Source organism: Caulobacter sp. GW821-FHT12F03 (assembly GCF_058806855.1).
The window spans coordinates 54,650-498,664 of record NZ_JBXAQC010000002.1 but is presented as its reverse complement, the minus strand read 5'-3'; the positions used below and the strand labels follow the sequence as shown (position 1 = coordinate 498,664).

The window sequence follows — 444,015 nt, the reverse complement described above, 5'->3', positions numbered from 1 at the left end:
AGGGCCGGGCTGACGCCGGCCATGGCGGCGAAGCGGTTGAAGAAATCATCTTCCGGACCGAACACCACCGACGGGCGCAGGATCACGGCCGAGGGGATGGCGGCGCGCACGGCGGCCTCGCCCTCGGCCTTGGTGCGGGCGTACTTCGCCGGCGACGCCGCATCGGCGCCGAGGGCCGACATCTGGACGAACCGCGTGATCCCCCGGGCGGCGGCGGCCTCGGCGATCGCCCTGGCGCCGGCCGCGTGCATCGCCTGGAAGCCCTGGCGGCCGCTCTCGTAGAGCACGCCGACGAGGTTCACGCAGGCCTCGGCCCCGTCGAGCGCGCGGGCCACCGAATCAGGATTGCGCACATTGGCCTGGACCACTTCGATCTGGCCGACGTCGCCCAGCATGCGCAGCCGGTAGCCCCGACCGACGTTGCGGGCGGCGACGCGAACGCGCCAGCCCTGCCTGGCCAGCGACCGGACGACCTGACGGCCGACAAAGCCGGTTCCTCCGAAGACGGTGACGAGCCCACGCATGACGGCGCCTTTTCCCTTGTACGATAGCGCCCCGATAGACGACGCGCGGTTCATGTGCAACGCGCCATTGACCGCATCAAGACGGCGCCCTATGAGGCTCGCCTTCGCGCTGATCCGGGGTTCCGGAAAGGTATGCGAGCCCAGGTGGCGGAATTGGTAGACGCGCTGGCTTCAGGTGCCAGTGGCTTAACGGCCGTGGAGGTTCGAGTCCTCTCCTGGGCACCACCCTTCCCTTTTGACGATGGTCGCAAGGCGCGGATGTCTTCCGCGCGGCGGCGGTTTCGCGTCCGGTCGGCCTAGGCCAGGGCGGCGATCATCGACGCGTTGGCCGACCGCAGCGTCGGCACGATTCGCAGGGCCTCCCCGACCGCGGGGCCCCAGGCGTCCATGACCGCGCGGTTGGCCGCCTCATCCCCGCGCCATTCCGCCTCGCCGTCATCGTTCTTGGCGTGCCGGCTCCGGTGGCGGGCGACGCTCGCCGCGATCTCGTCCGGCGCCAGACCCAGCGACAGGCGCGCGCTGGCGAAGGCCAGGGCGTCCTCCCCCTCCGCGGCGAGCCGGTCATAGTCGAGCCGCGCGGCATGGAGGTCTTCGCCCGGCGCGCGGAACCGGGCCGCGAACAGGCACAGCTGGGCCCAGTGCGCCAGCAGCGCCAGCCGAAGCGCCCGGACCATCGGCTCGCCGGTTTGCGGCAGCAGGCGGACGGCGGCGTCGCGCAGCGCCGGCCGGGACTGCAGCAGGTGGTCGGCCAGACGCAGGGTGTATTCGATCCTCGGCCGTCCGCCGCGCAGCACCGCCACAAGAAACGCCGCCGGATCGCTCGAGAGAACCATCGCCCGGTCGCCGCGCGCCGGCGCCAGCAAGTCGTCCAGCGCGCCGTTGACCCAGTTCGAGGGCTTGATCAGCAGCGCCTCGCCCGGCGCCCGCGCCTTGGCCATCTGGCCGACGACGGCTGACGCCAGCGCCGCGTAGAGCGCCCGGTCGCCGTCGCCGAGGCCTGTCCGCCAGCTGTCGAGGTCGACCAGGGCCTGCGGCTCGCGCAGGCACAGGACCTTGCCGGGAACGCCGCACATGCGGGCCAGCAGGGTCGAGCCGCAGAAGGCCGTGTGGAAGATCCAGCGGACGGGGTCCGCCGCCGCCGGGGCCAGCGCCGCGACTTCCTCGATCGGCGCGACGAAGGCGGTGACGCCGAGGGCCGACCGGCCATCGAGGAAACTGCTGTGGTCCAGCACGCCCCGGCTGGTGGCGACAAACCGCATCAGCCCGGACGCCGGGTCGATCCGGTCGGGAAAATAGTCGGGATCGCGCAGGATATCGGCGAGCGCCGATGATCGCGGGCGGTGGAGGCCGTCATCGCTGAGGAATCCGGCCCGCGAAGGATTTTCACTGATACGCATCGCCCACCCGCCACGTCTGACAATGGCTAACCGGGTCTTCGGTCGGGGCGGCGTTAAACTTCGGTCATCTGAATTAAACTTCGTTCACGATCAGTCGAGACGCCGGTGAATCCTGTCGGCGGTGGAACTTTCTCGACAAAAACACGCCCCGGCGCTGGATTCGGCGGCCCGCTTGGGTATTTGTCGCTATGAAGAGGCGCGGCGACGGCGCGCGCGTCGTACGGGGGCTGGCGATGAATCGCCGGCGACCTGAACAGCCCCCTGTCGGCGACAGAAGCGAAACGTTTTGAGGAGCGGTCGGATTTGGCCAACCACCTGCATGAGGGCGACATTCCGGCGGGCCTGTTCGCGGGCGTGACCTCGGTCGCCATCGATTCGGAAACCATGGGGCTGAGCCTGCAGCGCGATCCGCTGTGCGTGGTGCAGATCTCGGCCGGCGACGGCAACGCCCATGTGGTGCGGCTCAACCGCCCGACCTACGACTGCCCCAACCTCAAGGCCCTGCTGACCGATCCCGCGGTGCTGAAGATCTTTCACTTCGGCCGCTTTGACATCGCCATGTTCGAGCAGCATCTGAAGATCACCACCACCCCTGTCTGGTGCACCAAGATCGCCTCCAAGCTCGCCCGCACCTACACCGACCGCCACGGCCTCAAGGACGTGGTCAAGGAACTGCTGGGCGTCGACCTCAGCAAGGCGCAGCAGAGCTCCGACTGGGGCGCCGCGGTGCTTTCGCCCGAACAGCTGGCCTACGCCGCGTCCGACGTTCTCTATCTGCACGGCGTGATGAACCGCCTGCAGACGATGCTCGACCGTGAAGGCCGCGCCGGGCTGGCCCAGGCCTGTTTCGACTTCCTGCCCCAGCGCGCGCGGCTCGACCTCGCCGGCTGGGAGGACGTCGACATCTTCGCCCACAGCTGAGCCGCCCATGACCGCGACGACGCATCCCGTGACAACGCCGGTCGATCGCGACGCCGCCTTCGCGCGGTGGGAGCGTCGGCTGTCGCTGATCACGGTGCTGCGCCGCGCGCTGCCGGCGATGATGGCGGTGATCGCCCTCGCCCTGGCGACCCTGGTGACGATCAGCGCGGTGAAGGCCCCCCATCCCGTGAAGAATGACGATCCGATCATCCGCATGGTCGGCGCCCGCTTCCAGGGCCGGGTCGAGGACGGCCGCAGCTTCCTGATCGGCGCGCAGCAGGCCGCGCGCGACGAGCGCGAGCCGAACCGCGTCACCCTGATCGAGCCGATCATGGTCGTCGGCGCCGAGACGGCCACGCCGCGCCGCCTGATGGCCCGCAAGGGCGTCTACGACGAGCAGACGCGGATGCTGCGGCTGACCGGCGAGGTGCGCATCGACGACGGCCTGGGCAACAAGGTCGCCTCGAACGACATCACCATCGACACCCGCACGGGCACGGCGGTTGGCCAGAAGGGCATCGAGGGAGACGGCCCCGTGGGGCAGGTTTCAGCCGATTCCTACAGTGTTAAAGACAAGGGCGACCGCATCGAGTTCCGAGGCAGGGTTCGCACGCGCGTCAATCCGGAATAAGACGGGTCATGAACAGGTCGGGAGCGCGCATGCAGAGCGCGGTTAAAAAGTTTCAGTGGGCGGCCATCGCCGCCGCCAGCGTGCTGTTCGGAGCGGGCGGCGCCCTGGCGCAGCTCGATCCGCGCGCGCCGATCGACATCACGGCCGACTCCTCGGAGGTCATCCAGAGCCAGTGCGTGTCGACCTGGAGCGGCGCGGTCGAGGCCCTGCAGGGACGCACGCGCCTGCGGGCCAACAGCGTCCGCATGTACACCGTCAAGAAGAGCGACGGCTGCGGCGCGAGCGATCGCATGGAGGCCGACGGACAGGTCTACTTCGTGACCCCCGAACGCACCGTGCGGGCCGACGGCGCCCTCTACAGCTTCGGCGGCGAGACGATCACCCTGTCGGGCAACGTCATCGTGGTGCAGGGCAAGAGCGTGGTGCGCGGCGACCGGCTGGTCATCAACACCCGCACCGGCCAGGCGCAGATGTCCTCGAACGTCACCGGCCGCAACAAGGCCGGACGCGTGCGCGGCGTCTTCTATCCCAACCAGGGGACCACCAACTAGGTGGCGGCGGACCTCGACCAGAGCGGCGAAGGCCTCGTCGTCGACCGGCTGTTCAAGTCGTTCGGCGACCGGCAGATCGTGCACGGCGTCAGCCTGCGGCTGAAGCGCGGCGAGGTCGCCGGCCTGCTCGGTCCGAACGGCGCGGGCAAGACGACCTGCTTCTACATGATCACCGGCCTGATCCCGGTCGACGCCGGGACCATCACCCTCGACGGCCGCGACATCACCGCCCTGCCGATGTACCAGCGCGCCCGCATGGGCCTCGGCTATCTGCCGCAGGAGGCCTCGATCTTCCGCGGCATGACCGTCGAGGAAAACGTGCTGGCCGTGGTCGAGATGCGCGAGACGGAAACCGGCCGGGCCCGCGCGGCGACCGCCGCCCTGCTCGACGAGCTGCGCATCAGCCATCTGCGCACCGCGCCGGCCGTGTCCCTGTCGGGCGGCGAGCGCCGGCGCGTGGAAATCGCCCGCGCCCTGGCCAGCGAGCCCAGCTTCATGCTGCTGGACGAACCGTTCGCCGGCATCGACCCCCTGGCCATCGCCGACATCCGCGACGTGATCGGCTACCTCAAGGGCCGCGGCATCGGCATCCTGATCACCGACCACAACGTGCGCGAGACGCTCGACATCATCGACCGCGCCTCGATCATCCACGCCGGCGAAGTGCTGTTCGAGGGCGCGCCGCAGGAGATCGTCGACAACCCCGACGTCCGCCGCGTCTACCTGGGCGACCGGTTCAGCTGAGACGGCGCCAGGGTGCGTCCTTCGAGACGCGATCCTGCGGGATCGCTCCTCAGGATGACGGGCAGGGTTTGGGCTGTACCTCAATTCGTCATGGTGAGGGGCGAGGCCCCGGCCGACCCCGGACTGGATCCGGGGCTCGAACCACGCACGACATCGCCGCCTCACGGATCTGATCCTGTGAAGGCAGGGAGGGCGCGGCGCGCTCCGGTCTCAGCCGGATGAGCAGGTGGAGTGGGTCTGAGAAGGCCGAAACCGTCCCGCGCCGCGAAGTCCGTTATCCGATGGCCGCCGGTGGGCAGCGCCTTTAACGCTTAGCCGGCAGAAGCCTCCGGCGGGCGGGCGGCGGCGTGCCGTCCCCGGACCGTGAGCGTAACCCCCGCTCACCTGCCGCTCCTTCGGCCAGGGGCCGTTCCGGTTCTCAGCTCCGCCGGGATGCCGATGGCGGCGGCGGAGGGACCTTCACGACTGACGCCGTCGGAGCTTCCCGCTCGAACTCCACCCCGCCGCCGCCTCGGATCGCCTGGCCTCGGCGCCCTCCCCGTGCAGCGGGATGGGGAAAGGATAGGCGCGGGCCGAGGGGGCGATGGGGAGATTGTTTGGCGCGGTCGGACAGCCGGGACGGAGGTGTGGGATTTCAAGGCGTTAGGCGCGGGGATCTGAAGATGCGCCGCGGACCATCCTCTCCCCGGGGGAGCGGAATGGAGAAAAGGCGCCGGTGTCGCGGGACCCGGGCACTCGTCCCGTCAGCCGCCCCTTCCTCGTTCTCCGACCCGTCGCCGCCGGGCCACCGCTCGCTCCGGGAGAGGGCGGCGGGAGGCGCACGGAAGGGGCGATGGCGGCGCTGTGCAAGAACCGCGCCGCTTAAGGGTCACGTTAACTCTCGCGCGTCCAATCTCCCCTCGGGTTGTTCCAACGGGAGGGGGAAGCGCGTGGCGCTCGGTCCAAGACTTGAGCTTCGACAGGGCCAGGGCCTGGTCATCACGCCGCAACTCCAGCAGGCGATCAAGCTGCTGCAACTGACCAATCTCGAGCTCGAGGCCTATGTCGAGGGCGAGCTGGAGCGCAATCCGCTGCTGGCCCGCGACGACCGCGACAACGAGCCGGAAGCCGAGCCCGTCCGGGCCGAGACGCCCGACTATTCCGCCGACCAGGTGCCCGACGGCGCCGCCCAGGCGGACATGGACGCCGGCCCGACCGATCTTTCTCCCGGCGAACGCGACGCCGGCGACGGCGACACCCGCGAACCCGGCCAGGCCGGCGGCGACATCGACTGGTCCCGCGCCGGCCGCGGCGCGACCTTCGAGGGCGAGGACAGCCTCGAAGGCCGTCTGACGCGCGACAAGACCCTGGGCGAGCACCTGCACGACCAGCTGGCCGTGGCGCGGCTGAGCGAGCCCCAGCGGGTGGTCGCCGCGGTGCTGATCGATGCGGTCGACGAGGGCGGCTACATGCGCGCCGACCTGATCGACATGTCCGACCGGCTTGGCTGCGAGCTGGCGTTCATCGAGGAGGTGCTGGGCGTCCTGCAGGGCTTCGAGCCCGTCGGCGTCATGGCCCGCGACGTGCGCGAATGCCTGGCGATCCAGCTGAAGGACCGCAACCGTTTCGACCCGGCGATGGCCGCGCTGCTCGACAACCTCGATCTGCTGGCCCGGCGCGACATGCCCGGCCTCCGCAAGGCCTGCGGCGTCGATGACGAAGACCTGCGCGAGATGATCGGCGAGCTGAAGGCCCTGACGCCCCGGCCGGGCGCGGCCTTCGGCGGCGAGCCCTCGCAGCCCGTGGTTCCGGACGTGTTCGTCCGGGAGGGCTCGGGCGGGCTGTGGCTGGTCGAGCTGAACACCGACACCCTGCCCAAGGTGCTGATCGACCGCCGCTATCACGCCAAGGTCGCCGGCGGCGCGCGCACCGACCAGGAGAAGACCTTCGTCCAGGACTGCCTGGCCAGCGCCAACTGGCTGGTGAAGAGCCTCGACCAGCGCGCCCGCACCATCCTCAAGGTCTCCAGCGAGATCGTTCGCCAGCAGGACGGCTTCCTCGCCTACGGCGTCGAACACCTGCGGCCGCTGAACCTGAAAACCGTCGCCGACGCCATCGGCATGCACGAGAGCACGGTCAGCCGGGTCACCTCGAACAAGTACATCGCCACGCCGCGCGGGGTGTTCGAGCTGAAGTTCTTCTTCACCTCGTCGATCGCCTCCTCGTCGGGCGGCGAAGCCCACTCGGCCGAATCGGTGCGCCACAAGATCCGCCAGCTGATCGACGCCGAGGGCGCCGAGGGCGACGTTCACTCCGATGACGCCATCGTCGACATTCTCAAGGAAGCCGGCGTCGACATCGCCCGCCGCACGGTCGCGAAATATCGCGAGGCGATGCGGATTCCGTCATCCGTTGAACGCAGACGGATGCTACGCGCGTCCGTCTGATGCGCGGGACCTATCCCCGGCTCGCGCGTTTCGTGCCGGATGCAGAGCCCGTCCATGGATCCCGTTGATCGCCGCAAACCGCTCTCGGCGCTGCTGACCGACATCGCCGACGACCCGGACCCGACCCTGACGGTCGGAGAGATCGTGCATCGGCTGGGCCGGCGATCGTTCGGCGCGCTGCTGTTCATTTTCGCGGCGCCCAACTGGCTGCCGCTGCCGCCGGGATCCTCGACCTTCCTGGCCGCGCCGTTGCTGTTCTTCGGCCCGCAGATCGCGATCGGAATCCACCGGCCCTGGCTGCCGCGCTTCGTGGACGAAAAGCGGCTGGAGCGGGCCAAGCTGGCCGGCGCCCTGCGCAAGCTGGTGCCGACGCTCGAGCGCATCGAGAAGGTCTCGGCGCCCCGGCTGGTGTTCCTGTTCGGCCCGGTCGGCGACCGGGTCATCGGCCTGACCGTCACCCTGCTGGCCCTGGTGCTGCTGCTGCCGATCTGGCTCGGCAACATGGCCCCGGGCGCGGCGATCGCGGTGTTCGGCCTGGCGCTGGTCCAGCGCGACGGCGTCCTGGCGCTGGCCGGCTACGCCATCACGGCCCTGAGCGTGGCCCTGGTGGCGATCGGCTGGAACGTTGCCGTCGCCTTCATCGGCCATGTCGCGCGGGCCGCCGGCATCGCCTGAACGGGGGCCGCTCACAAGAAAGCGATCCGGCCGTCGATTGCTTGACACCTATGTCCGACAGGCGCGTTCTAGACGCATGCAAGTGCACGTATCCGGCAAGCATGTCGACGTCGGGGAAGCCCTGCGCACGCGGGTTTCGGACGACCTCACCACCACCATTGGCAAGTACTTCGATCGCGGCGGCTCGGCCGACGTCGTCGTCACAAAGGAGGGATACGCCTTCCGGGTCGACTGTTCGATCCGGCTGGATTCCGGCCAGATGCTGCAGAGTCACGGCCTCGCCGCCGACGCCCACGCGGCCTTCAGCGACGCGCTGGGCAAGATCGAGACCCGGGTCCGCCGCTACAAGCGGCGGCTCAAGAGTCATTCGATCCAGGCCGAGGCCCGGCGCGACGAAACCGCGGCCTTCTTTGTCCTCAAGGCCCCCGACGACGAGGTCGAGGACTGGGACGGCGTGGACGGCCACGCGCCGCCGACCGGCATGATCATCGCCGAATCCGAGGAAGCGCTGAAGACGATGACCGTTTCGATGGCGGTCATGGAACTGGACTTGACCGAATCTCGCACAATCGTGTTCAGGAACGCTGCCCACGGGGGATTGTCCGTGGTGTATCGACGGCCGGACGGGAACATCGGCTGGATCGACCCTGAACGGACACAGTCACAGAGCGGAAACGGAAAGCGGGTAGTCGCCTGACACGGCGCGGCCAGCCCTTCGGCGACCGGTCTGAATTTCGCGAGTCTAGAAGCGTATGAACATCGGAAACCTGCTGGAGCCGCGCGCCATTGCGCCGCGCGCGGGCGCCAGCGGCAAACGCCAGGTTCTGTCGGCCGTGGCCGACATCGCCGCCCGCAACTTCGGCCTGGACGCGGAGCAGGTGCTCGATGCGCTGCTGGAGCGTGAAGCCGCCGGCTCGACCGGCGTCGGCCACGGCGTGGCCGTGCCGCACGCGCGCCTGCCGGGCCTGACCCGCATGCGCGGCGTGTTCATGCGCCTGGACCAGCCGACTCCGTTCGAATCGGTCGACGGCCAGCCCGTGGATCTGGTGTTCGCACTGCTCGCGCCCGCGGGATCCGACACCGAGCATCTGCGGACGCTCGCGCGGGTGTCGCGCCTGCTGCGCCAGGGCGAGCTGCGCCAGCAGCTGCGCCAGGCCCGGACCAGCGAGGCGATGTACGCCCTGCTGGCCCGTGAGCCGCAGTCGACGGCGGCCTGAGTCGCACACTGAAGGCGGCGTCGTCGCCCGGGTTGCTCCCCGCTGGGGGAGCTGTCAGCCCGGCGGGCTGACCGAGGGGGCCCGGCGTTGGCGCAGCCCCCCTCCGTCTCCGCTTCGCGGAGCCGCCTCCCCCGGAGGGGAGGATCCCGGGCGAGATCTAGTGGACCGAGACGGGCGCCAGTTCGTGCGCGAGGGCGGCGGCGACGGCCGAGTCGCGGTCGCCGAGCACGGCCAGCCGCTCGCCGTCGGCGCGGTGCACGGCATAGAGCGTCTGGTCAGGGCTGAGATCGAAACCGCGACGCGCGGCGATCGGGGTATCGGCGATGATTTCCGCCGCCGTGACAGGCCGGACATAGACGAGGTCGGGCGCGCCGAGGGCGGCAAAGGCTTCCTGGGTAAGCAATTGGGGTGTCATAGGACCACCTCCTTCACAAGATGAACGCGGTGAACGACCGCCGGTTCAGCCGGCCGCGCCACGTTCGGGTTACAGGCTCTAGTCCGATGTCCGGATGGGGATCCGCTGGACGAGCCGTTCAGGCTCGGGCCGGGCGAGATCCACATGCAGCAGGCCGTGTTCCAGCAGCGCCTCCCGCACGACCATGCCGTCGGCCAGCACGAAGGTCCGGATGAAGCCCCGGGCCGCGATGCCGCGATGCAGATAGGCCTTGTCGGCGGACTCGGCGGCGTCGCCGCGGCGACCGGCGACGGTCAGCTGGTTGCCCTCGACCTGGATCTCCAGCTGGTCCGGCGAAAAACCGGCCACGGCCAGGGTGATCCGCACGTCGCCATCGTCCAGGGCTTCCACATTGTAGGGGGGATAGCCTTCGGCGGCGGCCTTGGCGGCCCGTTCGATGAGGGCGCGGGTATGGTCGAAACCCAGCAGGAACGGGCTGTCGAACAGCAGGGGTCTTGTCGTCATCGTCTTTCAGAGTCCTCGCACAAGCGACTCCCGCCCGCCGGCCCCGAAGGCGTCCGTCGAACGGCTTGGATGAACAGGTGGCGATTGCCGGGGCGGCCCGCAAGAGCGGGATTGTCGGTCTCCCGACATTGGCGGGAGCCATCTAGGCGCCGACCGCGAATTGGGCTTCTTTACCAGAGAGAGTAACTGGGGCGGGGACACCCTGACAATGAAGCGCATCCTGACGCTGGCCGCGGCGTGCCTGCTGCTGGCCGCCTGCACCACGACCAACGTCAAGTCGGTGGCCAACGCCAGCGCCAACCGTCCCGGGGCCGGGGCGCGGATCCTGCTCATCCAGCCGGACATCGAGCTCAGCGTCCTGACCGCTTCCGGCCTTCAGGAGCCCCGCGCCGACTGGACCGCCTCGGGTCGCCAGAACCTGCAGTCGGCCGTCGAAACGGCGTTGAAGGGCAAGTCGCACACCTTCACCGGGCTGGATCCCAGCCAGGCGATGGCCGGCCGCGGCGGTCAACTGCTGCGCCTGAACGGCGAGGTCGGAAAGTCGATCCTGCTGTTCAACTATGGCTATGTGAGCCTGCCGACCAAGAGCGGGTCGTTCGACTGGACCCTCGGCGAGGGCGCGCGGACGCTCGGCGAGACCTACAACGCCGACTACGCCCTGTTCATCTACGGGCGCGGCTCCTACTCCAGCGGCGCGCGGGTGGCGGTGGTCATCGGCATGGCGGCGCTGGGCGTGGGCCTGCCGACCGGCGGCCAGAACGTGTTCGCCTCGCTCGTCGACCTCAAGACCGGCCAGGTCGTGTGGTTCAATCTCGCGGCCGCCGGGCCGAACGCCGACATGCGGACTCCCGAGGGTGCGGCGCTGCTGACCGCGTCCCTGCTGAAGGACGTGCCGTTGTGAGGTTCAAGGGGGCGCCGCGCCTCGCCCTGACCCTGCTGACCGCCGCCGCCCTGACGGCCGCGCCCCTGTCCCAGGCCCTGGCGCAGGCCAGGGCGGCCGGCCTGCGTCCGGATCCGGCCTCCGATGAGGGCGGGCTATGGTCCGCCTCCGACAAGGCCGAGTCCGATGCCCGCACCAAGGCCGAGCTGGACGCCGACCCGGCGCTGACGGGCTACGTGCGCGGCGTGGCCTGCAAGGTGGCGGCCGAATACTGCGGCGACATCCGCGTCTATGTGATGGACCGGCCGTTCTTCAACGCCCAGATGGCCCCCAACGGCTACATGGAGGTCTGGTCGGGCCTGCTGCTGCGCGTGACCGACGAGGCCGAGCTGGCCTTCGTGCTCGGCCACGAGACGAGCCACTACGTTCACCACCACTCGCTCAACGCCTGGCGCGCGGCGAAGACCCGGACCAACGCCGCCATGGCCCTTTCCGCCGTGGTCGCCGTGGCCGGCGTGGCGGCCGGCGCGGGGGCCACCAGCGCCAGCGCCGCCCAGTCGATCAACAACTCGGTCAACGCCCTGGTCGACGTGATCTACCTCGCCGCCATCGCCTCGCTGTTCTCCTTCTCCCGGGATCAGGAAGAGGCCGCCGACGCGCTGGGATTCGAGCGCGCGGTGTCGAGCGGATACCAGCCCACCGCCGCCGCGGACCTGTGGCGCGCGCTGCAGGCCGAGACCGCCAGTTCCGACTTTCCGAAGGTGCGCACGGAAAAGACCGTCGCCAGCATCTTCGCCACCCACCCGGTGACCGCTGAACGCATCGCGGCGCTCGACGCGCTGGCGCGCGGCCGGCCCGCCGGGACAACCGATTCCGGGCGCGCCCGCTATCGCGCGGCGATCCGGTCGCACCTGGCCGACTGGCTGCGGGACGAGCTGCGCCGCCGCGACTACGGCCAGACCCTGCATCTGATCAACCGCCTGGCGGCCGACGGCGAGGACCTCGGGGTACTCGACTTCTACAAGGGCGAGGCCTTCCGCCGCCGCCGCGGCGACGGTGACAGCGCCCTGGCGCTGGCGGCCTATCGCGACGCATCCGCCCACCCTGACGCGCCGATCGCCGTGTGGCGTGAACTCGGCGACCTGCAGGCCAGAGCCGGCCAGACGGCCGAGGCCCGCGCCGCCTACGAAACCTATCTCGCCAAGGCTCCGACCGCCCAGGATCGCTGGCTGGTCGAGGCCAGTCTGAAGAAACTCATCGGGACCAGCGGATCATGATCGCACGTCGCCTGCGGGCCCTTGCCTGCGCCACCCTGTTCGCGGCCCTGTCGGCCTGCGCCACCGTCACCCTCGCCCCGGCCGGCCCCTATACGGTCGGCAGCCAGAGCGTGACCCTCGGCCGGTCCTGGTCCGACATCAGCATCCTGTTGCCCGGGCGCCCGAAGAACGTGCGGCTGCTGTCGATCGACGGCCCGCTGCTCAATCGCCTGTACATCGCCGACGGCCTGACCGACGGCCAGTTCATCGTGCGCCCGGCGACCAAGGAACGCCCGACCCCGACCTGGAAGTCGGGCATGTCGCCCAGCGAGCAGGTCGAGTTCGTCGCCGACAGCGTGTCGGCGCTCGACTACCAGCGGGTCGAGACCGAGGACCTGCGCCCGGCCCGGGTCGGCGGGGTCGACGGCCTGCGGTTCAACATCTCCGCCAAGACGGCCGAGGGGCTCGACATCTCCGGCGTCGCCCAGGTCGCCGAATCGGGCGGCCGGCTGTTCCTGATCCTCTTCCTGGCGCCGACGGAGCACTACTTCGGAGCCCAGAAGGCCGAGGTCGAAGGGATCATGAGTTCGGCCCGACTGGGCGGCTGACGGATTTACGGAATTCCGGAAAATTCGCCGTTTGATTGAATTTTGAACCGGAAAGGCGCACCTTTCAGGCGAAATCGCTCTGCCACCCGCCGGGTGACGGCGTTTTCGCGGTGAAAATCACCAAAAATCGGAAACTGGCGCTTCAGACGCCGGGCCGGATCTGAAGGGAAGAACGCACCATGACCCTGGCCATGCACTCCATGACCGACCCCTCCGCCGGCCGCGAGCGCGCGTCGCGCGTGTTCGCCGTCGCCGGCATTCTCTACAGCCTCATCGCCCTGATCTCGGGAGGCGTGGCCGCCATGGGCCTGTTCGGCCTGGCCGGCCCGATCGACCCGGTCGCCGTCGAGCCCGCGCAGCTGCTCGGCCTGCCCTGGAGCCTGGCGATCAACGCCGGCAACGCGGCGACGCCGTCGATGCTGCTGCTGCTGACCTGCGGAGCGATGGCGATCAACGCCGTCCTGATCGGCCTGGCCGCCCGCCTGATGCGGACCGCGGCCCGCTGACCGGAGCCTGAAAAGGCGAAGGCCCGCCGGGTTACCGGCGGGCCTTCATTGGTGGAGCTTAGCGGAGTCGAACCGCTGACCTCTTGCATGCCATGCAAGCGCTCTACCAGCTGAGCTAAAGCCCCGAGGTCTCGGGTTTCCCGCATCCGGCGGGCCGGCGGCGAGGGCGCGGTTCTATGCCGTCATCCCTCGCCGATCAAGTGCCCCTGATCGGTTTTTCCGATCAGCGGTCCTCGGCGTCGTCTTCACCCGGCAGACCGTCGATTTCGTCCTCGGGGAAGTCGTCCTCATCCTCGTCCTCGAGGAAAGGCACGCCGTCGGCTTCTTCGTCGTCGGCGAGTTCTTCATCTTCAGCGAAATCAACGCCCAGATCGTCGGCGGGCGCGGGCGCCACGACGGGATCATCGGACTCTTCGTCGGTCTCGATCGGCTCGGCCGCGGCCTCGTCGTCGATTTCCGGCGTCTGATCGGGTTCTTCCTCGAAGCCATCGGCATCGGGATCGACCGCCTTCACCGGTTTGTCCTCGGCGTCCTCGTAGTCCGGCACGGCCGTGCGGGCGCGAACCCGACGGTTACGGACGGCTTCTTCGGGGTCGAAGGTCTCACCGCATTTTGGACATGCGGCCGGGCGGCGGCCCAGATCGTAGAATTTGGACTGGCAATTGGGGCAAATCTGTTTTGCGCCCAGTTCAGGATTGGCCAAGGGGCGATCCTCGTAGGTCTTGTGCGGAAGCGGCGGCTCACTTGCCACGGGGCGGGGGCGCTGTCAAAAGCAATCCCCGCTTCCCCAAACCCTTTCAGGAGCTTGCGCCCGGCATGACCGCCGCCGTGCTTTCGGCCCGCCCCGGCGCGCCCCTCACAGGAACCGTCCAGGTTCCCGGCGACAAGTCGATCTCGCACCGCGCGCTGATCCTCGGCGCGATGGCGTCGGGACGCACCACGATCACCGGACTGCTCGAGGGCGAGGACGTCCTGGCGACCGCCCGGGCGATGCGGGCCTTCGGCGCGACGGTGACCCGCACCGGCGAGGGCGCCTGGACCGTCGAGGGCAAGGGCGGCTTCTCCGAACCGTCGGACGTCATCGACTGCGGCAACGCCGGCACCGGCGTGCGGCTGATCATGGGCGCCATGGCCGGCTATCCGATCACCGCCACCTTCACCGGCGACGGCTCGCTGCGGAAGCGGCCGATGGGCCGGGTGCTCGAGCCGCTCGGCCGGATGGGCGCGACCTGGCTGTCGCGGGACGGCGGCCGCCTGCCCCTGACCCTGCGCGGCGGCGCCCTGGCGGCGCTCGACTACACCCTGCCCATGGCCTCGGCCCAGGTGAAGTCGGCCGTGCTGCTGGCCGGGCTGCACGCCGACGGTCCGGTGACGGTCGTCGAGCCCGAAGCCACCCGCGACCACACCGAGCGGATGCTGCGCGCCTTCGGCGCCAGCGTGACCGTGACCGACCACAACGACCGCCGGGTCATCACCCTGCAGCCGGGGGCGACGCTGACCGGCGGCGCCGTCGCCGTGCCGGGCGACCCGTCGTCGGCCGCCTTCCCGATCGTCGCGGCGCTGATCACCCCGGGATCGGAGGTCACCGTCACCGGCGTGATGCTCAACCCGCTGCGCACCGGCCTGTTCGACACCCTGCGCGAGATGGGCGCCGACCTGACCATCACCGGTCGCCGCGACGCCAGCGGCGAGGAGGTCGGCGATATCACCGCCCGCCACTCGACGCTGCGGGGCGTCGTCGTGCCGCCCGCCCGCGCGCCCAGCATGATCGACGAGTATCCGATCCTGGCCATCGCCGCCGCCTTCGCCGCGGGCGACACGGTGATGCGCGGCGTCGGCGAGATGCGGGTCAAGGAAAGCGACCGCATCGCGCTGATGGCGGCGGGCCTGGAAGCCTGCGGCGTCGACGTCGAGGAGGAGCCCGAGGGCTTCATCGTCCACGGGACCGGCGAGGTCCCGCGCGGCGGCGGCCTGGTCGAGACCCACGGCGACCACCGCATCGCCATGAGCCACCTGATCCTCGGCCTGGCCGCCCGCGAGGCGGTGCGGGTCGACGAGCCGGGCATGATCGCCACCAGCTTCCCGACCTTCGCCGACATGATGCGCGGCCTCGGCGCCGACATCGCGGAGGCCTGAGGCATGGGTTTCACCATCGCCGTCGACGGCCCCGCCGCCTCGGGCAAGGGCACGATCGCCGTCAAGCTGGGCGCCCTGTACGGCTATCCGGTGCTCGACTCCGGCCTGCTCTACCGCGCAGTCGGCATGAAGGTGCTGGCCGAGGGCGGCGATCTGTCGGACGAGGCCGCCGCGACGGCCGCCGCCCGCTCGCTGGAGCCGTCCGAACTCGAAGGCCCCGTGGTCCGCACCCGCGCCGCCGGCGAGGCCGCCAGCCGGGTGGCCATCTACACCCCCGTCCGCCAGGTGCTGCGGGACTTCCAGCGCGACTTCGCCCGCCAGGAGCCCGGCGCGGTGATCGACGGCCGCGACATCGGCACCGTCATCGCCCCCGACGCCCCGGCCAAGCTCTATGTCACCGCCACGCCGGAAGCCCGCGCCGAGCGCCGCTGGAAGCAGCTGGTCGGCCAGGGCGAGACCGTCACCTACGAGGATATCCTCGCCGACATCCATACCCGGGACGCGCGCGACTCGGCCCGCGCCGACTCGCCGATGGTCGCCGCGCCGGACGCGGTCTTGCTCGATACGACCGAAATGACTATAGACGCGGCCTTCGATGCGGCCCGCCGTATCGTCGAGGCGGCGCGCAGCCGGTGGGAAACCGCCAAAGGCTAATCCAACGCGCCGAAGGCTCGAACGGCCGCGGGCGCTCCTGAATACCCTGAAACCCATGGACCGCCCGGACTCCGCCGGCATTCCGCCGCCTGTTCGCGGTCCGCAACCAAGAGACTGAACCTCTATATGGCCGACGATCTCAGCCTGAACCCCAGCCGCGACGACTTCGCGGCCCTGCTCGACGAATCCATGGGCGGCGCCGGCGGCGACTTCGCCGAAGGCACCGTCATCAACGGTATCGTTGTTGGCATCGAAAAGGACTTCGCCATCATCGACGTCGGTCTGAAGACCGAAGGCCGCATCCTGATCAAGGAATTCGGCGTCGACGACGCGGGCAAGCCCACCCTGAAGATCGGCGACACCGTCGAAGTGTTCCTCGAGCGCCTCGAGAACGCCCTCGGCGAAGCGGTCATCAGCCGTGAGAAGGCCAAGCGCGAAGAAGCCTGGACCCGCCTGGAAGGCGTGTTCGCCAAGCAGGAGCCGGTCATGGGCTCCATCGTCGGCCGCGTGAAGGGCGGCTTCACCGTCGACCTCGGCGGCGCCAGCGCCTTCCTGCCGGGTTCGCAGGTCGACATCCGTCCGGTCCGCGACGTCGGCCCGCTGATGGGCAAGGAACAGCCCTTCGCCATCCTCAAGATGGACCGTCCGCGCGGCAACATCGTCGTCTCGCGTCGCGCCATCCTGGAAGAAGCCCGCGCCGAACAGCGCACCGAGCTGGTCAGCCAGCTGCAGGAAGGTGAAATCCGCGAAGGCGTGGTCAAGAACATCACCGACTACGGCGCGTTCGTGGACCTGGGCGGCATCGACGGCCTGCTGCACGTCACCGACATGAGCTGGAAGCGCGTCTCGCATCCCTCGCAGGTGCTCGCCGTCGGCGACACGGTGAAGGTGCAGATCATCAAGATCAACCCGGACACCCAGCGCATCAGCCTCGGCATGAAGCAGCTGCAGTCCGATCCGTGGGATGGCGTCGAAGCCAAGTACCCGGTCGGCGCCAAGTACACGGGCCGCATCACCAACATCACCGACTACGGCGCGTTCGTTGAGCTGGAAGCCGGCGTTGAAGGCCTGGTCCACGTCTCGGAAATGTCCTGGACCAAGAAGAACGTCCACCCGGGCAAGATCGTCTCCACCTCGCAGGAAGTGGACGTCATCGTGCTCGACGTCGACAGCTCCAAGCGCCGCGTGTCGCTGGGCCTCAAGCAGGCCATGGCGAACCCGTGGGACGCCTTCCTGTCGGCCCATCCGATCGGCTCGACCGTCGAGGGCGAAGTCAAGAACGCCACCGAGTTCGGCCTGTTCGTCGGCCTGGACGGCGACATCGACGGCATGGTCCACCTGTCGGACCTCGACTGGAACGCGTCGGGCGAAGAAGCCATGGCGAAGTTCAAGAAGGGCGACATCATCAAGGCCAAGGTCCTGGACGTCGACGTCGAGAAGGAACGCATCAGCCTGGGCGTCAAGCAGCTGGCCGGCGATCCGATGACCGGCGACACCTTCCGCAAGGGTCAGACGGTGACCGTCACGGTGACCGAAATCACCACCGGCGGCATCGAGGTCAAGTTCGGCGATGAAGACGCGCCGATGACGGCCTTCATCCGCAAGTCGGACCTGTCGCGCGACCGCCAGGAGCAGCGCCCCGAGCGCTACGCCGTCGGCGACCGCGTCGACGCCCAGGTGACCAACGTCGACAAGGCCGCCCGTCGGGTGTCCGTCTCGATCAAGTCGCTGGAAATGGCCGAAGAGAAGGAAGCCATCGAGCAGTTCGGGTCCTCGGACTCCGGCGCCTCGCTGGGCGACATTCTCGGCGCGGCCCTGCGCGAGAAGGCCTCGAAGGACTAACCTTCGACCTTCAGAGTCTGCGAAGTCATGCGGCGGTCGGGGTTTCCCCGGCCGCCGTTTTCGTGATGGCGGCGAGCTTCGCCGACTCCACGGCTCCCGGCACGATGTCGAGACTCGCCCAGTTGGCCCCGGCGGCGCGGACCGCCGTCAGGGCGGCGACCGACCGGACCGCATGCACCAGGACGCCGGGCCCGACCTTCTGCAGGGCCAGAACCGTGCGCAGCATGGCGGCGCTGTCCTCGGTGTCGCCGAGTTCGGCGGCCTCGATCGCCGCGCCGCTCAGGCCGCAATCGACCAGTTCGCGGATCGCCTTGCGGGCGTGGGTGGTCCGGGCCAGCACGCCGCGGAAGATCGGTTGAAGCTCGCCGGCCGCCTCGCGCAGCGCGGCCTGCGGCGTGCCGGACTCGATGCCGGTCATCTCGCACAGGGCGATCGTGCGCAGGCGGATCTGGCCGGCGGCCACGGCGCGCAGCAGGCGGCGGCGCGACCGCGGCGCGCGCAGCGACGACCAGGACAGCGGCAGGAACAGCAGCGGCGGGCGCTCGTTCTCCGGCGTCGGCTCGATCACCGCGAAGGCCTTGTCGATCACCGCCATGTCCAGCCGCTCGAGATCGACGGCGTTGAGCGCGCGCGCGGCCACCGGCGTCATCCGCCCGTCCGGCTGCTGCTCATGAACCAGGCAGCTGGCCGCGCGGCCGCGCAGGACCCCCTCGCCCAGCGCGATGACCGGCCGCAGGACGCCGGTCAGGTGCAGCCGCCGGCCGGACGAACCGGCCAGACTCGCCGCGATGGCGGGGCCACGCAGCCGGGCCAGGGCTTCAGCCCGGGCTGTCGGCGCGCCGGTCTTGTCGCTGCTCTTCACTCGTCCCTGCCCGGCGTGCGTCAAATTGGGCCCATTCTGGGCCACACACAGGTACGATGCACTCACTTGAGCGCCGATTAACGGACAACCCCTTGAAGACTATTGAAGACTCAGGAGTGATTGGGCAAAGGTCTGGCCGCCGACGTCGGGGCCGGGGAAGCAAGAATGATCAAATCCGAGCTGATCGCGATGCTCGCCGCCGAGAATCCGCACCTGACCCAGCGCGACATCGAGCGCGTGGTCGGCGTGATCCTCGAAAAGATGACCGTGGCCCTCGAGGGCGGCGGTCGTGTCGAACTGCGCGGCTTCGGCGCCTTCTCCGTCCGCTCCCGGCCGGCCCGCGCGGGACGCAACCCGCGCACCGGCGAGCCGGTGTCGGTCAAGGGCAAGCACGTGCCCTTCTTCAAGAGCGGCAAGGAACTGCGCGAGCGGCTCAACGCCGACTAGGCCAGGGAGGCCCGTCATGAGCGTGTTCAAGGAATTCCGCGAGTTCATCGCCCGCGGCAACGTCGTCGACCTGGCCGTCGGGGTGATCATCGGCGGATCGTTCGGGGCCATCGTCAAAAGCCTCGTCGACCAGGTGGTCATGCCGCCGATCGGCCTGGTCACCGGCGGCATCGACTTTTCCAAGCTGGAATGGGTCCTGCGGCCGGAAAACCCGGCCACGGAGGCGATCGAGAAGGTGGCCATCGGCTACGGCGCCTTCGTCAACACCATCATCCAGTTCCTGATCGTCGCCGCCGCCGTGTTCCTGCTGGTCAAGGCGATCAACGCCGCCCGCCGCGAAAAGCCCGCCGAGCCGGAAGCCCCTGCCGGGCCGACGCCGAGCGAGGCGCTGCTGACCGAAATCCGCGACCTGCTCAAGGCGCAGGGCCAGCCGGCCGCGGACAGCAAGAAGGCCTGATGGCCAAGGTCAAGATCTGCGGCCTGTCGACGCCCGAAACCGTGGCCGCCGCCGTCGACGGCGGCGCGGCCTTCCTCGGCTTCAACTTCTTTCCGCCCAGCCCCCGTTACCTGACGCCCGAGGCCGCCGCCCGACTGGCGCCGCCGGCGCGCGGCAAGGCGGCGATCGTCGCCGTCACCGTCGATCCCGACAATGACCTGATTGACCAGCTGGTGGCGGTTCTCAAGCCCGACCTGATCCAGCTGCACGGCCGGGAGACGCCGGCGCGCGGGCAGGAGATCGCCACGCGCAGCGGCGTCGGCCTGATCAAGGCCCTGCCGGTCTCGACCGCGACCGACCTCGACGCGGCGCGCGCCTGGGAGCCGGTGGTCGAGCACCTGATGTTCGACGCCCGGCCGCCGGAAGGCTCGGCCCTGCCCGGCGGCATGGGCGCCCGGTTCGACTGGACGATTCTCGCTGGACGCCGCTTCGCGCGGCCCTACCTCCTCGCGGGCGGCCTCGATCCGTGGAACGTCGGCGAAGCCATGCGGCTCTCCGGCGCCCCGCTCGTGGACGTTTCCTCTGGCGTGGAGCGCGGCCCGGGGATAAAGGACCCCGGCCTGATTTCGGCCTTTCTGGAGGCGGTGCGCCGCGCCTGAGTGTCTGACGCTGTGAACGCTCCATCCAAACCCAACGACTGGTCCGCCTTCCCGGACGCCCAGGGCCGCTTCGGCGACTACGGCGGCCGCTATGTGGCCGAGACCCTGATGCCGCTCGTGCTCGAGCTGGAGAAGGCCTATGCGGCCGCCGACGCCGATCCCGCCTTCCACGGCGAGCTGAACGGCTTTCTCAAGCACTACGTCGGCCGGCCCAACCCGCTGTATTTCGCCGAGCGCCTGACCGCCCACATCGGCGGGGCGAAGATCTACTTCAAGCGCGAGGAGCTGAACCACACCGGCGCGCACAAGATCAACAACTGCATGGGCCAGATCCTGCTGGCCCAGCGCATGGGCAAGACCCGCATCATCGCCGAGACCGGCGCCGGTCAGCACGGGGTGGCCAGCGCCACCGTCTGCGCCCGCTTCGGCCTGCCCTGCATCGTCTACATGGGCGCGGTCGACGTCGAGCGGCAGAAGCCCAACGTCTTCCGCATGAACCTGCTGGGCGCGGAAGTGCGGCCGGTGACCTCGGGCGCCGGGACGCTCAAGGACGCCATGAACGAGGCGATGCGCGACTGGGTGACCAACGTCGAGGACACCTACTACATGATCGGCACCGCCGCCGGTCCGCACCCCTATCCGGCCATGGTCCGCGACTTCCAGTCGGTGATCGGCAAGGAAATCCGCAGCCAGATCCTCGAGGCCGAGGGCCGTCTGCCCGACGCCCTGGTCGCCTGCGTCGGCGGCGGATCGAACGCCATCGGCACCTTCCACCCGTTCCTCGGCGACGAGAGCGTGAAGATCTTCGGCGTCGAGGCCTCGGGCCACGGCCTGCTGACCGACAAGCACGCCGCCTCCCTGACCGGCGGCAAGCCGGGCGTCCTGCACGGCAACAAGACCTATCTGCTGCAGGACGACGACGGCCAGATCCTCGACGCCCACTCGATCAGCGCCGGCCTCGACTATCCGGGCATCGGCCCGGAGCATAGCTGGCTGCATGACGTCGGCCGGGCGAAGTACCTGACCTGCACCGATGACGAGGCCCTGGCGGCGTTCCAGCTCTGCGCCCAGCTCGAAGGCATCATCCCGGCGCTGGAAAGCGCCCACGCCATCGCCAAGCTGCCGGAGGTGGCGAAGGACGTCGGCAAGGACGGGATCATCGTCATGACCCTGTCGGGTCGCGGCGACAAGGACGTCAACACCGTCGCCGACGCTCTGGGAATGTCGATTTGACCGCCAATCGCCTGACGACCCGCTTCGCGGCCCTCGCCGCCGAGGATCGCGCCGCCTTCGTGACCTACATCATGGCCGGCGACCCCGGCCTGGAGGCCTCGTTCGAGATCCTGTCGAAGCTGCCGGCCGCCGGCGCCGACATCATCGAGCTGGGCATGCCGTTCTCCGATCCGATGGCCGAGGGTCCGACCATCCAGCGCGCGTCGCAGCGGTCGCTGGCGGCGAAGACCAAGATGGCCGACGTGCTGGGCCTGGTCGCGCGCTTTCGCGCCCAGGACAAGGACACGCCCATCGTGCTGATGGGCTATCTCAACCCGGTGCTGTTCCGCGGCTACGAGGAATTCGCCGGCGACGCCGCGGCCGCGGGCGTGGACGGCCTGATCATCGTCGACTGCCCGCCGGAGGAAGCCGATCCGCTGGCCGACGCGCTGGACGCCGTCGGGGTGTCTCTGATCCGCCTGGCCGCCCCGACCACCGACGCCGAGCGGCTGCCGGCCGTGATCCGGCGCACCTCGGGCTTCGTCTACTACGTCTCCGTCGCCGGGGTGACCGGCGTGAAATCGGCCGTCGCCGCCTCGGTGGCCCGGCCTGTGCAGATCCTCCGCGAGGCGTCCGGTCTGCCGGTCGCCGTGGGATTCGGCATCCGGACGCCTGAAGGGGCCGCCGAAGTCGCCCGCGTCGCCGACGGCGTCGTGGTCGGCTCGGCCCTCGTCGATGAAATCGAAGGCGCCCTGAACGGCGGAGCGAACGAAAACGTGACTGAAAGAGTTCTTTCCAAGACAGCAGAGCTGGCTAAGGCTGTGCGCTTGGCGCGAGTCAGGGATGCTTGAAGCGATGGCGATGGCTGACCCGAAGAACGACAAACCCACCCGAGGGACCGCGCGCGAGCGCCAGGGCTGGCTTGCCCGCATCGCGCCCGGCGTCCGCGGCGCGTTCGTCAAGCGCGAGACGCCCGAGAACCTGTGGGTCAAATGCCCCGACACCGGGGAAATGATCTACCGCCCCGACCTTGAGGCCGCCTGGTGGGTCACGCCCGCCGGCCGTCACATGCGCATCGGGCCCGAGCTGCGCTTCAAATACACCTTCGACGACGGCGTCCACGAAACCTTCGACACGCCGAAGGTGCCGGAAGATCCGCTGCACTTCACCGACGGCCGTCCCTACAAGGATCGCCTGGCCGCCGCCCGCAAGGCGACCGGCGAGCCGGACGCCATGGCCCTCGCCGCCGGCCTGGTCGGCGGGACCGACACCGTGGTGCTGGTGCAGGACTTCGCCTTCATGGGCGGCTCGCTCGGCATGGCCGCCGGCGAGGCCTTCATCGCCGCCGCCCGACTGGCGATCAGCCGCGAGGCCCCGCTGGTGGTCTACACCGCCGCCGGCGGCGCGCGGATGCAGGAAGGGACCCTGTCCCTGATGCAGATGGCCCGCTCGACCCTGGCGATCCAGGAACTGAAGCGCGCGCGGCTGCCCTACATCGTCGTGCTGACCGATCCGACCACCGGCGGCGTCACCGCCAGCTACGCCATGCTGGGCGACATCCAGATCGCCGAACCGGGCGCCCTGATCGGTTTCGCCGGCCAGCGCGTGATCGAGCAGACCATCCGCGAGACCCTGCCGCCCGGCTTCCAGCGCGCCGAGTACCTGGTGGAAAAGGGCATGGTCGACCGCGTCGTGGCCCGCCACGAACTGCCGGCCATGCTCGGCTCCATCCTCAAGACCCTGATGATGGGCCGCAACGGCTCGAAGGCGGCGTAATTTATTCCCCGCTCATCCCGGCCCCCGGGTCGCGCGGAGCGCGCGCCCGAGGGTAAACTCCAACCGGGACCCAGGCTTTTTTTGAAGCCCTGGTGCGAGCAGAACTGAACACAAACAAACCTGGGTCCCGGCCTTCGCCGGGATGAGCGGATTTAGTGTCAGACCACCTTCGCCAACATGACGCCGCGCTTGAGCGGCTGCGCCTGCTGCATCCGAAGCTCATCGACCTGTCGCTGGGCCGCATGCACCGGCTGTGCGCGGCGCTGGGCGATCCGCAGCGCAGGCTGCCGCCCGTCGTCCATGTGGCCGGGACCAACGGCAAGGGCTCGACCGTCGCCTTCCTGCGCGCCATCGCCGAGGCCGCCGGCCTGCGCGTGCATGTGTTCACCTCGCCCCACCTGGTGCGCTTCGCCGAGCGCGTCCGGCTGGCCGGGACGCTGATCACCGAGGACCACCTGGCCGACGTGCTGGAGCGGGTGGAACGGGCCAACGCCGGCGAGGCGATCACCTTCTTCGAGATCACCGCCGCCGCGGCCTTCCAGGCCTTCTCCGAGGTGGAGGCCGACCTGTGCCTGCTGGAGGTGGGCCTCGGCGGATCGCTGGACGCCACCAATGTCATCGACCCGCCGGCGATCAGCGTCATCGCGCCGGTCGACCATGACCATCACGAGTTCCTCGGCGACTCCATCGCGGGCATCGCCGGGGAGAAGGCCGGGATCATCAAGCGCGGCTCGCCGGTCGTCGTCGGACGTCAGTCGGAGGAAGCCTTCGCGGTCATCGAGGGCCGGGCCCGGGCGCTCGGCGCGCCGCTGACCGCGCTGGGCGTCGACTTCGATGCGTGGGCCGAGCGCGGCCGGCTGGTGGTGCAGCTGGAGGACCGGCTGCTCGACCTGCCCCTGCCCGCCCTGCCCGGACCGCATCAGATCGACAACGCCGCCCTCGCCGCCGTCGCCGCGCTGCAGCTGCGCGAGGCGCGCATCGATGAGACGGCGATCGGCAGGGGCCTGGCCTCGGCCGTCTGGCCGGCGCGTTTCCAGCGGTTGACGAAGGGGCCCTTCGGCGAGCGGGCGAAGGCGGCCGGCGCGGACCTGTGGCTGGACGGCGGGCACAATCCGCACGCGGCCCTGGCCCTGGCCCGCACGGTCGGCGACATGGCGGCGCGCGATGGCCGGCCGGTGGCGATCATCTGCGGCCTGCTGGCCAACAAGGACGCCGACGGCTTCTTCGCCGCCTTCACCGGTCTGAAGCCGCGCATCGTCTGCGTGCCGTTCGAGGCCGACGCGGCGAGCCCGCCGGACCGGCTGGTCGCGGCGGCGGCCCGGGCCGGGCTTGACGCGGAAATCGGAAACAACGCGCTCGGAGCGCTGGAGACCGTGCTGGCGGGGGGCGGACCCCCGCCGCACATCGTCATCTGCGGATCGCTCTACCTGGCCGGCGAGGTGCTCGCCGCGTCGGAAGAGACCTGGCCGGTCTAGGCGCAAAAGCCGCTCATCCCGGCATTCGCCGGGGTGAGCGGATCAAATGTTCACGCCGGCTGTTGCACGCCGGCTTCGAGCAGCCATTCGAGGATCTTCTGCTTGGGCATGGCGCCGACCTTCATCGAGGCCATCTGGCCGCCGCGGAACAGCATCATGGTCGGGATGCCGCGCACGCCGTAGCGCGAGGGCGTGGTCGGGCTTTCCTCGATGTTGACCTTGGCGATCACCACGTGGTCGGCCAGCTCCTCGGAAATCTGGTCGAGGGCGGGGGCGATCTGCTTGCAGGGGCCGCACCACTCCGCCCAGAAGTCCACCAGGACCGGCTTGTCGGACTGGAGCACATCGCGCTCGAAGGATTCGTCGGTCACCTTGACGGTGCTCATCGGGTCTTCTCCTGTTCGCGGCGCTTCGAAGCGCGCGTTATTCAGCCAACGATGTAGGCCCGGGGCCGTTCCCTATCAATGACCGGCGACGAGCTGGCCCAGGGTTCGGGCGATCATGTTTTCTGGAACCGGCATCAGCCGGGGTCCATCGGTCCAGACCAGCGCGGCCTCGATCTTCCGGCCGGGGAAGATCTCCGCCAGCACGGCGGCGTAGAGGGCCATCTGCACGCGATAGGAAAAATCCGCGTCCTCGATGCGGGCCGGCGCGGGCCGGTTGGTCTTGTAGTCGACCACCAGCACGCGGTCCGGCAGCACCAGCAGGCGGTCGACGCGACCGGACACGCCCAGCCCGGCGGGCAGGCGCGGCGAGGTCCCGGCGATGGCCGCCTCGGCCCGGCTGCCCGGTCCGAACACATCGGCGAACACCGGGTCCTCCAGCACCCCGAAGGCGGCGGTGGTCATCTCGGCGCGCTGGCCCGGCGTCAGGTCCGGCTCGCGGTCGAGCAACCGCGCGGCGGCGGCCCGGCGGTCGGCCTCGGCGACATCGGGCAGGAGCTGCAGCAGCCGGTGGATCAGGTCGCCGCGGCGGAACCGGCCGAGGCCCTGCAGATTGTCCAGCGGCGAGGGCGCGGGACCCCGCTCCCGCTCGGCCACCTGCGAGGGTGAGGCGTAGCGCATCACGGCCGACTCGGCCGGCGCGGGCCGCCGGACCCACCCGGGCAGGGCGGCCGGCGGGACAACCACGGGCGCGGCCCCCGCGACCGGGACCGGATCGGGACCCAGTCGCAGAATGTCCATCTCGCCGCTGCGCACCTGACGGACCTCGCCGGCGATGGCCGCCTGGGCGAAGGCGTTGCGCATGGCGCCGTACCAGCCGGTGACCTTCTCGTCCTTCGTCCGGGCGTCGATCCGGCCGCACAGCACCAGCCGGTCGCGGGCGCGGGTCAGGGCGACATAGAGCAGCCGCCAGGCCTCGTCCTCGTCGCGGTCCTTGCGCAGCTGGCGGGCGGCGGCGCTGGCCGGGCAATCGTCGGCGGTGCGCGCGCACCACAGGAAGCCCTCGCCGGCCGTGGCCATCAGCGGCGAGCCGTGACCGCCCGACTTCACCGTGGTCTCGGGCAGGAAGACGATCGGCGCCTCCAGCCCCTTGGAGCCGTGGGCGGTCATCACCCGGACTTCGTCGGCCCCGCTCTCGAGCTCGCGCTTCACGCTGACGTCGAGGTCGGCGAAGGCCGCCACGAGCCGCTCCAGGTCGAACAGGCCGCGCCCTTCCGCCGCCAGGGTGCGGGCGAGGAACTCGTCCAGCACATCGCCCGCTTCGGAGCCCAGCCGGGTGGTGATGCGCGCCCGCATCGACATCCCCTGACCGTCGGTCAGTCCCAGCACCCGGCGATAGAAGTCGAACGGCCTGTGCACGCGGGCAAGATCGCGGAAGGTCTCAAGCCGCGCGAGCACCGTGGCCCACGCCGGCCGCTCGGCGGCCCGCTCACCCAGCACCGACCACAGGGTCGCCCGGCCCCGGCCGTAGGCCAGGGCGAAAATGTCGTCGTCGTCCAGGCCGCAGAACGGACTTTTCAGCAGGCCGGCCAGCGTCAGGTCGTCCTGCGGGAACAGGGTGAACCGCGCCAGCGCGATCAGGTCGTCGAAGGCGATGTGGGCCGACAGCGACAGCCGGTCGGCGCCGGCCACCGGCACGCCGCGCTGCTTCAGCTCGCGCAGGATCTCCTCGAACAGCACCTTGCGCCGGCGCACCAGGATCAGCACGTCGCCGAACCGCGCCGGCCGCCAGGCTTTGAGGTCGCGGTCGAACACCCGCTCGCCGCGGGCGACGAGGCCCTCGATCTCCGAGGCGATCTTCTGCGCCAGCCGCTTGTTGGCGCTGGTCGCCGAGGCCGCGTCGAGCGGATCGGTCCAGGCCTCGCGCTCCTCGCGGCCCTCGTCGCGCTCCAGCGGCCAGAGGTCGACGCAGCCTTCGTGGTCGCGGAACGGCTCGTGGACGATGACGTCCTGGTTCTGCGGCGCGGGCACGCCCCGCCGCGTCTCCGGATCGGTGAACACCGCGTCGACGTAGGCCAGCACCTGTTTCGTCGAGCGGAACGACAGGGTCAGGGGCACCACGCGCGAGTCGAGACCGGCCGCGCGGATCAGGCTGTCGTAGCGCCGCGTCTCGCTGATCAGCCGATCAGGGTCGGCGCCCTGGAAGCTGTAGATCGACTGCTTCTCGTCGCCGACGACGAACAGGCTGCGGGCCAGCACCTGGGTGCTCGGCAGGCCGTCGCCGGCGAAGAACTCGGCGGTCAGGCGGTTGAGGATGTCCCACTGCTCGGGGGCCGTGTCCTGGGCCTCGTCGACGAGGATGTGGTCGATGCCGCCGTCCAGCTTGTAGAGCACCCAGGCCGCGTCGGGCCGCTGGGCCACCAGATCGCGCGTCCGCTCGACCAGGTCGGCGAAGTCCAGCGCCCGCCGCGCCGCCTTGGCCGCCTCGTACTCGCGGGCGTAGACGGCCGCCAGGGCCAGCACCATGACCGTGTCCTGGGCGACGCGGGCGGATTTGGCGCGGGTCAGGGCGGCGTGCACGCGGGCCTGCTCGGCGATCAGCCAGTCGGCGACATACGGATCGATGGACTTGGTCGACAGCGATTTGCGCGGCTCGCCCTTGTCGGTGAAGCACAGCTTGCGCACGGCGTCGGGCAGGCTGAGGCCCAGCGCCGCCGCTTCCGCGATCGCCGCGCAGAGGTCGCCGTTGGCCAGATCGGTCTTCATCTTGCTGGCCAGCAGAGTCGTCGCCGCACGCTTCCAGCCGGCCACGTCGATGGCCGGCGGCGAGAGCGCCTCGCGCTCGATGATCTCGGGGTCCTCCAGCCCGTCCAGACCACAGACCGCCGCGATCGCCGCCGGAAGCCCTCCGAGGCCGCCGCAGCGGGAGACATAGTCGGCCAGCGCCGCGCGCTTCTCCTCGAAGGCCCGGAACATGGCCTCGAACCGCTCGATGTCGAGCGCCACCGACAGGCGGGAATAGGCGTCGGCGACGAGCCCCTCCTCGTCGAGCGCGCGATGCGCCAGGTTGGCGCGGGCCTCGCGGGCGATCAGCGCCGCCTCGGCCTCGTCCATGATGGCGAAGCCGGGCGACAGGGCCGCCTCGACCGGAAACCGCCGCAGCAGCTTTTCGCAGAAGGCGTGGATGGTCTGGATCTTCAGGCCGCCCGGCGTTTCCAGCGCCTTGGCGAACAGCTTGCGCGCCTCGGACAGCTGCAGGTCGTCGGCCGGCGCCTCGCCGGCGCCCGCCAGGTCGGTCAGTTCCTTGCGCAGCTGGTCATTGTCCATGACCGACCAGTCGCCGAGCCGGCGGAACAGCCGGTGCTGCATCTCCGCCGCCGCCGCCCGGGTGTAGGTCACGCACAGGATCGCTTCCGGCCGCACCTTGCGCAGCAGCAGCCGCGCCACCCGGTCGATCAGGGTCTTGGTCTTGCCCGTGCCGGCGTTGGCCGTGACGAAGGCGTTGATCGTCGGGTCGGCGGCCAGGGTCTGGTTCAGGAGGCTCATTCGTCGCCGCCTTCGCTGTCACCGCCGGTCGACCATTCGAACACCCGCGCCAGATGATCGTAGTCGCCGGGGTATTCCTTGACCCACTGCGGTGCGACCTTGGACGGATAGCCCCGCTGCGGGTCCTCGTAGAGGGTCAGCAGTTCGACCACCCCGTTCAGCGCCTTGGCCGTGGCCTCCTCGCTGTCGGGACCGGAGGCCTTTCGAACGATGATTTCGCCGGCCGGCTTGCGCCCGGTCACGCGCAGATAGGTCAGGTCGCCCGGCTCGGCCCGGAAGTCGCCGAAGCCGCCGCGCTGCAGGATGGCGGCCGTCAGGGTCAGCTGCGGCGAGAAGCCGGCGTCGATCTGCGCCTTCGACGGCGCGCCGCCGGTCTTGAAGTCGAGCACATGGCCGCGGCCGTCGGCGGTGACCTCGATGCGGTCGGCGCGGGCGGTGATGGTGATCACCCGCTCGCCGATATCGAGCGACATCACACCCTTCTTCTCGACATGGATCGCCCGGCCGTCGGCGCGGCGGTCACGCTCCAGCTGGGTGGCCCAGACGCCGGCTTCCCGCGCCAGCGCCCGTTCGCGGGCCAGCGAGGCGCGCGGCAGGCCCCTCTCGACAAGGGCCGTTTCATAGAGCCGCTGGAACAGGCCGGGCGCATCGTCCGGCTCGCCATGGGTCCAGGCCTCGGCGAAGTCCTCGAACGCCTTGTGGATCGCGCTGCCGCGCGCCTTGACCTCGACCGGCTCGTCGGGTCGCTCGAGCGGATAGAGCTTGAGGATGTCCCGCGCCCAGATGGCGTAGGGGTCGCGGGTCAGGGTCTCGACCCGGGTGACGGCCAGCTCGGCCGGCCGGGCCGCCAGCGGCGGGACCGGGGCGGGCCGGGGCACGGGCGCGTAGTCGCCGGAGGCGTCGAGCGCCCGGGCCCAGTCGAGCACCTCCGGCCGGCCGGGCAGGTCCATGCCGGCGCCGCGCGCCAGGGTCCGCAGACGCCACAGCCAGCGCGATTCCACGGCCGGCGAGCCCTCGCGGCGCAGGCTGTGCACCAGCGCCACGTCCGGGGCGCAGGCGGCCTGGGCGAAGTCGTGCGCCGTCAGGCCCAACCGTCGTTCGGGCGCGGGCACGCCGAGCCGCTCGCGCATCGGCCGCGACAGGAAGGGGTCGACCGGCGCGCCCTGCGGCCAGACGCCGTCCTCAAGCCCGGCCAGCACCAGCCGGTCGGAGCGGATCAGCCGCGCCTCCAGGGCGCCGAGAATGCGGATGCGCGGATGGGTCTCGCCGGCCGCCCGCACGCTGTCCTCGTTCAGCAGGCCGCCGATCAGGTCGGCGAAATCCCGCGGCGTGACCGGCGGCAGGTCCCGGCCGTTGGCGATCAGACCCGACAGCAGCATAGAGGCCGCCTCGCCCGCGCCGCCCGACCAGACGCGGTCGCCGGCCAGGGCCTCAAGGGCCTCGACGAGCGCATGGGCCGCGGCGTCGACCTCGGCCGCGCCGTCAGCGAACGCCGCCGCCAGCAGATCCAGCGCGCCCAGCAGGTCATCGAGCAGCGCCGCGGCCTCCGGCAGGTCGGCGAAACGGGCCCGCAGGATCGTGCGGTCGGCCGCCCGGGCGCCGCGCAGACGGCGGTTCTCGCCGCCCTTCGGCGTCTCCAGCACGGTGACCAGCGGGGCGAGGACCTCGGGCTCCCGCCCGAGCGTCACGAGCGGATGCTTGAGGATCGCGAGCAGCAGCACCGGCGACAGCGGGTCGACCATCCAGTCGGCGATCAGCCGCGCCAGCACCCCGACCGGAAAGCCCGACAGCGGCTCGCCCGCCGAGGAGTCGGCGATGACCCCGAACTGCGCCAGCCGGGCGCTGACCCGGCGGGCCAGGGCGAGGTCGGGCGTCACCAGGGCGGCGGTGCGGCCGGGCGTCTCCAGCGTCTCGCGCAGCAGCAGCGCGCAGACGTCGGCGGCCTCTTCCTCATGGCGCGCCGGGATGACCGACAGACCCTTCAGCCCCTCGGCGAGGGGATCGACCCCGGCCGCCTCACCCTCGCGGCGGAGCGCGGCCAGCACATCGCGCCAGTCGGCGGTGGCTTCGGCCGGGCGCAGCGCCTCGTTGATCAGACGCCGGCGCCAGCGGCCGGCGCTGTCGGCGTCGGGCCGCCAGGGCTGGACGGCGGCGCGGGTCACCCCGGCCCGTTCCAGCAACCGCTTCATCGCGCCCTGCGGATGCTGGTCGTCGACCTTGTCCCACGCATCGTCGGCCAGCCCCTCGTCGAGGCCGGGCAGGATCACGGCCCCCTTCGGGCAGCCGGCGATCACCGTCAGCAGGTCGGCGGTGGCCGGGGCCGTGCCGGTCGAGCCGGCGGCGATCAGCGGATGCTCCGGCGGATGGTTGCGCCACTGGGCGGCCAGCGCCCGCAGCAGCTGCACCCGCCGCCAGGTGACGTCGACGAGGCCCATCTGCTTGAGCCGCGCGGGCCAGGCCTCCAGCGCCACGCCGAGCACCTCGGCCGAGCGCCGCCAGTGCGCCGCCATATCGAAGGACACCAGACTCTCGAGCTTGCCGGCCGCATCCTCGACTTCCTCGATCTGCAGGCTGTCGAGGAACCGGCCGAGCGCGTCGGCCATCTCCAGCGCGCCGGCGGCGTCGAGGTGACGGCCCAGCGCCTTGTGGCCGGCCACCAGACGGGCCAGCTCGAAGCGGCGGCGCAGGGGGTCGATGGCCGGGGGAATGTCGAGCGACAGGTCGCCGGGCTCGAACGGCGGCTCCCCCTCGTCGAGGTCGCCGATGGCGCGGATCTGCGGCAGCAGCACCGCCCGCCCGCCGGCCGCGCCGACGAAGGCCTCGGCCAGCGCCCGCGCGCCGCGCCGGGTCGGGGTGAACACCACCGCCCCGGCCAGGGCTTCCGGCTCCGGCAACGCCGTCAGCAGGCCCGCGGCGAGGTCGTCGAGAAACGGTCGCTGCGCCGGGATCGAGAACCAGCGGGGCGCCGGATGCTCGAACAGGGCGCTCATCCGGCCAGCCGGGCTTCAGCCTGGTCGCGGGCCACGGGGTCGCCGACATGCATCCACAGACCCTTCGGCGCCACGCCGTGGACGCGGCCCGCTTCGGTCAGCCGCTTCCAGATCGGCAGCAGGCCGAACGGGCCGTCCGGGCCGTCGGCGACCACCGAAGGCTTGGCGATGTGGACGCCGACATAGACCAGCGGCGCGGACTCGCCGGCGTCCTTGAAGCGGACTTCGCCGGTCTCCGTCAGGAACAGGTCGCCGGTGGCGTGGAAGCCCATCGACCCGGCCGTCGACGCCGTCAGCAGGCAGACGTCCATACGGTCCGGATCCCAGGCGGCGGCCACCGCCTCGAGGGCCTGGCCGTCGTCGTCGATCCACACCGAGTCGATGTTGGCCACCCAGAACGGCGTGTCGGGGAGCAGGTGCAGGGCGTGCTTGATGCCGCCGCCGGTCTCCAGCGGTTCGGCCCGCTCGTCGGAAATGATCAGGCGCGGCATCACGCCGGTGGCGCTGCGGGCCCTGAGGTGCGCCTCCAGCCGGTCGGCGAAGGCGTGGACATTGACCACCGCCGTCTCGACCCCGACCTGGGCCAGCCGGTCGAGCATGTGGTCGATCAGGGCCCGCCCGCCGACCTCGACCAGCGCCTTGGGCCGGTCGTTGGTCAGAGGGCGCATGCGAGTGCCGAGACCCGCGGCGAGGACCATGGCTGTCTTCGGTCCGCTCATGCGCGCGCCTCCGCCGGGACGTGGGCGTCGAACCAGGCCTTCATCCCGGCCATCGACGGATCGGCCAGACAGCTGTCGAGATAGCGCCAGAGGCGGGGCAGCATGCTCTCGTATTTCGGCTTGCCGTCGCGCACGACGAGGCGGGCGAAGATGCCGATGATGCGGGCGACGTTGAGCGCGCCCAGGGCGTGGTAGTCGGCCAGCAGGGTCTCGCGGTCTAGGCCCGGATGGGCGGCGAAATAGCGTTCCAGCGAGGCGGCCTCGCGCTCGGGCGAGACGTCGCGGCGGGCGTCATGCAGCAGCATCGACAGGTCCCACATGCGGTTGGCCCGCACGGCGTCCTGGAAATCGATCAGCCCGACCCGCGCCGGGCCTTCGCGGTCGCCGAGCCAGATGAGGTTCTCGGCGTGATAGTCGCGGTGACAGAAGACCTCGGCGGTGGCTTCGGCCCGCGCCCGGATCGGCGCCCACAGGGCCTCCCACCCGGCCAGCGCCGCCGCGTCGGGGGCGAAGGCCGGCCGCAGCTTCGGCAGCCAGTCGGTGAACAGGTCGGCGGCGCTGACCAGGGCCAGGTCGTCGTAGCTGAGCAGCGGCCAGGCGACGCCGTCGAAGGCCAGCACCGCCGGCGGGCGGGCCGCATGCAGCACGACCAGGGCGTCGATGGCGGCGTCATAGAGCTCGCCTTCGTCGCCACCGGCGGCGATCCGGGCGGCGTAGAGGTCGTCGCCGAGATCCTCCAGCACGGCCAGACCGGCCGCCGCGTCGAAGGCCTCGACCTCTGGCGCGGAGAGGCCCAGCGACTTCAGATAGCGGGCGCAGGCGACGAAGGCGTCGACCCGGCCGGACGCCAGCCGGTAGGCGGCGTTGAAGCCGAGCGCGATCCGTTCGTCCCGCGTCGCCTCCGGCGGACAGGGGGCGGTCTCCGCCTTCGGCGGCTGGTCCATGAAGATGCGGCTGGTTCCGTCGGCCAGGTGCAGCCGCTCATAGACCCGCGTGGAGGCGTCGCCGCTCAGGGCCTCGCGACGCGCGTCGCCGAAGCCGTGGGCTGTCAGAAAAGCGGCCTTGGCGGCCTCCCGCTCAGAACTCAAGCGTCCGTCCCTTCCATGCGCCGTGGGGGGTCAGCCGCGCCACGCGGCCGTCCGCCCCGTCTCCGAGGCTGATGTCTATATCGAGTCGGTCGGGCGGCAGCCGACCCTCCAGCCGCTGCGGCCACTCGATGAGCGCCGCGCCCTCGTCGAGCGCCTCGTCGAGGCCGATCTCGTACGCCTCGTCCGGGCTGGTCAGCCGGTAGAGGTCGAAGTGGGCCAGCGGGAAGGCCGCCGTCTCGTAGAACTGCACCAGGGTGAAGGTCGGGCTGGGCACGTCCTCGTCGGGCGTGGTCAGGGTCCGCACCAGCGCCCGCACCAGGGTCGACTTGCCCGCGCCCAGCGGGCCCTGCAGGCAGATCGCCTCGCCATCGCGCAGCACGCCGGCCAGGGCCGCGCCCAGACGCGACGTGGCGGCCTCGTCCGGCAGGGCGATCTCGGCGGGAAGGATCATGCGAAGGGGCGATCAGGGTCGAACGGAAGGGTGCGTTCCACATAGGCCTTGATCGCGGCGCTGGCGACGGTCGCGTCGTCATCCAGCGTCTCCGGCGCGATGGGACGACCGATCGTGACGTTGAATCGCCGCCCGGACTTGTTGAGCAGCTCATGGAACAGGGTGATGTCGCGCAGCTCCGGGGAGAACCGGTCGAAGAAATGGAACAGCGTCGCCCAGGGCCCTTCCACATGCACCGGGATGATCGGGGCGTCATACTTCACCGCGACCGAGACGGCCGTGGGCATCCAGACCGGGTCGGTCAGCACGCCGTTGCGGTCGCGCCGGGCCAGCTTTCCGGCCGGAAACACCATCAGCGCCCGCTCGGCCTCCATCACCGCCTTCGTCATGGTCAGCGTCAGGCGCGTGCGGTCGCGGGTGCGCTTGGCCGGCACCCACTCCACCGGGATCAGGGTCTCGTCGAACTTCGCGCAGACCCGGTGGGCGTCGGAATTGGCGTAGAAGATGATGTCCGGCCGCGCGCCCTTGAGCGCGTCATAGACGGCCACGCCGTCGGCGATGCCGGTCGGGTGATTGCCGACGATGATCACCCGCCCCGCGCGCGGCAGGTGATGCAGGCCCGAGACGACGACGTCGATGCCCAGCAGGTCCGAGACGAACTCCAGCGCGGCCCTGCCGTCCATCGGGGCGATGGCGTCGGCCATCCGGCGCGCCCGGTCATAGCCCAGCAGGGCATAGAGCAGCGGCCGCAGCACCGGCCAGGCCGGCGAGCCCGACAGCTTCGGCGCGCGCTCCTCGATCAGCACGTCGACGATGTGCGCCGCGCGGGCGCGGGGCTGCGGTTCGGAGCGGGCGATGGCGGCGGCGTCCATGGGGGGAACTCTACCGGCGCCCGGTCTTTGCGCAATCCGGCCTAGCCGCGCCCGGGTGAAGGGCATAAAACGCGCGCCTCATCGCAGCCCCCGGGAGATCGCCATGCGGGACATTCGCCATTTCGTGAACGGTTCGGCCTTCGAGGGCGCGTCCGGGCGGTTCGGGGACATCTTCAATCCCAACACCGGCGAGGTCCAGGCGCGGGTGCAGCTGGCCACCCCGGCCGAGCTCGACAAGGCGGTCCAGGCCGCCGCCGCGGCCTTCCCGGCCTGGTCGGCGACCAACCCCCAGCGCCGCGCGCGGGTGATGTTCGAGTTCAAGCGGCTGGTCGAAGCCAACATGCAGGACCTCGCCGAGCTGCTGTCGAGCGAGCACGGCAAGGTCATCGCCGACAGCAAGGGCGACATCCAGCGCGGCCTCGAGGTGATCGAGTTCGCCTGCGGCATCCCCCATGCGCTGAAGGGTGAATACACCGAGGGCGCGGGCCCGGGCATCGACGTCTATTCGATGCGCCAGGCGCTGGGCGTGGTCGCCGGCATCACCCCGTTCAACTTCCCGGCCATGATCCCGATGTGGATGTTCGGCGTGGCCATTGCGGTGGGCAACACCTTCATCCTCAAGCCGTCGGAGAAGGACCCGTCGGTGCCGGTCCGTCTGGCCGAGCTGATGATGGAGGCCGGCGCTCCGGCGGGCGTGCTGAACGTGGTTCACGGCGACAAGGTCAGCGTCGACGCCATCCTGCAACACCCGGACATCAAGGCCGTCAGCTTCGTCGGCAGCTCCGACATCGCCCACTACGTCTATTCGCAAGGGACTCTGCACAACAAGCGGGTCCAGGCCATGGGCGGGGCCAAGAACCACGGCATCATCATGCCCGACGCCGACCTCGACCAGGTGGTCAAGGACCTGTCGGGCGCCGCCTTCGGCTCGGCCGGCGAGCGCTGCATGGCGCTGCCGGTGGTCGTGCCGGTCGGCAAGAAGATCGCCGACGAACTGCGCGAACGGATGATCGCCGAGATCGACACCCTGAAGGTCGGGCTGTCCAACGACGCCGACGCCCAGTACGGCCCGGTCGTCTCCGCCGCCCATCGCCAGAAGATCGCCGACTACATCCAGATCGGAAAGGACGAGGGGGCCGAACTGGTCGTCGACGGCCGCGACTTCAAGCTGCAGGGCTACGAGAAGGGCTTCTTCATCGGCCCGAGCTTCTTCGACGGCGTGAAGCCCGGCATGAAGACCTACCACGAGGAAATCTTCGGCCCGGTGCTGCAGATGGTCCGCGCCGAGAGCTTCGAGGAGGCCGTCGAGCTTCCCAGCAAGCACCAGTACGGCAACGGGGTGGCCATCTTCACCCGCAGCGGCCGCGCCGCCCGCGAGTTCGCCAACCGCGTCCAGGTCGGCATGGTCGGCATCAATGTGCCGATCCCCGTGCCGGTCGCCTACCACACCTTCGGCGGCTGGAAGCGCAGCGCCTTCGGCGACACCAACCAGCACGGCATGGAAGGCGTGAAGTTCTGGACCAAGGTCAAGACGATCACCGCCCGCTGGCCCGAGGGCGAGGTCGGGGATTCGAGCTTCGTCATTCCGACGATGAAATAGTTACGGCAATCCTCCCCGCATCGCGCCTTTGGCCTAGTGGGGAGGATTGGCGTTGAGGATGAGATCCCGCGTCACCCCGTCCAGCACCAGCCGCCCGGAGCGGGTGGCCCTGAGCCGGGCCGGATCGGCCGCCAGCAGGCCCTCGTCGACCAGTCCGGCCACCACCGGATGGGCGGCCGTCAGCCCCAGCGCCGCCAGTTCCCCGAACCCCACACCCTCGTCTGTGCGCAAACCCATCAGCAGCCGCTCCTCGGCCCGGGCGACCGGCGACAGCGCCTCGGGTTCGCGAAAGCCGAGGCCCGTCTCGCCGACGTCGCGGATGTAGTCGGCGACCCTGGCCGCGGCCTCGGTGGCCGTGCGCATGCCGTGCAGCGTCAGCCGGCCATGGGCGCCCGGCCCCACGCCGACATAGTCCTGCCCGCGCCAGTAGATCAGGTTGTGCCGCGACCGCGCCGCCTGGCCCCGCGCGTGGTTGGACACCTCGTAGGCGTCGAACCCGGCCGCCTCCAGCACCTGTTGCGTCGTGTCGTAGAGCGCCGCGCCGGTCGCGTCGTCGGCGGGCCTGAACAGTCCGCGTCCGACGGCCCGGTCGAACGCCGTACCGGCCTCGATGGTCAGCTGGTAGGGCGAGATGTGCTCGGCGCCGAGATCGATGGCCCGGGCCAGCTGCTCGCGCCAGGCGTCAACCGTCTGGCCCGGCAGGGCGTAGATCATGTCGACCGACAGGCGCGGAAAGGTCTTCGCCGCCAGCTCGGCCGCGCGGCCGGCTTCGGCCGCGTCGTGATTGCGGCCGAGGAACCCGAGCGCCTCATCGTCGAACGACTGCAGGCCCAGCGACAGCCGGGTGACCCCGGCCTCGGCGAACCCGGCGAACCGGCCCGACTCGGCGTCGGTGGGGTTGGCTTCGAGGCTGACCTCGAGGTCGGCTTGCGCGTCCCACAGGCGGCGCGCCGCGGCGATGATGTCGGCGGCCCACTGCGGATCCATCAGCGAGGGCGTGCCGCCGCCGAGGAACACCGAGGCCAGCCGCCGGGGCCCGGTCAGGCCGCGCTGCGCCTCAAGGTCGGTCAGGATCGCCGCCGCCAGATCGGCCTGCTCGGCCTGCTTGCGGTCGCGCACGACGTTGAAGTCGCAGTAGGGGCAGATCTTCGCGCAGTAGGGCCAGTGGACATAGACGCCCAGCGGCGGCAGGTCGGTCAAAACAGCGCGGCTTTCAGCAGGGCGAAGGCCCGGGCGCGGTGACTCATGGCGTCCTTGTGGGCCGGGTCCATCTCGCCGAACGTCTGGCCGTGGCCGTCGGGGACGAAGATCGGATCGTAGCCGAAGCCGCGATCGCCGCGCCCCGGGAACACCAGCCGGCCGTCGACGCGGCCCTCGACCACCACGGCCGGGCCGTCGGGCCAGGCCACGGCGAGGGCGCTGGTGAACCAGGCCGAGTGGTCGTCCGAGCCGGTCTCGATCAGCCGTTCCTCGACCTTGGCCATGGCGGCGGCGAAATCCCTGGTCGGACCGGCCCAGCGGGCGGAGAAGATGCCGGGCGCGCCGTCGAGCGCCGTCACCGACAGGCCCGAGTCATCGGCCAGGGCGATCTTCCCGCTCAGCTGCGCCGCGTGCCGGGCCTTGAGCAGGGCGTTGCCGGTGAAGGTCGATTCCGTCTCGTCCGGCTCGGGCAGGCCCAGGCTTCCGGCCGCGAGAATCTCGAACCGGCCGTCGAGCAGGGCGACCAGCTCCCTGGCCTTGCCGGGATTGTGGGTCGCGGCGACGAGGGTGGTTCCGGGCTGGAGGATCAGCGGCATGGCAATGTCCTTTGCTGCCGCCTTCCTCGCCCCGAACCCGGCGCCGCGCAAGCCACGGTCTGTTTATGCTGCACTGCATTACGGCCGCGTAATGATGTTACGCAAGTTTAATATCGTTTATCGATAATCTTCTTGATCGAAGAACGGCAAATCCCTAGTTTGGGGATGCGGACGGGACGCGAGTTCAGCCCGCCGGGTGTGGAGGGGTCCACATTCGTATTGCACTGCAACATCAAGGAGGGACTCATGTCCGCGCAAAAAATGACGAACCTGGTCGACAAGGTCGCGATGACCCTGGTCAACGCCGCCCTGCTCGCCGCTCTGCCCATGGCGGCGGTGCTGTTCGTTTCCCACTCGCTCTGATCGGCGCCCTTTTATGAGGGCCCCGATCAGGGCATCCTCGCCGGCCGCTCCGCGGCTCGCCTCTCCCAACCGATGCCGGGCGCATCCGTTCGGCGAGGCGAGCCCGGGCTGAAAGCGGCCGGCGGGATCCGGGCTTTGGACCGGAAGTAATCTAGGGGGATGCGCCATGCGCGCTTTGGGGCCGGGCTCGGTGTCGAGCTTCCTCAAGACCATTCTCGACGTGGTCTATTACGCCTTGTGGGTGCTGATCGGCGCGGCCCTGACGTTCGCGCTCGTCACCCTGCTGTTCAGTTTCAATCCTGGTCTGCTGGCGGGTTCGATCCCGTTCAGCGAGCGCCTCGCGCGCGTCGTCGAGCGCGGTCCGTCCTTCGCCACCGTGCTGGTCGCCGGCGCCGCCTACATGGGCGGGGTGCTGGCGATCGTCGACATCCTGCGGCGGATCTTCGTCACCCTGACGGCCGGCGATCCCTTCCATCCCGAGAATGTCCGCCGCCTGCGCACGGTCGGCGTGATCTTCGGCGGCCTCGAGGTCGGCCGGTTCCTCGTCGCGGCGATCATGAAGCTGGTCGCGCCCGGCGAGATCCGCACGGTCGAGGCGTCGCTCAACCTGACCACCTGGTTCGCGGTGCTGGTCATCTTCGTGCTGGCGGAGGTGTTCCGCGAGGGCGCGCGCCTGCGCAACGAAGCCGAACTGACGATCTAGGGCAGGCGCGTATCATGGCCATTCGCTGCACTCTCGACCGCATGCTGCAGGAGCGACGCATGTCGCTGACCGAGCTGGCCGACCGCGTCGGCGTGACGATCGCCAACCTGTCGATCCTCAAGACCGGCAAGGCCCGCGCGCTGCGCTTCTCGACGCTGGACGCGCTGTGCCGCGAGCTGCAGTGCCAGCCCGGCGACATCGTCGTCTTCGAACCCGGCCCCGGCATGGAGCTGGAGGACGACGACGACAGCGCCTACGGCGGGGCCTAGGGGACATGTACCGAAGGTACGTGTCCCCCAATCGAGCAGGCAGGGTTTAGGGGACACGTACCTTCGGTACATGTCCCCGGCGCCTACCCCACCGCCGCGCGTTGCAGCGCAAACAGCTCGCCGATGCCCTTCTCGGCCAGGCCCAACAGGGCCTCGAACTCGGCGCGGGTGAAGCCGCGCTTCTCGCCGGTGGCCTGGATCTCGACGATGTCGCCGCTTCCGGTCAGGACGAAGTTGGAGTCGGCCTCGGCCGAGGAGTCTTCCTCGTAGTCGAGGTCGAGCACGGCGAGGTTCTGATGCACGCCGCAGGACACGGCCGCGACCTGGTCGAGGATCGGGTCGGTCTTGATGACCCCTTCTTCCAGCAGGTAGCGCGTGGCCAGCCTCAGGGCGACCCAGGCGCCGGTGATGGCCGCGGTGCGGGTGCCGCCGTCGGCCTGGACGACGTCGCAGTCGATCTGGATCTGCCGCTCGCCGAGCGCCTTCATGTCGACCACGGCCCGCAGCGAGCGGCCGATCAGCCGCTGGATTTCCTGGGTCCGGCCCGACTGCTTGCCCTGGGCGGCCTCGCGCCGGCCGCGGGTGTGGGTGGCGCGCGGCAGCATGCCGTACTCGGCCGTGACCCAGCCCGCGCCCTTGCCGCGCATCCAGCCCGGCACGCCCTCGTCGACGCTGGCGGTGACCAGCACCCTGGTGTGGCCGAAGGTCACCAGACACGAGCCCTCGGCGTAGCGGTTGACGCCGGTTTCGAGAGTCACGGCGCGCATCTGGTCGGCGGCGCGTTCGGAAGGTCGCATGGTCTGGTCCTGAGGAGGCGCGCACGGGTTGCGCGCGGGCAGGCGCCGCTTATCCTATTGGCCGACAGGTCGTCCACCGGCCTGCGACAGGACCCATGACCCCGATCTTCACCAGCGGCCCCTCCCGCACCGCCAGCCTGACCGATCTGGATGACCGCGCCCGGGACATCTTCCGGCGGATCGTGGAGAGCTATCTCGAGACCGGCGACCCGGTCGGCTCGCGCACCCTGTCGCGCGGCGGGGTGCAGCTGTCGCCCGCCTCGATCCGCAACACCATGCAGGACCTGGCCGGCCTCGGCCTGCTCGACTCGCCGCACTCGAGCGCCGGCCGCATGCCGACGCACGCGGGCCTGCGCCTGTTCGTCGACGGCCTGCTGGAAGTCGGCGACGTCGGCGAGGCCGAGCGGCGCGAGATCGACGCCCGCCTGTCGGCCCACGGCCGCAACTTCGACGAGGCGCTCAACGAGGCCAGCGCCATCCTGTCCGGCCTGGCCGGCGGAGCGGGCATGGTCGTCAGCCCGGTGCGCGAGGCGGGGGTCAAGCACGTCGAGTTCGTCGCCCTCGACGCCGACCGCGCGCTGGCCGTGATGGTCTTCGAGGACGGCCAGGTGGAGAACCGGCTGATGCGGCTGTCGCCGGGCCTGACGCCTTCGGCGCTGCAGGAGGCGTCCAACTTCCTCGCCGCCCGGCTCAAGGGCCGCACCCTGGCCCAGGCCGGGGCCGAGATCCGCGCCGAACTCGACCAGGCCCGGACCGAGCTGGACAAGACCGCCGCCCGCCTCGTCGAGGACGGTCTGGCCGCCTGGGGCGGCGGCGACGACGCCGAGCGGGCCCTGATCGTGCGCGGCCGGGCCAACCTGCTCAACGACCCCGCCACGGCGGGCGATCTGGCGCGGGTGCAGAAGCTGTTCGACGACCTGGAACAGAAGGAGCAGCTGATCGGTTTGCTGGACGGGGTCCGCGACGCCCAGGGCGTGCGTATTTTCATTGGCGCGGAAACGCGACTTTTCTCGCTTTCGGGTTCCGCCGTGATCGCGGCGCCCTATATGACGGGCCGACAGAAGGTGCTGGGCGCGATCGGCGTGATCGGGCCCGCCCGCCTCAACTATGCCCGGGTCATCCCGCTGGTGGACTACACCGCGCGGGTCCTGGGCCGCATGCTGGACGGATAGACGAGTATGACCGACGACACCGCCGCCAACGGCCACGATCACGACCCCGCGCTGGAGGTCGAAACCGCGCAGGACGCCGCCGAAGCGGACGTCGAGGCGCTCAAGGTCGAGGTCGCCGCGCTGAAGGACCAGATCCTGCGCTACGCCGCCGAGGCCGACAACACGCGCCGCCGGGCCGAGCGCGACCAGAACGACGCCCGCGCCTACGCCATCCAGAAGTTCGCCCGCGACCTGTTCGCCGTCGCCGACCACCTGTCGGCCGCCACGACCCACGCCCCGCGCGACTTCGCCGACCAGGTGGTCAAGAACTTCGTCGTCGGCGTGGAGATGACGCAGAAGGAACTGCAGTCGGCGTTCGAGCGCAACGGCCTCAAGCGCATCGAGCCGGAAAAGGGCGGCAAGTTCGACCCGCACCAGCACCAGGCGATGATGGAACAGCCCGGCGAGGGCGTGGCCCCGGGCGCGGTGATCAAGACCCTGCAGGCCGGCTACGAACTGCACGGCCGCATCGTCCGTCCGGCGATGGTCGTGGTGGCGGCCAAGACCGGCGCCGCCGACACCGGCGCGGCCCCGGCGGCCAACCCCTATGCCGACGCCGAAGGCGACAGCGCCGGCGGTTCGGTGGATACCAAGGCCTGATCCCTGAGGTTTTTGGATCCTCCCCAGCAAAGCTGGGGAGGGGGACCACGCGAAGCGTGGTGGAGGGGAGTCGGTGCACGGACTCCCCTCCACCGCCTCCGGCGGTCCCCCTCCCCGCAAAAGGCGGGGAGGATTGGATCAAACGAAGCCGCGCCCCCTTCCGTGAGCCGCCTTTTCCGCTAATGTCCCTAGTCCCTTGGCAGGCGAACCGGCGGGGGCCCGACGATTCGCCTGTCACCTTCCGGACCTCGGACGAGACATGAAGCTTACGATCGAGCGGGCGGCGCTGCTGAAGGCCCTGGGCCACGTGCAGAGCGTCGTTGAACGCCGCAACACCATTCCGATCCTGTCGAACGTGCTGCTGACCGCCGAACGCGAGCGGGTCGGCTTCTCGGCGACCGATCTGGACATGGAGATCATCGACGGCGGCGCGGCCCAGGTCGACGTGCCGGGCCAGATCACCGCTCCGGCGCACACCCTCTACGAGATCGTCCGCAAGCTGCCGGAAGGCGCGGACGTGTCGCTGACCCTGTCGGGCGACGATCCCCGGCTGCAGGTCGCGGCCGGCCGCTCGAAGTTCAACCTGCCGGTCCTGCCGGCCGGCGACTTCCCGGTGATGAGCTCCGACGGCCTGTCGCCGGCCATCCCGGTCGACGCCAACGACCTGATGCGGCTGATCGACAAGACCCGCTTCGCCATCTCCACCGAGGAGACGCGCTACTATCTGAACGGCCTGTACGTGCACACGGTGGTCGAGAACGGCCAGCCGATGCTGCGCTGCGTGGCCACCGACGGCCACCGCCTGGCCCTGGCCGAGATGCCGGCCCCCGAGGGCGCCGCCGGCCAGCCGGGCGTGATCATCCCGCGCAAGACCATCAACGAGGCGCGCCGCCTGCTGGAGGACGCCGGCGAGACGGTCGACTTCCAGGTCAGCGCCCAGAAGGTCCGCTTCGACTTCGGCCAGGCCGCCCTGACCTCCAAGGTTATCGACGGCTCGTTCCCCGACTACATGCGGGTCATCCCGCGCGACAACCAGAAGATCATGACCGTCGACAACGCCTTGTTCGCCAAGGCCGTCGACCGCGTGGCGACCATCTCGGCGGAAAAGAGCCGCTCGGTGAAGCTGGCCATCGAGCCGGGCCGGGTGACCCTGACCGTGCGCAACATGGAAGCCGGCCAGGCCGTGGAAGAGGTCGAGGTCGACTACGACGGCGAGTCGTTCGAGATCGGCTTCAACGCCCGCTACCTGCTGGACGTCACCGGCCAGATCGGCGGCGAGACGGCGGAATTCCGCTTCGCCGATCCGGCGTCGCCGACGCTGGTGCTGGATCCGACCGACGCCGGCGTGAAGTACGTGCTGATGCCGCTGCGGGTGTAGGGGCGGACTCTTCGAGACCACGGAAAATAAGGGGACAGCTTACTCATTCCCGCGCCGCGGCGGCGAGAGTCGACGGAAATGAGTAAGCTGTCCCCTTATTTCCCCTTATTTCCGCCCTACCCCTTCGCCGCCGCCTCGAGCGGGGCGATGTCGAGCTTGACCATCTTCAGCATCTGCTCGGTCACGCGTTTGACCACGGCCGGGTCGGGGTCGCTCATCAACTCCCCCAGGCGCCGCGGCGTGATCTGCCAGCTGAGGCCCCAGCGGTCCTTCAGCCAGCCGCACTGCTCGACGCTGCCGCCCTCCTTCAGCGCCTCCCACAGCCGGTCGAGCTCGGCCTGGGTGTCGACTTCGACCATGATCGAGAAGGCGTGGTTGAACGGGTCCAGTGGCCCGGCCTCGATGGCCGCGTAGCGCTGGTCGCCGAGGGTGAACCAGGCGAGCGTGACGCTGCCGGCCGGGCCGGACGGGTTGTCGCCCATCACCGCCGAGGTCGTGTCGATGCTCGAGCCCGGGATCAGCGACGTGTAGAGGCGCAGCGCCGCCATCATGTCCTTCTCGAACCACAGATGCTGGGTCACCTTCATCGCGTCGTCCTCCGTTGTCGTTGAAGCGGCCATGGCGGCCGCTGTGCCGTCCCCAGGACGAACGGGCATGCGCCGCACCGACAGGGTCGCGGAAAATTCGCCGGGGACAGGTTAAGCTGTCCCTTGGGACTGCTTAACCTGTCCCCCTCACTGACCTACAGTATCAGCCATGTCCCTGCGTCTGCCCCAGACCCGGTCGTCGTCAAGCGCCTCCGCGGGCGAGATCTTCGACGCCGGCCTGCAGACCGAGCTGATGGCCGAGAAGGCCGCCTCGCTCGGGCGGGCCGGGCGCCGGGTCGAGACGACCCTGGCGGCGCTGCGCGAGGCCGCCGACGAAGACCGCCCCGCCGCCCTGAAGGCCGCCGCCGACGCGGTCTGGAGCCTGTTCGTCCAGCGCGAGATCTGCGGCCAGCGCGACCAGAAGCCGGTCATCGAGATCTACGGCATCCCGAAAGAGGTGCTGGTGCGGCTGGGGGCGCGGTGAGGCCCTTCCTCTCCCGCGAGGGAGAGGGGGACCACCCGGAGCGTGGTGGAGAGGGAGGCGCGGTGTCGGCCGAACACCCCCGTCCCATGTTGGATGCTGATGCGCCCTGAAGGCCTTGATGGAATTCTCCGCTCCGGGCGGCGACCTTGGTCAAGGACCGCTTCGCGGCCGCGCAGCGGCGGGCCCTTAAGGGCCCGTCCTTGACCAAGGTCCCGCCGGAGCAAGCATGCTCATCAAGACATCAGGACGAATTCCGCCGCGAGAGGTGGAGGCAAACTGGCCGCCAACTGCGCCTCCCTCTCCACCCTGCTCCGCAGGGTCCCCCTCTCCCTCCGGGAGAGGAACGACGCGGGAACGGTCGCGCGTTTGCCGCCGGCCCGTAGCAGGCTAAACGAAGCCCCATGCACTCGGCCCTCACCGCTCTCACCCTGACCAACTTCCGCTCCTACGAGCGGGCGGAGCTGCGCGCCGGGGGGCGGACGGTGTTCCTGTTCGGGCCGAACGGGGCGGGCAAGACCAATCTGCTGGAAGCCATAAGCCTGCTGTCGCCGGGCCGCGGCCTGCGCGGGTCGAGCATCGCCGAGGTCGGCCGACGGCTGCCGGGCGAGACCGGCGGCCGTGCCTGGGCCGTGTCGGCGCGGATCGTCAACGGCGAGGACGAGGTCCAGCTGGGCACCGGGACCGAGGTCGCGGGCGCGGCGCGGCGGCTGGTGCGGCTGGAGGGCGAGACCGTGCCGCCCGGCCGGCTGGCGGACCACATCCGGCCGATCTGGCTGACCCCGGCGCAGGACCGGCTGTTCCTCGAGGCGGCCGGCGACCGGCGGCGGTTCTTCGACCGGCTGGTGTTCGCCGCCGAGCCGGCGCACGCGGCCCATGCCGCCGCCTATGACAAGGCCCTGCGCGAGCGGATGCGGCTGCTGACCGACGAGACCGCGCGGCCCGACCCGGTCTGGCTGTCGGCGCTGGAGGCCCGCATGGGCGAGGCCGGCGCCCTGATGGCCTCGGCCCGCGCCCGCACCCTGGCGGCGCTGCAGGCGGAGATCGACAGCCGTGGCGCGCGGCCCTTCCCGCAGGCGCGCCTGAGTCTCGCCGGCGAGTGGGAAAAGCTGGCCGGCGAGGGCGTCGAAACCGCCGAAATCGAAGCCCGACTGGTGGCCGCCCTGGCCGCCGCGCGCAGCCGCGACGCGGCCGCCGGACGGGCGCTGACGGGCCCGCACCGGGGTGATCTGGCGGTCATCCACGCCGAAAAGGACCGGCCCGCCGCCGAATGTTCGACCGGCGAGCAGAAAGCCTTGATTCTGAACCTGGTTTTGGCCCAGGCGGCGCGACTTTCCGCTGCAGAATCAGCGCCGGCTCCTGTATTATTGCTGGACGAAGTCGCCGCCCATCTCGACCCGCTCCGGCGGGCCGCGCTGGCGGATGAAATCGCGGCGCTCGGCCTGCAGGCTTTCCTGACCGGAACGGACGAGTCGCTGTTCGACCCCTTCAAGGGTCGGGCCCTCGGCGTCCGCGTGGAAGCCTCGGGTCTGACCGTTCTGGACCGCTGAATGACCGACGAAACCGAAGACCACGGCGCCCCGCAGGCGCACGGCGAATACGACGCCGACTCGATCAAGGTGCTCAAGGGCCTGGACGCCGTGCGCAAGCGTCCCGGCATGTACATCGGCGACACCGATGACGGCTCGGGCCTGCACCACATGGTCTACGAGGTGGTCGACAACGCCATCGACGAGGCCCTGGCCGGCCACGCCACCAAGGTCGAGGTGATCCTCAACGCCGACGGCAGCTGCACGGTCACCGACGACGGCCGCGGCATCCCCGTCGACATGCACGAGGGCGAGGGCGTCAGCGCCGCCGAGGTCATCATGACCCAGCTGCACGCGGGCGGTAAGTTCGACCAGAACAGCTACAAGGTCTCCGGCGGCCTGCACGGCGTCGGCGTCTCGGTGGTCAACGCGCTCAGCGACTGGCTTGAGCTGAAGATCTACCGCAACGGCAAGGCCCACCAGATGCGCTTCGAGCGCGGCGACGCGGTCTCGTCCCTGGTCATCACCGGCGACGCGCCGATCCGCGGCGAGGGCGACTCGCGCCAGGGCCAGCCCCTGACCGGCACCCAGGTCACCTTCTTCCCGTCGGTGACGACCTTCGCCTTCATCGAGTTCGACCGGAAGACGCTCGAGCACCGCCTGCGCGAGCTGGCCTTCCTCAACAGCGGCGTGACGATCCACTTCCGCGACCTGCGCGACGCCGAGCCGTGGGAAGAGATCCTGCACTACGAGGGCGGCATCGAGGCCTTCGTCCGCCATCTCGACAAGGCCAAGACCGCGCTGATCAGCGCCCCGATCTCGGTCCGCGGCGTGCGCGAGAAGGTCGAGATCGACCTCTCCCTGCAGTGGAACGACAGCTACCACGAGCACATGCTGTGCTTCACCAACAACATCCCGCAGAAGGACGGCGGCACCCACCTGTCGGCCTTCCGCGCGGCCCTGACCCGGGTCATCACCGGCTATGCCGAAAGCTCGGGCATGGCCAAGAAGGAGAAGGTCTCGGTCACCGGCGAGGACGCCCGCGAAGGCCTGACCTGCGTCCTGTCGGTCAAGGTGCCGGACCCCAAGTTCAGCTCCCAGACCAAGGACAAGCTGGTCTCGTCCGAAGTGCGCCCGGCCGTCGAGGGCCTGGTGCAGGAAGGCCTGTCCACCTGGTTCGAGGAACATCCGGCCGAGGCCAAGGCGATCGTCCTGAAGATCGCCGAGGCCGCCGCCGCCCGCGACGCGGCGCGCAAGGCCCGCGAACTGACCCGCCGCAAGAGCGCGCTCGACATCACCAGCCTGCCCGGCAAGCTGGCCGACTGCCAGGAACGCGACCCGGCCAAGTCCGAACTGTTCATCGTCGAGGGTGACTCCGCCGGCGGCTCGGCCAAGCAGGCGCGCAACCGCGAGAACCAGGCCGTGCTGCCCCTGCGCGGCAAGATCCTCAACGTGGAGCGGGCCCGGTTCGACAAGATGCTGTCGTCCGAGCAGGTCGGCACCCTGATCATGGCGCTCGGCGCCGGGATCGGCCGCGACGAGTTCGACATCGAGAAGATGCGCTACCACCGCATCGTCATCATGACCGACGCCGACGTCGACGGCGCCCACATCCGCACGCTGCTGCTGACCTTCTTCTACCGTCAGATGCCCGAGGTGATTGAACGCGGCTACCTCTACATCGCCCAGCCGCCGCTCTACAAAGCGGCCAAGGGCAAGTCCTCGCGCTACCTCAAGGACGACGCCGAATACGAGGCCTTCCTGATCGACGAAGGCGTCGAGGGCGCCGAGCTGGACCTGTCCAGCGGCGAGCGGATGATGGGCAAGGACCTGCTGGCCCTGGTCCAGACCAGCCGCGCGGCCAAGGCCAACATCGAGCGCCTGTCGGCCCGCGCCCCGGCCTTCGCCATCGAGCAGACCGCGCTGGCCGGGCTGATGGGCGAGACGCCGGACATCGCCGAGGCGGCCCGCCGCCTGAACCTCTACGCCCAGGAAGGCGACGGCCCCTGGTCGGGCGAGCGCAGCGACACCGGCTTCGTGTTCAGCCGCGTGAAGCGCAGCGTGTCGGAAAAGATCGTGCTGGAGGACGCCCTGCTGCAGGCCGCCGACGCCCGCCGTCTGGCCGAGCGCGCCGCCCTGCTGGCCGAGACCTTCCAGGGCCAGGCGGTGTTCCGCCGCAAGGACAAGAGCACCCCCGTGCGCGGCCCGCTCGACCTGTTCGCGGCGGTGATGGACGCCGGCCGCAAGGGCCTGTCGATCCAGCGCTACAAGGGTCTGGGCGAGATGAACCCCGAGCAGCTGTGGGAAACCACGCTCGACTCCGAGGCCCGCACCCTGCTGCAGGTCAAGGTCAACCACGCCGACGAGGCCGACGACATGTTCGCCCGGCTGATGGGCGAACTGGTCGAGCCGCGCCGCGAGTTCATCCAGGCCAACGCCCTGGACGCCGAGGTCGACGTCTGACGGCATGACCCTGTCGCCCGCCGAGCACTGGCGTCAGACCGCCATGGCCGCGCTGGCCCGGGGAGACCGGGTCGCGGCCATCGCGGCGCTCGAACGAGCCCTGACCCTGCTGCCCGACGACGCCGACCTGCGCTCGCGACTGGCGCTGCAACGCCTGAACCACGGCGACCTGTCCGGCGCCCGCGCCGAAGCCGGCCGGGTCGGCCAGACCCCCCGCGCCGACGCCCGCTCGCTCGACCGGTCGGGCCATGTGCTGTGCAGCACGCGCGACTACGCGGCGGGCCTCGCCCTGTTCCGCCGCGCCGCCGCCCTGTCGCCGAACGATCCCGGCATCCTCAGGAACCTCGCCTGGGGCGCGCAGTACGTCGGCGATTTCGACGCGGCGGCCGACGCCCTGCGCCGCGCCATCAGGGTCGCGCCCGACGACGCCATGGCCTGGTCGACCCTGTCGGGCCTGCCGGGCTGGAACCCGACCGACGACGACATCGCGGCCCTGCAGCGGCTCGCCCGCGCCGCGCGCGACGATGTCGAGAAAAGCCTGGCGGCCGGCCACGCCCTGGCGCGGGCGTTCGAATCCCGGGGCGACTATCCGCGGGCTCTTGAGGCCCTTACCGAGGCCAAGGCGGCGCGGCGTCGCCGTCAGCCCTATGACGTGGAGGCGGACCTCGCCCTGTTCCGGGCCGCCGTTCATGCCTGGGAGACCGGGCCGCGCGGCGCGGGCGATCCGTCCCCGGCGCCGATCTTCGTCGTCGGCCCGCCCCGCTCCGGCACGACGCTGATGGACCGGATCCTGTCGAGCCACCGTGACGTCGTCTCGGCCGGTGAACTGCCGGTGATGGTCGCCCTGGCGCTCAATGTCGCGGGCCAGCCGCCGACGGCCCGGCTGACGGCGCAGGCCGTTCTGCGCGCGGCCGGCGGCCCCGCGGGTCCGATGGGCGACGCCTTCCTGCGCGCCGCCGCCGGCTTCGCGGAACCGGCGGCGCGGTTCGTCGACAAGCGGCCGTTCAACCTGATCCTCGCCGGCATGATCGCCCGCATCCTGCCCAACGCCCGCATCCTGCGCCTGCGCCGGCCGGCCGCCGACACCGTCGTCGGCAACTACCGGCAGTTCTTCAACACCCGTTCCCTGTTCCACGACTACAGCTACGACCTCGCCGACACGGCGCGGTACATCGACGGCATGGAGACGCTGAGCGAGGCCTGGGAAGCGCGCCTGCCGCCCGACCGCTACCGCGTCATCGACTATCCCGCGCTGGTCGCCCGGCCCGAACAGACCATGCGCGAGACCCTGGCCTTCTGCGGCCTGGACTGGGATCCGGCCTGTCTGTCGTTCCACGAGAACACGGCCGCGGTGTCGACCGCCTCGGCGGTGCAGGTGCGCGAGCCGCTGCACGACCGCAACCTCGACATCTGGCGACGCTACGGCCCCGGCCTCGAACCGGCCCTGACGGTGTTGCGTGCGGCCGGCCGACTGGGCGAGGGCGGGCCGGCGGCGGCCTAGTCGTCTTCGCCGACCGGAATCAGCGCGATGATCCTGCCGTCAGGCCCGGCGGTGAGGCTCCAGAACAGCTCCCGACCTTCGAACGCGACGCGGTACTTGCGTTGGACCCTGCCGTCCCTGACGGTCTCGGCGATCAGGTCGGCGGATTTCAGCGGGCCGACCGCGGGCAGCAGCGAGCCGCTCAGCTCGCCGAAGAAGGGAACCATCTCCCTCGCCCCGTCCTCGGTGAACAGCGCCGGGTCGACCTTGCCCGTGGCCGCCGTCGTCAGGATGCGGGTGACCGCCGCGGTCAACGCCGGCCGGCTGTCGCGAAGGACCGGCGCGCGCGGGCCGGCCGGCAGGTAGACGTCCGCCACGCTTTCGGCCAGCAGCGGGTAGAAGCGGTGCTGGTTGGTCAGCACGATGATGGTCAGCTTGCGGTCCTCCGACCGGACCACGTCGGCCAGCGCCGGGCCGCCGCTGTGACCGACGATCGGGACGCCGCGATAGGTCCGCGTGGTCCAGCCGACGCCGAACCCGCCTTTTGATCCGTCCGTCAGGGTCGGCGGGGTCTCGATCAGCCGCAGGCTCTCGGGCTTGAGCAGCCGGCCCTCGTCAACCGCGACAAACACCTTGGCCATATCGCCGGCGGACGAGAACAGGCCGCCGGCGGCGTAGGTGATCTGGCGATAGAGGCCGTCGCTGACATGCTGCCGGCCGTCCTCCCAGGCGTAGACCATGGCGCGCCTTGGCAGCACGTCGCTCCAGCGGACGCCGCCGCGATTGACCGCCTGGCTGAAGCCGGTGTGGGTCAGGCCCAGCGGCGTGATGATCTCGTCGGCGAACAGCGTCGGCAGCGGCTTGCCCGACACCTTCTCGAGGATGGCCTGCAACAGGATGAAGTCGGCCAGCCCGTACTGCGACCGGCTCCCGGGCGGGTAGACCAGGGGAAGGGCCCTGGTGGCCGTCAGGAACTCGTCGAACGTGGCGAACTGGCTGTTGGGCCCGAAGCCCTGGGTCAGGCCCGAAGTGTGGTTGGCCAGCTGGCCGACCCGGATCGCCCGCCAGGCTTCCGGGCCGTCGGGGAAGTACCGGGTCAGCGGGTCGTCGAGCGAGAGTTCGCCGCGTTCGACCATGCGCATCAGCACGATGCCGGTGAACAGCTTGGTGGCCGAGGCGATCTGGAAGGTGGTGTCGGCGTCGACCGCCGCATCCCACTCCAGGTTCGCCTTGCCGTAGCCCTGCAGCTTGAGAATCCTGCCGTGCTGGACCACCGCGACGGCCGCGCCGGGAATATGGCTGCGGGCCATCTGGGCCTGAACCACATCGTCAACCGGGTCGGCGAAGACCGGGCCCGCGACAAGGCAGGCGGCGAGCATCAGGACGGCGAGACGCATGGGCGGGCTCCGGCTGTGGCCCGCCAGACCTAGCGGCCGCCACCGCCGCTGCCACGTTAAACTTCCCTCATGCCGCCGCCGGACAGGCGACGAGCGTCAGCTGTCCTTGACGACCTTGAGCACGGCCGCGCCGTACCGCTGCAGCTTGCTGTCGCCGACGCCGTTGGCCAGCAGCAGCTCGGATGACGACCGGGGCCGAAGCCGGGCGATGTCCTCCAGCGTGCGGTCGGAGAAGATCACATAGGGCGGCACATGCTGCTCGTGCGCCTCGTCCCGCCGCCAGGCGCGCAGGGCCTCGAACAGGGCCGCGGCGTCGCCGGTCAGCTCCGGGCCCTCGCGGCGCTTGCCCCGCGCGGAGGACCGGCCGATGCGGCCGGACGCGTCCTGGCCCTCCGGCGCCTTGCGCACCTGGACCTGCCGCTCGCCGCGATAGACGGCCTTGACCTCGGCGGCGTCGCCCAGACCGATCAGCGGCCGGCCATCGTTGGGATCCTCGCGCAGCAGCCCCTCGAACAGCAGCTGGTCGATCAGGTCGCGCCAGCCGGCCGCGCTGAACTCCTTGCCGATGCCCCAGGTCGACAGGGACGACTCGAACTCGGTGACGTCCCTGGTCTTGCCCAGCAGATGGTCGACCAGCCGGCCGCGGCCGTAGCGGCCGCCCAGCCGGTGGGCGGCGGCCAGCGCCTTCTGCGCCGCGACGCTGGCGTCCAGCGCGGCCGGCGGCGAGAGGCACAGGTCGCAGACGCCGCAGCGGGCGACGCCCTCCTCGCCGAAGTAGCGCCGCACCGCGGCCGCCCGGCAGGCCGTGCCGTCGAGCATGTTGTAGAGCTGGCGCACCTTGCGGATCTGGACCTGGCGGACCTCGTCGGAGACCTCGCGGCTGTCGATCCGGCGCAGGGCCCAGGCCATGTCGGACGAACCGTACAGGGTGATGCCCTCGGCCGGCTGGCCATCGCGCCCGGCGCGGCCGATCTCCTGCCAGTAGGCCTCGATCGAGGCCGGCGGGTCGGCGTGGATCACGTAGCGGACGTCCGGCTTGTCGACGCCCATGCCGAAGGCGATGGTCGCGACCATCACCGCCGCGTCGGCCTCGAGAAAGGTCTCCAGCCGCCGGCTGCGCAGGTCCTTGTCGAGGCCGGCGTGGTAGGCCAGCGCCGGCACCCCCGAGGCCGCCAGCCGCTCGGCCAGCTTTTCGGTGCCCTCGCGCGAGCCGGCGTAGACCACGCCCGAGCGGTTGGGCCGCGCCAGCACCAGTTCCTCGACACGGCCGTGCCCCGGCCCGCGCTTGCGCTCGGCGAACAGGGCCAGCTCGGGCCGGGCGAAGCTGTCGACGAACTCGGCCGCGCCTTCGAGCCGCAGCTCGGTGCGGATGTCCTCGCGCGTGCGGGCGTCGGCCGTGGCGGTGACGGCCAGGCGCGGCACGCCGGGGAAGACGTCGGCCAGCCGGCCGAGCAGCCGGTAGTCGGGCCGGAAGTCGTGGCCCCACTGGCTGACGCAGTGGGCCTCGTCGATGGCGATCAGGGCCAGAGGCGTTCGGGACAGCCGGTTCAGCATCGCCGACTGGCCGAGGCCTTCGGGCGACATGTAGAGCAGGTCCAGTTCGCCGGCGTCGATCCGCCGCCAGATGTCCTGGCGCGCGTCGGGATCGGTGTTCGAGTCGAGTCGCTCGGCGGCCACGCCCGACTGCTTCAGCCCCTCGACCTGGTCGGCCATCAGGGCGATCAGCGGCGAGACCACGAGGCCGAGGCCGGGTCGCAGCAGGCTGGGGATCTGGTAGCAGAGGCTCTTGCCGCCGCCGGTCGGCAGCACGGCCATGGCGCTGCGGCCGGCGAGGACTTCGCCGATCACCTGGCCCTGCATGCCGCGAAAGTCCGGGTGGCCGAAAACGCGGCGCAGGATGTCGCGGGCGGGGGAGAGGGAATCGGTCACGGCCCGCTTATGGCGGTTGATCGCCCGCTTGCTAACCCCCTGCGCAAGTTCTGCATGGACAGGCCGTGAAAAGGGCGTGTTCATTGCCCATCAACCATGGGCAAGGCATCAGGACCCAGACGCCCGCCCGGGGCGTCGGCGACATTTTCCCACAGGCAGCGACGGCGACATGGCGAACGAACAGGGCGTCAAACGGACACCCCTTCAGGCGTTTCTCTACTGGGGCGCGGTGGCCGGCGTCTGGGGACTCATCTTCCTCGTCGCCTTCTTCGCCGTGTTCGCCACCGACCTGCCCGACGTGTCGAAGCTGAACTCGGTCACCCGCCAGCCGTCGATCTCCTATCTCGACCGGTCCGGGGCCCTGATCGCCGTGCGCGGCAGCCAGTACGCGCCGCCCGTCGATCTGGACAAGCTGCCCGACTATGTCCCCAAGGCCTTCATCGCCATCGAGGACCGGCGCTTCTACTACCACCCCGGGTTCGATCCGCTCGGCATCAGCCGGGCCATCGTCAAGGACGTGTCCTGCTGGTGCTTCGCCGCCGGCGGCTCGACCATCACCCAGCAGCTGGCGCGCAACCTGTTCCTGACGCTCGACCAGACCCCGCGCCGCAAGGCCCAGGAGCTGATCCTGGCCGTCTGGCTGGAAATGAAGTTCAGCAAGAAGCAGATCCTCGCCCTTTATCTGAACCGCGTCTATTTCGGCGCCGGCGCCTACGGCATCGAGGCCGCGGCCCAACGCTACTTCAACAAGCCCGCCTCGCGCCTGACCCTCGGCGAAGCCGCCCTGCTGGCCGGCATGATGAAGGGCCCGTCGCGCTACAGCCCGGTTTCGGCCACCGAACGCGCCGCCCGCCGGGCGACCATCGTGCTGGACGAGATGGTCCGCACCAAGGCCATCACCAAGGAAGAACGCGCCGAGGCCTTCCGCAATCCGGTGCGCGTCTCCTCGGTTCTGGCCAACCAGCGCGCGCAGTATTTCACCGACTGGGTCGACGCCCAGGTGCGCTCGCTGGTCGGCGAACCGACCGAGGACCTGATCGTCGAGACCACGCTGGACCTGCCGATCCAGGCCGCCGCGGAATCGGCGGTGCGCGCGGGCGTCAGCGGCGCGCGCGGCCAGGGCGTGCAGCAGGCGGCCCTGGTGGCCATCGACGGCGAGGGCCGTATCCGCGCCTATGTCGGCGGCGCCGACTATTCCGAAAGCCAGTACGACCGCGCGACCAGCGCCCGTCGCCAGGCGGGCTCGGCCTTCAAGCCGTTCGTCTATCTCGCCGCCATGGAGGCGGGGCGCACCCCGGCCGTGGTCGTGACCGACGAGCCGGTGACCATCAACGGCTGGCAGCCGCGCAACTACTCCGGCAAATACCTGGGGCCGATCACCCTGCAGACGGCGCTGGCCCAGTCGGTCAACACGGTCGCCGCGCGACTGGCTGACGAGGTCGGCACAGGCAACGTCGCGGCCGTGGCCCGGCGCCTCGGCATCACCAGCAAGATCCAGCTCGATCCCTCGATGGCGCTCGGCGCGGTCGAGGTCAGCCCGCTGGAGATGGCCCAGGCCTACGCCGCCTTCTCCAACGGCGGCTTCCTCGCCAAGGGCTACGGCATCCAGCGCATCCGTACGGCCAATGGCCGGGTGCTCTACGACCGCAATCTCGAGAAGCGGCCGCGCAAGTCGGTGATCGGCTCGCCGGCGCTGCAGTACATGAACCAGATGATGCGCGAGGTCGTGATCAGCGGCACGGGCAAGCGCGCCCGGGTGCCGAACTACGACATCGCCGGCAAGACCGGCACGACCAGCGATTACCGCGACGCCTGGTTCGTCGGCTACACCGGCGGCTTCGTCACGGCGGTCTGGACCGGCAAGGACGACAACAAGCCGATGAGGGGCGTGACGGGCGGCGGCGCGCCGGCGACCATCTGGCGGTCGTTCATGGGCCAGGCCCTGCCCCGGCTGAAGGCCCAGGCCATTCCCGGCGGCTATGTGCAGGTGGAAGCGCCGCATGACGCGATCGGCGACATCCTGTCGACGCTGGGCATGGGCGACGACGCCGAGAAGCCGCCGACGCCGCAGCCGCAGGCCCCCGCGCCGAAGACCCCGGACGAGATTCCGTACTGACGACGGATCAGCCCCGGCCGACCGCCTGGAGCCGGGCGCCTTCGCGCTTGAGCCAGATCCGATGCGGGGCGGGATCGCCGTTCAGGTCACGCACCAGCGCCCAGAACCGCGGGCCATGGTTGGCCTCGATCAGGTGCGCGCATTCGTGGGCGGCGACGTAGTCGGCGACCTCGGCCGTCGCCAGCGCCAGCCGCCAGCTGTAGCGGATCGAGGCCGGACCCCGGGCGCTGGCCGGCCGGCAGGAGCCCCAGCGGCCGCGCGCGTCGGTGATGGCGATCTTCGGCAGCGGCTGGTTCAGCGCCCGGCAGTGCACGATCGTGCGTTCGGTCAGCCAGCGCCGCGCCTCGACCTTGACCAGCCGCAGCACCCGGTCGCCGAAGGCGGCGTCATCCGGGGCGGTGATCGAGGCGGTCTCGAAGGCCGTCGCCGGATTGAGTTTCGCGCGGCCGGTTCCGGCCACCAGGCGCACGGTCTCGCCGAACAGGCTGATCTCCACACCCGGCCGCAGCGGGGTCGTGGTCGGCAGGTCGGCCAGCTGGCTGGCGATCCAGTCGACCCGCTCGTGGGCGAAGGCGACGGCCTCGTCGAGACGTCGGGCGCTGGGGGCGATGGCGATGGCTTCGCGCTTGACGCGGTCGACCCGCAGGCTGATGCGCCGCGCGCGGGCGTTGACCGACAGGCGCACCGGATGGCCGTCCGCCTCAATGCGGTCGCCATGGCTGAAACGGGGCCGGCCGAAGAGCTTCATCATCCCGTGCTTAGGACGGCGCGGCCGCCGCGAAAAGCCGGTTTCAGAAGTCCGGGTCCATCTCGCGGATGAAGGCCTGCACCCTGGGGAAGATCTCTTCCTTGAAGCGCCGGCCGTTGAACACGCCGTAGTGGCCGACGCCTTCCTGGACGTGGTCCCGCTTCATCGCGGCGGGAATGTTCGGACAGAGGTCATGGGCCGCCTGGGTCTGGCCGATGCCGGAGATGTCGTCCAGCTCGCCCTCGACGGTCATCAGCGCGATGTCGGTGATCGCCGCGGGCTCCACCAGCCGCCCGCGATGCTCCAGCTCGCCCTTGGGCAGGGCGTAGGACTGGAACACCTTGTCGATGGTCTGGAGGTAGAACTCCTCGGTCAGGTCCATCACCGCCAGGTACTCGTCGTAGAAGGCCAGGTGCTTTTCGGCGCTGTCGCCGTCGCCGGCGACGAGGTTGTCGAAGTAGCGGCGGTGGGCGTCCTTGTGGCGGTCCAGGTTCATCGACATGAAGCTGGCCAGCTGCACGAAGCCCGGATAGACGCGCCGGCCCACGCCCGGATAGGGCGGCGGCACGGTGTAGATCATGCTCGACTGGAACCAGGTGAACGGCCGTTCCTCGGCCAGCTTGTTGGTCACGGTCGGCGACAGGCGCGCGTCGATCGGCGAGCCCATGAAGGTCATGCTGCGCGGACGATAGGGATTGTTGTCCTGGGCCATCAGGGCGGCGGCGGCGAGCACCGGCGGGCCGGGCTGGCAGACGGCCACGACGTGGGCCCGGTGGCCGAGGGCCTCGAGCATCTGCTGGACGTGGTCGATGTAGTCGTCGAACTCGAACCGGCCCTCCATCATCGGCACGTCCCGGGCGTTCGACCAGTCGGTGATGAACACGGCGTGGTCCGGCGCGAACGCCTCGACGGTGCCGCGCAGCAGGGTGGCGTAGTGGCCGGACATCGGGGCGACGATCAGCACGGCGGGGTCGAGCTGCAGCTTGCCCGCGCGGCGCATGTCGGCCATGTCGCGGTCGAACTGGATCAGCCGGCACCAGGGGCTTTCCCAGACCACGGTCGGGCGGACCCGGACCTTGTGGTCGTTGACGGTGATCTCGTCGATCATCCAGTCGGGCTTGCCGTAGCGGCGCGTGACCGTGGCGTAGAGGTCGGCGCCGGCGGAGATGCGGCGGCCGAGGACCGTGTTACGGGCCGGATTGAGCGGCGACGACCACCAGTCGCGCGTCACGCGCGCGGCGGCGCGCATGGGCGATGCGGCGTAGTAGTTCGCCTCGTGCAGGGCGTAGAGCATCGAACCTCGTTCGTTGTGCAGCGCAGCATAACACGACGCGGCTTAACGAAGTCCAGCCCCAATCGGCGGTCTAATCGCCGCGCATGGCCCGGCGGATCTGGTCGGCCATCTGCTCCGGGGTCAGGCCGTAGGCCAGCACCCGGTCGAACCGGCCGCGCGGGGTCATCAGATAGGCCACCGTGGAGTGGTTGACCTGGTAGTCCGGGCCGTCGCCGTCGATCTGGTAGACCACACGGTAGGCCTTCGCCGCCGCCGCGACCTGCTGGGGCGTGCCGGTCAGGCCCAGCGTGCCCTCGGGCATGCCCTGGGCGTCGAGCCACTCCTTCATCTTGGCGGGGGTGTCGCGGCCGGCGTCGACCGAGACGAACACGATGCGCAGGTCCTTGCCTTTCGGGCCCAGCTGGTCGACGGCCGCGCGCAGCGCCTGCATCGTCGTGGGGCAGACGTCGGGACAGTAGGTGTAGCCGAAGAAGACCACGCTCCACTTGCCCTTCAGCACCGTCTGATCGACCGGCTTTCCGGTCTGATCGACCAGCTGGAACGGGCCGCCGACGACGTCGGCGGTCGGGGCGGGACGGAACAGGCCGGCGCTCAGGGCGGCGAACCCGGCGACCAGAAGGCCCAGGACGCACAGCACGACCAACAACAGACGATTGCGCGGCACGGCGTTCTCCATCGGGGCTCGCCATTGGCGTGAGTTGAGGCCAAGCTGGCGAAATGGCGCTGACATCCGACCTGGCGACAACCGCCGAGCAGGACCCTGGTCTCGATAGGCCGGGCCGCCCGGCCGCGCAAGGTTGGGACGCGCTGTGGCCGGCCGGCGTGCCGCGCCGGGGCCGGCTCCGCGTCCGCGCGCTGACCAACCTGCGCTGGGTGGCGGTGGCCGGCCAGACGATCACCGTCGTCGTCGTCGCCTACGGACTCAAACTGCCGACGCCCGAGGCGGCCTGTTTCGCGCTGATCGCCCTGTCGGCCTGGCTCAACGTGCTGGTCAGCCTCGCCACTTCCGGCCAGCGGCTGGCGACCGACGACGAGGCCGCGGCCCACATCGCCTTTGACATCCTGCAGATGTCGGGCCTGCTCTATCTGACCGGGGGGATCGTCAATCCCTTCTCCCTGCTGCTGATCGGCCCGGCGACGCTGGCGGCGGCCACCCTGCCGCTGCGCCACACGGTGGGGATCGCGCTGCTGGCCATCGCCGCCTGCGTGTTCCTCGCCATCACCGCCCTGCCTCTGCCCTCGCCCGACGCGGCGCCGTTCAACCCGCCGCTGCTCAACCGGATCGGCGCGGTGATGGCGCGGGTGCTGGGCATCGCCTCCACCGCCGCCTACGCCTGGTACGCCGCGCAGGAAGCGGCCCGCATGGAGCTGGCGCTCGACACCGCCCACACCGTGCTGGCGCGCGAACAGCGGCTGTCGGCCCTGGGCGCCCTGGCGGCGGCGGCGGCGCACGAGCTGGGCACGCCCCTGGCGACCATCTCGATCGTCGCCAAGGAGCTGGCCCGCAACACGCCGGACGGCCTACTCAAGGACGACGCCGAACTGCTGATCACCCAGGCCGAACGGTGCCGGGACATCCTGCGCCGCCTGACCCGCACGCCCGAGGCGGCCGACTCCGTGCATGAGCGGATGTCCCTGCTGCAGGTGGTGCAGGAGGCGATCGCGCCCCACGCCCGACGGCCCGACGTCCGCGTCGAGGCCGTGGTGTCGGGACCTCACGACGCGCCCGCGCCGGAGATCTGGCGCCTGGCCGAGATCCTTCACGCCCTGACGGCCTTCGTCGAGAACGCGGTGGACTTCGCCCGGTCGGAGATCCTGGTCACGGCCCGGTTCGACGCCCGGCACATCGCCATCGAGGTGCGCGACGACGGGCCGGGTTTCGCGCCCGAGGTGCTGCTGAAGCTCGGCGAGCCCTATGTGACCAGCCGTCCGGGCGCGGAGTCCATGCGCAGCGGCCACGTCGGCATGGGCCTGGGTTTCTTCATCGCCAAGACCCTGCTGGAACGGACCGGGGCCAACGTCGACTTCCGCAATGGCCGCCACGGCGGGGCGGTGATCACGGCGCGCTGGCGGCGCGAGGCGATCGAGGCTCCGCCGGAACGCGACGTTTTCTCTGACCACGGAGCGCTTGAACTAGCGTACAAGGGCGCGACAGAATGACGCGATTTTCTCAATCGTCACGGGAACAGTGAACAGGATGACGTCGTGACCGACATTTCCGAGCTGATCGCCGCCCTCGAGGACCGCAGCCTGCTGGTTCTCGATGACGACATGGCGCTGCGCACGCGACTGGGCCGGGCGCTTGAGCAACGGGGTTTCGAAGTGCGCATGGCCGCGGGCGTGGCCGAGGCGCTGGAGCTGGTGAAGGCGGCCGCGCCCGCCTTCGCCGTCCTCGACATGCGGCTGGACGACGGCACCGGTCTCAAGGTGGTGCAGGCGATCCGCGACGCACGGCCCGACGCGCGGGTGGTCATGCTGACCGGCTACGGCAACATCGCCACGGCCGTGGCGGCGGTGAAGGCCGGAGCGGTCGACTACCTGGCCAAGCCGGCCGACGCCGACGACGTGGCCCGCGCCCTGCTGGCGGCGGGCGATCACCTCGCGGCCCCGCCGGACAATCCGATGAGCGCCGACCGCGTCCGCTGGGAACATATCCAGCGGGTCTACGAGCTGTGCGGCCACAATGTCTCGGAGACGGCCCGTCGCCTGTCGATGCACCGTCGCACCCTGCAGCGCATCCTGGCCAAGCGGGCGCCGCGCTAACCAGCTTTCCCGCTCATGCCGGCGAATGCCGGGACCCAGATGACAAGTCTGGCTTGAACGGGCTGACCACACGGCTCTTTGATCTGGACCCCGGCATTCGCCGGGGTGAGCGGGGTTGGGATCACCCCCTGAACGCCGCCAGCCGGGCGAAAGCCAGGGTCAGGGCCTTGCGCCGGGCGGCGACCAGCGGCGTCCAGCCGGGCTCGCGCACCACCGCGCCGCCGAAGCCGTCGGCCACGATCAGCCCCGGCTCGGGCGGGATCAGGGCATGGGGAAAGTCCGGCGACACCGCGAAGAAGAAGGCGTCGCAGTAGGGTGCGTACTCGGCCCACTTGCGGTCGGTCAGATAGTCCTCGGCGCTCGACTTGACCTCGACGATGACGATCTCGCCCTTGGGGCCCAGCGCCATCAGGTCGGCGCGCCGGCCGTTGGGCAGCCCCACCTCGGCCAGCGGCGCATAGGCCATCTCCGCCAGCAGCCGCGCCGCGCCGCGCGTCACGGCCAGCGTGGTCTCCGGGCGGGAGATGGCGACAAGGGTCAGGGCGACGTCCACGGCCGCATTGATGTTCCGGTTTCGTTCGAAGTCAAGTCGCGGCGGGCGACGGGAACTCCAGCGGCTGCCCGTAGCCCAGGGCCCGGATGCGGGCGACGGCGGCGGCGCGGACGGCGGGGGCCATGACCGGCCGGCGTGACAGCAGCCAGACGTAGTTGCCGCCCGGCGTGGCCATGATCGCCCAGCTCTGGTCGGGGGCGGTGTCGAGCACCCAGTATTCCTGATGCTTGAGGCCGCCGAGGAAGACCATCTCGAACCGGGCGTTGCCGGCGCCGGGCAGGATGCGCCCCCGTGTGGCGTAGACGCGCGCCGGGCCGGTGGGCGACCCCCGGTGACAGATCTGCCGGACGGAGAACTCCCCCTGATCGCTGACGAAGCTGACGTCGCCGCTCCCGCCTGTCCGGTTGAACTGGCTTTCCGGCGCGTGGCAGTCGCGCTGGCCGGCGTTGGGGATGCGGGCGATCTCGAACCACCGGCCGGAATAGAAGCCGGCCGGCACGGGACGGGCGGGGCGCGGCGCGGCGGCGATCGCCGCGCCGGCGATCGACAGCCCGGCCAGGATCATGAACAGCAGCAGGCGCATGGCGGCGCCAACCTAGCGTGGTTGGCCCGAAACGGGGAGTCCCGCGCGACTCTCCGGAAACGCAAAACGCCCCGCCGTTGCGGGCGGGGCGTTCGCGGTCCGTCGGAACGGAAGCCTTATTCGGCGGCGATGCTGACCGGCTTGTGCTCGCGGTCCTTGAAGTTGATCGCCTGCAGGTACCGGATGCCGTCCTCGGCGATGTCGTCGCCGACCATCCGGTCGCCTTCCATCTTCAGCTCTTCCAGGTCGACATACATGCCGTAGAAGGCCTTGGTGCGGTCGGTGATGATGCCGGCGTTGAGCAGCGTCTTGACCAGCACGCGGAAGATGTTGGTCTGTTCCTTCATGCTCTCGCGACGGATGTCGTCGGTCATGATCTGGGCGAACTCGGCGATGACCTTGTCGGGGTCGAGGCCGAAGCTCTCGTAGAGGTCCCGCTGCTGGTTGGGGCCGACCAGGTTGAACAGCACCGCCTGGAAGCAGTGGGCCGCCCAGTCCTCGATGATCGCGTGTTCCTCGGGGCTCAGCTTGGGGATCGTGCGATCGGCCCAGATCTTCCCGAACTTGTGGTGGAAGGCCTCGTCGGTCATGACCAGCTGCATCAGCTTCTTGCCGACCGGGTCATTGAGCTTGTTGTAGAAGGTGGCGAAGGCGCCCATGGCGAGGCCCTCGACCAGCATCTGCATGCCGATGATCTTCTTGTAGACCTCCGGCGCGCCGATGATCTCGACCAGCAGGGCCTTCAGCGTCGGGCCGCACTCGACCGGACGGCCCCAGCGCGCCTTGACGTACTTGGCGAAGGCCGTGACGTGGCGGGCTTCCTCGCGGGTCTGGTTGGCGGCGTATTCCTGCGCGCCCTGGTCCTTCAGCACGTGGCAGAGGCTGGCCGACAGGTTCAGCGCGCCCTGCTCGCCGTGCAGGATCGAGGAGAAGCTGCGCAGCGTGGACTCGTTGATGAAGCGGATGCGGGTCTTGGGGTCCGACAGGTGGTTGGACACGTAGTCGGTCGACAGGGCCACGACCATGTCCTCGGGGACGATGGCCTGGTTCTCCATGTCGAAGGGCTCGTCGAAGTCGATGTAGTCCTTCGACAGCGGATCCCAGAAGTGGTCGTGGGTCGCGGAAATGATCTTGTCGAACGCGGTCGAACGATTGCCGTAGCGGTCGAGTTCGAGCATCGACTCGAAATCGTCCGGCGCGACGGCGTCGTACATGGCGTCCTTGGTGATGTTCTTGTCGCTCATCGCGGGGGTCCTCCGGCCAGTCGGGTAAACGGGCCCGTTGCAGCCGGACCTCGTGCGATGTGAACACTGTCCACTTTTGCGATTGCGGGTCAATTGAAAAGTGACGGGGGCGTCAAGTTCTGAACGGAAGTTAACGATGGGGCGGAAGCAGGGGCCAGGGGCTGGGGGCTGGGGGCTGGGGGCTGGGGGCTGGGGGCTGGGGGCTAGGGGCTAGGGGCTAGGGGCTAGGGGCTAGCAAGGGCCCTCGTTTGGCGCAGGGCGACTAGTCCCTAGACCCTAGACCCTAGGCCTTGGGCCCTTCTTCAGCCGACCTCTTCGCCCTCGAGCTCGCGCAGCAGGGCCGGGTCGCGGCGGGCGCGGTCGACGAGATCCAGGGCGTCGTCGCGACCTTCCATCTCCAGCAGGTCGGTCAGGCGGGACAGGCGGCCGGCGGCGGCCTCGAGGGCGGCGTCATCCTGGTCGAGCACGGTGAACACCGTCGCCACCACATGCTTGCAGCGCAGGCCGCTCTCGGCGAAATCCGGACAGGTGCAGAGGGCGTCCGAGGCGTTGCGCGCGGCGACCTCGACGACATAGGTGATGTCGCGCTCGCCGGTCACGTGCGCCACGACGCCGGACGGCGAGACCTCGACCAGATCGACCCAGCCCTTGGCGGCATAGGCCTCGCCGCGCATGACCCGCGCTTCGGGCATGTCACGGCAGACGGCGTCGTAGTCGAACTCGGGCGCGATCATGGAGGCCTGCCTATCCGATTCGTTCACGCTTTGTCTTCGATGGCGTCGATGTCGTCATCGGAGAGGCCGAAATGGTGGCCGATCTCGTGCACCAGCACGTGGGCGATCAGCTCTTCCAGCGTGACATCGCCGCGTTCGGCCCATTCGTCGAGGATCGGGCGGCGATAGAGGAACACCATCGACGGCTGGACGCCGGAATCGAACACCGAGCGCCGCGACAGGTCGACGCCCTGGTAGAGGCCGGTCAGCTCGAAGGCGTCCTCGATCTCAAGGTCCTTCAGCACCTCTTCATCGGCGAAATCGGCGATGCGGATGACCGCGTCGCCCGCCAGCCCCCGAAACGGATCGGGCAGGGCGTCGAAGGCGGCGCGTGCAATGGCCGCGAAATCGTCCAGGGAGGGCGCGAGGGCGGCGGGGGGAAAGCTCATCGCCGCAAGATGGCGCCGCCGGACGCGCTTCGCCAGTCGCCGCCCGGCCCGGCCTCGCTTATCGTGTGCGGGCCATGATTCGGGCGGGTTCCAAATGACGCAGATGCAATTGATCGTCGCCGCCACGGCGGGCGCCGTCTGCCTGGCGATCTGCGCGGTGCTGTGGGCGCTGGTGCAGCGCCGGGCGATGGACTGGCGCCTGCGCGCGATGCAGGACCGGCTCGAGGCCGTGGAAAGCCGCGCGGCCGCCGCCCAGGCCTCGGCCGAGGCCTTCGACAGCAGCCTGCTGGTGATCGACGACGGCCGCGCCCTGCTGGCCTCCGGCGAGGAGAACCTGGAAGCCTGCGCCGCGACGTTCGGCCTGGCCGGGGCCGATCCCCAGGGTATCGTCAACGCCATCATGCGCGCCGATCCCGACCATGCCGCCCGGCTGCGCGCCCTGTTCGAACGCGGCGAGCCCTGCGCCTTCGAGGCCCGCGGGCCGAAGGGCGTGGTGTCGATCGAGGGCCGGGCCGCCGGCGCCCTGGCTTGGCTACGCCTGACGGCCGCCGGCACCGACGAGGCCGCCCTGCCCAGCGCCGCGCGGCTGGCCGCCTTCCTCGACGCCCGGCCCGAGCCGGCCTGGATCGCCGGGGCCGACGGCGGGGTGCAGTGGGCCAACAAGGCCTGGCTGACGGCGGTCAGCGCGCGTGACGCCGGCGACGCCGCCAACCTCGGCCTGTCGCTCGACAAGGGCGCCGACGCCATCGCCAGCGAGGCGGCCAACCTCGGCCAACGCCGTGAAACGACCCGCTGGATTTCCGTCGGCGGCCGCAGGCGCGCGCTGAAGATCACCGCCGAGCCGCTCGAGGGCGGCGGGGTCGCCGTCTGGACCACCGACGCCACCCAGGCCGAGGAGATCCAGGACGCCCTCAAGCGCCACGTGGCGGCCCACGACGAGACGCTGAACCATATCGCCGAGGCGGTCGCCATCTTCGGACCGACCCGCCGGCTGTCGTTCCACAACACCGCCTTTTCCGACCTGTGGGGCTTGGACCCGGCGTGGCTGGCCGAGCGGCCGACGCACGGGGAGATCCTCGACCGGCTGCGCCAGCGTCAGCGCCTGCCCGAGACGCCCGACTACGCCAAGTGGAAGGCCGCCGAGCTGGCGCGCTACGAAACCCTGGGCCCCCAGCCGGACGACCGCTGGACCCTGCCCGACGGCCGCACCCTGCGGCTGATCCGCCAGCCACACCCGATGGGCGGGCTGCTGCTGCTCTATTCTGACATCACCGGCGAGGTGCGGCTGCGCGCCCAGTACAACGCCCTGATCCAGGTGCAGCAGGCGACGCTCGACAAGCTGAGCGACGCGGTGGTGGTGTTCGGCTCCAACGGCAGGCTGCGGCTGCACAACGAGGCCTTCGCGCGCTTCTGGGCCATCGACGAGGACGACCTGGTCGAGGGGGTCAACTTCGAGCGGGTCGTCGAGCTGTGCGTGCCGCGCCTGCACGACATGGCCTTCTGGAGCGAACTCAAGGGCCGGGTCGGCGATCCGGACCCGGAGGCCCGCGCCCCGACCGCCGGCGAGACCCGCAACGCGCTCGGCCGCATCGTCGCCTGGCAGACCCGGCCGCTGCCCGACGGCGCGACCCTGATCGCCTTCGCCGACATCACCGACGCCCGCCAGCTGGAAGGCGCCCTGGCCGACCGGGAAGCGGCGCTCGACAGCGCCGAGCGGCTCAAGCGCGAGTTCGTCGGCAACGTCTCCTACGAGCTGCGCACGCCGCTGACGACGATCATCGGCTATTCCGAGCTGCTCGACCGCATGGGCGAGGCGATCCCTGAACGCGGCCGCTCGCATCTGTCCGCCGTGCGCCAGGCCGCCGTCCAGCTGGGCCGGTCGATCGACGACGTGCTCGACATCGCCGCCATCGACGCCGACGAGATGGCGCTGGACCTGGGCGACGTGCGGGTCGGCGACCTGCTGCAGGAGACCGCCGGCCGCTGGACGACGACGGCCGAGGCGTCGAAGGTGACGCTGGCGCTGGGCGCCGGGGCCGACGACGTCGGCCTGATCCGCGGCGACTCCAAGCGGCTGGTGCAGACGCTCGACCACCTGGTCGAGAACGCCCTGCGCCAGACCCCGCCCGGCGGGACCGTGACCCTGTCGGCCGTGCGGGCGGCGGGCGAGGTGCGGCTGGCCGTCAGCGACACCGGCCGCGGCGTGCCGTTCCACGTCCAGGCGCACATCTTCGACCGCTTCGTCGGCCGCGACCGCGGCGGCCCGGGCCTGGGCCTCGCCCTGGTCAAGGCGCTGGTCGAGCTGCACGGCGGCTGGGTGGCGCTGGAAAGCGAACCCGGAAACGGTTCGACCTTCACCTGCCACCTGCCCGAGGCCGCTCAGATCGAGGCGGGCCAGAAGGAGTTGGGGTTTTAGCTCAGGGGCTAGGGATTGGGGGCTAGGGACCAGAGGGGTGGCTCTAACCCCTAGTCCCTATTCCCTCTCGAACCGCGAAGCGGTGAGCGCCCTAGTGCTGGCTTTCCGGCATCCGCACGACCAGGCCTTCGAGCGCGTCGGTGACCTTGATCTGGCAGGACAGGCGGCTGTTGGACTCGACGTTCTCGGCGAAGTCGAGCATCGACTCCTCCATGGCCGACTTCTCGCCGGTCTTGTCGGTCCAGGCGGCGTCGACATAGACGTGGCAGGTCGCGCAGGCGCAGGCGCCGCCGCAGTCGGCGTCGATGCCGGGGATGTTGTTCTTGATCGCCCCTTCCATGACGGACAGGCCGGTCTTCACGTCGACCACATGCTCTGTGCCGTCGTTCTCGATATAGGTGATCTTGGCCATACGCTCCCTGACGCCTCTTGTTCTTGATCCCGACCCTGTCAGGCCGCGACCTCTTTCATGGAAATGGACGAATCCGCAAGCTTCTCGCGCGAGACGGCCTTGCGGGACAGGATGAGCGACTTGCCCATCATGAATTCGGGCGGGGCGTTGACCGCTTCCACCGCCTGCACCTGGTCGCCCTTCAGATGGAAGATGGCGAACTTCGCCGCCGCCATGTCGCCGCGGATCACGCGGCTGTCGGCGTCGAACGGAAGGCCCGCGATCTGCAGCTTCAGGTCATACTGGTCGGACCAGAACCACGGCGCTTCCGGGTTCGGCGGCGTGTGGCCGGTGATGGCGCTGGCCACCTGCTTGGCCTGTTCCAGCGCGTTGGGCACGCTCTCGAGGCGAAACTGGCGCTCATAGAGCGGCAGCGGCCGGTGGGTCACGTCGCCGATGGCGAACACCGACGGGTCGGAGGTCCGGGCCTGCAGGTCGACGACGATGCCGTTGGCGCAGTCCAGACCCGCGTCCCGGGCGATCTCCTCGTTGGGCAGGGCGCCGACCCCGACCAGCACCGCGTCGCACTCGACGAGGCGGTCGTCGGACAGGCGCACGCGGCGAACCTTGCCGCCCTCGCCCTCCAGCGCCTTGACCCCGGCCGACAGCTCGAAGTTGACGCCCTTGGCCTGGTGGTAGTTCTGGAAGAAGGTCGACAGCTCCTCGCAGGCGACGCGGGCGAGGATGCGCGGTTCGCGCTCGATGATCAGGGCCCAGGCGCCGAGCGCGCGGGCCGAGGCGGCCGCTTCCAGCCCGATGTAGCCGCCGCCGATGATCGCCAGCCGCTTGCCGGGGCCGAGCGCCGCCTTGAGCTGTTCGGCGTCGGCGGCCGTGCGCAGTTCCAGCACCCCGTCCAGCTCGGCGCCGGGGATCGGCAGCTTGCGGGCGCGGGCGCCGGTGGCGACGATCAGGTAGTCGTAGGCGATGTCCTCGCCGGCGGAGAGCTGGACCGTCTTCGCGCCGCGATTGATCGAGACGGCGGTGACGCCCAGCCGGAGATCGCAGTTGTTCTCGGCGTACCAGGCGAGGTCCTTCAGCGCGAGGCTGGAGGCGTCGGCCTCACCCTTGAGCCAGGCCTTGCTGAGCGGCGGACGCTGATAGGGCGGGATCGGCTCGTCGCCGATCAGCACGATCGGGCCTTCGTGACCGTACTGGCGCAGGAACGCGGCGGCCGAGCCACCCGCGTGGCCCGCGCCCAGAATCACGACCTTTGCCTTCGGATCGGCCAATCCGCCCTCCCATGGGTATGCGCGGGAAAATGACGACCGCGTCAACTTTATGCAAGACCCTTAGCCCGGATGGGTGGCCCAGAACCACACATAGAAGAGCAGCCACCCCGCCGTGAAGCCCGTCATGAGCCAGCGGGCGTCAATTCTTTCCCTGACGCAGTAGCGCAGGATCGAAAACCCGAGGGCGACGAGCAGAAACCGCGGCAGGCGGATCGGCAGGGCGCTCAGCATGAAGCGCGGCAGCCCGACGCCCTTGGACGGCGCGAGCAGGGCGTAGATCTTGTAGGGCGTGCTGGTGGCCGGGCCCTTGAGGGCCGCCGCGAACCAGCCTTCGCGGTCCATCGAGGCGCTGGCCCGGACGATCATGCCGGTCGAAACGGCCGGCACGGCGCTGACGGCCGTAAGGGCCGAGGCCGGATCGCGGGCGCTCCAGACGTACATCGCCCCGCCGCCGATGCCGGCGCCGATCGCCGCCAGCAGGCAGGCGACGGCGGCGGCCTTCAGCCCGTGCTTCAGCGCGACGTAGCTGATCAGCACATCGGGGACGATGAAGAACAGAAAGCCCTCCGCCGCGCCCCAGAGCAGCGCGGACGCGGCGAGGGCCGGGGCCTTCCTCAGGCGACCCGCTCCACCATCAGCTTCTTGATCTCGGCGATCGCCTTGGCCGGGTTCAGCCCCTTGGGGCAGACCTGGGCGCAGTTCATGATCGTGTGGCAGCGATAGAGCTTGAAGGGGTCCTCAAGCGCGTCGAGCCGGGCGCCGGTGGCCTCGTCGCGGCTGTCGATCAGCCAGCGGTAGGCGTGCAGCAGCGTGGCCGGGCCGAGGTACTTCTCGCCGTTCCACCAGTAGCTGGGGCAGGAGGTCGAGCAGCAGGCGCAGAGGATGCACTCGTACAGGCCGTCCAGTTTGGCGCGGTCCTCGACCGACTGCTTCCACTCGGCGCGGGGCTCGGGGGTCTCGGTGTGCAGCCAGGGCTCGATCGAGGCGTACTGGGCGTAGAACAGCGTCAGGTCGGGGACCAGGTCCTTGACCACCGGCTGGCTGGGCAGCGGCGAGATCTGGATCTCCTTGCCCGGCACCTCTTCCCAGCCGCAGGTGCAGGCCAGGGTGTTGCGGCCGCCGATGTTCATCGCGCAGGAGCCGCACACGCCCTCGCGGCAGGACCGGCGGAAGGTCAGGGTCGGGTCGACGGTGTTCTTGATGTGGATGAGCACGTCCAGCAGCATCGGGCCGCAGGCGTCGACGTCGACGTCATAGGTGTCCCAGCGCGGGTTCTCCGACCCTTCCGGATCGTAGCGGTAGATGCGGAACGTCTTGACCCGCTTGGCGCCCTTCGGCGCGGGGTAGTGACGGCCCTTGCCGACGCGGGAGTTCTTGGGGAGCGCGAGCTGAACCATCGAGTCCTCAGTAAACCCGCGCCTTGGGCGGGATGTAGGCGATGTCGTTCGACATCGTGTAGCTGTGCACCGGGCGGTAATCGATCTTCACCTTGCCCGAGGCGTCGTCGAACCAGGCGAGGGTGTGCTTCATCCACTCGCCGTCGTTGCGGTCCGGGAAGTCCTCGCGGGCGTGGGCGCCGCGGCTCTCGGTGCGGTTCAGGGCCCCGGCGACGGTGACGGCGGCCTGGACGACGAGGTTGTCGAACTCCAGGGTCTCCATAAGGTCGCTGTTCCAGACCAGGCCGCGATCGCTGACGCCGATGTCCTTGCGGGCGGAGACCACGGCGTTGACGCGCTCGACGCCGCTCTTCAGCGACTCGCCGGTGCGGAACACCGCGGCGTCTTCCTGCATGGCCCGCTGCATCTCGAGGCGCAGGTCGGCCGTCGGACGCGGGCCGGCGGCGTTGCGGAAGCGGTCGAACCGGGCCAGGTGGCCGTCGGTCATGCTGTCCTTCAGCTCCGGCTGGGTCGCGCCCGCCTTCAGCTGCTCGGCGCAGCGCAGGCCGACGGCGCGGCCGAACACCACCAGGTCGATCAGGCTGTTGGAGCCGAGGCGGTTGGCCCCGTGCACCGACACGCAGGCGGCCTCGCCCACGGCCATCAGGCCCGGCACGATGGTGTCGGCGTTGTCGCCGGTCTTGGTCACCACCTCGCCGTGATAGTTCGTCTGCAGGCCGCCCATGTTGTAGTGAACCGTCGGCAGGACCGGGATCGGGGCCTTGGTCACGTCGACGCCGGCGAACACCTTGGCGGTCTCGGAAATGCCCGGCAGGCGCTCGTGCAGCACCTTGGGATCGAGGTGGTCGAGGTGCAGGAAGATGTGGTCCTTGTTCGGGCCCACGCCGCGGCCTTCGCGGATCTCGATGGTCATGGCGCGGCTGACCATGTCGCGCGGGGCCAGGTCCTTCACGGACGGCGCATAGCGCTCCATGAAGCGCTCGCCCTCGGAGTTGGTCAGGTAGCCGCCCTCGCCCCGGGCGCCTTCGGTGATCAGGCAGCCGGCCGGGAAGATGCCGGTGGGGTGGAACTGGACGAATTCCATGTCCTGCAGCGGCAGGCCGGCGCGCAGGGCCATGCCGCCGCCGTCGCCGGTGCAGGTGTGGGCGCTGGTGGCCGACAGGTAGGCGCGGCCGTAGCCGCCCGTGGCCAGAACGGTCTTCTGGGCCTGGAAGCGGTGCACGGTGCCGTCGTCGAGTTTCCAGGCGGTGACGCCCAGGCAGACGCCGTCCTGCATGATCAGGTCGAGGGCGAAGTACTCGATGAAGAACTCGACGTCCTTCGAGAGCGCCTGGCCGTACATGGTGTGCAGCATGGCGTGGCCGGTGCGGTCGGCCGCGGCGCAGGTGCGCTGGATCGGGGCCTCGCCGTAGTTGCGGGTCATGCCGCCGAAGGCGCGCTGGTAGATCTTGCCTTCCGGCGTCCGCGAGAAGGGCACGCCCCAGTGCTCGAGCTCGTACACGGCGGCCGGCGCGTTGCGCGTCAGGTATTCGATGGCGTCCTGGTCGCCCAGCCAGTCCGACCCCTTGACGGTGTCGTACATGTGCCAGCGCCAGTCATCCTCGCCCATGTTGCCGAGCGAGGCGGAGATGCCGCCCTGGGCGGCCACGGTGTGCGAGCGGGTCGGGAAGACCTTGCTGATGCAGGCGGTCTTCAGACCGGCCTGGGCGCAGCCGAGGGCGGCGCGAAGGCCGGAGCCCCCGGCCCCCACCACCACGACGTCGAAGCGGTGGTCGATGAACTTGTAGGCCGACATCAAAAGGCTCCGAGGAGGGCCACCTTGAGGATGGCGAAGACCCCCAGGGCGGCGCCGAGGGCGCAGACGAGATAGTTGGCGATGAGCGCCGCGGACTTGGGCACGAAGCCCTCGATGTAGTCTTCGATCACCACCTGGATGGCGAGCCGCAGGTGCAGGAAGCCGGCGAGGATGAACAGGCCGAGCAGCACGGCGTTGACCGGCCGGCCGAGCCATTCGACGGCGACCACGTAGCCGCCGGCGGCGACCTTGAGGCCCGCGTAGGCGGCCCAGATCGACAGCGGGATCAGGGCCAGGCCCGACACGCGGTCGGCGATGAAGTGGCCGACGCCGTGCTTGGCGGCGCCGAGGCCGCGGGCGCGCGACAGCGGCGTGCGGAAACCGGACCGTGAGACGCTCATGACAGGGCTCCCGTCTGGCCGGCGAGGACCCAGACCACCGCGGTGGCCACCACGGCGAAGACGATGCCGGCGATGACGATGGTGTCGGCGACCTTGGGCGTGAAGCCCCGGCCCGTGTCCCAGGTCAGGTGGCGGACGTTGCTCGCCACGGTGAAGAACAGGGCGAAGGTCAGGCCCAGCAGCACCAGCTTGCCCGGCAGCGAGCCCATCACGGCGATGAACACGCCGTAGGCCTGCTGGCCCGAGGCCAGGGCCAGCGCCCAGGCCACGAGAATGAGCGCGCCGACATAGAGGCCGATGAGGCAGGCGCGGTGAAGGATGGAGCCCAGCATGGTCACATGCCAGCGCCACACCTGCAGGTGGGGCGAAAGGGGTCGTTCACGGACCCCCGACGAGGCTTCGGTCATTTGGTTCCCGGCGGTTGCGAGGCTGGATGGCTATTTACGCCGCAAGCCGGGGGTGTCAACGCGAGCAGGGGTTTTTCAGCCTTCGTCCCTCACCCGCTCCAGCCAGTCGGCCGATCGCATCTCCTGCAAGCGGGACACGGTGCGCTCGAATTCGAACGATCCATCGCCTTCCGGATACAGGCCGGTCGGCTCGACGGCGGCCAGGGCGACAAGTTTGGTCCCGGCCTCGTAGAGGGCGTCGATCAAGGTATTGAACCGCTTGGCCGCGTCACGCCGGGCCGGCGTGAGCCGCGGAACATCCTCGAGGAAAACGGTGTGGAAGCGGTCGGCGACGGCCAGGTAGTCCTGCGGCCCCAGCGCGTGCTCGCACAGGCTGACGAAGCTGGCCCGCAGCAGGCCGCCGCTGGCCCGGGGCAGGTGCAGCTTGCGGCCCAGCACCTCCAGCGTCGCGCCGGTCTCGGACGCGCCGCCGAGCATGTCGGTCCACAGCCGGTCGAATTCGCGGCCGTTGTCGGGATCGTCGGGCGCCAGCCAGGTGCGAGCCCCGCGCAGCCGGTCGAGCCGGAAGTCGACCGGCCCACGGATCGCCACCACCTCCAGCCGCTCCTTCAGCATGCCGATGAACGGCAGGAAGAGCTGGCGGTTGAGGCCGTCCTTGTAGAGGTCGTCCGGCGGCCGGTTGGACGTCGCCACCAGGGTCACGCCGAGAGCGAACAGCGCCTCGAACAGCCGGCCGAGAATCATCGCGTCGGCGATGTCGGTCACCTGCAGCTCGTCGAAACAGAGCAGCCGGGCGCTTTCGGCGATCAGCTCGGCGGTCGGCTGGATCGGGTCGTCGCCCTTCGACTGGCCGAAGCGGGCCTTGCGGGCGGCGGCGTCGCCCTTGCGCCAGGCGTCGATGTCGCGATGCACCTCGGCCATGAAGACGTGGAAATGGGTGCGCCGTTTCCTGGCGATCGGCGCGGACTCGAAGAACAGGTCCATCAGCATGGACTTGCCCCGGCCGACCGGCCCCCAGAGGTAGAGACCGCGCGCGCCCTTCGGCTTGCGGAAGAACGACGAGAACCCGGGTTCCGACAAGGCGTTGAGGTCACCCTCAAGACGCGAGAGGGCGCCCAGCGCCTGCTCCTGCGCCGCATCGGGCCTGATTTCACCCCGGGAAAGTCGCTCGCGATAGGCGGCGCGGACGGATAAAGGCATCACCCAAAGCGGTTAGCGCGACGCGACGCGCGCTTCAACGAAACATCGAGCCTGTCATGAAAACCATCATTGAGCCGTTCCGCATCAAGGCGGTCGAACCGATCCGCATGACCACGCGGGAAGAGCGGCTGAAACTGATCGCGGACGCCGACTACAACCTGTTCGCCCTGCATTCCGACGACGTGCTGATCGACCTGCTGACCGACAGCGGCACCTCGGCCATGAGCGCGAAGCAGCAGGCGGCCCTGATGTCCGGCGACGAGAGCTACGCCGGCAGTCCGTCCTTCTTCCGCTTCGAGGCGGCGGTGAAGGAGCTGATGCCGTTCAAGTATGTCATCCCGACCCACCAGGGCCGGGCGGCCGAAGCCATCCTGTTCTCGATCCTCGGCGGGCCGGGCAGGACCATTCCGTCCAACACCCATTTCGACACCACCCGCGGCAACATCGAGTCGACCGGCGCCGAGGGCCACGACCTGGTTATCGCCGAGGGCCTCGACCCGCGCAGCGACCATCCGTTCAAGGGCAACATGGACCTGGAGCGGCTGCAGGCCTTCCTCGCCGAGCATGGCGACGCCGTGCCCTGCGTCATGCTGACGGTGACCAACAACGCCGGCGGCGGCCAGCCGGTCAGCCTGGCCAACATCCGCTCGGTGGCGCGCATCGCCCATGCGCACAGGAAGCCGTTCATCATCGACGGCTGCCGCTTCGCCGAGAACGCCTACTTCATCAAGATGCGCGAGCCGGGCCAGGAGAACCGCTCGATCAGGGACATCGTGCGCGACATGTTCGCCCTGGCCGACGGCATGACGATGTCGGCCAAGAAGGACGCCTTCGCCAACATCGGCGGCTGGCTGGCGCTGAACGACGACGACTTGGCCCAGGCGGCGCGCAACCGGCTGATCCTGACCGAAGGCTTCCCGACCTACGGCGGCCTCGCCGGCCGCGATCTCGACGCCATCGCCCAGGGCCTGACGGAGATCATCGACGAGGACTACCTGCGCTATCGCCTGCGCAGCATGGCCTATATCGGCGAGCGGCTCGAGGCGATGGGCGTGCCGACGGTGCGGCCGACCGGCGGCCACGCGGTGTTCGTCGACGCGCGCAACTTCCTGCCGCACATCCCGCCGGGCCAGTACCCCGGCCAGGCCCTGGCCGTGGCCCTCTATGTCGAGGGCGGCATCCGCTCCTGCGAGATCGGCACGGTGATGTTCGGCCTCAAGCCCGACGGGACCGAGGTCGAGGCGCCGATGGACCTGGTCCGGCTGGCCTTCCCGCGCCGCGTCTACACCCAGAGCCATGCCGACTACATCGTCGAGGTGTTCGAGGAGATCGCCGCCCGCAAGGACAGCCTGCGCGGGATGAAGATCACCTGGCAGCCCAAGGCCATGCGACACTTCACGGCGAAGTTCGCGCCGCTCTGAGGAACGCCTGAGGGCCGTCGGCCGTTGGCAGGGCGAACAGGAGATTCGCCATGGCCGCGTCCGACGACGACCGCACGTTCGACCCCTCGACCCCCGAAGCGAACCGGGCCCTGCAGCAGGGCCTGGGCGTCGGCGCACGGGAAATGAAGGCCCAGGCGGACCCGACGCCCGCCGAGGGCGCCGCGCCGTTCCATGTCGGCCACGGCGCGGAGGTGCTCGAGGAATCCGACGGCGACCCGATCGACGGTGTCGAACAGGGCGCCACCGTCACCAACCCGGACGGGGACGATTCGCCCGGGACGGACGTCTCCGGCGGACCGATGGACGGCGCGCCCGACTAGGGTCAGCCGGCGCCCAGTTCCTTGCGCACGAAGCGGTAGGTCTCGCGCTTTTCGCAGGCGCAGCTCCGCATCACGCCATCCTTCGTCCACCACACCAGCAGCGGGTAGGCGAAGTCGACGCCGTTGTCCTTGAGCAGGGGCTTCAGCTTGTCGACCATGTCGCGGCCGGCCTGGACCACGGCGGTGCGGGCCATGTCGCCGTCGGCGGGCGCCAGGCCCTGGGCGGTCCAGGCGTCGACGGGCACTGCGTCCCAGCTTTCCAGCAACGGCCAGCTGCGGTTGATCCACAGCTCGGCGACGGTCGTGCGCTCGACCGGGGTGGACTTCATCACGCCGTTGTATTCGCCGCGAGCGATCTCGATCACCCGGGTGTCGACCCCGGCCTTGTGGAACTTCGGAAACTCCTCGGCCTTCAGCCGGACGCAGTCGGGGCAGGAGCGGAAGCCCACCATGTAGAGCTTGGGGCCGGTCAGGCCCGGCGAGACCCAGCCGGCCTGTTCGAGAATCTGCGCGATCTCGGCCTGGTGCTTCGTGATCGTCTTCGGCCGCCAGCGCAGGTCGAACCACCAGTAGGCTCCGACGGCGACGACCACCGTCAGCGCGCTCAGTACGAACCAGACAACCAGCTTGTTCACGGTGCTTCCTCCGGGATCCTGTCCTGTATCCCTTGACTGGAGAGAGCGGGCAAGGCGCTCTCCTGTTCCAACCGGAGTCGACCTTGTCCCGCCACCCGCCGCCACCACCCCTGTCCGACGTCCCGCTGGAGCCCGGCCTCTATGTGGTGGCGACCCCGATCGGCAATCTGCGCGACATCACCCTGCGTGCGCTGGACGTGCTGGCCGGCTGCGACCTCTTGCTGGCCGAGGACACCCGGGTGACCGGCAAGCTGCTCAGCGCCTATGGCCTCAGCAAGACCATGCTGCGCTACGACGAGCACGCCGCCGAACGGGCCCGGCCGCGGATCATGGCCGCGCTGGACCAGGGCCAGAGCGTCGCCCAGGTGTCGGACGCCGGAACCCCGCTGGTCTCCGATCCCGGCTTCCGGCTGGTGAAGGAGGTCATCGCCGCCGGCCACCGGGTGTTTCCGATTCCCGGGCCGTCGGCGGCGCTGGCGGCGCTGACGCTGGCGGGCCTGCCGACCGACCGGTTCCTGTTCGCCGGCTTCCCGCCGCCCAAGAGCGCGGCGCGGCGGACCTTCCTCGCCGAGGTCGCCAACGTCCACGCCACCCTGATCTTCTACGAAAGCGGCCCGCGCCTGCGCGCCAGCCTGGCAGACATGGCGGCGGTGTTCGGCGACCGCGAGGCGGCCGTGGCCCGTGAACTGACCAAGCTGTTCGAGACGACCGTGCGCGGCACGCTGTCCGAACTGGCCGCCGATCCCAGGCTCGATGCCCCCAGGGGCGAGATCGTCATCCTCGTCGGCCCCGGCGTCGAACAGGCCTCGAGCGCGGAGGACGCCGACGCGGCCCTGGCCGACGCCCTGACCCGCCTGCCGCCCGGCGAGGCGGCGTCCGAGGTGGCCCGGGCGCTCGGGCTGAACCGTCGCGATCTCTACAAGCGCGCCATGGCCCTCAAGGACGGGCGGTGACCAGCGTCCGCAGCCGGCGCGGGGGCCTCGCCCGCCGCAGCGGCCGGCGCGGCGAGGTGCTGGCGGCGCTGCTGCTGATGCTCAGGGGCTACCGCGTGCTCGGCTTCCGGCTGGCGTCGCCACAGGGCGAGATCGACCTGCTGGCCCTGAAGGGCGGCGTGCTGGCCGTGGTGGAAGTCAAGCGCCGCACCACGCTGGAGACCGCGCTGGAAGCGGTGAGGCCCGACCAGCGCCAGCGCCTGCGCCGCGCGGCGGCGGCGATCGCGGCCGGCAGGCCGGCCCTGAAAGGCGCGACGATCCGCCTCGACCTGATCGCCCTCGCCCCCGGCAGACTGCCGCGCCATATTCCTGACGCCTGGAAGGGCGGTTGACGCGTTAGGGCTGTATGACACGCGAAGAGGCGGAAGCGTTCCTGACCGAGGCCGGCAGGCTGGGCGACGACGGGTTTCCCCTGCTGGAGGCCGCGATCGCCTGCGCCGTGCACGACGATCCCGAGCGCGACGCCGACGCGGCCAGGGCCGTGGCCAACGAGGGCGCCGATTGTCTCGCCGGGCGGCTGCAGGCCGAATCCCCGGAAGAAGCCATCGCCGAGTCGATGGCCGGCGACCTGCGGCTGCAGGGCGACCTGATGACCTACGATCATCCCGACAACGCCGACATCATCGCCGTGGCCGAGCGGCGGCTGGGCATCCCGGTGTCGCTGGGGGTCTTCTACCTGCACGCGGCGCGGCGCTGCGATCTGGATGTGCGCGGAGTCGATTTTCCCGGCCACTTCCTGCTGCGCATCGAGACGCGCGAGGGCCCGCTGGCGCTGGACCCGTTCAGCGAGGGCCGGGTGGTGCTGCCCTCGGAGCTGTCGCGGCGCGCCTTCCGCGCCGGGCTGACGCCGGACGTCGCCGGGCGGCTCGAGCTGCTGATGGCCCCGATGAGCGACCGCGCGGTGCTGATCCGGCTGCAAAACAACATCTTCGCCCGCGCCCAGGCGGCCCACGACTGGCCCCGCGCCGAACGCTCGGCCCTGCGGCGGGCGCTGCTCGACCCGACCGACCACCGCCCGTGGCTCGATGTGGCCGCCGCCCGCGAGGGCCAGGGCGCCCTGGCCGGGGCCCTGCAGGCCCTGACCCAGGCCCAGGTGCTCGACGGCGGCGCGGCCCTGGCGGCGCGGGCGGCGCGCGAACGGGTCCGGCTGCAGCTCAACTAGCGGCGCCTGCCCCCTCCCGCCCGGCCCGCACCATCGCTATGTAGCGTTCGCCGTCATCGCCTGGCCCAGGAGCCCCCATGTCACTGAAGGTCGCCGTACAGATGGATCCGATCGAACGGATCAACATCGAGACCGACTCCACCTTCATGATGATGCTGGAGGCCCAGAGCCGCGGGCATTCGCTGTTCGTCTACACGCCGGACAAGCTGTCGCTGGAAGAGGGCCGGGTCACGGCCCGCGGCCGTCCGGTGACGGTGCAGGCGGTCAAGGGCGACCATGTCAGCTTCGGCGAGACCCGGGTGGTCGACATGATCGACGACGTCGACGTGGTGCTGATGCGCCAGGATCCGCCATTCGACATGGCCTACATCACGGCCACCCACTTCCTCGACAAGATCCACCCGCGGACCCTGGTGGTGAACAATCCGACCGAGGTGCGCAACGCGCCGGAGAAGCTGTTCGTCACCGACTTCCCGGGCGTCCAGCCGCCGACCCTGATCACCAGCGACGTCGAGGCGATCTACGATTTCCGCGAACGGCACGGCGACATGGTGCTCAAGCCCCTGCACGGCGGCGGCGGCTCCGGCGTGGTGCGGCTGAAGGCCGACGACCCCAACCTCGACGCCCTGCTGGAGCTGCATGCCCTGATCGGCCGCGACCAGGTCATCGCCCAGAAGTTCATCCCCGCCGTCAGCAAGGGCGACAAGCGCATCCTGCTGGTCGACGGCGAGCCCGTGGGGGCGATCAACCGCATTCCCGCCGAGGGCCAGGTGCGTTCGAACCTCGCGCGCGGCGGCCGCGCGGCCGCGGTCGAGCTGACCGCGCGCGACCTGGAGCTGTGCGCCATCATCGCGCCGGAGCTGAAGCGCCGGGGCCTGTTGTTCGTCGGCATCGACGTGATCGGCGACTATCTGACCGAGATCAACGTCACCTCGCCCACCGGCGCGCAACAGTTGAAGCGCTTCGGCGGCGCCGATGCAGCGGCCGCCCTGTTCGACCGCATCGAGGCGATCCGCAGCGTCGCTTGAGGTTATGTCGGGTAGGCGACTGAATCGTTTCAGTTTCCGCCTTGGTTCCATATTTGTTCTTGATCCATACCACGCGCCATGGTTGAGTCTGTGGATAAGTCACAGTCGCTGTAGCGAGGGGGCATGGTCGCGCGCGTCGTCACCGTGGCGTTCCAGGGCGTCGAGGCCCGGCGCGTGGACGTCGAGGTCCAGCTCACCGGCGGTGAGCAGGTCATGGTCGTGGTGGGCCTGGGCGACAAGGCCGTGGCCGAGAGCCGGGAGCGGGTGCGGGGCGCCTTCACGGGCCTCGGCCTGGCGATGCCGGGCAAGCGCATCGTAGTAAACCTCGCCCCGGCGGACCTGCCCAAGGAAGGCAGTCACTACGACCTGCCGATCGCCCTGGCGGTGATGGCGGCCATGGGGGTGATCCCGACCGACGCCCTGAACGGCTGGTGCGCGGTGGGCGAACTGTCGCTCGACGGCTCCATCTCGACGGTCGCCGGGACCCTGCCCGCCGCGGTGGCCGCCGGGGCCATGGATCTGGGCCTGATCTGCCCCGAGGCCTGCGGCCCGGAAGCCGCCTGGGCCGGCGGCACGCGGGTGCTGGCGCCGCGCTCGCTGATCGGGCTGATCAACCATTTCCGCGGAACCCAGATGCTGTCCGAACCGAAGGCCGGGCCGATGATCGACGGCGGTCCGGTCCCGGACCTGCGCGACGTGCGCGGCCAGGAACAGGCCAAGCGGGCGCTGGAGATCGCCGCGGCCGGCGGTCACAACCTGCTGTTCTGCGGTCCGCCGGGCTCGGGCAAGTCGATGCTGGCCCAGCGGCTGCCGGGCATCCTGCCGCCGCTGTCGGCCGCCGAGCTGCTGGAGACCTCGATGGTCCATTCGGTGGCCGGGCTGATCGCGCGCGGGGCCCTGACCCGCACCCGGCCGTTCCGCAGCCCGCACCACTCGGCCAGCATGGCCGCCCTGACCGGCGGCGGGCTGAAGGCCAAACCGGGCGAGGTCTCGCTGGCGCACAACGGCGTGCTGTTCCTCGACGAACTGCCGGAGTTCAGCGCCCAGGCGCTCGATTCCCTGCGCGCGCCGCTGGAGACCGGCGAGGTGATGGTCGCCCGGGCCAACGCCCACATCCGCTATCCGGCCAGGGTCCAGCTGGTCGCGGCCCAGAACCCCTGCCGCTGCGGTCACGGCGGTCCGGGCAAGGGCTGGTGCGGCAAGGCCCCGCGCTGCCAGCGCGACTACCAGGGCCGCGTCTCCGGCCCGCTGATCGATCGCATCGACCTGCAGGTGGACGTGCCGCCCGTGGCCGCCGCCGACCTGGCTCTGCCGCCGCCGGCCGAGGGCTCCGCCGAGGTCGCCGCCCGCGTCGCCCGGGCCCGGGCGATCCAGACCGCCCGCGCCGAGGCCGACAGCCCCGACGCGCCGACCCTCAACGCCCGGGCCGACGGCGACTTCCTGACCCGCGCGGCGGCGCTCAACGATCCCGCCCGGGCGCTGATGGCAAAAGCCGCCGACGCCGGCCACCTGACCGCCCGCGGCTGGACCCGCGCCATCCGCCTCGCCCGCACCATCGCCGATCTCGAAGGTGCCGACAGCGTCGGCCGCATCCATGTCGCCGAGGCGCTGATCTACCGCCGCGTCGGGGCGGGCGCGGACGCCCCCGCCGGCGGCTGATCGCCGCGGAACCAGCGCCGGCAGGCGCGGCTGAAACTGGTCGGGTCGGTGTAGCCCAGCGTCTCGGCGATGCGGGCGTGGCTGAGACTGCTGTCGCGCAGGAGCCGCTCGGCGCGGGCGCGCAGCTCCGCGTCGACGAGCTGGCGGTAGCCCGACCCGGCCTGCGCGAGCCGGCGCACGAGGGTGCGGCGAGAGACTCCCATCAGCCGGGCCGTCTCGTCGGCCGTCAACCGTCCGGCGGGCAGGGTGCTCAGCAGCCGTTCGACGCGGCCGCGCAGGCCGGCCGGAGCCGAGATCTTCTGCGCCGCCGCCTGCAATTCCGATACGGCGACATTGAACAGGGCGGGATCGGCGAACGGAGACCCGATCTTCAGCCAGGCGGCCGGAAACCGGATGGAATTTCGCGGCGCGTCGTAGACCACCCCCTCGCCCAGAACGGCGCGGGCCCGCCCGGCGTGCGGCGGCGCGGCGCAGGCGAAGTGAAACTCCGCCTCGCGCGGCGGAACCGTAAGGACTGAGGCCAGCAGGATCCGGATCGAGACGAAGGAAATCTCGGTCATCGGCCGCCACAGCCGCTCGGCGATCGGCACCGTCAGGTCGTAGTCCAGCTGGACCCAGGCGGGGCCGATGCGCGTGGTCATGCCGTGGAACGGCGCGCGCACGGGACTGTAGGCGTCCAGCACCGCGACCATCGCCGCCACATCCGGCGCGGCCAGGGCCGCGACGCCCAGCGCCCCGTGGGCCGACGGGTTCCACAGCTCAGGCGTCCGGAGCGCCCAGCCCTCGCCGAACAGGCCGTCGAGGTTCTCCACCTGGCGCACCTGCTGAAACAGGCTGATGTCGGCGGTCGGGTCCGCCGCCATCGCTTCGGTGACGCCCGTGCCGGCGAGGATCGCGGCCCGGCGTTCGGCCGTGTCGCCGAACCCGCGCAGGATCAGCCGGAAATAGCCGGCGGTCATCGGCAGACGTTCGAGGGTGGGCGTCTCGACCATGTGGCGCAAAATGCCATGAGAAAGGCGCGCCGCGCCATCCCCCCGTCCGGGCACAGGCCCTAGGGTGCCTGTCCGGGCCCGCGCCAAGACGGGCCGCAACGGAGGATACGACCATGGCCGACGGCGCCATCCCGCAGACCGCGACCGACCCTGCCTACGCCATCCCGCTCGACCAGATCGACGTCAGCCACCCGGAGCTCTGGCGCACCGACAGTCACTGGCCCTACTTCGAGCGGCTGCGGCGGGAAGACCCCGTGCACTTCTGCAAGGAAAGCCTGTTCGGTCCCTACTGGTCGATCACCCGCTACAACGACATCATGGCCGTCGACACCAACCACCAGGTGTTCTCCTCGGAAGCGGCGCTCGGCGGCATCGCCATCGTCGATCAGGGGCAGGACCTGCGGCTGCCGATGTTCATCGCCATGGACCCGCCCAAGCACGACCAGCAGCGCAAGGTCGTCAGCCCGGCCGTGTCACCGGCCAATCTCCAGCTGTTCGAACCGCTGATCCGGGAGCGGGCGGCCCGGATTCTCGACGAATTGCCGCGGGGCGAGACGTTCGACTGGGTCGACCGGGTGTCGATCGAACTGACCACCCAGATGCTGGCCACCCTGTTCGACTTCCCCTTCGAGGACCGGCGCAAGCTGACCTACTGGTCCGACGTCGCCACCACCATTCCCGCCGAGGGCATGATGGTGGAGACCGAGCAGGAGAAGCTGGGCATCCTGATGCAATGTCTGGAGGCCTTCACCGGCCTGTGGAACGAGCGCGTCAACCAGCCGCCGCGCGGCGACCTGATCTCGATGATGGCCCATGCCGAAGCGACCCGGAACATGAGCCCCGAGGAGTATCTGGGGAACCTGATCCTGCTGATCGTCGGCGGCAACGACACGACCCGCAACTCGATCACCGGATCGATCTACGCCCTGAACAAGAACCCGGACCAGTACGCCAAGCTGCGCGCCAATCCGGACCTGATCCCGTCGATGGTGTCGGAAACCATCCGCTGGCAGACCCCGCTCGCCCACATGCGCCGCACCGCCGTGGAGGACTGCGAGGTGGGCGGAAAGCTGATCCGCAAGGGCGACAAGGTGGTCATGTGGTACGTCTCGGGCAACCGTGACGACACGGTGATCGAGAACCCCAACGCCTACATCATCGACCGCGAGCGGCCACGCCAGCACATGTCCTTCGGCTACGGCATCCATCGCTGCGTGGGCAATCGCCTGGCCGAGCTGCAGCTGCGGGTGATCTGGGAAGAGATCCTCAAGCGCTTCCCGGTGATCGAGGTGATGGGCGAACCCGAACGCGTGCCGTCTCCGTTCGTGAAGGGGTACCTCAACCTGCCGGTCCGCATTCCGGTCTGACCGCCCGGGCCATCGCGCGGTTTTCCTCGGGGCCACGATCCGTTACCACCTCGCCTCAGCCTGCATGGGGCGAGGGGAACCGGGAACAATGGCGCCGCGTCAGGCCGTGCTCGGCATGGAACAGGCCAGTTTTCACCACGGCGCCAAGCCCGTGTTCGAGAACGTGTCCTTCCTGCTCGACGACGCCCGCACGGCGCTGGTCGGCGAGAACGGGGCCGGCAAGTCGACGCTGCTCAAATGCCTCGCCGGCGAACTGGAGCTGGACAGGGGCCAGGTGTTGAAGTCGCGCGGCCTGCGCGTCGGGGCCCTGCCGCAGGACACGCCGGAGGCCTTCGCCGACCTGACCGTGCGCGAGGTGCTGCGGCTGTCGCTGGAGAAGATCGGCGCGGGCGACGACGACTGGCGCATCGACGTGCTGCTGGGCGAGATCGGCGTCACCTACGAGACCGCGGAACAGCGCTTCGGCGACCTGTCCGGCGGCTGGCAGCGGCTGCTGCTGATCGCCGGGGCGGCGCGGCTGGAGGAGCCCGACATCCTCGTCCTCGACGAGCCGACCAACCACCTCGACCTGACCAACATCGGCATCCTCGAGACCTGGCTGACAGCGGCGTTCGATCTGCCGATGCTGATCGTCAGCCACGACCGGGAGTTCCTCAACCGGGTGACCGAGCGGACCCTGTTCCTGCGCTCGGACGGCATGCATGCGTTCAAGTCGCGCTTCTCCATCGCCCGCGAAGAACTGCTGCGCCGCGACGCGACCGCCGCCGCCCACCGCCGGCTGGAGGAGAAGGAGGTCAAACGGCTGGAGGCCGCCGCCGCCCGGTACAAGGTCTGGGCGGTCAAGAACCCGGAGCTGAACAAGCGCAAGGCGGCGATCGAGACCCGTATCGCCCGGCTCGAGGCCGACCGCACCCAGACCTTCGTCGCCCGCGACCGGCGGCTGGAGCTGTCGGACGGCGAGATCGACGCGAAGGTGGCCCTGCGGCTGATGGGTCTGACGGTGAAGACGCCGGACGAGGCCCGCACCCTGCTGACGATCGACAAGCTGACCGTCGCGGCCGGCGACCGCATCGCCATCCTCGGGGCCAACGGCGCGGGCAAGTCGACGCTGCTGTCGGTGCTGGCCAGGGCCTTCGATCCCGATCTCGAGCACTATGACGGCCAGGCCGCCGTGCGCTTCAACCCGGCCACGCGGCTGGCGTACTTCGACCAGTCGATGCGCGCCCTGCCGCTGAAGATGAGCCTGCTCGACTATGTCGCCGGCGCGCCGGACGCGACGGAGAAGGAGGCCACGCGGCTGCTGGCCCAGGCCGGCTTCCCGTTCGTGCGCATCGGCGATCCGATCGCCCTGCTCAGTCACGGCGAGCGATCGCGGCTGATGTTCCTGCGGCTCAAGCTGGAGCGGCCCAACCTCTACCTGCTCGACGAACCGACCAACCATCTCGATATCGAGGGCCAGGAGGCGCTGGAGGGTGAGCTTGAAGACGCCGAGGTCTCCTGCCTGTTCGTCTCGCACGACCGCTACTTCACGCGCACGGCGGCGACCCGCTTCCTCGAAATCCGTCGGGGCAAACTGGTCGAGGTCGAGAGTCCGGACGCCTTCTTCGACGCGCAGGCCTGAGCTAGGCTGCGCGCGAACGCAGCGGGGGGAAACGGTCGTGCGTCTGTGGAACATCGTGTTCGCCCTGGCGGCGGCGTTCAATTTCCTTGTCGGCCTGCCGCTGCTGCTGGCGCCCGTCGCCTTCTACACGGCGCTACACCAGCCCGCGCCCTCCGACCTGCTGTCGGTGCAGACCTCGGCCTTGCTGATCAGCGTGTTCGGCGTCGGCTACGCCATGGTCGCCCGCGACCCGCCGCGTAACCGGGCCATCGTCTGGCTCGGCCTGCTGGGCAAGGCCCCCCTGCCGCTGATGGTCTGGCTGCAGGTCCAGGCCGGCAAGGCGCCGATGAGCGCCTTCCAACTGACCCTCGGCGACCTGCTGTTCGCCGTCCTGTTCGTGGTCTTCCTCATCCGGACGCCAAGGCCCGCCGTTTGACCGCCTGTTAAACCGCGCCCGCTAGTCTGGCGCCCATGTCGGACGAGCGCGCGATCACCCCGGAACAGCTGGCGACCCTGAGCCACGAGTTCCGCACCCCCCTGAACGGCGTGCTGGGCATGGCCCGGCTGCTCGACGGCACCCGGCTGACGGCCGAACAGAAATCCTATGTCGCGGCCCTGCGCGAGAGCGGCGACCACCTGCTGGCGCTGGTCAACGACGTGCTCGACCTGGCCCGGCTGGGGGCCGGCAAGATCGAGCTGCATCCGGCCCCCACCGACATCGCCGGGCTGCTGCGCCAGACCGCCGAACTGATGAGCCCGCGCGCCCACGAGAAGGGCGTCGAGATCGCCTGGGCCTGCGCCGCCGACCTGCCGCCGGTGATGGCCGACGAGGGCCGGCTGCGCCAGGTGCTGCTCAATTTCGCCGGCAACGCCGTCAAGTTCACCGAAACCGGCGGCGTGCTGCTGACCGCCGAACCGGCCGGCGAGGACCGGCTGCGGCTGGTCGTGCGCGACACCGGCCCGGGTGTGCCCGAGGCCGCCCGCCAGCGCATCTTCGAACCGTTCGTCCATGCGGACCCGTCGCACGGCGCGGTGCTCGGCGGCGCGGGCCTCGGCCTGGCCATCGTCACCCGACTCAGCAACGCCATGCGGGGCGAGGTCGGCGTCGACGAGGCCGACGGCGGCGGCGCCAGCTTCTGGCTCGAAGCCGAGCTGCCGGCGGCCGGCCCGGCCGCCCGCGAACGCCCGTTGCGGGGGCAGACGGTCGGCGTCGCCTCGCCCAACCCCATCGTGCTGGCCGCGGCGCGGCGCCAGATCACCGGCCTCGGCGGCCAGGTGGTCACGGCCGACACCCTCGCCGACCTGCTGGTCATCGCCCCGCCGGACGCGGTGCTGCTGATCGACAACCTGCTGGCCAAGGGTCGCCGCGCCATGAAGGCGCCCGAGGGGCGAAACAGCGTCATCCTGCTGCGGCCCGACGAGCGGGCGCGCATTCCGCGCAGCCGCGCCGCCGGCTTCTCCGGCTACCTGATCAAGCCGCTGCGCGCCGACTCGCTGGCCGCGCGGGTGCTGGCGGCCCGGGGCGTGACGCAGAAGGCCGCCCCCCATCCCGAGGACGAGCGGATCGCCGCCGCCACCGCCCCGGGGGCCCGGGTCCTGCTGGTCGAGGACAATCCGATCAACGCCCTGCTGGCCCGCACCCTGCTCAAGCGCGAGGGCGCCGAGACCGACCGCGCGGCCAGCGGGGAGGAGGCGCTCGCCGCCGCCGCCGCCGCCAGCTACGACCTGATCCTGATGGACATCCGCATGCCCGACATGTCCGGCGTCGAGGCGGCCCGCGAACTGCGCGCCCGGGGCGTCTCCACGCCCATCGTCGCCCTGACCGCCGACGCCTTCGAGGACGACCGCCGCGCGGCCCTCGGCGCCGGGATGGACGACTTCCTCGTCAAGCCGCTGACGGAAACCGCCCTGCGCGCGGTCCTGACCCGCTGGGTCGGCTGGACGGGCGCGGCCGGAGAGGGCAGGCTCGCCTCCTGATTTGGGGGCTGATCCTATGAGCCAGAACGCTGCGGCCACGCCGGCCCGCAAACACGGCATCGGCGATGTGATCAAGAGCCTGAGGCGGCCCAAGGTCGCCCTGATGCTCGGGCTCGGCTTCTCGTCGGGCCTGCCGTTCATGCTGACCGGCGCGACACTCGGCTACTGGCTGAAGGACGAGGGCACCAGCCTCAAGGCCATCGGCTTCATCTCGTGGGTCGGCCTGGCCTATTCGTGGAAGTTCCTCTGGTCGCCGATGGTCGATCGGGTGACGCCGCCCGGTCTGGCGAGACTGGGCCGCCGGCGCGGCTGGCTGCTGCTGACCCAGGTGGTGCTCGGTCTGGCCCTGCTGGCCATGGCGATGATCGGCCCGGGCGGGGGTCTGGCCGCGATCGGCGCGGCGGCCCTGGTGGTGGCCTTCGCCTCGGCGACGCAGGACATCGCGGTCGACGCCCTGCGCATCGAGGTCGCGGACGACGAGGAGGAGCTGGGTCTGGTCACCGGCGCGTTCCAGCTCGGTTACCGGCTGGCCGTGCTGGCCAGCGACGCCCTGATTCTGATCGTCGCCCAGTACATGGGCTGGCCCGCGTCCTACAGCCTGATGGCCCTGCTGATGGGGGTCGGCATCCTGTCGACCTTCCTGATCAAGGAGCCGGTGCGGGCCGAGGCGGTGATGGCCAACTCCAAGTCGCTGCTGACCCTCGGCGGGCTGGGCTCGGCCGTGGCCGGACCCTTCATCAGCTTCTTCAGGACCTACGGCTGGTTCGCCCTGGTCATGCTGCTGATGATCACCCTCTACCGGCTGCCGGAATTCGTCATGGGGCCGATGGCCACGCCGTTCTATCACGACCTCGGGTTCGAGAAGGCGTTCGTCGGCGAGATCCGCCTGTCCGCCGGCCTCGCGGGCACCCTGTGCGGCATCACCGTCGGCGGGTTCCTGGCCGCCTGGCTGGGACGCATGCGCGGCCTGGTCGCCGGCGCGATCCTGCAGGGCCTGGCCGTGTCGTCGTTCGCCCTGCTGGCCTTCAACGGCGCCGACCACCGGCTGTTCGCGGCGGTGATGTTCTTCGACAACCTCGGTGTCGGCGCCGCCGGCGTGCTGCTGGTCACCTACATGTCGAGCCTGACCAGCATCGGCTTCACGGCCACCCAGTACGCCCTGCTCAGCTCCAGCTACACCTGGGTCGGCAAGATCCTGAAGGGCTTCTCCGGCGTCGTCGTCGAGAGCCTGCAGGCCAGCCACGGCATCATGGGCGGCTATGGGCTCTACTTCATCGGCTGCGGCCTGATCGGCGTGCCGGCGCTGCTGCTGTGCATCCTGATCGCGGCCCGCACGCCCAAGGCGCCGCCGGCCATCGCGCCGTCGGTCTAGCTCGTCGCCAGGCAGACCACCTGGGCCACGCGCAGGTCGCGGCGCAGGCCGTCGGCGACGCGGCCGTAGTTCTCGACATTGATCGGCTCGCCGACGGCGTAGCCCTGCGGCCGGCGATGCGAATTGGCCAGGGCGCGCTGCACTGTCTCGGGCGTGGTGGTGTAGATCCGGCCGCGGCGCGGGGCCTCGGCGACGGTGATGCCGACCACCCGGCCGGTCGAGTCCAGCACCGGCGCGCCGGACAGGCCGGCGAGGGTGCCCTTGAGGGTGAAGGTGCGGCCGATCTCGGCCCAGGCCAGCACCGGTTCGGTGCGGGCGCCGCGACCGCGGACGACGAGGTTCTCGCGGCCCAGCAGGCGGGACACGGCCTCGCCCGGCTGGCCCTGCGGGAAGCCCGGGTGGAAGCCGAGCGCGCCCGGCCGCGGGCGGATGCTGGCCGGCGCCAGCGGCAGGGCCGGGGCCCCGCCCTCGGTGGTCAGGATGGCGGCCTCGCCGGACGGGTCGATGACGGCGTGGGCGGCCACGCCGCGGCCCTCGGCCACCACCAGGGCGATGCGGGTGCAGCCGTCGACCACATGGCGGGCGGTCATCCAGACGCCGCTGTCGGCGATGGAAAAGGCCGTGCCGGTGCCCGGCTTCTGTTCGCCCGGGACGTCGACGACCACGGCCGGGTCGAACGGCGAGGACGGGCCGAGCGGAATGGCCTCCTCGCCGGCCAGCGGCGGCGGCGGCGGCGGCGCGTCGGCCTGCTCCCGGCGACCCATCGACGCGATGATCAGGGCCGTCACGATGGCCAGGTAGACCAGCCAGTCCGGGAGACGGGGCAGGTGCACGTCGGTCTAGCCGGCCAGGGCCGCGGCGAGGATGATCGCGCTGGCCAGCTTGGCCCCGACCAGCAGCAGGGCGGCGGACATCTCGCCGTCCTGGATGCGCTGGGGCAGGCCGTGCAGGAACCAGTCGATGACCTTGAACACCAGCAGCTGCACGCCGATCGTGGCCACGCCCCAGATGCCGATCTCGAGCGGCGAGACCGAGGCGCTCAGCGACGAGGCCAGCGGCAGGGCCAGGCCGACCAGCACGCCGCCCAGCGACAGGGCCGCGGCGGCGTTGCCGTCGCGGATCAGGGCGATCTCGCGGTGCGGCGTCAGCATGACATAGAGGAAGGCCCCGAACAGCAGCAGGACCAGGGTCAGGCCGGCGTGGCCCAGCGTGGTCACGAAGCCCGTCGAGAAGGCCTGGATTTCCATCGATTGGAGTTGCGGCGGCATCGATCAGTCCATCAGGGAACGGCGTGCGAAAGGGTTAGCACGACGCGCGCCATCCCATGCAAGCTTCTAGCCTGACGCGAGCGTCTCGGCCTTGCGGCGGACCGACGCGCGAACCTTCTCGCTTTCGGACTTCAGCTGGCCGCAGGCGGCGAGGATGTCGCGGCCGCGCGGGGTGCGGATCGGGCTGGAATAGCCGGCCTTGTTGAGGATCGCCGCGAACCGCTCGATGGTCGCCCAGTCGGAGCATTCGTAGTCCGTGCCGGGCCAGGGATTGAACGGGATCAGGTTGATCTTGGCCGGAATACCCTTGAGCAGCCTGACCAGGGCCAGCGCTTCCTCGGGGCTGTCGTTGACCCCCTTGAGCATGACGTATTCGAACGTCACGCGGCGGGCGTTGCTGATCCCCGGATAGGCCCGGATCGCCTCCATCAGGTTGGCGATGTCGTACTTGCGGTTGATCGGCACCAGCACGTCGCGTAGCGGGTCGTTGGTGGCGTGCAGGCTGATGGCCAGCATGGCCTGGGTCCGCTCGCCGAGCGCCTTGAGCTCCGGCGTCACGCCGCTGGTTGAGACGGTGATGCGCCGGCGGGAGATGGCGATCCCCTCGTTGTCGCTGATGATGTCGATGGCGTCGGCGACGTTGTCGAGATTGTACAGCGGCTCGCCCATGCCCATGAACACGATGTTGCTGAGGCGACGGTCCTCGCGGTCGGACGGCCATTCCTCGAGGTCGTCCTTGCAGACCTGCACCTGGGCGACGATCTCGGCCGCGGTCAGGTTGCGCACCAGCGCCTGGGTGCCCGTGTGGCAGAAGGTGCAGTTCAGCGTGCAGCCGACCTGGCTGGACACGCACAGGGCGCCCGACCGGCCGACGTCGGGAATGTAGACGGCCTCGATCTCGATGCCCGGGGCGGTGCGGATCAGCCACTTGCGCGTGCCGTCCTTCGACACCTGGCGCTCGACGATCTCCGGCCGGGCCAGGGTGAAGTGTTCGGCCAGGGCGGCGCGGGTGTCCTTGGCCACGTCGGTCATCTGGTCGAAGCTCGTGGCCCCGCGATGGTGGATCCAGCGGAACACCTGGGTCGCCCGCATCTTCGCCTTGTCGGCCGGGACGGCGCCGGCCTCGACGAGGGCGCGCGCCAGCCCTGCCCGGGTCAGGCCCGAGAGGTTGACGGGTGCGGCGACGGCGGGCGTCGCGCGAGCAAGATTGAGGGTCGCGCCCAAGGCAAAGGCTTCCGATGGAATGAGGGAAGTCCCCATATCAGAAAACCGCGCACTGGACCAATCGGAGCGGGCGTGACTATCCCTTGGGGGTGAACCGCGCCGACAGCGACCCCTTCGCCGAGTTGATGGACCGCATCGCCCGCCACGGCGATCGCGCGGCCTATGCGGCGCTGTTCGATCACTACGCTCCCCGGGTGAAGGGCTATCTGGCCCGGCTGGGTCTCGAATCCGCGCGCGCCGAGGACCTGACCCAGGAGGTGATGGTCGCGGTCTGGCGCAAGGCCGGCAGCTTCGACGCGGGCAAGGCCAGCGTCTCGACCTGGATCTTCCGCATCGCCCGCAACCGGCGCATCGACCTGTTCCGCCGCGAACGCACCGCGACGCTCGATCCCGACGATCCGCAGCTGAGCCCCGAGGCGCTGCCGCCGCCGGACGCCGGGCTGGAAGCGCGCCAGCGCGAGACGCAGGTGGCGCTGGCCCTGGCGGAGCTGCCGCCCGAGCAGCGCGAGATGGTCCGGGCCGCCTTCTACGAGGACCTGACCCACAGCGAGATCGCCGAGCGCTTCGGCCTGGCCCTGGGCACGGTCAAGTCGCGCCTGCGGCTGGCGTTCGACAAGCTGCGGCGCGGCCTGGAGGCGGCGCGATGAACCGGTCCCTCGCCTTGACCCCGGCGGAACCCGCTCCATATCCCGGCTTTTCAAGGAGTTGCCTGACCGCATGACCGCCGTGACGCCCCTTCCCGACCCCGCCAGCCATCCCGGCCTGCGCCTGATGGAAGCGACGGCGGCTGTCCTGCGTGGGGACCAGTCGCCGCCGCGGCCGTCGGACGTTCTGGGCGGCGCCTTTCTCGACACCGAGTCGCCGCTGGCCATGGCCGGCGGCGCGGCCGACGCGGCGCTCGCCCGCATCGCGGCGCTGGAGGCGATCGACGATCGCGCCCGTTCGGCCGCCCGCGGCGCCGGCAAGGGGCTCGGCGAGGTGCTGGCCCTGCCCGACCCGCTGCGCGAGGCCGTGTTCGAGGCGATCGGCGCGGGCCGCAAATGGCGCTTCCTCGGCTTCGGCATCCGCGGCCTGAAGCTGGCCACGGGCGGCGAGGGCGAGACCGAGCTGCTGCGCATCGAGCCCGGCCACGGCGTCGCGCCGCACGACCATGACGGCGAGGAATACACCCTGGTGGTCACCGGGGCCTTCCACGACGGTCACCAGCGGTTCGGCCCGGGCGACGTCAACATCGCCCAGCCCGGCTTCGTGCACGCGCCGATCGCCGAAAAGGACGGCGTCTGCTACGCCCTCGGCGTCAGCCTCGGCGGCGGCGCGCGCTTCGAGGGTGCGTTCGGCCTGTTCCAGCGTTTGAGCGGGCTGTAGGCCACACGGGCCACACGGGGACAGGTTAACCTGTCCCCATCAGCGTGAAAGGGGACAGGGCAAACCGTCCCGAGCGACAGCTTTACCAGTCCCCTTCTGATCAGAACGCCTCTGACACGATCTCGCCGCCCGGCAGCAGCGCCGCGCGCTTCATGCCGGCCGAGACGAACGGCATGGCGACATTGCCGTCCGCGTCGACCGCGATCAGGCCGCCCTCGCCGCCCAGGGCCCTGATTTCCGCCAGCACCGCGTCCGCCGCCTCGGCCAGGGTCTGACCGCCGAAGCGCACGCGATGGGCCAGCTGCGCGGCCGCGGCGACGCGCACGAAATACTCGCCCTGGCCGGTGCAGGACACGGCCACCCGCTGGTCAGCCCAGCCGCCGGCGCCGATCAGCGGCGTGTCGCCGACGCGGCCCGGCAGCTTGCCGAACACGCCGCCGGTCGAAGTGGCGGCGGCCAGCCGGCCCTCCATGTCGCGCACCACGCAGCCGACCGTGCCGTGCGCGAGTGTTCCGGGCGGATGGTTGGACTCGTCCTGTCCGGCATGGGTGAACCATGCCGCGTCATCGGCGATGGCGGGCAGCTTCTGGTCCGCCGCGAACCGCGCGGCGCCGTCGCCGGCCAGCATGACGTGCGGGGTCCAGTCCATGATCGCCCGCGCCACCCCCACCGGACTCTCGAACCCCTGCAGCGCCGCGACCGACCCGGCCCGGCCGGTGAAGCCGTCCATCAGGCAGGCGTCGAGCTCGTACTGGCCGACGGTGTTGGGCGAGGCGCCCCGGCCGGCGACATAGAGGCCGGACGCCTCCAGCTCGGCCGTCACGGACTCGGCCACGTCCAGCGCCAGCGCCCCGGCCAGCAGCCGGTCGCGCCCGGCCTCGACCACGCCGCGCATGTGGGCGATCTCCCGGCTGTAGTCGCGGCCGCGCTTCGCGCCCGCGCCGCCATGCACCACCAGACTCAAACAATTGTTCGCCAACGCGTCCCTCCCGCCTATAAACGCGGAAAGGCCCGCGATACCCTTCCGGGCCATTCAATGAAAGAGCGGGAGAGACGCATGCGGGCGGTGCTGAGCAAGAGCGTGGGCGGACCGGAGACCCTGGTCATCGAGGAGCTGCCCAGCCCCAAGGCCGGTCCCGGCCAGGTGGTGCTGTCGGTCAAGGCCTGCGGCGTCAACTATCCCGACGTGCTGATCATCGAGGACATGTACCAGTTCAAGCCGACGCGGCCGTTCGCTCCGGGCGGCGAGGTGGCCGGCGTGGTCAAGGAACTGGGCGAGGGCGTCACCCATCTGAAGGTCGGCCAGCGCGTGCTGGCCAACACCGGCTGGGGCGGCATGGCCGAGGAGCTGGCGCTGGACGCCGCCCGCGTGGTGCCGATCCCCGACTCGATGTCGTTCGAGGAAGGCGCCGCCTTCATGATGACCTACGGCACCTCCTATTACGGCCTGAAGGACCGCGGCTATCTCAAGCCCGGCGAGACCCTGCTGGTGCTCGGCGCCGCCGGGGGCGTGGGCCTGGCCGCCGTGGAACTGGGCAAGGCCATGGGCGCGAAGGTCATCGCCGCCGCTTCGAGCCAGGCCAAGGTCGACCTGGCCATCGCCCGCGGCGCCGACAGCGGCGTCGTCTACCCGACCGGCCCGTTCGACAAGGACGGGACCAAGGCCCTGGCCAACCTGTTCAAGGACGCCTGCGGCCCGAACGGCTGGGACGTGGCCTATGACGCCGTCGGCGGCGATTATGCCGAGGCGACCATCCGCGCCGCCGGCTGGGGCGGTCGCTTCCTGGTCATCGGCTTCCCGGCGGGCATCCCCAAGGTGCCGCTGAACCTGACGCTGCTGAAGTCCTGCGACATCGTCGGCGTGTTCTGGGGCGCGGCCGTGGCCCGCGATCCGAAGGCGCACCAGCAGAACGTCAAGGAACTGATGGACCTGTACACGGCCGGCAAGATCAAGCCGCACGTGTCCGAGACCTTCCCGCTCGAGCGGGCGGGCGACGCCATCGCCCACCTCGCCAGCCGCAAGGCCATGGGCAAGGTGGTCGTGGTCACCGGCTGACGACTGAAGACAAAGAAAACATAACGAAATCAGGGAAGATACACATGGCGGGTCGTCTGGAGGGCAAGGTCGCCCTCATCACCGGCGGGGTTTCGGGCATCGGCCTGGGCACGGTTGAGCTGTTCGCGCGGGAAGGGGCCTGCGTGATCGCCGCCGACCTGCAGGACGAGAAGGGCGCCATGCTCGAGAAGCGGTTCGACGGCCGCATCCGCTACGCCCACTGCGATGTCACCAGCGAGAAGGACATCGCCAACGCCGTGAAGATGGCCGCCGACCAGTTCGGCGGCCTCGACATCCTGTTCAACAACGCCGGCCACGGCGGCGCTCCGGGCAACGTTTCCGAGGTCGACGTCGAGGCCTGGGACGCCACCTTCGCCCTGCTGGTGCGGGGCCCGGCCGTCGGCATGAAGCACGCCATGCCCCTGATGGTCGAACGCGGCGGCGGCTCGATCATCAACACCGCCTCGATCGCCGGCCTGCAGGCGGGCTTCGGCCCGCTGGCCTATTCGGCGGCCAAGTGCGCCGTGATCCACATGTCGCGCTGCGCGGCGGCCGAGCTGTCGCCGAAGAAGATCCGCGTCAACGCCATCTGCCCGGGCCTGATCGCCACCTCGATCTTCGGCGCCTCGATGGGCCTGCCCCGAGACGTCGCCGACCAGATGGCCGCCCGCTTCGAGGAGGCCGGTCCCAAGGTCCAGCCGATTCCCAAGGCCGGCATGCCCGAGGATATCGCCCGCGCGGCGCTCTATCTGGCCAGCGATGACTCGCTGTTCGTCACCGGCACCCACATCGTGGTCGACGGCGGCCTGACCATCGGCGGCCGCGGCTCATGGGATCTCGAGGCGCCCAGCCCGATCCTCGCGGCGCTCGGCATCACGCCCGAGCAGGCGCAGCAGATGCAGGCGGCGATGATCGCCCAGCGCGCGGGAGGCTGACAGCCCTGTGACGACCCCGCTGGTCATCGACCCGGCCCTGGATCCCCGGCGGATCGCCCCGGTCTTCGCGCGATCGGGCCGCATCCACCTGCCCGGCGTGTTCAGCCGGGAGGCGGCGGCCGGGATCGGCGCGGCGATCAGCGGCGACAGCGTCCCCTGGGTCAAGTCGTGGCGGACCAACGGCCCCAGCCTCGACGGCTCGTTGCGGGACTTCGAGGCCATGACGCCCGACCTGCGCGCCGCCTTCGACGCCGACATGGCGGCGGCGGCGCGGGCCGGCTTCTGCTTCCGCTTCGACGCCTGGCGGGCCAGCGACGACATCCTCGCCGGCAAGCGTCGGGGCGGGGCGCTAGCGCCGCTCGAGGCGGTCCATGACTTCCTCAACGGCGAGGCCTTCCTGTCGTTCGTGCGAACCCTGACCGGCGAACCGCGCTGCGCCTACAGCGACGTGATGGTCTCGCGCTACCGGGCGGGCGACTTCCTGTCGGCCCACGACGACGACATCGTCGGCAAGAAGCGACTGTTCGCCTATGTGCTCAACTTCACGCCCGTCTGGCGGGCCGACTGGGGCGGGGTGCTGAACTTCCTCGACGAGGACGGCCATGTCGCCGAGGGCTACGCCCCGACGTTCAACGCCCTGAACCTCTTCCGTGTCCCGCAGGAGCACGCGGTGTCCATCGTGGCGCCGTTCGCCGGGGGGCCGCGTCTGTCGATCACCGGCTGGGTGCGCGCGCGATGACCCTGACCCTGAATCCCGCCCTCGACCCCAAGGCCCTCGCCGGCGCCTTCGCCCGCAACGGCCGGCTGCACATTCCCGGCATCCTGCCGACCGCCCAGGCGGAAGCGGTCAGCGCGGTGCTGTCGGGCGACGCGCCCTGGACCCGCGCCGTGCAGATCGGCGGCCGGGCGCTCGACACGACCATCGAGGCCTGGGACGGCATGCCGCCCGAGCACCGCGCGGTGCTCGACACGGCGACCCGCGAGGCCGCGCGCACCGGCTTCCTCTACCAGTTCGACGCCTGGCGGCTGAGCGACGAGCTCGAGGCCGGCAAGCGGCGCGGCGGCTTCTGCGCGCCGGTCGAGGCGGTCTATGACCTGATCAACAGCGCGCCCTATCTGGCCTTCATCCGCACGCTCACGGGCGAGCCGGACGCGGTCTATTGCGACGCCATGGCCACCCGCTACCGGCCGGGCGACTTCCTCACCACCCATACCGACGCCGCCGAGGGCAAGCACCGGCTGTTCGCCTTCGTACTGAACTTCACGCCGGTGTGGCGACCGGACTGGGGCGGCCTGCTGATCTTCCCGGGCCAGGACGGCCACATCGACGAGGGTTATGTCCCGACCTTCAACGCGCTGAACATCTTCCGCGTGCCCGCGCCCCATACCGTGACCCAGGTGGCCAGCTTCGCCTCGGAACCCCGGCTGTCGATCACCGGCTGGATACGATCGGCCCGCGATGCCTGAAGACCTCCCTCCCGTCCCGGCGCTGGCCGAGCGGCCGAAACTGGCGCCCAACGTGCGGGGCGCGCTGTGGATGCTGGGCTCGGCGCTCGGCTTCACGGTGATGACCACCCTGATCAAGTTCCTCGGCGCCGACTATCCGGCGGCGCTGCAGACCTTCTACCGCCAGGCGGCCGGGCTGCTGGTACTGGCCCCGCTGATCGCCCGCGACTGGCACGGCGCCTTCCACACCACCCGCCCCGGCATCCTGCTGTTCCGCTCGGCGGTCGGCACCCTGGCGATGATCCTCAGCTTCTACGCCTTCCAGAAGCTGCCGCTGGCCGAGGCCAACGCCCTGTCGTTCACCCGCACCCTGTGGATGGTGCCGCTGGCGATGTTCATCCTGCGGGAAAAGACCGGCGCGCTGCGCATCGGCGCGGCCCTGGTCGGCTTCTTCGGCGTTCTGGTCATGCTGCGGCCCGGCGCCGGCGACCACCACGGCTTCGGCATGGGCCAGCTGGCGGCGCTGGCCTCAGCGGCGATGTTCGCCACCACCATCACCGGCATGAAGGTGATGACCCGCGACCACTCGCCGTTCACCCTGCTGGTCTGGTCGGCGGTGCTGGGGCTGGTGTTCTCGATTCCCGGCGCGGTGTTCGTCTGGCGCTGGCCCAATCCCTTCGACCTGTTCCTGCTGGCCAGCATGGGCGTCTTCGGGACCATCACCCAGGCCTGCTACATCAAGGGCATGCAGATCGGCGACGCGGGCGCCATGGCGCCGATCGACTACAGCCGGCTGGTGTTCACCACGGCCACGGGCTTCTTCATCTTCCACGAGGTGCCGGGCCTCGCGACGGCGATCGGGGCCGCGATCGTCGTGGCCTCGACCCTGTTCATCACCTTCCGCGAACAGTACGTGGCCCGGCAGGCGCGGCTGGCGGCCGCCTCAGGGCAGGCGCAGGAAGGCCCAGGCGATCAGCGCCTGACCGCCGTAGTAGAGAAACCAGACCGCCCAGCGGGTTAGCCGGTCCGATCCGAACAGCGCCTCCTCGCGGAACAGCGACCCGGCGAGGATCGCGTCGGAGGTCATGAACAGCACCGCCCCGAGCATCGCCGGCCAGTAGAAGGCCGGCAGCAGGAAGCTCGAGCCGACCATCACCGCGATGACGATGACATAGAGGGTCACGGCCGCCCGCATAGGCCCCAGCGCGCGCCACAGCCAGGCCAGCACGGCCACGGCGGCCAGCCCGACGGCGACGGCCCCCGTCAGCTGCGGCGGCGTCATCTCCAGCGCCGGGTCGCGGGTTTCCTGGAACAGGAAGATCAGCAGCACATGGCCGACGAGGAAGGCGAACAGCCCGGCCGGCAGCCAGCGCCGCGGGTCGCCGGCCAGGAAGCCGTCGCCGACCACGCACAGCAGCAGGCCCGCGGCCAGCAGCCAGGGCGCATTGGAGAAGAAGGCGATCACCGCGATGGCGCCGACGGCCGCGACCTTGACCACCGTCCGCTGCAGCGACGGCGCCTGGCCGGTCATGATCAGCCCGTAGGTCAGGGCCGCCAGGGCCGACACCACGGTCAGCACGGTGTTGATGTCGTCCATGGCCCCCGCCGAGAGTCGTCAGTCGTCCGCCGTCACCTTCGCCAGCCAGGCCCGCGCGGCGTCGCGGTGATGCGGCTTGATATTCTTGCCGACCACCGCCAGCAGCGCCGCGAACACCGCCGCGTCATCGGTAAAGCCGATTCCCGCGAGAATGTCCGGAATGGCGTCGGTCGGCAGGACGAAATAGGCCAGGGCGGCGAGCATCATGCCCTTGGCGGCGGCCGGCGTGGCCGGATCGCGGGCGCACCACCAGATCGACAGGGCGTCGGAGGCGAACGGGATGCGCGCGGCGACGCGTCGCATCTTGGGCCAGAAACCCCGTGTGACGCGACGTTCGTTGACCTGGACGACCTCGGGAACGAGGGCCCGGCCAGGATCAATGACCTGGTTTACGTCGGGTGACGGCTTGGATTCGGCGCTCATCGGGATAAACCCCTTTCCGAACTGTATTCAACATAAGGATCGGGGAGCCGTCCATGAAGCTTGATTCCTCCATTTCCGCCGTCGTCACCGGCGGCGCCTCCGGCCTCGGCGAGGCCACTGTCCGCGCGCTGGTCGCCCAAGGCGTCAAGGTCGCCATCTTCGACCTCGACCGTCAGGCCGAACGGGGCGCCGCGCTCGAGAAGGAGCTGGGCGTCACCTTCTGCGCCGTCAACGTGACGAGCGACGCCGACGTCGACGCCGGCTTCGAAAAGGCCCGCGCGGCCAACGGCCAGGAGCGCATCCTGGTCAACTGCGCCGGCACCGGCAACGCGGCCAAGACCGCCAGCCGCGACAAGAACACCGGCGAAATCAAGCATTTCCCGCTGTCGCACTTCGACATGATCATCCAGATCAACCTGGTCGGCACCTTCCGCTGCATCGCCAAGTCGGCGGCCGGCATGCTGACCCTGGAGCCCCTGCCGGACGGTGATCGCGGCGTGATCATCAACACCGCGTCGGTGGCGGCCGAGGACGGCCAGATCGGCCAGGCGGCCTATTCGGCGTCCAAGGGCGGCGTCGTCGGCATGACCCTGCCGATCGCCCGCGACCTGTCGAGCGAAGCCATCCGCGTCAACACCATCCTGCCGGGCATCTTCAACACCCCGCTGCTGGCCGCCGCGCCGGAAGCGGTCAAGGCCGCCCTGGGCGCCCAGGTGCCCTTCCCCAAGCGTCTCGGCCAGGCGGAAGAATACGCCTCGCTGGCGCTGGAGATGATCCGCAACGGCTACTTCAACGGCGAAGACGTCCGTCTGGACGGCTCGATCCGGATGGCCCCGCGCTAGACCGCGGTCCATCGCGACGGAAAACGGGGCGGCTTCCGGAAGGAGGCCGCCCTTTTTTCTGCCCGTCACTGCGCCGCCGGCGGCCGCACGATCGACGGTCCCAGGTTGGCCATGACCTCGCGGGCGTCGAAGGCGCGCGGATCGTTTGCGGGCTTGGCCCCGTGGCCGATGAGGATCTCGGCCGAAGCCTCGAACTTCTCGACCGTGCGCACATCGATGCGGTCGGCCCAGAACGGATCGCCGTAGAACGGGTCCCAGGCGCGCCAGCCCCAGCTCGGGCCGTAGTAGCGCCAGTAGGGCCGCCAGTAGCTGTAGGGACCGTACGGGCCGTAGGGATTGGGATCGACGTAGGTGCGGGCCTTGCGGTCGGTCTGCCGCTCGACCAGCGCGAACCAGTCCCCGCCCTGCGCCACCGTCAGCTCGGCCGCCCGGAACAGCAGATAGCGCTCCACCGTCTCGCGCGACGTCAGGCTGTTGCCGGCGAAGTTCACCCGGAACCGGTCGGCTTCGAGCCGGGTCTCGGAGAATCCGCCCGAAACCGCCTGACCGCGGACATTGGGCTGGTAGGGGGTGGCCGTGGCGCAAGCCGAAAGGCCTGCCGTCGCGACCAGCGCCACCGCGAGGGCGGCCGCCTTGAAGGTCATCGTCGTTGCTCCAGCACGAGGTTTGTCCCTGTGTGAGCACAACACATGGGCCCTGCGGACGGTTGCGCCAAGCGGGAACAGACTACCGGCGCGTCAGGATCAGGACCGCCACCGCGATCAGCAGCACCCCGACCGTCAGGGCGTAGACGCGGCGAAAGGCCGGCTCGTTCATCCGCCCGGCGAGGGCCGCGCCGCCGAGGCCGTAGGCGGTCATGGCCATGACATCCATGCCGATGGTCGCGGCGGCGTACCACGGCAGCTGCGGCGGCACGGCCCGCGCGGGGTCGAGGAACGGCGGCAGCACGGCGGTGAAGAACAGCAGCGCCTTGGGATTGGCGATCTGCACCGAGAAGCCGTCGAGGAAGGCCGACCGGGCGCCGTGGACCGCCGGACGTTCGGCCGGGCCGCCCTCGCCGCGCAGGCCCGCGCGGATCGAACTCACCCCCAGCCAGGCGACATACAGCCCGCCGCCGATCGCCAGCAGCCGGAAGGCGGCGGGAAACGCGGCCATCAGGGCGCTGAGGCCGAGCGCCGCGCCGGTGAACCAGACCAGGGTGGCGGCGTTCATCCCGGCCACGCCGATCAGCACCTGGACGCGGCCGCGCTGCAGCCCCGTGGCGATGGCGAACAGGTTGGCGGGCCCGGGCGTGATCGCCATCAGGACCATGGTCGCCAGGAAGGCGCTGTAACGGGCGGGATCGACGGGGAAGGCCATGAGCGGGGGGCTTAGCGTCCCCGCCCCGCTTCGACCAGCCGGTCCCGCGCCGGAAGACAGATCAGGCCAGCAGGATCAGCACGGCCTTGCCGAGCGCGCCGAACAGCAGGACGGCGGCGGCCAGGGTCTGGACCAGGAAGCCCAGCTCGCGCTTGCCCGGATCCTTGACGTAGCCGAGGGCGTAGAGAATGCGGCCGACGATCCACACCGCGCCGATGGCCGAGGCGATCACGCCGGTCGGGTCCTGCGGCGTCCAGAACAGGTGGAACAGCCACAGCGACGGCAGGAAGATCGGCAGCCATTCGAGGGTGTTGGCCTGCACCCGCACGGCCCGCTCGAGGAGCGGATCGCCGGTCATGGCCGGCGCGGCGATGCCGGACTTGCGACGCGCGGCGCCGACGCCGAGACCCATCCAGAAGTAGGCCAGCAACGCCAGCAGCGTGACGATGGCGACATAGGCGTGCGTTTGCATGTGAAGAAGCTCCCCGGTTCCCAACGGTCTGCGCCGTCCGGGGGGAACCTGTCATGCTTCGCGCAAAGCCGGAACCCTTGGCCGCCCCGGCCCTTTTACCGTGTGGACCGCCGGGAACACGGGAGACCGCCATGCCCTTCGCTTCCACCGCCATCCGCGACATCCGCTACGAGGATGACCGCCAGAAGCTGTTCGTGACGTTCGTCGACGGGGGCGAGTACGTCTACGTCGGCGTGCCGGACGAGCTGCACCGCGGCTTCGTCGCGGCCGACTCCAAGGGCCGCTTCTTCATCGACCAGATCCGCGACCGCTTTCCGTACAACCGGCTGGACAGCTAGGGCCGTACCCAATTCAAACCGCCGTCATCCTCGGGACAAGCCCGAGGACGACGAGTGTGGGTTGCGAGCGGACGGAGACACGCACTCAAGCGCCTGTCCCCGATCGGACCTATTCCTTCGCGGCGCGCTGGTCGCGCTTGGCCAGCACGCGCAGGCGCAGGGCGTTGAGCTTGATGAAGCCGCCGGCGTCGCGGTGGTCGTAGGCCACCTTGCCCTCCTCGAACGTCACCAGGTCCTGGTCGTAGAGGCTGTAGGGGCTGGTGCGGCCGATGACGGTGACGTTGCCCTTGTAGAGCTTGACCCGCACCTGGCCGGCGACCCTGGCCTGGCTGTAGTCGATGGCCGCCTGCAGCATCTCGCGCTCGGGGGAGAACCAGAAGCCGTTGTAGACCAGCGAGGCGTACTTCGGCATCAGCTCGTCCTTCAGGTGCATGGCCCCGCGGTCGAGCGTGATCGACTCGATGCCGCGGTGGGCGGCCAGCAGGATCGTGCCGCCGGGGGTCTCGTAGACGCCGCGCGACTTCATGCCGACGAAGCGATTCTCGACCAGGTCGAGGCGGCCGACGCCGTTGTCATGGCCCAGCTGGTTCAGCCTGGTCAGCAGGGTGGCGGGCGACATCGCCACGCCGTCGATGGCGACCGGGTCGCCCTTCTCGAAGTCGATGGTGAAGACGGTCGGCTTGTCCGGCGCGTCCTCGGGGCTGATCGTGCGCATGTGCACGAACTCGGGCGCCTCGACGGCCGGGTCCTCGAGCACCTTGCCCTCGGACGAGCTGTGCAGAAGGTTGGCGTCGACGCTGAAGGGCGCCTCGCCGCGCTTGTCCTTGGTGATCTGGATCTGGTGCTTCTCGGCGAAGTCGAGCAGGGCCTCGCGGGACTTGAAGTCCCATTCGCGCCAGGGGGCGATCACGGTGATGTCGGGCTCGAGGCCATAGTAGCCGAGCTCGAAGCGGACCTGGTCGTTGCCCTTGCCGGTGGCGCCGTGGCTGACCGCGTCCGCGCCCATCTTGCGGGCGATCTCGATCTGCTTCTTGGCGATCAGCGGACGGGCGATCGAGGTGCCGAGCAGGTACTGGCCCTCGTAGACCGTGTTGGCGCGGAACATGGGGAAGACGTAGTCCCGCACGAACTCCTCGCGCACGTCCTCGATGAAGATGTTCTCCGGCTTCACGCCCGCCGCCAGCGCCTTGGCGCGCGCCGGCTCGATTTCCTCGCCCTGGCCGAGGTCGGCGGTGAAGGTGATGACCTCCGCCCCGTATTCGGTCTGCAGCCACTTGAGGATGATCGAGGTGTCGAGGCCGCCCGAATAGGCGAGGACGACCTTCTTGACGGACTTCTTGGCGGTCACGGCGGTGTTCCTGGGGAGAGACAAGTTCCGGCGCGTTCAAGGGCGCCGGGGGGCCGGGGTCAACCCTTGAGTTGGCCTTCGGCGTCGAGGGTGATCAGCGCGCGCCGCACCTGCGACAGGTGCAGCACCGCCGCGAGCGGCGCGAGGGTCAGGCGAACGCCGAGGGCGATCAGGGCGCCGTCGAGGTCGAGACCCGGCGCGCGGCTCTCGAACTTCAGCCAGACGCCGGCGGCGATGGCCAGGATCGGGACCACCCACAGGGCGGAAAAGCGGTCGACCCGCGTGGCCACGACCGCGCCCTTCCAGGCCACAGGCACCCTGGTCCCGGCCGGGATCTTCTTCCAGCTGCTCCACGACAGGGAGCACATCAGGGCCAGCGCCATGATCCAGAAGGCGTCGCCGAGGATGGAGAGGATGTGGATCATTCGCCGAACAGCTCCTTGCGCCGCGCCTGGCGGCCGCGCCGCCTGGCCCTGACCATGGCGATCAGGACGCCCTGGGCGACCGCCAGGGCGACGATCCAGGCGCTGAAATAGATCGCCGCTCCGGGCGAACGACCTTCGCCGAGGATGACGAAGAACACCACGCCCGCCACGATCAGGATCAGGGGCGGCATCGCTGCCAGCTGGAGCCGGGAGTAGCTGCGACGCCCGCCGAGGCCGTCCGGGGTTTCGATCAGCTGGCCGCCCGTCGTGGACCGCCAGGTGAGGATCGAGAGGACCAGGCTGGCCCCCAGCGTGGCGATCCAGACCAGCAGGGCGGGCGGGGGCCAGGACATCCTACACCGTAACCTGGGCGCCCATTTCCACCACCCGTCCCGGCGGGATCTTGAAGAAGTCCGTCGGGTTGGCGGCGTTGCGCATCAGGAAGATGAAGATCTTGTCCTGCCACAGCGGCATGCCGCTGTGGGCCGAGGCGATCACCGAGCGGCGGCCGAGGAAGAAGCTGGTCGCCATGATGTCGAACTTCAGGCCCTGCTGTTTGCGCAGCAGCGCCAGCGCCTTGGGCACGTTCGGCGTCTCCATGAAGCCGTAGGTGATGATCAGCTTCTTGAAGTCGTCGTTGACCGGCTCGATGCGCACGCGGTCGGCCTCCATGACGCGCGGCGTCTCGGCGGTGCGCACCGTGGCGATGACGTTCTTCTCGTGCAGCACCTTGTTGTGCTTGAGATTGTGCATCAGGGCGACCGGGGTCATGTCCGGGTCGCTGGTCAGGAAGATGGCCGTGCCGGGCGCGCGGTGCGGCGGCCGGGCCTTGAGGATGTCGATCAGGTCGGTCAGCGGCACCGAGTCCCGCCGGGTCTTGTCGGTGAGGATCTGCGAGCCGCGGGTCCAGGTCCACATCAGCAGCACCAGCACCCCGCCGAACACCAGCGGCATCCAGGCGCCCTGCGGGATCTTCAGCAGGTTCGAGGAGATGAAGGTCAGGTCGAGCAGCACCAGCGGCACCAGCAGGGCCAGGGTCGCCGCCCAGCTCCACTTCCACGCCGCCCGGACGATGACGAAGGCCAGCAGGGTGTCGACCAGCATCGAGCCGGTCACGGCGATGCCGTAGGCCGACGCCAGGGCGTGCGAGTTGCGGAAGCTGAACAGCAGCACCAGCACGCCGACCATCAGCATGGTGTTGACCTGCGGCACGAAGATCTGGCCGGCCTGGGTCTCCGATGTGCGGCGGATGTCGATGCGCGGCAGCAGGCCCAGCTGCACGGCCTGTTGCGTGACCGAGAAGGCCCCGGTGATCACCGCCTGGCTGGCGATGACCGTGGCGCAGGCGCCGAGCACCAGCACGGGCCAGTAGGCGAACTGAGGCACCATTTCCCAGAACGGATTATGGCGCGCCGCCGGATGGGCGAGGATGAAGGCGCCCTGGCCGAGGTAGTTCAGCGCCAGACAGGGGAAGACCACCACCAGCCAGGAGGCGCGGATCGGCCCTTTGCCGAAGTGGCCCATGTCGGCGTAGAGCGCCTCGGCCCCGGTCACGGCGAGGAACACGCTGCCGAGGATAACGAAGCCGAGGAAGCCGTTCTCGAACAGGAAGCGGACGCCGAACCACGGGTTGAAGGCCTGGAAGATCCGCAGGTTCTCGCCGAGGTGATAAAGGCCCAGCGCGCCGAGGATCAGGAACCAGATCAGGGTGATCGGGCCGAAGAACGAGGCCACCTTGTGGGTGCCCCGCGACTGGACCATGAACAGGCCCACGAGGATCGCCGCCGAGATCGGCAGGATGTAGGGGTCGACGCGGGCGCCCATGCCGGGCGCGTCCTTCAGGCCTTCCATGGCCGAGAGCACCGAAATGGCCGGGGTGATCACCCCGTCGCCGTAGAACAGCGCCGCCCCGATGACCCCGAGCAGGAACACCGCCGCCGACCGCTTGCCGGTCGACTTGGTGAGGGTCCGGCGGGCCAGCGCCATCAGCGCCAGGGTGCCGCCCTCGCCCTTGTTGTCGGCCCGCATCAGCAGGAAGACGTATTTGACCGTCACGACCAGGAACAGGGCCCAGATGACCAGCGAAACGACGCCCAGAACGGCGTGCTCGGTCGAGGCGCTGTTGCGCGAATGGGCCAGGGCCTCGCGCATGGCGTAGAGCGGGCTGGTGCCGATGTCGCCGAACACCACGCCGATCGAGCCGAGCGCCAGCGCCCAGAAACTCTGGCTGCCGTGGCCGTCTGCGGAAGGGGCGGGAGTCGGGTGTGGGACCGCCGATGAGGAAGCGGTCGCGCCAGGGGCTTCGGAAGCCATAAGGTCCCTCCGGGATCACGACGGGAAAGTCCCGCCGCCAGGTCCCAAGCGAGTGCGGCGCGGGCGATACACCCAATCCGCAGGGTGTTCAATGCGCCGCCGCGACGTCAGTTCGACGATTTTCGTGGCGCCGGGGCCCTGCCTTTCCTACCTTCCTGGTCCGATCATGTCAGACAGTCAGAAATTCCCGGTTGCGGCGCACGCGCTCGCCTACCTCGCCCACAAGCAGGCGACGTCGGCGGAGCATGCCATTTCGAGCGCCGAACTGGCCGCTTCGATGCCGACCAACCCCGTGGTGGTGCGTCGCGTGACGGCCATGCTGGCGCGCGCCGGTCTGATCGACACCCGCGCCGGGGCCGGGGGCGGGGCCTGGCTGAAGGTCGATCCCGCGACGATCCGTCTCGATGTGGTGCTGCGCGCGGTCGGCGGCTGCACCCATCTGGGCGTCGCCCCCCCGGGGGTCAAAGGCTGCCCGGTCGGCGAGATGATCCCCGACGCGGTCAGCGCCGCGATCACGGCGGCCGACGCGGCGGCCTCGGAGCGGCTGGCGCGGATCACCGTTTCCGATCTGCTCAACGGGCCCGCAGAAAAACTGTAATCAAGTTTGTTGCCGATACCTTGTCGACCCCGGACCCGCTCCATACGTAACTGTCACTGACACAGTTTCTTGTAAGGAGCCTCCCATGGCCCGCATCGCCATCGCCTTCCACTCCGGCTACGGCCACACCGAAGCCATCGCGGGCAGCATCGCCGACGGCGTGCGCCAGTCCGGCGCCGAGGCCGTGCTGCTTAAGATCGAGAGCGCCGTCCAGGACTTCGAGCCCTTTCTCGAAGAGATCGGTCGCTCGGACGCGGTGATCTTCGGCTCGCCGACCTACATGGGCGACGTCTCGGCGCCGTTCAAAGCCTTCGCCGACGCCACCTCCAAACCCTGGTTCACCCAGGCCTGGAAGGACAAGCTGGCGGCCGGCTTCACGGTCTCGCACAGCTTCTCCGGCGACAAGCTGCACACGCTGCAGAGCCTTTCGGTGCTCGCCGCCCAGCACGGCATGGTCTGGATCGGCCAGGGCGAGGCGGCTCCGGCCGTCACCGCCGCCGAGCGCGGCCCGGACGCGGTCAACCGCGTCGGCGCCTTCCTCGGCCTCGCGGCCCAGGCCGACAACGCCGCCCCGGACATCTCGCCGCCGGCCGGCGAGCATCTGACCGCGCAGCTTCTGGGCCGGCGCGTGGCCCTGGCGGCCCGGCGCTGGGCCCGCGGGGCGGACAATGAACTGGCCCATGCGGCCTGACGCCGCTTGACCGGGTCAGCGGGCGGGACAATCTAGAGGTCCCAGTTCCTCCAGGGTCCCGCCCGCATGGCTCGTCGCCTTGCGCTGATCACCGGCGCCTCCGCCGGCATCGGCGCCGCTTTCGCCCGCATCTACGCCAGCCACGGTTATGATGTGGCCCTCACCGCCCGTCGCGCCGACCGGCTCGAGGCGCTCGCCGCCGAGATCCGCCTGCGGTTCGGCGTCGAGGCGCTGGTCATCGCCGCCGACCTGGCCGAGCCGGGCGCGAGCGACGCGATCCTCGCCGAGGTCGAATCGCACGGCCGGGTCGTCGACGCCCTGATCAACAACGCGGGCTACGGCCTGCCCGGCGCCTATTCGGCGACCGAATGGCCGGACCAGCGGGCGTCGCTGCAGGTCATGCTGATCGCGGTCTGCGAACTCACCCACAAGGTCCTGCCCGGCATGATCGAGCGGAAATTCGGCCGCGTGGTCAACGTCGCCTCGCTCGCGGGCCTGGCCCCCGGCACGGCCGGCCACACCCTCTATGCGGCGACCAAGAGCTTCCTGATCAAGTTCTCGCAGAGCCTGCACCTGGAGAACCAGGCGACCGGCGTGCATGTGACCGCGCTCTGCCCCGGCTTCACCTGGTCGGAATTCCACGACGTCAACGCCACCCGGGCGCAGATCACCCAGTCGACGCCGCAGTGGCTGTGGCTCGGCGCCGACGAGGTGGCGGCGACCGGCTACGAGGCGGCGGAAGCCAACCGGCCGGTCTGCGTCACGGGCGTGCCCAACAAGATCATCGCCGCGATCGTCAAGATCCTGCCCGACGACTGGGCGCTGGCCCTGATGGCCAGCCAGGGCAGCCGCTTCCGGAAGGTCTAGGACACGGCCGCTACCGCGTCGCCGCGTAGGGGGCCGAGACGTTCTTCTTGATGATCACCCCGCGGGCGGTGTCGGCCACGCCGATGATCACGAACTGCACCGCCATGGCGCAGAGGATCAGGCCCAGCACCCGCACGATGATGGTCATGCCGATGCGGCCGAGCATCCGCGAAATCAGCGGCGTCAGCCAGAAGCAGACCATGGTCAGGGCCGACACGGCGGCGATCACCGCCACGCCGACGACGAAGCCCTGGATCCCGAGCGCTTTGGCCCCGCTGGCGTAGATGATCACCGTCGAGATCGCGCCCGGCCCGATCAGCAGCGGCATGGCGAACGGCACCACCAGCCGCTCGAACCGGCGGCGGGCGTAGGCGCGCGGGCCCTCGGCCTCGGCCCCCTCGGCGGCGTCCGAGAACATCGCGGTGAAGTCGTCCCGCGCCATCTCCAGACCCATCAGGAACAGGATCACCCCGCCGGCGATGCGGAAGGCCGGCAGGGAGATGCCGAAGAACTCCAGCAGCGACAGGCCGGTGAAGAAGAAGAAGGTCATGAACACGAAGGCGAACAGCGCGATGTAGACCGCCACCCAGCGGCGGCCGGCGGCGACCGCGCCGGCGGTCGCGGCGGCGAACACCGGCACGTTGCCGATCGGGTCCAGCAGCGCGAACAGGGCGACGAAGAAGTTGACGGCGTATTCGGACGGGCTCATGCACGCGTCTTAGCCCAAATCACCGCCGCGCGCCTCCCCCGGGGGGCGGGAGAAAACGCATGTCCGCAGACCCGCGCCTGATCATCGCCCTCGACCTGCCGGGCCGCGCCGACGCCGAGGCGATGGTCGAGACGCTCGGCGACGCGGTCAGCTTCTACAAGATCGGCCTGCAGATGCTGGCCGTCGGCGGCATGGACATGGCGAAGGACCTCAAGGCCCGCGGCCGGCAGGTGTTCCTCGACTGGAAACTGCACGACATCGGCGCGACGGTGGAAAAGGCCACCGCGGCGATCGTCGGCTCGGGGGCCTGCGATATCCTGACGGTCCACGCCCAGCCGCAGGTGCTGGCGGCGGCGGTCAAGGGGCGCGGCGGGGACAGGCAGGCGAAGATCGTCGGCGTGACGGTGCTGACCAGCCTGAGCGGCCAGGACCTGGCGCAGATCGGCTACGGCATGGGCGTCGAGCAACTGGTCGAGCGCCGCATCCGCCAGGTGATCGACGCCGGCGCCGACGGCGTGGTGGCCAGTCCGCACGAGGCGGCGCTGGCGCGCAGCATCGGCGGCCCGGACTTTCTGGTGATCACGCCCGGCGTGCGGCCGGCCTGGGCCGGCAAGGACGACCAGGCGCGCGCCGCCACCCCGCTGGAAGCCCTGCAATCGGGCGCCAGTCATCTGGTGGTCGGTCGTCCGGTGACGGCCGCGGCCGATCCGCGCGACGCCGCGCGGCGCATCGCCGAAGAGATGTCGGGCAGCCTGGCCTGAGTGCGTCCTTCGAGACGCGATCCTGAGGGATCGCTCCTCAGGATGACGGGCCAGGGTGAGCTGTACTTCTGTTCGTCATGGTGAGGAGCGAGCCTCAAGCGAGCGTCTCGAACCACCGCCTAGTGGCAGCCGCAGCCGTGTGACGGCGGACGATGCGGCGGCGGACGGTGGCCGCCCCCGCCGCCGATGCTGACCCTCGCGCTCGCGCTGGCGCTGGCCCAGGACGACGCTGACGCGCTGGCTCCGGCGTAGGCGTAGCCGCCGCCCCCGCCGCCGCCATAGATCACGTCCGGCCCGACCCCGCCGCCGCCCCAGAAGAAGCCGTCGCCCAGGCGCACCTCGCCGCAGGCCGGCGGATAGCGCGGATCGCGAGGCGCGGCGCAGGGCGGGGGCGGATAGCCGCCGCATCCGCCGCCACAGGACGGCGGCGGCGCGGGAACGGGGTAGCCGCCGCACTGATCGCAGCCCGGCGCGTAGCCGCCCGACGGCGGCGGGGCGCAGGCGCCGCACGGCGGAAGGCCCGAGGTCTGGTGATAGATCGGCGGCGGCCAGTGGCCGGGTTCGCAACAGGCCGGCGCCGGGTAACCGGCCGGCTGGCAGCAGGGTCCCGGCGACGGCGGATAGTAGGCCTGGGGCGGCGGCGAGGGCGGATAGCCCGCCGCCTCGCAGCAGGGTCCCGGGGCCGGGACGTAGCCGCCCTGGCCCGGAGGCGGGTAGACCGCCGGGGGATACGGGCTGACCGGATAGGACTGGGCCGACGACGCCTGGCCGTAGGCATAGCCGTCCTCACCATACTGGCCGACGGCGACGTAGCCGTCGCCGGGCGGGGGTCCGGCGACATAGGCGGCCTGCGGCGGCGAGGGCGGCGAGGGCGGCTCATAGGCGGCGGCGGCGCGGGCCAGCACCAGCAGGCTGACCACCGCCATCGAAACCCGGACTATCCACCTGATCATGGCCGCCTCCAGCGCCGTGAACGGGCAGCCTAGATCGGGCCAGGGGGACGCGGCGACCGGTTGCCCCTGAGGCGCGAGGCCGGCGTGGTTAAAGTTCGCTTGACGCGACCGTCAGAAGTCGCTGGCCAGGCCCTTGCGCTCCCAGTCGCCGTAGCGCGTCGGTTCCGGGCCGGACGGGCCGCCCTGTTCCGGCGGCAGGGCGGCGGGCGGCGCGGCGGCGCGGCGGGCGGCGGCCTCTTCCAGCGCCCGACGGGCCGCCGGCGTCAGCACCGCGTCGGGATTCGCCCCGGGGGGCAGGTCGTCTTTGGCGTCGTTTTCCATGGACAAGATTTAACACAACTCCGGCTTGCGAACAGTGATCGGTGATGATTTACGGGCCGCCCCCAAGCAGCAAGAACAACAAGGGAAGATTACAACTATGTCACGTTGGCCCAATGCCTTCTTCTTCGCCGCCAGTCTGTGCATCCTCGTGGGCGCCAACTGGGGCCTTTACATGAGCACTACTCATGACTTCAGCACAGCGCCCGCGCATGCTCACCTGAACCTTCTGGGTTGGGTCAGCCTGTCGATCATGGGCGGCTTCTACGCCCTTCTGGGCAAGGATACGCCCCTCTGGCTGGTGCGGACCAACTTCTTTCTCTCCTGCACCGGCGTCGTCTGCATGATCACCGGCCTCGGCCTGCTGTTCACCAACGTCGCCACGATCAAGCAGCTCCTGCCGCTGATCGCCGTGGGCGAACTGTCGGTCATCGCCGGCTTCGTCAGCTTCGCCGCCGCGGTGTTCCTCAGCCTCCGGCTGGTCGGCGCCCGCCGCCAGCCCCGCCCGGCCGCCGCTTGATCGTTTGATCGAACGCTGGTCTCGTAACGCCCGCCCGATTTGAGCGGGCGTTTTCGTTTCTGGGGGAAACCTGAACATGCCTCGTGTCTCGAACGCCTTCTTCACGGTCGCGGCCCTGTGCGGCCTGGCCGGGATGGTCTGGGGGTCCTGGATGGGCGCGTCCGGCGACCACGGCCTGCATCCCGCCCACGCCCACCTGAACCTGCTCGGCTGGGTCAGCCTGTCGATCATGGGCGGCTACTACGCCCTGCCCGGCGCGCCGAAGGCCGGTGTTCTGGCCTGGGTCAACTTCGTGCTGTCCGCGCTGGGCGCGATCCTGATGGGCGCCCTGCTGCCGCAGGTGCTCCTGCAGAAGCTGCCCGGCCAGATCATGATGGCCGCCGAGGTCCCGACGATCCTCGGGATGATCTGCTTCCTGATCAGCGTGATCTCCGGCGGCCGCAAGCCGGCGGCGGCGTGACCGCGCCCTTGCGCCGCGCGCCCGGACAGGGCACGGGGCGCGGGTGAGCGAGCATGAAGACATCGGACTCCCCGCGCGGGAGGCGGCGGCCCAGTTCCTGGAAGCGGCCCTGTCGCGCCGGGCCGGGCTGGACGAAGCCCTGGCCGGATCGGCCGGACGGGGCCTCGCGCCCCGCGACCGGGCCTTTGCCCGCGCCCTGACCATGGCCGCGCTGCGGCGGCTGGGCACCATCGACAGGGCCCTGGCGCCGAAGCTTCAGCGGGAGCCGCCGGAGCGGGTGCGCACCCTGCTGCGGCTGGGCATGACCCAGCTGTTCTGGATGGACGTGCCCGACCATGCCGCCGTCTCGACCACCGTGGCCATCGCCGACCGGCTCAAGCCGACACGCGCGTTCAAGGGACTGATCAACGCCGTCCTGCGCGGGCTGCAGCGCGACGGCCGGCCGGCAGACGATCCCGAGACCCTCGCCCCGTCCTGGCTTATGGCCCGCTGGCAGGCGGCCTGGGGGCCCGAGACCGCGCGCGCCATCGCCGCCGCCATCGCCGACGAACCGGCCACCGACCTGTCGGCGAAGGACCCGGCCGACGCCGAAGCCCTCGCCGCCCTGCTGGAGGGCGAGGTCCTGCCCGGCGGCTCGATCCGCACCCGCAAGCGCGGCGACCTCTCCGAATGGCCGGCCTTCGACGAGGGTCGCTGGTGGGTGCAGGACGCCGGCGCGGCGATCCCGACCCGCCTGCTGGACGTCAAACCCGGCGAGACCGCCCTCGACCTGTGCGCGGCGCCCGGCGGCAAGACGCTGCAGCTGGCCGCCGCCGGGGCGAGCGTGGTCGCGCTCGACCGCTCGGCCGACCGGCTCAAGCGGGTGACCGAGAACCTCGCCCGGCTGAACCTGACGGCCGAGGTCATCACCGCCGACGCGCGGTCCTGGCCTGACAGGCGGACCTTCGACGCCGTGCTGCTCGACGCCCCCTGCTCGGCCACCGGCACCTTCCGCCGCCATCCGGACGTGCTGTGGGCCGCGGCGCCCGGCGACATCGCCAGCCTGGCGACAGTGCAGGCGCGGATGCTCGATTCCGCCGCCGCCCGGGTGAAACCCGGCGGGCGGATGGTCTACTGCGTCTGCTCGCTGGAGCCCGAGGAGGGCGAAGCCCAGGTGCGGGGCTTCCTGGCCCGGCATCCGGAGTTCACCACCGTGCCGGTCACGCCCGGCGAAGGCGGCGCCCCGGCCGCCAGCATCACGGCCGACGGCTGGCTGCGCATCCTGCCGCATCATCTCGAAGGCGGCATCGACGGATTCTTCGCCGCCCGGATGGTCCGCAAGGGCTGACCCGTCCTTGTTCGGAACGGCGGGTCCGGCTAGACCAAGGCATGGCCGCCCCCCTTATCGCTCCGTCCATCCTGGCGTCGGACTTCGCCCGTCTGGGCGAGGAATGCCGTGCTGTTGAAGCCGCCGGCGCCGACTGGCTGCACATCGACGTGATGGACGGGCATTTCGTGCCCAACATCACCCTCGGCCCGGATGTGGTGAAGGCCCTGCGCCCGCACGTGTCGATCCCGTTCGACGTGCACCTGATGATCGCCCCGGCCGATCCGTACCTGGAGGCGTTCGCCGCCGCCGGGGCCAACATCCTCAGCATCCATCCCGAGGCCGGGCCGCACCTGCACCGCTCGCTGAAGCGGATCCGCGAGCTGGGCTGCAAGGCCGGCGTGGTGTTCAACCCCTCGACCCCGGTCGAGTGCGTCGAGTGGATCCTCAAGGACATCGACCTGCTGCTGGTGATGACCGTCAACCCGGGCTTCGGCGGCCAGAGCTTCATCGGCGCCCAGCTGAAGAAGATCGAGCGCCTGCGGAAGATGATCGACGCCTCGGGCCGCCAGATCGACCTCGAAGTCGACGGCGGGGTCACGCCGGTCACCGCGCCGCAGTGCGTCGCCGCCGGGGCCACGGCCCTGGTCGCCGGCTCGGCCGTGTTCAAGGGCGGCCCGGACGCCTACGCCGCGAACATCCGCGCCCTGAAGGGCGCCTGAGCCCGGCGGGATGGACGCGCCCCGCCTGCCTTCCGCCTCCTCCGCCGCGCTCGCCCTGCAGGCCGCCGGCGAAAGCGCCCGCCGGCTGGCGGAGCGGGAGTGGTTCGGCACCCCCTTCCACCGCATGATGCTGGCCAGGCCGAAGCCGGACGGCATGGCCGCCAATCCACGCGACCTGCGCCCCGTCGAGCCGGAACGCGGCCGCCGCATCCTCGCCGGCATCTTCGACCTGGCCGGGACCGAGATGGTCGTCGGGCCGCAGGGCGATCCGTTCGACCGCGCCAGCCCCAGCCGCAAGTCCGCCGTAGCCCTGCACCGCATGGGCTGGATGGGCGACCTGCTGGCCACAGGTGACGCGGGCGCGAAGCTCGGCCTGCGTCTGGCGACGGACTGGCGGCGGGTGTTCGGACGCTGGAACGGCTTCTCCTGGGGCCCGGACGTCATCGAGCGGCGGGTGTTCAACCTGGCCTGCGCCGCGCGGCGGCTGACGGCGGGCGCCTCGGACGCCGAACGCGCCCTGCTGCTGGACGACCTGGCGCGGCAGGCCCGCCACCTCGCCGGCATCGGCCAGGCGCCGGAGCGCGCGCTGGAACGGGCGGTGGCCGCCGGGGTCGCCGGCTGCGCCCTGGGCGGCGAGGCCGGGGAGCGGCTGATCGACCTGTCGGTGGCCCGGGTGAAGGCCCTGCTGCCGGTCACCGTTTCGCACGAGGGCGTCCACGCCAGCCGCTCGCCGGAGGCGGGGCTGGAGCTGCTGTTCGACCTGCTGACGCTCGACGACGCCCTGCATCAGCGCGGCCAGGCCGGGCCCGACGACCTGCCGCGGGCCATCGACCGGCTGAGCGCGGCGACCCGCTTCTTCACCCTGCCCGATCACCGGCTGGCCGACTTCCAGGGCGGCGCGAGCGTCGGCCCCCGGCGGATCGCCGCGGCCCTGGCGCATGAGGAGACCGAGCCGCCCAGCCGCCGCAAGGCGCCGCACGGCGGCTACGAGCGGCTGGAATCGCCGCTGATCGCCGTGATGGTCGACGCAGGCCGGCCCGCGCGCGGCCGCTGGAGCGTCACCGCCTGCGCCCAGCCCTCGGCCATGGAGGTCATCTGCGGGACCGACCGGCTGATCGTCGGCTGCGCCTGGACCGCCGACTCCGGCGCCTCGCACGCCCTGCGGCTGACCGACGCCGCCTCGACCGCCAACATCGCCGACATGTCGGCCGGCCAGCCGCTGCGGGGCTTCGCCGCCGCCGCCCTCGGCGCCCGCCTGGTCGGCGCGCCGCGCAAGGTCGAGGTCAAGCGCCATGACGCCGAGGCGGCGGCCTGGCTTGAGGTCAGCCACGACGGCTGGGCCAAACGGTTCGGCCTGGTCCATGAGCGGAAGCTCTATCTCGACCGGGCCGCCGAGGAACTGCGCGGCGAGGACAACTTCCGCCCGGTGGTCGAGAAGGACCTCGACGGGCCGCGCCGCTACTACCCCTTCACGGTGCGCTTCCACCTGCACCCCGACGCCCGGGCCTCGCTGGCCCGCGACCACAAGAGCGTGCTGCTCAAGGGGCCATCGGAACAGGGCTGGTGGCTGCGCAACGACGCCATCGAGGTCTCGGTCGAGCCCTCGCTGCACATCGAGGGGGGCCTCCAGCGCCGCACCGTCCAGGTCGTGCTGCGCGGCCAGGCCAGCGGCGACAAGGGCGGCCGGGTGCGGTGGAAGCTGTCGCGGGCGGAGGGGTGAGTGCGTGGTTCGAGACGCTCGCTTGAGGCTCGCTCCTCACCATGACGAACACCCTTGAAGCCCGCCTGGCTTCGTCATCCTGAGGAGCGAGCCTCAAGCGAGCGTCTCGAAGGACGCATTGACTCCCCCGCCCCTCCCCGTATTTTCCGCCCGTTCGCGTGACTGGCGCTGGAGGTGGGTGACCACCGGGGAGCGCGGACCTCATAGCCGCGCGCCTGGGCGAGTTCATCCTTCAACCGGAGACCCGCCATGCCCGCCGCCCCCGACTATCCCGCTTCCCCCGACAAGGTCGTCATCAGGCGCGCCCTGCTGTCGGTGTCCGACAAGACCGGTCTGGTCGAGGCGGCGAAGGTGCTCAGCGACCTCGGCGTCGAGCTGGTCTCGACGGGCGGCACCCGGGCGGCGATCGCGGCGGCCGGCCTGCCGGTCAAGGACGTGTCCGAGCTGACCGGCTTCCCGGAAATGATGGACGGGCGGGTCAAGACCCTGCACCCCATCGTCCACGGCGGCCTGCTCGGCGTGCGCGACGCGGCCGACCACGCGAAGGCCATGAGCGACCACGGCATCGGCGGCATCGACCTGCTGTACGTCAATCTCTACCCGTTCGAGGCGACGGTGGCGGCCGGCGGCGACTATGCGACCTGCGTCGAGAACATCGACATCGGCGGACCGGCGATGATCCGCTCGGCGGCCAAGAACCACGGCTATGTCGCGGTCTGCACCGACCCGGCCGACATGGCCGAGGTGCTGGCCCAGCTGAAGGACGGCGGGGCCACCACGCTCGACCTGCGCAAGGCCCTCGCGGCCCGCGCCTACGCCCGCACGGCGGCCTATGACGCGGCGATCTCGACCTGGTTCGCCGGGCAGCTCGGCCAGACCGCCCCGGCCCGCAAGGCCATCGCCGGGACCCTGATCCAGACCATGCGCTATGGCGAAAACCCGCACCAGACGGCGGCCTTCTACGCCGGCGGCCCGGCCCGGCCGGGCGTGGCCAGCGCCCGCCAGCTGCAGGGCAAGGAACTGAGCTACAACAACATCGCCGACACCGACGCGGCGTTCGAGCTGGTCGCCGAGTTCAGCGAACCGGCCTGCGTCATCGTCAAGCACGCCAACCCCTGCGGCGTGGCCACCGGCGGCGACCTGCTCTCCGCCTACCAGCGGGCGCTGGAATGCGACCCGGTCAGCGCCTTCGGCGGCATCGTCGCGGTCAACCGCCGGCTCGACCGCAAGGCCGCCGAGGCCATCTGCGAGACCTTCACCGAGGTGGTCATCGCCCCGGAGGCCGATGACGACGCCGTCGCTGTGTTCGAGGCCAAGAAGAACCTGCGCCTGCTCGTCACCGGCGCCCTGCCCGACCCGCGCGCGCCGGGCGAGGTGTTCCGCTCGGTCGCCGGCGGCTTCCTCGTCCAGAGCCGCGACGCCTCGCTGATCCTGCCGGGCGACCTGAAGATCGTGACGAAGCGGGCCCCGACGCCCGCCGAGATCACCGACATGCTGTTCGCCTTCACCATCGCCAAGCATGTGAAGTCCAACGCCGTGGTCTTCGCCCGCAATGGCCAGACGCTGGGCGTCGGCGCCGGCCAGATGAACCGGAAGGACAGCGCCCGCATCGCGGCCATGCGCGCCGGCGACTTCGGCCTCGACCTCAAGGGCAGCGCCTGCGCCTCGGAAGCCTTCTTCCCGTTCGCCGACGGCCTGATCCAGGCGGCCGAGGCCGGGGCGACCGCGGTGATCCAGCCGGGCGGCTCGATCCGCGACGCCGAGGTCATCGCCGCCGCCGACGAACGCGGCGTGGCCATGGCCTTCACGGGGGTGCGGGTGTTCAGGCACTAACCCTGCGGCTGTCCGGGTCCCGCCTGACCCAGATGACAATGGCCCTTTGGCCTTGATGGAATGATGCGCTCCGGGCGGAGACCTTGGTCAAGGACGACCCCTGCGGGGTCGCCGCTGCGCGGCCACGAAGCGGTCCTTGAGCAAGGCCTCCGCCGGAGCAAAACTGGCCTTCAAGACATCAGGGCCGGTCCGCCACGATGGCGGTCGATGGGCCTTGAGCGCGACGCTTGACATGTGAGCATTTGCTCACATACTCGCGCCCATGGCCCTGAAACCGTCGACCCTCGCCGAGCGCGCCCGCCATCTGGAGCGACATGTGCGCGTGCTGAAGCCGGCGGGGTACGGGCCGTTTCCCGTCTCGCTGCAGCTGCACGGCTGCGCCGGCTGCCAGCCGTTCCAGAACAGCTACGCCGAAGCGGCGGTGAAGGCCGGCGTGGCGGTGGTCATCGTCGACAGCCTGCGGCCGCGCAACATGAGCCGGCTCGACGGCAGCCTGTTCGTTTGCACCGGCACGGCCCTGCGCGGCGCCCAGCGGGCCGGCGACCTCTACGCCATGCTCGACTGGCTGAAGCGCCAGCCCTGGGCCGACGCGAGCCGCGTCATGGCCGCCGGCTGGAGCCACGGCGGCTGGACGGTCATGGATGCCTTCGCGCAGGGCGACGGCGCGGCGCGGATGACCGGCCTGGTCGACGCCGATCCGGCGCTGCTGAAGGCCGTGAAGGGGACCTTCCTCGTCTATCCCTACGCCAGCTTCCCCTCCCTCACTTCGGCGCGCGGCTGGAGCGCCCGGCCGAAGGTGTTCGCCGTGCTGGGCGGCAAGGACCAGGTGGTGGGCGTGGACGGGCCGATGAAGGCGCTGAACCGGCTGAAGGCCGACGGCCTGTCAGTCGACGTGCTGACCTTCCCGGACGCCACCCACGCCTTCGACGACGACGACGCGAATGATCCCAGGACGCGGTATCGGCCCGACCTGCGGGCCACGGCGGAGGGGTATTATGTGCAGGCGTTGCGGAGCGCGTTCAGCTGATCCTCCCCGCTTGCGGGGAGGGGGACCCTGCGGAGCAGGGTGGAGGGGTCAGCGCCGGCCGAGCCGGATAGACCGGAATGCAGGATGGGGCCGCTGGCGTCAGCGCTGCCCCCTCCACCAGCCTCCGGCTGGTCCCCCTCCCCACTGCGTGGGGAGGAGCGCCGTCTTCACTTCCCCGCCGCCGCGACCAGTTCCCGCAGCGCGGCGTTGGCGATGGTCAGCTTGGCGAAGGTCCAGCCGCCGCCGGCCTGTTCGATCTCCTCGACCGTCTTGCGCACCACCCGGCCGGGGCCGGAGTGGACCTGGGCCCAGGAGTTGACCGTGCCCTTGGCCGCCTCGCTGGTGTCGGCCGCGTCGGGCGTGCCGGCGAAGGCCATCACCGCCCGGGCGACCTGCGCCTGTTCGCTGAGCATGTCCTCGATCAGCCGGCGCACGGCCATCCGCTCGAAGTGGTCGCCGCCGCGCTTCTCGCCGGCCGCCGCCCGCAGGCGGTCGAAACTGAAGGCCGCCCCGACCTGGTGGTAGAGCCGCGCCGTGGCGGCCACCGGCCAGCCGAGATCGCCGGCCAGGTCGACCAGCTCGGCCGCCGTGGTCAGGGGCTGGATGGCGGCGATGCTGTGGGCCAGCGCCTCGGGCGCCCCGTCCTTGACGAAGGCCGCCGCGCGGCGCGCCACCGCCTTCTGCTCGAACGGCGAGAGGATGCCCGGGGTCAGGCCGCGCAGCTCGGTCAGGGCCGGGCCGTAGCGTTCGGTCAGGGCCTGGATGCCGCCCGGGCCCGCCCGCCGCGCCAGCCAGAAGGTCTGGCTGCGGATGATGTGCGACAGGGCGCGGAACAGGGCCAGCTGGCCCTCGGCCGGGGCCTTGCCGTCGAGCGCCGCCACCGCGTCCCAGCTCTCCTGGAATTTCAGGATCGCGCGCGCGGCCTCGAAGCCGGTCACCAGCGCGCCGGTGTCGCAGCCCGCCGCCGCCCGCAGGCGCGAGGGGAAGGTCGGGCCGCAGATGTTGATCAGCTCGTTGTCGACCACGGTGGCGATGATCTCGCGCCGCAGCCGGTGACGCTTCATCTCGTCCTCGTACCGCGCCAGCGGTCTGGGGAAGTAGCCCTCCAGCGTGGCTTCCAGCGCGGGGTCGTCCGGCGCCTTGGAGGCGACGATGCCGTCGAACAGGTCGAGCTTGCCGTAGGCCAGCAGCACGGCCAGTTCGGGCCGGGTCAGGCCCTTGCCGGCGGCGGCCAGCTCCAGCATCTGCGCCGCGTCGGGCAGGCCCTCGACCTTGCGGTCCAGCCGGCCGGCCGCTTCCAGCTCGGTCATGAAGCGGGCGTGGTTCTCGACCTCGGCGGCCGCGTCCTGCTCGAGCAGCGAGACGGCCAGGGTCTGGTCGTAGTTGTGGGTCAGCACATGGGCGGCGACCTCGTCGGTCATCGAGGCCAGCAGGGTGTCGCGCGCCGGGCGGTCGAGCTTGCCGGCCCGTTCCGCCATGCCGGTGAGGATCTTGATGTTGACCTCGTGGTCGGAGCTGTCGACCCCGGCCGAGTTGTCGATGGCGTCGGTGTTGATCCGCCCGCCGGCCCGCGCGAACTCGATGCGGCCCGCCTGGGTGAGGCCGAGGTTGGCGCCCTCGCCGACCACCTTGACCCGCAGCTCGCCGGCGTTGACGCGGATGGCGTCGTTGGCCTTGTCGCCGGCCTCGGCGTTGCTCTCGGTCCGCGCCTTCACATAGGTGCCGATGCCGCCGAGATAGAGCAGCTCCGCCTTCGCCCTGAGGATCGCCGTCATCAGCTCGGCGGGCGAGACCGTCTCGGCCTTGATGTCCAGCGCCTGGCGGATTTCCGGCGTCAGGGCGATGGTCTTCAGCGCGCGGGAGAAGACCCCGCCGCCGGCCGAGATCTTGCTCTTGTCGTAGTCCTCCCACGACGAGCGCGGCAGGGCGAAGATCCGCTCCCGCTCGGCCCAGGACGAGGCCGCGTCGGGGTTCGGATCGATAAAGATGTGCCGGTGGTCGAACGCGGCCAGCAGGCGGATGTGCTTGCTCAGCAGCATGCCGTTGCCGAACACGTCGCCGGACATGTCACCCACGCCGACGACGGTGAAGTCGGTGGTCTGGATGTCCTTGCCGGCCTCGCGGAAGTGGCGCTTGACCGCTTCCCAGGCGCCGCGCGCGGTGATGCCCATGACCTTGTGGTCGTAGCCGGCCGAGCCGCCCGAGGCGAAGGCGTCGCCGAGCCAGAAGCCGTAGGATTCGGCCACGCCGTTGGCGATGTCGGAGAAGGTCGCCGTGCCCTTGTCGGCGGCGACGACCAGATAGGGGTCATCGCCCTCGTGCGCGATCACTCCGGCCGGCCGGACGACATGGTTGTCTGCGTCGATGTTGTCGGTGATGTCGAGCAGGCCGAACAGGAAGGTCTGGTAGGCGCGGACCCCCTCGGCGCGGACCGCCTCCGGCGTTCCGCCGCGCGGCAGGTGCTTGGGATAGAAGCCGCCCTTGGAGCCGACCGGCACGATGACCGCGTTCTTGACCTGCTGCGCCTTGACCAGGCCCAGCACCTCGGTGCGGAAGTCGTCGCGGCGGTCGGACCAGCGCAGCCCGCCGCGCGCCACCGGCCCGAAGCGCAGGTGCACGCCCTCGACATGCGGGGCCCAGACGAAGATCTCGCGATAGGGCTTGGGCGCCGGCAGGTCTTCCAGCTCGCGGCTGGCGATCTTGAAGCTGATGTAGGGCTTGGGCCCGCCGCCGTCGGCGACCTGGTAGAAGTTGGTCCGCTTCAGCGCCCCGACCAGCAGGGCGAGGCGGCGCAGCACCCGGTCGTGGTCGAGGCTTTCGACCGCCTGCAGCGCGCTGGTGATCTCCTCCATGACGGCCGCGGCCTGGCTTTCGCGGGCCTTGAGGTCGCTGGCGATCGCCGGGTCGAACTTGATGCGGAACAGGTCGAGGATCAGCCGCGCGACGCCCGGATGCTCCGACAGCGCCTGCTCCTGGACCAGCTGGCTGGGGTCGAGCCCCGACTGCTGGCGGTAGCGGGCCAGCGCGCGGATCAGGGCCGCATCGCGCCAGGACACGCCCAGCTCCAGCACCAGCCGGTTGAAGCCGTCGCTTTCGGTGCGGCCGGTCCAGACGGCGGTGAAGGCCGCCTCGAACGCGTCCTGGATGTCGGCGAACACCAGGTGCGCGCCGCGCTCGTCCTCAAGCAGGAACTCATGCACCCAGACCGCTTCGCGCTGGCCGGCGGCGATCAGCGGCGACAGTTCGAAGGCGTCCTCGATCAGGGCCTTGAGGCCCATGTGCTCGAGGATCGGCATCACGTCGGCCAGCGGGGCCGCGCCGCCCTTGCGATAGATCTTGAAGCGGAAGCGCATCGCCGAGTCGCCGACCACGCGGAAGGCGCGGGTGCGGAACTCGTCGGGGCCCATGGCGTCGATCTCGGCCAGGTCGGCGAGGGCTTCGGCGGCCGGATAGAATTCGCGGTAGCCGCTGGAGAAGGCCCCGGCCCAGCGGCCGAGCGTGGCCGCGACCCCGGCCGGCGGCGGCTCGGCCCGGACGGCGGCGTCGAAGCGGTCGTCCCAGGTGCGGGCCGCCTCGGCGATGTCGGCCTCGACCTGGGCGATGTCGGGATCGACCGCCTTGCCGGGGTCGACGCCCAGAATGAAGTGCACGCGCGCCAGCGGGGCGTCGGAGAAGCTTGGATAGTAGGCGGAGACGCGGCCCTGGAAGGCCTCGGCGAGGATAGCCCCGGCCTTTTCGCGGACGCGCGAGTCGTAACGCTCGCGCGGCACGAACATCAGCACCGAAATGAACCGGTCGAACGGGTCCCGGCGGGCGAAGACGCGCACGCGCGGCCGGTCGAACAGGTGCAGCACGCCGAGCGCCAGCACCAGCAGCTCGTCTTCCGGCGTCTGGAACAGCTCGTCACGCGGCCAGGTCTCGAGAATGTTGCGCAGGCGCTTGTCGTTGTGCCCGCCCGCCGAGACACCGGCCCGCTCGATGACGTTGGCCACCTTGCGCCGGATCAGCGGCACCTCGCGCGCGGGGGCGTCATAGGCCTCGGCGGTGAACAGGCCGACGAACCGGACCTCGCCCGCGGGCTTGCCGTCCGCGCCGTACCGCTTGACCCCGACGTAGTCCATGTAGCCGCGGCGATGCACGCGCGAGCGCAGGTTGGACTTGGCCACGATCAGCGGCGAGTCGGTCTCCAGGTAGCGGCGCAGCTGCTTGGACAGGATGGCCGGCTCGCTGGTCCGGCGCAGGACGCGCCGCTCCTGGTCGCGCAGCACGCCCAGGCTGTCCTCGGGCCGGTAGACCGGCTCCTCGGAGGCGTAGTCGCCGTCCGCCGTGCGCGGATAGTCGTAGACCCGCGCGCCGAGGAAGACGAAGCGATCGCGCTCCAGCCATTCCAGGAAGGCCAGGTCCTCGGCCCGTGCGTCGACCGAGACCGGCGTCGGCGCCTGGGCCAGCTCGGAGATCGTCGCGCGCATCAGCGTCTGCATGGCCGCGAAGTCGGTCACCGCCAGCTGCACGTCGCCGAGCGCCAGCCGCACACCCTCGCTCAGCGCCGCGGCCCGGTCTTCCCCGATCGGATCGAGATGAACCTGGATCAGCGACAGGCGCTGGCCGTCCCGCTCAAGCAGGGGGTGGAACATGGCCCGCACCGGAAAGCCGGCCTCGGCGATCTCACCCATGATGGAGTCGACCAGGAACGGCCGGTCCGGCTGGGCGATCTCGAGCAGGTCGCGGCCGAGATCGCCGCCCTCGGCTCCCGTCCACCGGCGCAGCCGGATGGCCGGGACGTCGCCTTCGAGCGCCAGGCCGAACCGCCAGAGGTCGGCGAAGGCGGCGGCGAGGTCGGCGGCGCTCGCCCCGGCCATCTCCTCGCCCGACAGGTCGCGCTGCACCTGGGCGATGAAGGCCGCCTCCGGCCCCTTCAGCGGTCCCGTCGTCTGTCCCAGCGCCGCGGCGAAAGCGGCGGCCAGCGTATCGGAGTCCAGGCCCGGCGCGGCCGGGTGAAGGCTTGCGCCCTGCATCGAGTATCCCCACAGGATTGTCCGGCCGAAGCGCCCATTTTCCGGCCCGAGGGGGGGCCGGATGTCGGAAGGCGCTCCGGGGAGGTGACTTTGGGCCTCTTTTAAGCCGGATCGGGTGGAAAATTTCGATCCGGATCGCGGTCAGCCTAGCCCGCTTGGGGCGCCGATCAACCGCCATCCGCCGCCTTGTGGAAGAACTTTCCGCAACGTCGGGATCCCGGAAAAGAATACGCCGCCGGAGGGGGGTCCGGCGGCGCTTCCTTAGTCGTCGCCGCCGGGGGGAGGGGCGGGACAACTCTCAATCCAGGCGCCGCCTTCGGGGGGGAGGAAGGGCGCCGACCGGTCCGGCGGCAGGGGGAGTGCGGCCGGACAGGATTGAGATAGGCGCCCGTTTTCGCGTTTCAAGAGGCGTCGTCGGCCTTGCCGTACGACTTTCCCGTGCGGCGATGATGACCGTTCTCGTCGACGCCCTGCGGGTCGCCGTTCTCGGACATCAGGATGGCGATCCAGCGGGATCCTTCGAACTCCGCCAGGATGATCATCGCCATCACCGCCAGCGGCGTGGACAGGAACATGCCCGGCAGGCCCCACAGCGCGCCCCACAGGGCCAGCGCCAGCAGCACGACCACCGGATCGATGTTCAGGCTGTCGCCCTGCATGCGCGGGGTGACGATGTTTCCGACGACGAACTGGATCGCATAGAGCACGCCCAGCAGCACGAAGCCCTGCCAGAGGGTGTCGAACTGCACGAGGCCGAACAGGGCCGGGAAGACGATGCCGATGAACCCGCCGATGATCGGGATGTAGGACGCGAGAAAGATCAGGAAGGCCCAGAACAGCGCGTTGTCGAGTCCGACGATCATCATGGCCAGCCACGACCCGCCGGCGATCATCAGGCCGGTGACCGTCTGGACCCAGAGGTAGCGCTCCACGCCGAAGCGGATGCGGTTGAAGATCTCGAGGGCGTTGGCGCGCTCGGCGTTGTGCGGGAACAGGGCGACGATCTTGCGCTTGAAGCCGCGCCGCGAGGCGATGATGAAGCCGAGGTAGATCAGTACGAAGACCGCGTCGGACACGACGCCCTGCAGGCCCTGCGCGACCTGGCCGACATATTTGGTCGGGTTGAAGTCATCGACCATCTGGGTGACCGGGGGCGGCGTCTGGGCGCCGACCATGCCGGCCATCCGCGCGATCAGCCCGTCGATCTTGGGCCCGTAGCCGACCAGCTGGCCGATGAAGCCGCCGGCGCGGTCGGCGACCACCACCAGGGTCACGCCGAAGATCAGCAGCGACAGCACGATGGCCACCGCCAGCGACAGGCTGTCGGGCAGGCGCGGCCAGCGATGCTCGAGCCGGCGGGCGAAGCTGTCGATCATGATGGCCAGGAACATCGCCAGGGCCAGCGGCGTGAGAATCCCGCGCGCCCAGTAGAGCGCGCCGGCCGTGGCGATCACCGCCAGGATCACCAGGGCGTTGCGGCCGATGCCCTCGGGCCGCACGGGCGCCGCCGCCGGATGATCCGGCGCGGCGGTCGTCTTTTTCGCGGGCGTCCTGGCCATGCGGTCCTCTCCAAATCCGGGCGCGAGTCTCGGGGCCCGTCCGTCCGCCGTCAATGCGCGGCTTGGCGAAGCGACGGCGCGGCCTGTAGGTTCCCGCCCAGACCTCACGGAGATCCCGAATGGACGTGGCCAGCGAACCCGGAACCCTGTTCGTCGGGTTCTCCGACAAGCCCGAGACCCTGCGGCTGGACCGGATCAACCGGCACGGCCTGGTCGCCGGGGCGACCGGCACGGGCAAGACGGTCACGCTGCAGATCCTCGCCCAGGCCCTGTCCGATGCCGGCGTGCCGGTGTTCGCCGCCGACGTGAAGGGCGACCTCGCGGGCATCAGCCAGCCCGGCGCGCCCAACGAGAAGATGCTGGCCCGCGCCCAGGGCATGAACCTGACCCTGACCCCGGCCGCGCCGCCGACGGTGTTCTGGGACCTGTTCGGCGAGAAGGGCCATCCGGTCCGCACCACGGTCTCGGAGATGGGCCCGCTGCTGCTGGCCCGGATGCTGGAGCTCAACGAGGTCCAGGAAGGCGTGCTCAACATCGTCTTCAAGGTCGCCGACGCCGAGGGCCTGCTGCTGCTGGACCTGAAGGACCTGCAGGCGGCGCTGAAGTACGTCGCCGAGAACGAGAAGAGCATCGACGCCGAGTACGGCAACGTCTCCGCCGCCACCGTCGGCACGATCCAGCGCGGCCTGCTGACGCTCGAGACCCAGGGCGGGGCCAACCTGTTCGGCGAGCCGGCGCTGGCCCTGTCGGACCTGATGCGCGTCGACGGCGCGGGCCGGGGCGTGGTCAGCGTGCTGGCCGCCGACCGTCTGATCCAGAGCCCGCGGCTCTACGCCACCTTCCTGCTGTGGCTGCTGTCGGAGCTGTTCGAGGACCTGCCGGAGATCGGCGATCCCGAAAAGCCGCGGCTGGTGTTCTTCTTCGACGAGGCCCACCTGCTGTTCCGCGACGCGCCCAAGGCCCTGCTGGAAAAGGTCGAGCAGGTCGTGCGGCTGATCCGCTCCAAGGGCGTGGGGGTGTTCTTCGTCACCCAGAACCCGGCCGACATTCCCGAGACGGTGCTGGCCCAGCTGGGCAACCGCTTCCAGCACGCCCTGCGCGCCTACACCCCGGCCGAGCAGAAGGGCCTGCGGGCGGCGTCGGAGTCGTTCCGGCCCAACCCGGCGTTCGACACGGCCGAGGCGATCCAGAATCTCGGCGTCGGCGAGGCGCTGGTCTCGGTGCTCGACGAGCGCGGCGCGCCGACGGTGACCGCCCTGACGAAGATCCGCCCGCCGGCCTCGCGGCTGGGGCCGATCACCGCGGCGGAGCGCGCGGCGATCCAGGCCGCCAGTCCCGTGCGCGGCCTCTACGACACGCCGCTCGATCGGGAATCGGCCTTCGAAAGCCTCAAGACCCGCGCCGGCCAGGCCGCGCGTCAGGCCGAGGATGCGGCGGCCGCGGCGGCGGCGGCCAGACAGCGTGAGACCGAGCAGAAGGCCTGGGAACGGGAACAGGCGCAGCGCGACCGCTACGAAAGCCGGCCGGCCCCGCGCGCCCGCGCCTCGAACCGCCAGAGCATGGGCGAGGCCTTCGGCAAGACCCTGGTCCGCACCATCGCCAGCCAGGTGGGCCGCGAAATCCTGCGCGGCGTGCTGGGCGGGCTGAAGCGGCGCTAGGCTAGGCCGCGCGCTTCCGTTTGCGCGGCGGCGGGACGACATCCTTGCCCAGGGCCGCGGCGATCAGCACGGCCGGCAGGTCGTTGGTCCAGGCCCCCAGGGTGTCGGCCGGCGCCGGGCGGCCGATGGCGTAGCCCTGCACCTCGGCGCAATGCTCGCCGCGCAGGAACTGCAGCTGTTCGTCGGTCTCGACGCCCTCGGCGACGACCGGGATGTCCAGGCTGCGGCCCAGGCCCAGCACAGCCTTGACGATGACCGTCGCCCGCTCGTCGCGGTAGATGTTCTCGACGAAGCTCTTGTCGACCTTGATCTTGTCGAACGGGAAGGACTGCAGCGTCGACAGCGACGAGAAGCCGGTGCCGAAGTCGTCCATGGCGATGCGCACGCCCAGCGCCTTCAGCCGGCGCAGGTTGTCCAGCGCGCGCTGGTAATCCTTGAACAGGGCGCTTTCGGTGACTTCCAGCTCCAGCCGCATCGGCGACAGGCCGGTCTCGATAAGGATCTCGTGCACCAGCTGGGCGAGGTTGGGCTGGTTCAGCTGCAGCGGCGACAGGTTGACGGCGATGCTCAGCGGGCGATCCCAGGCGGCGGCCTCGGCGCAGGACTTGCGCAGCACCCACTCGCCGAGCGGCAGGATCAGGCCGGTCTCCTCGGCCAGCGGAATGAAGTCCAGCGGCGGGATCATGCCGCGCACCGGGTGACGCCAGCGAACCAGGGCCTCGAAGCCGAGGATCTCTCCGTCGCTGGCCCGGGCCTGCGGCTGGTAGTGGACCACCAGATCCTCGTCGAGGATCGCCTGGCGCAGTTCGCGGGCGAGATTGCGCCGCTCGCGGATGGTCTCGTCCATCTCGCGCTTGAAGAAGCGATAGGTGCCGCGGCCGTTTTCCTTGGCGCGGTAGAGGGCCATGTCGGCGTTGGCCAGCAGGGCCTCGCCGGTGCGGCCGTCGTCGGGATAGAGCGACACGCCGAGGCTGGCGGCCAGGGCCATGTCCTGGCCTTCGTAGGTCATGCCTTCCTTGAAGGCCTCGAGCAGCTGGCCGGCCAGTTCGGCGGCGGCGGTCGGCTGGTCCTGGTCGGTGATCTGCACCACGACGAACTCGTCCCCGCCGAGGCGGGCGGCGAACGACGGGGCCGTGACGCTGGCCTGCAGCCGGCGGGCGGCCTCGATCAGCAGGGCGTCGCCGGCGATGTGGCCGTGCAGGTCGTTGGCTTCCTTGAAGTGGTCGAGGTCGACGCAGACCAGCGCCAGGGTCTCGCCCGAGGCCTCGACCCGGTCCAGCGCCGCGGCGAGGCGGGCGGTCAGGGCGTTGCGGTTGGGCAGGCCGGTCAGGCCGTCGTGTTCGGCCAGGTAGCGGATCTTCTCCTCGGCCGAGCGGCGCTCGCGCAGGTCGCGGATGGCCAGCACGGTCAGGCCGCGGGTTTCCGACCGGGCGCCGTCGTCCATGACGCGGGCGAACACCTCGACCGGCGCCGAGGGCGACCCGTTGAGCGGATGCATGTGGCCTTCGCGGCGCTGGGCGTCGGTGCGCACGCCCAGGGCGTCGTCGAACGACAGCAGGCTTTCGTTGAACGGCTGGCCGAGCAGCGCCTCCAGCGGCGCGCCGGCCAGGTCGCAGAAGGCCGCGTTGGCGTCCTTGATGACGCCGTTCTGGATCACCACGATGCCTTCATAGGCGGCGTTGGCGAGGGTGCGGATGCGCTCGAGGGCCGAGCGGCTGGTGGTCGATTCGATGAGCACGGCGCCCAGGCCCGCCAGCACGATCAGGCCGGTGATGGTGGCCACGGCCAGGGTCATGATGCCGCCCGAGAGCAGGGCGTCGGGCGGGGCGATGGAGGCGTCGGGCGTGATGGTCATCGCGCCCATGCCGGTGAAGTGCATGGCGCAGACGGCGAGCGTCAGGGTTACGCCGGCCATCAGCTGGCGCGGCAGGGTCCGCGCGTCGCCGGCGACGATCAGGGCGAGGATCGAGCCGATCACCCCCAGCACCACCGAGGCGCCGATGGTCGCCGCTTCCCAGTCGATATGGCCGGCCGTCACGAAGGACGACATGCCGGTGTAGTGCATGCCCGCGATGCCCAGGCCGATCAGCAGGCCCCCGGCCAGCTGGTTGCCGCGGTCCCGGTGGGCCGTGGCGGCGAAGAAGCCGGCGGCCATCAGCAGCACGGCGACCATCAGCGACATCATCGTGCCGGTCGGCGAGAAGCCGGTCGCCACGCCCGGCTGGTAGGCCAGCACGGCGAGGAAATGGGTGGCCCAGACCGTCGAGCCGGCGACCAGCGCGGTCAGCACCAGCCAGGCGCCGCGCACCAGTCCCTTGGCCCCGTTCATTCGTGAATAGAGGCGGAAGGCCGTCAGCGCGCCGCCGAGGCACACGACGACGGCGACCAGCACCATCCGGTAGTCGTGCTCGTTCAGGAGACACGAAATAACTTTATCCACCGCCCCATCCCCGTTCTGAGGAACCCAGTCCGGGGACACTACGGGGCGAGTTGCAAAAAAAGCGTTTCAATCCGGGACGTCAGTGAAACGGCCGTTTCCTACCCTTTGGCGGGCGTGATCAGGAACTTCTCGCCGGTGGCCTTGCGGTTGTAGGCGGCGATGACCTGCGGATCGAGCACCTGGGCCAGCGTCAGTTCGGCGGTGTAGTGGCTGGCGAAGGTGGTCTTCAGCTCGGCGACCACGCGGTCACGCAGCTTCTGCGTCTCGACCGGTCCGATCTTCATCAGGAACGGCGTCAGCAGCCAGCCGCCCAGGCCCCACATCATGCCGAAGGCGCGGTTCAGCTCGGTCGGGCCGGTGTCGAGTCCGCCGTAGACATAGACCTGCTTCATCTGGGTCGAGCCGTAGCGGCTGTAGACCTTGGCCGTCTTGTTGGCGGCGATCTCCATGGCGGTGAGGATCTGGCCGGCCAGCCGGCCGCCGCCGATGGCGTCGAACGCCAGGTAGGCGCCGGTCTCGACAATGGCGTCGACCAGGTCGTCCATGAAGGTCGGGGCCGACGAGTTGACGACGATCTTGGCCCCCTGGCCGCGCAGCAGCGCCGCCTGCTCCTCGTTGCGCACGATGTTGACCAGGCCGATGCCGTCCTTGAGGCAGATCTTGTTGAGCATCTGGCCGAGGTTGGACGCCGCCGCCGTATGCACCAGGGCGGTGAAGCCCTCGCGCTTCATCGTTTCGGGGAAGCTCAGCGCGGTCAGCGGGTTGACGAAGCAGGACGCGCCCTCGGCCGGGGTGGTCCCCTCGGGCAGCGCCATGCAGGACGCGACGGGCAGGGTGCGGAACTGGCCGTACATCGCGCCGCCGAGACAGCCGACGGTCCTGCCGAGCAGCGCCTGGGCCTCGGGCGAGGACCCCGCCGCCACGACCACGCCCGCGCCCTCGTTGCCGACCGGCATGCTCTCGCCGACGCGGGCGGCGACCATGCGCATCAGCCGCTCGGGAATATCGGCCGTGACCACCGGGCCCTCGGCGTTGGCGCTCACCCGCGCGGTCGACATGTCGGCGGGCCCCAGCAGCAGGCCGAGGTCCGACGGATTGATCGGCGAGGCCTCGACCCGCACGACCACCTCGTCCGGCCCCGGCGCCGGAGTGTCGACGCGCGCGAGCGACAGCTCAAGCGTCCCGTCGGGCGTCACCAGGGACCGAAGCTGCAGGCCCGTGGCCCAGGGTGTCGCCGTCATCTGTTTCGCTCCCGCGTCCGGTTGATCCGGAGTCGCCACAGGGAAGCGCATCGGCGGCGCGGGGGGAAGGGGGGATAAAAGAGGGGCGCTTCCGCGCGGTGTCACGATCCGCTCTGTCCCTCATCCTCCACGCCTTCCAGCGCGGGACTCCCGGGACGGATCCTCGCGGGACAAACGGGGACATCGCGGGACTGTCGCGCCAAATCGGCGCCGCGGGGGTCCGGGCGGGGCCCAAGGGCGGCCAGCGGCCCACAACGCGTTTTCCCGGCGTTCGGTCGCCGGCAGGCTTGGCCCAAGCCGCGCACCATCGGCGGCGGCCCGCTGGTCTATCAGAACTTCCGGACCCGGTTCTGGGAGCCCGTATTCACCGACCTCGGTCTTCCCTACGCGACCCTGCATTCCGCCCGACACAGCTTCATCTCGACGATGCAGGCCCAGGGCATTGAGGTCGGCCTCGTGGCCAAGTTGGCTGGTCACTCCAACCCGGCCGTCACCCTGGGCCACTACACCCAGGCCGTCCGTGGCGGTGACGCGGCCGTCGAGGCCCTGCAGCGAGCCTATAGCTAGGTCCGCCCCGGAGGCGCGCCCGGCGCGGCCGACACCCCCTCCCCGGCGGCGCGTGGGGTCACGGAGAGGGGGGTATCCGCTGTCCCCATGATCCTGCCTTTGTAGGCGACCGATCAGGAGGGACTGTGCTGAGTGTGCAGGGTCGGGCGCGCTCGGAGATATTTGAGCGCGCCCTTGGGTCAGACACTGCGCTTGATGAACGCCTCAGCGCGGTCAGGCGCTTCTCTGGCCTGTGACAACGCCTGCATCGCCGTCGCTGCCTCCCGTCCGCTGGGGTATGGGCCAGGCGGGGGCAGGTCCGACAGAGTCGCCGGTTCGACATGGTCGAACTTCTTACTCGCCGCGATCTCGCCGATCCGGCCACCGTTCACCCCGAACCAGGCGGCAATGTCATGCTGACGATCGCCACGGTTCAGCATGCCTTTGACGAGCGCTGCATCCTCGTCATGGAGCGTGACGCCGCTGGGTTCGGCCCGGTACTTCATGGCCGCCCCCTCACGCCGCAGCCGCCGAGCGCTTGAGCAGTTCGGTTTCGAACGCATCCAGCACCAGTTCGTAGGAGCCTTCATTCTTACCGATCTTCTGGGGATCAGCACGGAAAGCGTCCATGATCACCCTGTACTTCTTCACGATGGACTGGAGATACTCGTCGAGGAATTCCTCCGGCTGGATGCACCAGCCGAGCTTCCCGTCCGGCTTCCTCTCGATGAGCTTTTTCAGGCCGTAGACGAGCGGCATGATGAGGCCGTCCGGATAGCTGTAGTTGACGGCCGCTTCGGTGAAGTGGGTCGTGGGCTTGGAGCGCATGTCCTTAGCCTGCTTGACGACGGTCAGCCCGCCGAAGCGGCCGGTGCCGTCGTTGTAGGCCTCCGGGAACATGCGGTAGATCCGGTCGTAGAGGGCCGGGATCTGGGCCGCGATCTCCAGGGCGCTGCCAACTTGGGTGTTATGCAGTTCGTGACGGTATTCGCCACCCGTCTGCTTGGAGACCGCCGCGCTGCTCATCAGCCGGTCGAAGAGCTTCACGCACTCGCCCTTGTTCCGATAGATATTCTGCGGGACCGGGGCCTCGATCTGCCGGCCTTCTTCGTCCACCGGCAGGTCAACGAGGGAGAGCGGGATCCAGGCGAGTGCGATCAGGTCACGCACCTTGATGTCGCCGCCGTCGTTGGTCTTCCACTCCACCCGACTGGAAATGGCCGGCGGGAGGAACTTCTGGAACTCCTCGTAGAAGCCCTTCTGGTTGGCCTTGGTCTCCAGCTTGAGCTCGACGTTGTTGTTCCGGGCAGCGCAGATATCGAGCAGAGAGCTGGTGAAGTCGTTCATCACCGACGGGTCCTCCAGGTCGGAGGGCACCAGGATTTCCAGCGGGACGAGGAAATCGAGCGGGCCATACTCCGCATCCTCGGCGGTCGACGCCCGAAGCGTCTGCACGAGGTCACGGTTCTTTTCCCACGAGGACTTGAAGTCAGGCCAGCGGGCCAGACGAAGCTTGGCGTTGCCCGTCGCCAGCCGAAGGATCTGGGTCCCGATGGCCAGCATGTTGTGCCCACCATCCAGGATGCCTTCGATCCGAACGTTCTCGAACCGCAGCTCGTAGCGGTTCCGTTCGAGCTTCTCATAGTTGGACGCACCGACGAGAACGCCCTTGGTCTTGAAGGGGAAGGTCTCGGGCGTTTCGACGATGCTGTCGATGATCGCGTCGGTCACCGGGCCCGCCTTGGCGGAACGCGGGTTGGCCTCAAGATCAGCGGCGTCGAAAAGGGCGAGCATGTTGCGGGCTTTGACGAAGCCCACAATGCGGCGGACAGGTCCTTCAACCTGCTCGGCGACTTGGCCTTGGTCGAAACGGACAAGGATACGATCGGGATTCATTTCGGGTCTCTCTCAATATGAGGAGAACCGCTCTAGATTGATCCCGCAGTTGGGCGCGTTCGCCCGACATCCGACACGTTCCAAGCCTCCGGCTCGCCTCGTCTTCGGTCGCCGCTATCCAGCAGCAGGATCTCGCCAGAACCGCTCTCGGGTTCTATTCCAGCCCCCATCCGGGAGCAGTGCGAAGAATGCCGCTAAAGATCCGGAAGTCAAGGTGGCCAACCGAGCGGATCAGACTCCGAGAAATATCTCCCTCGCGAGTTGTTCGATCGCCATCGAGTCAAGGCCGTAGCCGCCGCCGTCTTCCGTCACGATGAGCTGCCCCTGGGACGTACTCGGAGTCCACCGAGTTACGCCGTTGAGTTCGTAGAGCCTCAGTTTCCTTTCCCATCGCGCTCGGTACTCCGGCTGGTCGAGCATTCCGCAATGCTCCCAGAACCAGGACCTACCCCCGGCCGTCACCCGAAAATCGGCCCACCGGCCGCGCATGTTGTCGGTGAACGGGAGGCGGGGTTCGACCTCGTAGGTCAGCCGACCCTCGCGCTCGAAGCCGTAGAGAATATTGGCGATGGCCAATTCCCCCTTGGAGCTGACCAGTTCGCCGCGAAGGGTGCGATGACTCAGCCGCGCCTCCAGGAAGCCCCGCGCATTGTGCGCCATGCCGGCGGGCAGCCCGAGCGGCTGGGGCGTCCGCATCGGCGAGGACTCGTGAAGCAGGTTGGTCATCCGGGCGCCGACGTCCGAATAAACCTCGTGACGATAGGCGAGCACGGTCTCGAAGCCGCGCTGATGGAGAATCCACACCCGCCGGGTCTGCCGTGTCAGGGCGGTGTAGATCATCTCTCGCGACAGCAGCCGGCTGTTGGCGGGCAGCACCAGGATAACCACGCCGAACTGGCTGCCCTGGGCCTTGTGCACCGTTACAGCGTAGGCGAGCTCGAGATAGGGTTGACCGTCGTCTCTGAAGTCGGAACCTCGGAAGCCGAAGGACCGATCGCTTTTTCCGGCGAACTCCACATTGAGAAACTTGGGATTGGCATGCCCGTAGTCGCGAGCGCCCGTCACCAGACCGATCTCACCATTAGCCAGGTAATCCCGACCAGCGCGACTATGGTTGGCGATGTCCCATGCGTGGCGTTGATGGTTCCTCACGCAGATGACCTTGTCGCCATAGGTGATCTGCTCGGGCCCGTGCGGCTTGATTGTACGGAACCACTTCTTTTTCCAGGACACTTGATTCGAAGCGATCGCATCGTCCAGGCGCCGGCGTCGGTGGTTTTCCTTCACATAGCGATTGAGGAAAAGACTGCCAGCCGCCTGGGCGCGGTTGACCGTCAGGATCTGCCAGGATTCCGCGTGCTCGGAGCAGCCGTTTTCGAAGTTCAGGTAACCCTTGTTGTTTCGGATCGCGCCCAGCGCTTGCTCCAGGCCTCCGTCGATATCCTCCGAACCGAACTCGGCACCGAGAATCTCGCGGACCAGGCCCGGCAGCTCGCCCACGCTGTCCCAGCGTCTCAGGCGCAGGTGATCATCCTGGACGCCCTCCAGGGCCAGCGAAGCGATCTCATCCTCGCCGGGCTGCAGCGGGCGGCCTGAGAATATGGCTGCCAGGCGGGCGTCCGAACGATCGCCCTTCTGACGCATGGAGACGCTCAGTTCCGCCACGCATCCGGGGCGCTGGCGCTGCAGGAAGGCGATGATGTCCACGAACGGGCATCCGGCCCCGATCGGCGGAAGCTGGCAGGGATCGCCGACCAGAATCAGGCGGCAGCCGGCCGGCAAGGCGTCCAGGACCGCCACTAGCATGTCCTCGGTCAGCATGGACGCCTCGTCGATGACGCAGCAGCTGGCCTCGGCCGGAGCGACGTGAGGCGCGGCGGCATATCGCCCCGTCTCCGGATCGAACCTTTCCAGCGGCAACAGGAACTGGGCGATGGTCTTGGCCTCGTCCGGCCGGCCGGTCGCCGCGCCCAGCCTCACCCTGGCCTTGCCGGTCGGCGCGAGAAGCAACACTCGGCCGCCGACTATCTGGCTCCGCTGAAGCAGCAAGTGCAGTACTTCTGTCTTGCCGGTGCCGGCGGGGCCGATAAGCGTCGCCAGCCGATTGGCCGCCAGGCTTTCTAGCGCGCTCACCTTCTCCCGCCGAGCCTTCAGCTCGATCTCATCGTTCCCGGCTGGCCCGAACTTGCCCTCCAGAAGGCGGGACCAGTCGACGCCAGAGGCCGTTACAGGGGCCGAGAGCCGCTCGTTCACGGCCCGCTCGATGCGGTTGCGCGCCTCCAGGTAGCGCGAGAGCTGCGCCGTCGGCGTCTCGCCTGGCCCCACATGCACGACCGGCGCGAATTCATCGCGGTAAAGATCCAGCAGCTCGCCATCCATCGGCAGGGGCGCCGAGAGCGCCAGGCCGGCGGCGGCCTGAGCCAGGCTGGCGGCGTTCAGCAGGGTGTGACCGTCGATGGCGGCCGCTTCCAGCAGATGCGCCGCCGCCGCCCTCAGCCGATGCTCGTTGTCGAATTCCGTCAGTATCGCGGGGCAGCCCTCCGGCAGCGGGTGCGCCTGGGTTACTTCCCGACCCGGGAAGAGGCCCCTGTCGATAGTCTGGAAGGCTATCGGGTCGAGTTCCAGCCGGTCCCGTTCGAACAGCAGATAGGGATTGGCCAGCATCTCGGCATGATCGATGCCGGCCCATGCCCGGCCCGCCTGATCGCGGGTCAGTTCGAACCTCGCCAGCAGTTTGAGCGCGCTGTACTTCACCGGATCGCCGCGCAGCCTCTCCCATAGCTTGCTCAGGGTGGCGGTGATCTGGGGGGCACCGGCGGGCGGCGGAGCCTTGCGCGAAAGGATGGCGTCGGCGGCGGTCCAGGGGTCGTCGCCGGGCGCGACCTGGTCGGCCAGGGCGATGGCGAACAGCGTGCCGTTGAAGCCCTTGTGCAGCATCGACAACGCCACGCCCAGCCCAGGCGCCGGGCCCTGCAGCTTCCAAAGCCGCGACAGTTGGTCGTCGATCCAGGCAATCTGCTCGGCCCATGGCCCGGCCAGAACCGCGGCGATCCGCTCGAACGCCGCCCGCGCGCTGAGCAGGGCGGCGGCGGCCGGGCCGTGGCCGACATGTTCGCTGCCGTAGGAGAATTGGACGCGGGCATCCTCGGGCGCGAAGGCGACCAGGTCGGCGGGATCGATGTCCGCGCCGGCTTCGACGGCGCGCAGGATGTCGTGGTAGGGCAGTAGGAAGCCGCCCACGAACCGCGTCGGCTCCCCCTCCGCGCGGATCGGCCTCAGGCTGTGCTGGATGGAGCGTTCCCAAACCATGGCCTGCAGCCGCTCACCCGCGCCGGCCGCCGGCTCGTAGTCGTATTCGCTGACGCCATGCTTCTTCTCGAGCAGGGCCGCGCCCAACAGAACCCGCCGCTCGTCGTCGCACAGGGGCGTGCGCGTCGCGTAAAACAGCACCAGGCTTTGCCCCTCCACCAGGGGCTGGGCGAAGGCATCCAGCAGCATGCGCTGGTGGTCATGATGCTGCACCCAGGAGGTCCGTTGTAGGAATTCCGGCTCGGCCGGCTCGCGATCGGGCCGCACATCCAGTTCGAGGTCCTCGGCAAGGGCGAAGCCGCTTTCGCGCAGCATCCACCGATAGGGGATCAGCTGGGCTCCCCAGGCCGGCAGGTGGAGCGTCTTGGGTTTCATGTGCCGGTGGCTGTCACTCCAGCGAGAGTAGGCCATGATGCTCTGAAAGCTCTGAGGTCGGCCCGATAGGAAGCCGGCGCTGGCCTTGATGCAGGGCGGCGCCTGCTCGTAGGGCAGCGCATCGATCGCCTCGCCCGCCAGGGAGCGCTCCAGAGCGTCGTTGCGCCCCTCCGCCACCAGCTTCAGGGCCAAGCAGGACGCATTCGCCGTCGGCGCATCGCAGACGTGACCGTCCCAGGCGCGGTCATGCCAAGGCGCTCGCACCGAAACATGTCGAATAGCGGCGCTCATCTACTCGTCCCCTATGCCTGCCCGCTCAGTCTGACATGCCCCGGAATGCGTCGGGCCAGCCCCCATGCTCGGCGATGCTCTCGTCGATCTGGGCCATCACCTTGCCCGTCTCCTCCAGGGCGACGATCATTCGGCGGTAGTGGAGCTGGTCCTCGGGGGTGAGGACGCGGCCGGGTTTCAGCTTGGCGCCGGAGCCGGTCTGGGCGCGGTCCTTGAGCCACTTCTGGGCCGGCTGATAGCCGCCGATCCAGTGCTCCCAGGCGGTCTCGGGCACCGTGGCGAACCAGTTCTGCTCGTTCAGATAGACGCGGCCCGAGGCATCGCGGCGCACTTCCTTGTCCTTGCCGAAACGGCCCAGGCGCGGCTCGCCGCCGTTGGAAGCGAAACGAACCGTCGGGTTCTCAAGCAGGTCCGGGAGGGCGTCGGCGTCCAGCAGGTGCAGGGCTACCAGCTTGGTCCCCAGCGGGATCAGGGCGGCGAAGAGGTCGCGGTCCTTCGGCAGAGGCACGCGGGCGAAGTCGGACTTCAGGAAGTCGGCGTAGCGCTCGCGATAGGCCGGCGAATGCAGCACCGCATAGATCCAGTCGAAGACATCGCGGGCGCCGAACGCCGTCTTCAGATCGCCGCGCTCACGCCGCAGCGCCAGCGATGCCTGCGGCGGCGGGGGCGGCTCGGTGCCCGGCAGCGCCCCCTGTGCCGGCGCGTCCGAGCCGTCGTCGAAGCGGAGGCCGGTCAGCTTGGCAAGACGGGCGGTGAAGGTGGGGGAGAGGTTGGGGCGAGCGGCCGCATCCAGTTGGCCTTGAGGAAGCCAAAGCGGCAACCCGTATGAGCCGTCCTTTAGAGAGACAAGATGGTTACTTGTTATGGTCTTGGTCGCGATGACGTAGTCATAAGCTCGACGATTTTCCGTCCGGCGCACGACGTTCAGACAGACGTTGCCAGGGACGGCCATGGCTTCACCAAGGTCCGGTCTCGGCCAGTCGGATATCAACTCGTCGGCACCGAAGTGACGTTGATCCATCGGCCTATAGGCAATCGGTTGGATTGATCGCCGCCACTCGGTCGATCGGTTCATGGCGACTCTGACATCAGCGAGTCTCCAGCCGCGAGTGTCCCCGGCCGGATATTTTGCATCGGGCTTCGTTGCGCCGAAAAGCTCTTCGCGGATTTCCCGCTCTGGTCGAGCCAAATCAGCGAGCCGTTCCAGAGTAGCTATGACTTCTTGGGCCTCGAACCCCACGGCGACGTGGTCTCTCGACGTTTGAACTCCGACCGAGTTGAACGGCATCAGGTTTGAGAGTTTCCCGAACCGGTAGAACTCTAGCTCTTCCTGTGTCGGCTCCTCAGAGAAGAAGTCATATAACTCAGGCCTAGGGTAGCCGGTTCGGCTTGCCAGCTCCCGCCCCGACGACTCGTCGAGCTGATCCAGTTTAAACTTCTCGGAACCCCTTAGAGAGCCGACGCGTACATGCGTCCCGTCACCGCTCCCATTCTGGCTTAAGATAAGGACGGCGACGCCTTGTTGAATGTCGAAGACATTTTCATCGCGCTCTCCGTCGGCACTGATTGTACTCTTACCGCCAAGATCAACGACCTCTGCATTCGTCCAATGCGTCGCTTGTTGGTAACGCATCCCGCGGAATGTTGGTCCGTCCAGATAACTATTGTCGGTAATCAGGCTGACGATGCCGACTCCTGTCCGCTCCACAATCCCCATCGAGAGCGAGAAGAACTTTACATAGTCATTCTGCAGCCAAGATTTCCTTTCTCCCAAGGCTTCTCCGTCGATGTACCGAAATCGATCAACCAGCTTCTGAGCCCAAGGCTGCATGTTCGAAGAGTTGCCTTGATATGGAGGATTTCCAAGGACAACGGTATTAGTGCTACGCTTCGCGTCATTCGCCGCCTTGGCCTCGTGCGCAAGGGCCTCGTTCATGAAGTCCAGCTGCATGTCGAGGTCCTGTGCCGGCTCCAGGGCGTTAGTCAGGAACACCCGCGCCCGCGTCGGCCGTGCCTGGCCGTCCGGCCCGATCTCGGACCCCGAGAAGTCGTAGCCGGTGTCGGCCAGCTTCAAGCCGATCTTCATGTGCGCCACGGCGTAGGGGGCCATCATCAGTTCGTAGCCATACAGCCGCTGCAACAGGTGTTCGGGGACGTAGGCGTTCCACATCCGGTCCCTCTCGGCCTTCGGCTTGTCCTTCCAGACCTCCATCATACGGCCGTGGATCAGGTCGATGACCTCGACCAGAAAGGTGCCGGTGCCGGTGGCCGGGTCCAGGATATTGACGAAGGGGTCGTCGGGCTTGGCCCCGTCCGGGATCTTCGTCTCCGGATGCGCCGCGACGAACTCCCCCCAGGTGGTGGTGTCGGCCAGCCCCAGCGGCAGGCCGAACTCGGTGCGCAGCACCTCGTCGACCGAGCGGACGATGAAGGAGACGACCGGCTTGGGCGTATAGAACACGCCGCGCTGGACCTTCATCGCCCTGTCGTAGGCGGCCAGGAAACCTTCGTAGAAGTGGATGACCGGGTCGTCGCCCTGCTTGTCCTTGTCGAAGTCGTCTAGGACGGCCTCCATGTTGGCTGTGTTCAGCAGATCGACCAGATCGCCAAGGCCAAGCTCGTCAAAGTCCAGCGCGGAACCGCCGGCGTCTCGGCCCACCGCGCCCATGAAGCTGGTAAGCAGTTCCGACAGGAACGGATTGGTCGGGATCGCCCTCTCCAGAGCGTCGGCGGTGATCGGCGGCAACAGCAGTTCGCCGTTCAGCGTCCGCGCCTTCTCCGCCCGCCAACGCTGCACTTGATCGATGCGCTTGGACAGCAGGCCGTAGGCGATGGTCTGGGCGTAGGTGTCTGCGAATTTTGCCTCGTCCAGATCCTTGTTCAGCGTCGCTTTCACAGCCTCAAAGAGCTGGGTTAGCGGCTGGCCCTTCTTCTCTTTGGGCAGAATCTCCTGGATGGACAGGCGGATCTGTTTGGCGCAGTCAGCCAGAGCCTGGGCCATCTCCTTTGCAGTGCGGATCGCTTCGCGTGGCCTGTCGACAAAGGCGCCGGCCCAGCGCGCCTTCCAGGCCTCGTCGAGTTCGCCCCGGTCCGGCCAGCGAAGGCGATCCAGACGCTCTGCCACCGTCTTCATGTGGCGCTGCGTGTCTTGCTGATCCCAGGTCAGGACCCGCAGGGTCGGCAGCGCTGTGGTCTCCGGCTCCTGATGGAAGTGAGCGAGGGCCAGCCGACGATCCTCGGCCTTGCCGAAGGCCGAGACGAACAACAGGTCGTTCTTGCCGAACAGCGCCCTGTCGCCGGGATTGGCGGAGGCCCGCTTCCTTCGGCTGACGCTCGACAGGATCCGCCGCAGCAGGGTGACCGGCAGCTCGGCCCTGTCGAAGTCGACAAAGAACACGCCCCAAGCGTTCTCCTGACCCAGGATCGGGCGAAGCTGAGTGATGGCGACCTCGGCATCCAGCTTCAGACCAAGTTCGTCCGCTGTATAGCTGTAGGTCAGCTTTTCGAGCGGCAGGTCCTCGGGGATTTCCCAATCCAGCTCGTCGCGCAGGTAGGCGACAAGGCTCGAGAAGTCAGTGACGGTCTTCAGCTCGGGGGACGCCATCGGATCAGTTCAACTCCATCCAGGCCTTGAGGATCGCCTGGGCGCCAACGGGCGCTTGCACGCGGCGCATGTAGCTGGCTTCGATATGCTTCTCGACCGCCGTGCGGGCGGCGACCAGGGTGGCGCGGTCAAGCTGGATACGCCGAGTGATGTCCGGGGCAGAGCGGACAAGCCCGGCGATAGCGGGCGCGCTGTCCAGCACCGCGCCGCCTTCCAAGTCGCGGAAATACCATCGGACCTGACGCCCCTCGTCGAGATCCCAGCGATCTTCCCCGTCAGGCCCATTCGCCCGGCCCGGCAGGGCGTAGCAGAAGAAGACGCCCCGCGCGCTCGACGCCTCTCGCCCGCTAAACACGCGGTTGGGTAGATCCGCGAGACGCGCCTCAAGATCCGGATGATCGATCAGAAGCTGGCGCAGTTCCTGCCGCAACTTCTCCTCGTCCGTCGGCGCGGAGTCGATCTCCTCGTTGAGGTCCTTCAGGTCTTCGTAGTCGTCGGCTTCGGTCAGCAGGCGCCGGCCTTCGATGCCGAATAGCTTCGAGATGCGCAGCGTCTTGCCAGCGACGCGGCTGTAGAGGCCGAGCAGCTTTTCCAGAGCGGCCGTGGGCAGGAAATTCCAGTAGGCGACCTTACCGCGCAGAGGCTCGGTGTCCGGGTGGTCGGCGACAAGCGCCGCCTCGGTCTTCGGATTCATCCGCCGGTCGACCCGGCCGATCCGCTGCATCAGCCGCACGGGGTTCCAGTGGAGGTCGTAGTTGATCAGCCGGGTAGCGTCCTGAAGGTTCAGGCCTTCCGAGAGCACGTCGGTGGAGATCAGCACGCGGATCTCGGCCTCGCCCTTCGCGGCAAGGGCAGCGCTGTTGGTCCCGTTATAGTAGGGCGCGAACCGCCGGATGATCTGGTCGCGCGGCGTCTTGGTCGAGGAGTCGATCTGGGCCAGGCCCGTGACCCCGGCCTTTCCGAGCTCTCGCATCAGGTAGCGGGCCGTGCCTTGGTACTCGGTGAAGATCAGCACCTTGTGGTGGGCGAGGACGGGGTCGGTGGTCAGCAGCGCCTTGAGCGCCGCCAGCTTGCCGTCCTGGCCGGCGTCGAAGCCTTTCAGGACATCGAGGAACTTGACCAGCTGGTTGAGGTCCTCGCGGGTCTCGGCCAATAGCTGCGGCACCTTGTATTTCGTGCGGGGCAGACGCTCGACCTTGTCGACCATTTCGCCGGTGATCAGGTCGTCGCCATCTTCCTCGCTGTCCTCGTCCTCGCCGGCATGTTGAGCGAGGCCAGCCCGCACCTGGGCGACCTGGTGACTGTGGCGATCTTCCCAGACGGCGAGGTCGGCGAGCTCCCCCTCGGTCTCCGCATGCGCCTTCCAGAAGGCCAATAGCTTGACCATCAGACGATGGCAGGACAACTCGAACGCCGCCGTTGAGCTTTCCAGCCGCTTGAGGAAGCCAATCCGGATGAGGCGCACGACCTGGGCTCTCCGGCCTTTGGCCAGATCGTCCTCCTCGGAGGGCTCGATCAGCCACTCGGTGGGGTCATAGAGCGCCAGGCGAAAGAGCTCGCTCTTGTGCTTGAAGGACTCCTCGACGAGGTCGAGCAACTGCTGCTGGAGCGGTGAGAGGCTGTAGTCCGCGACCTTCGGGACTTCGCGAACCGGGAAGATTGCACCGCCCTTGGACTCCGCCACCTGGCTGGCCTTCACGTAGGCACGGCTGCGCTGCACCACCAGATTGTTGACCAGCGGATCCTGGGCGAAGACTTCGCGCGCAGCCCCCACGCTGACGGACTGGTCGACGTCGTCTTCCGGCGCAGCATCTTCGGCCGAATGGTTGGCCTTACGGATCGCCTTTTCCAACGACCGGAAATGGCCCTGCAGCGAATGGACGCCCAGGGGGGCGAACGCATCAGCTCTTTTTGCGAACAGCTCGATCAGATGCATCAGGTCGAAGACGCCATTGTTCACGGGTGTGGCGGTAAGCAGGAACATCTGCTTGTGCCGATTGTCACGCGCGATGCGCTGCAGGATGCGGTAGCGGGATTCCTTCTTCGCGCCCTGCCCGGCAAGGCCCGGATTTCGGAAATTGTGCGCTTCGTCGATGATGATGGCGTCGAAGTGTTTGGCGATGGCCTCCACTTTCTTGGCCATGTCGCCGCCCCGGTTGAGGTCGGTGTGGTTCAGGACCATGACGTTGTCCCACGGCCCCCGACCAACGTCCTTGAGGTGGAGGTCCAGGTTTGCCTCCCAGACCGACTCCCGGCCGGATTTGGGAACGATAAGCGCCACACGCTTTCCTTCGTGGACGGCCAGCCGTTCCAGCAGCATCAACCCAACGAAGGTCTTCCCGAGACCCACGCCATCGCAGAGGAAGGCTCCGCCGTAGTCCTGGGCCTTCTTCATCAGCTGGCCGTAGCCTTCACGCTGGTAGCCATCGAGCAGTGGCCAGATCTTCGACTGCCCACGCTCCCATTCACCGGCGGAGATCTCGCGGCGCTTGAAGTACTGGCTCAGGGATTGAGCCCATACGTCGAACGGGCTGAACGACTGGATGTGCCGCTCGATGACACGGAGGACTTCCGGCGTGATGTCCTCGGCCTCGTCCCAATGTTCCTCGTACCATTCCTGCAGCACAGACACGGGCTGGCCGGTGATCTGGACGTTGAGCTCAATGTTTTGAGTCAGGCCCGGATAGGTGAAGTTCGAAGAGCCAACGAGGGCCGCCGCGCCGATGACGTCGCTGCGAGCGTGGGTGATGTAGGCCTTGGCGTGGAACTTGGCTTTCCGATAGACGCGGACCTGGATCTTGCCGGAAGCGATGGCCTCGACAATGGCCGGGACGCCGTCGAGGAAATCGTTCTTTTCCTTTTCGGTCTCAAGGCTGTTGTCCAGCCTTGAGACCCGATCCGATAGCGCCTTCTCGAATACGTTCTTGGTCCGCAGGCCGGCTTCATCACCCATCAGAATGCGGAGGCCGTCGAGCTTCTGCCACTGTCCGTCCAGGGCCAGGAGCGATCCAATCTCGAAATAGCCAGATGCAACATCGATGGACCGGGCGTAATCGCACCAGTCGTGCAGGTAGCGCAGCGCCTTCCATTCATCGTCGCTGTTATCGACGATGAACAGCTCTCCGCCTGTCCTCGCGTTGGCCCGTTTAGGCATGCGCCCCCCCATACTCGACCCGTCCGATCTAGCACGCGTCGGCGGGTCGCCACAGGAAACAAACCCAACGAATGGGGGTGTTGCAACCGAATTGCAACCGAGGCTGCCCAGCGGGCCATTTCGATTGAAAGTGAGAGGCCCTAAGACCGGGCCCGAAGCTCTCTAGCCTCGTCCCGTCTTCGGTTTTCGAATTTTCTAAATGGAGCGGGCGAAGAGATTCGAACTCTCGACCCCAACCTTGGCAAGGTTGTGCTCTACCACTGAGCTACGCCCGCGCTCCAGGGACGCTTCTGATGGGCGTCCCGAAAATCGAGAGGCGGCTTATGGCAGAGGGCCAAGGCCTTTGCAAGCGCCTCTGAACGCCGATTTACACGCCGAGGCGCGGAGATTTCAGACGGCGCTTGTTGACGTGGTTGGCGGGGGCAGGGCCGGTCTGTTCCGGCAGTTCGCCCTTGAAGTAGTAGCGCTGCCAGGCGTCGCGCACGGCGTCGGGTTCCTGCTTCATCAGGCGGCGGTTGAACTCCTCCCGCTGGCGGTACCAGGCGTCGTACTGGGCGCGCAGGTCGTCGTTCGAGGCCAGCGAGCGGGTGACCGGCTGGACCTGGGCCAGGGTCTTGTCCTGCACCAGGGTGATGAAACAGAACGGCTCGCCGCGCTCGAACCGCACGCGGCCGGGGCGGGTGAAGATCCAGTTCATCGTGAAGGGGAAGGGCAGCCAGTCGGTCTCGACCAGGCCGACCAGCGGCTGGACGCCGTCCTTGACGTGGTTGGGCGGGCCGCCGACCCACATCGACCAGCCGGGCGGGGTGCGGAACAGGTAGCCGGGGTGGAAGGTGAAGATGCCGCGCGAGAAGTGGCTCTTCACGAAGTCATGGAAGTCCGGATGGCCGTGGTCGGGCGTGAAGGTGATGCAGTCCTGGTGCGCGCCGCCGTTCCACTCGGCGGTGAAGCCGACCGGGCAGAGGATCTCCCACCCCGACGTGTTGGCCATCGACAGCGGCAGGCAGCGGTAGGGATGGCGTTCGGCGAAGGCGTCCATCCACGCCCGCTGCGGGCGGCCCGGCACGATGTCCGGCGGGCGCTGGCTGGTCGGGTAGCACTCCAGAAGCATGGCGGCCTCTCTGATTGTCGTCATCCGAACCTCTCGCCCGCGGGAAGCGGTTCCGCAAGCGCCTTGGTTTGGCTATCTGGGCGGCCATGAAGACGCGCACCGACCTCCTGGCCTTCCTGGCCGACCAGGGCATCGCCGCCACGACCCTCGACCATCCGGCCGTGTTCCGGGTCGAGGACGGCCCGGGGATCAAGGACGCCCTGCCCGGCGGCCACACCAAGAACCTGTTCCTGAAGGATGCGAAGGGGCAGCTGTGGCTGATCTCGGCGCTCGGCGAGACGGTCATCGATCTCAAGCGGCTGCACCCTGTGATCGGCTCGGCGCGGCTGTCGTTCGGCAGCCCGGAGCTGATGCTGGAGACACTGGGCGTGACGCCCGGCTCGGTGACGGCGTTCGGGCTGATCAACGATACGGAGCATCGGGTGCGCTTCGTGCTCGACGCGGCGCTGGCGGCGGCCGACCCGGTCAACTTCCACCCCCTGACCAACACGGCGACCACGGCCGTATCGCAGGCCGACTTCCGGAGGTTCCTGGCGGCGGTGGGCGTGGAGCCGCTGATCGTCGATTTCGGCGCGATGGCCGTTGTTCGCGGCTGATGTGGAATTGAACCGGCGGCCGGGTGCGACCATCTTGTCGGCGAAGCGTTTGAACGCGGGCGAAGGCCCGCACACGGGACGGAAGAGATGACCCTGATCGGAGAGGGCCTGGCCCCCAGGACCAACGGCGCGGCGGCGGCCGGCGACATCATCAAGGACGGCTCCGACGCCAGCTTCGTGACCGATGTCATCGAGGCCTCGCGGACCACGCCGGTCATCGTCGACTTCTGGGCCACCTGGTGCGGCCCCTGCCGCCAGCTGACGCCCGCGCTGGAAAAGGCGGTCACCGCGCTGGGCGGCGCCGTGCGGCTGGTCAAGATCGACGTCGACAAGAACCCCGGCTACGCGGGCCAGCTGCAGGTGAAGTCGATCCCGACGGTCTACGCCTTCGTAAACGGCCAGCCGGTCGACGGCTTCATGGGCGCCCTGCCCGACAGCCAGGTGAAGACGTTCGTCGAAAAGCTGGCCGGCCCGCCGCCAGCCTCGGAGATCGACGAGGTCCTGGCCCAGGCGAAGGAGTCGATGGATCTGGGCGATCTCGGGGGCGCGGCCCAGGGCTACGCGGCGGTGCTGCAGATGGACCCGGCCAACGTGCCGGCCATCGGCGGCCTGGCGCGCTGCTACATCGCCGGCGGCGACTATGAGCGCGCCGCCGAGGTGGTCGCCCTGGCCCCGCCGGGGGCGAAGGACGCCGATCTCGACGCCGCCCGCGCGGCCCTGGCCCTCGCCGAGGGCGCCGCCGCCGAAACCGCGCCGTTCGAACAGGCCCTGGCCGCCGATCCCGAGGATCACCAGGCCCGCTTCGACCTGGCCGGAGCGCTGGCGGGCCAGGGGCGGCTGGCGGAGGCCGCCGACCATCTGCTGACGATCATCGCCAAGGACCAGGCCTGGAACGACCAGGCGGCGCGCAAGCAGCTGCTGACGGTGTTCGAGGCCGCCGGCTTCAACTCCGAGGTCGCCAAACAGGGCCGCCGGCGCCTGTCCTCGATCCTGTTCAGCTAGGGAAGACGGCCATGGTCACGGGTTATCGCAAGGCGGTCGACCTGCCCCAGGCCATTCCCGTGTTTCCGCTCGACGGGGCGCTGCTGCTGCCCGGCGGCCAGCTGCCGCTGAACATCTTCGAGCCGCGCTATCTCAACATGATCGACGACGCGATGGCCGGCGACCGGCTGATCGGCATGGTCCAGACGCGCGGCGGCGAGCCGGAGCGGCCGACGCTGGCCCCCGTCGGCTGCGTCGGCAAGATCACCAGTTTCGCCGAGACGCCCGACGGCCGCTACATGATCACCCTGACCGGGGTCTGCCGGTTCGCGACGGGCGACGAACTGCCGGTCGCCACGCCCTATCGCCAGGTGCGGGCGCGGTTCGCGCCGTTCGAGGACGACCTGCGGCCGGACGCCGCCCTGAACGATATCGACAAGCCGCGCTTCCTGCGGGCGCTCGGCCGGTACCTCGATCACCGGGGCCTCGGCATCGACTGGGACGCGGCCGGCCAGGCTCCGTCCGGGGCGCTGGTCAACAGCCTGGCCATGGGCCTGCCGTTCGACCCCGCCGAAAAGCAGGCGCTGCTCGAGGCGCTGACGATCGGCGACCGGGCCGAGGCCCTGATCGCCCTGCTCGAAATCGACAGCGCCGGCGGCGATGACGAACCCCATTCGATCCAGTAGAAGCTGACGCCATGACCGAAGCCGCCGCTCCCCCCGTCACCGACGTCGATCCCCGCCTGCTGGAGGTCCTGATCTGTCCGGTGACCCGCACGCCCCTGACCTACGACCGGGCGAAGGGCGAACTCGTCAGCAAGGCCGCGAAGCTGGCCTATCCGATCCGCGACGGCGTGCCGATCATGCTGCCGGAAGAGGCAAGGGCGCTGGAGGAGTAGGGCCAGGGGCTAGCAAGCCTTCTTGCCGCGCCTTCGCTCTCACCAGCCCCTATTCCCTAGACCCTAATCCCTAAAGCGCCTGCCCGCGCAGCAGACGGGGCAGGTCGCCGACCGCGCCGCCGGCCTCGTGCATGAAGAAGCGCCGGGCGGGGCCGATGGTGTTGACCGCCGTCATGCCGATGCCCCGGGCCAGCCGGATCAGCGGGTTGTCGTTCGAGAACAGCCAGACGAAGGCGTCCATGCCGGCCGCCAGGGTGTTGGTGTCGAACCGGCGCCAGGCCGCGTAGCGCTCCAGCACCGCCTCGGCGCCGATATCCTCGCCCAGCCGCGAGGCCTCGACAATCACCTGGGCCAGCGCCGCCGCGCCCTTGAGGCCGAGATTGAGCCCCTGGCCCGCGATCGGGTGCACGCCGTGCGCCGCGTCGCCGAGCAGCGCGATGCGCGGGGCGCAGAGCTTTTCGGCGATGGCGATCGACAGCGGGTAGGTGAACACCGGCCCCATCACCTCGATGTCGCCGAGGAAGTCGCCGAAGCGGCGCACGAGGTGGGCGTTGAAGGCTTCGGGGCTGGCGGCCTTCAGGGCGTCGGCGCGGCTGCGCTTCTCGGTCCAGACCAGGCTGGCGCGGTCCTCGGTCAGCGGCAGGATGGCGAACGGCCCGCCGGGCAGGAAGTATTCGTGGGCGACGCCGCCGTGGCCGTGCTGCAGCTTGACGGTGCAGACCACGCCCGTCTGGGGGTAGTCCCAGCCGGTCACGTCGATGCCGGCGGCCTTGCGCACGGTTGAACCGCGCCCCTCGGCGCCGACCACCAGCGGGGCGGTCAGGACCCTGCCGCTGGCCAGGGTGACCTCGGCGAAGGCCGGCTTGACGGAGACCGACGCCACGCGCTCGGGGGCCAGCACCGGAATGCCGGCGGCGGTGACGCCCTCAGCCAGGGCCGCGCGGGTGCGGCGGTTCTCCAGCATGTAGCCGAGCGGTTCGCCCTCGACGCGGTCGGCGATCTCGCCGGCGTCGAAATGCAGGAAGAAGGGGGTCTGGGCCGGCGAGGCGGCGCCCGGGCTGCGGCCATCGGTGACGAGGATCTCGTTCATCCGCTCGGCATGGGGCTCCAGCAACGGGGCCAGGCCCAGGGTCCGCCACTGGCGGAAGCAGGAAAAGGCGATCGCGCAGGAGCGACCGTCGAAGGTCGGCTCCAGCTGGGTGTCGAACGGCATCGGATCGATTAGCAGCGGCTCGATGCCGCCGCTCTTGAGCGCGAGGGCGAGCGTGGCGCCGGCCATGCCGGCTCCGGCGATGATCACGTCGGCGTCAAATCTGGCCATGATCTAGTAGGGCACCGCGGCGGGGGTTTCGGACTGCTTCTGGCCTTCGAGGATGTCGCCGACCGGGTCGCCGGACGGGGCGGCCTTCGGCGCCGGGGCGGCGGGCTTGAGCTTCGGCGCGGGCGTCGGCGTCAGGACCGGCGGGGGCACGGCTTTCGGGGCCGCGGTCTCGGTCGGCGGCGCGGCATCGGTCGTCGCGGTGTCGGACGGCTCCTCCAGCACCTCGGCCGGCGTTTTCGCCGAGGGCGGGGCCGGGACCCGCGCGGCGGCGGTCTTCGGCGCGTTGGGATCGAACGGCACCGCTTCGCGCGCGCCGTCCGCCGGCGTCGTCAGCGGCGCGGCGACCTGTTGGGCGCCGGTGTACCAGCCGGGCGGATTCTTGCGGATCTGGTCGCGGAATCCGAGGAACAGCCCCAGCACCGCGCAGGCGGCGAGGAACAGGGCGACCCAGCGCAGGGCCGGCGGCGTGGACGTGACATCGGTCATCGCCCGCTGGTTTACAGCGACACGCGTCCCGGCGAAAGCGCGGCGCGACACTTGATTTATGGACGACTGCGTCCATTTAACCCTTGCCCGTCGCGATGGGCGCGGCTATCGCCAGCATCCGGAGCGGCGAACGCCAATCAACAGTGTACGTCAGGGGCTGACGATGTCGTCCATTCCCAGGAACCGTCTGGTTCCCCTTATCGCCGGCGGCGCCGCCGCCCTGGCCATTATCATCGGCGCCGGGTTCTGGTGGGCCGACAAGCAGGCCTACGAGAAGACCGACAACGCCTTCGTCCAGGCCGACACCGTGCAGGTCAGCCCGCAGGTCGCCGGCTATGTCGTCGAGGTGCTGGTCACCGACAACCAGCATGTCGAGGCCGGACAGGTGGTCGCCCGCATCGACCCCACCTCCTTCCAGGCCCGGCTTGACCAGGCCATCGCCAACGCCAACGCGCTGGAAGCGGCCGTCGGCGCGGTCGATGACAAGGCCGCCCTCGAGCAGGCGATGATCGCCCAGCGCGCCGCCGGCGTCGCCAGCGCCCGGGCCGACGCCGGCCGGATGGACGCCGATCTCAAACGCTACGGAGAACTCGCCGCCAAAGGCTGGGTGTCCGACCAGAAATTGACCACCGTCCGCGCGGGCGCGGCCCAGTCGGCGGCCTCTGTCGCCCAGGCCCAGGCCGCGCTGGAGGCCGAACGGCGCGCCGCCGAATCGCTCGGCTCGGCCCGCGCCCAGACCATCGCCCAGGTGGCCGCCGCCCGCGCCGCCGTCGAGCAGGCGCGCATCGATCTCGACCGCACGGTGATTCGCGCGCCCGCCGCCGGCGTCGTCGGCGCCCGCTCGGTGCGCCCGGGCCAGCTGGTCCAGCCCGGCGTCACGCTGATGAGCGTGGTGCCGCTGGGCAAGGGCTTCATCGTCGCCAACTTCAAGGAAACCCAGCTCGCCCGGCTGCGCATCGGCCAGCCAGTGGAAATCCGCGCCGACGCCTTCGGCAGCCGGACAATCCGCGGCCGCGTCGAGAGCTTCGCCCCGGCCACCGGCGCGGAGTTCGCGCTGATCCCGGTGGAGAACGCCGTCGGCAACTTCACCAAGATCGCCCAGCGCGTGCCCGTACGCATCGCTGTCGACGCGGGCGAACCCCTGTCGGTCGCCCTGCGGCCCGGCCTGTCGGTCGAGGTCAAGGTCGACGTGCGCGGCAAGACCGGACAGAGCTTCGCCGAATCCGGACAGGCGCCCTCGCGGGTCGCCCGCGCCGGCGAGCCGCGCTGACGCCATGACCACCGCGACCCTCAGCGGTCCGGCCACCCCTCCCGCCGCGGCGGCGGCTCCGGCGGTCAACTGGACGATGCTGTTCCTCGGCTTCGGCGGGATGGCGATCGGCCAGTTCATGGCCATCCTCGACATCCAGATCGTCGCCGCTTCCCTGCCGCAGATTCAGGCGGGGATCGAGGCCAGCGCCGACCAGGTCAGCTGGATCCAGACCGCCTACCTGATCCCCGAAGTGGTGATGATCCCGCTGTCGGCCTATCTGGCAAGGCTGTGGGGCACCCAGCGGGTGTTCATGGCCAGCTGCGGCGGCTTCCTGCTGATGAGCGTGCTGGCCGGCCTGTCGACCAACATCGACATGATGATCGCCTGTCGGGCCCTGCAGGGGTTCATCGGCGGGGCCATGGTGCCGACGGTGTTCGCCACGGCCTTCAGCGCCTTCCCGCCCGAGCGCCGGGTCACGGCCAACGTCGTCACCGGCATGATCGTGACGCTGGCCCCGACGGTCGGCCCGACGCTGGGCGGCCACCTGACCGACTGGCTGAACTGGCGCTGGCTGTTCTTCATCAACGTCGGGCCGGGCCTGCTCAGCCTGTTTCTCGTCGGGCGCTACGGCAACTTCGACAAGGGCGACCGCCGGCTGGCGCAGAACTTCGACTGGTTCGGCCTGGCGTTGATGGCCGTGTTCCTGATGAGCATGCAGTACGTCGTCGAGGAGGGGGCCAAGGACAACTGGTTCCAGGACGACACCATCCTGTGGCTGACGGTGCTGGCGACGGTGACCGGCGTGGCCTTCGTCTGGCGGCAGCTGACCTACTTCCAGCCGATCATCCAGCTGAAGGCCCTGGCCGACCGAAACTTCAGCCTGGGTCTGGTGATGGGCGCGACGTCGGGCCTGGCGCTCTATGGCGGGACCTTCCTGCTGCCCCTCTATCTCGGCCGCGTGCGCGGGTTCTCGGCCTCGGAGGTCGGCACCACCATGCTGGTCTCGGGCATCGCCATGTTCATAACCGGCCCGCTGGCCGGCCGCTGGGTGCGGCGGGTCGATCCGCGCATTCCGATCTTCATCGGCTACAGCATGGTCGCCTGGGGCATGTGGCTGGGCCACGACCTGAACGGCGAGTGGGGCTTCGTCGAGTTCGCGGCCGTGCAGGCGTTCCGCGGCGTGGGGGTGATGACCGCGATGATCGCCTCGACCCAGATGACCATGAGCACCCTGCCGCTGCATCTGATCAAGGACGCCTCGGGCCTGCTGAACCTGTCGCGCAACACGGCCGGGGCCATCGGCATGGCGGTCATCGCCAGCAACCTGACGACCCAGAGCGCCGTGCACATGAACGACATGGTCTCGCGCATGGACCGCGGCAGCGTCGAGGGCCAGGCCATGCTGGCCGGCCTGACCGCGCGCTTCCAGCAACTGGGCGTGGCCGATCCGCAGGGCGCCGCCTACAAGGCGATGCACTACATGATCGCGCAGAAGGCCCAGATCCTGGCCTTCGGCGACGCCTTCGCCTTCATGGCCGTCTGCGCCATCATGGCCGCCTTCCTCGCCCTGCTGGCCAGGCCGGGCAAGGTCCCGCCGGGCGGGCGCTCCATGACGGAGCCCGCGCACTGATGCCCCGCATCGTTGGACAGATCGACGCCGTGAAGAGCGAGGCGATCCTCGACGCCGCCTCGGAGGTGCTGGGCGAACGCGGCCTGGCCGCGCCGATGGAGGAGATCGCCCGTCGGGCCAAGGTCTCGAAACAGACGGTCTACAACCACTACGGCTCGAAGGCCGATCTGGTCCGGGCGCTGGTCGAGCGGCGGGTGGCGAGCATCACCGCGCCGCTGCGCGAGGCCGGGGCGGACCAGCATCCCGAGGAAACCCTCAAGGCCTACGCCCGCACCCTGCTGACCCTGGTCAGCAACAAGAACTACGCCCTGATGCGGGTGACCATCCAGAGCGCCGGGGCGATGCCCGATCTGGCGCGCGAGGTGCTGGAAGCCGGTCCCAAGCATTCGCGGGCCCAGCTGGCGCAGTTTCTCGAACTCGAGACCCGCGCGGGCCGCATGGCCGTGCACAATCCGCTGCAGGCGGCGGAGTTCTTCGGCGGCATGGTGCTGGGCCACCGGCAGACCAAAGCGCTGCTCAATCTCGCGCCCGACCTGAGCGAGGACGAGATCGACGCCTCGGCGACCGAGGCGGCCCGCATCTTCATGCGGGCCTACGCGGTCTAGCCCTCGGCGGGCTCGCCGTCCGGCAGGCCGATCATGTGGAAGCCGGCGTCGACGTGCACCACCTCGCCGGTGGTCGACCGGCCCAGATCCGACAGCAGCCACAGCGCCGCCCCGGCCACGCCCTCCATCGAGGTGTCTTCCTTCAGCGCGCTGAAGGCGCGGCCCTGGCTGATCATGCCGCGTCCGCCGGAGATGCCCGCCAGCGACAGGGTGCGCATGGCCCCGGCCGAGATGGCGTTGACCCGGATGCCCTTGGGACCCAGGTCGCGGGCGATATAGCGGGTCGCCGCCTCGAGCGCCGCCTTGGCCACGCCCATGGTGTTGTAGTTGGGGATGACCCGCTCGGCGCCGAGATAGGTCATGGTGACCATCGACCCGCCGTTGGGCATCAGGCGCGCCGCGCGCCTGGCCGTGTCGACGAAGCTGAAAGCCGAGATGTTCATCGCCCGCAGGAAGCCCTCGCGGGTGGTGTTCTCGACGAACGACCCCTTGAGCTCATCCTTGTTGGCGAAGGCGATCGAGTGAAGGAAGGCGTCGAGCGTGCCCAGTTCCTTTTCGATCTGGGCGAAGGCCGCGTCCATCGAGGCGTCGTCGGTGACCTCCATGGGCACGAAGGTCTTCACGCCGATGCTCTCGCCGAGCGGGCGGACGCGCTTTTCCATGTCCGGCATGTAGGCGAAGGCCAGCTCGGCGCCCTGGGCGGCCAGCTGCGAGGCGATGCCCCAGGCGATGGAATTGTGGTTCGCCACCCCGGTGATCAGGGCTTTCTTGCCCTTCATCAGCTCGCCCTTGGGGAAGGTGTAGTCGTCGGCCATGGGTGGTTCCCTATCCGTGCGTGGTTCGAGACGCGCCCTCGCGGGCGCTCCTCACCATGACGAAGAGGGTTAGCGGCCCTCTCCGCCCGTCATCCTGAGGAGGCTGCGTAAGCAGCCGTCTCGAAGGACGCAAGTTGCTTGTGCCGTGCGCTAGACCCGCGCCATCACCAGGCAGCCGTTGGTGCCGCCGAAGCCGAAGCTGTTGGACATCACCGTCTCGACCTGGCGGTCTTCGCGCTTGAGCAGGATCGGCATGTCCTCGAAGGCGGGATCAAGGGTCTCGATGTTGGCGCTTTCGGCGAGGAAGCCGTTGTTCAGCATCAGCAGGCTGTAGATCGCCTCCTGGGCGCCGGCGGCGCCGAGTGAGTGACCGGTGAGCGACTTGGTGGAGGAGATGGCCGGGGCCTTCTTGCCGAACACCTGGCGGACCGCCTCCATCTCCTTCAGGTCGCCGACCGGCGTCGAGGTGCCGTGCGGGTTGAGGTAGTCGATCGTGCGGTTGCCCGCGCCGGCCATGGCCAGGGTCATGCAGCGGACCGCGCCCTCGCCCGACGGGGCGACCATGTCGTAGCCGTCCGAATTGGCCGCGTAGCCGACGATTTCGCCGTAGATCTTCGCGCCGCGGGCCTTGGCCCGCTCGTACTCTTCCAGCACCACGATGCCCGCGCCGCCGGCGATGACGAAGCCGTCGCGGTTCAGGTCGTAGGCGCGGCTGGCCACGGCCGGCCGGTCGTTGAAGTTGCTGCTCATGGCGCCCATGGCGTCGAACATGTTCGACAGCGACCAGTCGAGCTCCTCGGCGCCGCCGGCGAAGACCACGTCCTGCTTGCCCAGGAGGATCTGCTCGTAGGCCGAGCCGATGCAGTGGGTGGAGGTGGCGCAGGCCGAGCTGATCGAGAAGTTCAGGCCGCGAATCTTGAACCAGGTGGCCAGGGTCGCCGAGGCGCCCGAGCTCATGGCCTTGGGCACGGCGAACGGGCCGATGCGCTTGGGGCCCTTCTCGCGGGTGGTCTCGGCGGCCTGGATGATGGCGCGGGTGGAGGGGCCGCCGGAGCCGACGATCAGGCCGGTGTGGTCGTTGGAGACCTCGCTCTCCTCGAGGCCGGAATCGGCGATCGCCTGTTCCATGGCCACGTGGGCCCAGCCGGTGCCCTCGGCGAGGAAGCGGGCGGCGCGACGGTCGACCAGCGCCTCCCAGTCACAGTCGGGCGCGGCCTCGACCTGCGAACGGAAACCGAGATCGGCGTAGGACTGGGCGAACTTCACCCCGGACCTGGCCTCGCGCAGGGAGGCGACGACCTCGTTGGCGCTGGACCCGATCGAGGACACGATACCGATGCCGGTAACGACGACGCGACGCATGACGACTCCCTAATTCCCCCATCCGCCCCCGGTTCGGGCCGGATCTTGTCCAGAGACCGGCCTGATCAGGCGCTGGCGCCCGGAATGAACAGGCCAACCCGGAGGTCTTTCGCCTCATAGATAAGCTTGCCGTCAGCTTCCAGCACCCCGTCACCTATCCCCATAACGAGCCGGCGGTTGATCACCCGCTTGAGCTCGATGCGGTAGACGACCTTCTTCACGTCGGGGGTAACCTCGCCGGTGAACTTCACCTCGCCGACGCCCAGGGCCCGGCCGCGGCCCGGGCCGCCGATCCAGCCCAGGTAGAAGCCGACCAGCTGCCACATGGCGTCGAGGCCGAGGCAGCCGGGCATCACCGGGTCGTTGTTGAAGTGGCAGGCGAAGAACCACAGGTCCGGATTGATATCGAGTTCAGCCTCGACGTAGCCCTTGCCGTGCGCGCCGCCGTCGGCGTTGATCTGGGTGATGCGGTCGAACATCAGCATCGGCGGCATCGGCAGCTGGGCGTTGCCGGGGCCGAAGGTTTCGTCACGGCCGCAGGCGATCAGATCGTCATAGCTGTAGCTGGACTGGGCCATGGGGGCCGGGGTCGTCGAGGTCATGCGTCACCGAAACTTCGCCGCGTCCGCGCGGCCTGACTGGCGCGGGGTTACCACGCGGGGGCGGGCGCCTCAATCTTCGCGCGGACGACAGGGTGTCGGGCCGCCGGCGCCCCAGACCTCGGCCGCAGGGACCCAGCCGGTTTCGCCGCCCGCCTTGATCTTCCGCCAGTCGCCTTCGCTCTTGTCGAGGGCGGCGATGGCGTTGGGCGACAGCCAGGCGACGACGCGGGCGCCCGGTTTGGGCGCGGCCAGCATGGCCAGGGCCCCGGGCTTGACCCGCATGACCGTCAGCCGGCCGTCGATGCCGCGCTTGTGCGCCCAGGCGATCGCCCCGTCGGGGCCGCGCACGCGGCGCCAGTCGCTGGTCTCGGCCACCACCTCCAGCGGCATGCCCTTCGAGCGCCACACCCACAGGATGCGGTAGTCCTCGCCGGGCCCCTTGCGGGCGTAGACCTCGCCGAATTTGAGCGACACGAAGCGCGGCACGGGCAGGGTCGAGGGCGTGTCGCAGGTCTCCTGGCCCCTCGCCCCGCAGGCCGAAAGGGTCAGCGCCAGCCCCAGGGCCGCCAACTTTACCGGCAAAGCGCCAAACCGGGCCCTAAACGGCCGCAGCCTGCCTTGGCCCTGCGCCGGGCCTTTGCTAAGGGTGCGATGACCCCCCGAGGGGCCAACGCCGTTATTGAAAGCGTCCATGGCCGCCAAGAAGCCTAAAGTCGTCGTCACGCGCAAGCTGCCCGATCCCGTGGAAACCCGGATGCGGGAGCTGTTCGACACCGAACTCAACGTCGACGACCGGCCGATGACGCCGGACGAGCTCGTCGACGCGATGAATCGCTGTGACGTTCTGGTGCCGACCATCACCGACCGTCTCGACTCGCGCCTGCTGTCGCGGGCCGGCGAGCGGCTGAAGCTGATCGCCAACTTCGGGGCCGGGGTCGACAACATCGACGTGACCACCGCCAACCAGCGCGGCGTGATCGTGACCAACACCCCGGGCGTCCTGACCGAGGATACGGCCGACCTGACCATGAGCCTGATCATGGCCTCCACCCGCCGCATCGTCGAAGGCGCGGCCGTGGTGCAGTCGGGCGGCTTCCAGGGCTGGTCGCCGACCTGGATGCTGGGCCGCCGCCTGTGGGGCAAGCGGCTGGGCATCATCGGCATGGGCCGCATCGGCCAGGCCCTGGCCCGCCGCGGCGCGGCGTTCGGCCTGTCGATCCACTATCACAACCGCAAGCCGGTCAGCCCGCGCGTGGCCGAGGAGCTGGGCGCGACCTATTGGGAAAGCCTGGACCAGATGCTGGCGCGGATGGACATCGTCTCCATCAACTGCCCGCACACCCCGGCCACCTATCACCTGCTGTCGGCCCGCCGGCTGAAGCTGCTGCAGCCGACGGCCGTGGTGGTCAACACCGCCCGCGGCGAGGTCATCGACGAAGGCGCCCTGGCCAACATGCTGGCCCGCGGCGAACTCGCCGGCGCCGGCCTGGACGTCTACGAGCACGAGCCGGCGATCAATCCCAAGCTGCTCAAGCTGCCCAACGTGGTGCTGCTGCCGCACATGGGCTCGGCCACTGTCGAGGGCCGCATCGACATGGGCGAGAAGGTCATCGTCAACATCAAGACCTTCATGGACGGCCACCGCCCGCCCGACCGCGTCATCCCGGCGATGCTGTAGGCAACGAGGGACAGATACCCCAGTGTGTCTGTCCCTGATCCGCCTCAGGGCGTCGCCACCCACACCTTCGTCTTCAGCCACGCATCGAGGTCGGCGGCCGACTTGTCGGCGATCTGTTCCATCGGGACGTGACCGACCCCGGGATAGACGATCACGGTCGAACCGGGGATGGCGCCGCCGAACAGGGCGGCGTGGCTGACCGGGATCAGCTTGTCGGTATCGCCGTGCATCACCAGGGTCGGGACGGCGATCGCCGACAGCTTCGCCTTCGTCGCCGCGTCGGCCGGGTCGAAGCCGCCCATCAGGTTCAGGATGATGTCGCGATGCCCCGGGGCGCGGGACATCTCGACGTAGCGGGCGACCATGGCGTCATCGACCATCTGCGGCGTCGGGGCGAAGGCGTCCTTCAGGCCGGCGCGGGTCATGGCCGTGGTGTCGAGATCGCCGATCAGGGCCCGGCCGACGGGGTTGCGCAGCACCTTGAAGATGAACGGGCCCTCCTTGCCGTCGGCGTGCTGCTGCGGCCAGCCGGCGGCGTCGACAAGCACCAGGCCCTGCAGCTTCCCGGGATGCTTCAGCGCGTAGTTCCAGGCCACGCCGCCGCCCATGGAATTTCCGACCAGCACGAACTTCGTCACGCCGAGCTTCGTCGTCACGCCGTCGACGACGTCGACGAAGCCGCTGCGGGTCAGGGTGTAGCCCTCGGGCGCGCTGGTCAGGCCGAAGCCCGGCAGGTCGAGGGTGATGATGCGGTAGCGCGACCCCAGCCGCTGGACCCAGGGCTCCCAGGTGTGCAGCGAGGCGGCGAAGCCGTGCACCATGACGATCGTCGGCCCGTCGCGCCGCCCCTGATCGCGGTAGTGGACCTTCAGGCCGCCGGGCAGGTCCATGTAGCGCGAGGCGCTGTTGGCGTACTTCGCCTGCAGGGCCGGCCAGGGGATGTCCGGCCGGCGCAGGGCCAGCCAGCCGCCGACCAGCAGCACGGCGACAACGACGACGATCCCGACAAGGACCCTGCCCAGCGTCTTCATGGTGTCTCACCCCAGCCCGGCTCTTGCTGTCCGGCGGGACGGATGACGCCCGCTCCCGGGCCGGCCGTCAAGCGCCGCAGGCGGGGCAGGCCGGGTCGGCGCCGATGCGCACGGTGCGGGTTTCGGCGGCAAGGGCGTCGTAGATCAGCAGCCGGCCCGCCAGCGGCGCACCCGCGCCGGTGACGATCTTGATCGCCTCCAGCGCCATCATCGCGCCGATCACCCCGCCCAGCGCCCCGACCACGCCGACGGCCGAACAGGTCTCGGCCTCCGGCGGAACGTCGGGCACCAGGCAACGGTAGCAGGGCTTGCCGGAGAAGACGCCGACCTGGCCGGTCCAGCGGGCGATGGCGCCGCTGACCAAGGTCGTCCCGGCCGCGACACAGGCGTCGGACACCGCGAAGCGGGTGGCGAAGTCGTCCGTACCGTCGAGCACCAGGTCGTGGCCGGCGATCAGGGCGGCGGCGTTGCCGGGCGTCAGGGCCGTGGTGTGGGTGTCGATGACGATCTCGGGGTTGAGCGCGGCCAGCCGCCGGGCCGTGACCTCGGTCTTGTCCTGCCCCACGTCCGCCGTCGCGTAGAGCACCTGCCGCTGCAGGTTGGACAGGGCCACGGTGTCGGGATCGACGATGGTGATCCGCCCCACGCCGGCCGCCGCCAGATAGAGGGCCGCCGGGGCGCCGAGTCCGCCCGCCCCGATCATCATCACGCTGGCCGCCCTGAGCTTCTGCTGGCCCGGGCCGCCGACCTCGCGCAGCACCAGATGGCGGGCGTAGCGTTCGACCTCGGCCTGGGAAAAGCTCATGGGGAAGTTCGGTCCTGTGGGCGGCGAAGTCTTACCGCGATTTCATACCGCGCGGACGGGGGCAGGGAGTAGCCTTCCCCGACGAAATCGCCGGAGACCGACATGCGCCTGATCCTGGCCCTCGCCGCCGCCGCCCTCGCCCTGCCCGCCGCGGCCGCTGTCGCGCCGGTCACGCCCGACCCCGTCGTCGCGGCCGAGCGGGCTTTCGCCGCCGACGGCTATCGCCTGGGGGTGAAGAAGAGTTTCCTCGCCCACATGGCCCCGGACGCCATCCTGCTGCAGCCGGACCCGGTGAACGCCCGAGAGACCTTTCTCGCCGCGCCCGACGACGGTCCCGAGGATCCGAAGCTTGAATGGTGGCCGACCTGGGCCGGCATCGCCGCCTCCGGCGACCTTGGCTTCACCACCGGCCCCTACAGCGTCGGCGGCAAGCGGCGCGGCCACTACTTCACGGTCTGGAAGAAGCAGGCCGACGGTCAGTGGAAGTGGGTGTTCGACGGCGGCGTCGGCAGCGACCCGTCCGCCTCGCCAGGACCGGACGCCATGCCGGGGTTCCTCGCCATGCCGAAGGTTCCTGGCCTGTATCCCGAGGGCGCCTTCAGCAAGGTCCAGGCGGCGGAAGCCGCGCTGGCGGCCGGGGCGAAGACCGACAGCAAGGCGGCCTATCTCAAGGTGCTGGCCTGCGACGGCCGGATCCAGTCGTCGCCGATGGCGCCGGCGACCGGCTGCGGGACCTTCGGCCCGGAACTGGACCGGCGCGCGAGGCAGATCGCCTTCGCGCCATTTGGTGGGGGCGTCTCGGCGGCGGGGGATCTGGCCTGGACCTATGGCGCCGCCGGTTGGGACAAGGAGGGCAAGCCGGTGAAGGCCCACTATGTGCGCGTCTGGCAGCGCCGGCCGGAGGGCTGGCGCGTGGTGTTTGATGAACTGCTGATTCCACGGGTGGGGGCAGCGGGGTGAGTCTTCCTCTCCCGGAGGGAGAGGTGGCCCGGCGGAGCCGGGTCGGAGAGGGAACGGCGAAAGTCGGCCGACCCCGGCGCCTCCCTCTCCACCATCCTCCGGATGGTCCCCCTCTCCCTCCGGGAGAGGAATGAGAACCTCACCCCGCCTTCGCCACCGCCTCCATGCCCAGCATGGCCGCCTTGCGGCCGAGGCCCCAGTGATAGCCGGTCAGGCGGCCGTCGCGGGCGATGACCCGGTGGCAGGGGATCAGCAGGCTGACCGGGTTGGCCCCGATGGCCGCGCCGGTGGCCTGGAAGGCCTTCGGCTTGCCGGCCCAGCGGGCGACGTCGCCGTAGGTGGCCGTGGCCCCGACCGGGATGCGCAGCAGCGCCTTCCAGACCTGGATGTGGAACGGCGAGCCGATCAGCACCACGGGCAGCGGGCCGTCGCCCTCGCCGAACGCCCGCACGGCCATGTCCCTGGCGGTGTCGTCATCGCGCACCCAGTCGGCGGCCGGGAAGCGGCGGTGCATGTCGGCGAATGCGGCCTCCTCGCCGTCCGCGTCGACGAAGCCGAGGCCGGCCAGGCCGCGCGGGGCGACCGCGAACAGGCCCCGGCCGAACGGCGTCGGCGCCAGACCCCAGCGCAGGGTCAGGCCCTCTCCGCGACGGCGGGCCTCGCCGGGCGTCACCGCTTCCTGGGCGATGAACAGGTCATGCAGCCGCGAAGGCCCGGACAGGCCGGTATCGAGCGCCGCGTCGAGCACGCTGGCGCCCTCCTCCAGCAGGGTGCGCGCCTCGGCGTGGGCGATCGAGGCGACAAAGGCCTTCGGGCTGACGCCCGCCCAGCGGGTGAACACCCGCTGGAAGTGGAACGGCGACAGGCCGACCGTGTCGGCGGCCTCGTCCAGCGACGGGTGGTCCCGCCAGTGGTCGGCCAGCCAGGCCAGGGCGCGGGCCATGCGATCGTAGTCGCGGGCGCGTTCCTCGAGTTGCACGATGACGCCGGAGGCCGGCGCCGGGGCGGAGCGGGTGGGGGTCATGTCGTAAGCCATGGACCGAAGGTAGGCGCGGCGAAACGCGAAATCCGCCCGGTTCTTGCGGCGCCGGAACGATTTCGCCGCCAGCATAGCCTGACCGTCCGCCTTGGCGAACCGGGCGGCGCGCGCCATCTTCGCGGCGATGAAAAAGCCCGCGCCGAAGAAACGTCTGTCGCCGAAGGAGAAGATCCGCGTCCAGGCGCTGTTCGACCGTTTCCAGACCCTGTCGGATGATCCGCGCACCGAGCTGGCGTTCCAGGACCCGTTCACCCTGGTGGTCGCCGTCGCCCTGTCGGCCCAGGCCACCGACGTGCAGGTCAACAAGGCGACGGCGAAGCTGTTTCCGGTCGCCAGCACGCCCGAGCAGATGCTGGCCCTCGGCGAGGCGGGGCTGATCCCCTACGTCAACTCCATCGGCCTGTTCCGCAACAAGGCGAAGAACGTCATCGCCCTGTCGCGGATCATCCTCGAACAGCACGGCGGCAGGACGCCTCTGAACCGCGCCGATCTGGAGGCCCTGCCCGGCGTCGGCCGCAAGACCGCCAGCGTGGTGCTCAACGAGCTGGGCATCGAGCCGGCGATCGCCGTCGACACCCATGTGTTCCGCGTCGCCCACCGGCTGAAGCTGTCGGCCGGCAAGACCCCGGACAAGGTCGAGGCCGACCTGATGGCCATCGTGCCGCCGCCCTACCTGACCCGCGCCCACCACTGGCTGATCCTGCACGGCCGCTACACCTGCCTGGCGCGCAAGCCGAAGTGCGCGGGCTGCCAGGTGCGCGACCTGTGCCCGTCGGCGGAGCTGTTCGTCGGGGGATGAGACCGGGTTCCTCCCCTCCCCGCCTTGCGGGGAGGAATGCCTATCCGATCGCCCGCTTCACCGCCGCGGCGAACACCGCGCCCGCTTTCGGCGCATGCTCCAGGAACAGGTCGGGCTCGATGGCTTCCAGCTCCATCAGTCGCAGGGTCCCGTCCGGATGGCGGATCAGGTCGATGCGGCAGTAGGTCAGCGGACCCGGCGCGGCGGCCAGCACCTTCGCGGCGACCTCCAGCGCGCCCGGCGGCGGGGTGATCGGGCCGATGGTCGAGCCGAACTGCGGCTGGACCCTGAAGTCGCCCTCCCTGGCCACCTTGCCGATGGCGTGGCTGAACACGCCGTCGAAGTGCAGCAGGGAGATCTCGCCCTCGCCGGACACGGACGGCAGGAAGGGCTGGATCATCGCCGCGCCGCTCGGGCCGCCGACCAGCGCCTCGCCGGGCTCCAGTTTCACCGTTTCATGCGAGCCGCCGGACACCTGGGGCTTCACCACCAGCGTTCCGGCCCCCAGTTCGGCGCGGGCCGTTTCGATCACCGCATCGTCGACGCGCCCGGCGAACACCGTCGGCACCACCGGCACGCCGGCGGCCTCGAGGTCGGCCAGGTAGGTCTTGGTCGTGTTCCAGCGCAGGACGGCGGCCGGGTTGATGGCCTTCACGCCCTTCGCTTCCAGAGCCGCCAGCATCGCCAGCCAGTCGGCGGCATCCTGGTGGTAGCCCCAGGCCAGCAGCGGCAGGACGGCGTCCGCCTCCGCCTCGGCCGCCTTCGGCCATTCCATCGACACGACCTCCAGCCCCGCGCCCGACAGGGCGGCGGTCAGGCGGTCGAACGCCGGACCCCAGATGCGGACATAGGGGTTGTGGGCGGCGGGGGTGAGCAGGGCGATGCGGGCCATGCATCGCCCCTATGTCACCACCGCGCCGGCGTCAAAGGCCCTGGACGAGCACCACGCGGTATTCCGAGCCCTTGAAGCGGTGCGCGCGCGCAGCGGTGTAGGCCGGACTGTCGTACCAGGCCCTGGCCTCTTCCATCGTCGGGAAGGACACCACCACCACGCCCTCGACGGCCGGGCCTTCCAGCACCTCGTGCGGACCATAGACCACGTGCGGCGTCACGGCGTGACCGGCCATGCTGGGGCCGGCCAGCCCGGAATAGGTCGCCAGCTCGGCGGCGTCGGTGGTCTTGTCGCGGATGAAGATCATGTAGGCAGCCATGGCGTCCCGTCCCTTGTGAGTTGAGGCGCCGAGCGTCGCCGGGCTCTCCCGGGGGAAGTCGACCACCTTTTGCGCGGGCGCGCGTTTGCCCCGCCGGGCCTTGTCCTGTAACCAGCGCGGACCCTTCAGCCACGCCAGAACCGTCCGCCATGACCGAGCTCTACGACGTCGCCGCCATCGGCAACGCCATCGTCGACGTGATCGCCCCCTGCGACGACGCCTTCCTGGCGGCCCAGGGCCTGGTGAAGAACTCGATGCAGCTGATCGACGAGGGCCAGGCCGAAGCGCTCTACGGCCACATGGCGCCGGGCATCGAGACCTCGGGCGGCTCGGCCGGCAACACGGTGGCCGGCGTGGCCAGCCTCGGCGGCAGGGCGGCCTTTCTCGGCAAGGTCGCCGACGACCAGCTGGGCGAGGTCTACGAGCACGACATGCACGCCATCGGCGTGGCGTTCGACTCCCGGCCGCTGGTCGGCGGCCCGCGCACGGCCCGCAGCCTGATCAATGTCACCGCCGACGGCCATCGCACCATGTGCACCTTCCTCGGCGCCTCGACCGAGCTGGGTCCGGAGGACATCGACCCGCCGATGGTCGAAAACGCGAAGATCATCTTCCTTGAGGGCTACCTGTTCGATCCGCCCGAGGCCCGCCGCGCCTTCGCCAAGGCCGCCGGCCTGTCGCGCGCCGCCGGACGGCTGATGGCCATCACCCTGTCGGATTCCTTCGTCGTCGAGCGTCACCGCGACGTGCTGCTCGGCTTCATCGAGACCGAATGCGACATCGTCCTGGCCAACGAAGCCGAGGTGAAGTCGATGTTCCAGACCGACGACTTCGAGGCGGCGGCCCAGGCCCTCGCCGGCCGCGCCGGCATCTGCGCCATCACCCGGGGCGAAACCGGCTCGGTGGTGTACGCGGGCGGGGCGGCGCACGTCATTCCGGCCTATTCGGTGGAAAAAGTCGTGGACACGACCGGCGCCGGCGACCAATACGCGGCGGGGTTTTTGCTGGGCGTGGCCCGCGGACGGTCGTTCGACGTCTGTGGCCGGCTCGGCGCCCTGGCCGCGGCCGAGGTGATCGGCCACTACGGCCCCAGACCCCAGACCTCGCTCGAGGCCCTGGCGAAGGCGGAAGGACTGCTCTGATGGCCCGCACGGCCGAAGTTGTTCGCGAGACGAAGGAGACGCAGATCCGCGTCTGGATCGATCTCGACGGGACGGGGGAAGCCACGGTTTCCACCGGCATCGGCTTCTTTGACCACATGCTGGACAGCTTCGCGCGCCACGGCGGCTTCGACCTGAAGGTCGAGACCCGGGGCGACCTGCACATCGACATGCACCACACCGTCGAGGACACCGGCATCGTGCTCGGCCAGGCGGTGAACAAGGCGCTGGACGGCTTCAAGGGCATCCGCCGCTTCGGCTCGGCCTACATCCCGATGGACGAGACCCTGACGCGCTGCGCGCTGGATCTCTCCAACCGCGCCTATCTGATCTGGAAGGTGGCGTTCAAGACGCCGCTGGTCGGGTCGATGGACACCGAGCTGTTCAAGGAATTCCACCACGCCTTCGCGATGAACGCGGGCGCCTGCGTGCATCTGGAAACCCTCTACGGCGACAACAGCCACCATATCGCCGAAAGCGGCTTCAAGGCCCTGGCCCGCGCGCTGCGGACGGCGGTCGAGCTGGATCCAAAGACCCACGGACGCGCGCCGTCCACCAAGGGCACGCTGTAGGAAATCTCCATGCAGAGCGTCGCCCTGATCGACTACGGGTCGGGCAACCTTCGCTCGGCCGAAAAGGCGCTCCGCCGCGCGGCGGAGACGCATGACCTGTCGGTCGACATCGTCGTCACCGCCGATCCGGCCGTCGTCGCCGGGGCCGACCGTCTGGTGCTGCCCGGCGTCGGCGCCTTCGCCGCCTGCATGGGCGCGCTGACGGCGCTGGACGGCATGGTCGAGGCCATGGGCGAAGCCGCTCTCACGCGGGGCGCGCCGTTCCTCGGCATCTGCGTCGGCATGCAGCTGCTGGCCGACCGGGGCCTCGAGTTCGGCGAGACGAGGGGCCTGGGCTGGATCGCCGGCGACGTCGCGCGGCTGCATCCGGCCGATCCGGCCGCCAAGATCCCGCACATGGGCTGGAACGCGCTGGAGGCGGTCGCCGACCATCCGCTGCTGGCCGGTCTGGGCGAGGGCGCGGAGATGTACTTCACACACAGCTTCGCCTTCACCCCGGCCGATCCGTCCCATGTGATCGCCAGTGTCGACCACGGCGGCCGCTTCGCCGCGGCGGTCGCGCGGAACAACATCATGGGGGTGCAGTTTCACCCCGAGAAATCCCAGTCCCAGGGCCTGAGGCTGCTGGCGAATTTCCTGGAGACGTCCGCGTGATCCTTTATCCGGCCATCGATCTGAAGGACGGGCGCTGCGTGCGTCTGCTGCATGGGGACCTGAACAAGGAGACCGTGTTCAACAACTCGCCCGCCGACCAGGCCGCGCTGTTCCAGAAGCAGGGCTTTTCGTGGCTGCACGTGGTCGACCTGAACGGCGCGGTCGAGGGCCGGCCGGTCAACGGCGAGGCCGTGGCCAGCATCCTGGGCGCCGTGTCGATCCCGGTGCAGCTGGGCGGCGGCGTGCGGACCCTGGCCTCGATCGAGGGCTGGATCGAGGGCGGCGTCAGCCGCGTGATCCTCGGCACGGTCGCGGTCAAGGACCCGGCGCTGGTCAAGGCCGCGGCGAAAGCCTGGCCAGAACAGATCGCCGTGGCCATCGACGCGCGCGACGGCATGGTCGCCACCGAGGGCTGGGTCGGCGGGTCGGACCTCGGCGTCATCGAACTGGCCAAACGCTTCGAGGACGCGGGGGTCGCGGCCCTGATCGTCACCGACATCGGCCGCGACGGGGCCATGACCGGGGTCAACATCGACCAGGTCGGTGAGGTCGCCGACGCCGTGGCCATACCGGTGATCGCCTCGGGCGGCATCGCTTCGGTGCGCGACATCGAACTGCTCAAGGCCCGCAAGGGCGCGGCCATCGCCGGGGCGGTGCTCGGCCGGTCGCTGTACGAGGGCGCGGTCGATCCGCAGGCCGCGCTGAAGATCGCCGGCTGATGCTCAAGGTCCGCGTCATTCCCTGTCTCGACGTCAAGGACGGCCGCGTGGTGAAGGGCGTCAACTTCGTCGCCCTGCGCGACGCCGGCGACCCGGTCGAACAGGCGGCTGCCTATGACGCGGCCGGGGCGGACGAGCTGATGTTCCTCGACATCACCGCCAGCCATGAGGGCCGGGGCGCGATCCTCGATGTCATCGCCCGCACGGCCGACGTCTGTTTCATGCCGGTCTCGGTCGGCGGCGGCGTACGCACGGTCGAGGACGCCCGGCGGCTGCTGCGCGCCGGGGCCGACAAGGTCTCGATCAACACCGCCGCCGTCGAGGATCCCGACGTCATCGCGCGCATGGCCGACGCCTTCGGCTCGCAGTGCGTGGTCGTGGCCGTCGACGCCAAGGCGCGCGGTGACGGCGGCTGGAACATCTTCACCTACGGCGGCCGCAACGACACCGGCATCGACGCGGTCGAGTACGCGGCCCGGGCGGTGGAGAAGGGCGCGGGCGAGATCCTGCTGACCTCGATGGACCGCGACGGGGCCAAGACCGGCTACGACCTGCCGATGCTGCGGGCCATCACCGGCGCGGTCAGCGTCCCGGTCATCGCCAGCGGCGGCGCGGGCAACACCGACCATCTGATCGACGCGGTGAAGCTGGGCGGGGCCGACGCGGTGCTGGCCGCCTCGATCTTCCACTTCGGCGAGGTTTCGATCCCGCAGGCCAAGCGCGCCATGGCCGCCGCCGGCATTCCCGTGCGCGGCGTTTCGAAGGTCCTCGTATGAGCCGCCTGTCCGACGTCATCGCCCGGCTGGAAGCGGTGATCGAAAGCCGCAAGGGCGGCGATCCGACGAAATCCTGGACCGCGAAGCTGCTGGCCGACCCGGTTCTGGCCGGAAAGAAGCTGATCGAGGAAGCCGGCGAGGCCGTTGAGGCGGCGGAGTCCGGCGACCGCGATCACCTGGCCGCCGAGGTCGCCGACGTGATCTATCACCTGCTGGCGCTGCTTGCCGCGGCGGGGACCTCGCCGGACTCCGTGGCGGCGAAGCTGGAGGCCCGCGAAGGCACCTCCGGCATCGCCGAAAAGGCGTCGCGCGGCTCAGGCGGGGAGCAGGCCTAGCCGCTCGGCGTCCGCCGTCGCGGGCAGATCCAGCGCCGCGAACAGTTCCGCCCGGTTCGGTCCGAGCCGGGGCGGATAATATTGCTGCTTCAGGGCCTTCGGCTTCACCCAGGTCCCCAGAACGCTGGCGAGGGTCTCGGGCCGCTTGAGCCAGGCCGTCGAGGGCTCGAGCATGTGGAAGCCGCGCATGAAGGCCCGCAGCAGGGCCGGGTCGGAGCGGATCGCCGGGGCGATGGCGTCCTCGGCGAAGCTCTTCATCAGCCTGGCCTTGAGCCGGGGGCGGTAGGCGGGGTCGAGGGTGTTGCGGGCGCGACGGATGGCCTGGCGGTCCTGGTCGCGCATGGCCCGGAAATAGGGCCGGATGTCCCGGTCGATGGCGGCCTGATAGGCGAGGCCGCGCGCCGCGGGGTCCGTCTCCGACGCCAGCACATCCTTCAGAAGGTATGCCGCGATCGCCGCGAACGAGCAGCCCCGGCCGTAGAGCGGATTGGTCCGGGCCAGGCCGTCGCCGACGAAGAACAGGTTCAGCGCGATCGGCTTGCCGTCCCTGACCGTGGAGCGCCAGCGGCTCTTGAGATCCCCCATGCCGTAGACCTTGCCGACCGGTTCGGCGCGGTCCGGGGCGATCCACGGGGCGACGCCGGGCAGCAGCCGGCAGATGTGATCGAACACGTCCGGCCGCATCACCGCCACGCGCAGGGTTTCCTCGATCTCGGGCACCGACAGGGTGATCGAGAAGCAGCCGTTGTCGGCCGGGAACACGCCATACTTGAGGAAGCCCATGTCGCCGGCGCCGGGCACGGGGCCGCGTTCGGGCGCGCCCTGGCCGGGCAGGAACCGGTAGTGGCGCGTGAAATAGAGGATGCCGGCGTCCTCGCTCTCCTCGTCCCAGGTCACGCCCTGTTCGGCCAGCCAGTCGAAGCCCTGGTCGGTGCGGCCGGCGCCGTCGACGACGATGTCGGCCCGTTCCTCCCGCTCGGCATCGCCGTCCTTCACGCGCAGGCCTTCGCAGACGAACCGCCCCTCCGCGTCTACCGCGCCGAGCAGGCCGGTGACGTTGACGTTGCTGTGCAGGGTGACGCCCGGCATCTGTTCGACATAGCGGCGGATGACCAGTTCCAGCGTCGTGCGGCGGCTGGTGATGACGGTCAGGATCTCGTCGCCCGGCTCCGGACGGTAGCGATCCCGGCTGGCGGCGGGCAGGCCGTCGGCGAACTTCATCTCCTGGCAGCCGGCGGCGCGCAGGTCGTCGAGCAGGGCTGTATGGTGCTCCACGACGAGGTTGCGCAGACGGGCGAGGAAGGCGTGGCTGTGGCGCAGATGGCCGACGCCGCGCCGGTTCCAGTCGGAGAAGGCCTCGTCCGCGCCGCCTGTCGGGGCCGGCGGGTCACGTTCGAGAATGTCGATCCGCCGCCCGGTCCCGCCGAGGGCGAGGGCCGTGAACAGCCCGGCCATGCCGGCGCCGATCACCAGAACGCGTTCAGTCATGGGGTCGTCCTTGATCGTCTTCGGCCGGACTATGCCCAGTGCCGGCCGGCGCGGCCAGTCTGACGCTGGGTCAGGTCTTCGGCCGCCGCTTGAGCGCGACATAGAGGGCGCCCTCGCCGCCGTGGCGACGGTGCGCCTGGGACACGCCGGCGACGAGGTCGCGCAGCGGCGGGGCAGACAGCCATTCGGGCGTGGACCGGCGCAGCACGCCGTCGCCCTGGGTTCCCTTGCCGGTGATCACCAGCACCTCGCGACACCCTTCGTCCCAGACGCGGCGGATGTAGCCTTCCAGCGTCGCGCGCGCGCGGTCGTAGGTCATGCCGTGCAGGTCGATGCGGGCTTCCAGCGGCTCGTGGCCGCGGACAATGCGCTTGTGCCGGCCGGGTTCGATCGCCTCGGGCCGCCGGACGGGGCGGACCTTCTGGGCGGCGACCTTGACCGGCAGCGGCAGATGGGCCGGCGCGGCCTCGACGGGCGGCGGCTTGACGGTCGGCGCCAGCCGTCCCGGCAGGGGTCGCACCGTGGCGGTCACGTGACCCCAGAGGTGCGCCTCGTCCGGTTTGAGCTTGCGCGACATGGCCCTACGCGCCCGGCGGCGGGAGCGGCACGAGCCGGTACATCTTCAGCACATGGCGCACGCGGCCCGCTTCCGCGCCGGCGGCGTCGCCCCGGCCCATGTAGAGGTCGGCCCGCACCTCGCCCTTGATCGCCCCGCCCGTATCGAGCGCCACGACCAGCCGGCGGTAGACCGGGAAGGCGCCGCTGAGGGCAGGGGCGCTGGCGTCGATCCAGAACAGCTCGCCCATGTCATGGCGGCTGGTGTCGACGGCGATCGACCGGCCGGCGGGCAGGGAGACGCCGGCGGCCCCGGCGGGGTCGCGGTCGTCGTCCTCGACCAGGCTGAAGAACACATAGCGCGGGTTCAGGCGCATGATCGCGTCGGCCTCGCGGCCCCGATGGCCGGCCAGCCAGCCGCGGATCGCGTCGCCGGAGGTGTCGGAGTCCTTGAGCAGGCCCTGCTCGCGCATCGGCCGGGCGATGCCGGTGAAGGGCCGGCCGTTGTGGGCGGCGAAGGCCGCGCGCCTGCGCGACCCGTCCGGATAGACCAGCACGCCGGACCCCTGGATCTGCAGGAAGAACAGGTCCTCCGGCCGCATCCAGGCGATCGGCTTGCCGAGGTCCTCGGTCTCGATGGTCTCCCGGTCGGGATAGGCGGTCAGCCGGCCGTCCTTCATCCGGTTGACCAGCTTCTGGCCCGGCGTCGCGGTCGGGTCGATGTCGGCGAGGTCGGTGATCACCAGGTCATCGGGTCGCGCCCGGACCGGGGCGCTGAACTCCGCCGTGGGCCGGGCGCTGGCCTGGTAGACCGGCGAGAAATAGGCCGTCAGCAGGCCGCTGTCCGGCAGGGCTTCGGGCCGGAAGTTGGCTTCGAGGAAGCGGCGGGCCTCGACCTCGTCGCTCTTGCCCAGGGCCCTTGCGCGCTTGCACACGGCGGCGGCGGCCGGATCCCGGGCCACGCCGCAGGTCGCGCGCCAGGCGTTGAGCGCGGCCAGGTGGTCCTCGGCGTCCCAGCCGGGCAGGCCGGCGAAGGCGACCGACGGCGGCAGCGGCGGCGTGACGGGCGTCTCGACCGGCGGGACCACAGGCGGCAGGGTCGGCGTGACAATCGGCCCGCCGCCCTTCGGCGTCGCGCAGGCCGTCAGGGCCAGCGCCAGCAGAACGCCGGTGACTGGAAGTCGCATTACGCCTCCGCGGCGTCCACGTGAACAAGCGTCCAGTTGGGGTCGCGGCTGTTAAGATTACGTTCGAACGTCCACAGCTCGGCCGTGCGGCGATCGTCGACCGCCTCGCCTTCCGGACCCTTGGTGCGCGAGCGGAACTCGGCGAGGAAACGGACCACGGCGCGGGCCGTGCCGTCCTCGAGGTCGATCCGGTCCAGATCGGCGCGCGGCGGCTGCAGGAACTCGACCTTCTCGGTCCGGCCTTCGGCCTCGCGCGCGGCGATGGCCGCCTCGAAGCTCTCGGCCACGGCCGGCGACAGCAGGTTCTTCAGCGTCGCGTGGTCGCCGGCGGCGAAGGCGATGACGATCATCTCGTAGGCCTGCTTCGCCCCGGCGAGGAAGGACGACACCTCGAACGAGGGGTCGCGCGCCTTGACGGCGGCCAGACCCGACAGGTCGGCTCCGACCATGCCCGGCCCTTCGGCGGTCGCGCCGGGATCGGCCTCGGCGACGGGAACCGTGGCGGGCAGGTCTTCCGGCTGGCGGCCGATGCGGCGTCCGAGCACGGCGTAGAGCTGGTACAGCACCACGGCGGCGAAGACGGCGAAGATCAGGAGTTCGAAATATCTCACTGGGGAACCGGTGGTGCTGACGTCATGAAGGGGCAATATAGGCGAGCGCGACGCCCGCGTAAGGGGCCCGGCGTTGCGCGGGCTGGGGCTGCGTGATAGCAGCGCGCCTTCATCATGTCCCGCCCGCTGACACGGGGCGCCCGTCCGATTGACGTCCAGGAACACGATCTCCTCATGAGCGACACGTCCACGACCCCCGCCGACACCGGCGGCGACATCTCCCAGCCCGGCTTCCGCATCCTCGCCCAGTTCGTCCGCGACCTGTCGTTCGAGAACCCGCTGGCGCCGGAATCCCTGCGCTCGGACGGTCAGGGCCTGCAGCCCCAGATCGACATTGGCGTGGAAATGGCGGCCCGCGGCCGGCCGGACGGCCTGTTCGAGGTCGACCTCAAGCTGTCGGCCCAGGCCAAGCGCGGCGAGAACATCGCCTTCGTGGTCGAGCTGCTCTACGGCGGCCTGTTCCAGATCACCGGCATCCCGGAAGCCGAGCTGGAAGGCGTGCTGATGATCGAGTGCCCGCGCTACCTGTTCCCGTTCGCCCGTCGCCTGATCTCGGACGTCACGGCCGAGGGCGGCTTCCCGCCGTTCCAGCTGGACCCGATCGACTTTGCCGGCGTCTACGCCGCGCGCAAGGCCAACGGCGAAACGAGCGGCTTCGTCGGTAACGCCTGATCCCGCGTCCGGTCAGAGACCGAACGCGATCCAGACCGCCTTGTCCTTGAGAGTCCCGCGCACGAAGGCCTCGTGCGCGGCCCTTTCGGCTTCGGTCGAACGGAGCGCCAGCGGCCGCGGGCGTTCGCCATAGGCCACCGCGATCAGCGACGGGCCGACATTGTTGGCCGCGGGCGCGGCGACCAGGTCGAGCGCCCGCTCCTTGCCGCCCTGCAGCTCCAGGTACACCGCCGCCAGCAGTTCGGCGTCGATCAGGGCCCCGTGCTTGTCGCGCGCGGCCAGCGAGATCTTCATCCGCTTACAGAGCGCGTCCAGGGAGTTGTACATCCCCGGGAACTTCTTCTTGGCCAGCACCAGGGTGTCGATCCACTGGTCCTCGCGCGTCGGCGCGAGCCCGCAGCGGGTCAGCTCGGCGTTGACGAAGCCGCGGTCGAACGGGGCGTTGTGGGCGACGATCGGATCACCGCCGACAAATTCCAGGAAGCGATCGACGATCTCGGGGAAGCGCGGCTTGCCGTGCAGCGAGGCCAGGCTGATGCCGTGCACGCGCTCGGCGTCCGGGTCGATGTCGCGGTCGGGATGGACGTATTCGTGGAACGACTTGCCGGTCGGCATGTAGTCCACGACCTCGACGCAGGCGATCTCGATCAGCCGGTGACCGGTGCGGGGATCGAGGCCCGTGGTCTCGGTATCGAGGACAATGTGGCGCGCCATGGCCTCTTCATTGACCCGGTTCGGAGAGCGCGTCCAGCGGTCCGGCGCGCAGTCGCGTCAGCACGTCGCGCACCTGCCGGCGGGCGTCATCGAGACCCTTGCTGGTGTCGATGACGAAGTGGGCGCGGGCCCGTTTTTCGGCGTCGGCCATCTGTCGGGCGAGGATCGCGTCGAGCTTGGCCTCGTCCATGCCGGGGCGGGCCAGCACCCGCTGGCGCTGCAGATCGGCGGGGGCCGAGACCACCACGACGGCGTCCATGCGCGTCTCGCCGCCGGTCTCGAACAGCAGCGGAATGTCGAGGACCACGATGTCGGCGCCGGCGGCCACGGCCTTCTGGAAGAAGCCGATCCGGCTCTCGCCGACCAGCGGATGGACGATGGCCTCGAGGCGCTTCAGCTCGTCCGGCTTGCCGACCACGCGCTGGCTCAGCAGGGTCCGGTCGACCGCGCCGTCGACAACCACGCCGGGGAAGGCCGCTTCCAGCGGAGCGACGGCCGCGCCGCCCCTGGCATAGAGCGCATGGACCTCCGCGTCGGCGTCATAGACGGGCACGCCCTCGGCCGCGAACATCGCCGCGGTGGTCGATTTGCCCATGCCGATGGACCCGGTCAGGCCGACGGTGATCATGCGGATTCTCCAACGGCTTTCAGCGCCAGCGCGCGGACGTCGACGCCCGCCGGCGGCGGCTGGCCGTAAAAGGCCTCGAAACTGGGGACAGCCTGGCGGATCAGCATTTCCAGACCGTCGACGGTGCGCAGACCCCGCGCGGCAGCGCGGCGCAGGAGCTCGGTGCGCAGCGGCTTGTAGACCATGTCGAGGACGACCGCCGCTTCGGGCGCCTTGTCCAGATCGACGTCCGGACCCGGTCCGCCGCCGAGGCCGAGCGAGGTGGCGTTGACGATCAGGTTTGCGCCGTCGAGGGCGTCATCGCCGGCGGCGACCGTCACCTGACCGCCGATGTCGCGGACCAGGGCTTCGGCGCGGTCGACGGTCCGGTTGAGGATCCGCACGACGGGGACGCCGGCCAGGGCCAGGGCCGCCGCCGCGCCGCGCGCCGCGCCGCCCGCGCCGAGGATCACCGCCGGACCGGCCGTGACGTCGAAGCCCGGGGCCTGGACCTGCAGCGCCAGCAGCATGCCGAGGCCATCGGTGTTGTCGGCGTGGATCGTCCCGTCCTCGCGAAACAGCAGCAGGTTGGCCGCGCCGGCGAGGCGCGCCCGGTCGCTGGCCGTGTCCGCCGCGGCCAGGGCCTCTTCCTTGAAGGGTATGGTCACGTTGACACCGCGGATCACCCCGCCGCGCAGGCCGTCGACCAGCGCCCGGAAGCCGTCCGCCGTCGGCGCGAACGGCGCGTAGACGGCGTTCAGTCCCGCCGCCTCGATCCAGGCGTTGTGCAGCACGGGGCTCAGCGAATGGGTGACCGGCCGGCCGATGATGCCCGCGACCATCGCCGCGCCCGTGATCGCGCTCATAGCGGCAGCGCTCCGTAGCGCCGCAGCAGGTCGAGCAAGCCCATCAGCGGCAGGCCGAGGATGGTGAAATAGTCGCCGTTGATGCGCGAGAACAACTGCACCCCGTCATCCTCAAGCCGGTAGCAGCCGACCGAGCCGAGCAGGCTTTCCCCGCCCCGTTCCAGGAAGGCGTCGAGGAATTCGTCCGTAAACGGCCGCATGGTCAGGCGGGCGGCCGGAACCTCGCGCCAGATGACCTCGCCGTCGCGGGCGACAACCACGGCCGAGTGCAGCTTGTGCGTCTTGCCGCGCAGATGCTGCAGCCGGTCGCGGGCCTCGGCCATGGACTCGGCCTTGTCGAACAGCTGGCCGTCAAGATCGAGGGTCTGGTCGGCGCCGATGACCAGGGCGCCGGGCTGCTTGCGCGACACGCGGACGGCCTTCAGCTCGGCCAGGGCGTCGGCGACTTCCCGCGGGCCGTTGCCCTGGGCCAGCAGGCCGGCCTTCATGGCCGCCTCGTCGACGCCGGCGACCGCCACCTCGAAGGTGACGCCGGCGGCGGAAAGGACGGCCGCGCGGGCCTTGCTGCCCGAGGCGAGAACAATGCGGGTCATCCAAGCACCTCGACCTGGCCGCGCCCGCCGGACAGGAGATTGATGATGGCGGCCGCCGTCTCCTCGACCGACCGGCGGGTCACGTCGATCACCGGCCAGCCCATGCGTTCGAACAGCCGCCGCGCGCCGATGATTTCCTCGCGCACGGCGTCCTGGTCGACATAGGTGCTTTCGCGCTGCTCGTTGAGCGACAGCAGGCGGTTGCGGCGGATCTGGATCAGCCGGTCCGGCGAGGCGATCAGGCCAACGATCAGGGTGTTCTTCAACGCCAGCAGCGCCGGCGGGATCGGCGCGCCGGGCACCAGCGGATGGTTGGCCGCCCGCACGCCGCGATGGGCCAGGTAGATGCAGGTCGGGGTCTTGGACGTCCGTGACACCCCGACCAGCACGACGTCGGCCTGTTCCAGGTCCTGGCCGCCCTGGCCGTCGTCATGGCCCATGGCGTAATTGAGGGCTTCCATCCGGTTGAAGTAGTCGGTGTCGAGGGTGTGCTGGGCGCCGACGCGGCTGGAGATCGGCGCGCCGAGATAGCGCGACATCGCCGCGACCACCGGATCGAGCGCGGCGATGCACGGAATGTCATGGCGCCGGCAGCCTTCCTCGAGCGCCGTGCGCAGGGCCGGATCGATGATGGTGTGCAACACGACGCCTGGCGATCCGGCGATTTCCTCCAGCGCCCGCTCCAGCTGCCGCGGTGAGCGGACCAGGGCGTAGATGTGCTCGATCGGCAGGATGTCGGTGAACCGCGCGCACACGGCGCGGGCCATGGCGTTGAGCGTCTCGCCCGTCGAGTCGGACACGAGATGGATATGGAAATAGGTGGCAAGGCGGGCGGTCGCGGTCATCGCCTTCTCCATAGGGCGCCGCGGGCCCGGGAACAAAGCCTGTGGATAGGCCGTTAACGAAGCGTTAACCCATCGGGCGCCGAATGGGCTTCCATACATGCGCCCCCGGACCGGTAGGGCCGGGCTGGGCGCCACGGGGACAGGTAGGGCCGGTTTCGGTATGACCGTCCCCAGGTTACGCCCGCAGGGCCCGCGTCGCCGGTCGATCCCGTCCCCATCCTTGGACAAAGCCGCCTCCAGGCCCAGGTTTGCCCGCCGGCGGGGTTTAACCTTTCATTAACGAATTCCGACCCTTTGGCCGATTGTCCCCGGACTTCACAGGCGGGCCGTCGACATGGGGACAAGCCCGGCGCCGGCTGGTCATACCGGCTGAATCACCGGCGACACGCGCGATTGATCCCCGCGGCGCCCCGGCCCTACTCCCACTACCCCATCCTTTTTAATCTCTTATTAAGGAATGAAAGAGGGACGTGGACTTGCCTCTCGCGGTGCGGGCCCTATCAAGACCAACGATGACCCAATCTCAGATCCCGAGCCTGCTGCGCGTCCTCGATGGTGAGACGCTCGAGCGCCCGCCCGTCTGGTTCATGCGCCAGGCCGGACGTTATCTTCCCGAGTATCGCGCCCTGCGCGCGACGACGCCGGACTTCATCAGCTTCTGTCTGAATCCGGAGAAGGCCGCCGAGGCGACGCTGCAGCCGATGCGCCGGTTCCCGTTCGACGCGGCCATCGTCTTCGCCGACATCCTGCTCCTGCCGCAGGCGCTGGGACAGGAAGTCTGGTTCGAGGCCGGCGAGGGCCCCAAGCTCGGCGCCCTGCCCGATCTGGACCGGCTGGCCGGTGAAATCGAGGCTTCGACCGCGCGTCTGTCCAACGTGGGGGAGACCCTGACGCGGGTGCGCGAAGCGCTGGAGCCTGAGCGGGCGCTGATCGGCTTCGCGGGCGCGCCGTGGACCGTGGCGACCTACATGATCGAAGGCGGCTCCTCGGACCGCAGCAAGGCCCGTACGTTCGCCTACGAGCACCCGGCGGAGATGGATCGGCTGCTCGACATCATCGTCCAGTCGACGGTGCGCTATCTGGCCATGCAGGTCGACGCCGGCGCCCAGGTGCTGAAGCTGTTCGAAAGCTGGGCCGAGGGTCTGCCCGAGGATCTGTTCGAGCGTCTGGTCTGCAAGCCGCACCGGGCGATCCTCGACGGTCTGGCCGGGCTGGACGTGGTCGCGCCGGTGATCGGCTTCCCGCGCGGCGCCGGCAGTCTGGCGCAGCACTATGCCGACACGGTCGGGGTCGACGCCGTGGCGCTCGATACGGCCGCTTCGGCCGCGCTCGGCCGCAGCATCCAGGAGAAGGTGCCGATCCAGGGCGCGCTCGACCCGCTGCTGCTGCGGGCCGGCGGCGCGGCGCTCGACCATCGCGTCGACGAGCTGCTCGAACAGTGGGGCGACGGGCCCTACATCTTCAACCTGGGCCACGGCATCATCCTCGACACGCCGATCGCCCATGTGGAACGCGTGCTCAAGCGGATCACCGAGGGATGAGTCGCAAGGTCGCGGTCGTCCTGTTCAACCTCGGCGGGCCCGACGGTCCGGACGCCGTGCGCCCCTTCCTGTTCAACCTGTTCAATGATCCGGCGATCATCAGCCTGCCGGGCCTCCTGCGTACGCCGCTGGCGGCCCTGATCTCCAGCCGGCGGGAAGAGTCGGCCAAGGCCAACTACGCCATCATGGGCGGCGGCTCGCCGTTGCTGCCCGAGACGCGGAAACAGGCCGTGGCGCTGGAGGCGGCGCTGGCCGCCCGCGCGCCGGACGACGAGATCCGCTGCTTCATCGCCATGCGCTACTGGAAGCCGCTGACCGACGAGACGGCGGCGGAGGTCGCGGCCTGGGGCCCGGACGAGATCGTCCTGCTGCCGCTCTATCCGCAGTTCTCGACGACCACGACCGGCTCATCGGCCCAGGCCTGGGCGAAGGCCTACAAGGGTTCGGGGACGGTCCGCACGGTCTGCTGCTATCCGACGCTCGGCGGGCTGGTCGAGGCGCATGCCCGGTTGATCGCCGAAACCTGGGCCGCCGCCGGCCATACGGGGCCCGCGCGGTTGTTGTTCTCGGCCCATGGCCTGCCGGAAAAGGTGGTCAAGGGCGGCGATCCCTACCAGGCGCAGATCGAGGCGACCTGCGCCGCCGTGGCGGAGAAGCTCGGTCCCGGCTGGGACTGGAAGGTCTGCTTCCAGAGCCGCGTCGGGCCGATGAAGTGGATTGGTCCGTCGACGGATGACGAGATCCGCGCCGCGAGCGCCGAGGGCCTGGCCCTGGTGGTGACGCCGATCGCCTTTGTCTCCGAACATGTCGAGACTTTGGTCGAGCTCGACCACGAGTACGGCGAGATGGCCCGCGAGGCCGGCTGCCCGGCCTATGTCCGCGTGCCGGCGCTGGGCGTCGAGGCCGGGTTCATCGACAGTCTGGCCGACATCGCCCTGCAGTCGCTGGGCCGCACGGGAATCGCTTCAGCCGGGGGCTATGCCTGCGCCGGTTGGTCCAAATGTCCGAGAACGGAAGGCGCCGCCGCATGACCTGGTTCGCGAACCACTACGACCTGCTCCGCGGGCTGCACATCATCGCCGTGATCGCCTGGATGGCGGGGATGCTCTACCTGCCCCGGCTCTACGTCTATCACGCCGGCGCGACAGCGGGTTCGGAGATGGACCTGACGTTCCAGACCATGGAGCTCAAGCTCCTGCGCATCATCATCAATCCGGCGATGATCCTGGCCTTCCTGCTGGGGCTCGGCCTGATGGCGGCGCGGCCGGACGTGCTCGGCCAGCCGTGGATGTGGGTCAAGCTGGCCGGGGTGGTGTTCATGGTCAGCTGGCACGGGTTCCTCGCCGGCGCCCGCAAGACGTTCGCCAACGGGACCAACACCCGGTCGGCGAAATTCTGGCGCATGACCAACGAGCTGCCGTTCTTGGCCGCCATCATCATGGTGCTGGCCGTCACCACCGAATTCATGAGCCGCTGACCCGGTCCTGCATGGAATCCTTGACCCCGGGGCGGGGTTGTGGTTCCCCTCACGGCAGATGTCGGGCGCTTCGTCCGGCGTTCCCGCCTCTCGCCGGATCCCGCGCCCGCCTTTCGGAGCGCCCCTGGACACCGGCCCCCCAGAATGAACACCCCGCGCCCTGACAGGCGCAGACCATCGCCGCCCAGGGTCTTTGAGGACCCAGACGGCTCCAGTTTCGAAAGACGGACCCCCGCGTCCGCACGCCCAGAGTCTATCCATGTCTGAAGACACCTCCGAACCCCAGGACGCCGAAGTCGACACCACCGTCGAGGTCGCAACCGCCGCCGAGGTCGCCGAAGCGGCCGCCGAAGCCGCGGAGGCCGAGAACGAAGGCTCCGAGATCGCCGCCGCGGTGGCCGAGCTCGGCCTGACCCGCATGTCGCTGCAGGAGCTGAAGGAGAAATCCCCGGCCGACCTGCTGGCCCTGGCCGAGAAGCTCGAGGTCGAGAACGCCAACTCCATGCGCAAGCAGGACATGATGTTCGCGATCCTCAAGACTGTCGCCGAGGAAGGCGTCGAGATTTCGGGATCGGGCACCATGGAGGTCCTGCCCGACGGCTTCGGCTTCCTGCGCAGCCCGGAAGCCAACTATCTGCCCGGCCCGGACGACATCTACGTCAGCCCCTCGCAGATCCGGAAATTCGGCATCCGCACCGGCGACAGCGTCGTCGGCGCCATCCGCGCCCCGCGTGAGGGCGAGCGCTACTTCGCCCTGACGACCGTCGAGCAGATCAACTTCGAGACACCCGAGAACGTCCGCCACAAGGTCCATTTCGACAACCTGACGCCGCTGTATCCCGAAGAGCGGCTGACGATGGAAATCGAGGACCCGACGCTGAAGGACCGGTCCGGCCGGATCATCGACATCGTCGCCCCGCTCGGCAAAGGCCAGCGCTGCCTGATCGTCGCCCCGCCGCGGGTCGGCAAGACGGTGATGCTGCAGAACATCGCCAAGTCGATCGCCGCCAATCACCCCGAATGCTACCTGATCGTGCTGCTCATCGATGAGCGGCCCGAAGAAGTCACCGACATGCAGCGCACGGTGAAGGGCGAGGTCATCTCCTCGACCTTCGACGAGCCGGCGACCCGCCACGTGGCTGTGGCCGAGATGGTCATCGAAAAGGCCAAGCGCCTGGTCGAGCACAAGCGCGACGTGATCATCCTGCTGGACTCGGTCACCCGTCTGGGCCGCGCCTACAACACCGTCGTGCCGTCGAGCGGCAAGGTGCTGACCGGCGGTGTCGACGCCAACGCCCTGCAACGTCCCAAGCGCTTCTTCGGCGCCGCGCGCAACGTGGAAGAAGGCGGCTCGCTGACCATCATCGCCACCGCCCTGATCGACACCGGCTCGCGGATGGACGAAGTCATCTTCGAAGAGTTCAAGGGCACCGGTAACTCGGAAATCATTCTCGACCGCAAGGTCGCCGACAAGCGCATCTTCCCGGCCATCGACATCCTCAAGTCGGGCACCCGCAAGGAAGAGCTCATCACCCCGAAGGACCAGCTGCAGAAGACCTACGTCCTGCGCCGGATCCTCAACCCGATGGGCGCCCAGGACGCGATCGAGTTCCTCATGGACAAGCTGCGCCAGTCGAAGAACAACGCCGACTTCTTCCAGTCGATGAACACCTGACGACATTGACCGCGCCCCTTCCCCCTCAAGGGGAAAGGGGCGTAGCGTCGCTCCCGAAGACAGACAGGGAGAGGTCTCATGGTGAAGGTCTATTTCGCGCCGTTCGCGCGGTCGCTGCGCATCCTCTGGACGCTCGAGGAACTGAACGCGCCCTATGAGCCGGTCCGGGTGCAGTTCCCGCCGCGTCTGGCGCAGCCCGACTATCTGCACATCAATCCGCTGGGCCAGATCCCGACCCTGATCGACGGCGAGGTGAAGCTGTTCGAGTCCGTCGGCGCCTGCGAGTACGTCAACGAGACCAACGGCGGCGACCTGGCCATCGCGCCGGGCCAGCCCGGCCGCGCCGACTATCTGCAGTGGCTGTGGTACGGCGAGGCGACGCTGATGCCGCCGCTGGGAGCGATGGTCCGCCAGAGCTTTGGCCCGGAAGAAGGTCGCAACGCCGCCGCCCTGGCCGAGGCCAAGGCGAGCCTTCTTGAACGTCTGGGACTCGTCGAGGCGCGGCTTGAAGGCCGCCAGTACCTGGCGGGCGACCGCTTCACCCTGGCCGACATCTCCGTGGCCTACTGCCTGAACCTCGGCGGCATGCTGCGGCTGGCCGACGACTATGGTCCCAACGTCGCCGCCTATTTCGAGCGGATGAAGGCCCGGCCGGCGTTCCAGGCCGCCGCCGCCCAGGCCTAGGGCAGCAGCAGGGTCGAGCCGGTCGTCTCGCGGCCTTCGAGCGCTTCATGCGCCTGGCGGGCCTGGCTCAGCGGGAAGGTCTGGCCGACGCCGATCTTCACCGCGCCCGAGTTGATCACCTCGAACAGGGCGTCGGCGCTTTCGTCCAGCTCCTCGGTGGTGACGACATAGTCGAACAGGGTCGGGCGGGTGAGGAACAGAGAGCCGCCGCGCGACAGGCGCAGGGGCTCGACCGCCGGCGCCGGGCCCGAGGCGTTGCCGTAGCTGACCAGCATGCCCCTGCGGCCGAGGCTGGACAGGCTGCCCTCAAAGGTCGCCGCCCCGACCCCGTCGTAGACCACGCGTACGCCCTGCCCGCCCGTGAGGGTGCGGACCCGGGCGGCCACGTCCTCGTCCCGATAGAGAATGGTCTCGTCGGCGCCGTGGGCGCGGGCCAGGGCCGCCTTCTCCGGCGAGCCGGCCGTGCCGATGACCGTGGCGCCTAGCGCCTTGGCCCACTGGGTCAGGATCGCGCCGACGCCGCCGGCGGCGGCGTGGATAAGGATCGTCTCACCCTGTTTCACCGTGTAGCAGCGGCGCAGCAGGAACTCGGCGGTCATGCCCTTGAGCATGGCCGCGGCGGCCGCGCGGCTGTCGATGCCGGCGGGGACCTTCACGGCCCGACCGGCGGGGACGACATGGTATTCCGCGTAACCGCCCAGCGGGCCGTTGCCATAGGCGGCCCGGTCGCCCGGGACGAACCGGGTGACCCCCTCGCCCACCGCCTCGACGACCCCCGCGCCTTCCAGGCCGAGCACCGCCGGAAACTTCACGGGATAAAGGCCGGTGCGCTGGTAGGTGTCGATGAAGTTGAGGCCGACGGCCTCCTGGCGGATGAGGATTTCGCCCGGGCCCGGCGTCGGGATCGGCAGGTCGACGACCTCGAGCACCTCGGGGCCGCCGGCGCGGGTCGCCTGGATCGCCAGCATCAGCCGAGGTTCGCTTTGAAGAAGGCCAGGGTGCGGTCGTTGGCCTTGCCGGCGTCGGCCGCGTCGTAGTGCTCGCCGCCGTGGCGGGCGAAGGCGTGGTCCCGGCCCGGATAGTCGTGGATGGTGATCAGCGGATTGCCGTCGAGCGCCGCGTGGATCGCCGCCTGGGCTTCCTTGGGCACGAAGCCGTCCTCGCCGGCGATGTGCATCAGCAGCGGCTTGCTGATCTTCGCGGCCTCGCCGGTCAGGGCGTCGATGCCCACGCCGTAGTAGGAGACGCAGGCGTCCGCGTCGGTCCGGGCGGCGGTCAGATAGGCCATCTTGCCGCCCAGGCAGTAGCCGACCGCGCCGACCTTGCCGGTGCAGCCAGGATCCTTGCGGATGGCGTCGATCGTCGCGGCGATGTCGGCCACGCCCTTCTCGGCGTCGAACAGGCCGAACAGTTCAAAGGCGCGGTCCCATTCGGCCTTGGTCTTGTCGGTGATGTCGATGCCCGGCTCGATGCGCCAGAACAGGTCCGGACAGATCGCGAGGTAACCCTGCGAGGCCAGCCAGTCGGTGGTCTCGCGCATCACCGCGTTGACGCCGAAGATTTCCTGGATCACGACCACGGCGGGGGCCTTTTCCGCCGAGGGCCGGGCCACATAGGCTGAAAACTCGCCGTCCGGCGTCTTGATGGTGAGGCGTTCTCCGCTCATCGTCGTAGTCTCCCGTCTGTAGCGTCGGCAGATACCGCGCCGGACCCGCGTTGGCCCATAGATAAAACCGTGGGCGACGTCATCAAGGAAGACCCATGAAGGTCACGATCAATATCGAATGCGAACCGGTGGAAGCCCGCACCTTCCTCGGCCTGCCCGACGTCAGCGTGCTCAACGACCACATGGTCAACGAGATGAAGAAGCGCATGGACACCAACATGGCCGCCCTTGCGCCCGAGGAACTGATGAAGAGCTGGATGAGCTTCGGCACCGGCGCGACCGAACAGTTCCGCAAGCTGATGACCGCGGCGACCACCGGCGCGACGTTCGGGACCAAGCCGCCGGAATGACGGACACCATCTTCGCCCTGGCCACCGCGCCGGGGCGCGCGGCGCTGGCGGTGGTGAGGCTGTCGGGCCCCGGCGCCGGGGCGGCGCTGACCGCTCTGGCCGGCAAGCCGCCCGCGCCGCGCCGCGCCTCGCTGCGAAAGCTGCGGGACGCCGCCGGCGGCCTGATCGACGAGGCCCTGGTGCTGTGGCTCCCGGGGCCGGCCAGCTACACCGGCGAGGACAGCGCCGAGCTTCATCTGCATGGCGGCCAGGCGGTCGTCGAGGCGGTGGTCGACGCGCTCGCGGCGGCGGGCTTGCGGCTGGCCGAGCCGGGTGAGTTCACGCGTCGCGCCTTCCAGAACGGGCGGCTCGACCTGGCCCAGGCCGAGGCGGTGGCCGATCTGATCGACGCCGAGACCACCGCCCAGGCGCGCCAGGCGCTCGACCAGCTCGGGGGCGGCCTGAGCCGGCGCTACGACGCCTGGCGCGAACTGCTGATCGAGTCGCTGGCGGTGCTGGAGGCGGCGGTCGACTTTCCCGATGAGGACCTGCCCGAGGATGTGGCGGCCCGCGCCCGGCCGCATCTGCGGATCCTGCTCGGGGAGCTGGAGGCGGCGCTGGCCGATGTCGATCGCGGCCGCCGCGTGCGGGAGGGTTTCCGCATCGCCCTGATCGGCGCGCCGAACGCCGGAAAGAGCAGCCTGCTCAACGCGCTGGCCGGGCGCGACGCGGCCATCGTCACCGCGACCCCGGGCACGACGCGCGATGTCATCGAGGTTCCGCTGGTGCTGGCCGGCTACAAGGTGCTGCTGGCCGACACGGCCGGAGTGCGGGAGACGGCCGAGGTCATCGAGGCCGAGGGCGTGCGGCGGGCCCGGGCCTGGGCCGCGGGCGCCGACCTGCGGCTGTGGGTGGTGGACCAGTCGGCGTCGGGCGGCGACTGGCGGGAGGCCGCCGGTCTGGCGCGGGCCGGGGACCTGCTGCTGCTGAACAAGGCTGATCTGGCGCGGGGCGAGGATGGGCGCTCGGCGTCGGATACGGACCTGGAGGTTCTGTCCCTGTCGGTCCTGTCGGCCGCAGACATGGCGGCGCTGCGGACCTGGCTGGAGGCGCGCGTGGTCGGGGCGCTCTCCGGCGCGGAGTTTCCGGCGGCCACGCGGCTGCGCCACGCCGAGAGCCTGACCGAAGCGGCTGAACGGGTCCGCCGCGCGCTCGCCCAGCCGGAGCCGGAACTGGCGGCCGAGGATGTACGCCTGGCGGCCCGCGCCCTCGAGCGGGTTTCGGGCCGGGTTGATCCGGAAGCGGTGCTCGATCGGGTGTTTTCGAGCTTCTGTATCGGCAAGTAGGTGTTTCACGTGAAACATCGGGGTTGGGTGCGTCCTTCGAGACGCTCGCCTAGGCTCGCTCCTCAGGATGACGGAGAGCGGCGAGTCATGGTGAGGAGCGGACCATCAGGTCCGCGTCTCGAACCACGCAGGGGGACTCCCGAAACCGCTCCTGATCGGCTATATCCGGACTCCATCGCCCCCGCCCGTCGGGGGCGTTCGCCTTTGAGACCGCTTGAAATGACCCGCGCGTGGGATGTGATCGTGATTGGCGGCGGCCATGCCGGCTGCGAGGCCGCGGCGGCGTCGGCCCGCTTCGGCGCGCGCACCCTGCTGCTGACGCACAAGCTCGAAACCATCGGCGAAATGAGCTGCAACCCGGCCATCGGCGGCCTGGGCAAGGGTCATCTGGTCCGGGAAATCGACGCGCTGGACGGGCTGATGGGGCGGATGGCCGACAAGGCCGGCATCCAGTTCCGCATGCTCAACCGCTCCAAGGGCCCCGCCGTGCGTGGCCCGCGGGCGCAGATCGACCGCAAGCTCTATCGCGAGGCCATGCAGGCCGAACTGGCCGGGCAGGCCAACCTCGACATCATCGCCGATGCCGTCGAGGATCTGATCGTCGAGGACGGCGTCCTGACCGGCGTGGTCGGTGGCGCGGGCGAGATTTACAGCGCGCCAAAGGTGGTGCTGACCACCGGCACTTTCCTCAAGGGTGTCATTCACCTCGGTGAAAAGCGCATTCCCGCCGGCCGGGTCGGCGACGCGCCGGCCATTGGACTGGCCGATCGCCTCTACAGCCTCGGTCTCGACATGGGCCGGCTGAAGACCGGCACCCCGGCGCGGCTGGTTGGGTCGACCATCGCCTGGGACCGACTGGAGATGCAGGCGGCCGACAAGACGCCGATCCCCTTCTCCTTCCTCAACCGCGAGATCACCGTGCCGCAGATCGAGTGCGGCATCACCTGGACCAACGCGGCCACCCACCAGATCATCGCCGACCGGCTGACGGAGTCGGCGGTCTACGGCGGCCGCGCGACCGGACGCGGCCCGCGATACTGTCCGTCGATCGAGGACAAGGTTGTCCGCTTCGCCGACAAGACCAGCCACCAGATCTTCCTGGAGCCCGAGGGGCTCGACGACGACACGGTCTATCCGAACGGTGTCTCCACTTCGGTGTCGGAAGAGACCCAGATGCTGTTCCTGCGCACCATCGTCGGCCTGGAGGCCGTCGAGGTCCGGCGGTTCGGCTACGCCATCGAATACGACTACGTCGATCCGCGCGAGCTGTTCCCGACCCTGGAGGTCAAGCGCCTCCCTGGCCTGTACCTCGCCGGCCAGATCAACGGCACGACCGGCTATGAAGAGGCGGGGGCCCAGGGTCTGGTCGCCGGGCTCAACGCCGCCCGGGCCGCCTCGGGCGCCGAGCCGGCGACCTTCGCGCGGGACGAGGCCTATATCGGCGTGCTGATCGACGACCTGGTGACGCGGGGCGTCACCGAGCCCTATCGCATGTTCACCAGCCGGGCCGAGTTCCGCCTGACGCTGCGGGCCGACAACGCCGACCAGCGGCTCACCGCCCGCGGCATCGATCTCGGCTGCGTGAGTCCGGAGCGGGCCGCGGTGTTTCACGTGAAACAACGGGCGCTCGACGAGGCCCGCGCCCTCGCCCGCTCGCTGACGATGACGCCCGCCGCCGCTGAAAAGGCGGGGCTGGCGGTCAAGGCCGACGGCCAGCGCCGGAACGTGCTGCAGCTGATCGCCTATCCGGAGATCGATCTCGTCCGCCTCGCGGTGATCTGGCCCGAGCTGGCCGCCTGGACCCCTGAAGTCCGCGAGCAGATTGAGATCGACGCGGCCTACGCCGGCTATCTCGACCGGCAGCAGGCCGACGTTGACGCCTTCCGCCGCGACGAGGCCCTGCGCCTGCCGGCCGACCTCGACTACGGCGCGGTCGGCGGCCTCTCCAACGAGATCCGCGACAAGCTCACCGCCGTGCGGCCGCTGACCCTCGGCCAGGCCGCCCGTATCGAAGGGGTCACCCCTGGCGCTCTCACCGCCCTGCTCGCCCATGTCCGACGCCCCCGCGCCGCCTGAGGCGGTCATCGCGGTGCAGGACGCCGCCCAGTTCCAGGCCCTGACCGGCGCCAGCGACGCCCAGATGGCCGATCTCGAACGCTTTCGCGCGATGCTGGAAGCCGGCAACGCGGTGATGAACCTGGTCGGTCCGGCCACCCTGCCCGACTTCTGGAACCGCCACGCCTGGGACAGCGCGCAGCTGCTGCGCCTGGCCCCGGAAGCGAAGATTTGGGCCGATCTGGGCGCGGGCGCCGGCTTTCCCGGCCTGGTGCTCGCCATCCTGCTCAAGGGCGCGCCGGGCGCGAAGGTCCATCTCGTGGAAAGCATGGCCAAGCGCTGCCGCTTTCTTGATCAGGTCGCCCGGGAACTCGACCTGCCCGTCGAGATTCACAACGCACGTGCGGAAGACCTGTCACTGACTGTGGATATCGTCACCGCCCGGGCTTGTGCGCCGATGGTCAGACTGCTCGGGTATGCCCAGCCCTACTTCAAGCGCAGGGCCCGCGGATTGTTCCTCAAGGGGCAGGATGTGGTAACGGAATTGAACGAGGCCTCGACGTCCTGGACGATCAAGGCGCGGCTGATCCCCAGCCTCAGCGACGCCCGGGGACAGATTGTCGATGTGGAGTCCCTGGCCCGTGCCTGACAGCAAGAAGCCCATGCGCGTCCTGGCGATCGCCAACCAGAAGGGCGGCGTAGGCAAGACCACGACGGCCATCAACCTCGGCACGGCCCTCGCGGCTGTCGGCGAGCGGGTGCTGCTGATCGACGCCGATCCGCAGGGCAACGCCTCGACGGGCCTCGGCGTGCCGCGCCAGCAGCGCCGCGTGACCCTCTATGACGTCATGATGGGCGACACCCCGATCACCGAGGCGGCCATCCAGACCGCCCTGCCCGGCCTCGACCTGATCGCCTCGGACGCCGATCTTTCCGGGGTGGAACTGGAACTGGGCCAGATGCCGCGCCGGTCGTACCGGCTGCGTGACGCCATGGAGCGGCTGCGCATCGCCGGAACCTACAGCTATGTGCTGATCGACTGCCCGCCGTCGCTGAACCTGCTGACCGTCAACGCCATGACCGCGTCGGACGCCGTCTTCGTGCCGCTGCAGTGCGAGTTCTTCGCCCTCGAAGGCCTGACGCAGCTGATGCGCACGGTCGACCTGGTGCGCGGCAGCCTGAACCCGTCGCTGGAGATCCAGGGCGTGGTTCTGACCATGTACGATCGGCGCAACAGCCTGTCGGAACAGGTCGCGCGCGACGTCCGCACCCATTTCGGCGACAAGGTCTACGAGACGGTCATCCCCCGCAACGTAAGGGTCTCCGAGGCGCCGTCGTTCGGCAAGCCCGTGCTGATCTACGATCTCAAGTGCGCCGGCTCGCAGGCCTATCTGAAACTGGCCCGCGAGGTTGTCGGGCGTGAACGCCAGCGGCGTCTGGCCGCCGCATGAGTAACGGAGTGAACGTGTCCATGGCCGAAGGTCGCAGGGGTCTGGGTCGGGGTCTGTCCGCCCTGCTGGGCGAGTCCGATGCGGAAAATCCCGCCGCCGCCGAGGCCGCCGCCGGCGCGCGCGAGATCCCGATCGAGCTGATCCACCGCAATCCGGACCAGCCGCGCCGCCGATTCGGCGAGGCCGAGATCGCGGAACTGGCCGACTCGATCCGCGAGAAGGGCGTGCTGCAGCCCGTGCTCGTCCGACCCGCGCCGAACCTGCCCGGGGAATACCAGCTGGTCGCCGGCGAGCGGCGGTGGCGCGCCTCGCAACAGGCCGGACTGAAGGCCATACCGGCGCTGGTCCGCGACCTCGACGACCAGCAGGTCCTCGAGATCGCCATCATCGAGAACGTCCAGCGCGCCGACCTCGGGCCAATCGAGGAGTCGCTCAGCTACCGCGCTCTGATGGACCGGTTCGGCCGGACCCAGGAAGAGGTGGCCCAGGTCGTCGGCAAGAGCCGGCCGCACGTCGCCAACGCGCTGCGTCTGCTGTCCCTGCCGGCCGAGGTCCAGGGCCTGCTGGCCGACGGCAAGCTGACGGCCGGTCATGCCCGGGCGCTGATCGGCTCGCTCAATCCGCTGGCCTTCGCCGAAGAGGTCATCGCCCGCGGCCTGAACGTGCGCGACACCGAAGCGCTGGTGAAGCGTGGCGCGCCCGAGAAGAAGTCCGCCTCGCCCGGCGCGGCCGGCAAGCTGTCGCGTGACCATGACACCCTCGCCCTGGAGAGCGACCTGTCGGAAGTACTCGGGCTCGGCGTCGAGATCCGCGACCGCGGCGGCGTCGGCGAACTGCGCATCCGATATGCGACGCTGGAGCAGCTCGACGACCTCTGCCGCAAGCTGACGCGCGGCGCGTGAGCCGCGCGGAGCCGTAGCCGAGTGCGTCGCGAGCGGCTTATTTCGCCACAGAGGCAATTTTCCGGGGCGCGATTTTAACCCATTGAAAGTATTGGATTAATTTCGCGTCGTTTTTCACCGTTCGGACGTTGCGGCGGGTGTTGCGGCCTGCCGCCGGATGGCCCGCCGCGACGTCGACAGATGGTCAACCGCCCGCGGGCGCCGCTGGCAATTTGGGCAGCGTCGCCCACACCCGGCTGTCGTGAGCCGGGACGATGATCAGTCCGGGCATGGCGGCCTTGATCTGGTGCAGACGAATCAGCATCGCCCGGGTCGCGGCCCGGTCGGCATCGACCCGTCGGACGATCCATGGCTTCTCGGCGGGCAGGTCGACCCCTTCCCGCTGCCAGGCGGTGTCGCCGATCAGCGCATAATGCTTCCCGTCCGGGGTGGCGATAAAGGCGACGATCGAGCCGGGCGTGTGGCCGGGCGCCGGGACCAGCACCACGCTGCCGTCGCCGAACACGTCGCGGCTGTGGGCGAAGCCGAGATAGGGGCCGTCCGGGAAGTCGTAGGCGACATAGGACCCGGTCCCCAGCTGCCGGGCCAGGGCGGTCGAGGCGTCGCCGCTCCGGACAAAGGCCAGTTCGTCGCGCGTAACCCAGACCGGCGTTCCGGGCAGGGTCTCCAGCCCGCTGACATGGTCCCAGTGGGTGTGGGTGAGGACCACCGCGGTCAGGCTGGACGGCGCGATGCCGCCGGCCCTCAGCTGATCGGCCACCGAGGTCTGGCGGTCGTACTTCGTCGTCGCGCGCAGAAGCCAGGGCGAGGTCATGCGGTGAGCCGCGACGCTCGGGCCGAAGCCCGCGTCGAACAGCAAGGTTCCTTTCGGGTGCTGGACGAGTATGCCGCCGGCGGAAAACACGCGCGGATCACCGAGGCGCCCGCCCTTGAAGGCAAAGGCGGCGCGGGAATACATCCGGCCCGTCTGAAGCGCGTAGAGGCGCATGCCGGCGGGCGGTTGCTGCGCCGGAACGGTCAGGGTCGCGTCCACCGGCGCCGTCAGGGGGGCGGCGGAACAGCTGGTCAGGCCGAGACCCAGGGTCAGGGCGAGCGATAGAAGAGCAGTGCGCATGGCGGACTCCGATATCGGATTAGACTATACTGTCTAATCCAATATCCCGCGTCAACCACCCTCGGCGTGAGCCGTTCCAGGGCCACGCCGGCCATAGCGACAGAGGAAGGTCGCCACCGCTTCCGCGACGATGGCGTCGGCGTCGGGCGCATCGGCCTGAGCCGCGCCGACCGCCATGATCCGCGGCCAGAGACTGAACTCGTTGATCAGGGCGAGAAACTGCCGCGCCGCGACGTCGGGCCGGGGGCAGTCCAGGACCCCTTGCTGGTGCATGGCGCCCAGGATTTCAGCCAGGGTTTCAAGTGTCATGGCCTGACCGAAGCGATGAAACTCCTCCCCGATCCATGGCCGGGTCCGGGATTCGACGATGACCAGACGCGTGAAGGCGACCTGGTCGGCGTCATCGATGAATCGCAGGAACGCGCGGGCAATGCCGACCAGCTTGGCGGCGGGATCCGGAAAGCGCACGTCGCGGATGGTCGCCCGGACCTGGTCGGACCAGGTCATGACCCCGGCCCAGTGTCGCCGCACCATGGCGCGGAACAGCGCTTCCTTGCCGCCGAAGCGATTGTAGACAGTCTGACGCGATACCCCAGCGGCCTCGGCGACCTGGTCGAGGTTCACGCCGTCGTAGCCGGCGCCGAGGAACAGGATCCGGGCGGCCGCCAGAATGGCGTCCTCGGATCGCTGGGCGTCCGCCCGGGCGCGTGCGGCCCGGCCGCCGCCGGGGCGGGTGGTGTCGGTGGAGTCCATGACTGGACTATAGCGTAAAGTCCAGGCTGGTGCAGCCCTAGAGCCCAAGCCGACGGGCGCGGCCGGCGATGGTCAGCGCGAGGCGTTCCGCCAGCAGGTGATCGGGCGAGCCCGCGGTCTTGCAGGCCAGGTCGGCGGCCAGCACCTCGGGGTGCAGCGACAGCAGATGCTCGAGCGACCAGGCGCGGGCCTGACGCAGGAACTCGCGCTCGTTCTTCCAGAACACGCCCGACGACTTGGCCGCCTCGGCGAGCGTGGCGCCGTTCTGGGCGAGGGTCAGCACGCGGCGCAGCTTGGCCAGGTGCATGCCCATCGCCCGGACGGCGGCGGGACCGCCCTCCCCCTCGGCCGCCGCGCGGCGCAGGCCGGCCTGGGCCGCGCCCAGCTTGCCGCCGAAGGCGTCCGAGGCGGCGTCGGCCAGCGAGGCTTCCGGCTCGACCCCGAGGAAGGCCTCCAGGTCGGCCGCTGTGGCGATGCGACCGCTGCCCGGGCCCAGCCACAGGGCCAGGCGTTCGATTTCCTGACGTGAAACACCGCGCTCGCGCGGCATGCGGGCGACGAAGATCTCCAGCGCCCCGGCGTCGAGCCCGACCTTGTCGGCCGCCAGCGATTCCCGCACCAGCCGCGCCACATCGCCGGGCTCGTCCTCGTAGCAGGGGATGGTGGCGCAGGCCGCGGCCTTCTCGGCGGCCTTGCGCAGAGGCGAAGACCGGTCGATCGCTCCGGCCTCGATGAGGAAGAAGGCGTCGGGATTGAACCTGCCCTCGGCATGGGCGGCCAGGGCTTCGGCGACGGTCCGGTCGGGACCGATCTTCTCGGTCGAAAAGCGCACCCGCACCAGCCGGCGGCCGCCCATCATCGAGATGGCGCTCAGTTCGTCCGCCAGCCGGCCCTCGCCGACCTCGTCCTCGGTCAGGACCGCGACATCGAACGGATCGTCGGGATTGGCCGTGACGGCCTTGGCCAGACGGTCGGCCCGCTCGCGCACGCCGCCCCGGTCGCGGCCGTAGATCACGGCCGCGCGGAAAACCTTGTCAGGGGCCTTGAGAAAGCGTTCGACGTCCGGCCGTTTCGACAGAATGGCCACGGAGAGACTACTTTCCGCCGCCGCGGGCCATCCAGCTGGCCAGCTGCAGCTGGATCTTGCGCGCCAGTTCCGAGGCCGCCCGGCTCTGGGCGTCTTGGTTGGCGACGATGCCGGCATAGGGCTGGTCGGCGCGGTCGAAGGTCGCCTCGGTCTGGGTCGCGCCTTCCAGCGCCACCGCCCCAGTGGCCACGCTGACCAGCTTCCACTCGGCGACCAGCACCAGCTCGTAGCGGCTGGCGGTCGAGTCGACGCGGCGGCCGCGCGGGGTGCGGGTTTCCTTCAGGTCGATGGTCAGGCGGTAGACGGGCGGCGTCGCGATGTCGCGGGCCAGGGCGTCGTCGAGCGCCTGGCGCAGCAGAAAGCCGGTGCGGCCCTCCGGCGCAACGCTCTCGATGCCGGACAGGCCGGACGAGACGCCCGGCGCGGCATAGAGGGGCGTGAACCCGCAGGCGGCGAGCGCCGGGGTCATCAGCAGCAGGGCGAGGGCGACGAAACGGGCCTGCATGGACTAGCCCACCACGATGTTGACGATACGGCCCGGCACGACGATCACCTTTCGCAAGGTCAGACCGGCAAGGTGGACCGAGACGGCCTCGTCCGCCAGAGCCTTCTCGCGGACTTCGGTCTCCGTGGCGTCCGGCGCGACGCGGATTTCGCCGCGACGCTTGCCGTTGACCTGGACCGGCAGCAGCAGCTCGGCGTCGGCGGCCATGGCCGGATCGAAGTCCGGCCAGGACGCGTCGACGACCATGCCCTCGCCGCCCATCCGGGCCCAGCATTCCTCGGCCAGATGCGGCGTGAACGGCGAGATCAACCGCGCCAGAACCGACAGGGCCTCGGCCCGGGCCGCGGCGACACTGCCGTCGGCGGCGGAGAAGGTCTTGAGAATGTTCAGGAATTCATACAGGCGGGCGATACCGCTGTTGAACTTGAACTGCTCGACGGATTCCGTGATCGCCTTGATGATCTTGTGCGTGGCCCGGCGCAGCTCCTCGGAGCGGACGGGATCTTCCGGCGCCGGGACCACCTCGACCTGGCTGTCGAACTCGGCCCAGACGCGCTGCACGAAGCGGCCGGCGCCCTCGACGCCGCCCGTGGTCCACTGCACGTCGCGCTCCGGCGGACTGTCGGACATGACGAACAGGCGCGCGGCGTCGACGCCGTACTGCTCGAAGATCTCCTCGGGCGCGACAACGTTCTTCTTCGACTTCGACATCTTCTCGATGTCGCCGATGACCAGCGGCTCGCCCGTGGCGGTGACTTTCGCGCGGCGCGTATTGCCCTCGGTCTCGAAGGTGATCTGCGTCGGCTCGACCCAGTCGCCGGCGGCCGTCTTGTAGGTTTCGTGGGTCACCATGCCCTGGGTGAACAGGCCGGCGAACGGTTCGGCGACCGACACCATGCCCTCGTCCTTCAGGGCGCGGGTGATGAACCGGGCGTACAGCAGGTGCAGCACCGCATGCTCGACGCCGCCGATGTACTGGTCGACAGGCAGCCAGCGGTCGGCGGCGGCCTTGTCGATCGGGTCGGCGGAGGTCGGGTTGGCGAAGCGCGCGAAGTACCAGCTGGAGTCCACGAAGGTGTCCAGGGTGTCGGTTTCGCGCTCGGCATCGCCGCCGCAGGTCGGGCAGGTTGTGAACCGCCAGGTCGGGTGCCGCAGCAGCGGGTTGCCCGGCAGGTCGAAGGTGACGTCGTCGGGCAGCACCACCGGCAGCTGGCCGGCCGGGGTCGGCACGACGCCACACCTGGCGCAGTGGATCACCGGGATCGGACAGCCCCAGTAGCGCTGGCGCGAGACGCCCCAGTCGCGAAGGCGATAGACCGTCGCGCCCTTGCCCTTGCCCATCTCCTCGATCTTCGCGACCGCCGCGGCCTTGGCCGGCTCGATCGCCAGCCCGTCGAGGAAGTCCGAATTGAAGATCTTGCCGGGGCCCGTATAGGCCTCCGAGCCGATCATGAAGGTCGCCGGGTGAGCGTCCGCCGGCAGCACCACCGGCAGCACCGGCAGGGCGTACTTGCGCGCGAAATCGAGGTCGCGCTGATCATGGGCGGGGCAGCCGAAGATGGCGCCCGTGCCGTAGTCCATCAGGATGAAGTTGGCGATCCAGACCGGCAGGGTTTTGCCCGCGTCGAACGGGTGGGCGACGCGCAGGCCGGTGTCGTAGCCCAGTTTCTCTGCGCCCTCGATCTCCGCTTCGGACGTCCCGCCCCGGCGGCACTCGGCCACGAAGGCGGCGATTTCGGGACTGGCGGCGCCCAGTTGCTCGGCCAGCGGATGGTCCGGCGCGATGCCGACAAAGGCCGCTCCGAACAGGGTGTCGGGGCGGGTGGTGTAGACTTCCAGGCCGTTTTCAAAACCGGCCGGCGCGGCGCCGGCGAAGTCGAACGAGAAGCGCAGACCGGTCGAGCGACCGATCCAGTTTTCCTGCATGGTCCGGACCTTGTCCGGCCAGCGGTCCAGTGTCGCCAGGCCCTCGATCAGGTCATCGGCGTAGTCGGTGATCCGCAGGAACCACTGGGTCAGCTTCTTCTTCTCGACCACCGCGCCGGAGCGCCAGCCGCGGCCGTCGATGACCTGTTCGTTGGCCAGCACGGTCATGTCGACCGGGTCCCAGTTGACCGTCGCTTCCTTGCGATAGACCAGGCCGCGCTCGAGCAGCTTCAGGAACCAGGCCTGCTGCTGGCCGTAGTATTCCGGGTCACAGGTGGCGAATTCGCGGCTCCAGTCGATCGACAGGCCGAGCGCCTTGAGTTGCTCCCGCATCGCCGCGATGTTGTCGTAGGTCCAGCCCTTGGGGTGGACGCCGCGCTCCATGGCGGCGTTCTCCGCCGGCATGCCGAAGGCGTCCCAGCCCATCGGGTGCAGCACCGCATGACCCCGGGCCCGGCGATAGCGCGCCACGACGTCGCCCATGGCGTAGTTGCGCACATGGCCCATGTGGACGCGCCCCGACGGGTAGGGGAACATCTCCAGCACATAATACTTGGGGCGCGGGTCGTCGTTCTCCGTCCGGAAAACGTCCGCGTTCGCCCAGGCGGCGCGCCACTTGGGCTCTATGTCCTTCGGATTGTAACGGGCCATGCGGCGGAGTGATTGCTGTCCGGAATTCAGCGGGAGACGTTGGCCAGATGCAGCTGGCGCGCCCGGGTCAGGATGGCGTTCTCGATGTCCGTCTCGGTCTGGGCCGCGGTCGGCGCGTCGGTCCAGCCGCCGGCGCCGTCACTGACCTGCTTGAAGACGGTGACGTTCAGGCCGTCGGCCCGAAGTCGCGTGTCGAGAATGTAGACGGTCGCCTTGAAGCGTTCGTCGGGCTTTTCCGGATTCACGTACCAGTCGGTGATGACCACGCCGCCGTAAGGGTCGGCCGAGGCCAGCGGCATGAAGGACAGCGTGTCCAGCGTGGCGCGCCACAGGTAGCCGTTCACGCCCAGTTGCGCCTGCCCGGCGTCGCCCCGGGGGGCCGGCCGGCCGAGACCCGGGAGATGGAAGCCTTGGCCGCCTTCTTCCTGCGTCTGGAAGGTGCGGGCGCCGCCCGTCGAGCCACAGGCGCTGACGCCCACGAGACCCAGAGCCAGCACTCCGACAGAGGCGACCCGCATCCACGACCTGCGCGCAAACGCCATATTCTCTCGCTCCACTCGTTCCGTCCGTCGCTTTCCTTGTGAAAGCGTACCGGCGTTCACCCCGTGCCCATCAAGTGCGTCTACAACATGGCCTCGCCGCCGCCAAACAGGAATCGCGTGTCTCTCGCGCCACAGGCGAGGCGGGAATCGCCGGAGTCCGTCCCGGACTCGTCCGACGATCGTTGACCCTGCCGCCCGAGGGCCTTTAATCGCGGTCAAGGTCCTCCCATCTTCAATGTCGAAGAATGGTTTGGACGGACGGCTGGGGGAGCCGGAAGGCGGAATGGCGAAGATCTGGAGCATCGCAGCGGTCGCGGCGCTGGCCCTCACGGGGTCGGCGACGATGGCGCTCGCGCAGAGCGCTCCGGTCAAGCCGCGGGCGCCCAGCGCGGCCGACGCCTTTGTCGTTCGCGGCGATTTCAATCCGAGGGACCAGTTCGCGTCCCAGAGCGCTCGCCGCACGCTCGTGTGGGACGCCAAGAAGGGCCGCTGGGGCCTGATGCTCGACATCAACCCGCGCTCCGGCGTCGACGCCCAGGCGCGCGATGTCGAGGCCGGCGCCTTCTTCCGCGTGACGCCGCAACTGCGGGTCGGCGGCGCCGTCGGCGTGGGACCCCAACTGGCGCCCGTGCGCAAGCCGGGCGACAATGAAGAGGCGCCGCGCGTGCGCCTCGAGACCGCCTTCAAGTTCTGACGGCCTCCACAAGACCTTCCACCATCGCCAGACCCTGCGCGCCCGAGCCTGACAGCCCGTGCGCCGTGACCGCGTTGACGCCGCCCAGGGCGTAGACCGGCAACGGCGCGGCCTCGATCAGCGCCAGGAAGGCCTCCACGCCCAGCGCGGGCCCCGCCGTGGGGCTGGAGCTGGGAAACACGGCCGAGACCAGCGCGGCGTGGCATCCGGCCGCCGCGGCGCGCCGTGCGGCCTCGAGGCTGTGGGCCGCCGCACTCACGATCCAGCCCGGATGGCGCATCCTGGGTCCCGGCGCGGCGTCGATCAACCGCTCGGGCAGGTGCAGGCCGTCCGCGTCGCAGGACAGGGCCAGGGCCTCGTCGGCGCCGACGAGCAGCAGCAGGCCGCGATCGGCCGTCAGGCGCCGCAACAGACGCGCCATGGGCTGCGCATCCGGGCTCCCGAAGGCCCGGTAGATCACGCCACAGCCCGCCGGGAGACGAGCGATGACGGCGGCCGGATCTGGCGTCCGCGCCGGATCGGTGACGAACAGCAGCCGGGGCAGGGGCTTTTCGCCGGCGAAGCGGGGTCGTAAGGACGCGGCGACGTCCATCAGCGTCCGGAGATCGTCGTTTGCCGCTGTCATCGGATATCGCCGCCGCCCGCCTGTCGGTGCTGGATCGCATCGCCGCCGCGGCCCGGGAGGCGGGCCGCGATCCGGCCGATGTGACTCTGGTCGCGGTCTCCAAGCAACAGCCCGATGAGCGGATCGACGCCATGCTGGCGACCGGACAACGTGTGTTCGGCGAAAACCGCGTCCAGGAGGCCCGGGAACGCTGGGCCGGCCGCCGCGCCGGCGTCGAGCTGCGCCTGATCGGACCGTTGCAGACCAACAAGGTGCGCGAGGCCGTGGCCCTGTTCGACGTCATCGAGACGATCGACCGGGACAGGCTGGCCCGGGCCGTGGCGGCCGAGATCGTGCGCGTCGGGCGGGCGCCCCGGCTCTATGTCCAGGTCAATATCGGCGAGGAGCCGCAGAAGGCCGGCGTCGCGCCGGGCGAGGCCGACGCCTTCATCGCCCTGTGCCGCGAACTCGGCCTGACGATCGAGGGGCTGATGTGCATTCCGCCCGACGGCGAGCCTCCGGCGCCCTGGTTCGACCAGCTGGCCGCCATCGCCGCGCGCAACGGCCTGTCCCGGCTGTCCATGGGCATGAGCGCCGACTACGAGACCGCTGTAGAACGGGGCGCGACCAGTGTGCGCGTGGGATCGGCGCTGTTTGGCGGCAGAACGCCCCGCTGAGGGTCGCGCGAGCGACCCGGACTCCCTATCTGTGGCTTGAAATGCCCTACGGCGGTTGGCCTCAGGGGCCAAACCGGTGCATGGTCTCCTCATGGTGCAACGCAAGACTCTCCTGATCGTCGATGATGACGCCGACCTGCGCGGCGCGTTGGCCGAACAGCTGCAGCTCCACGAGGAATTCGCCGTGGTCCAGGCCGAGACGGCCGGCGAGGGCGCGCGCCTCGGGAAGGAGGCCCGGCCCGACCTGATCCTGCTCGACGTGGACCTGCCCGACATGGACGGCCGCGAGGCCTGCCGGCTGATGCGCAAGGGCGGGGTGACCAGCCCGATCATCATGCTGACGGCCGCCGCCAGCGACGCCGACACCATCCTGGGGCTCGATTCCGGGGCCAACGGCTATCTGACCAAGCCCTTCCGCTTCGGGGTGCTGCTGGCCCACATCCGCAGCCAGCTGCGCAGCCACGAGGCGTCCGAGGACGCGGTGTTCCGCATCGGTCCCTACGAATTCCGCCCGGCGTCCAAGCTGCTGGTCGACGACAAGGGCAAGAAGGTCCGGCTGACCGAGAAAGAGACCAACATCCTCAAGTACCTCTACCGCTCGGGGTCCAAGGCGGTGTCGCGCGAGGAGCTGCTGACCGAGGTTTGGGGCTACAACGCCGGCGTCACCACCCACACGCTGGAAACCCACGTCTACCGGCTGCGGCAGAAGATCGAGCCCGACCCCGCCAACGCCCGTCTGCTGCTGACCGAGGCCGGGGGCTACAGGCTGCAGCCTTGACTGGCCGATAGTTACTACCTGTTCCCAATTATAGGTACTATAGTAACTGCTCTCATCGGCGGGCGGGCGGCGACTGTATGGGCAAGTATGATCCCCTCGGGACCTACCTGGCGCGGTCGACAGAGGCGGAAGCGCCGATGACCTTCCGCCAGATCGAAGCCCTGATCGATGCTCCCCTCCCGCCGGCGGCGCGGCGGCACCGGGCCTGGTGGAGCAACAATCCCGACAACAGCGTCATCACACGGACCTGGCGCGCCGCCGGGTTTCGCGCCTTTCAGGTCGACATGGCCGGCGAGACCCTTACGTTTCGCCGAGATGAGGCTGCGGTCCCGCCCGCCCCGGCGCCGGCCCAATCCGCCACGGGCCCGCAGGCGGGCCTGATCGCACGGCTTCAGGCGAGGCTGGGGGGAACGGTCCGGATCCCGTACGGCGTCGACCTCACCGAGCCGACCGGCGAAGTCTGGGACGCGGAAATCCAGTGACCGCCATTCTGCTCGACACCTGCGCGGCCCTCTGGCTTGCCAACGGCAGTCCGCTGGCGGACGGGGCGCTGGAGGCCCTGGAAGGCTGTGACGGCATCTTCGTCAGCCCGGCCAGCGCCTGGGAGCTGGGCCAGCTGACGGCGCGGCGGCGCCTGTCCCTGTCGATGGACACCCTGTTGTGGTGGGACGCCCTTCTGGACGCGGGTGTTCAGCTGGCTGTGATGGACGCGGCGACCCTGATCGGCTCCTCGACGCTGCCCGGCGCCCAGATCCGCGACCCCGCTGACCGGATCATCGTCGCCACCGCCCGGGCTCGGGGATTTCGCATCATGACGCGCGACCGGCCGATCCTGACCTATGCCGCCGCCGGATACGTCCAGGCCATCGCCTGCTGATCAGATCTTGAAGTCGGCCGTGACCGGGGCGTGGTCGCTGGGCTTGTCCCAGCCGCGCACGTCGGCGTGGATGCGGGCCTGGACCCGGCCGGTGGCGAAGGCGGACTCGCGCAGGCCCGGCGTGACCAGGATGTGGTCCAGCAGCAGGCCGCGGTTGGACTGGCGGAAGTCGGCCGCGCGATAGCTCCACCAGCTGGCCAGTTTCTCCGGCTCGGGCGTCGCCTCGCGCACCAGGTTGGTGAAGCCCAGCGACGCTTCCAGCGCCCGGAAGGCCTCCACCTCCACCGGCGTGTGGCTGACGATCTTGGACATGTAGCGGTGGTTCCAGACGTCGAACTCGCCGGGGGCCACGTTGAGGTCGCCGGTGACCACCAGCGGCGCCTTCGGATCACGCTTCGCCAGCTCGGCGGTCAGCTTGCCGTAGAAGTCGAGCTTGTGGTCGAACTTCGGGTTCAGGGCCCGGTCGGGCGTGTCGCCGCCGGCCGGGATGTAGAAGTTGTGGATCTCGACGCCGGCCACCGTCGCCCCGACACAGCGGGCGTGGCCCTCGCGGCAGACGTCCAGCCGCGGGGCGTCCTCGATCGGCAGGCGCGAGGCGATGGCCACCCCGTGCCAGCCCTTCTGGCCGGCGATGCGGAAGTGGCTGAAGCCGAGCGCCTCGAACATGGCCGTGGGAAACTCGTGCGTCTGGCACTTGATCTCCTGCAGGCACAGGACATCCGGGGCGATCTCGTCGACCATCCGGCCGATGAGGTCGCCGCGGGGGCGGACCGAGTTGATATTCCAGGTGGCGAGACGCAGGCGCATCGGTCCCAGATAAGCCGTTTCGGCCAAAAGAAAACGCCCGGACGCGGGTGAGGCGTCCGGGCGTAAAAAGTTGTCTCTCATGCCGCGACCGGGAGGGGATAGGTTCCGGCACGGTATCTCAGGGGTGCGCGAGGTCGGACGCGCAATCCATGAGTGGCATTATCGCAACGTGAACCCAGAAACGTCAACCGTGATTCGCAACACAGGTTGCATGTTGCGAATGTGTCACAATCACGTCCGGCGTGACGGGGGCGCCGGGAACGGTGCGCGGAACAGGGCCGGGTCGAGATCGCCGGCGCGCACGAGGCTGGTCAGGCGCACCTGGGTCTCGGCGTTGCGGGCGTCGGTGATCTTCCAGCCGAGGAGCTGCATGGGGCTGTCGCCGAAGGTCAGGACGATCTGTCCGCGGGTCTTGCCGACCCGGTCCTGGGCCGTCAGCTCGAAGCCGTTGGCCAGCCGGGTCACGCGGGTGACCGTCACGCCGCGATCCAGGCGGATCTCGTCGGCGAGAAACAGCTTCAGCGGCGTCTGGCTGAGGAAGTAACGGTTGACCGTCTTCAGCCGCTTGTCGGCCACGGAGACGACCTTGCCGTCCGAGACCACCAGCAGGCTGGACGGCGCGTCATATTCGAAGCGGGCGCGGCCGGGACGCTGCATGTAGAGCAGGCCCTGGCTGACCGAGCCGCGCGGATCGGTCTGCACGAAGCGGCCGCGGGCCGTCGGCATGCCCTGCAGGTAGGCCACGGCCTTGTCGACCAGCGCCTGGTCGGCGGCGGGCAGGGCGAGGGCCGGGCCCGCCAGCATCAGGGCGGGGGCGGCGAACAGCAGGGCGCGGCGGGTGGTGTCCATGAAACTCGTCTAACAGCTCCCGGCGGCGAATCTAGGGCGCCCGGCCTAGGGTGGGGGCCCGACGAGGATTTCGCGCTTGCCGGCGTGGTTGGCGGGACCAACAACCCCCTCCTGCTCCATCCGTTCCATCAGCGAGGCGGCGCGGTTGTAGCCGATCTGCAGCCGGCGCTGGATGTAGCTGGTCGAGGCCTTGCCGTCGCGGGTGACCACGGCCACGGCCTTGTCGTAGAGGCCGCCGTCGCCGGCGCCGTTCTCGTCGCCGAAGGCGAGGCCGCCCTGGCCCTCGTCCGCCTCGTCGTCGGCGCCGGCGGTGACTTCGTCGAGGTACTGCGGGCTGCCCTGCTCGCGCAGGAACTTGGCCACCGCGGCGACCTCCTCGTCGGCCACGAACGGACCGTGCAGGCGCGTCAGCCGGCCGCCGGAGCCGCCGGCCATGTAGAGCATGTCGCCCTGGCCCAGCAGCTGCTCGGCGCCCTGTTCACCGAGGATCGTGCGGCTGTCGATGCGCGAGGTGACCTGGAAGCTGATGCGGGTCGGGAAGTTGGCCTTGATCGTGCCGGTGATGACGTCGACCGACGGGCGCTGGGTGGCCATGATCAGGTGGATGCCGGCGGCGCGGGCCATCTGGGCCAGCCGCTGCACCGCGCCCTCGATGTCCTTGCCGGCGACCATCATCAGATCGGCGACCTCGTCGATGACCACCACCAGGTAGGGCATGTGCTCGGGGCGGATCTTCTCGCTCTCGAAGATCGGCCGGCCGGCGTCGTCGAACCCGGTCTGGACCGTGCGCTCGAAGTGTTCGCCCTTGTCGATCGCCTCCTTGGCCCGCTCGTTGTAGGCCGCGATGCCGCGGACGCCGATCTTGGCCATGCGGCGATAACGGTCCTCCATCTCGCGCACCGTCCACTTCAGGGCGACGATGGCCTTCTTGGAGTCGGTCACCACCGGCGCCAGCAGGTGCGGGATGCCGTCGTAGACGCTGAGCTCGAGCATCTTCGGGTCGATCATGATGAACCGGCACTGGTCGGGCGAGAGCCGGTAGAGGATCGACAGGATCATGGCGTTGACCCCGACCGACTTGCCCGAGCCGGTGGTCCCGGCGATCAGCAGGTGGGGCATCTTGGCCAGGTCGGCGATGTAGGGCTCGCCGCCGATCGTCTCGCCCAGCGCCATGGGCAGGGTCTGGGACTGCTTCTCGTAGTCGGCGCTGGCCAGCAGGTCGCGCAGATAGACCGTCTCGCGCTTGGTGTTGGGCAGCTCCAGCGCGATGGCGTTGCGGCCCTGGACCACCGAGACGCGGCAGGCGGCCACGCCCATCGAGCGGGAGATGTCGTCGGCCAGGGCCACGACGCGGGCATGCTTCACGCCGGGCGCGGGCACCAGCTCGTACAGCGTCACCACCGGGCCGGGGCGGATCTGGTCGATATTGCCGCGCACGCCGAACTCGGCCAGCACGCTCTCCAGCAGGCGGGCGTTCTGGCGCAGGCCCTCCTCGTCGAAGTTGCCGGCGCGCGGCTTGGGCTTGGCGAGGATGGCCAGTTCCGGAAGCATGAAGCCGCCGGGCTGGACGAAGTCGAAGGTCTTCTGCTGCTCGCGCACCTCGCGGCCGCTGCTCCGGGGCACGGCCTTGGGCGGCTTGATCGCCGGCTCGCCGTCGGCCGACCGGGGCGCGGGGGCCTGGATCGGCGTGGGAGCCTCGACGGCCGGCCCGGCGTCCTCGGCGAAGGTCAGGGGCCTGGCCGCCCGTTCGGCGCGGCGGCGCACGGCGGGCGCCTTGGCCGGCGCGGGCATCGGGGCCGGGGCGGGGGCGCGTCGGGCGTGGTCCACGAGACGTTCCAGGGCCCCGCCGGCGGCGTCGGCCATGCTCTCGCGGCTGGCGCCCAGGGCGAGCGCCAGGCCCGTGGCGCCGAGCGCCAGCAGGATCAGGCCGGCGAACCAGCCGGCGGCCGGGATATGGGCGAAGGCCAGCAGGCCGGACAGGCCGCCGAGCAGGGTATCGCCCCAGAAGCCGCCGAGGCCTCCGGCCAGCGCCCAGCTCTTCGGCGGCGTCGGTCCCGACAGGGCGCCGGCGAGGGCGAACACCGCCGCCACGCCGATCGCCGCGCGGACCCGCATCGGGCCGCGGCCGGCGCCGGGCTCGGGCTCCATGACCCGGGTCAGGCCGAACACGATCATCAACAGGGCCAGGCCCCAGGCCGCCAGGCCGAGCGACTGCAGGCAGACGTCGGCGATCAGCGCGCCGGCCCCGCCGAGCAGGTTGGTCGCCGGAACGGCCGAGGCCGCGTTGAGGCTGGGGTCGGCCGAATTCCAGCTGGCGAAGGCTGCGATCAGCGCCGCGCCGAACGCCGCGACGACGCCCCCGCGCAGCCGCGTCGTCAGCGGACGCGCCCAGGCCCAGGCGAGGAGTTCCACCGCCATCTCCAGCCCCGATCGCCGCATCGCCCGCGCCATCCAAAATCCCCGATCCCGTGACCGCCCGTTGTCGCGCGGAGAGGGTTAAGGGGCGTTTACTTTGGCCACGACCTTTCCTCCCCGCATCGCGGGGAGGGGGACCATGCGGAGCATGGTGGAGGGGTGGTGCAGAGGCTGGACGTGTCTCGTGTGTCGACGGCGACACGTATTGGACCGGGGTTGGCGTTCGACGGTCAGGGCACGTCCGAAGACAGCTGGCGGCGTGACGGACCGGGCAGCCGGCATTACCCCTGCCGAACCCAGAGGGAAGGCTCGCGAAACCCTTGCCGGGAGGGGCTATTCCTGGGGTGGACTGACCTGTCACAGACCCATTTTACGCCCGCCCAGCGAGGGGATGTGTCGATTGTTGGGACCGGGCCGCATGAGAGGGGCGGATGTCTCGTCCGTGTCCCGCTTTGTCTTCAGAGGATACGTCCCGTGAATCTTCAGTCCGGCGATGCGATGGGGGGCTGACCCGGACATTCCGGCCACCAGCGGCGCTTCCCTCTCCACCAGCCTCCGGCTGGTCCCCCTCTCCCTCGCGGGAGAGGAAGGCCCCTAAGCCCATGCAGGCCAGCGTGCCGGCTTTGGCGGCCCTAAAGGCCGCTCTGGCGTCGCCACCCGAACTCGCGACCGTGCTGACCTGAATTCCAAAGAAAAAGGGCGGCTCCGTTTCCGAAGCCGCCCCTGATCTTTCAGCGATAACCGCTCGAAGGCTTACGCCTCGGCGGAGGCCTCTTCCTTCTTGGAGAGGTCTTCGCCGGTCACCTGGTCGACGACCTTCATCGACAGCTTGGTCTTGCCGCGATCGTCGAAGCCGAGGAGCTTGACCTTGACCATCTGGCCTTCGGTCAGCACGTCGCTGGGCTTGGAGACCCGCTCGTTGCTGATCTGGCTGACGTGGACGAGGCCGTCCTTGGCGCCGAAGAAGTTCACGAAGGCGCCGAAGTCGACGACCTTGACGACCTTGCCGTTGTAGATCGCGCCGAGCTCGGGCTCGCTGGCGATCGACTTGATCCACTCCTTGGCGGCGTCGATCTTGGCCTGGTCGGAGGCGGCGATCTTGATCGTGCCGTCTTCGCCGATGTCGATCTTGGCGCCGGTTTCGGCGGTGATCTCGCGGATCACCTTGCCGCCCGTGCCGATCACTTCACGGATCTTGTCGACCGGGATCTTGATCGTCTCGATCTTCGGGGCGAACTCGCCCAGCTCCGCGCGCGGCGCTTCCATGGCCTTGGACATTTCGCCCAGGATGTGGTCGCGGCCGGCCTTCGCCTGGGCCAGGGCCTGCTTCATGATCGCTTCGGTGATGCCGGCGATCTTGATGTCCATCTGGAGGCTGGTGATGCCGTCCTCGGTGCCGGCGACCTTGAAGTCCATGTCGCCCAAGTGGTCTTCGTCACCCAGGATGTCCGACAGGACCGCGAAGCCGTCCTTCTCGAGGATCAGGCCCATGGCGATGCCGGAGACCGGCTTCTTCAGGGGCACGCCCGCGTCCATCAGCGCCAGCGAGGCGCCGCAGACGGTGGCCATGGAGGACGAGCCGTTGGACTCGAGGATCTCCGACACCAGGCGGATCGTGTAGGGGAAGTCGACCGCGTCCGGCAGCATCGGACGGATCGCGCGCCAGGCCAGCTTGCCGTGACCGACGTCACGACGGCTGGGCGCGCCCATGCGGCCCGTTTCCCCGACCGAGAAGGGGGGGAAGTTGTAGTGCAGCATGAACTTCTCGTAGTACTTGCCTTCCAGCGCGTCGATCATCTGCTCGTCGTCGCCGGTGCCCAGGGTGGCCACGACCAGGGCCTGGGTTTCGCCGCGGGTGAACAGGGCCGACCCGTGGGCGCGGGGCAGGACGCCCACTTCGCTGACGATCTGGCGGACCTTGTCGACCGTGCGGCCGTCGATGCGGATGCCGGTGTCGAGGATGCCGCGACGCACGACGTCGCCTTCCAGCTCCTTGAACACCGCGCCCAGCTTGTTGCTGTCATAGCCGTCCGGGTTGGCGTCGGACTTGCCGAGCGCGGCCGTGACCTTGGCCTTGGCGGCGCCGATGGCGTTCTGGCGGTCGCCCTTCTTGATGATCTTGTAGCCGGCGGCGATGTCGGCGCCGACCAGATCCTTCATCTTGGCCTTCAGCGCGTCGGTGTCCTCGGCTTCGAACTCGAAGGGCTCCTTGGCGGCGTGTTCGGCCAGTTCGATGATCGCGTCGATCACCGGCTGCATGCCCTTGTGCGCGAAGGAGACGCCGCCCAGGACGACCTCTTCCGAGAGCTCCTGGATTTCCGATTCGACCATCATCACGGCGTCGGCGGTGCCGGCCACGACGAGGTCCATTTTGGTTTCCTTCATCTCGTCGAGCGTCGGGTTCAGGACGTACTCGCCGTTGATGTAGCCGACGCGGGCGGCCGCGATCGGGCCCATGAACGGAGCGCCGGAAATGACGAGGGCGGCCGAGGCGCCGATCATGGCGACGACGTCGGGATCGTTCTCGAGGTCGTGGCTGAGCACGGTGCAGACGACCAGCACTTCATTCTTGAAGCCCTTGACGAACAGCGGGCGGATCGGACGGTCGATCAGGCGGCTGGTCAGGGTTTCCTTCTGCGACGGCGCGGTTTCGCGGCGCGGGAAGCTGCCGGGGATCTTGCCGGCGGCGTAGAACTTTTCCTGGTAGTTGACGGTCAGGGGGAAGAAGTCCTGGCCGGGCTTGGGGCTCTTGGCGAAGGTGACCGCGGCCAGAACCGTGGTGTCGCCGTAGGTGACCAGAACCGCGCCGTCAGCCTGACGGGCCATGCGGCCGGTTTCGATGGTCAGCGCGCGGCCGCCCCATTCGATGGTCTTGCGTTTGATGTCGAACATTTGAGGGTGTGTCTTTCTCTGAATCCCGCGGGCGTATTCCTCACGGGGGCGGACAGGCGTCGTTTCCGAAATCCTCTCCAGATGTCAGGCCCGGTGAGGATTTCGATTGAACCCTCGACGTACGGATATCCGAGACCCTGGGGTCTCCACCTCCGCGTTCCAGAGCCTGAAGGAACGGAGAGGTTCGGGTCTTTCCACCACGCATCCCCGCGAAGGCGGGGACCGGGGTGCATTCGGTCTTCTTCCCCTCGCCCCAGGCCTTCCGAAAAAAGCCTGGGTCCCCGCTTGCGCGGGGATGAGCGGAACAGGGGGCCTAGCGGCGCAGGCCCAGCTTTTCGATGATCGCGGCGTAGCGAGCTTCGTCGGACGACTTCAGGTGGTCGAGGAGACCGCGACGCTGGGAAACCAGCTTCAGCAGGCCACGACGGCTGTGGTTGTCCTTCTTGTGGGTCTTGAAGTGCTCGGTCAGGTTGGCGATGCGTTCCGAAAGGATCGCGACCTGGACTTCAGCGCTGCCGGTGTCACCGGCGGTGCGGCCATGTTCATTGATAAGCGCGGCTTTGCGCTCCAGCGTAATCGACATCGGTCAAGTCTCCGCTCAGGCTTGAATAAAGACCCGGACGGGATTGAGCCTTCCCGCACGCATCTCGGCGAGGGCCACCAGCCTGTCTCCCTCCATGGCTGAAACGAGCCGCGAGCCGCCTGTGAGGCGGGCCTTGAGCGTTTCGACCTGTCGGGGAACGAGAACGATGGGTCTTCCCTGCGCCAGCCGGAAGGCGTCCTCCGCGGTCACGGCCAGCGCCGGGATGTCGTCCAGCGCGGTCTCGACCGGGAGCAATACCTCCGGAAGCGCGGCCTTATGGCTCAATTTTTCCAGATTTTCCAGTGTTATCGCACGATCCTCGCCGAACGGTCCGACGCGGGTCCGGCGCAGCTGGCTGACATGGGCGCAGGCGCCGAGGGCATCGGCCAGGTCACGGACGATCGAGCGGACGTAGGTCCCCTTGCCGCATTCGATCTCCAGCTCGATGTGGTCGGCGTCGGGAACCGCGCTGACGCGGGCCGAATGGATGACCACCGTGCGGGCCTTGAGCTCGAAGTCCTCGCCGGCGCGGGCCAGGTCATAGGCGCGCTCGCCGTCGACCTTGACCGCCGAGTAGTTGGGCGGGACCTGCTGGATCTCGCCGAGGAAGGCCGGCAGGGCGGCCTCGACCTGCTCGCGGGTCGGGCGCACGCCGGATTCCGCGGTGGTGGCGCCCTCGCGGTCGAGGGTCGTGGTCGAGCGGCCCCACTCGATGGTGAACCGGTAGGCCTTGTCGGCGTCCATCATGAACGGGACCGTCTTGGTCGCCTCGCCCAGCGCGATCGGCAGCACGCCGGTCGCCAGCGGGTCCAGCGTGCCCGCGTGGCCGGCCTTCTGGGCGTTGTACAGCCAGCGGACCTTGCCGACGGCCTGGGTCGAGCCGAAGTCGTAGGGCTTGTCGAGGCAGACCCAGCCGGAGACGGCCTCGCCCTTCTTGCGGCGGGCCATCAGGCCTCCCCGTCGTCGTCGGCCGCGGCGGCCGGCGCGTCGTCGGGGTGCAGGTCCTTCTGGACCAGCGGGTTGTCGAACAGGCGGTCGATGCGGGCCGCGTGGGCGAAGCTGTCGTCGTGGAAGAACTTCAGGTCCGGCGTGAACTTCATGTCGATGTGCCGGCCGAGGCGGCCGCGCAGCAGCTTGCTGGCGCTGTTGAGCGCCTTGACCACCGACTGGGTCTCGGCGCCCGTGACGCCGGCGCCGAGCGGCTCGACGAAACAGATGGCGTGCTTGAGGTCGCTGCTCATGCGCACTTCGGAGACCGTCACCGACACCTCGGCGAGGGCCGGGTCGGCGAGGTGCTCCTCGCGCAGGATGTCCACCAGGGCGTGGCGGACCAGTTCGCCGGCGCGCAGCTGGCGCTGCGAGGGACCGGACGGGGCGGCGTGACGGGATTTCCCGTGGCGAGGGGAGGCGCGTGACATTGGCTGTATCCAGACGCCCGGCGGGGGGTCGAACCCCGGATGGGCGGAAAGGGCGCGCTTCTAGGCCCGCGGGGGGGCGCTGTCCAGTCCGAGGCGGTGGCGGAAGAAGCTGATCGTCCGCGCCTCGGCGGCCTTGGTCGGGCCGCTGTTGTTGAGATGGATGGTCAGCACCGAGTGGCCGGGCATGCCCGTGCCCTGCCGGGCGTCTTCCGGATTGAGCTCGATCGCCTCGAAGCGGTCGCCGAAGGTTTCCTTGAGCATCTCGAACCGGCCGGGCGGCACGAAGGGGTCGCCGTGGAAGGCCAGGCCCAGCAGGCTGAGGTCCTCGTCCTGGAATCGCTGCTTCGCGCAGCGGATCTCGGCGGCCGAGCAGTCGATGGTCCGCGCGCCCTTCCTGCCCAGCGGCAGCGACGGCTGGCTGAGCACCGGCGCGATCACCGAGGGCTCGGTCATCATGGCCAGGGCGAAGCCGCCGGTGAAGCACATGCCCAGGGCCCCGACGCCCGGGCCGCCGCATTCGGCGTGGGCCTTGCGGGCCAGGGCGCGCAGCCAGTCGACGATCCGCGAGGACTTGCCGTTGGCCCAGGCGTTGAATTCGCGGCGGATGCAGATGTTCAGGACCATCTGGCCGACAGCGTAGCCGTTCGACACGGGCTTGCCCGGCGCGCCGAACAGGCTGGGCAGGAACACCGTCATGCCGGCGGCGGCGACGCGGTCGGCGTAGTCGACGACCAGCGGATGCAGGCCGGGGATCTCGTGCATGATGATCACCGCCGGCCCCGTTCCGCGGCGGAACACCTCGCGGGTCCAGGGCCCGTCGGTGAAGGTGAAGCGCTCGTAGTCCTTCAGCGCGTCGATGTCGGCCATGTCGTTCCCCCGCCCGTTTGGCGGAAGACTAGGCTGGTCCGGGCAAGAAGGAGAAGTCCCTCAGGACCCCGGACGGCCGAAATCGGGCGAGAACACCCGGTCGGTGACGCCGTCGTTCAGCGGGCCGGGCATGCGCCACTCGCCGTGGAAGGTGAACAGCATGTCGCCGCAGAGGCGCGGTTCGCCGGTCGTCGGGTCGTCGCCGAAGGCGAACACCCTGAGGTCGCGGCGCGAGCCGATCTGGCCGAGCGACAGCCAGCCCTTCGTCGACCCCGGACAGAAGGCGGCGATCATGATCCGGCCTTCCTGCGCGTCCGGGTCGATGGCGTAGAGCGTCCCGGTCCCGGCCTCGGCGCCCATCAGGGCGTCGAGCTTGCGGTTGATCTCGCCGTCGGTCGACGGACGCGGCACGACGCCGACCGCCACCGCCGTGGCCCGCACCGCGTAGACGCGCGTGCGCAGCAGCGACTTGGTGAACACGAACGTCAGGCCCGCCCCGGTCAGTCGCCGGGCCGTGGGCGAGACCGCGTCATAGGTGACCATGCGCTTCTGGGCCGCGAAGGCCGGGGCGGCGAGGGACAGGATCAGGACCGCCAGGGCGGCGGTGCGGAACGGACGGGTCATGGAAGAACTCTTACGGGGTCTTGCGGCGCTGGCCGCGCAGGTCGGCGAGGTCGCCCTCGAAGCCGGACAGCTTCCAGGTCCCCTCGACGTTGGTGAAGGTCAGCAGGCAGGGCCCGTCCTTCTTCTTCGTCGCGCAGACCCGGCCGTCGTCGAGGTATTTCAGCGCGGCGCCGATCGCCAGGCGGTCGGGCAGCGGCTTGTCCGGCGTGTAGCCGTAGTAGTTGGCCACCGCGCGGAACACCTCCGGCCGGATCAGCGCCTCGACGGCGATGTCGGCCAGGTTGGGCGCGATCAGCGCCGCCAGGGCCCTGGCCCCGTCGTCCATGTCCGGGCGGGTGGTTTCGCGCATCACCCGGCCCTCGAGGTTCTGCTTGAGGGCCTTGCGGTCGACATAGCGGTCGAACGCCGCGCGGTCGTTGTCGCGGATCGCCACCAGCAGGCTGTGCACGTCTCCGGCCGCGTCGAACCGGCTGGCCGTGGCGCAGCCGGCGAGGGTGACGACCATGAGCGCGAGGAGGGCGAGCGTGCGGATCATGGGGTCTCCTTGCCGCGATCAGACGGCGGAAATGGGGCGGTCAGGACCGGGTTTCAGCACCAGGCTGGCGACCAGCGCGACGGGCAGACCGAAGATGAAGGCGTGCACCAGCAGGCTCTCGGCCAGCACCATCGGGGCCATCTTGCCGTGCCCGGCCAGCGACAGCGGGGTGATGATGAAGCGCATCACGGTGAACATGGCCAGGCCGAACAGGGTCCCGTTGAGCCACGGTCGGGCGATCTCGCGCGGCGGGGTGACGACGCAATAGATCAGGGCCGCGACGACGGCGATGCCCAGGTCGGAGACGAATCCAAGCGCGGCCATCGGCAGGCCGCCGGCCATCGCCGCGTCCCGCCCGACCCAGCCGGCCGCGACCGACCGGCAGACGATGTCCAGCGGAACGCCGAACTGCGCCGTGGCGGCGAGCAGATCGCCCGGCCCGGCGATGGCTCCGCCGACCACGCCGGCGAGGATCTGCTTTCGTGTGATGGGCATCCGTCTCTCCCCAAAGAGTCGGCGCGACCCGGTTGGTCCGGGGCTGCGCTTGCGCGTCCAGGTGAAGAACAGGGCGCCTCCGCCCCCGGGTCAAGGGCGCGCCCCGCCCGTCAGCCGCGCCGCGCGGCGAAGGCCCTCTCGGTCCGCGGCGTCGCCGCCCAGTCGATCATCCCGCCGCGCCCATGGCGAACCGCGCCACATCGCAGGGCGGGTCCGGACTGACAGAGAGACCGGGGTCCACCAACGAAAAAGGCGCGGAGATCGCTCTCCGCGCCTTTCGCAGTGTCGCTCGTGAAGCGTCCTACGCCAGCTGGCGCTTGACCTCTTCGACGGTGAAGCATTCGATCTCGTCGCCTTCGCGGATGTCCTGGAAGCCGGCGAACGCCATGCCGCACTCCATGCCGTTGGTGACTTCCGCCACCTCGTCCTTGAAGCGCTTGAGCGTCTGCAGGGTGCCCAGTTCCAGCACGACCACGTTCTCGCGGACGATCCGGACCTTGGCGCCGCGGCGGACAACGCCCTCGGTGACCCGGCAGCCGGCGACCTTGCCGACCTTCGAGATGTCGAAGGCCTGCAGGACCTTGGCGTTGCCGAGGAAGGTTTCGCGCTGGATCGGCGCCAGCATGCCCGAGAGCACGCCTTTGATGTCGTCGATCAGGTCGTAGATGATCGAATAGTAGCGGATCTCGACGCCTTCGCGCACGGCCAGGTCACGGGCCTGACGAGAGGCGCGGACGTTGAAGCCGAGCAGCGGGGCGCCGGCGCCCTTGGCCAGCATCACGTCGCTTTCGCTGATCGCGCCGGCGCCGGAAAGGATGATGCGGGCGCGGACTTCGTCCGTGCCGATCTTCTCCAGCGCGCCGACGATGGCTTCGACCGAACCCTGCACGTCGCCCTTGATGACCAGGGGCAGCTCGCTGATGCGCTTGTCCTGCAGCTTGGCCATCATGTCGGCCATCGAGGCGCCGGCCATCGGACCGCTGGCGGCGGACCGCTCGCGCTTCACCCGGACACGGTACTCGGTCAGCTCGCGGGCGCGGGCCTCGTTCTCGACCACGGCGAACGGCTCGCCGGGATCGGGCGTGCCGTCGAGGCCGAGGATCTCGACCGGGGTCGAGGGACCGGCTTCGGTCAGCTGCTCGTCGCGTTCGTTGAGCAGGGCGCGAACCTTGCCCCAGGCGGCGCCGGCCACGACGATCTCGCCGCGACGCAGGGTGCCGCGCTTGACCAGCACCGTGGCGACAGCGCCGCGACCCTTGTCCAGCTTGGATTCGATGACCACGCCCTCGGCCGTGCGGTCGGGGTTGGCCTTGAGGTCCAGCAGTTCGGCCTGCAGCAGGATGCGCTCGACCAGTTCGTCCAGGCCCGCGCCGGTCTTGGCGGAGACTTCGACGATCTGGGTTTCGCCGCCGAGGCTTTCGACGACGATCTCGTGCTGCAGCAGCTCGTTGACGACCCGCGTCGGATTGGCGTCCGGCTTGTCCATCTTGTTGACGGCCACGATGATCGGGACCCCGGCCGCCTTGGCGTGCTGGATGGCCTCGATCGTCTGCGGCATGACGCCGTCATCGGCCGCCACCACGAGGATGACGATGTCGGTGATGTTGGCGCCGCGGGCGCGCATGGCGCTGAACGCCGCGTGGCCCGGGGTGTCGAGGAAGGTGACGCGGTCGCCGCTCTTCAGGCGGACCTGGTAGGCGCCGATGTGCTGGGTGATGCCGCCGGCTTCGCCCGCCACCACGTCGGTGGCACGCAGGGCGTCGAGCAGGCTGGTCTTGCCGTGGTCGACGTGACCCATGACCGTCACGACCGGGGCACGGGGCTCCAGGTGATCGTCGTGGTCGTCGGCGTCGAGGAAGCCCTCTTCGACGTCGGCTTCCGACACGCGGCGGACGGTGTGGCCGAATTCGGTGGCCACCAGTTCGGCGGTGTCGTTGTCGATCACGTCGTTGATCTTCAGCATCACGCCCTGACGCATCAGGAACTTGATGATGTCGACGCCGCGCACGGCCATCCGGTTGGACAGCTCCTGCACGGTGATGACGTCGGGAATGACCACTTCACGGGCCACGCGGGCCTGTTCTGCGGCGCCGCCACGGCGCTTTTCCTTCTCGCGTTCACGGGCCCGGCGGACCGAGGCCAGCGAGCGCATGCGCTCGGCGGCGCCCTCGTCGTCACCGGCCAGGACCTGGATGGTCAGGCGGCCTTCGCGACGCTTGGGTTCGCCCTTGGTGCGCGAGACGGCCTTGCCGGGCGCGGCGCCCTTGCGACGATCATCATCATCGTCGGGACGGCGGTCGATGACCGCGCCGGCGCCGCCGGGCCGCGGGGCCTGACGGGTGGCGCGCTGGATTTCAGGCGTGGCCGGAGCCGCCGCGGGCTGACCCGGACGGGCGCCGCGCGGACCGCCGGGGGCCGCGCCCGGACGGGGCGCGGGACGCGGGGCCAGGGCCGAATATCGGACGGTCTCGCCCGGACGCGCATTGTCGCGCGGCGGACGGGCGTCGCCCTCACGCGGCGTGCGCGGGGTGAAGGGACGGTCGCCTTCGGGGCGCGGCGTGCGCTGGCCGAAGTTGGCCGCGTCCGGCCGCGGGGCCCGCTGGTTGTAGGGACCGGCGTTGGGCGGACGGTAGGTGGTGGTGCTCGAGCGGTCGTCGCGACGTTCGCGCGACGGCTCGTAGGAGCGGGTCTGGTTGGCCTGGGGCGCGGCCGGAGCCGGCGTCGGGGCCTGGGCGACCGGCGCGGGGGCCGGCGTCGGGGCGACCGGGGCCGGAGCGGGCGCGGCGGCGACAGGCGCGGCCGGAGCCGGCGTCGCTACGGGCGCCGCTGCGGCCGGGGCCGCGGGCGTCGGAGCGGGCGTCGGCGCGCGGGCAGCCTGTTCAGCGGCGCGGGCGCGGGCCTCTTCCTCGGCGCGGGCGCGGGCCTGGGCGGCCTGACGCTCCTGGGCTTCGCGGGCGGCGTCGATGGCGCGCTGGCGGGCGGCGTGCTCCTCGGCGGACAGGCCGCCGGGGTTGGAAACGGTCGGGCGACCACCGCCCTGAGCCGGACGCGGATCATAGGTCGTACGCTTTTCAGCGGCGGACGGACCGGCAAGGTTGCCGCCGCCACCCGGCGCGTGCGTGCGCACCCGCTTGGTTTCGACCACCACCGTCTTCGACCGGCCGTGACTGAAGGTCTGCTTGACCACGCCCGCATTCACCGAGCCCGCGCGGGGCTTCAGGGTGAGGGAGGGGCGGGCGGGCCGGCCGTTGTCGTTCTCGTCGCTCATGCGTCTCGCTTAACTCTCAGCCGGCGTATCCGGCTTTAAATCGTCTAGTTCAAACCGCGAAGGGACCGAGGCGTCGCCGCCCGGTCTTCTACGGCTCCTCGCGCCAACTCTCGGGGAGAAGCGGACGGAAGCCTGATAGTCGCTGGGCGTCTGAAGTCCAGCGTCCGGAGGCTCGCCCCGCAAGGAAGGCGGTGTGTATCACATTCTCGCCCCCCAAGGCCAAACCCAATTCCTCGGAGGAAAAAAGGCCGAACAGGCGGGGCGGAGACGGGCTGGAATGGATCGCGCCGAGCAGCTTGCGACGCCCGTCCGCGGCGCCGTCGGTCGCCTCGATCAGCCAGGCGGCCTTGCCGCCGCGGATCGACGACATGACCTTCTCGAACCCCGAAGTAAGGTCTCCCGAGCGCCGTGCAAGGCCCAGCCCGTCAAGAAGCCGCTTCAGCAGCAGGGATTCGACCTGGTCGGCGAGCGTCGCCGGTGCGATCAGCTTCGTCTTGGCCGAGCGCGAGAACAGGCCCTTCTTCGCGGCCGTCTCGACGCTCGCCCGGTCGGCCGCCACCCACATGCCGCGGCCCGGCAGCTTGCGCGCCAGGTCGGGCGTGACCACGCCGTCCGGTCCGGCGACGAAACGGATCAGCCGGTCCTCGTCCATGACCTCGCCGGAGACGATGTCGCGACGTTCGCGGGAGGCCTGGGCGTGGGTGGAGGGAGCGCGCATGGGGTCAGGGGCCAGGGGCTAGGGGCTAGGGGCTAGTGAAGAGTTGAGGGTCAGCGCGATCGGCTAACCCCTAATCCCTAATCCCTAGTCCCTTCCCTCACGCGTCCTGCGCCTCGCCTTCAGCGGCGGCCAGATCGAGGTCCTCGGGATTGTCGAGACCCTCGGACTCGGCCTCCGGCTCGTATTCCGGCTCGTACTCGGGTTCCGGCGGGGCCTCGACCCAGCCCATCACCACGCGGGCGCGCATGATCAGCGCTTCGGCGTCGTCGGGGCTCAGGGCGAAGGCTTCGAGGATGCCCGGCTCGCGAACCCGCTCGCCGTTCTTGTTCTCGAACCAGCCGCGCAGATCGTCCGGCACCAGGCCGGCGAGGTCCTCGACGGTCTTCACATCGCCTTCGCCGAGGGCCACGGCCATCGGCAGGGTGACGCCCTCGATCTCCAGCACGGCGTCCTCGACGCCCAGCTCGACGCGACGGGCGTCCTGGGCGGCGGCTTCCTTGTCGAGGAATTCGCGGGCGCGGGTCTGCAGTTCCTCGGCGGTGTCCTCGTCGAAGCCTTCGATGGCCGCGATTTCATGCGGCTCGACGTAGGCCACGTCCTCGACCGAGACGAAGCCTTCGGTGGCCAGCAGCTGGGCGATGACCTCGTCCACGTCCAGGGCTTCCTGGAACAGGGCGGTGGTCTCGGCGAACTGCTTCTGCCGGCGCTCGCTCTCCTGCGACTCCGTCATGATGTCGATCTGCCAGCCGGTCAGCTGCGAGGCGAGACGGACGTTCTGGCCGCGACGGCCGATGGCCAGCGACAGCTGCTCGTCGGGCACGACCACTTCGACGCGCTCGTCTTCCTCGTCCATGACGACCTTGGAGACCTCGGCCGGGGCCAGGGCATTGACGATGAAGGTCGCCTCGTCCGGGTTCCACTGGATGATGTCGATCTTCTCGCCCTGCAGTTCGGCGACGACCGCCTGGACGCGCGAGCCGCGCATGCCGACGCAGGCGCCGACGGGGTCGATGCTGGAGTCGTTGGACACCACGGCCATCTTGGCGCGGCTGCCCGGGTCGCGGGCCACGGCGCGGATCTCGATGACGCCGTCGTACACTTCCGGCACTTCCTGGGCGAACAGCTTGGCCATGAAGCCGCCGTGGGCCCGGCTGAGCATGATCTGCGGGCCCTTGGTCTCGCGACGGACGTCGTAGATGTAGCAGCGGATGCGGTCGCCGATGTTGAAGTTCTCGCGCGGGATCGACTGGTCGCGGCGCATGATGCCTTCGCCGCGGCCCAGGTCGACGATGACGTTGCCGTACTCGACGCGCTTGACGCTGCCGTTGACGATCTCGCCGACGCGGTCCTTGAACTCCTCGAACTGGCGCTCGCGCTCGGCCTCGCGGACCTTCCCGGTGACGACCTGGCGGGCCATCTGGGTCTGGACGCGGCCGAATTCGAACGGCGGCAGTTCCTCTTCGGTCACCTGGCCGACGAAGGCGTCGCGGTCGGCGGCGAGGGCGTCCGACAGGCGGATCTTGCCGTGGCCGTCCTCTTCCTCGAACTCGGCGTCGTCCGGCACCACCGTCAGGTAGCGCTTGATCGAGGTCTCGCCGGTCTTCGGATCGATGTGGACCCGGATGTCGTGCTCGGCGCCGTAGCGGCTGCGGGCCGCCTTCTGGATCGCTTCCTCGATGGAGGCGATGACGATCTCCTTGTCGATGCCCTTTTCGCGGGCGACCGCGTCAGCGATCTGCAGGAGCTCGAGCCGGTTGGCGGAAATGCCGGTGGCCATGGTGGGGTTTCCCTGGTTCAGGACTCGTGGTCGGTGTCGGTTTCGGATTGCAGGCGGGCGGCGCGTTCTTCGGCGCCGTGTTTCATCAGCTTGTCGTCGAGGACCAGCTTGGCCTCGAGGATCCATTCGAACGGGATGTAGAGGGTGGTCTCGGCCTCGCCCTCGATGTTGATCCCGACCTGGCCGTCTTCGGTCCCGGCCAGCTCGCCCTTGAAGCGCTTGCGGTTGTCGGCCAGGCGGTCGAGCTCGATGCGGGCCTCGAAGCCTTCCCAGGTGTCGAAGTCCTTCAGCCGGGTCAGCGGCCGGTCGATGCCGGGGCTGGAGACCTCCAGCGTGTATTCGCCGCTGATCGGGTCGGCCGCGTCGAGCACCTCCGAGAAGGCCCGCGACAGCACGGTGCAGCCCTCGACCGTCATGTCGCCGTCCGGCGTCTCGGCCATGATCTGCAGGCGGCGGCGTTCCTTGCCGGCCATCAGACGCAGGCGTACGATCTCGAAACCGGCCGCTTCCGCGACCGGGTCCAGCATTTCGAGCAGTTGGGCGTCTTCCGCCGTCCGCGCGCGCATCCGTCTCAAATCCAAACAAAAAGCGGCGACCTCTCGGTCGCCGCTCGAATGCGCCATCCAGCGCGTTCAAACGATGTGGAGGCCTTTATAGGCCCCTTCATCGCCCTTGTCAGCCCCGGATTCTCAGCGGGCGCCGCCGAGGAAGTCCATCTTGCCGATCGGCGCGCCGTTGGCCCGCAGCAGGGCGTAGGCGATGGTGATGTGGAAGAAGAAGTTCGGCAGCGCGAAGCCGGTCAGATAGTCGGCGCCGGCGAACTTCATTTCGCCGTTGGGGAACTTCAGCACCACCTCGCGATCCTCCGCGCCGTCGAAGGCGGCGGCTTCGACGCTGTTCGCGTAGGCGATCGTCGCGGCGATGCGCGCCTTCAGCTCCCCGATCGTGGTTTCGGTGTCGGGCATCGACGGCGGCTCGACGCCGGCCAGCCGGGCGATGGCGCCCTTGGCGCTGTCGGAGGCCATCTGGATCTGGCGCGGGAAGGGATGCATGTCCGGCGCGAGGCGGGCCTCGAGCAGCGTCGCTTCGGCGACGCCGGCGGCCAGCGCCTTGTCGATCATCGCCGACAGGTTGGTCAGGGCGCGCGTGAAGACCGGCGCGGACGCCTGGTGGATCGTGAAGCTCATGGTCGGATGTCCTGGAAGAAGGGTGTGTGTGGTGCGGCGATCAGATCGGGATTCGGGGGGTGGAAAGCTAGAGGCCGCCTTCCGCCTGTTCGGGAGGGCTAGGTCCTGACGAAGTCCAGGAACACCGGCGGGCAGTCGCCGAGCTGTTTTTCCTCGTAGCGGGTCGTCAGGTGGTCGGCGGGCGGGACGGACGTATCGCCGTCGACCGCGGTGAACAGGCCTGTGGCGGGGACGCGGACGCGGGTCCAGTCGGCGTAGTCGGCCCAGTCGGTGGCGAAGCGCAATCCGCCGCCCGGCTTCAACAGCCGGGCCAGCTCGACGAGGAATTCGCTCTGGACGAGGCGCCGCTTGTGGTGCCGCGATTTTGGCCAGGGATCGGGGAACAGGATGAACACCCGGTCGAGACAGCCGTCCGGCAGGCGGGCGGCCACCTCGCGGGCGTCGCCCTGGTGCACCCGGACGTTGGTCAGACCCCGTTCCTCGATGTGGCGCAGGGCGCTGGCCACGCCGTTGAGGAAGGGCTCGACGCCGATGATCAGGGTGTCGGGCGACCGTTCCGCCTGGCCGGCCATGTGTTCGCCGCCGCCGAAGCCGATTTCCAGCCAGACGGCCTTCGCCTCCGGCATCAGGTCGCGCGGCGCGAACGGGACCTCCGGAATCTCGACCTTCGGCCCCAGGCTCTCCAGCAGCTCGGCCTGTTTGGCCTTGATCGGCCGGGCCTTGATCCGGCCGTAGCTGCGCAGGGCGCCGTGCGGTTGTTGCGGGGTGATGGTCATGGGGGCGGGGCTGAGGGCTTGGTGCGAGAAGGGCGTAGCTATTAGGGAGTAGGGCGTAGCACGTCGAGAGTGCGGCCCGCTCCGTTCGACTACTCCCTACGCCCTAACCCCTACGCCCTAGGCCAGCTTCTTCAGCTCAGGCACCAGGTCGGTCTTCTCCCAGCTGAAGCCCCCCTCGTTGTCCGGCGTGCGGCCGAAATGGCCGTAGGCGGCGGTGCGGGCGTAGATCGGCCGGTTGAGGCCCAGGTGCTCGCGGATCGCCCGCGGCGTCGCGCCGTTGATCAGGTCCGGCAGGATCTTCTCCAGCAGGGCCGGATCAACGCGGCCCGTGCGGTGCAGGTCGACGTGGAACGAAACCGGCTGGGCCACGCCGATGGCGTAGGCGATCTGGATCGTGCAGCGGTCGGCGAGGCCGGCCGCCACGACGTTCTTGGCCAGGTAGCGGCAGGCGTAGGCGGCCGAACGGTCGACCTTGGTCGGGTCCTTGCCGCTGAAGGCGCCGCCGCCGTGCGGGGCCGCGCCGCCGTAGGTGTCGACGATGATCTTGCGGCCGGTCACGCCCGCGTCGCCGTCCGGCCCGCCGATCTCGAACTTGCCGGTCGGGTTGATCAGCCACTGGGTCTTCTTCGTCACCAGTCCGTCCGGGAAGATCGACAGGATGTGCGGCCGGATCATCTCCAGCACGCGCTTGCTGGTCGGCGACTTGCCGCCGATCTTCTTCTTGTGCTGGTGCGAGACGACGATCGACACGACCCGCTGCGGGCGGCCGTCGGCGTCGTATTCGAGCGTCACCTGGCTCTTGGCGTCCGGCTCGAGGTCCGGCAGCTCGCCCGAGTGACGCAGCTCGGCCAGCCGGCGCAGGATGTTGTGGCTGTACTGCAGGGTCGCCGGCATGAACTCCGGCGTCTCGGTGCTGGCGTAGCCGAACATGATGCCCTGGTCGCCGGCGCCCTCGTCCTTGTTGGCCCCGGCGTCAACGCCCTGGGCGATATGGGCGGACTGGCCGTGCAGGTAGCAGGCGTACCTGGCCTTCTCCCAGTGGAAGCCCTTCTGCTCGTAGCCGATGTCGCGGATCGCCGCGCGGACCCTGGGCTCCAGCGACTTGATGATGTCCTTGGTGAAGGCCTTGTTGGCGGCCTTGTCGCCGCCCGGCTTTCCGGCCCGGACCTCGCCCGCGAGGATCACGCGGTTGGTGGTGACCAGGGTTTCGCAGGCGACGCGCGCCTCGGGATCGGCCGTCAGGAAGGCGTCGACGACCGTGTCGCTGATCCGGTCGGCGACCTTGTCCGGGTGGCCTTCGGAGACACTTTCGCTGGTGAAGAGATAGGAAGAACGATTCACAACCAGGCTCCGGATACGACGAGACCGCCCGGAACGAGCGGTCTCGAGGAACCTATAAAGATATCCTTATATCCGCAAGCGACCTGCAGCCGCCGGCGGACAGGGACGATCACGCCTCGCCGGCCTCGGCGTCTTCTTCCTCGGCCATGGAGCGGACCAGGTCGAGAATCCGGCGGCGGACGCGGCCGCGCTTGATCTTGGGGAACAGCGCCGCGAGCTCGAGGCCTTCGGGCGTCATCAGGAAGTCGTGGATGAAGGGCTCGGCGCCGCTCTCGGCCACGCCCTCGGCGCGGGCGGTCGACGGGTCCACCAGGCCTTCAAAGAAGTAGGCGATCGAGGTCTGCAGCGACTTGGCGATTTCGTAGAGCTTGCTGGCGCTCACCCGGTTGGCGCCACGTTCGTACTTCTGGACCTGCTGGAAGGTCAGGCCAAGATCGTCGGCCAGGCGTTCCTGCGACACGCCCAGCAGTTTGCGGCGCATGCGAATTCGACCGCCAACGTGAAGGTCAACGGGATTGGGGGAGCGGTCAGTTTCAGTCGTCGTCGTCATGAGGGCCTGATCTGTGAAAATGGCATTTTCAATTGTTCGTCCCCCTAAGTCCTATTTCGCCGCCATTTCAAGTCGGGAACCACCCGTTTGAGTAGTCCAATGAGGCCCGAAATGAGCAGCATCACCAGGAACGGCGTGTCGCCAAGTCGCCTATAGGGCGTGTCGAAACGTCGCGAAGGCAATGCTTTGTCGATAACCCCGCTGTCTCCGAGGCGCAAGACGCCGGGTATTGTGGCGCCGGTCGCGTCGATCAGGCCCGATACCCCGGTTGGCGTCGCGCGAACGATCGGGATGCCTTCCTCGATTGCACGATAACTGGACAGGTTGAGGTGTTGCAGCGGTCCGCTGGTCGCGCCGAACCAGGCGTCATTGGAGACGTTGACGATGAAGTCAGGCCTTGTGCGGGAAGCCATTGCTCCGTTCCGGGTGAAGCCGGGGTAGAGGCCTTCGTAGCAGATCAGGGGCTGGAACACGGGCAGGCCGGCCGGATGCAGCGGCGCCGGCGGCGGGCCGGGACTGAAGCCGTCGCCGACGTGAACCAGCGTCTTTACCCCCCAGGCGCCCATCAGCTTGTCAAACGGCAGGAACTCGCCGAACGGCACCAGCCGGTATTTGTCGTAGACGCCGGAGGCCTCGAGACCTTCGCCCGTGCGGAGAACGGCGACGAGGCTGTTGAACACGCGATAGTCCGACTGCGTCCCTTCGACGCGGTAGGCCCCGACCAGCAGGGTCTGGCCCGGTTTGAGCGACCCCTCGATGGCCTTTCGTGTCCAGGTGCCGGGGGCCAGATAGTTGTCGATGGCGTCCGGAATCGCTCCTTCGGGCCAGACCACGATGTCGGCGACCCGGCCGCCCGGATAGGGACGCGAGGTCAGGGCGACATACTTGTCGACGATGCGCTGGAACTCGGCGGGATCGTACTTGGCCGACTGGTGGATATCGGCCTGAACGATGCGGATGACCGGCGCCGTCTGGCCGGGGGACGCCGGGTGGGGCCGGGTGCGGACGACGCCGAACAGGAACAGCCCGGCGAAGGTCGCCGCCGCCAGGCCGATGGCCGCCTTGCCGGCCCGCCCCTCGCGCCAGACGGCCAGGGCCGCGGCCATGGCCAGGGTCAGCCAGGTCAGGCCATAGGCCCCGACCAGCGAGGCGGTCTGCGACATCGCCGACCCGGCCTTCCAGGTCTCGCCCGGCAGGTTCCACGGAAAGCCGGTCAGGACATGGCCGCGCAGCCACTCGAAACCGGCGAACACGCCGGCGAAGACCAGCACGCGGGTGACGCCGGTCATCCCGGTCCAGCGATAGACGAGGCAGGCCGCGCCCCAGAACAGCGCCACGCCGCCGGCCATCAGGGTGACGGCGAACGGGGCCATCCAGCCCTGGTTGGCGGCGTCGACCAGGAAGGCCTCGGCGATCCACCAGGTGCCGACGGCGAAATAGGCCAGGCCCGCCAGCCAGCCGCGCCAGAAGGCCGAGCGCAGCGGCCGGCCGGCGTCGGCCGTGTCGACCAGCCAGAGCAGCAGGGGATAGCCCAGCAGGCCCGGCAGGACGCCGAACGGGGGGTGGGCGAGGGCCGTGGCGAGCCCGGCGGCCAGCGCCAGCGCCCAGCGGGGGATCCGGGCCGGATCGAGGCGGGTCACGCCGGCGCGGTCTCGTCCGCCGCCGGCTCGACGGGACGCGGCCGGAAGCGAACGCGCTTCACCCGGCGCGGATCGGCGGCGATGATCTCGATGTCATAGGCGTCCGACAGGCGGATCACGTCGCCCCGGCGCGGCACGCGGCCGGCGATGGCGCTGACCAGGCCGCCGACCGTGTCGATGTCTTCCTCGTGGTCGCCGTCGCCGAGCTGGTCCTCGCCGAGCACCGCCTCGAGGTCCTCGAGCAGCGCGCGGGCGCTGGCCTCGATGATGCCGTCCTCCAGCACGCGCAGGCCGGTGACCGCCGCATCGTCATGCTCGTCGGCGATGTCGCCGACCACGGCCTCGATCAGGTCTTCCAGCGTCACCAGTCCCTCGGTGCCGCCGTATTCGTCGATGACCAGCGCCATGTGCACGCGGGTCTTCTGCATCTGGGCCAGCAACGTGGCCGCGCGCATCGAGCCGGGCACCCCCGGGGCCGGGCGGCGCAGGCGCTTGAGCACGCCCGCGGGGCGGCGGCCCTTGCTGGCCAGCAGCTTGAACACGTCCTTGATGTGCACGAAGCCGATCGGGTCATCGAGCGTGCCGCGGTAGACCGGCAGGCGTGAGTGCTCGGTCTCGCTGAACTGGGCGACCAGGGCGTCGAACGAGGTGTTGAACTCGACCGCAACGATATCGGCCCGGGGGGTCATGACATCGTCGACCGTCAGGGTCTGGAAGGCTCGGGCCTGGGCGGCAAGGGTCTCGCCGGCCTGGGTGGTCGGCTCCAGGTCGGCGACGGGCTCGCCGGCGAGGCCGTGGCGCACCCGGCTGAACAGGGACCAGAAGCCGCGCTTCGGCTTCGGCGTTTCGGGCGGCGAACTTGCGTCGTCGGAAGTGGTCATTGTGCTCAGGCGTAGGGGTCGGGAACGTCGAGGCCGGCAAGGATCTGCCGTTCCAGCGCTTCCATCTCCTCGGCTTCGGTCTCCGTCTTGTGGTCGTACCCTACAAGATGGAGCACGCCGTGCGCCACCAGGTGTTGCAGATGATGCGCCAGCGGCTTGCCTTGCTCGGCCGCCTCGCGGGCGCAGACGCCGTAGGCCAGGGCGATGTCGCCCAGATGATGCTCGGGATTGGCCGGGGCCGGGAAGCTCAGCACGTTGGTCGGGCCGGCCTTGTCGCGGAAGCGCAGGTTGAGGTCGGCGACCGTCGCGTCGTCGGTCAGCAGGATGGTCAGGCCGCCTTCTGCGGTGGCCGACTCGGCCGCGGCCAGGGCCAGGGCCTCGGCGTCCGGCAGGGCGGCGGACCAGGCTTCGTCCTCGATCTCGATGTCGATGCCCAAGGCGCTACTGCCCGGTGCGCTTGGCCGCGTCGGCGTCATAGGCGCGGACGATGCGGGCGACCATCGGGTGGCGGATCACGTCGGCGGCGGTGAAGCGGGTCACCGCCACGCCCTCGACGCCCTCGAGAATGGCCACGGCGTGGGCCAGGCCGGAGTCGTTGGGATTGAGCAGGTCGATCTGGCTGGGATCGCCCGTGACAGCCATGCGCGAGCCTTCGCCCAGGCGGGTCAGGACCATCTTCATCTGCAGCCGGCTGGTGTTCTGCGCCTCGTCGACGATGACGAAGGCATGCGCCAGGGTGCGGCCGCGCATGAAGGCGATCGGGGCGACCTCGATCTCGCCCTTGTCGCGGCGGCGGCGCAGCTGGTCGGCGCCCATCAGCTGGGTCAGGGCCTCCCAGACGGGCGCCATGTAGGGATCGACCTTCTCCGTCAGATCGCCCGGCAGGAAGCCCAGCCGCTCGCCGGCCTCGACGGCCGGCCGGGTGACGATCAGCCGGTCGATGTCGCCGCGCATCAGCATGGCCGCGCCGTGGGCCACGGCGAGGAAGGTCTTGCCGGTGCCGGCGGGACCAAGGCCGAACACCAGGTCGTGGCGGCCGAGGTCGTCCATGTAGCGCGCCTGGGTCGCTGTCTTGGGCGAGACCGGGCCGCGCCGCGCGCCGCCGGCCACGCCGGGGGCGGCCGGGGCGTCTCCGGTGCGGGCGTCGCCGATGGCCACGCGCACATCGGCGTCGGCCACCGGCGCGCCGGAGTCGGCCAGCTCGGCCAGGGCCTGGACGGCGCGTTTGGCCGCCGCGCGGCCGCGCAGGTCGCCGGCCAGCGACACGCCGCCGCCGGGGGTCTCGAGCAGCACCTTGAAGGCGTCCTCGATCAGGGCCGCGTGCCGGCCGCCGGGGCCGGACACGGCGCGGACGGCCGCGTCGGACAGGTGCAGGAATTCAGGCGGACGGCTCATGCTGTTTCCAGAACCAGCGACCCGGACAGACTGTTCCGGGTGGCGCTGTCGATCCGCACGGGCAGGATCTGGCCGATCAGCCGCTCGGGGCCGTCGATATGCACCGGCTGCAGCCAGGGCGAACGGCCGCCGATCTGGCCGGGATGGCGGCCGGTCTTCTCGATCAGCACCGGGGCGACGCGGCCGACCACCGAATGGTTGAAGGCCTCCTGCTGCTCCTGCAGCAGGGCGTTCAGCCGCTGCAGCCGCTCGTCCATCACCTCGGCCGCGACCTGGCCCGGCATGGCCGAGGCCGGGGTGCCGGGGCGGCGGCTGTACTTGAACGAGAAGGCGCCGGCGTAGCCGACCTCGCGCACCAGATCCAGGGTCGCCTCGAAGTCGCTGTCGCGCTCGCCGGGGAAGCCGACGATGAAGTCGCAGCTCATGGCGATGTCCGGCCGGGCGGCGCGGATCTTCTCGATCAGGCGGATGTAGTGCTCGGCCGTGTGCCCGCGGTTCATGGCCTTGAGGATGCGGTCGCTGCCCGACTGCACGGGCAGGTGCAGGTAGGGCATCAGCGCCTCGACCTCGCCGTGGGCGGCGATCAGGGCGTCGTCCATGTCGCGCGGGTGGCTGGTGGTGTAGCGGATGCGGTCGAGGCCCTCGACGGCCGCCAGCTGGCGCACCAGACCGGCCAGGCCGCCGGCGTCGCCGTCATAGGCGTTGACGTTCTGGCCCAGCAGGGTGACCTCGCGCACGCCCTTGGCGGCCAGCACCCGGGCCTCGGCGAGGATGTCGCCGGCCGGCCGCGACCACTCGCCGCCGCGGGTGTAGGGCACCACGCAGAAGGTGCAGAACTTGTCGCAGCCCTCCTGCACCGTGAGGAAGGCGGTCACGCCGGTGACGTGGCGGTCCCTGGGCAGGGCGTCGAACTTTTCGTCGGCCGCGAAATCGGCGCTGAGCCGCTCGCCGGTGGCGCGGTGGGCGCGGGCGATCAACTCGGGCAGCTGGTGATAGGCCTGCGGTCCGACCACGAGGTCCACGGCCGGCTGGCGGCGCATGATTTCCTCGCCTTCGGCCTGGGCGACGCAGCCGGCGACGGCGATGGTCATGCGGCCGCCGCTGTCGGCCTTGCGACCCTTCATCAGCTTGATCTGGCCGAGTTCGGAATAGACCTTCTCGGTGGCCTTCTCGCGGATGTGGCAGGTGTTGAGCACCACCAGGTCCGCGCCTTCCGGCTCGTCGGTCACGGCATAGCCCAGCGGGCGCAGGACATCGGCCATGCGCTCGCTGTCATAGACGTTCATCTGACAGCCGTAGGTCTTGATGTAGAGGCGCTTCGTCGGCGCGGCGTCGGTCATGGACGCGTTATGGGGGCCGGGGGGCGGCGGCGCAAGATTGGGGCGTGGGGAGCGGAGCGTCGCCAAGGGACTAGGGGCTAGGGGCTAGGGGCTAGTGAAGAACACCCACCGCAGCCACCCCGCTCGACTAACCCCTAATCCCTACCCCCTAATCCCTACTCTTCCAGCGGCACCCCGTAGAGCTCCAGCCGGTGATCGACCAGCCGGTAGCCGAGTTTGCGGGCGATGGCCTGCTGCAGGGCCTCGATCTCCTCGTCGACGAACTCGACGACCTTGCCGGTCTTCATGTCGATCAGGTGATCGTGGTGGACGTCGGGCGCCTCTTCGTAGCGGCTGCGGCCGTCGCGGAAGTCGTGGCGCTCGATGATGCCCGACTCCTCGAACAGCCGGACCGTGCGGTAGACCGTGGCGATGGAGATGTGCGGGTCGACCTCGTGGGCCCGGCGATAGAGCTCCTCGACGTCCGGGTGGTCAGCGGACACCGACAGGACGCGGGCGATGACGCGCCGCTGGTCGGTCATGCGCATCCCTTTTTCGACGCACAGTTTTTCGAGGCGTTCCACGGCGGGTCTCCAGGCGAGTCGCGCGCAAGATAGGCGCGCGGGGCTCAGGTGTTAAGCGTGCGACGCATGACGAGGGCGTCGGCGCCGTCGGCGTAGTAGGCGCGGCGCAATCCGGCGGTTTCGAAGGCGGTCGATGCGTAAAGCGCGAGCGCCGCGGTGTTGGTCGCCGCGACCTCGAGAAACAGGCTGTCGGCCCCGCGCGCCCGGGCGAGGTCGGCGGCCGCCTCGACCAGCGCCCGACCCGCGCCGTTGCGGCGGACCATCGGCGCGACCGCGAGGGTCAGGATCTCGGCCTCGTCGGCCACCGCGCGGCAGAGGATGAATCCCTGGCCGTCGAGCATCAGGCCAAAGACGTTGAAGGTGACCAGCAGCGCCTCGAAGGCCGCTTCGTCCCACGGCCGCTCGAAGGCGGCGGCGTGCAGCACGGCCAGCTGGCGCGCATCGTCGTGAAGGACCTTGCGCGGGGTCATATCGGCAGTTTGGCGTCGGGCGCGCGCAGATAGAGCGGTCGGGGCGGCTTCAGCGGGTCGGGGCCGCGCTGCGCCAGGCGGGCGACGGCCACGGGGTCCGGGCCGTCGGGCGTCAGCACGGTCGCCGACGGCAGGGCCGGGGCCAGCAGCGGCGCGCCCGAGCCGACCAGGGTCGCCGGGCCGCCGTGATAGAGTTCGGCCAGCCGGGCGGCGGCGTCCGCGGCCGCCAGGGCGTCCGGGGCCATCAGGGCGACGCCATCGCCGAACATCTGCACATAGACCTGCTCGCGCCGGGCATCGATCACCGCCACGACGAAGCCGGGCTGCCCGTAGGCCAGGGCTTCCAGCGCACCGACCCCGACGCAGGGGATCGACAGGGCCGAGGACAGACCCTTGGCGAAGGCCAGGCCGACGCGCAGGCCGGTAAAGCTGCCGGGGCCGACGGTGACGCCGATGCGGGTCAGGGCCGGAAAGCCGACGCCCGCCTCGGCCATCAGCGCCTGGACCAGCGGGGCCAGCCGTTCCTGGTGGCCGCGCGGCATGGCCTCCGAGCGGGCGGCCAGCACCGTCTCGCCGTCCAGCAGGGCGGCCGAGCAGGCGGTCAGGCAGGTGTCGAGGGCGAGGATCACGGCCGGCCGCTTTGGGGCCGACCGTGAGTCCGGAACGCGCTGAAGCGGCGGAAAGCGATCATCCGCCTCTCTTAGGCGAAGCGGGCCGCCTGCTCAAAGGTCAGACGCGGATTGCGCGGATACAGGTTCTCGGTCGTGCCGTGGCCGAGGCTGGCGATGAAGTTGGACTTGATGTTGGTCCCGGCGAAGAAGGCCGCGTCGACGCCGGCGTTGTCGAAGCCCGACATCGGGCCGGCGTCGAGGCCCAGCGCCCGGGCGGCGATGATCAGATAGGCGCCCTGCAGCGAGCCGTTGCGGAAGGCCATCGGCTCGGCGTGCGGCGTGCCCTTGAGGCCCACCAGCATGGTCGGGGCGTTGGGGAACAGCAGGGCGTTGTGGTCCATGAAGTCCAGGTCGTGGCCGATGATCACGGTCACCGGGGCCTGCAGGATCTTCGCCTGGTTGTTGCCGCTGGCCAGGGCCGACAGCGTCGCCTTGCCCTCCGGGCTGGTGACGAACACGAACCGCGCCGGCGAGGAGTTGGCCGCCGTCGGGCCGAATTTCGCCAGATCGTAGACCTGCTTCAGCAGGGCTTCCGGCAGGGGCTCGGGGTTCCAGGCATTGTAGGTCCGCGCTTCGCGGAACAGCTGGTCAAGGTCGGCGTCGGGAAGCGGGGCGGCCATGGGGAATCTCCATCCGTATCTGTTACGGTTGCAATATAGGAAACGACGACGCGGCGCCAAGGGGGGCTGCGGGTCGTCACCGTTGATTGTCAGGAAAGCCCAACGTCCGGCGGCCGGCGTTGATCCAGGGCAAGGGGGGAATGGCGGAAAGAACCCCCGCAGTCACCGCTTCGGCGACAGCTCCCCGAAGGGGGAGCATCCTGCCACTCCGCCCTACAGCGTCTGCTCGACCCGCGTCACTTCCGGGACATAGTGCTTGAGCATGTTCTCCACCCCGGCCTTGAGGGTCGCGGAGGAGGAGGGGCAGCCCGAGCAGGCGCCGCGCATGTGCAGATAGACCACGCCGGTCTCGGCCTCGAAGCGCGAGAAGACGATGTCGCCGCCATCCTGGGCCACGGCCGGGCGGATGCGGCTGTCGAGCAGGTCCTTGATCTCGGCGACGATCTGGGCGGTCTCGCCCTCGTAGACCGTCGCGTCGTGGCCGGTCCCGTCGTCGTCGCTGAGGATCGGCGCGCCGCTGGTGAAGTGATCCATGATCGCGGCCAGCACCGGGGCCTTCAGATGGGCCCAGTCGGTGTCGTCGGTCTTGGTCACGGTGACGAAGTCGCCGCCGAAGAAGACGCGGGTCACCTCGCCGAGGTCGAACAGGGCCTTGGCCAGCGGCGAGGAAGCCGCTTCGCCGGCGTCACGGAACTCGCGGGCCCCGTCGCCGAGCACATCCCTGCCGGGCAGGAATTTCAATACCGCCGGATTGGGCGTGGGTTCGGTCTGGATAAACATGAAAATACATGTGGCGTCGCGCACGGGGCGTGACAAGGGCGTCATTTTCTGGCGCTATGTAAGCACTGATAAGATAGCAGCGCATGACGGCGGGGAACGCCGCGGCGTCACAGGGCAAGGGAGACGGCCATGGCCGACGGAAATTTCGATATCGGCAAGGCGCTGCGGGACAAGGCGGAGCGCGACAAGGCCGCGCGGGAACGCGCCTATTCCCTGCCCCTGGACCAGATCAACGTGGTCGATCCCGACCTGTGGGTGAATGACACCCACTGGTCCTATTTCGAACGGCTGCGGAAGGAAGACCCGGTCCACTACTGCACCGTCGACGAGGAAACCGGGCCGTTCTGGTCGGTGACCCGCTTCAACGACATCATGGAAATCGACACCACCCACCAGGTGTTCAGCTCCGACGCCCATCTCGGCGGCATCACCCTGCGCGACTTCGACGAGGACTTCGTCCTGCCGATGTTCATCGCCATGGACCCGCCCAAGCACGACGTGCAGCGCAAGACCGTCTCGCCGATCGTCAGCCCGCACAGCCTGATGCAGCTGGAGCCGATCATCCGCGAGCGCGCCGCCGGCCTGCTCGACAGCCTGCCGATCGGCGAGACCTTCGACTGGGTCGACCGCATCTCCATCGAACTGACCACCCAGATGCTGGCGACGCTGTTCGACTTCCCGTTCCATGACCGCCGCAAGCTGACCCGCTGGTCGGACGTGGCCACGGCCGCGCCGGGCATGGGGGTGATCGAGACCGAGGAACAGCGCCGCGAGGAACTGTTCGAGTGCCTCGCCTACTTCACCAACCTGTGGAACGAGCGGGTCAACGCCCCGCCGGCCAACAACCTGATCTCGCTGCTGGCCCATGGCGAGCAGACCCGCAACATGGAGCCGATGGAGTATCTGGGGAACCTGATCCTGCTCATCGTCGGCGGCAACGACACCACCCGCAACACCATGACCGGCTCGGTGCTGGCGCTGAACCAGAACCCCGACCAGTACGCCAAGCTGAAGGCCAACCCCGAGCTGATCCCGTCGATGGTTTCCGAGACCATCCGCTGGCAGACGCCGCTGGCCCACATGCGCCGCACGGCGCTGGCCGACTACGAGATCGGCGGCAAGACCATCAAGAAGGGCGACAAGGTCGCCATGTGGTACGTCTCGGGCAACCGCGACGAGACGGCGATCGAGAACCCCGACGCCTACATCATCGACCGCGAGCGGCCCCGCCATCACATGTCGTTCGGCTTCGGCATCCACCGCTGCGTGGGCAACCGCCTGGCCGAGATGCAGCTGCGCGTGGTGTGGGAAGAGATCCTCAAGCGCTTCCCGACCATCGAGGTCGTCGGCGAGCCCGAGCGGGTGCCGTCGGCGTTCGTGAAGGGCTACCTGACCCTGCCGGTGCGGATTCCGTCGAAGCTGTAGAGCTCGATTCCTTCCTCCCCGGAGCGTAGCGAGGGGGAGGGGGACCGCCGCGAGGCGGTGGAGGGGGCTGCGCGGACGCGAGCGGCCCCATCCTGAATTCCGGTCTCTCCGGTCTATCCGGCGCCGGCCCCTCCACCATGCTCCGCATGGTCTCCCTCGCCACGCCGCGGGGAGGAAACGCTAGGCCAGATCCGCGATTTCGTCGTCGGTCAGGTCGCCGGGCACCACGGTGACCGGAAGTTTCCGCGATCCCCAGTTGACGCCATCCCGCGCGATCGACGCCACCAGCGGGCCCGGACCCTTGCCGCTGGTCGCGGCGGCGAGGACGAGGATCTTGATGTCGGCGTCGGCGGCGACCACCGCGCGGATCGCCGCGCGGGTCGATTCAGCGTGCTTGATCAGGAATTCGGGGGCCTTGCCGGTGACGGCCACGACCGTCTCGGCCAGCTTCTGCAGCACCGACTCCGCCTCGACCCGCTCCTGGCGCTCCATCTCCTCGCGCACGCCCGACCAGTGCTCGAACACCGCCGGCTCGATGACCCGCAGCAGGCAGACGTGGCCGCCGGTCGACAGCGCCCGCTTGCAGGCATAGCGCAGCGCCGCCCCGGACTCCGGGCTGTCGTCGGCGATGACGAGGAACTTGCGCTGGCTCATGCGGTCAACGGTGGCTCAGGCGCGGAGGTTGGGCAAGGGGCGCGGCGATACGGTGCGGGGTTCGAGACGCTCGCTTGAAGCTCGCTCCTCACCATGACGAAGGAAAGTGCAAGTCACCCCTGCCCGTCATCCTGAGGAGCGATCCCTCAGGATCGCATCTCGAAGGACGCACCGTGCCTCAGCGCCAGAAGCCGACGATCTTCTTCACTTCGTCCAGGGTCGGCGCCGCGACTGCGCGGGCCTTGTCGGCGCCGGCGGCGAGGATGGCGTCGATCTCGGCCGGGTCGGCCATGTAGCGGCGCATGGCGTCGCTGACCGGCGACAGCTTCGCCACCGCCAGGTCGGCCAGGGCCGGCTTGAAGGCGCCAAAGCCCTTGCCGCCGAACTCGGCCAGCACCTCGGCCTTGGTCAGGCCGGCGAGCGCCCCGTAGATGCCCACCAGGTTGTCGGCTTCCGGCCGGGCCTTGAGGTCCTCGAGCGTTTCGGGGAGCGGCTCGGGGTCGGTCTTGGCCTTGCGGACCTTCTGGGCGATGGCGTCGGCGTCGTCGGTCAGATTGATGCGCGAATTGTCCGACGGATCGGACTTGCTCATCTTCGCCGACCCGTCGCGCAGGGACATGATCCGCGCGCCCGGGCCCTCGGTCAGGCCTTCGGGCAGCGGGAAGAAGCCCGGCGCGTCGAAGTCGTGGTTGAACTTGGCGGCGATGTCGCGGGTCAGTTCGAGGTGCTGCTTCTGGTCGTCGCCGACCGGCACATGGGTGCCCTTGTAGAGCAGGATGTCGGCCGCCTGGAGCACCGGGTAGGTGTAGAGGCCCACCGAGCTGCGCTCCTTGTGCTTGCCGCTCTTCTCCTTGAACTGGGTCATCCGGTCGAGCCAGCCGAGGCGGGCCACGCACTGGAAGATCCAGCCGAGTTCGGCGTGCGCCGGCACCGCCGACTGCGGGAAGATGGTCGCGATCTTCGGATCGAGGCCTGCCGCGAGATAGGCGGCCGCGATCTCCCGGGTCTGGTTGGCCAGCTGGGCCGGGTCCTGCCAGACGGTCAGGGCGTGCAGGTCGGCGACGAAGATGAAGGTGTCGGTCTCGTGCTGCAGCCGGGTGAACTTCACCAGGGCGCCGAGATAGTTGCCCAGGTGCAGGGCGCCCGAGGACTGGACGCCGGACAGCACGCGTTGCGGGCCGGAATAGGTGGCGGGAGGCTGATCGGTCATGGATCGGTCTTCTTGAATGGCAGGTCGTTGGGCGCGCGTCGTTACGGACCGCGCGAAGCTCGGCGGGTGTGCGTCAGACGCTGCGCCATCGGCGCGGGGTATGTGCCGCGAGGACCATGACCGCTCGATACGGCAGGCGAGGGCCTAGAGCAAGTCCGCCGGCGGCGCGGCGGCGGCGCCCGGCTTGCGGCGCAGGGCGTCCCTGACCTCGGCGATCGTCACCCCGCCCGAGCCGAGCAGCAGGGCCGGATAGAGGGCGGCGCCGGCCATGCACAGCGCCAGGACGGTGATTTCCTTGGGGCCGAGGCCGATCATGCGGAAGCCGTGCAGCGGGGCCTCCAGCTGGGCGCGGAACAGCTGGGCGCTGAACAGCACCGCGCCGAGCACGCCGCTGGCCACGGCGATGCGGGCCAGCTTGCTCCAGGCGGCGGCGGACGGGGTCCAGTCGCCGCGCTTGCGCAGGGCATGGACCATCTGGGCGACGTTGAGCCAGGAGGCGAAGGCCGTCGCCGCGGCGATGCCCTCGAAGCCGATGGTGTAGAACAGCGCCGCGCCCAGGCCGATGTTGACGAACACGCTGATCAGGGCGAACCGCATCGGCGCCTTGGTGTCGTGGCGGGCGAAGAACACCGGCGACAGCACCCGGGCCAGCACGAACGCCGGCACGCCCCAGCCGTAGTGGAACAGGGCCTTGGCCGTCTGGGCCGCGTCGTAGGGGCCGAACTCGCCGCGCTGGAACAGGCCGTCGATCAGATAGTGTGGCATGGCCATCAGCACGGCCGCCGCCGGCAGGGTTAGGGCCATGGCGAAGACGATCGCCTGGTCGGTGGTGCGCTGGGCCTCTTCCTTGTCGTTGATGCTGATGGCGCGGGACAGCGACGGCAGCAGGGCCACGCCGATGGCCACCCCGACGAGGCCGAGCGGCAGCTGGTAGAAGCGGTCGGCCACCGACAGCCAGGTGCGGGCGCCGTTCTCCTGGCTGGCGATGATGCCCGACAGGAAGATGTTCACCTGGGTGACGCTGGCGGCGATGGCGCCGGGAATGGCGATGGCGATCAGGGCGCGGATCTCGGGGGTCAGGCGCGGGATGGTCGGGCGGATCTTCGCGCCCGTGCGCCAGGCGCCCCACCACAGCAGGCCCGCCTGCAGCAGGCCGGCGACGAGGATGGCCCAGCTGGCGGCGTAGGCGGAGCCGATGGCGTCGCGCGGCTGGATCACCGCGACCAGGATCACCGCGTTGAGCACGGTCGGGGCGGCGGCCGACAGCGCGAACCGGCCGCCGGCGTTGAGCACGCCCGACAGCAGCGCCACGATGGCCATGCAGGGCAGGTAGGGCATGCTGATCTGGGTCAGCGCCACCGCCAGCTTGTACTTCTCGCTGTTGAAGCCGAAGCCCGGATTGATCACCAGCATCAGCCACGGCATGGCCAGCTGGAAGCCGATGGTCAGTACCAGGGTGATCGCCGCCAGCGTCGCCAGGGCGTCGGTGGCCAGGTTGTCGGCGGCCTCCTGTCCCTCGCTGGCCAGGACCTTGGAATAGGTGGGCACGAAGGCGGCCGTGAAGGCGCCTTCGGCGAAGATCCGGCGGAACAGGTTGGGGAAGGACTGGGCGGTGTTGAAGGCGTCGGCCGCCGGGGTCGAGCTGGCCCCCAGCCGCGCGGTGATGAACAGGTCGCGGGCGAGGCCCATGAACCGGCTGACCAGGGTCAGGCTGGAAAACACCATGGAGGAGCGGATCAGGCCGCCCTTCGCAGGTTTCACGGGTCGGGACGGCTGCTCGGTGCTCACCGCGCGCTTGTGCGCTGGCGCAAACGGGTGGTCAAGACGGGCCCGCCGACTGGGCGAAAACGCCACAATTTCAACACCGGAAATCCTCCCCGCGATAGGGGGAGGACGGGCGCCTAGCGTCCGATGCTGGCCCGCGCCCGTTCCAGCCTGGGCCGGCCGCGCGGGGCCTGGCCGGACTCCTCGGCCTCGAGCACCTCCATCAGGGCGGTCTTGAGGGCGGCGGCCCGCTTGGGGTCGGTCAGCTTTCCGCCGCCGGGGGTCTGGACATAGAAGGCGTCGGTGGCCCGTTCGCCGTAGCCGTCGATGTGGGCCGAGGTGATCGACAGGCCGGCGTCGGCCACCGCCCGGGCCAGCGCCTCCAGCAGGCCGGGCCGGTCGCGGCCGGAGGCCTCGACCACGGTCGATTCCGCCGAGGCCTCGTTGTCGAGCATCACCGTCGGCGAGATGGAGAAGGCCGCCGAACGGCCGGTTTCGCCGCTCTTGCGCGCCTCGAAGTTGGGGGCCTCGCCACGGCCGGCGGCTTCCAGGCTGTCGGCCAGCCGGCGCAGGATGCGCGGGTTGTCGGCCCCGATCGGCGCGCCGGTGACGTCCTGGACATGGAACACATCGAGCGCCTGGCCCTGTCCGGAGGTGAACACCCGCGCCCCGACCACGTTGCCGCCCAGCCCCGAAAGGGCCAGCGCCAGGTCGGCGAACAGGCCGCGCCGGTCCTTGGCGGCGACCACGATCTCGGCGGTGTTGCGGTCGGGCCGGATGCGGGCGTCGGCGGCCGCGCCGCCCTGCAGCGCCGCGCGCCGGGCGAGCGCCGCGTGGCTGGCCAGTTCGGCGGGGGTGAAGGCGGTGAAATAGGCGTCCTCCATCGACCCGGCCCAGCCCTTGGCGGCGGGGTCGGCCTCGATCAGGGCGGCGCGGGCGGCCGCGGCGACCGACTCCTGGTGGCGCCGCGCGCTGGCGGCGGGATCGCTGCCCCGGCCACCGCGGAAGGTGGCCTCCGTCGCGGCGTAGAGCTCTCGCATCAGCTGCCCCTTCCAGCCGTTCCAGACGCCGGGGCCCACGGCGCGGATGTCGGCCACGGTCAGGACCAGCAGCAGGCGCAGGCGCTCGGGGTTCTCGACGATGCTGGCGAAGGCCGCGACGGTCGCCGGGTCGGTCACGTCGCGCTTCTGGGCGAAGTCGCTCATCACCAGGTGATGCTCGACCAGCCAGGCGATCAGTTCGATCTTGGAGCGCTCCAGCCCCAGCCGTTCGCAGGCCGAGCGCGCGGCGCGGGCCCCGGCCTTCTCCTGGCCGCCGGCCCCGCCCTTGCCGGTGTCGTGCAGCAGCATGGCGAGGAACAGGCTCTCGCGGTCGTCGATCAGCGGCATGATCGACACGGCCAGCGGATGGTCCTGCGCCAGCCGTCCCTCGGCGATGTCGGCGATGATCCCGACCGCCTTCAGGGTGTGCTCGTCGACCGTGTACGAGTGGTACATGTTGAACTGCATCTGGGCGACGATCCGGCCGAACTCCGGCACGAAGCGGCCCAGCACGCCGGACTCGTTCATCAGCATCAGGGTGCGGTAGGTCCGCTTGCCGCGCGCCAGGATGTCGAGGAAGGCCTTCGCCGCCTCGGGGTCGCGCCGGGTCTTCACCGTGATCAGCGGCAGGCAGCGGGTCACTGCCGTGAAGGCGTCCGGATGCAGGTCGAGGTCGCGCTGGTCGGCCAGACGGAAGATGCGGATCAGGTCGACCGGGTCGCGTTCGAACACCTGCGGGCCGTCGATGTTCAGGCGGCCGCCCTCCTCGTGGAAGCCGGCCACGTCGAGCGGCTTGCGCTTGGGAGCCGACCGGCCGGGCAGGAACCGCGACAGGCCCTTCGGGTGGGCCTTGAGGTGCTCGGTCTCGAGCTTGGCCGAGAAGGTGCGGGTCAGGGCCCCGACCTCGCGGGCGATCAGGAAGTAGCGGCGCATGAAGCGCTCGACGGCGGGGTTGTCGGCGCGGTCGCCGAAACCCATCCGCCGGGCGATTTCCGGCTGCAGGTCGAAGGTCAGCCGCTCCTCGGGACGGCCGGTGGCGAAGTGCAGGTGCGCCCGCACCGCATGCAGGAAGTCGAACGCCCGCACGAAGGCGGCCACCTCGCGGCGGTCGAAATAGCCGAGGGCGAAGACCTCCTCGGGCTTGTCGACCGGGTGCAGGTATTCGGCGATCCACATCAGGGTGTGCAGGTCGCGCAGGCCGCCCTTGCCCTCTTTCACATTGGGCTCGACCATGTAGCGGCTGTTGTCGGCGCGGTTGTGGCGGTCGTCGCGCTCCTTGAGCTTGGCCGCGACGAACTCGGCGCCGGTGCCGCGGATCACGTCGTTGCGGAAGCGCTTCTTCAGGTCCTCGGCGAGGGACTCGTCGCCGGTCAGGCGCCGGGCTTCGAGGATCGAGGTGCGGATGGTGAAGTCCTCTTTCGAGAGCCGCACGCATTCCTCGACCGTGCGCGAGGCGTGGCCGACCTTGAAGCCCAGATCCCACAGCGCATAGAGCATGAACTCGATGACGCTCTCGGCGTGGGCCGTCTGCTTGTAGGGCCGCAGGAACAGGAGATCGAGGTCGCTGTAGGGCGACAGCACGCCCCGGCCGTAGCCGCCCACCGCCATGACGCACAGCCGCTCGCCCTCGGTCGGGTTGCGGGCGCGGAACATGTGCACGGTGGTGAAGTCGTAGAGGGCGGTGACCACCTCGTCGGTGACGCCGCACAGCAGCCTGGCCGTCTCGACCCCGCCGGCGCCGTTCTCCAGCCGCTCCTTGGCGATCATCCGGCCGCGGAACAGGGCGGCCTTGAGGATCTCCAGCGCCAGCCGCCGCTGCTCGGCCTCGTTGCCCAGGGCGTCATGGGCGGCGGCGGTGAGGCGCGCGCGCAGGGCGACGCCGTCAACGACATGTTCGAGGCGGGTGGGGCGAAGTCGGGTGGCCATGGTTCATATGTGCGCTGCAACACGAGGCCGCGCAACGGGTCGCCCCGATGACTCGGCCTAGAGCATGCCTTTTAGGCGATAGAGCGCTTCCATTGCCTCGCGCGGACTCATGCCGTCGGGCTCCATGCCCTTGAGGGCCTCTTCCACCGGGCTGGGACCATGCTTGACCGGGGTCGGGGCGACCGAGGCGAACAGGGGCAGACCCTCGAGTCTGGCGGGGGACTCCGCCTCGCTTTCGAGCCGTTCCAGCACCTCGCGGGCGCGGGCGACGACGGCCGGCGGCACGCCGGCCAGCTTGGCCACCTGGACGCCGTAGCTGCGGTCGGCGTGGCCGGGGCCGGCCTCATGCAGGAAGACCAGGTCGCCGTTCCACTCCTTGGCCCGCATGGACAGGTTGGACACGTAGCTCAGCCGGTCCTCGAGCGCCGCCAGCTCGTGATAGTGGGTCGCGAACAGCGCGCGGGACCTGTTCACGCCGTGCAGGGCCTCGGCGCAGGCCCAGGCGATGGCCAGGCCGTCCCAGGTGGCCGTGCCGCGGCCGATCTCGTCGAGGATGACGAAGCTGCGCGGCGTGGCCTGCGTCAGGATGGCGGCCGTCTCGACCATCTCGGCCATGAAGGTCGAGCGGCCGCGGGCCAGGTCGTCGCCCGCGCCGACGCGGCTGAACAGCCGGTCCACGACGCCCATCTTCAGCGACGTCGCCGGCACGAAGCAGCCGGCCTGGGCCATCACCGCCAGCAGGGCGTTCTGGCGCAGGAAGGTCGACTTGCCGGCCATGTTCGGGCCGGTGACGATCGACAGCCGGGCGCCCGTCTCGCCCGAGCCGTCGAGACAGCAGTCGTTGGGCGTGAACGGCTCGCCGGCGCGTTTGACGGCGGCCTCGACCACCGGGTGGCGGCCGCCCTTCGCGTCGAAGCCGAAGCCCTTGTCGACGACCGGGCGGACGGCCTGCTGGTCCTCGGCCCATTCGGCCAGGGCGGCGTCGACATCGAGGGTCGCCAGGGCCCGGGCGGCGGCCTGCAGCGGCGCGGCCAGGGCGCAGGCGGCTTCGCGCCAGGCCTCGAAGGTCGCCACCTCGATGGCCAGGGCCCGCTCGCCGGCCTGGGCGATGCGCGCGTCCAGGTCGGCCAGCTCGACGGTGGTGAACCGCACCTGGTTGGCCAGGGTCTGGCGGTGGATAAAGGTCGCGTTGTGCGGCGGCTGGAACAGTGGATCGGCCTTGCCGGCCGTGGTCTCGACGAAGTAGCCGAGCACCGCGTTGTGGCGGATCTTCAGCGGCACGCCGCTGTCGGCGGCCAGCCGGCTTTCGAGGGCGATGATCACCCGGCGGCTGTCGTCGCGCAGGGCGCGGGCCTGGTCGAGTTCGGGGCGGACGCCCTCGGCGACGAAGCCGCCGTCGCGGGCCTGGGCCGGCAGGTCGGGGCCGAGGCCCGTCTCCAGCTGGGCCAGCAGGCCAGACAGGTCAGCCGAGAGGGACGGATTGACGGCCGCCAGCGCCATCTCGATCTCGAACGGCGGGGCGGTCAGGCTGTCGCCCGCGTCCACGACCAGGCCCGACAGGGCTTCGCCGGTCTTGAGGCCGTCGCGCAGCACGCCGAGGTCGCGCGGGCCGCCGCGGCCGAGCGCCAGTCGCGACAGGGCGCGGGCCAGGTCGCCCGAGCGCTTGAGCGCGTCGCGCAGTCGCTCGCGCAGCTGACGCCGTTCGAGCAGCCACTGGATGGCGTCCAGCCGGGCGTCGATGGCGGCGGGGTCCAGCAGCGGCCGCGCCAGCCGCGCGGCCAGCAGGCGCGAGCCGGCGGCGGTGACGCAGCGGTCGATGCTGCCCAGCAGCGAGCCCTCGCGCTGGCCGCCCGTGGTGCGTTCGATCTCGAGGCTGGCGCGGGTGGCCGGGTCGATGGCCATGACGTCGGCCTCGCCCGCGCGGCGCGGCGGCGACAGGGCCGGCAGCTTGCCGGCCTGGGTCATTTCCAGATGGGCCGCGATCAGGCCGAGCGCCGAGATCTCCGCGCCTGCCAGGCCGCCGAAGCCGTCGAGGGTGTCGACGCCGTAGAGCCGCTTGAGCCGCGCCTCGGACGCGGCCGGCTCGGCCAGGGCCTGGGCCACCGGCTGGACCAGGCCGCCGGCGCCCTTGAGCGCCAGGTTGACCGTCTCGTCGGCGAACAGGCGGTCGGGGACGAGAATCTCCGACGGCTGCAGCGCCGCCAGCGCGGCGGACAGGCCGGACGGCGCGATCAGCAGGCTCTCGACCTCGCCGGTCGACAGCTCGACGCTGGCCACGGCCGCCTGGCCGCCGCGCAGGGCGATGGCCGCCAGCCGGTTGGCGCCGCGGGCGTCGAGCAGGCCGTCCTCGGTCAGGGTGCCCGGGGTGACGATGCGCACGACGTCGCGGTGGACGATGGCCTTGGAGCCGCGCTTGCGGGCCTCGGCCGGGTTTTCCATCTGCTCGCAGACGGCGACCTTGAAGCCCGCGCGGATCAGCTTGGCCAGATAGGCCTCGGCGGCGTGCACCGGCACCCCGGCCATGGGGATCGGCTGGCCGTTGTGCGTGCCGCGGAAGGTCTGGGCGATGCCGAGCGCCGCCGCCGCCTTGATCGCGTCGTCGAAGAACAGTTCGTAGAAGTCGCCCATGCGGAAAAAGACCAGCGCGTCGGGCTGGCGCGACTTGGCCTCGAAGTACTGGGCCATCACGGGCGTGGCGCCGGCGGCGTCGGGCGCGGACTGTCCGGGGGGAAGCGGGGCGTTCATCGCCGGCGACCCTAGCGGGGTTCGCGGGGGGCGTTAAGGGTTTCGCGGCCCGGACGGTTTGCGCGCGTCCGGGAGATGTGAAAACGTCTCCGGCAAGGGGGCGTTGTCATGATGAAGGTCTTGCCGGTCGCGGGCGCGGCCCTGCTGCTGATCGCCGCCGCGCCGGTCCTGGCGCCGGGCACGGAGGCCGATCGCGATCCGGGTTGGCTGGTCAAGCCCGACGGCGGGATGGTGGCGCGCTTCTATCCCGAAAGGGCCCAGCGGATGGAGGTCGAGGGCCGCGCCGCCCTCGTCTGCACGGTGGCGCTCGACACCCGGCTCCACGACTGCCGGGTGCAGTCGGAATCCCCCACGGGCTACGGCTTCGGTGACGCCGCGCTGAAGATGGCCGACGAGATGCGCATGGCGCCGGCGATCCGCAACGGCGTGCCGGTCAAGGCCGTGGTGCGCGTGCCGCTGGCGTTCGTCATGCCGCAGCCGGAGCCGCCTCCGGCGCCGGCGACCCTGTTCGGTCTCGCCGCCGGCAGCCTGCTGATCGCCCTGCTGGCGCTGGGCGGACTGATCGGCGTCTACCGCGCGGTCGGCCGGGGCCGCGACCTCTAGGCCTTGCCCGAGACCGCGCCCCAGAACTTGCTCGCCTTGCCCATGAAGCCGGCGGCCTTGGGGTGCTGCTGCTCGCCGCAGGTCTCGGCCAGCTCGCGCATCAGCTCCTTCTGCCGGGGGCTGAGGTGGGTCGGGGTCTCGACGAACATCTCGACCAGCAAGTCGCCGCGCTCGCGGCCGCGCAGGGACGGCATGCCGCGGCCCTTCAGGCGCATGGTGCGGCCCGTCTGGGTGCCTTCCGGCACCTTGACCGGGATGCGGCATTCGCCGTCGCAGTCGTCGCCGCCGGTCAGGCAGGGGGCCTCGATCTCCCCGCCAAGGGCGGCGACGCACATCGGCACCGGCACCGTGCAGAGCAGGTCCAGGCCATCGCGCTCGAACAGGTCGTGCGGGGCCACCGAGAGGAAGATGTAGAGGTCGCCGCGCGGGCCGCCGCGCTGACCCGCGTCGCCTTCACCGGCGAGGCGGATGCGGGCGCCGTCATCGACGCCGGCGGGGATGCGGACCTGCAGGGTGCGGTCGCGGCGCACCTGGCCGTGGCCGTTGCAGCTCTTGCACGGGTCGAGGATCAGTTTGCCCGAGCCGCCGCAGCGGGGGCAGGTGCGTTCGATGGCGAAGAAGCCCTGGGTCGCGCGGACCCGGCCGGCGCCGCCGCAGCTGCCGCAGACGGTGGGAGCCGTGCCCGGCTTGGCGCCCGAGCCCTCGCAGGTTTCGCAAGTGATCGAGGCGGGCACGGTGATCTCGACCTCCGAGCCGGCGTAGGCCTGCTCAAGGGTGATCTCCAGATCGTAGCGCAGGTCCTGGCCGCGGGCCGGGCCGTTGTTCTGACGCCGGCGGCCGCCGCCGAACATCTCGCCGAACGCGTCGCCGAACACCTCGTTGAAGATGTCGTGCACGTCGCCGAAGCCCGCGCCCTGACCGCCGCCGCCCGCCGCGCCGTTGACGCCGGCGTGGCCGAAACGGTCATAGGCCGCGCGCTTCTGCGGGTCGGAGAGGACCGAATAGGCCTCGTTGATTTCCTTGAAGCGGGCCTCGGAGTCCTCGCAACCGCCGTTGCGGTCGGGATGGTGCTCCATCGCCTGCTTGCGGAAGGCGCTCTTCAGCGCGGCCTCGTCGGCTCCGCGCTGGACACCCAGAATTTCGTAATAGTCACGCATCAGCCGGCATCACCGAAAAACCGAGCATTCCCTGAGGTGGGCGATCGCCCGCCCGACTGCAAGCCTGAGACCAGACGAGTCGGGCGGGACTTTCTCGCGTTCGCGAAGGCGGCGGCGACGTTCCCCGAGGCGGGTTTCACCACGGGAGAGGGCGTCGCCGCCATGAGGCGCGATGTCACGCCGACTTCTTGTCGTCGCCGTCGACTTCCTCGAACTCGGCGTCGACCACGCCGTCGTCCTTGGGGGCTTCGCCGGCGTCGCCGCCCGCTTCGCCCTGGGCCTTGTACATGGCCTCGCCGAGCTTCATCGCCGCGTCCTTGAGCGCTTCGCTCTTGGCCGCGATGGCGTCGGCGTCGCCGCTGTCGAGCACGCCCTTGAGGTCCTCAAGCGCCGACTCGATGGCGCTGCGCACCTCGGGGCCGGCCTTGTCGCCGTGCTCGGCCAGCATCTTCTCGGTCGAGTGGATCGCCGTGTCGGCCTGGTTGCGGGCTTCGACCGTGGCCTTGCGCTTCTCGTCCTCGGCGCGGTTGGCCTCGGCTTCGCGAACCATCTTCTCGATGTCCGCGTCCGACAGGCCGCCGTTGGCCTGGATGCGGATCGACTGTTCCTTGTTGGTCGCCTTGTCCTTGGCCGTGACGTGCACGATGCCGTTGGCGTCGATGTCGAAGATGACCTCGATCTGCGGCATGCCGCGCGGCGCCGGCGGGATGCCGACCAGGTCGAACTGGCCCAGCATCTTGTTGTCGTGCGCCATCGGACGCTCGCCCTGGAAGACCCGGATCGTCACGGCCGACTGGTTGTCGTCGGCGGTCGAGAAGGTCTGGCTCTTCTTGGTCGGGATCGTGGTGTTGCGCTCGATCAGCGGGGTGAACACGCCGCCCAGCGTCTCGATGCCCAGCGTCAGCGGGGTGACGTCCAGCAGCAGCACGTCCTTGACGTCGCCCTGCAGCACGCCGGCCTGGACCGCGGCGCCCAGCGCCACGACCTCGTCCGGGTTCACGCCCTGGTGGGGTTCACGGCCGAAGAAGCTCTTCACCGCGTCGACCACCTTGGGCATGCGGGTCATACCGCCGACCAGGATGACTTCGTCGATGTCGCCCTTCTTGATGCCGGCGTCCTTCAGCGCCTGCTCGCAGGGGCCGATCGTCTTGGCGATCAGGTCCTCGACCAGGCCTTCCAGCTTGGCGCGCGACAGCTTGATGTTGAGGTGCAGCGGCCCGTTGGCGTTCATGCTGATGAAGGGCAGGTTGACCTCGTACTGCGTGGTCGTCGACAGCTCCTTCTTGGCCTTTTCGGCCTCTTCCTTCAGGCGCTGCAGGGCCAGCTTGTCCTTGCGAAGGTCGGTGCTGGTTTCCTTCTTGAACTCGTCGGCCAGGAAGTCGACGATCCGCAGGTCGAAGTCCTCGCCGCCGAGGAAGGTGTCGCCGTTGGTGGCCTTCACCTCGAACACGCCGTCGCCGATCTCGAGGATCGAGACGTCGAAGGTGCCGCCGCCGAGGTCATAGACCGCGATCTTCTTGCCGTCGTTCTTGTCCAGGCCGTAGGCCAGGGCCGCCGCGGTCGGCTCGTTGATGATGCGCAGGACTTCCAGGCCGGCGATGCGGCCGGCGTCCTTGGTCGCCTGACGCTGGGCGTCGTTGAAGTAGGCCGGAACGGTGATGACCGCCTTGGTGACCTTCTCGCCCAGGTGACGCTCGGCGTCTTCCTTGAGCTTCATCAGGATGAAGGCCGAGACTTCCTGCGGGCTGTAGTCCTTGCCGTGGGCGCGGACATAGGCGTCGCCGGCGCCGCCCTTGACGATCTCGTAGGGCACCATGCCCTTGTCCTTGTCGACCACCGGGTCACTGTACGAGCGGCCGATCAGGCGCTTGATGGCGAACAGGGTGTTGGTCGGGTTGGTCACCGCCTGGCGCTTGGCCGGCTGGCCGACCAGCTTCTCGCCGTCCTCGAGGAAGGCGACGACGGACGGCGTGGTGCGGGCGCCTTCCGCGTTCTCGAGCACCTTGGGCGTCTTGCCATCCATGATGGCCACGCAGGAATTGGTCGTTCCCAGGTCGATGCCGATAATCTTGCTCATAGGTCTCTCTAGCTCCCTGACAGGCGGACGGCGGTGACGAGGGCCTTCGAGAAGCACCCCAGTTTTTCTCTTCCGTCCCCGGTTGGATCTTTCTGGACTGAAAATGGAAGGCTTTCCGCTCAGGGAAAGCCGTTGTTCAGACCGCCATATGGGAAGCAGGGCGCCTGCTGCAAGAGCAAAACCCCGATCAAATCGGGGGCTTTTTCGCGGCTGTGCGGACGCCCCCCATTTGGGGCATGGCGGGACCCCTGAAATGTGGCCTTTTCACGGCTGTTCGAGGGGCGCTTTTCAGGAGGGAAAAATGGTCACCCTGTCTAACCGGCTCAAGGCCGGCTTCGCACTCGCCGTCATGGTGGCGGCCACCGCGTTCACGCCCGGCATGGCTTCGGCCGAAGACCGCCGCGTGCGCATCATCAACGAGACGCGGCACATCATCGTGCGCTTCTACGCGTCCAACGTGAACGCCACGTCGTGGGAGGAAGACATCCTCGGCCAGAGCGTGCTGAAGCCCGGCGCCTCGGTCACGATCAACATCGACGACGGCTCGGGCTACTGCCTGTTCGACTTCAAGGCCGTGTTCGACGACGGCGACTCCCTGGTCCGCCAGCGCGTCGACGTCTGCAAGATTTCGTCCTACCGCTACACCGAAGACTGACGCCGCAAGGCGACGGGACCCGGGGGGGATTCCGACGGGCGGGGCCGGCGAAAGCCGCCCCGCCCGCTGTCTTTCCGGCCCGCGCGGTCTAGCCGCGCCCCTGAACCCATTTGCTGATCTCGCCCAGCCGCTCACGCCGCACCTTCGCGCGATAGACGGCCGCCGACAGCGACGCCTTGAGCCGCTGGGGAACCTCGCCGTCGGCCCGGGCCATGTCGAGCGCCTCGCCGGCGATCGTCTCGTCGGCCCAGGCCAGGGTGATGCGCGGCAGCATGTCGACCATCGATCCAGGCGCCAGCAGGGCGTCGGCGCGGGCCTTGTTGGCCTTCAGATAGGTCCAGGTCATGGCCGGGAAGTTGCCCGACGGCCCGCGCAGGACGTTCTGGCGCAGGGTGGTCGGCGGTTCGACGCTCAGCGCCAGGTCCAGCGTGCGCCGGGCCAGGGCCTTGTCCCGGGTTTCGCCGAGCACGCCGTACAGCTGCTGCTTCTCGAGCGCGTTGGTCGAGGTCAGGGCCATCTGGTGAAGCTGCTCCCAGGTGGCCGCGTCGGCCTGCATGGCCGCCACGATCAGGGCCGGCTCGCGGATGGCCGCGGGCAGGGCTGACGCATCGGCGCCCATCCGGGCGAAACGGGCGCGGGCCTCGGCGACCACGGCCGGGTCGTCGAAGCGCCCGAGCGCCTCTATCAGTTTGGCCCGCAGCAGCACCGCCGTGGCCGGCTCGTTCGGGACCGGCGCCCAGCCGATACGCGTCCAGGCCGGCGCCAGCAGGGCGCGGGCGCGGGCGCGGAAGGCCGCCTGGCCGCCGTCGCCGTCGTACAGGCGGTCGATCTGGCCCAGCACGTCGACCACGTGCATCCAGACGACCGGGTCGCTGTCGGCCGGCAGGCTGGCGGCGAGATCCAGCCAGCGGCCGACCGGCGCCACGCCTTCCTGGCCGAAGGCCCAGTAGTCATACAGCAGGCCCAGCTGGTCGACCGGCGCGAGGCGGGCGAAATCCGCCCTCAGCGCGGCGAAGGCCCTGTCGTCGTAAAGGGTGCGGAAGTAACCGGCCTGACCGACGTTCACCAGCAGCGGCGCCCCGGCCGGGCCGTTCAGGCGGACCGAATGGTTCATCGACACCAGACCGCGCCAGTCCGTCTTCAGGCCGGGCCAGCTCGCCGCCACCGGCGTCGACCAGACCAGCGGCTCGCGGGACGGCGCGTCGACGCCGAACCGCCGCTGGCTGATGCGCCGCGCCGAACCCAGGCTGGTGACCTTGATCAGCGGCACGCCCGGCTGGGTGGTGAAATCGCGCGCAATGCGCCGGATCGGCTGGCCCGACGCGGTCTCCACCGCCGCCCACAGGTCGTCGCTGACCGTGTTGCCGTAGGCGTGCTTCTTCATGTAGGCGCGCAGGGCGTCGCGGAAGTGGTCCTCGCCGACCCAGGCCTCGATCATGGCGATGACCGCCTGGCCCTTCTGGTAGCTGATGGTGTCGAACGCGGTGTCGCGGGCGTCGGCCACCGGCTGGACCACCGGATGGGTGGCGACGCGGGCATCGAGGTTCATCGCGCCGTCGCGGCTGTCCATGTCCTGCAGCTGAGTTGACCATTCGGGATGGAAATGAGCCGTCGCCTTGGACTCCATCCAGGAGGCGAAGCCCTCGTTGAGCCAGATGTCGTCCCACCAGGCCATGGTCACCAGATCGCCGAACCACTGGTGGGCCATCTCGTGGCCGATGGTGGTGTAGGCGTTCTGCCGGTCGGCGGCGCTGGACACGCGGGCGTCCACCAGCACGGCCTTTTCGAAGTAGAGGATCGCCCCCCAGTTCTCCATCGCCGAGAAGCCCGAGGCGCCGCCCGGAATGGCCACCAGGTCCAGCTTGGGCAGCGGATAGGGCGTGCCGAAATAGGCGTCGTAGTACGGCAGCAGCTGCTCGGCCGCGTCGAGGGCGAAGCCCGCTTCGCCGGTCGAGCCGCGCTTGACCACCACCCCGATGTCGACGTTTCCGACCTTGCGGCTGACGCGCTCGAAATCGCCGACCGCCAGGAACAGCAGATAGGAGCTCATCTTCGGCGAGACGGCGAAGGTGGTGCGGGTCAGGCCGCCGTCCAGCGGCGTCGCCGTCTCGACCGGCATGTTGGAGACGACCATGTCGGCCGCCGGCGCCTCGACCGTCAGCTTGAAGGTCGCCTTCAGGGCCGGCTCGTCCCACATCGGCGCGAACCGGCGGGCGTCCGGGGATTCGAACTGGGTCGCCAGCAGGCGTTTGCCGCCCTGGGCGGTGTCGTAGTCGATGGCGAACAGGCCGAAGGCCTGCTGGTTGATTTTACCGCGGTAGTCGATGGCCAGACGGTGCGGACCGGCGGTCAGCGGCGTGGCGAAGGTCAGGGTCGCGGTCTGGGCCTTGTCGTCATAGGCCACCTTCGGCGAGGCCGCCGCCCCGTCCAGCCTGACCGCGCCGAAGGTCAGGTCGGCGGCGTTGACGGTCACCGTCGCCGTCGGCCGGACCACCTGGACGTCGGCGCCGACCGAGCCGCTGAAGGCCAGGCTGGCCGCGTCCGGCCGGACGGTGATGTCGTAGTGGACGGGCGTGATGTCCGTCGGCAGCACATGGCGGGCCGGCGCGGCCTGCTCTCCGCAGCCCGCAAGCAACACCAGCGTCGTCGCCACGCCGAGGGCCGTTCCGATCCGATAAAACACGCGAACTCTCCCCATCCGGTCGGCGGCGACGTTAGACTGTGCCGTGCGGAGCCGATCATGAAGGATTTGTCAGGTTTCACCCTGCTGCCCGGGCGACTGGACGCGGCCGAACAGGCGGCGCTGGTCCAGGCGGTGCTGGCGGCGGCGGCCGAGGCGCCGTTCCATCACCAGGTCACCCCGGGCGGCAAGGCGATGAGCGTGGCCATGACCGGCCTGGGGCCGCTCAGCTGGGTGACCGACGGCGCCGGCTATCGCTACGAGGCGGTCAACCCGCGCACCGGCCGGCCCTGGCCGCCGATGCCGGTGGTGCTGCAGGATCTCTGGGCGGCGCTGGCCGACCCCGCCGTTCCCGCCGACGCCTGCCTGGTCAATCTCTATCGCGAGGGGGCGAAGATGGGTCTCCACCGCGACCAGGACGAAGCCGACTTCGCCTTTCCGGTCCTGTCAGTGTCGCTCGGTGATACGGCGATCTTCCGCATCGGAGGGCTGAAGCGCACCGACCCGACCCGCTCGGTGCGACTGGCTTCCGGCGATGTCTGCCTGCTGGCCGGAGAGGCCCGGCTGGCGTTTCACGGCGTCGACCGGATCCTGTCCGGGTCGTCCCGGCTGGTCCCCGGCGGCGGCCGGATCAACCTGACCCTGCGCCGGGCCGCGGCGGCGCCGCGATGAGCGCCGGAGCGCGACTGACGCGGCGGGCCGGACTGGCCGGCGTCCTGGCGCTGGCCGCGACGGGTCCCGTCCGGGCGCGCGAGGCAGGCGATGACGGGCGTCTGACCGCCCGGCCGGCCGTTCCCGGCGCCTGGACCCTGCCGCCCGGCCTGCACAAGGCCGGCCTCGACCCCGACCGCGACGCCCTGCTGTATCTGTCGTCAACCCTCGACCGCGACCGCCCGGCGCCGCTGCTGGTGGCGTTTCACGGGGCCTCGCACGGGGCGGCCGACGCCCTCGGCCAGTTCCGGGCCGAGGCCAGCCGGCGGGGCGTCGTCCTGCTGGCGATCCCGTCGCGCGGCGTGACCTGGGCGATGGAGGGCGGCGCGGTGGGCCCCGACGCGGCCTTCGTCGACCGCGCCCTGGCCTGGGCGTTCGCCGCCTGCCGTATCGATCCGGCGCGCATCGCCGTCGCAGGCTTTTCCGACGGGGCCGCCTGGGCCGTCTCCCTGGGCGTGCAGAATGGCGACCTGTTCAGTGACGTGCTGGCCTTCTCGGTGACGCGGTATCACGTCCGCACGCCGGTCGGCCGGCCCCGGATGTTCTTCTGGCATGGCCGCGACGACATGGGCACGCCGCTGGCCTGGGGCGAGTCGACAGCGGAGATCTTTCGCCGGGCCGGCTATGACGTCGAATTCCACAGTTTTCCCGGCGGCCACTGGCTGACGCCGGACGCGGTGAGGGCGGGGCTGAAGCGATTTCTGTCCTGACTGGCGGGCGCTTCCCTCGCCCGCCGCTCCGGGGCTAGGGTGACGGCAACGATACGAGGGAACACCGCCCATGCTGAAGCTGACCCGCCCCGAGGGCCCGGAGCCGCGCGATTTCGATATCTCGCGCCGCGCCCTGCCGGCCCTGTTCTTCGCCGGCTACGCCGCCGCCGCCGTGTCGGCCCGGGCCGAACCGATCCACACCGACGCCGAGGGCCTGATCGCCGAGACGGTGATGATCCCGGCCGGCGATCGCGACATCCCCGCCTACATCGCCCGCCCCGACGCGCGCGGAAAGCGGCCGACGGTGCTGGTGGTGTCGGAGGTGTTCGGCATCCACGAGTATATCCGCGACATCTGCCGGCGGCTGGCGAAGCTCGGGTACGTGGCCATCGCGCCCGACCTGTTCGTGCGCCACGGCGACCCGGCCCCGCTGGTCGACTTCACCCTGATCCGAAATATCGTCGGCGCCGCCACCGACGCCGAGGTGATGAACGACATCGAGGCCACGAGCGGCTGGCTGTCGCGGCAGGGCTTCGTCAACCGGAAGAAGATGGCCATCACCGGCTACTGCTGGGGCGGGGCGCAGGTCTGGCTGGCCTGCGAGCGGTTCCGCGACTTCCGCTGCGGCGTGGCCTGGTACGGCCGGCTGTCGCGTCCGGCGGCGGGACAGTTCCTCGGCGAGCCCGAGCGGGAGTGGCCGCTGGAGCTGGCCGGCTACCTCAAGGCGCCGGTGCTGGGGCTCTACGGCGGCAAGGACCAGGGCATCCCGGTCACCGACATCGAGGCGATGCGCGCCAAGCTGAAGGAATACGGCAAGACCGGCTGCGACCTGATCGTCTATCCGGACGCCCAGCACGGCTTCCACGCCGACTACCGCGCCAGCTACGACCCGAAGGCCGCCCAGGACGGCTGGCGGCGAATGATCGACTTCTTCCACGAGAACGGCGTGGAGCCGTAACGTCCATCGCCGTCATGGCCTGGCAAGTCCGGGCCATCCAGGCGTGACGGGTCACAAGAAAGGGCGCGACCGATCGGCCGCGCCCTTTTCTGTATCGTCGAGTTCCTGGGCGGCCCGGACCCGCCGGGCCATGACGGCGCCCTGGGCTATCCCCGCAGCTTGCGCGTCAGGGCTTCCAGGTCGCGGGACAGCTGGGGATCCTCGGCCTTGAGGGCCTCGATGCGGCGCACGGCGTGCAGCACGGTGGTGTGGTCGCGGCCGCCGAAGCGCCGACCGATGTCCGGCAGCGAGCGGGTGGTCAGCTGCTTGGCCAGCCACATGGCCGCCTGACGCGGACGGGCCACCGAGCGGTTGCGGCGCTCGGACACCAGATCGGCCTGGCGCAGGCCGAAATGCTCCGACGTGGCCTTCTGGATGTCGTCGATGGTGATGCGCTTCTCCGCGCCGCGCAGGTGCGGGCGCAGGATGGCCTGGGCCTCGTCGAGCGACAGGCCGCCGACCTGGGCGCCCATGCGGGCCACCAGGGTGTTCAGGGCCCCTTCCAGCTCGCGCACGCTGTCGGTGAAGCGGTCGGCGAGGAACTGCATGACCTCGGGCCGGGCCTGGGCGTTGAAGCCGCCCTGACGGCCCAGCGAGGCCAGCTTGCGCTCGAGGATGCCCATGCGCAGCGTGCGGTCCGCCGGCTCGATGCCGCAGACCAGGCCCGCCGACAGGTGGCTGCGCAGGCGCGCGTCCATCTCGGTGATCTGGGCCGGCGGCCGGTCGGCCGAGAAGACCACCCGGCGGCCGTCTTCCATCAGGGCGGTCAGGGTGTGGAACAGTTCTTCCTGGGTCGACTGCTTGCCGGCGACGAAATGCACGTCGTCGATCAGCAGCAGGTCGGCCGCGCGCAGCTCCTCCTTGAACAGGGCGGTGGAGCGATCCATCACCGAACGCACGAAGGTCGACAGGAAGCGCTCGGCGCTCAGATAGACGACGCGCTTTTCCGGGGCGGCGCGCATGGCCTCCCAGGCCATGGCGTTGAGCAGGTGGGTCTTGCCGAAGCCGTAGCCGCTGTGGATGACCACCGGGTTGAAGTGGCCGTCGGCCCAGGAGGCGACGCGGCGGGCCACGGCGTGGGCGAATTCGTTGGCCGGGCCGGGCACGAAGCTGTCGAAGGTGAAGCGGTCCTGCAGGCCCGAGACCCGCGTCGGGCGGCTGCTCGGGGTCGGGGCGATGGTCGGGGCGTCGGTGGCGACCGGGTCCATGACCTCGATGGCCTCGGCGATGATGTCCAGGCCGCCGGTGTCGGCCTCGAACTCCATGCGCGACTTCAGGTCCAGGCTGCGGCCGGCGGGATCATGCTCGGCCCACAGTTCGCCGATCCGGCGCCAGGCGTTGCGGCGGATCCAGTCGCGGGCCACGCCGGTCGGGGTGACGAGCACGATGCGGCCGTCGGCGACTTCCCGTAGGGCGGCCTGGGCCAGCCACGACCCGAACGCGGCCTCGCCGAGCTCCCGACGCAGGGCCAGGCAGGCCTTCGTCCAGATCGCGCCAGCAGGAGTCAGCGACGGCATCGTTTGCCCGCCCAGAAAAGTCATCAGCCCCACCCGTTCCGTTTCGTTTCCGAACCCGCGACACCCCTCCGCCCCCACGGTGGAGAAGTCAGAATACTCAACGCAGTCAGTCTCTTAACCGGCGAATGCACAGCATCCGCCGCCGCCAATCTCATACCCAAAAAAGGAAGAGGACCAAGCGTCGAGAGCTTCACACTAGCGGCCCAAAAATCGGTGGGTCAAACGTGAAATTTGAGTCCGGACGCGGATATTTCTGTTGACTCACGAGGCCCCCTCGCCCGGCAAGGGAATCCGTTAACACTCGTTTTGAGGCCTGTGGATATTCGCCGCATGCGCGAATTGGGCACGTGAAAAACCGGCCGGCGCGATAGGCGCCTGCCGGTTCATCAACTGCATATTTTTAGGGCGAACGGTGACGTCCGGCCGGTCTCGGGAAGCCCCGAAATCAGGCGGCGGTCGACAGCTTCTTCAGCTGGGCGTTCAGGCGCGAAACCTTGCGCGAGCCGGTGTTCTTGTGAACCACGCCCTTGGACACGGCGCGCATCAGTTCGGACTGCGCGACGATGAAGGCGGCCTTGGCGGCGGCGGCGTCGCCGGCGGCCAGGGCTTCATCGAACTTGCGCAGGAAGGTGCGCACGCGCGACCGACGGGCCTTGTTGACCTCGGTGCGGCGCTCGATCTTGCGGATCGCCTTCTTGGCGCCGGGATTATTGGCCATGGGCTTGTAGAACCTCAGAACGGACGGGCGCTCGCGAAAGGCCGCGCACGCCGGATAAATCGAAGGGCGGGCAAATACAGGAAGGCCCCGGGCCGGTCAATGCGACTCTGGCGGTTCCGCGCCGGCGATGTAGAGTCTTTGCATGAACCGTCGCCTTTTTCTTCTCTCGACCCTGGCGCTCGCGAGCTGCGGCGGCGAGGCCCCCCGCCAGACCGTGCTGTGCGACCCCGGACTCGGCCAGGCCCTGGAACGGGCGCTGGCGAAGGCCCCAACGGCCGTGGCCCCGGTGCTGACCGAGGCGCGGGTCGCCGAACTGCTCGACCGGGCGGAGAACGCCGACAACGCTCTTGTGGTCACAGGCCAGGGCCTGATCGCCAATCGTCTGCAGCGGCTGGGCTTCGTGCGGCTGGAGCATCGCTGGCAGGCGCGGATCGGCGACGGGACGATGCAGATCCTCGTCACCCGCGGCTGGGGGCCCGACCAGTGGCGGGCGCTGAAGCTGGCGAAGTGGCTGGCCAGCGACGCCGCCGCGCCCCTGCTGGCGGGCGGGAGCGCGCCTAGCGTCCCTTGAGGCCGCGTCCGCCGTCTGGCTGGCCGGCGCGATGCATGAGGTCGGCGAGACTGACCCCGCCGATGCGGCAGATCGCGATCAGGCGGTCATAGCTGACGACCCGTCCGCCATCGCCGGTCACGGCCGTGCAGATGATGGTCCTGGCCCCCGTCAGGCGGGTCAGCGCCGCCCTGGCGGCCGCGCCGCCCGACTCCCGCAGTTCCGGCGCGTAGTAGTCGGCGAGGCGGATTTCCACCCAGCGCTCGGGGTCGCCGCTTGAGCCGATGCACAGGCCGTCGCCGTCGATGATGTAGCGGGCCGTGCCGGTCACGACGACGCCGGCCTTCGCCCAGGCCGGGCGGGGCCCCTTGTCGGGGATGGCGTGGCAGGGGTCGGCCAGGGCCTGCGTCGCGATCAGGGAGAGAAACAGTCCGATCGCGATCCGCAGCATGTGGCCTCGAGGCTATGAGCCTGTGAAGTTCGGCTTTCGCTTTTCGACGAAGGCCGCCATGCCCTCCTTCTGATCCTCAAATGCAAACAGGGAGTGAAACAGCCGGCGCTCCAGAGCCACGCCCGTGGTCAGGGTGGTCTCGTAGGCCGCCTCGACCAGCTCCTTGTTCATCATCACCGCCAGCGGCGAGTGGGCGGCGATCTTCGCGGCGGCCTCCAGCGCCGTCTCGATCAGCTTGTCGACGGGCACCACCCGCGAGACCAGGCCCGAGCGCTCGGCCTCGGCCGCGTCCATCATCCGGGCGGTCAGGATCATGTCCATCGCCTTGGCCTTGCCGATGAAGCGGGTCAGGCGCTGGGTGCCGCCGATGCCCGGCGAGACGCCGAGGTTGATCTCCGGCTGGCCGAACTTCGCCGTCTCCGAGGCGATGATGAAGTCGCACATCATCGCCAGCTCGCAGCCGCCGCCCAGGGCGTAGCCGCTGACCGCGGCGATGACCGGCTTGCGGAACTGCTCGATCCTGCGCGCCGCGGCGGTGAAGAAGTCGAGCGTCATCATCTGGGCGTAGGATTTGTCCGACATTTCCTTGATGTCGGCGCCGGCGGCGAAGGCGCGGTCCGAGCCGGTCAGCACCACGCAGCGCACGGCCGTGTCGGCGGCGGCGGCGTCGAGCGCCTGGCCCAGTTCGCCGAGCAGCTGGCTGTTGAGGGCGTTGAGCGCCTCCGGCCGGTTCAGCCGGATGAGGGTCACGCCGTCGGACGGGGTCTCGAGGATCAGGGTCTGGTAGGTCATGAGCCGGTTGTGCCTCCGCCTCCGCGTCGGCTCAAGCGGCTTGTTCAGGGCCCCTCGACGGTGAAGCCGCGGGCCCGCAGCAGGGCCGGCACGCTGTCGGGGCCCACCAGGTGGCCGACGCCGACGACGATGACGGTCTCGCCGGAGCCGGCCATGCGCGTGGCGATGGTCTCGGCCCAGCGGCGGTTCCGCTGCACGATCAGCTGGTCATAGAGGATGAGCGAGACCTGCTTCATCGGCGTCAGGCCCATGTCCTCCAGCGCGCGGACGTCGCCGCGCGCCCAGGCGGCGATCAGGCGGTCGTAGAAGCCCGGATCCTCGTCGAGCTGCTTGAGCGTGTCCTCCAGCGAGGCCAGCTGGTCGGCCAGCGGGGCGTCGGCGAAGAAGCCGATCTGCTGCGTCGAGGTCTCGAAGGCGCGACGGGCGGCCGTCGGCGCCGCCGCGGCGGACAGGGTGCGCTCGACGCCGTTGTCCACCGACGCGCCCTGCTGGTTGAGGGCCACGACGCCGAGCGTCACGTCGGCCAGCCACGGCCGCACGCGGCCGAGGGCGCCGGGCGCGAGGCCGAGCTTCGCGGCGACCCGCGCCAGCCGTTCGCGACCCACCGGCGTCAGCAGGCCCTCGAGCGTCTGGCCCTCGGGCAGATAGCCGTTGGCCTGGGCCGCACGGGAGGCCTCGGCCTGGCTGTCGGGGTCGACCGGGGTCTCGAACCACAGGTCGTCGGCGTGGGCGAGGGCGTCATCGAGCGCCTTCGGTCGCCAGGCGAGGTCCTTCGGCAGGACGTGAACCGCGCCGAACAGGACGATCGTCGAGTCCGCGTCCTTCACGATCCACACCGGCGGTGCGGCGGCGGCGGGGTTGGCGAAGAGGAGAGCGATGACAGCGAGCAGGCGGAACTTCATGGCGAGGACTGAATCCAACGTGATGCTGATGCGCCCTGAAGGCCTTGATGGAATGGTCCGCTCAGGACGGGTCCCTGGTCAAGGACGGGCCTTGCAGGCCCGCCGCTACGCGGCCGCGAAGCGGTCCTTGAGCAGGGGCCCGCCTGAGCCAAAATGCTCATCAAGACATCAGGACGCTTTGCGCCTTCATGGTTTCAGTCGCTACCGCTGGCACGTCGCGCACCAGAACGTCGACCGGCCACCCTGGACGATGCGCTCGATCGTCCCGCCGCAGCCGGGCCTCAGGCAGGGCTCGCCCTCGCGGCCGTAGGCCTGGAAGCTGTGCTGGAAGTAGCCGAGCGCCCCGTCTGTGGCGGCGAAGTCGCGCAGGGTCGAGCCGCCGGCCGCGATGGCCTCCTCCAGCACCTCCCGGATCACGGCGACCAGGCTCGGCAGCGCCTTCTTCGGAATCTTGCCGGCCGGCTTCAGCGGCGAAATCCCGGCCCGGTGCAGCGCCTCGCAGACATAGATGTTGCCGAGGCCCGCGACGATCCGCTGGTCGAGCAGCAGCACCTTGGCGTTCTGTTTGCGGCCGGCGAAGGCCTTTTCCAGCAGGGCGGGGGTGAAGTCCGGCCCCAGCGGCTCGGGCCCCATGCCGGCGAACCAGGGATGGGCGGCCACGTCGCCCGCAGGGATCAGGCCCATGAAGCCGAACCGGCGCGGATCGTAATAGGTCACCCGGCCGCCGCGTTCGGTCTCGAACACCACATGCGCGTGCTTCGGGTCGGGCGCGCTGGCGTAGACGAACTCGCCCGGGCGAACGGTCCCTTCCGCGGCCTCGATCTCGAACCGGCCGGTCATGCCCAGATGCATCACCAGGGCGTCGCCGCGGTCGGTGTGGCCGAGCAGGTATTTGGCCCGCCGGTCGAGGCGGGTGATGGTCGCGCCGGTCAGGCGCTGGACGAAGTCCTCCGGGAAGGCGAAGCGCAGGTCCGGGCGGCGCTGCTCGACGCGGGACAGGCGCGCGCCCTCCAGCACGGGCGACAGGCCCCGGCGGACGGTTTCGACTTCGGGCAACTCAGGCATGGGGTCTTGGCTAGCCGAGGACGGGGTCGGGGTCCATGCGCCGTCTCCCCCTCCGGATGCTGATACGCCCTGAAGACCTTGATGGAATGGTCCGCTCCGGACGAGGTCTTTGGTCAAGGACGACCCCTGCGGGGTCGCCGCTGCGCGGCCGCGAAGCGGTCCTTGAGCAAAGCCTCGCCGGAGCAAAGATGCTCATCAAGACATCAGGACGAATTCCGCCTTGACCTTGAGGCGCGCCGGCTAGCCGACCTGCCCGCGCGGGTCTATGAGCAAGGCCATGAGCCAGAGCAGCGCCACCTTCGGCTATCGCGACGTCGATCCGACCGAGAAGCCCGGCCTTGTGCGCGGGGTCTTCGACCGCGTCGCCAGCCGCTACGACCTGATGAACGACCTGATGAGCGCGGGCGTGCATCGAATCTGGAAGGACGCCACGGCGGCCCGCCTCAATCCGCAGCCGGGCGAGGTGATCCTCGACGTGGCCGGCGGCACCGGCGACATGGCCCGCCGCTACGCGAAGCTGGCCCGGGCCGCGCAGGAGCGCCGGGGCGGCGACGACGCGACCATCCACATCATCGACTACAACGCCGAGATGATCGCCGCGGGCCGGGAAAAGGGCGCGCCGCCCGAGATCTGCTGGGCCGTGGGCGACGCCCAGCGGCTGCCGCTGCCGGACGCCAGCGCCGACGCCTATTCGATCGCGTTCGGCATCCGCAACGTGACCGACGTCAGCGCCGCCCTGCGCGAGGCGAAGCGGGTTCTGAAGCCCGGCGGCCGGTTCGTCTGTCTCGAGTTCAGCCGGCCGACCGGCATCGCCCTGCGCGCCGCCTATGACGCCTGGTCGTTCAAGGCCATTCCGCAGATCGGCGAATGGGTGGCGGGCGACCGTGACTCCTACCAGTACCTGGTCGAAAGCATCCGCCGCTTCCCCGACCAGAAGACCTTCGCCGCGATGATCGAGCAGGCCGGCTTCAGCCGCGTCAGCTACACCAACTTCACCGGCGGCGTGGCGGCCCTGCATTCGGGGCGGGTTCTCTAGGACCATGGATCTGGCCGCTTTCCTGCGTCTGCTGGCCGCCGGCTGGACCCTGATCCGCGCCGACGCGCTGATCCCGCGCGAGCTGGACGACGTCCTGCCGTCCGGCGTGCGGACGCTGGCCGCCTTCCTGCGACTGTTCGCCGGCCGTCAGGCGCGGCAGGGCCGGCCCGGCGAGCGGCTGGCGCGGTCGCTGGAAAAGCTGGGGCCGGTGGCGATCAAGCTCGGCCAGGTGCTGTCGACCCGCGCCGACATCTTCGGGGCCGTTTTCGCCACCGACCTGGCGCATCTGAAGGACGCCCTGCCCCCGTTCCCGACCGCCCGGGCGCGGGCCGAGATCGAGCGCGAGCTGGGCCAGCCCGTCGACCTGCTGTTCCCGGTGTTCGGCGAGCCGGTTGGCGCCGCGTCGCTGGCCCAGGCCCACCGGGCCACCCTGGCCGACGGCCGCGAGGTGGCGGTCAAGGTCCTGCGCCCCGGCATCGAGCGGCGCATCGCCGACGACAGCGCCACCCTGATGATGGCCGCCGGCCTGATCGAGGCGCTGATCCCTCCCGCGCGGCGGCTGGAGCCCTCGGCCTTCGCCGGGACGGTGATCCGCTCGCTGCGGCTGGAACTGGACATGCGGTTCGAGGCCGCCGGCGCGGCCGAGCTGTCCGACATCATGAACCGCGACGGCTGGATGCGCGCGCCGCAGGTGATCTGGGATGGCGTGGCCAAGCGGGTGCTGACCCTGACCTGGGTCGACGGCCTGCCGCTGTCCGATCCGGCGACGCTCGAGGCGCCGGGCCTCGACCGCAAGGCCGTGGCCGACAACCTGATCCGGGCCTTCCTCGCCCAGGCGCTGGACCACGGCGTGTTCCACGCCGACCTGCACGAGGGCAACCTGTTCGTCGTCCCGCCCTCGGGCATCGTGGCGGTCGACTTCGGCATCGTCGGCCGGCTGTCGCCGGAGACTCGGCGCTACCTGGCCGAGATCCTCTACGGCTTCCTGACCCGCGACTACGCCCGGGTGGCGAAGGCCCACTTCGACGCCGGCTACGTGCCCGCGCACCATGACCCGGACGCCTTCGCCCAGGCTCTGCGCGCCGTCGGCGAGCCGGTGTTCGGACGGGCGGCCAGCGAGCTTTCCATGGGCCGGCTGCTGTCGCTGCTGTTCGAGATCACCGCCCTGTTCGACATGCGGCTGCGGCCCGAACTGGTGCTGTTGCAGAAGACCATGGTCACCGTCGAGGGCGTCGCCCGCCGTCTGTGGCCCGACCACGACCTTTGGGCCGCCGCCGACCCTGTGGTGCGCCGCTGGATCGCCCGCGAGCTGTCACCGGCCGCCCGGATGAAGGACTTCGCCGACGAGGCCCTGCGCGCCCTGCGGGCCATCGCCCGGATGGCCGAGGACGGCGCGGCCCCGCCGGTCGTCGTCGCGCCGGTCCGCGAGTCGTCCGGCATGGCCTGGCTGGCGGCCGGGGCGCTGATCGCCGGGCTGGCGTTCGTGCTGGCGCGGCTGCTGGGGTAGGGGCGAGCGGCCGTTCCCGTGCGGTCCCACCAAGCCATCCGGTCGAACGCCGCCGAGCAGAGAGCGCGGCCAAACGGCCGCCACCGGCGCATCCCTCTCCACCATGCTCCGCATGGTCCCCCTCTCCCTCCGGGAGAGGATTGGCGAGCCGCCGGAGCAACACTGGCGGTCAACCCGTCAGGGCAGGGTCCGCCGAAGGCTCTCCGGCGTCCCACCTCCTGCCACGGTGTTCATGGGTCCTCGCGACAAGCGCGAGGATGACGGAGGTTTTCTACCCGTCGTCCCGCGATCGCGAGCGTCCCGCGCCGCCCTCGGCCTCGCGCGCCTTGACCCGCGTCCAGTACTCGGGCCCGTCGTCCGGCTTGAACATGGTCCGCGGCGCGCCGTCCCGGGTGGCGACGGCGAACACATTGCCGGCCGGGTCGTAGATCAGGGTGTCGCCGTTCCTGCGCGTCAGCGTCTGGGCGCCGCGCGGCGGCTTCGTCACGAAGGCGTGGGCCTTGCTGACATAGGCGTCGAGCGTCGCCGCGCCGAAGTCCGCCCCGTTGCGCCTGAAATTGCGCTCGGCGTTCTGTTCGGCCGTGAAGCGTCGGCTGGCCGACCACATCGGCTTGCCGTCGATGCGCCGAACCGGCTCGGCCCGCGCCACGGCGGCCCTGGGCGCTTCGAACGCGCCCTCCGCCACAGCCGGAACGGCGGCCGCCTCCCGATGGACCGGCACGGCCGAGGCGCCGCCATCGCAGCCGGCCAGAAGCGCGGCGGTCACAAGCGCCGCCGACGAAGCCCTGAACAATCCCACCATGATCCCAACCCCTGTTGCTATCCTAGCGTGTAATTGAACATATCAAGAACACGGGTTTCGGGATTGGTCAAGCGGTCGTGGCGTCGTATGCAGCGGCAGGTTTTCACGGCGCTGACGGAGACGCGGGTTTGGCTGGGCGGCGGGTTCTGCTGATCGTCGGCGGCGGCATCGCCGCCTACAAGGCGCTGGCGCTGACGCGCCTGCTGCGCAAGGCGGGCGTCGCCGTGCGGCCGATCCTGACCCGGGCCGGCGCCGAGTTCGTCACGCCGCTGTCCCTGTCGGCCCTGGCCGAGGACAAGGTCTACAGCGAGCTGTTCTCGCTGACCGACGAGGCGGAGATGGGCCACATCGAGTTGTCCCGCTCGGCCGACCTGGTGGTTGTGGCCCCGGCGACGGCGGACCTGATGGCCAAGGCGGCCCATGGCCTGGCCGGGGATCTGGCCTCGACCACCCTGCTGGCGACCGACAAGCCGGTGCTGATGGCCCCGGCGATGAACGTGCGCATGTGGGACCATCCCGCCACGCAACGGAATTTCGCGACCCTCAAGGGAGACGGCGTCCACTTCGTCGGGCCGGACGAGGGCGCCATGGCCTGCGGCGAGTTCGGCTACGGCCGGATGGCCGAGCCCGAGGCGATCTTCGAGGCGATCATGGGCCTGCTGGAGGGGCCCGCCGCCCGCCCTTTAGCCGGTAGGCATGTGCTGGTGACCGCCGGTCCCACGGCGGAGGCGCTCGACCCCGTTCGGCTGCTGACCAACCGCTCGAGCGGCCGGCAGGGCTACGCCATCGCCGGGGCGTTGGCGAAGCTCGGCGCGCGGGTGACGCTGGTGTCCGGGCCGGTCAGCCTGCCGACCCCGGCGGGTGTCGACCGTGTCGACGTGGAGTCCGCGCGCGACATGCTGGCCGCCAGCCAGGCGGCGCTGCCGGCCGACGCGGCCGTCTGTGTCGCGGCCGTGGCCGACTGGCGCCCCGACGAGGCGTTCGGGCTCAAGCTGAAGAAGGGCAAGGACGGTCCGCCCACCCTGACCCTGGTCGAGAACCCCGACATTCTGGCGACCCTGGCGGCGTCCGGCCCGACGCGGCCGAAGCTGGTGGTCGGGTTCGCGGCCGAGACCAACGACGTCGAGGCCCACGCCCGGGCCAAGCTGGCCCGCAAGGGTTGCGACTGGATCATCGCCAACGACGTGACCGAGCCGGGCGTCATGGGTGGCGAGGAGAACGCGGTGCTGCTGATCACCCGCGAGGGGATCGAGCGCTGGGACCGCGCCCACAAGGACCAGGTGGCCGCCGATCTGGCCGCCCGTATCGCGAAGGCTTTGACGTGACTCCTGTTATCCCCGTCGTCCAGCTGCCCCATGCCGAGGGCCTGCCGCTGCCGGCCTACGAGACCCCTCTGGCGGCCGGCATGGACCTGCGCGCGGCCGTCGCGGACGACGCGCCGATGACGCTCAAGCCGATGGCGCGGGCCATGGTCCCGACGGGGCTGTCATTCGCCGTGCCGGCCGGGTTCGAGGCCCAGGTGCGGCCGCGCTCGGGCCTGGCCGCCAAGGCCGGGATCACCTGCCTCAACACGCCCGGCACGATCGACGCGGATTACCGCGGCGAGGTGAAGGTCATTCTGATCAATCTGGGGGAGGAGGATTTCGTCATCCGCCGGGGCGACCGGATCGCCCAGCTGGTCATCGCGCCCGTGGCGGCGGCGACCTGGCGCGCGGTGACGAGCCTCGACGAGACCGCGCGGGGCGCGGGCGGGTTCGGCTCGACCGGCGCCGGCTAGGCCGGGATGCCGTGCAGGCCGACGTAGCCGAGGAAGCCGCTGGCGAAGGCCAGGCCGGCGATCCACAGGAAGGGCTTGAGGACGTCGTAGGGGTGATCGACTGCGGCGCGCATGACGCTGATGGTCCTTTCGGGGCCAAGTATTCAACCACTGAACACACAGGCGCCGCATACGGTTGCAGGCGTCATCTGAACCGAGAATGACGTGATTCGCCTTACAGTCGACATGACCGCCGAAACGATCGCTCGCCAGTTGAATCCGGCGGGCGGCCGAGTGTTCATCACGGGCGGGGCCGGCGAGCCGCTGGCGTTGCTCGACGCCTGGCGACAGAGGCCCGATCTGGCGGCCCATCTGACCTTCGTCGGCGCCCATGTTCCGGGCATCAACCGCAACGACTGGGCCGGTCTGCACGAGACCGCGCGGTCTGAAGGCACGTTCATGTCCGGTGACTGGCGACCTGCCTTCGAGGCCGGACGGTACGCCCTGCGGCCGATGACCTGGTTCCAGGCCTATGGCTGGCTGGGCGAGACGCCGCTCGACGCCGCCGTGTTCCATGTCAGTGCGCCCGACGCCGAGGGCAACGTCTCGCTGGGCGTCGCCAGCGATCTGGCCCCCGCCGTCATGGCGCGGACGGTGTTCAAGGTCGCGCTGGTCAATCCGGCGATGCCGCGCGTTCAGGGCGCGGTCTGGCCGCTGTCGGCGTTCGATGTGGTCGCCGACGCGCCGCATGACCTGCTGACCTACGACGTCGGGGCGCTCGATCCGGCGTTCGAGGCCATCAAGCGGCATCTGCAGGCGATCATGCCCGACGGCGCCAGCGTACAGTTCGGCGTCGGCAAGGCCGGCATCGCGGCGCTGGCGGCGCTGGAGGGGATGAAGGGCCTGAAGATCTTCTCCGGCATGGTCACCGATCCGCTGCTGCCGGTGCTCGACTCCAGCGCCCTGACCGAGGTGGTGACGGGCCTCGCGGCCGGGTCGCGCGCGCTCTACGACCGCTGTGGCAGCGACAGCCGCATCCGCTTCGAGCCGTCGAACGTGACGCATGACATCCGCGTGCTGGCCGGGATCCCCCGGCTTGTGGCGGTCAATTCGGCGATCGAGATCGATCTGTTCGGCCAGGCCAACGCCGAGTTCCAGGACGGACGCCAGATCAGCGGCGTCGGCGGCCTGACCGACTTCCTGCGCGGGGCCCGGCTGTCGAAGGGCGGCCTGCCCATTCTCGCCCTGCCGGCCAGCGCCCGCCGCGGCGAGATCAGCCGCATCGTGCCGCGTCTGCCGCCGACGGCCGTGTCCGTGCCGCGCGCCGATGTGGGCCTGGTGATCACCGAGCACGGCGTCGCCGACCTGCGCGGCCTGACCCTCGACGGCCGGGCCGAGGCCCTGATCGGCGTCGCCGATCCCGCGCATCGGGATGGACTCGCCGACAGCTGGGCGGCTATCCGCCGGAGCCTCTAGACCGTGAGCGCGACCATGACCCTTCTGACCCGCAGCGACCTGCCGCTGGACCTCGTCGGCCGGGGCAAGGTGCGCGACATCTACGCCGTCGGCGAGGACCGCCTCCTGCTGATCGCCACCGATCGCGTGAGCGCCTTCGACGTGGTGATGGCCGAGCCCGTGCCGATGAAGGGCGCCGTGCTGACGCAGCTCAGCGCCTGGTGGTTCCGGCGTCTGGACGGCGTGGTGCGCCACCACATGCTGTCGGTCGACCCCGACGAGATCATCGCCGCGGTCCCGGCGCTGGCGCCGCATCGCGCGACGCTCGTCGGCCGGGCCATGCTGTGCCGCCGCGTGACGGTCGTGCCGGTCGAATGCGTGGTGCGCGGATACCTCTCCGGCTCGGCCTGGAAGGAATACGCCCAGACCGGCACCCTGGCGGGCGAGCCCCTGCCGGCCGGCCTGCGCCGGAGCGAGCGGCTCGATCCGCCGGTGTTCAGCCCCGCGACCAAGGCCGAGACGGGCCACGACGAGAACATCTCCGTCGCCCGCATGGCCGCCGACGTCGGCGCCGACCTGGCCGCCGAGCTCGAACGCCTGAGCCGCACCGTCTACGAAACCGGCCGGGCGCTGGCGGCGGAGCGCGGTCTGGTGCTGGCCGACACCAAGTTCGAGTTCGGCCGCGACGCGCAGGGCCAGGTGGTGCTGATCGATGAGGTCATGACGCCGGACAGCTCCCGCTACTGGCCGGCCGGGGGCTGGTCGGTCGGCGAGACGCCGCCCAGCTTCGACAAGCAGCCGCTGCGCGACTATCTCGACGCCGAGCGCGCCGCCGGCCGCTGGAATGGCGAGGCCCCGCCGCCGCCTCTGCCCGAGGCGGTCGTGGCGGCGACGTCGGAGCGGTATCTCGAGCTGTATCGCCGGATGACGAGCGAGGCGCTGGAGGTCTGACCGCCGGTCAGGCCGTTCGTCGGCGATCGCCCGCCGGGTCCGCGCGCGCTGACGATCCTCAACGGGCCCGGGGCGTGACCGATCCGCCTTCCGGCCGGTTCAGATTGGCGAAGGCCGCCGCGTCCTCGAAGGGGACGGCCACCGCGCCGATGTCGCCGAGAAAACCTCGCACCGCCGGGTGGCCCCGCGCCAGTTCCGACTCCAGCGCGCCCAGCAGATCGACGCTCCATACCGCACACAGCGGATGCACGCCCTCGCCGGTGACGGCGAAGGCCGCGAAGGCCTCGCCCCGCGCTTCGACCAGGCGCGGGACCAGATCGGCCGGCGCGTGCGGCATGTCGCAGGGCAGGGTGGCCAGATGGTCCGCGCCCCCGGCGATGGCCCAGCGCAGGCCGGCGGCGACGCCCGCCAGCGGTCCGTCCGGCGCCCCGGCCGCGTCGTCAAGCACCGGAAGGCCCAGTCGCGACGCCAGCCCGGCGGCGCCGGAGGCCGGTCGCGCGCTGACAGCGACGGCCCCGCAGTGGGGACCCAGCGCGTCGAGCGCCCATTCCATCAGGGTGCGGTCGTTCAGCGGCGCGATGGCCTTCTCGCTGCCGAAGCGCGACGATCGTCCGCCGGCGAGGACGAGGCCCGCGATCACCGCGCGCGCGACAGCCGGACCGGCATGGCCTTGTAGGCCGGCGTACCGCTGCGGATGTCGCGCTCGCTGAGCGGCAACAGCGGATTGGCCTCCGGATAGTAGGCGGCGAGGCAACCGCGGGGCAGATCGCGGGCGACCACGGTGAAGCCGCGCACCGACCGGTCGCCGTCGTCCTCGGGAAAGGCCGCTTCCAGGTCGACCCGGTCGCCGTCCGCAAGGCCCCGGGCGGCCAGATCGTCGGGGTGGGCGAAGACCACGTCGCGCCGGCCCTTCACCCCGCGATAGCGGTCGTTCAGGCCGTAGATGGTGGTGTTGTACTGGTCGTGGCTGCGCACCGTGGTCAGGATCAGCACGTCCGGATCGCCGCGCGTGCTGTCGGTGCGGGCCGGGTCGTCGTGGCGGAAAGGGATCAGGTCGGCCTTGCCGCTGGCCGTCCGCCAGACGCGCTCGCCGGACGGCACCGGCAGGCGGAAGCCGCCGGGCGCGCGGATGCGGGCGTTGAAGTCGGCGAAACTCTTGGGAAAGACCTGCTCAATGGCGTCGCGGATACGATCGTAGTCGGCGACGAGGCCCCGCCAGTCGACGCCGCTGTCCGGGCCGAGGGCCGCCTCGGCGATGGCCGCGACGATCCAGGCCTCCGACCGCAGATGCTCGGACGCCGGCGGATTCAGGCCGCGCGAGGCGTGCACCATCGACATGGAGTCCTCGACGGTGACCGACTGGCGGCCGCCGGCCTGGATGTCGATCTCGGTGCGGCCGAGGCAGGGCAGGATGTAGCTCTCCTCGCCCGGCAGCAGGTGGGTGCGGTTGAGCTTGGTCGCGATGTGGACCGTCAGGGCGTTGCGCCGCAGGGCCGGGAAGGTGGCGACCGGGTCCGGCGCGGCCACGGCGAAGTTGCCCCCGAGGCCGATGAACACCTTCGCCGTCCCGGCCTGCATCGCGGCGATGGCCTCGACGACCGTGTGCCCGTGGCGGGCCGGCGGGGTGAAGCCGAACGCCCGGCCCAGACTGTCGAGCAGGGCGGCGGGCGGCTTTTCGGTCAGGCCGACCGTACGGGCGCCCTGAACGTTGGAGTGGCCGCGCAGCGGGCAGACGCCGGCCCCGGGCCGGCCGATGTGCCCGCCCAGCAGCAGCAGGTTGACCAGCTGCTGCACGGCGCTGGAGGCCGAGCGGTGCTGGGTGACGCCCATGCCGTAGCAGAGGATCACCGCCTTGCTGGCGGCGAAGATGCCCGCGGCTTCCTCGATCTGGCCGCGGGTCAGCCCGCTCGCGGCTTCCAGCGACGGCCAGTCGCGCGTGGCCAGATGGGCGGCCAGGGCGTCGAACCCGGCCGTGTGTTCGGCGAGGAAGGCGTGGTCGAGGTGGTCGCCGGCGATCAGCGTCTTCATCATGCCCTCGACGACCGCCACGTCGCCGCCGATGCGCAGCTGGTAGTAGCGATGGGCGATGTCCGTGCCGCCGAGGGTGGCCATCTCGACCGGATCCTGGGGCGAGGCGAACTTCTCCAGCGCCCGCTCCTTCAGCGGATTGAACACCACGATCGGCGCGCCGCGCCGGGCGACGTCCCGCAGGGTGGCCATCATGCGCGGGTGGTTGGTGCCGGGGTTGTGGCCGAAGCTGAACACCGCGTCGCAGTGGTCGAAGTCCTCCAGCGTCACCGACCCCTTGCCCAGGCCCAGCTGTTCGGCGAGGCCGACGCTGGTCGGCTCGTGGCACATGTTGGAGCAGTCGGGGAAATTGTTGGTTCCGACCTTGCGGCCGAGCAACTGGAACAGGAAGGCGGCCTCGTTGGACACGCGGCCCGAGGCGTAGAACTCGATGGCGTCGGGATCGGCTTGGGCGGCCATCACCGCGCCGATCCGGCTGATCGCCTCGTCCCAGCCGACGCGGACATAGGTGTCGCTGGCCCGGTCGTAACGCAACGGCTCGGTCAGGCGGCCGAGGTCCTCCAGCGCATGGTCGGTCCAGCCGGTCAGGGCCGTGACCGTCCGGGCGGAGATGTCCTCGGGCGTGGCGCGCTTGCCGGTCGCCTCCCAGGCCACGGCCTTGGCCCCGTTCTCGCAGAACTCGAACGAGGAGGTGTGCTTCGGATCGGGCCAGGCGCAGCCGGGGCAGTCGAAGCCATCCGGCTGGTTGGCCGACAGCAGGGCCTTGCCGCCCTCGACCACCGTGTCTTGGTCGGCCAGCGCCCCGGCGACCGCGCGCAGGGCGCCCCAGCCGCCGGCCGGCCGGTGATAGTCGCCGACGCCCTTCGCCCGGCTCATGGCGTGATCCTGTCGGGGCGGGTGAACACCGCGCAGCCGTCGGCGCGGGCCAGGGCGACCAGCGTCATGCCGCACTCCTCGGCCTTGCGGATGGCCAGCGCCGTCGGGGCCGAGATGGCGACCATCAGCGGGAAGCCGGCGATCGCGGCCTTGTCGACCATCTCGTAGGAGCAGCGGCTGGTGACCACGACGAAACCGGCCTCCGGGTCGAGGCCCGCGCGGGCGGCCGCGCCGATCACCTTGTCGAGCGCGTTGTGCCGGCCGACGTCCTCGCGGACGAGGGCCAGGACGCCCAACGCGTCGGCGAAGGCGGCGGCGTGCATGGCGCGGGTCAGCCGGCCGAGCGCCTGCTGCGTCTCGAGCGCGTCCAGCGCCGCCTCGATGGCCGCGCGGCTGAAGCGGGCGCCTTCGGCCAGCGGCGACAGGGGCCGGACCGCCTGGGCCAGCCGCTCGACACCGCACAGGCCGCAGCTGGAGCGGCCTTCCATGCCGCGCACCCGGGCGCGGGCGCGGCGGCCCCGGCCCTCGGCGGTCAGACGGATGTCGACCTGCAGGCCCTGGTCGAGGGTCTCGACGGCGACGGCCTCGATGTCGCCGGCCATGGCGATGCGTTCGGACAGGGTGAAGCCGACCGCCAGATCCTCGACGTCGGCGGGCGTGGCCATCAGCACCGCGTGCGGCCGGCCGTCATAGAGCAGTCCGACGGGCGCCTCGTCGGCGAGCGGCCGGTCGACCGGCGTATCGCCCGGCTGGCCGCGCCGCCACTGACGGGCGGGGCGGGTCTCGACGGATTGGAACACAGCGGCCATGGCGGGGAGCCTAACCCAGAAGTTCTTCCGTGTGCTCGCCCAGTTTGGGAGACCTGACCCCCGGCATGCGCGCGCCGTCGATCTTCAGCGGCGCGGCCAGCATCCGCAGGCCCTGCGGGCGGTCGGGGTGCTCGACCACGTCGCGCATGCCGACCTCGGCGACGAACGGATTGTCGAGCGCCTGGAACAGGTCGTTGACCGGGCCGAACGGGACCCGGCCGGCGAACAGGGCGCTCCAGTGGGCCGTGGGCGCCGCGGCGAACAGGGCATCGAGCGTTTCAGTGAGGGCCGGGAGGTTGCGCGCCCGGTCGGCGAGGGTGGCGAACCGCGGATCGACGGCCAGGTCGGGCCGTTCGATCAGGGCGCACAGCTCGGCCCAGAACTTCTCGTTCATGCACATCAGCTGGCCGTAGCCGTCGGCCGTCTTCACCCGCTGCACCGGGGCCAGCGAGGGATGGGCGCCGTTGGGCATGCGGACGGTGGGGTAATGCTCGTTCATCGCCCAGACCGCCGGATAGCTGAGCTGGTGCAGCGCCACGTCGAACAGCGACACGTCGACGTCGCAGCCCTCGCCCGTGGCGCGGGCCGAGAGGATGCCGCTGACCACGCCGAAGGCGAAGGTCGCGCCGCTCATGAAGTCGATGATCGAGACGCCCATGCGGGCGGGCGGACCGTCCGGCTCGCCGGTCAGGCTCATCAGGCCGCACTCGGCCTGCATCGGGTAGTCATAGCCGGGCCAGCCCTCGCGGCTATTTCCGCGGCCGTAGGCCGAGAGGTGACCACAGACGATGGCCGGGTTAATGGCCTTCAGCGCCGCGTAGGTCAGGCCGAGCTTCGCCGGCTGGTCGCCGCGCAGGTTGTTGACCACCGCCTCGGCGGAGGCCACCAGCCGCTCGAAATCGGCCCGGCCCTCCGGCGTCTTCAGCTCGATGGCGGCGGATTTCTTGCCGCGCGAGAAGGTCTGGAAATACTGGCTGTCGTTGTCGCCGAGCAGGAACGGTCCGGTCGGGCGCGAGGCGTCGCCGCCCATCGACGGGGCCTCGATCTTGATCACCTCTGCGCCCAGCTCCGACATCAGCAGGGTGGCGTAGGGCCCGGCCCCGTAGTGTTCGATGGTCAGGACGCGCATGCCCTGCAGGGGTCGCTTCACCAGTAGGACTCCATGATCTCGGCGGCCCAGGCGGGCTCACGCACGTCGCCGCGCGGCAGGAAGCCGCTGAGCACCGGCTTGATGTCGACCACCGGCGTGCCGTCGATGGCGTCGAGCCCCTCGACCTCAAGGCTCAGGCCGTCGACCGAAACGATGCGGCAGACCGAGACGCCGAGCCGGTTGGGCCGGTTGCGGCCCCGCTGGGCGAAGATTCCGACCAGCGGCCAGTCCTCGCGACCGCGCGGCCGGCGCGCGCCGGTGACGATCTCGGCGTCGGTGATGCGGTCGAACACGAAGACGATCTCGGCATGGGAAAAGTCGGTCAGGCCGAACAGGGCTTCCGGGCCGAACCGGGCCGGATCGAGGTCGATCCTCGCCCGGCTGGGACCCCAGTCATCGTCGATGGCCGCCTCGCGGCCGCCCCGAACATGGCCGACCGCCTCGATCGCGAATGTCATGGACGCCTCCCTTGCCTGGACGCCACGGGGCTAGGCCGGGCCAGGGGGGCGGTCAAGCCGGGCGACTTGCATTTGAGAACTATTCGCATTAACGCCGGAGCGATTGTCCGCTCCCAGCCCCCGGAACCCAGCCTTGACCAAGTCCCTGCTCGGCCGCCTCCGCCGCTTCTGGCTCGACGTGCACCTGTGGATCGGTGTGGGACTGTTCATCCTGCTGGTTCCGCTCGGCCTGTCGGGCGCCGCGCTGGTGTGGCACGACGGTCTGGACACGGTGCTGCATCCGCAGCGGTTCGCCGTCTCGAAGGGCGATGCGACGCTGGCGGCCTCGGCCTATCTCGACGCGGCCCGCAAGGCCTATGGCGACCGGGCGACGGTGACCCAGCTGCGGATGCCGGAGAAGGCGGGCCAGCCGGTCATCGCCAGCGGCCGGGTCAACGGCCCGCCGCCGGGGCCGGGCCAGCGCCCGCGCAGCCTGACCGCCTGGATCGATCCGGCGACCGCCCGGGTGCTCGACGTGGCCGACACCCGCAATGAACTGATCGGCGTGATGCATCGGCTGCACGGCAGCCTGCTCATCAGTACGCCGGGGCTCGGCCGCAAGATCGTCGGCTGGCTGGGCTGGGCGATGACGGCGTCCTGCCTGACGGGACTCTGGCTCTGGTGGCCGCGCAACGGCAAGGTCGTGCGCGGCCTGCGCTGGCTTCGCTCGCCGTCGACCTTCAACAACCTGCACCACATGGTCGGCTTCTGGGTTCTGGTCCCGTTGCTGGTCGTGTCCCTGACCGGTGTCTACATCTCCTTCCCGGAGACCAGCCGCCGGCTGTTCGGCATCGAGACGGCCGGCGGGCCACGCGGCGGCCAGCGGCCCGCCGCCGCGCCGCCGCTGGCCGAGCCCGGCCTGCCGATCGACATGGCGATCGCCGCGGCCATGGCGGAAAAGCCCGGCGCCCGGCTGGCCGCCGTCACCCTGCCCACGGAAGGCCGCCGGCCGGCCTGGCGCATCCAGTTCGCCGCCGAGGGCGACGGTCCCGGGCCGACCGTCCAGGTGGCCGACGAGGACGGCTCGATCCGCAAGGGCCGCGGACCCGCGGGCCCTGGGCAACCCGACCCTCTGTCACGCAGCATGCGGACGATCCACGACGCCCAGGACGCGCCGTGGCTCTGGCAGCTGCTGGTGTTCATCACCGGCGTCGCGCCCGCGCTGCTCGGCGTCACCGGCACGGTGATGTGGCTGCGCCGCCGCGGCCGCCGCGCGCACCTGCGCCGCCTGCGCGCCACGCACGCGGACTAAATGTCTTTTTGAGAATGATTCTCATTGCGGCGCTGCAACGTGGAAGTTAAGAACGACTCGCAATCGCAAATTAGCGTCGTTACGGCGCACCGGGTTTCGGGGACAGACTTCATGCGTACGACTTCAGGCGGCGTCACCGCCCGCGCCAAAAGGGCTTTCGGCGTCGCGGCGGTGGCCGGGGCGGCCGGGCTGTCCCTGTCGCCGGCCCTGGCGGGCGCGGCCGAGAGCGGCGCGATGGTGACGGCGGGGGCCGACGCCGCCCCGACCGAGCTGTCGGGCATCGAGGTGCACGGCGACAAGGGCGACCGTCCGAGCTCGCCGAAATACACCGCCGCGCCGATCGACACGCCGCAGACGGTGACGGTCGTGTCGGGCCGGACCATCCGCGACCAGAACCTGCTGACCCTGCGCGACATCCTGCAGACCGTGCCGGGGATCACCTTCGGGGCCGGCGAGGGCGGCGGCGGCTATGGCGACAGCATCAATCTGCGCGGTTACTCGGCCAACAACGACGTGACCACCGACGGCCTGCGCGACAGCGCCCAGTACAGCCGCACCGACCCGTTCAACCTGCAGCAGATCGAGGTCATCAACGGGGCCAACTCCGTCTACGCCGGCGCGGGCTCCGTGGGCGGATCGATCAACCTGGTCAGCAAGGCGCCGCGCGCTTCCGACAGCGGCGTGTTCACCGCCGGGGTCGGCACGGACGGCTACGGCCGGCTGACGCTGGACGCCAATCGTGTCATCGGCGACCAGATCGCCGTGCGCCTGAACGCCATGGCGCACGAGAACGACGCGCCGGGCCGGGACGTGGAAAGCTTCAGCCGCTGGGGGATCGCGCCGTCGATCACTTTCGGCCTGACCGGCCCGACGCGGGTGACGGTCTCGTGGCTGCACCAGGAGGACGACAACGTCCCGCAGTACGGCGTGCCCTACGCGTCGAACGCCTTCCTCAACGGGCCGCTGCCGGGCGTGAAGGCGTCGAGCTACTACGGCTACCGCAACATCGACACCCAGGAGATCGGCGTCGACAGCCTGACGCTGAACATCGTGCACGAGGTCAGCGACAGCCTGACGGTGACCAACACCAGCCGCTGGCAGCAGATCACCCAGACGACCATCGTCGACCCGCCGCAGGGGACCTGGTGCCTGGCCAGCGGCTTCAACGCCCAGACCGGCGCGGCCTGCGCGACGCCCGGCGTCTACACGCTCAGCGGCCCGCGCGGGAACCTGCGCGACACGACCAACACCCAGCTGGTCAGCCAGACCGACTTCAACTGGAAATTCACCACCGGGACCTGGTCGCACAACCTCGTGCTGGGGGCCTCGTTCTCCAACGAGACCTACGACCTGACCACCGGCCGGCTGTTCTTCAACGCCAACGGCTCGGCCGTGGTCCTGCCGACCATGAGCATCGCCGACCCCGACAATCGCTACACTGGCCCGGTCAACTTCCTTGAAAGCGCGATCAGCGACGGGGAGCTGGCCAATCAGGCGCTCTATGTTTTCGACACGGTCGAACTGGGACCGCACTGGCAGCTGAACGGCGGCGCGCGGGTCGAGCACAACGAGGGTGAGTTCGTCTCTACGCCCTACACCTGGACGGTCGGAACGCCGCCGGTGCGGGTGGCCGGCGTCACGACCATCGCGAAGAACGAGGAGACGCTCGTCTCCTACCGTCTGGGCCTGGTCTACAAGCCGGCGCCGAACGCCAGTCTGTACATCGCCTACGGCAACACCCAGACGCCGTCGCAGGCGACCGTCAACGGCGGCTGCGCGGTGACCGGAACGGCCCAGAACTGCAACGTCGATCCGGAAAAGGGCCAGGTGCTCGAGGTCGGGGCCAAGTGGGACGCCTTCGACGGGCGCCTGTCGCTGACCGCGGCCCTGTTCCAGAACGAGCGGACGAACATCCGGCTGAACTCCAACGACCCCGCCATCCCGGTGCAGCAGCTCGACGGCGCCTCCCGCGTGCGCGGCCTGGCGCTGGGCGCGGCCGGGCAGCTGACCGATCGCTGGACGATCCTGGCCAACTACACCTACCTTGACAGCGAGATCCTGCAGAACATCGCCGGCACGGCCCTGCCGCCCAACAATGTCGACTACACGAAGGGCGACCCGATCCCGATCACCCCGCGCCATGCGTTCAACCTGTGGACCACGGTGATGCTCACAGACACGGTGATGGTCGGCTATGGCGCGACCTACGCCGGCGAGTACGCCTTCGCCCGGGCCGCCGCCGGCGCGCCGCTGCTCTGGTCCGACAGCTACTGGCTGCACAACGCCTCGCTGACCTGGACAGCCAGCGACACGATCAGCGTTCAGGTCAACGTCAAGAACCTGACCGACCAGGACTACTACACGCGCATCCGGTCCAACGCCGGCTTCGGCTGGGCCACGCCCGGCGACGCGCGGTCGGCCCAGGTCACGCTGAACTACCGGTTCTGACGGGCGCGGGAGGGACAGCGCGATGATGCTCCAGATTCCCGGCGTGCTCGACAAGGACGAGGTCGCGCGCCTGCGGGCGCTGATCGACGCCGCCGACTGGACCGACGGCAATGTGACGTCCGGCTTCCAGTCGGCCCTGGCCAAGCAGAACCGGCAACTGCCCGAAGGGAGCGACGCCGCCCGCGAGGCCGGCGCGGCGATTCTCGCCGCCCTGGAGCGGCATCCCCTGTTCCTGTCGGCGGCCCTGCCGGCGCGGATCTTTCCGCCGCTGTTCAACCGCTACGGCGTCGGCGACGGTTTCGGCGATCACATCGACAATTCCATCCGCCGCGACCGGGAGGGCCGGCAGCTGCGCACCGACCTGTCGGCGACGCTCTTCCTCACCGAGCCGGAGGACTATGACGGCGGGGAGCTGACGGTCGACGATACCTACGGCGTGCACCAGGTGAAGCTCGCGGCCGGGGACATGATCCTTTATCCCGCCTCGAGCCTGCACCGGGTCGAGGCGATCACCCGCGGCGCGCGGGTTTCGTCCTTCTTCTGGATCCAGAGCCTGGTGCGCGACGACGCGCGGCGGGCCCTGCTGTTCGACATGGACCTGGCCATCCAGCGCGCGGGCGTCGGCCTGGGCGTCGGCGACGCGGCCGTGGTCTCCCTGACGGGGGCCTATCACAACCTGCTGCGGATGTGGGCCGAGACCTGAACATCCGGTCCGGACCAAGATCAGCGCCCGCCGCTCATCCCTCGTTTACCCGCACCCGTCATGGTCCGGACGAACACGGGACGGAAACCAGATGGCCGGCGCAAGGACCGGAGAGCGATCGACGAAAGCGCGGGGACACCGGTCCTCGGCGGCGCGGTGGTTCTTCGACAACTCCCTGGACATGTTCGCCGTCGTCAACCGGGACGGGGTGTTCACCGAGATCAACGACGCCTGGGAGCGGCTCACCGGCTGGCGCCGCGAGGACCTGGTCGGCCGCACGATCTTCGAGTTCCTCCACGAGGATTGCTACGAAGAGGCGCGCGACTCCCGCCGGCGCATGAAGCGTGACGGCCATACGGTCAACCAGCTGAAAATCCGCTGCAAGGATGACCGGTGGATCTGGATCGAGGGGCGGTCGCGCCTCGACCCCAACGGCGACATGGTCGGCACCCTGCACGACATCACCGAGCTGGTGATGCAGAAGGAGGAGCTGGAAACGGCGCGCCGGAACCGCTCGATGCTGTCCGAAGCCGCCGGCATCGGCAGCTGGAGCTTCGAGCCGCGCGCCGACCGGATCGAGTGGTCCGACGATATCCTGGCGCTGTCCGGCTGGGACCAGACCGATGTCGACTCGCCGGCGAAGTTCTTCGCCTGCCTCGACCCCGCCGAGCGGGACATGGTCAACCAGGCCTTCACCCGGGGCGTCCAGACCGGCGAGGGCGCGACCATCGAGCACCGGCTTCTGGCCCGGGACGGTCGCTGGCTGACCATGCGGGCGACGTTCCGGACCGAACCGCGCGGTCGCACCTTCGCGCTCAAGGGCATTTCACAGGACGTCACCGAGCTGGTCCAGGCGCGCGACGCCGCGCGCGAAGGCGAGGCCCGCGTCCAGGCGCTGATGGAACAGGCCCGCATGGACGCCTGGCGCCAGGAACTGGCGCTCGCCGCCGCCGACGCGGGCGCATTCGAGATCGATCATGCGGGCCGGACCTTCTGGGCCAGCGAGCAGTTCTTCAGGCTGGTCGGCGAACGCATGACCTACAAGACGATCGCCCAGCCGGTCTGGCCGTCTGTTCATCCCGACGACAAGGCCATGGTGCGCGATCACAATCGCCGCTGGGCCGGCGGGTCCGAAAACGTCTCGATGGAATTCCGCATCCTTCTGCCGAACGGCAAGGAGCGCTGGGTGCGCACCTTCTACCGGCTGGACCGGCCAACCCGTAAAGGCGTCGGCCTGGTGCTCGATATCGACGCCCGCAAGCGGCAGGAACTGGCCCTGGTCGAGGCGCAGCGCGCCGCCGAGGCGGGGGCCGAGGCCAAGGCGGCCTTCCTCGCCAACATGAGCCACGAGATCCGCACGCCGATGAACGGGGTGCTCGGCGTGCTGCACCTGCTGAAGGGCGAGACCATCAGCGACAGCGGCCAGCGGCTGCTCGACGAGGCTCTCAGCTGCGGCAAGATGCTCTCGACCCTGCTCGACGACGTCATCGATTTCGAACGCATCGAGGCGGGGCGGCTGGAGCTGTCGGACGAGCCGGTCCACGCCGGCGAGCTGGCGCGCAGCGTGTTCCGCCTGCTCGAGCCCCAGGCCCGCGCCAAGGGTCTGACCCTGACGCTCGAGGGCGCCGAAGGTCTGGGCTGGGTGCGGACCGATCCGGTCCGCCTGCGGCAATGCCTGTTCAACCTCATGGGCAACGCGGTGAAGTTCACGCCGTCGGGCGGGGTGACGCTGCGCTGCGAACGCCCCGCGGCGGGCCGGCTGGCCTTCGCCATCCAGGACACCGGCATCGGCATCGCGCGCGAGGCGCAGGACCGGCTGTTTGAACGTTTCCACCAGGCCGACGCGTCGACCACCCGGCGGTTCGGCGGTTCGGGCCTGGGCCTGACGATCACGCGCCGTCTGGCGGAAATGATGGGCGGCCAGGTCTCGTTCGACTCCGTCCTGGGCGTGGGCTCGACCTTCCGCATCGAGATCGCCGCGCCCGCGGCCCAGGCCGTCGACGGAGCGGCCGCGCCGAGCGGCGGCGCGCTCGAAGGCCTGCGCGTGCTGGTCGTCGAGGATAACCCGACCAACCGCCTGATCGCCGTGAAGATGCTCGAAAGCCTCGGCGCTTCGGCCCAGACCGCCTGTGACGGGGCCGAGGGCGTGGCCGCCGCAGCGGCGGGGGTGTTCGACCTGATCCTGATGGACATCCAGATGCCGGACATGGACGGCATGGAGGCCTGCCGCCGCATTCGCGCGCTGGACGGACCGTCCGCCGGAACGCCGATGATCGCGCTGACGGCGAATGTGCTGGCCCATCAGCGCGAGACCTATCTGGCCGCCGGCATGGACGGCGTGGTCGGCAAGCCGATCTCGCCGACCGCGCTGCTGGCCGAAATTTCGCGCCTCGCCGGCGCCGGGGCGGACGCCGACGACGCGACCCTGGTCGCCTGACCATCTTCCGCCCGCCGCCGGTCGTGCTAGACCTGCGTCAAAACCGGGGGGTATGACGCCATGGCCAGCACGACAACCAGCGAAGACGCGCCCGTCTCCATGCGGACGGTGGTTCTGGCGTCATCCGCCGGCACCGCCTTCGAGTGGTATGACTTCTTCGTCTTCGGCACGCTGGCCTCGGTCATCGGCAAGAACTTCTTCGCCGAGCTGGGCGACACGGCGGGCGTGCTCGCGGCGCTGGGCCTGTTCGGCGCCGGCTTCTTCTTCCGGCCGCTGGGCGCGCTGATCTTCGGCCGCATCGGCGACAAGGCGGGCCGCAAGGGCGCCTTCCTGATCACCGTCATCCTGATGGGCGCGGCGACCTTCGCCATCGGCCTCTTGCCGACCTACGCCATGGCCGGGCCGCTGGCGCCGCTGCTGCTGATCCTGATGCGCATCATCCAGGGCACGGCGCTGGGCGGCGAATACGGCGGCGCGGCGATCTACGTCGCCGAGCATGCGCCGAACGGCAAGCGCGGGGCGATGACCGGCTGGATCCAGACCTCGGCCGCCTTCGGCCTGCTGGGCGCCCTGCTGGTGATCCTCGCCGCCCGCACCGCGCTGGGCGAGGAGGCCTTCCTCGCCTGGGGCTGGCGCATTCCGTTCCTCGTCTCCATCGGCCTGCTGGGCGTGTCGATCTTCATGCGCCTCAAGCTGTCGGAAAGCCCCTCGTTCCAGAAGCTGAAGGACGCCGGCGAACAGGCCGAACACCCGTTCCGCGAGGCCTTCGGCCAGTGGAAGAACCTCAAGCTGGTGCTGCTGGCGCTGGTGGCGATCATGTTCGCCCAGGGGGCCGTCTGGTACACGACCTTCTTCTACCTGCCGGTGTTCCTCGAGCGGTTCCTCAAGGTCGAGCCCAAGACCGTCAACCTGCTGGTCATGGCGGCCACCGCCGTCAGCGCGCCGCTGTATGTCTTCTTTGGCTGGCTGTCCGACAAGGTCGGCCGCAAGTGGGTGTTGTGGTTCGGCATGGCGCTGGCGCTGGTCGCCTTCTTCCCCGCCTTCCACCAGATGGCGCGCTACGCCAACCCGGCCCTGGCCGAGGCCGAACAGCGCATGCCGGTGACCGTGATCGCCGATCCGGCGTCCTGCCACCTGCAGTTCGACCCGGTGGGCAAGGCCGTGTTCACCAGCTCCTGCGACATCGCCAAGAGCGCCCTGGCCAACGCCGGGGTCTCCTATGTCAACGAGGCGGGCCCCGCGGGCGTCGTGGCCAGGGTCGACGTCGGCACGGCCGAGGTGGTCTCGGTCGAGGGCGCCGGTCTCGACAAGGCGGGCCTCAAGGCGGCCAAGACCGATTTCGAGACGCGGCTGAAGGCCGCGCTGGCCGCCGCCGACTATCCGGCCAAGGCCGATCCCGCGCGGATGAACCTGCCGGCGCTGTTCGCCATCATCCTGGTGTTCGTGGTCGCCTCGACGGCGCTGTACGGGCCGCAGGCCTCGGCGCTGGTCGAACTGTTCCCGACGCGGGTGCGCTACACGGCGCTGTCGCTGCCCTATCACGTGGGCACCGGCTGGGTCGGCGGCTTCGTGCCGTTCACCGCCTTCGCCATCGTGACCGCCACGGGCGATATCTACGCCGGCCTCTGGTACCCGCTGATCTTCACCCTGATCAGCGTGCTGGCCACGGCCTTCCTCTGGCCCGAGACGCGCGGCCGGTCGCTGGACGACTAGCTCCGTCCCGTCGGCCGTTCCACGGCCCGGACCAGCGCGTTCGAGGCGAACACCGCCGCCACGGCGATGACGCTGGCCACGGCGCACAGCATCAGGGCGCGGCTCTCGCCGCCCGGCGACTGCACCGCCTGGTAGATGGCCGTCGGCAGGGTCAGGGTCTCGCCGGGAATGGCGGCGGCGAAGGTGATCGTCGCGCCGAACTCGCCCAGCGCTTTGGCGAAGCCGAGCACCGCTCCGGCGATCAGGCCCGGTCCGGCCAGCGGGATGGTCACGCGCAGCAGTCGCAGCAACGGCCGGGCGCCCAGCGTGCGCGCCACCTCATCCACTTCCGGGTCGATCGACTCGATGGCCAGCCGGATCGGCCGGACCATCAGCGGAAAGGCCATCACCGCCGAGGCCAGGGCCGCGCCGGTCCAGTCGAAGGCGAAGACCACGCCCAACTCGGCCAGCGGCCGGCCCAGCGGTCCGTTGCGGCCGAGCAGGATCAGCAGGACATAGCCGGTGGCCACCGGCGGCAGGACCAGCGGCAGATGGACGATGGCGTCGAGCAGGGAGCGGCCGGGAAACCGTCCGCGGGCCAGCAGCAGGGCGACGGCGAAGGCCACGGGCAGGGAAAACAGCATCGCCGTCGTCGCCACCTTCAGCGACAGGGCGATCGCGTCCAGGTCGGCGGCGGTCAGGGCGATCACGTGTCCGGCGCGGCGAGCAGCACCTCGACCGCCACCCCGGCCTCGGCCAGCGCCCGGATCTCGCGCGGATCGATCGGGCCGGTGACCAGCCGCACGACCTGCCGGCCGGCGCGGGCCAGGGCGATCAGGTGTTCCGCCCCGGCGTCGCCGAGCGTCAGCCGGCCCGCGTCGCGGCGGGCCATGCCGAGGATCGCCGGCTCGACCCCGTCGGGAATGACCAGGCAGTCGGCTTCGGACAGCACCCGCGCGGCGCGCAGGGTCAGCAGGTCCGAGGGGCCCTTGCCGGCGACGAAGCGGACCAGGCCCGCGGGGCGGACACCGCGGGCGAGCGCTTCCTTCAGCAGGACCGAGGCGCGCTCCATGTCGCCGTCCATGGCCGCCTGGGCGGTGGGGCTGGCGAGGATCTCCCGCAGGAAGGTCCGGCGCACGGCCGCGTCGGGCAGGGTCTCGCGGACCTCGGCCTGATGCTGGCGCAGCAGGGCCGCGACCCGGCCGGAGCCTTCGGGAATGCGGGTCTCGATGGCGTTGCGCAGCAGGGCCGCCAGCATCGGGGCCCCGCCGCCGGTGCCGATGGCGGCGACCACCTCGCCCCGGTCGATCAGGGCCGGGGTGAAGAAGTCGGACAGGTCCGGCCGGTCGACGACATTGACCAGCGCCCGCGCCGCCCGGGCCGCGCCGGCGGCGGCCTGCACGAACAGGTCGTCGCCGGCGATGAAGGCCAGGATCGCCCCCGAATAGGCCCCGGCGAGGAAGGCCGACGGGCCGTCCAGTCGCACGAGGTGCGCGGGCGAGCCGTCGAACAGCCGCGCCTTGGCGTCGGCGGCCTCGCCGGCGCCGGCGATGACCACCTTGCGGCCGGCCAGGGGAAAGAAGGCTGGGAAAGCGTCCACCGGGTCTCCGCTCAGCCGACGCGGCAGTTGTCGTAGGGACCGCCGGGGAAGCCGGACAGCATGGCGCCCTCGCCCTTGCCCCAGATCTCGTAGGTCCCCGAGGCGTATCGGGCGCCGGACCCCGAGCGGACATGCGGCAGCGCCTTCGTCACCCCGCCGGCCGTCACCTTGACCCGGTCGCCGGGCTGGTTCCAGGCCGCCGTGAAGCCCTTGCCGCCGTCGCAGCGATATCGCAGCGGACTGCTGTCCGTGCCCGGCGCGGGCGCGGTGGCGCAGCCGGCGAGCGTCAGGCCGAGCGCGACGATGAAGGACAGGCGGCGCATGGGCGCTCCTAGGGTTGGGTCTTCAGATAGGCGATGATCGCCGCGCGCGCCGCAGGTTGCGCCACACGCGCGAACATCCGCGTTCCCGGGGCGAACCCGGCGGGGTTGGCGAGGTAGGCGTCGAGGTTCGCGTCGTTCCAGGGTCCGGTCTTCGCCTTGAGGCCGGCCGAATAGGCGAAGCCCGGCGACCCGGCGATCCTGCGGCCCGTCACGCCCTTCAGGCTCGGCCCGGCCGGGCCGTTCACGCCGGTCAGGGTGTGGCAACTCCTGCACTGGGCGTTGAACAGGGCCTGGCCGTCTTCGGCGGCGGCGGGCAGGGCGAACGCCAGCCCGAAGGCGGCTGCGAGGGCGATGCGCATGAACAGTCTCCGTCGAAGGGCTTCCAGCCTAGACCAGCCCCGAGAAAAATTCACTGGCGCCACCCTCCCTTAACAGCGTTAAGATAGGATACGCCACGGGACTGGCCAGGTCCCTGGACTATAATCGAACGCAGACTGGGGAACGTTCAGAAATGGCAACCACACTCGATATCAACGGCAAGTCCGTCAGCGTCGCCGCGACGGATGACACCCCGCTGCTCTGGGTCCTGCGGGACGAACTGGGCCTGACCGGGACCAAATACGGCTGCGGCATCGCCCAGTGCGGGGCCTGCACCGTGCACATCGACGGCCAGCCGACGCGCTCCTGCCAGACCCCGGTCAGCGCGGTCGCCGGCATGAAGATCACCACCATCGAAGGCCTGGGCGGCCACCATCCCGTGCAGCAGGCCTGGGTCGCCGCCGATGTACCGCAGTGCGGCTACTGCCAGTCCGGCCAGATCATGAGCGCCGTCGCGCTGCTGGCCGAGAAGAAGGCTCCGAGCGACGAGGACATCGACGCGGCCATGAGCGGCAACATCTGTCGCTGCGGCACCTACCAGCGCATCCGCGCGGCCATCAAGGACGCGGCCGGCATCGCCGCCGCCCTGCCGGTCAAGGCGTGAGGGACCGGGTCATGAACATGCACAGCAAAAGCATCGCGCCCTCCCGCCGTGATCTCGTCGTCGGCGCCACCCTCGTGGGCGGCGCGCTGCTGGTCGGCTGCTCGCCGGCCGACCTGCTCAGCGCCGGCTCAAAGGTCGACGTCGGCGCCTTCGGGCCCTTCATCAAGGTGGCCGCCGACGGCGCCGTCACGGTGATTTCCAAGCACATCGAATTCGGCCAGGGCAATCACGCCGGCCTGTCGGCGATCGTCGCCGAGGAGATGGACGCCGACTGGGCCCGGGTGACCGTCGAACAGGCCCCGGCCAACGCCAAGCTCTACGCCAACCTCGGCATGGGCGTGCAGGGCACGGGCGGCTCGACCGCCATCGCCAACAGCTGGATGCAGCTGCGCACGGCCGGCGCGTCGGCCCGGGCGATGTTCGTCCAGGCGGCCGCCGGCAAGTGGGGCGTCCCGGCGGCGGAGATCGCCGTCAAGGACGGCGTGGTCAGCCACAGGAGCGGCAAGTCGGCCGGCTTCGGCGAGCTCCTCGCGGATGCGGCCAGGATCGCGCCCCCGGAGAAGCCCGTCCTGAAGGATCCGAAGAGCTTCACCCTGATCGGCACGAGTCGCGTGCGGCGCAAGGACAGCCTGGCCAAGAGCACCGGGACCGCGCGCTTCACCCAGGACGTCCAGGAACCGGACCTGCTGGTGGCCATGGTCGCCCATGCGCCGCTGTTCGGCGCGAAGGTGAAGAGCTTCGACGCCACGGCGGCGAAGAAGGTGCCGGGCGTGGTCGAGGTCTACCAGATCCCGACCGGGGTGGCCGTCGTGGCCAACAACACCTGGGCCGCCCGCCAGGGCCGCGACGCCCTCAAGGTCCAGTGGGATGACTCCAAGGCCGAGAAACGCGGCTCCGACCAGATCATGGCCGAGTTCCGCGCCGCCGCCGCCGGCAAGGGCCCTTCGGACCTGAAGTGGGAGTCGTTCGACACCCACGGCGACGCGTCGAAGGCCGACGGCGAGGTGTTCGAGGCGACCTATGACTTCCCCTACCTGGCGCACGCCACGATGGAGCCGATGAACGCCGTGGCGCGGGTCAAGGGCAACAGCGTCACCATGACGTTCGGCTCGCAGATTCCGACCATGGACCAGCTGAACGCGGCCAAGATCGTCGGCACGTTGCCGGGGTCGGTGCAGATCGAGACCCTGTTCGCCGGCGGCTCGTTCGGCCGGCGCGGCAACTTCCAGTCCGACTATTCGGCCGAGTGCGTGCACATCGCCAAGAAGGTCGGCGGCGGTCGCCCGGTGAAGCTGGTCTGGACCCGCGAGGACGACATGCAGGCGGGCTACTTCCGCCCGATCGTGCACCACAACGTGCGGATCAACCTCGACAAGGACGGCTATCCCGCCGTCTGGCGCCACCGGATCGTCACCCAGACGGTGATGAAGGGCTCGCCGATGCCGTCCAAGGGCGTCGACACCTCGGCGGTCGAGGGCGCGATGGGGTCGCCCTATCTGAAGGCCACGCCGTCCGTGGACGCCCAGGTGGCGCTGCCGGAGGTCGGGGTGCCGGTGCTGTGGTGGCGGTCGGTGGGCGCGACCCACACGGCCTTCGTCATGGAGCACACCATCGACCAGCTGGCCCACAAGTCCGGCAAGGATCCGGTCGAGTACCGCCGGACCCTCTACACCCGCGCCGGCGCCAAGCGGCATCTGGCGGTGATGGACCTGGCGCTGTCCAAGGCCGGGCCCGTCCCGGCCGGGCTGTCGCGCGGCGTCGCCGTGCACGAGTCGTTCGGCTCGGTCGTGGCCGAGATCGCCGACGTCGACCTCTCCGGCGCGGAACCGCGCGTGCGGCGCGTGGTGACGGCGGTCGACTGCGGCGTAGCCATCGCGCCCGACCAGATCGCGGCCCAGATGGAAGGCGGCGTCTGCTACGGCCTGTCGGCGGCGCTCTACGGCGAGATCACGCTGAAGGACGGCGCGGTGCAGCAGACCAACTTCGACGGCTACCGCGTGCTGCGCATGAACGAGGCTCCGACGGTCGAGACCTACATCGTGCCGTCCGGCAATGCGCCGTCGGGCGTGGGCGAGCCCGGCACGCCGGTGATCGCGCCCGCCGTGGCCAACGCGATGCTCGGCGCCGGCAAGCCCGCGACCTACCGGCTGCCGTTCGTGAGAAGCGTGTAGCGAATGCTCAACCCTCCCCGTTCCCGGGGAGGGGGACCATGCGGAGCATGGTGGAGGGGTCAGCGCCGACGCCTCCGGAGGGGTATGACGACTGTTGTCGGCCGGCGCCGGAGTTCCGGGCCCTCGCCGACACCGGTTCTGCCCCTCAGTCGCGCTCCGCGTGCCAGCTCCCCGCGAGCGGGGAGCATCGGCTCTATGGCTCATCCACATCGAACAGCACCCCGTCGTCGTCGGTCGGGATGAGGGCCAGGCCGTGGGTCATGGCGCTGAGCAGCCAGCCGGCGCCGCGGTCGCCGGCCAGAGACAGCAGGGCGGGGAACAGTTCGGCGGAGAACAACGCCGGATGGCCGCGCCGGCCGCCACAGACCGGCGCGGCGGCGCGGGCGCCCGCGGCCAGCGCCTCGGCCAGCTTCGGGGCGATGTCATGCGGAATGCGCGGCATGTCGCCGAGAAAGACGAACGTCCCGGCGGCGTCCGGCGGCAGGCCGGCCACCCCGGTCCGCAGGGACGCGCCCAGACCCTCGCCGTGATTGGCGTTGTGGACCAGGTGCAGCCGGGCGCCTTGACCGGTCCGGTCGGCGAAGCGGCTGGCGGCCCCCAGCACGCCCTCGTCGGCTCCCCAGACCACGGTGACCGAGCGCACGGGCGCGGCGAAGGCGGCCGCGAGCGCTCCATCCAGCAGCAGACCGTCGCCGCGCGGCGAGGTCAGCTTGCCGCCGCCGAAACGCCGGCCCGAGCCCGCCGCCAGTACGATCGCTTCCAGCGCCCCTGTCATCACGCCCGCCTCCGCCCTATTCTGGGAACAGTATGACAGCCGCGCCCGCCCGTCCCGCCCTGATCGACGGCTTTGGCCGCGCCGTGACCTATCTGCGGGTTTCGGTGACGGACCGCTGCGACCTGCGCTGCGTCTACTGCATGGCCGAGAAGATGGTCTTCCTGCCCAAAGCCGAGGTGCTGACGCTCGAGGAGCTCGACCGGATCAGCAGCGCCTTCATCGGCCTGGGCGTGCGCAAGCTGCGGCTGACCGGCGGCGAGCCGCTGGTGCGCAAGGGCTTCATGAGTCTGGTCGAGAGCCTGTCGCGGCATCTGAGGTCCGGCGCGCTCGACGAACTGACCCTGACCACCAACGGCACCCGTCTGGCCGAGTTCGCCGGCGACCTGGCCCGGCATGGCGTCAGGCGGGTCAACGTCTCGATCGATACGCTGAAGCCGGACCTGTTCCGCACCCTGACCCGCGGCGGCGACCTGGCGAAGGTCATCGCCGGGATCGAGGCGGCCCAGGCGGCCGGTCTGGCGGTGAAGGTCAACGCCGTGGCCCTGGCGCAGGACAACGCCGCCGAGATTCCCGACCTGATCCAGTGGGCGCACGGCCGGGGCCTCGACATGACCCTGATCGAGACCATGCCGTTGGGCGAGGTCGATGCCGACCGCACCGACCAGTTCCTGTCGCTCGACCAGGTACGGCGCGAGCTCGCCAGCTACTGGACCCTGACCGACCTGCCGCTGAACACCGGCGGCCCGGCCCGCTATGTGCGCATCGAGGAGACCGGCGGGCGGCTGGGGCTGATCACGCCGCTGAGCCACAATTTCTGCGAGGCCTGCAACCGCGTGCGGCTGACCTGCACCGGCACGCTGCACACCTGTCTCGGCCGTGAGGACGCGTCGGACCTGCGGGCCGTGCTACGCGCTGGAGCCAGTGACGCGGACCTGGTCGAGGCGATCCGTCACGCCGTCGACGCCAAGCCGCAGGGCCACGACTTCCAGATCGCGCGCGGAAACGCGCCGGCGACCCGTCGCCACATGTCCACGACGGGAGGCTGAGATGGCCCGGGTGCTGCTGTTCGGCCGTCTGGCTGACATCGCCGGCTGGCGGGAGACCACGATCGCGGCGGACAGCCTCTCCGACCTGCGCGACAGCCTGACGGCGACCGATGCGGCGCTGGGCGAAGCGTTGACCGGACCAGGGGTGCAGGCGGCCGTCGACAAGGTCATCGTCCGCACCGACGTTCCCCTGACGGCGGCGTCCGAGGTCGCCTTCCTGCCGCCGATGAGCGGCGGATGACCGTTCGCCTGCAGACCGAACCGTTCGATCCGGGCGCCCTGCTGACCGCCTTCACGGCGGGACGGTCCGAGACCGGCGCCGTGGCCAGTTTCACGGGCATCGCCCGGTCGGAGGCCGGCGCGACGACGACGTTGGAGCTGGAGGCGTATCCGGGCTTCACCGAGGCCGAGATCGCCCGCGCCGGTGCGGCGGCGGCCGGCCGCTGGGGCCTGCACGACTGGCTGGTGATCCACCGCACCGGGCCGATCGCGCCGGGGGAGCCGATCGTCTTCGTGGCCGCTGCCGCGTCGCACCGGCGCGAGGCGTTCGAGGCCTGCGACCATCTGATGGACTACCTCAAGAGCCGCGCGCCCTTCTGGAAGAAGGAACACGGCCCGGACGGCGCCCGCTGGATCGAGCCGACCGATCGTGACAGGACAGACGCTGAACGCTGGGAGACCTGAATGACCTCGCCCTTCCCCATCGGCGGCAAGATCGACGAGAGCCTGGCGGTGACGCCGGTGCGCGTGGCCGTGCTGACCGTCTCCGACACCCGCGACGAGGAGAGCGACACCTCCGGTCATCTGCTGGCCGGCCGCGTGACGGCCGCCGGCCATGAACTGGCCGACAAGCGGATGGTGCGCGACGACGTCGCCCAGATCCGCCAGCAGATCGAGGCCTGGGTCGCGTCCGGCTCGGTCGACGCCATCGTCACCACCGGTGGCACCGGCCTGACCGGCCGAGACGTGACGCCCGAGGCGGTCCGGCCGCTGTTCGACAAGGAGATTGACGGCTTCTCGGTGATCTTCCATCTGGTCAGCTACCAGTCGGTGGGCCTCTCCACGCTTCAGTCGCGGGCGCTGGCGGGGATCGTGAAGGGCGTGTTCGTGTTCTGCCTGCCGGGCTCCAACGGCGCGGTGAAGGACGGCTGGGACAAGGTCATCGCCGCCCAGCTCGACAGCCGTCACCGCCCCTGCAACATGGTCGAGCTGATGCCCCGGCTCCTCGAACAATGAGCAAGCTGACCCACATCGACAGCGAAGGCCGCGCCCGGATGGTCGACGTGACCGGCAAGCCGGACACGGTGCGCGAAGCGGTGGCCACCGGCCTGGTGCGCATGGATGCCGAGACCCGCGCCCTGGCCCTGTCGGGCGACGCGAAGAAGGGCGACGTGCGGGCGGTGTCCGAGATCGCCGGCGTCATGGCGGCCAAGAAGACCTCGGAGCTGATCCCGCTCTGCCACCCGCTGGCCCTGTCCAAGGTCGAGGTGTCGGTGACGCCGCACGACGAGGGGCTGGCCGTGACCGCGCGGGTCAGGACCACCGGCCCGACCGGCGTGGAGATGGAGGCGCTGACGGCCGTGTCCGTCGCCTGCCTGACGATCTACGACATGCTCAAGGCGGCCGACAAAGGCATGGTCATCGAGGCCGTGCGGCTGGAGGAGAAGACCGGCGGCAAGTCGGGCGAATGGAAGCGGCTGCATACGCTTTGAGCGCCGTTGCGTGGTTCGAGACGCTCGCTTGAGGCTCGCTCCTCACCATGACGGGCATTTGTGTTCGTCATCCTGAGGAGCGGACCCTCAGGTCCGCGTCTCGAAGGACGCACGTAGCCCGATGATTTCCCCCACCGCTGCTACCGCCACCTCCCACGGCGCCTTGCCGCCGAGGTCGAGGCCGATGGGGGCGCGAAGCCTGGCCAGGTCCGCCTCGCTGACCCCGTCCCGCCTCAACAACGCCAGCCGCTCGGCCAGCCGCTTGCGCGCGCCGAGCAGGCCGACGTAAGGCGCGGCCGACGGCAGGGCCGTCAGCAGCGCCGCGTGGTCGGTTTCCAGATCGTGGCTGCAGACGGCGACGGCCGTCCAGGCGTCGAGGCCGACGGCCGTCAGCGCGGCGGCGGGGTCGTCGCGGCGATAGGCGACGCCGGTCAGCGGCGGCGGCGTGGTGGGGCCGCGCGGCCGGATGAGGGTCGTCTCGAATCCCGCCTGGGCGCCCAGCTGCGCGATGGCCAGCGCCGTAGGATCGCCGCCGATCACCGCCAGCCGCGAGACCGGATCGTGCCGTCGGATGACGGCGCCGGGCCAGGGCCCGGCCGTCCCGGCGCAGAGTCGTCGCCGGCCGTCGCTGACCCACATAGCCGGCCGCCGGGCGTCCATCAGGCGAAACAGGTCGGCCGCGGCCGGGTCGTCCGGCAGGACTCGCTCCAGCAGGATCTCGATGCGCGCGCCGCACAGCAGGCGGATGTCCGGCCAGGGGCTGCCCTCGCCGTAGACCAGTCGGCGCGGCTCGCCGTCGGCCAGACAGGCGCGCGCGTGACCGGCCACATCGCCCTCGACGCAGCCGCCCGACAGGAAGCCTGACACGACGCCTTCGGCGAAGACCATCTGCGTGCCGACGGGCCGCGGACCGCCGCCGCCGAGCGCGGCGATGGTCGCCAGAACGGCCGGCTTTCCGGCGGCCAGGGCCTTGCGCAGGGCCGGTCTCTGATCGTCGGCGAGGCCGTAGTCCGGCCAGTCGGGAAGCGGGGTGTCCATCGGCGCGACATTAACCCCCGCTAAACGCTCTCGATACCGCTTCCTTAAGGGGTTGGCGCGCATGGTTACGGCTGACTTCACCAAGAAGCCCGGGAAGGACCCCGATGGGCCGCGCCGCCTTCATCCCCGCTCCACCCGCCCCGAAAGGGGGACCGCGCCTGCGCGCGCTGGGGTGTCGGCTGTGGGACGCCGACGGCGAAGCGCGTATCGATTTCGACATGGCCGGCGGTTCGGCCCTGCTCGGCCACAGCCATCCGGTCGTTGAATCCGCCGTCGCCGAGGGAGTCCCTGCCGAGGGCGTCGCCCAGGCCGCCCTGGCCGATCTGCTGCCCGGATCCGTCGCCGCGCGCTTCTGCGCCGAGGAGTCCCAGGCCCTGCCCGCGGCCATCGACGCGGCCCGCCGGGTCACCGGCCGCCGCCGCGCCGCGGTGTGGGACGCCGGCGCCGGGCCGTTCGGCGGGGTGGACGATCTGGCCGCCATCGTCGTCGATCCGCTGGGCGCCGAACCGCTGGATCTGGTCGCGGTCCGTCGCACCGCCGACGCCGCCGGCGCGGTGCTGATCTTTGATGAAGGCGCCGCCTCTTTCCGCGTGCACGAGAACGGCGCCCAGGGCCTCGCCGGCGTCTCGCCGGACCTGGCCGTGTTCGGCTCGGCGCTGGCCAACGGCCGGTCGATCGGCGCGGTCTGCGGCCGGTCCGAGCTGATCTTCGCCCTCGACCCCGAGGACCTGCCCGCGCCCGCGACCCCGTCGCTGGCCGCCGCCGGCGCGACCCTGAGACTGCTGGCCGCCGACCCGGTCGCGCCGCGCCTGCGGGTGCTGGGCGCCGAACTGCAGGCCGAAGTCGCCCGCCTCGCCGAGCAGGCCGGCGCCGAGGGCCTGTTCGCCCTCGACGGCGACCCGTCCCTGCCCACGCCCCTGTTCGCCCGGCCGCAGATCGAAGGCCTGTGGCTGCGCGGCATGGCCGCCTGCGGCTTCGTTGTCGTCGGGCCGCACGCCCTGTCGGCCGCCCATGGCGAGCCGGAAGTCGCCGCCCTGATCGCGGCCTACGCCGCCCTGTTGCCGACATTCGTCGAGGAAGGACGCCGGCTGGGTCCGACCCGCCGCGCCGACTTCGCCTTCGACATCCGTCCAGAAGGACACGCATGAACCCTCTGCTTTCCAAGCTCGGTCTGGGCTCGGCCCAGTTCGTTCCCGGCGCGTCGACGCCGAGCCGCGGCCGCACGCCCGAGGTCGAGGCGCGCGACATCCTGACCATCGCCGCGCGCGCGGGCCTGTCGGTGTTCGACGCCTCGGGCGCCTGGGGCCGGTCCGAGACCCTGCTCGGCGAGCTGATGCCGCGGCCGCTGCCGTTCCGTCTGGTGGTCGCCACGGTTCGCCCGGACAAGGGTCCGGACTTCGTCGAGGGCGAGCTGCGGGCCAGCCTCGCCCGCCTCGGCGTTCTGCACGCCGACGCCGTGGTGGTGCCGCTGGCCGGCGACCTGTTCGGTCCGCAGGGCATGGCCATGTGGACACGCCTGCAGCAGCTGCGCGACAGCGGCCTGATCGGCAAGATCGGCATCTCCCTGCATTCCACGGACGACCCCGTCGGGGTGGTTCGTCGCTTCAAGCCGGACCTGATCCAGGCCCCCGCGTCGCTGCTTGACCAGCGCATGCTGGCCGACGGCACGCTGGAGCGGATCGCCGGCATGGGGGTCGAGGTGCAGCTGCGCTCGATCTTCCTCAACGGCCTGCTGTTCCTGCCGCTCGACCGCATCCCGTCGCCGCTGAAGGCGGCCTCCGGCTCGCTGTCGCGCGTCCGGCGCATGATCGCCGAAGGTCGCAGCGATCCGCTGCAGGCCGCCCTCGGCTTCGCCCTGTCGCGTCCCGAAGCCAGCACCGTGCTGGTCAATGTCACCACCGCCGCGGAGCTGTCGGCCGTCGTCGCCGCCGCCGCCAGCCCGCCCCCGGATCTGGACTGGACCGAAATGGCCATCGACGACCCGGTGGCCCTCGATCCTCGCCGGTGGGCCGCCGCCTAGACGGCGCCCACCCCGGCAACGCTCAGAAGGAGCACGCCCATGACCCTCGCGATCCTCCAGGCCCGGATGGGCTCCAAGCGACTGCCCGGCAAGGCGCTGTCGCCGCTCGCCGGCCAGCCGCTGATCTGGCGCCAGCTCGAACGGATCAAGGCCGCCCGCACCCTGACCCGCATCGTCGTGGCCACCAGCTGCGAGCCGGCCGACGACGCCCTGGCCGCCTGGCTGGTGTCCCAGGGCCAGGCCGTGTTCCGCGGCGCGCCCTGCGACCTGCTCGACCGGTTCGCGCGCTGCGCTGAATCCGCCGGTCCGGCCGGCCATGTGGTCCGCATCAAGGGCGACGCGCCTTTTGTCGACCCGCGCGTGATCGACGAGGCCGTGCGCCTCGCCCGCGTCAGCGGCGCCGACTACGTCTCCAACCGCGAGCCGGCCAGCTATCCGCGCGGCATGGAGGTCGAGGTGGTCGCCACCTCCGCCCTGGTCGCGGCGGCGGCCGAGCCGCGCGAGATAACGGCGACGGTGTCCCCGACCGCCTTCATCCGCGCCAACCCGGGCCGGTTCTCAAGAGCGGGCTTCAGCTACCAACGCGACCTGTCGAAGCTGGACTGGCGGGTGAAGACGTCCGCCGACCTGGCCTTCGCCCGCGGGGTCTACGGCGCCCTGTACGCCGCCGATCCGGGCTTCGGCATGGCCGACGTGCTCGACCTGGTCGGCGGACGTCAGGATCTGGCCCGCTTCAGTTACGCAGCCTGAAGCCGACGAACAGGCCGCGGCCCGCCTCGCCGTAGCCGAGCGACTGCTGGTAGTCCTCGTCGGTCAGGTTCACCACGCGCGCGGTCAGATCGATCGTGTCGGTCAGCGCCCAGCTGCCCGACAGATTGGCGACGACGAATCCGTCCCGCCGCGCCGGCGAGAAGGTCGAGGGGTCGGAGTCAGCCTGTTCGCCTTCCGCTCGCACGCTCAACGCCGCCTTCAGGCGATCCCCGGTCCACATCACACTCAGCGAGCCCGCCTGTTCCGGCGCCCGGATCAGCTCCGCCCCGGTCGACTCATCGACCGCGTCGGTGAAGGCGTAGGAGGCCTTGAGCGACAGGCGGTCGGTCAGCTCCGCCTCGACCTCGGCCTCGACCCCGGTGGTCTTCGTCCGGTCGATGTTCACATAGCGGCCGACGCCGTAGCTGATCTGGTCGCGCACCTCGAGACGGTAGCCTGTGACGCGGGCGTAGAAGCGATCGTCGGCTGACCGCCACGACACGGCCGCGTCCCAGCCCTCCGCCGTTTCGGGCTTCAGACCGGTCGACGGGCCGGCCGGGAAGCAGAAATCGCAGACCGTCTGGCTGATCGTCGGGGTCTTGAAGCCCTGGCCGAAGCTGGCCGACAGCAGGACGCCGTGGCCGGCGTCGAGTACGGCGGCGAGCCGGGCCGTGGCCTTGGCGTCGTAGTCGTCCGGCGCGTCCTGGCGCAGGCTGGCGGTCAGGGTCAGCGGCGCGACCGGAGAAGCCCGCACCACGCCGAAGGCCGAGGTCGCCCCCAGGTCGGCGGTCTCCCCGGTGCTGATCGAGGCCTCGGTGTCGTCCCGTTCGACGCCCAGCAGGAAGGCGAAGGCGTCGCCGGGGCCGCCCCGCCCGGCCGTCCAGCGCAAGGTCGCGCGCCGGGCGTCGTAGCTCGAGGAGAAGGCCGAGATGTTGTCACGGGTCAGGTCGTAGAGGCTGACGCTGAACACCTGGTCGAGACCCAGCAGACCGTCAGCCGTGATCCGGCCGAAGCCTGTCCAGCTGCGGCTCTCGCTGCGGTCGGCGGTGTCGCCGAAGGTGAAGAAGGCGTCATAGCCGTCGTTGTCGATCCGCGCCTCGTTGTAGCGCAGGCGGGCGTCCAGCCTGACGGAGTCGGACAGGGTCAGGCGCGCGTTGCCGCCGACGGTCCAGCTGGTGAAGCCGTCCTTCTCCGTTCCAACCGCCGCCTTGGACACGCCGTCGCTGGAGTAGGCCGAGGCGGTGATGCCCAGCGCGCGCCGGTCGTCGGCGACACCGAAGGCCGCCGTGCCGCGCACCGTGCCCAGCGACCCGGCCTCGGCCGAGGCGCGCCAGCCGTCGATCTCCCGGGTGGTGAAGGCGATCGCGCCGCCGATGGCGTCGGAACCCCAGAGGGAGCCCTGCGGGCCCGAGAGCACCTCGATCCGCTCGACATCGCCCAGATCCAGACTGGAGAAGTCGAAGCCGCCGTTGGGGCTGGAGGGGTCGTTCTGGACGACCCCATCGACCAGCACGAGGGTCTTGTCGGCGCTGGCGCCGCGCATGCGGACGTAGGTGACGCCGCCGAAGTCGCCGTTGCGGCTCAGCGACAGGCCGGGGATCGTCTCGAGGATGTCGCCGGCGAAGGTCGCCTGGCTGGCGGCGATGTCTTCGGCGGTGATCACCCGGGCGTCGGGCGCGTCGTCGATGCGGGTTTCCAGCCGGGTCGCGGTGACGATCAGCTCCCCGACGGTGGTGCTCTCGACGTCATCGGCGCGGGCGGTCGTCGCCGCGGCCAGCAGGGCCGAGGCGGATATCAGCAGAAGGCGCTTCATGGCGCAGGTCCTCACAAACGTGAGCCCGCGCGGCGCCGCGTGGCGGAATTTGTCCAAAGCGAACGTCGACGCGCCGGCCGACGGTCGCTTCAACGGGAAGGCAAGCCTTCCCCGCGCCATCAGCCTGGACCCGGGCTGCGGACGAGCGACGGCGGCGGCAGGTCTCCTGGCTCGCGGGTCATTGGACTGCATCCCGCCTTCCCGGTTTCCCAGTGGCGTCGCTTGCGCGAATGGATGCGGCCCTCGCCGCTGACAGTTGCGGGCACAGCCGGGGACTTGCACCCCGTTCCCTCTTGGCCCCCCGGAAGGGGAACCGCCTGCGGCCTGATTGAACCGTCGGCGGGGAAAACTCAAGCGGCCTTAGTTGAGCCGGCCCCAGGCGACGCGACGCCAGACGCGCTCATGCATGAAGTAGAGGGCGATCTTGGTCAGGGCCTCGACCGACGCGATCGACACCGCGTAGCGCAGCCGGTGGGTGACGAGCCAGCTGAGGATGAAGGTGTCCAGGCTGCCGACGAACCGCCAGGTGAACGACTTGATCAGCGAACGCCAGCGTGACGACGGCGCCATCTGGATCAGCCGCCAGATGCGTTCGTGGATATAGAACAGGACGATCTTGGTGACCGTCTCCATCGAGGCGATCGCGCCGGCGGCCATCGGATGGCCGGTGATCAGGTAGCTCCACAGAAAGGTATCGAGCGTGCCGATGACGCGCCAGCTGACCGCCTTGGCCAGCGCGCGCGCGTGACTGTCGATGTGGCCCAGAACAGGCGTAGTCATAGCGCGGCGCCTGTCCATGATCGGCCGGTCATCGTGACCTGCCTGATCCTAGCAGCTCACGCGGCGACGCCGATCCCGTTTTCGTAAATCATCCCCGCCATTTTCTATCAGCCCCAGGCGCCGTACGGGTCGACGAACGGCTTGCCGAGCGCCTCGGCCACGGCCGGGTGGGTCAGTTCGCCCTTCAGGACATTGAGGCCCTTGGCCAGGTGCCTGTCGCGCTTCAGGGCGTCCAGGCCGTGGTCGGCCAGCGCTAGGCCGAACGGCAGGGTGGCGTTGCCGAGGGCCTCGGACGAGGTGCGCGGTGCGGCGCCCGGCATGTTGGCCACGCAGTAGTGGACCACGCCGTCGACGGTGTAGGTCGGCTCGGCGTGGGTCGTCGGGTGGCTGGTCTCGAAGCAGCCGCCCTGGTCGATCGAGACGTCGACCAGCACCGAACCGGGCTTCATGCGCGACAGATGCTCGCGCTTGACCAGCTTGGGCGCGGCCGCGCCGGCGGTCAGGACGGCGCCGATGACCACGTCGGCCTTGAGGATCTCGTCCTCGACCGCGTCGAGCGTCGAATAGCGGGTCAGCACCCGGCCCATGAAGATGTCGTCGAGTTCGCGCATGCGCGGGATCGACCGCTCCAGCACCACGACCTCGGCGTTGAGGCCCATGGCCATGCGGGCGGCGTTCATGCCGACCACGCCGCCCCCGAGCACGGCCACGCGGGCCGGCGATACGCCGGGCACGCCGCAGAGCAGCAGGCCCATGCCGCCGTTGTGCTTGAGCAGGGTCTCGGCGGCGGAGAACACGGCGATCCGGCCGGCGACCTCGCTCATCGGCGCCAGCAGCGGCAGGCCGCCCCGGGCGTCGGTGACGGTCTCATAGGCGATGGCGGCGCAGCCGGAGTTCAGCAGGCCCTCGGTCTGGGCGGGGTCCGGAGCCAGATGCAGGTAGGTGAACAGGATGTGGCGCGGCTCGAGCCGCTCCCACTCGATCTTCTGCGGTTCCTTGACCTTCACGATCATGTCCGCGCCGGCGAACACCGCGTCCGCGTCGGCGACAATGGTCGCGCCGGCCCTGACAAAGGCCTCGTCGGTGTAGCCCGCGCCCTGGCCGGCGCCGGCTTCCACCAGCACCTGGTGGCCGTGGGCGACATATTCGCGGACGGCGGTGGGGGTCAGCCCCACCCGATGTTCGCCAGGCTTGATCTCCGCCGGAACTCCAACGCGCATGGTCATTTCCTTCCCGAAGGGTTTGGCGCGGGAAATGTCCCGCCATTGCCGCTAGGTCAAGCACGATCTTGCCGCCGCTCGCCTGAGACGGGAGCCGACTCGTGTGCGGATTGACCCGCTGGCAGGCTTGGGCTCACATCGTTCTTCAATGAACACTCAAGGCCCGGGAAGGGCTCCCATGACGCCGTCCGACGAAACCCCGCATGATCCCGCTCCGGAGTCTCCCGCGGAGACCCATGAGCCCCTGGCCCTGACGCCGTCGGGCGAGGCCAGGCCGTTCTGGTCGAAGTGGACATCGCACTGGCATCTGCCGGTCGGGGCCATCGCGGCCATCGCGCTGGCGGCCGGCTTCGGCGGCGGCCTGGTGACGGCCGGGGTGCTGGGCGGCGGCTTCGGCGCCAAGGGGCCGGCGACCAGCTCGGTCGCCACCGGTGAGAGCGAAAAGCCGTCCCTCTGGTCGATGTTCGGCAAGCCGCGCGCGGCCGGCGCGCCGCGCCGCGGGATCCCCAAGCCTGACGGGTTCGCGGTCTGGAAGACCCGCCTCGACACCAGCCGGACCGATCCGCTGGCCTGTATCGAGATGACCAAGCCGCTCGATCCGGGCAAGGCCTACGCCGACTATGTGCTGGTCTCGCCGGATCTGGGCGGAACCCCCGCGGTCAGCGTCAACCAGAAGAACAGGGCCGAGCTGTGCATCGGCGGGCTGGGCCTGACCGAGCGCCGCGTGACCCTGCTCAAGGGCCTGCCGGGCGCGGGCGGCCAGACCCTGGCGGCCAACGCGGACGTCGACTTCACCTTCGGCGAGAAGCCGCCCTACGTCGGCTTCGCCGGCGACGGCGTGATCCTGCCGCGCGAGGACGCCGATGGCGTGGGCATCGAGACGGTCAACGTCTCGCGGCTGAACATCGAGGTCTGGCGCGTCGCCGACCGCAACCTCGTGCGCACCTCGATCAGCGCGCCCGACCCGACCGGCGAGGGCGACTGGCCCGGCGACTACGGCGACGACAGCCCCAACGACGAGGGCAAGGTCGTCTGGAAGGGCCAGATCGCCGTGCGCGGCGGCCAGGGCGAGCGGGTCACCACCGTCTTCCCGCTCGGCGCGGTGCTCAAGGACATGCAGCCCGGCGGCTATGTCATCAAGGCGCGCGACGCCTCCTCCGGTGGCGCGCCGAAGGACGACCAGGACGAGGAGGGCGAAGGCACCCAGCCGGCCCAGGCCCGCCGCTGGATCATCTTCACCGACATGGCGATGGTCGCCTACGACGGCTCCGAGTCGCTCGACGTGGTCGTGCGGTCACTGAAGTCCGCCCGGGTCATGCCGGGCACCCGTGTGGCGCTTGTGGCCAAGAACGGCGAGACCCTGGGCGAGGCGCGCTCCGACAGTTCGGGCCGGGTCCGCTTCCTGCGGCCGCTGCTCGAAGGCGACGGCGCGATGCACCCGAAGATGGTCATGGCCTACGGGCCGCAGGGCGATCTGGCCGTGCTCGATCTCGACCGCTCGCCGGTCGACCTGTCGAAACAGGGCATGGGCGGCCGGACCACGCCGGGAGCCGACGACGAGACCGGCGGCCGCGTGGCCGACAGCGAGATCGACGGCTACCTCTACGCCGACCGCGGCATCTATCGCCCCGGCGAGACGGTGCACCTGTCGGCCCTGATCCGCGACCTGCAGTCCCGGGCGGTCAAGGACCGCAAGGGCGTGCTGGTGATCCGCCGGCCCTCGGGCGTCGAGTTCAAACGCGTCGCCTTCGACCGCGCCCCGACCGGCGCGGTGACCACCGACATCAGCCTGCCGAAGAGCGCGCCGCGCGGCCGCTGGAAGGCGACGCTGGAGATCGAGGGCATCAAGGCCGCGGCCGGCGAGATGAGTTTCTCGGTCGAGGACTTCGCGCCCCAGCGGCTGGCCGTCAGCACCGACGGCCAGGAGTCCGTCCCCGTCGGGGCCGGCGAGACGCGCCAGGTGTCCGTGCTGGCCCGCTTCCTCTACGGCGCGGCCGGCGCCGGCCTGCAGACCCAGGGCGAAGCCCGGATCATGGCCGACCCCAACCCCTTCCCGGCCTTCGCCGGCTATGAATGGGGCGACCAGCAGTCGACCTTCGACGAGAAGTTTCTCGAACTGGGCTCGTCGGTCACCGACGGCGACGGCAAGGCGATCCTGTCGCTGGGCACGGCCGAGGTCGGCGACACCACCGCGCCCCTCAAGGCGACGGTCACCGCTTCTGTGTTCGAGCCGGGCGGCCGCCCCGTGCGAGAGAGCCTGTTCCTCAAGGTCCGCACCCGGCCGGTCTATCTGGGCGTGAAGGTCGAGCAGGGCGACGCGACGGGCGGCGACGCCGCGCCGGTGGCGCTCAATGTCATCGCCGTCAACGCCAGGGGCGAGCGGATCGCCGCGCCGGGCACGACCTACACCCTCATCGCCGAGAACTGGGACTACGACTGGTTCCAGCAGGACGGCCGCTGGCAGTGGCGGCGGACCAGCCGCGACGTGGTGGTGCAGAAGGGCGCGCTGAGCATCGGCGCCGGCGGGGCCGCGCGCATCACGCGCCGCCTCGGCTGGGGCGACTACCGCATGGTCGTCGAGGGTCCCGGAGGCGCGAAGAGCGTCATCCGCTTCGCCGCCGGCTGGGGCGCGCCGGCCAAGGACGCCGAGGCGCCGGACTTCGTCCGCATCAGCGCCGGCCCGGGCGTCCACGTCCAGGGCGATTCCGTAACCCTGACCATCAAGTCTCCCTATGCCGGCGAGGCCCAGGTGGCCGTGGCCACCGACCGGGTGATCGACTTCAAGACCTTCTCGGTCGGCCCGAACGGCGGCTCCGTGACGCTGAAGACCGACGCCTCATGGGGCGGCGGGGCCTATGTGCTGGTCAGCGTGATCCAGCCGCGCGACCCGTCGGTGACGCCCAAGCCGCGCCGCGCGCTGGGGCTGATGTACGTGCCGCTCGATCCCAGGGGCCGCAAGCTGACGGTCGATCTCGGCACGCCGGTGAAGCTCAACAGCCGCGCGCCGGTGGAGGTGCCCGTCACCGTCCGCGGCCTCGGCATCGGCCAGCGCGCGCGGGTCACCGTGGCGGCGGTGGACGAGGGCATCCTGCGCCTGACCAAGTTCGACTCGCCCGACCCGGTGAAGTGGTACTTCGGCAAGCGCGCGCTGACGCTCGACTATCGCGACGACTACGGCCGCCTGCTCGATCCGAACCTCGGCGCGCCGGCCAACGTCAACTTCGGCGCCGACCAGCTCGGCGGCGAGGGGCTGACGGTGACGCCGATCAAGTCGGTGGCCCTCTGGTCCGGCGTGGTCGAGACCGGCCTCGACGGCAAGGCGCGGATCAAGCTGCCCGCCGCCGACTTCAACGGCGAACTGCGGGTCATGGCCGTGGCCTGGACCGACGAGGCCGTCGGGGCGGTGTCCAAGCCGATGACCGTGCGCGAGGCGGTGATCGCCGATCTCAACCTGCCGCGGTTCCTCGCGCCGGGCGACCGGCCGTTCGCGACGCTCGAACTGCATAACGTCGAGGGCGCGGCCGGCGGCTACACCGCCGAGACCCGCTCTTCCGGCGGCGTGGTGATGACCTTCAAGAAGCTGTTCCAGCTGGCGCTCGGCCAGCGGGTCGCCGAACGGATTCCGTTCAACGCCCCGACCCGCTCGGGCATCGGCAAGGTCGGCTTCTCGGTCGCCGGGCCGAACTTCTCGACCGGCAAGGACTATCCGATCCAGACGCGTCTGGGCTGGAGCCCGATCACCCGCACCACCGTGGACCTGCAGCGGCCGGGCGAGGCGTTCACGCCCTCGCCCCAGCTGCTCGCGGGCCTCGCGGCCGGGGATATCAGCCTGCAGGTCAGCTACTCGCCGTTCCGCGGCTTCGACCCCGGACCGATCGCCGTGGCGCTGTCGCGCTATCCCTACGGCTGCACCGAGCAGGTGGTGTCGGTGGCCTACCCGCTGCTGTTCGCCCGCGAACTGGCGCCCGATCCCAAGCGGCGCTCGTCCTCGGCGGCGTTGAACGACGCGGTCGGCAAGCTGCTCGATCGCCAGACCCTCGACGGGGCGTTCGGCCTGTGGCGCGTGGGTGACGGCGAGGCGGACGCCTGGCTGGGCGCCTATGCCACCGACTTCCTGTGGGAGGCGAAGATGCGCGGCGCGCCCGTGCCCGACGCCGCCATGGATCGCGCGCTGAACGCCATGCGCCAGGTCAGCCGGCCGGAAGGCTGGGCCAGCGTGTCCTACCGCCTGGAATATCCGGAGTGGTGGTACCGCAACGACGCCGAGTCGAAGAAGGCGACCCAGCGGATGCGCAGCCGCGCCTCGGCCTACGCCCTCTACATCCTGGCCAAGGCCGGCCGGGGCGACCTCGCGCGCCTGCGCTGGTGGCACGACGTGCACATGAAGGACGACGACTCGCCCCTCGCCCGCGCCCAGATCGGCGCCGGCCTGGCCCTGATGGGCGACAAGGCCCGCGCCCATTCGGCCTTCAAGCGCGCCGTGGCCACGCTCGGCTACCGTGATGAGGCCGACTGGTACCAGAGCCAGCTGCGCGATCTCGCCGGCATCATCGCCCTGGCCTACGAGGCCGGCGAGGTCGACATCGCCCGTGGTCTGCAGGGGCGGCTGGAGAACGCCGTCCGCGACCCCGACTCGCTGAACACCCAGGAGCAGGCCCGCCTGCTGCAGGCGGCGTCCTTCATGCTGAAGGCGGCCGGGGTGATGCGCGTCGACGCCACCGGGGCCATGGCCCTGACGCCGGCCGGCGGCGCGCCGCGCTGGGCGGTCGGCCGTCTGGCCGACGCGGTGTTCACCAACAGGGGCTCGGGCGCGCTGTGGCGGACTGTGACCGTGCACGGCACGACCGTCGAGGCGCCCGGCGCGGCCGGGTCCGGCCTGTCGGTCGACAAGCGCTACTTCACCATGCAGGGCGGGGCGGTGAACCTCGCCGGCCTGCGGCAGGGGGATCGCGTGATCGTGCTGGTCTACGGCCGGTCGAGCCAGGCCCGCACCGTGCCGCTGGTCGTCGACGACGCCCTGCCGGCCGGCTGGGAGATCGAGACCGTGCTCGGTCCCGAGGACGCCAAGGAGGGACCGTTCAAGTTCCTCGGCGAACTGTCGGGGGCCGATGTGCAGGAAGCGCGCGACGACCGCTATATCGCCGCCCTTGACCTCGCCGGGGCCAAACCGTTCGCCATGGCCTATGTGGCGCGCGCCGTGACGCCGGGCGACTTCTTCCTGCCCGCGCCGGAGGCCCGCGACATGTACCGTCCGTCGGTCTTCGCCCGGGGATCGGCGGCCCGCACGACCATCGCGCCGGGGAGCTAGCCCCGGCCGGTGCGTCGTCTCGTCCTTGGTCTGATTGCGTTCCTGGCCCTCGAGGTCGCGCTGCTGACGGCGGACACGCTGTTCCCGCCCGATCTGTCGCGGGGACAGCGGTCATCGCCGGTGGTGCTCGACCGGCGCGGCGTCTGGCTGCGGGCCCTGCCGGTGGAGGACGGCCGCTGGCGGATTCGCGCCGATCTGAAGCGGACGGATCCCACCTTCATCCGGCGGCTGATCGCCATCGAGGACGCGCGCTTCCAGGGTCATGACGGCGTCGATCCGGCCGCCGTCGTCCGCGCCGCGGGATCGGCCCTGCTGCGCGGCCACATCGTCTCCGGCGCCTCGACGCTCAGCATGCAGACGGCGCGGCTGCTGGAGCCGCATCCCCGCACCTTCGGGGCCAAGCTGGTCGAGATGGTCCGGGCCGTGCAGCTCGAGGGACGCTATTCGAAGAAGGAAATCCTCGCCCTCTACCTGACCCTCGCGCCCTACGGCGGCAATCTCGAGGGCGTGCGGGCGGCCAGCCTGTCCTACTTCGGCCACGAGCCCGAGACCCTGACGCTCGGCGAGCAGGCGCTGCTGATCGCCCTGCCGCAGTCGCCGGAGGTGCGGCGGCCCGACCGCAACCCGACCGAGGCGCGCGCCGCGCGACATCTGGTGTTGCAGCGGATGGTCAAGGCGGGGCTGGCGACCCGGGCGGAGGCCGACGAGGCCGACACCGAGGCGCTGCCGGCGCGGTCGACCTTTCCGGCCCTGGCCTGGCAGGCCACCGGCCAGCTGGCCCGCGCCGCGCCGGTCGGCCAGGCCACGGTGGTCAGCACGCTGGACGCCACCCTGCAGTCCCGGCTCGAGCCGCTGGCCGCCGCCTACGCCCGGGAACAGGGGGCGGAGGCCACGGCCGCCATCCTGGTGGTCGAGATCAAGGGCCGCGCCGTGCGGGCGCTGGTCGGGTCGGGCGGGCTCGACCGGCCGGGCGGCTGGATCGACATGACGCAGGCCCTGCGCTCGCCGGGCTCGGCGCTCAAGCCGTTCATCTACGCCTTCGCCTTCGATGACGGCATCGCCGCGCCCGACACCGAGATGCAGGACGTCCAGACCCGTTTCGCCGACTATCAGCCCGAGGACTTCGACCGGGTGTTCCGCGGCAAGGTCACCGCCGGCGAGGCGCTGTCGCACTCCCTGAACGTGCCGGCGGTGCAGCTGATGGACCGGATCGGTCCGGCGCGGTTCCTGGCCCGGATGGAATCGGCCGGGGTCGACCTGGTGCTGCCCGACGCGAAGACCCGCGCGCCGGGTCTCGCGCTGGCGCTGGGCGGCGAGGGGATCACCCTGCGCGACATGGCGGTGCTTTACTGTGCGCTGGGCGACGAGGGGCTGGCCAAGCCGCTGGCCTGGACCGAGGACGAGGCCGCCCGACGCGACCGCAGCCGGGGCGGGCGTCTGGTGCGGCCCGAGGCGGCGCGGCAGGTGCTGGACATCCTGCGCGACGCGCCGGCGCCCAAGGGCCGCATCCCCAACGCCCTGACGCTCGGCGGGCCGGGCTTGGCCTACAAGACCGGCACCTCCTACGGCTTCCGCGACGCGGTCGCGGCGGGCGTGGTCGGCGGCTATGTGATCATCGTCTGGACCGGCCGGGCCGACGGCGGGGCGCGGGGCGGCTTCACCGGGCGGGAGGCCGCGCTGCCGATGCTGTTCGACGCGGCCGACATCCTGTCCGCGCCGCGCACCGCGCCGCCCCGCATCGCACCGAAGGGCGCGCCCGGCGCGCTCGTGACGCTGGAGCGGCCGGAGCAGGGGCCGAACCTGATCTTCCCGCCCGACGGCGCGACCGTGCAGGTCGAGGCCTTCGGTCCCGCGTCGCGCGGCCTGGCGCTGGCCGCCGGCGGCGAAGGGCTGAGCTGGTACGTCGAGGGACGGCCGCTGTCCGCAGACCCCGTCAGTGGCCGGACGATCTGGCGTCCGGCCGCGGCCGGCTTCTACGAGCTGATGGTTGTCGACGACCAGGGCCGTGAGGCGCGGGCCAAGGTGCGCATCAAGGGCTAGCCCTGGCTCAGCTCTTCGGCTTCGCCCGGATTGGTCACGGTCACGCCGAGATCGTTCACCAGGCCGTTCGACAGCCGGTAGACCCAGCCGTGCACCGACAGGTTCTGGCCACGCGCCCACGCGTCCTGGACAAACACATCCGAGGCGACGTTCTGCACCTGGCGGATGACGTTGAGCTCGCACAGCCGGTCCCAGCGTTCCTTCTCGGCCAGGGCCTCAAGCTCGTCGCGATGCTGGGCGGCCACCTCGCGGATGGGGTGGAGCCAGTGGTCGACCAGGCCGCGGCGGACGCCGTCGACCGCCGCCTGCACGCCGCCGCAGCCGTAGTGCCCCACGACCATGATGTGCTTCACCTTCATCACGTCGACCGCGAACTGCAGCACGCTGAGATAGTTGGCGTCCTGCGGCGGGGCGAGGTTGGCGACGTTGCGGTGGACGAACAGCTCGCCGGGATCGAGACCGACGATCTCGTTGGCCGGCACCCGGCTGTCGGAGCAGCCGATCCACAGATATTCCGGGCTCTGCTGGTTCTCGAGCCGCTTGAAGAAGTCGGGGTCGACCTCCGTCTTCCTGCGCGACCAGTTGCGGTTGTTGTCCTTCAGATCTTCGAGCAAGTGGTTATCCCCTAGGTCTGAGCGTCAGGCTGGTTGTTCGGATGCGCGGCGGCGATGGCCGGATGCAGCAGCGCCGCGTCCGCGGCGGCCACCAGCGCCGGGAAGGGCGTCAGGTCGACCTTGAATCGTCGGGCGTTGTAGACCTGCGGCACGAGCAGGCAGTCGGCCATCGTCGGCGCGGCGCCGAAGGCGTAGCCGGCGCCGTGGCGGGCGATCATCGGTTCGAGCGCGGTGAAGCCGTCGCGGATCCAGCCGTGCACCCAGGCGTCGACCTCCGGCTGCGGCACCTGCAGCCGGGCCAGGGTCTGGAGAATGCGCAGGTTGTTCAGCGGGTGGATGTCGCAGGCGATGATGCCGCACATGGCCCGGACAACCTGGCGGTCAAAGGGATCCTTCGGCAGCAGCGCCGGTTCCGGATGCGTCTCCTCGAGCCATTCGAGGATCGACAGCGACTGGGTCAGCACATGACCGTCGACCTCGAGCGCGGGCACCAGATGCTGGGCGTTGACGGCGCCGTAGGCCTCGCCGCGCTGCTGGCTGGCGACCAGGTCCACCGGGGCGTAGGCGTAGTCGAGCCCCTTCAGATTGAGGCCGATCCGCACCCGGTAGGGCGCCGAGGCGCGCCAGGCGCTGTGCAGCAGCAGACCCATCAGACGATCCTGAACGACAGGGCGCCGACGCCCTCGACGGAGCCCTCGACGCGGTCGCCCCGCACCAGCGGGCCGACGCCCTCGGGCGTGCCGGTGAAAACCAGGTCGCCGGCTTCGAGGTTCCAGAGCTTGCCGGCTTCGACGAGAATTTCCTCGACCGACCAGATCATGTCGGCGACCTGGCCGTCCTGTTTCGTCTCGCCGTTGACGCTGAGTGTGATGCGGCCCTGGGGGATGACGCCGGTCGCCGGGACGATGGCCGAGACCGGCGCGCTGGCGTCGAAGCCCTTGGCGGCGTCCCACGGCTGGCCCTTGGCCTTGAAGCCGTTCTGCAGGTCGCGGCGGGTCAGGTCGACGCCGACGGCGAAGCCGAAGATCGATCCGCCCTCGCCGATGGCCACGACCAGCTCGATCTCGTGGTGCAGGTCGCTGGTCGCGGACGGGTAGGGGACGTCGACGCCGGGCGGGACGACGGCGTCGGCCGGCTTGCTGAAGAAGAACGGCGGGTCGCGATCGTCGCCGCCCATCTCGCGCCGGTGAGCGGCGTAGTTGCGGCCGACGCAGAGGATGCGGCGCACGGGGAACGGCCGGTCCGAACCCTGCACGGGCACGGTCGGCTGCGGGCGGATCGATACGGCGAAGGCGGTCATGGGGGCGCTGTTACTCCCGCCGCCCCGGTCGCGCTACCCCCGACTACAGCTTGAACACCTTGCGCAGGAACAACGTCTCGGCCTCGCGCTGGGCGTCGATGTTCTGCTTCTTGCGGAAGCCGTGGCCCTCGTCGGCGGCCAGCATGTACCAGACCTCGCCGCCCTTCGCGCGGACCTTGGCGACGATCTGCTCGGCCTCGGTCCAGGGCACGCGCGGGTCATTGCGGCCCTGGATGACGAAGAGGGGCCTGGTCATCCTGTCGGTCAGGTTCAGCGGCGAGATGCGGTCGAACACCGCCTTCATCGCCGGCGTGCGTTCGTCGCCGTACTCGGCCCGGCGCAGGTCGCGGCGATAGCCCTCGGTGTTCTGCAGGAAGGTGGTGAAGTTCGAGATGCCGACGATGTCGATCGCCCCGGCCAGCCGGTCGTTGAACGCCGCCAGCGAGGCCAGCACCATGAATCCGCCATAGGAGCCGCCGTAGACCACGACCCGGGTCTTATCGAGATCCGCCTGGGTGGCGATCCAGTCGAGCAGGGCGCCGATATCCTTGACGCTGTCCTGCCGCTTCGGACCATTGTCGAGCGACAGGTAGGTCTTGCCGTAGCCTTCCGAGCCGCGGACGTTGGGCGCGATGACGGCGGCGCCGAGCTCGTTGGTCCAGAACTGCCGGCGGGTGTTGAAGCCGGGCCGGTCCTGGCCTTCCGGCCCGCCGTGGATGTCGATGATCACCGGGACGGGGCCGGTGGCCGCCCGGGGACGCGAGACCCAGGCCGGCACCTCCAGCCCGTCGAACGAGCGGAAGGTCACCAGGGTCGGATCGACCAGGGCCGCCGGGTCCAGCCCGCCGCTCTCGCTGGTGGTCCAGCGGGTCAGCCTGCCGCCCTTGAGGTCCCAGCTCCAGACATCGGCCGGTGAGGTCGCGGCGTTCAGCCCGATGGCCAGGGTCTGGCTGTCCGGCGAGAACTTCAGCCCCGTCAGGACCCCGACCGGCAACGGCGGCTGGGGCAGGGCGCGCCGGGTGCGGAAGTCGCGCACCACCACCCTCGACCGGCCGTTGTCATTGATCGCATAGGCCAGCACCCGGCCGTCGTCGGACAGGTCGAAGGCCTCGACATCCCAGGCGAGATCATTGGGCGTCATCGGCGAGACGCGGCCGCCCGACAGGTCGATCTGGACCAGCCGTTTGAACTCGTAGTCCTGGTCGGAGACGATCAGGATCGACCGGCCGTCGGGCGTGAACAGGCCGCCTTCATAGGCGATCGGCTTGTCGGAGGGATTGATCTCGACGAGGGCCTTGCCGCCCTCCCAGAGGTACAGTTTGCTCGATGCGGCGGAATCGTACCGGCTGAGCAGCAGCTTGCGGCCGTCCGGCGAGAAGGCGACCGGCGCGGTCGCGCCGGTGGTCCTGAGCGCCGTGGCCTCGGGGATGATTTCCCCGTCCTTCACGTCGGCGAAACGGATGCGGTAGTCCGGATCGCCCTTGCCGACCTCGGCCCAGGCCGCGCGCCGCCCGTCTTTCGAGAACACCAGCGACTGGTTGCGCGTGCCGGCGGTGGTGAAGGCCCGTTCGGGCCGCGTAAGCCCGGCGAGATAGAGCTGGTAGTATTCGTCGCCGCCCGTGTCCTTGCTGAACACATAGCCCTCCGCCGAGCCGGGCAGGGCCGTGGCGCTGGCCACCGGCTCGTCGAAGAAGGTCAGCTGGTAGCGTTCGCCGCCGGGCGCGGCGACGTGGTGCAGCTGGCTGGTCTGGCCGAACCGGGTGGTGATCAGCATCGAGCCGTCGGCCAGCCAGTCCTGGAAGGCCGCGCTGCGGGCGTTCTGGTAGCGCCGCAGACTCTCGCGCAGGGCCGGCGGCGTCTCGGGCACGTTCTCGAGCGTCAGCGTTCCCTGCTGACGCCGGGCGACCGGCGCGGCGGCGCGGGCCAGGGCCGTGGTGGCGAAGAGGGCCGAGGCGGCGGCGCCCAGAAAGGCTCGTCGGATCATGTCTATTCCCCGGTATGCAGGCCTGATCAGATCGGGTCGAAGTCGCTGACGAAATGGCCCGGCGCGACCTCGGTCAGCGCCGGCGTCGGGATCGGGGCCGACGGGTCGGCCGGGATTTTCGAGCGCAGGAACCGCAGTCCCGCCAGCGGGTCCATCGGCGAGGGCGGCTCGCCGGTCAGCCGCACGCGCTTGCGCGATCGCTCGATCTTCGGATCGGGGATCGGCGCGGCCGACAGCAGGGCGCGGGTGTAGGGGTGGCGCGGGTCCTCGTAGAGCTGCTCACGGCTGCCCTGCTCCATGACCCGTCCGAGATAGAGCACGACGACGCGGTGGCTGATCTCGCGCACCACGGCCAGGTCGTGGCTGATGAACATCATCGCCATGCCCAGCTGGCGCTGCAGGTCGATCAGCAGGTCGATGATCTGGGCGCGGATCGACACGTCCAGCGCGCTGACCGCCTCGTCGCAGATGACCAGCTTCGGCTCGAGGATCATCGCCCGGGCGATGCCCACACGCTGGTTCTGGCCGCCGCTGAGCTCATGCGGGTAGCGGTTGACCAGGTCGGGGGCGAGGCCGCAGCGGGCCATCATCGCCGCCGCCGCCGCCCGGCGGTCGTCGCGGCTGAGGGCCGGCCGGAACACCTGCAGCGGCTCGGCGATGGAGTCGCCGATCGGCATGCGCGGGTCGAGGCTGGCGAGCGGGTCCTGGAAGACGATCTGCAGATCCTTGCGGGCGGCGCGCATCGTCTCGCGGTCGGCATGGGTGATGTCCCGGCCGAGCACCGTGACCGTCCCGCCCAGGTCGCCGCCGCCCGGCGGCAGCAGGTTGAGCACGGCCCGCGACAGGGTCGACTTGCCACAGCCGCTCTCGCCGACCACGCCCAGCGTCTCGCCCTGGCGGATCTCGAAGCTGACGCCGTCGACGGCGCGCAGCGGGCGGGGTCTGGCGAACAGGCCCTGGGTGATGGGGAACCAGACCTTCACGTCCTCGCCCTTCACCACGACCGGCGCGTCCGGCGCCACCGCGGGGGGAAGCGGGCGCCCGCCGCGGTCGGGGCGATCCAGCCGCGGGATCGCCGCCAGCAGGGCGCGGGTGTAGTCGGTCTGCGGCCGGTCGAAGACCGCCTCGACGGACCCCGCCTCGACATAGGCGCCGTCCTTCATCACGCAGACCCGGTCGGCCAGACGGGCGATGACCCCCATGTCGTGGGTCACCAGCACCATGCCCGCGCCGGTCTCGCGCATCAGCTCGGCCATCAGGTCGAGGATTTCCGCCTGGACGGTCACGTCGAGCGCGGTGGTCGGCTCGTCGGCGATCAGCAGCTTCGGCCCGCAGGCCATGGCGCCGGCGATCATCACCCGCTGGCGCATGCCGCCGCTGAGCTCGTGCGGATACTGGTTCATGCGCCGGGCGGCTTCCGGAATGCGCACCCGTCCCAGCCAGTCGAGCGCGCCCTTGCGGGCGTCGGCGTCCGACAGGCCCAGATGCAGCCGCAGCGGCTCGGCGATCTGCTCGCCGATCTTCACGTGCGGGGTCAGGGCGGTCAGCGGGTCCTGGAAGATCATCGTCATCTTCGAGCCGCGGACGCGGTTGAGCGCCGCCGGTTTCAGGCCGAGCAGTTCCTGGCCCTCGAACCGCGCCGATCCGGCGGCCACGCCGTTCTGGGCCAGCAGGCCCATGACCGCCATGAAGGTCTGGCTCTTGCCCGAGCCGCTCTCGCCGACCACGCCCAGGCACTCTCCGGCAGCGACCGACAGGGACACGCCCCGCACCGCCTCCACCAGGCCGTCGTGAGTCCGGAAACTGACCTTCAGGTCATCGACGGCGAGGACGGGCTGGGACACGGCGATACTCGGCTGACGAACGCTGGGAGCGACCTTAACGATCCCGGCCCGGGGCGCAAATGAAGGCTCAGGGCGCGCGGGACAGCAGGGCCAGGATCGCGGCCTCGGCCGCCGGTTCGTCGAGCATCGGGGCGTGACCGACGCCGGGAACGACGGCGTAGTCCATGTCGGGAGCCGCCGCGCGCATGCGGCCGGCGATGTCCTCGTTCAGGATGTCGGAGGTCTCGCCGCGGATCAGCAGGGCGGGGCGGCCGGTCACCAGGGCCGCGAAGAAGGGCCACAGGTCCGGGGCCGGGGCGGCCGGGTCCGCGGCGCGGATCGGCGCGGCGATGCCGGGGTCGTAGTCCAGTACGGGGCCGCCGCCGTCGTCCCGGAAAGTCCGCCGGGCCATCCGCGCCCAGGCGGCGGCATCATAGTGCGGGAACACCGCCTGGTTGCCGGCCTTCACATAGGCCGCCGCCGCCGCCCAGTCCGGCGTGTCCGCGGGCGCTCCGACGTAGCCGCGGATGCGGGCCAGACCTTCGGCCGCGATTTCGGGCCCGACGTCGTTCAGCACCGCCGCCGCGAGCGCCGCCGGCCGCAGGGCCGCCAGGGTCATCATGATCAGCCCGCCCATGCTCGTGCCGATGAAGGCGGCGCGGTCGATCTTCTGGTCGTCGAGCAGGGCCAGCACGTCCATGGCGTAGACACCGGGGTTGTAGCTGGCGGGGTCCGCGGCGCGGGCCGAGCCGCCGCGGCCGCGGACGTCAACCGCCAGCACGCGGCGTCCCGTGCGGCCGGCGATGGCCGGCGCGAGATCCTCGAAATCCTTCGCGTTGCGGGTCAGGCCGTGCAGGCAGATCACCGGCGCCGCGGACCCGCCGCCCGGATAGTCCCGGGCATGCAGGGACAGGCCGTCGGCCGCCGTCCAGTACAGGTCGTGAAAGGTCGTCATGACGAAGTCCCGTTGTGCGTCGCCCCGCGACCGTTCGTCGCTGTGACAACCTGCGGATTTAACCTGTTGTTTGGTTCGCCGCAGCATAGTCTCTCCTCAAGTCGGGGGACTCAAAATCATGCGCCTGTCGATCCTGTTTCCCTATGCTGGCGGCCGACGCCCCGGTTTCGCACAGCTTCTGGTCGCCGCCGCCCCGTGGCTCATCATCGCCGTGGCCGCGCTGTACGCGCTGCGGGCGTAAAGCCTTACCGGGCCTCGCCTCCGGCGCGCCCCCTGTTGACTCTGGCCGGGTTTATCCACCACCGTTTTCCAGGGACGAGGCGGGCCGCAATCCGCGTCAGCCTACAGGAGCGGTTGGCGTGTCTATTTTCAACAATCCGATCCGGGGCGCGCTGGGCCCCCGGCATCAGCGCGCCGCGCCGGGTCAGACGCGGCACAAGGCGCGCGTTATCGTCGTCGGCAACGAAAAGGGCGGAGCCGGCAAGTCGACGGTCGCGGCCCTGATCGCCACCTCGATGCTCTACCAAGGCAAGCGCGTGTCGGTGATCGACCTCGACCTGCGTCAACAGAGCCTGTCGCGCCTGCTGGCCAATCGCCGCCGCTGGCTGCCCGCGGCGGGCGTCTCGGCGCCGATGCCGCTGGAATACAAGCTCGCCGAGGACCCGGCGCGGCTCGCCGACGACCAGCCCGCCGCCCTGGCCCTGTTCCAGGAAGCCTGTGATCTGGCCATGGGCGACTCCGATATTCTCGTCATCGACACGCCCGGGGGCGACACGGCGGTGTCTCGCGCCGCCCATGTGCAGGCCGACCAGGTCGTCACCCCGATGAATGACAGCTTCGTCGATTTCGACGTGCTGGGCCTGGTCGATCCGGTGTCGCTGCGCCTGCTGCGGCCCAGCCACTACGCCCAGGAAATCCTGCACGCCCGTGCCATCCGCGCCGAACACGGCCGGACGCTGGACTGGGTCGTGCTGCGCAACCGCCTGACCGGCGCCGACACCAACAACCGCCAGCGTCTCGACAAGGCGCTCACGGCGCTCGCCGCCGACATCGGCTTCCGGATCGGTCCGTCGATGCGCGAACGGGTGGCCTACCGCGAGATGTTCCCGTTCGGCCTGACCCTGGCCGACGTCGCCGCCAAGGTGAAACCGGGCGTGACGGCCGGGGCCCGCCAGGCCGCGCGCGACGAGGTCGACGCCATGATCGCGAGCCTGATGCTGGTTCGCGACCAGCCTGAACCCGGCCGTCCGCGCCATACCGGCGAGATGGCGGATCTGATCCGGCAGCACCTCTGAACCTTGCGGCCCTTGGACCGGCGCTGGTAAGTCCCATCTGAACAGGGCCAGGGCGCACCATGTCGAAGACCAGCCGCCTCGCCGCGGACATCCCTTTCGAGTCGCCATACCGTCACGGGTTCGTGCGGCTGGCGGCCTGTGTGCCCGAAACCACCCTGGCCAATCCGGAAGCCAACGCCGCACGGACCCTTGAGCTGGTCCGCCGGGGCCATGACGAGGGCGTCGCCCTGATGGTCTTCCCGGAACTGGGGCTCAGCGCCTATTCCATCGACGACCTGCTGCTGCAGGACGCGCTGCTCGACGGCGTCGAGGCGGCGCTGGCCAGCCTGGCGGAGGGCAGCAGGGGGCTGCGCCCGGCGTTCGCGGTCGGCGCGCCGCTGCGGTTCGAGGGGCGGCTGTTCAATACCGCCGTGGTCATTCACGACGGCCGCATTCTCGGCGTCACACCCAAGACCTTCCTGCCGAACTACCGCGAGTATTACGAGCGTCGCTGGTTCGCCAGCGGCCGGGGCGTGGTCGGGCGGACGATCGAAATCGACGGCCGGCCGGTTCCGTTCGGGGCCGACCTGCTGTTCCGCTCGACCGGCTCGGCGCCGTTCACCTTCCACACCGAGATCTGCGAGGACGTCTGGACGCCCGAGCCGCCGTCGACGGCGGCCGCGCTGGCCGGGGCCGAGATCCTGCTCAACCTGTCGGCCAGCAACATCGTCATCGGCAAGGCCGAGGCGCGGCGGCTGCTGTGCGCCTCGCAGGCGATGCGCTGCCAGGCGGTCTACGCCTACTCGGCGGCCGGGGTCGGAGAGTCGACCACCGACAACGCCTGGGACGGCCAGGCCTCGATCTTTGAACTGGGCGACCTGCTGGTCGAGAGCGGCCGGTTTCCGACGACCTCGACCATGGCCGTCGTCGACGTCGATCTGGGCCGGGTGCGCCAGGAGCGCATCCGCACCGGCTCGTTCGGCGACGCCATCGCCGCGCGCGAGGCCGGCCAGGCTTGGCGCACGGTGGCCTTCACGCTCGACGCCCCGACCGCGCCGCTGGCGCTGAAGCGGCCGGTCGACCGCTATCCGTTCGTGCCCGACGATCCGGCCCGGCTCGCGGAGTATTGTCACGAGGCCTACAACGTCCAGGTCCAGGGGCTGGCGCAGCGCATCAAGGCGACCGGGGCGAAGACGCTGGTCATCGGCGTGTCCGGCGGGCTCGACTCGACCCAGGCGCTGATCGTCGCGGTCAAGGCGATGGACCAGCTGGGCCTGCCGCGCACCGGCGTGCTGGCCTTCACCATGCCGGGATTCGCCACCTCGGACCGCACGCGGTCCAACGCCTGGGCCCTGATGAACGCGCTCGGGGTCACGGGCGCGGAGCTCGACATCCGCCCGGCCGCGACCCAGATGCTCGCCGATCTCGACCATCCTTTCGCGAAGGGCGAGGCGGTCCATGATGTGACGTTCGAGAACGTCCAGGCGGGTCTGCGCACCGACTATCTGTTCCGCCTGGCCAATCGTCACGGCGGGCTGGTGGTCGGCACCGGCGACCTGTCCGAGCTGGCCCTGGGCTGGTGCACCTACGGCGTCGGCGACCACATGAGCCACTACAACCCCAACAGCGGGGTGCCCAAGACGCTGATCCAGCACCTGATCCGGTTCGCGGCCGGCGCCGCCGAGGTGGGCGAGGCCGCCACCGCCGTCCTGCGCGACATCCTCGACACGGAAATCTCGCCCGAACTCGTCCCGGCGGACGCCAGCGGCAAGACCCAGGCGACCGAGGACTTCGTCGGGCCCTACTCCCTGCAGGACTTCACCCTGTTCCACATGACCCGGTCCGGAGCCGCGCCGTCCAAGATCGCCTATCTGGCCCATGCCGCCTGGGGTGACGCCGCCGTGGGCGGCTGGCCGAAGGATGTGCCGGCCTCCGAACGGCGGGCCTACGGCCTTGTCGAGATCAAACGCTGGCTGCGCCTGTTTCTGACGCGGTTCTTCGCCAACCAGTTCAAGCGCTCGGCCGTTCCGAACGGGCCGAAGATTTCGTCGGGCGGCGCGCTGTCGCCGCGGGGCGACTGGCGGATGCCTTCCGACGCCCGCCCGGACGTCTGGCTCGCCGAACTGGACGCCAACACGCCCGATTAACGTTGCGTGAGGCGTCTTCGCCACACCGCTCAATAACGGGCCAACCCCTGCTGGAATATCGGAAAAAGGTGGCGTATGGTCGCACTTGCGCGGGCGACCGCGCACGGTCGTGAAAAATGTTTGGAACCCGTTGGGGTTCAGGGCGTTGCTCGTTCGGCCGTACGGTGGAGGCGTCGACAGGGCTGGCTTGGGGGGTTCTCTTGAGAATCCGGCCGGTTCGGTTTTCGCGCCAATATCGTGCCCACATTCCAAGGGCCTGCACCGGCCGTTCGGCGCATGGCGAAATTTGAGCGAGGGGCTCACCGTGAAGAAAAAAGCACTTATGCTGAGCACCATGCTCGGCGCTCTGGCGCTGGCGCCGGCGGCGTTCGCGCAGCCCGACAGCGGTTGGTACGGGGCGTTCGACCTCGGCTATCACTGGCCGTCGGGCTGGGACGCGAGTTCCGCCAACAAGGCCTCCGACGGCAAGCCGTACCAGTTCGACTTCCAGACCGAGAACACCGTGGTCGGCTTCGCCCGCCTCGGCTACCGGATCAACCCGAACTGGCGCGTTGAACTTGAAGGCGGCGCCCGTCCCGGCAACGTCGAAAGCGCCAAGGGCGACTCCAGCCGTCCTCTGCCGAATGAACTCTGCAACCTGTCGGGCATCGTGCCCTGCCGGGCTCCGGATGGCTCCATCGAGTCCTGGACCCTGATGGCGAACGTCATTTATGACTTCTTCCCCGACAGCCAGTTCCGTCCGTTCGTGGGCGTGGGCGTCGGCGCCAACCGCGGCGAAGTCAACATCGCGGGCCGTGGCAACGCGCCGGTCGGCGCCATCCACCTGGATGACACCTACACCGCCTTCTCCTGGCAGGTGCTGGCGGGTCTGTCGTTCGACGTCACCGAGCGTCTGAACTTCGACGTGACCTACCGCTATCTCGACGGCAGCGATCTGCAGATCGGCACGACCAACACCTCCGCCCTGTTCAACCCGGGCGATTTCACCGGCAGCTACAAGGACCAGTCGGTGACCGTCGGTCTGCGGTACGCGTTCAGCGCTCCGGAAGCGGCCCCGCCGCCTCCGCCGCCCCCGCCGCCGCCGCCCCCGCCGCCTCCCCCGCCGCCTCCGCCGCCGCCGCCTCCGCCGCCGCAGTACGAAGCCCGGGAATTCATCGTCTACTTCCCGTTCGATCAGTACGTGCTGACGCCGGAAGCCCAGACGGTGGTGTCTGAAGCGGCCCAGTACGCTCAAGCCGGCGGCGCCACGCGCGTTGTCGTCGTGGGTCACACCGACTCCTCGGGTTCGCCCGCCTACAACGTCCGCCTGTCGGAACGCCGCGCCAAGGCTGTCGCCGACGCGCTGGTGGGCCTGGGTGTCTCGGCCGGTACGCTGGCCGTGGACTGGAAGGGTGAAACCGATCTCGCCGTCGCCACGGGCGATGGTGTGAAGGAACCGCTGAACCGCCGTTCGACGATCTCGATCAACTTCTGATCCTGATCTTCGGCGTAAAGCTGAACCAAAGCGGGGCCCCGGTGGAAACACCGGGGCCTTTGCCTTTGGAAAGGCTTGCGATTCAAAGGCTTGCCGCAATTCCGCCCAACCTTGACGCACTGCAGCGAGGCCTATAGGTTCCGCCGCGATCAAACAGGGTCCGCGGGGTTTCCCGACGGGCCGGTGTCGAACTTTACAGCCCCATGCCGATGGCCCTGGATCCGCGCGAAGAGGCGCTTCGCAGCCTTGACGAGCGAGCCCAGGCGCTCAAGGCGCGGACGACTCGTCCGCCCTCGCCGGTTGGCGAGATGACGGCGACCAGCCAGGCCTACCGCATTCTCGCGGAGCTGCTGGGCGGGGTGCTGCTCGGGATCGCGCTGGGCGCGGTGGTGGACTGGCTGGCCCACACCACGCCCTGGGGAGTGATCAGCGGGGTCCTTCTGGGATTTGCGCTGTCGATATACATGGCGCGTCGTACGGCCAACCGGCTGATGGCGCAGGCAGAGGCTGAGGAGGCCGCCCGCAAGGCGGCGCTCTCCAAGGCCGGGGAAGACCAGGAGTAGAAGGCCCAATGGCTGGTCCGCTGGAACAGTTCGAGATCCACAAGCTTGTCGATTTCCCCGACATCACCCTTCCGTACGTCGGAACGGTCGATCTCGCGTTCACCAACTCCCATCTGGCCATGACGATCGTGTTCGTCGTGATCGTGGCCTTCCTGAGCCTCGTGACCGCCAGCCCGAAGGTTGTGCCCGGTCGCCTGCAGACCATGGGCGAAGGCGTCTTCGGCCTGATCGACAACATGACCGAGTCGATGATCGGTCACGAAGGCCGCAAGTACTTCCCCTTCGTGTTCACGCTGTTCCTGCTGATCCTCGGCATGAACATGCTCGGCCTGATGCTGACCTTCACGGTCACCTCGCAGCTGGCCATCACCGTGACCTTCGCCGTGCTGACCTTCGCGCTCGTGATGATCATCGGCGTGGTCAAGAACGGCTTCGGCTTCCTGAAGCTGTTCTGGCCGATGGGCGCGCCGCTGGTGATGCGGCCGATCGTCGGCTTCATCGAACTGATTTCGTTCTTCCTGCGCCCGCTGACCCTGTCGCTTCGTCTGTTCGGCAACATGATGGGCGGCCACGTCGCCCTGAAGGTGTTCGCCGGCTTCGTCGCCGTCGCCGTGGGCGGCAGCCTGGGCGTGCTGCTCAGCGCGCCGGTCGGCATCCTGTCGATGGGCATGGTCATCGCCCTGACCGCGCTGGAGTTCCTGGTGGCCTTCCTCCAGGCCTTCGTCTTCGCCATCCTGGCCTGCATCTATCTGAATGATGTGGTCAATCTGGATCACGCCCACTAAAAGCCGGGCCAATCCAATTCCTCCAACCCACCTTCTGACTAATTAGGACAAGAGAATCATGGACGCTGCAGCCGCCAAGTACATCGGTGCGGGCCTCGCCACCCTCGGCATGATCGGCGCCGGCATCGGCGTGGGCAACATCTTCGGCAACTTCCTGTCGGGCGCCCTGCGCAACCCGTCGGCCGCCGCCAGCCAGATCGGCAACCTGTTCGTGGGCGCCGCCCTCGCCGAAGCCCTGGGCATCCTGGCCTTCGTGCTCGGCTTCCTGATCTTCTCGGCCTCCTAAGGACCGGATGAGCCGGCGGCGTCCTGCCGACGCCGCCGAACCTTCCACGGGACGAACAGGTCATGGCTGATCCACACGAGCCCGCGGGCCCGCACGACGCGGCCGCAACGGGCGCATCGACGACGGCCGAGCATGGCTCGGGCGGCGGCATTCCGCAGTTCGAGTTCCAGCACTGGGGTGGGCAGATTGTCTACCTGCTGGTGCTGTTCGCGATTCTCTACGCGCTGATCTCGCGCGTCTTCGCCCCGCGTCTGCGGAAGGTGATCGACGAGCGGGCCGGCGCGATCAGCGGCGCGCTTGAAGCGGCCAGGCAGGTCCAGGCGGAAGCCCAGGACCAGGCCAGGGCCGCCCAGGCCGAGGTCGCCGACGCCCGCGCCCAGTCGCAGCGTCTGGCCGCCGAGGCCCGCGCCAAGGCGTCGGCCGAAGCCGCCGAACGTTCGGCCCAGGCCGAGACGCAGGTCGCCGCCAAGATCGCCGAGGCTGAAGTCCGCATCGCCGCCATGCGCGACAGCGCCATGGCGGACGTCGGCGCCATCGTCAGCGAGACCACCCGCGCGATCGTCGAGAAGCTGACCGGCACGGCCGCCACGGCGGCCGAGGTGAAAGCCGCCGGAGGAGCCGCCTGATGCCCGCATTCTTCGAATCGCACTTCTGGAACCTGTCGAACCCGGAGTTCTGGGTCGGCGTGGGTCTGCTGCTGTTCTTCGGCATCGTCTGGTGGAAGGCGCGCGCGACCATCGCGGGCATGCTGGACGCCAAGTCGATCGCCATCCAGACGGATCTGGACGAAGCCGCCCGTCTGCGGGCCGAGGCTGAAGCCATGCTGGCCGACATCCGCGCCCAGCGGGAAGCCGCCGAACGCCAGGCAGCCGACATGCTGAAGGCCGCCGAGGAAGACGCCGTCCGTCTCGCGGCCGAAGCCGAGATCAAGCTGGAAGAACAGATCGCCCGCCGCGCCGCCCTGGCCGAGCGCAAGATCGCGTCGGCGGAGGCGGAAGCCGCCGCCGGGGTCAAGGCCGTGGCCGCCGACCTGGCCGCCCAGGCCGCCGAACAGATCCTCGCCGCCCGTCTGGCCACGGCCAAGTCGGACCCGTCGGTTGACGCGGCGATCGCCGGCATGGCCGCCCGTCTGCAGTAGACGGCGTTCGACTGTTGAAATCGTGAAGGGCTCCGTCGAAAGGCGGGGCCTTTTGCTTGTCAGCCTAGCGCCGGCGGAAGTGCTTGCGCACCTTCTTCATGAAGCGGCGTTCCTTGCGCAGGACCACCCGCTCCATCCGCAGCATGCCCTGCCACATCACCGGCATGACTTCCGGCTCGCGACGCAGCAGGCGGCGGATCGGGAAGACCATCTTCGGGTGGGCGCGCTGGAAGCGGATGAACTGTCGCTTGGCCCAGAAGCTGTTGCGCAGGGTGACCATCAGACCGACGACGATCACCGGCAGGCCGCCGGGGCCCGGCAGCGGCGCGATCAGCACGCCCAGACCGATGATCGCGATGCCCAGGCCCATGAACAGCCAGCGACCGGCGCGCGAAATGAACTCGCGGGCGGCGTCGTCAGCAGGCGTAAAGGCGCGGGGCATCGTCAGGACGAGGGACATGGGTCACGTGAAAGCGGGCTTGGGCGCTTCGCGTTCCCGAAGGATCACGTCGCTGCACAATTGGATATGTGCAGCCGACAACGGACCGTAAAGGCCCGCGTTCCCGTTATGACAAAGTCTTCACGCGTCCTGCACGGCTATTCAGCCGCCAGTGGCGGAATTGTCTCAGGGCGCCAGCGCAACCGCGGTTTGCGGGCCGCCAGGGTCTCGTCCAGACGACGGAGGGGCGCGTGGAACGGCGCGCCCTTGAAGCGGTCGACCTCGCCGGCCTTCGCCGCCCCGGCCAGGGCGCGCAGGGCGGCGATGAAGCGGTCCAGCTCCTGCTTGCTCTCCGTCTCGGTCGGCTCGATCAGCATGGCTCCGTGGACGACCAGCGGGAAATACATGGTCATCGGGTGGAAACCCTCGTCGATCATCGCCTTGGCGAAGTCGAGGGTGGTCACGCCGGTGCCCTCGAGCCAGCTGTCATCGAACAGGGCCTCGTGCATGCAGGGGCCGTCGGGGAAAGCCGGGCTCATCACGTCCGACAGGCGGGCCTTGATGTAGTTGGCGTTGAGGACGGCGTCTTCGGCGACCTGGCGCAGGCCGTCGGCGCCGTGGCTGCGCATGTAGGCGTAGGCCCGCACGAACATGCCCATCTGGCCGTGGAAGGCGCTCATCCGGCCGAAGGCCTGGGCGGCCTCGTTCGCCTGGTCCTCGACCAGCTGGAAGCCGCCCGCGTGGTGGACCACCCAGGGGGCCGGGGCGAAGGGGGCCAGGGCAGCGCTCAGCACCACCGGACCCGCGCCCGGCCCGCCGCCGCCGTGCGGCGTGGAGAAGGTCTTGTGCAGGTTGATGTGCATCGCGTCGACGCCGAGGTCGCCCGGCCGCACCCGGCCGACGATGGCGTTGAAGTTGGCCCCGTCGCAGTAGAAGTAGGCTCCGGCCGCGTGGGTCAGGCGGGCGATCTCGACGATGTCGCGCTCGAACAGGCCGCAGGTGTTCGGGTTGGTGACCATGATCGCCGCGACATGGTCGCCGAGCTTGGCCTCAAGGTCGGCGAGGTCGACGCGGCCGTCCTCGGTCTGGGCGATCTCGACCACGCTGTAGCCCACGAAGGCCGCCGTGGCCGGGTTGGTGCCGTGGGCGCTGGTCGGGCAGAGCACCGTCTTGCGGTGACCCTGGCCGCCCGCCTCGTGCGCCGCGCGGATGGCCAGCAGGCCGCACAGCTCGCCATGGGCGCCGGCCTTGGGCGTCATGGCGACGGCCGGCATGCCGGTCAGGGTCTTAAGCCAGTGGGCCAGCCGGTCGATCAGTTCCAGCGCGCCCTGCACGGTCGAGACCGGCTGCAGCGGATGGATGTCGGCGAAGCCCGGCAGCCGCGCCATCTTCTCGTTGAGGCGCGGGTTGTGCTTCATCGTGCAGCTGCCCAGCGGATAGAGGGCGAGATCGATGGCGTGGTTCTTCTGGCTGAGCCGCACATAGTGGCGCACGGCCTCGGGCTCGCTGAGCCCCGGAAGGCCGATGGCCGTGCCGCGCAGCAGGCCGGACAGCCCCTCGTCGGCGTCGGTGGCCTCGGGCAGGTCGACGCCGGTCTTGTTCCAGCCGCCCAGCTCGAAGATCAGCGGCTCGTCCTGCAGCAGGCCGCGCGCGCCCGTGAGGGTCGGGTGGACATAGTCGTTGGTCTGGGTCGGGGCTGTCGGGCGGCCGACGGAGTTCATGGTGGTGCTCATGCCATCACCTCGGTCAGGGCGGCCTTGAAGGCGGCGATATCGTCTTGCGTCACGGTCTCGGTCGCGGCGACCAGCAGGACGTCGTCCAGCCCGGCGCCCGGGTCGAGGCGGCTGTAGGGCACGCCTCCGAGCACGCCCTTCGCGGCGAGGGCCTCGACGACGGCGGCGGCCGGCCTGGCCAGCTTCACCGCGAACTCGTTGAAGAAGCGCGGGGTGAGGATCTCGACCCCCGGCACACCCTCAAGCGCGACCTTGAGATGTCGGGCCGTCTGGTGGTTCAGCGCCGCCAGACGACGCAGGCCGGTCTCGCCCAGCAGGCTCATGTGGATCGAGAAGGCCAGGGCGCAGAGGCCGCTGTTGGTGCAGATGTTGGACGTCGCCTTGTCGCGGCGGATGTGCTGCTCGCGTGTCGACAGGGTCAGGACGAAGCCGCGGCGGCCGTCGGCGTCCACCGTTTCACCACAGAGCCGGCCGGGGGCCTGGCGGATCAGCTTTTCGCGGCAGGCGAACAGGCCGACGTAGGGCCCGCCAAAGTTCAGGGCGTTGCCGATCGACTGGCCCTCGGCCACGGCGATGTCCGCGCCCATCTCGCCCGGTGACTTCAGCAGACCGTAGGACACTGCCTCGGTGGTCACCACGATCAGCAGGGCGCCTGCGGCGTGGGCCGCGTCGGCGATCCTCGTCACGTCGGTGGCCGTGCCGAACACGTTGGGAGTCTGGACGACGACGCAGGCGGTATCGGCGTCGATGGCGGCGATCACCGCGTCCTCCGCGTCGACAGCGGCGGTCAGGGCGTCGACCTCCATGCCCTCGGCGTGGGCCAGGGTCTGGGTGGTGCGGACGTAGTGCGGGTGCACCCCGCCCGACAGCACGGCCCGGTTCCGCTTCGTGACCCGCTTGGTCATCATCACCGCCTCGGCGCAGGCGGTGGAGCCGTCGTAGAGCGAGGCGTTGGCGATCTCCATGCCCGTCAGGGCCGCGACCTGGGTCTGGAACTCGAACAGAACCTGCAGCGTGCCCTGGGCGATCTCGGGCTGGTAGGGCGTGTAGCTGGTCAGGAACTCCGACCGCTGGATCAGGTGATCGACGCTGGCGGGGACGTGGTGCCTGTAGGCGCCCGCGCCACAGAAGAAGGGGACTGAACCCGCCGCCACGTTGCGCCCGGCCAGCACGGCCAGCTCCCGCTCGACCTCCAGTTCGCCGGCCACATGCGGCAGCGCGACGAAGCCCTCGCGGCGGGCAGACGCGGGCACGTCGACGAACAGGGCGTCGATGGAGTCCACCCCGATGTCGCCCAGCATCTGGACGCGGTCGTCGGGGGTCAGGGGGAGGTAGCGCATTCTGTCACTCTCTTCCGAGTGTTCCTGCGGAGGCGGGAACCCATTCGGTCGGATGGCTTGGATCCCCGCCTTCGCGGGATGCACGGACTAAAGGGTGGCGAGGAACGCTTCGTAGGCCGCGCGATCCATCAGGGCCTCGACCTGCGAGGGATCGCTGACCTTGATCTTCACGAACCAGCCGCCGGCTTCCGGTGAAGCGTTCACAAGTTCAGGTTCCGGGTCGATGTTCTTCGCATCGTCACCAGGCAGCTTCGAATTGATCTCCACGACTTCGCCCGAGATTGGTGCGTAGACAGGAGAGGCGGCCTTTACGCTTTCGACGACAGCCATCTCATCTGTCGCGGAGAGCGTCCTGCCCGGGGCCGGCAGTTCGACGAACACGACGTCGCCCAGCTGTTCGGCCGCGTAGGCGGTGATGCCGACGGTGGCGATGTCACCGTCGAGGGCGACCCATTCGTGATCCTTGGTGAAACGCATGGCTGGACCCTTTTTCAGACTTTGCGGACGTAGCGGTTGGGGACGAAGGGCATGGCGACGACCTCGGCGGCCCCCGCCCGGCCGCGGACGATGACGTTCAGCTTCGTGCCGACCGCCGCCAGGGCCGGCGGCACGAAGCCCATGGCGATGGGGCAGCCGAGCGAGGGGGCGAAGCCGCCGCTGGTGACCACGCCGACGACCTTGCCGTTGATGTCGGCGATCTCGGCGCCCTCGCGGGCGGGCGGGCCGCCCAACACCTTCAGGCCGACGCGGACGCGCGCCGGGCCCTCGGCCAGTTCCTTGACGATGCGGGCGGCGCCCGGGAAGTCCTGCGCGTCGCGGCGCTTCTTCGACACGGCGAAGGTCAGGGCCGCCTCGACCGGGCTGACCGTCTCGTCGACGTCGTGGCCGTAGAGCGGCAGGCCGGCCTCGAGCCGCAGGGAATCGCGGGCCCCGAGACCGATCGGCCGGACGCGCTCGTCCTCCAGCAGGGTGTTCCAGATGCGCTCCGCCGCGTGGCCGGGCACGGAGATCTCGTAGCCGTCCTCGCCGGTGTAGCCCGAGCGGGAGATCAGCACGTCGACGCCGAACCCGGTCGTCGCCCAGCTGTCCATGAACACCTTGTCGGCGCACTCGGGGATGTGGGCCCTGAGCACGGCGACGGCCTTCGGTCCCTGCAGCGCCAGCAGCGCGCGGTCCTCAAGACGGTCGATGCTGACCTGCGGGGCCAGCTCGTCGTCCATAACGTGGAAGTCGTTGTCCTTGCAGGCGCCGTTGACGATGACGAACAGGCCGTCGTCGTCGGGCCGCGAGGCCATCAGGTCGTCGATGATACCGCCCTTGCGGTTCAGCAGCAGGCTGTAGCGCTGCTTGCCGGGGGCAAGGCCGATGAAGTCGCCCGGAGTGATCTCCTCGAACGCCGACAGGGGTGAGACGCCGCGCAGCCGGGCCTGGCCCATGTGCGAGACGTCGAAAAGCCCGGCGCTCTCGCGGGTCCAGAGATGCTCCTTGAGCACGCCGTCGCGATACTGCACCGGCATGGCGTAACCCGCGAACGGGACCATGCGCGCGCCGGCGGCGACATGCGCGTCATAGAGCGGGGTCTTCTTGAGATCGTCGTCAGACACGCGGAGCTCCGGCGGGGTCGATGCGGCTCACCGGGTCTGATGACCAGGCGATTCGCCCCCGCTGTCTTGGAGCCTGAGAGATTTCAGATCACCGGGGTGATCCTTGCTCCTTCGGCGCACCGCGGATGCGGCGCTTTCCAGCGTTTCGATGTCGCGCGGTCCGTTTGCCTGAGCGTTTCCGGGGCGGTTGCGCCTTCGGCCTCGGGACGAATCCCGATGTCTCCCGCGAGACCCGGGTTAAGTGCGGGAGGCCGGGCGGGGAGTCAACTGCGGCGGGCGCGCTACAGCCTCAAGTCCCCGAACCAGTCGTCCTCGCCGATCGGCGGGCCGGGCGGGGTGCGGGGGGCGGCTTTCAGGGCGTCGGCCAGGGTGGCCAGCCGCGCGGGATCCGGGTCGAGCAGGATGGCGGCGAGGTCGCGGGCCTGGGCGACGTCGGCCGGGTCGCCCTTCGCCTTGCGCAGGCTGCGGCCGTAGTCGACCAGCGCCGCGCGGATCAGGGCGGCGGCCGTCGGGGACAGGGCCTTGTCGCGCTGCACGCCGGCCAGCGTCGTCACCAGCCGGTAGCGGACGCGGCGGGCGATCTCCGCCTGGCGACCCGAGGCCGGGACGCTGACGGCGGCGAAGCTCTTTGACAGCAGCTCCTCGACGCCGGGCTGGCCCGGGTCTCGGCGGCGGGCCTCGACCAGGCGGTTGAGACGGGCCGGGGCGAACAGGTCCTCGAACACCTGGCCGGCGACGACGTCTGCGGCGGTGGTCACATCGAACACCGGGCCCGGCTCGAACAGCTCGACGCTGGTCTGTTTGGCGATCGTCGTCGACTGGCTGACCGTCAGCAGGTCGAGCAGGCCGTCGCCGAGGTCCAGTTCCGCCGGGCTGACGGTCGCCAGCAGGGCGTCGATGGCCTGGCGCTGACGGGCGGCCGGGACGGGGGTCGAGGCCTCGTGCCCGTCGCCGCGCACGCCGTAGGTGAAGTCGACGCCGCCGACCAGCTTCGCCGTCGCATCGATCTGGTAGCGGTGGAACAGGTAGATCGGCACGATCCGTCGACGCAGGTCGGCCACCGGCGCGCCGGCCGGCAGGCTGGCCAGGCCGAAGCGCGACAGGGCCAGGCGACGGACCTCCATCAGATGCTGGAGTTCGGCGACGGGGTCTGAACCGTTGTCCCACACCGCGCCGAGCGGCTGGGCGGTGTCCTGGCCGCGGGCGTCGTCGTCCGAGACGAAGCGCAGGCCGCCGGCCAGCGCCCGGTCGACCATCGACGACAGCTGGACCCTTCCGGCTGGGCCGGGCGCGACCGCGCCGTAGAGCCAGGTGATGGCGAACTTGTCCCAGGACCCCACGCCGCGGGCGTAGGCGTCCGACAGGTCGAACTGGCCGTCGGTGATGGTGATCAGCGGTGCGGGATAGTCCATCACCGAGGCGCGGCCGTAGCTGCTGGCGGCGAAGTTGTGCTGCAGGCCAATTGCGTGGCCGATCTCGTGCGTCGCCAGCTGGCGCAGGCGGGCCAGAGAGACCTGGATCGGGTCGTTCGGACCGCCCTGGCCGGTCCTGTCGGCGCCGACGAGGCCCTCGAAGATGATCCGGTCCTGCCGCACGCGCTGGGAGCCGAGCAGGACGTCGCCCTTGACGATCTCGCCCGTGCGCGGGTCGACCACCGAATGACCGTAGGACCAGCCGCGCGTCTCGCGGTGGACCCAGTTGACCACATTGTAGCGGGCGTCGAGCGGGCTGACCCCGGCGGGCAGCACCTCGACGCGGAACGCGTCGATGAAGCCGGCGGCGTCGAAGGCGTCCGCCCACCACTTCGCGCCGTCCATCAACGCCGAGCGCACGGGCTCGGGCGCGCTGCGGTCGATGTAGAACACGATCGGCTGCCTGACGGTCGAGCGGGCGGCGGTCGGATCGGTTTTTTCCAGCCGGAAGCGGTGGGCCAGCTCCAGCACCATGCCCTCGCCCAGCGGGGCGGTGTAGTCGCTGACGGCGTGGTCGATAACGCCGACGCGCGGGTCGTTGAAGCGCGGCTCGAAGCCGGGCTCGGGCAGGGCCACAATGGAGTGGTGCAGGGTCAGGGTGACGGCGCGGGGGTCGGGCAGGATGCCGCGCACCTCGGCGCCGGGGTTGTCGCTGACGAAGGTCTCGGTGGCTTCCAGCTCAAGGTTCTTCGGGAAGGTCTCCACCGTCGCCGTGTCGGGATAGCTGAGCTCGGCGGCGAGGCGGAAGTCGCCCTGGTCGGCGGCGCGCAGCTGGCGGGCGATGCCCTGGGCGTCGCGGGTCAGGAAGCCGGAGATGTCGATCAGCACCGCGCCGTCGGGATCCTGGGCCGCCACATCGGTCGACCAGACGGTCGAGACGGCGAAGGACTCGCGGACCGCCTGGCGCTCGTCGGCCGAGCCGCGCTCGCCGATGAAGCTGTAGTTCTCGAACTGCACGACCATCTTCCCGCCCGCGCGACGGAACACCAGCACCTGGGTGTCGCCCGGCGCGGAGCGGTCGAGCCCGACGGGGTTGGAGCCCAGGCCGGCGCGCAGGTAGGTCTGGTAGAGGAAGCGACCCTGGACGCCGTCGGCGTCGGCCGGCGGCAGGCGCAGCAGCACCTTGCCGTCCTTGCGGTTGACGAACACCGGCAGCAGGCCGTCGTGGCGCTCCAGCCCCTCGACCGCCTTGGCGATCGGCTTCGCGCCATCTCCGGCCGCGGCCATCGGCCCGACCATGACGCCGCAAAGGGCGAGAACAATCCCGAAGACGCGAATGCCGGCCACGCTGAACTCCCCCAGTCGAAGGGGCGACTATGCCGCGACATCGTCCCGCGACCAATCCTCTCCGCGAAGCGGGGAGGGGGACCACGCGGAGCGTGGTGGAGGGGCAGGGCGCCGCCGCCGGAAAGGCCGGAATTCAGGTCGGGCTCGCCCGCGTCTGCGCGGCCCCTCCACCGCCTCTGGCGGTCACCCTCCCCCTCGCTACGCTCCGGGGAGGACTGGCGTTTCCCTACATCCGCTCCGGCGTCTCGATGCCCAGAAGGTCCAAGGCGATCTCGAGCTGGCGCAGGGTCGTCGCCGACAGGGCCAGGCGCGAGGCGGCCACCGCGCTGTCGCCCGCCTGGAAGATCGGGCAGGCGGAGAAGAAGCGCGAGAAGCTCTGGGCCAGCTTGAAGGCGTGCTCGGCGATGAAGTTCGGGGCCTTCTTGTCGTAGGCCTCGATCAGGGCCGCGTCGAACGCGTCCAGCAGCATGGCCAGCTCGCGCTCGGCGGGCTCGACGATGGTGATCCGGCCCGGCTGCAGCCGCTCGTTTTCCGCCCGGCGCAGCAGCGATTTGATGCGCACCGACTGGTACTGCAGGTAGGGGCCGGTCTTGCCCTCGAAGCTCGAGAAGCGGTCGAGGTCGAAGATGTAGCTGGTGCCGCGATAGTTGGAGAGGTCGGCGAACTTCAGCGCCGCCACGGCCACCTTCTGCGCCGTATCCTCGTATTCTTCCGGCGTCAGCTCGCTGCCGGCGCCGGCCTCCTTGAGCCGTTCGCGGGCCTTGGCGCGGGTCATCTCGATCAGGTCGTGCAGCTTCAGCACGCCGCCTTCGCGAGTCTTGAACGGCTTGCCGTCCGGGCCGTTCATCGTGCCGAAGCCGATGTGCTCCAGCGTGCCCGGCTCGGCGTAGCCGGCCATGTAGGCGGCGCGGAACACCTGCTCGAAGTGATCGGCCTGGCGCTGGTCGACGCAGTAGAGGATCAGGTGCGGGTCGAACGACCGGCGCCGGTCCAGCACGGTGGCCAGATCGGTGGTGCCGTACATCGCCGAGCCTTCGGAGGAGACCACCAGCAGGGGGTCCGGGCTCGGCGCCTCGTAGACCGTACCGTCGGGGGCCTTCTTCTTCTTGGTTTCGCCCGGGCGGGCCAGGTGAATCACCCGCGCGCCCTGGTCGTCGGCCAGCAGGCCCCTGGCGTCGAGCTCCTGGACCATCGGCTCGATCAGGGCGTCAACGTCGCTTTCGCCCTTCCACAGGTCGAAATCGATGCCCAGGGCATGGAATTCGCGCTCCAGCGCCACCCTGCTGACCCTGACGAAATGCTTCCACAGCAGGCGGTAGCCGAGGCGGCCGCCCTGCAGCTCGGCCGTCGCCCGGCGGGCGCGGTCGCGGTACTCGACGTCGGTCTTGGCCTTGCCCGCGGCTTCCGGATACAGCCGGTCGAGCAGGGGCAGGTCGATGTGATCGGCCAGCGCGCCCATGACCTGGGCCTCGTCGGCCGGGCTGACCGGGGCCGTGCCCGTCAGGCGTTCCATCAGGGTGCGGACGAACGGATCCTCGTCACAGGCCGCCACGATGAGCAGGCCCATCTGGAAGCCCCAGTCGCCGAAGTGGGCGTCGCCCAGCACCTCGTCGCCGCGGAAGCGGTACAGCCGCTTGACCGACTCGCCGATGATCGAGGCGCGCAGGTGGCCCACATGCATGGGCTTGGCGACGTTGGGACCGCCGTAGTCGACCATCACGCGGCGGGCTTCGGACACCTCGCCGGCGCCGGTGCGCGGATCGGCGGCGATCTCGCGCGCGCGTTCCGACAGGGCCTTTGAACTGACCCGCAGATTGATGAAGCCGAGGCCGGCGATCTCGACCGACTGCAGCAGCGGATGACCCGACAGGGCCTCGACCACGGCGGCGGCGATCTCGCGCGGCGGCTTGCCCGCGACCTTGGCGGCCGGCAGGGCGCCGTTGCACTGGAAATCGGCGAGGTCCGGGCGATCGGATGCGGTCACCCGGCCCAGTTCAGCAGGAAGTCCCTGGGCGACGAAGGCGGCCGCGACCGCTTCGCCGAGGGACCGCTTCAGGTCACTCATGGGTTCGGAGTGGCTCCGGCGGGCGGCGGCACGGCGGCGGGCGCGGCGCCGGCGTTGACGCGGAAGCGCTTGCCGTCGCGGTTGAAGGCCGCCATCTGCGGGGTCACGTCGAAGCCGATCAGGACCTCGAAGTTTGCGCCGCTGGTGTCGGCGCTGGCCCGCGGAATGGTGATGTTGGCGACCGTGTCACGGACATAGACCCGGTCCTCGCCGGCCGTGAAGGTCACCGGCAGGTCGAAGTATTCCTTGGCGATGACCGCCTGGTTGCGCTGGGTCACGGCGACCCAGTAGCGGTAGGTCTTGGCCTGGCCGACGGCGGCGGGGCCGCGGCCCATCGAGAACAGCAGCTCGACCTGGACCTTGATCGGGTCGGCGTCCTTGTATTCGCAGCCGGCCGACACGCCCTGGATCTCGCCGGTGTAGCCGACGGTCGAGGCGCTTTCCTTGCCGTCCTTGAACTCGACGAAGCGACCGGCGTCGTAGAGCACCTTCACATAGGGGCAGGGGCCGGCGTTGCGCAGCTGGGGCAGCGGCGCGGCCGGCTGGTTCCACTCCTGGTCGCGCTTCTTCTTGCGCGCCGACTCTTCTTCCTGCCGGCGATCGGCGTCGCCCTGACCCGGCCGGCCCTGGGCGTACGCGGGGCTGGTGGCGGCCAGGGCCCCGGCGGCGAGAAGGGCGAGGAACCCGATATTCAAAGTACGGCGCATGTCTCGTCCGGAAAAGCAGGGGACCGGCGCGGCTGCCCGGCCGAAAAGCTGATGCAGTCTGATAAAGGCAAAGGCATGACGTCGCAACGCGGCTTCATCCCCGACGGGAACCGCGCGTCGAGAAACCGCATCGATGTCCGCTCTGGCGGGCGCGGCATGCAGGCCTTACCTTGCCCGGCATGGATGACGCCGCCCCGATCAAACCGCCGCTCAAGGTCCTGCTGGCCAGCCCCCGCGGCTTCTGCGCCGGGGTCGACCGGGCGATCCAGATCGTCGAACGCACGATCGAGAAATACGGCGCGCCGGTCTACGTGCGGCACGAGATCGTTCACAACAAGCACGTCGTCGAGCGGCTGAAGGCCCTGGGCGCGGTGTTCGTCGAGGAGCTGGACGAGGTCCCGGGCGACCGGCCGGTGGTGTTCTCGGCGCACGGCGTGCCCAAGACCGTGCCGGCCGAGGCCCGCGCGCGGCAGATGCTGTACCTCGACGCCACCTGCCCGCTGGTGTCCAAGGTCCATGTCGAGGCCCAGCGCCACTACGACGCCGGCCGCGAGATCGTGCTGATCGGCCACGCCGGTCACCCCGAAGTGGTCGGCACCATGGGGCAGCTGCCCGACGGCGCCGTGCGGCTGATCGAGCACGCCGCCGACGCCGAGGTGTTCCAGCCGATCGACGCGATGAATGTCGCCTTCGTCACCCAGACCACCCTGTCGGTCGACGACACGGCCGAGATCGTCGCCATCCTGCAACGGCGCTTCCCCGGCATCGCCGCGCCGCACAAGGAAGACATCTGCTACGCCACGACCAACCGGCAGGAAGCCGTCAAGCACCTGGCCGAGCGCAGCGAGCTGCTCTTGGTGGTGGGCTCGCGCAATTCGTCCAACTCGGTGCGCCTGGTCGAGGTCGGTCTGCGCGGCGGGGCGGACAACGCTCAGCTGATCGATGACGCCGCCGGGCTCGACTGGGCCTGGCTGGAGGGCGTCCGCGCCGTCGGGGTGACCGCGGGGGCGTCGGCGCCGGAGGTGCTGGTCCAGGGCGTGATCGACAAGCTGGCGGAGCGCTACGCCCTGACCATCGAAGAGGTCGCGCCGACCCGTGAGACCGTGACCTTCAAACTGCCGAGGCTGCTGACGGCCTAGAGGGGCGCGACGCGTGTCCTGAGCCAGACGGTCAGAACTTCGATCGACACTTCCCCTTGGGCGACCTCCACTTGTCCAGTGTAGCACGCGGTTCCGCCGCGTCCCAACTTGACGGAGGGGGCGCGGTCGCCCATCCCGTCGCCATGGCCGTCTATACCGACATCTCCGACGACGAACTGGCGACGCTGCTGGCCGACTACGACATCGGTCAGGCGATCGCGTTCAAGGGCATCGCCGAGGGGGTGGAGAACTCCAACTTCCTGCTGGAGACCGAGGTCGGCCGCTACATCCTGACCCTCTACGAGCGACGGGTGCGGGCGGAGGATCTGCCGTATTTCCTCAATCTGCTCACCTGGCTGGCCGACCGCGGCTTCCCCAGCGCCCGGCCGGTGCACGACCGCGCGGGACGAACGTTGAAGACGGTGCGCGGCAAGCCGGCGGCGCTGGTCGAGTTCCTGATCGGCATCTCGGTGCGGCGGCCGACCGCCGCCCACTGCCGCGAGGCGGGCGCGGGGCTGGCCCGGCTGCACCTCGCGGGGGAGGGATATCCCGGCCGCCGGGAGAACGACCTCGGCCAGGCCGCCTGGGCGCCGATGTTCGCCCGCCTGTGGGACGCGGCCGAGGCGCTCAAGCCCGGTCTTTCCGACACCATCCGCGCCGACCTCGACTATCTGGGCCGCGACTGGCCCAGGGACCTGCCGGCCGGCGTGATCCACGCCGACTTCTTCCCCGACAACGTCTTCTTCCGCGACGGGAAGTTCGCCGCGGCGTTCGACTTCTACTTCGCCTGTGACGACGCCTACGCCTACGACCTGGCGGTGGCGCTGAACGCCTGGTGCTTCGAGCCGGACGGGTCGTTCAACCTGACCGCCGGACGATCGATGCTGGCCGGCTACCAGGCGCACCGGCCATTGACGGTGGAAGAGCGGGCGGCGCTGCCGATTCTCGCCCATGGCGCGGCCATGCGGTTCTTCCTGACGCGGCTCAACGACTGGGGCTCGACGCCGGCCGGGGCGCTGGTGCGGCCCAAGGACCCGCTCGAGTACGAGCGCAAGCTGGCGGTGCACCGCGCGGGGCTGGCGCTGCTCGGCGACCACGCATGACGCCGAAGGTGCTGATCTACACCGACGGCGCCTGCCGCGGGAATCCGGGGCCGGGCGGCTGGGGCGCGATCCTGATCTCCAATGGCCGGGAAAAGGAACTGTGCGGCGGCGAGCGGGCCACGACCAACAACCGCATGGAGCTGATGGCCGCCATCCAGGCGCTGGAGGCCCTGACCAAACCTTGCAAGGTCGAGCTGCACACCGACAGCCAGTACATGCGCAACGGCATCATGACCTGGATCCACGGCTGGAAGGCGCGCGGCTGGAAGACGGCCGACAAGAGCCCGGTGAAGAACGAGGACCTGTGGAAGCGGCTCGACGCGGCGCGCGGGCGGCACGAGGTCGACTGGCGCTGGGTCAAGGGCCATGCCGGTCATGAGCTGAACGAGCGGGCCGACGGACTGGCCAACAAGGGCATGAAGCAGACGCTCGGCGAGGCTTGACTGGTTCAATATTAAACCATTATGTTTGGTTCAATCTTGAACCAAATGAGGTGCGCCATGCATCGTCGCGATTTCATCCGCGTTCTCGGCGGCTCGGCCGTTTTCGCCGCGGCGGGCTGCGCGCCCGCGGGACCCGATCCCCGCGCCGCCTGGGACCATCCGGGCGCGGGCGAGCGGGACATCCGCCGCAAGGCGCTGGCCTGGGCCATTCTCGCGCCCAATCCGCACAACATGCAGCCATGGATCGTCGAACTGTCCGCGTCCGATGCGATCACCCTCTACATCGATCGCGGGCGGCTGCTGCCCGTGACCGATCCGTTCAACCGCCAGATCACCATCGGCTGCGGGGCGTTCCTCGAACTGCTGATGATGGCGCTCGCGGTGCAGGGCCAGGCGGCGACCGTGGACCTGTTCCCCGACGGCGAGCCGCAGCCCCTGCTGGATGACCGGCCGCTGTTCCGGGTGCGGATCGCCCGCGCGGCGACGACGCCCGACCCGCTTTTCACGCAGGTGCTTCAGCGTCGAACCAATCGCGAGGCCTATCTCGACAAACCTGTAGCTGCAGCGGCGGTGGCGGCCCTCAGGGCCTCGGCCCCGGAGGGCGGGGTCGCCCTGACCGTCGAGACGACGCCGGCGCGGGTCGCCCTGCTGCGGGACCTCGTCTACCAGGGCGGCGTCACCGAGGCCCACACCCCCGCCGCGCACCATGAAAGCGTCGAGCGGACCTTCATCGGCGCCCGGGACGTGGCCGCCCATCCCTGGGGCATCTCGCTCGACAACCCGATGATGACGGCGCTCAACACCGCCGGCGTCCTGACCAAGGCGAAGATGGCCACGCCCGGGACCGTCGCCTACGACCAGTCGCTCAAGTATCTCAGGACCGGGGCGGACACCGCGCAGGGCTTTGTCTGGCTGACCACGCCCGACGACGGCCGCGTCAGCCAGATCCTCGCCGGCCGGGCCTATGTGCGGGCCAACCTGGCCGCCACGGGGCAGGGACTGGCCATGCAGCCGTGGAGCCAGGGCCTGCAGGAGTACGCGACCCAGAAGCCGCTGTTCGACCGCCTGCACCGTGAGCTCGCCCCGGCGGGCGGCCGTCTCCAGATGCTGGCGCGGATCGGCTATCCGAAGGCTCCGCTCCGGCCCGCGCCCCGCCGTGGCCTGGCCCCCCTGGTGAGGGCCGGCTGATGGCGCCGCAACCGAAGGACCGGCCCGATGTGCGGGTGATGACCGAGATCGGCATCATCGCCCAGCTGTCCAACGCCCGGCTGGAGCGCAGCCTGCCGGAGGGCATGAGCGCCGCGCAGTTCGGCGTGCTGACCCACTTCATGCGACGCGGCGGGCGGGAGAGCCCGGCCCAGCTGGCCAGCGCCTTCCAGGTCACCAAGGGGGCGATGACCAACACGCTGCAGCGGCTGGAAGCGCAGGGCTTCGTGGCCATCGCCGGCGATCCCGACGACGGCCGCCGCAAGTGGGTCACGCTGACCGACGAAGGGGCCCGCGCCTTCGACCGGGGCCTCGCCGCGATGCGGCCGCACCTCGAGGGGATGCGGGCCGCCTTCACGGAGGACGAGTTCAAGGCCGCCCTGCCGTTCCTGCAAGCGCTGCGGGTCTGGCTGGACGAGAACCGCTGACGCGGCCCTAGTAAGCCTTCACCTTCAGGATTCCGCCGTCGGCCGAGAGCACCTTGACCCGCTGGTCGAGCAGCGGGGGCGCATCGTCGTCGGCCACGGCCGCCCATTCCTTGCCGTCGATGAACACCCGGCCCTGGCCGTGCTCAAATGCCGAGACGGCCATGCCGTAGTGGCCGACCAGCCGGCCGACGTTGTCGTTGATATCGGGCCCGTCGCCGGAGGCGTTGCGCGGCAGATAGCGTCGCGCGAGCAGGGTCGAGGCGATGGTCAGCACCGCGAACACCGCCAGCTCGACCGCGAAGTTGCCCTTCAGGAGGAAGGTCAGCAACGCGACGATCGCTGCGCAGGCCGCCGGCCAGAGCAGCCAGCCCGTGCCCGTGGCCACCTCGCCGGCGAGGATCACGCCGGCGATGGCCGCCCAGATCCAGAACGGATGGGCGACGTAGAGTTCAGCCAGCCAGCTCATGGCGCGGTCTCCCTAGGCCTTGGTCCGCGGCGCGGCGGTGGCGGACGGCGAGCCGCGGCCGTCGGCCAGCGACTTCACCAGCTCGCCGATGCCGGCCACGGTGCCGGTGATGCCGGCGAAGTCGGCCGGCACGATGATCATCTTGGAGTTGGGGCTGGCGGCCAGGGCGCCGAACGCCTCGACGTACTTCTGGGCGACGAAGTAGTTGATCGCGTTGATGTCGCCGCGGGCGATGGCTTCCGACACGAAGGCCGTCGCCTTGGCCTCGGCCTCGGCTTCCCGCTCGCGGGCCTCGGCGTCGCGGAAGGCCGCTTCCCGACGGCCCTCGGCCTGCAGGATGGCCGACTGCTTGGCCCCCTCGGCGCGGGCGATGGCGGCCTGCTTCTCGCCGTCCGCCTCGGTGATCACCGCACGGCGCTCGCGCTCGGCCTTCATCTGGCGGGCCATGGCGTTGGTGATGTCCGGCGGCGGGGTCAGGTCCTTGATCTCGATCCGCGTGGCCTTCACGCCCCAGGGGCTGGTGGCGTGGTCGATGGTCGCCAGCAGCCGGGTGTTGATCTGGTCACGCTGGCTCAGCACCTCGTCCAGTTCCATCGAGCCGACCACGGTCCGCAGGTTGGTCATGCACAGCTGGCTGATGGCGTAGGTCAGGTTGTCCACGCGATAGGCGGCCGAGGCCGCGTCCATCACCTGGATGAAGACGATGCCGTCCACCTTCACCGAGACGTTGTCCTTGGTGATGACCTCCTGCTGCGGGACGTCGAGCACCTGTTCCATCATGTTCACGCGCCGACCGATGCCCTCGACGAACGGGGTCAGCAGCGAGATGCCGGGCTTGAGCGTGCGCGTGTAGCGACCGAACCGCTCGACCGTGAACTCACGGCCCTGCGGCACGATCTTGATCACGCTGACCAGCAGGAAAAGCGCCAGCACGATCAGCACGACGGCGAAAATTGCGAAGGACATCGGTCCCCTCCAGAACTACCTGAAGGCGAATCTAGCGCGGCGCGGGGGTCCCCGCCATGGAATCCGGACCGGCGCTATCCGATTCTCCCGTCGGCGCGTCGGAACCCAGGCCACGCACGACCCGGGTGACGGCGCTCAGCCGGTTGGCCAGGGCCTGCCCCTTGCGGGCGACGGCCTGCTCGGCGCGCTTGCTGGCCGGGCTGCAGGTCGGAAACTCCGTCTGCCCGGTGGCGAACCCGCTGTTGAACTGCTGCTTCAGCCGCCCGTCGAACGCCGCGTCGGCGGCTTCGGTCTCGGTCATCCGCACCATGCGATCGCGCCAGAACTGGTCGCTCTCGCCCTCGCAGGCCTGCCGCAGGGCGTGGCTTTCGCCGAGCGTATAGGCGAGGTCGAGCAGCGTCTGCCGCTCGGGCGGCGTACGTTCCTGCGCCGAGGCGGGAGCGACGGCGGGCAGCGCGAAGGCGCTGAGAACGGCGATGGCGAAGACGCGCCTGTGCATGCGCCGATGTAACGGCAAGCGGGGCGTTCTGTCACCGGCGCGCAAGCGTGGGGCGAAGGTCATCGGCTCAGGCCGCCGCCGCGCGGGCCAGCACGCCGGTCCAGGCCGCTTCCATCTCGGGCGTCCAGGCCTCGCCGCCCGCCTCTCGGAAGGTCTCGTGGACTACGGCGAAGAAGGTGGCGAACACGTCGAACGGCACGCCGATCTGGTCGTGGTTGACCCGCTCGGCGCGGATCATGTTGGCTGGCCAGGCCGCGCCGTCGGCCATGTTGGTCAGGGTCTCGAGCACCATCTGCAGCATATGGCCGCGCGCCGCGCCGGCGTGGTCGTTGACGAACAGCGCGCGCATCTCCGGCTGCTGCGCGAACAGCCGGTCATAGACGCGCGCCGTGGGGTCGCCGCAACGGTCGGCGACCAGCTCCAGGCTCGCGGCGAGCGCGTCGCTCAACTGATCCACTTCAGCGTCACCGGCTTGACGGGGTTGTTGAACGGCCGGCCCTCGGCGCGGCTCGCGACCCATTCGCGCTTCAGCTGCTGGTACCACTTGGCCTGGGTGTCGGCGTCGTCGATCCACAGCAGCGACGGATCGTACTGCAGACCCTTGTTCTGCAGGTTCACCATGTCGCCGTCCTGGTGGATGAAGGCGCGCGCGAACGGCTTGATCAGCCAGCGCAGCATCATCGCCGGGTGGTCGGACCAGATCAGCTGGGTCAGGCGCGTCTTCGTCTCGGTGATCGGCGTCAGGCAGGTCAGGGCCAGCATCTGGAACCGGCCGACCTGGATATGCTCCCAGCGGTAGCCGGGCAGCCGGAAGGTGATCTCGGTCTGCGGCTGTCCGCCGAGGATGGCGTAGATGCGGTTGGCCTTGCTGGTGGCGTGGCGGGTCATGACGAAGCCTTCGGGCGAGGGCTCGAAGGCCTTGGCCTTGTCCTTCATCCGCTTCGAGGAGCGGGCCCACCAGGCGGCGTGGACATAGGGCGCGTGCGTCGGGTCCATCAGCCCGACGATCGCGTGGTCCATATGGGTGTCGAAATCCATGTGGTCGACGATCGCCGGCCTGCCGACCGCGCCGGGGAAGACGGGCGGCGGCATGTCCGGTTCGCCTTCGGCCGTCATGCCGAAGCGGGCGTCGGACGACATCCAGACGAACACCATCCCCTGGCTCTCGGCGGCCGGATAGCGCCGCACGCGGATGCGGCTGATGTCGAGGTCCTGGCCCGCGACCAGCGAGGGGATGGCGGTGCAGCCGCCGTCCGTGCCGAAGCGCCAGCCGTGGTAGGGGCACTCGACGCTCTCGGTCCCGCCCGTTTCCGCGACCAGCTTGCCGGCCGACAGGGGCGCGGCGCGGTGCGGGCAGATGTCCTTGATGGCGTAGACCGCCCCGTCGCGGCGACGGCCCAGCAGCACCGGCTCGCCGAGCAGCTCGTAGCGTTGCAGCTTGCCGGGCTTCAGGTCGCCGCTCTGGCAGGCGAAGTACCAGCAGTCGCGCAGCCAGCCCTCGCCGAACTTCATCGGCGCGGCCTTGGCGCGGGCGGCAGGTTTCGAGGCGTCGTCGGGCATGGCTTTTCTCTAACCCGTCTCCCCTTGCGGGAGAAGGTGGCCTGCAAGGGCAGTCGGTATGGCGGCGCTATGCATTGAGCCGCATCAATTCCGCGCGGAGTGCGTCCTTCGAGACGCGGACCTGAGGGTCCGCTCCTCAGGATGACGAACACCCAGGCCCGTCATGGTGAGGAGCGAGCTTCAGGCGAGCGTCTCGAACCACGCAAGCTCTAACCCGCCGCCGTCGCGATCAGGCTGGTGAAGAAGTCGGTCATCCGGGTGATGTTCTCGAGCGTCATGTGCTCGTTGGTGCCGTGGATCATGCCGAACTCGTTCAGCGAGGCGTGGATCGGCGAGAACCGGTAGATGTCGCTGGAGACGTCGCTCATGTAGCGGCTGTCGGTGCCGGCGGTGACCAGGCCCGGGGCGACGGGGACCTGGCCCTTCTCCGAGGCCAGCGCCGCCAGCAGCGTCCAGCCCGGCGACGTGGTCGAGGACACCGGCGAGGGATCGGCCGCGACGCCGCCGGCCCAGGACAGCTGGACATTCATGCCTCTGGTCACGTCCTTCGCCCGGGCCATCACCTCGGCCGCCGTCTGGCCGGGCGCGATACGGTAGTTGATCCAGGCCGTGGCGTCCTGCGGCAGCACGTTCTCCTTCGGACTGCCCTGGAGCATGGTCGGCGCGATGGTCGTGTGCAGGGTCGCGGCGCTGGCCGGGCTCTTGGCCAGGGTGTTGACCAGCACGGGGCCGAACAGCCAGTCGTTGGCCGCCGCGACCTTGACGATCCCGCCGGCATAGGGAGCGATGGCCCGGATCATGTCGGCTCCCGGTCCCTTGAACTTCATCGGGAAGGGGTGGGAGGTGACGGCCAGCACCGCCTTGGCCAGGGTCTCGACGCCGGTCTCCTTCGGCGGGGCCGAGGAGTGGCCGCCGGACGCGGGCGCGACGATCTTCAGGGTGGCGTAGCCCTTCTCGGCGACGCCGACCACGGCCACCGGGCGACCCACCATCGGGAAGTCCTTCACCACGGCCATGCCCTCGTCGAGGACCAGCAGCGCCTTCACGCCGCGGCTCTTCAGCAGGGCGGCGGCGGCGCGGGCGCCCGAACCGCCGGCCTCCTCGTCCTGACCGCTGACGAAGATCACCGTGCGCTTCGGCTTGAAGCCCTTGGCGGCCAGCGCGTCGGCGGCCTCGAACATCATCACCAGGGTGCCCTTGTCGTCGATCGAGCCGCGGCCCCAGACGGCGCCGTCGGCGATCTCGCCGGCGAAGGGCGGGTGCTTCCAGTCGCCTTCCGTCCCGGCGGTCACCGGCACCACGTCCTGGTGCGCCATCAGGATGATCGGCGCGAGGCTCGGGTCCGACCCCTGCCAGGTGTAGACCAGCGCCTTGTTGGGCAGGATTTCGCGGGTCATGGCCGCGTGGGCGGCGGGATAGGTGGCGGCCAGCCAGGCGTGGAGCTTGTCCCACTGGGCCCAGTCGTTCTCGGCCTTGTTCTGGTGACTGACCGTCAGGATCTGGATCGACTGCGACAGATGCAGGGCGGCCGTGGCCTGGTCGACCGGCGTGACGGCGGCGACCTGTACGGCGTTCGGATCGACCTGGGTCGCCGGTTTGAACGTCGCGGTGCGGTACGCGACCACCCCGCCCAGCAGCGCCACCACGCCGACGCTCGTCAGCGCCATTTTCGCCCAGGTCTTCATGCGATCCTCCCCGATCGTGTCGGCGCAGACAGTAGAGGCGGGCCCGTCATCCCGCCAACCCACTTTCCTCGTCCGCGGCGAACGTATGCCGGCGCATGGCCGGGGCGACGCCAAGGTTGCGGAATGGTCACTTGCCGTTGTCGACGATCCTTGCACGATGGGCCTCTTCCGATGACGCCGGGCAGACCGATGACCCTTCTCCGCCGCGAGTTTCTGGCCGCCATTCCGGTGATCGCCGCCGCCGGCTGCGCACGAGCCGAGTCGTCGGCTCCGGCGGGCTCGCTGCAGCGGCTGGTCGACGAAACCGGCGTGCCGGCCCTCGCCGGGGCGGTCGTGACACCCGACGGCCTGCCATTTCTCGAGGTCGCCGGGGTACGGCGCGCGGGCGGCGACGAGCGGGTGACGAAGAACGACCTCTGGCATCTGGGCTCGAACACCAAGGCCATGACCGCCGCGCTCTACGGCCGGCTGGTGGACGCGGGCCTGGCGCGCTGGGGCGCGACACTGCCGGCGCTGTTCCCGGACCTGACGCTGGACCCCGCCTGGTCGACCACGACCATCGAGCATTTGATGAGCCACACAGCCGGCGCGACGGACAAGGGCGCCATCGACGTGACCTGGCTGATCGCCGCCCAGGGCGCGACCAATCCGGTGACCGAGCAGCGCACGGCGCTGGCCGCCAAGGTTCTGGCCGCCCCGCCGGCAGGCAAACCGGGTCAGTTCCAGTACGCCAACCTCAACTTTATCCTCGCCGGCGCGGCCATCGAGCGGATCACCCGGACCAGCTGGGAGGTCGCCATCACCGACCGCCTGTTCAAGCCGCTGGGCCTGACCAGCGCGGGTTTCGGCGCGCCGAAGGGCGACCAGCCCTGGGGTCATCGCCGGCTGCCGATGGGCGTGGGCGGTCTGATTCCGGTGGATCCGAAGGGCACGGCCGACAATCCGCCGACGCTGGGTCCGGCCGGAACCGCCCACATGACCCTGACCGACTATGCGAAGTTCATCCGCCTGTTCCTGACCGACGGCGGGGACCTGCTGACGCCCGCGACGGTCGCCCACCTGACCACGCCGCCGCCCGGCGGGGCCTACGCCCTGGGTTGGGGCGTTACCGACGGACAGCCCTGGGCTCGCGGGCCGCGGCTGGCGCATGAGGGATCAAACACCATGTGGCACATGCTGGCCCTGGTCGCGCCGAAGCGCGGCGTCGCCATCGTGACCGCCGCCAACGTCATGATGCCCGATGACCGCAGCGCGCCGCGCCTGCTCGCGCGCCAGCTGCAGGAACGCTTCGCGCCGGCCTGATTCTGGGTCAGGCTCGCTGTCTGTCACGCTCCGGGGGCGCGCCATGACCACGACCCGACTGACCGGCCGACCGGCGTTGATCGCGCTGGCCCTGTGCCTGCTGGCGGCGATGCTCGAGGGGTTCGATATCGCCTCGATGGGCGTGGCCGCGCCGAAGATGATGCCGGCGCTCGGCCTGTCGAAGCCGGAGGCCGGCTGGGCCTTCAGCGCCAGCCTGCTGGGCCTGCTGTTCGGGGCCGCCGTCGCCGGGCCGCTGTCGGACCGCGTCGGGCGCAAGCCGGTGCTGCTGACGGCCGTGACGCTGTTTGGCCTGTTCTCGCTCGGAACGGCCATGACCCACGCCTACGCGCCGCTGCTGGCCGTGCGCTTCCTCACCGGCCTCGGCCTCGGCGGGGCCATGCCGATGCTGATCGCCATGGCCTCGGAACTGGCCAGCGAGGGGCGGCGCACGGTGGTCGTCTCGACCGTCACGGCCGGCATGCCGCTGGGCGGGGCGCTGGTCGGGCTGCTGGCGCGAACGGAGCTGGCGGCCGGCGACTGGCGGGTGATCTTCCTCGTCGGCGGCGCCGCGCCCCTGCTGCTGGCGCTGGCCCTGTGGCTCGGCCTGCCGGAGACGGGCGGCCGGCCGGCCGCGCCGGTGAAGGGCGCCAGTCTGGCGGCCCTGTTCGGCAAGGACCGGCTCGCGACAACCCTGAGCCTGTGGGTCTCCTACGCGGCCATCGCCCTGGTGCTGCACCTGTTCCTCAACTGGCTGCCCAGCCTGCTGGTGGCGCGCGGCGTCGAGGGCCGGGCGGCGGCCGGCATCTCGACCCTGTTCAACCTCGGCGGCGCGGCGGGCGGGGTGCTGGTCGGACTGACCATCGACCGGCTGGGCGCGCGCTGGCCCCTGGCGGCGGCGGTCGCTGGACTGGTCGCCACGCTGTTCGCCCTGGCCGCGCCGGGCGCGGGCCTGCCGGCGACGGCGGCGCTGGCGTTCGGAGCGGGCTTCCTGATCATGGCCGCGCAGTTCGGCCTCTATGGCGTCGGCCCCGGCTACTACGGCCCGGCCGTGCGCGGGACCGGCGTCGGCGCGGCCATCGCGGCCGGCCGGTTCGGCTCGGCGATGGGACCCGTGCTGGCGGGCCAGCTGCTCGGCGGCGGGGCCAGCCCGGGGCAGGTGGTGCTGTCCACCGTGCCGATCGTGCTGCTGGCCGGCGCGGCGGCGATGCTGCTGACGGTGGTGGGGAGGCGGGCGGAGTAATCTCCCCGCGCCCACCAGCTCCGCTCATCCTCGCGGAAGCGAGGACCCAGGTTTACCGCAGGTGCACTCACCTCAAGGGATGTCTGGCGCAGAGCCGGGACGATCCAACGCATCGGGAAGCCGATCCCGGATGACGAGGCCTCCATCCGGAGATGTGCTGAACAACAGCCCCGACCGTGAGTGCACCGGCCGCAAACCTGGGTCCTCGCTTCCGCGAGGATGAGCGGGAAAAAGGGGTGGGGAGGCCTGATGACACCCGCCCCAAAGCCTTGATGGAATAGGAGCGCGAGCGGTCGCTTGGTCAAGGACGGCCCTGCGGGCCGCCGCTGCGCCGCCGCGAAGCCGGTCCTTGAGCAAGACGCCCGCCCGCGCAATGCTCCGCCAAGGCAGAAGGGCGGGGTGTGCTGTAAGCGAAGCAAATAGAAAAGAGGGCTGAGCGGCCAAAATTTCCGCCCAGCCCCACATCGCCAATGACTACCGGTTAGCCTTCAACGATGATTTTGATCGCATCGGGGTCCACCCCGAAAGTTAGTGCCAAGCGGCGCTTGGCCTCGGGGATGGTCAAGGGCGCGTCGTCGGGCGCACCAGCCACTAAAATCGGCGCTGGTGGCTCGTCGTTATCCTCATTTTCGGTCGCTGTGGCATCGATCTGATGGTCGAGAAGAACGGGCACGTCTTTCGCAAATGCAGGCCACTTGAGACCGGCACCGGCACCGACCATCGACACCGGCTCATCAGCTTCCTGATTGTATAGCGAAATCCAGATGCCACGCTCAGCTGGCATTACGTGGTTGGCCTTCAAGCGGGCCTCGCGCGCCCGATCGAACCGAGCGCGAATGTCATCCGCGCCCATTAGGTGGAAGTTGGCGTAGCTCCCTCCCTTTTCATCGAGCGACGCGGCAAGGACGAGGTCCGCGTCCTCCAAGGTGGACCAACCAGTATCGCCGGCATTGCGAGGGAAAGCGATCCACGTGTCTTGAGATGTGCGGATCGTCACGTTCTGGGAAATTCCATTCTTCGTGATCTTTCGAAGGCTTCCCTTACCTGCACGAGGAATTCGTTCGACCTTGTATCCTTGCTTCTCCAATTCCTGGATGGCTCTTCGCCGAAGAAAGTTCCGGATCCCAACTTTTCCAGGGGCGCTTACGTTTGTCATGAAAATATCCCTCAAATATGCAACAAAGAATGGCTGCATAGAGAGTGGAAAACCGTCGATTGTCAATCACAATTTCATGGAAAATGAATGTGGCAGCCGCCATTGGGCGTTGGCGATAATTTTCCATGTATTTTCCAAATTGGTGGGCCCCGACGTTTAGAGTTTGCTCCGGTAGCCAGACGGCGCGCACCTCGGGGTTCCCAAACGCAACAACGGCGGCCCCCTCGCGAGAGCCGCCGCCTGAAGCGTGTCGCATCAGGGACAGACGCCCTTCGGCGTCTGTCCCGACGGCCTAGGCCCCCATCTCCGCCGAGATCTCCTGGACCTCCTCGAAGGTGCGCAGGCCGGGGCGCTGGGCGCAGACGAGGACGCCCATGTTGCCGGGCAGGTGCTGGTTATCGAGCATCTTCTCGTGCGCGGCCGGGATGTCTTCCCAGCGGAACACTTCGGACAGGCAGGGGTCGACCTGGCGGTTGATCACCAGCTGGTTGGCCGCGCTCGCCTGCATCAGGTTGGCGAAGTGGCTGCCCTGGACGCGCTTCTGGCGCATCCACAGGAAGCGGGCGTCCATGGTCAGGTTGTAGCCGCTGGTGCCGGCGCAGATGGCGACCATGCCGCCGCGCTTCACCAGGAACACCGAGACCGGGAAGGTCGACTCGCCGGGGTGTTCGAACACCATGTCGACGTCCTTGTTGCCGGTGATCTGCCACACGGCCTTCCCGAACTTGCGGGTCTCTTTCATGTAGTCGCTGAACTCGGGGCCGTTGACCGTCGGCAGCTGGCCCCAGCAGTTGAACTCCTTGCGGTTCAGCACGGCCTTGGCGCCCTGGCTGAGCACGAAGTCGACCTTGTCGTCGGAGCTGACCACGCCGATGGCGTTGGCCCCGGCCACGGCGGCCAGTTGCACGGCGAATACGCCCAGACCCCCCGAGGCGCCCCAGACCAGCACGTTCTGGCCGGGCTTCAGCTCATGCGGCTTGTGGCCGAACAGCATGCGGTAGGCGGTGGCGAGCGTCAGGGTGTAGCAGGCGCTCTCTTCCCAGGTCAGGTGACGCGGGCGCTGCAGCAGCTGGCGCGACTGCACCCGGGCGAACTGGGCGAAGCTGCCGTCCGGCGTCTCGTAGCCCCAGATGCGCTGGCTGGGCGAGAACATTGGGTCGCCGCCGTTGCACTCCTCGTCGTCGCCGTCGTCCTGGTTACAGTGGATGACCACCTCGTCGCCGACCTTCCAGCGCTTCACCTTGGAGCCGACGGCCCAGACGATGCCCGACGCGTCGGAGCCGGCGATATGGTAGGGATGCTTGTGACCGTCGAGCGGGCTGATCGGCTCGCCGAGCGCGGCCCAGACGCCGTTGTAGTTCACGCCCGCGGCCATCACGAGCACGAGCACCTCGTCCTCGCCGATCTCCCAGGTGGGCACCACCTCGACCTGCATGGCCGTCGCCGGGCGCCCGTGGCGCTCCTTGCGGATGGTCCAGGCGTACATGTTTTTCGGGACGTGGAACGGCGGCGGGATCTCGCCGATCTCGTACAGGTCCTTCACGGGCGTCTTCTCAAGCGTGGCGGTGGTCATCTGCAGGTCCGTTGAGCGTTCTTGGGGGCGCGTTTCTGTTGCAATGCAGTAGCGCCGGGTAGTGTTCCGGCGTTTCGCGGAGCATCGGGCCGCCCGACGAAAACCGGCCCGTGATCCGTCAATTTATAATGGTTCGGCGCAAAGCTTTGCCCTGAGACACCGCCGTTCACCGCCCGTAGGGGAAGGATCGTGTGACAACCGAATGAAACTGGCAAGCGGATTCTTGTGCGGCGCAACATGGTCGTGTCCCCTTCCGGGGTGCTAGGGCTGCCGCAAGGGAGGGCCGCATCGCCATGACCATTCATTTCAGCCGGCCGGCGCACCATGTCGCGCTGATCGAACTCGACCTGCCGCCGACCAACGCGCTGGGCGCGGCCATGCGCCGCCGGCTGGGCGAGGGGCTCGACGCCCTCGAGGCCGACCCCGCCGTGCGCTGCCTCGTCCTGACCGGGCGGGGCAGGCTGTTCTGCGCCGGCAACGACCTGCGCGAGCTGGCCGACCGGGCGGCGGACGACCTGTCGCCGATCAGCGACTTCAATGCGCTGATGGGCCGCATCGAGGGGCTGCGGATGCCGGTCATCGCGGCGGTCAACGGCGGGGCGCTGGGCGGCGGGCTGGACCTGGCCCTGTCGTGCGACATCCGGCTGGCGGCCGAGGGCGCGACCTTTACCGCCTCGGGCGTCAATGTCGGACTGATGGCCTCTGCGGGCCGGCTGCCGACGCTGATCGGCGTGGGACCGGCCAAGGCGATGCTGCTGACCGGGCTGCCGGTCGACGCGGCGACGGCGCTGCGGACAGGGCTGGTGACGGCCGTCTGGCCGGCCGACCGTCTGCTGGACGAGGCCCTCGCCCTCGCCAGCCACATCGCCAGCCGCCCGCCGCTGGCGGTCGAGGCGGCCAAGCGGTTCGCCGGCATGGCCCCGGACGAGCGCGTGGCGCGGATGGACGCGGCGCTGGCCGCCCTGGCCGCGAGCGGCGATCACCGCGAGGCGGTGGCCTCGTTCCTCGAAAAGCGCCCGGCGGTCTTTTCGCGGTCGTGAGCCCGCCTTGAAGTCGCCGCCGCGACCGGGGCAACATGCCGGTTCCGGACGATCAGGAGACGCCTAAAGTCGATGCCCGCTCTCGCCCTTCTGCTCGCCGTGAGCCTGCCCCTGATCGGTGGCGGCAAGCCGGAGGCGACCGTCTCACCCTGCCTGTGGGGGGCGTTGCCGCCCTCCAAGGAACAGGTGCTGACCGCGCCGGACTTTCCCGCCTTCGACCGGCTGCGGCGGCAGTACAGCGAGGAAGACTGGACCCTGGCCTTCTCGCGTTGCGGCCTCGGCGAGGAGGCGGACGGCGTGGCGACCAAGGCGGTGACCTACTACGAGGCCTCGCTGTGGACCGAACGCCGGCTGGCCGCGAAATGGCCGGCAGCGACCCTGGAGGCGGCCGTCGACGCGATTCCGGAAAAGGACCTGCCCTATTTCTGGCTGATGCCCGCGGCCGACAAGCGTACGCCCGACTATCTCGACAAACGCGCCAAGGCCCAGGCCAGGGTCTACAAGGCGTTCGGCCGCGCCGGCCCTGTGCAGCCGCTCGATGACCTGGACATTTTCATCACCAGCCGCGTCGGCTGGCGGCTGAGCGAGGCCGAGTACCGGCGGATCAAGGCGGCCCCCTAAGCACGAATCTTGCGCGCGGCGGCCTGCGTCACATTCGTCGCGCAAAAATGTTGCACCGCAGCAGGCGGATCGCCATGATCCGCCGCCATGACCCAGAAGCCTTTCCAGCACGCCCCCGACGCTCCGTGGATATTCCGCACCTATGCGGGCCACTCCACGGCCGAGAAATCCAACGCCCTGTACCGGCGCAACCTGGCGGCCGGCCAGACCGGGCTGTCGGTGGCGTTCGACCTGCCGACCCAGACCGGCTACGACGCCGACCACATCCTGGCGCGGGGCGAGGTGGGCAAGGTCGGGGTGCCGGTCGGGCATCTGGGCGACATGCGGCTGCTGTTCGACGGCATCCCGCTCGACAAGATGAACACCTCGATGACGATCAACGCCCCGGCCGCCTGGCTGCTGGCGATGTACGTCGCGCTGGCCGACGAGCAGGGCGCGCCGCGCTCGGCGCTGCAGGGCACGACGCAGAATGATCTGATCAAGGAATATCTCAGCCGCGGGACCTACATCTTCCCGCCGGAGCCGAGCCTCAGGCTGATAGGCGACATGATCGCCTGGTGCTACCGCGAAGTGCCAAAGTGGAACCCGATGAACGTCTGCAGCTACCATCTGCAGGAGGCCGGGGCGACACCGGAGCAGGAGCTGGCCTACGCCCTGGCCACGGCCATCTCGGTGCTCGACACGGTCAAGGCCGGTGGCCAGGTCCCCGACGAGGATTTCGAGATCGTCTGCTCCCGGATCAGTTTCTTCGTTAACGCCGGCGTCCGGTTCGTCACCGAACTGTGCAAGATGCGCGCGTTCACGGCCCTGTGGGACGAGATCCTCAAGGACCGCTACGGCGTGCAGGACGCCAAGGCCCGCCGCTTCCGCTACGGGGTGCAGGTCAACAGCCTGGGCCTGACCGAGCAGCAGCCGGAGAACAACCCCTACCGCATCCTCATCGAGGCCCTGGCGGTCACGCTGAGCAAGGACGCCCGTTGCCGCGCGCTGCAACTGCCGGCGTGGAACGAGGCGCTCGGCCTGCCGCGGCCGTGGGATCAGCAGTGGTCCCTGCGCATGCAGCAGGTGCTGGCCTATGAGACCGACCTGCTGGAATACGAGGACCTGTTCGCCGGCAGCCATGTGGTCGAGGCCAAGGTCGCCGAGCTGAAGGCCGGCGCCCTGGCTGAGCTGGCGAAGATCGACGCCATCGGCGGCGCCGCCGCGGCCATCGGCTACATGAAGAGCGAGCTGGTCGGGTCCAACGCCGCGCGCGTGCGGGCCGTCGAGACCGGCGGCATGACCGTGGTCGGCGTCAACCGCTGGACGGACACGGAGCAATCGCCCCTGTCGGCCGGCGAGGGCTCGATCGAGACCGTCGATCCGAAGCTGGAAGCGGGCGTGGTCGAGCGGCTCAAGGCCTGGCGCGCATCGCGGGATCACGCCGCCGTCGAGGCCGCTCTCGCCGACCTGAAGGCCGCCGCCCGCGACGGCCGCAACATCATGGAGCCCTCGATCGTCGCGGCGAAGGCCGGCGTGACCACCGGCGAGTGGTCCTTCGCCCTGCGCGAGGTGTTCGGCGAATACCGCGGCCCGACCGGCGTCGCCGTGGTCGTCGCGTCCGGCGAGGACGCCGAGGACATCGAGGCGGTCAGGAAGGACGTCGAGCGCGTCTCCGAACTGCTCGGCCGCACCCTGACCTATCTGATCGGCAAGCCCGGCCTCGACGGCCACTCCAACGGCGCCGAACAGATCGCCACGCGCGCCCGCGCGGTCGGCATGGAGGTGCACTACGACGGCATCCGCTCCACGCCGGACGAGATCGTCCGCCGGGCGAAGGAGACAAAGGCCCATGTCGTCGGCCTGTCGATCCTGTCGGGGTCACACCTCGACCTGGTGCAGGAGGTCGTGCGGGTCATGCGCGTCGAGGGGCTGGGCCACATCCCGGTCGTGGTCGGCGGCATCATCCCGCCCGACGACGCCCTGATCCTGAAACAGATGGGCGTGCGGCGGGTCTACACGCCCAAGGATTTCAAGCTCACCCAGATCATGGCCGACGTGGTCAAGGTGGTCGAGGACGCCGCCCTGACGCCGGCCTAGACCGCCGGCGCAATACCTCAATTTGGGGCGCCGGAGGGGTGGCCATTCCGGACGGAGGCCTTTAGGGAGGCGCCCCGAAAGGAATTTACCATGTCCGATACCAGCGCTTTCCGGATCCATTCCGCCGACACCGCCCCCGCGTTCGGCCTGGCGGCCCTGTTTTCCGGCGTGGACGGCATGGTTCGCGCGGCCGGGGCCGTGGCCCTGGGCTCCTTCCTGCTGGGCATGATCGTCGTCCTGATCGCCGCCGCGGCCTGACATCCCGCCGGGGCCGGGTTAGCCTCATCCCATGAGCTTCGCTGAGCGCCTGCGCCGACCGGACCACAGGCTGACGGCGCTCGGCTGGATCGTGCTGTCCGCCATGCTCGCGGCGGCCGTTGCGGGGATCGTCTGGGCCGTGCGAACGCCCGGCGGGGTCTGGGTCTTGCTGGCGGTCGGCCTGACGGGGGGCGTGCTGCGGTCAGTCCTGCGCCGGCGTCAGGCCCCCCAGCCGCCAGGCGGCCAGCCCGCCGATGATCGACACCGGCAGGAAGGCCGCGAACAGCCAGACGCCGTTGGCCACGCCGACCGTAGGGTCAATGCCGCCGGCGAAGCCCAGGGCGTTGGCCACGGCGCTGGAGGCTGCCGCCCCGAAGGCTCCGCCGATCAGCTGGGCGGTCGGGACCGCTGACGAGCCCAGCGGCTGCTCGTCCACCGGCAGGCTGGCGACGATGCGCTTGGCGACGAAGGCCCAGCTGGCGCCGAAGCCCGCGCCCATGACGGTCAGGGCGGCGATCATGCCCGGCAGTGACCCGCGTGGCACGGCCCAGGCGGCCCAGGCGGTCCCCGTGACCACGAGGGCGGCGCCCAGCCGGATCATCAGGCCGTCGCGGTTCTGGATCCCGGCCGCGAGCATGGCCACGACGGTCCAGCCGGCGGCGATGGCGGTGACGACATAGCCGGCGACCAGCGGCGAGGCGCCGTGGATCACCTGGACGAAGGCCGGGCCGTAGACGGTGAAGGCGATGGTTCCGACCTCCAGCGCGAAGATCATCAGATAGCCGGCCCCGGCCGCGCGGCTCAGGTCGCCCGCCGACAGCGGCAGCAGCACGCCGCCGGCCTTCGCGTCGAGGCGCAGCAGCAACGCCAGGCTGGCCAGGCCCGCTGCGCCGAGTCCGGCGGCCTGCCACAGCGCCCCGACCACGCCGGCGGCCGCGATCAGCGTCACCCCCAGGGTCAGGACCACGAGCTGCGCCACCGGCACGCGGGTCGTCGCCCGGGGCGCGGGGGCGGATTTCCTCACCAGCAGGAAGGTGGCGACGACGAAGACCAGGCCCTGGACGCCGAAGAACCAGAAGGCCCCGCGCCAGGCGCCGTCCTCCGCGAACAGTCCGCCGATCAGGGGGCCGAGCAGGGTCGCCACGCCCCAGACGCCGGCGATGGCGCCATAGACCCGCACCCACAGCTTCTCGGGAAACAGGGCGTTGATGGCGACGTAGCAGAGGGCGACCACCGCGCCCGCGCCGAGTCCCTGGATCAGCCGTCCGGCGACGAACACCAGGAAGTCGGGGGCCAGCGCGCTGACCGCGCAGCCGAGGGCGTAGGCGGCGCCCGCCAGCGCCGTGGCGGGCCTCAGCCCCAGCGTCATCGACACCCGGCCGGATACGGCCCCGGCGATGATCGAGGCCAGCAGGAAGGCCGCCACCGACCAGCCGAAATACTGGAAGCCGCCGATCTCCTTCGCGATGGTCGGCGTCAGGGTGACGGTCACCAGCGCATCGGCCGCGTTCAGCCAGATGCCGAGGCACAGGAAGGCGAACCGCGCCGCCAGCCCGGGCGCCATCAGGTCGCGCCAGCCGGCGCCCTGGGTCTTGTCGCTTCGGTTGGTCATGGTCGCGCCTTGATGGACGCATCCGGTCGCCGCGCCAAGGGTGCTGGCGTCGCCGGCGCGACCGCGCGAAAATGGGGTAACGACAGAACAAGGAAACGCGCCATGGCCCTCGTGCCCTTCGCCGACATCGACGCCCTGCCGCTCAAGGCGAAGGACTACTGGGACAAGCTCGCCGCCAAGCTGAACATCTTCCGCATGCTGGCCAACGCCGACACGCTGATGGAGCCGGCGCTGCGCTTCGGCGGCGCGATCCTCAGCAAGCAGGACCTCGGCGCCGACCTGCGCGAGCTGGTCATCCTGCTGGTCGCCGAGCTCGAGGGCGGCGAGTACGAGTGGAACCAGCATGTGCCGATCGGGCTGAAGTGCGGCTGCACCCAGGCCCAGATCGACGCCCTGAAGGCGCGCCGGCTCGATGACCCCGCGTTCAACGCCAGGGAAAAGGCTCTCGTCGCCTTCGCCGCCGAGGTGATCGAGAAGGTCAAGGCCAGCGAGGCCTCGCTGGCCGAGGCGCAGAAGCACTTCAGCCCCAAGGAGATCGTCGAGATCATCCTGACCTGCGGCTTCTACATGACCATGGCCCGGCTGACCGAGACCACCCGCACCGACATCGACCCGCCCGCCGGCAGCGTGGTCGTGGATTCGCTGGGTCGGTAGCGGCCAGGGACAGACACCCCAGGCGTCTGTCCCGTCTCCCCGCGCATGCTCGTTTCGCAGGCGCCAATCATGCTATCGCCCCTGCTGTCATTTTCCCGACGCAGGCGCAGGCGAAGCTCGTTCACCATAGTCCCATGGCGACCTATCGCGCTCCCCAGGCCCGCCGGCCCCACATCGAGAAACGCGCCCGCCGCCAGACCCTGGCGGCGCGGGTGGTCGGATTCGTGCTGCTCTGGGGCCTGGTCGGGCTGATGACCCTGGTGGCCGACCGCGCCGTGCCGCGTGAGCACCTGCCGTGGAAGACGCTGGCGATCATCGACCCGATCGGTGCGGCGACGAAGATCAAGGCCGCCCGCGCCGGCGAGGATCCGGCCGCCTGCCGCGCCATCCTCGCCCAGGGCGGCGTCGACTACACGGAGGTCGCGCCGACGACCGGCCAGTGCGGCCTGACCGACACCGTGCGGTTGACCTCCGGCCTCGCGCCCCTGTCGCCGACCGACGCCAAGATGACCTGCAAGGAGGCGCTGGCCTTCAGCATCTGGGAACGCCAGGTGGTCCAGACGGCGGCGTTCGACGAGCTGGGCCAGGCCGTGGTCGGCATCGACCACTACGGCAGCTACGCCTGCCGCCGGCAATACGGAAAGGCCGAGGGCCCGATCAGCGAGCACGCCACGGCCAACGCCATCGACGTGGCCGACTTCCGGCTGGCCGACGGCACGGTGATCTCCGTCGCGCGCGACTGGGCCGACCCCGGTCCGAAAGGCCGCTTCCTGCACCGGGTGCGCGACGGCGGCTGCCGCATTTTCCTGACCACGCTCAGTCCCGACTACAACGTCGAGCACCACGACCACTTCCATCTGGACATGGGCGGCTGGCCGAAGTGCGGGTGACGCCCGGAGGGGGGCCACGACCCTGACGCGCGTTTTTTCGGTTCTGTCCCCTTAGGGCAACGCGCTACCGATAGCGCAGGGCCCGCGACAAGACGGGCGCGGGACGGAAACAGGGGAGGGATTGATGGCCGATTTCAGCCAGTTCGCGGGGCGCGAATGCCCAGCGTGGTACGCCGAGCCGCAGCTGGGCATATTCATCCACTGGGGCATGTTCGCCATTCCGGCCTTCGCCCCGCCGGGCAAGTCGATCACCGAGCTGTTCGAGACGGCCTATGACGACGCCTTCGTCCAGGGGCCGTATGCGGAGTGGTACGAGAACGCCCTGCGCGATCCCGACAGCCCGACCAGCAAGCATCATCGCGAGCACTGGGGCGACGCGCCCTACACCGCCTTCCGCGAGCCGTTCGAGAAGGCCTCCGAGGCGTTCGACGCCAACGTCTGGGCTGACCTGTTCAAGGCGGCGGGCGCGAAATACGTGGTGTTCGTCACCAAGCATCATGACGGCTACTGCCTGTGGCCGACGGCGGTCGAAAATCCCTGGCGGCCCGGCTGGAACTCGAAGCGCGACTTCATCGGCGAGCTGGCCGAGGCCGTGCGGGCGCGCGGCATGCGCTTCGGGCTGTACTATTCCGGCGGCCTCGACTGGACCGCCCATCCCCGGCTGATCCGCAACATGGGCGAGCTGTTCGCCGGCATCCCGACCGACCAGACCTATCGCGACTACGCCGTGGCCCAGGTGCGCGAGCTGATCGACCGCTACAAGCCGTCGGTGCTGTGGAATGACATCGGCTGGCCCAACGCCGAGGACCTGCCGGACCTTTTCGCCCACTACTACGCGGTCGTGCCCGACGGTGTGATCAATGACCGCTGGATGGGGAACGCGGGCATGTTCGAGAGCCTGCGCGACCCCGCCGCCTGCGACGCCTTCAACGCCTTCATCAAGGCGCGCATCGCCGAGAACGGCGTCCATGGCGGCGGCGGATCGGCGCCGCCGCACTGCGACTTCCGCACCGTCGAATACGGTTCCGGCGACCACATCGTGGACGAGAAGTGGGAGTCGACGCGGGGGCTGGGGCTGGCCTTCGGCTACAACGCGGCCGAGGCGACCGACGACTATCTGACCGGCCAGGGGCTCATTGATCTGTATGCGGAGGTTACCGCCGGCGGCGGCAACCTGCTGGTCAACGTCGGCCCCCGTGCGGACGGTTCGATCCCGGAAATCCAGTCGGAGACGCTGCTGACCCTGGGGCGTTCGCTGGCTTGACGCAGCGGCCGCTTCCCCTCAGGTTGCCCGGCAACTTCAAACAAGCGTTTAAGGGAGAGACGTCATGGCCGCCGAAGGCACGCTTTTCGATCTGACCGGCAAGGTCGCGATCATCACCGGCAGCTCGCGCGGCATCGGCAAGGCCATCGCCGAGCGCATGGCCCAGCACGGCGCCAAGGTGACCATCTCCTCGCGCAAGGCCGGCCCCTGCGACGAGGTCGCCGCCGAGATCAACGCCACCTACGGCGCGGGCACGGCCATCGCCGTTCCGGCCAACATCTCCTCCAAGGACGACCTGCAGCGGCTGGTCGACGAAACGCGCAAGGCGTTCGGCAAGGTCGACATCGTCGTCTGCAACGCCGCGTCCAACCCCTACTACGGCCCGCTGGCCGGCATCGCCGACGACCAGTTCCGCAAGATCCTCGACAACAACATCATCTCCAACCACTGGCTGATCAGCATGGTCATCCCGGAGATGATCGAGCGGAAGGACGGGGCGGTGATCATCGTCTCCTCGATCGGCGGCCTGCGCGGCAGCCCGGTGATCGGCGCCTACAACATCTCCAAGGCGGCCGACTTCCAGCTGGCCCGCAACCTCGCCCACGAGTACGGCAAGCACGGCATCCGGGTGAACTGCATCGCGCCGGGCCTGATCAAGACTGATTTCGCCAAGGCCCTTTGGGACAACCCCGAGACGCTCAAGCGCTCTACGGAGACCGTGCCGCTGCGCCGCATCGGCGAGCCGGACGAGATCGCCGGCGCGGCGGTGTTCCTGGCCTCGGCGGCCGGCACCTTCATGACCGGCCAGGCCGTGGTGGTCGACGGCGGCGCGACGATCTAGGCGTTCCTGCGTCCTTCGACACGCCGCGTCGCGGCGGCTCAGGATGACGTGCAGTGTAGACGTCATGGTGAGCAGCCCCGGACCTGGTCCGGGGCGTGCCGGATCACGCCATCTCCAACCGCGGCTCTACCCGGCGGCGGCCCGCGCCGCCGCCAGCCGCTCGATCCCCGCATCCAGGGTCTCGTCGCGCTTGGCGAAGCAGAGCCGCAGGATGTGGGTCGGGGCGTCCTGCTCGTAGAAGGCCGAGACGGGAATGGCCGCGACCCCGTGCTCCCTCACCGCCTTCAGGCAGAAGGCGCGGTCGGCCTCGGTCACGCCTGACGCGGCAAGGTCGACATTGAGAAAGTAGGTGCCGGCCGCCGGCAGGACGGTGAACCCCTCGCGCGTCAGGCCCGCCGCCAGCCGGTCCCGCGATCGCTGCAGGTCGCCCGGCATGGCCGCGAACCAGTCGGCGCAGTGGTCGAGCCCCCAGGCCACGGCCGCCTGCAGCGGCGGCGGGGTGGTGAAGGTGAGGAACTGATGCGCCCCGGCCAGCCCCTTCGTCAGGGCAGGCGCGGCGCAGAGGAAGCCGACCTTCCAGCCGGTCAGGGCGAACATCTTGCCGGCCGAGCCGATCTTGACCGTCCGCTCGCGCATGCCCGGAAAGCTCATCATCGAGCGGAACGTCCGGCCGTCGAAGACGATCTGCTCCCAGACCTCGTCGCAGACGGCGATCGCGTCGTGCGCCACGCAGTATTCCGCCAGCAGGGCCAGCTCGGCGTCGGAGAAGATCACCGCCGCCGGATTTACCGGGTTGTTCAGCACCACCATGCGGGTCTTCGGCGTAAAGGCCGCGTCGAGCATCTCCCGGGTGATGCGCCAGTGCGGCGGCTCCAGCCGGGCCAGACGGGGCACGCCGCCGGCCCGGCGGACCATCGGCGTGTAGGCGTCGTACAGCGGCTGGAACAGCACCACCTCGTCACCAGGCGAGATGAGGCTGAGGAAGGCGGCCGCCAGCGCTTCGGTGGCGCCCGAGGTCACGGTGACCTCGGTCTGCCAGTCGAGGTCCAGGCCCTGGAACCGCGCGTAGTGGTCCGCCGCCGCCCGGCGCAGCTCGGGCAGGCCGCGCATCGGCGGATACTGGTTGTAACCGTTCAGCGCCTCATCCGCCGCCCGTCGGCGCACGGCCTCGGGGCCCGGCTCGTCGGGAAAGCCCTGGCCCAGGTTGATCGCGCCGGTTTCGCGGGCGAGACCGCTCATCACCTCGAAGATGGTCGTCGGCAGGTCGGCGTAGACGGGGTGAACCAAGGCAGCCTCCTTGCGCGCGCGGCCCGCGCTCCGCAAACTCATGCCATGCCCATCGTCGATTTCGAACCCCGTCACGCGCAGGCGTGGCGCACGCTGAACGAGGCCTGGATCAGCCGGCACTTCGCCATCGAGCCGGCTGACGCCGAGGTGCTGGGCGATCCCGTCGGCAAGGTGATCGCCCCGGGCGGTCACATCTTCATGGCCGAGGACGCCGACGGCGCGGCGATCGGCTGCGTGGGCCTCAAGGCCATGCCGGACGGCGGCTTCGAGGTGATCAAGATGACCGTTTCGGAGGCCGCGCGCGGAACGGGCCTCGGCCGCGATTTGATGCAGGCCTGTATAGATCGCGCCCGCGCCCTCGGCGCGCCGCGCCTGTATCTCGAAACCAACAGCGCGCTGGGGCCGGCGCTCGGCCTCTACCGCGCCATGGGCTTCACCGACCTGCCCCGGCAGGACACGCCCTATGCGCGCTGCGACGTGTGGATGGCGATGCGGCTGCGGGCAGACGCGGCGCCGGCGACTTGATAAGGGCGAACGCTGGATCGTCGGGAGGGACGAATGTCGCGGGTTTGGTCGATCTTGACGTCCGGCGTTCTGGCGTTGGCCGCATCGGCACTGCTGGCCGGGCAGGCGCGCGCGGACGCGACTCGTGAGCAACGCCTGGCGGAGGCCATCTCCCGGTGCCGGAGCGCCGTGGAGGCCGGGGAACAGCAGGCTGTCCACTGGTGCGATCAGGCGTCCGCAAGCCTGATGTTCGCGCGGCTGGACGCTCGCAAGGCGGAAGTGCTCCTGCTCGCCCGCTGGGTGACGACGGCGGAGGGGCGGTCATTCGGTTCCGCGGTCTCGACCCGCAAGGCCGCGACAAGGATGCCCGATCCTCGTCTGGCGGAGGCCCGGTCCCTGACCTTCGACGCAGTCGCCATGCAACAGGGCTTCGCTGACGGCTGGGACGGTCGGGCGATGGCGCGACTTGCCTCCATCGTCGGCCAGGAGTCCGGCACGGGCGGCCTGATCGAACAGCGACTGGCCCTGTTGCGGGCCATCAGGGCGGGGCAGCCGGACGAAGCGACGTTCTGGGCGGCCGCGGTCCTGGCCGTGACCTGGCGACTGGAACGCCCCGACGTGGAGGTCACGCGCGAACAGGGGAAGGCCTACATCGAGGAGATGATCGGTCTGCTCGGTCCGCTGCTGGCCGAGTCGCGGCAGCTGGACGGACAGGCCAGGATTCTCCACCCGGTTATCGCCTTGGCGCTGGTCGACCTGCTCAGCGCCAGCGGAGACTATGAGGCGGCGATCCAGACCGGCGATGAAGCGGTTCTGGTCTGTCGTGAGCGTCTCTGGAAAACCAGCTCGCCCTGTCTGGATCTCGGGCTGGCGTCCGCAATGGCCCGCGAGCGGCGCCGGATTCTGGCGCGGCGTCCCGATCTGGTGGGAAGCAGGCGCCGCGCGCCCGTCGTGGTGAAGGGGTCGCTGCACCAGAGGAGCTACGCGACCCACGGCCGTCCCTGCCGCGTCGTTGTCCGGTTTGATCTCGACGCCGCCGGGGCGGTGATCAATGCGCAGGTCATTCACAGCGAGCCGTTCGGCCAGTGCGACGCCCTGGCCCTGCAAGCGATTTCCGGGCTTGTCTACGAGTCCGAAGCCTCCGCGCCTCCGGGGACGTCCCGGACGGACCTGCTTCAGTCGATCGTCATCCGACCCGAGTAGGCGCGGCTCTAGCCGGCCATGCTCTGGAGCATCGCGCCCATCTTGCCATGGACCATGTTGATCGCCTTCAGCGGGCGGACCATGACCTTGAAGTGGTCGATCTTGCCGGCGCTGTTCCAGTGGATGATGTCCACGCCGTTGACCTTGATGCCGTCGATCACGGTGACGAACTCCAGCACGGCGCCGCTCTCCGAGTACCACTCGTTCTCGTAGTGGAAGCTGTCGTTGTTGAGCACGGCCGCCGCGCCGAGCAGGTACTTCATGGTGATCGGCCGCCCGGCCTGGGGCGTGTGGACTACCGGCGATTCGAACACCACGTCCTCGGTCAGGAGATCCTCGAGCGTCGCGGCGTCGAGCGTCTCCATATAGGCGTGCCATTGCTGGATCGGGGCGGGCGTCATGGGAATCCTCCGGTAGGGGTGCGGTGCTTCTACCACAGGGCCGTTTGATCCCGCGAAACCGGGCTTGCCTCGCCGTCGATTTTTCGCTTTGAAGCGCCCGTGAAAAATCGCTGAAAGAAGCTATGAGTCTGCTGAAGCAACCGACCTTCGCCGAGCGCCAACAGGCCGCGGCGGAGGCCAAGAAGGCCATGCTGGCCAAGTTCAAGCCCAAGCCCGCCGTCGTCGATCCCAACTTCGTTCATCGCGAGGAGCGCCTGGCCGCCGAACGCGAAGCGGCCCGCGCCGCCCGCGAACTGGCCAAGGAAGAGGCCCGCAAGGCCGCCGAGGCGAAGGCCGAGGCCCGCCGCCTGGCCGAAGCCGCCGCCGCCGAGGAGCGCCGTCTGGCGCTGCTCAACGACGCTGACGCCCAGCTCGCTCTCAAGCGCGAGGAACGCAAGGCTCGCAAGGCCGAAGCCAAGGCCGAGGCCCGCGCCAAGCGCGAAGCCAAGCGCATGGGCCGCTGACCGCCTGACGGCGGAACATCCGGCTCGCCCTGCCGTTTGAGCCTCCGGAGCCGGTCTCCGGAGGCTTTCCCATGCAAAGACGCGCCCTTCTCCTGTCCGCCGCCGCCCTGGCGGCGATCACGCTGGTCGGTTGCGGCGACACCGCCGGCTTGCCGGTCGAGGCCGGCATGGGGCCCAACCCCGTGCTGCCGCCGCCCCGGGCCAGCCTGATCCCGACGATCAAGGTCGCCGACGCCAGCCCCTGGCCGGCCGGCGAGACGCCCACCGCTGCGCCGGGCCTGCGGGTGAAGGCCTTCGCCGCCGGCCTCGACCACCCGCGCTGGCTCTACGTCCTGCCCAACGGCGACGTGCTGGTGGCCGAGACCAACGCCCCGCCCAAGCCGGAGGACGGCAAGGGCCTTCGCGGGTTCTTCATGGGCCTGGCGATGAAGAAGGCCGGCGCCGCCGCGCCGACGGCCAACCGCATCACCCTGCTGCGCGACGCCGATGGCGACGGGGTCGCCGAGCTGCGCACGGTGCTGCTGTCGGGCCTCAACTCCCCGTTCGGCATGGCGCTGGTCGGCGACCGCCTGTACGTCGCCAACGCCGACGCCCTGGTGGCCTTTCCCTATCGCGCGGGCGAGACGGCGATCACCGCGCCGCCGGTCCGGATCACCGACCTGCCGGGCGGGCCGATCAATCATCACTGGACCAAGAACGTCGTCGCCAGCCCGGACGGCGCGACCCTGTACGTCTCGGTCGGGTCGAACAGCAACGTCGGCGAGAACGGCCTCGACAAGGAGGCGGAGCGTGCGGCGATCTGGGCCATCGACCCGGCGACCGGCGCCCATCGCGTGTTCGCCGGCGGACTGCGCAATCCCGTCGGCATGGCCTTCAACCCCGACAGCGGGGCGCTGTGGACCGTGGTCAACGAGCGCGACGAGATCGGCAGCGACCTGGTCCCCGACTACATGACCAGCGTCGCCGACGGCGGCTTCTACGGCTGGCCCTACAGCTACTACGGCCGGCATGTGGACAGGCGCGTGAAGGCCCAGCGGCCGGATCTGGTGGCCCGCGCCCTGGTCCCGGACTATGCGCTCGGACCCCACACCGCCTCGCTGGGCCTGACCTTCAGCACGGGCGCGGACCTCGGGCCCGCCTGGGGCGGCGGGGCCTTCGTCGGCCAGCACGGCTCGTGGAACCGCGACCCGCGCAGCGGCTACAAGGTGATCTATGTGCCGTTCAGGGCCGGCCGGCCGGCCGGCGCGGCGGTCGATGTGCTGACCGGGTTCCTGACGGCCGGCGGCGAGGCGCGGGGCCGCCCGGTCGGCGTGGTCATCGATCGCCGCGGCGCGCTGCTGGTGGCCGACGATGTCGGCAACGCGATCTGGCGGGTCACCCGCGCCGGCGTCTGATCGACGGGGCCGCGCCGTCGGTATAGGGGAGGGCATGACCTCGCCGACCGACGCCGTGAAGGCGCGCCGCAAGCTGACCAACCGGCTGATCGCCGCGCACGACGCGGCGCGGCTCAGGCCGTTCTTCCATCCGGAGATGACGGTCATCGCCGGCGACGGCAGCCGCCTGACGGGCGCGGCCATGGTGCTGGAGGCCTTCGCCGCCCAGTTCGCCGACCCGGCCTTCGTCACCTACGAGCGGACCACGGACACGGTCGAGCTCGACGACGCCGGGGCGCGGGCGGCCGAGGCCGGGCGCTGGACGGCCCTGTGGCGCGGCGCGGACGGGGAGACCCGGCTGGCCGGGACCTACCTCGCCGCCTGGCGCAAGGTGACCGGCCAGTGGGTCATCGAATCGGAGCTGTTCGTGACCCTGACCGGCGACTGACGGGCCCTAGGGCTTCCAGTCGTTGCCCTTGTTCTTGGGCTTGAACGGCTTCTTGGGACCCTTGAACGAAGACTCGACCCCGGCCTTGAAGGGCTTGGGCTTGCCGCCCGCCTTGGGACCCTTGTAGTCGCCGCCGGCCTTGAAGGCGCCGCCGCGACCGGCGGGGGCGCCGTCGGGCTTCTTGAAGCCGCTGTCGTTGCGCGGGCCGCCCTTGAAGTCGCGCGGCTTCTTGAACGGCGCGCGCTCGGGCGCGGCGCCCTCGGCCTGGTAGGGGACCGACTCGCGCGGGCCGCGGCTGTCGCTGGCGCGGGGCTTCTTGTAGGCCGGGCGGTCCGAGGAGGCTTCCGGACGATAGGGCGCGGCCGCCGGGGCGGCGTCGCGCGGGCGGTCGTACTCGCGGCGCGGCTTGACGGTCGCGGCGGGGGCGGCGCGCTCCTCACGCGGCGGACGGGCCTTCCACTCGGGACGGTCGCCGGCCGGGGCCGGACGATCCTCGCGCGGCGCGCGCGGCTTCCACTCGGGACGATCGCCGGCGGGCGCGGCGTCGGCGCGCGGGGCGCGGTCCTTCCAGGCGGGGCGTTCCGCGCGCTCGGGACGATCCCCGGACGGGGCCGGGCGCTCGGCGCGGACCGGACGCTCGCTGCGTTCGGGACGGTCGCCGCGCGGCGCGAAGTCGCGCTTCTTCGGACCGAAATCCTTCGAGGTCGGCATGGTCGAGGGCGTGACCTTGATGTCCTCGGCCGCCGTCGCCTTGATCGCCTCGGCGAAGCGCGGGCTCATCTCCTCGGAGATCTGGAACTTGGTCTCGTTGTCGAAGATGCGGATCTGGCCGATGTCCTTCTTGGTCACGTGACCCAGGCGGCAGATCAGCGGCAGGATCCACTTGGGATCGGCGTTCTTGCTGCGGCCGATCGACAGGCGGAACCAGGAGGCGTCGGCGAATTCGCCGTGGTCGCGGGCGCCGCGCTCACCGCCGTCGTCGAACTCGCGGGGCGCGCGCTCGGGACGGCCGGCGCCGCGATCGCCGCCGTCATACAGGTCTTCCGGCTCCGGCAGGCGGGCGCGGTACATGCGCACCAACGCCGTGGCGATCTCCTCGGCCGTCTTGCCCTCCATCAGGGTGCGGGCGAGGGTCAGGTCCTCCTCCGACGGCGCCTCGGTCAGGGTCGGATCGTTCAGCATGCGGACGGTGTCGCCGGCGCGGATCTCCTCGGCGCTGGGCGGACCGCTCCAGACGGCCTCGACGCCGGCGTTGCCGATCAGCATCTCGGCCTTGCGGCGGCGGGTGTAGGGCACCAGCAGGACGGAGACGCCCTTCTTGCCGGCGCGGCCCGTGCGACCCGAGCGGTGCAGCAGGGCGGCCTTGTTGACCGGCAGGTCGGCGTGGATCACCAGCCCCAGGTCCGGCAGGTCGAGGCCGCGGGCGGCGACGTCGGTGGCGACGCAGACGCGGGCGCGACGGTCGCGCAGGCTTTGCAGCGCGTCGTTGCGCTCCCGCTGGCCCATCTCGCCCGACAGGCCGACGACCTCGAAGCCGCGCTCGCGCAGGCTGGAGTGCAGGTGGCGCACCGCGTCGCGCGTGGCGCAGAACACCAGGGCGCCGCCGGCGTCGAAGTGGCGCAGGACGTTGACCACAGCGTGCTCGATCTCGTTCGGCGCGATGCGGATGGCGCGATACTCGATGTCGCCGTGCGGCGCGTTGCGGGTGGTGGTGTCGATGCGCACCGCGTCGCGCTGGAAGGTCTTGGCCAGGGTCGCGATGTCCTTGGCGATGGTCGCCGAGAACAGCAGGGTGCGGCGCTCGGCCGGGGTGGCCTCGAGAATGAACTCCAGGTCCTCGCGGAAGCCCAGGTCGAGCATTTCGTCGGCCTCGTCGAGCACCGCGACCTTCAGCGCCGACAGGTCGAGGTGGCCGCGCTCGAGGTGGTCGCGCAGGCGGCCGGGGGTGCCGACGACGATGTGGCAGCCGCGGTTCAGCGTGCGCTGCTCGCTGCGGGCGTCCATGCCGCCGACGCAGGACACCACGATCGCCCCGGTCTTCGCATAGAGCCAGGTCAGCTCGCGGCTGACCTGCAGGGCCAGTTCGCGGGTCGGGGCGATGATCAGGGCCAGCGGCGCGCCGGCGCCGCCGAAGCGCTCCTCCTCGCCCAGCAGGGTCGGGGCCATGGCCATGCCGAAGGCGACGGTCTTGCCCGAGCCGGTCTGGGCCGAGACCAGCAGGTCGCGCCCCTCGGCGTCGGCCTCCAGCACGGCCAGCTGCACGGGGGTGGGCTCGAGATAGCCCTGATCGACAAGCGCGCGATCAATCGCGGGGTTCACGGAAGGAAAGGTCATCGGTCGTCCTGACGGTGCGAAAACGCGTCGGACGCCCATGTCTCGCGTCCGCGAGGGGCTGGTTCAGCGTTTCGGGGTAGGTGAAGGGCGGCTCATACAGCCAAACCTGTGGAAAAGCCAGCGCGGCGGCGATTCGCCGGGGTCCCGCCTGTCCCGCGAGGGCCGGCGTGTTTTCCGGCGTGGCGCCGGATGCGGGGGTCAAGGGCGCCCGCCGACCGGCCGCCGCCGCCGCCGGGCGGGGCGGGGGCCGGCGGCGATCCCTTGCGGCGCAGGGTTTGCGGGGCGTGGCGAGCGGTCTCATGGGGGCATTGTAACCCCGCCCTGGAGAGCGGGGATCAAATCGCGCGGCGGTGGGGCGCGGATGTCCCGGGAGGGGTCGGATTGTCCCGCTTTGTCCCGGGATGATCGGTCCCGGGAGTCTCGCCTCCGGACATCCTCTCCGGAGCGCAGCGAGGGGGAGGTGGCCTCGCGAAGCGAGGTCGGAGGGGCCGGCGCGGGCATTTCCTGAATAGGCTCAACAGGCACCAATCACCGACCGCCGGCGCCGCCCCTCCGACCCGGCTCCGCCGGGCCACCTCCCCGCAAGCGGGGAGGATAGGAGCCCTTCGATCTCATGCAGGCCAGCGTGCCGGACGAGCCGGGTTGGTCAAGGGCGCTTCGCGTCGCCGGAGGCGATGGCCCGCAGGGCCACCCTTGAGCAACCCGGATCGCCCGGCGATCGTCTCGGCAAGAGATGAAGGGGGTGGTGGGGGTGGCCCACCTAGCCGAAAATCGAAGCATTTGTGCTATCCAAATCGTATGGATAGTGCATCAAATCATCGGCCGACGGTCGTCTTCTTCGAAATGCGCGAAGAGGGCGAAGCCTTCGAAGTGTCCGTTATGAGACTCATGAGCGGACTCATTCGTCACAAGGCTGGCGAACGCATCCCCAGGGAGAACCACCAAGTATACTCGCACGGGCGTACATGGCGGCATCCTGCAAACGAAAGCGCGACCAAAGGCGAGATGCAGACCCACGGTGCGGAGTTTCTAACTTCCTTTGATGACATTGCGAACAACGACTTCAGCATCGTGCCGCGCATGCTCGAATCGATCGTGCGGCAGTTCGACGAAGCCCAAGCCCGCATGCTATACGAAGGTATTTCCGAAATATGCGAAGCCAACGGCCAAACAGTCGATGCGCGGGACAAGCCGTTTCCCGAGGCCTTCATGGAAGCATTCAGGAAAATCGAATTCGGCGTAGACCGTGAGGGCAACCCTTCGCTGCCTGAAATCCACGTCGGTAGCATGAAGGTAGTCGAGCAACTTCAAGCCATGGGAGACGAATACCATGCCGAATTCGAACGTCTAAAAGAAGAAAAGATGGAGCGCGCCCGACAGGCGGAGTTCGAGCGGCGCAATCGATTCAAGAGACCGAAGCTGTGACGCAGCGCGCACTACTCGCCATCGGTTGCGACAGATACGAGTTTCTCGAACCAGAGCTCAACGGTGCAGAGCTCGATGCGAGACGTGTCTACGAGCAACTTATCAAGCCAGACGTTGGTGACTACGACCCGTCCCGCTCCCGTCTGCTCCTATCGCCGACGCTGGCTGAGGTTCGAACGGCCATTGCCGACATTGTCTATGACGACGCGCCGCTTGACACCTTCACGCTCTATTTCGCGGGCCATGGCGCGCTCGACGGTGGCGGCTTCTTCATGGAGCTGCGTGATACACGCGATGACCGGCTACCCACCACGGCGTATTGGTTGAGCGAGGCGCTCATGACGCTAGCGACCAGACCGCCCATAGCAACTAACATCATTCTCGACGCCTGTTTCAGTGGCGGCCTGGCGAACGACGTCCACGTCCTCATCAGGCCAGAGATGCAGGGCGATGCCGGAACGCCAGCTGTCATTTTGCTCGCCATGGCCTCACGAGATCAGTTCGCCTTGGAGACGGGGGAAGGCGGTGCCGGCACAAACGCGCTCCTAGAGTGCCTCGATGGCCGCACTTTCATCCAGGAGCATGCGGCCGCGCTCGACCTCATGGAGATCGGCGCCGCAGTCGGGCGTCGTGTCGCGAGCAATCCAGATCAGCAGCCCCGGTTTTGGGCGCTGAACGTCCATCAACGTGCGGCCTTCTGCAGGAACCCTCACTTTCAGGCGAGCCTTGAGGTTACCTTCAAGCACTGGTCTCCGCGGGGCGTTATTGAAACGGTCGGCCCGTTCCTTGCGAGTCATGCAACCAGCTCGGCGGACCAAATAGCTGACGTTGAGCGCCTCGTCGGAGGGCTCATCGTTCGCGCACAAGACAGCCGCGACAAGTTCTTGGAAGCGCAGGTGCGCGCGTCGGCCGCGGCTGCACTCCTGCCATTCTGCGCTACGTCCGTCATTGTGTCCGACTACGTCGAAGAGCAGTCGGTGGCCGCCTGCGAGTGCATCCTCCGCGCCCTTGCGGGCGCGGTCGAGGAACTTAGCCTCCAGAAGTATGCTTTGCTCAGCCAGCGTGCCGGAATGGGCGACCTCTACGTGTTGCCTATCCGCATCTGGAAAATCATCGGCTGGTCCGGCGCGGCCTATTTCATCCTGAAGGCTGCCGGGCGGGAGACCGAATTTCCCACCGGGGCGTTTGCCGAATTCCTTGATGCGATCGTCGAGCACTACAGCGCGTCGGCGGTGCTCCTGTCAGAGGTCCAAGGCTCATCGATTGCCGTTGGGCTCGCCTGCGCTGCAGAACTCGGCCTACACGAACAGGGCGAGACCTTGCTCAGTGTCCTCTTCAACTCGGCTGTCGAAGCTGGCGGTAACGTCGCGCGCTGGTCCATCAAGAACGAGCAGATCTTCACCTACATGACGGCACGATACACCGAGAGCTTCAGCGAGGTGTTCGAGCTCATAGCCAACCCAAGCGAGGCTATTGCCGTCGTCCTCCGTTTGGCCCCGTTGTTTGGTTTGAGCGAGGTATTCGATGAGGCGATGGCCGAACTCGACCACGTCAATATCAACGCCTTCATAGCGAGCGACTACGCACAGTTTGCCGACGACACCATCATTGACGGGGAGAACCATACCTTCACCATCGGTCAAGGCGTCTGGACCATCGACGACCTCGTGGCTGCTTGGCCTGCTACGGCGGCTCAAAGACCTAACACGCTCGCTTTGACGGCGGGCGCTATCCTCGCATCACTGCTTTTTCCAAACCGCATCCCTTGGTTTGTCGTGTCTGCGGCTTAGCTGCGGATTGCAGCTCACATTCACCGCCCATCGCGGTCCAGGAGGCAGACGTGGCACCCTCCGCGATGAGTCAAATGCAGCCTGCGCAGCCCTTGTCATTGAGTAAGGTCGTCGGGCGCTGGCCCAAGTTTCGCCTTTACTCCGTTGGCCGCAGCTTCTGCCAAGGGTTTTCCCCACCCCATTCGGTAGCGCCTCACCCCCAAACGCAAAAAGGGCGGGCCGCCTTTCAGCGTCCCGCCTTCAATCGCCGGCCATTCGGCCGCTGCACCCCAAGGGACAGACACCGCCGGCGCCTGTCCCGCTGAGCGCTACTCGTCCTTGACGCGGCGCTTGCGGAAGCTGGGGTTCAGGACCTTCTTCCGCAGGCGGATGTTCTTGGGGGTCACCTCGACCAGTTCGTCTTCCTGGATGTAGGCGATGGCCTGTTCCAGGGTCGGGCGGCGCGGCGGGGTCAGGCGGATGGCTTCGTCCTTGCCGCTGGCGCGGACGTTGGTCAGCTGCTTGGCCTTCATCGGGTTGACGTCGAGGTCGTCGTTACGGGCGTTCTCGCCGATGATCATGCCCTCGTAGGTCTTCTCGCCGCCGCCGACGAACATGGTCCCGCGATCCTCGAGGTTCCACAGGGCGTAGGCCGCCGTCTCGCCGTCGGAGTTGGAGATCAGCACGCCCTTGCGCTGCTGGTCGATGGGGCCCTTGTAGGGCTCGTAGTGGCTGAACACGCGGTTCAGCACGCCCGAGCCGCGGGTGTCGGTCAGGAACTCGCCCTGGTAGCCGATCAGCGAGCGCGAGGGGGCCAGGAGCTGGATGCGGGTCTTGCCGCCGCCCGAGGGGCCCATGTCCTTCAGCTCGGCCTTCCGGGCGCTGAGCTTCTCGATGACGATGCCGCTGAACTCGTCATCGACGTCGATCTGGATGTCTTCCATCGGCTCCAGGCGGGCGCCGGTTTCCGGGTCGGTCTGGAACACAACGCGCGGCCGGCTGATCGAGACCTCGAAGCCTTCGCGGCGCATGCTTTCGATCAGCACGCCCAGCTGCAGTTCGCCGCGGCCGGCGACTTCATAGGCGTCGCGCTCGGCGGTTTCGCTGACCTTGATGGCCACGTTGCTCTCGGCTTCCTTCAGCAGGCGGTCGCGGATCACGCGGCTCTGCACCTTGTCGCCCTCGCGGCCGGCCAGGGGGCTGTCGTTGACCGAGACGGTCATGGAGATGGTCGGCGGATCGATCGGCTGGGCGGGCAGGGCCTCGGTGACCTCCAGGGCGCACAGGGTGTCGGCCACGGTGGCCTTGGAGAGGCCGGCGATGGCGACGATGTCGCCCGCCTCGGTGGCCTCCTCGACCGGCTGGCGCTTCAGGCCGCGGAAGGCCAGCACCTTGGTGATGCGGCCGCGCTCGATTTCCTTGCCGTCGCGCGACAGGGCCTTGATGGCCATGCCGGGGACGGCCTTGCCGGACTCGATGCGGCCGGTCAGCAGGCGGCCCAGGAACGGATCGCTTTCGATCAGCACCGACAGCATCTGGAACGGCTCGTCCTTGCGGGCCTCGGCCTTGGGGCTCGGCACGTGCTTGACGATCAGGTCGAACAGCGGGCCCAGGTTGTCGTTGGGCTTGTCCATGTCCATCGTCGCCCAGCCCTGCTTGCCGCTGGCGTAGATGTGCGGGAAGTCGAGCTGCTCGTCCGTGGCGCCCATGATGGCGAACAGGTCGAAGGCGTCGTTGAGGATCCGGTCGGGATCGGCGTGCGGCCGGTCGACCTTGTTGAGGCAGACGATCGGCTTGAGGCCCATCTTCAGCGCCTTGCCGAGCACGAACTTGGTCTGCGGCATGACGCCTTCCTCGGCGTCGACCAGCAGGACGCAGCCGTCCACCATGCCGAGGATGCGTTCGACTTCGCCGCCGAAGTCGGCGTGGCCGGGGGTGTCGATGATGTTGATGCGGGTGTCGCCCGCCTCGCCGTGCCACAGCACGCTGGTGCACTTGGCCAGGATGGTGATCCCGCGTTCGCGCTCCTGGTCATTGGAGTCCATGGCGCGTTCGGTCTGCGCCTCGTTGGCGCGGAAAACGCCGGACTGGGCCAGCAGTTGGTCGACCAGGGTGGTCTTGCCATGGTCGACGTGGGCGATGATGGCGATATTTCGCAGGGACATGAGGCGACTTTTTTTCGGAACGGACGGGCGGGGGCGGAAGGCGCGCGCTTGTACGCGAGCCGGCCGGGTTTAGCCACCCCGGGGGAGTGACGCGGATCAATGCGCCGTCAAACGGCTGTTTTTATTCACCAATACGTGAAATGCGTGACGGACGCTGTGCGATTGTGCATCGCACAATGACGCGGAAATGGCAAGAATGCCCCTGCGGAACAAGGTTTCCTGATGGGGCGCGACAGGAATTCTCGGTCTGGGCGCACGTTTTTGTCTTGTCTTTTGTGCGGCGCACACTAATTTGGAGGTGTGAGGCGGCTCCGGCCCCTCTGCCCTTCCTGGGCGTTTCCTCCCTAATGAACTGCGGCGGCTTCGGCCGCCGCTTTTTTTTGGCCCGGGCGCCGGCGGGCCCGGGGCCGGTCCCCGTCCTAGGCCGGGCGCAGGCTCGGCCAGTCCGCGGCCAGCACGTCGGCCAGCCGGGCGATGTCCGCCGTGACCCGGGCCAGGCCCCCGGTCGGCTCCAGGGTCTTCTCATCCAGATAGAGCGCGCGGCTGATCTCGATCTGCAGCGCATGGGTGCGGCTGGCCGGCCGGCCGTAGTGTTCGGTGGTGTAGCCGCCGGCGTAGGGGGCGTTGCGGGCCACGTGATAGCCCATGGCCTCCAGCTCCCGCTCGACCAGGTCGGACAGCTTTCGGGTGCAGGAGGCGCCGAAGCGGTCGCCCAGCACCATGTCGCAGCCCTTGCCGTGTCGGGCGGTGACCGCCGTGCGGGCCGCGGCCTCGGGCATCGAGTGCCAGTCGATCAGCACCGCCATGCCGTGCGCCGCCCGGGCCCGGGCCAGCAGCCGGTCCAGGGCGTCGTGATAGGGGGCGTGCGTCCGCTCCACCCGCGCCCGCGCCTCGGCGAAGGTCAGCTTGCGGGCGTAGATCTCGCGGCCCTCGGCGGCCACCCGGGCGATGGCGCCCAGCCCCGCCGCCACGCGCGCCGACCGGCCGCGGGCGTAGTCGGGCAGCTCGTCGCTGAACATCGCCGGGTCCAGCTCCCACGGCTCGCGGTTGAGGTCCATCCAGGCCCGGCCGTGGCGGGCGGTGATGATCGCCGCGCCGGACGCGTGGGTCGGGGTGATCATGGTGTCGACGAAGGCGTCCTCCGACCGGCGCAGGGCCTCGGGGTCGACGGCGGCCGCTTCGAGCATCTCGCGGGGATAGTGCCGGCCCGAATGGGGCGAGGCGAACACCAGCGGCGTCGGCGGCGGATCCCGGGCGAGGAGATGGAAGGCCGCGCCATCGGCGTCCGCCTCGTCCAGTCCGGTGATCTCGCGCCGCAGGTCCATCGCCGAATGATCGGGGGCCGGCGGGGCCGGGTCAAAGGCTTTCAGCGTTCCCGCCGCGCGAGAGCTTCATCGCGCCTTTACGCCTGACAGGCTAGGATGCGTCCCTGTCGCAAGTTTCCCGGGGGCCCGTTTCCAGACCATGCCGCGCATTCTCCTGGCCGAAGACGACGATTCCCTGCGCAACTTCCTCGCCCGGGCGCTGGAGCGCGCCGGCTACGAGGTGACGGCCTGCGCCGACGGCGAAGAGGCCGCGGCGGTGCTCGACCAGGACTGGGACCTGCTGCTGACCGACATCGTCATGCCCGGCATGGACGGCATCGAGGTGGCCCGCCACGCCGCCGCCCGCCATCCCGGCCTGCGCATCATGTTCATCACCGGTTTCGCCGCCGTCGCCCTGACGGCCGGTGAACGCGCGCCCGCCGGGGCCAAGGTCCTCAGCAAGCCGGTGCACCTGCGCGACATCGTCACCGAGGTCGAACGGATGATGGCGGCCTGACGCCATCACGAACGTTCGCGGGCGGTTGCGTCCCGCGAAAAGCATCGCTATATCCCCGGCCTCCCCGGTAAGGACGCGTAGCTCAGCGGGAGAGCACCTCGTTGACATCGAGGGGGTCACTGGTTCAATCCCAGTCGTGTCCACCACCCTTCGCCCTGCGGGCTTCGGGTGGCAAGCCACCCGGAACCGCATCTTGGGCGAAGGCGTGTCGCCCGAAGCCTTGGCGAAGGGGGACCGGCCGCATCGTCTTCTTGCATGAAAATCGGACGCGCGCATAAGCTGCGCTTCATGTATTACGTCTACCTTCTGGAGAGTGTGGGCGCGCCGGGCCAGCGATACGTCGGGCTGACCAGCGATCTGAAGGCGCGCCTGGCCGCGCACAACGCCGGCCGATCCTCCCACACCTCGAAATACCGGCCGTGGCGACTCGCGGCCTATATCGCCTTCGACACGCGAACGCGTGCCGCCGCCTTTGAAAAGTACCTGAAATCCGGCTCGGGCCAGGCCTTCGCAGCGAGGCGTCTCTGGTAGCGCCCCCTACCGCCCCTCGAACCGCGGCGCCCGCTTCTCGCGGAACGCGGCGATGCCCTCGCGGACGTCGGCGCTGGGGTTGGTGATCATCACGGCGTGCTGGGCGTCGATCATCGAGTCTTCCAGGCTGATCTGGCCGGCGCGGAGCATCATCGTCCTGGCGAGGCGCACGGCCAGCGGGGCGCGGGTCGCCAGGGCCTCGGCCATCTGCAGCGCGCGGGCCTCCAGCGTGTCGTCGGCCACGACCTCGGTGACGAGGCCCAGCCCGGCCGCCGTCGCTGCGTCATAGACCTCGCCCAGCAGGGTCATCTTCAGCGCGCGGTCGAGGCCCATCAGCCGGGGGAACAGCCAGGCGCCGCCCTCGTCGGGCAACAGGCCGACCCGGCCCGAGGTGTCGCCGAGCTTCGCGCCCGCCCCCGCCAGCCGGAAGTCGCAGGCGCAGGCCAGCGCCAGACCGCCGGCCACGGCATAGCCGCGGATCATGGCGATCGACGGCTTGTCCAGCCTGCGCAGCATCAGCACCACCGCCTGCATGCCCTCGCGCATCTCACGCCCGTGGCCCATCGGGGCGGCGGCCACGGCGGCGGAATGCTCCGGCGCATCGCCCGAGATGTCGCCGCCGGTGCAGAAGGCCCGCTCCCCCGCGCCGGTGAGGATCAGCGCCTTGAGCGCGTCGTCGTCGCGGAAGGCGGCGATCGCGGCCTGCAGCTCCTGGGTCATGGCGAAGCTGTAGGCGTTCATCGCCCGGCGCCGGTCGAGCGTGATCCGCGCCACGCCCGGCGCCGGCCGGTCGCAGACCAGGGTTTCAAACGCCGACTCTCCGAACGCACTGGCCGTCATCGCCTCGACTCCCGCTTCGCCTGGGGTAGGCTCCCGTCCACAACAAGAAACGGGAGGCCGCCATGAGCTATCAGGACATTCTCTATCAGGTCGAGGACGGCGTGGCCGTGGTGACCCTCAACCGGCCTGAGCGGCTCAACGCCTGGACCGGCCAGATGCATGCCGAGGTCAAGGCGGCCATGCGGCTGGCGACCGACGACCCGGCGGTGCGGGTGATCGTCCTGACCGGCGCCGGGCGCGGTTTCTGCGCCGGGGCGGACATGAACGGCCTGCAGCAGATCGGGGCGGGGACCCGCGAGGCTGTCGTCGACGGCCCGTTCGATCCCGACGCGCCCGAGGACTTCCGCAAGACCTATTCCTACTTCCCCAGCGTGCCCAAGCCGATCATCGGGGCGATCAACGGCGCCTGCGCGGGGCTGGGCATGGTCATGGCCCTCTACACCGACATCCGCTTCGCCGCGGACAACGCGGTGTTCACCACCGCCTTCTCGCGAAGGGGGCTGATCGCCGAGCACGGCATCAGCTGGCTGCTGCCCAGGCTGGTCGGGTTCGCCCAGGCCGCCGACCTGCTGTTCTCGGCGCGGCGGGTCTCCGCCCTCGAGGCCGAGCGGATCGGACTGGTCAACCGGGTGATCGAGGCCGGCCACTTCATGGACGAGGTCATGGCCTATGCCCGCATGCTGGCGACCGAGGTCTCGCCGCGCTCGATGCGGGTGATGAAGCGCGAGATCTGGGCGGCCCAGTTCCAGGGTCTCGGCGAGGCGATCGAGACGGCCAACGGCGACATGGCCGAGAGCTTCGCCTCGGCGGACTTCAAGGAGGGCGTGGCGCACTTCGTCGAGAAGCGCGCGCCGGCCTTCACAGGCCGCTAGCGGCCGCGGCGCGCCGGCGCTCGATCAGGCCCTCGACCCCGCCCCAGGCGATCGCCACGAGGGTCAGGTAGCTCCAGGTCATGTAGGCCGTGATCGAGGCCAGCGGCCAGATGCGGGGGTCGATGATGCCGGCGATGTGGGTCGCCATGGTCAGGCACTGGAAGGCGGCCACCCAGCCCAGCCAGGGCCGCTTCCACACCAGGGCCAGCCAGACCCAGAGCACCATGAGCGCCATGTCGAGGACGAAGGTGCTGTACTGGGGGCCGTGGAAGCCCCGGTCCTCGATGGCCGCAGACAGCACCCAGGCGACAAAGGCCGTCAGCGCGATGACCTTCTGCGGCTTCCCGCCGGCCCAGGCGGCGAACAGGCAGACCAGCGTCATGATCAGGGCGCCGATCTGGGCGGCGGGAGTCAGAAACATGGCCGGAACGCCTGGTGGGTGTTCCGGCCATATCAGCCCAATTCGGGGCCGGCGTTAAGGGTCTCAGGCGGCCTGGCGACCGCCCGCGACGGCCTGGAGGCGGCCTTCGAGCGGCGGAACGTTCTCGTCGGGCTTGTCATGGCCGCCGAAGGCGACATTGCGCAGGCCGACGCTGTTCTGCACGTCGGACAGGGCCTTGTGGGTCTCGACGATGCCGCGGCGGGCCTCGGTGAGGGCGGAAATGGTCTGGCAGGACCGGTCGAAGACGCCCTGGCCCACCACGGCCGACAGGCGCGCCTCGATGCGGGCGTTGGGCAACATGGCGGTCAGGGCGGCCACCGCGGACAGGGCGCCGTCGATCGCCGCCTCGGCGGCGAACAGCTGCTCGGCGACCTGATGGCCCAGGATCTTGCGTTTCATGACAGACTCCTCCCGTGCGCGCCGAAGGCTCGGCGCGGCGGATGTTGTTTGAATTTCCGGAGATGGGACCTTGGGTCCCGGTTATTTGTCCCAGCCCGTCAGCGTCTTCTGGATCACGTAGGCGAACTCATGGCTCGCCATGATCACGCCGCTGAGCAGAAGGGCGGCCAGGATTGCGGCGCCCCCGATGAGCGCCAGACCACGGAGGGGCGCTAGGTCATGGAGGAGCCCTCCTCCCGACCGCCCTTGAAGGTTTCGTCCGCGATCACCCAGGCGATGCAGAGGATTTCCTTCAGGATGTGTCCCGAGGGGAGATACCGGGCCTGCTTGCGCGTCGCCGAGACCAGGTTCTCGATCATGTCGTGCTGTTGACGGCTCGCCGCCAGCTCGCTCAGCGCGTCCTCCAGCTGGCTCCAGGTCCAGACCGGCATGTCCGCCGCCGGATTCCAGAGGGGAGGAGCCGCCCCGATCGGCGCCGTCGAGGGAAAGCCCGCGACGGTATCGGGGGTCTGACCGGTCTCGGTCTCTGTCTCGTTCATCGTCCGCCTCCCGCAGCAACTGCGTGAAGGCTGGCGGGTCGACGGGGGGGTTAACCATCCCCGGCGGGGCGCCCCCTAAATCATTGAGGGGGGTGTTGTCGGTCTCCCAGGCCAGCAGCAGACGGGCGGCGTCGCGGCGGCTGGCGACGCCCAGTCGCCGCCGGGCCTCGTTCAGATGGCCGTCCACCGTGTGCTGCGAAATGCTCAGGCGGCGAGCGATTTCCTTGGAATGGAGATGGTCGGCGACCAGCCGGAGGCACTCCCGCTCACGCGGAGTCAGCCGATATATCGCCGCCGGATCGTGTCGCTCCCCCATAAACGTTTAGGTAAATGCCCATTCAGGGTTTCGTCCATCCCTCTTGTGGACTTCCGGGCCATGCCTCATTGACGGGATTGGTCGGGAAGCGGCGGTGGACTAGGCTTTGCAGGCGTCTCGCGCGCATTCCCAATGAGGGCGGATCTTGAAGTATCTTGGCGTTGAACTTCCGTTGCCGATGGCGGCGGCGTTCCGGGCATGCCGCCCCCATTTCATCGGCATCGCGGTGTTCAGCGGTCTGCTGAACGTGCTGTACCTGACGCCGTCGATCTACATGCTCCAGGTCTATGACCGGGTCGTGCCGACGGGCGGCATCACGACGCTGATGTTCATCACCCTGGCCGTCGCCTTCGCCCTGATCACCCTGGCCGCGCTCGACGCCATCCGGGCCCGCCTGCTGGTCCGCGCCAGCCTGCGGCTGGACAAGGAGCTGGCGGGGCCGCTGCTTGAGAAACTGATGGCCCGCACGGCGCCGGGCGCGCCGATCCTCGGCATGCGCGAGTTCGACATCCTGCGCCAGGCCATCTCCGGTCAGGCCGCGCTCGGCTTCCTCGATGCGCCCTGGACGCCGATCTACGTGATCATCGCCTTCATGCTGCACCCCGCGCTCGGGACCATGACCATCGTCGGCGGCGCGATCCTCGTCACCCTGGCCGTGTTCAACGAGCGGTCGACGAAGGTGAAGTCGCAGGCCGCGACCAAGGCCACCAACGCCGCCTACGCAGCCCAGGAAGCCGCCGCCCAGAACGCCGACATCGTCAAGGCGCTGGGCATGCGCGGGGCCCTGCGCGAGCGCCAGCTGTCCGACCGCCGCGCCGGCCTCAGCCTGGCCGGCCAGGCGCAGTTCACCGGCGGCCGCTTCGCCGCCCTGACCAAGTTCACCCGCCTGTTCCTGCAGTCGGCGGCCCTGGGCCTGGGCGCCTACCTGGCGGTCAACCGCGAGATTTCGTCCGGCGCCATCATCGCCGCCTCGATCCTGATGAGCCGCGCGCTGCAGCCGGTCGAGCAGGTGGTCGGCTCCTGGGGCACGGTCGTGCAGGCGCGCGGCGCGCTGAAGACGCTCAGCGAGCTGTTCGCCGGCGGCGAGGCGGAGACGCCGCGCACCCAGCTGCCGACGCCGCTCGGCGCGCTCCGGTTCGACAAGGTCGTGCAGCGCGCCCCGGGCTCGGACACGCTGATCCTCAAGGGCGTGGCCTTCGCCATGGAGCCGGGCGAGGTTCTGGGCGTCGTCGGCCCCAGCGGCGCGGGCAAGACGACCCTCGCCCGCCTCGCGGTCGGCGCCATCAGCCCTGACGCGGGCGTGGTGCGCCTCGACGGCGCCAACCTGACCGACTGGGACCCCGACCGCCTCGGCCGGCACGTCGGCTACCTGCCGCAGGACAACGCCCTGATCGCCGGCAGCATCCGCGACAACATCTCCCGCTTCGCCGTCTGGCGCGGCGAGGACCCGGCGACGATCGACGCGGCCGTGGTCGCGGCCGCCCAGGCGGGCGGCGTGCACGACATGATCCTCAAGCTGCCCAAGGGCTATGACACCGTGCTGACCCACGGCGGCCGCGGCCTGTCGGCCGGCCAGGGCCAGCGGGTCGCCCTGGCGCGGGCGCTGTACGGCGACCCGGCCGTGCTGGTGCTCGACGAACCCAACTCGGCGCTCGACGCCGAGGGCGAGATGGCGCTGGCCCGGGCCATCGCCGGGGCCAAGGCGCGGGGGGCGGCGATCATGATCATCGCCCACCGCACCGGCGTCCTGGCCGCCGCCGACAAGCTGATGGTCCTGCGCGACGGCGTGGTCGACCGGATCGGCCCCCGGGCCGATGTGCTGGCGGCCATGTCCGGCGCCGCCCGGCCGCCGTCCAACGTTGTAGAATTGAAGGGCCAGTAAGTGAGCGTGTCCGACAGCCTTTCGCTCGATCGTCCCGCCGAGCCCGCAAGGCTCCCCGACAGCCTGAGCGACGATCCGCGCCATGAGCTGCGCTGGGGCGCGGGCGTGGCCGTGGCCTTCTTCGTGCTGTTCCTCGGCTGGGCCGCCGTGACGCGGCTCGACGCCGGGGCCTACGCCCACGGCGTGATCGCCGTCGCCGGCAACCGCCAGACCGTGCAGCACCGCGAGGGCGGCATGATCAGCGCGATCTATGTCACCGAGGGCCAGACCGTCGCCAAGGGCCAGATCCTCGTCGAGATCGCCGCCGGCGACCTGCGGGCCAACGAGCGGGCCACGACCAGCGAGGTGTTCACCCTGCTGGCGCAGCGCGCCCGGCTCGACGCCGAGCGCCGGCATGTGTCCAGCTTCGCCGCCCCGGCGGAGTTCGCCCATCTGCAGCCCGAGGACCGGACCCTGGCCGCCGAGGCCATGACCCTGCAGCGGCAGCAGTTCGACGCCCGCCGCAACGCCCTGGAGGCCCAGCGCGGCGTGCTCGGCCAGCGGGTCAGCCAGCTGACCGAACAGGTCACCGGCTTCCAGCGCCAGCTCGACGCCAACGCGGAACAGCAGCGCCTGATCGGCGAGGAGCTGGACGGCATGCGCAAGCTGGCGGCCCAGGGCTACGCCCCGGTCAACCGCGTGCGGGCGCTGGAGCGCAACGAGGCGGCGCTGGCGGGCGAGGACGGCTCGTTCCGCGCCCAGATCGCCCGCTCCGGCGAGGCCATCGGCGAGACGCGCATGCAGCTGCTGTCGCTCGACCGGCAGATGATCGAGGACGTCACCAGCCAGCTGCGCGACGTCGAGGTCCGCCTCGACGAACTGCAGCCCAAGCTCAGCGCCATGCGCCAGCAGCTCGACCGGGCGACGGTCCGGGCGCCGGCCAGCGGCAAGGTCGTCGGGCTGAAGGTCTATACGGTCGGCGGCGTGGTCGGGCCGGGCGACGTGCTGATGGAAATCGTGCCGCAGGACCGCGCCCTGGTGATCCAGGCCAACGTCTCGCCCAACGACGCCGACGACCTGAAGGTCGGCCAGCTGACCCAGATCCGCTTCCCGTCGCTGCACGAGCGCGACCTGCCGATCCTCATGGGGCGGCTGACCGAACTGTCGGCCGACAGCTTCGTCGACGAGAAGTCGGGCCAGCGCTACTTCCGCGCCGAAATCTCCGTGCCGCCGACCGAGCTGGAACGGATCCGCAAGGTGCGCGGGCCGGACACCGGCCTGCAGGCCGGCCTCCAGGCCGAGGTGCTGGTGCCGCTCTACAAGCGTACGGCGCTGGACTACATGGTCGAACCGCTGTTCCAGACCTTCTGGAAGTCGGGCCGGGAGCACTGATCCCGGTCAGTCGAGCCGCCTGTGAAAGGCGGTCAGGTGGCCGACCGGCAAGCCCCAGATGAACAGCTTCACGCTCTTGAGCGCGACGGAGGGCGAGATCTGGGTGAAGCGGGTGATGAAGCGCGGCCTGGGTCCGCCGTCGATGCGCAGCGGCCGGCGGAACGACAGCAGGTAGTCGGCGCCGTCGTAGCGTCCCTGGATCCCGGACCCGGCGCGCGCCTCGGCAGCCACGTAGCGGCCGTCCAGGCCCCGGGTCATCGCCCAGCGCCAGCTGTCTTCCTCGCCGTCCTCCCAATGGAAGGTTTCGTCGAAGTGGATTGAGCGGAACGCGTCGTCGAGATGGCCGTCGGTGATCACCCGGCAGCGGCGAAGGAGCCTGCCGGTCGGGCCCCGCGCGAGACCCCAGCCTTCGGTCCGCCCGACAAAGAAGGCCTCAGGCCTGAACGGTCCCGTTCGCTGAGTAAATTCGCCGTCCAAGGGTCCCGTCCCATCGCCGCACGTGGAACGACGTTCTCCGAGACCATAGCGGCCCCCGACACGTCATGCCCTGTCGCGGAATGTCGCGGCTTCGGGTTGGTTGCCCCCAAGGCTTGCGACAGGCTGTCGCAGTCGCCTCAGTGATGCTTCTTCGGGAAGGCCGCCTTGACCTCCTCGGGCGTCAGCCTGGTGATCTTCGACACCGGGCAGCGGTACGGACCGGTGGGGCCCCGCACGATGAGGGTCACGTCCAGACCGTCGCAGATCACGTCGCTGCCGCGCGAGGTCTCCACGCCGATCGACTCCGCCTCGCCGATGCCGTTGCACGGGCCGAACGTGTCCAGCCGGTAGACGTCATGGGTCTTCACATCGAGGTAGACGACCCGGTCGTTGTGCGGCCGGGCTTCGCGCCAGCCGTTGATCTGGTGCGAGAAGAAGCAGGCCCGCTTGGCCGGCGCGGCGGCGGTCGGCGGCGCCGGGTCCGCCGCGAGGGCCGAGGCGCCGGCGCAAAGCGCCAGGCCGGCGACGAGGGTGGCGATGGTCAGCGGTTTCATCATGGTCTCCATACGCAAGGCCCGACCCCGACTTCACTATAGCGACGCGGCGGGATTACGGCGAACCGCGTCGCCGGGCCCGTTCGGCGAACCGGCCGGGGTCGACGACTGCGGACAGGTCGGCCGGGAGGGGCGAGGGCGCGCCCAGCGCCAGCGCCGCGACATGCTCGGCCAGCAGCGGCGCCGTGCAGAAGCCGCGTGATCCCAGGCCCGACAGGATGAAACACCCCGGCGCGCCTGGCAGGGCCCCGGCCAGCGGCAGGCGATCGCGCGTCGCGGCCCGGATGCTGGCCCGGCCCGCCACGGGGCTGTCGGCGAGGCGGGCGGCCAGCGCCGGCAGGGTCTGGGCCAGCAGGGCCCGGTTGCGGGCCTGGTCGGCGTCGCGCGGGGCCTCGTCGGCGTCATCCCGGTCAAAGGTGGCGCCGAACAGCACGCCGCCGTCGGCGAGGGGAATGACATAGCCGCCCTTCGAGACGGCGGGCGCCGGGTGAGGCTCCAGCGTCCAGCTCGCCTGGCCCCGCACCGGCTGCAGCGTCAGGTCGGGCGCGAGGGCGGCGCTGGCGTGTCCCGCGGCGATGCAGACGACGTCGGCCAGGCAGAGCAGGCCGCCGTCGGCGTCGAGGACCGCCTGGCGACCCTCACGCGGCGCGATCGACGCGGCGACGCCCGGCGAGACCGGGCCAGTCCAGGCGGCCAGCAGCGCGGCGGGCCGCACCACCACGGCGTCGGCCAGGGCGAGGCCGCCGGGCGTCGGCTCGCCGAGCGCCGCGCTCATGGCGTCGGCCGCCAGCGGGGTGAGGGCTCCGGCCTCAAAGATGTCCGACGCCGCGACGACGTCGAACCGGCCGGCGTCCCGGTCGGTGGTCTCCAGTTGCATCGCGCCGCGGGCGACGATGGCCTGGGGCAGGTCGGCGTAGAGGTCGACGGCGCGGGCGAAGGCCTGGGCGTACAGCCGGGCGGTGGGACCAAGGCCGGCGTCGAGGCGCGGCGAGACCAGGCCCGCGGGATTGCCGGACGCCCCGGCGCCCGCGCCCCGCGCGTCGAACAGGACGGGCGTGACGCCGAGGGCCCTGAACGCCCTGGCCAGACTGGCGCCGGCGATGCCCGCGCCGAGAATGGCGACCGTGGGCGGGGCGGGATCGGCGACCGCCTGATCCGGGAGACGGGCTTCCAGCCGCTCGCGCTTGCGGCCGTGGCCGGGCTGTTTGGCGACGCTGAAGCCCGCGGCCTCGAGGCCCCGACGGACCGCGCCGGCGACCGTGAAGGTGGCCGCCCGGGCGCCGGGCGCGCTGCGGGCGGCGATCAGGTCCAGCACCTCCTGGCGCCACATCCCCGGGTTGGTCGAGGGGGCGAAGCCGTCGAGGAACCAGGCGTCGGCCCGGCCCGTCCACTGGCGCAGCGCCGTCTCGACCTCCATGACCGCCAGGTCGAGCGTGGCGTTCAGCGCCGGCAGGTCGACGCGGTGGAAGCCGCTCGCCCGACCCGGCCAGCCGGCCAGCAGCGGCGCGGCGACCTCGGCGAGCTCTGGCCATCGGGCGAGGGCGCGGGCGGCGTCCGCCGGCGACACCGGAAAGGCCTCGACCGAGAAGATGTGCAGCCGGCCCTCCGGCGGCCGTTCGCGGCGCCAGAGGTCCAGCAGGGCGGCGATGTTCAGGCCGGTGCCGAAGCCGAGCTCGCCGACGACGAAACGCGACCGTCCGGCCCAGGCGTCCGGCAGGCCGCAGCCGGCCAGGAACACCGCGCGGGTTTCGGCCAGGCCATCGTCGCTGGAGAAGTAGACGTCGCCGAACCGGCCCGACCGGGGCAGGCCGTCGTCGCCCCAGACCAGGGCGGGATCGGTGGCATGGGGACCGTCTGGCGACATGGGACCTGACAAGGAAAAAGGGCCGCCCCGGAGGACGGCCCTTCCTTCAACGCGTGAAGCGTCGAGACTGTTCTTAGTGCGCGGGCGCGGGGGCCGGGGCGGCAGCGGCGTCGGCGGCCGGAGCAGCCGGGGCGGCAGCGGCGGCGTCGGCCGGAGCGGCGGCGGCGGCGTCGGCGGCGGCCTTCGAAGCGTCGGTGGCGGCGGCGTCAGCGGTCGCGGCGGCGTCGGTCGCCGTGGCGGCGGCGGCGTCGGCCGTGGCGGCGGCGTCTTCGGCCTTCTCGGCGGGCTTGCCGCAGGCGGCGACGGAGAGAGCGGCGACGGCGGCGCCGGCGACGAGCAGCTTACGGAGCATATCGGAGGTCATGTCCTGGAGTCCCCTGTGAGGCTTTTTAACGCGCCCCGCTGGGGGACGCTCAGGGACTATGCCGCTCTGAGCGGGGAGCGCAAGAGTCTCATTCACGCCCCTGTGATCACTTTTTTCCCGCGGCGAAAGGCCTCAGCCTTCGTTCGGAATGCTGGACAGGGCTTCTTCCAGTTCGAGGAAGCTGGGTTGCGACGCCGAGGGCACGCTGCCGCGGCCGATCTCGACCGAAATCTGCGCCGCGTTGCCGTGCAGGTGGGCGACCAGCACCGACTGGATGATTCGGTAGAAGGCGCCTTCCTCGTCGACGACGGCCTTGAGCCGGGCGGCGATCGGGCCGACCAGGCCATAGGCCAGGAACACGCCGAGGAAGGTGCCGACCAGCGCGCCGCCGATCATCGCGCCGAGCACGGCCGGCGGCTCGGTGATCGAGCCCATGGTCTTGATGACCCCGAGCACCGCGGCGACGATGCCGAGGGCGGGCAGGGCGTCGGCGAGGTTCTGCAGCGCGTGGGCCGGCTCGGCGTGCTCGTGGTGGTGCTTCTCGAGCTGCTTCTCCATCGCGTCCTCGACCTGGTGGGGATCCTCCAGGTTCATGGTCATCATGCGCAGCGTGTCGCAGATGAAGTCGACGGCGAAGTGGTCCTTCATGATGCGGGGAAAGCGCGAGAAGATCGCGCTTTCGCCGGGCTTTTCGATGTGGCTTTCCAGCGCGATGACGCCCTTGGACTTCATCGTCTTGGTCAGCAGGAACAGCAGCGACAGCAGGTCGCGATAGTCGCTGGCCTTCCACTTGGGGCCGGCGAAGGCCTTGCCCAGCCCGGCGCCGGACGCCTTGATCACGCCCAGCGAGTTGGAGATCAGGAACGAGGCGATGCCCGCGCCGCCAATGGCCATCATCTCGTGGGGGGCCGCCTCGATGATCACGGCCATGTTGCCGCCGGACATGATGTAGCTGCCGAAGACGAGGCCGAAGAGCAGCACGATGCCGATGATCTGGAACATGGAAAGAGACGCCGCCCCGCAAGGTTAACCGCCGGAGAATCCCCCTTAATGCTTAATGGGCGGTGAGCGCGGCGGCCGTTGCGCGCCGGTTTCGACGCGCTCTACACTGTCACAATGAGCGCACAGACGATGACAGGCCCGAAGCTCGCCCCGCGCTCGTTCGGCATCCTGTTCGCCGTCTCGATCGTGGTGGCCATCGGCAACACCGGCCTGATGTCGATCCTGCCGGCGATCGGCCGCCAGATCGGCATTCCGGACGCCTTCATGGCGGCGATTTTCTCGCTGTCGGCCCTGCTGTGGGCGATCATGTCGCCGTTCTGGGCGCGTGAGTCCGACAAGCGCGGCCGCAAGCCGCTGATCATGCTGGGCCTGAGCGGGTTCGCCACCTCCATGCTGTGCTGCGGCCTGGTGGTGACGGCCGGCCTGCACCACCTGGCGCCCTGGTGGGCGATCTTCCTCATCTTCCTGCTGGCGCGGGCCCTTTTCGGCCTGATCGGCTCGGCCTCGAACCCGGCGACCCAGGCCTATGTCGCCGAGCGGACGCCGCGCGCCGAACGCACCCAGATGATGGCCAGCCTGGCCGGGGCCTTCGGCCTCGGCACCGTGGTCGGCCCGTTCCTGGCGCCGATGTTCATCCTGCCGGTGGTCTCGCTGGCCGGGCCGCTGTTCACCTTCTCGTTGATCGCCCTGTGCATGCTGATCGTCGTCTGGCGGCTGCTGCCCGAGGAAGCGGTCCAGCGCGAGACGCGGCGGCTGGCGGGCGCGGCCCTGTGGAAGGACAAGCGGCTGGCGCCCTTCCTGATCTACGGCTTCCTCGTCGCGACCTGCCAGACAGCCCAGGGCTACACGCTCGGCTTCATGATCATCGACAAGCTCAAGGTCTCGCCCGTCGAGGCGCTGGGCTTCATCGCCGTGTCGATGGCGGCTGGCGCGATGGCCGGCCTGCTGGCGCAGTGGGGCCTGATCCGCATCTTCAACATGGGGCCCAAGGCGCTGCTGCGCTGGGGCGTGGCCCTGGCCTGCGTCGGCAACCTGATCACCGCCTTCGCGCCGGACTACTGGACCGTGGTCGCCGGCTACGCCATTGCCTGCCTCGGCTACGGCTTCGCCCGCCCGGGCTTCACCGCCGGCGCCTCGCTGTCGGTGAAGATGCATGAGCAGGCCCAGGCCGCGGCGGCCATCGCCGCGGTCAACGGCCTGAACGTGATCATCGCCCCGGCCTTCGTGGAGCTCTACCGGCACTTCCACCCCGGGCCGTTCCTGCTCAACGCGTTGATCCTCGCCGGGCTGATGGCCTTCGCGCTGAGGAACACCATCCTGCGCGCCGCCGGCGAGGCGGGCGACGCCGACGAGGAGGCCACCCTGGCGATCCTCGAACGCAGCGACGAGGGCGGGGTCTAGGCTCGATTCCGCTTACCTTGGCGAAGGCCGGGGGGACTGGCCAAGCTGTCCCTTGGGACTGCTTGTCCCGTCCCCGGATCTCGGAACGGGGACAGGTTATCCAGTCCCAAGGGACAGGATAACCTGTCCCCTGGTGGCCCTGGTGGCCGATCGCTACGGCAGTCCCGCCTCTTCCCGCAGCTTGCGCACGACATCGATCGACAGGTAGCCGTCGGCTGGCAGCCCGCGGGCCTTCTGCCAGGCGCGCAGGGCCGTGCGGGTGCCCGAGCCGATCACCCCGTCCGGCGCGCCGGGGTCGAACCCGACCTTCGCCAGGGCCGTCTGGGCCGCCATCCGGTCGGCCAGCGACAGCGGGACCTCATAGGGCCAGGGCGTGACCAGCGGACCCTCGCCGCCGAACCGGTCGGCCAGCAGCCCCACACCGAGCGCGTAGGCGGTCGAGTTGTTGTAGCGGCGGATGGCCATATGGTTGGGGAACACCAGGAAGGCCGGTCCCGCCGCGCCCGACGGCAGGATCAGGCCCGCCTGCGCCGCCTGGTCGGCCGTGCTCCACGGCAGGCCGTCGGCCCGCTTGACGCCCTTCGACGCCCAGCCGAGGGGCGTGTCCTTCGGTCCCTCGACCACCGAATAATCGAACCCGGACGGCAGGATCACCTCGCGGTGCCAGCTCTCGCCGCGCTTCCAGCCGGCCTTGGCCATGTAGGCGCCGGTCGAATAGAGGGCGTCGGCCGTCGAACCCCAGATGTCGCGCACGCCGTCGCGGTCGCCGTCCACGGCCGTGGCCAGGAACACCGAGGGCAGGAACTGGGTCTGGCCCATGGCCCCGGCCCAGCTGCCCTTGAGACGGGCGCGCGGCGCCTCGCCCGAGCCGACGATCTTCAGCGCGGCGATCAGCTCGCCTTCGGCCCACGCCCGGCGGCGGCCCTGGGCGGCCAGGCTGGCCAGCGAGCGGATCACGTCCTGGTCGCCCTGGATCTTGCCGAAGGCCGATTCCATGGCCCAGATCGCCAGCACGATCTCGCGCGGCGCGCCGTAGCGCTGCTCGATCTCGGGCAGGTAGGGCAGGCTGTCGCGGAACTGCCGGCCCTGGGCGATGCGGGCGTCGCTGACCACGCCCTTCACATAGTCGCCGACCGGCTTGGAGAATTCCGGCTGGCGCGCGTCCTGGGCCGCGACCTTCGGATCGGGCGTCAGGCCGGCCAGCTCGCGGTCGAGCACGGCCGCCGGCACCCCGGCGTCGCGGGCGCGCAGATAGAAGCCCGACAGCCAGATGTCGAAGTTGGGGTCCCCGGACGGCGTCAGGCTGGCCGACGGCGAGGGAACGGCCGGCACGGCGGGCGTTCCGGGGGCGGGCTGCGGCGCCGGCGTGGTCACGCCCAGCGACGGTTCCAGCGAGGGATCCGCGCAGCCGGCGAGAATCAGGGCGAGAAATGAACGACGATCCATCGAACCAAGCTACAGGCGTGCGGGGCCGCACCTCAATCACAAGGCTGCGAATACCGTGCCGAGATTGACCTGACCGGCAGGCTCGCAGGATAGTCCGTGCGGAAATCGTGGGGAGTCACATGAAGCGTTTGTGGGTTGGAGCCTTGGCGGCGGCGTCGGTTGCGGCGTGGTCGGGGGGCGCTCTGGCGGCGGACTCCAGCTGCGCCGATCCGGCGGGCGGGCCGTCCTACGCCAACACCCGCTGGAGCGGGACCTCGGAGTGGGACGGGCTGGAAGCCAATCCCATGACCCTGTTCCTGCGCGAGGACTGTGTCGTCGAGTACGTCTCCAAGGGCGTGGCCTACACCAACGGGACCTGGATCCAGCGCGGCAACCTGATCGAGTGGCAGTCCAACGACCACTTCGCGGTCTATGTCGGCCAGGCGGGTCTGGGGCAGATCGGCGGCGTGATGTACAACCGCCGGGGCCAGCACGGCGTCTGGCGTTTCAAGCGCGCGGATTGACTCAAAAGCCCGCCCCGCCTATAGCCGCCCGCTCTGGAACAACCGGGTTCCCGCTGGCGCCGCTTTTCGCGTCCGGGTGCACCCGCAAAACGGTAGACGGGTCATGAAGGTCAGAAGCTCGCTCAAGTCGCTGAAGAATCGCCACCGCGACTGCAAGCTCGTGCGTCGCAAGGGCGTGATGTACGTGATCAACAAGACCGACCCGCGCTTCAAGGCCAAACAGGGCTGAGCATGCGCGCGCCCCGGGGAGTTCTCTGGGACGTCGGCAATGTGATCGTGGGCTGGAGCCCGCGACGTCTCTACGAAACGATCTTCCAGGAACCGGCCGCTTGCGACCGGTTCCTTTCGTCTGTCTGCACGCTCGACTGGCACATCGCGCACGATCGTGGTGTCTCGTTCCGGGACAACGCCGCGCCGCTGATCGCCCTCCATCCCGAGTTCGAAGCCGAAATCCGGCTGTGGGGCGACCGGTTCATCGACATGGTCGGGCCTGTGTTCGCCGAGACCGAAGCCGCCATCCACGCCCTGGCCGCCCGCGACGCGCCGCAGTTCGGCCTGACCAACATGCCCAGCGAGGCCTGGCCCGGCGTCCAGGCGTTGTCGCCGGCGTTCGGCCATTTCCGCGACACGGTGGTGTCCGGCGACGAAGGTCTGGTCAAACCCGATCCCGCGATCTTCCTTCTGGCCGCCGAGCGCGCCGGCATGGCGCCGCAGGAGCTGCTGTTCATCGACGACTCGGCCGCCAACATCGAGACCGCGCGGGCCCTGGGCTTCCATGTCCACAGGTTCGAGGACCCCGCGGCGCTGAATCCGCTGCTGGTCGGCCACGGACTGCTTGAGGCCTGAGGCCGGGGGGGCTAGACCGTCGGGCTTCCCGATCCCTCCGTCCTGTGAGAGCCTTTCCCCATGGCCGACGACGCCTCCACCATCGACGTGCTCAACAGCACGGCCCAGACGCAGCTCAAGACCATTCTCGAGCGCATCGAGCGTCTTGAGGAGGACAAGGCCGCGGTGATGGCCGACCTCAAGGAGGTCTACGCCGAGGCCAAGGGCAACGGCTTCGACGTCAAGATCATCCGCAAGGTGGTGCGCATCCGGAAGATGGACCGCGCCAAGCGCCAGGAAGAGGACGCGCTGATCGACCTCTACCTCTCGGCCATCGGGGAAGTTTGAAGCGGGGCCCACCCGATCTGAAGGCGCAGGCCAAGCGGGCCGCGCTCAATGCCCTCAAGCGTGCGCGACGCACGGCCGACAAGGCCGGCGTCGAGCTGTCGGACTGGGAAGGCGAGTTCCTCGGCAGCGTCGAGGACCGCCTGAAGACCTACGGCCGGGCCTTCGGCGATCCCGAGAAGGGCGGCGCCGGCCAGGCCCTCTCGGTCCTGCAGACGGTGAAGCTCAAGGAGATCACCCTCAAGGCCAAGGGTGAGAAGAAGCCGATGAAGCGCGAGGCGTTCGGCCGGCGGCCGGCGCCCGCCGAGGTCGAAGAGGATCCGACATGATCGCCGCCCGCGCCGGCCTGCCGGCGCTCTGCCTCGCCGCCCTGCTGGGCGCCGGGTTCGCCCCGGCCGCCGCGCCGCCGCCGCGCGCCTGCTCGTTGCCGAAGACGGTGGTTCCGGCCCCGGAGCTGACCCCGCCGGCGAACGAGATCGTCGGCGACGCGCCGACCGCCTTCTACATGCTGGCCCTGACCTGGGCGCCGGAGGCCTGTCGCGGGCGGGAGGATGATCCCGAGCTGGCGGTGCAGTGCCGCGCCAACGCCTTCGGCTTCGTGCTGCACGGCCTGTGGCCCGACGGCGCCGACGGCCGCCACCCGCGCTACTGCGGCCCGGCCCCGGCGATCCCCGCCGCCACGGTGCGCCGGCATCTGTGCATGACGCCGTCGCCGGCCTCGCTGCAGCATGAGTGGGCCGCGCACGGGACCTGCGGCTGGACCTCTCCGGAAGCCTATTTCGCCGACGCCCGGCGGCTGTGGCGCGGCCTGCGGCTGCCGCCGATGCCGGCCGCGACCACGGCCGGCGAGATCCGCGCGGCGTTCGTGAAGGCCAACCCCGGCGTCCGGCGCGACGGAATCTACATCAAGACCGTCGCGGACGGCCGGCTGATGGACGTGCGGCTCTGCTACGACCTGCGCTACCGGCCGGCGGCCTGCCAGGGCGGGCTCGGCGCGCCGGACGGGACCATGGTGCGGATTACGCCCCGGCGCCCGCGCTGACGGCGGCGGGCAGGACGGCCACGCGGGCCGCCGCCAGTTTCATGCGGTGCATCAGGATCTTCAGCCGCGCGTCGCGGGGCTGGGACGGGCGGATGTTGACGCGACGGGCCATCAGCTTGCCTCCTCCAGGCCGCCCTCGACGTCGAGGCCCTGTTCGCGGACCTTGCGGTAGAGGGTCGAGCGGCCGATGCCGAGGCGGCGGGCGACCTCGCTCATGTGGCCGGCGTAGATCTCGATCGCCAGCTGGATCAGGTCGCGTTCGACCTCCTCCAGCGGGCGGACATGGCCCCGGCCGTCCAGGATCCGCACCGGCGCGTCCTTGCTGATCTCGGCGATCAGCTGCTCGGCCGTGGGCGGATCGACGGGCAGGGAGAAGGTCGCCGGGGCGACCTTGACCCCCGAGATGGCCGGGAAGTCGTGCGGCTGCAGATAGGGCGCGTCCGACAGCACGATGGCGCGATAGACAGCGTTCTCCAGCTGGCGGACGTTGCCCGGCCAGTCGAAGGCGGTCAGCAGGGCGAGGGTCTCGGCCGACGCGCCCATGACGCGCTTGCCTTCCTCGATGTTGAACCGGCGGATGAAGGCCTCGACCAGCGAGGGCACGTCCTCGCGCCGTTCGCGCAGGGACGGGGCCTCGATCGGATAGACGTTCAGGCGATAGAACAGGTCCTCGCGGAAGCGGCCCTCGGCGACATGGTTGGTCAGGTCGCGGTTGGTCGCCGAGACGATGCGCACGTCCACGCGCACCGAGCGCTTGGCGCCGATCGGATCGATCTCGCTCTCCTGCAGCGCCCGCAGCAGCTTGACCTGCATGTCGAGCGGCAGTTCGCCGACCTCGTCGAGGAACAGGGTGCCGCCGTCGGCCTCCCGGAACTTGCCGAGGTGCTTTTCCGAGGCGCCGGTGAAGCTGCCCTTCTCGTGGCCGAACAGGATCGACTCGACGAGGTTCTCGGGAATGGCGCCGCAGTTGACGGCCACGAAGGGCTTGCCGGCGCGATCGGACGTGCCGTGCACCGCGCGGGCGATGACTTCCTTGCCGACGCCGCTTTCGCCGGTGATCAGGATCGGGATCGAGCTCTTGGCCGCCCGTTCGCCGAGGCGCTTGACCATCTGCATCGGCGCGCTCTCGCCGATCAGGTCGGCGAAGGTGGTGCGGCCGGTGACCTGCTTCTTCAGCCGGTCGACCTCGCTGCGCATGTCGCCCATCGACAGGATGTTGCGGATCGAGACGATGATCCGTTCGGGGCTGGCCGGCTTGACCATGAAGTCGCCGGCGCCGGCCTGCATGGCCTTGACCACCGTCTCCACGCCGCCGCCCGCGGTCAGCACGATGACCGGCTGGCCATAGCCCTTGGCGCGCATCTCTTTCAGCGTGTCCTGGCCGTTCAGGCCGGGCATCTGCAGGTCGAGCAGGACGACGTCGGCCGGCTGGCCGGACATCAGGTGCTTGAGCGCGCCGTCGCCGTTCTCGGCCTGCGCGACGGCGAAGCCCTCGCGCTCGAGGACAGCCTGGATCAGACGCCTTTGCGTCGGGTCGTCGTCGACGACCAGGACCGTTTTGGTCATATGAAAGTCACCCACCGTACCGGCGTGCGCCCGACATGGAGCGCCGCTCTTGTTGACCCGGATTGAAACACGGGTGGGTAAAGACCGGGTTTCGGAGACCTGAGTCGGGAGTTAACGGCGGCGGGCGGATCAAGGGATCGTCCGTCCAGGGCCGGCGCCGGGGCCAGAGAGCGGCGCGGACCCTCCTATCCGGGCCCGGCCACGGAGAGCGTTGCGCGCCGGACGTCCGCGCGCGATATCCCGCCCATGAACGCGCCCGCCAAGACCCCCGCCAAGACCGACCAGCCGCCCGAGTGGAGCCTCACGGACCTCTACGAGAGCCGCAAGGACCCCCGCATCGAGCTCGACCTGGCGGCGGCCAGACGGGCCAACGACGCCCTCGTCGCCCTCAAGGGCCGGTTCGTCGCCAGCCGGGCCGACGCGACCGCGCTCGGCGTGCTGATCGACGAGGGGATCACCCTCTATGAAGAGGCGACCAACGGGCTTTGGACGGTCGGGGCCTATGCCTCGCTGGCGGCCTCCGTCGCCCGCGACGATCCGGAGTGGGCGCGGTTCGAGGGCGACCTGCGGACGCGGTCCTCGCAGATCGCCGCCGAGAGCCTGTTCTTCACGCTCGAGCTCAACGAGCTCGAGGACGCCGAGCTTGAGGCCGCCATGGACGCGCATCTCGGCGCGGCCCGCTGGCGCCCGTGGATCCGCCGCCTGCGCCTGAGCCGGCCGCACGAGCTGTCGGCCGATCTGGAGCGGCTGCTGATCGATCGCGCGCCGGCGGTGGCCAACTGGTCGCGCCTGTACGACGAGACGCTGGCGAAGCTGACCGCCAAGGTCGGCCGCGAGTATCTGACCCTCCCCGAGGCGCTGAACCGGCTGTCGGATCCGGTCGCGTCCCGGCGCAAGGCGGCCGCCAACGGCCTGGCCGAGGCGCTGCATGACCGCACCCCGACCATGGCCCTGGTGATGAACACCCTGGCCTTCGAGAAGCAGGTCGAGGATCGCTGGCGCAAGTACGACTACCCCGCCCAGTCGCGGCACATCGGCAACGAGGTCGACGCCGAGGCGGTCAACGCCATGGCCGAGGCGGTCACCGAGGCCTATGCCGCCACCAGCCACCGCTATTATGCCGCCAAGGCGAAGGCGATGGGCCGCAAGACCCTCGACTACTGGGACCGCAACGCCCCGCTGGACGCCGCCACGCCGCGCCAGTACGGCTGGGACGAGGCCAAGGGGGTGGTGCTGGAGAGTTTCTCGGCCCTGGCCCCGAAGTTCGCCGACCAGGCGCGGACCTTCTTCGCCAGGCCGTGGATCGACGCCCGGCCGAGACCCGGCAAGCAGTCGGGGGCCTACAGCCACCCGGTGACCGCGACCCGCCACCCCTATGTGTTCATGAACTTCATGGGCGAGCGGCGCGACGTGCTGACCCTGGCCCATGAGCTGGGTCACGCCGTGCACCAGACCCTGTGCGCGCCGCTCGGCACCCTGCTGGCCGACACGCCCCTGACGCTGGCCGAGACGGCCTCGATCTTCGGCGAGGGCCTGGTGTTCGAGCGCCTGCTGGCCGAGGCGACGCCCGCCGACCGCCGCGCCCTGCTGGCCGGCAAGATCGAGGACGGGCTGAACACGGTGGTGCGGCAGATCGCCTTCCACCAGTTCGAGACCCGCTTCCACGACGCCCGCAGGGACGGCGAGCTGTCGCCCGACGAGATCGGCGAACTGTGGCTCGAGGTGATGGGTGAAAGCCTCGGCCCGGCGATCAGGCTGAACGACGGCTACGAACACTACTGGGCCTATGTCAGCCACTTCGTGCACGCGCCGTTCTACGTTTACGCCTACGCCTTCGGCGACCTGCTGGTGCGGGCCCTGATGGAAAAGCGCCGCGAGGACCCGGCCGGCTTCGCGCCGCTCTATGAGGAGCTGCTCGCCGCCGGCGGCACGAAGACCTACGTCGAGGCGCTGGCGCCGTTCGGCCTCGACCCCCGCACAAAGGAATTCTGGGCCGCCGGCTGCCGCGACATCGCCCGGCTGGTCGAGGAATTCGAACGCCTGACCTGACGGGGACACGTACCTTCGGTACATGTCCCCTTTCGGCCGCTTCCCCCTCAGTCAAACGGTTGTTAGAGTCGGCGCATGTCCGACGATCTTACCGAAGCCCAGGCGGGCGATATCCCGGCGGGGTTCAAGCCGCTGAACTGGACCCGGGGCTTCGGTCGCCAGATCGGGCCGCTCTACGAGAAATACGAGAACTTCGACTGCAGCCTCGGCTTCCGCGTCGAGGAGCACCACACCAACGGCATGGCCAACTGTCACGGCGGCATGCTGATGACGGTCGCCGACGTGGCCTGGGGCCGGGTGATCTCGGTGCACAAGTCGCACTTCTGGGTCACGGTCCGGCTGACCTGCGATTTCCTGTCGTCGGCGAAGCTCGGCGACTGGGTCGAGGGCACGTCGGAGATCATCTCCGAGGAGGACGACCTCTACACGGTGCGCGGCACGCTGTGGTCGGGCGACCGGATGCTGATGACCGGCACCGCCGTCTACAAGGTGATCGGCCCGCGCGCGCCTCGCCCCGGCGAAAAGGCCTATGTCGAGGCCGCCGGTGGCTGACGATCAGCCCCCGCACAGGGACTTCCCGGCCCCGCTGCTGCCGTTCCACGGCGAGAAGCCGCCGGCCCCGGCCTGGTTCGACGCGGCCCTCGCCCGCGCGCCGGAGCGTTCGAGCTTCGCCTTCGAGGGGGCGGACATCGAGCTGCTGACCTGGGGCGACGTCGGCAAGCCGGGCCTGCTGCTGATGCACGGCAACGGGGCCAACGCCGACTGGTGGAGCTTCATCGCGCCGTTCTTCGCCGACGACTGGCGCGTGGCGGCGTTCAGCTGGAGCGGCATGGGCCGGTCCGACTGGCGGGACAGCTACAACGCCGACCAGTTCGCCCGCGAGTCCTTCGCCGCGGCCGAGGCCGCCGGCCTTTACGCCGCCGGCAATCCCGTCTTCGTGGCCCACAGCTTCGGCGGCTTCCCGACCATGCTGGCGGCCAGCAGGTATGGCGACCGGATCGGCGCGGCCGTGCTGGTCGACTCGGTGGTCCGGCCGCCGGAGCGCGAATGGCGCGGCCCGCCCCGGCGCGTCAGCCCCAACCGCGTCTACCCGACCCTGACCGAGGCGCTCGGCCGCTTCCGGCTGGCCCCGCCGCAGGGCTGCGAGAACCCCTACATCGCCGACTGGATCGCGCGGAACTCGATCAAGGAGACCGAGGGCGGCTTCACCTGGCGGTTCGACCCCTTCATGTGGACCTCGTTCATGATGGAGGACCGGGGACCGCTGCTGCACAACGCCACCTGTCCGGTGGCGATGATGTGGGGCGACCGGTCCGGCCTCGTCGACGACGAGATCCTCAACTACATGCGCGGCCTGCTGCCGCCCGGCTCGCCGCAGATCCCGATCCCCGACGCCGACCATCATGTGATGATCGACCAGCCGCTGGCGTTCGTCGGGGCGCTGCGGGGGCTGCTGGCGGGGTGGCCGGAGGTTAGGGGGCAGGGGTTAGGGGCTAGGGACTAGTTCGACCGGCTCACGCCGCCATCGCCGCGCCCACCCTCTACTAGCCCCTAGCCCCTAATCCCTAGCCCCTGCGCCCTATCGGCCCCCCTTGAGCCTTCGCGCCCGCCATAGTAATCCCGGCCCATCAGAGCGCAGGACATACCGATGGCTTCCGAATATCACCGCGGCGAGATGGACATCTCCGAGCAGACCTCGACCTATCACGCCGTGATGGGCCTGACGAAGTGGGGCTCGCTGGCCGTGGCGACCGCCATTCTGATGCTGACCCTGTGGTTCTGCACCCCGGCCGGCTTCCTCGGCGGCCTGATCCCGGGCGTCGTCGTCGCGGCGGCGGGCATCGCCCTGCTGCGCGAGAAGAAGGGCGGCGGGCACTAAAACCCGTCCCGGATGCTGCGGCGCGGCATAGTTTTTCGCGGCGCACCATCGGCAGGCTCGACAACGGGCAATATCTTCCCCTAAACAGGCTCCCTAAAGGGGCGCGACTCAAACCGCGCCCGGATGGGGAGTTCCATGCCAGTCATCGCCGTCACCCGCGAACGTCGCGCCGGTGAAACCCGGGTCGCCGCGACTCCCGAGACGGTCAAGAAACTGATCGCCGCCGGCTGGTCCCTGACCGTCGAGTCGGGCGCCGGAACCACGGCCAGCTTTCCTGACGCCGACTACGCCGCCGCCGGCGCCACCATCGCCAGGACGCTGAAGGACGCCGTCGGCAAGGCCGACGTGCTGTTCAAGGTGCGCGGGCCCGAGGCCGACGAGATCGCCGCCCTGAAGCCGGGCGCGATGGTCGTGGCCACGCTCAATCCCTACCAGGACCGGGCCACGCTCGAGGCGCTGGCGAAAGCGAAAGCCTCGGCCTTCGCCATGGAGTTCGTGCCGCGGATCACCCGCGCCCAGGTGATGGACGTGCTGTCGTCCCAGGCCAACCTCGCTGGCTATCGCGCCGTCATCGAGGGGGCCGAGGCCTACGGCCGGGCCATGCCGATGATGATGACCGCCGCCGGCACCGTCGCCGCGGCCAAGGTGTTCGTCATGGGCGTCGGCGTCGCCGGCCTGCAGGCCATCGCCACCGCCCGCCGCCTCGGCGCCGTCGTGACCGCCACGGACGTGCGACCGGCCACCAAGGAACAGGTCGAGTCGCTCGGCGCCAAGTTCCTCGCCGTCGAGGACGAGGAGTTCAAGAACGCCCAGACCGCGGGCGGCTACGCCAAGGAGATGTCGAAGGAGTATCAGGCCAAGCAGGCCGAGCTGGTCTCGTCGCACATCGCCAAGCAGGACATCGTCATCACCACGGCCCTGATCCCGGGCCGGCCGGCGCCGCGCCTCGTCACGGCCGCCCAGGTGGCGTCGATGAAGCCGGGCTCCGTCCTCGTCGACCTCGCGGTCGAACAGGGCGGCAACGTCGAGGGCGTCAAGCTCGGCCAGGTGTTCGAGACCGCCAACGGCGTGAAGATCCTCGGCATTCCCAACCTGCCCGGCCGGATCGCCGCCGACGCCTCGGCCCTCTATTCGCGCAACCTGATGGCCTTCGCCGTCCTGCTGCTGGACAAGGAGGGCAGGCTGGCCCCGGACCTGGAGGACGAGATCCTCAAGGCGGCGCTGGTGACGAAGGACGGCGCGATCGTCCACGAACAGCTGAAGACGGCGCCGGCCGCTGCCGCGAAGGCTCCGGCGGCCAAGCCTGCCGCCACCAAGGCTCCTGCGGCCAAGCCGGCCAAGGCCGCGCCCGCGAAAGCGACGGCCAAGCCTGCCGCCAAGGCCGCTCCCAAAGCCGTCGCGAAGCCTGCCGTGAAGGCCGCGGCCAAGCCGGCCGCTGCGACAACCACGCCGAAGGCCGCCGCCAAGGCTTCGGCGGACAAGCCCGCCAAACCCAAGGCCGCCCCGAAGCCGGCCGCCAAGTCCGCCCCGAAGAAGAAGTAGAGAGCGCGAGATGGAAACCGTCGTCGACCCCACCGTCTTCCGCCTGGCCATCTTCGTGCTGGCGATCTTCGTCGGCTACTACGTGGTCTGGAGCGTGACGCCCGCCCTGCACACCCCGCTGATGGCCGTGACCAACGCCATCTCCTCGGTGATCATCGTCGGGGCCCTGCTGGCCGCCGCGGCCCACGGTGGAAGCGCTGACCTCGCCGGCGGCGGCGCGATCCCGACCAACGTCTGGATCTCCAAGGGCGCCGGCGCCCTGGCCGCCGCCTTCGCCGCGGTGAACATCTTCGGCGGCTTCCTGGTCACCCAGCGCATGCTGGCCATGTACAAGAAAAAAGAGCCCGCCAAGGGCAAGAGCGGCCATTGAGCGCGCGTTCGGGGGATTTGAGATCATGAACGCCAACATCGCCGCCATCGCCTACATCGTCTCGGGCGTCCTGTTCATTCTAGCGCTGCGCGGGCTGTCGAGCCCCGAGACCAGCCAGGCGGGCAACCGCAACGGCATGATTGGCATGGCCATCGCCGTCGGCGTGACCCTGCTGACGCTGTTCAGCCAGGGCGTGCTCGACGCCATCACGCTCGGCCTGATCGGCGCCGGCGTCGCCGTCGGCGGCGTCATCGGCGCGATCATCGCCCGCCGCGTGGCCATGACCTCGATGCCGCAGCTGGTCGCCGCCTTCCACAGCCTGGTCGGCATGGCCGCCTGTCTGGTGGCCGTGGCCGCCATCTACACCCCCGCCGCCTACGGCATCGCAGAGCCGGACGGGACCATCCACCTGCAGTCGCTCATCGAGCTGTCGCTCGGCCTGGCCATCGGCGCGATCACCTTCACCGGCTCGGTCATCGCCTTCGCCAAGCTGAACGGCAACATGAGCGGCGCGCCGATCCTGCTGCCCGCCCGCCACCTGCTGAACCTGGCCATCGCGGTCGCCATCGTCGGCCTGATCGTGGTGCTGGTGATGAGCGGCGGCGCGGCCACCTGGGCCTTCTGGGCGATCTTCGCCCTGGCCCTGCTGGTCGGCGTGACCCTGATCATCCCGATCGGCGGCGCCGACATGCCGGTCGTGGTGTCGATGCTCAACAGCTACTCCGGCTGGGCCGCGGCGGCGCTGGGCTTCACCCTGCAGAACGTGACGCTGATCATCACCGGCGCCCTGGTGGGCAGCTCGGGCGCCATCCTCAGCTACATCATGTGCAAGGCGATGAACCGCAGCTTCATCTCCGTGATCCTCGGCGGCTTCGGCGCCGAGGACAGCGCGGCCGCCGCCGGCGGCAAGATCGAGACCCGCCCCGTGAAACAGGGCAGCGCCGAGGACGCGGCCTTCATCATGAAGAACGCGTCGAAGGTGATCATCGTCCCGGGCTACGGCATGGCCGTCAGCCAGGCGCAGCACGCCCTGCGCGAAATGGCCGACAAGCTGAAGGAAGAGGGCGTGGAGGTGAAGTACGCCATCCACCCCGTCGCCGGCCGCATGCCGGGCCACATGAACGTGCTGCTGGCCGAGGCCAACGTCCCCTATGACGAGGTGTTCGAGCTGGAGGACATCAACGCCGAGTTCCCGACCGCCGACGTGGCCTTCGTCATCGGGGCCAACGACGTGACCAACCCGGCCGCCAAGACCGACCCGACCAGCGCCATCTACGGCATGCCGATCCTCGACGTCGAAAAGGCCCGCACGGTGCTGTTCGTGAAGCGCGGCATGAGCTCCGGCTACGCCGGCGTGGAGAACGAACTGTTCTTCCGCGACAACACCATGATGCTGTTCGCCGACGCGAAGAAGATGGTCGAAGGGATCGTGAAGAACCTCTAGGTCCGAGGAGCGCCTATGACCCCGCTCCGCATCCAGCGCCTGATCGCCACCGTCTTCCTGGTGCTCGGGGGCTGGTGCCTGGTGGCGCCCACGATGGTCGCCGATCTCAGCCTGACGCCGGCCTGGCGCGCCCCGGACGCGCCGGTCGTGCCGATCATCGTCCGCTGCTTCGGGGCCCAGGCGGTGCTGGCGGGGCTGTTTGCCTGGTTCTCGCGCTTCACCCGGACGACCTTCCTGGTCTACGCGATCGCCCTGCTGCCGTTCTTCGTCTTCGACTACTGGTTCTACGCGGTGACTCCGGTGTTCAACGGCTTCATCCTGCTGGACGCGGCCGCGAACCTGATCATGCTGGCCATGTGCATTCTTGGCTGGCGCAGAGCAACGCCGGCCTGAGCAGAGTCTATTCGCGGCGCCCGGGGTTGCCTCGCGGGCTCTCAAAGAATAAACCGCCCGGCTTCCGGACATAATCTCGCCGGGTTGGGCCAGCATATCGCCGGCCTCAAGTTTACATGACCGTCGAAGCTGGTGCGTCAGACCTCGTCGCACCGTGCGTATAGCTCGACATGAACCACGAGGCCGATCCTTGTTGCGTGAATTGCTTACCCGCGAGAGCCGCTTTCCGCCCCTCTTGGGCACCGGCCTCGCCGCCGTCCTGATGGGCGCCGTCGCCGTCGTGTCCGCCCATGCCAGCCTGCCGTCCCGCGAAGAGGCGGCCGCGCGGCTGGTCCCGGCGGTGGCGCCGGCCGTCGCGGCCAGCCACCCGTCGATCGAACAGGCCAAGTTCGCCTTCGCCGCGCCGCTGGCCGGCTTCGCCGTCAACTCGCCGTTCGGCCTGCGCAAGATGCCGTGGGAAGAGGGCGGCCGCCTGCACGAGGGCGTCGACATCGCCGCCCCGGCCGGCACGCCGATCCGCGTCACCCTGGCCGGGACCGTCCTGCGCACCGGCGTCGACGGCGGCTACGGCCGGTTCGTCGAGGTCGCCCACGGCGACGGCCTGACCTCGCTCTACGCCCATCTCGGCCGCACGGCGCCGGGCCTGAAGGCGGGGACGCCCCTGCCGACCGGCGCGGTGGTGGCCTACGTCGGCGACAGCGGCCGCTCGACCGGCGCTCACCTGCATTTCGAGATCCGCGAGGGCGGGCGGCCGCTCAATCCGGCCGCCTTCATGGGCCGCACCTTCGCCACCGCCGCCGACCTGCCGCTGAGCGACGCCGCGCGGGTGCCGCGCGTGGTGCGCATCGCGCAGGTGTCCGACTGGCCCAGGGGCGTCGCCGCCCGGCCGCGCGCGGCTGATCGCGTCGTGGTCACGCCGGCCGCCGCCGACGGTCGCGTCCACGCGACCATCCTGCCGTCGGACGCCTCGGCCAAGATGCAGTCGCGCGACAAGGTCGCGCCGCTGACGCCGCCGTCGCCGCCGCCCGTGTTCGACCCGCACGCCGGCGACCTGCCGATCGGCCGGTCGGCAGTCGGCTAGACCGCGCGACGCTCGCCGCCGAGGCCCGCGCCCAGCCAGGCCCCGGTGGTCGACAGCACGACCGACGCCACGGCGAACCAGACCGGATGCGGAATGGCGATCACGTTGAAGATCGTCGCCGCGACGATGACGCCGCCGGCGATCCATCCGGCCAGCCGCCGCCGCCCGGCGACCGCCGCCGCCACCGCAGCCCCGTCGAAGGCGCCGAGCGTCATCGCCGCCAGCACCAGCGCGAACGCCCCGACCGGCAGGCCGGCGATCCAGGCCTTCATGCCGTCGGCGCTGGTCGGATCGAGTCCGGCGGGCATCGGGTAGAGCTTCCCGGAGATCAGTTCGATCAGGAACACCGTGGCGAACCCCGCCGCCACGCCCGCCAACACGCCCAGCACAAGTCTCAGCATATCGTCCTCCAGACCCTTCCTGTGGCGCGAGAGTTCCCTAGATTGAGGGCATGCTCAAGTTCGCCGGTCGGGGCGCGGCGGGCCTCGTGCTCGCGCTGCTCGTGTTCATCGCCTTCGGAGGCCTCATGTCCGCCGCCAGTTCCACGCCGCTGCGCGGCCGGATGATCGACATCGGCGGCCGCTCCCTGCACATGGTCTGCGCCGGACCGGCCGACGGTCGTCCGGTGGTGGTCATGGAAGCCGGGGCCTTCGGCCTGTCGGCCGACTGGGGGGCGGTGCAGGCGAAGCTGGCCACCCACGGCGTACGCTCCTGCGCCTATGACCGGGCGGGCCTCGGCCAGTCCGACCCCGGCCCCCGGCCGCGCGACGGCCTGGCCATCGCGGGCGACTTCGAAAAGATGCTGGCCGCCTCAGGCGAGCCCGGCCCCTACATCTACGTCGGCCATTCGATGGCCGGCCTCTACGCGCGGCTGTTCGCGGGGCGGAACCCGGACAAGGTCGCGGGGCTGGTGCTGGTCGACGCGGCGACGCCGGAGGCCGCGGAGATGGGTTCGGCGCGCAAGTGGATCGCGCGCTTCGGCGCGGCCTCCCGCGTGGCCGGCTGGGGCGCGTCCGCGGGGCTGTTCAAGCCGGTCGCGCCGTGGATGGGCGATCGCATCGGCCTGCCGGCCGAGGCCGCTGTCGCCAAGCGGCGCGCCTTCGCCTCCGGGCCGCACAATCGCTGGGCCGCCGAGGAAGTCATGCAGTGGCTGGCCGCGTCGGACCAGGCCGCGGCGTTGCCGCCTTATAATCCCGACTGGCCGGTGGCCGTGGTCACCGCCGGGCCCGCCGCCGGCCGCGAGGGCTGGAAGGCGGTGCAGTCCGCGCCCGCCCGGGCCTCGCAACAGCCCTACATCGTCAACGTCGACGCCGCCGGCCACGCCACCCTGCTGGGCGAGGGCTTCGCCGACGAGATCGTGAAGGCGGTGCTGTTCGTTCGCGACGCGGCTCAGGTTACGCAGTAGGCGACGGTTTCGATTTGCGGGGGTCCATGGACGCGGCGCTAGAGCTTTCCGGTGTGACCAAGCGCTACGGCGACTTCACCGCCGTCAACGACCTGTCGTTCAGCGCCCGCAGGGGCAAGATCCTCGGCTTCCTCGGTCCCAACGGCGCGGGCAAGACCTCGACCCTGCGGATGGTGCTGGGTCTCGTCGCGCCGACCTCGGGCGTGATCAACGTCCTGGGCGCGGCCGACGCGCGGACCGTGCGCGAACGGATCGGCTTCCTGCCCGAGGAGCGCGGCCTCTATCGCCGGATGACGCCGGTCGACGCCATCGTCTTCCTCGGCGGGCTGAAAGGCCTGTCCAGCGGCGAGGCCCGCCGGCGCGCGATGGCGCTGCTCGAGGCCCAGGGCCTCGGCCATGCCGCCAGACGCCAGATCCGCCACCTGTCCAAGGGCATGGCCCAGAAGGTCCAGTTGATCAGCGCCATCGTCCATGAGCCCGAGCTGGTCATCCTCGATGAGCCGTTCAGCGGCCTCGACCCCGTCAACCAGCAGGCGCTGGAGGCGGTGATCCGCGGCCTCGCCGACCGGGGCGCGACGGTGGTCTTCTCGACCCACGTCATGCAGCACGCCGAGCGGCTGTGTGATCACGTCGTCCTGCTGGCGCGCGGCGCCAAGGTTTTCGACGGCTCGGTGAGCGAGGCGCGGAGCCACGCGCCCCGCGCCCTGGTGCTGGAAGGCGCGCTGGACGCGGCGGCGGTCGCCGCCCTGCCGGGCGTCGAGTCGGTCGTTCCCGAAGGCCTCGATAGCGGCGGGACCCGCTACACCGCCGCCCTCGCCAGGGGCGCGTCGGGCCAGGACGCCCTGCGCGCGGCCCTGTCCGGAGGCCACGACATCACCCGCTTCGACATGCGCGAGCCGAGCCTGCACGACGCCTTCATTGCCCTGACCGGCGGGGAGGCGACCCAATGATCCGCCTGTTGCGCATCGCCGCGCGCGAATACGGCGCCTATGTCCGCACCGCCGGCTTCTGGCTGTCGATGCTGATGATGCCGGCGATCGGCGCGCTGTCGTTCGGCGCGCCCGCCTGGTTCGAGAAATCGGCCCCCGCGCCGGTCGTCGCCATCATCGATCACAGCGACGGCGGTTACGCTGCGCCCGTGACCCGCAGCCTGGAGGCCTCAAGGGCGGGTGCGTCCAGGATCACCGTCCTGCCGCCGCCCGCCGTCGCCGGCGAGGCCGAGGACGCCGCGATCCGGCGCTGGATGACCCAGGGCGTCTCCGGGGCCGACAGCCGCAAACTGACCGCCGTGGCGGTGATCCGGGGAAAGGGCGACGTCGTCCGGCTCGACTTCTGGAACAACAACCTCGCCGACCGGTCGCTCGAGCGCCAGGTCAGCGCGGCGCTGGCCGACGAGATGCGGACCCGGCGGCTGGCCCGCCTCGGCGTGGATCCGGCGGCGCTGAGGTCGGCCCAGGCGCTGGAGCCGACGGTGGCGTCGTTCTCGCCGAAGGCCGCCTCGGACGGCAAGGTCGGCCTGCGCGACCGGCTGCCGGGCATCGTCGGCTTCGGCGCGGCCATGCTGCTGTGGATGATGATCCTCACCGGGGCCGGCATCCTCCTCAACAGTGTCATCGAGGAGAAGTCGAGCCGGGTGCTGGAGGTGCTGCTGGCCTCGGCCTCGGTGCCGGAGATCATGTTCGGCAAGATCCTCGGCGTCGCCGGCGTGACCCTGACCGTGCTGGCCGTCTGGGCGAGCGTCGGCGGCACGGCGCTGGCGGTGGCCAATCCCGGGATCGCGGCGGACGTCTTCGCCGTCCTGACCTCCAACGGCCTGATCTTCTACTTCCTGTTCTATCTGGTCGGCGGCTACCTGATGTACGCGGCGATCTTCACCGCCGTCGGCTCGTTCTGCGAGACCACGCGCGAGGCCCAGACCCTGCTCGGGCCGATCATGGCTGTGCTGACCCTTCCGGTGGTCTTCCTGCCCCAGGCGATCCGCCGGCCCGACGCGCCGCTGCTGGAGACCCTGTCCTGGTTTCCGCCGTTCACGCCGTTCCTGATGACCGCCCGGGCGGCCAGCGCCCCGCCGCTGTGGCAGGTGCTGGGCACGGGCCTGCTGATGGCGGCCACGGTGGCCGTGGTGGTGTGGATCGCCGGCCGGGCGTTCCGGGCGGGGGCCCTATCGACCGGCAAGATCGACCTGAAGGGCCTGGTGCTGCGGATCCGGGGCGGGGAGTAGGCCCTGCGTGGTTCGAGACGCTCGCTTGAAGCTCGCTCCTCACCATGACGGGCACTGGTGTTCGTCATCCTGAGGAGCGATCCCTCAGGATCGCGTCTCGAAGGACGCACCAGCGCACCGCCGCAAAGCAAAAGGGCCGCCCGGTTTTCCGGACGGCCCTTTCGAATTCAGCTGTACGCCGGCCTACCCGCGCGGGGCGGGCTTCTTCGGGGCGGCGATGAGGCCTTCACGCTGCAGGCGCTTGCGGGCCAGCTTGCGGGCGCGGCGAACCGCTTCGGCCTTTTGACGGGCGCGCTTTTCCGAAGGCTTTTCGTAGGCCACGTGCCGCTTCATTTCGCGGAACGAGCCTTCGCGTTGCATCTTCTTCTTCAGGGCTTTCAGCGCCTGGTCGACATTGTTGTCGCGGACGAAAATCTGAACCAGGGGAGACTCTCCTTCGTACGGCCCGCCGCTAGCCGTGCGGCATGGCGGACGAAATGATTGTTTTGCCCCGGGAGAAGCCTCCCGTGGCGAGGCGCGCGAGATAGCAGAGGCGGGAAGGCTTGTCTATCGGCGACGGCGCGCGCGAGCCGGTGTAATGTAGGGGCATGATCGCATCTGACGACTGGGCCGTCCGCACCGAGCAGCAGGTTCTGGACGAAGCCCTCAAGCTGGCGCCCACGCGAGGCTGGGGGCAGGCGACGTTGCTGGCGGCCGCGAAGGCCTGTGGACTGTCGGTCGGCGACGCCGAACTGCTGTTCCCCAACGGTCCGAAGGACCTGGCCGCGCTGCTGTCGCGCCGGCACGACGCCCGGGCCCTGGCGGCCCTGCCCGATCCGGCGACGCTGAAAATCCGCGAGCGCATCCGCGCCGCCGTCATCGCCCGGCTCGACGCCGTCCAGGCCGACCGCGAGGCCGTGCGCCGCTGGGCCGGCTTCCTCGCCCTGCCGACCAACCTGCCGCTGGCCCTGCGCCTGCTGTGGGAGAGCGCCGACGGCCTCTGGCGCTGGGCCGGCGACACGGCCACCGACGAGAACCACTACACCAAGCGCGCGATCCTCTCGGGCATCCTGATCCAGGTGACGGCGCTGGACCTGCAGCTGGGCCGCATCGAGGCCCTGGCCGCGCTGGACGCCCGCATCCAGAACGTCATGGATTTCGAGAAGTGGAAAGCCGGCTTCAGGCCGTCGGACCTGGCGAAGGATTTCGTCGGGGCCCTGGCGAGGGTGCGGTTCGGGTAGGCGCGTTCGTGCGTGGTTCGAGACGCTCGGCTGATGCCTCGCTCCTCACCATGACGAATACCTTTTCGGCCCAACCCTCACCGTCATCCTGAGGAGCGATCCCTCAGGATCGCGTCTCGAAGGATGCACGCGCTCACAGCCGCTTCACCCGGTTCACATGCCCCATCTTCCGGCCCGGGCGCGGTTCGCCCTTGCCGTAGAGGTGCAGGCGCGCGTCGGGATCGGCCGCCAGCCTCGCCCAGTCCAGCACCTCGTCGCCGAGCAGGTTGGTCATCTCCACCGACACCGCCGGCGTCGTGTCGCCCAGCGGCCAGCCGGCCACGGCGCGGATGTGTTGCTCGAACTGGTCGACCTCGCAGCCGTCCTGGGTCCAGTGGCCGGTGTTGTGCACCCGGGGGGCGATCTCGTTGACCAGCAGCGTCCCGTCGCCGAGGTCGAACAGCTCGATGCCCATGACCCCGACGTAGTCGAGGCGGCCCAGCACCTCACCGGCGATCCGCTCGGCCTCGGCCTGCAGCGCCGGGGTGACCCCGGCCGGCGCGTAGGTGGTGCGCAGCACCCCGCCCTCGTGGACGTTCTCCGACAGCGGATAGAAGGCGGTCCGGCCGTCGCGGCCGCGCGCGGCGATGATCGACAGCTCGCGCGTGAAGGCGGCCCGGGCCTCGAGGATCGACGGCGCGCCCCCGACCGAGGCCAGCGCATCGGACGCCTCCGAGGCGTCGCGGATCCAGGCCTGGCCCTTGCCGTCATAGCCCTCGCGGCGGGTCTTCAGCAGCGCCGGCAGGCCGATTCGGGGCAGGGCGGCGTCGATATCGGCGGCGCTGTCGACCGGCGCGAAGGCCACGGTCGGGGCGCTGGCGGCGTTGAGGAAGGTCTTCTCCTCGACCCGGTCCTGGGCCACGGCCAGGGCCAGCGGACCCGGCGCCGTGGGAACGCCCTGGCGGTTCAGCGCCGCGACCGTCGCGGCCGGCACGTTCTCGAACTCGTAGGTGACCACGTCGGCCAGCGCCGCCAGCCGCGCCAGCGCGTCGGGGTCGTCATAGGCCGCGACGATGGTCTCGCGGCTGACGCGCGAGGCGGGCGAGCCTTCGTCCGGCGTCAGGATGACCACGTCCAGCCCAAGTCGCGCAGCGGACAGGGCCAGCATGCGGCCCAGCTGGCCGCCGCCGAGAATGCCGATGGTCGAACCGGGGGGCAGCGGAAAGGGCATCAGTCCTCGACCGTCTCGGCCACGGCCTCGGTCTGGCGCGCGGCGTAGGCGGCGACCCGCTCGGCCAGCGCCGGATCGGACAGGGCCAGGATGCGCGCGGCCAGCAGGCCGGCATTCTTCGCCCCCGCGGCCCCGACAGCCAGGGTGCCGACGGGAATGCCGCCGGGCATCTGGACGATCGACAGCAGCGAATCGAGGCCGTTCTGCAGCTTGCTCTCCACCGGCACGCCGAGCACCGGCAGGTCGGTCATCGACGCGGTCATGCCCGGCAGGTGCGCCGCGCCGCCGGCCCCGGCGATGATCACCTTGACCCCCGCGTCCCGCGCGCCGCGTGCGAAGGCGAACATCCGGTCCGGCGTGCGGTGGGCCGAGACGATCCTGGTCTCATAGGCCACGCCCAGCGCGTCGAGGCTGTCGGCGGCGTGCTTCATCGTCGGCCAGTCTGAGCGACTGCCCATGATGATGGCGACCGGCGGGCTTGCGCTCATAACGTGATCAATCCCTTGCCCGGACGTTGGAAAACCCTTCCCCGGAAGGCCGCGGAGTATAGGCGCCGCTTGTGACGCCGCAACCGATGCGTCAGATTCCCGTACGGGTGGGTAACAGGGTATGATTCTCGGATGAAAATCGGCGGCGCACGGGCAGAGTCCTTCTCCGCGATCCGCAAGCGCGCCCTCGCGCAGGCGGGCGCGCAGGCGACGGCGTCGTCGGCCGCCCCGGCCGACAAGACCGCCTTTCTCGGCCTGACCGAAGCCGACCTCACCCCGGCGGTGCAAGGCGCGATCAAGACCCTGCTGACCGAGGTCGACGACCTGCGCGGCGAGGTCTCGCGCCTCAAGGGCCGGCTGGCCGAGGTCGAGGCCCTGGCCGACCGCGACGTGCTGACCCCGCTGCTCAATCGCCGCGCCTTCATGCGCGAGCTGCACCGCGTCGGCGCCTTCTCCGCCCGCTACGGCTCGCCGGCCAGCCTAGTCTATTTCGACCTCGACGGCTTCAAGGGCGTCAACGACCGGTTCGGCCACGCCGCGGGCGACGCCGCCCTGCGCGAGGTCGCCGACCGCCTGCTGGCCAACACCCGCGAGACCGACGTCGTCGGCCGGCTCGGCGGCGACGAGTTCGCCGTCGTCCTCGTTCAGGCAGACATGGAGACCGCCGCCGGCAAGGCCGAGACCCTGCGCAAGGTGATCGAGGACCAGCCGATGAATCTCGGCGACTGGTCGGCCCCGATCCGCGTCAGCTACGGCATCCGCCCCGTCGAGCCCGGCATGGATCCGGAAACGGCCCTGGCCGAGGCCGATGCGGCGATGTTCGTGCGCAAGCGCGCGAGGGGCTAGGCGGCGGGCGATCGCCGCGTCGCTATTGCCGCAGAATCTTCCCCATCGGCCGGCCCCTGGCCAGCTCGTCGATGAGTTTGTCGAGGATGCGGATCTCGCGCATCAGCGGGTCGGCGACCTCCTCCACGCGCACGCCGCAGACCACGCCGGTGACCTTGCTCCGGTCGGGATTCAGCGCCGGGGCCCCGGTGAAGAAGGCCTCGACGGTCGTCTTGTCCGCCAGCCGGGCCTCAAGCTGGTCCTGGGTCAGGCCGGTCAGCCAGCGCAGGATCTCGTCGACCTCGGCCCTGGTGCGGCCCTTCTTCTCCGCCTTGGCGACATAGGCCGGATAGACCCCCGCGAAGGGCATGGCGTAGAGGCGGTGTCCGGTCATGGCGCTCCCTGCGTGGGCTTCCGTAGCGCCGCGCGGCTCAAGGCGGCTCGCGGCGACGTGCGCCCGGATGTCCTTGCGAGCATCTTTGCGCCGGCGGAACCGTCGTCAAGAACCGCCGCGTGATCCGCCCATGACGCATATCAAGGCGCGGCGACCGCAACCGCGCTCTCTGCCAGCCGTTAGCAGGCTCCATAGAAGAAAGAGACCACGCGATGATTCTTCCCACAGGCGCCACGGTGGCTGTCGTCGACGGCGGCAAGCTCGTGATGTTCCACAACACCGGCCATGAGACGGTGAAGCTCGAAGCCCTGCCGACGCCCGCCGTGGACAAGGGAACCGTATCGACCGGTCACCACGCCAGTTCGGCCAACCCCGACCATGACGCCCATGGCGAGGACGGCTTCGCCGCCGGCGTGGCGGCGATGCTCAACGCCCAGGCCCTGTCGGGCAAGCTGGGCGACCTGGTGGTGATCGCCGCGCCGCGCACGCTCGGCGAGCTGCGCAAGCACTGGCACAAGGCGCTTCAGGCCAAACTTCTCGGCGAGATCGCCAAGGACCTGACCGGCCAGACGCCGGACCACATCGCCTCGGCGATCCTGCACGCCTGAGGCGGTCAGGACCCCGGCGCGGGGACCGCTGCGCTCTCGAGATAGTCGAGGGCCGGGCGGTCCTCCGCCGGCGGGTTGGCCACGGCCTCATGATAGTCGGCCAGGAAGGCGCCGTGCGCCCCGGCGTAGTCGCACCAGGCCCGGGTCCAGACGCCCGCCGCGTAGTTGGCCCCGTAGTCCGTGCGGTCGCCCGTCTGCCTGATCACGCCGGTCAGGACGGCCCCCAGAAGCACCGACCACTCCGCCCGCTGGCGGGCCGCGACCGACCAGTTCGTCGCGCGTCTGTCGAGCTGTTCCCCGGGCAGCAGGAAACGTCGGTCGGGCTCGGCCGCGAAGATCTTCGCCATCTTCGCGACGTTGATGCGGATCCGCGAGTTCATCGCGTAGATGGCGTCGCCTTCGCGGCGGGGCGCGCGGACCGTCCCCACCATGTATTCCCCGAAGGCCTGCCAGTACTGCATTCGCGGCAGGGCGCAGACGTCGCCCGACTGCCAGGGCGGCGGGGTGTGCCGGTCGATCGGCGCGCGGGTGAAGCTTCGGGCCCGCTCCTCGCCGACCGCACGGGCGGCGTCCTCGGCCGTGCGGTCAATGTTCTGCTTGAAGTGAAGGATCAGGTCGGGCGGGCCGGAGTCCGCGGCGAGAGCCGGCGCGGCCATGAGCGCGAGAGCGAGAAGGCCGATCAGGGGGGAGCGATGTTTCACGCCCAAGGTTCAGCGATCGCACCGGTCGCGTCAACCGCGCATCCGCAGTCCAGTCGATCGGCTGGGGCTCGGCGCGCGGGACCATCCGCGAACCGTGCAAGGGCTGGCTGATCACCCGCCGGGCGGGCCGGCCCTGGAAGGAGGGGACATGCACCGCCTTCGGTGCGTGTCCCCATCCGGTGTCGGCTAGAACAGGCCCGCGCGCTGGGCGATGACGACGGCCGCGGCCACGAGGATCAAGGCCTGGATGATCGCGCCGAAGGGCGAGGGCAGGGGCAGCTTCTGTACGGCCCAGGCAATCAGGGCGGCGATGACCAGAACGATGATGGCGAAGATCAGGATAGACATGCGCGAATTCCCCAGGCGACCGTGTCGCGGTGCGGAAGGTTAAGCGTATGCTTGGCTGATCCGTTCCATCAGCCGGTCCGGGGACACGCACTGAAGTGCATGTCCCCGTTTGTTCAGAACACCAGAGCGCGGGCTTCCTTGACGTGCGGCAGGGCCTGGATGCGGGCCAGCAGGGCCGCGTCCGGGGCCTGGTCGACGCCGACCAGGGCGATCGCGTCGGCGTCGGCGCTGACCCGGCCGAGGTTGAAGGTGGCGATGTTGACGCCCGCTTCGCCCAGCAGCATGCCCAGCGCCCCGATGAAGCCCGGCTTGTCGAGGTTGTTGACGTACAGCATGGCCGGCGAGAAGGCCGCGTCCAGCTCCATGCCCTTGACCTCGACGATGCGCGGCGCGCCGCCGATCACCGTGCCGGCGAAGGAGCGCTTGCCCTTCTCGGTGGTGATGGTGATGCGCATCAGGCTTTCATAGACGGGGCTCTGCTCCTGGCGGCTCTCGGAGACGACGATGCCGCGCTCCTTGGCCACGGCCGGCGCCGAAACCATGTTGATCTCCGCCAGCATCGGCCGCAGCACGCCGGCCAGCGCCGCGCTGGTCATCGGCTTGACGTTCAGGGCCGCCACATCGCCCTCGTAGGCGATGTCGATGGCGGTGATGCCGAAGTCGACCATCTGGCCGGCGAAGGCGCCGATCTTCTCGGCCAGAGCCACGAACGGCTTCAGGCGCGGGGCCTCTTCGGCCGTGATCGAGGGGCTGTTGAGGGCGTTGGTCACCGCGCCGGTCAGCAGGTAATCGCTCATCTGTTCGGCGACCTGCAGGGCGACGTTCTCCTGCGCCTCGTTGGTGCTGGCGCCCAGGTGCGGGGTGGCCACCACCTTGTCGCTGCCGAACAGCGGGTTTTCCTTCGCCGGCTCGGTGACGAACACGTCGAAGCCCGCGCCGCCGATGTGGCCCTCGTCCAGCAGCTTGCGCAGGGCGACCTCGTCGACCAGGCCGCCGCGGGCGCAGTTGACGATCAGCACGCCCTTCTTCGTCTTCGCCAGCGCCTCGGCCGACAGGATGTTGCGCGTCTTGTCGGTCAGCGGCGTGTGCAGGGTGATGATGTCGGCGCGGGCCAGCAGGTCTTCCAGCTCGACCTTCTCGACGCCGATCTCGATGGCCCGCTCCGGCGACAGGAAGGGGTCGAAGGCGATGACCTTCATCTTCAGGCCCAGCGCCCGGTCGGCGACGATCGAGCCGATGTTGCCGGCGCCGATCAGGCCCAGCGTCTTGGCGTAGAGCTCCACGCCCATGAAGCGGTTCTTCTCCCACTTGCCGGCCTGGGTGGAGGCGTCGGCGGCGGGCAGCTGGCGGGCCAGGGCGAACATCATGGCGATGGCGTGCTCGGCGGTGGTGATCGAGTTGCCGAACGGGGTGTTCATCACCACGATGCCCTTGGCCGTCGCGGCCGGGATGTCGACGTTGTCGACGCCGATGCCGGCCCGGGCGATGACCTGCAGCTTGTTCGCGGCGGCGATCACGTCCTTGTCGAGCTTGGCGCCCGAGCGGATGGCGATGCCGTCGTAGTCGCCGATGACGGCGATCAGTTCATCCTTGGTCAGGCCGGTCTTGATGTCGAAATCGACGCCGCGGTTCTTGAAGATGTCGACGGCGGCGGGGCTGAGTTTGTCAGCGATGAGGACGCGGGGAGCCATGTGTTGGTCTCTTTCGGAAGAATGGAATGAAGGACCCCCTCCGGCCCTGCGGGCCGTCTCCCCGGGAAGGGGAGGATCACGGCCGCGGAGGCTCCCCCTCAGGGGGAGCTGTCACGCGGCAGCGTGACTGAGGGGGCTCGAAGTCAGGCGGCGGCCAGCTCGGCGGAGACCGATGCGAAGGCCCAGTCGAGCCAGGGCGTCAGCGCCTGCACGTCGGCCGTGTCGACCGTCGCGCCGCACCAGATGCGCAGGCCCGGAGGCGCCTTGGCGTAGCCGCCGATGTCGTAGGCGGCCTTTTCCTTCTCCAGCAGCGACGCCAGCTTCTTGGCGAAGTCGGCCTGGGCGTCCTCGGACAGGGCGGTGATCGCCGGATCCACGACCTTCAGACAGACGGAGGTGTTGGACCGGATGGCCTTGTCCCCGGCGAGGAATTCGACCCACGGCGTGACCGCGACCCAGTTCTCGAGCGCCTTCAGATTGGCTTCCGAGCGGGCCTTCATGCCGGCGAAGCCGCCGACGGTGTCGGCCCAGGCCAGCGCGTCCAGGGCGTCCTCGACGCAGAGCAGCGAGGGGGTGTTGATCGTCGCGCCGTCGAAGATGCCGGCGTTCAGCTTGCCCTTGTCGGTCATGCGGAACAGCTTCGGCATCGGCCAGGGCGGGGTGTAGCTCTCGAGGCGGGCGACCGCCCGCGGCGACAGGATCAGCACGCCGTGGGCGGCCTCCCCGCCGAGCGCCTTCTGCCAGGAGAAGGTCACGGCATCGAGCTTCGCCCAGTCGAGGTCCTGGGCGAAGGCGGCGCTGGTGGCGTCGCAGATGACGATGCCTTCGCGGTCCGCCGAGATGAAGTCGGCGTTCGGCACGCGCACGCCGCTGGTGGTGCCGTTCCAGGTGAACACCAGGTCGGCGTCGGCGCGGACCTTGGTCAGGTCGGGCAGCGCGCCGTAGGGGGCGTCGAGCACCTCGACGTCGGGCAGCTTGAGCTGCTTGGTCACGTCGGTGACCCAGTCCTTGCCGAACGATTCGAAGGCCAGCAGCTGGACCGGCTTCGGGCCCAGCATCGACCACATGGCCATCTCGACGGCGCCGGTGTCGGAGCCGGGGACGATGCCGATCAGGAAGTCGGCCGGAACGCCCAGCACCTCGCGGGTGCGGTCGATCGCCAGCTTCAGCTTCGCCTTGCCGGGCTTGCCGCGGTGCGAGCGTCCGAGGACGGCGTCCTTCAGTTTTTCGGGGGTCCAGCCGGGTCTCTTGGCGCACGGGCCTGAAGAGAATTCGGGGCGCGCCGGGCGCAAAGCCGGCTTCTGCGGAGTCGTGGTCACTGCGATGTCTCCCATCCTTGCAGATGGACTGCGCCCCGTTGGGGGGGCGTGGCCCGCCGCCGAAGAACTCCATTTCGCGGCGCCGCACAAGAGGCGTTTTTCGTCGGCCGTCGACAGGAACCGCTGGCGCCGTCGGGGCAGGGGCCTTACCTCCGACGCCTGGCGAGGGGGGAACGGGTGCAATCTCGGGCGCGCATAGACTGGGTGGTGCTGGGGGTCCTGGTGCTGATCTGGGGCTCGGCCTTCGCCGGCCTGAAGATCGCCGTGGGCGGCATCCACCCCTTCTGGGTCTCGGCCATCCGCCTGTGGGTGGCGACGATCACCCTCTGGCTCGTCGCCGCGGCGCGGGGCGAGCAGCTGCCGCCGCTGTCCTTCGACCGGCAGGGCGTCTGGTTCGCCTACGCCATGCTCGGACTGGTCGGATTCGCCGCACCGTTCTTCATGTTCTCGACGGCGGCGAAAAGCCTGCCGAGCGCGGTCAACGCCATCTGCAACGGCGCCTCGCCGGTGTTCACCGTGGTCATGGCCCACCTGTTCCTGCACGACGAGAAGCTGACGCCCCGCCGGCTGGTCGGGGTGGTCCTGGGCTTCAGCGGCCTGCTGGTGCTGGTCGGGCCGAGGCTGACCACGGGCGCGGCGCTCGAGGCCGGGGCGCTCGGCCTGGCGATCGGCGCGGCGGTCCTCTACGCGGCCTCGAACGTGATGATGCGCCGCACGCCGCAGGTCCCGTCGACCATCGGCGGGCTGATGATGTGCCTGACCGGCGCGATCTTCGCCACCGTCGGGGCCCTGGCGCTCGACGGGCCGCCGCCGATGCCGCCGATGGGGCCGCTGGCGGTCACGGCCGTGCTGGGGATCTTCTCCAGCGGCCTGGGCACGGTCGGCTGGGTCTGGCTGATCCAGCGCCGCGGCGCGGTGTTCACCAGCATGACGGTCTATCTGCTGCCGTTATGGGCGCTGGTGCTGGGGGTGGGGCTGATGCACGAGCGGCCGGGCTGGAGCGCCCTGGCGGCGCTGGCGCTGATCCTCGGCGGGGTCGGCCTGACCACCACGGTGTCGAAGAAGGCGGCTCAGGCCGCCTGAGTGACCCGCGCGGCGGCCCGGCTGCGTCGCCGCCAGGCGATCAGCGTGCCGACGAGGATGCAGATCAGGATGCCGATCGTCACCAGGTTGTTGACGATGGCGTAGAAGCGGTCGCGCTCCAGGGCGCTGACCAGATACCAGGCGTGCAGGCTGAACTGACCGGCCTGCAGCAGCATCGCCGCCCCGATCCACAGGCTGGCGTAGCGGATCGCCAGTGCGAGAAAACCCGCGGCCAGAACGCCGTCGGCGGTCAGCAGGGCGCCGGAAATCGCGTCCTGTTTCAGGAGATGATGAACGCCCAGGGCGATGATCGAGGTGATCAGCTTCAGGCTGGCGCCGAGACGCTCAGGCCGTCCGCCCTTCCACCACGCCAAGGCGCACACCAAGAACGTGGCGCCCCAGCCGACCAGTGGAATGAGCGAGTGATACATCTCTTGCGCCTCTACACGGAGTTAGAGGCGCAAGAGAGTTAAACTATCGCAACCTTCGACGTCAGCTGACCTGACGCAGGTCCAGACGGTTCTGCGGCGTGTCCGCTTCCGGCGGCTTGTCTTCCCAGCCGGTCATCTTGGTGCGAACGCCGATGCGCAGCTTCACATCGTTCAGTTCGTTGTGCACGGCCACGACGGCGGTGCGGGCTTCCGCCAGCGCGGCCATCGCTTCAACCAGCTTGGACGGGGCGGCGTCGCCCACCACGGCCGACAGGTTGAGGTCTTTGCGGGCCTTGAGCAGGTCCGCCATCAGTTCCGCCGCCTCGGTCATCGCCGCGTCGAGCGCATGCTCGGTCGCGAACAACTTACGGGCCACGCGTTGGGCAACAAAAGCTTTTTCCACCTGTATCCCTCCATCAACCGGCAGGCGAGATGAAGGTAAACGAAACCTTAATATCTGACTAGGTAAATAGATGGTTAAATTGTCGCGGAAGCGAAGCGTTAGGGAGATTGGGTCATAAGCGGGGGGTAAGGGGCTGCCTTTCCGGACCGATGACCCAGCAGACGGATACAACCCAGGCTTCCAGCCACGCGCCCTTCCAGGCGCGCGTGGCCAGTGTTGCGCTGGTCACGACGGTCGCGGTGCTGCTCGCAGCCTGCGGCGCCTTCATGATTCAGCAGTGGGCCGTCTCGCGACAGGAAGCCAAGACCAACACCGCCGCGCTGAACGCCGTGGTCGCGGATCTGGCGGCGCCGGCCCTGGCCCGCGGGGACGAGGCGGAGGCGCGTCGGGCCGTCCAGTCGGTCATCGCGGCGCCCGGCGTTCGTGCGGCCAGTCTGATCGACGACAAGGGGCGCATCCTGGCGGTGCATCGGGACCGTCGGCCGGCGTCCGCGTCCGAAACCACCATCCGGACCCCGGTGACCCTCAAGGGCCGCACGGTCGGCGCCCTGGTCACCACGGTGGAGTCGCCGAAGCTGGCCACCCTGCTGCCGCGCTTCCTGGCCCTGACCTTCGCCCTGTTCTTCGGCGCGGCCGGCATCGCGATGTTCGTGGCCAACACCCTGGCCCGCCGCATCAGCCGGCCGGTCAGCCGCCTGTCGCGGGCGATGGGCGAGGTGGCCGAGAGCGGCCGCTTCACGCCGGTCGCCGAGGACGCGGACGACGATCTGTTCCGCAGTCTCGCGCGGAGCTTCAACCAGCTGCTCGCCAAGCTGGACGCCAACGACCGCGACCTGCGCCGGACGATGGCCGAACTGGTCGAGGCCCGCGACCAGGCCAACGCCGCCAATGTGCTGAAATCCCAGTTCCTGGCCAACATGAGCCACGAGATCCGCACCCCGCTGAACGGCGTGCTGGCCATGGCCGACGTCATGGCGCGCGGCGAGCTCGATACGCGCCAGCGCGAGCGGCTGGGCGTGATCCGCGAATCCGGCGAGCTGCTGCTCAGCGTCATCAACGACGTGCTGGACCTGTCCAAGATCGAGGCGGGCCGTCTTGAGCTGGCGGAACACGACTTCTCGCTCGACGACATGGCCGAGAGCGCGGTCAGCGCCTTCTCCGTGATGGCCGCCGAGAAGAATCTGCGGTTCGGCATGACGGTCGACGAAAACGTCGCCGGCTGGTGGCGCGGCGATCCCGACCGGATCCGCCAGATCCTCAGCAACCTGCTGTCCAACGCGGTGAAGTTCACCGTCGAGGGCGCCGTGGCGGCGCGGTTCTCGCTGTCGCCGTTCGGCGAGCTGCGCCTGACGGTGTCCGACACCGGCATCGGCATCGCCAGCGACAAGCTGCCGACGCTGTTCGAGAAGTTCATCCAGGCCGACAATTCGACGACCCGGCGGTTCGGCGGAACGGGCCTGGGCCTGGCCATCTGCCGCGAGCTGGCCCAGTTGATGGGCGGGTCGATCTTCGCCCGCAGCATCGAGGGCGAGGGCTCGACCTTCACGGTCGACCTGCCGCTGCCGCGCGCCGAAGCCCGGGCCGAGACCGCGGTCGCGGAGTCGGCGGCCGAGGCGATCGAGGAGCGCAAGCTGCGCATCCTGGCGGCCGAGGACAACGCCACCAACCAGAAGGTCCTGCAGGCGGTCATGGAGCCGCTGGGCGTCGACCTGCACATCGTGGCGGACGGCCGCCAGGCGGTCGAGGCGTGGCGCCATGGCAAGTTCGACCTGATCCTGATGGACATCCAGATGCCGGTCATGGACGGCGTGGAGGCGGCTCGCACGATCCGCGCGGCCGAAGCCGCCGACGGGGGACCGAGGACGCCGATCCTGGCGCTCACCGCCAATGCGCTGGTGCATCAGGTGGAGTCCTATCTGGCCGTGGGGATGGACGGCCACGTCTCCAAGCCGATCGAACTGACGCGGCTTTACGAGGCGATCGAGTCCGCCCTGACCGCGGCCGCCGCGGCCCGCTCCGTCGCGGCCTGATCCGTCCCGGAAGCCTGAACGCCAGACAACGACAGCCTCAGAACCGTTTCAGGTTCCGCGTGTTTACCTCTGTGCATGGTCGTCCCTCCGAGGCGGCTCCGCACAAGAGGACATTCGTGATGAAGAAGTTTCTGATCCCCCTTCTGGCGGCCTCCGCTCTGGCCGGCGCCGCCCTGCCGGCCGCCGCCGCGCCCTGGACCGACATCAACCATCGTCAGGCCGCGCTCGACCACCGCATCGACCAGGGCGTCCGCAACGGCTCCCTGACCCGTCGCGAAGCGGCCGGCCTGCGCGCCGAGTTCCAGACCATCGCCCGGCTGGAATACCGCTATCGCCGGACCGGCGGCCTGCAGGCCTGGGAACGCGCCGATCTCGATCGTCGTTTCAACATCCTGAGCGCCAAGATCCGCTACGAGCGCCACGACCGCGACGACTATCGTCCGGGTCCTGGCCCCCGCCCGGGCCCCGGCTATGACGCCGACCGCGACGGTCACCCCGACCGCGTCGACCGGTTCCCGCACGACCCGCGCCGCTGGTAAGCCCCGACCAGCGCTGACGCGAAGGAACGCCCCCGTCTCCCCCCGGACGGGGGCGTTTTCCGTTGTCAGAGCCGCAGGAGGCTCTCGATCACGGTCACGGCTCGCCCGCGCAGCAGCACGCGGTCGCCACGGTGTTCGCAGTCGAGTTCGCCGCCGCGGCCCGGGTAGGCCTGCAGGAACCGCAGGTCGGCGCGGCCCAGCTTGCCGGCGAACAGCGGCGAGAGAATGCAGTGGGCCGAGCCCGTCGCCGGATCCTCCGGGATGCCCGAGCCCGGCGCGAAGAAACGGCTGACGACATCGTAGGCCGAACCCGCGTCCGCCAGGGCCGCGGCCGACAGGTTGCCCCGCCCGCCCGTGGCCTCGCCGGCGATCTTCTCCAGCGCCGCCAGATCGGGCTTCAGCGCCCGGACGGCCGCCTCATCGTCGAACAGGGCGACCAGATAGCTGCCGGCCCAGACCTCGGTCGGCGTCGCGCCCAGCGCCTCGACCAGCCCCTCCGGCACGGACGTCTGCCTGGGGATGCTGGCCGGGAAGTCCATCTCGTAGCGTTCGCCCAGACGCTTGACCGTGAGCGGCCCCGACTGTGTGTCGAAGGTGATCCGGTCGGCCGTGACGCCCAGCTCGGCGAACAGCACATGCGCCGCCGCCAGGGTGGCGTGGCCGCACAGCGGCACCTCCAGCGCCGGGGTGAACCAGCGCAGGCCGAACTGCGCCGGATCGTCCGTGGTCAGCAGAAAGGCCGTCTCCGCCTGGTTGTTCTCGGCCGCCAGCGCCTGCATCCAGCCCGCGTCCGCCCAGGCCGACACCGGCTCGACCACGCAGGCGGGGTTGCCCCGGAAGGGCGCGGAGGCGAAGGCGTCGACAGTCCATTGGCGCATGAGCGGAGTTCCCGGATAACGAAGAAACGCGATAGGTGGGCGTGATGACCTTCGAACTCAATGGCGGCAAGCTGCTTGGCCTGTTCGCGCCGATCTGGGCGCTGCTGGCGCTGTCGTGGCTCGTCAACCGCGACGCCTTTCTCGCCGATCCGGTGAACGTGTCGATCACCGCCGGCATCCCGTTCGTCGCGACGGGCGCGCTCTGGCTGTTCGGCCGGCGCCGGTGGAGGCTGGAGCTGACGCCGACGGCGCTGATCCATCACACGCTCGGTCGCACCGAGGTGTTCGACTGGTCGCTGATGGGGCCGATCGGCGTCAGCCGCGTGTTCGGCCTTGATCTGGTGTCGCCCTCGACGCTTCACTTCGCCTACGCGGGCGGCGGCCTGCTCGGCCCGGCGGGCCAGGTGCTCGGCCGCCGGCTGCTGTGCGTGTTCGGCGACGGCGGGAGCGATCGCCTGCTGCGCCAGATCGAGGACTACCGCCGCCTGCACGGCGTCTGAGGAGGGAGCGATGCCCACCGAACTGCGCACCGGCGACGGCTATGTCGTCAGCGACGACCCGGCCCTGTTCGATCTGCCGCGCGCCCATCGCTGGATCAGCGAGGAGTCCTACTGGGCGAAGCAGATCCCCTACCTGACCTTCGCCACGGCCGTCCGCAACAGCCTGACCTTCGGCGCCTACGCCCCGGACGGCGAGATGGCGGCCATGGCCCGGGTGGTCACCGACCGGGCGACCTTCGGCTGGCTGTGCGATGTGTTCGTCGACGAGGCCCATCGCGGGCGGGGGCTGGGCAAGGCGCTGATGGCCTTCTTCAAGACCCATCCCAACCTGCAGGGCTTCCGCCGCATGCACCTGGCCACGGCCGACGCCCATGCGCTCTACCGACAATACGGCTTCAGCGACCTGACCGGCGCCGACCGCTGGATGGAGATCCGCGATCCGGAGGTCTACACGCGGAGTGCGTCCTTCGAGACGCGATCCTGAGGGATCGCTCCTCAGGATGACGGGCCAGGGTGGGCTGCAAAACTCTTCGTCATGGTGAGGAGCGAGCCTCAAGCGGGCGTCTCGAACCCCGCACACGTCCGGGGACACGCACTGAAGTGCATGTCCTCGCTCAGCCCGGCTCCACCACCGTCACTTCCGGCCAGCGGGTCCGGGCCGAGGTGGTCGTCTTGGCCCAGCCCTTCGCCAGGGGCCGGTTCGGATTGGGCCGCAGCGTCATGGCGAACACGTCCTCCAGGCCGAACGGCGCCTTGATGGTCAGGCTGTCGTCGGGCTCCAGCCGCACGCCGACGCCGAAGGCGGGTGCGACGAACCGCGTCAGAGCCTCGGTGCTGTTCGACAGCGGCGCGTAGGGTTCGCCGAAGTGGTCCTCGAACCACAGATGCACCCGCGCCTGGTTGCGCACCTCGACCAGCTCGTTGAGCGGCGATGGAAAATGGGCCGCGGCGCGCTTGATGAACACGTCCTCGGCGTCCCAGCTGGTGTCCGGGTCGAAGTAGATCAGGTCATAGTCGCGCACGCCGTAGTCGGGCTCGCGTCCGGTCACGTGGTTCCAGATGCGCTGGTAGACCGCGCCGGAGACAATCAGCCAGTCCGGCAGGTCGAGCTCGCGCGCGCCCGTCAGCACGGTCATCATCGAGGGCGAGGCGCGGAGGATGTCCTCCAGCTGCTGCTCCAGCGGTCGGCTCATCTGTCCCTCATCGGCCAGGCGTGATCCAGCGGCCCGTGGCCGGAGCCGAAGCCCGGCGCGCGCAGCATGGCCTCGTGAACGTAGTTCCAGGCCCGGGCCACGGCGGCCGTCAGTGGCAGGCCCTGGGCCAGGCCGGCGGCGCAGGCCGAGGCGAGCGTGCAGCCGGTGCCATGGGTGTGGCGGGTGTCGAGCCGCTCGCCCTCGAAGAGGGTCTCGCCGTCGGCCGTCAGCAGGATGTCGACCACACGGTCGCCGCCCACATGGCCGCCCTTCATCAGCACGGCCCGCGCGCCCAGCGCCAGCAGCGCCTCGCCGGCGCGGCGCTGGTCGTCGGGGGTGGCCACGCGCAGACCGGTCAGGGCTTCCGCTTCCGGCGCGTTGGGGGTCAGCAGCGCCGCGCGCGGGACCAGCAGGGCCTTCACCGCCGCCACCGCCTTCGCCTCAAGCAGCGATGCGCCCCCCTTGGCGACCATCACCGGATCGATGACGGCCGGAATGTCCGCGGCGCCGCCGAGCAGCCGCGCGACCAGCTCCACCGTCGCCACGTCGCCCAGCATGCCGGTCTTGATCGCGTCGGCGCCGATGTCGTCCAGCACCGCCCGGGCCTGGGCCTCGATGATGTCCAGCGGGATCGGGTGCACGCCCGTGACGCCGAGGGTGTTCTGCACGGTGATGGCGGTGATCGCCGTGGCCGCGTAGCCGCCCAGCGCCGTGACCGTCTTGATGTCCGCCTGGACGCCCGCCCCGCCCCCGCTGTCGGACCCGGCGATGATCAGGACGCGGCCGCGAGGGGAATCAGGAGAGGGCATGGAAGGTTTGTATCGCTCTCCGCCCGCGATGGGCAGGGTGCGTGGTTCGACACGCACCCTGCGGGTGCTGCTCACCATGACGTGCACAGAGCTACGTCATCCTGAGCAGGCCGCGCAGCGGCCGTGTCGAAGGACGCACGCCAATGAAGACGGGCGCCTAGCCGTCCATCGCGCCCTGAACCGCGAGCGCCTGGACGGTCTCGCGCACGTCATGCACCCGCACGGCCGCGACGCCGGCGCGGGCGCCCTCGAGCGCGACCGCCAGGGACCCGCCCAGCCGGTCGTCAGCGTCGGTCGCGGTCCGGTCGATCGCGGCGATGAACCGCTTGCGGCTGGCGCCGAGCAGCACCGGGAAGCCCAGCGCGACGAAGCGAGGCAGGGCGCGCAGCAGGGCGAGGTTGTGCTCGAGCGTCTTGCCGAAGCCGATGCCGGGGTCGAGCCAGATCTTCTTCCGCGCCACGCCGGCGGCCAGGGCGGCGTCGGCGCGGGCCAGCAGGAAGGCCTCGACCTCTGCGACCACGTCGTCGTAGCGCGGCGCGTCCTGCATCGTGCCGGGCTCGCCGCGCATGTGCATCAGCACCACGTCGCAGCCCAGCGCGGCCGCAACGGCCGGAGCGTCCGGCGATCCGCGCAGGGCGCTGACGTCGTTCCAGATCGTCGCTCCGGCGGCCACGGCGGCGCGCGCTACGGCGGGTTTGAGGGTGTCGATGGAGATCGGGACGGCGCTTTCGGCGCGGAGCGCGGCGATCAGCGGGACCACGCGGTCCAGCTCTTCGGCCTCGGGCACCGGCGCGGCGCCCGGCCGGGTCGACTCGCCGCCGATGTCGAGAATGTCCGCGCCGTCGGCGATCAGCCGCCGGGCATGGGCCAGCGCGGCGCCCAGGCCAAGATGGCGGCCGCCGTCTGAGAAGCTGTCGGGCGTGACGTTGACGATGCCCATGACGCGGGGGGATGGCATCTAGGTGCTCCCCTGTAGGCTCGTTCCCTTCCCCCTGGAGGGGGGAAGGGTCAGGGATGGGGGTGGTGCAGGTTCAACCAGCACGGTGATGGGAAAGGGGGGCTCAGCCGCCGGCGCCGCGACGTTGACAGACCTCCACCCCCATCCCCGGCCCTTCCCCCCTCCAGGGGGAAGGGGGAGGACCGGGAGGAGCATCAGTCCTGCGACCGCGCCACCACGCCGCCCGGACGGGGCGACAGGGGCACCGAGGCGTTGGGGCCGCTCGGGCGCTTCTCGGGTTCCTCGCGGTTGGGCATGACGCCCTTCATCGCGTTGGTGATCTCGTCGCCGCTGAGGGTCTCATACTCGAGCAGGGCCTTGGCCACCTTGTGCAGGTCCTCCAGCCGCTCGGTCAGGATCCGGCGGGCCTCGTCGAGGCCTTCCTGGACCAGCCGCTTGACCTCGCTGTCGATCAGCCGGGCCGTCTCTTCCGAGACGTTCTGGGTGCGGGCCACCGAATGGCCGAGGAACACCTCTTCCTGGTTGTCGCCGTAGGCCACGGTGCCGAGCTTGTCGGAGTAGCCCCACTGGGTGACCATCGCCCGGGCCAGGCCGGTGGCGGCCTTGATGTCGCTGCTGGCGCCGGAGGTGATGTTCTCCTTGCCGAAGATCAGCTCCTCGGCGACGCGGCCCGCCATCATGATCGCCAGGCGGCTGGTCATCTGGGCGTACTTCATCGAGTAGCGGTCGCCTTCGGGCAGCTGCATGACCATGCCGAGCGCACGGCCGCGCGGGACGATGGTCGCCTTGTGCACCGGGTCGGCGCAGGGGACGCTCATCGCCACCAGGGCGTGGCCGCCCTCGTGATAGGCCGTCAGCTTCTTCTCTTCCTCGTTCATGGCCATCGAGCGGCGCTCGGCGCCCATCATGACCTTGTCCTTGGCCATCTCGAAGTCATCGTGGGTGACCATGCGGCGGTTCTTGCGCGCGGCCAGCAAGGCGCCTTCGTTGACCAGGTTGGCCAGGTCGGCGCCGGAGAAGCCGGGCGTGCCGCGGGCCAGGGTGCGCACGTCGACGTCGGCCGCCAGCGGCACGTTGCGCATGTGAACGCGCAGGATCTTCTCGCGGCCCGTGACGTCGGGGTTGGGCACCACGACCTGGCGGTCGAAGCGGCCCGGACGCAGCAGGGCGGGGTCGAGCACGTCGGGACGGTTGGTCGCGGCGATCAGGATGATGCCTTCATTGGCCTCGAACCCGTCCATCTCGACCAGCAACTGGTTGAGCGTCTGTTCGCGCTCGTCGTTGCCGCCGCCCACGCCGGCGCCGCGATGGCGGCCGACGGCGTCGATTTCATCGATGAAGATGATGCAGGGCGCGTTCTTCTTGGCCTGTTCGAACATGTCGCGGACGCGGCTGGCGCCGACGCCGACGAACATTTCCACGAAGTCCGAGCCGGAAATGGTGAAGAAGGGCACGCCGGCCTCGCCGGCGATGGCGCGGGCCAGCAGCGTCTTGCCGGTGCCCGGAGGACCGACCAGCAGCGCGCCCTTGGGGATCTTGCCGCCCAGTCGCTGGAACTTGGACGGGTCCTTGAGGAAGTCGACGATCTCGGTCAGGTCGTCCTTGGCCTCCTCGACCCCGGCGACGTCCTCGAAGGTGACCTTGTTCTTGTTCTCGGTCAGCAGGCGCGCCTTGGACTTGCCGAAGCCCATGGCCCCGCGGGCCCCGCCCTGCATCTGGCGCATGAAGAACACCCACACCGCGATCAGCAGCAGGATGGGGAAGGCCTGGATCAGAATGTTGAGCAGCAGCGAGCGCTCGCCGGTCTTGAAGTTGATGTTGACCCCGCGGGCCTCCATCCGCTTGACCAGATCGGCGGAGTCGGCCGGCACGACGACCGTGAAGGCCTTCTTGTCCTGGGTCACGAGATCGACCGACGCGCCGTGGAAGTTGGCGCTGGCGATCTGGCCGCGATCCACCTGGGCCAGAAGGTCGGAATAGGAATGGGCCTCGGGGGCGGGGGTCGTCCCGGGCGCGGCGCCGCCACGCGCCACCATGCTCCACACGCCGGCGGCGATGATGACGACGAACGCCCAGATGGCCAGATTCCGCAGGTTCATGCGCTCAAACTTCCTGTGTTACCGACCACAAGATAGGGCGGCCGGTCCGATTTCGCCACGCGCGCGATTCGTCACGGGGCAGGTTCGCTGTCTACGCCCCCCGTCGCCGCGTCGAAACGGGCCAAAGCGAGGGCTTGAACACGAACCGAAGGCCGCTCTGCAAGGATCGGGCAAGTCACGGTCCCTTGGGCGTCAATTGTGACGGGCAGGGTCGGACGGGCGGCGGCGGGGACGGCGGCCAGCCTTCTGCGCTCGCTTTCCGGCAGTTTCGCGGCGCGCCCGGCCAGCGCCGTCACGGTCAGGCCGGGCCGCCCGGCGCGGACGGCGAACCGGCCGTCCCAGATCACCTCCCGGCCCTCGGGCAGCGCCAGCGGTGCGAGGCCGCCGCGCGTGATCTCGCCGGCGTCGCGCATCACGGTGATGTCGGTCCAGCCGACCTCGATCCGCGCCCCGGCGAGGGTGACGGTGAACGGATCGCCCCGCCGCAGCGCGTCGACGATGCGCGACAGGCTGGCCCCGCGCGGCGGCCGCGCCGTCCCGGCCGCGCAAAGGGCGGCGGCGGCGAGGGTGGAGGGGGCGGTAGATTTGGCCAAAACCAATCCTCCCCACGACGTGGGGAGGGGGACCCTGCGGAGCAGGGTGGAGGGGGCAGGGCGAACGGCGGCGGTCGCGTCCTGAATTCCGGTCTGTCCGGACGTGTCCGCGCCGGCCCCTCCACCACGCTCGGCGTGGTCGCCCTCCCCGCCTCGCGGAGAGGATTGAGCAGCCCTCGCCCTTGCCCGCGCGAACCGCAGGTCCTCGTTGGCCGGATCGTCGATCCAGGTCTCGCCGGCCTCGTTCAGGTACTGCCGCAGCGCCGCGCGGCTGACGCCCAGCAGGGGGCGTAGCAGGAACAGGCCCCGCCCCTCGGGCCAGGCAGGCGAGGGGGCCCAGACCCGCGCGTCCGGGACGGTCGAGCCGCCGGCGCGCATCGCGGCCGACTCTGACAGGTCGTCGGCCGTGTGGCCCATCAGCAGAACCCGCGCGTCGAGCGCCCGCGCCGCGTCCGCCAGCAGGGCGTGGCGGGCGTCCCGGGCCGCAGCGGGCAGGCCCGTGGCGGGCTTGTCGCCGGTCCAGGCGAGCGCCCGGAAGCCGACGCCGAGCCGGGCCGCCGTCTCGCGGCACCGCGCGGTCCAGCCCGCGCTGGCGGGGTTCAGGCCATGGTCGACGGTCAGGGCGACGACCGTCCGCCCGCGGGCGTCGGCCCAGGTCTTAACGATCCGCAGCAGCGCCAGCGAATCCCCGCCCCCTGACAGCGCCACGGCCAGCGGCGCCGCCGAGGCGGACCTCAGGCGGCGGTCGAGGATGGGGAAGATCGATTGCAGCAAGGTCCCTGCGTCCTTCGAGACGCCCCGGATCAAGTCCGGGGCTCCTCAGGATGACGAATTCCGGGGGCTGCAGAAATCCCCGTCATGGTGAGGAGCGGGTGCGTCAGACCCCCCCCGGACTGGATCCGGGGCTCGAACCACGCACGATCACGCCGCGCACTTGGCCTGGGCGCGGACGGTCTGGGCGCGGGACAGCACCGACGCCGGGGCCTTGGGATAGCGGCGGGCCAGTTCGTCGAGCGTCTGGCAGGCGTCGGCGGGCTTCTTCAGCGCCACCAGCGAGCGGGCCAGCTCGAGCGTCGCGTCGGGAGCCCAGGCGGTCTTCGGCCAGCCGCGGATGGCGCCGATGAAGGCCCCGGCCGCGTCGGCGTTGGCGCCGCGCACCGACAGGGTCTTGCCCAGCCAGTAACGGGCTTCCGGGCCCTTCTCGGTGTCGCCGTAGCGCTTCACGAAGGCGCTGAAGGCGGTTTCGGCGGAGTCGTAGTCGCCGTTGAGCATGAAGCTGCGCGCCCGGGCGAAGTCGGCGTCGGGATCGCCGGCGTCCTCGACGGGAGCCGCGTCATTGGCGGCGGCCTGCTGGCTGACGACGGTCGTCTCGATCTGGGTCGCGCGGGCTTCCAGCGCCGCGAGGCGGTCGGCCAGGGCGCGGTTCGAGGTGTCCGAGGCCCTGAGCGCCTTCTGGGCCTGCTCGAGCTCGAAGGTCAGGGTCTCGTTGGCGCCGTTCAGCTTGGTCAGCGTCTCTTCCAGGTCGGCGACGCGGTCGGTCAGGGCCTGGATCTGGGACTCAGTCTCGGCCGGCATGACCACCACCGGCTTTCCGGTGTCGCGGCCCTGGAAGACGATCGCGCGCAGTTCGCGCACGACCTTTTCCATCTTGTCGAGCCGCTTGACCGAGCGGTCGTCCAGCGGATCGGGCATCGGCGTCTGCGACCAGGCGGCGGCGGCGCCGAGCGACAGGGTCAGGGCGGCGAAGGCGGCGAGGAGGGTTTTGCGCGTCATGGCTCGAAACTGGCTCTAGTGCGGCGTCGAAATTACGGCGTGGACCCGAAAAGCAAAGAGGGGACCGCGATGACCGCGGCCCCCTCCCGGCTTTTCAGCGATCGGGGCGGCGTTAGCGCGCGCCCTCGACGATCACGGTGTGGCCGTTGCGGTTGTGGGCCCAGGCGGTCTCGTCGGAGCCCGGGTCGATCGGGCGTTCCTTGCCCCACGACAGGGTGACGATGCGGCTGGAGGCCACGCCGCGGCTGGCGAGATAGTCGCGCACCGCGTTGGCGCGGCGGGCGCCGAGGGCCAGGTTGTATTCGCGGGTGCCGCGTTCGTCGCAGTTGCCCTCGATGCGCACCTTCACGGCCGGGTACTGGCGCAGCCAGTTGGCCTGGGCGTCCAGCACCGGCATGGCGTCGGAGCGGATCTCGTAGCTGTCGAGGTCGAAGTAGACGAAGTCGCCGACGTTGATGACGAAGTCCTGCACCGAGCCGGGCAGGGCGCGCGTGTCGATCGGACCCGCGCCGCCGCCGGGCGTGCGCGGACCGGCCGGGCCGGGACCGGCCGACGGGCCGGGTCCGGGCGTGTCCTTGGGCTTCGAGGCGCAGGCGGCCATCGAAGCGGTGGCGGCGACAATAAGCGCCAGTCTAACGGCGCGTTTGGCGTCGAAGCTCATGAGCTTCCTCCTCCGGATTTGATCTATCGCGCCATTAGTGACGCAAAACAGCGAACTAACGCGACAAGAAACTCTGACTTGATCTCACAATGGCGTCAGGCTGGGACCCAACAACCACAATCACCGGTCAGTTGAGCAGCGGCGACCATGCGGGGTCTGAACCCGAGCCCTGGTACGGCGCCGGACGCAGGATGCGGCCGGTGATGTCCACCGTCCACAAACGCGGCGGGCCGCCGGGCGTTTCACGGAAGAACATCAGCACCCGGCCGTTCGGGGCCCAGGTCGGACCCTCGTCGAGATAGCTGGTGGTGAGGATCCGTTCGTCCGACCCGTCCGGCCGCATCACGCCGATGTGGAAGGTCGAGCCCGTCTGCTTGGTGAAGGCGATGAAGTCGCCGTTGGGGCTCCAGACCGGGGTCATGTAGCGGCCCTGGCCGTAGGAGATGCGCCGCGCGCCGCCGCCGTCGGAGCCCATGACATAGAGCTGCGGGCTGCCGCCGCGGTCGGAGTTGAACACGATCCGCGAGCCGTCCGGCGAGAAGCTGGCCGAGGTGTCGATGCCCGGATCGCTGGTCAGCCGGGTCTGCGACCGGGTGGCGAGGTTCATCACCCAGATGTCGGTGTTGCCGCCGCGCTCGACCGAGAAGGCGACACGGCCGCCGTCGGGCGAGAAGCGCGGCGCGAAGACCATGCCGGGGAATCGGCCGATCGTCTCCTGGCGTGCCGTCTCGATGTTGAACAGATAGATGCTGGAGCCGGTGGGCCGCAGCGCCATGTAGGTGATCTCCTGGCTGGTCGAGGAGAAGCGCGGCGTCATCACCACATAGCTGCCGTCGGTCAGGCTGGAGGGATTGGCCCCGTCCTGGTCCATGATCATCAGCCGCTTGACGCGGTTGGCGCGCGGGCCGCTCTCGGCGACGAACACCACGCGGGTGTCGAAATAGCCCTTCTCGCCGGTCAGCCGCTCATAGACCGCGTCGCTGATCTTGTGCGCCACGCGGCGCCAGTTCTCGGGCGTCGAGGTGAACTGCAGGCCCAGCAGCTGCTCGCCGGAGAACACGTCCCACAGGCGGAAGTCGACGCGCAGCTTGCCGTCGGCCTCGACGGTGATCGCGCCGTTGATCAGGGCCTGGGCGTTGATCGCCTTCCAGCCGGCGAAGTCGGGCTGGATGCCGATGTCGAGGTTGCGCTCGGGGAAGGCGGCGTTGTCGATCGGCGCGAACAGGCCCGAGCGGTCGAGGTTGCCGGCGATGACCTGGGCCATCTCCGCGCCGCGGGTCGAGCCGGTGAAGGCGGGAATGGCGATCGGCAGCGGCCGGACCTCGCCCTGATTGACGTCGATCTCCACATCCGCGCGGGCCATGCCGGGCAGGACGGCGCCGGCCATGAACAGCGCGAAGAGGGCGGCGAGGACGGGTCTGAAGGTCATCGGGGCACTCCGGTCAGCGACTGGCGCAAACCTGGTTGGCGTTGAAATTGACGGTGACTTTCTCACCGAAGAGCTCGGGTGGGAAATTGGGGAAGGGTTCTGTCATTCGTATGGCGCGAATGGCGGCGTCCGATCCGGCCCGCGTCAGCGAGCCCGGCGGGGCGCTGCCGCCGGACGACACCGGGTCGCCGAGCAGCCGGCCGTTCGGCGCGACGATGAAGCTGACCTTGATGTTCACGTCGGCCCCGCCCTCGACGAGGCAGTTGGGATTCCAGCGCCGGCCGAGGTCCGTGCCGAGCGTCAGCAGGTAGCCCTTGGCCCCGGCCGACGGACCGGTGCTCGTGCCGACGGCCAGGGTGCGGTCGCGTTTGCCGGTTCCGCCGCCGCCGCCGGTCTGCGGGCGCGGCGCCGGTCGGCGGACGCTCTGCACGTCAGCCATCAGCCGGTCGAGGTCGAGCGCCGGCTTGTGCGCGGGCGTCGGGGTCGGGGTCGGTTTCGGCGGCGTCTTGACCGGCGGCCTGGGCGTGGGATCGGGCAAGGGCGGGGCCACCGGAACCGGTTCGGGCTCTGGCGCCGGCTCGGGCAGGACTTCCTCGCCGGCCGACATCTCCTCGACGTTGGCCTGTTCGGCCGGCCGCGCGTTCGGCGGGCCCTGGGTGACGATGGTGATCGGCACGCCGCCCGGCGGCTGCGGCGGCTTCTTGAACCAGATTCCGGCCAGGATCACGAACGCGAACAGCCCCACATGCACGAGCAGCGAGGCCAGCAGCGCCGGAGACATGTTGTGGCCCTCGCGCCGGCTCATCGGCGCGTCCCATGGTCCGGGAGGGGGCAGCCCCGCATCATTTTGCGGGAATCTCGGCGGGCGACGGCACGGCCGCCGGGCCCGAGGACGGACCGCCGGTGTCGGTGATCAGGTTGATCTTGGAGAAGCCGCCCGTCGACAGGGCCGCCATGACCCGGGCGACGACCTCGTACGACGCCTTGCCGTCGGCGCGGACGTAGATCGGCTTGTCGTAGCCGGCGTTGGCCATGGCCGCGAGCCGGGGCTTGAGCGCCGCGAACGGGATCTGGCTCTCGCCGACGAACAGACCACCGTCGGCCTTGATCGTCAGGGTGATAGGCTCGGACTGGTCCTGCATCGCGCCGGCCTCGGTCTTGGGCAGCTCGATGGGCACGCCGCTGGTCAGCAGCGGGGCGCTGATCATGAAGATGATCAGCAGCACCAGCATCACGTCCACGAGGGGCGTGACGTTGATCTCGCTGAGCGCGCCGCGCCGGCCGCGACCGCGCCGGCCGCGCCGCTTTCCGACCGCGCCGAAGGCATCTGTGGACGACAGGGCCATGGCTCAGATCTTCTCGGCCAGGCGGCGCTGGATGGCCGTCGACAGGTCGTCGGCGAAGCCTTCCAGCCGAGCGGCGAACTTGCCCGCGTCGGTCGAGAACTTGTTGTAGGCGATGTAGGCCGGGATGGCGGCGGCCAGGCCGATGGCGGTGGCGAACAGGGCCTCGGCGATGGCCGGGGCGACCACGGCCAGCGAGGTGTTCTTCTCGATCGCGATGTTCTGGAAGGCGTGCATGATGCCCCACACGGTGCCGAACAGGCCGATGAACGGCGAGGCGGTGGCGACGATGGCCAGGCTGCCGAGGCCATCCTCGACCTTCTGGCTCTCGCGGGCGATGTTGCTGTCGAGCACCCGGTCGATGCGCTGGATCAGCAGGGCGGTCTGGGTGTCGCCCATGGCGCCGCGCGCGCGGGCTTCCTTCCACTCCCGCAGGGCGGCGTTGAGGAGCTTCGGCAGCGGATGCTTCGACCCCGCCGATTCCTGGCCGACTTCCTCAAGCGGCCGGCCCGAGCCGACCTTGTCCTCGAACCGGTTGGCCTCGGCGTTGAGCGACCCGAAACGGAACAGCTTGTCGATGATCACCGCCCAGGACCACAGCGAGGCGAGGGCCAGGCCGATCATCACCAGCTTCACCACCCAGTCGGCGTTGCCCCACAGGGTGACGATGGAAAAGGTGTCGGCCGTAATCGTCTGGGCGTCCATGCGGTCGTATCCCCCGGGGGTCAGATCAGCCGCGATTCAGGCGTGCGGCTTTGGTGAAACTATGGCGCGGGCCTTAACAGGCCTTAACCCTCTTCCTTGCAAAACCAGGGCCGCAAGGCCTCGACAAGGCCCGGCGGCGGCTTGCGCGGCTTTCCGTCGAGACTGATGCAGGCGGCCGACACCTTCGCCGTGGCGATCAGCACCTCGCCCAGCATGATGCGCTGGCTGATCTGCAGGCGCGGGCCCTTCGCCTGGTCATAGGTGGTGATCACCTGCAGGGCGTCGTCGATCTTGGCCGGCCGTTTGAAGTCGATCTCCATCCGCGTGACCACGAAGGCCGCCGGATCGTGCCGCTCCAGAAGGTCGGTGTGCGACACTTCCGCCAGCCGCAGGAAATCGCTCCGCCCGCGCTCGAAATAGCGCACGTAGTTGGCGTGATAGACCACGCCGGTGAAGTCGGTGTCCTCGTAGTAGACGCGCACCGGCAGGATGTGCTCACGGCCCTCGAACCGGCCGGCGGTGGGATGATCCTGATCCATCCCCAAGCCATACGGGAAGGCGCGTGCGACGTCATCCCGCGCCGCTCCCTCCCCGGGACGGGGAGGGAAAAACATCATCGGTCAGTCACAAACGTCCGCGCGGTACTGCACCACGTAGAGCGTCGCCCAGCGGGTCATGGTGCGGACGTTGGCGTCCTGCAGGGCGTTGAGGTCCTGGGTCCCGGCGGGGCCCTGCTCGGCCTGGGTGGCGGCGGCGATGAAGGCGTCGCAGGCGGTTACGGCGGCTGCGGCCACCACCTCGGTGTCGTCCTTGCCCTTTGACAGCTTCCACGCATAGCGCTGGACGCAGGCGCGGGCGTCGGCGGTCGCCGCCCGGGCGTCGACCCGGCCGACGTCGGCGTTGAGCACGGGGCCGGGCTCGACGGCCGCGGCCTTCTGTCCGGCCCTCGGATCGATCGGCGACTTGCAGCGGCCGCCGGCGGTTCCGTCGCCGCAGGCGGCCAGGGTCACGGCCATGCCGGCGAGCAGCAGGATGCGGGGTGTCATGGGCAGTCCCTCCGTCGGATCGCCGTCACGGCGCTGTCCGGCACAGGGAACGCCGCGAACCGCCGAAAGGTTCGCCGCGGCGGCTCAGCCCTCGTCGAACAGGCCCGGCGCGCCCTTCGGCGGCGGGGGCTCCCTGAGCCCCAGGTGCAGATAGGCCTTGCCGCAGGCCACCCGGCCGCGCGGCGTGCGCTGGATGAAGCCCTGCTGCAGCAGGAAGGGCTCAATGACGTCCTCGACGGCGTCGCGTGCCTCGGCGATGGCGTAGGCCAGCGTCTCGACCCCGGCCGGCCCGCCGCCGTAGTTCTCGATCAGGGCGCGCATGTAGCGGCGGTCGAGACTGTCTAGCCCGGCCTCGTCGACCTCCAGCCGCGCCAGCGCCCGGCCGGCGTGGCCCTTGTCGATCAGCGTCGCGCCGTCGGCGGCGGCGAAGTCGCGCACCCGCCGCAGCAGCCGGCCGGCCACGCGCGGCGTGCCCCGCGAGCGGGCGGCGATCTCGCCGGCGCCGCCCTCGCTCAGCGGCGCGCCCATCTTGCGGGCGGCGCCGAGCAGCACCCGCTGCAGCTCCGACGGGGTGTAGAACTCCAGCCGCAGCGGAATGCCGAACCGGTCGCGCAACGGCGTGGCCAGCAGGCCCGCCCGCGTGGTCGCCGCCACGAGGGTGAAGGGCGCCAGATCGATGCGGATCGACCGCGCCGACGGCCCGTCGCCGATGATCAGGTCGAGGACGTGATCCTCCATGGCCGGATAGAGGATCTCCTCCACATTGGCCGGCAGGCGGTGGATCTCGTCGATGAACAGCACATCGCGCGGTTCGAGGTTGGTCAGGATGGCCGCCAGGTCCCCGGCCTTGGCCAGCACCGGGCCGCTGGTGGCGCGGAAGCCGACGCCCAGCTCGCGGGCGACGATCTGCGCCAGGGTGGTCTTGCCGAGCCCCGGAGGTCCGAACAGCAGCACATGGTCGAGCGCCTCGTTCCGGTCCCGGGCGGCGTCGATGAACACCTTCAGGTTGGCCTTGGTCTGCTCCTGGCCGACGAACTCGGCCAGCGTCTGCGGCCGCAGCGCCTTGTCGCTCGCCTCGAACGGCGCGGCCTCGGCGGAGATGATGCGGTCGTCGGTCATGATGCAGGGCCGTTGCGTGGTTCGAGACGCTCGCCTGAGGGCTCGCTCCTCACCATGACGAACAGCGGTGCGGCCCACCCATTTTCGTCATCCTGAGGAGCGGCGAAGCCGCGTCTCGAAGGACGCACCATGGTCCGCCAATCCCTCACCGCCCGATCTCCTTCAGCGCGGCTTTCACCAGCGCGCCGACGTCGGCCTCGTCGCCCAGCTGCCCGACGGCGTGCTCGACGGCGCGTCGCCCGACGGGTTCGGCGATGCCCAGGCCCATCAGCGCGGCCACGGCCTCGCCGGCGGCGCTGACCCTGTGGACCCGCGGCGCTTCCGGACCGCCGCCGGGACCGGTTCCGCCGCTGACCAGGCCGTCGCCGAGCGGCTTGCCCTTCAGCTCCAGCACGATGCGCTGGGCCAGCTTGGGGCCGACGCCGTTGGCCCGGGCGACCAGCGCCTGGTCGCCGCGCTGCACGGCCCCGGCCAGCTCGGCCGGCGGCAGCACGTCGAGCACGGCCATGGCGGCCTTCGGGCCGACGCCCTGGATCGCCTGCAGCAGCACGAACACGCTGCGCTCCTCGCGGGTGGAAAAGCCGTACAGCCGCGGCCCCTGGGCCTCGCTCCACTGGTGTTCGACATGGACCACGGTCTCGTCGCCGACGGCCGGCAGACGGCCGAGCGTGCGAGAACCGCAGCGCACGACGTAGCCGACCCCGCCGACATCGATCAGGGCCTCTTCCTCGCCGATCTCGGCGACGATGCCGCGCAGCCGCCCGATCATCCTGCTTCGCTCCTGACGGCTTGCCCGCAGAAGCCTCGGCCCAGGCGGGAGCTTCGCAGGACAACTGCCCTGAGGATGAATCCTCCGAAGCCTTGGCGAAGGAGGATCATGCTGCCGCTCCGAGGCGACGTGATCGCCGGGAATGGGCGTGGGTGATGGCCACGGCCAGGGCGTCGGCGGCGTCCTGGGTCGGACCGCCGGCGGTCGGCAGCAGGCGGGCGATCATGAAGGCGATCTGGGTCTTGTCGGCGGCGCCGGTGCCGACGACGCATTTCTTGACCTCGCGGGCGGCGTACTCGGCCACGGTCAGGCCCGCCTTCGCCGGCGCGATCATCGCCGCGGCGCGGGCCTGGCCCAGCTTCAGCGTCGACTGCGGGTTGGCGTTGACGAAGGTCTCCTCCACCGCCGCCTCATGCGGCGCGTGCGCGGCGATCACGGCGCCGATGCCGTCGAACAGGCTGAGCAGCCGCTCCGACAGCGGGGCCTTGTCGGCCGAGGTGATCACCCCGTGGGCGACCCACGTCAGGCGCGAGCCCTCGACCGCGATCACGCCCCAGCCGGTGCGCCGCAGACCTGGATCGAGCCCGAGAATCCGAATCGCGTTCATCATGTGTTCTACTACTGTGGCCGAACACTAAACGAACTGCAAAGATGAACGCGTCAGGCGTTCCGGGGCTCGATCTCGAACTCGATGACCTTGTGGTCGGCGCGCAGTTCGGCGGCCAGGCGGTCGATGGCGCTGCGGTTCAGGGCGCTGACGGTGGCCCCGTGCTCGATGAACTGGCCTTTTTTCAGCAGCCGCTCGCTCAGCGGCGCTGACTTGAGGCCGAGGGCCTTGAGCCGGTCGCGGAGGTCCTCGGCGCCGGGGGCCGAGCCCCGGGCGTAGCGGATGGTGATGTCGGCCAGCGACTGCTGCGGCAGCCGCTGGTCGATCAGCCGGAACCCGGCCAGCACGATCAGCGCCAGCACCGTGCCGCTGACCGCCACCTCCCAGAAGCCGATGCCGAACAGGATGCCGATGCAGGAGGTGGTCCAGACCGAGGCCGCCGTGGTCAGGCCGTGGACGTTGAATCCCTCGCGGAAGATCACCCCGCCGCCGAGGAAGCCGACGCCGGTGAGAATGCCGTGCGCCATGCGCACCGGATCGATGCGGATCACGTCCTGCGGCGTGCTTGGTCCGATCCAGCTCATCTGGTGATTGGCCGCCACCATCAGCAGGGCCGAGGTCAGGGCCAGCAGGCTGTGGGTGCGGAATCCGGCCGGCTGGCCGCGAAAGCCCCGCTCGAATCCGATGCAGCCGCCGGCCAGAAGAGCGCCGACCAGCGGCAGAATATATTGCGGATTCAACGCGGTGCTCAGAAACTCATTCATCAATAATCCTCCGAACCCGGAACAATGCGCTATTCCGGCGGCGATGCAAATCGTTGCGTCCTTCGAGACGCTCGCTTGAGGCTCGCTCCTCAGGATGACGTGGAGGGTTGGCTTCACTTCTGTTCGTCATGGTGAGGAGCGGACCCTCAGGTCCGCGTCTCGAACCACGCACTCTTGCGCCGCGCCGGGTGGCGGGTGTGAATGGGCGCTTGCGGACGGGGAGTGAGTCATGCGGGTTTGGCGGAAGATGGTCGCGGGCGCGGCGCTGGCGGCGGCTTTGCCGGGGCTGGCGGGCGCCCAGCAGGCGGCGCCCCGTCCCGACCAGCTGGCTTTCCGCGCCCTCTACAAGGAGCTGGTCGAGACCAACACCACCCTGTCGGTCGGCAGCTGCACCAAGGCGGCCGAGGCGATGGCGGCGCGGCTGAAGGCGGCCGGCTATCCGGACAGCGACCTGCATCTGATCGTCGATCCGGCCCACCCGCGCGAGGGCAACCTCGTCGCCGTGCTGCCGGGGACCGATCCGAAGGCCAAGGCCGTGCTGATGCTGGCGCACATCGACGTGGTCGAGGCCAACCGCGCCGATTGGACCCGCGATCCCTTCACCCTGATCGAGGAGGACGGCTGGTTCTACGCCCGCGGCGCCTCGGACGACAAAGCCCAGGCCTCGATCTGGGTCGACACCCTGATCCGCTTCAAGCAGGAGGGTTTCCGGCCCCGCCGCACGGTGAAGATGGCCCTGACCTGCGGCGAGGAGAGCGACGGCGCGCTGAACGGCGCCAACCTGCTGGCCACGCAGTACCGCGATCTGATCGACGCCGGCTTCGCGCTCAATGAAGGCGCCGGAGGCCTGCTCGGCGACGACGGCAAGCCGGTCTCGCTGTCGATCCAGTCGGGCGAGAAGGTCTACCAGGACTTCACCCTGAGCTCGACCAATCCGGGCGGCCACTCGAGCCGGCCCGTGCACGACAACGCCATCACCCATCTGGCCGGCGCGTTGGTGCGGATCGGGAACTACGACTTCCCGGTCCAGCTGAACGACACCACCCGGGCCTATTTCACCGCCATGGCCCCGCTGGTCGACGCCGAGACGGGCGCGGCGATGAAGGCCATCGTCGCGGATCCGACCGACGCGGCGGCGGCCGCCGTCATCTCGCGCAACCCGACCTGGAACAGCATGCTGCGCACCACCTGCGTGGCGACCATGGCCAGCGCCGGCCACGCGCCCAACGCCCTGCCGCAGCGGGCCGAGGCCAATGTGAACTGCCGCATCTTCCCGGGCGTGTCGGTCGAGGCCGTGCAGGCCCAGCTGGCGACCCTGGCCGCCGATCCGAAGGTGACCGTGACGCCGGACGACACGGCGCATCTGACGCCGCCGCCGCCGCCGCTGACGCCGGAAATCATGAAGCCGATCCGGGCCCAGGCCGACAAGCTGTGGCCGGGCGTGCCGATCGTGCCGTTCCAGTCGACCGGCGCCACCGACGGCAAGTATCTCAACAGCTACGGCATCCCGACCTACGGCCTGACCGGCATCTTCGCCGACAACGGCAACAGCGGGGTCCACGGCCTCAACGAACGGATCCGGGTCAAGTCGCTCTATGACGCGCGCGACTTCCTCTACGGCCTGATCAAGACCTACGCCTCGGCGAAGTAAGGACCACGACATGACCCTCGGACGAGGACTTCTGGCGACCGCGCTGGCGCTGTCGCTGAGCGGCGTGGCCAGCGCCCAGACGGCGACGCCGCCGGCCGTGGTGCGGCCGGACCAGCTGGCCTTCAAGGCGCTCTACAAGGAGTTGGTCGAGATCAACACGACCCTGTCGGTCGGCAGCTGCACGAAGGCGGCCGAGGCCATGGGCGCGCGGCTGACGGCGGCGGGCTTCCCGGCGGCCGACGTGCAGGTGGTGGTCAATCCCGACCATCCGCGCGAGGGCAGCCTGGTCGCCGTGTTGCACGGGACGGACCCGAAGGCCGGGGCCATGCTGCTGCTGGCGCACATCGACGTGGTCGAGGCCAACCCTGCCGACTGGACCCGCGACCCGTTCACCCTGGTCGAGGAGAACGGCTACTTCTTCGCCCGCGGCGCCTCGGACGACAAGGCGCAGGCGGCGATCTGGGTCGACAGCCTGGTGCGGCTCAAGCAGGCCGGATTCAAGCCGCGCCGCGACATCAAGCTGGCCCTGACCTGCGGCGAGGAGAGCGAGGCCTACAACGGCATCGAGGACCTGGTGACCAATCACCGGCCGCTGGTCGACGCCGCCTTCGCCCTGAACGAGGGGGCCGACGGCCTGCTGGACGAGAACGACAAGCCCGTCGTGCTGGAGGTCCAGGGCGGCGAGAAGGTCTACCAGGACTTCACCCTGACCATCACCAACCCCGGCGGCCACTCCAGCCGGCCGGTGCATGACAACGCCATCAGCCGCCTGTCGGCGGCGCTGGTGAAGATCGGCGGATACGACTTCCCGGTGGCCCTCAACGACGCCACGCGCGGCTACTTCACCCGCATGGCCCCGCTGGTCGCGGCCGACAAGGGCGCGGCGATGAAGGCGCTGGTCGCCAATCCCGACGACGCGGCGGCCCAGGCGATCGTCACGTCCGATCCGATGTGGAACAGCATGCTGCGCACGACCTGCGTGGCGACCATGGTCAGCGCCGGCCATGCGCCCAACGCCCTGCCGCAGCGGGCCACCGCCAATGTGAACTGCCGCATCCTGCCCGGCGTGCCGGTCGAGACGGTGCGCCAGCAGCTGATGGCCGTCGCCGGCGACCCGGGCATCGCCTTCACCCTGGCCCACGAGCCGAGCAAGGCCTCGCCGCCGCCGCCGCTGACGCCGTTCATCATGGGGCCGATCGAGGCGGAAGCGGGCAAGCTGTGGCCCGGCGTGCCGGTGGTCACCATCCTGCTGACCGGCGCCACCGACGGCATTCACACCAACGGCGCGGGCATCCCGACATACGGCGTCAGCGGCATCTTCGGCAGCTCCGATGGCGACGGTATCCACGGCCTGAACGAGCGGGTGCGGGTAAAGGCGCTCTACGAGGGCCGCGACTTCCTGTTCGCCCTGATCAAGGACTACGCCATGGCGAAGGGCAAGCCGAAGGGCTGACCCGGAAGGCTGACGAAGGGTGCGTGGTTCGAGACGCGGACCTGAGGGTCCGCTCCTCACCATGACGAACAGGGTGGGCGATCAATCCCTCTTCGTCATCCTGAGGAGCGAAGCCTCGGCCGAGCGTCTCGAAGGACGCACACCTACCCGGCGAACTTCGACGCGTCCTCGTCGCTGATGTCGGCGTTGGAATAGACGTTCTGCACGTCGTCATCGTCTTCCAGCGCGTCGAGCAGGCGCATGACCGTGGCGGCCTGGTCGCCGCTGACCGACACCAGCGACTTGGGCCGCCAGACGATCTTGGTCGAGGAGGCTTCGCCGAACAGTTTCTCCAGCGCCTGGGCGACGTCGTTGAGGTCCTCGAAGGCGGTGTAGACCGTGTGGCCCGAGCCGTCCTCGCCGAGGTCCGCCTCGACGTCGGCGGCGCCGGCCTCGATGGCCGCCTCCATCATGGCGTCCTCGCTGGCGGCCTTGGCCGGGTACTCGATCTGTCCCATGCGGTCGAAGTTGAAGGTCACCGAACCGGTGGCCCCCATGTTGCCGCCCAGCTTGCCGAAGATGGAACGGACGTTGGCCGCGGCGCGGTTCTTGTTGTCGGTCAGCACCTCGACGACGACCCCGACGCCGCCGGGCGCGAGACCCTCGTAGCGGATTTCGGTGTAGTCGGCCGCGTCGCCCATCTGCGACTTCTTGATCGCGCGGTCGATGACGTCCTTGGGCACCGACTCGGCCTTGGCGTTGGCCACGGCCAGGCGCAGGCGCGGGTTCATGGTCGGGTCAGGCAGGCCCGCCTTGGCGGCCACGGTGATTTCCCGCGACAGCTTGGAAAACAGCTTAGACCGCACCGCGTCGGCGCGGCCCTTGCGGTGCATGATGTTCTTGAATTTTGAGTGGCCGGCCATGCTCGGGTGTCGGTCTCGGTGTTGAAAGGGTGCGGGGTTTTAGCGTCGGGGTGGCGCGGCGCCTAGCTCACGCCGTCGCCATCTCCACCACCGGCTCGGTCGCGCTCAGCCGGCCGCCGATGCGGATCGGCTCGACGCGACGGGCCAGGCCCGTGCGGTCGTCGGTCTCGACGAACACGCCGCAGACCGTCGCCGGGCCGGACGCCGGCTGGTAGCGGCCCTGGCTGATCTTGGTGGTGAACCGGCGCAGCGGCTCTTCCTTCTGGTTGCCGATGACGCTGTCGTAGTCGGCGCAGGCGCCGGCGTCGGTCTGGTAGGCCGTGCCGCCGGTGAGGATCTGGCAGTCGGCGGTCGGCACATGGGTGTGGGTGCCCACGACCAGCGAGGCGCGGCCGTCGCAGTAGTGGCCCATGGCCATCTTCTCGGACGTGGCCTCGCAGTGCATGTCGACGATCACCGCGTCGGCCACCTGCGCCAGCGGCGCCTTGTCCAGCTCGCGGTCGGCGGCGGCGAACGGGTCGTCCATGGCGTCCATGTGCACCCGGCCGAGCAGGTTGATGACGAAGATCGTCTTGCCGCTCTCGGTCTGGAACAGATGGCTGCCGCGACCCGGCGCGTCCGACAGGATCGGATAGTTGGCCGGCCGGATCAGGCGCGGCTCGCGCACGATGTAGGTCAGCGCCTCCTTCTGGTCCCAGCTGTGGTTGCCGAGCGTCAGGCAGTCGGCCCCCGCCTCGAACAGCTCACGCGCCGTGTTCTCGGTGATCCCGAAACCGGCGGCGGCGTTCTCCGCGTTGACGATGACGAACTCGAGGCCGAGGCGGCGACGAAGACCGGGCAGGTGGTCGGCCAGGCCGTCGCGGCCCGATTTGCCGACGACGTCGCCGAAGAAAGCAAAGCGCATTCAGAAGTCCTTTCGGACGGCAATATAGCCGGCCTCGGTGAGAATCCCATCAAGCGCCTGATCATGCGGCTCGCGGGGCAGGGGGGCGACCTCCTGGCCGCTGTAGGCGAAGCCCACGGCCGGGGGCGGGGCGGGGCCCTCGCGCAGGGCGGCGAGGGTGCGGTCATAATGGCCGCCGCCCTGTCCCAGTCGTCCGCCGGCCCGGTCGAAGGCCAGCAGCGGCACGAGGATCAGGTCCGGCCGCAGTTCGGGCGCCGAGGCCAGCGGGGCGGGCAGGCCGGTCAGGTCGTTCGCCAGCCGCTCGCCGGGCTTCCAGCCGCGGAACACCAGTGGCCCGTCCTCGACCTCGACCGCCGGCAGGGCCAGCCGCCAGCCCTGTTTGGCCAGCAGGTCGCCGAGCGGCCGGGGATCGAGCTCGGCGCCGAGCGCCTTGTAGAGGGCGATGGTCCCGGCCCGGGTCACGCCGAGCGCCGCCAGCATCTCGCCGGCGCGGTCGGCGGCCATCCAGTCGGCCTCGGGGTGCTCGACCAGCAGCGCCTTGCGCCGCGCGCGCGCCTCGAGGCGAAGCGTGGCTTTGCGGGTGGCGGTGAGGGGATCGGTCAGAGGGTGCGTCCTTCGAGACGCGATCCCGAGGGATCGCTCCTCAGGATGACGCAGAGGGGTGGGCTACAAACTGCTCGTCATGGTGAGGAGCGAGGCATCAGCCGAGCGTCTCGAACCACGCAGGGAGAAAAAGGGTGGCGGCGCCGCAAGAGCCGTGAAGGTCGGTTCAATTCCCTCGACCTGGATAACCAGGTGGGCGCCGTTTGCCCAACCCCACGGGGAAGGACAGGGACAGCTCCCTTAGAGTGAATTAAGGTCGCTGGAATGTGGTTGCCTTCGACGAGAGCCACAGCATGACCCGCCGTTTGACAAGGTAGGCGCTGAAGCGGGCGAATGGAAGGGCGACCAGCCCCCTCCCTCCCCTTTATGGGGAGGGACAGGCCGCGAAGCGGCCAGGGTGGGGAAGCAGGATGCCATCCGGGAGGAATTGGGGTGACGGCTGACTCCCCCCACCCGGTCCCTGCGGGACCACCCTCCCCATGAAGGGGAGGGAGAAACGAAAACTCACCCCGCCGCGAGTTTCTCGATGCGCTTGGCCGCGCCTTCCAGCGCCGCCGCGGCCTTCAGTTCGACGCGCGACTGTTCGGTCTGTGCCCGGGCCAGTTCGCCCTGGATGTGCTGCAGCCGCAGCTTCAGGTCGGCCATCTCGTCGGCCATCAGAAGGGCGCCCATGAGGAACAGGCGGGTGTCGCCGAGATTGCCGACGTCCTGGCTGACCTGGCGGACCTGTTCGTCGAACAGCTTCGCGATATCGATCAGATGGCGTTCCTGGCCGTCCTCGCAGCCGACGCTGTAGGGCTTGCCGTTGATCTGTACGGTGACCTGGGCCATCGGGTCAGCCCTCCGTTCCGGTGGCGGGCTCGTCGCCCAGGGCGGCGCGGATTTCCTCGATGGCGCGGCCGAGCGCCAGCGACGCCTGGGCTCCGGCCTCTTCCAGCGCCCGTTCGCGGGCCCGGGCGGCGTCCAGTTCGGCGGCCAGCCGCGAGCGGTCCTGGTCGAACAGTCCACCCGCCTCGGCGCCGGCCTCGGCCATCTTGTCTGACATGCGGCTCTCGAGCATCGCAATCGCGCGCTCCAGCCGGCGCACGGCCAGGTCCAGGGCGCTTCCCTCGGCCTCTCCCGTCATGTTCACGGCTCTCCTGATCGAAGTCCTTTCTATAGACCGCACCGGGGCGTGACAGGAAGGCGGGTTGAAACGATCGTCCTCACGTGCGAGCAGGCCGCCAGCCCCATTCGAGTCGAGAGAGCCCACCATGTCCGTCAGCCCGGTCAAGATGGCCGACGCCATCCGCGTCCTCTCCATGGACGCCGTCCATGCCGCTAAGTCCGGCCACCAGGGCGCGCCCATGGGCCTGGCCGACGTGGCGACGGTGCTGTGGACCAAATTCCTGCGCTACGACGCGAGCAAGCCGGACTGGGCCGACCGCGACCGCTTCGTGCTGTCGGCCGGCCACGCCTCGATGCTGATCTACAGCCTGCTGCACCTGACCGGCAGCAAGGCCGTGACGATGGACCAGATCCGCAACTTCCGTCAGTGGGGCAGCAACACCGCCGGCCATCCGGAATACGGCCACACCCCCGGCGTCGAGGTGACCACCGGTCCGCTGGGCCAGGGCATCGCCACCGCCGTCGGCATGGCCATGGCCGAGCGCTCGATGAACGCCCGCTACGGCGACGACCTCGTCGACCACCGCACTTGGGTCATCGCCGGCGACGGCTGCCTGATGGAGGGCATCAGCCACGAGGCCATCTCCCTGGCCGGCCGGCTGAAGCTCAGCAAGCTGACGGTGCTGTTCGACGACAACAACACCACCATCGACGGCGCGGCGACCATCGCCGAGACCGGCGACCAGATGGCCCGCTTCAAGGCGGCCGGCTGGGCGGTCAAGGCCGTCGACGGCCACGACCACGGCAAGATCGCCGCCGCCCTGCGCTGGGCGACGAAGCAGTCGGTGCCGACGATGATCGCCTGCAAGACGCAGATCCTGAAGGGCGCGGGTCCGAAGGAAGGCGATATCCACGGCCACGGCTATTCGCTGTTCGATGAGGAAGCGACCCTGGCCCGCAAGGCCATGGACTGGCCGCTGCCGCCGTTCGAACTGCCGGAGGACATCGTCGAGGCCTGGCGCAAGGCCGGCCGCAAGGGCGGCTCGCAACGCCGCAAGTGGGACGCGCGCCTGAAGGCCAGCGACCAGCGCGCCGACTTCGTCCGCGCGATGAAGGGCGACCTGCCGGCCGACGCCTTCAAGGGCCTGGACGCCCACATCGAGAAGATGCTGGCCGAGCCGGTGGTCAACGCCACCCGCGTGCACAGCGGCGCGGCCCTGACCGTGCTGACCCCGGCGATCCCGGAGATGATCGGCGGCTCGGCCGACCTGACCGGCTCCAACAACACCTACGTCAAGGGCATGGTCCCGTTCGACCTGCCCGACTACGCCGGCAAGTACGTCCACTACGGCGTGCGCGAGCACGGCATGGCCGCGGCGATGAACGGCATGGCGCTGCATGGCGGCGTGATCCCCTACAGCGGCGCCTTCATGGTCTTCTCCGACTACAGCCGCGCCTCGATCCGGCTCGGCGCCCTGATGGGCGTGCGGGTGATCCATGTGATGACGCACGACTCGATTGGCGTCGGCGAGGACGGCCCGACCCACCAGCCGGTCGAGCATCTGGCCAGCCTGCGGGCGATGCCCAACCTGCTGGTGTTCCGCCCGGCCGACGTGGTCGAGGCCGCCGAATGCTGGCGTCTGGCGCTGGAAGCGAAGACCACCCCCTCGGTCATGGCCCTGTCGCGGCAGAAGACCGGCGTGGTCCGCACCACCGGCGGCAACCTGTCGGCGAAGGGCGCCTATGAGGTCGCCAAGGCTGACGGCGAGGCCCAGGTGACGCTGTTCGCCTCCGGCTCGGAAGTGCCGATCGCGCTGGCCGCCCGCACCCTGCTGCAGGCCGACGGCGTGCCGACCCGCGTCGTCTCGACCCCCTGCTGGGAGCTGTTCGAGCAGCAGACCCCGAAGTACCGCGCCGAGACCATCGGCAAGGCCCCCGTGCGCGTCGCCGTCGAGGCGGCGATGAAGTTCGGCTGGGAGCGGTTCATCGGCGAAGACGGCGTGTTCGTCGGCATGACCGGCTTCGGCGCCAGCGCCCCGGCCGAGCGGCTGTACAAGGAATTCGGCATCACCGCGGAAGCCGTGGCGGCCGCGGCGAAGGCGAAGCTCTGACAGTTTGCGTCCTTCGCGACGCGGACCTGAGGGTCCGCTCCTCAGGATGACGGGAAGGGGTGGGCTGCAATAGTGTTCGTCATGCTGAGGAGCGAGCTTCAGGCGAGCGTCTCGAAGCACGCAACAGGGATCAAGCGATGAAACTCGGCACCCCGCTCAGCCCGTCGGCGACGCGCGTCATGCTGCTCGGCTGCGGCGAGCTCGGCAAGGAAGTGGCCATCGAGCTGCAGCGGCTGGGCGTCGAGGTGATCGGCGTCGACCGCTACGCCGACGCCCCGGCCATGCAGGTGGCCCACCGCAGTCATGTCATCACCATGACCGACCCCGCCGCCCTGCGTGCGGTGATCGAGGCCGAGCGGCCGCACCTGATCGTGCCGGAGATCGAGGCCATCGCCACCGACGAGCTGGCGAAGGTCGAGGCGGAGGGTCTGGCGACGGTGATCCCCACCGCGCGCGCCGCCCAGCTGACCATGAACCGCGAGGGCATCCGCCGGCTGGCCGCCGAAGAGCTCGGCCTGCCGACCAGCCCCTACGCCTTCGCCGCCTCGCGCGAGGCGCTGGAAGCGGGCGCGGACGCCGTCGGCTACCCCTGCTTCGTCAAGCCGGTGATGAGCAGCTCGGGCAAAGGCCAGTCCTATGTCGAGAGCGCCGCCGACATCGGCGCGGCCTGGGACTACGCCCTGTCCGCCGGCCGGGTGGAGACCGCGCTGGTCATCGTCGAGGGCCGTATCGACTTCGACTTCGAGATCACCCTGCTGACGGTCCGCTCGCTGGGCGCCGACGGCCAGATCCGGACCGACTTCTGCGCGCCGATCGGCCATCGCCAGGTCAAGGGCGACTATGTCGAGAGCTGGCAGCCGCAGGCGATGAGCGCCGCCGCGCTCGCCTCGGCCCAGGCCATCGCCGGCAAGGTCACCGCGGCGCTCGGCGGCCGGGGCCTGTTCGGCGTCGAGCTGTTCGTGAAGGGCGACCAGGTCTGGTTCTCCGAAGTCAGCCCGCGCCCGCACGACACGGGCCTCGTCACCCTCGCCACCCAGACGCTCAGCGAGTTCGCCCTGCACGCCCGCGCCATTCTCGGTCTGCCGGTCGACGTCAGCCTGCGCGAGCCGGGCGCCAGCGCGGTGATCTACGGTGGGATGGACGCGAAGGGCGTGGCCTATGAAGGCGTCGCCGAGGCGCTGGCGGGGCCCGGCGTCGACCTGCGCCTGTTCGGCAAACCCGAGGCCTTCGAGCGCCGCCGCATGGGCGTGGCCCTGGCGCGGGCGACGGATGTGGACACGGCGCGGGCCAATGCGGTCGCGGCGGCCGGCAAGGTGAGGGTGGTCAAGTCCTAGACCTGTCCTCCCCTCGTCAGAGGGGAGGGGGACCCTCCGAAGGTCGGTGGAGGGGGCGTCGCCTGCCTCTCCGGAAAGACCTGAATTCAGGACGTCTCCGCTCGCCTTCGCGCCGGCCCCTCCATCACGCTCCGCGAGGTCCCCTCCCCGCTTCGCGGAGAGGACTGACTGTTTTCGTCACAAACCCTCACCGGATGTGACCGCGCCAAATCCCCCTCCGGGGTTGACTCCACGGCCCCTGACCGCAAAACCCGCGCCCAATCACAAACATTGCCGCCGGGAGCGCTTTACCCATGACCCTTCGCGTCGCCATCAACGGATTTGGCCGGATCGGCCGTCTGGTTCTGCGCTCGATCGCCGAGCACAACCGCACGGACATCGAGGTCGTGGCGATCAACGACCTGGGTCCGGTGGAAACCAACGCCCACCTGTTCCGCTATGACAGCGTGCACGGCCGCTTCCCCGGAACGGTGACGACCGGCGAGGACTGGATCGACATCGGCCGCGGCAAGATCAAGGTCACGGCGATCCGCAATCCGGCCGAGCTGCCGCACAAGGAGCTCAACGTCGACATCGCGTTCGAGTGCACGGGCCTGTTCACCTCGAAGGAAAAGGCCTCGGCCCACCTGACCGCCGGCGCCAAGCGCGTGCTGGTCTCGGCCCCGGCCGACGGCGCCGACAAGACCATCGTCTACAAGGTCAACCACGAGACCCTGACGGCCGACGACATCGTCGTCTCCAACGGCAGCTGCACGACCAACGCCCTGGCCCCGGTGGCCAAGGTGCTGAACGACCTGTTCGGCATCGAGCGCGGCTACATGACCACGATCCATGCCTACACCGGCGACCAGCCGACGCTGGATACGATGCACAGCGACCTCTACCGCGCCCGCGCGGCGGCCCTCAGCATGATCCCGACCTCGACCGGCGCGGCCAAGGCGCTCGGCCTGGTGCTGCCGGAACTGAAGGGCAAGCTGGACGGCTCCTCGATCCGCGTGCCGACGCCCAACGTCTCGGTGGTCGACCTGAAGGTCGTCGCCGCCCGCGACGTGACGGTGGAAGAGATCAACAACGCCCTGCTGGCCGCCGCCGCCGGCCCGATGTCGGGCGTGCTGGCTACGACCAATGAGCCGCTGGTCTCGATGGACCTGAACCACGTGCCCGCCAGCTCGACGGCGGCGCTGAAGCAGACCCAGGTCGTCGACGGCAAGCTGGCTCGCGTGCTCAGCTGGTACGACAACGAATGGGGCTTCGCGACCCGCATGAGCGACACCGCTCTGGTGATGGCGAAGTTCCTGTAGCGCCCAAACTCCGCTCATCCCGGCGAAGGCCGGGACCCAGGTTTGTTTGGCTGACTTCCGGCGCAGGTGCGTTTCAGAAAAAGCCTGGGTCCCGGCCTTCGCCGGGATGAGCGGCAAAATATGAGATGCACCCCATGACCTTCCGCTCCCTCGAAACCGCTGATCTCGCCGGCAAGCGCGTGCTGGTGCGCGTGGACTTCAACGTGCCGATGGAGGGGGGCGTCATCACCGACGACACCCGCCTGCGCTCGGCCCTGCCGACGATCCATTTCCTCAGCAGCCGGGGGGCGAAGGTCATCCTGCTGGCCCACTTCGACCGGCCCAAGGGAAAGCGGGTTCCGGAGATGAGCCTCGCCCCCGTGGTCGCGCCGCTGTCGGTGCTGCTCGGCAAGCCGGTGCTGTTCGGCGAGGACTGCATCGGCGAGGCCGCCTACAAGGCCGTCGCCGCGCTCGAGAACGGCGACGTGGCGGTGCTGGAAAACCTGCGCTTCCATCCGGGCGAGGAAAAGAACGATCCCGCCTTCGTCGCCGAGCTCGGGGCCATCGGCGACCTCTATGTCAACGACGCCTTCAGCGCCGCGCACCGCGCCCACGCCTCGACCGAGGGTATCGCCCGCCTGTTGCCGGCCTATCCGGGCCTGGCCATGCAACGCGAGCTGGAGATGCTCGACGCGGCGCTGGGCAAGCCGCAGAAGCCGGTCATCGGCATCGTCGGCGGCTCGAAGGTCTCGACCAAGCTGGACCTGCTGAACAACCTGGTGACCAAACTGGACTACCTCGCCATCGGCGGCGGCATGGCCAACACCTTCCTCAACGCCGCCCAGATCGACGTCGGCGCCTCGCTCTGCGAGCCGGACCTGGCCGAGACGGCGCGCAAGATCATCGATCTCGCCGCCACGGCCGGCTGCACCCTGCTGCTGCCCACCGACGTGGTGGTGGCCCAGGAGGTCAAGCCGGGCGTCGCCTCGGAAGTGCGCAATGTCTACGAGGTCCGGCCCGACGACCGCATCCTAGACGCCGGCCCCGAGACCACCGCCCGCCTGCTCGAAACCATGGATCGCTGCAAGACGCTGATCTGGAACGGCCCGCTCGGCGTGTTCGAGGTGCCCCCGTTCGACAAGGCGACCGTCGCGGCCGCGAAGCACGCCGGCGTTCTGGCGAAGGCCGGCAAGCTGATCGCCGTGGCCGGCGGCGGCGACACCGTCTCGGCCCTCAACCACGCGGGCGTGGCCGACGAGATGACCTTCGTCTCGACCGCCGGCGGGGCCTTCCTGGAGTGGATGGAGGGCAAGCCCCTGCCGGGCGTCGAGGCGCTGGCGGTCTGACGCGGTGGTCGCCATGGCCGGATTGCCGATCGTCTTCGTGCCCGGGCTGATGTGCACCGGGCGAATCTACCAGCACCAGATCGAACACCTCGGCCAGCGCCATCCGGTGCTGCTGGCGAACCACTGGTCGCACGACACCATGGCGGCGATCGCCGCGTCGATCCTGGAGACCGCGCCCGAACGGTTCGCGCTCGCGGGGACGTCGATGGGCGGCTACGTCGCGTTCGAAATCCTGCGCCAGGCGCCCGCGCGGGTCGAGAAGCTGATCCTCATGGGCACGAGCGCCCGTCCCGACGCGCCCGAGCGCAGCGAAGGCCGCCGCCAGCAGGTGGCCTGGACCCGCCGCAACGGCCTCCACGCCGGGACGCTGGCCAGCTACCCGCCGCTGGTTCACCCCGCGCGGCACGAGGACCTGCCGCTGCGCAACACCTTCGTCGAGATGGCGCTGGCGCTCGGCGTCGACGCCTTCGCCCGCCAGATCGAGGCGATCATCGGCCGGGCTGATTCCCGTCCCGACCTGCCCGGCGTCAGGGTTCCGACCCTGATGATCTGTGGTGAGGACGACCAGTTGATTCCGCCCGAACACGGTCGCGAGATCGCCGACGGCATCCCGGGAGCGCGGCTGGAGATGGTCAGCCACTGCGGCCACATGGGCATGATCGAGAAGCCCGAAACCTACACCCGGCTGATCGGCGATTTTCTGACCGATAGCTGACGCTCCCGACATCCGATGCTAAGAGCCTCGGAAAATCAGACCAACGCGCAAGAGAGTCCGACCGTGGCCCGTATCACCCTCCGACAGCTTCTCGACCATGCCGCCGAGCACGACTACGCCGTGCCCGCGTTCAACATCAACAACATGGAACAGGGCCTGGCGATCATGGAGGCGGCCGAGGCCGTCGACGCGCCGGTGATCATCCAGGCGTCGCGCGGCGCGCGCAGCTACGCCAACGACATCATGCTGGCCCGGCTGATCGACGCCCTCGTCGAGATCTATCCGAACATTCCGGTCTGCATGCACCAGGACCACGGCAACGGCCCGGCCACCTGCGCCACCGCCATCCAGTACGGCTTCACCAGCGTGATGATGGACGGCTCGCTGGAAGAGGACGCCAAGACCCCGGCCTCCTACGAGTACAACGTCGACGTCACCCGCCGGGTGGTCGAGATGGCCCACAGCTGCGGCGTGTCGGTCGAGGGCGAGATCGGCGTGCTGGGCTCGCTGGAGACCGGCATGGGCGAGGCCGAGGACGGGCACGGCTTCGAGGGCAAGCTCGACCACTCCGCCCTGCTGACCGATCCGGACCAGGCGGCCGAGTTCGTCGCCGCCACCCACGTCGACGCCCTGGCCATCGCCATGGGCACCAGCCACGGCGCCTACAAGTTCACCCGCAAGCCGGACGGCGACATCCTGGCGATGAACGTCATCGAGGCGGTGCACAAACGCCTGCCCAACACCCACCTGGTGATGCACGGCTCGAGCTCTGTGCCGCAGGACCTGCAGGACATCATCAACGAGTTCGGCGGCGAGATGCCCCAGACCTGGGGTGTGCCGGTCGAGGAGATCCAGCGCGGCATCAAGCTGGGCGTGCGCAAGATCAACGTCGACACCGACAACCGCATGGCCATGACCGGCGCGATCCGGAAGGTGCTGATGCAGAAGAAGGGCGAGTTCGATCCGCGCGCCTATCTGAAGCCCGCCAAGGAAGCCATGCGCGCGGTCTGCCAGGCCCGCTTCGAACAGTTCGGCGCCGCCGGCTGGGCCGGCAAGATCAAGCCGGTCAGCACCGCCGCCATGGCCAAGCGCTACCTCACCGGCGAACTGAACCCGAAGATCGGCGTCAGCAAGGCCGCCGCGGAGTAGGCGGCTACCAGCCGCCGTAGATCGGGCTGTAGCGGGCCTTCAGGCGGCTCAGGTCCCGGTCGGCCTGGTCGCGCAGGTCGATGGCCTGGCGGCGGTCCTCGCTGGCGCTGTAGCGGTCGTCGCGCAGCCCCTTGAGCCGCTCGCGCAGGGCTTTCTTCTCATCGTCCGACACGGCCGGATCGGCGATCCGGGCCTCGGCCTCGCGCATTCGCTTCTCGATGTCGTCGGACCGCCGCTCGGCGTCGTAGATCGCCGACTGGGCGCGGTTGTAGCGCTGCTGGGCGTCCCAGACGATGCGGCCGTCGTTGAAGCCGCCGAGGAACGGGCCTTCCAGCGAGGCGGGGCAGACGCCGCCGTAGCTTCCGCCCGTGCGGCCGACCTGGAAGCCCCGGTCCGGCTGGCAGTAGACGGTCAGGCCGCGCGCGCGGCCGGTCATGTAGACCGACTGGTCGGGCACGACGTGGTACTGCTCGCAGGCCTTCACATGGTCGCCGAACCGGCCCGTGCCGTAGCCGTTGGCGCCGTCGCTGTAGCCGACGCCGGCCCAGTCGCCGGCCAGGCACTGGTCTTCGCTGAGGCTGGCGCAGCTGCCGGCCAGCAGGCCACAGCCGCCAAGGACCGCGAGGAGGGCGAGTTTGCGCATGACCGGATCTCCACCACGTGTTCACGGGACCGTGATCCGCCCCGCGACGGTTGGCAAGTGAAGAACGGATGCAGGTCCGGCGCAGGCCGCAAAGAGGGGGCAGTGGTCACCCCTCGATATCGGCGCCCTTCATTTCGCGGATGAACAGCAGGCCGACCACGGCGGTCACGGCGGCGACCACCACCGGGTACCAGAGGCCGTAGTAGATATCCCCCGTGGCCGCGACCATGGCGAAGGCTGTGGTCGGCAGGAAGCCGCCAAACCAGCCGTTGCCGATGTGGTAGGGCAGGCTCATCGAGGTGTAGCGGATGCGCGCCGGGAACATCTCCACCAGGGCCGCGGCGATCGGGCCGTAGACCATCGTCACCAGCAGGATCAGCGCGAACAGCACGGCGACCACCTTCGGCCGGTCGACGCGGGCGCTGTCGGCCTTCTCCGGATAGCCGGCGGCGTGCAGCTTCGCGCCCAGCGCCTTGCGCCAGGCCGTCTGTTCAGCCGTGAAGGCCTTGCCCGGCAGGCCCGCGCCCTCGAACGCGGGGACCGCGGTTCCGCCGATGTCGACGGTGGCCGTCGCGCCGGGCAGGGCCGCCCGGTTGGCGTAGGACACGCCGGCCGAGGCCAGCGCCGACTTGGCGATGTCGCAGGATGAGCGGAACGCCGTCTTGCCGACCGGGTCGAACTGGAAGGCGCAGGTCGCCGGGTCGGCGATGACGGTCACCGGTGCGGAGACGGTCGCCGCCGCCAGCGCGGGATTGGCCGCCACGGTCAGGGTCCGGAACAGCGGGAAGAAGGTCAGGGCGGCGATCAGGCAACCGGCGAGGATGATCGGCTTGCGGCCGATCCTGTCGCTCAGCCAGCCGAAGACGATGAAGAACGGCGTCCCCAGCAGCAGGGCGATGGCCACCAGGGTGTTGGTCAGGGCGCCGTCGACCTTGAGCATCTTCTCGAGGAAGAACAGGGCGTAGAACTGGCCCGTGTACCAGACCACCGCCTGGCCGGCCGTCAGGCCGACCAGCGCCAGCAGCACCAGCTTCAGGTTCGGCCAGCGGGCGAAGGATTCGGTCAGCGGCGCGGTCGCGCCCTTGCCCTCGTCGATCATGCGCTGGAACACCGGGCTTTCGTGCAGCCGCAGCCGGATCCACAGCGATACGCCGAGCAGCAGGATCGAGGCGAGGAACGGCGCGCGCCAGCCCCAGGCGGCGAAGGCGTCCTCGCCGATGTTGGTGCGCACCAGCAGGATGACGATCAGTGACAGGAACAGGCCCAGCGTCGCCGTGGTCTGGATGAAGCTGGTGTAGAGGCCGCGTTTTCCGGGCGGGGCATGTTCGGCGACATAGGTGGCCGCGCCGCCGTACTCGCCGCCGAGCGCCATGCCCTGCACCAGCCGCATGACGATCAGCAGCACGGGCGCGGCCACGCCGATGGCGTCATAGGACGGCAGCAGCCCGACCACGAAGGTCGACAGCCCCATCAGCAGCATGGTCACCAGGAAGGTGTTCTTGCGGCCCCACAGGTCGCCCAGCCGGCCGAACACCAGGGCGCCGAGCGGCCGGACCGCGAATCCCGCCGCGAACGCCAGCAGGGCGAAGATGTAGCCGGTGGTCTCGTTGACCCCCGAGAAGAAGTGTTTGGTGATGAACGACGCCAGCGAGCCGTAGAGGTAGAAATCGTACCATTCGAAGATGGTCCCGACGGACGCGCCGCCGATGACCATGGCGTGGCTTTGCCGCGGCGTGTCCGTTGTCGTCGTCATCCCGTGTCCCCCCGGTTTCCCGGGAGGCTAGCGCGGGATCGGGGTCCGGCTCAATGCAGGGTGGGATTGGCGTGGTTGCGGCGCCAGAGCTCGCCGGTCAGGACGTTGGCGAAGCCGATCCAGCCGACGTAGGGCGTGACCATGCCGGCGGCGGGCGCGTCGACCTGGCGGGCGCGCCAGGCGTAGGCGGCCGAGGTCCCCAGCGAGACCACCGCGGCGGCCAGCTGGCCGCCCAGCCGGCGCGGGCCGAGAGCCATCCACACGGCGTTGAGCGCCTGGACCACGCCCCACAGCGTCAGGGCCTGGGTGCGGGCCGGGCTGGAGGGGGCGTTCCAGACCCGCAGACCCGACAGCGTCAGGGCCAGGAACAGCGGCGGCCAGATCATGCCGAAGGCGGCCTTGGGCGGCGAGAAGCCCGGCTGTTCCAGTCGGTCGTAGTCGCGCTTGATCTCGGGATTCTCGGGAATGGGGGAATTGGCGCGGGCGATGAGGGCCGAGGCCAGCACGGCGCCGGCGGTCAGTCCCAGTCCGAGCAGCAGGTGTCGCGTCGAGCGGCCCCGGCTGTTGGCGATGTCATCGACGGCGTCCCGGGCGGCCTGGGCGAGCATGGCGGTTTCCTCCTGTATCAGCGGGAAACCTGTTGGGACGGCTTCGGGTTCCGCGGCCGCTAGCGGCGGGTCGCCCAGGCCAGCCAGACGGCGATCAGCGCCAGGGCGATGGCGAACGCGGCCCGCACGCGGGCGCCCTGGCCGTCGCTGAGGCTGGCGAGCAGCGGCGAGGCGCGCGCGGCCGCCAGAACGATCGCACTGTGGATCACCAGCGCGACGGCGATGTGGATCAGCCCGAGCCCCAGGGCCTGGGCCGCGAACGGACGGGCCGGGTCGGTGAATCCGGGCAGCAGGGCGACGTAGAACACCGCTGCCTTGGGATTGAGGATGTTGGCCAGAAAACCCCGCCAGGCCAGGGTGATCCGCGATGGTTCGATCACCACGTCGCCCGGGCCGGTCGGCCGCTCGCCGCGCCAGGTGTCCCAGGCCAGCCACAACAGGTAGGCCACGCCGGTCCAGCGCAGCAGGTCGTAGAGCCAGTTGGCCTTGAGAATGATCTCGGTGAGGCCGAACACCGACAGCAACATGTAGACGGCGAGGCCGGCGGTGACGCCGGCGATGGTCGCGAGGCCCGCCATCCGTCCGAAGCGGCTGGCGACGATGGCCAGGTAGCCCATGTTCGGGCCGGGCGTCAGCTCGATCAGCAGGATGGCCAGCAGGAACGGCAGCAGGTGGGCGGGGTCGGGCGTCACGGCCGCACCCCTAGCACAGCCTAGTGGCCGTCGCCCCCTTCGAGCTCGCCCAGCGCGCTCTGCAGGTAGTTCTGCTCGCCCAGCGCCCGGACCAGCTTCAGCTGGGTCTCAAGGAAGTCGATGTGATGTTCGGTGTCCTCGAGGATTTCCTTCAGCAGCTCGCGGCTGACGAAGTCGTTGGCCGCCTCGCACTGGTTGATGCCGGGCACGAGGGTCGCGCGGCCGCCCGTTTCCACGGCCAGGTCGGCGGCCAGGCACTCGGGCACGGTCTCGCCGATCTTCAGCTTGTTGAGGTCCTGCAGGTTGGGCAGGCCTTCAAGGAACAGGATGCGCTTGATCAGCATGTCGGCGTGTTTCATCTCGCCGATCGACTCGTCATAGGTGATCTTGCCCAGCCGGGCGAAGCCCCAGTCCTGGTACATCCGCGCGTGCAGGAAGTACTGGTTGACCGCGGTCAGCTCGTTGGTGAGCACCGCGTTCAGCAGCTTGATGATCGCCGGGTCGCCTCGCATGGCGCGCTCCTTCAGGTTCGAGTCGCCCCGACCCTGAACCGGCCCGGTCCGGGCCGCAACCTGTCCCGCGCAATCGTGTTCAACGTCACCAGCGGTTGGCCACTTCCTCCGCGAAGCCGAGCAGGTCGCGGACCTCGAGCCGGGTTCCGTCATCCAGAACGACATGGCCGGAATAGCGACCGAATGTCTGATGCTGGATCGACCGGATCAGGCCGAACACGTCGGTGGCCGAAGCCCGGTCGACGATCGGTTCGAAGGTCATCTCGAACCGGCCGTCATTGCTGGTAAAGCGCCAGGGCGCGCCGTCGAAGGTTCCCTGCGGCAGGTGGAAGGTCACCTGGTCCAGCTTGTGGGCGCGACCGTCGAGGAAGACCATGTTCTCGCTGGCCGCCCGGGTGTCGCCAAAGCCGTGGCCGATGTTGAAGCCGAACGGCCGGCCCTCGTGCAGGCCGGAGGCGGAGCCCCAGTACCAGGTGTTGTCCCAGGTCCAGACGCCGCGGCCCCAGTCGAGGATGCCGAAGGCCGATGTCGGTTCGAACACGTGCGTTTCGCCGCCGACGGTGACGGATCCGGTCGCCGGCATGCAGTTGATCTTCTGGTTGTAGTAGAAGGCGCGCGGGGCGCCGGCGAACGGCGTGGCGATGACCATCCGGTCCATCGGCGGCTGCGCCAGCCAGAGCTCGCCCTTCAGCCCCAGGCCGCCGGCGAAGCCGGGCATGTCGACGGTCAGCCGCCGCCCGCCCGGCTCGTGGCGAAGGGCCATCGTCAGCCGTTCATGGGTCTGGACGACATCGCCGGCGTCAGCGCTTTCCGGCATCGCCATCCGGCCCATCGGCAGCGGGATCATCACCCCGTCCTGCAGGGCTGCCGCCTTGCGGAAATCCAGCCAGTGGACGGCCAGCACGCCGAGGTAGTCATTGTCGGCGACGGTCAGGCACAGGCCGACGCCCTGGTTCAGGATCGCGTAGTAGTCCCATTCCTTGATGCGCAGGGGACGGGCCTTGATGGCCTCGCGGCGATAGCGGCGGACCTCCGCGGTGGCGAAGCCCGGCTCGGCCAGTCGGCCCTGACCGTCGAGCAGGTCGCCCGGTCCCATGTGATGCTGCACCGACGTCGCTCCCCCGAACCGTGTTGGCGACAGTCCTAGCGAGCCATGAGGGGGGACGTCGA

General features: G+C 70.0%; 433 protein-coding genes, 4 tRNA genes, 1 other RNA gene, 2 pseudogenes and 4 riboswitches (1 of these 444 running past the window's edge). Of the genes and pseudogenes, 206 read left to right on the top strand and 234 right to left on the bottom strand.

All coding sequences use genetic code 11. The annotated features are described in order from the left end of the window. Positions 1–524: the 5' portion of a complex I NDUFA9 subunit family protein gene (locus AC1RN0_RS07895; RefSeq protein ID WP_492786879.1), read on the bottom strand. The gene continues 442 nt to the left of window position 1, outside the view; only the first 524 of its 966 coding nucleotides appear in the window; the start codon lies at positions 522–524; its stop codon lies beyond the left edge, outside the window. A 138-nt stretch (positions 525–662) separates the two neighbouring features. Between AC1RN0_RS07895 and AC1RN0_RS07890 the strand changes: the two genes are divergently transcribed. After that, positions 663–749 (top strand) — tRNA-Leu (locus AC1RN0_RS07890). Between the two features lie 71 nt (positions 750–820). On the opposite strand, the gene AC1RN0_RS07885 is transcribed toward AC1RN0_RS07890, so the two are convergent. Further along, the gene (locus AC1RN0_RS07885) at positions 821–1,921 is read right to left on the bottom strand and encodes a hypothetical protein (RefSeq protein ID WP_492786878.1); all 1,101 of its coding nucleotides are present in this window, start codon (positions 1,919–1,921) and stop codon (positions 821–823) included. A 303-nt stretch (positions 1,922–2,224) separates the two neighbouring features. Between AC1RN0_RS07885 and AC1RN0_RS07880 the strand changes: the two genes are divergently transcribed. The 8 genes from AC1RN0_RS07880 to AC1RN0_RS07845 all read left to right on the top strand — a co-directional run bounded on the left by AC1RN0_RS07880 (position 2,225) and on the right by AC1RN0_RS07845 (position 9,086). Continuing rightward, positions 2,225–2,842: a ribonuclease D gene (locus tag AC1RN0_RS07880; RefSeq protein ID WP_492786877.1), complete on the top strand. Its 618-nt coding sequence runs from the start codon at positions 2,225–2,227 to the stop codon at positions 2,840–2,842. A 7-nt stretch (positions 2,843–2,849) separates the two neighbouring features. Further along, on the top strand, positions 2,850–3,473 hold the full coding sequence (gene lptC, locus AC1RN0_RS07875; protein ID WP_492786876.1) for an LPS export ABC transporter periplasmic protein LptC: 624 nt from the start codon (positions 2,850–2,852) through the stop codon (positions 3,471–3,473). Positions 3,474–3,502: 29 nt separating this feature from the next. Further along, positions 3,503–4,024, top strand: a complete 522-nt coding sequence (locus AC1RN0_RS07870) for an LptA/OstA family protein (RefSeq protein ID WP_492786875.1) — start codon at positions 3,503–3,505, stop codon at positions 4,022–4,024. Beyond that, a complete protein-coding gene (gene lptB / locus AC1RN0_RS07865) occupies positions 4,025–4,768 on the top strand; it encodes an LPS export ABC transporter ATP-binding protein (protein ID WP_492786874.1) in 744 nt (247 codons plus the stop codon). It begins immediately after the preceding gene. 929 nt (positions 4,769–5,697) lie between these two features. Beyond that, positions 5,698–7,194 carry an RNA polymerase factor sigma-54 gene (gene rpoN / locus AC1RN0_RS07860; protein WP_492786873.1) on the top strand — a complete coding sequence of 499 codons (1,497 nt, stop codon included), beginning with the start codon at positions 5,698–5,700 and terminating at the stop codon, positions 7,192–7,194. A gap of 54 nt (positions 7,195–7,248) precedes the next feature. Continuing rightward, a complete protein-coding gene (locus AC1RN0_RS07855; RefSeq protein ID WP_492786872.1) occupies positions 7,249–7,869 on the top strand; it encodes an exopolysaccharide biosynthesis protein in 621 nt (206 codons plus the stop codon). Positions 7,870–7,945: 76 nt separating this feature from the next. Next, the gene (gene hpf, locus AC1RN0_RS07850) at positions 7,946–8,566 is read left to right on the top strand and encodes a ribosome hibernation-promoting factor, HPF/YfiA family (RefSeq protein WP_492787011.1); all 621 of its coding nucleotides are present in this window, start codon (positions 7,946–7,948) and stop codon (positions 8,564–8,566) included. 55 nt (positions 8,567–8,621) lie between these two features. Further along, a complete protein-coding gene (locus AC1RN0_RS07845) occupies positions 8,622–9,086 on the top strand; it encodes a PTS sugar transporter subunit IIA (protein WP_492786871.1) in 465 nt (154 codons plus the stop codon). A 157-nt stretch (positions 9,087–9,243) separates the two neighbouring features. Here AC1RN0_RS07845 and AC1RN0_RS07840 read toward each other — a convergent pair whose 3' ends face one another. Then, positions 9,244–9,501, bottom strand: a complete 258-nt coding sequence (locus AC1RN0_RS07840; RefSeq protein WP_492786870.1) for a DUF1150 family protein — start codon at positions 9,499–9,501, stop codon at positions 9,244–9,246. 78 nt (positions 9,502–9,579) lie between these two features. Next, positions 9,580–10,005 carry an Hsp20 family protein gene (locus AC1RN0_RS07835; RefSeq protein WP_492786869.1) on the bottom strand — a complete coding sequence of 142 codons (426 nt, stop codon included), beginning with the start codon at positions 10,003–10,005 and terminating at the stop codon, positions 9,580–9,582. Between the two features lie 208 nt (positions 10,006–10,213). On the opposite strand from AC1RN0_RS07835, the gene AC1RN0_RS07830 reads away from it, so the two are divergent. The 4 genes from AC1RN0_RS07830 (at position 10,214) to AC1RN0_RS07815 (ending at position 13,255) form a co-directional block, all read left to right on the top strand. After that, entirely contained in the window at positions 10,214–10,906 is a 693-nt protein-coding gene (locus AC1RN0_RS07830) for a hypothetical protein (protein ID WP_492786868.1), read from the top strand. After that, a complete protein-coding gene (locus AC1RN0_RS07825) occupies positions 10,903–12,162 on the top strand; it encodes a M48 family metallopeptidase (RefSeq protein ID WP_492786867.1) in 1,260 nt (419 codons plus the stop codon). The genes AC1RN0_RS07830 and AC1RN0_RS07825 overlap by 4 nt, the downstream gene beginning before the upstream one ends. Then, on the top strand, positions 12,159–12,749 hold the full coding sequence (locus tag AC1RN0_RS07820) for a hypothetical protein (protein ID WP_492786866.1): 591 nt from the start codon (positions 12,159–12,161) through the stop codon (positions 12,747–12,749). The genes AC1RN0_RS07825 and AC1RN0_RS07820 overlap by 4 nt, the downstream gene beginning before the upstream one ends. A 179-nt stretch (positions 12,750–12,928) precedes the next feature. Next, positions 12,929–13,255 carry a hypothetical protein gene (locus tag AC1RN0_RS07815; protein WP_492786865.1) on the top strand — a complete coding sequence of 109 codons (327 nt, stop codon included), beginning with the start codon at positions 12,929–12,931 and terminating at the stop codon, positions 13,253–13,255. Between the two features lie 49 nt (positions 13,256–13,304). On the opposite strand, the gene AC1RN0_RS07810 is transcribed toward AC1RN0_RS07815, so the two are convergent. Continuing rightward, a tRNA-Ala gene (locus AC1RN0_RS07810) sits at positions 13,305–13,380 on the bottom strand. A 98-nt stretch (positions 13,381–13,478) separates the two neighbouring features. Then, a complete protein-coding gene (locus AC1RN0_RS07805) occupies positions 13,479–13,958 on the bottom strand; it encodes a TIGR02300 family protein (protein WP_492786864.1) in 480 nt (159 codons plus the stop codon). Positions 13,959–14,071: 113 nt separating this feature from the next. On the opposite strand from AC1RN0_RS07805, the gene aroA reads away from it, so the two are divergent. The 3 genes from aroA to rpsA all read left to right on the top strand — a co-directional run bounded on the left by aroA (position 14,072) and on the right by rpsA (position 17,887). Beyond that, positions 14,072–15,391 (top strand): 3-phosphoshikimate 1-carboxyvinyltransferase, encoded by a 1,320-nt coding sequence (aroA, locus tag AC1RN0_RS07800; protein ID WP_492786863.1) that lies wholly within the window; start codon positions 14,072–14,074, stop codon positions 15,389–15,391. Between the two features lie 3 nt (positions 15,392–15,394). After that, positions 15,395–16,045 (top strand): (d)CMP kinase, encoded by a 651-nt coding sequence (gene cmk, locus AC1RN0_RS07795; protein ID WP_492786862.1) that lies wholly within the window; start codon positions 15,395–15,397, stop codon positions 16,043–16,045. A 126-nt stretch (positions 16,046–16,171) separates the two neighbouring features. After that, entirely contained in the window at positions 16,172–17,887 is a 1,716-nt protein-coding gene (rpsA, locus tag AC1RN0_RS07790) for a 30S ribosomal protein S1 (protein WP_492786861.1), read from the top strand. A 25-nt stretch (positions 17,888–17,912) separates the two neighbouring features. Here the strand turns inward: rpsA and AC1RN0_RS07785 are convergent, their stop codons facing one another. Beyond that, positions 17,913–18,749, bottom strand: a complete 837-nt coding sequence (locus tag AC1RN0_RS07785) for a hypothetical protein (protein ID WP_492786860.1) — start codon at positions 18,747–18,749, stop codon at positions 17,913–17,915. A gap of 165 nt (positions 18,750–18,914) precedes the next feature. Between AC1RN0_RS07785 and AC1RN0_RS07780 the strand changes: the two genes are divergently transcribed. From AC1RN0_RS07780 to AC1RN0_RS07750, 7 genes are all read left to right on the top strand, one after another. Then, a complete protein-coding gene (locus AC1RN0_RS07780) occupies positions 18,915–19,196 on the top strand; it encodes an integration host factor subunit beta (RefSeq protein ID WP_488901212.1) in 282 nt (93 codons plus the stop codon). A 16-nt stretch (positions 19,197–19,212) separates the two neighbouring features. Further along, a complete protein-coding gene (mscL, locus tag AC1RN0_RS07775; protein ID WP_492786859.1) occupies positions 19,213–19,653 on the top strand; it encodes a large-conductance mechanosensitive channel protein MscL in 441 nt (146 codons plus the stop codon). Next, complete coding sequence (locus AC1RN0_RS07770; protein WP_492786858.1) at positions 19,653–20,291, top strand: phosphoribosylanthranilate isomerase; 639 nt, start codon at positions 19,653–19,655, stop codon at positions 20,289–20,291. Before mscL ends, AC1RN0_RS07770 begins: the two co-directional genes overlap by 1 nt. 12 nt (positions 20,292–20,303) lie before the next feature. Continuing rightward, entirely contained in the window at positions 20,304–21,524 is a 1,221-nt protein-coding gene (gene trpB / locus AC1RN0_RS07765; RefSeq protein WP_492786857.1) for a tryptophan synthase subunit beta, read from the top strand. Then, positions 21,521–22,354 (top strand): tryptophan synthase subunit alpha, encoded by an 834-nt coding sequence (trpA, locus tag AC1RN0_RS07760; protein ID WP_492786856.1) that lies wholly within the window; start codon positions 21,521–21,523, stop codon positions 22,352–22,354. Before trpB ends, trpA begins: the two co-directional genes overlap by 4 nt. A 4-nt stretch (positions 22,355–22,358) precedes the next feature. After that, a complete protein-coding gene (locus AC1RN0_RS07755; RefSeq protein WP_492787010.1) occupies positions 22,359–23,279 on the top strand; it encodes an acetyl-CoA carboxylase carboxyltransferase subunit beta in 921 nt (306 codons plus the stop codon). A 155-nt stretch (positions 23,280–23,434) separates the two neighbouring features. Next, entirely contained in the window at positions 23,435–24,754 is a 1,320-nt protein-coding gene (locus AC1RN0_RS07750) for a bifunctional folylpolyglutamate synthase/dihydrofolate synthase (protein WP_492786855.1), read from the top strand. 50 nt (positions 24,755–24,804) lie between these two features. On the opposite strand, the gene trxA is transcribed toward AC1RN0_RS07750, so the two are convergent. The 7 genes from trxA to AC1RN0_RS07715 form a co-directional block, all read right to left on the bottom strand. Continuing rightward, a complete protein-coding gene (gene trxA / locus AC1RN0_RS07745) occupies positions 24,805–25,140 on the bottom strand; it encodes a thioredoxin (protein WP_492786854.1) in 336 nt (111 codons plus the stop codon). Between the two features lie 75 nt (positions 25,141–25,215). Next, complete coding sequence (gene addA / locus AC1RN0_RS07740; protein ID WP_492786853.1) at positions 25,216–28,683, bottom strand: double-strand break repair helicase AddA; 3,468 nt, start codon at positions 28,681–28,683, stop codon at positions 25,216–25,218. After that, positions 28,680–31,673, bottom strand: a complete 2,994-nt coding sequence (gene addB / locus AC1RN0_RS07735) for a double-strand break repair protein AddB (protein ID WP_492786852.1) — start codon at positions 31,671–31,673, stop codon at positions 28,680–28,682. Before addB ends, addA begins: the two co-directional genes overlap by 4 nt. Then, a complete protein-coding gene (gene murU / locus AC1RN0_RS07730; protein WP_492786851.1) occupies positions 31,670–32,392 on the bottom strand; it encodes an N-acetylmuramate alpha-1-phosphate uridylyltransferase MurU in 723 nt (240 codons plus the stop codon). Before murU ends, addB begins: the two co-directional genes overlap by 4 nt. Next, positions 32,389–33,480 (bottom strand): N-acetylmuramate/N-acetylglucosamine kinase AmgK, encoded by a 1,092-nt coding sequence (gene amgK, locus AC1RN0_RS07725; RefSeq protein WP_492786850.1) that lies wholly within the window; start codon positions 33,478–33,480, stop codon positions 32,389–32,391. Before amgK ends, murU begins: the two co-directional genes overlap by 4 nt. Next, positions 33,470–33,931 carry a tRNA (adenosine(37)-N6)-threonylcarbamoyltransferase complex ATPase subunit type 1 TsaE gene (tsaE, locus tag AC1RN0_RS07720; protein ID WP_492786849.1) on the bottom strand — a complete coding sequence of 154 codons (462 nt, stop codon included), beginning with the start codon at positions 33,929–33,931 and terminating at the stop codon, positions 33,470–33,472. The genes amgK and tsaE overlap by 11 nt, the downstream gene beginning before the upstream one ends. Further along, entirely contained in the window at positions 33,928–34,803 is an 876-nt protein-coding gene (locus AC1RN0_RS07715; protein WP_492786848.1) for a GNAT family N-acetyltransferase, read from the bottom strand. The genes tsaE and AC1RN0_RS07715 overlap by 4 nt, the downstream gene beginning before the upstream one ends. A gap of 103 nt (positions 34,804–34,906) precedes the next feature. On the opposite strand from AC1RN0_RS07715, the gene AC1RN0_RS07710 reads away from it, so the two are divergent. Continuing rightward, positions 34,907–36,403 carry a CoA-acylating methylmalonate-semialdehyde dehydrogenase gene (locus AC1RN0_RS07710; RefSeq protein ID WP_492786847.1) on the top strand — a complete coding sequence of 499 codons (1,497 nt, stop codon included), beginning with the start codon at positions 34,907–34,909 and terminating at the stop codon, positions 36,401–36,403. Positions 36,404–36,436: 33 nt separating this feature from the next. Here AC1RN0_RS07710 and hemW read toward each other — a convergent pair whose 3' ends face one another. Beyond that, a complete protein-coding gene (hemW, locus tag AC1RN0_RS07705; RefSeq protein ID WP_492786846.1) occupies positions 36,437–37,603 on the bottom strand; it encodes a radical SAM family heme chaperone HemW in 1,167 nt (388 codons plus the stop codon). Further along, positions 37,600–38,199, bottom strand: coding sequence for an RdgB/HAM1 family non-canonical purine NTP pyrophosphatase (rdgB, locus tag AC1RN0_RS07700; protein WP_492786845.1), 600 nt, complete (start codon positions 38,197–38,199; stop codon positions 37,600–37,602). Before rdgB ends, hemW begins: the two co-directional genes overlap by 4 nt. A 529-nt stretch (positions 38,200–38,728) precedes the next feature. Between rdgB and AC1RN0_RS07695 the strand changes: the two genes are divergently transcribed. Together AC1RN0_RS07695 and AC1RN0_RS07690 are read left to right on the top strand one after the other, a co-directional pair. Beyond that, positions 38,729–39,265, top strand: coding sequence for a DUF2975 domain-containing protein (locus AC1RN0_RS07695; RefSeq protein ID WP_492786844.1), 537 nt, complete (start codon positions 38,729–38,731; stop codon positions 39,263–39,265). A gap of 14 nt (positions 39,266–39,279) precedes the next feature. Continuing rightward, positions 39,280–39,534, top strand: a complete 255-nt coding sequence (locus AC1RN0_RS07690) for a helix-turn-helix domain-containing protein (protein ID WP_492786843.1) — start codon at positions 39,280–39,282, stop codon at positions 39,532–39,534. A gap of 83 nt (positions 39,535–39,617) precedes the next feature. Here AC1RN0_RS07690 and rph read toward each other — a convergent pair whose 3' ends face one another. Beyond that, positions 39,618–40,331, bottom strand: coding sequence for a ribonuclease PH (gene rph / locus AC1RN0_RS07685; RefSeq protein ID WP_492786842.1), 714 nt, complete (start codon positions 40,329–40,331; stop codon positions 39,618–39,620). Positions 40,332–40,426: 95 nt separating this feature from the next. Here rph and hrcA point away from each other — a divergent pair, with 95 nt between their 5' ends. The 3 genes from hrcA (at position 40,427) to dnaN (ending at position 43,520) form a co-directional block, all read left to right on the top strand. Further along, complete coding sequence (gene hrcA, locus AC1RN0_RS07680) at positions 40,427–41,503, top strand: heat-inducible transcriptional repressor HrcA (protein WP_492786841.1); 1,077 nt, start codon at positions 40,427–40,429, stop codon at positions 41,501–41,503. A 6-nt stretch (positions 41,504–41,509) separates the two neighbouring features. After that, positions 41,510–42,142 (top strand): nucleotide exchange factor GrpE, encoded by a 633-nt coding sequence (gene grpE, locus AC1RN0_RS07675; protein WP_492786840.1) that lies wholly within the window; start codon positions 41,510–41,512, stop codon positions 42,140–42,142. A gap of 259 nt (positions 42,143–42,401) precedes the next feature. Further along, positions 42,402–43,520 carry a DNA polymerase III subunit beta gene (gene dnaN / locus AC1RN0_RS07670; protein WP_492786839.1) on the top strand — a complete coding sequence of 373 codons (1,119 nt, stop codon included), beginning with the start codon at positions 42,402–42,404 and terminating at the stop codon, positions 43,518–43,520. 116 nt (positions 43,521–43,636) lie between these two features. Here the strand turns inward: dnaN and AC1RN0_RS07665 are convergent, their stop codons facing one another. Further along, positions 43,637–44,107, bottom strand: a complete 471-nt coding sequence (locus AC1RN0_RS07665) for a VOC family protein (protein ID WP_492786838.1) — start codon at positions 44,105–44,107, stop codon at positions 43,637–43,639. 169 nt (positions 44,108–44,276) lie between these two features. Here AC1RN0_RS07665 and AC1RN0_RS07660 point away from each other — a divergent pair, with 169 nt between their 5' ends. The 4 genes from AC1RN0_RS07660 to AC1RN0_RS07645 all read left to right on the top strand — a co-directional run bounded on the left by AC1RN0_RS07660 (position 44,277) and on the right by AC1RN0_RS07645 (position 50,081). Continuing rightward, positions 44,277–44,591, top strand: a complete 315-nt coding sequence (locus tag AC1RN0_RS07660; RefSeq protein WP_492786837.1) for a DUF6665 family protein — start codon at positions 44,277–44,279, stop codon at positions 44,589–44,591. Between the two features lie 401 nt (positions 44,592–44,992). Further along, on the top strand, positions 44,993–46,138 hold the full coding sequence (gene recF / locus AC1RN0_RS07655; RefSeq protein WP_492786836.1) for a DNA replication/repair protein RecF: 1,146 nt from the start codon (positions 44,993–44,995) through the stop codon (positions 46,136–46,138). Then, the gene (gyrB, locus tag AC1RN0_RS07650) at positions 46,139–48,580 is read left to right on the top strand and encodes a DNA topoisomerase (ATP-hydrolyzing) subunit B (protein WP_492786835.1); all 2,442 of its coding nucleotides are present in this window, start codon (positions 46,139–46,141) and stop codon (positions 48,578–48,580) included. Positions 48,581–48,584: 4 nt separating this feature from the next. Further along, a complete protein-coding gene (locus AC1RN0_RS07645; RefSeq protein WP_492786834.1) occupies positions 48,585–50,081 on the top strand; it encodes a tetratricopeptide repeat-containing sulfotransferase family protein in 1,497 nt (498 codons plus the stop codon). Here the strand turns inward: AC1RN0_RS07645 and AC1RN0_RS07640 are convergent. After that, complete coding sequence (locus AC1RN0_RS07640) at positions 50,078–51,457, bottom strand: serine hydrolase domain-containing protein (RefSeq protein ID WP_492786833.1); 1,380 nt, start codon at positions 51,455–51,457, stop codon at positions 50,078–50,080. The two genes, AC1RN0_RS07645 and AC1RN0_RS07640, sit on opposite strands and share 4 nt — an antisense overlap. 96 nt (positions 51,458–51,553) lie before the next feature. Then, positions 51,554–53,317 (bottom strand): DNA helicase RecQ, encoded by a 1,764-nt coding sequence (gene recQ, locus AC1RN0_RS07635; protein ID WP_492787009.1) that lies wholly within the window; start codon positions 53,315–53,317, stop codon positions 51,554–51,556. A gap of 238 nt (positions 53,318–53,555) precedes the next feature. On the opposite strand from recQ, the gene AC1RN0_RS07630 reads away from it, so the two are divergent. Further along, the gene (locus AC1RN0_RS07630) at positions 53,556–55,502 is read left to right on the top strand and encodes a transglycosylase domain-containing protein (RefSeq protein ID WP_492786832.1); all 1,947 of its coding nucleotides are present in this window, start codon (positions 53,556–53,558) and stop codon (positions 55,500–55,502) included. Between the two features lie 7 nt (positions 55,503–55,509). Here the strand turns inward: AC1RN0_RS07630 and AC1RN0_RS07625 are convergent, their stop codons facing one another. The 3 genes from AC1RN0_RS07625 to AC1RN0_RS07615 all read right to left on the bottom strand — a co-directional run bounded on the left by AC1RN0_RS07625 (position 55,510) and on the right by AC1RN0_RS07615 (position 58,208). Continuing rightward, positions 55,510–56,250 (bottom strand): M48 family metallopeptidase, encoded by a 741-nt coding sequence (locus AC1RN0_RS07625; RefSeq protein ID WP_492787008.1) that lies wholly within the window; start codon positions 56,248–56,250, stop codon positions 55,510–55,512. 43 nt (positions 56,251–56,293) lie between these two features. Next, a complete protein-coding gene (locus AC1RN0_RS07620) occupies positions 56,294–57,544 on the bottom strand; it encodes a polyhydroxyalkanoate depolymerase (protein ID WP_492786831.1) in 1,251 nt (416 codons plus the stop codon). Positions 57,545–57,614: 70 nt separating this feature from the next. Then, the gene (locus AC1RN0_RS07615) at positions 57,615–58,208 is read right to left on the bottom strand and encodes an SCO family protein (protein WP_492786830.1); all 594 of its coding nucleotides are present in this window, start codon (positions 58,206–58,208) and stop codon (positions 57,615–57,617) included. Positions 58,209–58,261: 53 nt separating this feature from the next. On the opposite strand from AC1RN0_RS07615, the gene AC1RN0_RS07610 reads away from it, so the two are divergent. Both AC1RN0_RS07610 and AC1RN0_RS07605 read left to right on the top strand, forming a co-directional pair. After that, positions 58,262–59,704, top strand: a complete 1,443-nt coding sequence (locus AC1RN0_RS07610; RefSeq protein WP_492786829.1) for an ActS/PrrB/RegB family redox-sensitive histidine kinase — start codon at positions 58,262–58,264, stop codon at positions 59,702–59,704. 45 nt (positions 59,705–59,749) lie between these two features. After that, complete coding sequence (locus tag AC1RN0_RS07605) at positions 59,750–60,307, top strand: ActR/PrrA/RegA family redox response regulator transcription factor (RefSeq protein WP_492786828.1); 558 nt, start codon at positions 59,750–59,752, stop codon at positions 60,305–60,307. A 121-nt stretch (positions 60,308–60,428) separates the two neighbouring features. Here the strand turns inward: AC1RN0_RS07605 and mmcB are convergent, their stop codons facing one another. From mmcB to AC1RN0_RS07580, 5 genes are all read right to left on the bottom strand, one after another. Further along, entirely contained in the window at positions 60,429–60,860 is a 432-nt protein-coding gene (gene mmcB / locus AC1RN0_RS07600) for a DNA repair putative endonuclease MmcB (RefSeq protein WP_492786827.1), read from the bottom strand. A 31-nt stretch (positions 60,861–60,891) separates the two neighbouring features. After that, entirely contained in the window at positions 60,892–61,443 is a 552-nt protein-coding gene (locus tag AC1RN0_RS07595; RefSeq protein ID WP_492786826.1) for a lipocalin family protein, read from the bottom strand. 116 nt (positions 61,444–61,559) lie between these two features. Continuing rightward, positions 61,560–62,687, bottom strand: a complete 1,128-nt coding sequence (locus AC1RN0_RS07590) for a ferritin-like domain-containing protein (RefSeq protein ID WP_492786825.1) — start codon at positions 62,685–62,687, stop codon at positions 61,560–61,562. Positions 62,688–62,989: 302 nt separating this feature from the next. Continuing rightward, positions 62,990–63,421, bottom strand: a complete 432-nt coding sequence (locus AC1RN0_RS07585; RefSeq protein ID WP_492786824.1) for an SWIM zinc finger family protein — start codon at positions 63,419–63,421, stop codon at positions 62,990–62,992. Between the two features lie 23 nt (positions 63,422–63,444). After that, the gene (locus tag AC1RN0_RS07580) at positions 63,445–63,849 is read right to left on the bottom strand and encodes a metallopeptidase family protein (RefSeq protein ID WP_492786823.1); all 405 of its coding nucleotides are present in this window, start codon (positions 63,847–63,849) and stop codon (positions 63,445–63,447) included. 94 nt (positions 63,850–63,943) lie between these two features. On the opposite strand from AC1RN0_RS07580, the gene AC1RN0_RS07575 reads away from it, so the two are divergent. Beyond that, positions 63,944–66,265, top strand: a complete 2,322-nt coding sequence (locus AC1RN0_RS07575) for a sensor histidine kinase (protein ID WP_492786822.1) — start codon at positions 63,944–63,946, stop codon at positions 66,263–66,265. 91 nt (positions 66,266–66,356) lie between these two features. Here the strand turns inward: AC1RN0_RS07575 and AC1RN0_RS07570 are convergent, their stop codons facing one another. The 8 genes from AC1RN0_RS07570 to zapE form a co-directional block, all read right to left on the bottom strand. Next, positions 66,357–66,677: a 2Fe-2S iron-sulfur cluster-binding protein gene (locus AC1RN0_RS07570; protein WP_492786821.1), complete on the bottom strand. Its 321-nt coding sequence runs from the start codon at positions 66,675–66,677 to the stop codon at positions 66,357–66,359. A 38-nt stretch (positions 66,678–66,715) separates the two neighbouring features. Beyond that, positions 66,716–67,945 (bottom strand): NAD(P)/FAD-dependent oxidoreductase, encoded by a 1,230-nt coding sequence (locus AC1RN0_RS07565; protein WP_492786820.1) that lies wholly within the window; start codon positions 67,943–67,945, stop codon positions 66,716–66,718. A 60-nt stretch (positions 67,946–68,005) separates the two neighbouring features. Further along, entirely contained in the window at positions 68,006–68,482 is a 477-nt protein-coding gene (locus AC1RN0_RS07560) for a hypothetical protein (protein WP_492786819.1), read from the bottom strand. A 77-nt stretch (positions 68,483–68,559) separates the two neighbouring features. Next, complete coding sequence (locus tag AC1RN0_RS07555) at positions 68,560–69,342, bottom strand: succinate dehydrogenase iron-sulfur subunit (RefSeq protein ID WP_492786818.1); 783 nt, start codon at positions 69,340–69,342, stop codon at positions 68,560–68,562. 7 nt (positions 69,343–69,349) lie between these two features. Continuing rightward, the gene (sdhA, locus tag AC1RN0_RS07550; RefSeq protein ID WP_492786817.1) at positions 69,350–71,137 is read right to left on the bottom strand and encodes a succinate dehydrogenase flavoprotein subunit; all 1,788 of its coding nucleotides are present in this window, start codon (positions 71,135–71,137) and stop codon (positions 69,350–69,352) included. Then, positions 71,137–71,538: a succinate dehydrogenase, hydrophobic membrane anchor protein gene (gene sdhD / locus AC1RN0_RS07545; protein ID WP_492786816.1), complete on the bottom strand. Its 402-nt coding sequence runs from the start codon at positions 71,536–71,538 to the stop codon at positions 71,137–71,139. The genes sdhA and sdhD overlap by 1 nt, the downstream gene beginning before the upstream one ends. After that, entirely contained in the window at positions 71,535–71,945 is a 411-nt protein-coding gene (gene sdhC, locus AC1RN0_RS07540) for a succinate dehydrogenase, cytochrome b556 subunit (protein WP_492786815.1), read from the bottom strand. Before sdhC ends, sdhD begins: the two co-directional genes overlap by 4 nt. Before the next feature lie 75 nt (positions 71,946–72,020). After that, positions 72,021–73,145, bottom strand: coding sequence for a cell division protein ZapE (gene zapE, locus AC1RN0_RS07535; RefSeq protein WP_492786814.1), 1,125 nt, complete (start codon positions 73,143–73,145; stop codon positions 72,021–72,023). 56 nt (positions 73,146–73,201) lie between these two features. On the opposite strand from zapE, the gene AC1RN0_RS07530 reads away from it, so the two are divergent. Further along, entirely contained in the window at positions 73,202–74,566 is a 1,365-nt protein-coding gene (locus AC1RN0_RS07530; protein ID WP_492786813.1) for a tryptophanase, read from the top strand. A gap of 50 nt (positions 74,567–74,616) precedes the next feature. After that, a complete protein-coding gene (locus AC1RN0_RS07525) occupies positions 74,617–74,907 on the top strand; it encodes a hypothetical protein (protein ID WP_492786812.1) in 291 nt (96 codons plus the stop codon). 2 nt (positions 74,908–74,909) lie between these two features. Here the strand turns inward: AC1RN0_RS07525 and AC1RN0_RS07520 are convergent, their stop codons facing one another. Then, a complete protein-coding gene (locus AC1RN0_RS07520) occupies positions 74,910–75,542 on the bottom strand; it encodes a hypothetical protein (protein ID WP_492786811.1) in 633 nt (210 codons plus the stop codon). An 83-nt stretch (positions 75,543–75,625) separates the two neighbouring features. On the opposite strand from AC1RN0_RS07520, the gene rsmI reads away from it, so the two are divergent. The 5 genes from rsmI to AC1RN0_RS07495 all read left to right on the top strand — a co-directional run bounded on the left by rsmI (position 75,626) and on the right by AC1RN0_RS07495 (position 80,383). Next, the gene (gene rsmI / locus AC1RN0_RS07515; RefSeq protein ID WP_492786810.1) at positions 75,626–76,495 is read left to right on the top strand and encodes a 16S rRNA (cytidine(1402)-2'-O)-methyltransferase; all 870 of its coding nucleotides are present in this window, start codon (positions 75,626–75,628) and stop codon (positions 76,493–76,495) included. Continuing rightward, positions 76,492–76,866, top strand: a complete 375-nt coding sequence (locus AC1RN0_RS07510) for a YraN family protein (RefSeq protein WP_492786809.1) — start codon at positions 76,492–76,494, stop codon at positions 76,864–76,866. The genes rsmI and AC1RN0_RS07510 overlap by 4 nt, the downstream gene beginning before the upstream one ends. Before the next feature lie 14 nt (positions 76,867–76,880). Beyond that, on the top strand, positions 76,881–77,696 hold the full coding sequence (locus AC1RN0_RS07505; RefSeq protein ID WP_492786808.1) for a SirB1 family protein: 816 nt from the start codon (positions 76,881–76,883) through the stop codon (positions 77,694–77,696). A 77-nt stretch (positions 77,697–77,773) separates the two neighbouring features. After that, positions 77,774–78,724 carry a glutathione synthase gene (gene gshB / locus AC1RN0_RS07500; RefSeq protein ID WP_492786807.1) on the top strand — a complete coding sequence of 317 codons (951 nt, stop codon included), beginning with the start codon at positions 77,774–77,776 and terminating at the stop codon, positions 78,722–78,724. 123 nt (positions 78,725–78,847) lie between these two features. Next, the gene (locus tag AC1RN0_RS07495) at positions 78,848–80,383 is read left to right on the top strand and encodes a YifB family Mg chelatase-like AAA ATPase (RefSeq protein WP_492786806.1); all 1,536 of its coding nucleotides are present in this window, start codon (positions 78,848–78,850) and stop codon (positions 80,381–80,383) included. Here AC1RN0_RS07495 and AC1RN0_RS07490 read toward each other — a convergent pair. Further along, positions 80,338–81,375 carry a helix-turn-helix domain-containing protein gene (locus AC1RN0_RS07490; RefSeq protein ID WP_492786805.1) on the bottom strand — a complete coding sequence of 346 codons (1,038 nt, stop codon included), beginning with the start codon at positions 81,373–81,375 and terminating at the stop codon, positions 80,338–80,340. The two genes, AC1RN0_RS07495 and AC1RN0_RS07490, sit on opposite strands and share 46 nt — an antisense overlap. Before the next feature lie 113 nt (positions 81,376–81,488). On the opposite strand from AC1RN0_RS07490, the gene AC1RN0_RS07485 reads away from it, so the two are divergent. The 5 genes from AC1RN0_RS07485 to AC1RN0_RS07465 all read left to right on the top strand — a co-directional run bounded on the left by AC1RN0_RS07485 (position 81,489) and on the right by AC1RN0_RS07465 (position 87,691). After that, entirely contained in the window at positions 81,489–82,742 is a 1,254-nt protein-coding gene (locus tag AC1RN0_RS07485; RefSeq protein WP_492786804.1) for a cytochrome P450, read from the top strand. Between the two features lie 88 nt (positions 82,743–82,830). Continuing rightward, a complete protein-coding gene (locus tag AC1RN0_RS07480) occupies positions 82,831–84,363 on the top strand; it encodes an ABC-F family ATP-binding cassette domain-containing protein (RefSeq protein ID WP_492786803.1) in 1,533 nt (510 codons plus the stop codon). Positions 84,364–84,400: 37 nt separating this feature from the next. Continuing rightward, positions 84,401–84,778: a hypothetical protein gene (locus AC1RN0_RS07475; protein WP_492786802.1), complete on the top strand. Its 378-nt coding sequence runs from the start codon at positions 84,401–84,403 to the stop codon at positions 84,776–84,778. Between the two features lie 35 nt (positions 84,779–84,813). Continuing rightward, positions 84,814–86,319, top strand: a complete 1,506-nt coding sequence (locus AC1RN0_RS07470; protein WP_492786801.1) for a response regulator — start codon at positions 84,814–84,816, stop codon at positions 86,317–86,319. A 16-nt stretch (positions 86,320–86,335) separates the two neighbouring features. Continuing rightward, a complete protein-coding gene (locus AC1RN0_RS07465; RefSeq protein WP_492786800.1) occupies positions 86,336–87,691 on the top strand; it encodes an AmpG family muropeptide MFS transporter in 1,356 nt (451 codons plus the stop codon). Here AC1RN0_RS07465 and AC1RN0_RS07460 read toward each other — a convergent pair. The 3 genes from AC1RN0_RS07460 to rlmN all read right to left on the bottom strand — a co-directional run bounded on the left by AC1RN0_RS07460 (position 87,688) and on the right by rlmN (position 90,183). Continuing rightward, on the bottom strand, positions 87,688–88,524 hold the full coding sequence (locus AC1RN0_RS07460) for a S1 family peptidase (protein ID WP_492786799.1): 837 nt from the start codon (positions 88,522–88,524) through the stop codon (positions 87,688–87,690). The two genes, AC1RN0_RS07465 and AC1RN0_RS07460, sit on opposite strands and share 4 nt — an antisense overlap. A 6-nt stretch (positions 88,525–88,530) precedes the next feature. Next, positions 88,531–88,959 (bottom strand): DUF350 domain-containing protein, encoded by a 429-nt coding sequence (locus AC1RN0_RS07455; protein ID WP_492786798.1) that lies wholly within the window; start codon positions 88,957–88,959, stop codon positions 88,531–88,533. Between the two features lie 66 nt (positions 88,960–89,025). Continuing rightward, positions 89,026–90,183: a dual-specificity RNA methyltransferase RlmN gene (rlmN, locus tag AC1RN0_RS07450; protein WP_492786797.1), complete on the bottom strand. Its 1,158-nt coding sequence runs from the start codon at positions 90,181–90,183 to the stop codon at positions 89,026–89,028. Between the two features lie 89 nt (positions 90,184–90,272). Between rlmN and AC1RN0_RS07445 the strand changes: the two genes are divergently transcribed. Both AC1RN0_RS07445 and AC1RN0_RS07440 read left to right on the top strand, forming a co-directional pair. Beyond that, the gene (locus tag AC1RN0_RS07445; RefSeq protein WP_492786796.1) at positions 90,273–90,830 is read left to right on the top strand and encodes a sigma-70 family RNA polymerase sigma factor; all 558 of its coding nucleotides are present in this window, start codon (positions 90,273–90,275) and stop codon (positions 90,828–90,830) included. A gap of 70 nt (positions 90,831–90,900) precedes the next feature. Continuing rightward, positions 90,901–91,548, top strand: a complete 648-nt coding sequence (locus AC1RN0_RS07440; protein WP_492786795.1) for a cupin domain-containing protein — start codon at positions 90,901–90,903, stop codon at positions 91,546–91,548. A gap of 100 nt (positions 91,549–91,648) precedes the next feature. On the opposite strand, the gene AC1RN0_RS07435 is transcribed toward AC1RN0_RS07440, so the two are convergent. Beyond that, positions 91,649–92,527, bottom strand: a complete 879-nt coding sequence (locus AC1RN0_RS07435; RefSeq protein WP_492786794.1) for an isoaspartyl peptidase/L-asparaginase family protein — start codon at positions 92,525–92,527, stop codon at positions 91,649–91,651. A gap of 78 nt (positions 92,528–92,605) precedes the next feature. Between AC1RN0_RS07435 and AC1RN0_RS07430 the strand changes: the two genes are divergently transcribed. The 5 genes from AC1RN0_RS07430 to AC1RN0_RS07410 are packed head-to-tail and all read left to right on the top strand — an operon-like array spanning position 92,606 to position 97,006. Next, complete coding sequence (locus AC1RN0_RS07430) at positions 92,606–93,604, top strand: NADPH:quinone oxidoreductase family protein (protein WP_492786793.1); 999 nt, start codon at positions 92,606–92,608, stop codon at positions 93,602–93,604. A gap of 44 nt (positions 93,605–93,648) precedes the next feature. Next, positions 93,649–94,539, top strand: coding sequence for an SDR family NAD(P)-dependent oxidoreductase (locus AC1RN0_RS07425; protein WP_492786792.1), 891 nt, complete (start codon positions 93,649–93,651; stop codon positions 94,537–94,539). Between the two features lie 7 nt (positions 94,540–94,546). Continuing rightward, the gene (locus tag AC1RN0_RS07420; RefSeq protein ID WP_492786791.1) at positions 94,547–95,278 is read left to right on the top strand and encodes a 2OG-Fe(II) oxygenase family protein; all 732 of its coding nucleotides are present in this window, start codon (positions 94,547–94,549) and stop codon (positions 95,276–95,278) included. Continuing rightward, the gene (locus AC1RN0_RS07415) at positions 95,275–96,006 is read left to right on the top strand and encodes a 2OG-Fe(II) oxygenase (protein WP_492786790.1); all 732 of its coding nucleotides are present in this window, start codon (positions 95,275–95,277) and stop codon (positions 96,004–96,006) included. Before AC1RN0_RS07420 ends, AC1RN0_RS07415 begins: the two co-directional genes overlap by 4 nt. After that, positions 95,999–97,006 carry a DMT family transporter gene (locus AC1RN0_RS07410; RefSeq protein WP_492786789.1) on the top strand — a complete coding sequence of 336 codons (1,008 nt, stop codon included), beginning with the start codon at positions 95,999–96,001 and terminating at the stop codon, positions 97,004–97,006. The genes AC1RN0_RS07415 and AC1RN0_RS07410 overlap by 8 nt, the downstream gene beginning before the upstream one ends. On the opposite strand, the gene AC1RN0_RS07405 is transcribed toward AC1RN0_RS07410, so the two are convergent. Next, the gene (locus AC1RN0_RS07405; RefSeq protein WP_492786788.1) at positions 96,929–97,582 is read right to left on the bottom strand and encodes a lysoplasmalogenase; all 654 of its coding nucleotides are present in this window, start codon (positions 97,580–97,582) and stop codon (positions 96,929–96,931) included. The genes AC1RN0_RS07410 and AC1RN0_RS07405 overlap by 78 nt on opposite strands. Positions 97,583–97,600: 18 nt before the next feature. After that, a complete protein-coding gene (locus tag AC1RN0_RS07400) occupies positions 97,601–98,005 on the bottom strand; it encodes a YkvA family protein (protein ID WP_492786787.1) in 405 nt (134 codons plus the stop codon). 53 nt (positions 98,006–98,058) lie between these two features. Here AC1RN0_RS07400 and AC1RN0_RS07395 point away from each other — a divergent pair, with 53 nt between their 5' ends. Further along, positions 98,059–98,847, top strand: a complete 789-nt coding sequence (locus AC1RN0_RS07395) for an SDR family NAD(P)-dependent oxidoreductase (protein WP_492786786.1) — start codon at positions 98,059–98,061, stop codon at positions 98,845–98,847. Positions 98,848–98,912: 65 nt separating this feature from the next. Here AC1RN0_RS07395 and AC1RN0_RS07390 read toward each other — a convergent pair whose 3' ends face one another. The 3 genes from AC1RN0_RS07390 to AC1RN0_RS07380 form a co-directional block, all read right to left on the bottom strand. Beyond that, entirely contained in the window at positions 98,913–99,491 is a 579-nt protein-coding gene (locus AC1RN0_RS07390; RefSeq protein WP_492786785.1) for a CC0125/CC1285 family lipoprotein, read from the bottom strand. Between the two features lie 82 nt (positions 99,492–99,573). Continuing rightward, positions 99,574–100,206 (bottom strand): LysE family translocator, encoded by a 633-nt coding sequence (locus tag AC1RN0_RS07385; protein WP_492786784.1) that lies wholly within the window; start codon positions 100,204–100,206, stop codon positions 99,574–99,576. Between the two features lie 61 nt (positions 100,207–100,267). After that, entirely contained in the window at positions 100,268–100,678 is a 411-nt protein-coding gene (locus AC1RN0_RS07380; RefSeq protein ID WP_492786783.1) for an MAPEG family protein, read from the bottom strand. A gap of 131 nt (positions 100,679–100,809) precedes the next feature. Here AC1RN0_RS07380 and AC1RN0_RS07375 point away from each other — a divergent pair, with 131 nt between their 5' ends. Continuing rightward, complete coding sequence (locus AC1RN0_RS07375; RefSeq protein WP_492786782.1) at positions 100,810–101,016, top strand: KTSC domain-containing protein; 207 nt, start codon at positions 100,810–100,812, stop codon at positions 101,014–101,016. Between the two features lie 109 nt (positions 101,017–101,125). On the opposite strand, the gene AC1RN0_RS07370 is transcribed toward AC1RN0_RS07375, so the two are convergent. The 4 genes from AC1RN0_RS07370 to AC1RN0_RS07355 are packed head-to-tail and all read right to left on the bottom strand — an operon-like array spanning position 101,126 to position 105,102. Then, positions 101,126–102,364: an argininosuccinate synthase gene (locus AC1RN0_RS07370; RefSeq protein WP_492786781.1), complete on the bottom strand. Its 1,239-nt coding sequence runs from the start codon at positions 102,362–102,364 to the stop codon at positions 101,126–101,128. 59 nt (positions 102,365–102,423) lie between these two features. Continuing rightward, on the bottom strand, positions 102,424–102,789 hold the full coding sequence (locus AC1RN0_RS07365; protein ID WP_492786780.1) for a hypothetical protein: 366 nt from the start codon (positions 102,787–102,789) through the stop codon (positions 102,424–102,426). Next, the gene (locus AC1RN0_RS07360) at positions 102,786–103,142 is read right to left on the bottom strand and encodes a hypothetical protein (protein ID WP_492786779.1); all 357 of its coding nucleotides are present in this window, start codon (positions 103,140–103,142) and stop codon (positions 102,786–102,788) included. The genes AC1RN0_RS07365 and AC1RN0_RS07360 overlap by 4 nt, the downstream gene beginning before the upstream one ends. A gap of 1 nt (position 103,143) precedes the next feature. Further along, complete coding sequence (locus tag AC1RN0_RS07355) at positions 103,144–105,102, bottom strand: potassium transporter Kup (protein ID WP_492786778.1); 1,959 nt, start codon at positions 105,100–105,102, stop codon at positions 103,144–103,146. A 166-nt stretch (positions 105,103–105,268) separates the two neighbouring features. Between AC1RN0_RS07355 and AC1RN0_RS07350 the strand changes: the two genes are divergently transcribed. From AC1RN0_RS07350 to AC1RN0_RS07340, 3 genes are all read left to right on the top strand, one after another. Next, on the top strand, positions 105,269–105,700 hold the full coding sequence (locus AC1RN0_RS07350; protein WP_492787007.1) for an Rrf2 family transcriptional regulator: 432 nt from the start codon (positions 105,269–105,271) through the stop codon (positions 105,698–105,700). Between the two features lie 85 nt (positions 105,701–105,785). Then, a complete protein-coding gene (locus tag AC1RN0_RS07345; protein ID WP_492786777.1) occupies positions 105,786–106,391 on the top strand; it encodes a flavodoxin family protein in 606 nt (201 codons plus the stop codon). A gap of 66 nt (positions 106,392–106,457) precedes the next feature. Then, on the top strand, positions 106,458–107,258 hold the full coding sequence (locus AC1RN0_RS07340; RefSeq protein ID WP_492786776.1) for an SDR family NAD(P)-dependent oxidoreductase: 801 nt from the start codon (positions 106,458–106,460) through the stop codon (positions 107,256–107,258). A gap of 10 nt (positions 107,259–107,268) precedes the next feature. Here the strand turns inward: AC1RN0_RS07340 and AC1RN0_RS07335 are convergent, their stop codons facing one another. Then, on the bottom strand, positions 107,269–107,967 hold the full coding sequence (locus AC1RN0_RS07335; RefSeq protein WP_492786775.1) for a MarC family protein: 699 nt from the start codon (positions 107,965–107,967) through the stop codon (positions 107,269–107,271). A 59-nt stretch (positions 107,968–108,026) separates the two neighbouring features. Between AC1RN0_RS07335 and pyrF the strand changes: the two genes are divergently transcribed. After that, on the top strand, positions 108,027–108,728 hold the full coding sequence (gene pyrF / locus AC1RN0_RS07330; RefSeq protein WP_492786774.1) for an orotidine-5'-phosphate decarboxylase: 702 nt from the start codon (positions 108,027–108,029) through the stop codon (positions 108,726–108,728). Positions 108,729–108,847: 119 nt separating this feature from the next. Here the strand turns inward: pyrF and AC1RN0_RS07325 are convergent, their stop codons facing one another. Beyond that, on the bottom strand, positions 108,848–109,681 hold the full coding sequence (locus AC1RN0_RS07325; RefSeq protein WP_492786773.1) for a hypothetical protein: 834 nt from the start codon (positions 109,679–109,681) through the stop codon (positions 108,848–108,850). Between the two features lie 111 nt (positions 109,682–109,792). Further along, positions 109,793–110,002 carry a DUF1674 domain-containing protein gene (locus AC1RN0_RS07320; protein WP_492786772.1) on the bottom strand — a complete coding sequence of 70 codons (210 nt, stop codon included), beginning with the start codon at positions 110,000–110,002 and terminating at the stop codon, positions 109,793–109,795. Between the two features lie 97 nt (positions 110,003–110,099). Here AC1RN0_RS07320 and AC1RN0_RS07315 point away from each other — a divergent pair, with 97 nt between their 5' ends. From AC1RN0_RS07315 to AC1RN0_RS07285, 7 genes are all read left to right on the top strand, one after another. Further along, entirely contained in the window at positions 110,100–110,519 is a 420-nt protein-coding gene (locus AC1RN0_RS07315) for a hypothetical protein (protein WP_492786771.1), read from the top strand. 76 nt (positions 110,520–110,595) lie between these two features. Further along, positions 110,596–110,979: a hypothetical protein gene (locus AC1RN0_RS07310; RefSeq protein ID WP_492786770.1), complete on the top strand. Its 384-nt coding sequence runs from the start codon at positions 110,596–110,598 to the stop codon at positions 110,977–110,979. Positions 110,980–111,022: 43 nt separating this feature from the next. Further along, positions 111,023–112,306 carry an RsmB/NOP family class I SAM-dependent RNA methyltransferase gene (locus AC1RN0_RS07305; protein ID WP_492786769.1) on the top strand — a complete coding sequence of 428 codons (1,284 nt, stop codon included), beginning with the start codon at positions 111,023–111,025 and terminating at the stop codon, positions 112,304–112,306. Positions 112,307–112,347: 41 nt separating this feature from the next. Next, positions 112,348–113,007: a ribulose-phosphate 3-epimerase gene (gene rpe / locus AC1RN0_RS07300; RefSeq protein ID WP_492786768.1), complete on the top strand. Its 660-nt coding sequence runs from the start codon at positions 112,348–112,350 to the stop codon at positions 113,005–113,007. 10 nt (positions 113,008–113,017) lie between these two features. Beyond that, on the top strand, positions 113,018–114,727 hold the full coding sequence (locus tag AC1RN0_RS07295; RefSeq protein ID WP_492786767.1) for a heparinase II/III family protein: 1,710 nt from the start codon (positions 113,018–113,020) through the stop codon (positions 114,725–114,727). 148 nt (positions 114,728–114,875) lie between these two features. After that, positions 114,876–114,955, top strand: a riboswitch (ZMP/ZTP riboswitch). Positions 114,956–114,976: 21 nt separating this feature from the next. Next, entirely contained in the window at positions 114,977–116,560 is a 1,584-nt protein-coding gene (gene purH / locus AC1RN0_RS07290) for a bifunctional phosphoribosylaminoimidazolecarboxamide formyltransferase/IMP cyclohydrolase (RefSeq protein WP_492786766.1), read from the top strand. 262 nt (positions 116,561–116,822) lie between these two features. Then, positions 116,823–117,587, top strand: a complete 765-nt coding sequence (locus tag AC1RN0_RS07285) for a dienelactone hydrolase family protein (RefSeq protein WP_492786765.1) — start codon at positions 116,823–116,825, stop codon at positions 117,585–117,587. Positions 117,588–117,754: 167 nt separating this feature from the next. Here the strand turns inward: AC1RN0_RS07285 and AC1RN0_RS07280 are convergent, their stop codons facing one another. Together AC1RN0_RS07280 and AC1RN0_RS07275 are read right to left on the bottom strand one after the other, a co-directional pair. Beyond that, the gene (locus AC1RN0_RS07280) at positions 117,755–122,602 is read right to left on the bottom strand and encodes an NAD-glutamate dehydrogenase (protein WP_492786764.1); all 4,848 of its coding nucleotides are present in this window, start codon (positions 122,600–122,602) and stop codon (positions 117,755–117,757) included. Positions 122,603–123,003: 401 nt separating this feature from the next. Then, a complete protein-coding gene (locus AC1RN0_RS07275; protein ID WP_492786763.1) occupies positions 123,004–124,161 on the bottom strand; it encodes an AI-2E family transporter in 1,158 nt (385 codons plus the stop codon). 119 nt (positions 124,162–124,280) lie between these two features. Here AC1RN0_RS07275 and AC1RN0_RS07270 point away from each other — a divergent pair, with 119 nt between their 5' ends. Next, positions 124,281–125,819, top strand: coding sequence for a helicase HerA-like domain-containing protein (locus tag AC1RN0_RS07270; protein WP_492786762.1), 1,539 nt, complete (start codon positions 124,281–124,283; stop codon positions 125,817–125,819). Position 125,820: 1 nt separating this feature from the next. On the opposite strand, the gene AC1RN0_RS07265 is transcribed toward AC1RN0_RS07270, so the two are convergent. Continuing rightward, a complete protein-coding gene (locus AC1RN0_RS07265; RefSeq protein ID WP_492787006.1) occupies positions 125,821–128,214 on the bottom strand; it encodes a bifunctional diguanylate cyclase/phosphodiesterase in 2,394 nt (797 codons plus the stop codon). A gap of 143 nt (positions 128,215–128,357) precedes the next feature. After that, the gene (locus tag AC1RN0_RS07260) at positions 128,358–129,500 is read right to left on the bottom strand and encodes a zinc-binding dehydrogenase (RefSeq protein ID WP_492786761.1); all 1,143 of its coding nucleotides are present in this window, start codon (positions 129,498–129,500) and stop codon (positions 128,358–128,360) included. A 159-nt stretch (positions 129,501–129,659) separates the two neighbouring features. Between AC1RN0_RS07260 and AC1RN0_RS07255 the strand changes: the two genes are divergently transcribed. After that, positions 129,660–130,067 (top strand): tyrosine-type recombinase/integrase, encoded by a 408-nt coding sequence (locus AC1RN0_RS07255; protein ID WP_492787005.1) that lies wholly within the window; start codon positions 129,660–129,662, stop codon positions 130,065–130,067. A 179-nt stretch (positions 130,068–130,246) separates the two neighbouring features. Here AC1RN0_RS07255 and AC1RN0_RS07250 read toward each other — a convergent pair whose 3' ends face one another. The 7 genes from AC1RN0_RS07250 to AC1RN0_RS07220 all read right to left on the bottom strand — a co-directional run bounded on the left by AC1RN0_RS07250 (position 130,247) and on the right by AC1RN0_RS07220 (position 143,786). Further along, positions 130,247–130,552: a hypothetical protein gene (locus AC1RN0_RS07250; RefSeq protein WP_492786760.1), complete on the bottom strand. Its 306-nt coding sequence runs from the start codon at positions 130,550–130,552 to the stop codon at positions 130,247–130,249. Between the two features lie 10 nt (positions 130,553–130,562). Then, positions 130,563–131,942: a hypothetical protein gene (locus tag AC1RN0_RS07245; protein WP_492786759.1), complete on the bottom strand. Its 1,380-nt coding sequence runs from the start codon at positions 131,940–131,942 to the stop codon at positions 130,563–130,565. A gap of 231 nt (positions 131,943–132,173) precedes the next feature. Next, positions 132,174–135,917, bottom strand: coding sequence for an AAA family ATPase (locus tag AC1RN0_RS07240; RefSeq protein WP_492786758.1), 3,744 nt, complete (start codon positions 135,915–135,917; stop codon positions 132,174–132,176). A 25-nt stretch (positions 135,918–135,942) separates the two neighbouring features. Next, positions 135,943–139,521 carry a type ISP restriction/modification enzyme gene (locus AC1RN0_RS07235; protein WP_492786757.1) on the bottom strand — a complete coding sequence of 1,193 codons (3,579 nt, stop codon included), beginning with the start codon at positions 139,519–139,521 and terminating at the stop codon, positions 135,943–135,945. A gap of 4 nt (positions 139,522–139,525) precedes the next feature. Continuing rightward, positions 139,526–142,675, bottom strand: coding sequence for a helicase-related protein (locus AC1RN0_RS07230; RefSeq protein WP_492786756.1), 3,150 nt, complete (start codon positions 142,673–142,675; stop codon positions 139,526–139,528). 200 nt (positions 142,676–142,875) lie between these two features. After that, positions 142,876–142,950: transfer RNA gene (locus AC1RN0_RS07225), tRNA-Gly, on the bottom strand. Positions 142,951–143,042: 92 nt separating this feature from the next. After that, positions 143,043–143,786, bottom strand: a complete 744-nt coding sequence (locus tag AC1RN0_RS07220) for a DUF6065 family protein (protein WP_492787004.1) — start codon at positions 143,784–143,786, stop codon at positions 143,043–143,045. Between the two features lie 86 nt (positions 143,787–143,872). Here AC1RN0_RS07220 and AC1RN0_RS07215 point away from each other — a divergent pair, with 86 nt between their 5' ends. The 4 genes from AC1RN0_RS07215 to AC1RN0_RS07200 all read left to right on the top strand — a co-directional run bounded on the left by AC1RN0_RS07215 (position 143,873) and on the right by AC1RN0_RS07200 (position 146,261). Continuing rightward, positions 143,873–144,382 carry a prolyl-tRNA synthetase associated domain-containing protein gene (locus tag AC1RN0_RS07215; RefSeq protein WP_492786755.1) on the top strand — a complete coding sequence of 170 codons (510 nt, stop codon included), beginning with the start codon at positions 143,873–143,875 and terminating at the stop codon, positions 144,380–144,382. An 87-nt stretch (positions 144,383–144,469) separates the two neighbouring features. Further along, positions 144,470–145,384 carry a tetratricopeptide repeat protein gene (locus AC1RN0_RS07210; protein ID WP_492786754.1) on the top strand — a complete coding sequence of 305 codons (915 nt, stop codon included), beginning with the start codon at positions 144,470–144,472 and terminating at the stop codon, positions 145,382–145,384. Positions 145,385–145,395: 11 nt separating this feature from the next. Further along, on the top strand, positions 145,396–146,049 hold the full coding sequence (locus AC1RN0_RS07205; protein WP_492786753.1) for an LON peptidase substrate-binding domain-containing protein: 654 nt from the start codon (positions 145,396–145,398) through the stop codon (positions 146,047–146,049). A gap of 11 nt (positions 146,050–146,060) precedes the next feature. Next, on the top strand, positions 146,061–146,261 hold the full coding sequence (locus AC1RN0_RS07200; protein ID WP_492786752.1) for a Trm112 family protein: 201 nt from the start codon (positions 146,061–146,063) through the stop codon (positions 146,259–146,261). 70 nt (positions 146,262–146,331) lie between these two features. Here AC1RN0_RS07200 and AC1RN0_RS07195 read toward each other — a convergent pair whose 3' ends face one another. Then, positions 146,332–147,582 carry a UbiH/UbiF/VisC/COQ6 family ubiquinone biosynthesis hydroxylase gene (locus AC1RN0_RS07195; RefSeq protein WP_492786751.1) on the bottom strand — a complete coding sequence of 417 codons (1,251 nt, stop codon included), beginning with the start codon at positions 147,580–147,582 and terminating at the stop codon, positions 146,332–146,334. Between the two features lie 3 nt (positions 147,583–147,585). Continuing rightward, positions 147,586–148,068: a hypothetical protein gene (locus AC1RN0_RS07190; RefSeq protein WP_492786750.1), complete on the bottom strand. Its 483-nt coding sequence runs from the start codon at positions 148,066–148,068 to the stop codon at positions 147,586–147,588. 163 nt (positions 148,069–148,231) lie between these two features. Here AC1RN0_RS07190 and AC1RN0_RS07185 point away from each other — a divergent pair, with 163 nt between their 5' ends. Genes AC1RN0_RS07185 through AC1RN0_RS07175 form a run of 3 tightly spaced genes read left to right on the top strand, consistent with a single transcriptional unit; the run spans position 148,232 to position 151,555 of the window. Then, entirely contained in the window at positions 148,232–149,338 is a 1,107-nt protein-coding gene (locus tag AC1RN0_RS07185; RefSeq protein ID WP_492786749.1) for an HlyD family secretion protein, read from the top strand. A 4-nt stretch (positions 149,339–149,342) separates the two neighbouring features. Beyond that, the gene (locus AC1RN0_RS07180) at positions 149,343–150,950 is read left to right on the top strand and encodes a DHA2 family efflux MFS transporter permease subunit (RefSeq protein WP_492786748.1); all 1,608 of its coding nucleotides are present in this window, start codon (positions 149,343–149,345) and stop codon (positions 150,948–150,950) included. Further along, the gene (locus AC1RN0_RS07175) at positions 150,950–151,555 is read left to right on the top strand and encodes a TetR/AcrR family transcriptional regulator (RefSeq protein WP_492786747.1); all 606 of its coding nucleotides are present in this window, start codon (positions 150,950–150,952) and stop codon (positions 151,553–151,555) included. Before AC1RN0_RS07180 ends, AC1RN0_RS07175 begins: the two co-directional genes overlap by 1 nt. On the opposite strand, the gene AC1RN0_RS07170 is transcribed toward AC1RN0_RS07175, so the two are convergent. The 4 genes from AC1RN0_RS07170 to AC1RN0_RS07155 all read right to left on the bottom strand — a co-directional run bounded on the left by AC1RN0_RS07170 (position 151,552) and on the right by AC1RN0_RS07155 (position 154,916). After that, on the bottom strand, positions 151,552–152,370 hold the full coding sequence (locus tag AC1RN0_RS07170) for an enoyl-ACP reductase FabI (RefSeq protein ID WP_492786746.1): 819 nt from the start codon (positions 152,368–152,370) through the stop codon (positions 151,552–151,554). The two genes, AC1RN0_RS07175 and AC1RN0_RS07170, sit on opposite strands and share 4 nt — an antisense overlap. A 150-nt stretch (positions 152,371–152,520) precedes the next feature. Next, on the bottom strand, positions 152,521–153,732 hold the full coding sequence (gene fabB, locus AC1RN0_RS07165) for a beta-ketoacyl-ACP synthase I (protein ID WP_492786745.1): 1,212 nt from the start codon (positions 153,730–153,732) through the stop codon (positions 152,521–152,523). A 65-nt stretch (positions 153,733–153,797) separates the two neighbouring features. Beyond that, the gene (gene fabA / locus AC1RN0_RS07160; RefSeq protein WP_492787003.1) at positions 153,798–154,310 is read right to left on the bottom strand and encodes a 3-hydroxyacyl-[acyl-carrier-protein] dehydratase FabA; all 513 of its coding nucleotides are present in this window, start codon (positions 154,308–154,310) and stop codon (positions 153,798–153,800) included. 93 nt (positions 154,311–154,403) lie between these two features. Then, the gene (locus AC1RN0_RS07155; protein ID WP_492786744.1) at positions 154,404–154,916 is read right to left on the bottom strand and encodes an SH3 domain-containing protein; all 513 of its coding nucleotides are present in this window, start codon (positions 154,914–154,916) and stop codon (positions 154,404–154,406) included. Between the two features lie 109 nt (positions 154,917–155,025). On the opposite strand from AC1RN0_RS07155, the gene AC1RN0_RS07150 reads away from it, so the two are divergent. Beyond that, positions 155,026–156,012, top strand: coding sequence for a 2-hydroxyacid dehydrogenase (locus tag AC1RN0_RS07150; RefSeq protein WP_492786743.1), 987 nt, complete (start codon positions 155,026–155,028; stop codon positions 156,010–156,012). A gap of 44 nt (positions 156,013–156,056) precedes the next feature. On the opposite strand, the gene AC1RN0_RS07145 is transcribed toward AC1RN0_RS07150, so the two are convergent. After that, complete coding sequence (locus tag AC1RN0_RS07145; RefSeq protein ID WP_492786742.1) at positions 156,057–157,043, bottom strand: alpha/beta fold hydrolase; 987 nt, start codon at positions 157,041–157,043, stop codon at positions 156,057–156,059. A 67-nt stretch (positions 157,044–157,110) separates the two neighbouring features. Next, positions 157,111–157,848 carry a HesA/MoeB/ThiF family protein gene (locus tag AC1RN0_RS07140; RefSeq protein WP_492786741.1) on the bottom strand — a complete coding sequence of 246 codons (738 nt, stop codon included), beginning with the start codon at positions 157,846–157,848 and terminating at the stop codon, positions 157,111–157,113. Between the two features lie 102 nt (positions 157,849–157,950). On the opposite strand from AC1RN0_RS07140, the gene AC1RN0_RS07135 reads away from it, so the two are divergent. Then, complete coding sequence (locus AC1RN0_RS07135) at positions 157,951–158,808, top strand: YybH family protein (RefSeq protein ID WP_492786740.1); 858 nt, start codon at positions 157,951–157,953, stop codon at positions 158,806–158,808. A gap of 139 nt (positions 158,809–158,947) precedes the next feature. Here the strand turns inward: AC1RN0_RS07135 and AC1RN0_RS07130 are convergent, their stop codons facing one another. Beyond that, positions 158,948–159,832 carry a methylated-DNA--[protein]-cysteine S-methyltransferase gene (locus AC1RN0_RS07130; RefSeq protein ID WP_492786739.1) on the bottom strand — a complete coding sequence of 295 codons (885 nt, stop codon included), beginning with the start codon at positions 159,830–159,832 and terminating at the stop codon, positions 158,948–158,950. A gap of 139 nt (positions 159,833–159,971) precedes the next feature. On the opposite strand from AC1RN0_RS07130, the gene nth reads away from it, so the two are divergent. After that, complete coding sequence (nth, locus tag AC1RN0_RS07125; protein WP_492787002.1) at positions 159,972–160,646, top strand: endonuclease III; 675 nt, start codon at positions 159,972–159,974, stop codon at positions 160,644–160,646. A 40-nt stretch (positions 160,647–160,686) separates the two neighbouring features. Here the strand turns inward: nth and AC1RN0_RS07120 are convergent, their stop codons facing one another. After that, on the bottom strand, positions 160,687–161,538 hold the full coding sequence (locus AC1RN0_RS07120) for an ATP-grasp domain-containing protein (protein WP_492786738.1): 852 nt from the start codon (positions 161,536–161,538) through the stop codon (positions 160,687–160,689). Between the two features lie 31 nt (positions 161,539–161,569). Next, entirely contained in the window at positions 161,570–161,857 is a 288-nt protein-coding gene (locus AC1RN0_RS07115) for a DUF1330 domain-containing protein (RefSeq protein ID WP_492786737.1), read from the bottom strand. 149 nt (positions 161,858–162,006) lie between these two features. On the opposite strand from AC1RN0_RS07115, the gene AC1RN0_RS07110 reads away from it, so the two are divergent. The 6 genes from AC1RN0_RS07110 to hisE are packed head-to-tail and all read left to right on the top strand — an operon-like array spanning position 162,007 to position 166,073. After that, entirely contained in the window at positions 162,007–162,999 is a 993-nt protein-coding gene (locus tag AC1RN0_RS07110; RefSeq protein ID WP_492786736.1) for an adenosine kinase, read from the top strand. After that, entirely contained in the window at positions 162,999–163,589 is a 591-nt protein-coding gene (hisB, locus tag AC1RN0_RS07105; protein ID WP_492786735.1) for an imidazoleglycerol-phosphate dehydratase HisB, read from the top strand. The genes AC1RN0_RS07110 and hisB overlap by 1 nt, the downstream gene beginning before the upstream one ends. A 9-nt stretch (positions 163,590–163,598) precedes the next feature. Then, positions 163,599–164,243: an imidazole glycerol phosphate synthase subunit HisH gene (gene hisH / locus AC1RN0_RS07100; RefSeq protein ID WP_492786734.1), complete on the top strand. Its 645-nt coding sequence runs from the start codon at positions 163,599–163,601 to the stop codon at positions 164,241–164,243. Next, entirely contained in the window at positions 164,240–164,962 is a 723-nt protein-coding gene (gene hisA / locus AC1RN0_RS07095; protein WP_492786733.1) for a 1-(5-phosphoribosyl)-5-[(5-phosphoribosylamino)methylideneamino]imidazole-4-carboxamide isomerase, read from the top strand. The genes hisH and hisA overlap by 4 nt, the downstream gene beginning before the upstream one ends. Continuing rightward, a complete protein-coding gene (gene hisF / locus AC1RN0_RS07090; RefSeq protein ID WP_492786732.1) occupies positions 164,962–165,738 on the top strand; it encodes an imidazole glycerol phosphate synthase subunit HisF in 777 nt (258 codons plus the stop codon). Before hisA ends, hisF begins: the two co-directional genes overlap by 1 nt. Beyond that, positions 165,735–166,073 carry a phosphoribosyl-ATP diphosphatase gene (hisE, locus tag AC1RN0_RS07085; RefSeq protein WP_492786731.1) on the top strand — a complete coding sequence of 113 codons (339 nt, stop codon included), beginning with the start codon at positions 165,735–165,737 and terminating at the stop codon, positions 166,071–166,073. The genes hisF and hisE overlap by 4 nt, the downstream gene beginning before the upstream one ends. On the opposite strand, the gene AC1RN0_RS07080 is transcribed toward hisE, so the two are convergent. The 4 genes from AC1RN0_RS07080 to timA all read right to left on the bottom strand — a co-directional run bounded on the left by AC1RN0_RS07080 (position 166,053) and on the right by timA (position 169,914). After that, positions 166,053–167,561: an FAD-dependent oxidoreductase gene (locus tag AC1RN0_RS07080; protein ID WP_492786730.1), complete on the bottom strand. Its 1,509-nt coding sequence runs from the start codon at positions 167,559–167,561 to the stop codon at positions 166,053–166,055. The two genes, hisE and AC1RN0_RS07080, sit on opposite strands and share 21 nt — an antisense overlap. Positions 167,562–167,631: 70 nt before the next feature. Continuing rightward, the gene (locus AC1RN0_RS07075; protein WP_492786729.1) at positions 167,632–168,138 is read right to left on the bottom strand and encodes a Smr/MutS family protein; all 507 of its coding nucleotides are present in this window, start codon (positions 168,136–168,138) and stop codon (positions 167,632–167,634) included. A 4-nt stretch (positions 168,139–168,142) separates the two neighbouring features. Beyond that, positions 168,143–169,303, bottom strand: coding sequence for a murein transglycosylase A (gene mltA, locus AC1RN0_RS07070; RefSeq protein ID WP_492786728.1), 1,161 nt, complete (start codon positions 169,301–169,303; stop codon positions 168,143–168,145). Then, a complete protein-coding gene (gene timA / locus AC1RN0_RS07065; protein WP_492786727.1) occupies positions 169,303–169,914 on the bottom strand; it encodes a TIM44-related membrane protein TimA in 612 nt (203 codons plus the stop codon). The genes mltA and timA overlap by 1 nt, the downstream gene beginning before the upstream one ends. Before the next feature lie 174 nt (positions 169,915–170,088). On the opposite strand from timA, the gene secB reads away from it, so the two are divergent. Beyond that, positions 170,089–170,586, top strand: a complete 498-nt coding sequence (secB, locus tag AC1RN0_RS07060) for a protein-export chaperone SecB (RefSeq protein WP_492786726.1) — start codon at positions 170,089–170,091, stop codon at positions 170,584–170,586. A gap of 12 nt (positions 170,587–170,598) precedes the next feature. Here the strand turns inward: secB and dnaQ are convergent, their stop codons facing one another. The 5 genes from dnaQ to AC1RN0_RS07035 are packed head-to-tail and all read right to left on the bottom strand — an operon-like array spanning position 170,599 to position 174,223. After that, on the bottom strand, positions 170,599–171,300 hold the full coding sequence (dnaQ, locus tag AC1RN0_RS07055; protein ID WP_492786725.1) for a DNA polymerase III subunit epsilon: 702 nt from the start codon (positions 171,298–171,300) through the stop codon (positions 170,599–170,601). A 7-nt stretch (positions 171,301–171,307) separates the two neighbouring features. After that, positions 171,308–171,928: a dephospho-CoA kinase gene (gene coaE, locus AC1RN0_RS07050; protein ID WP_492786724.1), complete on the bottom strand. Its 621-nt coding sequence runs from the start codon at positions 171,926–171,928 to the stop codon at positions 171,308–171,310. After that, positions 171,925–172,773, bottom strand: a complete 849-nt coding sequence (gene aroE / locus AC1RN0_RS07045; protein ID WP_492786723.1) for a shikimate dehydrogenase — start codon at positions 172,771–172,773, stop codon at positions 171,925–171,927. Before aroE ends, coaE begins: the two co-directional genes overlap by 4 nt. After that, the gene (locus AC1RN0_RS07040; protein WP_492786722.1) at positions 172,770–173,366 is read right to left on the bottom strand and encodes a Maf family protein; all 597 of its coding nucleotides are present in this window, start codon (positions 173,364–173,366) and stop codon (positions 172,770–172,772) included. The genes aroE and AC1RN0_RS07040 overlap by 4 nt, the downstream gene beginning before the upstream one ends. Beyond that, the gene (locus tag AC1RN0_RS07035) at positions 173,363–174,223 is read right to left on the bottom strand and encodes a pyruvate, water dikinase regulatory protein (protein WP_492786721.1); all 861 of its coding nucleotides are present in this window, start codon (positions 174,221–174,223) and stop codon (positions 173,363–173,365) included. The genes AC1RN0_RS07040 and AC1RN0_RS07035 overlap by 4 nt, the downstream gene beginning before the upstream one ends. Positions 174,224–174,723: 500 nt before the next feature. On the opposite strand from AC1RN0_RS07035, the gene hemE reads away from it, so the two are divergent. The 5 genes from hemE to AC1RN0_RS07010 all read left to right on the top strand — a co-directional run bounded on the left by hemE (position 174,724) and on the right by AC1RN0_RS07010 (position 179,588). Continuing rightward, on the top strand, positions 174,724–175,752 hold the full coding sequence (gene hemE, locus AC1RN0_RS07030) for a uroporphyrinogen decarboxylase (RefSeq protein WP_492786720.1): 1,029 nt from the start codon (positions 174,724–174,726) through the stop codon (positions 175,750–175,752). Then, the gene (hemH, locus tag AC1RN0_RS07025) at positions 175,749–176,783 is read left to right on the top strand and encodes a ferrochelatase (RefSeq protein ID WP_492786719.1); all 1,035 of its coding nucleotides are present in this window, start codon (positions 175,749–175,751) and stop codon (positions 176,781–176,783) included. The genes hemE and hemH overlap by 4 nt, the downstream gene beginning before the upstream one ends. After that, entirely contained in the window at positions 176,780–177,229 is a 450-nt protein-coding gene (gene hemJ / locus AC1RN0_RS07020; RefSeq protein WP_492786718.1) for a protoporphyrinogen oxidase HemJ, read from the top strand. The genes hemH and hemJ overlap by 4 nt, the downstream gene beginning before the upstream one ends. 259 nt (positions 177,230–177,488) lie before the next feature. Further along, positions 177,489–178,904 (top strand): transcription termination factor Rho, encoded by a 1,416-nt coding sequence (rho, locus tag AC1RN0_RS07015; protein ID WP_492786717.1) that lies wholly within the window; start codon positions 177,489–177,491, stop codon positions 178,902–178,904. Positions 178,905–178,982: 78 nt separating this feature from the next. Further along, complete coding sequence (locus AC1RN0_RS07010) at positions 178,983–179,588, top strand: glutathione S-transferase family protein (RefSeq protein ID WP_492786716.1); 606 nt, start codon at positions 178,983–178,985, stop codon at positions 179,586–179,588. Here AC1RN0_RS07010 and AC1RN0_RS07005 read toward each other — a convergent pair. After that, positions 179,585–180,556, bottom strand: a complete 972-nt coding sequence (locus AC1RN0_RS07005; RefSeq protein ID WP_492786715.1) for a quinone oxidoreductase family protein — start codon at positions 180,554–180,556, stop codon at positions 179,585–179,587. The two genes, AC1RN0_RS07010 and AC1RN0_RS07005, sit on opposite strands and share 4 nt — an antisense overlap. Further along, complete coding sequence (locus AC1RN0_RS07000) at positions 180,556–181,254, bottom strand: dienelactone hydrolase family protein (RefSeq protein WP_492786714.1); 699 nt, start codon at positions 181,252–181,254, stop codon at positions 180,556–180,558. Before AC1RN0_RS07000 ends, AC1RN0_RS07005 begins: the two co-directional genes overlap by 1 nt. Before the next feature lie 95 nt (positions 181,255–181,349). Here AC1RN0_RS07000 and AC1RN0_RS06995 point away from each other — a divergent pair, with 95 nt between their 5' ends. From AC1RN0_RS06995 to AC1RN0_RS06970, 6 genes are all read left to right on the top strand, one after another. After that, entirely contained in the window at positions 181,350–181,604 is a 255-nt protein-coding gene (locus AC1RN0_RS06995; protein ID WP_492786713.1) for a DUF6489 family protein, read from the top strand. Further along, on the top strand, positions 181,601–182,929 hold the full coding sequence (gene mnmE / locus AC1RN0_RS06990; protein ID WP_492786712.1) for a tRNA uridine-5-carboxymethylaminomethyl(34) synthesis GTPase MnmE: 1,329 nt from the start codon (positions 181,601–181,603) through the stop codon (positions 182,927–182,929). Before AC1RN0_RS06995 ends, mnmE begins: the two co-directional genes overlap by 4 nt. A 219-nt stretch (positions 182,930–183,148) precedes the next feature. Then, positions 183,149–185,005, top strand: a complete 1,857-nt coding sequence (mnmG, locus tag AC1RN0_RS06985; protein WP_492786711.1) for a tRNA uridine-5-carboxymethylaminomethyl(34) synthesis enzyme MnmG — start codon at positions 183,149–183,151, stop codon at positions 185,003–185,005. After that, positions 184,980–185,633 (top strand): 16S rRNA (guanine(527)-N(7))-methyltransferase RsmG, encoded by a 654-nt coding sequence (gene rsmG, locus AC1RN0_RS06980; RefSeq protein WP_492786710.1) that lies wholly within the window; start codon positions 184,980–184,982, stop codon positions 185,631–185,633. The genes mnmG and rsmG overlap by 26 nt, the downstream gene beginning before the upstream one ends. A 13-nt stretch (positions 185,634–185,646) precedes the next feature. Continuing rightward, a complete protein-coding gene (locus tag AC1RN0_RS06975) occupies positions 185,647–186,435 on the top strand; it encodes a ParA family protein (RefSeq protein ID WP_492787001.1) in 789 nt (262 codons plus the stop codon). 20 nt (positions 186,436–186,455) lie between these two features. Beyond that, entirely contained in the window at positions 186,456–187,337 is an 882-nt protein-coding gene (locus AC1RN0_RS06970) for a ParB/RepB/Spo0J family partition protein (RefSeq protein ID WP_492786709.1), read from the top strand. Positions 187,338–187,521: 184 nt separating this feature from the next. On the opposite strand, the gene AC1RN0_RS06965 is transcribed toward AC1RN0_RS06970, so the two are convergent. The 6 genes from AC1RN0_RS06965 to AC1RN0_RS06940 are packed head-to-tail and all read right to left on the bottom strand — an operon-like array spanning position 187,522 to position 193,915. Further along, positions 187,522–188,451 (bottom strand): MBL fold metallo-hydrolase, encoded by a 930-nt coding sequence (locus AC1RN0_RS06965; protein ID WP_492786708.1) that lies wholly within the window; start codon positions 188,449–188,451, stop codon positions 187,522–187,524. A gap of 51 nt (positions 188,452–188,502) precedes the next feature. Next, complete coding sequence (locus AC1RN0_RS06960) at positions 188,503–189,204, bottom strand: TetR/AcrR family transcriptional regulator (protein ID WP_492786707.1); 702 nt, start codon at positions 189,202–189,204, stop codon at positions 188,503–188,505. 37 nt (positions 189,205–189,241) lie between these two features. After that, entirely contained in the window at positions 189,242–190,291 is a 1,050-nt protein-coding gene (gene holA, locus AC1RN0_RS06955) for a DNA polymerase III subunit delta (protein ID WP_492786706.1), read from the bottom strand. 7 nt (positions 190,292–190,298) lie between these two features. Next, a complete protein-coding gene (gene lptE, locus AC1RN0_RS06950) occupies positions 190,299–190,796 on the bottom strand; it encodes an LPS assembly lipoprotein LptE (RefSeq protein ID WP_492786705.1) in 498 nt (165 codons plus the stop codon). 3 nt (positions 190,797–190,799) lie between these two features. After that, on the bottom strand, positions 190,800–193,373 hold the full coding sequence (gene leuS / locus AC1RN0_RS06945; RefSeq protein WP_492786704.1) for a leucine--tRNA ligase: 2,574 nt from the start codon (positions 193,371–193,373) through the stop codon (positions 190,800–190,802). Positions 193,374–193,399: 26 nt separating this feature from the next. Further along, a complete protein-coding gene (locus AC1RN0_RS06940) occupies positions 193,400–193,915 on the bottom strand; it encodes a DUF3576 domain-containing protein (protein ID WP_492786703.1) in 516 nt (171 codons plus the stop codon). Between the two features lie 283 nt (positions 193,916–194,198). On the opposite strand from AC1RN0_RS06940, the gene AC1RN0_RS06935 reads away from it, so the two are divergent. Continuing rightward, positions 194,199–194,609, top strand: a complete 411-nt coding sequence (locus tag AC1RN0_RS06935) for an NtrZ family periplasmic regulatory protein (RefSeq protein ID WP_492786702.1) — start codon at positions 194,199–194,201, stop codon at positions 194,607–194,609. Here the strand turns inward: AC1RN0_RS06935 and AC1RN0_RS06930 are convergent. Next, positions 194,599–195,234, bottom strand: coding sequence for a thiamine phosphate synthase (locus AC1RN0_RS06930; protein WP_492786701.1), 636 nt, complete (start codon positions 195,232–195,234; stop codon positions 194,599–194,601). The genes AC1RN0_RS06935 and AC1RN0_RS06930 overlap by 11 nt on opposite strands. Here AC1RN0_RS06930 and AC1RN0_RS06925 point away from each other — a divergent pair. From AC1RN0_RS06925 to AC1RN0_RS06910, 4 genes are all read left to right on the top strand, one after another. Then, positions 195,222–195,890, top strand: a complete 669-nt coding sequence (locus tag AC1RN0_RS06925) for a YggS family pyridoxal phosphate-dependent enzyme (RefSeq protein WP_492786700.1) — start codon at positions 195,222–195,224, stop codon at positions 195,888–195,890. The two genes, AC1RN0_RS06930 and AC1RN0_RS06925, sit on opposite strands and share 13 nt — an antisense overlap. Before the next feature lie 91 nt (positions 195,891–195,981). Next, positions 195,982–196,668 (top strand): response regulator transcription factor, encoded by a 687-nt coding sequence (locus AC1RN0_RS06920; RefSeq protein WP_492787000.1) that lies wholly within the window; start codon positions 195,982–195,984, stop codon positions 196,666–196,668. Between the two features lie 77 nt (positions 196,669–196,745). Next, positions 196,746–197,150 (top strand): DUF7662 domain-containing protein, encoded by a 405-nt coding sequence (locus AC1RN0_RS06915; protein ID WP_492786699.1) that lies wholly within the window; start codon positions 196,746–196,748, stop codon positions 197,148–197,150. Then, positions 197,147–197,545 carry a type II toxin-antitoxin system VapC family toxin gene (locus AC1RN0_RS06910; RefSeq protein ID WP_492786698.1) on the top strand — a complete coding sequence of 133 codons (399 nt, stop codon included), beginning with the start codon at positions 197,147–197,149 and terminating at the stop codon, positions 197,543–197,545. The genes AC1RN0_RS06915 and AC1RN0_RS06910 overlap by 4 nt, the downstream gene beginning before the upstream one ends. On the opposite strand, the gene AC1RN0_RS06905 is transcribed toward AC1RN0_RS06910, so the two are convergent. The 29 genes from AC1RN0_RS06905 to AC1RN0_RS06765 form a co-directional block, all read right to left on the bottom strand. Beyond that, positions 197,546–198,352, bottom strand: coding sequence for an exodeoxyribonuclease III (locus AC1RN0_RS06905; RefSeq protein ID WP_492786697.1), 807 nt, complete (start codon positions 198,350–198,352; stop codon positions 197,546–197,548). Positions 198,353–198,583: 231 nt separating this feature from the next. Next, on the bottom strand, positions 198,584–199,201 hold the full coding sequence (locus AC1RN0_RS06900) for a LolA family protein (protein WP_492786696.1): 618 nt from the start codon (positions 199,199–199,201) through the stop codon (positions 198,584–198,586). A gap of 45 nt (positions 199,202–199,246) precedes the next feature. Further along, positions 199,247–201,652, bottom strand: coding sequence for an FtsK/SpoIIIE family DNA translocase (locus AC1RN0_RS06895; RefSeq protein ID WP_492786695.1), 2,406 nt, complete (start codon positions 201,650–201,652; stop codon positions 199,247–199,249). Positions 201,653–202,369: 717 nt separating this feature from the next. Next, positions 202,370–204,508 carry a polyribonucleotide nucleotidyltransferase gene (gene pnp, locus AC1RN0_RS06890; RefSeq protein WP_492786694.1) on the bottom strand — a complete coding sequence of 713 codons (2,139 nt, stop codon included), beginning with the start codon at positions 204,506–204,508 and terminating at the stop codon, positions 202,370–202,372. A 313-nt stretch (positions 204,509–204,821) separates the two neighbouring features. After that, positions 204,822–205,091, bottom strand: a complete 270-nt coding sequence (gene rpsO, locus AC1RN0_RS06885) for a 30S ribosomal protein S15 (RefSeq protein ID WP_492786693.1) — start codon at positions 205,089–205,091, stop codon at positions 204,822–204,824. A gap of 15 nt (positions 205,092–205,106) precedes the next feature. Next, complete coding sequence (truB, locus tag AC1RN0_RS06880; protein WP_492786692.1) at positions 205,107–206,039, bottom strand: tRNA pseudouridine(55) synthase TruB; 933 nt, start codon at positions 206,037–206,039, stop codon at positions 205,107–205,109. After that, positions 206,039–206,509 carry a 30S ribosome-binding factor RbfA gene (gene rbfA / locus AC1RN0_RS06875; RefSeq protein WP_492786691.1) on the bottom strand — a complete coding sequence of 157 codons (471 nt, stop codon included), beginning with the start codon at positions 206,507–206,509 and terminating at the stop codon, positions 206,039–206,041. The genes truB and rbfA overlap by 1 nt, the downstream gene beginning before the upstream one ends. Positions 206,510–206,569: 60 nt before the next feature. After that, entirely contained in the window at positions 206,570–207,376 is an 807-nt protein-coding gene (locus AC1RN0_RS06870; protein WP_492786690.1) for a dienelactone hydrolase family protein, read from the bottom strand. 60 nt (positions 207,377–207,436) lie between these two features. After that, positions 207,437–208,000, bottom strand: coding sequence for a hypothetical protein (locus AC1RN0_RS06865; protein WP_492786689.1), 564 nt, complete (start codon positions 207,998–208,000; stop codon positions 207,437–207,439). A gap of 10 nt (positions 208,001–208,010) precedes the next feature. Beyond that, complete coding sequence (locus AC1RN0_RS06860) at positions 208,011–208,535, bottom strand: DUF2939 domain-containing protein (protein WP_492786688.1); 525 nt, start codon at positions 208,533–208,535, stop codon at positions 208,011–208,013. 18 nt (positions 208,536–208,553) lie between these two features. Next, the gene (locus tag AC1RN0_RS06855; protein WP_492786687.1) at positions 208,554–209,030 is read right to left on the bottom strand and encodes a hypothetical protein; all 477 of its coding nucleotides are present in this window, start codon (positions 209,028–209,030) and stop codon (positions 208,554–208,556) included. A gap of 301 nt (positions 209,031–209,331) precedes the next feature. Continuing rightward, positions 209,332–212,298 (bottom strand): translation initiation factor IF-2, encoded by a 2,967-nt coding sequence (gene infB / locus AC1RN0_RS06850; protein ID WP_492786686.1) that lies wholly within the window; start codon positions 212,296–212,298, stop codon positions 209,332–209,334. Between the two features lie 88 nt (positions 212,299–212,386). Then, positions 212,387–213,016, bottom strand: a complete 630-nt coding sequence (locus AC1RN0_RS06845; protein ID WP_492786685.1) for an RNA-binding protein — start codon at positions 213,014–213,016, stop codon at positions 212,387–212,389. A 97-nt stretch (positions 213,017–213,113) separates the two neighbouring features. Then, positions 213,114–214,793, bottom strand: coding sequence for a transcription termination factor NusA (gene nusA, locus AC1RN0_RS06840; RefSeq protein ID WP_492786684.1), 1,680 nt, complete (start codon positions 214,791–214,793; stop codon positions 213,114–213,116). Between the two features lie 17 nt (positions 214,794–214,810). After that, a complete protein-coding gene (rimP, locus tag AC1RN0_RS06835; RefSeq protein ID WP_492786683.1) occupies positions 214,811–215,359 on the bottom strand; it encodes a ribosome maturation factor RimP in 549 nt (182 codons plus the stop codon). Between the two features lie 123 nt (positions 215,360–215,482). Continuing rightward, on the bottom strand, positions 215,483–215,980 hold the full coding sequence (locus tag AC1RN0_RS06830) for a DUF1993 domain-containing protein (RefSeq protein ID WP_492786682.1): 498 nt from the start codon (positions 215,978–215,980) through the stop codon (positions 215,483–215,485). Between the two features lie 98 nt (positions 215,981–216,078). Then, on the bottom strand, positions 216,079–216,756 hold the full coding sequence (trmB, locus tag AC1RN0_RS06825) for a tRNA (guanosine(46)-N7)-methyltransferase TrmB (protein ID WP_492786681.1): 678 nt from the start codon (positions 216,754–216,756) through the stop codon (positions 216,079–216,081). A 117-nt stretch (positions 216,757–216,873) separates the two neighbouring features. Continuing rightward, positions 216,874–218,097: a methionine adenosyltransferase gene (gene metK, locus AC1RN0_RS06820; protein ID WP_492786680.1), complete on the bottom strand. Its 1,224-nt coding sequence runs from the start codon at positions 218,095–218,097 to the stop codon at positions 216,874–216,876. A 109-nt stretch (positions 218,098–218,206) separates the two neighbouring features. After that, positions 218,207–218,647 carry a helix-turn-helix domain-containing protein gene (locus AC1RN0_RS06815; protein WP_492786679.1) on the bottom strand — a complete coding sequence of 147 codons (441 nt, stop codon included), beginning with the start codon at positions 218,645–218,647 and terminating at the stop codon, positions 218,207–218,209. A gap of 44 nt (positions 218,648–218,691) precedes the next feature. Next, a complete protein-coding gene (lnt, locus tag AC1RN0_RS06810; protein ID WP_492786678.1) occupies positions 218,692–220,287 on the bottom strand; it encodes an apolipoprotein N-acyltransferase in 1,596 nt (531 codons plus the stop codon). Continuing rightward, a complete protein-coding gene (locus AC1RN0_RS06805; protein ID WP_492786677.1) occupies positions 220,284–221,168 on the bottom strand; it encodes a hemolysin family protein in 885 nt (294 codons plus the stop codon). Before AC1RN0_RS06805 ends, lnt begins: the two co-directional genes overlap by 4 nt. Positions 221,169–221,173: 5 nt before the next feature. Continuing rightward, on the bottom strand, positions 221,174–221,644 hold the full coding sequence (ybeY, locus tag AC1RN0_RS06800; RefSeq protein ID WP_492786676.1) for an rRNA maturation RNase YbeY: 471 nt from the start codon (positions 221,642–221,644) through the stop codon (positions 221,174–221,176). Next, positions 221,610–222,563 carry a PhoH family protein gene (locus AC1RN0_RS06795; RefSeq protein ID WP_492786675.1) on the bottom strand — a complete coding sequence of 318 codons (954 nt, stop codon included), beginning with the start codon at positions 222,561–222,563 and terminating at the stop codon, positions 221,610–221,612. The genes ybeY and AC1RN0_RS06795 overlap by 35 nt, the downstream gene beginning before the upstream one ends. Beyond that, positions 222,560–223,903, bottom strand: a complete 1,344-nt coding sequence (gene miaB / locus AC1RN0_RS06790) for a tRNA (N6-isopentenyl adenosine(37)-C2)-methylthiotransferase MiaB (RefSeq protein WP_492786674.1) — start codon at positions 223,901–223,903, stop codon at positions 222,560–222,562. Before miaB ends, AC1RN0_RS06795 begins: the two co-directional genes overlap by 4 nt. 155 nt (positions 223,904–224,058) lie before the next feature. Continuing rightward, complete coding sequence (locus tag AC1RN0_RS06785; protein ID WP_492786673.1) at positions 224,059–224,466, bottom strand: Fur family transcriptional regulator; 408 nt, start codon at positions 224,464–224,466, stop codon at positions 224,059–224,061. A 44-nt stretch (positions 224,467–224,510) separates the two neighbouring features. Beyond that, complete coding sequence (rimI, locus tag AC1RN0_RS06780; protein ID WP_492786672.1) at positions 224,511–224,936, bottom strand: ribosomal protein S18-alanine N-acetyltransferase; 426 nt, start codon at positions 224,934–224,936, stop codon at positions 224,511–224,513. Further along, positions 224,933–225,565 carry a tRNA (adenosine(37)-N6)-threonylcarbamoyltransferase complex dimerization subunit type 1 TsaB gene (gene tsaB, locus AC1RN0_RS06775; RefSeq protein WP_492786671.1) on the bottom strand — a complete coding sequence of 211 codons (633 nt, stop codon included), beginning with the start codon at positions 225,563–225,565 and terminating at the stop codon, positions 224,933–224,935. Before tsaB ends, rimI begins: the two co-directional genes overlap by 4 nt. A 71-nt stretch (positions 225,566–225,636) precedes the next feature. Next, the gene (locus AC1RN0_RS06770; protein WP_492786670.1) at positions 225,637–226,227 is read right to left on the bottom strand and encodes a malonic semialdehyde reductase; all 591 of its coding nucleotides are present in this window, start codon (positions 226,225–226,227) and stop codon (positions 225,637–225,639) included. Positions 226,228–226,440: 213 nt separating this feature from the next. Next, positions 226,441–227,007, bottom strand: a complete 567-nt coding sequence (locus AC1RN0_RS06765) for a NifU family protein (RefSeq protein ID WP_492786669.1) — start codon at positions 227,005–227,007, stop codon at positions 226,441–226,443. 129 nt (positions 227,008–227,136) lie between these two features. Between AC1RN0_RS06765 and AC1RN0_RS06760 the strand changes: the two genes are divergently transcribed. After that, positions 227,137–228,432, top strand: a complete 1,296-nt coding sequence (locus tag AC1RN0_RS06760) for a cytochrome P450 (RefSeq protein WP_492786668.1) — start codon at positions 227,137–227,139, stop codon at positions 228,430–228,432. Between the two features lie 180 nt (positions 228,433–228,612). Here AC1RN0_RS06760 and AC1RN0_RS06755 read toward each other — a convergent pair whose 3' ends face one another. The 5 genes from AC1RN0_RS06755 to mutS all read right to left on the bottom strand — a co-directional run bounded on the left by AC1RN0_RS06755 (position 228,613) and on the right by mutS (position 237,771). Beyond that, the gene (locus AC1RN0_RS06755; protein WP_492786667.1) at positions 228,613–229,086 is read right to left on the bottom strand and encodes a universal stress protein; all 474 of its coding nucleotides are present in this window, start codon (positions 229,084–229,086) and stop codon (positions 228,613–228,615) included. Between the two features lie 178 nt (positions 229,087–229,264). Beyond that, positions 229,265–230,296 (bottom strand): tryptophan--tRNA ligase, encoded by a 1,032-nt coding sequence (trpS, locus tag AC1RN0_RS06750; protein WP_492786666.1) that lies wholly within the window; start codon positions 230,294–230,296, stop codon positions 229,265–229,267. A 144-nt stretch (positions 230,297–230,440) separates the two neighbouring features. Further along, positions 230,441–232,057, bottom strand: a complete 1,617-nt coding sequence (gene murJ, locus AC1RN0_RS06745; protein WP_492786665.1) for a murein biosynthesis integral membrane protein MurJ — start codon at positions 232,055–232,057, stop codon at positions 230,441–230,443. Between the two features lie 140 nt (positions 232,058–232,197). Beyond that, the gene (locus tag AC1RN0_RS06740) at positions 232,198–235,026 is read right to left on the bottom strand and encodes a [protein-PII] uridylyltransferase (RefSeq protein WP_492786664.1); all 2,829 of its coding nucleotides are present in this window, start codon (positions 235,024–235,026) and stop codon (positions 232,198–232,200) included. Between the two features lie 57 nt (positions 235,027–235,083). Then, positions 235,084–237,771, bottom strand: coding sequence for a DNA mismatch repair protein MutS (gene mutS, locus AC1RN0_RS06735; RefSeq protein WP_492786663.1), 2,688 nt, complete (start codon positions 237,769–237,771; stop codon positions 235,084–235,086). 108 nt (positions 237,772–237,879) lie between these two features. Between mutS and AC1RN0_RS06730 the strand changes: the two genes are divergently transcribed. After that, entirely contained in the window at positions 237,880–238,374 is a 495-nt protein-coding gene (locus AC1RN0_RS06730; RefSeq protein WP_492786662.1) for an energy transducer TonB, read from the top strand. Here the strand turns inward: AC1RN0_RS06730 and dnaJ are convergent. Next, positions 238,371–239,531, bottom strand: coding sequence for a molecular chaperone DnaJ (dnaJ, locus tag AC1RN0_RS06725; protein ID WP_492786661.1), 1,161 nt, complete (start codon positions 239,529–239,531; stop codon positions 238,371–238,373). The genes AC1RN0_RS06730 and dnaJ overlap by 4 nt on opposite strands. A gap of 175 nt (positions 239,532–239,706) precedes the next feature. Next, positions 239,707–241,608, bottom strand: coding sequence for a molecular chaperone DnaK (dnaK, locus tag AC1RN0_RS06720; protein WP_492786660.1), 1,902 nt, complete (start codon positions 241,606–241,608; stop codon positions 239,707–239,709). A 301-nt stretch (positions 241,609–241,909) separates the two neighbouring features. On the opposite strand from dnaK, the gene AC1RN0_RS06715 reads away from it, so the two are divergent. After that, positions 241,910–242,263 carry a hypothetical protein gene (locus AC1RN0_RS06715; protein WP_492786659.1) on the top strand — a complete coding sequence of 118 codons (354 nt, stop codon included), beginning with the start codon at positions 241,910–241,912 and terminating at the stop codon, positions 242,261–242,263. 88 nt (positions 242,264–242,351) lie between these two features. Here AC1RN0_RS06715 and AC1RN0_RS06710 read toward each other — a convergent pair whose 3' ends face one another. After that, positions 242,352–244,946: a M1 family metallopeptidase gene (locus tag AC1RN0_RS06710; protein WP_492786658.1), complete on the bottom strand. Its 2,595-nt coding sequence runs from the start codon at positions 244,944–244,946 to the stop codon at positions 242,352–242,354. Positions 244,947–245,003: 57 nt separating this feature from the next. On the opposite strand from AC1RN0_RS06710, the gene AC1RN0_RS06705 reads away from it, so the two are divergent. The 3 genes from AC1RN0_RS06705 (at position 245,004) to AC1RN0_RS06695 (ending at position 247,322) form a co-directional block, all read left to right on the top strand. Beyond that, complete coding sequence (locus AC1RN0_RS06705; RefSeq protein ID WP_492786657.1) at positions 245,004–245,615, top strand: alpha-ketoglutarate-dependent dioxygenase AlkB; 612 nt, start codon at positions 245,004–245,006, stop codon at positions 245,613–245,615. Continuing rightward, the gene (locus tag AC1RN0_RS06700; protein ID WP_492786656.1) at positions 245,612–246,364 is read left to right on the top strand and encodes an alpha/beta hydrolase; all 753 of its coding nucleotides are present in this window, start codon (positions 245,612–245,614) and stop codon (positions 246,362–246,364) included. Before AC1RN0_RS06705 ends, AC1RN0_RS06700 begins: the two co-directional genes overlap by 4 nt. A 70-nt stretch (positions 246,365–246,434) precedes the next feature. After that, positions 246,435–247,322 (top strand): dienelactone hydrolase family protein, encoded by an 888-nt coding sequence (locus AC1RN0_RS06695; protein WP_492786655.1) that lies wholly within the window; start codon positions 246,435–246,437, stop codon positions 247,320–247,322. Between the two features lie 146 nt (positions 247,323–247,468). On the opposite strand, the gene dnaA is transcribed toward AC1RN0_RS06695, so the two are convergent. Continuing rightward, on the bottom strand, positions 247,469–248,902 hold the full coding sequence (dnaA, locus tag AC1RN0_RS06690; RefSeq protein ID WP_492786654.1) for a chromosomal replication initiator protein DnaA: 1,434 nt from the start codon (positions 248,900–248,902) through the stop codon (positions 247,469–247,471). 421 nt (positions 248,903–249,323) lie between these two features. Then, positions 249,324–249,596, bottom strand: coding sequence for a 30S ribosomal protein S20 (gene rpsT, locus AC1RN0_RS06685; protein WP_492341252.1), 273 nt, complete (start codon positions 249,594–249,596; stop codon positions 249,324–249,326). Positions 249,597–249,738: 142 nt separating this feature from the next. On the opposite strand from rpsT, the gene AC1RN0_RS06680 reads away from it, so the two are divergent. Continuing rightward, entirely contained in the window at positions 249,739–250,167 is a 429-nt protein-coding gene (locus AC1RN0_RS06680) for a hypothetical protein (protein ID WP_492786653.1), read from the top strand. On the opposite strand, the gene AC1RN0_RS06675 is transcribed toward AC1RN0_RS06680, so the two are convergent. The 4 genes from AC1RN0_RS06675 to mutM all read right to left on the bottom strand — a co-directional run bounded on the left by AC1RN0_RS06675 (position 250,154) and on the right by mutM (position 253,356). Continuing rightward, the gene (locus tag AC1RN0_RS06675; protein WP_492786652.1) at positions 250,154–250,597 is read right to left on the bottom strand and encodes a nuclease; all 444 of its coding nucleotides are present in this window, start codon (positions 250,595–250,597) and stop codon (positions 250,154–250,156) included. The genes AC1RN0_RS06680 and AC1RN0_RS06675 overlap by 14 nt on opposite strands. Positions 250,598–250,609: 12 nt before the next feature. After that, positions 250,610–251,389: an enoyl-CoA hydratase gene (locus AC1RN0_RS06670; protein ID WP_492786651.1), complete on the bottom strand. Its 780-nt coding sequence runs from the start codon at positions 251,387–251,389 to the stop codon at positions 250,610–250,612. A gap of 44 nt (positions 251,390–251,433) precedes the next feature. Then, positions 251,434–252,291 carry a TraB/GumN family protein gene (locus tag AC1RN0_RS06665; RefSeq protein WP_492786650.1) on the bottom strand — a complete coding sequence of 286 codons (858 nt, stop codon included), beginning with the start codon at positions 252,289–252,291 and terminating at the stop codon, positions 251,434–251,436. A 201-nt stretch (positions 252,292–252,492) separates the two neighbouring features. Beyond that, positions 252,493–253,356 carry a bifunctional DNA-formamidopyrimidine glycosylase/DNA-(apurinic or apyrimidinic site) lyase gene (mutM, locus tag AC1RN0_RS06660; protein WP_492786649.1) on the bottom strand — a complete coding sequence of 288 codons (864 nt, stop codon included), beginning with the start codon at positions 253,354–253,356 and terminating at the stop codon, positions 252,493–252,495. A 277-nt stretch (positions 253,357–253,633) separates the two neighbouring features. Between mutM and AC1RN0_RS06655 the strand changes: the two genes are divergently transcribed. Together AC1RN0_RS06655 and ubiB are read left to right on the top strand one after the other, a co-directional pair. Next, complete coding sequence (locus tag AC1RN0_RS06655) at positions 253,634–254,392, top strand: class I SAM-dependent methyltransferase (RefSeq protein WP_492786648.1); 759 nt, start codon at positions 253,634–253,636, stop codon at positions 254,390–254,392. A 4-nt stretch (positions 254,393–254,396) separates the two neighbouring features. Then, positions 254,397–255,899, top strand: a complete 1,503-nt coding sequence (gene ubiB / locus AC1RN0_RS06650; RefSeq protein WP_492786647.1) for a 2-polyprenylphenol 6-hydroxylase — start codon at positions 254,397–254,399, stop codon at positions 255,897–255,899. 271 nt (positions 255,900–256,170) lie between these two features. On the opposite strand, the gene AC1RN0_RS06645 is transcribed toward ubiB, so the two are convergent. Continuing rightward, positions 256,171–256,665 (bottom strand): hypothetical protein, encoded by a 495-nt coding sequence (locus AC1RN0_RS06645; RefSeq protein ID WP_492786646.1) that lies wholly within the window; start codon positions 256,663–256,665, stop codon positions 256,171–256,173. 164 nt (positions 256,666–256,829) lie between these two features. On the opposite strand from AC1RN0_RS06645, the gene coaBC reads away from it, so the two are divergent. From coaBC to AC1RN0_RS06625, 4 genes are all read left to right on the top strand, one after another. Next, positions 256,830–258,026: a bifunctional phosphopantothenoylcysteine decarboxylase/phosphopantothenate--cysteine ligase CoaBC gene (gene coaBC, locus AC1RN0_RS06640; protein WP_492786645.1), complete on the top strand. Its 1,197-nt coding sequence runs from the start codon at positions 256,830–256,832 to the stop codon at positions 258,024–258,026. Beyond that, positions 258,023–258,478, top strand: a complete 456-nt coding sequence (gene dut / locus AC1RN0_RS06635; RefSeq protein WP_492786644.1) for a dUTP diphosphatase — start codon at positions 258,023–258,025, stop codon at positions 258,476–258,478. The genes coaBC and dut overlap by 4 nt, the downstream gene beginning before the upstream one ends. Positions 258,479–258,682: 204 nt before the next feature. Beyond that, positions 258,683–259,933, top strand: coding sequence for an acetyl-CoA hydrolase/transferase family protein (locus AC1RN0_RS06630; protein WP_492786643.1), 1,251 nt, complete (start codon positions 258,683–258,685; stop codon positions 259,931–259,933). A gap of 15 nt (positions 259,934–259,948) precedes the next feature. Then, positions 259,949–260,863, top strand: coding sequence for a phosphoribosylaminoimidazolesuccinocarboxamide synthase (locus AC1RN0_RS06625; protein ID WP_492786642.1), 915 nt, complete (start codon positions 259,949–259,951; stop codon positions 260,861–260,863). Positions 260,864–260,921: 58 nt separating this feature from the next. Here the strand turns inward: AC1RN0_RS06625 and mobA are convergent, their stop codons facing one another. Genes mobA through AC1RN0_RS06600 form a run of 5 tightly spaced genes read right to left on the bottom strand, consistent with a single transcriptional unit; the run spans position 260,922 to position 266,184 of the window. Then, positions 260,922–261,503 (bottom strand): molybdenum cofactor guanylyltransferase, encoded by a 582-nt coding sequence (gene mobA, locus AC1RN0_RS06620; RefSeq protein WP_492786641.1) that lies wholly within the window; start codon positions 261,501–261,503, stop codon positions 260,922–260,924. Continuing rightward, a complete protein-coding gene (locus AC1RN0_RS06615) occupies positions 261,500–263,767 on the bottom strand; it encodes an FdhF/YdeP family oxidoreductase (protein ID WP_492786640.1) in 2,268 nt (755 codons plus the stop codon). Before AC1RN0_RS06615 ends, mobA begins: the two co-directional genes overlap by 4 nt. Next, complete coding sequence (fdhD, locus tag AC1RN0_RS06610) at positions 263,764–264,576, bottom strand: formate dehydrogenase accessory sulfurtransferase FdhD (protein ID WP_492786639.1); 813 nt, start codon at positions 264,574–264,576, stop codon at positions 263,764–263,766. Before fdhD ends, AC1RN0_RS06615 begins: the two co-directional genes overlap by 4 nt. Before the next feature lie 10 nt (positions 264,577–264,586). Continuing rightward, a complete protein-coding gene (locus AC1RN0_RS06605) occupies positions 264,587–265,726 on the bottom strand; it encodes a CaiB/BaiF CoA transferase family protein (RefSeq protein ID WP_492786638.1) in 1,140 nt (379 codons plus the stop codon). Further along, positions 265,723–266,184 (bottom strand): SAM-dependent methyltransferase, encoded by a 462-nt coding sequence (locus AC1RN0_RS06600; protein WP_492786637.1) that lies wholly within the window; start codon positions 266,182–266,184, stop codon positions 265,723–265,725. The genes AC1RN0_RS06605 and AC1RN0_RS06600 overlap by 4 nt, the downstream gene beginning before the upstream one ends. Before the next feature lie 133 nt (positions 266,185–266,317). Here AC1RN0_RS06600 and AC1RN0_RS06595 point away from each other — a divergent pair, with 133 nt between their 5' ends. From AC1RN0_RS06595 to AC1RN0_RS06575, 5 genes are all read left to right on the top strand, one after another. Then, positions 266,318–267,475, top strand: a complete 1,158-nt coding sequence (locus tag AC1RN0_RS06595) for a PepSY-associated TM helix domain-containing protein (RefSeq protein ID WP_492786636.1) — start codon at positions 266,318–266,320, stop codon at positions 267,473–267,475. A 111-nt stretch (positions 267,476–267,586) separates the two neighbouring features. Then, entirely contained in the window at positions 267,587–269,923 is a 2,337-nt protein-coding gene (locus AC1RN0_RS06590; protein WP_492786635.1) for a TonB-dependent receptor, read from the top strand. 22 nt (positions 269,924–269,945) lie between these two features. Continuing rightward, entirely contained in the window at positions 269,946–270,626 is a 681-nt protein-coding gene (locus AC1RN0_RS06585; RefSeq protein WP_492786634.1) for a Fe2+-dependent dioxygenase, read from the top strand. Between the two features lie 91 nt (positions 270,627–270,717). Further along, complete coding sequence (locus AC1RN0_RS06580; protein WP_492786633.1) at positions 270,718–273,063, top strand: PAS domain-containing hybrid sensor histidine kinase/response regulator; 2,346 nt, start codon at positions 270,718–270,720, stop codon at positions 273,061–273,063. Positions 273,064–273,123: 60 nt separating this feature from the next. Next, positions 273,124–274,776, top strand: a complete 1,653-nt coding sequence (locus tag AC1RN0_RS06575; protein ID WP_492786632.1) for an MFS transporter — start codon at positions 273,124–273,126, stop codon at positions 274,774–274,776. On the opposite strand, the gene modB is transcribed toward AC1RN0_RS06575, so the two are convergent. The 4 genes from modB to AC1RN0_RS06555 are packed head-to-tail and all read right to left on the bottom strand — an operon-like array spanning position 274,773 to position 277,037. Continuing rightward, a complete protein-coding gene (modB, locus tag AC1RN0_RS06570) occupies positions 274,773–275,465 on the bottom strand; it encodes a molybdate ABC transporter permease subunit (protein ID WP_492786631.1) in 693 nt (230 codons plus the stop codon). The genes AC1RN0_RS06575 and modB overlap by 4 nt on opposite strands. Beyond that, a complete protein-coding gene (locus AC1RN0_RS06565; RefSeq protein ID WP_492786630.1) occupies positions 275,462–276,355 on the bottom strand; it encodes an NAD(P)-dependent oxidoreductase in 894 nt (297 codons plus the stop codon). The genes modB and AC1RN0_RS06565 overlap by 4 nt, the downstream gene beginning before the upstream one ends. Positions 276,356–276,366: 11 nt before the next feature. Continuing rightward, positions 276,367–276,678: an MliC family protein gene (locus AC1RN0_RS06560; protein ID WP_492786629.1), complete on the bottom strand. Its 312-nt coding sequence runs from the start codon at positions 276,676–276,678 to the stop codon at positions 276,367–276,369. An 8-nt stretch (positions 276,679–276,686) separates the two neighbouring features. Next, positions 276,687–277,037, bottom strand: a complete 351-nt coding sequence (locus AC1RN0_RS06555; protein ID WP_492786628.1) for a c-type cytochrome — start codon at positions 277,035–277,037, stop codon at positions 276,687–276,689. 152 nt (positions 277,038–277,189) lie between these two features. On the opposite strand from AC1RN0_RS06555, the gene AC1RN0_RS06550 reads away from it, so the two are divergent. Together AC1RN0_RS06550 and AC1RN0_RS06545 are read left to right on the top strand one after the other, a co-directional pair. Continuing rightward, positions 277,190–277,660, top strand: a complete 471-nt coding sequence (locus AC1RN0_RS06550) for a (2Fe-2S)-binding protein (RefSeq protein ID WP_492786627.1) — start codon at positions 277,190–277,192, stop codon at positions 277,658–277,660. Positions 277,661–277,677: 17 nt separating this feature from the next. Beyond that, a complete protein-coding gene (locus AC1RN0_RS06545) occupies positions 277,678–279,831 on the top strand; it encodes a xanthine dehydrogenase family protein molybdopterin-binding subunit (RefSeq protein WP_492786626.1) in 2,154 nt (717 codons plus the stop codon). 193 nt (positions 279,832–280,024) lie between these two features. Here AC1RN0_RS06545 and AC1RN0_RS06540 read toward each other — a convergent pair whose 3' ends face one another. Beyond that, complete coding sequence (locus AC1RN0_RS06540; protein ID WP_492786625.1) at positions 280,025–280,606, bottom strand: nucleotidyltransferase family protein; 582 nt, start codon at positions 280,604–280,606, stop codon at positions 280,025–280,027. A gap of 32 nt (positions 280,607–280,638) precedes the next feature. Between AC1RN0_RS06540 and moaA the strand changes: the two genes are divergently transcribed. Genes moaA through moaC form a run of 5 tightly spaced genes read left to right on the top strand, consistent with a single transcriptional unit; the run spans position 280,639 to position 283,364 of the window. Further along, a complete protein-coding gene (moaA, locus tag AC1RN0_RS06535) occupies positions 280,639–281,652 on the top strand; it encodes a GTP 3',8-cyclase MoaA (RefSeq protein WP_492786624.1) in 1,014 nt (337 codons plus the stop codon). Position 281,653: 1 nt separating this feature from the next. Next, positions 281,654–281,893, top strand: coding sequence for a MoaD/ThiS family protein (locus tag AC1RN0_RS06530; protein WP_492786623.1), 240 nt, complete (start codon positions 281,654–281,656; stop codon positions 281,891–281,893). Then, positions 281,890–282,336 carry a molybdenum cofactor biosynthesis protein MoaE gene (locus tag AC1RN0_RS06525; RefSeq protein ID WP_492786622.1) on the top strand — a complete coding sequence of 149 codons (447 nt, stop codon included), beginning with the start codon at positions 281,890–281,892 and terminating at the stop codon, positions 282,334–282,336. Before AC1RN0_RS06530 ends, AC1RN0_RS06525 begins: the two co-directional genes overlap by 4 nt. Continuing rightward, a complete protein-coding gene (moaB, locus tag AC1RN0_RS06520; RefSeq protein ID WP_492786621.1) occupies positions 282,337–282,888 on the top strand; it encodes a molybdenum cofactor biosynthesis protein B in 552 nt (183 codons plus the stop codon). Then, positions 282,885–283,364, top strand: a complete 480-nt coding sequence (moaC, locus tag AC1RN0_RS06515; RefSeq protein ID WP_492786620.1) for a cyclic pyranopterin monophosphate synthase MoaC — start codon at positions 282,885–282,887, stop codon at positions 283,362–283,364. The genes moaB and moaC overlap by 4 nt, the downstream gene beginning before the upstream one ends. A gap of 87 nt (positions 283,365–283,451) precedes the next feature. On the opposite strand, the gene AC1RN0_RS06510 is transcribed toward moaC, so the two are convergent. Then, a complete protein-coding gene (locus tag AC1RN0_RS06510) occupies positions 283,452–284,402 on the bottom strand; it encodes an XdhC family protein (protein ID WP_492786619.1) in 951 nt (316 codons plus the stop codon). 104 nt (positions 284,403–284,506) lie between these two features. On the opposite strand from AC1RN0_RS06510, the gene AC1RN0_RS06505 reads away from it, so the two are divergent. From AC1RN0_RS06505 to AC1RN0_RS06495, 3 genes are read left to right on the top strand one after another with little or no spacing between them, the layout of a single operon-like run. Beyond that, entirely contained in the window at positions 284,507–285,550 is a 1,044-nt protein-coding gene (locus AC1RN0_RS06505) for a PLP-dependent aminotransferase family protein (protein WP_492786618.1), read from the top strand. Next, entirely contained in the window at positions 285,547–286,422 is an 876-nt protein-coding gene (locus tag AC1RN0_RS06500; RefSeq protein WP_492786617.1) for an aldo/keto reductase, read from the top strand. The genes AC1RN0_RS06505 and AC1RN0_RS06500 overlap by 4 nt, the downstream gene beginning before the upstream one ends. 39 nt (positions 286,423–286,461) lie before the next feature. Further along, on the top strand, positions 286,462–287,172 hold the full coding sequence (locus AC1RN0_RS06495) for a cytidylyltransferase domain-containing protein (RefSeq protein ID WP_492786616.1): 711 nt from the start codon (positions 286,462–286,464) through the stop codon (positions 287,170–287,172). Here AC1RN0_RS06495 and AC1RN0_RS06490 read toward each other — a convergent pair. The 3 genes from AC1RN0_RS06490 to ald form a co-directional block, all read right to left on the bottom strand. Then, positions 287,156–288,985 (bottom strand): TonB-dependent receptor plug domain-containing protein, encoded by a 1,830-nt coding sequence (locus AC1RN0_RS06490; protein ID WP_492786615.1) that lies wholly within the window; start codon positions 288,983–288,985, stop codon positions 287,156–287,158. The two genes, AC1RN0_RS06495 and AC1RN0_RS06490, sit on opposite strands and share 17 nt — an antisense overlap. Positions 288,986–289,124: 139 nt before the next feature. Beyond that, positions 289,125–289,318: riboswitch (cobalamin riboswitch) on the bottom strand. A gap of 27 nt (positions 289,319–289,345) precedes the next feature. Continuing rightward, a complete protein-coding gene (locus tag AC1RN0_RS06485; RefSeq protein ID WP_492786614.1) occupies positions 289,346–289,765 on the bottom strand; it encodes a DUF2061 domain-containing protein in 420 nt (139 codons plus the stop codon). 107 nt (positions 289,766–289,872) lie between these two features. After that, positions 289,873–290,985 (bottom strand): alanine dehydrogenase, encoded by a 1,113-nt coding sequence (ald, locus tag AC1RN0_RS06480; RefSeq protein WP_492786613.1) that lies wholly within the window; start codon positions 290,983–290,985, stop codon positions 289,873–289,875. Positions 290,986–291,163: 178 nt separating this feature from the next. On the opposite strand from ald, the gene AC1RN0_RS06475 reads away from it, so the two are divergent. Then, positions 291,164–296,293 (top strand): alpha-2-macroglobulin family protein, encoded by a 5,130-nt coding sequence (locus AC1RN0_RS06475; RefSeq protein WP_492786612.1) that lies wholly within the window; start codon positions 291,164–291,166, stop codon positions 296,291–296,293. Between the two features lie 9 nt (positions 296,294–296,302). Then, positions 296,303–298,333, top strand: a complete 2,031-nt coding sequence (gene pbpC, locus AC1RN0_RS06470) for a penicillin-binding protein 1C (RefSeq protein ID WP_492786611.1) — start codon at positions 296,303–296,305, stop codon at positions 298,331–298,333. On the opposite strand, the gene can is transcribed toward pbpC, so the two are convergent. The 6 genes from can to AC1RN0_RS06440 form a co-directional block, all read right to left on the bottom strand. Next, complete coding sequence (can, locus tag AC1RN0_RS06465; protein ID WP_492786610.1) at positions 298,330–298,947, bottom strand: carbonate dehydratase; 618 nt, start codon at positions 298,945–298,947, stop codon at positions 298,330–298,332. The genes pbpC and can overlap by 4 nt on opposite strands. A gap of 11 nt (positions 298,948–298,958) precedes the next feature. Continuing rightward, a complete protein-coding gene (gene maiA, locus AC1RN0_RS06460; protein WP_492786609.1) occupies positions 298,959–299,597 on the bottom strand; it encodes a maleylacetoacetate isomerase in 639 nt (212 codons plus the stop codon). After that, complete coding sequence (locus AC1RN0_RS06455) at positions 299,597–300,247, bottom strand: fumarylacetoacetate hydrolase family protein (RefSeq protein WP_492786608.1); 651 nt, start codon at positions 300,245–300,247, stop codon at positions 299,597–299,599. Before AC1RN0_RS06455 ends, maiA begins: the two co-directional genes overlap by 1 nt. A gap of 43 nt (positions 300,248–300,290) precedes the next feature. After that, positions 300,291–302,231 (bottom strand): S9 family peptidase, encoded by a 1,941-nt coding sequence (locus tag AC1RN0_RS06450; protein WP_492786607.1) that lies wholly within the window; start codon positions 302,229–302,231, stop codon positions 300,291–300,293. 26 nt (positions 302,232–302,257) lie between these two features. Beyond that, positions 302,258–304,075, bottom strand: coding sequence for an ABC transporter ATP-binding protein (locus AC1RN0_RS06445; protein WP_492786606.1), 1,818 nt, complete (start codon positions 304,073–304,075; stop codon positions 302,258–302,260). Between the two features lie 67 nt (positions 304,076–304,142). Beyond that, positions 304,143–305,009, bottom strand: a complete 867-nt coding sequence (locus AC1RN0_RS06440) for an alpha/beta fold hydrolase (RefSeq protein ID WP_492786605.1) — start codon at positions 305,007–305,009, stop codon at positions 304,143–304,145. Positions 305,010–305,127: 118 nt separating this feature from the next. On the opposite strand from AC1RN0_RS06440, the gene AC1RN0_RS06435 reads away from it, so the two are divergent. The 9 genes from AC1RN0_RS06435 to AC1RN0_RS06395 all read left to right on the top strand — a co-directional run bounded on the left by AC1RN0_RS06435 (position 305,128) and on the right by AC1RN0_RS06395 (position 312,676). Beyond that, on the top strand, positions 305,128–305,250 hold the full coding sequence (locus AC1RN0_RS06435; protein ID WP_492786604.1) for a hypothetical protein: 123 nt from the start codon (positions 305,128–305,130) through the stop codon (positions 305,248–305,250). Positions 305,251–305,368: 118 nt separating this feature from the next. Then, positions 305,369–306,304: a division plane positioning ATPase MipZ gene (locus tag AC1RN0_RS06430; protein WP_492786603.1), complete on the top strand. Its 936-nt coding sequence runs from the start codon at positions 305,369–305,371 to the stop codon at positions 306,302–306,304. Between the two features lie 59 nt (positions 306,305–306,363). Next, positions 306,364–308,430 (top strand): NAD(+) synthase, encoded by a 2,067-nt coding sequence (locus AC1RN0_RS06425; RefSeq protein WP_492786602.1) that lies wholly within the window; start codon positions 306,364–306,366, stop codon positions 308,428–308,430. A 304-nt stretch (positions 308,431–308,734) separates the two neighbouring features. After that, a complete protein-coding gene (locus AC1RN0_RS06420) occupies positions 308,735–309,904 on the top strand; it encodes an OmpA family protein (RefSeq protein ID WP_492786601.1) in 1,170 nt (389 codons plus the stop codon). Positions 309,905–310,107: 203 nt separating this feature from the next. Continuing rightward, positions 310,108–310,467, top strand: a complete 360-nt coding sequence (locus AC1RN0_RS06415; protein ID WP_492786600.1) for an AtpZ/AtpI family protein — start codon at positions 310,108–310,110, stop codon at positions 310,465–310,467. Positions 310,468–310,475: 8 nt separating this feature from the next. Then, entirely contained in the window at positions 310,476–311,252 is a 777-nt protein-coding gene (locus AC1RN0_RS06410; protein ID WP_492786599.1) for a F0F1 ATP synthase subunit A, read from the top strand. A gap of 58 nt (positions 311,253–311,310) precedes the next feature. Then, positions 311,311–311,538 (top strand): F0F1 ATP synthase subunit C, encoded by a 228-nt coding sequence (locus AC1RN0_RS06405; RefSeq protein WP_488901856.1) that lies wholly within the window; start codon positions 311,311–311,313, stop codon positions 311,536–311,538. A 62-nt stretch (positions 311,539–311,600) separates the two neighbouring features. Further along, entirely contained in the window at positions 311,601–312,164 is a 564-nt protein-coding gene (locus AC1RN0_RS06400; protein ID WP_492786598.1) for a F0F1 ATP synthase subunit B family protein, read from the top strand. After that, positions 312,164–312,676: a F0F1 ATP synthase subunit B gene (locus AC1RN0_RS06395; protein ID WP_492786597.1), complete on the top strand. Its 513-nt coding sequence runs from the start codon at positions 312,164–312,166 to the stop codon at positions 312,674–312,676. Before AC1RN0_RS06400 ends, AC1RN0_RS06395 begins: the two co-directional genes overlap by 1 nt. A gap of 64 nt (positions 312,677–312,740) precedes the next feature. On the opposite strand, the gene AC1RN0_RS06390 is transcribed toward AC1RN0_RS06395, so the two are convergent. The 8 genes from AC1RN0_RS06390 to AC1RN0_RS06355 all read right to left on the bottom strand — a co-directional run bounded on the left by AC1RN0_RS06390 (position 312,741) and on the right by AC1RN0_RS06355 (position 323,323). Then, on the bottom strand, positions 312,741–313,136 hold the full coding sequence (locus AC1RN0_RS06390) for a hypothetical protein (RefSeq protein WP_492786596.1): 396 nt from the start codon (positions 313,134–313,136) through the stop codon (positions 312,741–312,743). A gap of 137 nt (positions 313,137–313,273) precedes the next feature. Further along, positions 313,274–314,848, bottom strand: a complete 1,575-nt coding sequence (gcvPB, locus tag AC1RN0_RS06385; RefSeq protein WP_492786595.1) for an aminomethyl-transferring glycine dehydrogenase subunit GcvPB — start codon at positions 314,846–314,848, stop codon at positions 313,274–313,276. Continuing rightward, the gene (gene gcvPA / locus AC1RN0_RS06380; protein WP_492786594.1) at positions 314,845–316,188 is read right to left on the bottom strand and encodes an aminomethyl-transferring glycine dehydrogenase subunit GcvPA; all 1,344 of its coding nucleotides are present in this window, start codon (positions 316,186–316,188) and stop codon (positions 314,845–314,847) included. Before gcvPA ends, gcvPB begins: the two co-directional genes overlap by 4 nt. A gap of 87 nt (positions 316,189–316,275) precedes the next feature. Next, positions 316,276–316,665 (bottom strand): glycine cleavage system protein GcvH, encoded by a 390-nt coding sequence (gene gcvH, locus AC1RN0_RS06375; protein ID WP_492786593.1) that lies wholly within the window; start codon positions 316,663–316,665, stop codon positions 316,276–316,278. Between the two features lie 14 nt (positions 316,666–316,679). Then, the gene (gene gcvT, locus AC1RN0_RS06370) at positions 316,680–317,792 is read right to left on the bottom strand and encodes a glycine cleavage system aminomethyltransferase GcvT (RefSeq protein WP_492786592.1); all 1,113 of its coding nucleotides are present in this window, start codon (positions 317,790–317,792) and stop codon (positions 316,680–316,682) included. 59 nt (positions 317,793–317,851) lie between these two features. Further along, positions 317,852–317,935: riboswitch (glycine riboswitch) on the bottom strand. 3 nt (positions 317,936–317,938) lie between these two features. After that, positions 317,939–318,028: riboswitch (glycine riboswitch) on the bottom strand. Positions 318,029–318,073: 45 nt separating this feature from the next. Beyond that, positions 318,074–320,551 (bottom strand): zinc-dependent metalloprotease, encoded by a 2,478-nt coding sequence (locus tag AC1RN0_RS06365; protein ID WP_492786591.1) that lies wholly within the window; start codon positions 320,549–320,551, stop codon positions 318,074–318,076. Positions 320,552–320,777: 226 nt separating this feature from the next. Next, positions 320,778–322,616, bottom strand: a complete 1,839-nt coding sequence (locus AC1RN0_RS06360; RefSeq protein ID WP_492786590.1) for an arginine--tRNA ligase — start codon at positions 322,614–322,616, stop codon at positions 320,778–320,780. Then, positions 322,613–323,323: a Tat pathway signal sequence domain protein gene (locus AC1RN0_RS06355; RefSeq protein ID WP_492786589.1), complete on the bottom strand. Its 711-nt coding sequence runs from the start codon at positions 323,321–323,323 to the stop codon at positions 322,613–322,615. Before AC1RN0_RS06355 ends, AC1RN0_RS06360 begins: the two co-directional genes overlap by 4 nt. Positions 323,324–323,502: 179 nt before the next feature. Between AC1RN0_RS06355 and ispH the strand changes: the two genes are divergently transcribed. The 5 genes from ispH (at position 323,503) to AC1RN0_RS06330 (ending at position 327,642) form a co-directional block, all read left to right on the top strand. Beyond that, a complete protein-coding gene (gene ispH / locus AC1RN0_RS06350; RefSeq protein ID WP_492786588.1) occupies positions 323,503–324,462 on the top strand; it encodes a 4-hydroxy-3-methylbut-2-enyl diphosphate reductase in 960 nt (319 codons plus the stop codon). 143 nt (positions 324,463–324,605) lie between these two features. Then, positions 324,606–325,565, top strand: a complete 960-nt coding sequence (gene thrB, locus AC1RN0_RS06345) for a homoserine kinase (RefSeq protein ID WP_492786587.1) — start codon at positions 324,606–324,608, stop codon at positions 325,563–325,565. Then, positions 325,562–326,008 (top strand): ribonuclease HI, encoded by a 447-nt coding sequence (gene rnhA / locus AC1RN0_RS06340; protein ID WP_492786586.1) that lies wholly within the window; start codon positions 325,562–325,564, stop codon positions 326,006–326,008. Before thrB ends, rnhA begins: the two co-directional genes overlap by 4 nt. A gap of 57 nt (positions 326,009–326,065) precedes the next feature. Continuing rightward, a complete protein-coding gene (locus AC1RN0_RS06335) occupies positions 326,066–327,196 on the top strand; it encodes an Acg family FMN-binding oxidoreductase (protein ID WP_492786585.1) in 1,131 nt (376 codons plus the stop codon). Next, positions 327,196–327,642, top strand: a complete 447-nt coding sequence (locus AC1RN0_RS06330; RefSeq protein WP_492786584.1) for a MarR family winged helix-turn-helix transcriptional regulator — start codon at positions 327,196–327,198, stop codon at positions 327,640–327,642. Before AC1RN0_RS06335 ends, AC1RN0_RS06330 begins: the two co-directional genes overlap by 1 nt. Before the next feature lie 7 nt (positions 327,643–327,649). Here AC1RN0_RS06330 and AC1RN0_RS06325 read toward each other — a convergent pair whose 3' ends face one another. The 6 genes and pseudogenes from AC1RN0_RS06325 to AC1RN0_RS06300 all read right to left on the bottom strand — a co-directional run bounded on the left by AC1RN0_RS06325 (position 327,650) and on the right by AC1RN0_RS06300 (position 332,818). After that, positions 327,650–328,108: an NfeD family protein gene (locus AC1RN0_RS06325; RefSeq protein WP_492786583.1), complete on the bottom strand. Its 459-nt coding sequence runs from the start codon at positions 328,106–328,108 to the stop codon at positions 327,650–327,652. Continuing rightward, positions 328,105–329,074 (bottom strand): annotated as a pseudogene (locus tag AC1RN0_RS06320) (SPFH domain-containing protein). The gene AC1RN0_RS06325 and the pseudogene AC1RN0_RS06320 overlap by 4 nt, the downstream one beginning before the upstream one ends. A gap of 31 nt (positions 329,075–329,105) precedes the next feature. After that, entirely contained in the window at positions 329,106–329,573 is a 468-nt protein-coding gene (locus AC1RN0_RS06315) for a TIGR02301 family protein (protein WP_492786582.1), read from the bottom strand. A 67-nt stretch (positions 329,574–329,640) separates the two neighbouring features. After that, positions 329,641–330,021, bottom strand: a complete 381-nt coding sequence (locus tag AC1RN0_RS06310; protein ID WP_492786581.1) for a globin domain-containing protein — start codon at positions 330,019–330,021, stop codon at positions 329,641–329,643. Further along, positions 330,018–331,133 (bottom strand): Rieske 2Fe-2S domain-containing protein, encoded by a 1,116-nt coding sequence (locus AC1RN0_RS06305; protein ID WP_492786580.1) that lies wholly within the window; start codon positions 331,131–331,133, stop codon positions 330,018–330,020. Before AC1RN0_RS06305 ends, AC1RN0_RS06310 begins: the two co-directional genes overlap by 4 nt. 209 nt (positions 331,134–331,342) lie before the next feature. After that, positions 331,343–332,818, bottom strand: coding sequence for a M20 family peptidase (locus tag AC1RN0_RS06300; protein WP_492786579.1), 1,476 nt, complete (start codon positions 332,816–332,818; stop codon positions 331,343–331,345). A 189-nt stretch (positions 332,819–333,007) separates the two neighbouring features. Here AC1RN0_RS06300 and AC1RN0_RS06295 point away from each other — a divergent pair, with 189 nt between their 5' ends. Both AC1RN0_RS06295 and AC1RN0_RS06290 read left to right on the top strand, forming a co-directional pair. Continuing rightward, on the top strand, positions 333,008–334,120 hold the full coding sequence (locus tag AC1RN0_RS06295) for a serine hydrolase domain-containing protein (protein WP_492786578.1): 1,113 nt from the start codon (positions 333,008–333,010) through the stop codon (positions 334,118–334,120). 43 nt (positions 334,121–334,163) lie between these two features. Next, entirely contained in the window at positions 334,164–335,360 is a 1,197-nt protein-coding gene (locus AC1RN0_RS06290; protein ID WP_492786577.1) for an MFS transporter, read from the top strand. 481 nt (positions 335,361–335,841) lie between these two features. Here the strand turns inward: AC1RN0_RS06290 and AC1RN0_RS06285 are convergent, their stop codons facing one another. Further along, on the bottom strand, positions 335,842–336,582 hold the full coding sequence (locus AC1RN0_RS06285) for a hypothetical protein (protein WP_492786576.1): 741 nt from the start codon (positions 336,580–336,582) through the stop codon (positions 335,842–335,844). A gap of 226 nt (positions 336,583–336,808) precedes the next feature. Next, entirely contained in the window at positions 336,809–338,089 is a 1,281-nt protein-coding gene (ccrA, locus tag AC1RN0_RS06280) for a crotonyl-CoA carboxylase/reductase (protein WP_492786575.1), read from the bottom strand. 293 nt (positions 338,090–338,382) lie between these two features. Here ccrA and AC1RN0_RS06275 point away from each other — a divergent pair, with 293 nt between their 5' ends. The 4 genes from AC1RN0_RS06275 (at position 338,383) to AC1RN0_RS06260 (ending at position 342,087) form a co-directional block, all read left to right on the top strand. Further along, positions 338,383–339,129, top strand: a complete 747-nt coding sequence (locus AC1RN0_RS06275; RefSeq protein ID WP_492786574.1) for an enoyl-CoA hydratase/isomerase family protein — start codon at positions 338,383–338,385, stop codon at positions 339,127–339,129. 72 nt (positions 339,130–339,201) lie between these two features. Beyond that, positions 339,202–339,750, top strand: coding sequence for a hypothetical protein (locus AC1RN0_RS06270; RefSeq protein WP_492786573.1), 549 nt, complete (start codon positions 339,202–339,204; stop codon positions 339,748–339,750). Positions 339,751–339,837: 87 nt separating this feature from the next. Continuing rightward, positions 339,838–341,829 carry a methylmalonyl-CoA mutase family protein gene (locus AC1RN0_RS06265; protein WP_492786572.1) on the top strand — a complete coding sequence of 664 codons (1,992 nt, stop codon included), beginning with the start codon at positions 339,838–339,840 and terminating at the stop codon, positions 341,827–341,829. Positions 341,830–341,919: 90 nt separating this feature from the next. Beyond that, complete coding sequence (locus AC1RN0_RS06260; protein WP_492786571.1) at positions 341,920–342,087, top strand: hypothetical protein; 168 nt, start codon at positions 341,920–341,922, stop codon at positions 342,085–342,087. Positions 342,088–342,289: 202 nt separating this feature from the next. On the opposite strand, the gene AC1RN0_RS06255 is transcribed toward AC1RN0_RS06260, so the two are convergent. After that, the gene (locus tag AC1RN0_RS06255) at positions 342,290–343,699 is read right to left on the bottom strand and encodes an MFS transporter (RefSeq protein ID WP_492786570.1); all 1,410 of its coding nucleotides are present in this window, start codon (positions 343,697–343,699) and stop codon (positions 342,290–342,292) included. A 102-nt stretch (positions 343,700–343,801) separates the two neighbouring features. Between AC1RN0_RS06255 and AC1RN0_RS06250 the strand changes: the two genes are divergently transcribed. The 4 genes from AC1RN0_RS06250 (at position 343,802) to AC1RN0_RS06235 (ending at position 347,348) form a co-directional block, all read left to right on the top strand. Next, positions 343,802–344,353, top strand: coding sequence for a carboxymuconolactone decarboxylase family protein (locus AC1RN0_RS06250; protein ID WP_492786569.1), 552 nt, complete (start codon positions 343,802–343,804; stop codon positions 344,351–344,353). A gap of 134 nt (positions 344,354–344,487) precedes the next feature. After that, positions 344,488–345,243, top strand: a complete 756-nt coding sequence (locus AC1RN0_RS06245) for an extensin-like domain-containing protein (RefSeq protein ID WP_492786568.1) — start codon at positions 344,488–344,490, stop codon at positions 345,241–345,243. 124 nt (positions 345,244–345,367) lie between these two features. Then, positions 345,368–346,507: an alpha-L-fucosidase gene (locus AC1RN0_RS06240; protein WP_492786567.1), complete on the top strand. Its 1,140-nt coding sequence runs from the start codon at positions 345,368–345,370 to the stop codon at positions 346,505–346,507. 64 nt (positions 346,508–346,571) lie between these two features. Further along, positions 346,572–347,348, top strand: coding sequence for an SDR family oxidoreductase (locus AC1RN0_RS06235; RefSeq protein WP_492786566.1), 777 nt, complete (start codon positions 346,572–346,574; stop codon positions 347,346–347,348). A 126-nt stretch (positions 347,349–347,474) separates the two neighbouring features. On the opposite strand, the gene AC1RN0_RS06230 is transcribed toward AC1RN0_RS06235, so the two are convergent. Beyond that, the gene (locus AC1RN0_RS06230; RefSeq protein ID WP_492786565.1) at positions 347,475–348,635 is read right to left on the bottom strand and encodes an aminotransferase; all 1,161 of its coding nucleotides are present in this window, start codon (positions 348,633–348,635) and stop codon (positions 347,475–347,477) included. A gap of 45 nt (positions 348,636–348,680) precedes the next feature. On the opposite strand from AC1RN0_RS06230, the gene AC1RN0_RS06225 reads away from it, so the two are divergent. Continuing rightward, positions 348,681–349,160 (top strand): GNAT family N-acetyltransferase, encoded by a 480-nt coding sequence (locus tag AC1RN0_RS06225; protein ID WP_492786564.1) that lies wholly within the window; start codon positions 348,681–348,683, stop codon positions 349,158–349,160. Positions 349,161–349,193: 33 nt separating this feature from the next. Next, positions 349,194–350,342, top strand: coding sequence for an energy transducer TonB (locus tag AC1RN0_RS06220; RefSeq protein WP_492786563.1), 1,149 nt, complete (start codon positions 349,194–349,196; stop codon positions 350,340–350,342). Positions 350,343–350,350: 8 nt separating this feature from the next. On the opposite strand, the gene AC1RN0_RS06215 is transcribed toward AC1RN0_RS06220, so the two are convergent. Continuing rightward, positions 350,351–350,743: a nuclear transport factor 2-like protein gene (locus tag AC1RN0_RS06215; RefSeq protein ID WP_492786562.1), complete on the bottom strand. Its 393-nt coding sequence runs from the start codon at positions 350,741–350,743 to the stop codon at positions 350,351–350,353. 122 nt (positions 350,744–350,865) lie between these two features. Here AC1RN0_RS06215 and AC1RN0_RS06210 point away from each other — a divergent pair, with 122 nt between their 5' ends. The 3 genes from AC1RN0_RS06210 (at position 350,866) to AC1RN0_RS06200 (ending at position 353,067) form a co-directional block, all read left to right on the top strand. Next, complete coding sequence (locus AC1RN0_RS06210; protein WP_492786561.1) at positions 350,866–351,246, top strand: DUF6481 family protein; 381 nt, start codon at positions 350,866–350,868, stop codon at positions 351,244–351,246. A gap of 71 nt (positions 351,247–351,317) precedes the next feature. Continuing rightward, positions 351,318–352,640 carry a PQQ-dependent sugar dehydrogenase gene (locus tag AC1RN0_RS06205; protein ID WP_492786560.1) on the top strand — a complete coding sequence of 441 codons (1,323 nt, stop codon included), beginning with the start codon at positions 351,318–351,320 and terminating at the stop codon, positions 352,638–352,640. A gap of 34 nt (positions 352,641–352,674) precedes the next feature. Further along, positions 352,675–353,067 (top strand): DUF4440 domain-containing protein, encoded by a 393-nt coding sequence (locus tag AC1RN0_RS06200; RefSeq protein ID WP_492786559.1) that lies wholly within the window; start codon positions 352,675–352,677, stop codon positions 353,065–353,067. A 6-nt stretch (positions 353,068–353,073) separates the two neighbouring features. Here the strand turns inward: AC1RN0_RS06200 and AC1RN0_RS06195 are convergent, their stop codons facing one another. Continuing rightward, positions 353,074–355,401: a DEAD/DEAH box helicase gene (locus AC1RN0_RS06195; protein WP_492786558.1), complete on the bottom strand. Its 2,328-nt coding sequence runs from the start codon at positions 355,399–355,401 to the stop codon at positions 353,074–353,076. 888 nt (positions 355,402–356,289) lie between these two features. On the opposite strand from AC1RN0_RS06195, the gene AC1RN0_RS06190 reads away from it, so the two are divergent. Then, positions 356,290–356,826 carry a hypothetical protein gene (locus AC1RN0_RS06190; RefSeq protein WP_492786557.1) on the top strand — a complete coding sequence of 179 codons (537 nt, stop codon included), beginning with the start codon at positions 356,290–356,292 and terminating at the stop codon, positions 356,824–356,826. Further along, entirely contained in the window at positions 356,823–358,616 is a 1,794-nt protein-coding gene (locus tag AC1RN0_RS06185; protein WP_492786556.1) for a caspase family protein, read from the top strand. The genes AC1RN0_RS06190 and AC1RN0_RS06185 overlap by 4 nt, the downstream gene beginning before the upstream one ends. 308 nt (positions 358,617–358,924) lie before the next feature. On the opposite strand, the gene typA is transcribed toward AC1RN0_RS06185, so the two are convergent. Continuing rightward, complete coding sequence (typA, locus tag AC1RN0_RS06180) at positions 358,925–360,760, bottom strand: translational GTPase TypA (protein ID WP_492786555.1); 1,836 nt, start codon at positions 360,758–360,760, stop codon at positions 358,925–358,927. A gap of 419 nt (positions 360,761–361,179) precedes the next feature. Continuing rightward, positions 361,180–362,085 (bottom strand): N-formylglutamate amidohydrolase, encoded by a 906-nt coding sequence (locus AC1RN0_RS06175; protein ID WP_492786554.1) that lies wholly within the window; start codon positions 362,083–362,085, stop codon positions 361,180–361,182. 139 nt (positions 362,086–362,224) lie between these two features. On the opposite strand from AC1RN0_RS06175, the gene cpdR reads away from it, so the two are divergent. The 3 genes from cpdR to AC1RN0_RS06160 all read left to right on the top strand — a co-directional run bounded on the left by cpdR (position 362,225) and on the right by AC1RN0_RS06160 (position 363,112). Continuing rightward, positions 362,225–362,581: a cell cycle two-component system response regulator CpdR gene (gene cpdR / locus AC1RN0_RS06170; RefSeq protein WP_488901903.1), complete on the top strand. Its 357-nt coding sequence runs from the start codon at positions 362,225–362,227 to the stop codon at positions 362,579–362,581. 71 nt (positions 362,582–362,652) lie between these two features. Then, positions 362,653–362,727, top strand: a tRNA-Val gene (locus AC1RN0_RS06165). 109 nt (positions 362,728–362,836) lie between these two features. Beyond that, the gene (locus AC1RN0_RS06160) at positions 362,837–363,112 is read left to right on the top strand and encodes a GIY-YIG nuclease family protein (RefSeq protein WP_492786553.1); all 276 of its coding nucleotides are present in this window, start codon (positions 362,837–362,839) and stop codon (positions 363,110–363,112) included. Between the two features lie 6 nt (positions 363,113–363,118). On the opposite strand, the gene AC1RN0_RS06155 is transcribed toward AC1RN0_RS06160, so the two are convergent. Continuing rightward, on the bottom strand, positions 363,119–363,952 hold the full coding sequence (locus AC1RN0_RS06155) for an enoyl-CoA hydratase/isomerase family protein (RefSeq protein ID WP_492786552.1): 834 nt from the start codon (positions 363,950–363,952) through the stop codon (positions 363,119–363,121). Between the two features lie 62 nt (positions 363,953–364,014). Between AC1RN0_RS06155 and AC1RN0_RS06150 the strand changes: the two genes are divergently transcribed. After that, positions 364,015–364,824, top strand: a complete 810-nt coding sequence (locus AC1RN0_RS06150; RefSeq protein ID WP_492786551.1) for an enoyl-CoA hydratase — start codon at positions 364,015–364,017, stop codon at positions 364,822–364,824. Here AC1RN0_RS06150 and AC1RN0_RS06145 read toward each other — a convergent pair. From AC1RN0_RS06145 to AC1RN0_RS06130, 4 genes and pseudogenes are all read right to left on the bottom strand, one after another. Further along, positions 364,811–365,245 (bottom strand): hypothetical protein, encoded by a 435-nt coding sequence (locus AC1RN0_RS06145; protein WP_492786550.1) that lies wholly within the window; start codon positions 365,243–365,245, stop codon positions 364,811–364,813. The genes AC1RN0_RS06150 and AC1RN0_RS06145 overlap by 14 nt on opposite strands. A 63-nt stretch (positions 365,246–365,308) precedes the next feature. Further along, positions 365,309–365,665: a hypothetical protein gene (locus tag AC1RN0_RS06140; protein WP_492786549.1), complete on the bottom strand. Its 357-nt coding sequence runs from the start codon at positions 365,663–365,665 to the stop codon at positions 365,309–365,311. Positions 365,666–365,877: 212 nt separating this feature from the next. After that, the gene (locus AC1RN0_RS06135; RefSeq protein WP_492787017.1) at positions 365,878–366,204 is read right to left on the bottom strand and encodes a hypothetical protein; all 327 of its coding nucleotides are present in this window, start codon (positions 366,202–366,204) and stop codon (positions 365,878–365,880) included. 130 nt (positions 366,205–366,334) lie between these two features. Further along, positions 366,335–366,520, bottom strand: a pseudogene (locus tag AC1RN0_RS06130) (helix-turn-helix domain-containing protein); the annotation flags it as partial. Positions 366,521–366,665: 145 nt separating this feature from the next. Here AC1RN0_RS06130 and AC1RN0_RS06125 point away from each other — a divergent pair. Further along, complete coding sequence (locus tag AC1RN0_RS06125) at positions 366,666–368,402, top strand: type I secretion system permease/ATPase (RefSeq protein WP_492786548.1); 1,737 nt, start codon at positions 366,666–366,668, stop codon at positions 368,400–368,402. Between the two features lie 6 nt (positions 368,403–368,408). Then, complete coding sequence (locus AC1RN0_RS06120; protein ID WP_492786547.1) at positions 368,409–369,773, top strand: HlyD family type I secretion periplasmic adaptor subunit; 1,365 nt, start codon at positions 368,409–368,411, stop codon at positions 369,771–369,773. A gap of 6 nt (positions 369,774–369,779) precedes the next feature. Here AC1RN0_RS06120 and AC1RN0_RS06115 read toward each other — a convergent pair whose 3' ends face one another. The 5 genes from AC1RN0_RS06115 to motA all read right to left on the bottom strand — a co-directional run bounded on the left by AC1RN0_RS06115 (position 369,780) and on the right by motA (position 374,034). Then, positions 369,780–370,250, bottom strand: coding sequence for a DUF3833 family protein (locus tag AC1RN0_RS06115; RefSeq protein WP_492786546.1), 471 nt, complete (start codon positions 370,248–370,250; stop codon positions 369,780–369,782). Positions 370,251–370,387: 137 nt separating this feature from the next. Then, positions 370,388–370,804 carry a DUF6491 family protein gene (locus AC1RN0_RS06110; RefSeq protein ID WP_492786545.1) on the bottom strand — a complete coding sequence of 139 codons (417 nt, stop codon included), beginning with the start codon at positions 370,802–370,804 and terminating at the stop codon, positions 370,388–370,390. A gap of 55 nt (positions 370,805–370,859) precedes the next feature. Continuing rightward, entirely contained in the window at positions 370,860–372,668 is a 1,809-nt protein-coding gene (gene mnmC1, locus AC1RN0_RS06105; RefSeq protein ID WP_492786544.1) for an FAD-dependent 5-carboxymethylaminomethyl-2-thiouridine(34) oxidoreductase MnmC1, read from the bottom strand. A 73-nt stretch (positions 372,669–372,741) separates the two neighbouring features. After that, the gene (locus AC1RN0_RS06100; protein WP_492786543.1) at positions 372,742–373,020 is read right to left on the bottom strand and encodes a hypothetical protein; all 279 of its coding nucleotides are present in this window, start codon (positions 373,018–373,020) and stop codon (positions 372,742–372,744) included. Between the two features lie 144 nt (positions 373,021–373,164). Continuing rightward, positions 373,165–374,034, bottom strand: coding sequence for a flagellar motor stator protein MotA (motA, locus tag AC1RN0_RS06095; protein ID WP_492786542.1), 870 nt, complete (start codon positions 374,032–374,034; stop codon positions 373,165–373,167). A gap of 129 nt (positions 374,035–374,163) precedes the next feature. Here motA and AC1RN0_RS06090 point away from each other — a divergent pair, with 129 nt between their 5' ends. Then, positions 374,164–375,435, top strand: a complete 1,272-nt coding sequence (locus AC1RN0_RS06090) for an MFS transporter (RefSeq protein ID WP_492786541.1) — start codon at positions 374,164–374,166, stop codon at positions 375,433–375,435. A gap of 153 nt (positions 375,436–375,588) precedes the next feature. Here the strand turns inward: AC1RN0_RS06090 and AC1RN0_RS06085 are convergent, their stop codons facing one another. Further along, positions 375,589–376,881: a lytic murein transglycosylase gene (locus AC1RN0_RS06085; protein WP_492786540.1), complete on the bottom strand. Its 1,293-nt coding sequence runs from the start codon at positions 376,879–376,881 to the stop codon at positions 375,589–375,591. Between the two features lie 119 nt (positions 376,882–377,000). Here AC1RN0_RS06085 and AC1RN0_RS06080 point away from each other — a divergent pair, with 119 nt between their 5' ends. From AC1RN0_RS06080 to AC1RN0_RS06055, 6 genes are all read left to right on the top strand, one after another. Then, on the top strand, positions 377,001–377,384 hold the full coding sequence (locus AC1RN0_RS06080) for a hypothetical protein (protein ID WP_492786539.1): 384 nt from the start codon (positions 377,001–377,003) through the stop codon (positions 377,382–377,384). A 103-nt stretch (positions 377,385–377,487) separates the two neighbouring features. After that, positions 377,488–377,613 (top strand): type B 50S ribosomal protein L36, encoded by a 126-nt coding sequence (gene ykgO / locus AC1RN0_RS06075; protein WP_492344210.1) that lies wholly within the window; start codon positions 377,488–377,490, stop codon positions 377,611–377,613. Between the two features lie 2 nt (positions 377,614–377,615). After that, on the top strand, positions 377,616–378,230 hold the full coding sequence (locus AC1RN0_RS06070; RefSeq protein ID WP_492786538.1) for an HAD family hydrolase: 615 nt from the start codon (positions 377,616–377,618) through the stop codon (positions 378,228–378,230). A 60-nt stretch (positions 378,231–378,290) separates the two neighbouring features. Further along, positions 378,291–378,557 (top strand): nucleoid-associated protein GapR, encoded by a 267-nt coding sequence (gapR, locus tag AC1RN0_RS06065; RefSeq protein WP_488899696.1) that lies wholly within the window; start codon positions 378,291–378,293, stop codon positions 378,555–378,557. After that, entirely contained in the window at positions 378,554–378,883 is a 330-nt protein-coding gene (locus tag AC1RN0_RS06060; protein ID WP_492786537.1) for a hypothetical protein, read from the top strand. The genes gapR and AC1RN0_RS06060 overlap by 4 nt, the downstream gene beginning before the upstream one ends. Beyond that, positions 378,880–379,596 (top strand): ribonuclease T2 family protein, encoded by a 717-nt coding sequence (locus AC1RN0_RS06055; protein WP_492786536.1) that lies wholly within the window; start codon positions 378,880–378,882, stop codon positions 379,594–379,596. Before AC1RN0_RS06060 ends, AC1RN0_RS06055 begins: the two co-directional genes overlap by 4 nt. Here AC1RN0_RS06055 and AC1RN0_RS06050 read toward each other — a convergent pair. Beyond that, positions 379,574–379,708 carry a hypothetical protein gene (locus AC1RN0_RS06050; RefSeq protein WP_492786535.1) on the bottom strand — a complete coding sequence of 45 codons (135 nt, stop codon included), beginning with the start codon at positions 379,706–379,708 and terminating at the stop codon, positions 379,574–379,576. The two genes, AC1RN0_RS06055 and AC1RN0_RS06050, sit on opposite strands and share 23 nt — an antisense overlap. Next, on the bottom strand, positions 379,708–381,162 hold the full coding sequence (locus AC1RN0_RS06045) for a sigma-54-dependent transcriptional regulator (RefSeq protein WP_492786534.1): 1,455 nt from the start codon (positions 381,160–381,162) through the stop codon (positions 379,708–379,710). The genes AC1RN0_RS06050 and AC1RN0_RS06045 overlap by 1 nt, the downstream gene beginning before the upstream one ends. Positions 381,163–381,408: 246 nt before the next feature. Between AC1RN0_RS06045 and AC1RN0_RS06040 the strand changes: the two genes are divergently transcribed. From AC1RN0_RS06040 to AC1RN0_RS06000, 9 genes are all read left to right on the top strand, one after another. Continuing rightward, the gene (locus AC1RN0_RS06040; RefSeq protein ID WP_492786533.1) at positions 381,409–383,211 is read left to right on the top strand and encodes a M3 family oligoendopeptidase; all 1,803 of its coding nucleotides are present in this window, start codon (positions 381,409–381,411) and stop codon (positions 383,209–383,211) included. 75 nt (positions 383,212–383,286) lie between these two features. Further along, positions 383,287–383,763: a PaaI family thioesterase gene (locus AC1RN0_RS06035; RefSeq protein WP_492786532.1), complete on the top strand. Its 477-nt coding sequence runs from the start codon at positions 383,287–383,289 to the stop codon at positions 383,761–383,763. Beyond that, positions 383,756–384,715 carry an alpha/beta fold hydrolase gene (locus AC1RN0_RS06030; protein WP_492786531.1) on the top strand — a complete coding sequence of 320 codons (960 nt, stop codon included), beginning with the start codon at positions 383,756–383,758 and terminating at the stop codon, positions 384,713–384,715. The genes AC1RN0_RS06035 and AC1RN0_RS06030 overlap by 8 nt, the downstream gene beginning before the upstream one ends. Positions 384,716–384,859: 144 nt before the next feature. Continuing rightward, positions 384,860–385,090, top strand: coding sequence for an aa3-type cytochrome c oxidase subunit IV (locus AC1RN0_RS06025; protein ID WP_492786530.1), 231 nt, complete (start codon positions 384,860–384,862; stop codon positions 385,088–385,090). 135 nt (positions 385,091–385,225) lie between these two features. Further along, positions 385,226–386,632: a Re/Si-specific NAD(P)(+) transhydrogenase subunit alpha gene (locus AC1RN0_RS06020; protein WP_492786529.1), complete on the top strand. Its 1,407-nt coding sequence runs from the start codon at positions 385,226–385,228 to the stop codon at positions 386,630–386,632. A 10-nt stretch (positions 386,633–386,642) separates the two neighbouring features. Beyond that, a complete protein-coding gene (locus tag AC1RN0_RS06015) occupies positions 386,643–387,002 on the top strand; it encodes a proton-translocating transhydrogenase family protein (protein WP_492786528.1) in 360 nt (119 codons plus the stop codon). 25 nt (positions 387,003–387,027) lie between these two features. Next, the gene (locus AC1RN0_RS06010) at positions 387,028–388,446 is read left to right on the top strand and encodes an NAD(P)(+) transhydrogenase (Re/Si-specific) subunit beta (RefSeq protein ID WP_492786527.1); all 1,419 of its coding nucleotides are present in this window, start codon (positions 387,028–387,030) and stop codon (positions 388,444–388,446) included. 15 nt (positions 388,447–388,461) lie between these two features. Further along, the gene (locus tag AC1RN0_RS06005) at positions 388,462–388,839 is read left to right on the top strand and encodes a hypothetical protein (protein WP_492786526.1); all 378 of its coding nucleotides are present in this window, start codon (positions 388,462–388,464) and stop codon (positions 388,837–388,839) included. 193 nt (positions 388,840–389,032) lie between these two features. Further along, positions 389,033–389,920, top strand: a complete 888-nt coding sequence (locus tag AC1RN0_RS06000) for a M23 family metallopeptidase (protein WP_492786525.1) — start codon at positions 389,033–389,035, stop codon at positions 389,918–389,920. On the opposite strand, the gene AC1RN0_RS05995 is transcribed toward AC1RN0_RS06000, so the two are convergent. Continuing rightward, positions 389,917–390,321 (bottom strand): hypothetical protein, encoded by a 405-nt coding sequence (locus AC1RN0_RS05995; protein WP_492786524.1) that lies wholly within the window; start codon positions 390,319–390,321, stop codon positions 389,917–389,919. The two genes, AC1RN0_RS06000 and AC1RN0_RS05995, sit on opposite strands and share 4 nt — an antisense overlap. Before the next feature lie 50 nt (positions 390,322–390,371). On the opposite strand from AC1RN0_RS05995, the gene AC1RN0_RS05990 reads away from it, so the two are divergent. From AC1RN0_RS05990 to AC1RN0_RS05980, 3 genes are read left to right on the top strand one after another with little or no spacing between them, the layout of a single operon-like run. Then, positions 390,372–391,325, top strand: a complete 954-nt coding sequence (locus AC1RN0_RS05990) for an alpha/beta fold hydrolase (protein ID WP_492786523.1) — start codon at positions 390,372–390,374, stop codon at positions 391,323–391,325. Positions 391,326–391,351: 26 nt separating this feature from the next. Continuing rightward, positions 391,352–392,275: an ABC transporter ATP-binding protein gene (locus AC1RN0_RS05985; protein WP_492786522.1), complete on the top strand. Its 924-nt coding sequence runs from the start codon at positions 391,352–391,354 to the stop codon at positions 392,273–392,275. Next, entirely contained in the window at positions 392,272–393,546 is a 1,275-nt protein-coding gene (locus AC1RN0_RS05980; protein WP_492786521.1) for an ABC transporter permease, read from the top strand. The genes AC1RN0_RS05985 and AC1RN0_RS05980 overlap by 4 nt, the downstream gene beginning before the upstream one ends. Positions 393,547–393,729: 183 nt before the next feature. On the opposite strand, the gene rpsU is transcribed toward AC1RN0_RS05980, so the two are convergent. After that, positions 393,730–393,969 carry a 30S ribosomal protein S21 gene (rpsU, locus tag AC1RN0_RS05975; RefSeq protein ID WP_488899740.1) on the bottom strand — a complete coding sequence of 80 codons (240 nt, stop codon included), beginning with the start codon at positions 393,967–393,969 and terminating at the stop codon, positions 393,730–393,732. A 164-nt stretch (positions 393,970–394,133) separates the two neighbouring features. Here rpsU and AC1RN0_RS05970 point away from each other — a divergent pair, with 164 nt between their 5' ends. After that, complete coding sequence (locus AC1RN0_RS05970; RefSeq protein WP_492786520.1) at positions 394,134–394,766, top strand: COQ9 family protein; 633 nt, start codon at positions 394,134–394,136, stop codon at positions 394,764–394,766. Between the two features lie 133 nt (positions 394,767–394,899). Here AC1RN0_RS05970 and AC1RN0_RS05965 read toward each other — a convergent pair whose 3' ends face one another. Together AC1RN0_RS05965 and purE are read right to left on the bottom strand one after the other, a co-directional pair. After that, a complete protein-coding gene (locus AC1RN0_RS05965; protein WP_492786999.1) occupies positions 394,900–395,979 on the bottom strand; it encodes a 5-(carboxyamino)imidazole ribonucleotide synthase in 1,080 nt (359 codons plus the stop codon). Next, on the bottom strand, positions 395,976–396,464 hold the full coding sequence (purE, locus tag AC1RN0_RS05960) for a 5-(carboxyamino)imidazole ribonucleotide mutase (RefSeq protein WP_492786519.1): 489 nt from the start codon (positions 396,462–396,464) through the stop codon (positions 395,976–395,978). Before purE ends, AC1RN0_RS05965 begins: the two co-directional genes overlap by 4 nt. A 132-nt stretch (positions 396,465–396,596) precedes the next feature. Here purE and AC1RN0_RS05955 point away from each other — a divergent pair, with 132 nt between their 5' ends. Next, entirely contained in the window at positions 396,597–397,310 is a 714-nt protein-coding gene (locus AC1RN0_RS05955; RefSeq protein ID WP_492786518.1) for a GGDEF domain-containing protein, read from the top strand. A gap of 22 nt (positions 397,311–397,332) precedes the next feature. Here the strand turns inward: AC1RN0_RS05955 and AC1RN0_RS05950 are convergent, their stop codons facing one another. After that, entirely contained in the window at positions 397,333–397,683 is a 351-nt protein-coding gene (locus tag AC1RN0_RS05950; RefSeq protein ID WP_492786517.1) for a DUF2200 domain-containing protein, read from the bottom strand. 212 nt (positions 397,684–397,895) lie between these two features. On the opposite strand from AC1RN0_RS05950, the gene AC1RN0_RS05945 reads away from it, so the two are divergent. Next, entirely contained in the window at positions 397,896–398,291 is a 396-nt protein-coding gene (locus AC1RN0_RS05945) for a baeRF12 domain-containing protein (protein WP_492786516.1), read from the top strand. A 5-nt stretch (positions 398,292–398,296) separates the two neighbouring features. Here AC1RN0_RS05945 and AC1RN0_RS05940 read toward each other — a convergent pair whose 3' ends face one another. From AC1RN0_RS05940 to AC1RN0_RS05925, 4 genes are all read right to left on the bottom strand, one after another. Then, entirely contained in the window at positions 398,297–398,992 is a 696-nt protein-coding gene (locus tag AC1RN0_RS05940; RefSeq protein WP_492786515.1) for a hypothetical protein, read from the bottom strand. Positions 398,993–399,178: 186 nt separating this feature from the next. After that, positions 399,179–399,340: a hypothetical protein gene (locus AC1RN0_RS05935; protein ID WP_492786514.1), complete on the bottom strand. Its 162-nt coding sequence runs from the start codon at positions 399,338–399,340 to the stop codon at positions 399,179–399,181. A 113-nt stretch (positions 399,341–399,453) separates the two neighbouring features. Beyond that, positions 399,454–401,031, bottom strand: a complete 1,578-nt coding sequence (gene serA / locus AC1RN0_RS05930; protein ID WP_492786513.1) for a phosphoglycerate dehydrogenase — start codon at positions 401,029–401,031, stop codon at positions 399,454–399,456. 143 nt (positions 401,032–401,174) lie between these two features. Next, entirely contained in the window at positions 401,175–402,350 is a 1,176-nt protein-coding gene (locus AC1RN0_RS05925) for a phosphoserine transaminase (RefSeq protein WP_492786512.1), read from the bottom strand. 177 nt (positions 402,351–402,527) lie between these two features. On the opposite strand from AC1RN0_RS05925, the gene AC1RN0_RS05920 reads away from it, so the two are divergent. Further along, positions 402,528–403,433 carry a DMT family transporter gene (locus AC1RN0_RS05920; protein ID WP_492786511.1) on the top strand — a complete coding sequence of 302 codons (906 nt, stop codon included), beginning with the start codon at positions 402,528–402,530 and terminating at the stop codon, positions 403,431–403,433. Here AC1RN0_RS05920 and AC1RN0_RS05915 read toward each other — a convergent pair. Together AC1RN0_RS05915 and AC1RN0_RS05910 are read right to left on the bottom strand one after the other, a co-directional pair. After that, positions 403,421–403,864: a hypothetical protein gene (locus AC1RN0_RS05915; protein ID WP_492786510.1), complete on the bottom strand. Its 444-nt coding sequence runs from the start codon at positions 403,862–403,864 to the stop codon at positions 403,421–403,423. The genes AC1RN0_RS05920 and AC1RN0_RS05915 overlap by 13 nt on opposite strands. Positions 403,865–403,925: 61 nt before the next feature. Continuing rightward, positions 403,926–404,240, bottom strand: coding sequence for a hypothetical protein (locus tag AC1RN0_RS05910; RefSeq protein ID WP_492786509.1), 315 nt, complete (start codon positions 404,238–404,240; stop codon positions 403,926–403,928). Between the two features lie 176 nt (positions 404,241–404,416). Here AC1RN0_RS05910 and AC1RN0_RS05905 point away from each other — a divergent pair, with 176 nt between their 5' ends. Both AC1RN0_RS05905 and AC1RN0_RS05900 read left to right on the top strand, forming a co-directional pair. Next, positions 404,417–406,297, top strand: coding sequence for an ATP-binding protein (locus AC1RN0_RS05905; protein WP_492786508.1), 1,881 nt, complete (start codon positions 404,417–404,419; stop codon positions 406,295–406,297). Between the two features lie 119 nt (positions 406,298–406,416). Further along, complete coding sequence (locus AC1RN0_RS05900) at positions 406,417–406,836, top strand: hypothetical protein (RefSeq protein ID WP_492786507.1); 420 nt, start codon at positions 406,417–406,419, stop codon at positions 406,834–406,836. A 65-nt stretch (positions 406,837–406,901) separates the two neighbouring features. Here AC1RN0_RS05900 and AC1RN0_RS05895 read toward each other — a convergent pair whose 3' ends face one another. Further along, positions 406,902–407,714, bottom strand: coding sequence for a PhzF family phenazine biosynthesis protein (locus tag AC1RN0_RS05895; RefSeq protein WP_492786506.1), 813 nt, complete (start codon positions 407,712–407,714; stop codon positions 406,902–406,904). 44 nt (positions 407,715–407,758) lie between these two features. Here AC1RN0_RS05895 and AC1RN0_RS05890 point away from each other — a divergent pair, with 44 nt between their 5' ends. After that, entirely contained in the window at positions 407,759–408,214 is a 456-nt protein-coding gene (locus AC1RN0_RS05890) for a hypothetical protein (RefSeq protein ID WP_492786505.1), read from the top strand. A gap of 10 nt (positions 408,215–408,224) precedes the next feature. Further along, on the top strand, positions 408,225–408,698 hold the full coding sequence (locus AC1RN0_RS05885; protein ID WP_492786504.1) for a GNAT family N-acetyltransferase: 474 nt from the start codon (positions 408,225–408,227) through the stop codon (positions 408,696–408,698). Positions 408,699–408,828: 130 nt separating this feature from the next. On the opposite strand, the gene AC1RN0_RS05880 is transcribed toward AC1RN0_RS05885, so the two are convergent. From AC1RN0_RS05880 to AC1RN0_RS05800, 17 genes are all read right to left on the bottom strand, one after another. Further along, positions 408,829–409,407 (bottom strand): nucleotidyltransferase family protein, encoded by a 579-nt coding sequence (locus AC1RN0_RS05880; RefSeq protein ID WP_492786503.1) that lies wholly within the window; start codon positions 409,405–409,407, stop codon positions 408,829–408,831. Beyond that, positions 409,404–410,216, bottom strand: coding sequence for a bifunctional hydroxymethylpyrimidine kinase/phosphomethylpyrimidine kinase (gene thiD / locus AC1RN0_RS05875; RefSeq protein WP_492786502.1), 813 nt, complete (start codon positions 410,214–410,216; stop codon positions 409,404–409,406). The genes AC1RN0_RS05880 and thiD overlap by 4 nt, the downstream gene beginning before the upstream one ends. 157 nt (positions 410,217–410,373) lie before the next feature. Next, positions 410,374–411,174: a dihydropteroate synthase gene (gene folP, locus AC1RN0_RS05870; protein ID WP_492786501.1), complete on the bottom strand. Its 801-nt coding sequence runs from the start codon at positions 411,172–411,174 to the stop codon at positions 410,374–410,376. A 194-nt stretch (positions 411,175–411,368) separates the two neighbouring features. Continuing rightward, positions 411,369–413,273 (bottom strand): ATP-dependent zinc metalloprotease FtsH, encoded by a 1,905-nt coding sequence (gene ftsH, locus AC1RN0_RS05865; RefSeq protein ID WP_492786500.1) that lies wholly within the window; start codon positions 413,271–413,273, stop codon positions 411,369–411,371. A gap of 71 nt (positions 413,274–413,344) precedes the next feature. Beyond that, positions 413,345–414,637: a tRNA lysidine(34) synthetase TilS gene (gene tilS / locus AC1RN0_RS05860; RefSeq protein ID WP_492786998.1), complete on the bottom strand. Its 1,293-nt coding sequence runs from the start codon at positions 414,635–414,637 to the stop codon at positions 413,345–413,347. Positions 414,638–414,787: 150 nt separating this feature from the next. Further along, on the bottom strand, positions 414,788–415,639 hold the full coding sequence (gene ybgF / locus AC1RN0_RS05855; protein ID WP_492786499.1) for a tol-pal system protein YbgF: 852 nt from the start codon (positions 415,637–415,639) through the stop codon (positions 414,788–414,790). A 112-nt stretch (positions 415,640–415,751) separates the two neighbouring features. Beyond that, complete coding sequence (gene pal, locus AC1RN0_RS05850) at positions 415,752–416,300, bottom strand: peptidoglycan-associated lipoprotein Pal (protein ID WP_492786498.1); 549 nt, start codon at positions 416,298–416,300, stop codon at positions 415,752–415,754. A gap of 127 nt (positions 416,301–416,427) precedes the next feature. Further along, on the bottom strand, positions 416,428–417,729 hold the full coding sequence (gene tolB, locus AC1RN0_RS05845) for a Tol-Pal system beta propeller repeat protein TolB (protein ID WP_492786497.1): 1,302 nt from the start codon (positions 417,727–417,729) through the stop codon (positions 416,428–416,430). 13 nt (positions 417,730–417,742) lie between these two features. After that, positions 417,743–418,534 (bottom strand): cell envelope integrity TolA family protein, encoded by a 792-nt coding sequence (locus AC1RN0_RS05840; RefSeq protein ID WP_492786496.1) that lies wholly within the window; start codon positions 418,532–418,534, stop codon positions 417,743–417,745. A 37-nt stretch (positions 418,535–418,571) separates the two neighbouring features. Next, positions 418,572–419,075, bottom strand: coding sequence for an ExbD/TolR family protein (locus tag AC1RN0_RS05835; RefSeq protein ID WP_492786495.1), 504 nt, complete (start codon positions 419,073–419,075; stop codon positions 418,572–418,574). Between the two features lie 3 nt (positions 419,076–419,078). Then, on the bottom strand, positions 419,079–419,777 hold the full coding sequence (gene tolQ / locus AC1RN0_RS05830; RefSeq protein WP_492786494.1) for a protein TolQ: 699 nt from the start codon (positions 419,775–419,777) through the stop codon (positions 419,079–419,081). A gap of 83 nt (positions 419,778–419,860) precedes the next feature. Next, positions 419,861–420,316 carry a tol-pal system-associated acyl-CoA thioesterase gene (gene ybgC, locus AC1RN0_RS05825; RefSeq protein ID WP_492786493.1) on the bottom strand — a complete coding sequence of 152 codons (456 nt, stop codon included), beginning with the start codon at positions 420,314–420,316 and terminating at the stop codon, positions 419,861–419,863. An 81-nt stretch (positions 420,317–420,397) separates the two neighbouring features. Next, positions 420,398–420,823, bottom strand: a complete 426-nt coding sequence (locus AC1RN0_RS05820; protein ID WP_492786492.1) for a hypothetical protein — start codon at positions 420,821–420,823, stop codon at positions 420,398–420,400. A gap of 84 nt (positions 420,824–420,907) precedes the next feature. Continuing rightward, positions 420,908–421,942, bottom strand: coding sequence for a Holliday junction branch migration DNA helicase RuvB (gene ruvB, locus AC1RN0_RS05815; protein WP_492786491.1), 1,035 nt, complete (start codon positions 421,940–421,942; stop codon positions 420,908–420,910). Between the two features lie 145 nt (positions 421,943–422,087). Beyond that, positions 422,088–422,711 (bottom strand): Holliday junction branch migration protein RuvA, encoded by a 624-nt coding sequence (ruvA, locus tag AC1RN0_RS05810; protein WP_492786490.1) that lies wholly within the window; start codon positions 422,709–422,711, stop codon positions 422,088–422,090. Between the two features lie 106 nt (positions 422,712–422,817). After that, on the bottom strand, positions 422,818–423,321 hold the full coding sequence (gene ruvC, locus AC1RN0_RS05805) for a crossover junction endodeoxyribonuclease RuvC (RefSeq protein ID WP_492786489.1): 504 nt from the start codon (positions 423,319–423,321) through the stop codon (positions 422,818–422,820). Positions 423,322–423,371: 50 nt separating this feature from the next. After that, positions 423,372–424,082, bottom strand: a complete 711-nt coding sequence (locus AC1RN0_RS05800; RefSeq protein WP_492786488.1) for an MgtC/SapB family protein — start codon at positions 424,080–424,082, stop codon at positions 423,372–423,374. Positions 424,083–424,311: 229 nt separating this feature from the next. Here AC1RN0_RS05800 and AC1RN0_RS05795 point away from each other — a divergent pair, with 229 nt between their 5' ends. Together AC1RN0_RS05795 and AC1RN0_RS05790 are read left to right on the top strand one after the other, a co-directional pair. Then, the gene (locus AC1RN0_RS05795; protein ID WP_492786487.1) at positions 424,312–425,733 is read left to right on the top strand and encodes a M20/M25/M40 family metallo-hydrolase; all 1,422 of its coding nucleotides are present in this window, start codon (positions 424,312–424,314) and stop codon (positions 425,731–425,733) included. A 10-nt stretch (positions 425,734–425,743) separates the two neighbouring features. Continuing rightward, positions 425,744–427,186 (top strand): M20/M25/M40 family metallo-hydrolase, encoded by a 1,443-nt coding sequence (locus AC1RN0_RS05790; protein ID WP_492786486.1) that lies wholly within the window; start codon positions 425,744–425,746, stop codon positions 427,184–427,186. 143 nt (positions 427,187–427,329) lie between these two features. Here the strand turns inward: AC1RN0_RS05790 and AC1RN0_RS05785 are convergent, their stop codons facing one another. From AC1RN0_RS05785 to AC1RN0_RS05760, 6 genes are all read right to left on the bottom strand, one after another. Continuing rightward, a complete protein-coding gene (locus AC1RN0_RS05785; protein WP_492786485.1) occupies positions 427,330–428,088 on the bottom strand; it encodes a YebC/PmpR family DNA-binding transcriptional regulator in 759 nt (252 codons plus the stop codon). Positions 428,089–428,155: 67 nt separating this feature from the next. Continuing rightward, positions 428,156–428,992, bottom strand: a complete 837-nt coding sequence (locus tag AC1RN0_RS05780) for a TIGR00282 family metallophosphoesterase (RefSeq protein WP_492786484.1) — start codon at positions 428,990–428,992, stop codon at positions 428,156–428,158. Then, a complete protein-coding gene (locus AC1RN0_RS05775) occupies positions 428,993–429,595 on the bottom strand; it encodes a 5-formyltetrahydrofolate cyclo-ligase (RefSeq protein ID WP_492786997.1) in 603 nt (200 codons plus the stop codon). It abuts the gene before it with no gap. Between the two features lie 136 nt (positions 429,596–429,731). Then, positions 429,732–429,893: non-coding RNA, 6S RNA (gene ssrS / locus AC1RN0_RS05770), on the bottom strand. 206 nt (positions 429,894–430,099) lie between these two features. Then, positions 430,100–430,426, bottom strand: a complete 327-nt coding sequence (locus AC1RN0_RS05765; protein ID WP_492786483.1) for a cell division protein ZapA — start codon at positions 430,424–430,426, stop codon at positions 430,100–430,102. Between the two features lie 4 nt (positions 430,427–430,430). After that, positions 430,431–430,721 (bottom strand): DUF4164 family protein, encoded by a 291-nt coding sequence (locus AC1RN0_RS05760; protein WP_492786482.1) that lies wholly within the window; start codon positions 430,719–430,721, stop codon positions 430,431–430,433. Between the two features lie 127 nt (positions 430,722–430,848). On the opposite strand from AC1RN0_RS05760, the gene tkt reads away from it, so the two are divergent. The 6 genes from tkt to fba all read left to right on the top strand — a co-directional run bounded on the left by tkt (position 430,849) and on the right by fba (position 438,637). Continuing rightward, a complete protein-coding gene (gene tkt / locus AC1RN0_RS05755) occupies positions 430,849–432,813 on the top strand; it encodes a transketolase (protein WP_492786481.1) in 1,965 nt (654 codons plus the stop codon). 137 nt (positions 432,814–432,950) lie between these two features. Beyond that, the gene (purT, locus tag AC1RN0_RS05750) at positions 432,951–434,147 is read left to right on the top strand and encodes a formate-dependent phosphoribosylglycinamide formyltransferase (RefSeq protein ID WP_492786480.1); all 1,197 of its coding nucleotides are present in this window, start codon (positions 432,951–432,953) and stop codon (positions 434,145–434,147) included. A 293-nt stretch (positions 434,148–434,440) separates the two neighbouring features. Then, positions 434,441–435,448, top strand: coding sequence for a type I glyceraldehyde-3-phosphate dehydrogenase (gene gap / locus AC1RN0_RS05745; protein ID WP_492786479.1), 1,008 nt, complete (start codon positions 434,441–434,443; stop codon positions 435,446–435,448). 134 nt (positions 435,449–435,582) lie between these two features. Continuing rightward, positions 435,583–436,773 (top strand): phosphoglycerate kinase, encoded by a 1,191-nt coding sequence (locus tag AC1RN0_RS05740; protein WP_492786478.1) that lies wholly within the window; start codon positions 435,583–435,585, stop codon positions 436,771–436,773. A gap of 13 nt (positions 436,774–436,786) precedes the next feature. After that, positions 436,787–437,488, top strand: coding sequence for an alpha/beta fold hydrolase (locus tag AC1RN0_RS05735; RefSeq protein WP_492786477.1), 702 nt, complete (start codon positions 436,787–436,789; stop codon positions 437,486–437,488). A 63-nt stretch (positions 437,489–437,551) separates the two neighbouring features. Then, entirely contained in the window at positions 437,552–438,637 is a 1,086-nt protein-coding gene (fba, locus tag AC1RN0_RS05730; protein ID WP_492786476.1) for a class II fructose-bisphosphate aldolase, read from the top strand. 4 nt (positions 438,638–438,641) lie between these two features. Here the strand turns inward: fba and AC1RN0_RS05725 are convergent, their stop codons facing one another. From AC1RN0_RS05725 to AC1RN0_RS05700, 6 genes are all read right to left on the bottom strand, one after another. Continuing rightward, the gene (locus tag AC1RN0_RS05725; RefSeq protein ID WP_492786475.1) at positions 438,642–439,280 is read right to left on the bottom strand and encodes a DUF2799 domain-containing protein; all 639 of its coding nucleotides are present in this window, start codon (positions 439,278–439,280) and stop codon (positions 438,642–438,644) included. Between the two features lie 106 nt (positions 439,281–439,386). Next, positions 439,387–441,033, bottom strand: coding sequence for an MFS transporter (locus AC1RN0_RS05720; RefSeq protein WP_492786474.1), 1,647 nt, complete (start codon positions 441,031–441,033; stop codon positions 439,387–439,389). Positions 441,034–441,083: 50 nt separating this feature from the next. Continuing rightward, on the bottom strand, positions 441,084–441,641 hold the full coding sequence (locus AC1RN0_RS05715; protein ID WP_492786473.1) for a TspO/MBR family protein: 558 nt from the start codon (positions 441,639–441,641) through the stop codon (positions 441,084–441,086). Positions 441,642–441,700: 59 nt separating this feature from the next. Continuing rightward, positions 441,701–442,333, bottom strand: a complete 633-nt coding sequence (locus AC1RN0_RS05710; RefSeq protein WP_492786472.1) for a LysE family translocator — start codon at positions 442,331–442,333, stop codon at positions 441,701–441,703. 20 nt (positions 442,334–442,353) lie between these two features. Further along, on the bottom strand, positions 442,354–442,845 hold the full coding sequence (gene bfr / locus AC1RN0_RS05705; RefSeq protein WP_492786471.1) for a bacterioferritin: 492 nt from the start codon (positions 442,843–442,845) through the stop codon (positions 442,354–442,356). A gap of 85 nt (positions 442,846–442,930) precedes the next feature. Beyond that, entirely contained in the window at positions 442,931–443,953 is a 1,023-nt protein-coding gene (locus tag AC1RN0_RS05700) for a DUF2804 domain-containing protein (protein WP_492786470.1), read from the bottom strand. Positions 443,954–444,015: the final 62 nt, after the last annotated feature.

Excerpts from the sequence above, each read along its gene's own strand:
- AC1RN0_RS07885 (WP_492786878.1), bottom strand. The coding sequence starts at position 1,921 with ATGCGTATCAGTGAAAATCCTTCGCGGGCCGGATTCCTCAGCGATGAC.
- lptC (WP_492786876.1), top strand. The coding sequence starts at position 2,850 with ATGACCGCGACGACGCATCCCGTGACAACGCCGGTCGATCGCGACGCC.
- AC1RN0_RS07870 (WP_492786875.1), top strand. The coding sequence starts at position 3,503 with ATGCAGAGCGCGGTTAAAAAGTTTCAGTGGGCGGCCATCGCCGCCGCC.
- AC1RN0_RS07855 (WP_492786872.1), top strand. The coding sequence starts at position 7,249 with ATGGATCCCGTTGATCGCCGCAAACCGCTCTCGGCGCTGCTGACCGAC.
- hpf (WP_492787011.1), top strand. The coding sequence starts at position 7,946 with ATGCAAGTGCACGTATCCGGCAAGCATGTCGACGTCGGGGAAGCCCTG.
- AC1RN0_RS07845 (WP_492786871.1), top strand. The coding sequence starts at position 8,622 with ATGAACATCGGAAACCTGCTGGAGCCGCGCGCCATTGCGCCGCGCGCG.
- AC1RN0_RS07840 (WP_492786870.1), bottom strand. The coding sequence starts at position 9,501 with ATGACACCCCAATTGCTTACCCAGGAAGCCTTTGCCGCCCTCGGCGCG.
- AC1RN0_RS07835 (WP_492786869.1), bottom strand. The coding sequence starts at position 10,005 with ATGACGACAAGACCCCTGCTGTTCGACAGCCCGTTCCTGCTGGGTTTC.
- AC1RN0_RS07830 (WP_492786868.1), top strand. The coding sequence starts at position 10,214 with ATGAAGCGCATCCTGACGCTGGCCGCGGCGTGCCTGCTGCTGGCCGCC.
- AC1RN0_RS07820 (WP_492786866.1), top strand. The coding sequence starts at position 12,159 with ATGATCGCACGTCGCCTGCGGGCCCTTGCCTGCGCCACCCTGTTCGCG.
- AC1RN0_RS07815 (WP_492786865.1), top strand. The coding sequence starts at position 12,929 with ATGACCCTGGCCATGCACTCCATGACCGACCCCTCCGCCGGCCGCGAG.
- aroA (WP_492786863.1), top strand. The coding sequence starts at position 14,072 with ATGACCGCCGCCGTGCTTTCGGCCCGCCCCGGCGCGCCCCTCACAGGA.
- cmk (WP_492786862.1), top strand. The coding sequence starts at position 15,395 with ATGGGTTTCACCATCGCCGTCGACGGCCCCGCCGCCTCGGGCAAGGGC.
- rpsA (WP_492786861.1), top strand. The coding sequence starts at position 16,172 with ATGGCCGACGATCTCAGCCTGAACCCCAGCCGCGACGACTTCGCGGCC.
- AC1RN0_RS07780 (WP_488901212.1), top strand. The coding sequence starts at position 18,915 with ATGATCAAATCCGAGCTGATCGCGATGCTCGCCGCCGAGAATCCGCAC.
- mscL (WP_492786859.1), top strand. The coding sequence starts at position 19,213 with ATGAGCGTGTTCAAGGAATTCCGCGAGTTCATCGCCCGCGGCAACGTC.
- AC1RN0_RS07770 (WP_492786858.1), top strand. The coding sequence starts at position 19,653 with ATGGCCAAGGTCAAGATCTGCGGCCTGTCGACGCCCGAAACCGTGGCC.
- AC1RN0_RS07755 (WP_492787010.1), top strand. The coding sequence starts at position 22,359 with ATGGCGATGGCTGACCCGAAGAACGACAAACCCACCCGAGGGACCGCG.
- trxA (WP_492786854.1), bottom strand. The coding sequence starts at position 25,140 with ATGAGCACCGTCAAGGTGACCGACGAATCCTTCGAGCGCGATGTGCTC.
- addA (WP_492786853.1), bottom strand. The coding sequence starts at position 28,683 with ATGAGCCTCCTGAACCAGACCCTGGCCGCCGACCCGACGATCAACGCC.
- addB (WP_492786852.1), bottom strand. The coding sequence starts at position 31,673 with ATGAGCGCCCTGTTCGAGCATCCGGCGCCCCGCTGGTTCTCGATCCCG.
- murU (WP_492786851.1), bottom strand. The coding sequence starts at position 32,392 with ATGAGCGGACCGAAGACAGCCATGGTCCTCGCCGCGGGTCTCGGCACT.
- tsaE (WP_492786849.1), bottom strand. The coding sequence starts at position 33,931 with ATGATCCTTCCCGCCGAGATCGCCCTGCCGGACGAGGCCGCCACGTCG.
- AC1RN0_RS07715 (WP_492786848.1), bottom strand. The coding sequence starts at position 34,803 with ATGGACGCCGCCGCCATCGCCCGCTCCGAACCGCAGCCCCGCGCCCGC.
- AC1RN0_RS07710 (WP_492786847.1), top strand. The coding sequence starts at position 34,907 with ATGCGGGACATTCGCCATTTCGTGAACGGTTCGGCCTTCGAGGGCGCG.
- rdgB (WP_492786845.1), bottom strand. The coding sequence starts at position 38,199 with ATGCCGCTGATCCTCCAGCCCGGAACCACCCTCGTCGCCGCGACCCAC.
- AC1RN0_RS07695 (WP_492786844.1), top strand. The coding sequence starts at position 38,729 with ATGCGCGCTTTGGGGCCGGGCTCGGTGTCGAGCTTCCTCAAGACCATT.
- AC1RN0_RS07690 (WP_492786843.1), top strand. The coding sequence starts at position 39,280 with ATGGCCATTCGCTGCACTCTCGACCGCATGCTGCAGGAGCGACGCATG.
- rph (WP_492786842.1), bottom strand. The coding sequence starts at position 40,331 with ATGCGACCTTCCGAACGCGCCGCCGACCAGATGCGCGCCGTGACTCTC.
- hrcA (WP_492786841.1), top strand. The coding sequence starts at position 40,427 with ATGACCCCGATCTTCACCAGCGGCCCCTCCCGCACCGCCAGCCTGACC.
- grpE (WP_492786840.1), top strand. The coding sequence starts at position 41,510 with ATGACCGACGACACCGCCGCCAACGGCCACGATCACGACCCCGCGCTG.
- dnaN (WP_492786839.1), top strand. The coding sequence starts at position 42,402 with ATGAAGCTTACGATCGAGCGGGCGGCGCTGCTGAAGGCCCTGGGCCAC.
- AC1RN0_RS07665 (WP_492786838.1), bottom strand. The coding sequence starts at position 44,107 with ATGAAGGTGACCCAGCATCTGTGGTTCGAGAAGGACATGATGGCGGCG.
- AC1RN0_RS07660 (WP_492786837.1), top strand. The coding sequence starts at position 44,277 with ATGTCCCTGCGTCTGCCCCAGACCCGGTCGTCGTCAAGCGCCTCCGCG.
- recF (WP_492786836.1), top strand. The coding sequence starts at position 44,993 with ATGCACTCGGCCCTCACCGCTCTCACCCTGACCAACTTCCGCTCCTAC.
- gyrB (WP_492786835.1), top strand. The coding sequence starts at position 46,139 with ATGACCGACGAAACCGAAGACCACGGCGCCCCGCAGGCGCACGGCGAA.
- AC1RN0_RS07645 (WP_492786834.1), top strand. The coding sequence starts at position 48,585 with ATGACCCTGTCGCCCGCCGAGCACTGGCGTCAGACCGCCATGGCCGCG.
- AC1RN0_RS07640 (WP_492786833.1), bottom strand. The coding sequence starts at position 51,457 with ATGCGTCTCGCCGTCCTGATGCTCGCCGCCTGCCTTGTCGCGGGCCCG.
- recQ (WP_492787009.1), bottom strand. The coding sequence starts at position 53,317 with ATGCAGGGCCAGGTGATCGGCGAAGTCCTCGCCGGCCGCAGCGCCATG.
- AC1RN0_RS07630 (WP_492786832.1), top strand. The coding sequence starts at position 53,556 with ATGGCGAACGAACAGGGCGTCAAACGGACACCCCTTCAGGCGTTTCTC.
- AC1RN0_RS07625 (WP_492787008.1), bottom strand. The coding sequence starts at position 56,250 with ATGAAGCTCTTCGGCCGGCCCCGTTTCAGCCATGGCGACCGCATTGAG.
- AC1RN0_RS07620 (WP_492786831.1), bottom strand. The coding sequence starts at position 57,544 with ATGCTCTACGCCCTGCACGAGGCGAACTACTACGCCGCATCGCCCATG.
- AC1RN0_RS07610 (WP_492786829.1), top strand. The coding sequence starts at position 58,262 with ATGGCGCTGACATCCGACCTGGCGACAACCGCCGAGCAGGACCCTGGT.
- AC1RN0_RS07595 (WP_492786826.1), bottom strand. The coding sequence starts at position 61,443 with ATGCGCCTGCTGCTGTTCATGATCCTGGCCGGGCTGTCGATCGCCGGC.
- AC1RN0_RS07590 (WP_492786825.1), bottom strand. The coding sequence starts at position 62,687 with ATGAGCGACAAGAACATCACCAAGGACGCCATGTACGACGCCGTCGCG.
- AC1RN0_RS07585 (WP_492786824.1), bottom strand. The coding sequence starts at position 63,421 with ATGATCGCGCCCGAGTTCGACTACGACGCCGTCTGCCGTGACATGCCC.
- AC1RN0_RS07580 (WP_492786823.1), bottom strand. The coding sequence starts at position 63,849 with ATGAGCTTTCCCCCCGCCGCCCTCGCGCCCTCCCTGGACGATTTCGCG.
- AC1RN0_RS07575 (WP_492786822.1), top strand. The coding sequence starts at position 63,944 with ATGACGCAGATGCAATTGATCGTCGCCGCCACGGCGGGCGCCGTCTGC.
- AC1RN0_RS07570 (WP_492786821.1), bottom strand. The coding sequence starts at position 66,677 with ATGGCCAAGATCACCTATATCGAGAACGACGGCACAGAGCATGTGGTC.
- AC1RN0_RS07555 (WP_492786818.1), bottom strand. The coding sequence starts at position 69,342 with ATGGTTCAGCTCGCGCTCCCCAAGAACTCCCGCGTCGGCAAGGGCCGT.
- sdhA (WP_492786817.1), bottom strand. The coding sequence starts at position 71,137 with ATGTCGGCCTACAAGTTCATCGACCACCGCTTCGACGTCGTGGTGGTG.
- sdhD (WP_492786816.1), bottom strand. The coding sequence starts at position 71,538 with ATGAGCGTCTCACGGTCCGGTTTCCGCACGCCGCTGTCGCGCGCCCGC.
- sdhC (WP_492786815.1), bottom strand. The coding sequence starts at position 71,945 with ATGACCGAAGCCTCGTCGGGGGTCCGTGAACGACCCCTTTCGCCCCAC.
- zapE (WP_492786814.1), bottom strand. The coding sequence starts at position 73,145 with ATGCCTTTATCCGTCCGCGCCGCCTATCGCGAGCGACTTTCCCGGGGT.
- AC1RN0_RS07530 (WP_492786813.1), top strand. The coding sequence starts at position 73,202 with ATGAAAACCATCATTGAGCCGTTCCGCATCAAGGCGGTCGAACCGATC.
- AC1RN0_RS07525 (WP_492786812.1), top strand. The coding sequence starts at position 74,617 with ATGGCCGCGTCCGACGACGACCGCACGTTCGACCCCTCGACCCCCGAA.
- AC1RN0_RS07505 (WP_492786808.1), top strand. The coding sequence starts at position 76,881 with ATGACACGCGAAGAGGCGGAAGCGTTCCTGACCGAGGCCGGCAGGCTG.
- gshB (WP_492786807.1), top strand. The coding sequence starts at position 77,774 with ATGTCACTGAAGGTCGCCGTACAGATGGATCCGATCGAACGGATCAAC.
- AC1RN0_RS07495 (WP_492786806.1), top strand. The coding sequence starts at position 78,848 with ATGGTCGCGCGCGTCGTCACCGTGGCGTTCCAGGGCGTCGAGGCCCGG.
- AC1RN0_RS07490 (WP_492786805.1), bottom strand. The coding sequence starts at position 81,375 with ATGGTCGAGACGCCCACCCTCGAACGTCTGCCGATGACCGCCGGCTAT.
- AC1RN0_RS07485 (WP_492786804.1), top strand. The coding sequence starts at position 81,489 with ATGGCCGACGGCGCCATCCCGCAGACCGCGACCGACCCTGCCTACGCC.
- AC1RN0_RS07480 (WP_492786803.1), top strand. The coding sequence starts at position 82,831 with ATGGCGCCGCGTCAGGCCGTGCTCGGCATGGAACAGGCCAGTTTTCAC.
- AC1RN0_RS07470 (WP_492786801.1), top strand. The coding sequence starts at position 84,814 with ATGTCGGACGAGCGCGCGATCACCCCGGAACAGCTGGCGACCCTGAGC.
- AC1RN0_RS07465 (WP_492786800.1), top strand. The coding sequence starts at position 86,336 with ATGAGCCAGAACGCTGCGGCCACGCCGGCCCGCAAACACGGCATCGGC.
- AC1RN0_RS07455 (WP_492786798.1), bottom strand. The coding sequence starts at position 88,959 with ATGCCGCCGCAACTCCAATCGATGGAAATCCAGGCCTTCTCGACGGGC.
- AC1RN0_RS07440 (WP_492786795.1), top strand. The coding sequence starts at position 90,901 with ATGACCGCCGTGACGCCCCTTCCCGACCCCGCCAGCCATCCCGGCCTG.
- AC1RN0_RS07430 (WP_492786793.1), top strand. The coding sequence starts at position 92,606 with ATGCGGGCGGTGCTGAGCAAGAGCGTGGGCGGACCGGAGACCCTGGTC.
- AC1RN0_RS07425 (WP_492786792.1), top strand. The coding sequence starts at position 93,649 with ATGGCGGGTCGTCTGGAGGGCAAGGTCGCCCTCATCACCGGCGGGGTT.
- AC1RN0_RS07415 (WP_492786790.1), top strand. The coding sequence starts at position 95,275 with ATGACCCTGACCCTGAATCCCGCCCTCGACCCCAAGGCCCTCGCCGGC.
- AC1RN0_RS07410 (WP_492786789.1), top strand. The coding sequence starts at position 95,999 with ATGCCTGAAGACCTCCCTCCCGTCCCGGCGCTGGCCGAGCGGCCGAAA.
- AC1RN0_RS07405 (WP_492786788.1), bottom strand. The coding sequence starts at position 97,582 with ATGGACGACATCAACACCGTGCTGACCGTGGTGTCGGCCCTGGCGGCC.
- AC1RN0_RS07400 (WP_492786787.1), bottom strand. The coding sequence starts at position 98,005 with ATGAGCGCCGAATCCAAGCCGTCACCCGACGTAAACCAGGTCATTGAT.
- AC1RN0_RS07395 (WP_492786786.1), top strand. The coding sequence starts at position 98,059 with ATGAAGCTTGATTCCTCCATTTCCGCCGTCGTCACCGGCGGCGCCTCC.
- AC1RN0_RS07390 (WP_492786785.1), bottom strand. The coding sequence starts at position 99,491 with ATGACCTTCAAGGCGGCCGCCCTCGCGGTGGCGCTGGTCGCGACGGCA.
- AC1RN0_RS07385 (WP_492786784.1), bottom strand. The coding sequence starts at position 100,206 with ATGGCCTTCCCCGTCGATCCCGCCCGTTACAGCGCCTTCCTGGCGACC.
- AC1RN0_RS07380 (WP_492786783.1), bottom strand. The coding sequence starts at position 100,678 with ATGCAAACGCACGCCTATGTCGCCATCGTCACGCTGCTGGCGTTGCTG.
- AC1RN0_RS07375 (WP_492786782.1), top strand. The coding sequence starts at position 100,810 with ATGCCCTTCGCTTCCACCGCCATCCGCGACATCCGCTACGAGGATGAC.
- AC1RN0_RS07365 (WP_492786780.1), bottom strand. The coding sequence starts at position 102,789 with ATGATCCACATCCTCTCCATCCTCGGCGACGCCTTCTGGATCATGGCG.
- AC1RN0_RS07360 (WP_492786779.1), bottom strand. The coding sequence starts at position 103,142 with ATGTCCTGGCCCCCGCCCGCCCTGCTGGTCTGGATCGCCACGCTGGGG.
- AC1RN0_RS07355 (WP_492786778.1), bottom strand. The coding sequence starts at position 105,102 with ATGGCTTCCGAAGCCCCTGGCGCGACCGCTTCCTCATCGGCGGTCCCA.
- AC1RN0_RS07350 (WP_492787007.1), top strand. The coding sequence starts at position 105,269 with ATGTCAGACAGTCAGAAATTCCCGGTTGCGGCGCACGCGCTCGCCTAC.
- AC1RN0_RS07345 (WP_492786777.1), top strand. The coding sequence starts at position 105,786 with ATGGCCCGCATCGCCATCGCCTTCCACTCCGGCTACGGCCACACCGAA.
- AC1RN0_RS07340 (WP_492786776.1), top strand. The coding sequence starts at position 106,458 with ATGGCTCGTCGCCTTGCGCTGATCACCGGCGCCTCCGCCGGCATCGGC.
- AC1RN0_RS07335 (WP_492786775.1), bottom strand. The coding sequence starts at position 107,967 with ATGAGCCCGTCCGAATACGCCGTCAACTTCTTCGTCGCCCTGTTCGCG.
- pyrF (WP_492786774.1), top strand. The coding sequence starts at position 108,027 with ATGTCCGCAGACCCGCGCCTGATCATCGCCCTCGACCTGCCGGGCCGC.
- AC1RN0_RS07325 (WP_492786773.1), bottom strand. The coding sequence starts at position 109,681 with ATGATCAGGTGGATAGTCCGGGTTTCGATGGCGGTGGTCAGCCTGCTG.
- AC1RN0_RS07320 (WP_492786772.1), bottom strand. The coding sequence starts at position 110,002 with ATGGAAAACGACGCCAAAGACGACCTGCCCCCCGGGGCGAATCCCGAC.
- AC1RN0_RS07315 (WP_492786771.1), top strand. The coding sequence starts at position 110,100 with ATGTCACGTTGGCCCAATGCCTTCTTCTTCGCCGCCAGTCTGTGCATC.
- AC1RN0_RS07310 (WP_492786770.1), top strand. The coding sequence starts at position 110,596 with ATGCCTCGTGTCTCGAACGCCTTCTTCACGGTCGCGGCCCTGTGCGGC.
- rpe (WP_492786768.1), top strand. The coding sequence starts at position 112,348 with ATGGCCGCCCCCCTTATCGCTCCGTCCATCCTGGCGTCGGACTTCGCC.
- AC1RN0_RS07295 (WP_492786767.1), top strand. The coding sequence starts at position 113,018 with ATGGACGCGCCCCGCCTGCCTTCCGCCTCCTCCGCCGCGCTCGCCCTG.
- purH (WP_492786766.1), top strand. The coding sequence starts at position 114,977 with ATGCCCGCCGCCCCCGACTATCCCGCTTCCCCCGACAAGGTCGTCATC.
- AC1RN0_RS07285 (WP_492786765.1), top strand. The coding sequence starts at position 116,823 with ATGGCCCTGAAACCGTCGACCCTCGCCGAGCGCGCCCGCCATCTGGAG.
- AC1RN0_RS07280 (WP_492786764.1), bottom strand. The coding sequence starts at position 122,602 with ATGCAGGGCGCAAGCCTTCACCCGGCCGCGCCGGGCCTGGACTCCGAT.
- AC1RN0_RS07275 (WP_492786763.1), bottom strand. The coding sequence starts at position 124,161 with ATGGCCAGGACGCCCGCGAAAAAGACGACCGCCGCGCCGGATCATCCG.
- AC1RN0_RS07270 (WP_492786762.1), top strand. The coding sequence starts at position 124,281 with ATGGACGTGGCCAGCGAACCCGGAACCCTGTTCGTCGGGTTCTCCGAC.
- AC1RN0_RS07265 (WP_492787006.1), bottom strand. The coding sequence starts at position 128,214 with ATGGTGCTGGTCGCCGTCGTCGTGTGCCTCGGCGGCGCGCTGACGGCC.
- AC1RN0_RS07260 (WP_492786761.1), bottom strand. The coding sequence starts at position 129,500 with ATGACGGCGACACCCTGGGCCACGGGCCTGCAGCTTCGGTCCCTGGTG.
- AC1RN0_RS07250 (WP_492786760.1), bottom strand. The coding sequence starts at position 130,552 with ATGAAGTACCGGGCCGAACCCAGCGGCGTCACGCTCCATGACGAGGAT.
- AC1RN0_RS07245 (WP_492786759.1), bottom strand. The coding sequence starts at position 131,942 with ATGAATCCCGATCGTATCCTTGTCCGTTTCGACCAAGGCCAAGTCGCC.
- AC1RN0_RS07240 (WP_492786758.1), bottom strand. The coding sequence starts at position 135,917 with ATGAGCGCCGCTATTCGACATGTTTCGGTGCGAGCGCCTTGGCATGAC.
- AC1RN0_RS07235 (WP_492786757.1), bottom strand. The coding sequence starts at position 139,521 with ATGGCGTCCCCCGAGCTGAAGACCGTCACTGACTTCTCGAGCCTTGTC.
- AC1RN0_RS07230 (WP_492786756.1), bottom strand. The coding sequence starts at position 142,675 with ATGCCTAAACGGGCCAACGCGAGGACAGGCGGAGAGCTGTTCATCGTC.
- AC1RN0_RS07220 (WP_492787004.1), bottom strand. The coding sequence starts at position 143,786 with ATGCTTCTGGAGTGCTACCCGACCAGCCAGCGCCCGCCGGACATCGTG.
- AC1RN0_RS07215 (WP_492786755.1), top strand. The coding sequence starts at position 143,873 with ATGAAGACGCGCACCGACCTCCTGGCCTTCCTGGCCGACCAGGGCATC.
- AC1RN0_RS07210 (WP_492786754.1), top strand. The coding sequence starts at position 144,470 with ATGACCCTGATCGGAGAGGGCCTGGCCCCCAGGACCAACGGCGCGGCG.
- AC1RN0_RS07205 (WP_492786753.1), top strand. The coding sequence starts at position 145,396 with ATGGTCACGGGTTATCGCAAGGCGGTCGACCTGCCCCAGGCCATTCCC.
- AC1RN0_RS07200 (WP_492786752.1), top strand. The coding sequence starts at position 146,061 with ATGACCGAAGCCGCCGCTCCCCCCGTCACCGACGTCGATCCCCGCCTG.
- AC1RN0_RS07195 (WP_492786751.1), bottom strand. The coding sequence starts at position 147,582 with ATGGCCAGATTTGACGCCGACGTGATCATCGCCGGAGCCGGCATGGCC.
- AC1RN0_RS07190 (WP_492786750.1), bottom strand. The coding sequence starts at position 148,068 with ATGACCGATGTCACGTCCACGCCGCCGGCCCTGCGCTGGGTCGCCCTG.
- AC1RN0_RS07185 (WP_492786749.1), top strand. The coding sequence starts at position 148,232 with ATGTCGTCCATTCCCAGGAACCGTCTGGTTCCCCTTATCGCCGGCGGC.
- AC1RN0_RS07180 (WP_492786748.1), top strand. The coding sequence starts at position 149,343 with ATGACCACCGCGACCCTCAGCGGTCCGGCCACCCCTCCCGCCGCGGCG.
- AC1RN0_RS07175 (WP_492786747.1), top strand. The coding sequence starts at position 150,950 with ATGCCCCGCATCGTTGGACAGATCGACGCCGTGAAGAGCGAGGCGATC.
- AC1RN0_RS07170 (WP_492786746.1), bottom strand. The coding sequence starts at position 152,370 with ATGGCCGACGACTACACCTTCCCCAAGGGCGAGCTGATGAAGGGCAAG.
- fabB (WP_492786745.1), bottom strand. The coding sequence starts at position 153,732 with ATGCGTCGCGTCGTCGTTACCGGCATCGGTATCGTGTCCTCGATCGGG.
- fabA (WP_492787003.1), bottom strand. The coding sequence starts at position 154,310 with ATGGCCCAGTCCAGCTACAGCTATGACGATCTGATCGCCTGCGGCCGT.
- AC1RN0_RS07150 (WP_492786743.1), top strand. The coding sequence starts at position 155,026 with ATGGCCGCCAAGAAGCCTAAAGTCGTCGTCACGCGCAAGCTGCCCGAT.
- AC1RN0_RS07145 (WP_492786742.1), bottom strand. The coding sequence starts at position 157,043 with ATGAAGACGCTGGGCAGGGTCCTTGTCGGGATCGTCGTCGTTGTCGCC.
- AC1RN0_RS07140 (WP_492786741.1), bottom strand. The coding sequence starts at position 157,848 with ATGAGCTTTTCCCAGGCCGAGGTCGAACGCTACGCCCGCCATCTGGTG.
- AC1RN0_RS07135 (WP_492786740.1), top strand. The coding sequence starts at position 157,951 with ATGCGCCTGATCCTGGCCCTCGCCGCCGCCGCCCTCGCCCTGCCCGCC.
- AC1RN0_RS07130 (WP_492786739.1), bottom strand. The coding sequence starts at position 159,832 with ATGACCCCCACCCGCTCCGCCCCGGCGCCGGCCTCCGGCGTCATCGTG.
- nth (WP_492787002.1), top strand. The coding sequence starts at position 159,972 with ATGAAAAAGCCCGCGCCGAAGAAACGTCTGTCGCCGAAGGAGAAGATC.
- AC1RN0_RS07120 (WP_492786738.1), bottom strand. The coding sequence starts at position 161,538 with ATGGCCCGCATCGCCCTGCTCACCCCCGCCGCCCACAACCCCTATGTC.
- AC1RN0_RS07115 (WP_492786737.1), bottom strand. The coding sequence starts at position 161,857 with ATGGCTGCCTACATGATCTTCATCCGCGACAAGACCACCGACGCCGCC.
- AC1RN0_RS07110 (WP_492786736.1), top strand. The coding sequence starts at position 162,007 with ATGACCGAGCTCTACGACGTCGCCGCCATCGGCAACGCCATCGTCGAC.
- hisB (WP_492786735.1), top strand. The coding sequence starts at position 162,999 with ATGGCCCGCACGGCCGAAGTTGTTCGCGAGACGAAGGAGACGCAGATC.
- hisH (WP_492786734.1), top strand. The coding sequence starts at position 163,599 with ATGCAGAGCGTCGCCCTGATCGACTACGGGTCGGGCAACCTTCGCTCG.
- hisF (WP_492786732.1), top strand. The coding sequence starts at position 164,962 with ATGCTCAAGGTCCGCGTCATTCCCTGTCTCGACGTCAAGGACGGCCGC.
- hisE (WP_492786731.1), top strand. The coding sequence starts at position 165,735 with ATGAGCCGCCTGTCCGACGTCATCGCCCGGCTGGAAGCGGTGATCGAA.
- AC1RN0_RS07080 (WP_492786730.1), bottom strand. The coding sequence starts at position 167,561 with ATGACTGAACGCGTTCTGGTGATCGGCGCCGGCATGGCCGGGCTGTTC.
- AC1RN0_RS07075 (WP_492786729.1), bottom strand. The coding sequence starts at position 168,138 with ATGTCGCGCAAGCTCAAACCGGACGAGGCGCACCTCTGGGGTCACGTG.
- mltA (WP_492786728.1), bottom strand. The coding sequence starts at position 169,303 with ATGCGACTTCCAGTCACCGGCGTTCTGCTGGCGCTGGCCCTGACGGCC.
- secB (WP_492786726.1), top strand. The coding sequence starts at position 170,089 with ATGAGCGACACGTCCACGACCCCCGCCGACACCGGCGGCGACATCTCC.
- dnaQ (WP_492786725.1), bottom strand. The coding sequence starts at position 171,300 with ATGGCGCGCCACATTGTCCTCGATACCGAGACCACGGGCCTCGATCCC.
- coaE (WP_492786724.1), bottom strand. The coding sequence starts at position 171,928 with ATGATCACCGTCGGCCTGACCGGGTCCATCGGCATGGGCAAATCGACC.
- aroE (WP_492786723.1), bottom strand. The coding sequence starts at position 172,773 with ATGAGCGCGATCACGGGCGCGGCGATGGTCGCGGGCATCATCGGCCGG.
- AC1RN0_RS07040 (WP_492786722.1), bottom strand. The coding sequence starts at position 173,366 with ATGACCCGCATTGTTCTCGCCTCGGGCAGCAAGGCCCGCGCGGCCGTC.
- AC1RN0_RS07035 (WP_492786721.1), bottom strand. The coding sequence starts at position 174,223 with ATGGAGAAGGCGATGACCGCGACCGCCCGCCTTGCCACCTATTTCCAT.
- hemE (WP_492786720.1), top strand. The coding sequence starts at position 174,724 with ATGACCCAATCTCAGATCCCGAGCCTGCTGCGCGTCCTCGATGGTGAG.
- hemH (WP_492786719.1), top strand. The coding sequence starts at position 175,749 with ATGAGTCGCAAGGTCGCGGTCGTCCTGTTCAACCTCGGCGGGCCCGAC.
- hemJ (WP_492786718.1), top strand. The coding sequence starts at position 176,780 with ATGACCTGGTTCGCGAACCACTACGACCTGCTCCGCGGGCTGCACATC.
- rho (WP_492786717.1), top strand. The coding sequence starts at position 177,489 with ATGTCTGAAGACACCTCCGAACCCCAGGACGCCGAAGTCGACACCACC.
- AC1RN0_RS07010 (WP_492786716.1), top strand. The coding sequence starts at position 178,983 with ATGGTGAAGGTCTATTTCGCGCCGTTCGCGCGGTCGCTGCGCATCCTC.
- AC1RN0_RS07005 (WP_492786715.1), bottom strand. The coding sequence starts at position 180,556 with ATGCTGGCGATCCAGGCGACCCGCGCCGGCGGCCCCGAGGTGCTCGAG.
- AC1RN0_RS07000 (WP_492786714.1), bottom strand. The coding sequence starts at position 181,254 with ATGAGCGGAGAACGCCTCACCATCAAGACGCCGGACGGCGAGTTTTCA.
- AC1RN0_RS06995 (WP_492786713.1), top strand. The coding sequence starts at position 181,350 with ATGAAGGTCACGATCAATATCGAATGCGAACCGGTGGAAGCCCGCACC.
- mnmE (WP_492786712.1), top strand. The coding sequence starts at position 181,601 with ATGACGGACACCATCTTCGCCCTGGCCACCGCGCCGGGGCGCGCGGCG.
- mnmG (WP_492786711.1), top strand. The coding sequence starts at position 183,149 with ATGACCCGCGCGTGGGATGTGATCGTGATTGGCGGCGGCCATGCCGGC.
- rsmG (WP_492786710.1), top strand. The coding sequence starts at position 184,980 with ATGTCCGACGCCCCCGCGCCGCCTGAGGCGGTCATCGCGGTGCAGGAC.
- AC1RN0_RS06975 (WP_492787001.1), top strand. The coding sequence starts at position 185,647 with ATGCGCGTCCTGGCGATCGCCAACCAGAAGGGCGGCGTAGGCAAGACC.
- AC1RN0_RS06970 (WP_492786709.1), top strand. The coding sequence starts at position 186,456 with ATGGCCGAAGGTCGCAGGGGTCTGGGTCGGGGTCTGTCCGCCCTGCTG.
- AC1RN0_RS06965 (WP_492786708.1), bottom strand. The coding sequence starts at position 188,451 with ATGCGCACTGCTCTTCTATCGCTCGCCCTGACCCTGGGTCTCGGCCTG.
- AC1RN0_RS06960 (WP_492786707.1), bottom strand. The coding sequence starts at position 189,204 with ATGGACTCCACCGACACCACCCGCCCCGGCGGCGGCCGGGCCGCACGC.
- lptE (WP_492786705.1), bottom strand. The coding sequence starts at position 190,796 with ATGCAGGCCCGTTTCGTCGCCCTCGCCCTGCTGCTGATGACCCCGGCG.
- leuS (WP_492786704.1), bottom strand. The coding sequence starts at position 193,373 with ATGGCCCGTTACAATCCGAAGGACATAGAGCCCAAGTGGCGCGCCGCC.
- AC1RN0_RS06940 (WP_492786703.1), bottom strand. The coding sequence starts at position 193,915 with ATGGCGTTTGCGCGCAGGTCGTGGATGCGGGTCGCCTCTGTCGGAGTG.
- AC1RN0_RS06935 (WP_492786702.1), top strand. The coding sequence starts at position 194,199 with ATGGCGAAGATCTGGAGCATCGCAGCGGTCGCGGCGCTGGCCCTCACG.
- AC1RN0_RS06930 (WP_492786701.1), bottom strand. The coding sequence starts at position 195,234 with ATGACAGCGGCAAACGACGATCTCCGGACGCTGATGGACGTCGCCGCG.
- AC1RN0_RS06920 (WP_492787000.1), top strand. The coding sequence starts at position 195,982 with ATGGTGCAACGCAAGACTCTCCTGATCGTCGATGATGACGCCGACCTG.
- AC1RN0_RS06915 (WP_492786699.1), top strand. The coding sequence starts at position 196,746 with ATGGGCAAGTATGATCCCCTCGGGACCTACCTGGCGCGGTCGACAGAG.
- AC1RN0_RS06905 (WP_492786697.1), bottom strand. The coding sequence starts at position 198,352 with ATGCGCCTGCGTCTCGCCACCTGGAATATCAACTCGGTCCGCCCCCGC.
- AC1RN0_RS06900 (WP_492786696.1), bottom strand. The coding sequence starts at position 199,201 with ATGGACACCACCCGCCGCGCCCTGCTGTTCGCCGCCCCCGCCCTGATG.
- AC1RN0_RS06895 (WP_492786695.1), bottom strand. The coding sequence starts at position 201,652 with ATGGCGCGGGCGATGCGGCGATCGGGGCTGGAGATGGCGGTGGAACTC.
- pnp (WP_492786694.1), bottom strand. The coding sequence starts at position 204,508 with ATGTTCGACATCAAACGCAAGACCATCGAATGGGGCGGCCGCGCGCTG.
- rpsO (WP_492786693.1), bottom strand. The coding sequence starts at position 205,091 with ATGTCGATTACGCTGGAGCGCAAAGCCGCGCTTATCAATGAACATGGC.
- truB (WP_492786692.1), bottom strand. The coding sequence starts at position 206,039 with ATGGCCCGCCGCAAGAAGGGCGAGGCCGTCTCCGGCTGGGTCTGCCTC.
- rbfA (WP_492786691.1), bottom strand. The coding sequence starts at position 206,509 with ATGTCACGCGCCTCCCCTCGCCACGGGAAATCCCGTCACGCCGCCCCG.
- AC1RN0_RS06870 (WP_492786690.1), bottom strand. The coding sequence starts at position 207,376 with ATGGCCGACATCGACGCGCTGAAGGACTACGAGCGCTTCACCTTCACC.
- AC1RN0_RS06865 (WP_492786689.1), bottom strand. The coding sequence starts at position 208,000 with ATGACCCGTCCGTTCCGCACCGCCGCCCTGGCGGTCCTGATCCTGTCC.
- AC1RN0_RS06860 (WP_492786688.1), bottom strand. The coding sequence starts at position 208,535 with ATGATCCGCACGCTCGCCCTCCTCGCGCTCATGGTCGTCACCCTCGCC.
- AC1RN0_RS06855 (WP_492786687.1), bottom strand. The coding sequence starts at position 209,030 with ATGCCCATCACACGAAAGCAGATCCTCGCCGGCGTGGTCGGCGGAGCC.
- infB (WP_492786686.1), bottom strand. The coding sequence starts at position 212,298 with ATGAGCGACGAGAACGACAACGGCCGGCCCGCCCGCCCCTCCCTCACC.
- AC1RN0_RS06845 (WP_492786685.1), bottom strand. The coding sequence starts at position 213,016 with ATGCGCGCTCCCTCCACCCACGCCCAGGCCTCCCGCGAACGTCGCGAC.
- nusA (WP_492786684.1), bottom strand. The coding sequence starts at position 214,793 with ATGGCCACCGGCATTTCCGCCAACCGGCTCGAGCTCCTGCAGATCGCT.
- rimP (WP_492786683.1), bottom strand. The coding sequence starts at position 215,359 with ATGCGCGCGCGGACGGCGGAAGACGCCCAACTGCTCGAAATGCTGGAC.
- AC1RN0_RS06830 (WP_492786682.1), bottom strand. The coding sequence starts at position 215,980 with ATGAGCTTCACGATCCACCAGGCGTCCGCGCCGGTCTTCACGCGCGCC.
- trmB (WP_492786681.1), bottom strand. The coding sequence starts at position 216,756 with ATGACCATCACCCCGCAACAACCGCACGGCGCCCTGCGCAGCTACGGC.
- AC1RN0_RS06815 (WP_492786679.1), bottom strand. The coding sequence starts at position 218,647 with ATGACGACGACGACTGAAACTGACCGCTCCCCCAATCCCGTTGACCTT.
- AC1RN0_RS06805 (WP_492786677.1), bottom strand. The coding sequence starts at position 221,168 with ATGACCACTTCCGACGACGCAAGTTCGCCGCCCGAAACGCCGAAGCCG.
- ybeY (WP_492786676.1), bottom strand. The coding sequence starts at position 221,644 with ATGACGCCGACGCGGCCAAGCGCACCGGGCAGTAGCGCCTTGGGCATC.
- AC1RN0_RS06795 (WP_492786675.1), bottom strand. The coding sequence starts at position 222,563 with ATGAGCCGTCCGCCTGAATTCCTGCACCTGTCCGACGCGGCCGTCCGC.
- miaB (WP_492786674.1), bottom strand. The coding sequence starts at position 223,903 with ATGACCGACGCCGCGCCGACGAAGCGCCTCTACATCAAGACCTACGGC.
- rimI (WP_492786672.1), bottom strand. The coding sequence starts at position 224,936 with ATGACCCCGCGCAAGGTCCTTCACGACGATGCGCGCCAGCTGGCCGTG.
- AC1RN0_RS06770 (WP_492786670.1), bottom strand. The coding sequence starts at position 226,227 with ATGGCCGCCCCGCTTCCCGACGCCGACCTTGACCAGCTGTTCCGCGAA.
- AC1RN0_RS06765 (WP_492786669.1), bottom strand. The coding sequence starts at position 227,007 with ATGTTTATCCAGACCGAACCCACGCCCAATCCGGCGGTATTGAAATTC.
- AC1RN0_RS06760 (WP_492786668.1), top strand. The coding sequence starts at position 227,137 with ATGGCCGACGGAAATTTCGATATCGGCAAGGCGCTGCGGGACAAGGCG.
- AC1RN0_RS06755 (WP_492786667.1), bottom strand. The coding sequence starts at position 229,086 with ATGAGCCAGCGCAAGTTCCTCGTCATCGCCGACGACAGCCCGGAGTCC.
- trpS (WP_492786666.1), bottom strand. The coding sequence starts at position 230,296 with ATGACCGATCAGCCTCCCGCCACCTATTCCGGCCCGCAACGCGTGCTG.
- AC1RN0_RS06740 (WP_492786664.1), bottom strand. The coding sequence starts at position 235,026 with ATGGCCACCCGACTTCGCCCCACCCGCCTCGAACATGTCGTTGACGGC.
- mutS (WP_492786663.1), bottom strand. The coding sequence starts at position 237,771 with ATGAACGCCCCGCTTCCCCCCGGACAGTCCGCGCCCGACGCCGCCGGC.
- AC1RN0_RS06730 (WP_492786662.1), top strand. The coding sequence starts at position 237,880 with ATGATGAAGGTCTTGCCGGTCGCGGGCGCGGCCCTGCTGCTGATCGCC.
- dnaJ (WP_492786661.1), bottom strand. The coding sequence starts at position 239,531 with ATGCGTGACTATTACGAAATTCTGGGTGTCCAGCGCGGAGCCGACGAG.
- dnaK (WP_492786660.1), bottom strand. The coding sequence starts at position 241,608 with ATGAGCAAGATTATCGGCATCGACCTGGGAACGACCAATTCCTGCGTG.
- AC1RN0_RS06715 (WP_492786659.1), top strand. The coding sequence starts at position 241,910 with ATGGTCACCCTGTCTAACCGGCTCAAGGCCGGCTTCGCACTCGCCGTC.
- AC1RN0_RS06705 (WP_492786657.1), top strand. The coding sequence starts at position 245,004 with ATGAAGGATTTGTCAGGTTTCACCCTGCTGCCCGGGCGACTGGACGCG.
- AC1RN0_RS06700 (WP_492786656.1), top strand. The coding sequence starts at position 245,612 with ATGAGCGCCGGAGCGCGACTGACGCGGCGGGCCGGACTGGCCGGCGTC.
- AC1RN0_RS06695 (WP_492786655.1), top strand. The coding sequence starts at position 246,435 with ATGCTGAAGCTGACCCGCCCCGAGGGCCCGGAGCCGCGCGATTTCGAT.
- dnaA (WP_492786654.1), bottom strand. The coding sequence starts at position 248,902 with ATGACTTTTCTGGGCGGGCAAACGATGCCGTCGCTGACTCCTGCTGGC.
- rpsT (WP_492341252.1), bottom strand. The coding sequence starts at position 249,596 with ATGGCCAATAATCCCGGCGCCAAGAAGGCGATCCGCAAGATCGAGCGC.
- AC1RN0_RS06680 (WP_492786653.1), top strand. The coding sequence starts at position 249,739 with ATGAACCGTCGCCTTTTTCTTCTCTCGACCCTGGCGCTCGCGAGCTGC.
- AC1RN0_RS06675 (WP_492786652.1), bottom strand. The coding sequence starts at position 250,597 with ATGCTGCGGATCGCGATCGGACTGTTTCTCTCCCTGATCGCGACGCAG.
- AC1RN0_RS06670 (WP_492786651.1), bottom strand. The coding sequence starts at position 251,389 with ATGACCTACCAGACCCTGATCCTCGAGACCCCGTCCGACGGCGTGACC.
- AC1RN0_RS06665 (WP_492786650.1), bottom strand. The coding sequence starts at position 252,291 with ATGAAGTTCCGCCTGCTCGCTGTCATCGCTCTCCTCTTCGCCAACCCC.
- mutM (WP_492786649.1), bottom strand. The coding sequence starts at position 253,356 with ATGCCTGAGTTGCCCGAAGTCGAAACCGTCCGCCGGGGCCTGTCGCCC.
- AC1RN0_RS06655 (WP_492786648.1), top strand. The coding sequence starts at position 253,634 with ATGAGCCAGAGCAGCGCCACCTTCGGCTATCGCGACGTCGATCCGACC.
- ubiB (WP_492786647.1), top strand. The coding sequence starts at position 254,397 with ATGGATCTGGCCGCTTTCCTGCGTCTGCTGGCCGCCGGCTGGACCCTG.
- AC1RN0_RS06625 (WP_492786642.1), top strand. The coding sequence starts at position 259,949 with ATGACCCTTCTGACCCGCAGCGACCTGCCGCTGGACCTCGTCGGCCGG.
- AC1RN0_RS06615 (WP_492786640.1), bottom strand. The coding sequence starts at position 263,767 with ATGAGCCGGGCGAAGGGCGTCGGCGACTATCACCGGCCGGCCGGCGGC.
- fdhD (WP_492786639.1), bottom strand. The coding sequence starts at position 264,576 with ATGGCCGCTGTGTTCCAATCCGTCGAGACCCGCCCCGCCCGTCAGTGG.
- AC1RN0_RS06600 (WP_492786637.1), bottom strand. The coding sequence starts at position 266,184 with ATGACATTCGCGATCGAGGCGGTCGGCCATGTTCGGGGCGGCCGCGAG.
- AC1RN0_RS06590 (WP_492786635.1), top strand. The coding sequence starts at position 267,587 with ATGCGTACGACTTCAGGCGGCGTCACCGCCCGCGCCAAAAGGGCTTTC.
- AC1RN0_RS06585 (WP_492786634.1), top strand. The coding sequence starts at position 269,946 with ATGATGCTCCAGATTCCCGGCGTGCTCGACAAGGACGAGGTCGCGCGC.
- AC1RN0_RS06580 (WP_492786633.1), top strand. The coding sequence starts at position 270,718 with ATGGCCGGCGCAAGGACCGGAGAGCGATCGACGAAAGCGCGGGGACAC.
- AC1RN0_RS06575 (WP_492786632.1), top strand. The coding sequence starts at position 273,124 with ATGGCCAGCACGACAACCAGCGAAGACGCGCCCGTCTCCATGCGGACG.
- AC1RN0_RS06560 (WP_492786629.1), bottom strand. The coding sequence starts at position 276,678 with ATGCGCCGCCTGTCCTTCATCGTCGCGCTCGGCCTGACGCTCGCCGGC.
- AC1RN0_RS06555 (WP_492786628.1), bottom strand. The coding sequence starts at position 277,037 with ATGCGCATCGCCCTCGCAGCCGCCTTCGGGCTGGCGTTCGCCCTGCCC.
- AC1RN0_RS06550 (WP_492786627.1), top strand. The coding sequence starts at position 277,190 with ATGGCAACCACACTCGATATCAACGGCAAGTCCGTCAGCGTCGCCGCG.
- AC1RN0_RS06545 (WP_492786626.1), top strand. The coding sequence starts at position 277,678 with ATGCACAGCAAAAGCATCGCGCCCTCCCGCCGTGATCTCGTCGTCGGC.
- AC1RN0_RS06540 (WP_492786625.1), bottom strand. The coding sequence starts at position 280,606 with ATGACAGGGGCGCTGGAAGCGATCGTACTGGCGGCGGGCTCGGGCCGG.
- moaA (WP_492786624.1), top strand. The coding sequence starts at position 280,639 with ATGACAGCCGCGCCCGCCCGTCCCGCCCTGATCGACGGCTTTGGCCGC.
- AC1RN0_RS06530 (WP_492786623.1), top strand. The coding sequence starts at position 281,654 with ATGGCCCGGGTGCTGCTGTTCGGCCGTCTGGCTGACATCGCCGGCTGG.
- AC1RN0_RS06525 (WP_492786622.1), top strand. The coding sequence starts at position 281,890 with ATGACCGTTCGCCTGCAGACCGAACCGTTCGATCCGGGCGCCCTGCTG.
- moaB (WP_492786621.1), top strand. The coding sequence starts at position 282,337 with ATGACCTCGCCCTTCCCCATCGGCGGCAAGATCGACGAGAGCCTGGCG.
- moaC (WP_492786620.1), top strand. The coding sequence starts at position 282,885 with ATGAGCAAGCTGACCCACATCGACAGCGAAGGCCGCGCCCGGATGGTC.
- AC1RN0_RS06510 (WP_492786619.1), bottom strand. The coding sequence starts at position 284,402 with ATGGACACCCCGCTTCCCGACTGGCCGGACTACGGCCTCGCCGACGAT.
- AC1RN0_RS06505 (WP_492786618.1), top strand. The coding sequence starts at position 284,507 with ATGGGCCGCGCCGCCTTCATCCCCGCTCCACCCGCCCCGAAAGGGGGA.
- AC1RN0_RS06500 (WP_492786617.1), top strand. The coding sequence starts at position 285,547 with ATGAACCCTCTGCTTTCCAAGCTCGGTCTGGGCTCGGCCCAGTTCGTT.
- AC1RN0_RS06495 (WP_492786616.1), top strand. The coding sequence starts at position 286,462 with ATGACCCTCGCGATCCTCCAGGCCCGGATGGGCTCCAAGCGACTGCCC.
- AC1RN0_RS06490 (WP_492786615.1), bottom strand. The coding sequence starts at position 288,985 with ATGAAGCGCCTTCTGCTGATATCCGCCTCGGCCCTGCTGGCCGCGGCG.
- AC1RN0_RS06485 (WP_492786614.1), bottom strand. The coding sequence starts at position 289,765 with ATGACTACGCCTGTTCTGGGCCACATCGACAGTCACGCGCGCGCGCTG.
- ald (WP_492786613.1), bottom strand. The coding sequence starts at position 290,985 with ATGCGCGTTGGAGTTCCGGCGGAGATCAAGCCTGGCGAACATCGGGTG.
- AC1RN0_RS06475 (WP_492786612.1), top strand. The coding sequence starts at position 291,164 with ATGACGCCGTCCGACGAAACCCCGCATGATCCCGCTCCGGAGTCTCCC.
- maiA (WP_492786609.1), bottom strand. The coding sequence starts at position 299,597 with ATGGGTCTGCTGCTGCACAGCGCCTGGCGCGCCTCGGCGCCCTACCGG.
- AC1RN0_RS06455 (WP_492786608.1), bottom strand. The coding sequence starts at position 300,247 with ATGACCGCCTTCGCCGTATCGATCCGCCCGCAGCCGACCGTGCCCGTG.
- AC1RN0_RS06450 (WP_492786607.1), bottom strand. The coding sequence starts at position 302,231 with ATGATCCGACGAGCCTTTCTGGGCGCCGCCGCCTCGGCCCTCTTCGCC.
- AC1RN0_RS06440 (WP_492786605.1), bottom strand. The coding sequence starts at position 305,009 with ATGACGACCTTTCACGACCTGTACTGGACGGCGGCCGACGGCCTGTCC.
- AC1RN0_RS06435 (WP_492786604.1), top strand. The coding sequence starts at position 305,128 with ATGCGCCTGTCGATCCTGTTTCCCTATGCTGGCGGCCGACGCCCCGGT.
- AC1RN0_RS06425 (WP_492786602.1), top strand. The coding sequence starts at position 306,364 with ATGTCGAAGACCAGCCGCCTCGCCGCGGACATCCCTTTCGAGTCGCCA.
- AC1RN0_RS06415 (WP_492786600.1), top strand. The coding sequence starts at position 310,108 with ATGCCGATGGCCCTGGATCCGCGCGAAGAGGCGCTTCGCAGCCTTGAC.
- AC1RN0_RS06410 (WP_492786599.1), top strand. The coding sequence starts at position 310,476 with ATGGCTGGTCCGCTGGAACAGTTCGAGATCCACAAGCTTGTCGATTTC.
- AC1RN0_RS06405 (WP_488901856.1), top strand. The coding sequence starts at position 311,311 with ATGGACGCTGCAGCCGCCAAGTACATCGGTGCGGGCCTCGCCACCCTC.
- AC1RN0_RS06400 (WP_492786598.1), top strand. The coding sequence starts at position 311,601 with ATGGCTGATCCACACGAGCCCGCGGGCCCGCACGACGCGGCCGCAACG.
- AC1RN0_RS06395 (WP_492786597.1), top strand. The coding sequence starts at position 312,164 with ATGCCCGCATTCTTCGAATCGCACTTCTGGAACCTGTCGAACCCGGAG.
- AC1RN0_RS06390 (WP_492786596.1), bottom strand. The coding sequence starts at position 313,136 with ATGTCCCTCGTCCTGACGATGCCCCGCGCCTTTACGCCTGCTGACGAC.
- gcvPB (WP_492786595.1), bottom strand. The coding sequence starts at position 314,848 with ATGAGCACCACCATGAACTCCGTCGGCCGCCCGACAGCCCCGACCCAG.
- gcvPA (WP_492786594.1), bottom strand. The coding sequence starts at position 316,188 with ATGCGCTACCTCCCCCTGACCCCCGACGACCGCGTCCAGATGCTGGGC.
- gcvH (WP_492786593.1), bottom strand. The coding sequence starts at position 316,665 with ATGCGTTTCACCAAGGATCACGAATGGGTCGCCCTCGACGGTGACATC.
- AC1RN0_RS06360 (WP_492786590.1), bottom strand. The coding sequence starts at position 322,616 with ATGAGTGACCTGAAGCGGTCCCTCGGCGAAGCGGTCGCGGCCGCCTTC.
- AC1RN0_RS06355 (WP_492786589.1), bottom strand. The coding sequence starts at position 323,323 with ATGCGCCGTACTTTGAATATCGGGTTCCTCGCCCTTCTCGCCGCCGGG.
- ispH (WP_492786588.1), top strand. The coding sequence starts at position 323,503 with ATGGATGACGCCGCCCCGATCAAACCGCCGCTCAAGGTCCTGCTGGCC.
- thrB (WP_492786587.1), top strand. The coding sequence starts at position 324,606 with ATGGCCGTCTATACCGACATCTCCGACGACGAACTGGCGACGCTGCTG.
- rnhA (WP_492786586.1), top strand. The coding sequence starts at position 325,562 with ATGACGCCGAAGGTGCTGATCTACACCGACGGCGCCTGCCGCGGGAAT.
- AC1RN0_RS06335 (WP_492786585.1), top strand. The coding sequence starts at position 326,066 with ATGCATCGTCGCGATTTCATCCGCGTTCTCGGCGGCTCGGCCGTTTTC.
- AC1RN0_RS06330 (WP_492786584.1), top strand. The coding sequence starts at position 327,196 with ATGGCGCCGCAACCGAAGGACCGGCCCGATGTGCGGGTGATGACCGAG.
- AC1RN0_RS06325 (WP_492786583.1), bottom strand. The coding sequence starts at position 328,108 with ATGAGCTGGCTGGCTGAACTCTACGTCGCCCATCCGTTCTGGATCTGG.
- AC1RN0_RS06315 (WP_492786582.1), bottom strand. The coding sequence starts at position 329,573 with ATGCACAGGCGCGTCTTCGCCATCGCCGTTCTCAGCGCCTTCGCGCTG.
- AC1RN0_RS06305 (WP_492786580.1), bottom strand. The coding sequence starts at position 331,133 with ATGCCCGACGACGCCTCGAAACCTGCCGCCCGCGCCAAGGCCGCGCCG.
- AC1RN0_RS06300 (WP_492786579.1), bottom strand. The coding sequence starts at position 332,818 with ATGAAGACCTGGGCGAAAATGGCGCTGACGAGCGTCGGCGTGGTGGCG.
- AC1RN0_RS06295 (WP_492786578.1), top strand. The coding sequence starts at position 333,008 with ATGACCCTTCTCCGCCGCGAGTTTCTGGCCGCCATTCCGGTGATCGCC.
- AC1RN0_RS06290 (WP_492786577.1), top strand. The coding sequence starts at position 334,164 with ATGACCACGACCCGACTGACCGGCCGACCGGCGTTGATCGCGCTGGCC.
- ccrA (WP_492786575.1), bottom strand. The coding sequence starts at position 338,089 with ATGACCACCGCCACGCTTGAGAAGACGCCCGTGAAGGACCTGTACGAG.
- AC1RN0_RS06275 (WP_492786574.1), top strand. The coding sequence starts at position 338,383 with ATGACCATTCATTTCAGCCGGCCGGCGCACCATGTCGCGCTGATCGAA.
- AC1RN0_RS06270 (WP_492786573.1), top strand. The coding sequence starts at position 339,202 with ATGCCCGCTCTCGCCCTTCTGCTCGCCGTGAGCCTGCCCCTGATCGGT.
- AC1RN0_RS06265 (WP_492786572.1), top strand. The coding sequence starts at position 339,838 with ATGACCCAGAAGCCTTTCCAGCACGCCCCCGACGCTCCGTGGATATTC.
- AC1RN0_RS06260 (WP_492786571.1), top strand. The coding sequence starts at position 341,920 with ATGTCCGATACCAGCGCTTTCCGGATCCATTCCGCCGACACCGCCCCC.
- AC1RN0_RS06255 (WP_492786570.1), bottom strand. The coding sequence starts at position 343,699 with ATGACCAACCGAAGCGACAAGACCCAGGGCGCCGGCTGGCGCGACCTG.
- AC1RN0_RS06250 (WP_492786569.1), top strand. The coding sequence starts at position 343,802 with ATGGCCCTCGTGCCCTTCGCCGACATCGACGCCCTGCCGCTCAAGGCG.
- AC1RN0_RS06245 (WP_492786568.1), top strand. The coding sequence starts at position 344,488 with ATGGCGACCTATCGCGCTCCCCAGGCCCGCCGGCCCCACATCGAGAAA.
- AC1RN0_RS06240 (WP_492786567.1), top strand. The coding sequence starts at position 345,368 with ATGGCCGATTTCAGCCAGTTCGCGGGGCGCGAATGCCCAGCGTGGTAC.
- AC1RN0_RS06235 (WP_492786566.1), top strand. The coding sequence starts at position 346,572 with ATGGCCGCCGAAGGCACGCTTTTCGATCTGACCGGCAAGGTCGCGATC.
- AC1RN0_RS06225 (WP_492786564.1), top strand. The coding sequence starts at position 348,681 with ATGCCCATCGTCGATTTCGAACCCCGTCACGCGCAGGCGTGGCGCACG.
- AC1RN0_RS06220 (WP_492786563.1), top strand. The coding sequence starts at position 349,194 with ATGTCGCGGGTTTGGTCGATCTTGACGTCCGGCGTTCTGGCGTTGGCC.
- AC1RN0_RS06215 (WP_492786562.1), bottom strand. The coding sequence starts at position 350,743 with ATGACGCCCGCCCCGATCCAGCAATGGCACGCCTATATGGAGACGCTC.
- AC1RN0_RS06210 (WP_492786561.1), top strand. The coding sequence starts at position 350,866 with ATGAGTCTGCTGAAGCAACCGACCTTCGCCGAGCGCCAACAGGCCGCG.
- AC1RN0_RS06205 (WP_492786560.1), top strand. The coding sequence starts at position 351,318 with ATGCAAAGACGCGCCCTTCTCCTGTCCGCCGCCGCCCTGGCGGCGATC.
- AC1RN0_RS06200 (WP_492786559.1), top strand. The coding sequence starts at position 352,675 with ATGACCTCGCCGACCGACGCCGTGAAGGCGCGCCGCAAGCTGACCAAC.
- AC1RN0_RS06195 (WP_492786558.1), bottom strand. The coding sequence starts at position 355,401 with ATGACCTTTCCTTCCGTGAACCCCGCGATTGATCGCGCGCTTGTCGAT.
- AC1RN0_RS06190 (WP_492786557.1), top strand. The coding sequence starts at position 356,290 with ATGAGCGGACTCATTCGTCACAAGGCTGGCGAACGCATCCCCAGGGAG.
- typA (WP_492786555.1), bottom strand. The coding sequence starts at position 360,760 with ATGTCCCTGCGAAATATCGCCATCATCGCCCACGTCGACCATGGCAAG.
- AC1RN0_RS06175 (WP_492786554.1), bottom strand. The coding sequence starts at position 362,085 with ATGGACCTGCGGCGCGAGATCACCGGACTGGACGAGGCGGACGCCGAT.
- cpdR (WP_488901903.1), top strand. The coding sequence starts at position 362,225 with ATGCCGCGCATTCTCCTGGCCGAAGACGACGATTCCCTGCGCAACTTC.
- AC1RN0_RS06160 (WP_492786553.1), top strand. The coding sequence starts at position 362,837 with ATGAAAATCGGACGCGCGCATAAGCTGCGCTTCATGTATTACGTCTAC.
- AC1RN0_RS06155 (WP_492786552.1), bottom strand. The coding sequence starts at position 363,952 with ATGACGGCCAGTGCGTTCGGAGAGTCGGCGTTTGAAACCCTGGTCTGC.
- AC1RN0_RS06150 (WP_492786551.1), top strand. The coding sequence starts at position 364,015 with ATGAGCTATCAGGACATTCTCTATCAGGTCGAGGACGGCGTGGCCGTG.
- AC1RN0_RS06145 (WP_492786550.1), bottom strand. The coding sequence starts at position 365,245 with ATGTTTCTGACTCCCGCCGCCCAGATCGGCGCCCTGATCATGACGCTG.
- AC1RN0_RS06140 (WP_492786549.1), bottom strand. The coding sequence starts at position 365,665 with ATGAAACGCAAGATCCTGGGCCATCAGGTCGCCGAGCAGCTGTTCGCC.
- AC1RN0_RS06135 (WP_492787017.1), bottom strand. The coding sequence starts at position 366,204 with ATGAACGAGACAGAGACCGAGACCGGTCAGACCCCCGATACCGTCGCG.
- AC1RN0_RS06110 (WP_492786545.1), bottom strand. The coding sequence starts at position 370,804 with ATGAAACCGCTGACCATCGCCACCCTCGTCGCCGGCCTGGCGCTTTGC.
- mnmC1 (WP_492786544.1), bottom strand. The coding sequence starts at position 372,668 with ATGTCGCCAGACGGTCCCCATGCCACCGATCCCGCCCTGGTCTGGGGC.
- AC1RN0_RS06100 (WP_492786543.1), bottom strand. The coding sequence starts at position 373,020 with ATGCTCCGTAAGCTGCTCGTCGCCGGCGCCGCCGTCGCCGCTCTCTCC.
- motA (WP_492786542.1), bottom strand. The coding sequence starts at position 374,034 with ATGTTCCAGATCATCGGCATCGTGCTGCTCTTCGGCCTCGTCTTCGGC.
- AC1RN0_RS06090 (WP_492786541.1), top strand. The coding sequence starts at position 374,164 with ATGACAGGCCCGAAGCTCGCCCCGCGCTCGTTCGGCATCCTGTTCGCC.
- AC1RN0_RS06085 (WP_492786540.1), bottom strand. The coding sequence starts at position 376,881 with ATGGATCGTCGTTCATTTCTCGCCCTGATTCTCGCCGGCTGCGCGGAT.
- AC1RN0_RS06080 (WP_492786539.1), top strand. The coding sequence starts at position 377,001 with ATGAAGCGTTTGTGGGTTGGAGCCTTGGCGGCGGCGTCGGTTGCGGCG.
- ykgO (WP_492344210.1), top strand. The coding sequence starts at position 377,488 with ATGAAGGTCAGAAGCTCGCTCAAGTCGCTGAAGAATCGCCACCGCGAC.
- AC1RN0_RS06070 (WP_492786538.1), top strand. The coding sequence starts at position 377,616 with ATGCGCGCGCCCCGGGGAGTTCTCTGGGACGTCGGCAATGTGATCGTG.
- gapR (WP_488899696.1), top strand. The coding sequence starts at position 378,291 with ATGGCCGACGACGCCTCCACCATCGACGTGCTCAACAGCACGGCCCAG.
- AC1RN0_RS06055 (WP_492786536.1), top strand. The coding sequence starts at position 378,880 with ATGATCGCCGCCCGCGCCGGCCTGCCGGCGCTCTGCCTCGCCGCCCTG.
- AC1RN0_RS06050 (WP_492786535.1), bottom strand. The coding sequence starts at position 379,708 with ATGGCCCGTCGCGTCAACATCCGCCCGTCCCAGCCCCGCGACGCGCGG.
- AC1RN0_RS06045 (WP_492786534.1), bottom strand. The coding sequence starts at position 381,162 with ATGACCAAAACGGTCCTGGTCGTCGACGACGACCCGACGCAAAGGCGT.
- AC1RN0_RS06040 (WP_492786533.1), top strand. The coding sequence starts at position 381,409 with ATGAACGCGCCCGCCAAGACCCCCGCCAAGACCGACCAGCCGCCCGAG.
- AC1RN0_RS06035 (WP_492786532.1), top strand. The coding sequence starts at position 383,287 with ATGTCCGACGATCTTACCGAAGCCCAGGCGGGCGATATCCCGGCGGGG.
- AC1RN0_RS06025 (WP_492786530.1), top strand. The coding sequence starts at position 384,860 with ATGGCTTCCGAATATCACCGCGGCGAGATGGACATCTCCGAGCAGACC.
- AC1RN0_RS06020 (WP_492786529.1), top strand. The coding sequence starts at position 385,226 with ATGCCAGTCATCGCCGTCACCCGCGAACGTCGCGCCGGTGAAACCCGG.
- AC1RN0_RS06015 (WP_492786528.1), top strand. The coding sequence starts at position 386,643 with ATGGAAACCGTCGTCGACCCCACCGTCTTCCGCCTGGCCATCTTCGTG.
- AC1RN0_RS06010 (WP_492786527.1), top strand. The coding sequence starts at position 387,028 with ATGAACGCCAACATCGCCGCCATCGCCTACATCGTCTCGGGCGTCCTG.
- AC1RN0_RS06005 (WP_492786526.1), top strand. The coding sequence starts at position 388,462 with ATGACCCCGCTCCGCATCCAGCGCCTGATCGCCACCGTCTTCCTGGTG.
- AC1RN0_RS05995 (WP_492786524.1), bottom strand. The coding sequence starts at position 390,321 with ATGCTGAGACTTGTGCTGGGCGTGTTGGCGGGCGTGGCGGCGGGGTTC.
- AC1RN0_RS05990 (WP_492786523.1), top strand. The coding sequence starts at position 390,372 with ATGCTCAAGTTCGCCGGTCGGGGCGCGGCGGGCCTCGTGCTCGCGCTG.
- AC1RN0_RS05985 (WP_492786522.1), top strand. The coding sequence starts at position 391,352 with ATGGACGCGGCGCTAGAGCTTTCCGGTGTGACCAAGCGCTACGGCGAC.
- AC1RN0_RS05980 (WP_492786521.1), top strand. The coding sequence starts at position 392,272 with ATGATCCGCCTGTTGCGCATCGCCGCGCGCGAATACGGCGCCTATGTC.
- AC1RN0_RS05970 (WP_492786520.1), top strand. The coding sequence starts at position 394,134 with ATGATCGCATCTGACGACTGGGCCGTCCGCACCGAGCAGCAGGTTCTG.
- purE (WP_492786519.1), bottom strand. The coding sequence starts at position 396,464 with ATGAGCGCAAGCCCGCCGGTCGCCATCATCATGGGCAGTCGCTCAGAC.
- AC1RN0_RS05955 (WP_492786518.1), top strand. The coding sequence starts at position 396,597 with ATGAAAATCGGCGGCGCACGGGCAGAGTCCTTCTCCGCGATCCGCAAG.
- AC1RN0_RS05950 (WP_492786517.1), bottom strand. The coding sequence starts at position 397,683 with ATGACCGGACACCGCCTCTACGCCATGCCCTTCGCGGGGGTCTATCCG.
- AC1RN0_RS05945 (WP_492786516.1), top strand. The coding sequence starts at position 397,896 with ATGATTCTTCCCACAGGCGCCACGGTGGCTGTCGTCGACGGCGGCAAG.
- AC1RN0_RS05935 (WP_492786514.1), bottom strand. The coding sequence starts at position 399,340 with ATGTCTATCCTGATCTTCGCCATCATCGTTCTGGTCATCGCCGCCCTG.
- serA (WP_492786513.1), bottom strand. The coding sequence starts at position 401,031 with ATGGCTCCCCGCGTCCTCATCGCTGACAAACTCAGCCCCGCCGCCGTC.
- AC1RN0_RS05915 (WP_492786510.1), bottom strand. The coding sequence starts at position 403,864 with ATGTATCACTCGCTCATTCCACTGGTCGGCTGGGGCGCCACGTTCTTG.
- AC1RN0_RS05905 (WP_492786508.1), top strand. The coding sequence starts at position 404,417 with ATGACCCAGCAGACGGATACAACCCAGGCTTCCAGCCACGCGCCCTTC.
- AC1RN0_RS05900 (WP_492786507.1), top strand. The coding sequence starts at position 406,417 with ATGAAGAAGTTTCTGATCCCCCTTCTGGCGGCCTCCGCTCTGGCCGGC.
- AC1RN0_RS05895 (WP_492786506.1), bottom strand. The coding sequence starts at position 407,714 with ATGCGCCAATGGACTGTCGACGCCTTCGCCTCCGCGCCCTTCCGGGGC.
- AC1RN0_RS05890 (WP_492786505.1), top strand. The coding sequence starts at position 407,759 with ATGACCTTCGAACTCAATGGCGGCAAGCTGCTTGGCCTGTTCGCGCCG.
- AC1RN0_RS05885 (WP_492786504.1), top strand. The coding sequence starts at position 408,225 with ATGCCCACCGAACTGCGCACCGGCGACGGCTATGTCGTCAGCGACGAC.
- AC1RN0_RS05880 (WP_492786503.1), bottom strand. The coding sequence starts at position 409,407 with ATGAGCCGACCGCTGGAGCAGCAGCTGGAGGACATCCTCCGCGCCTCG.
- thiD (WP_492786502.1), bottom strand. The coding sequence starts at position 410,216 with ATGCCCTCTCCTGATTCCCCTCGCGGCCGCGTCCTGATCATCGCCGGG.
- folP (WP_492786501.1), bottom strand. The coding sequence starts at position 411,174 with ATGCCATCCCCCCGCGTCATGGGCATCGTCAACGTCACGCCCGACAGC.
- ftsH (WP_492786500.1), bottom strand. The coding sequence starts at position 413,273 with ATGAACCTGCGGAATCTGGCCATCTGGGCGTTCGTCGTCATCATCGCC.
- ybgF (WP_492786499.1), bottom strand. The coding sequence starts at position 415,639 with ATGACGCGCAAAACCCTCCTCGCCGCCTTCGCCGCCCTGACCCTGTCG.
- pal (WP_492786498.1), bottom strand. The coding sequence starts at position 416,300 with ATGAGCTTCGACGCCAAACGCGCCGTTAGACTGGCGCTTATTGTCGCC.
- tolB (WP_492786497.1), bottom strand. The coding sequence starts at position 417,729 with ATGACCTTCAGACCCGTCCTCGCCGCCCTCTTCGCGCTGTTCATGGCC.
- AC1RN0_RS05840 (WP_492786496.1), bottom strand. The coding sequence starts at position 418,534 with ATGAGCCGGCGCGAGGGCCACAACATGTCTCCGGCGCTGCTGGCCTCG.
- AC1RN0_RS05835 (WP_492786495.1), bottom strand. The coding sequence starts at position 419,075 with ATGGCCCTGTCGTCCACAGATGCCTTCGGCGCGGTCGGAAAGCGGCGC.
- tolQ (WP_492786494.1), bottom strand. The coding sequence starts at position 419,777 with ATGGACGCCCAGACGATTACGGCCGACACCTTTTCCATCGTCACCCTG.
- ybgC (WP_492786493.1), bottom strand. The coding sequence starts at position 420,316 with ATGGATCAGGATCATCCCACCGCCGGCCGGTTCGAGGGCCGTGAGCAC.
- AC1RN0_RS05820 (WP_492786492.1), bottom strand. The coding sequence starts at position 420,823 with ATGACACCCCGCATCCTGCTGCTCGCCGGCATGGCCGTGACCCTGGCC.
- ruvB (WP_492786491.1), bottom strand. The coding sequence starts at position 421,942 with ATGACCGACGACCGCATCATCTCCGCCGAGGCCGCGCCGTTCGAGGCG.
- ruvA (WP_492786490.1), bottom strand. The coding sequence starts at position 422,711 with ATGATCGGGCGGCTGCGCGGCATCGTCGCCGAGATCGGCGAGGAAGAG.
- ruvC (WP_492786489.1), bottom strand. The coding sequence starts at position 423,321 with ATGATGAACGCGATTCGGATTCTCGGGCTCGATCCAGGTCTGCGGCGC.
- AC1RN0_RS05800 (WP_492786488.1), bottom strand. The coding sequence starts at position 424,082 with ATGAATGAGTTTCTGAGCACCGCGTTGAATCCGCAATATATTCTGCCG.
- AC1RN0_RS05795 (WP_492786487.1), top strand. The coding sequence starts at position 424,312 with ATGCGGGTTTGGCGGAAGATGGTCGCGGGCGCGGCGCTGGCGGCGGCT.
- AC1RN0_RS05790 (WP_492786486.1), top strand. The coding sequence starts at position 425,744 with ATGACCCTCGGACGAGGACTTCTGGCGACCGCGCTGGCGCTGTCGCTG.
- AC1RN0_RS05785 (WP_492786485.1), bottom strand. The coding sequence starts at position 428,088 with ATGGCCGGCCACTCAAAATTCAAGAACATCATGCACCGCAAGGGCCGC.
- AC1RN0_RS05780 (WP_492786484.1), bottom strand. The coding sequence starts at position 428,992 with ATGCGCTTTGCTTTCTTCGGCGACGTCGTCGGCAAATCGGGCCGCGAC.
- AC1RN0_RS05765 (WP_492786483.1), bottom strand. The coding sequence starts at position 430,426 with ATGGCCCAGGTCACCGTACAGATCAACGGCAAGCCCTACAGCGTCGGC.
- AC1RN0_RS05760 (WP_492786482.1), bottom strand. The coding sequence starts at position 430,721 with ATGACGGGAGAGGCCGAGGGAAGCGCCCTGGACCTGGCCGTGCGCCGG.
- tkt (WP_492786481.1), top strand. The coding sequence starts at position 430,849 with ATGTCCGTCAGCCCGGTCAAGATGGCCGACGCCATCCGCGTCCTCTCC.
- purT (WP_492786480.1), top strand. The coding sequence starts at position 432,951 with ATGAAACTCGGCACCCCGCTCAGCCCGTCGGCGACGCGCGTCATGCTG.
- gap (WP_492786479.1), top strand. The coding sequence starts at position 434,441 with ATGACCCTTCGCGTCGCCATCAACGGATTTGGCCGGATCGGCCGTCTG.
- AC1RN0_RS05740 (WP_492786478.1), top strand. The coding sequence starts at position 435,583 with ATGACCTTCCGCTCCCTCGAAACCGCTGATCTCGCCGGCAAGCGCGTG.
- AC1RN0_RS05735 (WP_492786477.1), top strand. The coding sequence starts at position 436,787 with ATGGCCGGATTGCCGATCGTCTTCGTGCCCGGGCTGATGTGCACCGGG.
- AC1RN0_RS05725 (WP_492786475.1), bottom strand. The coding sequence starts at position 439,280 with ATGCGCAAACTCGCCCTCCTCGCGGTCCTTGGCGGCTGTGGCCTGCTG.
- AC1RN0_RS05720 (WP_492786474.1), bottom strand. The coding sequence starts at position 441,033 with ATGACGACGACAACGGACACGCCGCGGCAAAGCCACGCCATGGTCATC.
- AC1RN0_RS05715 (WP_492786473.1), bottom strand. The coding sequence starts at position 441,641 with ATGCTCGCCCAGGCCGCCCGGGACGCCGTCGATGACATCGCCAACAGC.
- bfr (WP_492786471.1), bottom strand. The coding sequence starts at position 442,845 with ATGCGAGGCGACCCGGCGATCATCAAGCTGCTGAACGCGGTGCTCACC.